This is a genomic window from Vibrio mytili, assembly GCF_049563345.1.
Lineage (GTDB): Bacteria > Pseudomonadota > Gammaproteobacteria > Enterobacterales > Vibrionaceae > Vibrio > Vibrio mytili.
On record NZ_CP110482.1, the window covers coordinates 980,418 to 1,403,484 of the forward strand.

The 423,067-nt window shown below is 43.5% G+C and carries 362 protein-coding genes, 6 tRNA genes, 3 rRNA genes, 6 pseudogenes and 2 riboswitches (1 of these 379 running past the window's edge); of the genes and pseudogenes, 187 read left to right on the plus strand and 190 right to left on the minus strand.

Annotation, left to right across the window (positions count from 1 at the left end; all coding sequences use genetic code 11):
* Window positions 1–71 carry the 5' end (the start) of a ferredoxin reductase family protein gene (locus ONE56_RS17920; protein ID WP_423840637.1) on the minus strand. 1,264 nt of this gene lie to the left of the window's left edge, so 71 of the gene's 1,335 nt are visible here — the first part of the coding sequence; its start codon is at window positions 69–71; the stop codon falls past the left edge of the window.
* A 196-nt stretch (window positions 72–267) separates the two neighbouring features.
* Here ONE56_RS17920 and blaCARB point away from each other — a divergent pair, with 196 nt between their 5' ends.
* On the plus strand, window positions 268–1,119 hold the full coding sequence (gene blaCARB / locus ONE56_RS17925) for a CARB/PSE/RTG family carbenicillin-hydrolyzing class A beta-lactamase (RefSeq protein WP_041153969.1): 852 nt from the start codon (window positions 268–270) through the stop codon (window positions 1,117–1,119).
* Between the two features lie 166 nt (window positions 1,120–1,285).
* Here blaCARB and ONE56_RS17930 read toward each other — a convergent pair whose 3' ends face one another.
* Complete coding sequence (locus ONE56_RS17930) at window positions 1,286–1,438, minus strand: hypothetical protein (protein ID WP_423840638.1); 153 nt, start codon at window positions 1,436–1,438, stop codon at window positions 1,286–1,288.
* A 220-nt stretch (window positions 1,439–1,658) separates the two neighbouring features.
* Between ONE56_RS17930 and speG the strand changes: the two genes are divergently transcribed.
* Window positions 1,659–2,183 (plus strand): spermidine N1-acetyltransferase, encoded by a 525-nt coding sequence (gene speG, locus ONE56_RS17935; protein ID WP_331437694.1) that lies wholly within the window; start codon window positions 1,659–1,661, stop codon window positions 2,181–2,183.
* A gap of 132 nt (window positions 2,184–2,315) precedes the next feature.
* Here the strand turns inward: speG and sbmA are convergent, their stop codons facing one another.
* Window positions 2,316–3,599: a peptide antibiotic transporter SbmA gene (gene sbmA / locus ONE56_RS17940; RefSeq protein ID WP_423840639.1), complete on the minus strand. Its 1,284-nt coding sequence runs from the start codon at window positions 3,597–3,599 to the stop codon at window positions 2,316–2,318.
* A 774-nt stretch (window positions 3,600–4,373) separates the two neighbouring features.
* Complete coding sequence (locus ONE56_RS17945; RefSeq protein WP_423840640.1) at window positions 4,374–6,467, minus strand: TonB-dependent receptor domain-containing protein; 2,094 nt, start codon at window positions 6,465–6,467, stop codon at window positions 4,374–4,376.
* A 160-nt stretch (window positions 6,468–6,627) separates the two neighbouring features.
* Here ONE56_RS17945 and ONE56_RS17950 point away from each other — a divergent pair, with 160 nt between their 5' ends.
* Window positions 6,628–7,524 carry a LysR family transcriptional regulator gene (locus ONE56_RS17950; protein WP_423840641.1) on the plus strand — a complete coding sequence of 299 codons (897 nt, stop codon included), beginning with the start codon at window positions 6,628–6,630 and terminating at the stop codon, window positions 7,522–7,524.
* 300 nt (window positions 7,525–7,824) lie between these two features.
* On the opposite strand, the gene ONE56_RS17955 is transcribed toward ONE56_RS17950, so the two are convergent.
* The 3 genes from ONE56_RS17955 to ONE56_RS17965 form a co-directional block, all read right to left on the minus strand.
* A complete protein-coding gene (locus ONE56_RS17955; RefSeq protein WP_423841153.1) occupies window positions 7,825–8,205 on the minus strand; it encodes a carboxymuconolactone decarboxylase family protein in 381 nt (126 codons plus the stop codon).
* A 61-nt stretch (window positions 8,206–8,266) separates the two neighbouring features.
* The gene (locus tag ONE56_RS17960; RefSeq protein WP_041153974.1) at window positions 8,267–8,623 is read right to left on the minus strand and encodes a MerR family transcriptional regulator; all 357 of its coding nucleotides are present in this window, start codon (window positions 8,621–8,623) and stop codon (window positions 8,267–8,269) included.
* Complete coding sequence (locus tag ONE56_RS17965) at window positions 8,620–8,907, minus strand: putative quinol monooxygenase (RefSeq protein WP_331437698.1); 288 nt, start codon at window positions 8,905–8,907, stop codon at window positions 8,620–8,622. Before ONE56_RS17965 ends, ONE56_RS17960 begins: the two co-directional genes overlap by 4 nt.
* A 281-nt stretch (window positions 8,908–9,188) precedes the next feature.
* Here ONE56_RS17965 and ONE56_RS17970 point away from each other — a divergent pair, with 281 nt between their 5' ends.
* From ONE56_RS17970 to ONE56_RS17990, 5 genes are all read left to right on the plus strand, one after another.
* Entirely contained in the window at window positions 9,189–9,482 is a 294-nt protein-coding gene (locus ONE56_RS17970; RefSeq protein ID WP_423840642.1) for a YhdT family protein, read from the plus strand.
* Window positions 9,475–10,980, plus strand: coding sequence for a sodium/pantothenate symporter (panF, locus tag ONE56_RS17975; RefSeq protein ID WP_423840643.1), 1,506 nt, complete (start codon window positions 9,475–9,477; stop codon window positions 10,978–10,980). The genes ONE56_RS17970 and panF overlap by 8 nt, the downstream gene beginning before the upstream one ends.
* 102 nt (window positions 10,981–11,082) lie before the next feature.
* The gene (locus ONE56_RS17980; protein WP_423840644.1) at window positions 11,083–12,843 is read left to right on the plus strand and encodes an ABC transporter ATP-binding protein/permease; all 1,761 of its coding nucleotides are present in this window, start codon (window positions 11,083–11,085) and stop codon (window positions 12,841–12,843) included.
* A 439-nt stretch (window positions 12,844–13,282) separates the two neighbouring features.
* Entirely contained in the window at window positions 13,283–14,512 is a 1,230-nt protein-coding gene (locus ONE56_RS17985; RefSeq protein WP_423840645.1) for an aldose 1-epimerase family protein, read from the plus strand.
* A gap of 370 nt (window positions 14,513–14,882) precedes the next feature.
* Window positions 14,883–14,959, plus strand: a tRNA-Pro gene (locus ONE56_RS17990).
* 117 nt (window positions 14,960–15,076) lie between these two features.
* Here ONE56_RS17990 and mnhG read toward each other — a convergent pair.
* The 11 genes from mnhG to ONE56_RS18045 form a co-directional block, all read right to left on the minus strand.
* Window positions 15,077–15,373 carry a monovalent cation/H(+) antiporter subunit G gene (gene mnhG, locus ONE56_RS17995; protein WP_041153978.1) on the minus strand — a complete coding sequence of 99 codons (297 nt, stop codon included), beginning with the start codon at window positions 15,371–15,373 and terminating at the stop codon, window positions 15,077–15,079.
* Window positions 15,373–15,651, minus strand: coding sequence for a cation:proton antiporter (locus ONE56_RS18000; protein ID WP_041153979.1), 279 nt, complete (start codon window positions 15,649–15,651; stop codon window positions 15,373–15,375). The genes mnhG and ONE56_RS18000 overlap by 1 nt, the downstream gene beginning before the upstream one ends.
* A complete protein-coding gene (locus ONE56_RS18005) occupies window positions 15,644–16,120 on the minus strand; it encodes a Na+/H+ antiporter subunit E (RefSeq protein ID WP_423840646.1) in 477 nt (158 codons plus the stop codon). The genes ONE56_RS18000 and ONE56_RS18005 overlap by 8 nt, the downstream gene beginning before the upstream one ends.
* Complete coding sequence (locus ONE56_RS18010) at window positions 16,117–17,613, minus strand: proton-conducting transporter membrane subunit (protein WP_423840647.1); 1,497 nt, start codon at window positions 17,611–17,613, stop codon at window positions 16,117–16,119. The genes ONE56_RS18005 and ONE56_RS18010 overlap by 4 nt, the downstream gene beginning before the upstream one ends.
* Window positions 17,610–17,963, minus strand: a complete 354-nt coding sequence (locus ONE56_RS18015; RefSeq protein WP_423840648.1) for a Na+/H+ antiporter subunit C — start codon at window positions 17,961–17,963, stop codon at window positions 17,610–17,612. Before ONE56_RS18015 ends, ONE56_RS18010 begins: the two co-directional genes overlap by 4 nt.
* Window positions 17,963–20,638: a hydrogen gas-evolving membrane-bound hydrogenase subunit E gene (gene mbhE / locus ONE56_RS18020; protein ID WP_423840649.1), complete on the minus strand. Its 2,676-nt coding sequence runs from the start codon at window positions 20,636–20,638 to the stop codon at window positions 17,963–17,965. The genes ONE56_RS18015 and mbhE overlap by 1 nt, the downstream gene beginning before the upstream one ends.
* Before the next feature lie 175 nt (window positions 20,639–20,813).
* Complete coding sequence (locus ONE56_RS18025) at window positions 20,814–20,990, minus strand: hypothetical protein (protein ID WP_164833019.1); 177 nt, start codon at window positions 20,988–20,990, stop codon at window positions 20,814–20,816.
* Between the two features lie 104 nt (window positions 20,991–21,094).
* A complete protein-coding gene (locus ONE56_RS18030) occupies window positions 21,095–22,030 on the minus strand; it encodes a universal stress protein (protein WP_423840650.1) in 936 nt (311 codons plus the stop codon).
* Between the two features lie 171 nt (window positions 22,031–22,201).
* Complete coding sequence (locus ONE56_RS18035; protein WP_423840651.1) at window positions 22,202–23,362, minus strand: glycoside hydrolase family 5 protein; 1,161 nt, start codon at window positions 23,360–23,362, stop codon at window positions 22,202–22,204.
* 194 nt (window positions 23,363–23,556) lie between these two features.
* Window positions 23,557–24,819, minus strand: a complete 1,263-nt coding sequence (locus tag ONE56_RS18040) for a putative glycoside hydrolase (protein WP_423840652.1) — start codon at window positions 24,817–24,819, stop codon at window positions 23,557–23,559.
* 47 nt (window positions 24,820–24,866) lie between these two features.
* The gene (locus ONE56_RS18045) at window positions 24,867–25,565 is read right to left on the minus strand and encodes a family 16 glycosylhydrolase (protein ID WP_423840653.1); all 699 of its coding nucleotides are present in this window, start codon (window positions 25,563–25,565) and stop codon (window positions 24,867–24,869) included.
* 455 nt (window positions 25,566–26,020) lie between these two features.
* Here ONE56_RS18045 and ONE56_RS18050 point away from each other — a divergent pair, with 455 nt between their 5' ends.
* The gene (locus ONE56_RS18050; RefSeq protein ID WP_423840654.1) at window positions 26,021–28,345 is read left to right on the plus strand and encodes a glycoside hydrolase family 9 protein; all 2,325 of its coding nucleotides are present in this window, start codon (window positions 26,021–26,023) and stop codon (window positions 28,343–28,345) included.
* A gap of 57 nt (window positions 28,346–28,402) precedes the next feature.
* Here the strand turns inward: ONE56_RS18050 and ONE56_RS18055 are convergent, their stop codons facing one another.
* Both ONE56_RS18055 and ONE56_RS18060 read right to left on the minus strand, forming a co-directional pair.
* Entirely contained in the window at window positions 28,403–29,422 is a 1,020-nt protein-coding gene (locus tag ONE56_RS18055) for a LacI family DNA-binding transcriptional regulator (protein ID WP_041153986.1), read from the minus strand.
* A 238-nt stretch (window positions 29,423–29,660) separates the two neighbouring features.
* Complete coding sequence (locus ONE56_RS18060) at window positions 29,661–30,656, minus strand: Gfo/Idh/MocA family protein (RefSeq protein WP_423840655.1); 996 nt, start codon at window positions 30,654–30,656, stop codon at window positions 29,661–29,663.
* 227 nt (window positions 30,657–30,883) lie between these two features.
* Between ONE56_RS18060 and ONE56_RS18065 the strand changes: the two genes are divergently transcribed.
* Window positions 30,884–31,717, plus strand: a complete 834-nt coding sequence (locus ONE56_RS18065) for a family 16 glycosylhydrolase (RefSeq protein WP_041153988.1) — start codon at window positions 30,884–30,886, stop codon at window positions 31,715–31,717.
* 177 nt (window positions 31,718–31,894) lie between these two features.
* On the opposite strand, the gene ONE56_RS18070 is transcribed toward ONE56_RS18065, so the two are convergent.
* The 3 genes from ONE56_RS18070 to ONE56_RS18080 form a co-directional block, all read right to left on the minus strand.
* On the minus strand, window positions 31,895–34,180 hold the full coding sequence (locus tag ONE56_RS18070) for a glycoside hydrolase family 9 protein (RefSeq protein WP_423840656.1): 2,286 nt from the start codon (window positions 34,178–34,180) through the stop codon (window positions 31,895–31,897).
* A 165-nt stretch (window positions 34,181–34,345) separates the two neighbouring features.
* Window positions 34,346–35,362 (minus strand): LacI family DNA-binding transcriptional regulator, encoded by a 1,017-nt coding sequence (locus ONE56_RS18075; RefSeq protein WP_423840657.1) that lies wholly within the window; start codon window positions 35,360–35,362, stop codon window positions 34,346–34,348.
* Between the two features lie 130 nt (window positions 35,363–35,492).
* Window positions 35,493–38,570: a GH116 family glycosyl hydrolase gene (locus tag ONE56_RS18080; RefSeq protein ID WP_423840658.1), complete on the minus strand. Its 3,078-nt coding sequence runs from the start codon at window positions 38,568–38,570 to the stop codon at window positions 35,493–35,495.
* 65 nt (window positions 38,571–38,635) lie between these two features.
* Between ONE56_RS18080 and ONE56_RS18085 the strand changes: the two genes are divergently transcribed.
* Window positions 38,636–39,577 (plus strand): aldose 1-epimerase, encoded by a 942-nt coding sequence (locus ONE56_RS18085; protein ID WP_423840659.1) that lies wholly within the window; start codon window positions 38,636–38,638, stop codon window positions 39,575–39,577.
* A 39-nt stretch (window positions 39,578–39,616) separates the two neighbouring features.
* Here the strand turns inward: ONE56_RS18085 and ONE56_RS18090 are convergent, their stop codons facing one another.
* The 10 genes from ONE56_RS18090 to ONE56_RS18135 all read right to left on the minus strand — a co-directional run bounded on the left by ONE56_RS18090 (window position 39,617) and on the right by ONE56_RS18135 (window position 54,151).
* Complete coding sequence (locus ONE56_RS18090) at window positions 39,617–42,028, minus strand: GH36-type glycosyl hydrolase domain-containing protein (protein WP_423840660.1); 2,412 nt, start codon at window positions 42,026–42,028, stop codon at window positions 39,617–39,619.
* 70 nt (window positions 42,029–42,098) lie between these two features.
* Window positions 42,099–43,190, minus strand: coding sequence for an ABC transporter ATP-binding protein (locus tag ONE56_RS18095; protein ID WP_423840661.1), 1,092 nt, complete (start codon window positions 43,188–43,190; stop codon window positions 42,099–42,101).
* Entirely contained in the window at window positions 43,190–44,539 is a 1,350-nt protein-coding gene (locus ONE56_RS18100; RefSeq protein WP_041154111.1) for a GH1 family beta-glucosidase, read from the minus strand. Before ONE56_RS18100 ends, ONE56_RS18095 begins: the two co-directional genes overlap by 1 nt.
* A gap of 14 nt (window positions 44,540–44,553) precedes the next feature.
* Window positions 44,554–45,360, minus strand: coding sequence for a carbohydrate ABC transporter permease (locus ONE56_RS18105; RefSeq protein WP_415679421.1), 807 nt, complete (start codon window positions 45,358–45,360; stop codon window positions 44,554–44,556).
* A gap of 91 nt (window positions 45,361–45,451) precedes the next feature.
* Window positions 45,452–46,441, minus strand: a complete 990-nt coding sequence (locus ONE56_RS18110) for a carbohydrate ABC transporter permease (RefSeq protein WP_041153994.1) — start codon at window positions 46,439–46,441, stop codon at window positions 45,452–45,454.
* A gap of 62 nt (window positions 46,442–46,503) precedes the next feature.
* Window positions 46,504–47,754, minus strand: coding sequence for an ABC transporter substrate-binding protein (locus ONE56_RS18115; protein ID WP_041153995.1), 1,251 nt, complete (start codon window positions 47,752–47,754; stop codon window positions 46,504–46,506).
* Between the two features lie 18 nt (window positions 47,755–47,772).
* On the minus strand, window positions 47,773–48,780 hold the full coding sequence (locus ONE56_RS18120) for a LacI family DNA-binding transcriptional regulator (RefSeq protein ID WP_041153996.1): 1,008 nt from the start codon (window positions 48,778–48,780) through the stop codon (window positions 47,773–47,775).
* 183 nt (window positions 48,781–48,963) lie between these two features.
* A complete protein-coding gene (locus ONE56_RS18125; protein WP_423840662.1) occupies window positions 48,964–51,051 on the minus strand; it encodes a methyl-accepting chemotaxis protein in 2,088 nt (695 codons plus the stop codon).
* A gap of 142 nt (window positions 51,052–51,193) precedes the next feature.
* Window positions 51,194–52,465: a carbohydrate porin gene (locus ONE56_RS18130; protein WP_041153997.1), complete on the minus strand. Its 1,272-nt coding sequence runs from the start codon at window positions 52,463–52,465 to the stop codon at window positions 51,194–51,196.
* A gap of 345 nt (window positions 52,466–52,810) precedes the next feature.
* A complete protein-coding gene (locus ONE56_RS18135; protein ID WP_423840663.1) occupies window positions 52,811–54,151 on the minus strand; it encodes an MATE family efflux transporter in 1,341 nt (446 codons plus the stop codon).
* Between the two features lie 244 nt (window positions 54,152–54,395).
* Here ONE56_RS18135 and ONE56_RS18140 point away from each other — a divergent pair, with 244 nt between their 5' ends.
* Window positions 54,396–55,277: a helix-turn-helix domain-containing protein gene (locus tag ONE56_RS18140; RefSeq protein WP_041153999.1), complete on the plus strand. Its 882-nt coding sequence runs from the start codon at window positions 54,396–54,398 to the stop codon at window positions 55,275–55,277.
* A gap of 5 nt (window positions 55,278–55,282) precedes the next feature.
* Here the strand turns inward: ONE56_RS18140 and ONE56_RS18145 are convergent, their stop codons facing one another.
* Both ONE56_RS18145 and zigA read right to left on the minus strand, forming a co-directional pair.
* Entirely contained in the window at window positions 55,283–55,579 is a 297-nt protein-coding gene (locus tag ONE56_RS18145; protein ID WP_423840664.1) for a hypothetical protein, read from the minus strand.
* A gap of 113 nt (window positions 55,580–55,692) precedes the next feature.
* Complete coding sequence (zigA, locus tag ONE56_RS18150) at window positions 55,693–56,898, minus strand: zinc metallochaperone GTPase ZigA (RefSeq protein ID WP_423840665.1); 1,206 nt, start codon at window positions 56,896–56,898, stop codon at window positions 55,693–55,695.
* 665 nt (window positions 56,899–57,563) lie between these two features.
* Here zigA and ONE56_RS18155 point away from each other — a divergent pair.
* Window positions 57,564–58,691 carry a 5-methyltetrahydropteroyltriglutamate--homocysteine S-methyltransferase gene (locus tag ONE56_RS18155; RefSeq protein WP_423840666.1) on the plus strand — a complete coding sequence of 376 codons (1,128 nt, stop codon included), beginning with the start codon at window positions 57,564–57,566 and terminating at the stop codon, window positions 58,689–58,691.
* Between the two features lie 135 nt (window positions 58,692–58,826).
* Here ONE56_RS18155 and ONE56_RS18160 read toward each other — a convergent pair.
* Window positions 58,827–58,945: pseudogene (locus ONE56_RS18160) on the minus strand (putative quorum-sensing-regulated virulence factor); the annotation flags it as partial.
* Window positions 58,946–59,192: 247 nt separating this feature from the next.
* Here ONE56_RS18160 and ONE56_RS18165 point away from each other — a divergent pair.
* The 9 genes from ONE56_RS18165 (at window position 59,193) to ONE56_RS18205 (ending at window position 68,156) form a co-directional block, all read left to right on the plus strand.
* Window positions 59,193–60,050 carry a DUF2971 domain-containing protein gene (locus tag ONE56_RS18165; RefSeq protein WP_423840667.1) on the plus strand — a complete coding sequence of 286 codons (858 nt, stop codon included), beginning with the start codon at window positions 59,193–59,195 and terminating at the stop codon, window positions 60,048–60,050.
* 330 nt (window positions 60,051–60,380) lie between these two features.
* Complete coding sequence (locus tag ONE56_RS18170) at window positions 60,381–60,905, plus strand: hypothetical protein (RefSeq protein ID WP_423840668.1); 525 nt, start codon at window positions 60,381–60,383, stop codon at window positions 60,903–60,905.
* A 141-nt stretch (window positions 60,906–61,046) separates the two neighbouring features.
* Entirely contained in the window at window positions 61,047–61,334 is a 288-nt protein-coding gene (locus ONE56_RS18175) for a hypothetical protein (RefSeq protein WP_423840669.1), read from the plus strand.
* Between the two features lie 349 nt (window positions 61,335–61,683).
* The gene (locus tag ONE56_RS18180) at window positions 61,684–62,799 is read left to right on the plus strand and encodes an FRG domain-containing protein (RefSeq protein ID WP_423840670.1); all 1,116 of its coding nucleotides are present in this window, start codon (window positions 61,684–61,686) and stop codon (window positions 62,797–62,799) included.
* 145 nt (window positions 62,800–62,944) lie between these two features.
* Window positions 62,945–63,970, plus strand: a complete 1,026-nt coding sequence (locus ONE56_RS18185) for a DUF4365 domain-containing protein (protein WP_423840671.1) — start codon at window positions 62,945–62,947, stop codon at window positions 63,968–63,970.
* 131 nt (window positions 63,971–64,101) lie between these two features.
* Entirely contained in the window at window positions 64,102–64,866 is a 765-nt protein-coding gene (locus ONE56_RS18190; protein ID WP_423840672.1) for an ATP-binding protein, read from the plus strand.
* 119 nt (window positions 64,867–64,985) lie between these two features.
* Window positions 64,986–66,233, plus strand: coding sequence for a DUF3644 domain-containing protein (locus ONE56_RS18195; RefSeq protein WP_423840673.1), 1,248 nt, complete (start codon window positions 64,986–64,988; stop codon window positions 66,231–66,233).
* A gap of 4 nt (window positions 66,234–66,237) precedes the next feature.
* A complete protein-coding gene (locus tag ONE56_RS18200) occupies window positions 66,238–67,155 on the plus strand; it encodes a DUF2971 domain-containing protein (RefSeq protein ID WP_423840674.1) in 918 nt (305 codons plus the stop codon).
* 305 nt (window positions 67,156–67,460) lie between these two features.
* Window positions 67,461–68,156: a hypothetical protein gene (locus ONE56_RS18205; protein ID WP_041156638.1), complete on the plus strand. Its 696-nt coding sequence runs from the start codon at window positions 67,461–67,463 to the stop codon at window positions 68,154–68,156.
* A 205-nt stretch (window positions 68,157–68,361) separates the two neighbouring features.
* On the opposite strand, the gene ONE56_RS18210 is transcribed toward ONE56_RS18205, so the two are convergent.
* On the minus strand, window positions 68,362–68,577 hold the full coding sequence (locus tag ONE56_RS18210) for a DUF3820 family protein (protein WP_005375557.1): 216 nt from the start codon (window positions 68,575–68,577) through the stop codon (window positions 68,362–68,364).
* A gap of 141 nt (window positions 68,578–68,718) precedes the next feature.
* Between ONE56_RS18210 and ONE56_RS18215 the strand changes: the two genes are divergently transcribed.
* Window positions 68,719–69,027 carry a cysteine-rich CWC family protein gene (locus ONE56_RS18215; protein ID WP_331438769.1) on the plus strand — a complete coding sequence of 103 codons (309 nt, stop codon included), beginning with the start codon at window positions 68,719–68,721 and terminating at the stop codon, window positions 69,025–69,027.
* A 50-nt stretch (window positions 69,028–69,077) separates the two neighbouring features.
* Here ONE56_RS18215 and ONE56_RS18220 read toward each other — a convergent pair whose 3' ends face one another.
* The gene (locus ONE56_RS18220; protein ID WP_423840675.1) at window positions 69,078–69,422 is read right to left on the minus strand and encodes a HopJ type III effector protein; all 345 of its coding nucleotides are present in this window, start codon (window positions 69,420–69,422) and stop codon (window positions 69,078–69,080) included.
* Window positions 69,423–69,634: 212 nt separating this feature from the next.
* On the opposite strand from ONE56_RS18220, the gene ONE56_RS18225 reads away from it, so the two are divergent.
* Entirely contained in the window at window positions 69,635–71,404 is a 1,770-nt protein-coding gene (locus ONE56_RS18225; RefSeq protein ID WP_423840676.1) for a choice-of-anchor I family protein, read from the plus strand.
* A gap of 75 nt (window positions 71,405–71,479) precedes the next feature.
* Here ONE56_RS18225 and ONE56_RS18230 read toward each other — a convergent pair whose 3' ends face one another.
* Both ONE56_RS18230 and phhA read right to left on the minus strand, forming a co-directional pair.
* The gene (locus tag ONE56_RS18230; RefSeq protein WP_041154007.1) at window positions 71,480–71,809 is read right to left on the minus strand and encodes a 4a-hydroxytetrahydrobiopterin dehydratase; all 330 of its coding nucleotides are present in this window, start codon (window positions 71,807–71,809) and stop codon (window positions 71,480–71,482) included.
* The gene (phhA, locus tag ONE56_RS18235) at window positions 71,799–72,593 is read right to left on the minus strand and encodes a phenylalanine 4-monooxygenase (protein ID WP_331438766.1); all 795 of its coding nucleotides are present in this window, start codon (window positions 72,591–72,593) and stop codon (window positions 71,799–71,801) included. Before phhA ends, ONE56_RS18230 begins: the two co-directional genes overlap by 11 nt.
* A gap of 229 nt (window positions 72,594–72,822) precedes the next feature.
* Here phhA and ONE56_RS18240 point away from each other — a divergent pair, with 229 nt between their 5' ends.
* Window positions 72,823–74,787 (plus strand): acetoacetate--CoA ligase, encoded by a 1,965-nt coding sequence (locus ONE56_RS18240; protein ID WP_423840677.1) that lies wholly within the window; start codon window positions 72,823–72,825, stop codon window positions 74,785–74,787.
* Window positions 74,788–74,956: 169 nt separating this feature from the next.
* Here the strand turns inward: ONE56_RS18240 and ONE56_RS18245 are convergent, their stop codons facing one another.
* On the minus strand, window positions 74,957–75,532 hold the full coding sequence (locus tag ONE56_RS18245) for a class I SAM-dependent DNA methyltransferase (protein WP_423840678.1): 576 nt from the start codon (window positions 75,530–75,532) through the stop codon (window positions 74,957–74,959).
* Between the two features lie 219 nt (window positions 75,533–75,751).
* Here ONE56_RS18245 and ONE56_RS18250 point away from each other — a divergent pair, with 219 nt between their 5' ends.
* From ONE56_RS18250 to ONE56_RS18270, 5 genes are all read left to right on the plus strand, one after another.
* A complete protein-coding gene (locus ONE56_RS18250; protein WP_041154011.1) occupies window positions 75,752–76,630 on the plus strand; it encodes a LysR family transcriptional regulator in 879 nt (292 codons plus the stop codon).
* Window positions 76,631–76,804: 174 nt separating this feature from the next.
* Window positions 76,805–77,701: a cation transporter gene (locus ONE56_RS18255; RefSeq protein ID WP_423840679.1), complete on the plus strand. Its 897-nt coding sequence runs from the start codon at window positions 76,805–76,807 to the stop codon at window positions 77,699–77,701.
* 326 nt (window positions 77,702–78,027) lie between these two features.
* Window positions 78,028–78,678, plus strand: a complete 651-nt coding sequence (gene elbB / locus ONE56_RS18260; RefSeq protein ID WP_041154013.1) for an isoprenoid biosynthesis glyoxalase ElbB — start codon at window positions 78,028–78,030, stop codon at window positions 78,676–78,678.
* A 164-nt stretch (window positions 78,679–78,842) separates the two neighbouring features.
* Entirely contained in the window at window positions 78,843–79,919 is a 1,077-nt protein-coding gene (locus tag ONE56_RS18265; RefSeq protein ID WP_423840680.1) for a PQQ-dependent sugar dehydrogenase, read from the plus strand.
* A 66-nt stretch (window positions 79,920–79,985) separates the two neighbouring features.
* Window positions 79,986–80,609 carry an HAD family hydrolase gene (locus tag ONE56_RS18270; protein ID WP_423840681.1) on the plus strand — a complete coding sequence of 208 codons (624 nt, stop codon included), beginning with the start codon at window positions 79,986–79,988 and terminating at the stop codon, window positions 80,607–80,609.
* 64 nt (window positions 80,610–80,673) lie between these two features.
* Here ONE56_RS18270 and ONE56_RS18275 read toward each other — a convergent pair whose 3' ends face one another.
* From ONE56_RS18275 to ONE56_RS18285, 3 genes are all read right to left on the minus strand, one after another.
* On the minus strand, window positions 80,674–81,153 hold the full coding sequence (locus tag ONE56_RS18275) for a Dps family protein (RefSeq protein WP_423840682.1): 480 nt from the start codon (window positions 81,151–81,153) through the stop codon (window positions 80,674–80,676).
* A gap of 219 nt (window positions 81,154–81,372) precedes the next feature.
* Window positions 81,373–83,376: a HAMP domain-containing methyl-accepting chemotaxis protein gene (locus ONE56_RS18280; protein ID WP_423840683.1), complete on the minus strand. Its 2,004-nt coding sequence runs from the start codon at window positions 83,374–83,376 to the stop codon at window positions 81,373–81,375.
* A gap of 344 nt (window positions 83,377–83,720) precedes the next feature.
* On the minus strand, window positions 83,721–83,954 hold the full coding sequence (locus tag ONE56_RS18285; protein WP_423840684.1) for an alternative ribosome-rescue factor A: 234 nt from the start codon (window positions 83,952–83,954) through the stop codon (window positions 83,721–83,723).
* Between the two features lie 361 nt (window positions 83,955–84,315).
* On the opposite strand from ONE56_RS18285, the gene ONE56_RS18290 reads away from it, so the two are divergent.
* The 4 genes from ONE56_RS18290 to ONE56_RS18305 all read left to right on the plus strand — a co-directional run bounded on the left by ONE56_RS18290 (window position 84,316) and on the right by ONE56_RS18305 (window position 86,159).
* Window positions 84,316–84,525: a cold-shock protein gene (locus tag ONE56_RS18290; RefSeq protein ID WP_005375625.1), complete on the plus strand. Its 210-nt coding sequence runs from the start codon at window positions 84,316–84,318 to the stop codon at window positions 84,523–84,525.
* A 109-nt stretch (window positions 84,526–84,634) separates the two neighbouring features.
* A complete protein-coding gene (locus ONE56_RS18295) occupies window positions 84,635–85,180 on the plus strand; it encodes a YaeQ family protein (RefSeq protein ID WP_041154019.1) in 546 nt (181 codons plus the stop codon).
* On the plus strand, window positions 85,167–85,709 hold the full coding sequence (locus tag ONE56_RS18300; protein WP_041154020.1) for a hypothetical protein: 543 nt from the start codon (window positions 85,167–85,169) through the stop codon (window positions 85,707–85,709). The genes ONE56_RS18295 and ONE56_RS18300 overlap by 14 nt, the downstream gene beginning before the upstream one ends.
* A 90-nt stretch (window positions 85,710–85,799) precedes the next feature.
* Window positions 85,800–86,159, plus strand: a complete 360-nt coding sequence (locus tag ONE56_RS18305; protein ID WP_041154021.1) for a glutaredoxin family protein — start codon at window positions 85,800–85,802, stop codon at window positions 86,157–86,159.
* A 96-nt stretch (window positions 86,160–86,255) separates the two neighbouring features.
* Here the strand turns inward: ONE56_RS18305 and ONE56_RS18310 are convergent, their stop codons facing one another.
* Window positions 86,256–86,882 (minus strand): OmpA family protein, encoded by a 627-nt coding sequence (locus ONE56_RS18310; RefSeq protein ID WP_041154022.1) that lies wholly within the window; start codon window positions 86,880–86,882, stop codon window positions 86,256–86,258.
* Between the two features lie 315 nt (window positions 86,883–87,197).
* Here ONE56_RS18310 and ONE56_RS18315 point away from each other — a divergent pair, with 315 nt between their 5' ends.
* Together ONE56_RS18315 and ONE56_RS18320 are read left to right on the plus strand one after the other, a co-directional pair.
* Window positions 87,198–87,830, plus strand: coding sequence for a thiol:disulfide interchange protein DsbA/DsbL (locus tag ONE56_RS18315; RefSeq protein WP_423840685.1), 633 nt, complete (start codon window positions 87,198–87,200; stop codon window positions 87,828–87,830).
* A gap of 27 nt (window positions 87,831–87,857) precedes the next feature.
* Entirely contained in the window at window positions 87,858–88,331 is a 474-nt protein-coding gene (locus ONE56_RS18320; RefSeq protein ID WP_041154024.1) for an FKBP-type peptidyl-prolyl cis-trans isomerase, read from the plus strand.
* A 71-nt stretch (window positions 88,332–88,402) separates the two neighbouring features.
* Here ONE56_RS18320 and cyoE read toward each other — a convergent pair whose 3' ends face one another.
* The 4 genes from cyoE to ONE56_RS18340 are packed head-to-tail and all read right to left on the minus strand — an operon-like array spanning window position 88,403 to window position 91,642.
* Entirely contained in the window at window positions 88,403–89,302 is a 900-nt protein-coding gene (gene cyoE, locus ONE56_RS18325; protein ID WP_423840686.1) for a heme o synthase, read from the minus strand.
* Window positions 89,295–90,314, minus strand: a complete 1,020-nt coding sequence (locus tag ONE56_RS18330) for a COX15/CtaA family protein (protein ID WP_423840687.1) — start codon at window positions 90,312–90,314, stop codon at window positions 89,295–89,297. Before ONE56_RS18330 ends, cyoE begins: the two co-directional genes overlap by 8 nt.
* A gap of 9 nt (window positions 90,315–90,323) precedes the next feature.
* A complete protein-coding gene (locus tag ONE56_RS18335) occupies window positions 90,324–90,860 on the minus strand; it encodes a cytochrome oxidase biogenesis cluster protein (protein WP_423840688.1) in 537 nt (178 codons plus the stop codon).
* A complete protein-coding gene (locus ONE56_RS18340; protein WP_331438755.1) occupies window positions 90,857–91,642 on the minus strand; it encodes an SURF1 family protein in 786 nt (261 codons plus the stop codon). The genes ONE56_RS18335 and ONE56_RS18340 overlap by 4 nt, the downstream gene beginning before the upstream one ends.
* On the opposite strand from ONE56_RS18340, the gene ONE56_RS18345 reads away from it, so the two are divergent.
* Window positions 91,635–91,892: a DUF2909 family protein gene (locus ONE56_RS18345; RefSeq protein WP_423840689.1), complete on the plus strand. Its 258-nt coding sequence runs from the start codon at window positions 91,635–91,637 to the stop codon at window positions 91,890–91,892. The two genes, ONE56_RS18340 and ONE56_RS18345, sit on opposite strands and share 8 nt — an antisense overlap.
* Before the next feature lie 81 nt (window positions 91,893–91,973).
* On the opposite strand, the gene ONE56_RS18350 is transcribed toward ONE56_RS18345, so the two are convergent.
* The 4 genes from ONE56_RS18350 to coxB are packed head-to-tail and all read right to left on the minus strand — an operon-like array spanning window position 91,974 to window position 96,282.
* On the minus strand, window positions 91,974–92,858 hold the full coding sequence (locus tag ONE56_RS18350; RefSeq protein WP_423840690.1) for a cytochrome c oxidase subunit 3: 885 nt from the start codon (window positions 92,856–92,858) through the stop codon (window positions 91,974–91,976).
* 11 nt (window positions 92,859–92,869) lie between these two features.
* Entirely contained in the window at window positions 92,870–93,460 is a 591-nt protein-coding gene (locus tag ONE56_RS18355) for a cytochrome c oxidase assembly protein (protein ID WP_423840691.1), read from the minus strand.
* A 21-nt stretch (window positions 93,461–93,481) separates the two neighbouring features.
* Window positions 93,482–95,122, minus strand: a complete 1,641-nt coding sequence (gene ctaD / locus ONE56_RS18360; RefSeq protein WP_423840692.1) for a cytochrome c oxidase subunit I — start codon at window positions 95,120–95,122, stop codon at window positions 93,482–93,484.
* Window positions 95,119–96,282, minus strand: a complete 1,164-nt coding sequence (coxB, locus tag ONE56_RS18365) for a cytochrome c oxidase subunit II (protein ID WP_423840693.1) — start codon at window positions 96,280–96,282, stop codon at window positions 95,119–95,121. Before coxB ends, ctaD begins: the two co-directional genes overlap by 4 nt.
* A gap of 327 nt (window positions 96,283–96,609) precedes the next feature.
* On the opposite strand from coxB, the gene ONE56_RS18370 reads away from it, so the two are divergent.
* The 3 genes from ONE56_RS18370 (at window position 96,610) to ONE56_RS18380 (ending at window position 99,532) form a co-directional block, all read left to right on the plus strand.
* Entirely contained in the window at window positions 96,610–98,304 is a 1,695-nt protein-coding gene (locus tag ONE56_RS18370; RefSeq protein ID WP_423840694.1) for a phospho-sugar mutase, read from the plus strand.
* Between the two features lie 206 nt (window positions 98,305–98,510).
* Window positions 98,511–99,224: an AzlC family ABC transporter permease gene (locus ONE56_RS18375; protein WP_423840695.1), complete on the plus strand. Its 714-nt coding sequence runs from the start codon at window positions 98,511–98,513 to the stop codon at window positions 99,222–99,224.
* Complete coding sequence (locus ONE56_RS18380; protein ID WP_041154032.1) at window positions 99,221–99,532, plus strand: AzlD domain-containing protein; 312 nt, start codon at window positions 99,221–99,223, stop codon at window positions 99,530–99,532. The genes ONE56_RS18375 and ONE56_RS18380 overlap by 4 nt, the downstream gene beginning before the upstream one ends.
* 1 nt (window position 99,533) lies before the next feature.
* Here ONE56_RS18380 and ONE56_RS18385 read toward each other — a convergent pair whose 3' ends face one another.
* Window positions 99,534–100,148, minus strand: a complete 615-nt coding sequence (locus ONE56_RS18385; protein WP_423840696.1) for a fumarylacetoacetate hydrolase family protein — start codon at window positions 100,146–100,148, stop codon at window positions 99,534–99,536.
* Between the two features lie 344 nt (window positions 100,149–100,492).
* On the opposite strand from ONE56_RS18385, the gene ONE56_RS18390 reads away from it, so the two are divergent.
* On the plus strand, window positions 100,493–101,461 hold the full coding sequence (locus tag ONE56_RS18390; RefSeq protein ID WP_041154034.1) for a porin: 969 nt from the start codon (window positions 100,493–100,495) through the stop codon (window positions 101,459–101,461).
* A 352-nt stretch (window positions 101,462–101,813) separates the two neighbouring features.
* A complete protein-coding gene (locus ONE56_RS18395; RefSeq protein WP_041154035.1) occupies window positions 101,814–102,239 on the plus strand; it encodes a universal stress protein in 426 nt (141 codons plus the stop codon).
* 117 nt (window positions 102,240–102,356) lie between these two features.
* On the opposite strand, the gene ONE56_RS18400 is transcribed toward ONE56_RS18395, so the two are convergent.
* Entirely contained in the window at window positions 102,357–103,706 is a 1,350-nt protein-coding gene (locus ONE56_RS18400; RefSeq protein WP_423840697.1) for an alpha-amylase family protein, read from the minus strand.
* Window positions 103,707–104,353: 647 nt separating this feature from the next.
* Between ONE56_RS18400 and solA the strand changes: the two genes are divergently transcribed.
* The 4 genes from solA (at window position 104,354) to ONE56_RS18420 (ending at window position 110,256) form a co-directional block, all read left to right on the plus strand.
* Complete coding sequence (gene solA / locus ONE56_RS18405; RefSeq protein WP_423840698.1) at window positions 104,354–105,490, plus strand: N-methyl-L-tryptophan oxidase; 1,137 nt, start codon at window positions 104,354–104,356, stop codon at window positions 105,488–105,490.
* A gap of 525 nt (window positions 105,491–106,015) precedes the next feature.
* Window positions 106,016–108,190 (plus strand): catalase/peroxidase HPI, encoded by a 2,175-nt coding sequence (katG, locus tag ONE56_RS18410; RefSeq protein ID WP_423840699.1) that lies wholly within the window; start codon window positions 106,016–106,018, stop codon window positions 108,188–108,190.
* A 92-nt stretch (window positions 108,191–108,282) separates the two neighbouring features.
* On the plus strand, window positions 108,283–108,462 hold the full coding sequence (locus ONE56_RS18415) for a hypothetical protein (RefSeq protein WP_041154039.1): 180 nt from the start codon (window positions 108,283–108,285) through the stop codon (window positions 108,460–108,462).
* Window positions 108,463–108,774: 312 nt separating this feature from the next.
* Entirely contained in the window at window positions 108,775–110,256 is a 1,482-nt protein-coding gene (locus tag ONE56_RS18420) for a bifunctional diguanylate cyclase/phosphodiesterase (protein WP_423840700.1), read from the plus strand.
* Window positions 110,257–110,292: 36 nt separating this feature from the next.
* Here the strand turns inward: ONE56_RS18420 and ppiC are convergent, their stop codons facing one another.
* Window positions 110,293–110,571 carry a peptidylprolyl isomerase PpiC gene (ppiC, locus tag ONE56_RS18425; RefSeq protein ID WP_005375342.1) on the minus strand — a complete coding sequence of 93 codons (279 nt, stop codon included), beginning with the start codon at window positions 110,569–110,571 and terminating at the stop codon, window positions 110,293–110,295.
* A gap of 221 nt (window positions 110,572–110,792) precedes the next feature.
* Between ppiC and ONE56_RS18430 the strand changes: the two genes are divergently transcribed.
* A complete protein-coding gene (locus ONE56_RS18430; RefSeq protein WP_041154040.1) occupies window positions 110,793–111,707 on the plus strand; it encodes a chemotaxis protein in 915 nt (304 codons plus the stop codon).
* Window positions 111,708–111,807: 100 nt separating this feature from the next.
* On the opposite strand, the gene ONE56_RS18435 is transcribed toward ONE56_RS18430, so the two are convergent.
* A complete protein-coding gene (locus tag ONE56_RS18435) occupies window positions 111,808–112,269 on the minus strand; it encodes a TetR/AcrR family transcriptional regulator (RefSeq protein ID WP_041154041.1) in 462 nt (153 codons plus the stop codon).
* A gap of 366 nt (window positions 112,270–112,635) precedes the next feature.
* Here ONE56_RS18435 and ONE56_RS18440 point away from each other — a divergent pair, with 366 nt between their 5' ends.
* A complete protein-coding gene (locus ONE56_RS18440; protein WP_041154042.1) occupies window positions 112,636–112,935 on the plus strand; it encodes a YfcZ/YiiS family protein in 300 nt (99 codons plus the stop codon).
* 93 nt (window positions 112,936–113,028) lie between these two features.
* Complete coding sequence (locus tag ONE56_RS18445) at window positions 113,029–113,628, plus strand: hypothetical protein (protein WP_041154043.1); 600 nt, start codon at window positions 113,029–113,031, stop codon at window positions 113,626–113,628.
* A 67-nt stretch (window positions 113,629–113,695) separates the two neighbouring features.
* Here the strand turns inward: ONE56_RS18445 and ONE56_RS18450 are convergent, their stop codons facing one another.
* Entirely contained in the window at window positions 113,696–114,802 is a 1,107-nt protein-coding gene (locus ONE56_RS18450) for a 1-acyl-sn-glycerol-3-phosphate acyltransferase (protein ID WP_041154044.1), read from the minus strand.
* Between the two features lie 265 nt (window positions 114,803–115,067).
* Between ONE56_RS18450 and ONE56_RS18455 the strand changes: the two genes are divergently transcribed.
* Window positions 115,068–115,676, plus strand: coding sequence for an AraC family transcriptional regulator (locus ONE56_RS18455; protein WP_423840701.1), 609 nt, complete (start codon window positions 115,068–115,070; stop codon window positions 115,674–115,676).
* 58 nt (window positions 115,677–115,734) lie between these two features.
* Here the strand turns inward: ONE56_RS18455 and ONE56_RS18460 are convergent, their stop codons facing one another.
* Together ONE56_RS18460 and ONE56_RS18465 are read right to left on the minus strand one after the other, a co-directional pair.
* Entirely contained in the window at window positions 115,735–116,217 is a 483-nt protein-coding gene (locus ONE56_RS18460) for a hypothetical protein (protein ID WP_041154046.1), read from the minus strand.
* A gap of 30 nt (window positions 116,218–116,247) precedes the next feature.
* Window positions 116,248–116,781: a nicotinate-nicotinamide nucleotide adenylyltransferase gene (locus tag ONE56_RS18465; RefSeq protein ID WP_041154047.1), complete on the minus strand. Its 534-nt coding sequence runs from the start codon at window positions 116,779–116,781 to the stop codon at window positions 116,248–116,250.
* A 220-nt stretch (window positions 116,782–117,001) separates the two neighbouring features.
* Here ONE56_RS18465 and nadE point away from each other — a divergent pair, with 220 nt between their 5' ends.
* A complete protein-coding gene (gene nadE, locus ONE56_RS18470) occupies window positions 117,002–117,832 on the plus strand; it encodes an ammonia-dependent NAD(+) synthetase (RefSeq protein ID WP_041154048.1) in 831 nt (276 codons plus the stop codon).
* Window positions 117,833–117,945: 113 nt separating this feature from the next.
* Here nadE and ONE56_RS18475 read toward each other — a convergent pair whose 3' ends face one another.
* Window positions 117,946–119,763, minus strand: coding sequence for an MOSC N-terminal beta barrel domain-containing protein (locus ONE56_RS18475; RefSeq protein ID WP_423840702.1), 1,818 nt, complete (start codon window positions 119,761–119,763; stop codon window positions 117,946–117,948).
* A 198-nt stretch (window positions 119,764–119,961) separates the two neighbouring features.
* On the opposite strand from ONE56_RS18475, the gene ONE56_RS18480 reads away from it, so the two are divergent.
* Entirely contained in the window at window positions 119,962–120,126 is a 165-nt protein-coding gene (locus tag ONE56_RS18480; RefSeq protein ID WP_041154050.1) for a YqaE/Pmp3 family membrane protein, read from the plus strand.
* A gap of 156 nt (window positions 120,127–120,282) precedes the next feature.
* Window positions 120,283–121,311: a dihydroorotase gene (gene pyrC / locus ONE56_RS18485; protein ID WP_331438741.1), complete on the plus strand. Its 1,029-nt coding sequence runs from the start codon at window positions 120,283–120,285 to the stop codon at window positions 121,309–121,311.
* Between the two features lie 175 nt (window positions 121,312–121,486).
* On the opposite strand, the gene ONE56_RS18490 is transcribed toward pyrC, so the two are convergent.
* A complete protein-coding gene (locus tag ONE56_RS18490; RefSeq protein ID WP_423840703.1) occupies window positions 121,487–122,392 on the minus strand; it encodes a DUF808 domain-containing protein in 906 nt (301 codons plus the stop codon).
* Window positions 122,393–122,579: 187 nt separating this feature from the next.
* On the opposite strand from ONE56_RS18490, the gene ONE56_RS18495 reads away from it, so the two are divergent.
* Entirely contained in the window at window positions 122,580–123,500 is a 921-nt protein-coding gene (locus tag ONE56_RS18495) for a M14 family metallopeptidase (RefSeq protein WP_423840704.1), read from the plus strand.
* A 325-nt stretch (window positions 123,501–123,825) separates the two neighbouring features.
* On the opposite strand, the gene ONE56_RS18500 is transcribed toward ONE56_RS18495, so the two are convergent.
* Window positions 123,826–124,290 carry a GNAT family N-acetyltransferase gene (locus tag ONE56_RS18500; protein WP_423840705.1) on the minus strand — a complete coding sequence of 155 codons (465 nt, stop codon included), beginning with the start codon at window positions 124,288–124,290 and terminating at the stop codon, window positions 123,826–123,828.
* A 265-nt stretch (window positions 124,291–124,555) separates the two neighbouring features.
* A complete protein-coding gene (locus tag ONE56_RS18505; protein WP_331438771.1) occupies window positions 124,556–125,446 on the minus strand; it encodes a LysR family transcriptional regulator in 891 nt (296 codons plus the stop codon).
* A gap of 116 nt (window positions 125,447–125,562) precedes the next feature.
* Between ONE56_RS18505 and ONE56_RS18510 the strand changes: the two genes are divergently transcribed.
* Together ONE56_RS18510 and ONE56_RS18515 are read left to right on the plus strand one after the other, a co-directional pair.
* Window positions 125,563–127,098, plus strand: a complete 1,536-nt coding sequence (locus tag ONE56_RS18510) for an NADH-quinone oxidoreductase subunit L (RefSeq protein WP_423840706.1) — start codon at window positions 125,563–125,565, stop codon at window positions 127,096–127,098.
* Window position 127,099: 1 nt separating this feature from the next.
* Window positions 127,100–129,511, plus strand: a complete 2,412-nt coding sequence (locus tag ONE56_RS18515; protein ID WP_423840707.1) for a YbcC family protein — start codon at window positions 127,100–127,102, stop codon at window positions 129,509–129,511.
* 236 nt (window positions 129,512–129,747) lie between these two features.
* Here ONE56_RS18515 and ONE56_RS18520 read toward each other — a convergent pair whose 3' ends face one another.
* The 4 genes from ONE56_RS18520 to ONE56_RS18535 all read right to left on the minus strand — a co-directional run bounded on the left by ONE56_RS18520 (window position 129,748) and on the right by ONE56_RS18535 (window position 133,382).
* Window positions 129,748–130,536, minus strand: coding sequence for an AraC family transcriptional regulator (locus tag ONE56_RS18520; protein WP_041154057.1), 789 nt, complete (start codon window positions 130,534–130,536; stop codon window positions 129,748–129,750).
* Window positions 130,537–130,843: 307 nt separating this feature from the next.
* Window positions 130,844–132,037, minus strand: coding sequence for an aromatic amino acid transaminase (locus tag ONE56_RS18525; RefSeq protein WP_423840708.1), 1,194 nt, complete (start codon window positions 132,035–132,037; stop codon window positions 130,844–130,846).
* 72 nt (window positions 132,038–132,109) lie between these two features.
* Window positions 132,110–132,733, minus strand: coding sequence for a YitT family protein (locus ONE56_RS18530; RefSeq protein WP_423840709.1), 624 nt, complete (start codon window positions 132,731–132,733; stop codon window positions 132,110–132,112).
* 184 nt (window positions 132,734–132,917) lie between these two features.
* Window positions 132,918–133,382 carry an Lrp/AsnC family transcriptional regulator gene (locus ONE56_RS18535; RefSeq protein ID WP_041154059.1) on the minus strand — a complete coding sequence of 155 codons (465 nt, stop codon included), beginning with the start codon at window positions 133,380–133,382 and terminating at the stop codon, window positions 132,918–132,920.
* A gap of 257 nt (window positions 133,383–133,639) precedes the next feature.
* Between ONE56_RS18535 and ONE56_RS18540 the strand changes: the two genes are divergently transcribed.
* Window positions 133,640–134,062: an Hsp20/alpha crystallin family protein gene (locus ONE56_RS18540; protein ID WP_176292559.1), complete on the plus strand. Its 423-nt coding sequence runs from the start codon at window positions 133,640–133,642 to the stop codon at window positions 134,060–134,062.
* Between the two features lie 373 nt (window positions 134,063–134,435).
* Here the strand turns inward: ONE56_RS18540 and ONE56_RS18545 are convergent, their stop codons facing one another.
* From ONE56_RS18545 to ONE56_RS18555, 3 genes are read right to left on the minus strand one after another with little or no spacing between them, the layout of a single operon-like run.
* Window positions 134,436–136,022: a diguanylate cyclase gene (locus ONE56_RS18545; RefSeq protein WP_423840710.1), complete on the minus strand. Its 1,587-nt coding sequence runs from the start codon at window positions 136,020–136,022 to the stop codon at window positions 134,436–134,438.
* Window positions 135,982–136,428, minus strand: a complete 447-nt coding sequence (locus ONE56_RS18550) for a hypothetical protein (RefSeq protein ID WP_052481453.1) — start codon at window positions 136,426–136,428, stop codon at window positions 135,982–135,984. The genes ONE56_RS18545 and ONE56_RS18550 overlap by 41 nt, the downstream gene beginning before the upstream one ends.
* Complete coding sequence (locus ONE56_RS18555; RefSeq protein WP_423840711.1) at window positions 136,428–137,633, minus strand: hypothetical protein; 1,206 nt, start codon at window positions 137,631–137,633, stop codon at window positions 136,428–136,430. Before ONE56_RS18555 ends, ONE56_RS18550 begins: the two co-directional genes overlap by 1 nt.
* A 311-nt stretch (window positions 137,634–137,944) precedes the next feature.
* On the opposite strand from ONE56_RS18555, the gene ONE56_RS18560 reads away from it, so the two are divergent.
* Both ONE56_RS18560 and ONE56_RS18565 read left to right on the plus strand, forming a co-directional pair.
* Window positions 137,945–138,430 (plus strand): acyl-CoA thioesterase, encoded by a 486-nt coding sequence (locus tag ONE56_RS18560; protein ID WP_041154070.1) that lies wholly within the window; start codon window positions 137,945–137,947, stop codon window positions 138,428–138,430.
* Between the two features lie 138 nt (window positions 138,431–138,568).
* Window positions 138,569–138,814, plus strand: a complete 246-nt coding sequence (locus ONE56_RS18565) for a hypothetical protein (RefSeq protein ID WP_041154071.1) — start codon at window positions 138,569–138,571, stop codon at window positions 138,812–138,814.
* Window positions 138,815–139,161: 347 nt separating this feature from the next.
* Here ONE56_RS18565 and malG read toward each other — a convergent pair whose 3' ends face one another.
* The 3 genes from malG to malE all read right to left on the minus strand — a co-directional run bounded on the left by malG (window position 139,162) and on the right by malE (window position 142,896).
* A complete protein-coding gene (gene malG / locus ONE56_RS18570; protein WP_041154072.1) occupies window positions 139,162–140,052 on the minus strand; it encodes a maltose ABC transporter permease MalG in 891 nt (296 codons plus the stop codon).
* 11 nt (window positions 140,053–140,063) lie between these two features.
* Window positions 140,064–141,638: a maltose ABC transporter permease MalF gene (gene malF / locus ONE56_RS18575; RefSeq protein ID WP_423840712.1), complete on the minus strand. Its 1,575-nt coding sequence runs from the start codon at window positions 141,636–141,638 to the stop codon at window positions 140,064–140,066.
* Between the two features lie 79 nt (window positions 141,639–141,717).
* A complete protein-coding gene (malE, locus tag ONE56_RS18580; protein WP_041154074.1) occupies window positions 141,718–142,896 on the minus strand; it encodes a maltose/maltodextrin ABC transporter substrate-binding protein MalE in 1,179 nt (392 codons plus the stop codon).
* A 702-nt stretch (window positions 142,897–143,598) separates the two neighbouring features.
* On the opposite strand from malE, the gene malK reads away from it, so the two are divergent.
* The 15 genes from malK to ONE56_RS18655 all read left to right on the plus strand — a co-directional run bounded on the left by malK (window position 143,599) and on the right by ONE56_RS18655 (window position 159,360).
* Window positions 143,599–144,717, plus strand: a complete 1,119-nt coding sequence (gene malK / locus ONE56_RS18585) for a maltose/maltodextrin ABC transporter ATP-binding protein MalK (protein ID WP_331438260.1) — start codon at window positions 143,599–143,601, stop codon at window positions 144,715–144,717.
* Between the two features lie 409 nt (window positions 144,718–145,126).
* The gene (locus tag ONE56_RS18590; RefSeq protein WP_331438261.1) at window positions 145,127–146,527 is read left to right on the plus strand and encodes an undecaprenyl-phosphate glucose phosphotransferase; all 1,401 of its coding nucleotides are present in this window, start codon (window positions 145,127–145,129) and stop codon (window positions 146,525–146,527) included.
* A 10-nt stretch (window positions 146,528–146,537) separates the two neighbouring features.
* Window positions 146,538–147,770, plus strand: coding sequence for an outer membrane beta-barrel protein (locus ONE56_RS18595; protein WP_423840713.1), 1,233 nt, complete (start codon window positions 146,538–146,540; stop codon window positions 147,768–147,770).
* Window positions 147,771–147,782: 12 nt separating this feature from the next.
* The gene (locus tag ONE56_RS18600; RefSeq protein ID WP_041154077.1) at window positions 147,783–148,316 is read left to right on the plus strand and encodes a polysaccharide biosynthesis/export family protein; all 534 of its coding nucleotides are present in this window, start codon (window positions 147,783–147,785) and stop codon (window positions 148,314–148,316) included.
* A 15-nt stretch (window positions 148,317–148,331) separates the two neighbouring features.
* Complete coding sequence (locus ONE56_RS18605; protein ID WP_041154078.1) at window positions 148,332–150,512, plus strand: GumC family protein; 2,181 nt, start codon at window positions 148,332–148,334, stop codon at window positions 150,510–150,512.
* A 106-nt stretch (window positions 150,513–150,618) separates the two neighbouring features.
* The gene (locus tag ONE56_RS18610; RefSeq protein ID WP_331438262.1) at window positions 150,619–151,665 is read left to right on the plus strand and encodes a glycosyltransferase; all 1,047 of its coding nucleotides are present in this window, start codon (window positions 150,619–150,621) and stop codon (window positions 151,663–151,665) included.
* Complete coding sequence (locus tag ONE56_RS18615) at window positions 151,643–152,854, plus strand: O-antigen ligase family protein (RefSeq protein ID WP_423841154.1); 1,212 nt, start codon at window positions 151,643–151,645, stop codon at window positions 152,852–152,854. Before ONE56_RS18610 ends, ONE56_RS18615 begins: the two co-directional genes overlap by 23 nt.
* A gap of 46 nt (window positions 152,855–152,900) precedes the next feature.
* Entirely contained in the window at window positions 152,901–153,764 is an 864-nt protein-coding gene (locus ONE56_RS18620) for a putative capsular polysaccharide synthesis family protein (protein ID WP_331438263.1), read from the plus strand.
* The gene (locus tag ONE56_RS18625) at window positions 153,761–154,795 is read left to right on the plus strand and encodes a glycosyltransferase (RefSeq protein WP_423840714.1); all 1,035 of its coding nucleotides are present in this window, start codon (window positions 153,761–153,763) and stop codon (window positions 154,793–154,795) included. The genes ONE56_RS18620 and ONE56_RS18625 overlap by 4 nt, the downstream gene beginning before the upstream one ends.
* Window positions 154,796–154,804: 9 nt before the next feature.
* Complete coding sequence (locus ONE56_RS18630; protein ID WP_423840715.1) at window positions 154,805–156,112, plus strand: oligosaccharide flippase family protein; 1,308 nt, start codon at window positions 154,805–154,807, stop codon at window positions 156,110–156,112.
* Window positions 156,113–156,115: 3 nt separating this feature from the next.
* On the plus strand, window positions 156,116–156,502 hold the full coding sequence (locus ONE56_RS18635; RefSeq protein WP_041154082.1) for a VanZ family protein: 387 nt from the start codon (window positions 156,116–156,118) through the stop codon (window positions 156,500–156,502).
* A 100-nt stretch (window positions 156,503–156,602) separates the two neighbouring features.
* Window positions 156,603–156,926: a N(4)-acetylcytidine aminohydrolase gene (gene yqfB / locus ONE56_RS18640; RefSeq protein WP_423840716.1), complete on the plus strand. Its 324-nt coding sequence runs from the start codon at window positions 156,603–156,605 to the stop codon at window positions 156,924–156,926.
* Between the two features lie 36 nt (window positions 156,927–156,962).
* Complete coding sequence (locus ONE56_RS18645) at window positions 156,963–157,556, plus strand: TetR/AcrR family transcriptional regulator (protein WP_423840717.1); 594 nt, start codon at window positions 156,963–156,965, stop codon at window positions 157,554–157,556.
* 134 nt (window positions 157,557–157,690) lie between these two features.
* Entirely contained in the window at window positions 157,691–158,725 is a 1,035-nt protein-coding gene (locus tag ONE56_RS18650; RefSeq protein WP_423840718.1) for an NADP-dependent oxidoreductase, read from the plus strand.
* Window positions 158,726–158,742: 17 nt separating this feature from the next.
* The gene (locus ONE56_RS18655; protein WP_041154086.1) at window positions 158,743–159,360 is read left to right on the plus strand and encodes a glutathione S-transferase family protein; all 618 of its coding nucleotides are present in this window, start codon (window positions 158,743–158,745) and stop codon (window positions 159,358–159,360) included.
* 274 nt (window positions 159,361–159,634) lie between these two features.
* Here ONE56_RS18655 and ONE56_RS18660 read toward each other — a convergent pair whose 3' ends face one another.
* Window positions 159,635–160,513 (minus strand): NAD(P)-dependent oxidoreductase, encoded by an 879-nt coding sequence (locus ONE56_RS18660; protein WP_041154087.1) that lies wholly within the window; start codon window positions 160,511–160,513, stop codon window positions 159,635–159,637.
* A gap of 141 nt (window positions 160,514–160,654) precedes the next feature.
* Between ONE56_RS18660 and ONE56_RS18665 the strand changes: the two genes are divergently transcribed.
* Together ONE56_RS18665 and azu are read left to right on the plus strand one after the other, a co-directional pair.
* Complete coding sequence (locus ONE56_RS18665; RefSeq protein ID WP_423841155.1) at window positions 160,655–161,305, plus strand: HAD family hydrolase; 651 nt, start codon at window positions 160,655–160,657, stop codon at window positions 161,303–161,305.
* 239 nt (window positions 161,306–161,544) lie between these two features.
* The gene (azu, locus tag ONE56_RS18670) at window positions 161,545–161,997 is read left to right on the plus strand and encodes an azurin (RefSeq protein WP_423840719.1); all 453 of its coding nucleotides are present in this window, start codon (window positions 161,545–161,547) and stop codon (window positions 161,995–161,997) included.
* A 120-nt stretch (window positions 161,998–162,117) separates the two neighbouring features.
* On the opposite strand, the gene ONE56_RS18675 is transcribed toward azu, so the two are convergent.
* Window positions 162,118–163,944 (minus strand): ABC transporter ATP-binding protein, encoded by a 1,827-nt coding sequence (locus ONE56_RS18675; RefSeq protein ID WP_415679420.1) that lies wholly within the window; start codon window positions 163,942–163,944, stop codon window positions 162,118–162,120.
* A gap of 143 nt (window positions 163,945–164,087) precedes the next feature.
* Between ONE56_RS18675 and ONE56_RS18680 the strand changes: the two genes are divergently transcribed.
* The 4 genes from ONE56_RS18680 to fhuB are packed head-to-tail and all read left to right on the plus strand — an operon-like array spanning window position 164,088 to window position 169,916.
* Window positions 164,088–166,184 (plus strand): TonB-dependent siderophore receptor, encoded by a 2,097-nt coding sequence (locus ONE56_RS18680; RefSeq protein ID WP_423840720.1) that lies wholly within the window; start codon window positions 164,088–164,090, stop codon window positions 166,182–166,184.
* 53 nt (window positions 166,185–166,237) lie between these two features.
* Complete coding sequence (locus tag ONE56_RS18685) at window positions 166,238–167,023, plus strand: ABC transporter ATP-binding protein (protein ID WP_041154090.1); 786 nt, start codon at window positions 166,238–166,240, stop codon at window positions 167,021–167,023.
* Window positions 167,020–167,928 (plus strand): iron-siderophore ABC transporter substrate-binding protein, encoded by a 909-nt coding sequence (locus tag ONE56_RS18690; protein ID WP_423841156.1) that lies wholly within the window; start codon window positions 167,020–167,022, stop codon window positions 167,926–167,928. The genes ONE56_RS18685 and ONE56_RS18690 overlap by 4 nt, the downstream gene beginning before the upstream one ends.
* Complete coding sequence (gene fhuB / locus ONE56_RS18695) at window positions 167,928–169,916, plus strand: Fe(3+)-hydroxamate ABC transporter permease FhuB (RefSeq protein ID WP_423841157.1); 1,989 nt, start codon at window positions 167,928–167,930, stop codon at window positions 169,914–169,916. The genes ONE56_RS18690 and fhuB overlap by 1 nt, the downstream gene beginning before the upstream one ends.
* Before the next feature lie 69 nt (window positions 169,917–169,985).
* Here the strand turns inward: fhuB and ONE56_RS18700 are convergent, their stop codons facing one another.
* The 8 genes from ONE56_RS18700 to ONE56_RS18735 form a co-directional block, all read right to left on the minus strand.
* Window positions 169,986–170,831, minus strand: coding sequence for a mechanosensitive ion channel family protein (locus ONE56_RS18700; protein ID WP_041154092.1), 846 nt, complete (start codon window positions 170,829–170,831; stop codon window positions 169,986–169,988).
* Window positions 170,832–170,996: 165 nt separating this feature from the next.
* Window positions 170,997–172,337, minus strand: a complete 1,341-nt coding sequence (locus tag ONE56_RS18705) for an HlyD family type I secretion periplasmic adaptor subunit (protein WP_041154093.1) — start codon at window positions 172,335–172,337, stop codon at window positions 170,997–170,999.
* The gene (locus ONE56_RS18710) at window positions 172,312–174,030 is read right to left on the minus strand and encodes a type I secretion system permease/ATPase (protein ID WP_423840721.1); all 1,719 of its coding nucleotides are present in this window, start codon (window positions 174,028–174,030) and stop codon (window positions 172,312–172,314) included. The genes ONE56_RS18705 and ONE56_RS18710 overlap by 26 nt, the downstream gene beginning before the upstream one ends.
* 68 nt (window positions 174,031–174,098) lie before the next feature.
* Window positions 174,099–174,692, minus strand: coding sequence for a calcium-binding protein (locus ONE56_RS18715; protein WP_041154095.1), 594 nt, complete (start codon window positions 174,690–174,692; stop codon window positions 174,099–174,101).
* 204 nt (window positions 174,693–174,896) lie between these two features.
* Complete coding sequence (locus tag ONE56_RS18720; RefSeq protein WP_331438272.1) at window positions 174,897–175,541, minus strand: LuxR C-terminal-related transcriptional regulator; 645 nt, start codon at window positions 175,539–175,541, stop codon at window positions 174,897–174,899.
* A gap of 429 nt (window positions 175,542–175,970) precedes the next feature.
* On the minus strand, window positions 175,971–176,654 hold the full coding sequence (locus ONE56_RS18725; protein WP_041154691.1) for a LuxR C-terminal-related transcriptional regulator: 684 nt from the start codon (window positions 176,652–176,654) through the stop codon (window positions 175,971–175,973).
* 319 nt (window positions 176,655–176,973) lie between these two features.
* Window positions 176,974–177,174, minus strand: coding sequence for a chromosome partitioning protein ParA (locus tag ONE56_RS18730; RefSeq protein ID WP_041154690.1), 201 nt, complete (start codon window positions 177,172–177,174; stop codon window positions 176,974–176,976).
* A gap of 55 nt (window positions 177,175–177,229) precedes the next feature.
* On the minus strand, window positions 177,230–179,146 hold the full coding sequence (locus ONE56_RS18735) for a methyl-accepting chemotaxis protein (RefSeq protein WP_423841158.1): 1,917 nt from the start codon (window positions 179,144–179,146) through the stop codon (window positions 177,230–177,232).
* Window positions 179,147–179,446: 300 nt separating this feature from the next.
* Between ONE56_RS18735 and ONE56_RS18740 the strand changes: the two genes are divergently transcribed.
* The 6 genes from ONE56_RS18740 (at window position 179,447) to ONE56_RS18765 (ending at window position 186,372) form a co-directional block, all read left to right on the plus strand.
* Window positions 179,447–180,403 (plus strand): AAA family ATPase, encoded by a 957-nt coding sequence (locus tag ONE56_RS18740; RefSeq protein ID WP_041154693.1) that lies wholly within the window; start codon window positions 179,447–179,449, stop codon window positions 180,401–180,403.
* Window positions 180,404–180,417: 14 nt separating this feature from the next.
* Window positions 180,418–181,344, plus strand: a complete 927-nt coding sequence (locus ONE56_RS18745) for a DUF58 domain-containing protein (protein WP_331438274.1) — start codon at window positions 180,418–180,420, stop codon at window positions 181,342–181,344.
* A gap of 78 nt (window positions 181,345–181,422) precedes the next feature.
* A complete protein-coding gene (locus tag ONE56_RS18750) occupies window positions 181,423–181,893 on the plus strand; it encodes a DUF4381 domain-containing protein (protein ID WP_331438275.1) in 471 nt (156 codons plus the stop codon).
* Window positions 181,886–182,890, plus strand: coding sequence for a vWA domain-containing protein (locus ONE56_RS18755; RefSeq protein ID WP_423840722.1), 1,005 nt, complete (start codon window positions 181,886–181,888; stop codon window positions 182,888–182,890). Before ONE56_RS18750 ends, ONE56_RS18755 begins: the two co-directional genes overlap by 8 nt.
* Entirely contained in the window at window positions 182,883–184,721 is a 1,839-nt protein-coding gene (locus ONE56_RS18760; RefSeq protein WP_423840723.1) for a VWA domain-containing protein, read from the plus strand. The genes ONE56_RS18755 and ONE56_RS18760 overlap by 8 nt, the downstream gene beginning before the upstream one ends.
* Before the next feature lie 4 nt (window positions 184,722–184,725).
* Window positions 184,726–186,372, plus strand: a complete 1,647-nt coding sequence (locus tag ONE56_RS18765) for a BatD family protein (protein ID WP_041156374.1) — start codon at window positions 184,726–184,728, stop codon at window positions 186,370–186,372.
* A gap of 111 nt (window positions 186,373–186,483) precedes the next feature.
* On the opposite strand, the gene pstB is transcribed toward ONE56_RS18765, so the two are convergent.
* From pstB to ONE56_RS18785, 4 genes are all read right to left on the minus strand, one after another.
* Entirely contained in the window at window positions 186,484–187,233 is a 750-nt protein-coding gene (gene pstB, locus ONE56_RS18770; RefSeq protein WP_041156373.1) for a phosphate ABC transporter ATP-binding protein PstB, read from the minus strand.
* Between the two features lie 60 nt (window positions 187,234–187,293).
* Window positions 187,294–188,157 carry a phosphate ABC transporter permease PstA gene (gene pstA / locus ONE56_RS18775; protein WP_331438276.1) on the minus strand — a complete coding sequence of 288 codons (864 nt, stop codon included), beginning with the start codon at window positions 188,155–188,157 and terminating at the stop codon, window positions 187,294–187,296.
* Between the two features lie 22 nt (window positions 188,158–188,179).
* Window positions 188,180–189,112: a phosphate ABC transporter permease subunit PstC gene (gene pstC / locus ONE56_RS18780; RefSeq protein WP_041156372.1), complete on the minus strand. Its 933-nt coding sequence runs from the start codon at window positions 189,110–189,112 to the stop codon at window positions 188,180–188,182.
* Between the two features lie 104 nt (window positions 189,113–189,216).
* The gene (locus ONE56_RS18785) at window positions 189,217–190,038 is read right to left on the minus strand and encodes a phosphate ABC transporter substrate-binding protein (RefSeq protein WP_423840724.1); all 822 of its coding nucleotides are present in this window, start codon (window positions 190,036–190,038) and stop codon (window positions 189,217–189,219) included.
* Between the two features lie 304 nt (window positions 190,039–190,342).
* Between ONE56_RS18785 and ONE56_RS18790 the strand changes: the two genes are divergently transcribed.
* Window positions 190,343–191,986, plus strand: coding sequence for a methyl-accepting chemotaxis protein (locus tag ONE56_RS18790; protein WP_423840725.1), 1,644 nt, complete (start codon window positions 190,343–190,345; stop codon window positions 191,984–191,986).
* Between the two features lie 186 nt (window positions 191,987–192,172).
* Here the strand turns inward: ONE56_RS18790 and ONE56_RS18795 are convergent, their stop codons facing one another.
* Entirely contained in the window at window positions 192,173–193,516 is a 1,344-nt protein-coding gene (locus tag ONE56_RS18795) for a DEAD/DEAH box helicase (protein WP_423840726.1), read from the minus strand.
* 486 nt (window positions 193,517–194,002) lie between these two features.
* On the opposite strand from ONE56_RS18795, the gene ONE56_RS18800 reads away from it, so the two are divergent.
* On the plus strand, window positions 194,003–194,257 hold the full coding sequence (locus ONE56_RS18800) for an Lpp/OprI family alanine-zipper lipoprotein (protein ID WP_041156368.1): 255 nt from the start codon (window positions 194,003–194,005) through the stop codon (window positions 194,255–194,257).
* 49 nt (window positions 194,258–194,306) lie between these two features.
* On the opposite strand, the gene ONE56_RS18805 is transcribed toward ONE56_RS18800, so the two are convergent.
* The 4 genes from ONE56_RS18805 to ONE56_RS18820 form a co-directional block, all read right to left on the minus strand.
* The gene (locus tag ONE56_RS18805) at window positions 194,307–195,233 is read right to left on the minus strand and encodes a L,D-transpeptidase family protein (protein ID WP_331438279.1); all 927 of its coding nucleotides are present in this window, start codon (window positions 195,231–195,233) and stop codon (window positions 194,307–194,309) included.
* Complete coding sequence (gene phrB, locus ONE56_RS18810; RefSeq protein ID WP_423840727.1) at window positions 195,226–196,656, minus strand: deoxyribodipyrimidine photo-lyase; 1,431 nt, start codon at window positions 196,654–196,656, stop codon at window positions 195,226–195,228. Before phrB ends, ONE56_RS18805 begins: the two co-directional genes overlap by 8 nt.
* 99 nt (window positions 196,657–196,755) lie before the next feature.
* Window positions 196,756–197,559 carry a MerR family transcriptional regulator gene (locus ONE56_RS18815; protein ID WP_423840728.1) on the minus strand — a complete coding sequence of 268 codons (804 nt, stop codon included), beginning with the start codon at window positions 197,557–197,559 and terminating at the stop codon, window positions 196,756–196,758.
* Window positions 197,549–198,499, minus strand: coding sequence for a DUF523 and DUF1722 domain-containing protein (locus ONE56_RS18820; protein WP_331438282.1), 951 nt, complete (start codon window positions 198,497–198,499; stop codon window positions 197,549–197,551). Before ONE56_RS18820 ends, ONE56_RS18815 begins: the two co-directional genes overlap by 11 nt.
* A gap of 389 nt (window positions 198,500–198,888) precedes the next feature.
* Here ONE56_RS18820 and deoD point away from each other — a divergent pair, with 389 nt between their 5' ends.
* The 4 genes from deoD to ONE56_RS18840 all read left to right on the plus strand — a co-directional run bounded on the left by deoD (window position 198,889) and on the right by ONE56_RS18840 (window position 204,338).
* Window positions 198,889–199,599 carry a purine-nucleoside phosphorylase gene (gene deoD, locus ONE56_RS18825; protein ID WP_041156365.1) on the plus strand — a complete coding sequence of 237 codons (711 nt, stop codon included), beginning with the start codon at window positions 198,889–198,891 and terminating at the stop codon, window positions 199,597–199,599.
* A gap of 67 nt (window positions 199,600–199,666) precedes the next feature.
* Window positions 199,667–201,172 (plus strand): transposase, encoded by a 1,506-nt coding sequence (locus ONE56_RS18830; RefSeq protein WP_423840729.1) that lies wholly within the window; start codon window positions 199,667–199,669, stop codon window positions 201,170–201,172.
* A 120-nt stretch (window positions 201,173–201,292) separates the two neighbouring features.
* Entirely contained in the window at window positions 201,293–202,771 is a 1,479-nt protein-coding gene (locus tag ONE56_RS18835; RefSeq protein ID WP_041156381.1) for a hypothetical protein, read from the plus strand.
* Window positions 202,755–204,338 carry a diguanylate cyclase domain-containing protein gene (locus ONE56_RS18840; RefSeq protein ID WP_423840730.1) on the plus strand — a complete coding sequence of 528 codons (1,584 nt, stop codon included), beginning with the start codon at window positions 202,755–202,757 and terminating at the stop codon, window positions 204,336–204,338. The genes ONE56_RS18835 and ONE56_RS18840 overlap by 17 nt, the downstream gene beginning before the upstream one ends.
* Before the next feature lie 144 nt (window positions 204,339–204,482).
* Here ONE56_RS18840 and ONE56_RS18845 read toward each other — a convergent pair whose 3' ends face one another.
* On the minus strand, window positions 204,483–205,517 hold the full coding sequence (locus ONE56_RS18845) for an ABC transporter substrate-binding protein (RefSeq protein ID WP_423840731.1): 1,035 nt from the start codon (window positions 205,515–205,517) through the stop codon (window positions 204,483–204,485).
* A 271-nt stretch (window positions 205,518–205,788) separates the two neighbouring features.
* Here ONE56_RS18845 and ONE56_RS18850 point away from each other — a divergent pair, with 271 nt between their 5' ends.
* From ONE56_RS18850 to ONE56_RS18860, 3 genes are all read left to right on the plus strand, one after another.
* Complete coding sequence (locus ONE56_RS18850; RefSeq protein WP_041156361.1) at window positions 205,789–206,043, plus strand: hypothetical protein; 255 nt, start codon at window positions 205,789–205,791, stop codon at window positions 206,041–206,043.
* 238 nt (window positions 206,044–206,281) lie between these two features.
* Window positions 206,282–207,865, plus strand: a complete 1,584-nt coding sequence (locus tag ONE56_RS18855) for a BCCT family transporter (RefSeq protein WP_423840732.1) — start codon at window positions 206,282–206,284, stop codon at window positions 207,863–207,865.
* Between the two features lie 280 nt (window positions 207,866–208,145).
* The gene (locus ONE56_RS18860; protein ID WP_423840733.1) at window positions 208,146–208,802 is read left to right on the plus strand and encodes an HAD family hydrolase; all 657 of its coding nucleotides are present in this window, start codon (window positions 208,146–208,148) and stop codon (window positions 208,800–208,802) included.
* A gap of 586 nt (window positions 208,803–209,388) precedes the next feature.
* Here the strand turns inward: ONE56_RS18860 and ONE56_RS18865 are convergent.
* The 3 genes from ONE56_RS18865 to ONE56_RS18875 all read right to left on the minus strand — a co-directional run bounded on the left by ONE56_RS18865 (window position 209,389) and on the right by ONE56_RS18875 (window position 214,497).
* Entirely contained in the window at window positions 209,389–209,655 is a 267-nt protein-coding gene (locus ONE56_RS18865) for a hypothetical protein (protein ID WP_041156358.1), read from the minus strand.
* A gap of 515 nt (window positions 209,656–210,170) precedes the next feature.
* Window positions 210,171–213,326 carry an efflux RND transporter permease subunit gene (locus ONE56_RS18870; protein ID WP_423840734.1) on the minus strand — a complete coding sequence of 1,052 codons (3,156 nt, stop codon included), beginning with the start codon at window positions 213,324–213,326 and terminating at the stop codon, window positions 210,171–210,173.
* 13 nt (window positions 213,327–213,339) lie between these two features.
* Window positions 213,340–214,497: an efflux RND transporter periplasmic adaptor subunit gene (locus ONE56_RS18875; RefSeq protein WP_423840735.1), complete on the minus strand. Its 1,158-nt coding sequence runs from the start codon at window positions 214,495–214,497 to the stop codon at window positions 213,340–213,342.
* A 430-nt stretch (window positions 214,498–214,927) separates the two neighbouring features.
* On the opposite strand from ONE56_RS18875, the gene ONE56_RS18880 reads away from it, so the two are divergent.
* From ONE56_RS18880 to ONE56_RS18890, 3 genes are all read left to right on the plus strand, one after another.
* A complete protein-coding gene (locus tag ONE56_RS18880; RefSeq protein ID WP_423840736.1) occupies window positions 214,928–216,451 on the plus strand; it encodes a phospholipase D family protein in 1,524 nt (507 codons plus the stop codon).
* Between the two features lie 140 nt (window positions 216,452–216,591).
* The gene (locus ONE56_RS18885; protein ID WP_041156355.1) at window positions 216,592–217,449 is read left to right on the plus strand and encodes a tetratricopeptide repeat protein; all 858 of its coding nucleotides are present in this window, start codon (window positions 216,592–216,594) and stop codon (window positions 217,447–217,449) included.
* Window positions 217,450–217,454: 5 nt separating this feature from the next.
* Window positions 217,455–217,850, plus strand: a complete 396-nt coding sequence (locus tag ONE56_RS18890) for a DUF2391 family protein (protein ID WP_041156354.1) — start codon at window positions 217,455–217,457, stop codon at window positions 217,848–217,850.
* A gap of 9 nt (window positions 217,851–217,859) precedes the next feature.
* On the opposite strand, the gene ONE56_RS18895 is transcribed toward ONE56_RS18890, so the two are convergent.
* A complete protein-coding gene (locus ONE56_RS18895) occupies window positions 217,860–218,054 on the minus strand; it encodes a hypothetical protein (protein WP_041156353.1) in 195 nt (64 codons plus the stop codon).
* Window positions 218,055–218,387: 333 nt separating this feature from the next.
* Between ONE56_RS18895 and ONE56_RS18900 the strand changes: the two genes are divergently transcribed.
* Window positions 218,388–218,939, plus strand: a complete 552-nt coding sequence (locus ONE56_RS18900; RefSeq protein ID WP_423840737.1) for a copper resistance protein NlpE — start codon at window positions 218,388–218,390, stop codon at window positions 218,937–218,939.
* Window positions 218,940–219,016: 77 nt separating this feature from the next.
* Here ONE56_RS18900 and ONE56_RS18905 read toward each other — a convergent pair whose 3' ends face one another.
* Window positions 219,017–219,904, minus strand: coding sequence for a LysR family transcriptional regulator (locus tag ONE56_RS18905; RefSeq protein WP_041156351.1), 888 nt, complete (start codon window positions 219,902–219,904; stop codon window positions 219,017–219,019).
* A 94-nt stretch (window positions 219,905–219,998) separates the two neighbouring features.
* Between ONE56_RS18905 and ONE56_RS18910 the strand changes: the two genes are divergently transcribed.
* Window positions 219,999–220,898, plus strand: coding sequence for a DMT family transporter (locus ONE56_RS18910; protein ID WP_423840738.1), 900 nt, complete (start codon window positions 219,999–220,001; stop codon window positions 220,896–220,898).
* 109 nt (window positions 220,899–221,007) lie between these two features.
* Here the strand turns inward: ONE56_RS18910 and ONE56_RS18915 are convergent, their stop codons facing one another.
* From ONE56_RS18915 to pncB, 3 genes are all read right to left on the minus strand, one after another.
* A complete protein-coding gene (locus tag ONE56_RS18915) occupies window positions 221,008–221,526 on the minus strand; it encodes a glycine zipper 2TM domain-containing protein (protein WP_423840739.1) in 519 nt (172 codons plus the stop codon).
* Window positions 221,527–221,868: 342 nt separating this feature from the next.
* Window positions 221,869–222,228: a hypothetical protein gene (locus tag ONE56_RS18920; RefSeq protein ID WP_041156349.1), complete on the minus strand. Its 360-nt coding sequence runs from the start codon at window positions 222,226–222,228 to the stop codon at window positions 221,869–221,871.
* Window positions 222,229–222,371: 143 nt separating this feature from the next.
* The gene (pncB, locus tag ONE56_RS18925; protein ID WP_331438292.1) at window positions 222,372–223,682 is read right to left on the minus strand and encodes a nicotinate phosphoribosyltransferase; all 1,311 of its coding nucleotides are present in this window, start codon (window positions 223,680–223,682) and stop codon (window positions 222,372–222,374) included.
* Between the two features lie 312 nt (window positions 223,683–223,994).
* Here pncB and ONE56_RS18930 point away from each other — a divergent pair, with 312 nt between their 5' ends.
* The 3 genes from ONE56_RS18930 to ONE56_RS18940 all read left to right on the plus strand — a co-directional run bounded on the left by ONE56_RS18930 (window position 223,995) and on the right by ONE56_RS18940 (window position 225,995).
* Window positions 223,995–224,720: an NUDIX domain-containing protein gene (locus ONE56_RS18930; protein ID WP_041156347.1), complete on the plus strand. Its 726-nt coding sequence runs from the start codon at window positions 223,995–223,997 to the stop codon at window positions 224,718–224,720.
* 32 nt (window positions 224,721–224,752) lie between these two features.
* Entirely contained in the window at window positions 224,753–225,406 is a 654-nt protein-coding gene (locus ONE56_RS18935; protein ID WP_423840740.1) for an isochorismatase family protein, read from the plus strand.
* Between the two features lie 112 nt (window positions 225,407–225,518).
* The gene (locus ONE56_RS18940) at window positions 225,519–225,995 is read left to right on the plus strand and encodes a peptide-methionine (S)-S-oxide reductase (RefSeq protein WP_331438294.1); all 477 of its coding nucleotides are present in this window, start codon (window positions 225,519–225,521) and stop codon (window positions 225,993–225,995) included.
* 321 nt (window positions 225,996–226,316) lie between these two features.
* Here the strand turns inward: ONE56_RS18940 and ONE56_RS18945 are convergent.
* Window positions 226,317–226,570 (minus strand): annotated as a pseudogene (locus ONE56_RS18945) (LysR family transcriptional regulator); the annotation flags it as partial.
* A 16-nt stretch (window positions 226,571–226,586) separates the two neighbouring features.
* On the opposite strand from ONE56_RS18945, the pseudogene ONE56_RS18950 reads away from it, so the two are divergent.
* Window positions 226,587–226,670 (plus strand): annotated as a pseudogene (locus ONE56_RS18950) (LysE family translocator); the annotation flags it as partial.
* A 186-nt stretch (window positions 226,671–226,856) separates the two neighbouring features.
* A complete protein-coding gene (locus ONE56_RS18955; protein ID WP_423840741.1) occupies window positions 226,857–227,207 on the plus strand; it encodes a rhodanese-like domain-containing protein in 351 nt (116 codons plus the stop codon).
* An 83-nt stretch (window positions 227,208–227,290) separates the two neighbouring features.
* Here ONE56_RS18955 and ONE56_RS18960 read toward each other — a convergent pair whose 3' ends face one another.
* The 3 genes from ONE56_RS18960 to ONE56_RS18970 all read right to left on the minus strand — a co-directional run bounded on the left by ONE56_RS18960 (window position 227,291) and on the right by ONE56_RS18970 (window position 230,770).
* Window positions 227,291–227,554 carry a DUF3012 domain-containing protein gene (locus ONE56_RS18960; RefSeq protein ID WP_041156341.1) on the minus strand — a complete coding sequence of 88 codons (264 nt, stop codon included), beginning with the start codon at window positions 227,552–227,554 and terminating at the stop codon, window positions 227,291–227,293.
* A gap of 217 nt (window positions 227,555–227,771) precedes the next feature.
* Window positions 227,772–228,791 (minus strand): type 2 isopentenyl-diphosphate Delta-isomerase, encoded by a 1,020-nt coding sequence (gene fni / locus ONE56_RS18965; protein WP_423840742.1) that lies wholly within the window; start codon window positions 228,789–228,791, stop codon window positions 227,772–227,774.
* A gap of 179 nt (window positions 228,792–228,970) precedes the next feature.
* On the minus strand, window positions 228,971–230,770 hold the full coding sequence (locus ONE56_RS18970; RefSeq protein WP_423840743.1) for a cation:proton antiporter: 1,800 nt from the start codon (window positions 230,768–230,770) through the stop codon (window positions 228,971–228,973).
* A 399-nt stretch (window positions 230,771–231,169) separates the two neighbouring features.
* Between ONE56_RS18970 and ONE56_RS18975 the strand changes: the two genes are divergently transcribed.
* A complete protein-coding gene (locus tag ONE56_RS18975) occupies window positions 231,170–233,851 on the plus strand; it encodes a DUF2339 domain-containing protein (RefSeq protein WP_423840744.1) in 2,682 nt (893 codons plus the stop codon).
* A gap of 797 nt (window positions 233,852–234,648) precedes the next feature.
* Here ONE56_RS18975 and ONE56_RS18980 read toward each other — a convergent pair.
* The gene (locus ONE56_RS18980) at window positions 234,649–235,167 is read right to left on the minus strand and encodes an NUDIX hydrolase (protein ID WP_423840745.1); all 519 of its coding nucleotides are present in this window, start codon (window positions 235,165–235,167) and stop codon (window positions 234,649–234,651) included.
* Window positions 235,168–235,382: 215 nt separating this feature from the next.
* Here ONE56_RS18980 and ONE56_RS18985 point away from each other — a divergent pair, with 215 nt between their 5' ends.
* Window positions 235,383–235,634 (plus strand): putative hemolysin, encoded by a 252-nt coding sequence (locus ONE56_RS18985; RefSeq protein ID WP_041156336.1) that lies wholly within the window; start codon window positions 235,383–235,385, stop codon window positions 235,632–235,634.
* Between the two features lie 237 nt (window positions 235,635–235,871).
* The gene (locus ONE56_RS18990) at window positions 235,872–236,531 is read left to right on the plus strand and encodes a hypothetical protein (RefSeq protein WP_423840746.1); all 660 of its coding nucleotides are present in this window, start codon (window positions 235,872–235,874) and stop codon (window positions 236,529–236,531) included.
* On the opposite strand, the pseudogene ONE56_RS18995 reads toward ONE56_RS18990, so the two are convergent.
* Window positions 236,532–237,387, minus strand: a pseudogene (locus tag ONE56_RS18995) (YdcF family protein).
* A gap of 192 nt (window positions 237,388–237,579) precedes the next feature.
* On the opposite strand from ONE56_RS18995, the gene ONE56_RS19000 reads away from it, so the two are divergent.
* The gene (locus ONE56_RS19000) at window positions 237,580–238,950 is read left to right on the plus strand and encodes an L-serine ammonia-lyase (protein ID WP_423840747.1); all 1,371 of its coding nucleotides are present in this window, start codon (window positions 237,580–237,582) and stop codon (window positions 238,948–238,950) included.
* An 89-nt stretch (window positions 238,951–239,039) separates the two neighbouring features.
* Here the strand turns inward: ONE56_RS19000 and ONE56_RS19005 are convergent, their stop codons facing one another.
* Window positions 239,040–240,008, minus strand: a complete 969-nt coding sequence (locus tag ONE56_RS19005; protein ID WP_041156332.1) for an OmpA family protein — start codon at window positions 240,006–240,008, stop codon at window positions 239,040–239,042.
* Between the two features lie 521 nt (window positions 240,009–240,529).
* A complete protein-coding gene (phnR, locus tag ONE56_RS19010; protein WP_041156331.1) occupies window positions 240,530–241,234 on the minus strand; it encodes a phosphonate utilization transcriptional regulator PhnR in 705 nt (234 codons plus the stop codon).
* Window positions 241,235–241,437: 203 nt separating this feature from the next.
* Here phnR and phnW point away from each other — a divergent pair, with 203 nt between their 5' ends.
* Genes phnW through phnX form a run of 3 tightly spaced genes read left to right on the plus strand, consistent with a single transcriptional unit; the run spans window position 241,438 to window position 244,821 of the window.
* Entirely contained in the window at window positions 241,438–242,553 is a 1,116-nt protein-coding gene (gene phnW, locus ONE56_RS19015; RefSeq protein WP_423840748.1) for a 2-aminoethylphosphonate--pyruvate transaminase, read from the plus strand.
* 6 nt (window positions 242,554–242,559) lie between these two features.
* The gene (locus tag ONE56_RS19020; protein ID WP_423840749.1) at window positions 242,560–243,951 is read left to right on the plus strand and encodes an aspartate aminotransferase family protein; all 1,392 of its coding nucleotides are present in this window, start codon (window positions 242,560–242,562) and stop codon (window positions 243,949–243,951) included.
* Between the two features lie 54 nt (window positions 243,952–244,005).
* A complete protein-coding gene (phnX, locus tag ONE56_RS19025; RefSeq protein WP_423840750.1) occupies window positions 244,006–244,821 on the plus strand; it encodes a phosphonoacetaldehyde hydrolase in 816 nt (271 codons plus the stop codon).
* Window positions 244,822–245,044: 223 nt separating this feature from the next.
* Here the strand turns inward: phnX and ONE56_RS19030 are convergent.
* Window positions 245,045–245,206: pseudogene (locus ONE56_RS19030) on the minus strand (recombinase family protein); the annotation flags it as partial.
* Window positions 245,207–245,538: 332 nt separating this feature from the next.
* On the opposite strand from ONE56_RS19030, the gene ONE56_RS19035 reads away from it, so the two are divergent.
* Window positions 245,539–246,129, plus strand: a complete 591-nt coding sequence (locus tag ONE56_RS19035; protein WP_423840751.1) for a site-specific integrase — start codon at window positions 245,539–245,541, stop codon at window positions 246,127–246,129.
* A gap of 108 nt (window positions 246,130–246,237) precedes the next feature.
* Here the strand turns inward: ONE56_RS19035 and ONE56_RS19040 are convergent, their stop codons facing one another.
* The 8 genes from ONE56_RS19040 to ONE56_RS19075 form a co-directional block, all read right to left on the minus strand.
* Window positions 246,238–246,900, minus strand: coding sequence for a hypothetical protein (locus ONE56_RS19040; protein WP_423840752.1), 663 nt, complete (start codon window positions 246,898–246,900; stop codon window positions 246,238–246,240).
* A gap of 121 nt (window positions 246,901–247,021) precedes the next feature.
* The gene (locus tag ONE56_RS19045; RefSeq protein WP_423840753.1) at window positions 247,022–247,396 is read right to left on the minus strand and encodes a hypothetical protein; all 375 of its coding nucleotides are present in this window, start codon (window positions 247,394–247,396) and stop codon (window positions 247,022–247,024) included.
* A gap of 139 nt (window positions 247,397–247,535) precedes the next feature.
* Window positions 247,536–248,303, minus strand: a complete 768-nt coding sequence (locus ONE56_RS19050) for an FRG domain-containing protein (RefSeq protein WP_423840754.1) — start codon at window positions 248,301–248,303, stop codon at window positions 247,536–247,538.
* 437 nt (window positions 248,304–248,740) lie between these two features.
* Window positions 248,741–249,772 (minus strand): L-threonine 3-dehydrogenase, encoded by a 1,032-nt coding sequence (gene tdh, locus ONE56_RS19055; RefSeq protein ID WP_423840755.1) that lies wholly within the window; start codon window positions 249,770–249,772, stop codon window positions 248,741–248,743.
* Window positions 249,773–249,824: 52 nt separating this feature from the next.
* On the minus strand, window positions 249,825–251,018 hold the full coding sequence (locus ONE56_RS19060; RefSeq protein ID WP_041155828.1) for a glycine C-acetyltransferase: 1,194 nt from the start codon (window positions 251,016–251,018) through the stop codon (window positions 249,825–249,827).
* Between the two features lie 212 nt (window positions 251,019–251,230).
* Window positions 251,231–253,552 carry a putative bifunctional diguanylate cyclase/phosphodiesterase gene (locus tag ONE56_RS19065; RefSeq protein ID WP_423840756.1) on the minus strand — a complete coding sequence of 774 codons (2,322 nt, stop codon included), beginning with the start codon at window positions 253,550–253,552 and terminating at the stop codon, window positions 251,231–251,233.
* 2 nt (window positions 253,553–253,554) lie between these two features.
* Window positions 253,555–254,481, minus strand: coding sequence for a transporter substrate-binding domain-containing protein (locus ONE56_RS19070; protein ID WP_423840757.1), 927 nt, complete (start codon window positions 254,479–254,481; stop codon window positions 253,555–253,557).
* Window positions 254,482–254,560: 79 nt separating this feature from the next.
* Window positions 254,561–255,982, minus strand: a complete 1,422-nt coding sequence (locus ONE56_RS19075) for an aminotransferase class V-fold PLP-dependent enzyme (protein WP_423840758.1) — start codon at window positions 255,980–255,982, stop codon at window positions 254,561–254,563.
* A 526-nt stretch (window positions 255,983–256,508) separates the two neighbouring features.
* On the opposite strand from ONE56_RS19075, the gene ONE56_RS19080 reads away from it, so the two are divergent.
* Window positions 256,509–257,429, plus strand: coding sequence for a LysR family transcriptional regulator (locus ONE56_RS19080; protein WP_331438395.1), 921 nt, complete (start codon window positions 256,509–256,511; stop codon window positions 257,427–257,429).
* A 15-nt stretch (window positions 257,430–257,444) separates the two neighbouring features.
* Complete coding sequence (locus tag ONE56_RS19085; protein ID WP_423840759.1) at window positions 257,445–257,828, plus strand: VOC family protein; 384 nt, start codon at window positions 257,445–257,447, stop codon at window positions 257,826–257,828.
* Between the two features lie 106 nt (window positions 257,829–257,934).
* Here the strand turns inward: ONE56_RS19085 and ONE56_RS19090 are convergent, their stop codons facing one another.
* Window positions 257,935–258,324 (minus strand): cytochrome b562, encoded by a 390-nt coding sequence (locus ONE56_RS19090; protein ID WP_041155823.1) that lies wholly within the window; start codon window positions 258,322–258,324, stop codon window positions 257,935–257,937.
* Window positions 258,325–258,463: 139 nt separating this feature from the next.
* Window positions 258,464–259,216 (minus strand): phosphatase, encoded by a 753-nt coding sequence (locus ONE56_RS19095; protein ID WP_423840760.1) that lies wholly within the window; start codon window positions 259,214–259,216, stop codon window positions 258,464–258,466.
* Window positions 259,217–259,605: 389 nt separating this feature from the next.
* On the opposite strand from ONE56_RS19095, the gene ONE56_RS19100 reads away from it, so the two are divergent.
* Window positions 259,606–260,592 (plus strand): S1 family peptidase, encoded by a 987-nt coding sequence (locus ONE56_RS19100; protein ID WP_041155821.1) that lies wholly within the window; start codon window positions 259,606–259,608, stop codon window positions 260,590–260,592.
* A gap of 134 nt (window positions 260,593–260,726) precedes the next feature.
* Here ONE56_RS19100 and ONE56_RS19105 read toward each other — a convergent pair whose 3' ends face one another.
* The 3 genes from ONE56_RS19105 to ONE56_RS19115 all read right to left on the minus strand — a co-directional run bounded on the left by ONE56_RS19105 (window position 260,727) and on the right by ONE56_RS19115 (window position 262,166).
* On the minus strand, window positions 260,727–260,996 hold the full coding sequence (locus ONE56_RS19105; protein ID WP_331438399.1) for a hypothetical protein: 270 nt from the start codon (window positions 260,994–260,996) through the stop codon (window positions 260,727–260,729).
* Window positions 260,997–261,164: 168 nt separating this feature from the next.
* Window positions 261,165–261,542, minus strand: a complete 378-nt coding sequence (locus ONE56_RS19110; RefSeq protein ID WP_331438400.1) for a PH domain-containing protein — start codon at window positions 261,540–261,542, stop codon at window positions 261,165–261,167.
* Between the two features lie 147 nt (window positions 261,543–261,689).
* The gene (locus tag ONE56_RS19115) at window positions 261,690–262,166 is read right to left on the minus strand and encodes a GNAT family N-acetyltransferase (RefSeq protein WP_423840761.1); all 477 of its coding nucleotides are present in this window, start codon (window positions 262,164–262,166) and stop codon (window positions 261,690–261,692) included.
* Window positions 262,167–262,301: 135 nt separating this feature from the next.
* On the opposite strand from ONE56_RS19115, the gene ONE56_RS19120 reads away from it, so the two are divergent.
* The 8 genes from ONE56_RS19120 to ONE56_RS19155 all read left to right on the plus strand — a co-directional run bounded on the left by ONE56_RS19120 (window position 262,302) and on the right by ONE56_RS19155 (window position 271,286).
* Entirely contained in the window at window positions 262,302–263,156 is an 855-nt protein-coding gene (locus tag ONE56_RS19120) for a DMT family transporter (protein WP_423840762.1), read from the plus strand.
* 417 nt (window positions 263,157–263,573) lie between these two features.
* Window positions 263,574–265,754, plus strand: a complete 2,181-nt coding sequence (locus ONE56_RS19125; protein ID WP_423840763.1) for an FUSC family protein — start codon at window positions 263,574–263,576, stop codon at window positions 265,752–265,754.
* A gap of 10 nt (window positions 265,755–265,764) precedes the next feature.
* On the plus strand, window positions 265,765–267,408 hold the full coding sequence (locus tag ONE56_RS19130; protein ID WP_423840764.1) for a TolC family protein: 1,644 nt from the start codon (window positions 265,765–265,767) through the stop codon (window positions 267,406–267,408).
* Complete coding sequence (locus ONE56_RS19135; protein WP_331438405.1) at window positions 267,408–267,611, plus strand: DUF1656 domain-containing protein; 204 nt, start codon at window positions 267,408–267,410, stop codon at window positions 267,609–267,611. Before ONE56_RS19130 ends, ONE56_RS19135 begins: the two co-directional genes overlap by 1 nt.
* A 12-nt stretch (window positions 267,612–267,623) precedes the next feature.
* Window positions 267,624–268,508 carry an efflux RND transporter periplasmic adaptor subunit gene (locus tag ONE56_RS19140; RefSeq protein WP_423840765.1) on the plus strand — a complete coding sequence of 295 codons (885 nt, stop codon included), beginning with the start codon at window positions 267,624–267,626 and terminating at the stop codon, window positions 268,506–268,508.
* 43 nt (window positions 268,509–268,551) lie between these two features.
* Complete coding sequence (locus ONE56_RS19145) at window positions 268,552–269,238, plus strand: potassium channel family protein (RefSeq protein WP_423840766.1); 687 nt, start codon at window positions 268,552–268,554, stop codon at window positions 269,236–269,238.
* The gene (locus ONE56_RS19150; protein ID WP_041155811.1) at window positions 269,231–270,376 is read left to right on the plus strand and encodes an AI-2E family transporter; all 1,146 of its coding nucleotides are present in this window, start codon (window positions 269,231–269,233) and stop codon (window positions 270,374–270,376) included. The genes ONE56_RS19145 and ONE56_RS19150 overlap by 8 nt, the downstream gene beginning before the upstream one ends.
* A gap of 247 nt (window positions 270,377–270,623) precedes the next feature.
* Entirely contained in the window at window positions 270,624–271,286 is a 663-nt protein-coding gene (locus ONE56_RS19155; RefSeq protein WP_423840767.1) for a DUF2057 family protein, read from the plus strand.
* 65 nt (window positions 271,287–271,351) lie between these two features.
* Here the strand turns inward: ONE56_RS19155 and ONE56_RS19160 are convergent, their stop codons facing one another.
* Window positions 271,352–272,116 carry a ferredoxin--NADP reductase gene (locus ONE56_RS19160; RefSeq protein ID WP_423840768.1) on the minus strand — a complete coding sequence of 255 codons (765 nt, stop codon included), beginning with the start codon at window positions 272,114–272,116 and terminating at the stop codon, window positions 271,352–271,354.
* A 219-nt stretch (window positions 272,117–272,335) separates the two neighbouring features.
* On the opposite strand from ONE56_RS19160, the gene ONE56_RS19165 reads away from it, so the two are divergent.
* Both ONE56_RS19165 and ONE56_RS19170 read left to right on the plus strand, forming a co-directional pair.
* Window positions 272,336–272,788, plus strand: coding sequence for an acyl-CoA thioesterase (locus tag ONE56_RS19165; RefSeq protein ID WP_041155808.1), 453 nt, complete (start codon window positions 272,336–272,338; stop codon window positions 272,786–272,788).
* Between the two features lie 174 nt (window positions 272,789–272,962).
* Complete coding sequence (locus tag ONE56_RS19170; RefSeq protein WP_041155807.1) at window positions 272,963–273,913, plus strand: LysR family transcriptional regulator; 951 nt, start codon at window positions 272,963–272,965, stop codon at window positions 273,911–273,913.
* Window positions 273,914–273,942: 29 nt separating this feature from the next.
* On the opposite strand, the gene ONE56_RS19175 is transcribed toward ONE56_RS19170, so the two are convergent.
* Window positions 273,943–274,596 (minus strand): oxygen-insensitive NAD(P)H-dependent nitroreductase NfsB, encoded by a 654-nt coding sequence (locus ONE56_RS19175; protein WP_041155806.1) that lies wholly within the window; start codon window positions 274,594–274,596, stop codon window positions 273,943–273,945.
* 282 nt (window positions 274,597–274,878) lie between these two features.
* Window positions 274,879–276,036 carry a D-alanyl-D-alanine carboxypeptidase family protein gene (locus ONE56_RS19180; RefSeq protein WP_052481532.1) on the minus strand — a complete coding sequence of 386 codons (1,158 nt, stop codon included), beginning with the start codon at window positions 276,034–276,036 and terminating at the stop codon, window positions 274,879–274,881.
* 230 nt (window positions 276,037–276,266) lie between these two features.
* Here ONE56_RS19180 and ONE56_RS19185 point away from each other — a divergent pair, with 230 nt between their 5' ends.
* The 6 genes from ONE56_RS19185 (at window position 276,267) to ONE56_RS19210 (ending at window position 283,200) form a co-directional block, all read left to right on the plus strand.
* Window positions 276,267–277,562 (plus strand): alpha/beta fold hydrolase, encoded by a 1,296-nt coding sequence (locus ONE56_RS19185; RefSeq protein ID WP_423840769.1) that lies wholly within the window; start codon window positions 276,267–276,269, stop codon window positions 277,560–277,562.
* 141 nt (window positions 277,563–277,703) lie between these two features.
* Window positions 277,704–278,684, plus strand: coding sequence for a rhodanese-related sulfurtransferase (locus ONE56_RS19190; protein ID WP_041155804.1), 981 nt, complete (start codon window positions 277,704–277,706; stop codon window positions 278,682–278,684).
* A gap of 211 nt (window positions 278,685–278,895) precedes the next feature.
* Entirely contained in the window at window positions 278,896–279,618 is a 723-nt protein-coding gene (gene nfsA, locus ONE56_RS19195) for an oxygen-insensitive NADPH nitroreductase (protein ID WP_423840770.1), read from the plus strand.
* Between the two features lie 260 nt (window positions 279,619–279,878).
* Window positions 279,879–281,147, plus strand: coding sequence for a DUF1835 domain-containing protein (locus ONE56_RS19200; protein ID WP_423840771.1), 1,269 nt, complete (start codon window positions 279,879–279,881; stop codon window positions 281,145–281,147).
* Between the two features lie 327 nt (window positions 281,148–281,474).
* Window positions 281,475–282,779: a dicarboxylate/amino acid:cation symporter gene (locus ONE56_RS19205; protein WP_041155801.1), complete on the plus strand. Its 1,305-nt coding sequence runs from the start codon at window positions 281,475–281,477 to the stop codon at window positions 282,777–282,779.
* Window positions 282,780–283,026: 247 nt separating this feature from the next.
* The gene (locus ONE56_RS19210) at window positions 283,027–283,200 is read left to right on the plus strand and encodes a hypothetical protein (protein WP_128814671.1); all 174 of its coding nucleotides are present in this window, start codon (window positions 283,027–283,029) and stop codon (window positions 283,198–283,200) included.
* Between the two features lie 95 nt (window positions 283,201–283,295).
* Here the strand turns inward: ONE56_RS19210 and ONE56_RS19215 are convergent, their stop codons facing one another.
* Complete coding sequence (locus ONE56_RS19215; RefSeq protein WP_423840772.1) at window positions 283,296–283,658, minus strand: hypothetical protein; 363 nt, start codon at window positions 283,656–283,658, stop codon at window positions 283,296–283,298.
* Window positions 283,659–283,917: 259 nt separating this feature from the next.
* Between ONE56_RS19215 and ONE56_RS19220 the strand changes: the two genes are divergently transcribed.
* A complete protein-coding gene (locus ONE56_RS19220) occupies window positions 283,918–284,337 on the plus strand; it encodes a VOC family protein (RefSeq protein ID WP_041155799.1) in 420 nt (139 codons plus the stop codon).
* Here ONE56_RS19220 and ONE56_RS19225 read toward each other — a convergent pair.
* The 5 genes from ONE56_RS19225 to ONE56_RS19245 all read right to left on the minus strand — a co-directional run bounded on the left by ONE56_RS19225 (window position 284,318) and on the right by ONE56_RS19245 (window position 293,653).
* On the minus strand, window positions 284,318–285,481 hold the full coding sequence (locus tag ONE56_RS19225; RefSeq protein ID WP_423840773.1) for an MBL fold metallo-hydrolase: 1,164 nt from the start codon (window positions 285,479–285,481) through the stop codon (window positions 284,318–284,320). The two genes, ONE56_RS19220 and ONE56_RS19225, sit on opposite strands and share 20 nt — an antisense overlap.
* A 127-nt stretch (window positions 285,482–285,608) precedes the next feature.
* Window positions 285,609–286,286: a monofunctional biosynthetic peptidoglycan transglycosylase gene (gene mtgA / locus ONE56_RS19230; protein ID WP_041155798.1), complete on the minus strand. Its 678-nt coding sequence runs from the start codon at window positions 286,284–286,286 to the stop codon at window positions 285,609–285,611.
* A 134-nt stretch (window positions 286,287–286,420) separates the two neighbouring features.
* Window positions 286,421–288,652, minus strand: coding sequence for a 1,4-alpha-glucan branching protein GlgB (gene glgB / locus ONE56_RS19235; protein ID WP_423840774.1), 2,232 nt, complete (start codon window positions 288,650–288,652; stop codon window positions 286,421–286,423).
* A gap of 214 nt (window positions 288,653–288,866) precedes the next feature.
* On the minus strand, window positions 288,867–291,047 hold the full coding sequence (malQ, locus tag ONE56_RS19240; protein WP_423840775.1) for a 4-alpha-glucanotransferase: 2,181 nt from the start codon (window positions 291,045–291,047) through the stop codon (window positions 288,867–288,869).
* A gap of 152 nt (window positions 291,048–291,199) precedes the next feature.
* The gene (locus ONE56_RS19245) at window positions 291,200–293,653 is read right to left on the minus strand and encodes a glycogen/starch/alpha-glucan phosphorylase (protein WP_423840776.1); all 2,454 of its coding nucleotides are present in this window, start codon (window positions 293,651–293,653) and stop codon (window positions 291,200–291,202) included.
* Window positions 293,654–294,370: 717 nt separating this feature from the next.
* Here ONE56_RS19245 and malT point away from each other — a divergent pair.
* The 5 genes from malT to sstT all read left to right on the plus strand — a co-directional run bounded on the left by malT (window position 294,371) and on the right by sstT (window position 301,361).
* Entirely contained in the window at window positions 294,371–297,079 is a 2,709-nt protein-coding gene (malT, locus tag ONE56_RS19250; RefSeq protein WP_041155794.1) for an HTH-type transcriptional regulator MalT, read from the plus strand.
* A 640-nt stretch (window positions 297,080–297,719) separates the two neighbouring features.
* Complete coding sequence (locus tag ONE56_RS19255; RefSeq protein WP_423840777.1) at window positions 297,720–298,637, plus strand: DUF368 domain-containing protein; 918 nt, start codon at window positions 297,720–297,722, stop codon at window positions 298,635–298,637.
* 111 nt (window positions 298,638–298,748) lie between these two features.
* Window positions 298,749–299,174 (plus strand): hypothetical protein, encoded by a 426-nt coding sequence (locus ONE56_RS19260; RefSeq protein WP_041155792.1) that lies wholly within the window; start codon window positions 298,749–298,751, stop codon window positions 299,172–299,174.
* A gap of 16 nt (window positions 299,175–299,190) precedes the next feature.
* On the plus strand, window positions 299,191–299,844 hold the full coding sequence (locus ONE56_RS19265) for an SCO family protein (RefSeq protein ID WP_041155791.1): 654 nt from the start codon (window positions 299,191–299,193) through the stop codon (window positions 299,842–299,844).
* A 296-nt stretch (window positions 299,845–300,140) separates the two neighbouring features.
* Complete coding sequence (sstT, locus tag ONE56_RS19270; RefSeq protein WP_041155790.1) at window positions 300,141–301,361, plus strand: serine/threonine transporter SstT; 1,221 nt, start codon at window positions 300,141–300,143, stop codon at window positions 301,359–301,361.
* A 77-nt stretch (window positions 301,362–301,438) separates the two neighbouring features.
* Here sstT and ONE56_RS19275 read toward each other — a convergent pair whose 3' ends face one another.
* On the minus strand, window positions 301,439–302,638 hold the full coding sequence (locus tag ONE56_RS19275) for a tetratricopeptide repeat protein (RefSeq protein WP_041155789.1): 1,200 nt from the start codon (window positions 302,636–302,638) through the stop codon (window positions 301,439–301,441).
* Window positions 302,639–303,207: 569 nt separating this feature from the next.
* Between ONE56_RS19275 and pulA the strand changes: the two genes are divergently transcribed.
* Entirely contained in the window at window positions 303,208–307,194 is a 3,987-nt protein-coding gene (gene pulA, locus ONE56_RS19280; protein ID WP_423840778.1) for a pullulanase-type alpha-1,6-glucosidase, read from the plus strand.
* 138 nt (window positions 307,195–307,332) lie between these two features.
* Here pulA and ONE56_RS19285 read toward each other — a convergent pair whose 3' ends face one another.
* The 4 genes from ONE56_RS19285 to ONE56_RS19300 form a co-directional block, all read right to left on the minus strand.
* Complete coding sequence (locus ONE56_RS19285) at window positions 307,333–308,931, minus strand: alpha-amylase family glycosyl hydrolase (RefSeq protein ID WP_423840779.1); 1,599 nt, start codon at window positions 308,929–308,931, stop codon at window positions 307,333–307,335.
* A gap of 90 nt (window positions 308,932–309,021) precedes the next feature.
* Window positions 309,022–309,528 (minus strand): glycosidase, encoded by a 507-nt coding sequence (locus ONE56_RS19290; protein ID WP_423840780.1) that lies wholly within the window; start codon window positions 309,526–309,528, stop codon window positions 309,022–309,024.
* A 305-nt stretch (window positions 309,529–309,833) separates the two neighbouring features.
* Window positions 309,834–310,643, minus strand: a complete 810-nt coding sequence (locus ONE56_RS19295) for a MalM family protein (protein ID WP_041155785.1) — start codon at window positions 310,641–310,643, stop codon at window positions 309,834–309,836.
* Window positions 310,644–310,742: 99 nt separating this feature from the next.
* Window positions 310,743–312,041 carry a maltoporin gene (locus ONE56_RS19300; RefSeq protein ID WP_423840781.1) on the minus strand — a complete coding sequence of 433 codons (1,299 nt, stop codon included), beginning with the start codon at window positions 312,039–312,041 and terminating at the stop codon, window positions 310,743–310,745.
* A 445-nt stretch (window positions 312,042–312,486) separates the two neighbouring features.
* Between ONE56_RS19300 and glgX the strand changes: the two genes are divergently transcribed.
* From glgX to ONE56_RS19315, 3 genes are all read left to right on the plus strand, one after another.
* Complete coding sequence (gene glgX / locus ONE56_RS19305) at window positions 312,487–314,511, plus strand: glycogen debranching protein GlgX (RefSeq protein WP_041155783.1); 2,025 nt, start codon at window positions 312,487–312,489, stop codon at window positions 314,509–314,511.
* A 218-nt stretch (window positions 314,512–314,729) separates the two neighbouring features.
* Window positions 314,730–315,374, plus strand: coding sequence for a recombinase family protein (locus tag ONE56_RS19310; protein ID WP_423840782.1), 645 nt, complete (start codon window positions 314,730–314,732; stop codon window positions 315,372–315,374).
* Window positions 315,371–316,585, plus strand: coding sequence for a multidrug effflux MFS transporter (locus ONE56_RS19315; RefSeq protein ID WP_041155781.1), 1,215 nt, complete (start codon window positions 315,371–315,373; stop codon window positions 316,583–316,585). The genes ONE56_RS19310 and ONE56_RS19315 overlap by 4 nt, the downstream gene beginning before the upstream one ends.
* Window positions 316,586–316,605: 20 nt before the next feature.
* Here the strand turns inward: ONE56_RS19315 and ONE56_RS19320 are convergent, their stop codons facing one another.
* Window positions 316,606–317,562: a LysR family transcriptional regulator gene (locus tag ONE56_RS19320; protein WP_041155780.1), complete on the minus strand. Its 957-nt coding sequence runs from the start codon at window positions 317,560–317,562 to the stop codon at window positions 316,606–316,608.
* Window positions 317,563–317,742: 180 nt separating this feature from the next.
* On the opposite strand from ONE56_RS19320, the gene ONE56_RS19325 reads away from it, so the two are divergent.
* The 8 genes from ONE56_RS19325 to ONE56_RS19360 all read left to right on the plus strand — a co-directional run bounded on the left by ONE56_RS19325 (window position 317,743) and on the right by ONE56_RS19360 (window position 324,727).
* Window positions 317,743–318,663, plus strand: coding sequence for a siderophore ABC transporter substrate-binding protein (locus ONE56_RS19325; RefSeq protein ID WP_423840783.1), 921 nt, complete (start codon window positions 317,743–317,745; stop codon window positions 318,661–318,663).
* A gap of 89 nt (window positions 318,664–318,752) precedes the next feature.
* Window positions 318,753–319,709: an ABC transporter permease gene (locus tag ONE56_RS19330; protein ID WP_331438429.1), complete on the plus strand. Its 957-nt coding sequence runs from the start codon at window positions 318,753–318,755 to the stop codon at window positions 319,707–319,709.
* Window positions 319,702–320,652 (plus strand): iron chelate uptake ABC transporter family permease subunit, encoded by a 951-nt coding sequence (locus ONE56_RS19335; protein ID WP_423840784.1) that lies wholly within the window; start codon window positions 319,702–319,704, stop codon window positions 320,650–320,652. Before ONE56_RS19330 ends, ONE56_RS19335 begins: the two co-directional genes overlap by 8 nt.
* Before the next feature lie 11 nt (window positions 320,653–320,663).
* On the plus strand, window positions 320,664–321,425 hold the full coding sequence (locus ONE56_RS19340) for an ABC transporter ATP-binding protein (RefSeq protein ID WP_331438431.1): 762 nt from the start codon (window positions 320,664–320,666) through the stop codon (window positions 321,423–321,425).
* A gap of 182 nt (window positions 321,426–321,607) precedes the next feature.
* Window positions 321,608–322,330: a dienelactone hydrolase family protein gene (locus tag ONE56_RS19345; RefSeq protein ID WP_423841159.1), complete on the plus strand. Its 723-nt coding sequence runs from the start codon at window positions 321,608–321,610 to the stop codon at window positions 322,328–322,330.
* A 483-nt stretch (window positions 322,331–322,813) separates the two neighbouring features.
* Window positions 322,814–323,173, plus strand: a complete 360-nt coding sequence (locus ONE56_RS19350; protein ID WP_331437891.1) for a DUF805 domain-containing protein — start codon at window positions 322,814–322,816, stop codon at window positions 323,171–323,173.
* Between the two features lie 75 nt (window positions 323,174–323,248).
* Window positions 323,249–323,446 (plus strand): hypothetical protein, encoded by a 198-nt coding sequence (locus ONE56_RS19355; RefSeq protein WP_041155774.1) that lies wholly within the window; start codon window positions 323,249–323,251, stop codon window positions 323,444–323,446.
* 81 nt (window positions 323,447–323,527) lie between these two features.
* Window positions 323,528–324,727 (plus strand): type III PLP-dependent enzyme, encoded by a 1,200-nt coding sequence (locus ONE56_RS19360; protein ID WP_331437892.1) that lies wholly within the window; start codon window positions 323,528–323,530, stop codon window positions 324,725–324,727.
* Window positions 324,728–324,781: 54 nt separating this feature from the next.
* On the opposite strand, the gene ONE56_RS19365 is transcribed toward ONE56_RS19360, so the two are convergent.
* From ONE56_RS19365 to ONE56_RS19375, 3 genes are all read right to left on the minus strand, one after another.
* Window positions 324,782–326,296, minus strand: coding sequence for an EAL domain-containing protein (locus ONE56_RS19365; RefSeq protein ID WP_331437893.1), 1,515 nt, complete (start codon window positions 326,294–326,296; stop codon window positions 324,782–324,784).
* 197 nt (window positions 326,297–326,493) lie between these two features.
* On the minus strand, window positions 326,494–328,125 hold the full coding sequence (locus ONE56_RS19370; protein WP_423840785.1) for a glycoside hydrolase family 32 protein: 1,632 nt from the start codon (window positions 328,123–328,125) through the stop codon (window positions 326,494–326,496).
* Window positions 328,126–328,196: 71 nt separating this feature from the next.
* The gene (locus tag ONE56_RS19375; protein WP_331437895.1) at window positions 328,197–329,771 is read right to left on the minus strand and encodes a glycoside hydrolase family 68 protein; all 1,575 of its coding nucleotides are present in this window, start codon (window positions 329,769–329,771) and stop codon (window positions 328,197–328,199) included.
* Between the two features lie 259 nt (window positions 329,772–330,030).
* A riboswitch (cyclic di-GMP riboswitch) is annotated at window positions 330,031–330,115 on the minus strand.
* Window positions 330,116–330,722: 607 nt separating this feature from the next.
* Here ONE56_RS19375 and ONE56_RS19380 point away from each other — a divergent pair.
* Entirely contained in the window at window positions 330,723–331,724 is a 1,002-nt protein-coding gene (locus ONE56_RS19380) for a permease (RefSeq protein WP_331437896.1), read from the plus strand.
* Between the two features lie 30 nt (window positions 331,725–331,754).
* Window positions 331,755–331,991 carry a thioredoxin family protein gene (locus ONE56_RS19385; RefSeq protein ID WP_423840786.1) on the plus strand — a complete coding sequence of 79 codons (237 nt, stop codon included), beginning with the start codon at window positions 331,755–331,757 and terminating at the stop codon, window positions 331,989–331,991.
* Between the two features lie 368 nt (window positions 331,992–332,359).
* Here ONE56_RS19385 and ONE56_RS19390 read toward each other — a convergent pair whose 3' ends face one another.
* The 3 genes and pseudogenes from ONE56_RS19390 to ONE56_RS19400 form a co-directional block, all read right to left on the minus strand.
* Window positions 332,360–333,688: an MFS transporter gene (locus tag ONE56_RS19390; protein WP_423840787.1), complete on the minus strand. Its 1,329-nt coding sequence runs from the start codon at window positions 333,686–333,688 to the stop codon at window positions 332,360–332,362.
* Window positions 333,689–333,691: 3 nt separating this feature from the next.
* A complete protein-coding gene (locus ONE56_RS19395) occupies window positions 333,692–335,296 on the minus strand; it encodes a glycoside hydrolase family 13 protein (RefSeq protein ID WP_423840788.1) in 1,605 nt (534 codons plus the stop codon).
* A 595-nt stretch (window positions 335,297–335,891) separates the two neighbouring features.
* Window positions 335,892–336,748 (minus strand): annotated as a pseudogene (locus ONE56_RS19400) (IS3 family transposase).
* 488 nt (window positions 336,749–337,236) lie between these two features.
* Here ONE56_RS19400 and ONE56_RS19405 point away from each other — a divergent pair.
* Window positions 337,237–337,491 carry a helix-turn-helix domain-containing protein gene (locus tag ONE56_RS19405; RefSeq protein ID WP_031815184.1) on the plus strand — a complete coding sequence of 85 codons (255 nt, stop codon included), beginning with the start codon at window positions 337,237–337,239 and terminating at the stop codon, window positions 337,489–337,491.
* 196 nt (window positions 337,492–337,687) lie between these two features.
* Here ONE56_RS19405 and ONE56_RS19410 read toward each other — a convergent pair whose 3' ends face one another.
* From ONE56_RS19410 to ONE56_RS19435, 6 genes are all read right to left on the minus strand, one after another.
* Window positions 337,688–339,529: a hypothetical protein gene (locus tag ONE56_RS19410; protein ID WP_005479497.1), complete on the minus strand. Its 1,842-nt coding sequence runs from the start codon at window positions 339,527–339,529 to the stop codon at window positions 337,688–337,690.
* 12 nt (window positions 339,530–339,541) lie between these two features.
* Window positions 339,542–342,049: an AAA family ATPase gene (locus ONE56_RS19415; protein ID WP_005479527.1), complete on the minus strand. Its 2,508-nt coding sequence runs from the start codon at window positions 342,047–342,049 to the stop codon at window positions 339,542–339,544.
* Window positions 342,050–342,727: 678 nt separating this feature from the next.
* The gene (gene abiEi, locus ONE56_RS19420) at window positions 342,728–343,255 is read right to left on the minus strand and encodes a type IV toxin-antitoxin system AbiEi family antitoxin (protein WP_053339738.1); all 528 of its coding nucleotides are present in this window, start codon (window positions 343,253–343,255) and stop codon (window positions 342,728–342,730) included.
* A 46-nt stretch (window positions 343,256–343,301) separates the two neighbouring features.
* Window positions 343,302–344,309: a DNA-binding protein gene (locus ONE56_RS19425; RefSeq protein WP_180944355.1), complete on the minus strand. Its 1,008-nt coding sequence runs from the start codon at window positions 344,307–344,309 to the stop codon at window positions 343,302–343,304.
* Between the two features lie 76 nt (window positions 344,310–344,385).
* Complete coding sequence (locus ONE56_RS19430) at window positions 344,386–345,900, minus strand: hypothetical protein (protein ID WP_140363950.1); 1,515 nt, start codon at window positions 345,898–345,900, stop codon at window positions 344,386–344,388.
* Window positions 345,901–346,066: 166 nt separating this feature from the next.
* On the minus strand, window positions 346,067–347,179 hold the full coding sequence (locus tag ONE56_RS19435) for a tyrosine-type recombinase/integrase (RefSeq protein WP_140363949.1): 1,113 nt from the start codon (window positions 347,177–347,179) through the stop codon (window positions 346,067–346,069).
* Between the two features lie 573 nt (window positions 347,180–347,752).
* Between ONE56_RS19435 and dgt the strand changes: the two genes are divergently transcribed.
* Window positions 347,753–349,219 (plus strand): dGTPase, encoded by a 1,467-nt coding sequence (gene dgt / locus ONE56_RS19440; protein ID WP_423840789.1) that lies wholly within the window; start codon window positions 347,753–347,755, stop codon window positions 349,217–349,219.
* An 85-nt stretch (window positions 349,220–349,304) separates the two neighbouring features.
* Here the strand turns inward: dgt and ONE56_RS19445 are convergent, their stop codons facing one another.
* The 12 genes from ONE56_RS19445 to ONE56_RS19500 all read right to left on the minus strand — a co-directional run bounded on the left by ONE56_RS19445 (window position 349,305) and on the right by ONE56_RS19500 (window position 358,084).
* The gene (locus tag ONE56_RS19445) at window positions 349,305–349,502 is read right to left on the minus strand and encodes a hypothetical protein (RefSeq protein WP_024703260.1); all 198 of its coding nucleotides are present in this window, start codon (window positions 349,500–349,502) and stop codon (window positions 349,305–349,307) included.
* A gap of 14 nt (window positions 349,503–349,516) precedes the next feature.
* The gene (locus ONE56_RS19450; RefSeq protein ID WP_024703259.1) at window positions 349,517–349,900 is read right to left on the minus strand and encodes a hypothetical protein; all 384 of its coding nucleotides are present in this window, start codon (window positions 349,898–349,900) and stop codon (window positions 349,517–349,519) included.
* Window positions 349,893–351,218 (minus strand): tyrosine-type recombinase/integrase, encoded by a 1,326-nt coding sequence (locus ONE56_RS19455; protein WP_423840790.1) that lies wholly within the window; start codon window positions 351,216–351,218, stop codon window positions 349,893–349,895. Before ONE56_RS19455 ends, ONE56_RS19450 begins: the two co-directional genes overlap by 8 nt.
* Window positions 351,219–351,297: 79 nt before the next feature.
* Window positions 351,298–351,388: transfer RNA gene (locus tag ONE56_RS19460), tRNA-Ser, on the minus strand.
* Window positions 351,389–351,517: 129 nt separating this feature from the next.
* A 5S ribosomal RNA gene (gene rrf, locus ONE56_RS19465) occupies window positions 351,518–351,633 on the minus strand.
* 120 nt (window positions 351,634–351,753) lie between these two features.
* Window positions 351,754–354,643 (minus strand): 23S ribosomal RNA (locus tag ONE56_RS19470).
* Between the two features lie 314 nt (window positions 354,644–354,957).
* Window positions 354,958–355,033: transfer RNA gene (locus tag ONE56_RS19475), tRNA-Val, on the minus strand.
* Window positions 355,034–355,047: 14 nt separating this feature from the next.
* A tRNA-Ala gene (locus tag ONE56_RS19480) sits at window positions 355,048–355,123 on the minus strand.
* A gap of 32 nt (window positions 355,124–355,155) precedes the next feature.
* A tRNA-Lys gene (locus ONE56_RS19485) sits at window positions 355,156–355,231 on the minus strand.
* A gap of 20 nt (window positions 355,232–355,251) precedes the next feature.
* Window positions 355,252–355,327: transfer RNA gene (locus ONE56_RS19490), tRNA-Glu, on the minus strand.
* 164 nt (window positions 355,328–355,491) lie between these two features.
* Window positions 355,492–357,044, minus strand: a 16S ribosomal RNA gene (locus tag ONE56_RS19495).
* The 16S, 23S and 5S rRNA genes sit together here with 5 tRNA genes alongside, the layout of an rRNA operon.
* Before the next feature lie 515 nt (window positions 357,045–357,559).
* A complete protein-coding gene (locus ONE56_RS19500) occupies window positions 357,560–358,084 on the minus strand; it encodes a DUF3087 family protein (RefSeq protein WP_423840791.1) in 525 nt (174 codons plus the stop codon).
* Between the two features lie 157 nt (window positions 358,085–358,241).
* Between ONE56_RS19500 and trmY the strand changes: the two genes are divergently transcribed.
* Entirely contained in the window at window positions 358,242–358,841 is a 600-nt protein-coding gene (gene trmY / locus ONE56_RS19505; protein ID WP_423840792.1) for a tRNA (pseudouridine(54)-N(1))-methyltransferase TrmY, read from the plus strand.
* A gap of 82 nt (window positions 358,842–358,923) precedes the next feature.
* On the opposite strand, the gene ONE56_RS19510 is transcribed toward trmY, so the two are convergent.
* The gene (locus ONE56_RS19510; protein ID WP_423840793.1) at window positions 358,924–360,267 is read right to left on the minus strand and encodes a TldD/PmbA family protein; all 1,344 of its coding nucleotides are present in this window, start codon (window positions 360,265–360,267) and stop codon (window positions 358,924–358,926) included.
* Complete coding sequence (locus ONE56_RS19515; protein ID WP_331437982.1) at window positions 360,267–361,652, minus strand: TldD/PmbA family protein; 1,386 nt, start codon at window positions 361,650–361,652, stop codon at window positions 360,267–360,269. The genes ONE56_RS19510 and ONE56_RS19515 overlap by 1 nt, the downstream gene beginning before the upstream one ends.
* A 303-nt stretch (window positions 361,653–361,955) precedes the next feature.
* Window positions 361,956–362,065: riboswitch (TPP riboswitch) on the plus strand.
* Between the two features lie 99 nt (window positions 362,066–362,164).
* Between ONE56_RS19515 and thiD the strand changes: the two genes are divergently transcribed.
* The 7 genes from thiD to thiE all read left to right on the plus strand — a co-directional run bounded on the left by thiD (window position 362,165) and on the right by thiE (window position 367,739).
* The gene (thiD, locus tag ONE56_RS19520; protein WP_041155217.1) at window positions 362,165–363,037 is read left to right on the plus strand and encodes a bifunctional hydroxymethylpyrimidine kinase/phosphomethylpyrimidine kinase; all 873 of its coding nucleotides are present in this window, start codon (window positions 362,165–362,167) and stop codon (window positions 363,035–363,037) included.
* Window positions 363,027–363,779 (plus strand): ABC transporter ATP-binding protein, encoded by a 753-nt coding sequence (locus ONE56_RS19525; protein WP_331437981.1) that lies wholly within the window; start codon window positions 363,027–363,029, stop codon window positions 363,777–363,779. Before thiD ends, ONE56_RS19525 begins: the two co-directional genes overlap by 11 nt.
* Window positions 363,772–364,572 carry an ABC transporter permease gene (locus tag ONE56_RS19530; protein WP_423840794.1) on the plus strand — a complete coding sequence of 267 codons (801 nt, stop codon included), beginning with the start codon at window positions 363,772–363,774 and terminating at the stop codon, window positions 364,570–364,572. The genes ONE56_RS19525 and ONE56_RS19530 overlap by 8 nt, the downstream gene beginning before the upstream one ends.
* A 37-nt stretch (window positions 364,573–364,609) precedes the next feature.
* Complete coding sequence (locus ONE56_RS19535) at window positions 364,610–365,560, plus strand: ABC transporter substrate-binding protein (RefSeq protein ID WP_423840795.1); 951 nt, start codon at window positions 364,610–364,612, stop codon at window positions 365,558–365,560.
* Window positions 365,561–365,578: 18 nt separating this feature from the next.
* Entirely contained in the window at window positions 365,579–366,247 is a 669-nt protein-coding gene (tenA, locus tag ONE56_RS19540; RefSeq protein ID WP_041155214.1) for a thiaminase II, read from the plus strand.
* Between the two features lie 12 nt (window positions 366,248–366,259).
* On the plus strand, window positions 366,260–367,057 hold the full coding sequence (gene thiM / locus ONE56_RS19545) for a hydroxyethylthiazole kinase (protein WP_176292225.1): 798 nt from the start codon (window positions 366,260–366,262) through the stop codon (window positions 367,055–367,057).
* Window positions 367,058–367,124: 67 nt separating this feature from the next.
* Complete coding sequence (gene thiE / locus ONE56_RS19550) at window positions 367,125–367,739, plus strand: thiamine phosphate synthase (protein WP_423840796.1); 615 nt, start codon at window positions 367,125–367,127, stop codon at window positions 367,737–367,739.
* A gap of 159 nt (window positions 367,740–367,898) precedes the next feature.
* Here thiE and ONE56_RS19555 read toward each other — a convergent pair whose 3' ends face one another.
* Window positions 367,899–370,346, minus strand: coding sequence for a molybdopterin guanine dinucleotide-containing S/N-oxide reductase (locus tag ONE56_RS19555; RefSeq protein ID WP_423840797.1), 2,448 nt, complete (start codon window positions 370,344–370,346; stop codon window positions 367,899–367,901).
* A 22-nt stretch (window positions 370,347–370,368) separates the two neighbouring features.
* On the minus strand, window positions 370,369–371,463 hold the full coding sequence (locus tag ONE56_RS19560; RefSeq protein ID WP_041155210.1) for a NapC/NirT family cytochrome c: 1,095 nt from the start codon (window positions 371,461–371,463) through the stop codon (window positions 370,369–370,371).
* 546 nt (window positions 371,464–372,009) lie between these two features.
* Between ONE56_RS19560 and ONE56_RS19565 the strand changes: the two genes are divergently transcribed.
* Together ONE56_RS19565 and ONE56_RS19570 are read left to right on the plus strand one after the other, a co-directional pair.
* Complete coding sequence (locus tag ONE56_RS19565) at window positions 372,010–372,546, plus strand: DUF924 family protein (RefSeq protein ID WP_423840798.1); 537 nt, start codon at window positions 372,010–372,012, stop codon at window positions 372,544–372,546.
* 15 nt (window positions 372,547–372,561) lie between these two features.
* Window positions 372,562–372,894 (plus strand): DUF4144 family protein, encoded by a 333-nt coding sequence (locus ONE56_RS19570; RefSeq protein WP_423840799.1) that lies wholly within the window; start codon window positions 372,562–372,564, stop codon window positions 372,892–372,894.
* Window positions 372,895–373,076: 182 nt separating this feature from the next.
* Here ONE56_RS19570 and ompW read toward each other — a convergent pair whose 3' ends face one another.
* Window positions 373,077–373,721: an outer membrane protein OmpW gene (ompW, locus tag ONE56_RS19575; RefSeq protein WP_041155207.1), complete on the minus strand. Its 645-nt coding sequence runs from the start codon at window positions 373,719–373,721 to the stop codon at window positions 373,077–373,079.
* A gap of 292 nt (window positions 373,722–374,013) precedes the next feature.
* Here ompW and ONE56_RS19580 point away from each other — a divergent pair, with 292 nt between their 5' ends.
* The gene (locus ONE56_RS19580; protein ID WP_041155233.1) at window positions 374,014–374,325 is read left to right on the plus strand and encodes a cupin domain-containing protein; all 312 of its coding nucleotides are present in this window, start codon (window positions 374,014–374,016) and stop codon (window positions 374,323–374,325) included.
* Window positions 374,326–374,405: 80 nt separating this feature from the next.
* Here ONE56_RS19580 and ONE56_RS19585 read toward each other — a convergent pair whose 3' ends face one another.
* The 3 genes from ONE56_RS19585 to ONE56_RS19595 form a co-directional block, all read right to left on the minus strand.
* Window positions 374,406–375,575 carry a lytic polysaccharide monooxygenase gene (locus ONE56_RS19585; protein ID WP_423840800.1) on the minus strand — a complete coding sequence of 390 codons (1,170 nt, stop codon included), beginning with the start codon at window positions 375,573–375,575 and terminating at the stop codon, window positions 374,406–374,408.
* Between the two features lie 219 nt (window positions 375,576–375,794).
* Window positions 375,795–376,235 carry an Lrp/AsnC family transcriptional regulator gene (locus tag ONE56_RS19590; RefSeq protein ID WP_041155205.1) on the minus strand — a complete coding sequence of 147 codons (441 nt, stop codon included), beginning with the start codon at window positions 376,233–376,235 and terminating at the stop codon, window positions 375,795–375,797.
* A gap of 388 nt (window positions 376,236–376,623) precedes the next feature.
* Window positions 376,624–378,015, minus strand: a complete 1,392-nt coding sequence (locus tag ONE56_RS19595) for a glycoside-pentoside-hexuronide (GPH):cation symporter (protein ID WP_041155204.1) — start codon at window positions 378,013–378,015, stop codon at window positions 376,624–376,626.
* A gap of 314 nt (window positions 378,016–378,329) precedes the next feature.
* Between ONE56_RS19595 and xylA the strand changes: the two genes are divergently transcribed.
* The gene (gene xylA / locus ONE56_RS19600) at window positions 378,330–379,649 is read left to right on the plus strand and encodes a xylose isomerase (RefSeq protein ID WP_041155203.1); all 1,320 of its coding nucleotides are present in this window, start codon (window positions 378,330–378,332) and stop codon (window positions 379,647–379,649) included.
* 442 nt (window positions 379,650–380,091) lie between these two features.
* Here xylA and ONE56_RS19605 read toward each other — a convergent pair whose 3' ends face one another.
* The 3 genes from ONE56_RS19605 to xylE form a co-directional block, all read right to left on the minus strand.
* The gene (locus tag ONE56_RS19605) at window positions 380,092–381,105 is read right to left on the minus strand and encodes an aldose epimerase family protein (RefSeq protein ID WP_423840801.1); all 1,014 of its coding nucleotides are present in this window, start codon (window positions 381,103–381,105) and stop codon (window positions 380,092–380,094) included.
* A gap of 70 nt (window positions 381,106–381,175) precedes the next feature.
* Window positions 381,176–382,666 (minus strand): L-fucose/L-arabinose isomerase family protein, encoded by a 1,491-nt coding sequence (locus tag ONE56_RS19610; RefSeq protein ID WP_423840802.1) that lies wholly within the window; start codon window positions 382,664–382,666, stop codon window positions 381,176–381,178.
* Between the two features lie 40 nt (window positions 382,667–382,706).
* Window positions 382,707–384,134, minus strand: a complete 1,428-nt coding sequence (gene xylE, locus ONE56_RS19615; protein ID WP_041155200.1) for a D-xylose transporter XylE — start codon at window positions 384,132–384,134, stop codon at window positions 382,707–382,709.
* 653 nt (window positions 384,135–384,787) lie between these two features.
* On the opposite strand from xylE, the gene ONE56_RS19620 reads away from it, so the two are divergent.
* Window positions 384,788–385,372 (plus strand): LysE family translocator, encoded by a 585-nt coding sequence (locus ONE56_RS19620; protein ID WP_423840803.1) that lies wholly within the window; start codon window positions 384,788–384,790, stop codon window positions 385,370–385,372.
* Between the two features lie 189 nt (window positions 385,373–385,561).
* The gene (locus tag ONE56_RS19625) at window positions 385,562–386,335 is read left to right on the plus strand and encodes a siderophore-interacting protein (protein WP_415679422.1); all 774 of its coding nucleotides are present in this window, start codon (window positions 385,562–385,564) and stop codon (window positions 386,333–386,335) included.
* Window positions 386,336–386,469: 134 nt separating this feature from the next.
* Here the strand turns inward: ONE56_RS19625 and ONE56_RS19630 are convergent, their stop codons facing one another.
* Complete coding sequence (locus ONE56_RS19630; RefSeq protein WP_041155198.1) at window positions 386,470–387,339, minus strand: LysR family transcriptional regulator; 870 nt, start codon at window positions 387,337–387,339, stop codon at window positions 386,470–386,472.
* Between the two features lie 230 nt (window positions 387,340–387,569).
* Between ONE56_RS19630 and ONE56_RS19635 the strand changes: the two genes are divergently transcribed.
* The 4 genes from ONE56_RS19635 (at window position 387,570) to ONE56_RS19650 (ending at window position 391,583) form a co-directional block, all read left to right on the plus strand.
* The gene (locus ONE56_RS19635) at window positions 387,570–388,718 is read left to right on the plus strand and encodes an S-(hydroxymethyl)glutathione dehydrogenase/class III alcohol dehydrogenase (RefSeq protein WP_041155197.1); all 1,149 of its coding nucleotides are present in this window, start codon (window positions 387,570–387,572) and stop codon (window positions 388,716–388,718) included.
* 90 nt (window positions 388,719–388,808) lie between these two features.
* The gene (gene fghA / locus ONE56_RS19640; RefSeq protein WP_423840804.1) at window positions 388,809–389,648 is read left to right on the plus strand and encodes an S-formylglutathione hydrolase; all 840 of its coding nucleotides are present in this window, start codon (window positions 388,809–388,811) and stop codon (window positions 389,646–389,648) included.
* A gap of 322 nt (window positions 389,649–389,970) precedes the next feature.
* Window positions 389,971–390,429: an oxidoreductase gene (locus tag ONE56_RS19645; protein ID WP_423840805.1), complete on the plus strand. Its 459-nt coding sequence runs from the start codon at window positions 389,971–389,973 to the stop codon at window positions 390,427–390,429.
* Window positions 390,426–391,583 carry a diguanylate cyclase domain-containing protein gene (locus tag ONE56_RS19650; protein ID WP_423840806.1) on the plus strand — a complete coding sequence of 386 codons (1,158 nt, stop codon included), beginning with the start codon at window positions 390,426–390,428 and terminating at the stop codon, window positions 391,581–391,583. The genes ONE56_RS19645 and ONE56_RS19650 overlap by 4 nt, the downstream gene beginning before the upstream one ends.
* A 99-nt stretch (window positions 391,584–391,682) precedes the next feature.
* Here ONE56_RS19650 and ONE56_RS19655 read toward each other — a convergent pair whose 3' ends face one another.
* Window positions 391,683–392,486: an HAD family hydrolase gene (locus ONE56_RS19655; protein ID WP_423840807.1), complete on the minus strand. Its 804-nt coding sequence runs from the start codon at window positions 392,484–392,486 to the stop codon at window positions 391,683–391,685.
* Window positions 392,487–392,735: 249 nt separating this feature from the next.
* Between ONE56_RS19655 and ONE56_RS19660 the strand changes: the two genes are divergently transcribed.
* On the plus strand, window positions 392,736–394,415 hold the full coding sequence (locus ONE56_RS19660; RefSeq protein ID WP_331437966.1) for an RluA family pseudouridine synthase: 1,680 nt from the start codon (window positions 392,736–392,738) through the stop codon (window positions 394,413–394,415).
* Window positions 394,416–394,464: 49 nt separating this feature from the next.
* Here ONE56_RS19660 and ONE56_RS19665 read toward each other — a convergent pair whose 3' ends face one another.
* From ONE56_RS19665 to ONE56_RS19675, 3 genes are all read right to left on the minus strand, one after another.
* Window positions 394,465–395,805, minus strand: coding sequence for an MATE family efflux transporter (locus tag ONE56_RS19665; RefSeq protein ID WP_423840808.1), 1,341 nt, complete (start codon window positions 395,803–395,805; stop codon window positions 394,465–394,467).
* A 245-nt stretch (window positions 395,806–396,050) separates the two neighbouring features.
* Entirely contained in the window at window positions 396,051–396,332 is a 282-nt protein-coding gene (locus ONE56_RS19670) for a hypothetical protein (protein ID WP_423840809.1), read from the minus strand.
* A 225-nt stretch (window positions 396,333–396,557) separates the two neighbouring features.
* The gene (locus tag ONE56_RS19675) at window positions 396,558–396,842 is read right to left on the minus strand and encodes a pyrimidine/purine nucleoside phosphorylase (RefSeq protein WP_423840810.1); all 285 of its coding nucleotides are present in this window, start codon (window positions 396,840–396,842) and stop codon (window positions 396,558–396,560) included.
* Window positions 396,843–397,116: 274 nt separating this feature from the next.
* Between ONE56_RS19675 and ONE56_RS19680 the strand changes: the two genes are divergently transcribed.
* Both ONE56_RS19680 and ONE56_RS19685 read left to right on the plus strand, forming a co-directional pair.
* A complete protein-coding gene (locus ONE56_RS19680) occupies window positions 397,117–397,560 on the plus strand; it encodes a DUF2850 domain-containing protein (protein ID WP_423841160.1) in 444 nt (147 codons plus the stop codon).
* A 364-nt stretch (window positions 397,561–397,924) separates the two neighbouring features.
* On the plus strand, window positions 397,925–400,474 hold the full coding sequence (locus ONE56_RS19685; protein ID WP_423840811.1) for a glycosyl hydrolase family 18 protein: 2,550 nt from the start codon (window positions 397,925–397,927) through the stop codon (window positions 400,472–400,474).
* 179 nt (window positions 400,475–400,653) lie between these two features.
* Here the strand turns inward: ONE56_RS19685 and ONE56_RS19690 are convergent, their stop codons facing one another.
* Both ONE56_RS19690 and ONE56_RS19695 read right to left on the minus strand, forming a co-directional pair.
* Window positions 400,654–401,517 (minus strand): alpha/beta hydrolase, encoded by an 864-nt coding sequence (locus ONE56_RS19690; protein ID WP_423840812.1) that lies wholly within the window; start codon window positions 401,515–401,517, stop codon window positions 400,654–400,656.
* A 118-nt stretch (window positions 401,518–401,635) separates the two neighbouring features.
* A complete protein-coding gene (locus ONE56_RS19695; RefSeq protein ID WP_423840813.1) occupies window positions 401,636–402,226 on the minus strand; it encodes a TetR/AcrR family transcriptional regulator in 591 nt (196 codons plus the stop codon).
* A gap of 415 nt (window positions 402,227–402,641) precedes the next feature.
* Between ONE56_RS19695 and nhaD the strand changes: the two genes are divergently transcribed.
* Complete coding sequence (gene nhaD / locus ONE56_RS19700; protein ID WP_423840814.1) at window positions 402,642–404,069, plus strand: sodium:proton antiporter NhaD; 1,428 nt, start codon at window positions 402,642–402,644, stop codon at window positions 404,067–404,069.
* Between the two features lie 201 nt (window positions 404,070–404,270).
* Complete coding sequence (locus tag ONE56_RS19705; RefSeq protein WP_041155184.1) at window positions 404,271–404,879, plus strand: YitT family protein; 609 nt, start codon at window positions 404,271–404,273, stop codon at window positions 404,877–404,879.
* Window positions 404,880–405,008: 129 nt separating this feature from the next.
* Here the strand turns inward: ONE56_RS19705 and ONE56_RS19710 are convergent, their stop codons facing one another.
* Both ONE56_RS19710 and ONE56_RS19715 read right to left on the minus strand, forming a co-directional pair.
* A complete protein-coding gene (locus ONE56_RS19710; protein WP_423840815.1) occupies window positions 405,009–405,491 on the minus strand; it encodes a methylated-DNA--[protein]-cysteine S-methyltransferase in 483 nt (160 codons plus the stop codon).
* Entirely contained in the window at window positions 405,488–406,855 is a 1,368-nt protein-coding gene (locus tag ONE56_RS19715) for a DNA-3-methyladenine glycosylase 2 family protein (protein WP_423840816.1), read from the minus strand. The genes ONE56_RS19710 and ONE56_RS19715 overlap by 4 nt, the downstream gene beginning before the upstream one ends.
* A 265-nt stretch (window positions 406,856–407,120) precedes the next feature.
* On the opposite strand from ONE56_RS19715, the gene ONE56_RS19720 reads away from it, so the two are divergent.
* The 4 genes from ONE56_RS19720 to ONE56_RS19735 all read left to right on the plus strand — a co-directional run bounded on the left by ONE56_RS19720 (window position 407,121) and on the right by ONE56_RS19735 (window position 409,939).
* Window positions 407,121–407,324 (plus strand): hypothetical protein, encoded by a 204-nt coding sequence (locus tag ONE56_RS19720; RefSeq protein ID WP_423840817.1) that lies wholly within the window; start codon window positions 407,121–407,123, stop codon window positions 407,322–407,324.
* Window positions 407,325–407,611: 287 nt separating this feature from the next.
* The gene (gene galM, locus ONE56_RS19725; RefSeq protein ID WP_415679424.1) at window positions 407,612–408,691 is read left to right on the plus strand and encodes a galactose-1-epimerase; all 1,080 of its coding nucleotides are present in this window, start codon (window positions 407,612–407,614) and stop codon (window positions 408,689–408,691) included.
* A 21-nt stretch (window positions 408,692–408,712) separates the two neighbouring features.
* Window positions 408,713–409,261 (plus strand): sugar O-acetyltransferase, encoded by a 549-nt coding sequence (locus ONE56_RS19730; protein WP_423841161.1) that lies wholly within the window; start codon window positions 408,713–408,715, stop codon window positions 409,259–409,261.
* A gap of 234 nt (window positions 409,262–409,495) precedes the next feature.
* On the plus strand, window positions 409,496–409,939 hold the full coding sequence (locus tag ONE56_RS19735) for a DoxX family protein (RefSeq protein ID WP_041155230.1): 444 nt from the start codon (window positions 409,496–409,498) through the stop codon (window positions 409,937–409,939).
* A 137-nt stretch (window positions 409,940–410,076) separates the two neighbouring features.
* On the opposite strand, the gene ONE56_RS19740 is transcribed toward ONE56_RS19735, so the two are convergent.
* Complete coding sequence (locus tag ONE56_RS19740) at window positions 410,077–410,970, minus strand: LysR family transcriptional regulator (protein WP_331437957.1); 894 nt, start codon at window positions 410,968–410,970, stop codon at window positions 410,077–410,079.
* Between the two features lie 137 nt (window positions 410,971–411,107).
* Between ONE56_RS19740 and ONE56_RS19745 the strand changes: the two genes are divergently transcribed.
* Complete coding sequence (locus ONE56_RS19745) at window positions 411,108–411,461, plus strand: DUF413 domain-containing protein (protein WP_041155180.1); 354 nt, start codon at window positions 411,108–411,110, stop codon at window positions 411,459–411,461.
* 150 nt (window positions 411,462–411,611) lie between these two features.
* Here ONE56_RS19745 and ONE56_RS19750 read toward each other — a convergent pair whose 3' ends face one another.
* On the minus strand, window positions 411,612–411,863 hold the full coding sequence (locus ONE56_RS19750; protein ID WP_041155179.1) for a DUF3081 domain-containing protein: 252 nt from the start codon (window positions 411,861–411,863) through the stop codon (window positions 411,612–411,614).
* Between the two features lie 350 nt (window positions 411,864–412,213).
* Between ONE56_RS19750 and nagB the strand changes: the two genes are divergently transcribed.
* The 4 genes from nagB (at window position 412,214) to ONE56_RS19770 (ending at window position 415,312) form a co-directional block, all read left to right on the plus strand.
* Window positions 412,214–413,014 carry a glucosamine-6-phosphate deaminase gene (gene nagB, locus ONE56_RS19755; protein ID WP_041155178.1) on the plus strand — a complete coding sequence of 267 codons (801 nt, stop codon included), beginning with the start codon at window positions 412,214–412,216 and terminating at the stop codon, window positions 413,012–413,014.
* A gap of 242 nt (window positions 413,015–413,256) precedes the next feature.
* Complete coding sequence (locus tag ONE56_RS19760) at window positions 413,257–413,628, plus strand: GntR family transcriptional regulator (RefSeq protein WP_331437955.1); 372 nt, start codon at window positions 413,257–413,259, stop codon at window positions 413,626–413,628.
* Window positions 413,625–414,482, plus strand: a complete 858-nt coding sequence (locus ONE56_RS19765; RefSeq protein WP_423840818.1) for an ABC transporter ATP-binding protein — start codon at window positions 413,625–413,627, stop codon at window positions 414,480–414,482. The genes ONE56_RS19760 and ONE56_RS19765 overlap by 4 nt, the downstream gene beginning before the upstream one ends.
* Window positions 414,482–415,312, plus strand: a complete 831-nt coding sequence (locus tag ONE56_RS19770; RefSeq protein WP_331437953.1) for a hypothetical protein — start codon at window positions 414,482–414,484, stop codon at window positions 415,310–415,312. Before ONE56_RS19765 ends, ONE56_RS19770 begins: the two co-directional genes overlap by 1 nt.
* A 76-nt stretch (window positions 415,313–415,388) precedes the next feature.
* On the opposite strand, the gene gltS is transcribed toward ONE56_RS19770, so the two are convergent.
* The 4 genes from gltS to ONE56_RS19790 all read right to left on the minus strand — a co-directional run bounded on the left by gltS (window position 415,389) and on the right by ONE56_RS19790 (window position 418,435).
* Window positions 415,389–416,615, minus strand: a complete 1,227-nt coding sequence (gene gltS, locus ONE56_RS19775; protein WP_041155175.1) for a sodium/glutamate symporter — start codon at window positions 416,613–416,615, stop codon at window positions 415,389–415,391.
* A gap of 186 nt (window positions 416,616–416,801) precedes the next feature.
* Window positions 416,802–417,518 (minus strand): YebC/PmpR family DNA-binding transcriptional regulator, encoded by a 717-nt coding sequence (locus ONE56_RS19780; protein ID WP_041155174.1) that lies wholly within the window; start codon window positions 417,516–417,518, stop codon window positions 416,802–416,804.
* A 154-nt stretch (window positions 417,519–417,672) separates the two neighbouring features.
* Complete coding sequence (locus ONE56_RS19785) at window positions 417,673–417,882, minus strand: DUF3283 family protein (RefSeq protein WP_041155173.1); 210 nt, start codon at window positions 417,880–417,882, stop codon at window positions 417,673–417,675.
* A 355-nt stretch (window positions 417,883–418,237) separates the two neighbouring features.
* Window positions 418,238–418,435, minus strand: coding sequence for a PA3496 family putative envelope integrity protein (locus tag ONE56_RS19790; RefSeq protein WP_041155172.1), 198 nt, complete (start codon window positions 418,433–418,435; stop codon window positions 418,238–418,240).
* Window positions 418,436–419,065: 630 nt separating this feature from the next.
* On the opposite strand from ONE56_RS19790, the gene ONE56_RS19795 reads away from it, so the two are divergent.
* Window positions 419,066–419,533, plus strand: a complete 468-nt coding sequence (locus ONE56_RS19795) for a hypothetical protein (RefSeq protein WP_041155171.1) — start codon at window positions 419,066–419,068, stop codon at window positions 419,531–419,533.
* A gap of 352 nt (window positions 419,534–419,885) precedes the next feature.
* Here ONE56_RS19795 and ONE56_RS19800 read toward each other — a convergent pair whose 3' ends face one another.
* Window positions 419,886–421,856 carry a replication initiator protein RctB domain-containing protein gene (locus ONE56_RS19800; RefSeq protein WP_041155170.1) on the minus strand — a complete coding sequence of 657 codons (1,971 nt, stop codon included), beginning with the start codon at window positions 421,854–421,856 and terminating at the stop codon, window positions 419,886–419,888.
* Between the last annotated feature and the right edge of the window lie 1,211 nt (window positions 421,857–423,067).

The following is a 423,067-nucleotide window of genomic DNA, read 5'->3' on the forward strand; positions in this document are numbered from 1 at the left end:
GGTTCAGATATCAGCCACAACACTGACACAATCGCTATTAATACAAACACAAAATTCCGTACCGTTTTCATGCTCGTCACCCTCACAACCACCTTTATTCTATTTTAGCTCTTCTAACGTCAATATACGTAAAGTTGCGTAAATCCTGTGCATATTTCTACAGAAAATGGACAGAGATTTAACAGGCCAGATAACCGTGAATCGCTATAGTACCGAACCGAATGACGCGATTTCGCGAGCTAAGATAAAAATAGAAGAACAAGACCTATGAAAAAGTTATTTTTGTTGATGGGACTACTCGTGTATTCATCCGCTAGCTTAGCCACCCACCTCAATGAAAACATTTCTAATATTGAGCAACAAATCTCTGGGCGTATTGGTGTTTCTATTTGGGACACGCAAAACGACAGCCACTGGGATTATCGTGGTGATGAGCGCTTTCCTTTAACGGGGACAGCAAAAACTCTGGCATGTGCAACAATGCTAGAAAGTATGGACACCGGTCAATTAGATAAAAATGCCACGTCTAAATTAGTCAAAGAAAACATGGTAATGTGGTCGCCTGTGATGGAGAAGATGACCGGAGAAAGTGTACGCGTTGAACATGCTTGCGAAGCGGCAATGTTAATGAGTGACAACACCGCTGCCAACCTTGTACTCAGTAGCGTTGGAGGCCCAGACGCAGTAAACTTGTTCCTACGTCGTGTTGGAGACAATACAACACGATTAGATCGCCAAGAGCCAGAAATAAACGAGGCCAAACCAGGGGATGTACGTGATACAACCACGCCAAATGCCATGGTCAATACATTAGAAAGTTTACTTGAGGGCAAAGTACTTGCTTATGAGTCTCGTCTACAGTTAAGAATTTGGATGCAGGACAACAAAGTATCCAACGCTCTTATTCGCTCCGTACTTCCACAAGGATGGTCCATTGCCGATCGTTCTGGGCAGGGAGGTCACGGATCGCGGTCGGTCAATGCAGTGATCTGGAAAGAAGATCATAAGCCCATTTACATCACTATTTACGTGACCGATACCGAACTATCTTTACAAGCACGAGATCAACTCGTTGCTCAAATCAGTCAACTCATTCTAGAGCCCTATAAGAACATATAGGCTTCTGCCCTACCTCTGTGAGTCAAACTACATAAGCACAACAAAAAAGGTAGCGTTCTAGAACACTACCTTTTATTCGTTGGCCACTGGGTAAAATCAATCAACCCGCAGCACTTTTATCAATGACGTTAAATAGATACACGTTTTTTAACGTCATTTCAGTACATTATGCCTTCCTCAGGTCTCTTGTCGGATAAGTCAATACGGCACCATTAGCTTTAACATGCGTATACGCACCACCGCCACTTACACCAGATACGACCATTTTTCCTAGATCAACGCCTTTGGTAGCGACAACTTCATCACCAATTGAAAACATACTGCATACCTTCTATTTAGATTAAGACCATGGGTCAATTGGGTGTATTTAATATGAAATAGCGACATACACCTAATCAGGTTTTTTGTCGTAAGGATCAAATTTTTATAATGAAGTGGCCGTCGAAAACGCATTAAATTTCGGAACCATTGACGAAACTGGATTACAATCCTCGTCACGGAGATCAGGGAGTGACTTTTACTCTCTTTGGAGAAACAAAATGAAAAAAGGTCTTAAAATGCGTGCGCTAGAACGTTCTGATCTACGTTTTATTCACGAGCTGAACAATAATCGTAATATCATGGCCTACTGGTTTGAAGAGCCTTATGAGTCCTACGATGAGTTAGAAGAGCTGTATCGTAAACACATCCATGATGATGCCGAAAGGCGTTTTGTTGTCGAAGACGACGACGGGATTGTGATCGGCCTTGTCGAGCTTATCGAAATTAACTACATACATCGTAGTGCTGAGTTTCAAATTATCATTGCACCCGACCATCAGGGACTTGGCTACGCGACCGATATGATACACCGTGCGTTAGACTATTCGTTTTCAATTTTGAATCTACGTAAAATATACCTACTGGTTGCAGTAGACAATGACATTGCTATTCACCTCTACAAAAAATGCGGTTTCATTGAAGAAGGCCATTTGGTTGAGGAGTACTTTATCAATGGTGCTTATCGAGACGTTAAAAGAATGTATATTTTGAAGCACCAGTATCAGAAAGAAACGGCACAGTAAAAACGACGGCTTAGGATTAAAATCACCACTCAAGTGTATCGGCTTTACCGCAAAAAAAGAGCCGCTCAATGCGGCTCTAACTGCTAAGGTCAGTTGACCTTTTGAAATGATTTTTAAAGCGAATTGTTGGTATTAACCCGCTTGGTTGAGCTGAAGTTCAGCTTGAAGCGACTCGGCTTCAGCTTCATTAAGCACTTGCTCAAAACCTTTTAGACGCTTATGAATTGAAAGCAGTTCAACAATGGTCGTCCAAGAGTTAACTAAATATTGGAAAGAGTTCTCCACTTGGCTAAAGGCATTCATAATGCGTTGCATCATACCCAGTGTAAATGCGCCCGCCACAATGGATGGCGCTAAAGCAATCATGGGAACGAATGCACCGACCTGCAAATAACCATAGCGAACAATATTGAAGTACACGTAGTGTAGGTAAAGTCGAAAATAGCTACGACGAACATTACTAAACAATGCTTGCAAAGTAATAGGCTCTGCACGATCTTCGTGGTCTTCTCCGTAAACTAATTCTTTACGGTATGCCGCTTCTACTTTCTGGTTCTTAAACTCCAACCCTGGTAGTTTTGACCCAGCGATTGCCAACAGCATGGTGCCAAAAATCGACCAGAGAATCGCAACGAAAACCAATGCTTGAGGTATTTCACCCAGAATCGGAACTGATTTTACGTGTTCCGACAAGCTCCAAAGAATCGGTAGAAATGCAAGTAACGTCATGATCGAATTGAGGAAACTGATACCCAAGTCTTCCATAATCGAAGCAAAACGCATGGTGTCTTCTTGAATACGCTGAGAAGCACCTTCTACGTGACGGACATACTCCCACTTTGACGTGTAATAATCGGTCATTGCCGTTCTCCAACGGAACACATAGTGACTGACAAAAAATGAGTTACACACCGCCACAGTTATCGCGACCATCAATATGAACATTACCGTAGAGAGCTCCGAGTAAAACTCGGTCATTGTAATACTGTTTGGAGCGGACAGTGCCTTTTGGATCAAGTTGTAAAAGTCACCATACCACTCATTAAGAGCCACACTGACTTCCACCTGAAACCAAGTAACGAATACGATTAATCCAGAACCAGCGACAGACCATTTTGCCCACTTTTGGCCACCCACTTTTAGCCAAGTGCCAATGAATAAGGCATAACACACCGCCATATATTGATATAGCCAAGCGTTAGTCGCACTCTCTTGCGCGGATTGAAACTGTGCCACTAAGTCGGGGTTAGCATCAGCAGCGAGTGCGCTAGGATAATGAAGACCAAACCAGTCCGCCAAGCTTAGACTAGGGCCAAGATCTTGAATGAGAGTATACCAACCAAGGACACAAATGACGGACCAAAAAGTGAAGCTAAAGAAAAACAGCTTAGGTTTGGGAAAAAAGGAATCGAACACGATAAGTACCTTCTGTTACATTGCTGTGCTCAGCACTAGCGTAATTGAGATGCAGTGAACACAAACAATCATCAAGAGTCAGCCTGAAAGGGTAACCTCGACAATTGACGTTGATCATCACTTCGACAAGAACAATGAATACAAATTCACTCTAAAAATCTCGCCAGAGTGACTTCAATGCATTACGTCACTTCCTTGTTTTCCTGATTACTATGAATGATTGTGAATAGTTAGCATTGGACGAGCAGCCTCTCCACAAAAGCCATTTGGTGTCCATGATTTACTTTTGAGTATATTAATAGAGTTGCTCCAGTAAACCTTATGATTAAAATTAATAATCATTAAATTAAATAAAATCAATTATTTAAAAGACAATCCCTGTTTCACTTTTAAGAAAGAAAACAGAAAGAACACCGGATTTTGACGTCCCCGTGACCTCCCCCTGCTAGATAACTGATTTACACAATGGCCTTGATTTAATTTCACGAGTAGGCATTAACGAAACTGAAAGTAGAAAAAGAAAAAGAAAAAGAAAAAGAAAAAAGCCATGATACCTAATGGCGTCATGGCTTTTTATGCTTAAATGTTAACCCCGCGCCGATTCTAATAAATATCTCGACATTACCATCGTAATACAAAAACGAACTTGCACTTTAGTCGTGCATAAAATGTAAACTGAGAGATAGTATATAGAAACAATGCAATAAGGAGCGGTGGTCCATCCCACTACTTAGCTACTTAGCTACTTAGCTACTTAGCAATACATCTATTCAGTTAAAAATTGTAAGCAACAGACAAGTGATACTTACGCCCGTCTAGAATGTAGCGATAATCTGCATCTTCTTCTGGATTAACCTCTTCGTTAAAGACATTGTATACCCCTGCCTTTAAGCTAAGGTCACGTTTTGGTTTGTACACTAAACCTAGGTCGTAGAATGTGTAATCAGGAATAGTTAGACCATTAGTCCCGCGTCCACTCGTACCCGTTTGCCAGCGGCCCGAGGTTTCTCCACGATAGTTTCCTTGTGTCCACAACATCAACTGCTCTGTCGCTTGCCACTCCAACGACGCATTAAACATATGTTTCGCAACATCATTAAGCGGTTTACCCGCGTATTCTCCAGACTTTTGTTCTGTTTTGGTGTACGTGTATGAATGACGGTACATCAGATCTTGAGTAAATTGGTAGTCAAGGGTGAACTCAATGCCCGACATCTCAGCTTCTGCAATATTTTCATACGCGGTGTAGCCGTACTGATGTGCTGGATAATAGCTGCCGTTATAGTAACAATCGACATCCGCTTCGCACACTCGACCGGTACGATTAATCTTGTCTTTAAATTCTGAGATATAGGCAGTTAATGCGGTTGATAGACCTGAACCATAGAGGTCGTCATAACCAAGACCAATCTCGTAGTTAAGGCTCGTTTCCGGTTTTAGCTCTGGGTTACCGATGATCACGCCACCACGAGAGGTTGCGCCGAAATCATTCGCACTTTGACGTAAGCTCGGCGCTTTATAACCTGATGTGACACCACCTTTAATAACGACTTCATCAGTGATGCCATATACCCCATACACTTTAGGACTAAATTGGCTACCAAAGTCTTGGTTATCATCAAAACGACCACTTAATACAATAGAAAGATCGTCAATAGGCGCCCACTCATTTTCTGCAAACACAGAATATTGGTAACGCTCCATTGTGTTCACTGCATTCGCATCAGGAACCACAGGTGGCGTTAAGCCATTAGTCGCACCATCCTCTAAGCGCTCATTTTTGTAGGTTGCACCAACGGTCAGCGTATTATTATCCCAAAACCAGTTAATCTGAGAATTGACTGTCAAAACATCGAATTGTACACCGTTACCCGTAACTTCATTGGTGCGTGTGGAGTTATCAGAATCATCGTAATTAACATACGATTTCCAGCGCATGTCGTCATAATGACCTTCATGCTCGATGAAATAAGTATCACGAACCGATTTGTCGTAGCTCAGTTCAGCGTCACTGATACTGCCGTCGCGGTTTGTGACCGTTTCAGCAATACTTATTCCTGGCGTATGAGTTCGCTCTTGCACATAGCGGCTATATCCAGCTGAAAGATTGTTTTGCTCATCGATCACCCAATTTACTTTTGAGGAAAAGTTTTTACGCTTGTATTCCGGGTCAGACGCTGAGCTTTTTCTGTCCCCTTCAAAGTGACTTTCGTCTTGGTTTAAAAAGGAGCCACTAACTTGCAGAGCAAGCTTGTCATCAACTAGCGGGGCATTCAGAACGAAGTTGGTTTGCATCGCATCTTCATTCACTTTATTGGCACTATCGGCTTTAGTGTACTCGGTAGCAATGCTGCCACTCCATTCATTGCGAACTTTTTTGGTGATGACGTTAATGACGCCACCCATCGCGTCAGAACCATAAAGTGCTGAAGCCGGACCACGAATAATCTCGATTCGCTCTATCTCCGAGACAGGTGGTAAAAAGTTGATCGGTGTCCCTGCCTGAGACCCATTCATTCCAAAAGCGTCATTGCCTTGTACAGGACGACCATCAATCAAAAACAGTGTGTAGCTGGAAGCCATACCACGGATCATAATGGATTGCTCAACCCCGCCGCCCATCACTTGCACACCTGACATATTTTTTAATACGTCAGTAATATCCGTATAGGCTTTTTTCTCAATGTCTTCAGCAGTGATCACAGACATGGTTGCGGGCGCGCGCTGTAACGTTTGTTCAAAACCAGATGCAGTAACAACCATGGTTTCATCTGCTTGATTTTGCGCGTCTTCCGCCCAAGCTGCACTTGGGCTAATTAACCCAAGAGAAACGGCCAGCGCAACTTGAGAGGGGAACCATCTGAACATGCAAAACTCCTTAAGTGTTAATAATTATCAATATCAATTTTGATATGGCCATTATTCATAAAATTGATTTCTGAAATAGATCAATATGTGGGACAATTTAGACCGTAATTGGAACAATTCTCATTCGCAAATTGCCACTTTCATTGCTTAAGGAGCTTACATGCAAGACCTCAGCGCTGTGCGCGCGTTTCATGCCCTATGCCAGCACAAAAGTTTAACCGCAGCGGCAAAGTTTTTGGGGCAACCGAAATCGACGCTCAGCAGAAGACTCTCTCAACTCGAAGAGGATCTTGGACAGGCTTTGGTGACCAAACAAGGCAATAGACTGATGCTGACTAAAGCGGGGAAAGTATTCTCAGCTTACTCAGAACAACTGTTGGCGCTTGCATGTCAAGGTAAAGAAGCACTTCATGAACTGAATAATCAAGTGAGCGGACAGTTAACGATTATCGTCCATCCTAACTTGACACGCGGTTGGATGAGCCGAGTACTTGATACCTTCATGCAAGACCACCCTGAAATTAAAATACGGATGTATAGTCAGTTCTATCATGGCGAAACAGCCATTGATGCAGATTTGATTGTTTGGATAGGTGATATGACTCCAGCGGGATATCATCAGGAGCAACTTGGACTGTGGCACTATGCGGTATATGGCTCGCCAAAATATTTAACTAATAATGTTAGCTTGAGCCACCCTAAAGAACTGATTAATCATAATTGGATTGACTTGATCTCCGCTCGGCAGGAGTCGCTCACCTTATACCATGAGAGCCATGGTAATTATGAACTTCCAGCGTTGGAAAGCCGTTTACAAAGTGACAATTTAACCATGCAAGCTGATGCAATAGCGAAGGGAAGAGGGATCGGACTACTACCAACTTGGCTAGCAAATGGATTTGAAAAAGCGCATCCTGGTAGTTTAACGCCCTGCCTTGAAGGCTGGCTTTCCGCGCCTGCGGCCATTAACTGCTTTTACTCAACAGGCAGGCACCCTTTGAGATTAAGACGCTTTATTGAAGTATTGCGTGAAACTCGCATAGCAGAGTGGAAATAACATTCAGGTGTAAATGGAGACGGGATAACTCATGATATAAATTATTTAAAAAAGAATACTGCTCTTCTTTGGTCCTAATTACTTCATGGCTTCCCGCTATTCGGCATGCTAAAAAAACTTATCATTAAAACCAGCGGAGACGTTTAAAAAGATATAAACAACGAAGCCAATATGCCACGTCCTTAAAACCGTTACCTCATCTGAGAGTGATAGACAAAAAACCGTCTCGACGATACTCGTTCAGCGATTTACAGAATAGTGGCAGCTGGTCTTAGCTAGATACATAGCGATCATTGAATACTAATTGGTAGCGCGTTCCTCCAGTACTTCCTTAACTGCAAACATGCCGTTTAATGCAGCGGGAAATCCTGCGTAGACAGACATCTGAAGAACCACTTCTTTTATTTCCTCCTCGGTACAGCCAACATTTAGGGCCGCATGAAGATGAACTTTAAGCTGTGGTTGACAGTTGCCGAGTGAAGTTAGTGCCGCAACCGTTGCGATCTCTCTAGATTTGAGATCTAACCCAGCTCGGCTGTAAATATCTCCAAATGGGTACTCAATTATATACGTTGCCAAATCTGGACATACCTCTCTAAGGCTTTCTATTACCTTGACCCCAGCGTCTCCATCAATCTTGCTCAGTTGTTCTAAACCAAGTTCGTATCTCGTATTATTCATCATCTTAGTCTTCCTCTGTTTGATTTTGTAACAGAGGCTAATGGTTAGAGTATACTCTAAGTCAAGAACAAATTTTGTCATCATAGAAAGCTATCTTGCCATCAAGTGCTTTAAGGTGAGCAAGCTGATTTTCAATCTCAGATTTTAGTTTGTTACGGTGTAGCTCTAAAAGTTGTTTCCTTTGTTGTAAGGAGCTGTCGCCGAGTTCCCGTAAATCTGCATATTGCTTAATTCCTTCTAGGTCCATACCAGTTTCTTTCAAGCGAATAATAAACTGGATCCACTCGACATCTTTCTGCGTGTATGACCTGTGACCACTAGCGTTACGTGTAATGTTTCTCAGTAGCCCGACTTTTTCATAATAGCGAAGCGTATATGCAGACACTCCCACTAATTCAGAAAATCTTCTTATGTTCATGGTTGATGACCGCGCAATACTTCATAGTGACGCTCGACATTCATTGTTACCTCGCCCCAATAAGATTTCCTCACCCTTTCCTGGTGAGACTCAAAAGCAACCCAATCCGAAAACTCCTCGTAAACATCAAAACGAAAAGGATTCTCCGAGTTTTCAGTAACACTGAATGTAATACAGCCCGGTTCTTCAAGAGTTAGCCGTTTATGGTTTACCAGTTCACTTTTGACTGATTTAAGATCTGCCTCAGGAACTATAATGAAACCTTTTAATATGACTTTTGACATTGCCTTCCTTATTGCGCCTAATTTACCACTTTACTCTTGCACAGCAGTTTAAGTTTATCTTATCGATTTACGTCGGCATGATGGTTGATAACCCCCTAATACCCTATTGACTCAAGGTCTTGTCTTGCATGTTGAGATGACAAGCAATACTATCTCCTCGTACTTTAACGAGGCCGAACAGTGGGAAGTATCGCAATCAAGACCGACATGCATCCTAATATTTTATATCATCGACCTCATTCGTATTTCCACATGACAGTGATTACCAATCCAATTATTTTATGCACACACAATCTGACCTAAACCGTCAGGCCAATCGAGAAGCATGTTGGGCGATATTACTTGCTCTATGCTATTTTGCCTGGTGGTACATTAGTGCTTATGTTTTTTCTGGCCCACAAGGTGAAACACAACGACCAGATTTGTACTGGGGTATGCCGCTATGGTTTCTTTTATCCTGCGTTTTTGGTCCGATACTTTTTACCGTCTTGTGCGCCCTAATGGTGAAGTACCTGTATAAGGATATCCCGCTAGATAAACACGACGACAAACATAAAGATGAACGTTATGAATAGCCAACTTATTATTCCTTTGTGTTTGTATCTTGTCGCGGTTTTCGCTTTGGCATTTCTCACCCGCCGATATCACAAGCCAGGAAATTTTCTCACAGAATACTTCGTCGGCAGCCGCAGCATGGGAGGCTTTGTACTTGCCATGACGTTGGCCGCAACCTATGCCAGTGCCAGCAGCTTTATTGGTGGGCCGGGCGCCGCTTACAAAATGGGGCTAGGTTGGGTACTACTGGCGATGATCCAATTACCAGCCACTTGGCTGACTCTCGGTGTATTGGGGAAAAAATTTGCAATTGAAGCGAGACGTCACAACGCTCTTACCATCAATGATATGCTGTATGCCCGATTTAAAAGCCGCAAAGTGGTTATTTTTGCTTCCCTTGCCCTGCTTTTAGCTTTCTTTGGAACCATGGTAGTACAGTTTGTTGGGGGAGCACGTCTACTGCAAACTGTACTAGGGATAAGCTACCAAAATGGGTTACTGTTGTTCGCCTGTACAGTCGGTTTATATACGACGATCGGGGGGTTCCGAGCGGTCGTTCTTACTGACACCGTACAGGGAATCATGATGATCATTGGCACCATCGTCCTACTTGTAGGTGTCATTCATGCAGGCGGAAGTTTAGAGGCTCTCGTCACCAAGCTTCACTCCATTGACCCAGATTTAGTCACACCGTATGGTCCAGACCATTTCCTTAGCCAACCGTTTATTCTCAGCTTTTGGGTGTTAGTCTGCTTTGGTGTGATTGGCTTGCCGCAAGCCGCCGTGCGTTGTATGTCATACAAAGACAGCGCATCTCTTCATAAAGGGATGGTGATCAGTACGGTAATGATTGCATTGGTGATGTTCGGGACTCACCTAACTGGCGCGTTGGGTCGAGCAATCGTACCTGAGGTCTCTAGCCCAGACCAAATCATGCCTACATTGATGATGACGGTTCTCCCACCGATGTTTGCAGGCATCTTTCTTGCCGGTCCCATGGCAGCGATTATGTCGAGTATCGATTCGCAACTGATACAGGCATCATCAACACTACTTAAAGATCTGTATATTAACTATATCAATCCGGAAATCGTCAAAGAGCAAAGCGCAGATCGCAAGCTAAACCGCATTTCAATGTGGACAACTGGCATTTTCGCTGCTCTGGTTTTTGTTGCAGCGACGAATCCACCAGACATGATTATCTGGCTAAACCTTGTTGCATTGGGAGGACTTCAAGCAGTATTCCTATGGCCACTGGTTCTTGGCTTATATTGGTCAAAAGCCTCGGCGACTGGCGCTTTCAGTTCCATGGTCATAGGACTGGGTGTGTACATCAATTTGGTTTGGTTCAAGCCTGACATGGCAGGTCTCCATCCCATTGTTCCGACCATGATTTTGGGGTTACTGGCTTTTGTCATTGGTAGTTTAATTAAACCCAACGCCGTTGATGATCAGAAGCGACTCACTCACTCCGACAGTGTTCGCGATGATTTGAACACATCCCATAGCCATATGTAATCACTCGTCTTAGTGCAGTTGGTATAGGTTAACGACTCCGCTGGCTGCACTAGACAAAGTGCTTTACCATGCCAAGAATCAGGAACGCATTGTGAGCCACGAATGAGCAATAAAAATTACAAAAATCTCAGTATTCTTCTAAAACTCAGTACCTTTGTTTCACCTTACAAGTGGCGTGTGACTGCGGCATTAGTCGCCCTAGTTACCACCGCCAGCCTGACATTATCGGTAGGGTATGGGGTACGTATTCTTATTGATCAAGGATTTGCACAACAGTCATTGCAACAACTGACCAGTGCGATTCTGTTTATTGTTGCGATCACACTATGTATCGCTACGGGCACTTTCTTCCGCTTCTATTTGGTATCATCCGTCGGAGAGCGTGTGAGCGCGGATATTCGTCTTGCCGTGTTTAACCATGTCATTTCTCTGCACCCTAGCTATTTTGAAACCAACAGTAGCGGCGATATTATGTCACGTCTTACTACTGACACCACCTTGCTACAGAGCATCATTGGTTCATCATTTTCAATGGCTATGCGCAGCGCAATTATGTGTGTTGGGGCTATCATCATGTTATTTGCCACCAACTTTAAGCTCACCCTGATTGTGCTGGCATCTGTACCATTTGTTCTCGTGCCCATATTAGTTTATGGGCGTCGAGTGCGTGCGCTGTCGCGTCAAAGCCAAGACTCAATGGCCAATATGGGCAGCTATGCAGGTGAAGCAATAGAACACATTAAAACCGTACAAAGCTTTAGTTCAGAGCAACATGAAAAAGCCGCGTTCGCAGTAGAAGTGGAGAAAGCGTTCGAGGTAGGAAAGCAACGGGTGAAGCAGCGCGCTATTTTAATATCCGGCGTGATTGTCATTGTATTCAGTGCCATTTCAGGCATGCTTTGGGTAGGCGGCAGCGATGTTATTCATGGCAATATGTCTGCAGGTAACCTTGGAGCATTTGTTTTTTATGCCATCATGGTCGCATCTTCAATGGCCACCATTTCAGAAGTGCTTGGCGAGCTACAAAGAGCAGCAGGTGCGACCGAAAGGTTGATTGAGATCCTTCAAGTCAACAGCGATATAAGTGCGCCAGACCACCGATTCCCGATTAGCGATACGTTGCCTGCAGAAGTGACATTTAACTCCGTTCATTTCAACTACCCTTCTCGCCCGAACCAGCCAGCAATTAAACAACTTAACTTAACCGCGGAACAAGGTAAAGTTCTAGCGTTAGTTGGCCCTTCTGGTGCAGGGAAAACAACAATATTCGAACTGTTACAGCGTTTCTACGACCCACAACAAGGCCAAGTTTTGTTAGGAGGAGAAGATATTCGCCAGTTCGATCCTAGCGATCTTCGCCGCCAAATGGCTCTCGTACCACAACAGCCGGCATTATTTAGCCAAGATGTGTTTCACAACATTCGCTACGGCAACCCAGAAGCAACGGATGAGCAAGTGTTTGAAGCGGCAAAAAAAGCCCATGCGCATGAATTTATCGAGAAACTACCCGAAGGCTATCATAGCTTTTTAGGTGAGCGGGGCGTGAGACTCTCGGGGGGCCAAAAACAGAGAATCGCGATCGCTCGTGCCATCCTTAAAGATCCAAAGATTCTCCTGCTTGACGAAGCGACCAGTGCACTCGATAGCGAGAGCGAATATCATGTTCAGCAAGCACTCGAAGCGCTAATGAATAACCGTACCACACTGATCATCGCGCATCGTTTATCAACCATCCAACATGCTGACAAAATAGCAGTTTTAGACGGTGGCGAGTTGATTGATATTGGCGATCACCAATCATTGATGCAAAGCTGCGAACTGTATCAAAGGCTCGTGGCATTGCAGTTTAAACACTTAGACTAAGCAATCGAATTTGGGGCTAAACTGACTAAGCCCTATTTGGCAGCGCACTGTCTCGGTGTTTCGAGTGCGCTGATTCAAATCCACTCAATATGCCCCCTTTCCTTCGCCCTTTCTGTACGTTGTCTCCTTGTTTTTGAACACGCTTCGCTGATACGCGTTGTACTTATTTATGCGATTCAACGTCTTAATCATGGACTCAGCGATTAAACCTGTAACTTCAAGTTTTTGTGTTCCGCAAAGAAATCATATCTCTCAAATACAGGAACTGTTTCAAAATATTGCTGAAGTTGATTCAGCAATCATAATTTATGCCAATTCCTCACTGTCATGTTATCAACATCACAATGCCACTTATTGCGCATTGTACCTGTCTACGTTAGGCGTATGTTTTAACTGAATCGATTCAGCTTTGCCATTTCACAACAATTAAGGAAAGAACATGAAAATCAAGTCAACGTTAGCTGCTGTATTATTTGGTTTGACCGCGATGAATGCCCACGCAGTTGAGTTTGTATTAACCGACGCCGCACAGGGAAAAGACGTCGGTGACTGGCTCGTCAGCAGCGATTCTCTGAAGATGAAAAGTGATACGCCTTTTTCCATAGAAAAACGCCGCTTACATGGTGGTAAGCAGATGGGTGTTGATATCCTCGTTGTCAATAACGGCGATCTCACCATTACACTTGTCCCAACCCGGGGGATGGGCATACTGAATGTAAAACGTGACAATGAACGTGTTCTAGGATGGGACTCTCCGGTAAAAGAAGTCGTTAATCCGGCATTTATCGACTTAGAGAGTCGTAATGGTCTTGGCTGGTTAGATGGCTTTAACGAAATGCTTGTTCGCTGTGGCTATGAGTGGACTGGTCACCCGGGCGTCGATGACAATGGGCAACTACTGAGCCTTCATGGACGTGTTCAAAATACTCCTGCTTCAACAGTGAAAGTTATTATCGATGATACACCACCACATAAAATAACCATCGAAGGTGTGGTTTCAGAAAGAACCTTTAAAAAGGCGGAATTGGAAACATTAACAAAACTGGAAGTCGTCCCGGGAGCAAACTCTTTCGCTCTTCATGATACGTTGACAAATAAAGCAGACTACGATGATGAGTATCAGATCATTTATCATTCCAATTTTGGACGTCCTATCTTGGAAAAAGGCGCGAAGATCACGGCCGCAGCCAGTGAAATCTCACCATTTAACGACTACGCTAAGGCGGGATTAGAAGATTGGCAAACCTATCTGGGCCCAACAAAAGACTTCGATGAAATGGTATTTAACCTAAAGCCAATTGGCGACTCGGAAGGCAACTCTTTGGCTGTGTTGCACAACCAGTCAGGTAATCAAGGTGTGTCAGTTGGTTTTAACATTGAGCAACTCCCGGTACTCACACTGTGGAAGAATACCGACACGGAACAACAAGGTTATGTGACTGGGATTGAGCCTGGTACTAGCTATGCTTACAACACCAAATATCAACGCCCTCTGGGTTTAGTTCCAACAATTAAAGCGGGCGAAAGCAAGCAGTTTGATGTTACTTATACAGTACTTGGTGATAGTAATGAGGTTAATTCGGCGCTAGACACCGTCAAAAGCATCCAGAAAGGTCTGTCAGTTAAGAAAGTTGCACAGCCCTTGGTAGATTTAAGCAAAGTTGAGTAAGCCCCCACGTTGCTAAAAGGGCCAGTTTGTTGGCCCTTTCTTTTCAACATCTTATGAAATAAAACCATCGAGCATTCGATCACGCACGCAGTCATCATATTGAGTATGTCTTTTTAAGCCAACTTAGCCCCGTTTGGTAACGCCATATCCACTAAGGTATTCTGAACTAAGGTATTCTGAATAGGTACTTGAAGTTCGTCATCAAAGTTGATTGATATAGCGACACACAGCTTAACAAACTCTACCGTTCAAAATAACAAATTTGGGGTAGATAGAGTTGAGGGTAAGCCAAACTGCAACAACTTCTATTTAAACAACAGAAAGTTAAGGGTTGACAGTGACGAAGTCCTGCGTAAAATTCGAAGTCAGTCGGACTGTAGCGCAGCTTGGTAGCGCACCGTCATGGGGTGTCGGGGGTCGCTGGTTCGAATCCAGTCAGTCCGACCATCTTACCTTTATATGCATAGCACTCGTTGGTACGATTGTATTCATACCCATGGTAGGTATCGCTGCGATTCACCCCTTAATCAACTCACTTTTTCCTTTAATGTCAGTCTACGTGCTTCACTTTGAGTTTCGCCACATCCTATAACCTTTCTGTCTCATCGCTTTACCCAGTAGATGAGTGGCAACAGGCGCGGTTAGGAAAATAAACAACATAGTGCCAAGTGTACGCGAAATAACCGTATTATCAGGAATCGATAGTGCTACAGCCAAAAGTAATGAAGCAACACCAAATGTGCCCGCTTTAGTCGCAGCATGCATACGAGTGTAGAGATCCGGCATACGCACAATTCCTACGCTGGCTATCAAGATAAACAGGCCCCCTAAACACAGCAAAATGCCAATAAACAATTCCATTACTCCTCTCCTTCTCTCTTTGCGATCAGCCGAGCAAAAGCGATGGTGCCGAGAAATGCCACCAAACCAAGTGTAATTGCGATATCTAACAACGACTCTTGTTTACTATCCAAGGTGTACACGGCGATGAACCCAATCGTGACAAAGGATATTAGGTCAAGTGCAACGACTCTATCCGCCAATGTTGGTCCCAAGGTCAATCGCACTAATGCCAAGGCCGCGCTGAGCAATAAACCACCATAAGCGAAGACAATACAGATTTGCAGCCAACTATCCACGAGTCACCTCCAAAATACGCCGTTCCAAACCCTCTTTGATTTCACGAATAACCTTATTATGCTCAGAGGCAAACATAGCATGCACCACAAGGTGTTTTTTGTCAGGCGTGACATCCAAACTCAACGTACCAGGCGTTAAAGAAACCATATTGGCAAGAAGCGTGATTTCTAAATCCGTCTTTGCATCGAGTGGCACGTAAACAATATCCGGCTCACTTAAATGTGTTGGAGTTATCACATCCCAAGCCACCTGAACAACCGATCTCACCATTTCCCAGAAGAAGTAAATGAGTAAGAACAGAAGTGCACCAAATACTCGAAAGTAACCACTGTGACGCCTAAATGGCAGGCTTAACCTTAAGGCGAAAAAACCAACGATAAAGCCAATGAGAAAATTGCCGATGGTATAGCTTCCATTTAACAGCATCCAAGCGATGGCAAGAAAGAGATTGAGAAAGAAGTAAATCATTCACGACCTCCCAACACCGCTCTGATGTAATCGTTAGGCTGTAATAACTGTTCTGCGGCTTGCACTGCAAACTGATATAAGGGTTCAGCAACCAGGCCGATAAATAAACTGAACGTGGTCAGTATTGCTATAGGTACGCTGTACAAATATAGAGTTGATTTGGCTAATTCATGCTCTTCAGCACCGCTATCCGCTTTTTTCCAAAACACAGCGTTCCAAATTTTACTCATAGAAAAGACCGTTAATAAACCGACCAATAACGCAGTCCCTGCTAGCCAATATCCCTCGGTCACTAAACTTGCCTTAATCACCAAAAATTTGCCCCAAAAACCGGACAAAGGTGGAAAACCCGCTAACGAGAATGCGGTAACCAAGAAGAAAAACGCTAACCAAGGCATCGCCTTATATACACCGCCTAACTTTTCGAGCTTGCCAGAGCCGTATTTACGCTCAATCAGGCCTCCAATCAAAAATAGATTCGCTTTCACCAAAATGTGGTGGATGATATAAAAGATACCACCAGCAATCGCTAGAGGTGTATAGATCGCAAGTCCCATAATCATGTAACCAATTTGACTAATGATATGAAACGAAAGGATTCGCTTAATATCAAACTGACTTGCAGCTCCAAGCACCCCGGTCAGCATAGTTAGGGCAGAGATCCACATTAACGTCGACTGCCAACCACTCTCGGGGAGTGGAAACACTAACGTGAACACCCGCATCAATGCGTAGACGCCAACTTTGGTCAGCAACGCTGCAAACAAAGCGACCACCGCGCTTGGTAAGGTATGGTACGAAGCCGGTAACCAGGCAAATAGTGGAAACAAAGCGGCTTTGATAGCAAAGGCGAATAGAAACAGGCCAGCAAGCAATACTTTTGTTTCTGGCACAAGCGACGCAGCTTTAGTGTGGAGATCCGCAAGGTTTAAGGTACCGGTTGCCCCGTACAAAAGCCCTATAGCCAACAAAAAACATAAAGTAGAGATAAGATTTAAAATCACGTACTTAACGCCAGCATCGATCTGTCTCTTATCCGCATCCAAAATCATCAGGCCAAAGGAAGCAATCAACATCACTTCAAACCAGACATAAAGATTGAATACATCACCCGTTAGAAACGCGCCGTAAATTCCCGCAAGCAAGACATGCATTAATGCGTGATACGTTCCGTAAGATCGCTTGTCTCGAATATCGCCTACCGCATAAAACGTACAGATCGAACCAATAATTGCAGTAACCATCACCATGGCGACAGTCAATAAATCAGCAACAAATACAACGCCAAACGGGGCACTCCACTGGCCAAAGGCAACCGCTTGTGGACCCAACTGCATGACATCGTTCACCAGAAAAACGGCGACTGCTAGCGTAAAAAGCGTACTCGCGCAGCTAACACCTTGGGCAAGATTCGCATTCTGTTTGGTACAAAACACTGCGATCGCCGTCAGAATCGAGGTCACGATCGGTAAGGTTAACCACATCGTCGTCATTCATCCTCCTCTGAGCGGCGCATCTTATCAATATCTGCCGATCCTGTTTCTGAATACGCTCGATAGAGCAAAATCAACGCAAAAACCAACAAACCAAAACCAATGACGATGGCCGTCAGAATTAACGCATGCGGTAACGGGTTGGCAAAGCCATCCGGTGGTAGCTTCGCGTTTGCATCAATGAGAGGGGGCTGTGACGCCGTTAAACGTCCGGCAGTAAATATCGCGAGATTAACCGAGCTGCTGAGCAGAATTAGCCCAAATAAAATCCGTAACACATGTCGCTCGAGTAAAAGGTAAATACCCGCAGAAATAAACACACCAACGACTAAACTCCACAACACTTCCATCAGTCGAGCACCTCATTCACGTGTAATAGCATTCCTAAAACGCCGCCGATAACCGCAAAATAAATCCCCAAGTCAAACAACAATGGCGTACCAATCGGCAGGACTTCTTTCCACCACAACCCCGTTAAAAAAGGCAAATTAAAAGCAACACTCAATAAGCCTGCACCTAGGCTGAGTAAAATGCCGAACATAGCAATGCTTAATGGGGAATAGTACAAACGCTCTCTTACATATTTTGGAGACTCAGCAAACATCAACAAAGCAAAGCCTATCACCGCAATTAGCGCACCAATAAAACCGCCGCCCGGTTCGTTGTGTCCGCGCAGCAGCAAATAAAGAGAAAACACCAACATCAACGTAGAAACAATGTGCGCCGTGGTGGCAAAGATTAACGAGTGAACAGGAGTCCGCTTAGGGTTACTCATGGTGAGTAGACTCATCGCGGCGATACCCGCAATGACAACTACCACTACCTCTCCCAACGTATCCATGGCACGAAAATCCACGAGTATGACATTAACGATATTCCGACCATGTCCACCAGGGACACTGTTACTGGCAAAAAAATCGGCCAACGTTGGGTCCAGTGGTTGGGCGGTGATATTGAGTAGCAAAGCAGAGACGGAAAAGCCGATGCTACCTGCTATCGTGGCGTGCAATACTCGTCGCCAATTAGAATGTTTCGTGACTGTGGAGAGCTTTGGCATGTGACGCATAAGTAAAACCACAAAGACCAACATTAGGGTTTCAACTAATAGCATGGTTTTCGCAACATCGGGGGCGCTGTACAACATGAACACCAATGTCGTCATAAAGCCCACCATACTCAGCGCCGCAACCGCCAACATTCGTGACGCCGTCACAACGCAAACAACAACAGCGGCGATGAGTAACAATGCAATCGCCACTTCATAGAAGTGAAGTGCCGACAGTTCGGTAAATCGAGAGATTGGTACCAATGATAGATTGCTGATCAACACGATGGCCAAAACGAGGCTAAACAACAACACGTAACGACTTAATCGTTTTTGCTGCAAAACGTGTGTTTGCCATTTAGCTACGTGTACCAATCCATCGATCAATCGGTCCAATACTCGGTCAGCTCTAGGTAAAGAGAATGAGGTTTTTTGCGAGATAGACAGAATGGACGGGTAAAACGCGAAGATGATTCCTCCAAGTGCCAAAGTAGCAAGGCTCAAAAGCAATGGGGGGTTTATTCCCTCCCATAACTTCGCCGCTTCAGGTAAAGCATTAGGTAGAATCGATACGACACCAGGAATAACGACATGACTGTTGACCCAATCAAGCCATAACAGTGGCACAATCACACCACCCAACGAGAGCAACAGTGCAGGAACCCATAATCCTTTCACTTTCTCGACGTGTTTTGTAGAAACAGGTGAACGTTCGGAAGACGCAAAGAAAGGCTTATAGATAAACGCAATCGACACCGCCACCATGATCGCATTAACCAACAATAACAGTACAGTGATGATATTGGTGAGCTCTAGCCCTGACTTGTACATGTATTCCTTGCTTACAAAACCTAAAAACGGGGGCAAGCCTAATTTAGACAGTGCGGCCAAAGTACCGGCTACCAAACTAAAAACCAAAACGGTCTTAAGGCCATGAAGCTGAGTAATGTCTCGGGTTCCGGTGGATTTATCGATGTTCCCAACCACCATAAACAGAGCGGCCTTATAAAAGGAATGGGCTAAGATAAACACCAACGCAGCCTTTATTGCCAACTCAGTTCCCATTCCGAGCAACAACACAAGCTTACCTAACGCCACGTTAGTGCTGTAGGCAAGCATCAGTTTTAGATCGGTCTGTTTTAGTGCTAAGCACGCGCACCAAATAGCGGTCACCCCACCGACAGTGCCTAATGTAAAGAACCAAGCATCACTGTGTGAGTAGATCGGAGACAATCTCGCTAAAAGGTAGACGCCGGCTTTTACCATCGTAGCTGAATGCAGGTATGCGCTAACAGGCGTTGGAGCAGCCATCGCGTTGGGCAACCAAAAATGGAACGGAAACTGAGCGGACTTGGTGAATGCCCCTATTAAAATGAGCACAAGAGAAGGGATAAACCAATGGTGTTGAGCAATCACTGCGGCTTGCGAAATGATGACACCTATCTCATAACTGCCCGCGATTTGCCCCAATAAGATTAACCCCGCTAATAGGGCTAGACCGCCTGAACCTGTCACCAACAGGGCCTGCAACGCTTTGTGGCGAGATTGTTCCTTCTCATGATTGAAGCCAATCAGTAAATAGGAGGTAATGGTCGTGAGCTCCCAAAATACGAATAGCAACAATATGTTATCGCTCAACACCACCCCCAACATGGAGAGCATAAATAACGTGAGGTAAAGGTGAAAAGAAAAACGAGCCCCATGGTCACGCATATAAGCAAGGGCATAGAATTGTATCAGTGTACCGATACCACTGATCAAACATGCAAACAAAAACGATAAACCGTCCAGGCGAAAACTGAGATTAATATCGAGACTTGGAACCCACTCGATATACCAACCCACCCCTTCGCGGCTGTATGCATTGAGAACACACAGTAAAATGATGAATGACAACAACGGAAAAATCATCAGTAAAAGCGTGTCTTTTTTCCAGTGCAGAGTTCGGTTGTTAGTATTATGGTTATTCAATATCGCCATCCATGGTTATGATGCGCGCCGCACCATTCAACTGTTTGGCTCACTCGCATCTTATAAACGATTTTGACCTGTAAAAAGCTCTTGAGACTGACCCTTAGCCCGAGCGCAGCAGATGAACGAACTAAGGGAAAAGAGTATCTACTTCAACGTAGACCGATATTCCGATAAATTCTAGTTACTTAACATCGGAAGTGACATACGTTTTGAGATCGTTGTGATGCGTGTATTTATCTTCATCCTGCGTAAAACTTAGCGAGTCATAGCAACAATCGCCAATCTCGTTTCTCGGGCATACTAGAATATTTGCTCGCTCTACCATTTCAGTTCGACAGACTGGACAATAAGTTTTCATACTCCCCTCCTTTACACACTAAAATTTAGTAACCAGTTCAACCTTAGCTCACTCCTCCTAATTCATCGTAATCACATACAGTAAATGATACCAACCATAGTAAACTACGTGATTGGCGACACAAAACCTTCCGGCTTCATTGCCACCAAAGAGCAGTTTATCGATTGAAGGATGTTTTCTGCAGTATTGCCGATAACAAACCCTGCAATACCAGTTCTCGCTAACGTGCCCATCACAAGCACATCAATTTCTAATTCATCAATGATGTCGGGTATCTTATCGTCGGCTTTACCATGAAGAAGATGGAACACCATTTCACCTGCAATCCCAGACTCGTCAATAAGACTTTGCAATGCTTGCTCGTGTTTAACTTTTGCGTTGGACACTTCTTTATCTAGTTGCGCATCTTCTACTTGAATCCACATGTTTCCATCCAAGTAGTTTTCCAAATAGTATTCCCAGCAAGAAATGACATGCAATCGACTATCACAAGTATCAGCAATGGAGCGAGACAGCTCTAACAACCTTAACGACAACTCATGTTGCTCATCACTCGTCCTCATTGGGTCAATCGCGACAGCAATACGGCGCTTATTTCGCGGTTTATCAATTCGACGATGTAACCAAACTGTACAAGGGCATTTTCGCAGTAACGTCATATCAATGGCTTTAAAGCCTTCTGCCCCTTCATTTAAAGGCTCTGCCTCTTTGATGATCAAATCGTTGTGATGAGAAATCGCTTCCTGAATGATGCAAACAGCAGGCTGTTGGCTACTTTTGACGGTCAAGGGAAACGGAACTTGCTCTTCAGAAACGTTGTTTTCTACTCGTAACACTTTGACACGCTCGAGTAAGGAGTCGTACAGAGATTGTTCGTATCTTTGTTGATATTGAACCAAGTGGGTCGGAAAATCTTGACAAGCAATAAGGCCTGTCACGGGGACACTATTGTTAGCAGCAATTCTGATCGCTTGCCCTAAGGCATCACTGTGCCCTGGAAGTCCTTGAGTAGCAAAAAGTATGTTCTCAAAACGTTTCATACACACCTCCTTTACTGGTTAATTCTTAACCAGTAAAGGTTTTTTTTCTAGTCAGGATTGTAACGGTTAGTAACTGAGCTCAACTGATGCACTAACCTACATACATTGGTAGCATAAAAAATTAATGACCGAAATGCCTCTATCCAAGGTACATTAACTTGGTTGCCTTATTTAATCGTTATCTGCGTTTTTAGGTATAAGTCCTTCAACTAGCGCTTTTCGCCATTGTTCTGTAAATGGATCGTAAGCACCAAAACCAGAGCTGTACTCCCAGTAGTTCCAGCTATACCCTCTCTTTTCAGCTTCTCTGGTAATGAATGCTGTCCAAGCGCGTTGATCTTCTCGCGCAGAGTATTGACTGTAGACACCAAACTCACCAATGTTAATTTCAAATCCATGGCCAGGTTCAGCATTCCATGTATCCACAATATTTAAGTAATCGAGCAGTACTTTCTGCTGCGACTCTGTCGCCAACCAACGTGTCCCAATCCATGCATCGGCCCCATCTACCCAAGAAGCTCCCTGATGAGTGAATTGAAACGGTTCGTAGAAATGCACCGTAATGATTGTATTATCGGGATTAGATGATTTAGGCAGTTCCAAATAAGGTAGCTTAGATACCCCACCCCAATCTGCAGGCCCAATCATGACTTTACGTTGGCCAAATGCGTTGTTTTGAGTAACAGCATTTGCATTCCAAACGATATCGGTGAGATCTGAAATTAAACTATTCCATTCCTTAACGGTGACATTTTCATGGGGTTCATTAAGAAACTCAAAAATCAGTTGGTCTTGATTATATTGGCTTATAGGAAAACGCTTAGATAGTTGGTTCCAAAACTTCAATAGTCGTGAGCGTTGATAGTCAAAATCTTTATCATCGTAAAATAGTTCGTCAAAATGGTGAGTATTGATGATTACTTTTAAGTCTTCCTGAATAGCCTGATCAACCACTTCTTGCACACGTGACAAGAAAGCGTCATCGATAGTATTAGGATCATTAATCAACGTGTGTGCACTCCAGCGAACAGGGATCCGTACACTTGAAAAGCCAGTTTGGCTGATGTTTCTAAAGTCACTGGCCTGAATCGTCAGGTTATTATTCCACTCCCCTTCATAAGTGGGCGACTCAAGATAATTCCCCATATTGATACCACGGCCAAGCGCAGTAACGTTAAGCCCTTTGCTGTCATTCCAATGGTACATATCTGTGTAATAACGACTATCTAGAACAACCGATTGTTCACCTTTATCGCTGCTACCCGAGCCACAGCCCATCAACGTGATGAGACTTAACATTGCCACGCTTGTTACTTTTATCTCACGAAACATAAAACACTATTCCTTTAAAACCCCAATAGCCATGAAATGTCACTCCAATTGGCAACCATTAAATAAACTTTTTATATCTACAAGCAGCTCTAAACTGCTATTTATGAATTTGTGTACATTACAAAGCCACCTCACTCATAGGAATGAGATGGCAATATTGGTTTACCCTGATTCGATGCAGAACGGCTTAATCGCTATAATTTTCTGCAAGGAGACGAAGGATCATAGCTGTCACCTTTACCTTCGATTGAAACATTTGCAAAGGAGAACTCCAGATTGTTCATGCTGTCCCACGGTCCAGAAATATAGATTGCTTTTTTAACTTGAGTTAAATTGCTTTGAGGAATGATTGATGCAACAGGAATCTGGCAGCGGTACCACTCATCATCGCTTGGCACTATTACGTTATCCACGGTAAAGAACAGGCCGAAATCTTCAGTCACTCCATCCATGCGAATCTGAAGGCCATTCGTTTCTCCGTAGCTTTTTACTTTCAAATCGAGACTAACAAGATCGTCTTGGTAAACAGAGAAATCCATATCAGAATCGTCATTTCCGAGGAATACACCGCCATTCTCTGAAGATGAGACATTCACAACTTGGTTTTCCTCTGTCACGACAAAACCGAAACTATTTAATGGGTAAGCAGACGAATAATCTTGAGCCTGGCTAATATCACCTGAGTAATATAGTGCAGCGTCTCCACTATTAAGAGCCGGAGCATTGTTCACACCAAGCTCCACATCATTATTACTGTCACCATCGCTATCACTGTTACTATCAGAAGTCGAAGCACAGCTATCAGCGTCCACGACGGTTTCTTGATCTGTAGTTAATCGATAAGTGACATCGGTAACTTCGAAGTCAAATGACTCTTTGACATCCAGATGGAAAGGGGTACCCACTTGTGTAAAATCGACCGCAGTAGCGCCATCGAAAGGTTTCAAACATGTCACTGGAACGCTAAGCGTTTCCCATTCTCCGCTTCCTATTAGCGGATTACTCAACTCGAGGCTGCTTCTGTTTGGCCACTCATTATCAATCGAAACCACCATTGATTCAGGTGCATCACTTTTCGCGCGAACTTTAAACTCTAGATAACCAGTCTGATAACCGCTTAGATCCGTTGCTGCTTCGGACTTAAGCATGAATAAGTGACTTCCAGTACCTGTAACTTGGATATCTGCGGTATCACTTTCACCATTATTATTGATTAGCACAGCATTGATATCTGCCAAGCTAGCTTGGGTCTCGCTGACTTCAACGACCTTCCATCCATCGTTCTCAGACTGAATCCACGGAGATATGCCAGCCATTGCATCTACGCCAAATAGTTTGAGATCATCACCGCCCGAAACATCTGCTTGATTATCGTCATTATCAGAATGACATCCAGAAATAGCCATAGCCATCGGTATTAATGGTAAAAGGATAAATTTTTTACTTATTTTTTTCATGATAACTCTACACTCTCGTTAATTGGTACATATAAACCTTTAATAAATTACTCATAAGGAGAAAATCTAACTGTTCGATATTTTGCATAAACGGGATAGCCGTTATAATAACTAGGTGGAAACTGAGGATTAGCACTTATCCAATTATTAATAAATATTTGCATATAACCTGAGACTGTTTTATTGGCTCTTCGTACTTGAACCCACTGATTATGATATCGACTGAAAACTTCCCATGTCACACCATATTCGTCGATTGTGAATGCATATTTCTCCATGCTCCAAATAGACATCCCATATTGACCTAAGTCGATATCTACAGGAGATTGACGACCTTCTATCCATACATTCGTGTGTAATAAATTCGTTCCTCCCATCAGTTCAATATCAACTTCATAATGGCTGTCAGTTCCGGATTCTCCCGCATAAGTAAAAAATGAACTGATAGTTCCGGGTACAGCCCCCGCTTGCATTTCTACTTCATAACGCCCACGACGAACGTATTGGTAAGTCCTAATTTCAGAGCAACTTTTACCATAAGGCTCTGATTTTGCGTGCATAATCAATAAATCAGCTTCACGCCAAACATTTTGTGATTGCCATGTACAATCGAACTCGCTTCCACCATTTCTCCAACCATCTGAGACAAGCCAGTTCATTCCGCTCCAATCCAAAGCAAAACTGTAAGAAACACATAAAGTATTGAGTAGCAATGCATAACTACAGCGTCGTAGAATTGTGTTCATTTTTAACCTCTTAACTAGGGTTATATATACCTGACGTATACATTCTTAGATTTCGAGAACAAAGTATGAACAGCAAAATCTCTTTGTTTCCCCCACTTATTTTACGATTAGACTCTAGATGTATTTGTTAAAATTTGTCCATATCCATCTTTAAAAATAAAGTTTTAATTAATTAGTAAAAATTAAAAAAAAGGAATCAATCACACTTCCATAGCCTTCATGAAATCATTTCTTGAAATTGAGAATGGATTTTAAAAGAAAAATGGGATAAAAATATTAAATAGTAACCGCCTTCACAATTTAAAAAATACCACTTGCATTATTAAGTAACATATCGTTTTATCAAAGTTCCCCCATTTATAAAAATACATATTCAAACCTCCACTTTCGGTGGGGTTAATTACGATTATAAAAGAGACCTATCAATATCATCTTTTAAAGTTCACGAGGTTAAAATGAATAAGAAACAGCTAAGTATCGTAGCTATTTTTAGTTGTGGCTTTATTGGAATTAGTGGTTGTGCTGTAGAGCCATCGACGTCCAGTAATACCAGCAAATATAAAGAAGAACTCATTACCAATGGCAGTTTTTCACAAAGCACTGATGGATGGTGGGCTGCAGGCGCAGAACTACAATCTACCGACGAGATGGGTTGTATTACCTTTACTCAGAAGGGTAAGAATCCATGGGATGTTATTCTTGGACAATCGGGACTGGCCTTAAAACAAGGCCAAGACTACCATCTACAATTTAGTGCGCTAGCAAAACAGTCAATAAACGTAAAAGCACTCGTCCAGCATAATGGAGCGCCATACACCAACCATTTTGTTCAGGATATTGCTCTCAATCAGGATCTTAAACCATTTCAATTTTCGTTTAAGCCAGCTGGTGATGACGATAACGTTCAATTCCAGTTTCAAATGGGAACCGAATCACCAACAACCGTCTGTGTTAAAGATGTTTCTTTAACCGGGCCAAAATATGTTAAGGAGAGCAACCTAGCTCGCGTAAGAGTTAACCAAGTTGGCTACTTTATCCATGGGCCTAAACATGCCACGGTCGTCACTAAAGAGACATCACCTGTGAGTTGGAAGTTATTAGGTTCTGACCAACGAGTTATCGCCGAAGGTGAAACGATTCCATTCGGCTTGAATAAAGCTTCTGGTGAACATGTCCAGTTGATCGATTTTAGCAGTGTGCAAAAGCCGGCAAAGCAAGCCACGTTAGAAGTGGACGGACATCAAAGCCATCCATTTGTTATTGATAATGCCATTTATAGAAAAATGAAGTACGACGCTCTTTCTTTCTTCTATCAACAACGCAGTGGCATTGATATTGTGCCTGAATACGTGCAACGAGCCGATCTCGCTCGACCTGCAGGACATTTGCCTGAAGTTGTTACGTGTTTTAATAAAACCGATGCAAAAGGAAACCAATGGCCAGGTTGTGATCTTAACTTAGATGTCACTGGCGGCTGGTATGACGCGGGAGATCATGGCAAGTACGTGGTTAATGGCGGCATTTCGGCATGGACTCTCGCCAACTACTACGAAAGAGAAAAGCAGGCAAATCGTACCAACGCCTTTGCAGATGGAAAAGTAAAGATCCCAGAAAATAACAACAACTTCAACGATCTTCTTGATGAAAGTCGTTGGATGATGGACTTTATGATGGCAATGCAAGTGCCTGAAAATAGCAAAATCTGGGTTCCCGTGGGTGATCAATCCGAGAAATTAGATCAATTGAAACTCACGCAGATTGATGCCGATGGCATGGCTTTTCATAAAGTCGCTGATGACGCTTGGACGGGAATGCCTTTACCTCCTCACAAAGATCCACGTGAGCGATTCTTAAGCTACCCGACCACCGCCGCTACACTTAACTTAGCCGCTACAGCCGCTCAATGTGCAAGGATTTGGCAAGACCTCGATCCAAGCTATGCGAAGCGTTGCCTAACTTCTGCAGAAAAAGCCTGGAAGGCAGCCAATCAACACAAAAATGTGTATGCATACGACAACTTTGTCGGCTCCGGCCCATATGATGATACTCAACTAGATGATGAGTTTTACTGGGCCGCTGCGGAACTGTTTGTCACGACAGGGAAAGAAGAATACAAAAAAGCGGTTCAATCTTCACCTTACTATTTAGCAACTCCTAAAGGAGACCTTAATGCGACTGGCGATCTGTACTGGCAAGGAGTGAGCGCAGCAGGAACCTTGTCTCTTGCTATCGTTCCTAATAAATTACCAGCTAGCGAAATAGAGAAAGCACGTGCGAATATTATCAAAACTGCGGACGCTTATTACCAGTCGATAGAAAAAGAAGGTTATCTCATTCCTTACAACACCGAAGAGTACCCATGGGGTTCAAATTCCAACTTAATGAACCGCAGTATCTTCCTAGGTATTGCTTATGATTTCACAAATAATCGTAAGTATGTAGAAGCTATTATTGATGCGATGGACTATGTCCTTGGCCGTAACGCGTTAGATCAGTCTTATGTTTCGGGCTATGGAAGTCGCCCGCTTCTGAATCCTCATCACCGTTTTTGGGCTCATGCCGCCGACAGTGAATCTCCAGTAGTCGCTCCTGGTGTCATGTCTGGAGGTCCTAACTCTATTAACTTCAGTGATCCTGTCGCAGCGTCAATGAAAGGCAAGTGTATTGGACAAACTTGTTGGAAAGATGATATCGGGGCGTGGACACTCAATGAAATAACCATCAACTGGAATGCGCCATTTTTCTGGGCGACGAGTTTCTTAGATGAAACCGTTCAATAACTGAGTAGCATAACGTAACAAAGCCGAAAAAGTATTTTCGGCTTTTTACTCGCGCTCTTATCGATATAGAGACTTAGTTGAATCTCTCGCTTTTAAACAAATAGGTGGAAGCCTAACCGTTTCGACTTCTCCACACAGCAGCTTTAATACACATCGAGCACTGATCGCACCGATTTCATCAAGTGGTTGACGTAATGTTGAAAGAGAAGGCGTGAAATAAGGCGACATCGGTAGGTCATCAAAACCAATAACGGACACATCTTCCGGAACTTTGAACCCATGCTTATGTAATGCTTTGATTGCACCAAAGGCGGTAAGATCATTAGCGGCAAATATGGCGGAAAAATACACGCCAGACTGAATAAGCTCTACCGTTTTATCGTAGCCAGTTTTGATACCAAAATCGCCCTCCAAGACCAACTTTTCCTTATAAGCAACGCCTGCCTCCGAGAGTGCTTTTTTATAACCAAGAAAACGGGAAGTCGCATCTTGATGATTTGCCAAGCCTTTTATATGTGCGATATTAACGTGCCCAAGCTGTATTAAGTGCAAGGTGGCTAGATACCCACCGAGCGTGTTATCAAGTGCGATCGACTGAATATTATCTCCCTCAATATCATAGCCAACCGCAACCACGGGTATTTTCTCAGCACACTTAACAATAAGCGACTTATCAACATTGCCAGAAATGATGATGATCGCATCCACATCGCTTTTGAGAAGATAGTCAAGAGAATGAGAAACCAACCTCTGCTGCCAACTATTCACTGACATCAATATTGAATACCCATGTTCATCAAGCACCTTTTCTATATCTATCAGAATAGAACTGGTGTAAGGACTGTCCGGATTCTGAACCAGTACGCCAATCGTCAGCGAACGGGTTTTGACCAGTTTATCAACATCGACTTGAGGCCTATACCCCAATAAACGGATGGCATCTTCTATTTTTTCCGCTTTATCATTAGAGACATAGGACGATCTATTAAAGTATCGAGAAACCGTACTGGGAGATACGTTAGCAAGCTTCGCAACTTCGTAAGCGGTAGGCGCCTTGGTTTTATTTGTTTTATCCATATGAAGACTTAATGCTTTAGATCCAATCTAGAGTAACCGTTCTAACACATGTTTTCAGATTAGTGAAGGTAAAGGTTTGGTAAAAATCAACCTCTTATACTTTTGCAAATAACAATAGAGATAACAAAATAATACTTCTTGGTAGGTTATATCCACACGTGTAACCAATAGCAACTAGAGAGGATGACACTGCCTAGTTGCTAGCGCAAATCTGCACGCGCACGATCTGTTTTCTGTTTTAAGTGTGATGTAAGAATGGGTATTCCAGCCCGATCTGCCGACGAATTTCATCCATGGTTTTCATCGTATTTATAGTGTCTTGCCAGCTCATGACATCACTCTGAAGTTTACCTTGAGCAATGCAACTCATTACCTCTTCAATTTGATATTCAAAACCTGTTGCTCTAAACGGTCGCTCCACCACTTCCTCTTTTTCGCCGGCAACACATAATACCGCCTTCGAACCTGCCCAAAACATGGATTCGATTTTTATGTAGCCATTGCTACCGTAAATCGTGAAACTATTGTCCAATGTGGTGTTCAAGCTAACCGTGAACTGGCTACCAATACCATCATAATCAAGAATTACACTGGTACGTTCATCGACATTTGTCTCACCAATCATGCCATTCGCCACTATCACACTTGGCTCACGTTGCAGCACAAACTGTGACATGGTGAGGTTATAAATTCCCATATCGAGCAGTGCTCCACCTGCTAAGTCATTGTTTAATAGTCGATCATTCTCATCACGTGGTACGTTAAAACCAAAAGATGAACTCAATAGGAGTAAGTCACCAATATGTTTTTCACCCAGCCAGTTTGACACCTGCTGCCAAATTGGCAAAAAGCGTGTCCAAACAGCTTCCATCAAGAAGACCTGACGTTTTTCAGCGAGTTCTACTAACTCCCGTGCTTGAGCTTCATCTACACAAAGTGGCTTTTCACACAAAACCGGCTTCCCCGCCAAAAGACATGCTTTTACCCATTCAAAATGAAAGCGATGAGGGTTAGCAATGTAAATCGCATCAACAAGTGCATCATCGATTAAGGCATGGTAGTCATTGTAAACATGCTGACATTCGTATTCTTGCGCAAAAGAGTTGGCTCGCTCTAGGTTTGAGCTTGCTACGGCATACAAGTTTGCATTAGGGACTACATCTAACGCTTTAGCAAAAGTGTGAGCTATTCTACCTGGGGCGATAATACCCCAATTGAATTTTTTTTCAGTCATAAACATTCCTTATTATTTCAATTAGAAAATAGCAAATAATCGAACGTTTTCCTAGCTCTAACTCCTCACAATTGTCAACTTCAATAAATTAAATTTAGATAATAAAAACCACTTACAACTTATAGTTAAAATATTCACCCAAACCTCTCATATTTAATTAAGAAATTTGAAATAGACAGTTTAGAAACATAAAATAATTTTCAGTATTTAAATTAATAAGGATGGTTATGAAAAAAATCATATCAATCGCAACTATCGCACTTATAGGGAGTGCACTAAGTGGTTGCCAATCACAATCAGCATCTAATCAAGGACAATCACATACAGATATTAATCAAGATACATTAATAAAAACAGGAAAACTCAATAAAACCAAAACACCTCTTTATGGCGCGGAAATTTACAGTCATAATAAAATTAAGTTCGGCAAGTTTGTTATGCGTATGAAGATGGTATCAAGCCCTGGTGTTATCTCTTCGTTTTTCACTTACGATAACGAGTCATGGCAGGGCGGTATCCCTTGGAGAGAGATTGATATCGAAGTGGTTGGGAAACAACCAGATCAACTACAAACTAACCTAATTACGGGAAATAGTACAAAACGCATACATTCAGAGACTATTCACAACATACAAAATTTGGACCAGTTCCACGAGTTCACGTTAATCTGGACACCAGATGAAATAACGTGGAAAGTCGATGGAAAGGTGATCCATACTGAAACTGCGGCAACATCAAAACAAGTTATTGATATGCGAGATTCACCTCAAAGTTACCGTATGAATTTATGGATATCTGAAGCTATTGAATGGGCTGGTTTATTCAATACTAAAAACTTACCATTATATCAATATGTCGACTGGATTGAATATCATAGCTTTAATAATGGCGACTTTAACTTAGAATGGCGAGATGATTTTAATAGCTTTAATGAAAAGCGTTGGGGAAAAGGCGATTGGAGTTTTGATGGAAACCTAGTGACATTTTCACAAGACAACATAGCAATTAGGAATGGCATGTTAGTGCTTGGATTAACGAACAACCAAACAGGTATAAATTAATAAATATAACACTTTTAAAAACAACATATACCCAAGTTCCGTTATGTTACTTGGGTATTTTTATATCAAATAAATTAGTTATTTAATCATTATTACTTGTTGTAATAAAAGGCCACCTCACTTTTTCGTTCAAGATAAAAAATGTAAAGTGACCTATTAACGTCGTAACCGGGCTTGTTAATTCAATTGACCTTCATCTAAGGCAGTTGCTACCCAAACCAATGGAGCATTCCAGTTAATTGTAATTTCATTAAACGACCAAGCATTGATGTTATCACGATAGCACGTTTGTCCAACGCATACGCCCTTCAACGTAGCGGCAACTGGATCACTGTAACTTACAGAGTTTGGACCACCAACCAATGCCCCAGGCGCAGGTTCAGGTGAATTCTCATCCGCAGCATGCGCCCAAAAACGATGATGTGGATTCTTAGCAGCATTGGGACCATAACCTGTAACATAGGATAGGTTCATTGGGTTTGCACCTAGTAGATAATCCATCGCGTTGGCCGCGGCTTTGACATACATAAGATCACCAGTGAAATCGTACGCGTAAATTAGCAGCATAGATCGGTTTACAAAACTTGAGTTTGATCCCCACGGATATTCTTCTACCGTGTAAGGAATATGGTAACCCTCGTTCTTAATCTGATTTACAAAGTTGTCCGCCGTTTCTATCAAGTTGTTTCTTGCAATCTTAACTTGCTCCTCACCTAGGCCGTTCGGGACTATCGCTAAGCTTACGGTTCCTAAAGGTGCCGTATAACCCCAAAACATTTCGCCAGTTGCCTCAATATCCCCTTTTGGTGTTTCAAGGTAATGAGAAGAACTTTTCAGAGCATCAGCGTACTTGCTATCTCCTGTCGTAATATAAAGCTCACTAGCTGCCCAGTAAAACTCATCAGAAAGTTCAGAATCATCATAAGGACCAGAACCCGTAAAGTTATCGTATGCGAAAATGTTAGGGCTTCTGCTCGCTGACTTCCAAGCCTCTTCCGCTGCATTCAGACAGGTTTTCGAGAACTCTGGATCAATATCTTTCCAAATTCGCGCACATTGAGCACCTATCGCTGACAAGTTTAACGTAGCAGCGGTAGTAGGATAGCCCACATATCGCTTCTGTGTATCTAGGTGAGGAGGTAATGGCATCCCAGTCCAAGCTTCGTCAGCAACTTTATGGAAAGCCATGCCTTTAGCGTTAATCTTTGTCAATTTCAGTGTCTTACCTTTCGACTGATCACCAATTGGCACCGCGACTGGGCTGTTTGTGTTGATCTGCATAGCCAACATGAACTCGATATTCCAACGAGCTTCTGATAGCAAAGGATTAACACCGTTTCCCGCTTCAGGAATTTTCACTTTCCCATCAGCAAAAGGGATTGGCACATTTTCTAGCCATTTACCTCTTTCATACAAATTGAGCAGCGTCCAAGTCGAAATACCGCTGTTAACTGTATATTTGCCATGATCACCCGCATCATACCAACCACCGGTGACATCAACAGAAAAGTCACAACCTGGCCATTGATTACCCCAACTGTCCACTTTATCAAAACAAGTGACCACATCACTCATATGGCCGCCTGGGCGTGCTAAATCTTCACGTTGGACAAGGGATTTATCAATATCTATGCCGCTGCGGTTTTGGTAGAAATAAGAAAGTGCATCGTATTTTAACTGGCTGTAGATACCTTTACTGATACTAAATGGGAAGCTCTGATCGTCGCCCACTTTCACTTTCAGGCCACTCATGTCCGTTTTGTAGTTTGATAGATCAATTTGATGAATAAATTCACCGGATGCTTTATTCAAACCAAACACTTCCGTTTTGCCTAAATCGATATTGATATCGCTACTGTTGGTTAAAACCCACTTTAAAGGTTCTTTTGATTCATTGGCGACAAAGACGATTTTATCCGCTTTGGGAAGATAGCCTAATTGATTCGCACGAACCGAGCTTATCTTCAGCTCCTCAACATACCGTTTACCGATAATCGAAACATTGCTAACGCATATGGTCCCAGTTTTTTGCGCCCCCATTTGGAATTGGAACTCAGTTTTACCGTCACTTTCAACATCATGAGTGAAGTTAAATTGATAGTGCTTTTTGTTGGTTGATACTTTTGTCTCATCGATAAAGTAGTGCGTGTACGGCGGTCCTTCATGTTGGATCAATGATTTCATCTGAGTATCAACTGTTGAGTAAGCATCAAATGAAACTTGATAGTCTTCATTATTGGCTAAACCAATACCACCCTGCCCCAAAATCACATTCCATGAATTTTCACCTGGGTTTCTGATCTCAACGCAAGCTTCACCATTATTGACTTGTACATCAGCACCGGCATTCCACCAACCATCCATACTTCCATCAAAGTTACCATTAATAACTTGCTCACTTGCATAAACGGACCCCGATGAAAGTATCAGTGCTGCAATCAGTGAGAGGTTCATTTTGTTCATACTTATTCCTAGACATTGCGAATACAGCACCATGAAATTAAGTTATTTTTGTTCGCATTAAGTTGATGTATGCACACAAAAAAAAGACGTAATAAATGGCAATTCTCACCTTCGTGACACTGGTAACATTTGATGACAAGCCAATGAATCCGTTTCAGGAAAGTCCTATCGATAAATCGATTTTGTTGATTGCCGCACGACGAGATCAATCGGAGGCAATCTCGCTTCGTTATTTTCTCTTGCCAATAAGTTCAACATTGATCTTGCACATAAGGTTCCGATTTCTTCTATCGGTTGACGTAATGTCGTCAGTGCTGGAGTGAAATAGCGGGATACAGGTAAGTCATCAAACCCAACAACGGATACATCCTCTGGTACACGCAAACCTCGGTCAGTCAACGCTTTAATCGCACCATATGCAGTCTGATCATTGGCAGCAAATATAGCCGAAAAGTGTATTTTAGATTCGATTAATTCAATTGTTTTTTGATACCCTGATTCAGCACTGAAATCACCTTGCATAATCAGCTTAGGGTTCGGCTTGATACTCGCCTCTAACAGAGCCTTTTTATACCCTTGAAAGCGTGCTTTAGAATCCGGTTGGTTGTCTAAACCTTTAATATGCGCGATATTCATATGACCAAGCTGCAACAAATGCAACGTTGCCATATAGCCGCCAAGGCTGTTATCCAAACGTAATGAACGAATGTTTTCTCCCTCGATATTGTATCCGACTGCAACAACAGGGAGCGATTTCGCCGTTTTTAAAATCAGCTCCTCACTCAAACTCCCCGTAACCACGATCAAACCATCGACAGCGCACTTCAGCAAATATTCAAGTGCATTCACCTCTAATTTATTTTGCCAATGTCCCGTCGCTAAAACCAAAGAATAGCCCTGCGCCATCAGAACTCTTTCCATGTCATTGAGAATGCTGCTGGTATAAGGGCTGTCTGGATGCTGAACTAAAACGCCAATGGTCATCGAGCGACGATTTTTATCCTGTTGCATCTGAAAGTTAGGTTTGTAACCGAGAGAAGTGATGGCATGCTCTATCTTATGGCTTTTGTCTTCTGAGACATAAGTAGTTCGGTTTAGGAAACGTGAAACAGTACTAGGTGATACTCCTGCTAAGTTTGCTACATCGTATAAAGTGGGAACTTTATTCTTTTTCCTGACCATAACCTGATTCTGCCTTTTATGAATAGATTTACAACTATGAATAAATTTATTAAGCAATGAATATAACGTGGGATTGAGTGAATTGTCATTATCAATCCCACGTTTGTGGCGTTTACATCAACCCTAAGTGCTATCGGTAGAGATAGGCATAGATCATCCCAGGTCGGAAATACCGTCCTGCGGTATACTTAAGGCCAGTACTCAATAACCACGTGTGAAGTTCGCAATAGTCTATGCTTGCTGGCAACGCTGTTAAACTTAACTTAAATGCTTCTGGGCTTGGATTAAGGTCGGGATTAACTCGACCATCATTAAACAAGTGACCAAGGTCTTTGAGTTGGTTGATTAAGTTGCTTGCCACCTCTCGCGTTAAACCAAAACGTTGTGCTAAATCATCGTGACTCACGGTCACCGAGCAGTTAAAACCTTCCGGTGCGGCAAAAGGAATTTTCGCCATTTCATACAGTGCCTTATACACTGCGTCCATCAGAGTTTCTGCTTGTTTCTGCTTACCAGCAAGGCGTAACGCAGTTGCAACGCTAAACTGAACGCCAATCCAAACATCCTGAGCCTGAAACGCCTCATGAGGACGACCATCGGCCAGAGTCATATTCGCAACACCCAATTTAGGACTATTGGCAACATAATTAGTCCGGTAGATGAAATCTAACGTACGTTCAATACGCGAAGAATCAAATAAACCAGGTAACCCGACCAGTTTTAAATAACTATCCGCGAGTAACGCATCACCGAAACTGTTATCTGAGTCCGCTTCCAACTCAGCAAATTCAGCATGAAATGCCTGCGGTGCTATTTCCAGCAATGCTTGCTTTTTGGCCATACGCTGTTCACGCTTACTGCACCCCACATTGAGTTCATAAGCATCCAAATACGCGTTCACCTTACTTGCATCTTGTATTGCATCGCCTGTCAAGGTTAAACCGAGCTTTTCAAGTGGTTCAAAGCCAGTCCCAGTTAAATGCTTGGCTTGTATTGGGGTGACAAAGAAATGGTAATATCCTTCTTCTTCATCCCAGAGTCCACGCTCTAATATATCAAGTGCAACCTCAGCGCGGCGCGAATAGTCACAGGACAATTCGACGTCACCAAGTAGCACAGCAAGCTCACTCGCTGCGCGCAGCCCTGCTATCCATAAGCTGCCGCAATAGATCGAAATACCATGAGACGCAAGGTTGTCAAAAGTATCATCAGTACCACGAGTTAACGGCAATGCGTCTCCAGGTTCAATCAGTTTGGTGAGATAATCGATACTTTCCTTAACGGATTCCCAACAGCTTTCTACAACATCACGATCACCGGTTTTTTGCCAATGACGAAAAACCATCAATATGAATTTTGGCGCTAGATCTTTCCACTCTTTGACGTTATGCCAACTGTAAGCGTCAGGCTGAATATCGTAAGGACTTCCCAAATCGTGAATCACTGCACCTCGCACAGCTCTTACCCCTTGGTACTTCTCGTCTATCAGCTCAGCAAACGGCTTATCTTCGTACTCCCAGAAACGTCGAAGCTTGTCATCACTGCTTAAGATGGCATTAGCGAAATGTTTCATGACACAACCATCAAGTTCTGGTAGCAAGTAAAGCAAAGAAAACGAGCCATAGAAATAGACATCTAATGAGTTAAAAAATGGATAATCAACACACTCTTTAACCAACAGTACATTGTCTTTATCCCATACGGTAGATTCCGCCAAAAAGGACAAACTATTCATTGCCATGGTTGAGTAACGCAGTGCACTGTCTTGATCAACAAAGTTGCTTTCTGCCGTCTCGAGGAACTCTCGTTGCTGATCAACAATGTTCTGCTCGATCTCATTCAGTCTCGGTAATGTCTGATTAAGGATAGTTTTCGCTCGCGACTCTGCAGGGAAGTAGCGGGTATACGCTTTTTCACTCTCCCAACCATCTAACATGATCTTGCTGTGGTCCATCACTTGTGCAAACCTAAGCGCGATTGTCTCACCCGGCTTTAGCATCACCTGAACACAAACCAAGGCGCTTAACGCCTCTCTGCCGCTATAAATGCCATGATCAAAATGTTGATTGGTTCGGCCGGTTTTTAATGCTTTCTCAACTTGTGGATCGGTTTTACTGCTGTATACCTGAGGCTTAATCGTAACCGTCACTTGATCCAATGCCACATCATCAGATTGAGTATGCACACCATATAAAATCTCACCAGAGATGTCGCCGTCGTATGGTGAGTTTGATGTCATACTCACGCCTTGGAACTCATACGCCTCCCCTGAGATAGATATAAGCTGATGCTGCTGTTTAATCGCATTCTGCACCAAATAACTGCAAGAATCTTGAACGCCATCTCGCGCTTTTTTATAGGTTGAGCCAATCAAATTACGCAATGGTTGCACCAAGGTAACCAGTTGAGTTTGCTCGCCTTCATTGCTCACTTCAAAGTGGTTCCAGTGAATCGGCAAACTGCAAAGTGTTTGGTCATTTTTAACGATTGGAGACACAACCTGACGAGTTAAAACAATAGACTCAAGTCCTTGATACTCATATTCTGCAATCGGATAAAGGGCACGATAATCGATGTTATTCGCGTCGATTGATTCCACACTCGACACTTGGTTTGCCGTAAGTGACAAAGCTCGCGTGGAGCTATTCACCAATAAACCATTAAAGAAATCGATAACCACCAGCAATTGCGTTTCAATGCTAGTTGCATCTTTCGCTATTGATTGCTGAGTTTTAGCAGACAACTCAATGTGCCAGCGTTCGAAGTTAGTTTTATTATTTAAATAGAACAGACCTGTTTTTAAACAATCCTTTATTCCATTTAAAATGTCATTTTTATTATCACACTGTGAAATATCGAATGAAAAGTCGGCTGGATAATATCTCAAAAAGTTTAACAACTCATCGACATTTAGAATTTCTAAATTTTCAAGTGAATGCTCATCCATAACCGAAAAATAAAAGTCATTAAAGTGAATGTCTTCATGTTCACAATCAACAAATATTCCCGGAATAAAACTAAAGTTTGGCGTGTTGCCTTGTGGAGTTAAGGTAAAGGTGGAGCCTATGCCACCAATAGCCATCCCCGTATTTTCTGGGGTTGTAGAGATCGGGACATACCACGGTTGAATAAATTCTACCGCGTTTCCTTTACTACATAATTCCCCAGCCTGACCTGAATACGATGCATATGGAATTTTATTTATCATAATTTTAAATCCGACATTGAATAATTAAACTATTCCTTTACTATCTAATAAAAAGGAGACTATTTATGTTTAAGTTAATTAAAAATAATTTTGGAGAATTCAACTCCACAACCTTGATAAATTCTGAACTAGGCATCCAAGTCGATATTATTCAAGACTTCGGTGCCATTATTAATCAATATCGAGTAAACCACAGTCCATTTTCATTTATCACTGGGTACAAAGACAGTGAAGAATTAATTCAATCTCATCCTTTCTTTTCCCGTAGTGCGAAGTTATTCCCCTTTCCAAATCGTTTAAATGCAGGTCGCTACAACTACAAGCAACGTGAGTATAAACTGGCTGCCAATTTTCCTTGGTCAGAGCATGCTGTACACGGGTTGCTCTATAACCAACCGTTCGAACTCGTAGCACATGAAGCCAATAGCGAGTACGCAGAAGCCATATTTCGTTTCGAAACAAGCAAGTTAGCCGATGGTTACCCATTCGCATTTCGCCTCGATATACGTTACCGCATTAACTACCAAGGAGTGTTGAGTTGCAATACAACGATAACCAACTTAGGAACCGAACACTTTCCGTTTGGAGATGCTTGGCACCCTTACTTTTCTCTCGGTTGCGAACTCGAACAATGCCAACTGTCCATGTCACCTCATACTGAGCTGACACACCAACACGATTTACCCACTGGTGAATGCGTATCGAGCAATCTATTCTCTAATCCTACATTGCTAACAGGCTTAACGCTCAATCATTGTTATCAATTTAGCGATCCTTGCGAACAAACGGTGATGTTGCTACGTGAAGATAAAAACGCGTCTTTACATTTCCAACAGAACCAAGGTTACTCGTTCGTGCAGCTTTATACTCCCCCGTCAGAATCTAGTATTGCTATTGAACCGATGACCTGTCCTGCTGATGCATTTAATAACCATATAGGGTTACTAGAACTGGCACCTGGAGAAAGCAATCAATTTAGTTGGCAATGCCAAGCTCACTATGGCTAATTTAACGAAATGGGGGAGCGCAACACTCCCCTTTAAACTTTAACCTAAACGAACTTCAACCTTATGTTCTCCTTCAGGCAAGACTGGCACTTTATTACCGTCTAGGATTTCACCATTAACACGTAACTCCACGACACCTTTGCTCACTTTCTCTGGGTTCGTCACATGGATATTGTACGTAGCCCCGCGGAACACACGTTTAACACGGAACTCTTCCCATTCCGATGGAATACAAGGATCAACAATCAAACCATCAACATCAGGACGTACGCCTAAAATCCATTGTGTACCAGCAACATATGTCCATGAAGATGTTCCCGATAACCAGGCATTTCGGCCAAGGCCAAATTGAGGATGCTCGTCACCAAGAATATTTTGTGGATAGCAGTACGGTTCAGATTCAAAGATATCAATAGCGTCATTCTTCGATGCTGGATTGATCTGGCGGTAGTACTCGTAAGCACGGTCACCATTACCCATCTTCGCTTCCGCGATCATCACCCAAGGATTAGAGTGTAAGAAAATACCGCCGTTTTCTTTCGCGCCTGGTGGGTAGGTAGAGACCCCACCTAGATTCGGATTAAAGCCATTGTAGCCTGGGGTAGATAACTTAATGCCATTTGCCGTATTCAGTTTAGTGTAGACAGAGTCTAGTGCCTGCGTCGCACGCTCTTCCTCTGCAAACCCTGCAATCACAGGCCAGCTTTGACCGTTGGTATAGATTTGGCCTTGCTCGTTGATGTGTGAGCCAACAGGGTATCCTTGCTCATCAAAGTAACGAATAAACCAGTTACCGTCCCAACCGCATCCGTTCACCACTGCTTTCATCTGCTCGTATTGAGCTTGATAACGCTCTGCCAGGTCACTTTCACCGCGCAAGCGACACAGATCAAGCATGTCAAGCAACGCTTTGCCGTACATGCTAGCAACCATGAGAGATTCTGCACCCGTTGGCAAATTCACCGTGTCATTCCAGTCCGCGAAGCCAAGTAATGGCAATCCGTGTTGGCCTGTGTTGCCTCGAGTGAACTCAATAGAACGACATAAGTGTTCCCACACGCTCGCCGACTCGACAGGTTGGCCTTGTGCATCTTTCTGATAAAACGGAATAACCTTATTTAGGAACTCAGCATTACCGGTTTCTTTAACGTATTGCGTAACCGCGTATACAATCCAAAGATGATCATCGCCGTAATAATCGGGACGGTCTTCTTCTTCACGCGAATCACCGGCGTTTGCTTCCATCGTTGATGGGAAGAACTGATGCATCGCTGAACCATCGATGTTTTGCACCGAAAGTAAGCGTTCGATAAACTCGCGTGCTTCTTCTGGCATATGTGTAATGACGCCAAGTGTGTCTTGAGAAGAGTCGCGGAAACCAATGCCTCGTGCTCCGTAACCAAGTTGGTACAACGACAAGTAACGCGACCAGTTTTTCGTCGTGTGACATTGGCGTGGGTTATGAATGTTTAGCATGGAGTTCATGGCTGGATCGGGTGTTTCTACCTGTACTGCCGCAAGGTAGTTATCCCAGTGATTAGCAAGCGCATCCAACGCTTTGTCCACTTCTTGATGGTCTCGGTACTTCTCAAGCATAGGCTCAGCCTGCTCGAGACTTGGCATTTGCGTTAACTGTACAACTGTACGCTCCATTTGCTTAGGTTCAATCCAGCCTAAACGTAGATTCAACGCACCAATATTGTCTCCACGCAAACATTCACTGTTTCCTAGTTCATCGGTGAATAGTTTTTCAGGAGCGGCCCAACTGCCATAACCCAAGTTGCCAAGGAACTTCTGACGGTCACCATCAAAAGAGGTCGCAGGGCGATCCGCCGTCATTAGGTTTACTGCATAGTCACGCTTCATAAAAGCGTATTGCTCTAAAACGGTGTGGCCTGATGCTTGTTGATGCGCCTTAAGCGTCATGGTTTGTGGTACCCAGTCTGCATTAACTAATTGTTTTAACGCATCAAAGTGAGTGAATTCAAAGACAGGAACAACATCAACGTGTAGCGCTTCATCGCTGATGTTTGTGATTTTGATATCTTCAAGTAATACTGGCGCATCTTTAGGCACAAACAAAGTGGCTTCACAACGGACGCCGTACCCTTCAGCAATAATTGTGGTGTAAGAAAGTCCCGTATGGTTTTCAAACTTTTCTAACGGTTTTAGCGTAGGAGTATAAAAAGGTGAAAATACCTCAACGTTGCCTTCGCGGTTGGTCACTTTTAGGTAAACCGTCGATCCTTTAAAATCAGAATTAGGCAACTGGGCAATGTACTTCGTGATACGGTTGAGTGCTGGGTCACCTTTACACAACACAACGCCACCGTTACTGTCAACTAAACCACCGAACTCCAGTGTACCAACATAGTTACACCATTTTATTGGCGTGCAAGGCGTGGTGGTGATGTATTCTTTATTATTATCGTCAAAATATCCGAATTTCATAACACTATCCTTAGTCCCCAGTGGACTGGGGACCAATTATTAATTTGTTCTTAGAGATTGGGTATGGAAATTAGTGAGCCAGTGATTTTTCACTTAATGCGTCAAACAAGTGAACAGAATCTAAATCAATGTAGAGCGTGATCTCTTGGGTATCGACTTCTGCGGCTTGCGTCTCGACCGTTAACAACTGACCACCAATCTCAGTTCTCAATAAAATGCTTGCTCCAAGCAGTTCTTTATCTTTGATTTTAGCGCGAACTGGCAATACACGGTCGTGCTCTACTTGCTCGGCACGCAAATGAATATCGGTAGGACGAATACCAAAATGCAACGCTAAGTTCTTTGATGCATGGGCTTTAAAGCGTTCAGGTAATGGGATATTCACATCTCCTAGAGCAATAAAAAATTCGTCTTGTTCATTCACCAATTTCGCATCTAACATGTTCATTGATGGGTTACCGATAAACTGAGCAACAAACTTATTGGCTGGACGTTTAAACACTTCTGTTGGCGTACCAACCTGAGCGACATAACCGTCTTTTAGAATCACAATACGGTCCGCGAGTGTCATGGCTTCGATTTGGTCGTGCGTTACGTAGATAGTGGTTGTCTTAAGCTCGCCGTGTAACTGTTTGATTTCTTCACGCATCACACCACGCAGCTTGGCATCAAGGTTAGAAAGCGGTTCGTCAAATAGGAATACTTTGGGAGTACGCACCATCGCACGCCCCATTGCTACGCGCTGACGTTGACCACCGGAAAGCTCCTTCGGCTTACGATCCAGTAGCGGTTCTAGCTCAAGCATTTTTGCTGCTTTGCGTACTTCCACATCAATATCTGCTTTATTCATACCTTTTAACTTGAGCGCAAAAGCGATGTTTTCATAGACCGACATATGCGGGTAAAGAGCATAGCTTTGAAACACCATCGCCAAGTCACGGTCTTTAGCATCAATCTTGTTCATTAGCTTTTCATCGACAAAGATTTCACCAGAAGTGATGTCTTCAAGACCCGCTAACATACGCAGTGTTGTCGATTTTCCACAACCAGAAGGGCCAAGAAATACCACAAACTCACCGTCATTTACCGTGAAATCAAAGTGCTTAACTACATCGACGTTTCCAAAGGATTTTTTAATGTTACGGAATTCTACTTTTGCCATTACTTGTTCTCCTCAGCGCGCTCTAGCAGCATGTTGCGATACGCGATAGCACTCTGCTTCAATGTTCTTTTTTGAGTTTCATAATCAACATAGACGATTCCAAAACGCTGTTCGTAACCAAACGCCCACTCGAAGTTATCCATCAAACTCCAGGCGAAATAGCCATCAACACGAACACCTGCACGAATAGCACTGTCTACTGCTTCTAGGTGAGTTTGGAAGTAACGAACTCTCTGTTCGTCGTTTACCGCACCATCAACGATGGCGTCATTCCCAGCCGCACCATTCTCTGTGATGTATATAGGCGGGACGTTGTCATAACGTTGATCGATTCTTACCAAAAGATCTGTTAGACCTTGTGGGTAAATTTCCCATCCAATATGAGTGTATTCAGCCCCCTCTGGTTTGATCGTTTCAATCTCATTGTTGTCATTGAAACGAGCCACATTTCGGCTGTAATAGTTAATACCAATGTAATCAACCGGTGCAGACATGATTTCCAAGTCACCTTCAAGGATCATTGGCATATTCGCCTGCTGTTTTTCTACGACTACGCTTGGGTATTCACCTTTAAGTACTGGATCAATAAACCAATGGAATCCTTCCGCATCACAATAATCAGCAGCAGCTTGATCTTTTGCACTCTCTGGATAACTCGGTGCCGCGTTAAATACAACACCATGCTTAGATTCAGGTGCATTCTTACGAAGTATCGGCATTGCAAGGCCATGACCTAACATCAGATGATGAGAAGCTAAGAAGCCTTCTTTTTCCCCTTTAATGCCAGGTGCATGTTGGCCCCAACGGTAGCCCAAAAATGCCGAGACAAACGGTTCATTCAATGTGGTGTAAACATCAATTTTGTTACCAAAATGCGCACTTACAACTTCAGCATATTCAGCAAATTTATATGCCGTTTCACGGTTTAACCATCCACCACGGTCTTCGAGGTATTGTGGTAAGTCCCAATGGTACAAAGTTACATACACCTTCAGACCACGAGAATGGCACTCGTCAATTAACTGTTCATAAAATTTCAAGCCTTCTGGGTTAACCACACCGTCTTGAGGCAGAATTCTTGGCCAAGCAATTGACAGGCGGTATGCGTCTACGCCTAGGCCTGCAATCATTTCGATATCTTGTTGCCATAGATGGTAATGATCACAAGCAACATCGCCGTTATCGCCTTTGTCTACTTTTCCTGGAGTCTTACAAAACGTATCCCAAATAGAAGGGGTACGGCCCCCTTCATTCACACCACCTTCAATTTGGTAAGATGATGTAGCGACACCAAAAACGAAATCTTGGGTAAGAAGCGCCGAGTCTTTCGGCAATTGGTATTTATTTATAGTCATAATTTTCTTTAACCTTTTACTGCACCAGAAGTTAAACCGCTAATCATCTGTTTTGACGCAAACAGATAGGTCACAACGAGTGGTAGAATCGAGATAGTGGTTCCTAGCATCACCGCGCCCCATGGTGTATTTGGAATACCTTGAACACTTCGTAATGCCTGAGTAATTACATAGTTTTCTGGTGAATTGAGTACAACTAACGGCTGCATAAACATATTCCAGAAGAAGACAAACTGAACGATGGCCAATGTTGCAAGGGCTGGTTTCATGAGTGGTAACACCACACTCCAGTAAGTTCTAAATTCACCAGCACCATCTAGCTTCGCGGCTTCAAGTAGCTCTTTAGGAATGGACGCCACCACGTGTTGACGCATTAGGAAGATACCAAATGGCGTCGTCGTGAACGGAAGCCATACTGCAACATGGTTATCCAACAACCCTAAGAACTTTACGATCATGAAGTATGGGATGAGGCTAAGTACAGGCGGAATCATCATTGAGCCAACAAGCATACCGAACAAAATATTTTTGCCACGGAACTTAAAAACTGCGAACGCATAACCACCCATACTACAGAACAATAGCGATATCGTTGTTCCTAGAAACGCGACGTAAATCGAGTTAAACATTGCCTTCCAAAAAGGCATGATCTCTTGCAATTTGGCATAGTTAATTGCCAGGCTATCACCGATAGCAAAACTGATGCCTGTACCAAAAATCTCACCGCGATCACGTGTTGATAACAGAGCCGACCAAAAAAATGGGAAGACAGTAATAATCGCCGAGACAACTAAAATCAGTCCCAGAACCACCATTAGAACCTTAGTAAAACGTTCGATAGCAATATCGCTAGGCTTAATAGCGGCCCATACCGACGAGTTTGATGTAGTAGATTGAGCCGTCATGTTATTGCTCCCCTAACCCTTTTTTACCGAAGAAGAAGAATTGAACCAAAGTACAAGCAGCAATCAGGGCAAACAATAACCAAGAGATAGCTGAAGCCGTTCCCATTTCAAGCCATTCCCAACCTACTTTGTACAGGTACATAGAGATAGTCAGACCAGCTTGACCGGTACCACCGCCGCCACGGGTCAATACAAACGGTTCTTCGAACAACTGCAAGTTACCAATAATGGTCATCGTCACCGCGAAAAACACAAATGGACGAATCATAGGTAGTGAGATATTCCAGAAGCGGCGGAACGCGTTGGCACCATCCATACGAGCAGCTTCAAGAATGTCTTTCGGTATTGTCATCAAACCTGTGGTATACAAAACAATGTTAAAACCTGTGTACTTCCAAAATACCATGATGGCGATAGATGGTTTGATCAGCGTCGCATCATCTAACCAGCGAATCGGTTGGTAATCATTCACCCAAGCGAATGCCCAGCCAAACAGAGAACTGTCTGCTAGCGTCATCAACGTTTGGTTAATGATGCCTGAGCTTGGTGAATACATATTAAAAAAGATCAGTGACGCAGCGACCGTTGATGTAATGTACGGTAGAAAGTAAGCTGACGTTAGCCAATGACGAATTCGATCACCCATTGATACAAGAATGTAAGCGACTGGAATGGCGATGAGATGTTGCGCCACTCCCGATGTAATCGCTAACCAAAACGTATTATGTAGAGAACGCCATAACCACGGGTCAGTCAGAGCAATATGGTAATTTTCAAGTCCCACGTACTCCATCGCACCAATCCCTTCGACAGGGTTCCATTCATGAAACGACAAGAAAACTGAAAAAAGTAACGGAAATATTCCAAATACAGAAAAAATAACTAAAAACGGCAACAGAAACGAGTACGGCGTAAGCGCTTTCAAATTTAGGCGAGAAAAAATACTTTCTCTTTTTGATGTTTCTACTGCGTTACTTATAGGAGAATTCATTGTAACAACCTCTTACCTAGGGAGGCGCAAATTGCGCCCCCCAAATTTAAAACAACTTTGGCTTACAGATTGCGTGTACGACGCTTGATTAAGCGCTCTGCTTCTTCAAGTGCGGTCTTGATATCTTTGCCTTCATCCAGCACTTCCATCAATGCATTCTCTAGAACGATAGAACGCGCAACATGATCACCTTTTGCCGGTGCGACTGGCTTGATATTTTTCGCAACTTCAGCAAACAACAAACGCGCCTTCTGCCCACCTAAGAAAGGCATTTCTTCTTCGAATAGAGGATCATCGTAAGTCGTTACGTTAGCTGGGAATGCGGCAATTGTTTCAAAGTGTTTTAGCTGAACATCACGTCGAGTTGTCATGTACTCAATCAGTTTCCAAGCTTCATCTTGCTTAGTCGATTGAGTTGGGATAGATAGGAACGAGCCACCCCAGCTACCATAAATACCATCAGGTAGGTGTGATACACCCCATTTGCCTGCTGTGTCTGGAGCAATCCAGTTGTTCAAGTGACCAAGTAGCCAAGCGCCTGATAACTGAGTTGCAAACGTACCGTTACGGAAACCTTCGTACCATTCGTTTGACCAAGCTAGAATCTTGCCATCTAAACCTTTATCACGAATTTCCTTAGCAACTTCAAATGCGTGCACAAAGCGCTCAGAAGTAACAACTGGATTACCGTCTTTATCAAAATATAGACCTTCACCTTCAGGGACTGTGGTAAAAATAATTGCCTGAGCGACGTCTGCTGCTGAAGCAATCAACTGAACATTTTGCGCTTTTAGTTTTTCACCCGCTGCGATGTATGAATCCCAATCTTTGATCGCTTCTTTAACATCAATACCAGCATTTTTGAAAATGTCAGTGCGGTAATACATCACACCAGGACCTAGGTCGACAGGCATACCATACACATCGCCATCCGCACCTTTTCCTTGAGCCCAAGCGTAAGGTGCAAAACTGTCAGCAAATTTATCCGCGCCATATTTTTCAGACAAGTTAACTAAGCCACCAGAGGCAACGAAGGGACCAATTTTCTCCACATCAACGACAATCACATCACCCGCACCTGAACCCGTTGCAAGGTTAGTGGTTAGCTTGGTGTGGTGATCGCCATGGTTGTTCATCAGGTAATCAACTTTGATGCCCGTTTCTTTCTCAAATTCTGGCAGCAATACTTTCAAACTGCTGTCAAAGTCAGGGAAACCATCAAAACGGATCTCTTTATCTGCTGCAGATACTGATGCTGTTGTAGCAAGTCCCAATGCAATTGCACTTGAAAGTGCTAAGGTCTTAAATTTCATGCTTTATCCTTAGTGTAGTTATAGGGTACTCGTTTTATCCTTGACAGAATTTCGTACAACTAACGCAGGGCTTAGTTTGAAATTCACATCTGGTTTGGTCTTTTTAAGTTTTTGCAAAATGAGCTGTACCGCCTCAATGCTCATCTGCTCAATAGGAAAATTAATGGTGGTTAAAGAGGGGGTGAGATAACGAGCAAAGATGATGTCATCAAAACCGACAAGTGAAACATCATCAGGAATCGAGTAACCCACTTCCCGCAACACCTCAAATGCTCCAAATGCCATATGATCATTTGACGCAAAAATGGCAGTGAATTGGCAATCCCTCTTCAGCAATTTTTGTGTCGCACTCACACCCGTTTCTTCAGTAAAACCCGCTTCAGAAACCAATACTTCGTTATACTCTAACCCCGCCTCTTCCAAGGCTTTTCGATAGCCTTGTAAGCGTCCTCTAGCATCAGACTTATCTAAAGGACCTGTAATGCAAGCAATTTCTGTATGCCCCATTTTTAAGAGATATTGAGTCGCGAGTTTCCCCCCAAACTCGTTATCAATATCAATACAGCTCCGACTCATCTCTGGGATAAAACGGTTCAATAAAACGACGGGGACACCCTGACTTTCCAAATTAATCAAGTAATCATCACTCAGACTCTGTACATGAAGAATCAAGGCATCAACCTTACGTCCCAATAAAAATTCAACCGCTTCACGTTGCTCCTTCTCATTATTTGAACCTGCAGTCACAACAGCATGGTAGCCGAAGCGACGCAGATGCTCTTCTAGGCTATGGAGAATGCCCGAATAAAAAGGGCCACCGAGTTCTGGAACAACAATTCCAACGCTGCCAGTTCGACTCGACGCTAAAGCTTGGGCGATAGAATTAGGGCGATAGCCCAGCTCTTTTATCGCTTTTTCAACTTTTAACTTCTTGTCGTGACTCACCCGACTCGTACCATTAATAACTCTGGATACTGTCGCCTGAGATACCCCCGCATGCTCAGATACGTCTTTAATCGTTGCCACCGTTACCTCTACTCCCAAGACACTTGAAAACGCTTACAAACTAATTATTGAGTAATCATGGAATAGTTTTAGTGAGTATTGTCACACTAAACTTTTACGTTAAACTCAGTATTAAGAAACATTGAGAGTTATTACAGTTTTCCCCACTCCCATGAAACTGTTTCATGAATTAATATTCACTCTTCAAACCGCTTCGGTGATGACATCATTGTCACTCTTTTGCTGTTTATCCGTCTCTTCCTGCTGGCCACTCTCTTCCTGCTGTAAAATGAAACTTTCCGTCAGCTCAAATTGAATTTCCGCTAAACGCTCAAGCTTTTCACCATGCTCAGCAACTTGTGTTGAGCGCTGTGAGTTTTGCTCTGACAGCGTGTGAATTTGAGTGATGTTTTCAACTACGTCACGAGCAACAGCTTGATGTGCACTCGTTGCTGACGATATTTGCTGACTGCGATGAGATACTTGGTTGAGAAGAACATGTAATTTAACGAAGCGCCCATCGACACGCTTGGCTTGTTGCATGCTTTGGTTCATACCTGAAAGGCAATCGGAAATCTGTGATGCTGCGAGATCCGTTTGTCGCTGCAAACGTTCAATTTTATTTTTAATTTCCTGAGCACTATTCGTGGTTTGGGCAGCGAGGACTCGAACTTCATCAGCGACGACAGAAAAACCGCGTCCATGGTCTCCCGCCCTTGCAGCTTCTATTGCTGCATTTAGTGCAAGCAAGTTAGTTTGCTCTGAAATGCCTGCGATGGTATCTAATATAGACGCAATACTTTTACTCTCTTTTTCCAACGCCAGATTTGTCTCTGTTACTTGATGAAGCTCTTCAGAAAGACGCTCTAACATGGCAACATTTTCAGTCATATCATTCTGAGCTTCATCAGAATGTTCAACGGCTTGCGTCACTAAGCTGAGTGTATCTTCGGTAGACTTGGCAATTTCGCTAACCGAGCACTCAATTTCCTCCATTGCAGACGCTACAGACACCGTTTGTGAGGTTTGCTCGAAGATGGCGCTATTGAGTTCCTTGCTGATATTTTGATTGGTCAATGATGCACTATTGAGTTCCGCACTTGATTGACGAATTCGTTCAATAATGAGTGAAAGATGGCGCACAACCAAATTGACCTTTTCTGCCACTTGCCCAAACTCATTACTTGCTGAGTACTCTACCTCTGAAGTTAAATCTTTCGCGGCAATTTTATTCAAGGCATTAAGCAGTAACTTAGTCGCCCTACGAACCATATTCGTAAAACTCAGAACCAAACACACAGTGACCAAAATCGAGCCCAAAGAGATACTAATAAGCAGCGTGCGGGTTTCGTTAGATGCTTGTGTTGCTTGTTCAAAAAGTTGGTTAGCAATGTGATTTGCACTATGTGATAGGCTGTCAATGTTTGCTAACTGTGTATCGATATTTTCCTCTAAATCTAACCGAAGAGCACTACGAGCTTGTGTTTGCTCTACCACGGCAACATGCATTTTTATTGCACCTGTTGAATCGAATGCCAACTGTTTAAGTGCAGACATCGGCTTTTCAATTGAAGAATAGAGTGAAGAATACTTCTTGATTAGTAACTGCTCACTTTCTTCTAAGTAACGTTGGCGATTTTCTAGCCGACGCTCAACCGCACGAACCTCCGTCATATCTTGTAACTTGAACACCTCGCTAGCCTCATTTTGCAAAAGGCTAATTTGGCTGGATAAGCCGTCTAACGCTTTTAAAGCATCATCGGTTTCGGCTTGACTAAGTGCTCGCTGCAATGCATTACGAAGTTGAGCGTTTACCGATTGAAATTTAGATTGTAAAAAATAGCTCTGGTCGAGCTGATCGAGATAACGAGCATGAACAGCAATAACGTCCCTCAACAGGCTCAAGGTCTTCTCACTTTGAGCAGCAATTGGCTCAACAAAATCTTTTAGTTCTGGCCGCTGATTGGTCTGAGAAACAAACCAATTAAGTTGCGCATTATAGATCTCTATACTCTTTTCAATTGACGCAACAAATGGGGGAAGCTCATCCAAATATTGAGTAGACAAATAAGGCGTAAGGTTACGGTTTATATTGAGAAAATCGATGGTTAGCTGAGCTGAGCGTAGCATCAACGGAGTTGCATCTTGAGTAATAGATTCCATCTTTGCGGTAACATCCTGATTACCACTGACAGAAAGCCATGCTGAACTCAGCATGATCACAATTAAACACACACAACCAAAGTAGAGACGAGAAATTAACGTTTGAAAGGGCATAATCCACCAACCCATAGACAACTCCTGCCTTAATCAAAAGGACAAAAAAAGGGCACCTATGATAGTGCCCAAAAATGGAGTCAAGTTTGCTAGTATATCAGCCCCAATAAGCTGCCTTTGGGGCTAAGACATGAATGGACAATTAAGATTGACTGGTTTACCACCAAGCTTCGAACATCGCGCCGAAAGCAAGAGTATCCACATTTGTCGTTGAACCATCCGTTGTTTCAACATCACCTACTGTAGTGTAGAAGCGAAGCATTGGGCGGCTCCAAGGTAGACCACCTAGAGATAAGTTTTGAGAAAGTGTCGCTTTCCAACCGGTCACTTCTTTATCGTTGTCCCAGTCTTCCATTGCATAACCCGCTTCAAACCAAGTTGAGTGAACGTCAGTCCATTGGTATTGCGGGCGCACGATAGCAGAGTATTCATTTTTCTCATCAGTATCGTTACCAGCGATATTTTTGTATGAGACAATGTAATCGATGATAAATTGACTCGATACGCCATAGTTACCTTCTAAACTGGTATATAGCACTTGCTTATCGCCTGCCAAATCAAACGCAGAATCGTCAGCACCATCAGCATACTTCACAAGGAGTTTGTTCGAACTGCCTAATCCTAGTACAGCACCTGCTTGCCATGAGTTTTCGTCTTTCTTATCATCGCCAGCTTCGTCAGAAGCAAAACCGTAGTTGAAGTAAAGATCAAGATTACCAATACCTGCATCAATACTGTGAAGTTTAGAAGTGATTGCGTAGACGCCTGTATCGTTGTTTAGACTGCCACCTTCCGCATCGACTTTACCGACAAAGCCCATGTCAAGTTTAGCACCGCCCAAGTTTAGGTTATTGAAACCCCCACCTTGACCATCGTGTGTGAATATAAAGTAATCGTTCAAACCTTGTTGTAAACGACCGTGGAAATCTCGACCAGCCCACATGTAAAGCTCTGGCTGGCTTTCAAATACGTTAGTGACACCAGCGTATGCTTTTTTCAAGCTCACACCACCATCAGAACCCCAGTCACGATGCGCCCACTCATCAATCATCACAACGAGGTTCCATTTAGCGCCACTGTCTGCTTGGAAAATTTTACCTAACTGGAATTCACCACCGTTAGCTTCGTTACCCAGACGGCCTACTGAGCGACCTGTACTACCCACATTAACATAACGGCTGTCACCATCTGAATAATGCGCGCCATAACGAGCATAACCAGAGAACACAAGGCCTTCTGGTACTTTTGTTTCTGGAGTTAATACCGCTTGTTGTTGGTCATCAACATAGTCAAGCTGTACCGTTTTAGCTTCTAACTCTTGGATGCGTTTTTCTAAATCAGCAATAGTAGATTCAGCAGCAAATGCAGAGACAGAACTAAGAGAAGCGGCCACCGCTAAAGTTATTGGTAAGACTTTGAAGTTTTTCATCTTATTTCCCTGTTTTTTTATGTTTGTTTTTAATTCGATAAAATCTTAAGCAATGAAAGACTTGAAAACACATGTCGACTTCACATCCGAGAACAGAAGAAATCATCATGAAACAAACCAACAAACAGAAGAAGAAAAAACAAAATAACAATCAACAACTTAAATACATAATAGCAACAATTAAAATAATGAAATCGCTTTCTTTTCATGAGAAATGGAGAATTTTGTCACGAAATATAGCGGCAATATACGGCTAAAAAAGAACCCCTCTTTGAAATATTTCATAATCATGAAAAATTTCAAAGAGGGGTTCTTAAATAACTCTTATTTAGAAGCTTTCTGTTATTAAAATTTGAATCTTATCCAAGTGGAAGATCGCCACCTAATGAGCATAATTATCCCTCGAACCCACTCGTCTAAAGCAATCGCCATCCATGCACCAAGAACACCATAGCCCCAGTGAATACCGAAAAGATAAGCACATAAAACGCCAATACCCCACATGCATACAATTCCAATTTGGACAGGGAATCGGACATCGCCAGCGCCTTTTAAGCCAGATATAAAAACCAAGTTAAACACCCGCCCTGCTTCCAAAATGATCGAGCCCAATAATAGTGACCCTGTCAAATAGAAGATGTCCGGTTGATCAGTAAATACCGAAACTATCGCTTCTCTAAAAAAGTAAATCGTACTCGCAGCCGTAATAGAAACCGCAAAGCTCACCAAGAAATAGATTTGAACGCGTTTAAGAATGCTTTCTATCCATCCTTTTCCTATATAGTAACCAGCCTGGATCTGAGTTGCTTGCCCTATGGCTAAAGCGAACGCAAACGAAAAACGGGCGATGTTCTGGGCGTAAGTAAAGGCAGCAAGTGAAGCCGTGCCCATTTGCACCACAAAATAAACAATCGCAATCTGAGCCATATTGTAAGAAAGGGATTCACCCGCATTCATGCCACCAATTTTAAGAATTCTGCTGTATACCGCTGGTGGAATTTGCTTTAGTGACCGCATAGGTAACGAAATTGAACTTTTACTGAGTATCACTCCAAGAATCACCGTACCGAGTGCTTGGCTAATCACCGTGGCAATTGCAACGCCTTGCACGCCATAGACAGGCAAGCCAAAAGGTTGATATAGCGCGATGTAGTTACCAATGAGATTAATCAAACCACTGATCAAATTGACCACCATTGGCGAACGAGAGTAACCATAGCTACGCAAGATCGTCGTCAATGCAATACCAATCGTGACGTTGAACGTCATCGCGCCACTTATAATGAGATACTCTTTAGCGTACAGCTCTACTAACGCCTCAAGTCCATAAAAAGGTAGAAAATAGAATGCCCCCAGCACCGCAATCATACTCAACAACAGACCCACAGCGACAGAGAGCGCAATGCTAGCAACACCGACATCGGTCGAGTCTTGCGTTCGTTCAGAGCCATTGTATTGAGCTATTAGGATACCCGTTCCGCTACTCACGAACGTGGAAACAATAATCAGGAAAAACGACAACTGGGTAATGACACCAACCGCCGATACTGCTTTATCTGAATAACTTGAAAGCATGAATACATCACTGGTGCCTATTGCTGTTCTTAGCAGAATTTCCACTAAGATCGGCCACGTTAGAGCAACAATAGACATACGCTGATGAAGATTTTCGTTTTTGGACATCATTTTGACCTTGAAAAGAAATATGGAAACCGTCCCTGCATGAAACCGCGAGACATAGTCACTGGGCTAGATAAAAGCTTGGTAAACTCTAAACATACTCAAGTCACCTCAGGATGCTTGTTCAGCGAAAATTGATTCGCTCTTAGTAAGGCATTGATTTGAGTTTGATATCTTGGGGGTAATAAGAATATGATAGGGACTCACTACTTTCTACCAAAAACGCGACTGGAAAAAGGAAAATAGCGACATGAATACCACGTATCACCTGGAGCATCATCAACGATACCCTCATTTTAAATTTGCCTATCTCGACTGTTATCACGGCCAGGACTTTGGCTTACACAGGCATGACTATTCTGAACTCTTTTTAGTGATCAGCGGTAAAGGCAACCACTTAGTTTCGTCTTATGCTTATCCACTGAAGGCTGGTGATATCTTTGTGATCAATGGCAATATTGAGCATGCTTTTCAAGATGTTGAGGACTTAAGGATTATTAACTTAATGTTTGAAGCGGGATCGCCATTTTTTGAGACGCCATCACTAAAACGACTTTCGGGCTACCAGGCGATGTTCAAAGTTGAACCTATCGCCCGTCAAAAAAATAAGTACAGAGCACAACTGACGTTAAATGACGAACAGTTGCCTATCGTGACTCAACTCATTCAAGCAATAGGCCACGAATATGAACAAGGCGAAACCGGTTTTGAAATGATGCTCACCAGTTTAATGCAGCAACTGGCTGTTACATTAGCTCGTATGTACCAGCAACAAACGCAAGACCTCCCTCAAACGACCATGGCATTAGGGAGAGCACTGATATTTATTGAACAAAATTTTACCAATATCAACTTGAATAGTCGTGATATTGCTCAAGCGGCTTTTACCAGCCAAAGGCAGCTAGAAAGACTGTTTAAACAATTCCTCAACACCTCCCCTAACCACTATTTACGAGAAATGCAGCTAAAGTATGCTTATGCACTGCTAACGAGTGGAAACGCCACTCAGATCCAAAAAGTTGCGGAACAATCGGGGTTTAGCGACAGTAATTATTTTTCCAAATGTTTTAAAAAGAAATATGCATTAAGCCCTCGCCAATATATGAAGCAAAGAATCAATCTCCAAACATAAATAGCTTAATTAACTGTAAATTTTCCTATCCGTAAACAACGAAACACTTGTTCTTCAAAGCCTTCATCTAACGAATCAGCAATGATCTCAAGACGGCTTTCTGGGCAATCATCCAGCTCAAACTCCATCAGTCCGTCTTTCGTGATATTGTAACCACAAATACCATTCCCAATGATCAAAACCGCTTTCCGACACTCTACTTTCAAGTCAACTAGCAGCAGTGAACCCAGTATCAATTTCCGTTTAGTCGTGAGTTGCTTATGCCGAGCAAGATAGACTTTTTGCCTGATCCATAATCTCATCAATGCTCTTTCTGTTTCGCATTTGTCTAGATGACATCCAATGTAAGAAGTAATCGTCGATCAGACTTATAAATGTGGCAGAGTACGCTCGGCACTGTTGATTACATTCATGCTCATAACTCTTCCTCCCAAGCAGGAAATGGATCCGGTAAAGACAGCCATGAGGCTTGACCCGCTGCGAACTCTTCGTCACTAAGTAGACAATCATCAAGTGCTTGTATCATTGCCGTTTTATCTAATCCTTGACCGATAAACACCAGCTCTTGGCGCATATCACCAAATGGCTCAATCCAAATGTCTTCTATAGATTTCAAATATTCAGGATCAGTTGGCCATTGCGTTTTGGGGATCGCTTTCCAAAACATACCAGCAAAACCATAGTCAGCGATTCCTCCAGCTTGGTTCCACTGTCCAGCAAATTCCGGACGGGATGCGAGCCAAAAATATCCTTTTGATCGAATTAACTTGCCAAAATGAGTTAGGTTGTGCAGCACCTGAAAGAATTTTTCCGGATGAAAAGGTCGACGAGCCCGATAACTAAAACTACTGATGCCATACTCTTCCGTTTCCGGTATGTGTTCGCCTCTAAGTTCTTTGAGCCACCCGGGCGATTGTTGTGCTCGCTCAAAATCAAATAGGCCGGTATCTAACACCTCCGAGATATCGACTTGCCCATTCTGTACCGCAACAATTCGTGCATCCGTATTTAGGGTTTTCAAAATCGCTTTTAAACGCTCAACTTCTTTAGTTTCAGCAAGATCCGTTTTGCTGATCAAAATCACATCTGCAAATTCAACTTGATCAATCAACAAATCAGAAACACTTCGATGGTCGTCTTCTCCTAGGTGTTCACCCGTATCCTGTAAAGATTGCGCCGCTTCATAGTCACGCAGAAAATTCATCGCATCGACCACGGTCACCATGGTATCTAACGTGGCGACATCTGACAGCGATACGCCATTGTCGTCGGCAAAAGTAAAGGTTTCAGCAACGGGAAGTGGCTCAGCAATACCCGTAGATTCGATAACCAGGTTGTCAAAGCGACCTTCCTTGGCCAGCTTGGTCACTTCGACCAGTAGATCTTCACGCAACGTACAGCAAATACAGCCGTTGCTCATTTCTATCAACTTTTCTTCTTTATGGTTCAACGACACCTCGTTTTTCACCGTTGCGGAATCAATATTGATTTCACTCATGTCGTTAACAATTACCGCGACCCGCTTACCGTCGCGATTATTAAGAATATGGCTTAACACTGTGGTTTTCCCCGCCCCGAGAAACCCCGAAAGCACCGTCACCGCAATTTTTTTCTGACTCATTTCACTCACTCCAAATTGATATTGTTATTATTGTATTAACGCTTTTCGACGACTTGTTATTTATCGCGAACTTTCCAAATAATGCTCGATACGATAAATAACCCAGTCACGATGAAGGCCACTGCTGGGACTGTCGGTGTATCCTAAAATGAGGTCTTGACCAAATTTAGCGGTCCATGCCTATGCGAAAATCAACAGAGTGTTTGATCTCAACATGATTATCGCTTCGGTCGAGTCTTTGACCGCCCATACAGTTATGACGCACCCCTGGAAGAAATGTTATAACATAACACATAGAGTAATCAACTTATGCTTTTGGGTCAGAAAAATTAGGCGAACGTTACGTTTAAACAAGCTCTACTTGGCGTTGTTATTCCTACAACAAGCGTTCATGAACCACGAACAGTAGAAGTATCACGACACTCACCCGCCTTAAGCAGTGCTATCACTTGAGTGTAAGCGTTGAACTTCTTTCGATGATGAAGAAACGATGTAACCTGAGCGAATACACTTTTACTTGAATAACATAAGCATTAGGTTAGTTAATTATACTTAACCCTACATGAATTTTATTCACGTTGACTATAACAAAACTTCAATTGCACTCAGATGAATATCACGCAATCATTTAGCCATCTAGACGTATGCAAAATTAAGGCAATTTTATGTCGACGAACAATAATATTAATACCACCTCTACTCCTTTCTACGCAGACCAAGTTGGCAGCCTTCTTCGCAGTGCCACGTTAAAGACTGCACGTCTTCAGTACCAAAATAACGAAATTTCTTATCAAGATTTGGTCAGTGTTCAGCAGCAAGAAACGCGTCTGCACGTAGAGCAACAGATCAACGCAGGCTTAACAGCAATCACTGACGGGGAGTATTCGCGCGCATGGTGGCATTTTGACTTTCTAGAAGGCCTAAACGGTGTCGAAGGCTACACACCAGATGTGCCACTGAACTTTAAGGGTATAAAACCTAAAACCCACAGTATCAAGATTGTTGATAAAGTGTCATTTAATCCAGAGCATCCCTTCCTCAATGATTTTGAGTTTCTCGCTTCACTGTTAGATCCACGTGAGCATGTCGCCAAGCAAACAATTCCAAGCCCAAACATGCTCCTATTACGTGGCAAAAACGAATACGCATGCTACCAAAATAGTCGTGAACAATTCATTGCCGACCTCGCCAAAGCATACCAAGATGCGATTCAAGCATTTTATGAGAAAGGCTGTCGTTACCTTCAACTTGACGATACCGCATGGGCCTCATTCTTATCGGACGAAGGGATCGCCGGTCTCGAAGCACTTGGCTATAACACACAAGAGTTACTCGTAGACTTTGAACAGCTTCTCAACGAATCAATCAAACATAAACCGCAAGATATGCTGATTACCATGCACATCTGCCGTGGAAACTTTCGTTCAACCTATTTCGGCTCGGGCAGCTACGACGCCGTTGCAGAAACCATTTTCGGTAAGCTTAATGTCGACGGTTTATTCCTTGAATTCGATGACGAACGTTCCGGCGGTTTCGAAGGGTTGCAGCATGTAAAACGCGATGATTTGTTCGTAGTGCTTGGCTTAGTGACATCAAAAACACCTGAACTTGAAGATAAAGAAGTTATCAAAGCTCGCATCAATGAAGCGTCAAAATACCTTCCGTTAAACCAACTTCGTCTCAGTCCACAATGTGGCTTTGCCTCAACAGAAGAAGGCAATGTTCTATCGGAGCAAGAACAATGGATCAAGCTTAAACATATCGTCGATATCGCCAAAGAGGTTTGGCAATAAGCCGCGCTACTGACCATAATTTGAGAACAGGTAAATGTAGCAAAAAGGGTCAGACTGATACTCTGACCCTTTTGACTGAAATGCATTAAGAAATAGGCATTAAATTAAATTGTGTGAAAGTGGCTCTAAGACAGGTTACATCCGCTTTAAAAGCTTAACCACGTTATCTAACCCTTCAATTTTCAAGGCTAAACATAACTTAAGCAAATCCCCAACTTTCCGCTGGGCTAGCCTTTTTTATCGAACCATAAAATAACAAATTTCTTTGTGAATCTTCTTTCGTTTCATTACTGTAACTCGTTTGTGCCCCATTCGAAGTTACTCCTTATTAACTTTTAAGTTCACTAAAGCGTCATTTGACCTACTATTCCTAATGCCAACAACCTGTCAATTACATTTTGGAAGATCACACCACCTAAAATATTGAGACTTTAACTATTTCAATTAGTTGTTTGGTTGGTATGATATCAGATGCTCATACAGTCCAAATAAGCAAAGTGAATGGAAATTACCCCAGCATACAAACTAATGAGTGGTGAATGTCATCATCTAAGAGGATTACGTGAAAACACTGTGTGGTTTTCGAGTGTTGACAAGCTCAATGACCCTTATGAGGGCAGAATCGCATTTGCGCATGTGGATTCACCTCTTGCTGACATGAAGTCAGCCCTTACTCATGTATATAATCAAGACAACAAAGACTTAAAGAAATCTCGTAAAGAAGTTGAAGCTCTTTTTAAGAAATTTGGCGAGGCAGATTTTATTAAGCACATACGCAAAAATGTGGAACTTCAATTTACGAACTTATTGAAGATTCACCATGAAAAAAGGCATGTTCTTTCGTTATCAAAGGCGAGTTCACCACTAACCGAAAATCCATTTCCAGAGCCTCTTAGCTTGATGATGATGTGGGCGCATTATGCCAACGGCTTTAGAGGAATGTGTGTTGAATATGATTACCATACGTTGATAAAAAGTATTAATGATCTCAATGGCATAAAAGTTGAGGCTAGAGAGGTTGAGTATGTTGAAGGTGATCTTCCAATAATCAAATCAATGACCATACTCGATGATTTGATTCACAGAAACGATAAAACTTCTAAAGAGATTCTTAGGGCTTATTGCACTAAGCATAAGGCTTGGAGATATGAAAACGAGGTTCGAGCAATAAGTCCTATACATGGGGTAAACAAATACAGTGGAGAAAGTGTCAACCGAGTGTTTGTCTCGTACCTGAACCAAACATTAATGAATAAGGTAAAGAGTATCCTCAGAGAAAAGGAACATCGGCCTGAACTTTATGAGGTATCGTTGCACGAAAAGAAATTCGGCTTTTTTTTCAGGAAAGTTGATTACTAAGCCTGTTGCGTATTTCAGTGATTGCGATCGCTCGTTTCCTCTGTTTGCCAACGCCAGCAAATATATGCCCCATTTCGTTTTGCGGTTATGCCAAAATTTTGGGAATTTCCTCTTATCTAGCACACGTGTGTTATGAGTTTAGTTGACTATTTTCATTCAAGTGTCATGATGAATCTAATTAGGACGACATATTCCACATTTTTATTCATTATTTTAATTTTTAAGCAATTAATCAGATGATTACTGTTATCATGTCCATATTTTATCTCTGTCAAATGTGGACATTGTCCGTTGAAAAAAGACTGTTATAGGCATTAAGGTTTTGTACAAATGGATGTATTACTACAATATTCACCACTAATATCTTCAGTAATGCCATTAATCATCATAGTGCTAACTGGGCTGTGGGTTAATCATAGATTAGAAAAACTGAAGAGTCGTTTTCAACTTGATCATGCAATTATTAAAAAACGTGCTGATATTTATGCTGAAATTCAGGACGATATTAATACAATTTATTCATACATCAAGCGTGTAGGAAAATGGAAGGAATTTACTCCTAAATCTGTATTGGAAGCAAAAAGAAATGTAGACCAAAAATTTCATACAACGCAGCCATATTGGTCTAAAGAGACTATTTATAAGTATCATTCCTTGATGAGCGCTTGCTTTGAAACTTATCGAGGTAATGGAATTGATGCTGGCATTATCGCCGAAATAGATAAATATATGTGTTTGCCTAATTGGCAGGATGATTTCGCAAGTGATTTTGTAGATGGTTACAATATGAGTGTGTTAGAGAATGCATATTCTGAGTTCATGGACTCATTATCGAAAGATTTTGGCATAGCGTAAATGGCTTATAACAAACCAGTCACAGCGACCCAAGCCGTTGTATGGCTTTTGTGGCTTGTCGAACCGCGTCAGTCTAGCCCCAAAAATCCACTTCGTATTTGGTCGCGATATTAGGGCATTATGAGAAAAAGGAGATACAGAATGAGCGATGAATGGATCATGAACGAAGCGCCTTGGTGGGATTTTGATACACAAAGCATACATTTTGCAATTGAAGATGATGAGTTTCGTTATGTAGTATCTATCTCTCAAATTACTTTAAATGATTATTTTCATACTGTAGATACAAAGGATGCTGCCTTTGAAAACTTTGACGAAAATTCTGACGCCATATTCTCAATGGCAATAGATTTTGTTGAGAAAAATGAACCAAACGACAATGATATCTACTTTATTTCAAGTAACTACTTTGAGAACAACTTGAGGTAGCTCATAACGCGGCTATGAACTCGGGTTTGAGTGGCATTACTGGACCAATACTAAATCGAAAATGTCCAATGTTGAGCTAGTTCCTGTGGTTAGCTCGGATATGCCCCGAACCTTCTTAGCCGCTACGAACTAGTCGCCTAAAGTACACTGCATTAGATCAAATTAACTTAATTTATGAAGTGGCAGAGAGTTATGTGTAAATCTTCCGCATTTTACCCCGCGAAATTCCCTCTCGTTTCACACAACAGTTGGATATGCCTTGAGGTTCACAACATATGAAAGCAAGATAGGTGGAATGTAAGTAAGGAAATAATCTGTCTATAAAGCGTTATATGCAAAGGAGAATTAAGTGGCAACGGACAAATGGAGTCATGTAGATAAGGCTTTTATGTTTTTCTCCGAAAAACATAAAACTAACTCAAGCTTTAAGTTATCTGAGTTAGCAGATTTCACTGGGTGGAGTATTCCAACAGTTAAAACCTATTTAAGAAAGAAGTGGTCAAATCTTCTTATTGAAGATAATGATAATTACTCTGTTAGTGATGCATTTTCCAAGTTAGACATGAAGAGTTTTCGTCAGCATCAAAGTCAGAAGAATGAACTTGATGACCGTGATAAACGAAACTCAATTGAAAAGCACACTCCGATTGGAAGTGTTCGAACTTTTTTAGCTGAGCTTGAAAAACTAAAGTCTAATGGCGAGTTGTACTATCGAGGTCAGGGGTACTTTGGGTTTAAAGCTCAGCCGTCCATTTACAGAAACAATGGTCTGATTGAAAATGAACATAGAATGTATCGAGAAATCATAACGAAATGTCCTAATGATTTCCAAGATGCTAGAAGTACATTTGAACACCTAGTGAAAATGCAGCACTATTTCCTACCAAGTAGGCTACTTGATATAACCAAAAACCCACTAATTGCACTTTTCTTTGCTTGTAGTAGTGAAGAAAATGATGATGGAGAAGTCATTATTTATGACTTTCATTTGGATGATGTTAAGTTTTACGATAGTGATACTGTTTCAATTATTGCAAATTTAGCTCGTAGGCCATCTACATTCTCGATTCAGAATATTAAATTGTTAGAAAAAGACGATTTTAATAAACAAGAAGAGATTGAGTTACTTTTACATGAAATAAAGGAAGAGAAACCATATTTCAAGTCAGTAATTAACGCTAAGCATTTGGAGACCGTAATTTGTGTTAAACCTAAGCTTGATAATCCACGAATTATCAAGCAAGAGGGGGCGTTTTTGCTTTTTGGAATAAATGGTACCAAGAAAAATTGTGCTGACTTCTCTGAAAGTAAACAGGTACTAATCGATTCGAAAAGATTAATTGTTATGAGGGAAAACAAGCAAAAGATTTTGGATCAGTTGGCATCACTGGGAATCATGAAATCAACGATCTATCCAGAGATTGAACACGTTGCAATGCAAATGAAAAATAGGTACCAAGCCTAATTGCATATAATAAATTGCTTAAGTAGGATTCGTGAACGCGTGCCGGACTCGCTTTGCTCAAACATGGCACACACTCACTCATCGCATAGCAAGGCGTTAGATTTTCGAGGAATTATGGGTACAAAAAAGTTAACAAGTTCTGCTATTGCCAGAAAGGGGGGTTAATTTCGTTAGAGATATTGTCGAATCTTCGAATATTATTTTCCACGAAGTACATCAAGAAAACGATTACGGAAACGATGCGTTTATTGAGCTAGTTGATGGCGCTGACATAAAGGGAATAACCGTTGCCGTACAAATAAAATCAGGTAAATCCTTTTGTAGCGATGTGTCTTGTTCGATCCCTGCTTCTAAACATCATTTTGAATATTGGTTATCTCATTCGCTAAATGTGGTGGGGGTAGTATATGGCCCTGAAGAGCAAAAATCCTACTGGATTGATATAAAAAATTATCTTATAGATAACCAAGAGGTAATTGACCATGGTCCATATACAATTACGTTTAAAAAGACGGAATTTGCTACATTTTCACCTGAAAATTTTGATAAATTTTTCAAACCTATACACCTTAGGCGACAGATAGAACTTGATTTAAATAAAGCAATTAGGTTCGTTCTATCAAACGATACAACAGAACATAGCTTAGGGATTAATGTACTTCGCCACAGCTATTGCCATGAAGTAACTGCATGGGAGCAAGTCATAACTGTATTTGAGGAACGAAAACTTACTATGTTGGATCCTGCAATATTGTACAGCATGGCTCATATTCCCGGGCATCAAGATATTTACAGGACTTCATCCCAGAAGTTTCCTCAGGAGCTTAAGGCGCAATTAAAAGTGTCTATTTCTAGTTTCGGAGTAGAAGATATCGTTCGAATTCTTAGCATGTTAGATGTAGAAGATGGATTTGAAAGAGGTTCTTTTGGGCAAAGTGCTGAGGCAATAATATCCATTATTGATAGAAAAACCACCAAGCTGCTAGATATTATCCAAAACTGTGACTTAGAAAGAGATATTCGTGATTTGGCTGTTATGTTGTATGCGTTCTATGAGCAGGAGTTGGCTATTCAACCACTAAATGACTTCGCGGTTAAGTTTCCTGAATTACTTTGGACGAGAGAGTTAGTTGAACAATTGGAAGTAGAAGGTTACGTTTACTTCTATTGAAAAAATCTAACAAACGCCTCAAGTCGATTCGTAACGCTTGGTATTTTTGGTTTTAATTTTGGCTTGTGTGTATACGGTGTCCTCACAAATTGAGCGGACATTTCCAAACTTCGGAATAAGAGGAAGCAATATTGATTATCAATAAGAAGTGGGATTTAGAAGTTGCATTTGAAGTAATCAACGAAAGGTATTATCCCGGTGGATTGCAAAGTGGTCCTCAACGAAATCGACAGATTGAAACTTGGGGACAGTTGGTTGGCAAAACTAAAGCACTGGCACAACTAGATTCATTAATCGAGAGTTGTGGCTCCATCAATAAAATGTCTCAGTCTGTTCGTATGAGTTCTGGAACCATTAAAAAGCTTAGAGCGTTTTTTGAATCTTTGCCTGATGAACTGGAGACAGTTGAAGACAGTTTTGACTATAGATTTATTGAGGGACAACGGTGCTCTCTAGAGGAGGATCTCACCCATGAGTTTAAGGAAGTTAAAGGAAAAAATCCTGAAAAATCTATACAGAACTTAGTCGATGAATATGTGGTTGCATTTCTAAACGGATCAGGTGGCAGCATCTTCTGGGGGATCTGCGACGATGGCACAGTTAAGAGTTTGCCCCTATCTGCTGCGCAAAAAGATGATATCAATAAAGTAGTTAACGCCAAAATTGGTACAATTGAACCAGCAATAGATCCAACAAAAATCAGAGTGAAATTTCATTCTGTAATCAATACTGATAATGGGTATATTTTAGAGATTAATGTTCCTAAATCAAACACCATTGGTCTTTTCTTCAATTCATCGGGTGATACTTGGGTTCGAGTAAATGGATGTAAACAAAAATTAAAAGGCGTCGCTCTACAAGACTACATTCTAGAGCGTATGCAAAAAAACCACTAAAAGTTACTCAAACGAACATCATATGCTTGGCACTTTTGGCTTGTGGTTGTGTGCTTACGGCTGGTAAATCGTCAGTGCCACTTAGTAAAGCGTTAATTGTTAACCTCGAGGGGATATAAATGAGTAGATACGTTCAGGTAGACTTGGCTTATGCATTTCTTGCCTCAAAAGAGAATGCAGGCGAGTCTTTTACTATTGAAGAGTTAGCCAATGCGACAGGTTGGAAAAAGCAAACGTGCGGAACTTATCCATCTAAGCGATGGCACCAATATGTTCAAAAGGATGGATCGCATTATCTGACATCAGGAATTAAATCCCTAAGTAAGGAAGAGTTTAGAGCGGTTCATAGTCAAAAACTGCAACAAGTTACTGACCATTCTATAAAAGGTATGTTATTGCACAAAGCCAGGGAGTTTGCGCTACTTGCTGTTTCGACGTACAACAATCCATACACAGAATTTAAGACCTATGGCTATATAGTCAATATTGTTATCGCCTATACAGCGTTGTTTCACGCGATCTTCGAAAAAAAGGGAACCAACTACTTTTATCTAAAAGATGGTCAGCCAACTATCATTGATGGTGAAGAAAAAGCATGGGAGCTAATGGAATGTTGTAACGAATATTGGAAAGGTGTAGAACGTCCTGAAAAGTACAATCTTCAATTCCTTATTGGATTGCGTAACAAAATTGAGCATAGAAGCCTTCCGGCAATTGACTTAGCTGTTGCTGGTGAGTGCCAGTCTGCATTAATGAACTTTGAAAACTTGCTTGTTGATGAGTTTGGTGATTCTCATGCGTTGTGCGCTAACCTTACAATTGCGATGCAACTTAGTCGTGTCTCTGAACAGGCTCAAATAGATACACTTAAACAATTGCAGCGTGACAATTATAAAATCGTACGCCACTACATGGAAAGTTACCGAGCAGATTTAAGTGACGACATAGTTGAAAGTCAACAATATAGGATTAGAGCTATGCTCATACCTAAATTGGGTAACCATGCCAAGTCGTCAGATTTAGCAGTAGAGTTTATAAATGTAAATAACCTCTCTGAAGAAGAGTTAAAAAATTATGAGCAGGGTGTTGCATTTATCAAAGGGATTGAAAATCCGTTTAAATTAAAGCCATCGAAGGTCATGCAATCAGTCAAAGAGAAAATTCCAGAATTCAATATGCCATTACATACGAAATGCTGGAAGTACTACGAGGCTAGACCTAGGGATATTAAAACTGATTTCAAAGGTGAATATTCGTCCTACATAGAAGGGTTTGATGGCTATTTATATACGAATAAGTGGGTTAAGTTCTTAGTTGATGAGTTAAGGAATCCTGAAGTTCTAGAAAAGGTCAGAAGAGCCAATTAACAGTATGAAGAAAATATATAAATATATGCCTTTCCGAGAGGAGTTTTTTTCAAACTATTGTCTGCGAGCGAGCCAACGTGGGGTGTTGAATGACCCATTTGAACTGAGTCCTGCTCAAGATTTAGTTGATAAAGTTCTCCGTGAGGGGCTTGGTGAAGACTTTTTTGAACAAGCTGAGCAATTTGCTACTGATGGTAACTTCAATGAAGTTGGTGTTATTTCATTTACTGAAAATTACAATAACCTTCTGATGTGGTCTCATTATGCTCATGAACACAAAGGGATTGTTGTTGAGTTTGACTATGAAAGGTTAGATTATTTCTTTAATTTAAAACTCTCCATAAGAGATGCGATTAAACGAGTACTCTACAACAGGGAGCGGTTTTCACCCTTACAAACGGAAGTGTGTGTTAAAGACCTACTTCTCACTAAAAGTGATGATTGGATATACGAAAAAGAGCATCGTATATTACCGAAACTGAGGCTTGCTGATTATGTTCGTGTAGACCGCGAACTATTCGAACAACTCCATGAGTTCTATGACAACTTGTATGTAAACTTGTTTGATATCGTCGAAGAAGACGAACACACTGTCACTTTTGAAGTTGATCCTGTCGAATATGAAGAGTTCAACAATCAAGACTGGGATGGGAGTTCGACTGATGACCGAGAAGAGATGAAGTACAGCTACAGTGATGTTATTTTGAATGAAATCTATGGTTCTTTAGCCGTCTTACCTACATCTGTTTTCTTATTTAAGTTACCACCGGAATGCATATCTGCTGTTTTTGTAGGATGCCGTGCATCTGACGAAGATGTTAACTTAATTCGTAGTCTCGTAGGCAGTAAAAATATACCGATTTTTAAAGCTCAGTTAAGTAAGACCCATTTTACTTTAGGTTTTGAAGAAATGTTTGTATAGCAAACGACTAAGGTTTCAAGATACTTTTTTCTAAGCTAACATCGGTATTTTAGAATCTTTGAACTAACTCACTTCTGTCCATCATCGTGTCAGATAGGTCTCAAACTTCTAGCATGAAAATGTACCGGAGTGAGTTTAAAAGGTCAGATGAATTCCAGAATATAGCTACGCTCCTTCAGAGTAACTTGGTATTGAAGTACGAGTGAGAGAAGTGGTTTTTCAGTTTATTTACGATAAATTAAGCACATCAACTCAAGACCTGATAACGTATAGAAAACTTAATCTTAATTTTAATTTTATATACCATGAACCTTGAACCCCTAATAGAAGAACTAAAATCAATCGCTGAAGAATTTCCACTCAAAGAATACTTTACATGGATGATGCCAGAGGACTGCCCGTTAGATTTTCCAAGCGAAATTACTTCGAACTATGACCGAAATATTTTCATGAAGCACAACTTGAGCTCTTTGTTAGTTAACGACTTAACCAATCGCTACTGGGTTATTCAGAAATGGGGAGGGATTGGAAGTCTCAAATCGACAGAAAAAAATGATGATATACTGTCGAAGCTAGATGCTCGTCTCAGCAAAGGCGCTCTAGATAAAAATACATTCGATGTAATTTCATCAATGTCTAAAGTTGCCTCTTTTCTCGATCATACGAAGTATGCTATTTACGACTCAAGGGTCATCTACTCACTTAATTGGCTGTTGCTCAAACATACTGATACTAATGAGTTCTATCCGATGCCTTCGGGTCGAAATAAAGATTTAATCAAATTAGACCTAGATACAATCATTAATCTCACTGGCCGAGATTCTGACAAAATAAGTTATAAAGATGCATACCATAGATATTGTGACCTGATGATTGAACTCTCTAAAGCTATCTACGAACGTCACGAACCATACTGGTCTGAAATGCTCTTATTCTCTATTGCACCAAAGTACATTACGGGTGACATCAAGCAATCGATTTCTATCTCAATTAATGACTAACAAGCTACTAGGTGGAGATTTACAAGAACTAAACATGTTTCTTTTTATCAATAACACTTACCTAAAGTACTGCAGAGGCTGAAATCTAGTATATCGACTCTAAATGATTTCTGTCCAAAGGTGTGCTGACGAGGCATGTAACACGATAACGTTCTGACATGCCTAAGGTAAAATCTATTCGCTGACTTAGTATCACCCTAAGGAATTACATCCGTTTCAAAGGTTTAACCACACTGTCTAACCCCTCAATTTTGAGAGCTAAACACAGCTTGAGCAAATCGCCTAGTTCACCACTCGGCCAGCCTTTTTTATCGAACCATAGTAAATACTCTTCTGGTAAATCAATAAGCACTCGTCCTGCGTACTTACCGAAGGGCATCTGCATTCTCGCCAGTTTTATCAAGTTTTCTTTTTCTAACATAAGATTATCTGTTCAGGTGCGTGAGCAATGTTGTTTACTATTATACCCAAACCATCTGGATAGTTCTCCTGCATGATATTCCCATCCAATGTTCTCTTTATGCTAGAGTACGCGACATTAAGAACGAGTTATGAGAATAAAATGAAGTCACCTTGTCGTGCCGCATGCAAGAACAATGGCGGTATCTGTTCTGGTTGCCATCGGACAATTACAGAAATTATTCAATGGAAAGATAAAACGGATGAGCAGCGAGACGAGCTCATCGAGCAGATCACAGGTAACGACTCAACACATGACTGTCCTGAGTGTGGTAGCCAATCTCACTGCGATATCGAGGCAGGGAAAGAAACCTGCTGGTGCTTTGACGTTGAATCCAGAGAGCGACCAACACCACAACAAGGGCAAAAATGCCTTTGCCGTAAATGCTTAGAGAAGAAGCCTATCGAATAATAAATTTTACCCAAACAACCCATGTATGGCCGTTGTTTGGGTAGAAACGTTTACTTCACCGCCAGTGCTGGCGCATCGAACTTCACACCATCCCACCCTGTTACCATAAAATTACGAATATTCTGATGGTCGTTGTTATCTGGGTGTTGTAAGACATCCTCACGGTAAAAACGACCAAAGCAAGCTAACGTCGCATCCTTGTCCAAACCGTTGAGTAAACCAAACGCAAAGATCTTACACGAACCATTATTCTCTCCGGCACCATTTTGTGTCTCGCCGTTTATAAAAGACGTTGGCGTGAAATCGTAATTTGCCTCAATGACCGCGATTGTGGTTTCAAATTCGATTTTCTCTGGTTGTGACGCAAGTGCATCCAAAAATTGTTTCAGTTCCATGTAAATTCCAAATCCTCTTGCCACTGCTCTGTTTCGAACAACAAGTGACATATATGTTTCATAAAAAGCCAATACAAAGGTCATGAATAATACATACATTCAATGCGTTAACAAAATACGCTCAAGTCAATGCACCAACGTCTTTTACTCAAAAACCTGAATAATTATTCCATGCATTGAACTCTGTTGCATCAACTCAATTAGGAAAAACCATGGACACAACCGTTAAGGCAATCAGAGTATTCGCTCTTTCTTCCCTCGCCATTGCATGTAGTGTGCAAGCCGAAGAGGCAAACACAACGTACAGTTTACAATGTAAACCGACTAACGCACCGACTTCAACAGGAGTCCCCCTTAAGGGTCTAACGTTTGTCGGCACTTCAGTGGCAAATGCGCCTTTTAACACTTCAGCGGCAGAGATTGTTACCTACGATGCGTGTACTGATAAGCTTTATGTAGTAAATGCGCAAGCACAACGCATTGATGTATTAGAAATGGATGACAATAGCGTACCTTCATCAAACACCTACATTGACTTAACAAGCGCTGGGAAATCAGCCGGGGTTGAGATCGGCGCCGCAAACAGTGTGGCGGTCAATGGTGGTCTCATCGCGGTTGCGATAGAAAACAGTAACAAACAACACAACGGCATCATAGCACTATACCGTTCGGACTCACTTGAGCTCATCACAACCTATCCTGCTGGTGCACTACCAGATATGGTGGGCTTCTCTAAAGACGGTCGTTACATTGCGACCGCTAATGAAGGCGAACCCAATGGCGACTACAGCGTCGATCCCGAAGGTAGCGTCACGCTCATTGATCTAAGTACAGGCGTAAAAAGTGCGCAAGTGACTCAAATCGGCTTCAATGAGTTTGATAAAGGCAGGAAAAACGAACTACCAGAACATGTCCGCATTTCTGCGCCAAACGCAAGTGTTGCGCAAGACCTTGAGCCAGAATACTTAACGTTTGGAGCGAATGGAAAAATCTATGTCGCCTTACAGGAAAACAACGCCTTGGCGATCATCAACCCAGACATCAAATCTGTAGAGAAGATCGTCGGCTTAGGTGAGAAATCGTGGTCAGACTCTAAATTAGATGCATCAAACAAAGACAAAACCGTTGGTAACTTCAAAAGCTATCCTCAATTGGTCGGCTTATACATGCCAGATACGTTAGATAGCTATACGGTTAATGGGAAAACTTACATCGTCTCTGCTAACGAAGGTGATGGCCGTGAATACGGATTTACAACCACTCAAGAGCTGTGCGATCAAAAAGGCTTTAAGTGGGATGAAGATGACTACGCGGGTAGCGATGATTACGCCAGTAAACAAGGTACCTGTCTAAGCCATGTTGATGAAGTCCGAGGGAAAAAGCTCGACATTGCGGAAGACCACCCACTAGCCAACGCTTTGAAAGACAATCAACAATTGGCTCGACTTAAAGTGATTAAACCGAAAATAACCTTATCTGCGAAAGACAACGTGCAAGCCTTTGGCACGCGATCTTTCTCCATTTGGGATGAGAATGGCAAACTTGTTTTTGATAGTGGTGATGAATTTGCAACGTTCGCTTACCAAAATCAAGGTCAAAACTTTAACAGCACCAACGACAACAATAGCAGTGGTGATGACCGCAGCGATGATAAGGGGACGGAACCAGAAGCGATTGAAATTGCGCATATCAACAACCGCGACTACGCCTTTATTGGCCTGGAGCGCCAAGGCGGAATCATGGTTTACGATATTACCATTCCTGAGCAAGCTAAGTTCCTGCACTATGTTAATCACCGTGATTACGGCCAGCCTGTCTGCACCGAAGTTGACGACGGTGAATGTGCGAACGATACCTACAACCCAAAAGCAGGCGATTTAGGTCCGGAGTCGATCCATTACTTTACTCGCAATAACCATCACTTTATTGCGGTAGGCAATGAGGTGTCGGGTACTACCTCTGTATATCGAATAGAATTCTAAGACGACAACAAATACGTAAAAAAACCACGCCCGCGTCGGTATGCGGGCGTGGTACTTTGCTCTATGAGTGCAATACTATATCAGCTCATCGCACTTGGACGCACAGATAAAGTCATTCTTGTGTAACCCCTTAATCGAGTGACTCCACCATGTTACCGTCACCTTCCCCCACTCTAATAGAATTGATGGATGGTGAAACTCCTCTTCAGCTAACTCAGCTATCTGGTTGGTGAATGCCCAAGCTTGCTTAAAGTTCTTAAATTTATACACCTTCTCGAGCTGAGAAATGCCGTCTCTGTCTAGGATTTTCCAGTCTGACAGTTGCAGAAGTAGAGACTGTTGTTCCTCTGTATTTAAGGCGATCGCGTCGAGGCTACAAGCTTCGCATTTTTGTTCATTCAACATGAGCGGGTTCCTTTGGTTCAAAGAGTGGAGGAAGCAAACCAGCGTCAATCGCGAGATCGGCTTGCTTTAAAAGATTTAACTGGCTAATGCGATACAATTGTGAAAAATCATCTATCACATAATACTTGGGCTGCATGATATCGATCCGATAAGGCGTTCTTAACACCGTTTGTAAGTCGAATTGCTCGCGTATTGCTGTATCGCTTTCCAATGCGTAGATGGTTTCCCCCGGAGAGGACAAAATGCCTCCTCCGTATATTTTTGTACGGTTACCTTCTTTAACCAGGCCAAACTCAACCGTAAACCAATATAGACGGGCGAGATAGGCTCTCTGCTTAGATGTTGCCGCTTGACCGAGTTGTCCATAGTGTTCAGTAAATGCAGCAAAATCGGGATTGGTTAACATCGCACAGTGACCAAATATTTCGTGGAAAAAATCGGGTTCCTGTAAATAATCGAATTCCTCACGACTGCGAAGAAACGTGGCGACAGGGAATCGTTTGTTACCTAACAGATTAAAAAATCGATCGAAGTCAATGAGCGCAGGCACAGGCTCTACCTGCCAGCCTGTTGCCTCCTTCAACACTTTGTTTACTTCAGGGAGCTGGGGGACACGATCGGTTGGCAAGTTAAGCAACGCCAAACCATGTAGATACGCATCACAAGCACGATCTTGAATCACACTCATTTGTCGGCTGACCAGATCGCGCCAAATCGCGTCTTCCTCTGGGCTCCATTCAACCTTCCCTTCTTGGTTGACAGGCTTAGAATGATACTGAGTCATGGCACACCTCGATTAACAATCCTTTTACATAAAGCCTATCCGGACTCATTGCAGCTTCCAATCCCATTGCGTCACTCTCGGCACCTTCATACTGTAACATATTGTTTACAAAACATTGTAACATCATGATTTTATTGACAGTCAATAAGTTATCGCAAGTTTGACTTTATTAGATAATCCTCTCACACTTAACTTGTTAGCATTTTGTTATGAGAAGGGCAAAGGGACAATGCGCCAAAGCAATAAAGTATGGCAACCGAGCGAAAATCGTATCGACGAAGCCAACCTGACCCAGTTTATTGAACACGTAAACAAGCAGGGCAATAACATCCGAAGCTATTCGGAGTTACATCAATGGTCTTTGGACAATACCGAACAATTTTGGCAAGAGGTATGGTTGTTTTGTGACGTCATTGGTAACCCAGGTGATACAGTAAAAATTCAGGGAGACAGCAAATGGCAACAACCCATAGTGAATCGGGATACGATTTGGTTTCCTGACGCTCATATCAATTATGCCGAAAATTTGCTTAGCTTTGCGTACCAAAAGCCTGACGATTTAGCCATTTGGTTTGAAAACGAGCAAGGAGAAAAGCAAACCTATACGTGGCAATTGCTCTGTGATGAAGTATCCAGTGTTCAACAATGGCTCAAAGAATGTGACATCAAACCAGGAGATGTCGTAGCTGGATACCTGCCCTACCTACCCCAGACCATTGTCGCGATGTTAGCCACCACAAGTTTAGGTGCAACCTGGACATCAACGTCACCGGACTTTGGTGTTGACAGTGTTTTGGAACGGTTTGGCCAAGTAAAACCAAAAGTTCTATTTATCTGTGATGGCTATACGTTCAACGGTAAAACGTTCGACATGACAGATAAAAACCACAAGCTTGCAGAAAACCTACAAGGGCTTAAGCAAGTTTGTCAGATTAGTAACCTAAAGCCACATATATGCGAATGCGATGTATGTACTCAAGATTGGCAGAACGTCCTCAATCAATATTCGCCAGAATCTCTCTTTTTTCATCGCGGCCGTTTCAATGATCCATTGTTTATTCTCTACTCCTCTGGAACGACGGGAAAACCCAAGTGCATCGTTCACTCGGTTGGTGGCACCATCATTAACCATGTAAAAGAGCATCAACTGCATTGCGATGTGCAACCGAATGACCGAGTGTTTTATTACACAACGTGTGGTTGGATGATGTGGAACTGGCACGTATCCGCATTGGCAAGTGGCGCTTGCTTAGTCATTTTTGATGGTAGCCCAATCTACCCGAGCCACAAAGTACTTTGGACATTAGCGCAAAAGGCACAAGTCACTTTGTTTGGCACTTCCGCTAAGTACCTAGAAGCGATGGAAAAAGTAGGCTACTCACCGAAAGACAGCGATGATTTTCCATCACTGAAAACCATCTGCTCGACGGGCTCTGTCCTATTTCCCGAACAATTTGATTACGTGTACCGGCACATAAAAGAAGACGTTCATTTAGCGTCTATTTCTGGGGGTACGGATATATGTGGCTGCTTTGTTCTAGGTAACCCTATTTCTCCTGTTTATCGCGGAGAGTGCCAGGGCGCTGGATTAGGGGTGGATGTCAAAGTATTCAACCCGCAAGGTCACAGTATTGTCGGTGAACGTGGCGAACTGGTATGTGTCAATAGCATTCCCAACTTTCCATCCCAATTCTGGAATGACTTCGGTGAGCGCTACCACCATGCGTATTGGGACAAGTTTCATAATGTTTGGCATCATGGGGATGACGTCGAAGCAACCGAAACGGGTGGCTATATTTTCTATGGTCGCAGTGACACAACGCTAAATCCGGGTGGTGTACGAATAGGCACCTCTGAAATTTACCAGCAAGTCAATGCAATAGATGGCATTGTAGATTCGATTGCCGTGGGCAAAGAAATCGATAGAAATGAACAGATCTGGCTGTTTGTTCAGCTCGCAGACAGCGAGACATTGAGTGATGAATTAATTGCGAAGATCAAAACACAACTGAAACTTTCTTGCTCTCCTCGACACGTGCCGAGTGCGATTTTTGCTATCAGTGACATACCGAAGACTCGGTCAGGAAAGCTCGTGGAACTCGCCGTTAAACAAGTGATCAATGGCAGAGACGTTGATAACCTTGGTTCAATAGCCAATGCACATGTGTTAGATGAAATAAGAGCACGAATCTAGGCGTAAATCATATTCGGGATTTAGCCTGGGTGTTAACGATAAGTAGACGTTAAAGACAACAAAAAGCGAGCGTTAAATCGCTCGCTTTTGGTTAATGTTCATTATTCAAAACTTTTGCTGGGGCGATATCTACGCCTAACTCTGTAGTCAAAACGCAAGGCTTATCGCCTTAGCGACGACCAATACCCATTACAACCGCTATCGTTTGAGTATCTGAGGTAATGTCAAATACCTTTTTTGCTTCTACTTCTGAAAAGCCCGCTTTTTTCAGCGCTTGCTCAGAGCGAGCAACGGTAAAACCTTCACTTTCTGGATCCGCCGCCCAGTCGAAGTGCACAAAGTAACCACCGCAATTGAGGATAGAAAGTGCAATTTTTAAAGAAGCGTCCAAATCATCGACAAAGGCTAGAACTGACGAGGCGACCACAAGATCAAACTGGCCGCGAAACGCCGGATGCTGCGCGACTAAACCTCTCGACAGCACGTCTACGACCGGTTCTACGTTAGCAAGCTCTTTCTTGTCTAACTCTTCAATCATACCTTCTGATGCATCTAGCGCCACGATATCTTTTACAATCGGTGACAATAATTGGCTTAACTGTCCTGTTCCGCATCCAAAGTCTAGCACCTTAAGACCATTAAGCTGAGTTAATCGTTGTAACTGCTCAAATACTGACTGCGCAAATTTCTCTGTTGCTGGATTGGATTCCCAGTTTTTTGCTAAGCCGTCCCAATCTTGTGCCATCGTGGCCTCCATGTTCACTTCTTATGCCCCACATATCACCGTTAGACGTCAAGGTACTCACTAGCGCCTTGAGACTGTATAGGGTACCCCAAAATCGTTAAAAGGCCATAGACTTATCTGGCGAATTACTGTTTTTTTCGATAATCTTTCACAGCTTTGAGAGCACAGCGACACGTTGCTCTTCTTTCATATAAATTTTATTTTTGGTTATGTTAAATCATGAACTTAGCTCAAGTAGAAGCTTTTTGCGTTATTGCCGATTGTGGCTCCGTTTCGGAAGCCGCACGTCACCTTGAATGCAATCGAACCAAGCTCAGCATGTCAGTTAAGGCGCTAGAAAAAGACCTTGGCGTTGAATTGTTTGTACGAACAGGGAATCAATTAACGCTGTCAGAAGCGGGCAAAGCGGTGTACAAAGATTGTGAGTACCTGTTGGTCACTGCGCAACGTATCCGTAAAACATGCGCTCAGGTTACTGAAGGCTTCAACGCAGAAGTCTGGGTGGCTCGTGATGACTCACTCCCTGATGACCTTTGGCAGGAGCTTTCGCATAAACTGAATAATCGCTACCCTTCTACGGCCTTTAACCTCATTTTGGCCTCTAGCGGTGACTTAGCCAACTTAGTGGTAACACAGCAAGTCGACTTCGCGTTTGGTGTTGACTATGAAAGAGTCGACGACCCGCATATTGTTTATAACCCTCTCGGCAAAATTCGTATGATGTCAGTTTGCAGTGCAGAGCACCGACTAAGTAAAATGCGCCGTGTATCCGACGAGGATTTGCGCAGTCAAATGCAAGCACTGATGGTCTACTTGAATGAAAAAGACAATCCAGAATTACAACCTTTTTCAACACGTTACATTGGCTTTTCTAGCTTCGATTACATGCTAAATACCATTTTGGAAGAAGATGCCTGGGGGGTGTTGCCTGAACCACTCATCCGCCATTATTTACGTCAACAAAAACTGGCAGTCATTAAACACACTTACGGTTTAACGCAAGAAGATTACTGTATGTTCGCGCCTAATGGCCAAATCGAGCACCCAGCAATGACTTGGTTAGCTGATAAACTCAGTGATTATTTATTTGACTTCTAACTATTTCGCACTGACTGTCAATATTATTGACACCACAAACCCACCATAACTAACTGTTTTTAAACAAATTAAATTAAACCATTCCTAATTCACTTGCTAAAAATAAAGTTAGTAGTTGCCTTAATTACCCCTAGCGACAAGAATACTGGGTAATAATACAACTAGGCATCTTTTATGTGTGACAGAACAAGTAAAAACGAAAACCACGCACTCACTACCTCAGCCCTTTTAGCTTCGGGCTTTGCGGTCATGGGCATGGTTCTTGGCTTGGCTGTCGGCTCCATTGTCATCGTATTTGACGGTGTATATTCTTTGGTTAGCTTACTGTTAACATTATTGTCACTGGCCGCCTCTTACTACATCAACAAGCCTTCTAAATCAGTATTTCCTTTTGGAAAAGCGGTCTTAGAGCCTATCGTCATCGCGATCAAAGCCATCGTTATATTGATTGTGGTTTTGTTTTCTTTGTATTCTGCGCTCTCTGCGATTATGTCTGGTGGACGAGAAGTTGATGCGTCTGCTGCTACCCTGTTCGGCATCGTGAATGTGTTAGGTTGTGGCTATGCGTGGTGGTTTATGGCTAAACGGAGCCGCCATTTTTCATCGGGCTTGATTGAGGCAGAGAAAAAGCAGTGGCAAATGGATACGCTACTCAGCGTTGCGGTTACACTTGGCTTTGTTTCGGCTTGGTTAGTATCGATATCTCCATTTTCCGAGTATGCTGTCTATGCCGACCCAATGATGATGATTCTTATGGGCTTTTATTTCCTTAAAGTTCCATTTGATATGCTGTGCGGAGCATTGCGCGAACTACTTATGATGGCTCCGAGTAAAGAGTTGTGCCAAGTGGTCGGGCATGATGTATTAGAAATAAATAAAGCCTCTGACCATCAGTTAAAAGTCGCGGGAATCACTAAAGTGGGGCAAGAACTACGAGTAAATATCGATCTGCGCGTTGACAATGACACGCTTGAGTTAGAAACGTTAGAGCAAACAAGACATCAGTTAACTAAACGCCTGTCCAAGCACAAGTTTAAATTGCAGTTGCAATTAAACGTGGCGACTTTTTAGACCTTCTTTATTCCAAATCCCCTATCTAAGCTAAGCGACTAATTGGGCGCTTAGCTTTCCCCAATAATCTCACGCCGCCTCTTGGTATTTTTATTCTTCCGTTACTGTTTTTCTTTGATAGCCATCCAACACGAGAACAAGACAATAGTGACCTTGATGATGCCCTACCAATAGTTATGATTCATAAATCGCGATATTCAATGTGGTATTTTATTAAAGTGAAATTAAAAACCATACTCAAAGAGTGCTCTGGTGCTTGAACTGTATAGTGCTCGCACTCTATGCTGATTGAAACCAATGCAAACTTATATACAAGGAGTGGGAAAATGAAAAAAGTCGCAGTCATCCTCAGTGGCGCTGGTGTTTATGATGGAACAGAGTTACATGAAGCCGTTTTAGCACTCCATGCGGTTGAAAAAGCAGGAGCCACTTGGCATTGCTTCGCTCCCAATATTGACCAGCTCCATGTGATTAATCATCTCACTGGAGAAGAAACAAACGGTTCGCGAAATGTACTAGAAGAAGCCGCTCGAATCGCGCGTGGTAATATTGAGGATGTTGCTAAACTCAACGTCGACGACTTTGATGCTTTGTTGATCCCTGGTGGGTTTGGCGCAGCAAAAAATCTGACCGACTTTGCAGTCTCTGGCGCGGAATGCTCCATCAATACGCATGTTGCTCAAGCATGTCGCGGGTTCGCAAACGCCAAAAAACCTGCTGGTTATCTGTGCATTTCTCCTATCATCATTCCTATGATTTATGAGCAAGGTGTAAAAGGAACCATTGGCAATGATGAAGCGACCGCTACCGCCTTTAACCTGATGGGAGGCGAGCATATTGAATGTAAAGTAGAAGACATTGTTTTTGACGAGAAATACAACGTTTTATCGACACCGGCTTATATGTTGGCCGAAACTATTTCGCAAGCGGCAGCAGGCATAGATAAGCTCGTATCTAAGCTGATAGAAATTAGCTAATAACTTAAATCTATTCTGTGACCTCAAGAAAGTGAAGTCTATTACTCATCAAACCCTCGAAAAACGTTCGGGGGTTTTTACATCTTTATACAGTTCTTTCCCTGACAAACTCCGTCGTTAGGTGCTAGCTTCTATTAATAAACATACTCAAATTGGAAGGAACCATGAGAACTGTTGCTATAACTTTGCTCTGCTGCCTCTCTTTCGCAGTAAATGCCACGGAGTACAAAGTAAAAGAAATTGCTCAAGGATTTCACATTCCGTGGGGCATAGAGTTTTTAGATGAGCAGCGACTGTTGGTCAATGAAAAGAACGGCACAGTTTCATTGCTCAACGTGGAATCCGGTCAGAAAGATAAACTGTTCACCGTTCCAAACGTCAATACCAGCGGTCAAGCAGGTTTGCTTGATGTTGCACTGGCACCGAACACCAATCCCCAAAAGCCACAACTCTTCTTTACCTATAGCAAACGGACTGCAAAAGGAAATACGGTTGCCCTAGCAACCGCAGAGCTTGAAGAAAGCGCATTAGTCAACTGGCGAGACCTTTTTATCGCTGATGCGTATACCGATACAAGTCGGCACTTTGGCAGCCGCATTGCGTTTGTTGAAGGTAAAGTCTATCTCTCTATCGGTGATCGTGGAGAGCGTGAGAACGGACAAAATACGCAAACTCATGCCGGCTCAATTCTGCGCCTCAACCTTGATGGTTCAGTTCCCGATGATAACCCTTTTGACGCATCGACCGCACGCCCAGAAATTTGGAGCTATGGCCACCGAAACCCACAAGGACTCTTTTACGATAAGGCAACCAAGCAACTCTGGTCTATAGAGCACGGACCTCGTGGTGGCGATGAAATTAACCTAATCAAAAAAGGCATGAATTATGGCTGGGCCACCGTATCTCAAGGTCAGGAATACTGGGGGCCGCTTGATGTCGGAGACGCGAAGTCCTTACCGGGAATGGAAGACCCAAAACTGGTTTACATCCCGTCTATCGCCCCAAGCAATTTACTCGTGTATCGAGGAAATCAATACCCTGAACTGAATGGGAAAATCGTCGCAGGCGCACTTAAACTGACGCATATTAACGTTGTAAGTATAGAGAACAACAAACTGACGGAATACACACGACTGCTGGAAGCTTTGGGTGAAAGAATAAGAGACATTACAACCAGCCCAGATGGACATATTTACTTTTCAACAGACAGTGGAAAGATATTCCGTTTAGAGAAGGCGTAGGCCGTATAATGCGTTCATTTAAGCGTAAGACACCTGTTCGTGTTAAACCATGTTTACGAGGTAACTATGACGCCCTTCCCTTTGAAAATAGAGAGCATTAAAGCGGTCATTTTCGACTTGGACAACACGTTGGTCAGTTCGGATATGGACTTTAACGGGCTGCGCCACCAACTGGGCTGCCCTCCAACTGAGGACTTATTAACGTTTGTCGAACAGATAGAGCATCCAAATCAGAGAGAGCATGCACACAACGTCATTTTCGACCATGAGATCTCTGACGCGGAACATTCACATCCTTTATTGGGTTGTCACGAATTGTTGGCCTATCTGAAAAGCAATCATATTAAGACAGCCATTGTGACACGTAATTGCCAAATAGCGACGCAACGCAAGTTGCAACATAACAACATTGAAGTCGAACTTGTCATTACGCGCGAATGTTATCCACCTAAGCCCGATCCATTAGCGCTGCAAATGTTGGCGAAAGAGTGGCGACTCATGCCGAGAGAAGTACTGTATGTTGGTGACTTTATTTATGATTTACAAGCCGCCTACAATGCAAAGATGCCATCTTGCCTCATCCATCATGGTAAGCAGCTATCGTTTCATCAATCCGCGTCACTTGCGGTAGCAGAGTTGTTAGACCTTCTTGAACATTTCAATGTAAAGCGTGTCATTGAAAATAACTAGTGCGTCATTAAAGTAGAAGTAGACTAAGGAGCACACCAGTGCTCCTTTGACCATTTTACGGATTTTAGCCTTGTAGATAAGCGTTAAGCATCCACATTAACTTTTCTTGCTCGCGAATATAATCACTCATTAACGCCGCAGTACCTTCATCTCCGGCTTCACTGGCGTTGGCTAGAATCTCGCGCTGACTAACAAGCAGAACGCTAAATCCGTCGACTAACCCTTTCACACAGTCATTTCCAGAGACAGCGTTCTGGTGCTCTTTTATCTTGCTTGATGCCAAATAGTGACTAAATGCGTGCTCTGGTGTGTAACCCAATGTCAAAATTCGTTCAGCAAGCTCATCAATTTTGGTTTGAAGATCTGTATAAATCTCTTCGAACTTCAGGTGCAGTTCAAAGAACTGGTGTCCTTTAATGTTCCAGTGGTAGCCACGCGTATTCATGTACAGCACTTGGTAATGGGCAAGTAGCTGATTCAACTGCAGTGCTAGTTGTTCTGACTGTTGGCGATCAAGACCAATTAAGTTAACTTGTGTGCTCATCATCTAGCTCCTATGTATGATTCAATTTAAATTTGCAGCGTTTACTTCTCACTGCTGATGGAATCATTCTAGGATTGTGGACTGGGTAAAGGAATTCGGTTATGGCTATAGCTTCGATAACCAATATCAATGGATCTGTCGACGCACTTAAACAGACAATAAAATGGTATGTGAATCCAAACACTCCGCAAGACAACTGAAGAATGTTTGGCTATATGTTTACGCTGTTTTAAATGTGGCCATTTGCTGGTTAAGCTCTGTCACTTGTTGTTTGACTTGCATCGACGTCTCAGAGGCGTGTTGACTGTTTGACGAAACCTGACTGACCGCGTGAGTGATATCCTCCATCAGACCAGTAATCGATTCCGTTGCATGGGACTGCTGCTCTGCGGCGGCGGCAAGCTCAGCCATTTGTCCATTCAGCGAACTGATTTGCTCAGTGGTGGATACCAATTTTGTCACCGCTTGTTCAATATGTTCTGCGCCACGCTCTGCGAGTGACTGGCTATGCTCAATCTCTTTTACCACTCCATGAGTCGAGCGCTGAATCGCATGAATAATGCCATTAATTTCTGACGTTGATTCCGTAGTTCTTGTCGCTAGCATACGTACCTCATCAGCGACAACCGCAAAACCACGCCCTTGTTCACCAGCCCGCGCCGCTTCGATAGCTGCGTTGAGAGCCAACAAATTGGTTTGCTCAGCTAATCCTTCAATGACTTCCGTCACACGGCCAATGGCCTCACTCTCTTTACTCAACAACGTTACTTGAGTGCTCGCATTTTCTACGCTGGTATACAAACTCTCCATCGTGGCTTTATTTTGCTCTAACGACTGGCGCCCCTGATCGATCTCACTGTTCGACTCAGACAGTTTGTGTACCGATTGATTGGCTTGATCGAGTGTATTGCGCGCAGCTATGGCGATTTCTTCAAGCTGCCGTCCCATTTCAACAATATTCGTTTGCTGCTTTTCAACATGGCTGGACGTGACTTGAGCCGACTGTAAAAGCTCACCCATGCTAAATTCGACTTGGCTAGCCTTACCACTGACCCCAGAAACAATACCAGCTAAAGATTCATTCATCCTATTGATGGCGTTAGTTAGAACAGAAAGCTCATCATGGCCAGTCACGGCTAATGCGGGCTGCGAGACATCACCAGAAGCAATGATTTTTGCTCTCTCGGATACCTTCTGTACCCGACGACCAATGTTATTACCCATAAACTTGGAGATAGCTATCGCTGCGGCTAAAACAAGCGCACCGGCAATCAACATAGAAGACAGCACATTTTGGATCGATTGATTGATCCCCAGTCCACTTTGATTGGCGCGTTCCTGTTGTTCGCGTACGACCGTTTCTAAGCTGTGATCAAGTGCATCTGCTGCTGGCAACAACTCGTTCGCCATCAACAAATTTGCTTTATTCCATTCAGCAGATTGGCGCAAAGCGATTACTTGCTTGGCGAGAGGAAAATAAAGTTGCTGCATTTCCTTAAACAGAGACCAAAGTGATTGGTCGTTGTCAGAAAGCCTATCAATTTTTTCATCGATTTCGGCTACTGACTGAGTATGGAACTTAATCAAATCATTATATTTATCAAGGTGATCTTGATTTCCATACAAAAGAAAATCACGTAGTGCAGACAAAGCATTTGCCAATGAAGTATAGCTGTCAGCATAGACTTTAAAAAGGCGTTTGCGATCTCCGCCAAAGGGGTTTCCAGACTCTTCATTGATCAAGCTTTGGATTTGATCCAATGCAACTTCAGCAATCGGTGCGGCTTCATTAATAAATAAATTGTGAGCTGGGAGGTTTTCTTCGCTATGACTCAACGCTATCAATTGGTTAAGTAGGTCCTTAACCGCGTTCCACTGACTCTGAATGGTTTGAAATTCCTGTTCAGGGATCAATGCTTGTAAAGTAGGCAAAGATTCATCGGTCGAAGTCATAATTGTTTGAACATTTTGGCTCAATTCTGTACCTGTCGCTTCATTTTCGCCTCCAAGCAACATATAGGCACGAATAGAGGATAACGAAGCGTGTACGGATTGCTGAATAGCCCGGCTGGTGTCTACAGTAGGCAAATCAGAAACAAGCAACGACGAAGCATGCTGTTCAACAACGGTAATATTTCGATAAGTAAATACCGATGATGCCACAAAAAGCACGGCCAACAACAAAAAGCTTAGCTGTAACTTTCTTGATATCGTAAGGTTCATCCATAAACTCCTGACAACGATGAGCGATTTAACCCCAGTAACTTCAAATTACAGAATGTCGTGCCTTATCCGTTGACAGATCCATCAGCCAAGTATTCTCGGAAAAACCAAACACCTTGAAGTTAAGTGAGTATAAATATACCAATATTTACAAAAATGTTAAATAAAATCATTGAAAATGAATGGTATTCAAGTTTTTCTTCGACTTTAGACCCATTCATTAGCAAGATGAGCTGAACAACAAGACACCCAAATCATGACTGGTTCATGAATCAAATAAACGTGGAACCCATTGAGAGGAGCATCGAGAATGAAACCAATCGATAACTTAACACCAGCGGAAACTAAAAAGCCCTATTCAAAATCCTCTTTAAAGAGTGCTTTGAATAGGGCTTTTCGCCTTTATGCTTCGCTTTCCGATTAAAACTTCCTTTCCCTTTCTTCGCTTTAACTACTCTCGTTTTAAACAGTTGGCTGGTGACGACGGCTTTTAGCGCGTTGTCTTTAATTTGCCCTCTGCCGAACTCAGTGTCTTGCTCAGTGACATTCAGCGGAGATTTAGATTTATGCTTTGCCATAATATCTCCTCAATGGTCAAACCAGATGGAACAAAAATTAAGACTTTGAATCAATTTTGTAGATTCGGTTGTATTTTATACTAAAAAAATTCACTTCGCTGTCATTTATTTGAAATCCAGTCAAAAACATGCTGGGTAAAAGGTGACTGGATACAAATAATTGACTTAAAGTGCCAATAAATGTTGACTCTCAGCGTATTTAACCTAGACTCAAAGCCGGCTAGAAAGAAAGTTCTTTGTTTTCACATTTCGTTGGATTTCTCGTGATTCCGTCGTCCTGTGGTACGCAATAGCAATTTATTTTTCCACGCTATAAGCGCCGTTGAGGCGAAAGATTACACGTTATAATTAGGAAATAGACATGTCTAACACAGCTACTGGCACAGTTAAGTGGTTCAACGAAACTAAAGGCTTCGGTTTCATTCAACAAGAAAACGGCCCTGACGTATTTGCTCACTTCTCTGCAATCACTGGTGACGGCTTCCGTACTCTAGTTGAAGGCCAGAAAGTAGAATTCGTTATCTCTCAAGGTCAAAAAGGCCCTCAAGCAGAGCAAATCAAAGTACTTTAATTTCTAAAGAATTTGATACGATAGCCAGCTTTTAAGCTGGCTATTTTTTTGCCTACTCCCAAGTAACCTGACATCAAGTGCGCTGTCACATAAACTACTGATCACGTCCATGGCTCTAAAACCAACCATTTATAAGTTTCGTATCGCGATTTCTGATATGAACAACGATTATTACGACTCCAAAAACCTGACGATCGCCCTTCACCCTTCGGAGAAGCCACAACGCATGTTGGCGAGAGTATTAGCCTACTGCCTGAATGCCCAAAATAACTTGGAGTTTACTAAAGGTCTATCCTCCATTGAGGAGCCAGATTTATGGCATGTCGCGGATGACCAAACCATTGTTGAGTGGATCGAAATTGGGGAGCCCGAGCCAGACAGAGTCAAAAAAGCCTCCCGCTTAGCGAAACAGGTCAAAGTTTACAGCTTCAACACCAAAAGCTCCGTATGGTGGGACAAAGTCATCAATAAATTTTCGATGCTGCCGGTCAGTGTATATAGCTTTGATTACGACGCTATCGATAGCATTTGTCATAGCCTTGACCGAGGGGCCAACCTGTCTGTTATGATTTCGGGTACGTCTATATTTGTTGATATTAACGATCAACATGTCGAAGTTACATTGAAGGAGTTGCAAAGCCATGACGCCTCTTAATGAATTGATTCAAGAGATGGGATTCACTGATATTCCATTTATCAAAGAGCATGCCGTGGCAAATCAACGTTGGCTGCAGCAACAAGCACCTTTATTCGAGCGTGTTTGTGAACACAAACCTAGTACCGCGCCAACTCTTCATCTTCTTGGCTTGCTAACCAAATCTCACATTGAAGCCAGTGCCTTGTATGAGCAACAAGCTCATTCTACTCAGCAGATGCAGCAAGTACTGACAGACACCTTAGGTGATGAACACGCAAGCAAGTTTACCAACCCAGTAACGGAAGATCTTATTCTTATCACCCATTTATGGCTTTACACGCAAGGGTATTTAAATATGGACTTCAGTTTGGCACACGATCATGCCCAGCAAACCCAACAGTCATTGCAACATGAACTTGTTATCAAGCGAGTTGATATCGACGCGTTTAGAACTGAGTTAATGCAAAGCTTTTACTTAGGTAAAGAAGCAAACTCAACTTCTAGCGACGGTATTTTGGGATGGGTAAAGCGGATCTTATCCTCATAAAAAGCATGGTTTTATCCATCTCGAACACCTGATAGACTCCCTCTCAAGACGCGACACGCACTCCTTATTCATGTTCATCAGGGACCTATCATGAAGTTTATTCGTTGGTTTTTAGGCAAGATCATCTTATTGCTCAATGCTGTTTTTTCACCGAGTGGGATCAAACGCAGCGCGGAAGAACAAAAAATCGTAGATGACAAAGCCAAGCAGTTTGCTCTCTATCAATTTGATGCCTGCCCGTTTTGTGTCAAAGTACGTCGTGCAATGAAACGACAGTCGGTCAAAATCGAGCTACGTGATGCGAAAAACGATGCACAGCACCGTCAAGAGCTTGAGCAGGGCGGCGGACGTATTAAAGTACCGTGTTTGCGTATTGAAAAAGATGGCGCAACCCAATGGCTTTACGAGTCATCCGACATTGTCGCCTACATCGAGAAAGAGTTTGCTTAATTTTCTCTTTCCAAACAACTGCTTCACTCAACCGAAAAGAGACAGCCAATATGGTTGTCTCTTTGCGATTTTAGCCTAGATAAAGATGAGTAACAGTTAGTCAGTCACAAGCAGCATCAGTTCAACACGTCGATTACAAGCTTTCCCACTCGAGGTCGCATTGGTACATTGCGGCACATGCTCACCAAATCCGCGCGAGAAAACACGCTGCTTTGGCATATTGGTGGCTAATAGCTGTTTCTCAACTTCACGAGCGCGTTTTTCTGATAGCGAGTCGTTAAAACTGGCAGCTCCAGTGCTGTCCGCATGACCATCAATAACAACATCCACATCACTACGATCTGCAAGGTAATACCCCAAGTTCTTTAACCAATCCCGTGATTGTCGAGATAACTGTGAAGAACCGGTCTGAAAGTGGACGCGATCATTAAGTCTCACCATTAAATGTCCGCCGCGAACCGTTTCATGGGCAATATTGTGTCTGTCCAAAAACATTTCTAGCGAAGTGACTTTCTGTGATTCCCCGACAGGCATACGTGACGCTTGGCGGACTTGAGGCGATGCAACGGCACGTGGCGCGCTGGCATACCCCCACTCTGGATGCCTCAACTCAGAGTTGGTTTTCGGGGCTGTATCCAGCATATTTCCGCCAGGCATCATTTCATCGCTGAGATTACTGCACCCAGCGAGAATGCCACATATGATTAAGATCCATTGTTTCATACCGTTACCAACATAGATAAATTCTTATTGATTGTGTCGACCTACAGCTTGATTTCTTTAGCTGTAGTCAAACACAACCCGTATATTCAGGCTTATTATACAGTTATTAAGTAATAGCCTGTCACCAATACGCATGCACTTTTTGCATATACTGTTAGCATATATTGTGCCATTGCAGACAATGAAAAATGGGTCATAGAACGATGCAATATTCATTGAGCCGTCCCCAACTTAAGTGTAACAAGTGGTTTTAATGGTTTTCGTCGCTAACGTTAACCGATAAACTAGTGAAAACATTCAAACTTAGATAAAAACATGTTCAAAACCGTTTCTAAAGGCCTAGCTATCATTGCCGCGATCGCTGCCCTGTCAGCATGTGACAACGGCAATATTCAGCCACAACAGGGTAAACAATATGACGTTTTGCCTACCTCACTCCAAGAGTTTGAGCTACCACCGCTTACTGAAGCTTTCTCTTTAACCTGTGGGCATTGCAGATCGATGGAAGAATACATTCCTCAAATCGAATCATTGACCAACCAACAGGTCCAAAAAGTGCACGTCACTTTTAATAAAAGCGCACAAGTCAGCGCGATAATTTTCTACACAGCGGTAATGCAATTAGACGCAATGCCAGAAAAAGCGTTTATGGCCGATCTTTTCTCTGCAGTACAAATGGGACCAGAAGCTTCAGCAGAAGAACGCCAAGCGGCAGTAGAAAACGCGTTTGAATCACGTAACCTGATTAGCCCTTATTACCTTGATGAGCCGCAACAAACGAAATTGTTTGACTACATAGAAAAAGCAGAAGCCATTACAAGCCAAGGGCAAATTAACTCCGTTCCAACGTTTATCGTTAACGGAAAATATCAAGTGCTTAGCGCTGGACATGAAAGTGTTGAAGCGATGGCCGAAACCATTAATTTTTTATTAAAACAACCTGATTAAAACTAGCTGAGTAGGCAAGGAGTTAACGTGTCTAAATTTTTGTTCCCTATTATCATTTTTGTTTTGGCGGCCTTTTTCATTTACCGCACCTGGACAAACCATAAAGCAGCAGACGAAAACTTTGCCAAAGGGCAAGCGTTCTTGTTAGAAAACGCCCAAAAAGATGGTGTCATCACGACAGAAAGCGGACTTCAATACATGGTGCTTAAGAAAGGCACTGGTGACGTTCATCCGACGGCGACCAGTAAAGTAAAAGTGCATTACCACGGCACATTAATCGATGGTACGGTCTTTGATAGCTCAGTTGAACGCGGAGAGCCAATTTCATTTGGTCTAAATCAAGTGATTAAGGGCTGGCAAGAGGGCGTGCAGTATATGGTCGAAGGTGAAAAGATTCGTTTATTCGTCCCTAGCACGCTAGGCTACGGAAAAAATGGCACTGGCCCGATTCCACCAGCAAGTACCTTGATTTTTGATATCGAGTTATTGGAAATTCAATAAACAAATATAAACGCCGCGACTTCACTTATCGCGGCGTTATTTGTTCATCTTTAGCATTGCCCTACTGACCTCTAAAAACCGATATGGTGGTCCGCGAGCAAAGCAACAAACAGTGCAAACAGGTGATAAATGGAAAACTTAAAGGTTTCCATTGCACTATGTGCTTCTGGTGCAAACTTCAATTTCCAAGCGTGATAAATAAAGCCAGCGTTCAGAATCAAAGACGAGAACAGGTAAAGCATGCCCACCATTCCGACTAGCACTGGCAGAATACAAACCAGTGTCAGTAATACGGTGTACAGCAAAATCGATGTTTTGGTGTAATCAATGCCATGTGTGACCGGTAGCATCGGAATGTCCACCTTACGATACTCCTCAACGCGATGAACGGCCAACGCCCAAAAATGAGGCGGTGTCCATATAAAAATGATCATCACCAACAACCACGCATTACCGTGTAACTCCCCGGTGACAGCAGTCCAACCCAATAGAGGAGGCATCGCACCAGCAATGCCTGCAATCACAATATTTTGTGGCGTGGCGCGCTTTAGATACATGGTGTAAACAACAGCATATCCAAGCAAACTTAAAAAGGTCATCCATGCAGTAAGCGTGTTTACCCAGGCGTAAAGCAGCGTAAAGCCAATCACGCCCAATGACATTGCAAACATCATGACATGAGTCGGTTTGATTTCACCTGATGGCAAAGGACGTTTGTGGGTGCGCGCCATTCTTGCATCAACACGACGATCAATAAGATGATTGAATGCCGCAGCTGACCCCGCCATCAATCCAATACCGGTAAGCCCAATTACTGCCTGCAACCAAGGAAAACTCGCCACTGGAGCTAAACTCATCCCAACGATTGCCGTCACTAACATCAAGGCGACAACTTTCGGTTTAGTCAGCTTTATGTAAGTTGAACTCGTTCGTTTTTGGTTTCCTAGTGACAATACCGCTTCTTTATTCATAGCGAACTCCTTTCGCTTTATGGCTCCAGTCCGTTTGACCCTGCCATAGATAAAATTGACTCACACAAATGAGGCTCAGCATAATAGCGGCGCCTAGGTTATGTGCTACCGCCACATATATGGGAAGCTGAAAGACAACATTGCTAATACCAAGCAGCAGTTGACATACCAGTACGATGCCAATCCACATTCCCACCTTTTGAGAGTAATAGGCATCCTGTTTCAACAGCATGATAGAGTAAGTCAAGACCACCAGCCCTGTGATAATGGCACCGATACGATGAGACACATGAATGGTCATCCTCGCAGGATATTCAAGGACGCCAAATTCATAATTATCAAATCCAGTTTGCCAAAAAGAAAACGCCTCTCTCCAAGATAAATGACTGACCCAGTCCCCTTCACAAATAGGCAGCGAGCTGCACATTAACGCCGCGTAGTTAGACGATGTCCATCCACCCAAAACGATTTGTATAAACACGACGGCAAAGGTAAGCAAAGAAAACAGACGAACCGAACTGGTCGATGGTGAAACGTAGTGGTGCCGCTGCGTGTGCAACTGACAATAAAACACCGCTTGTAACGCCAGAAGTGTGAAGCCTCCCAGTAAGTGCAACATCACTATAACCGGCATGAGTTTGAGCGTTACTGTCCACATCCCCAACATTGCTTGCCCAACGACGAGCAAACAAAGCATGATGGGAATGGAAGGATTCACACGCTCTGCTCGCACTGACATCACTGCTATTACAACAATCATAATGCCCAGAGTTCCGGCAAAATATCGATGAATCATCTCGAGCCAGGCTTTTTCATGTTCCACGGCACGGTCTGGAAAGTTCATGTTCGCTCTTAGTACATCTTCTTCATGATGAGGCACCGACAAGTGGCCATAACATCCCGGCCAATCCGGGCACCCCAACCCTGCATCGGATAAACGAGTGTAAGCTCCGAGCATAATGACCACCAATGTAAGGCATAGGCTTATTTTCACCATCCGAGTTAATGTCATCGCTTCCCCCTATCCCACTCGAGACAACTTAAGCAATTTGCGTAAATCCGCCAGCATATCTTTACTGAGCGCAACTAAATCTTCTTCAGGTTCAGGGGTATAGGACATAACTAACTGCCCTAAAGGATCCACAATCACCACCTGCCCTTGCTGAACAGCTGCCGAGACCAAAGCATTCATTGTCATTGTCTCCATCCCTGAATCGACATAACCCGACAACTCCGATGTCCATAACACGGGGACGACGCGCTCTTGGTACTTACCCAGCGCTGTGTGGCTCTGTTTAAGTAAGTACAACTGCTGCTGACATTCATCATCACATTGTGAGGGGACAACATACGCGAGTTGCCAGCCGTGAATCGTTTGTGGCGTTGTTTGCCCTAATTGCTCAAGCGTAGTGTAGGGTTCAATCAGGGTTCCCCGGTTAGTGACACCACTGTGGTACCAGCCCTGACTCAAAATCAATTTGGCGATAATCGCAGGCAAAGCGAATAAACCAATCAATGAAATCAGGACGAGTCGTCCTCTTGTTACCTGAGATGTCATAGCTCACCTCCATGTTTACGGCTTCTTAAACCTGCCTTTCTTAACCAACGAACAAAGATCACCGCGCTGATACATAAAAATACGCCTGCCATTGCAAACCACTGAACCGAGTAGGCAAAATGCTTTGCACTGGTTAATGGCAGCGGATTCCATGGGAATGCATAAGGCCAGTTTTCCAAATTGTTCGGTTGAATAACGGCTGGCATCAACTCAATGTTTAACTGCTGACTCAACTGAGAGATATTGAGATTCTGCACCCGAATTGGATTACCTATTTCAGGCATCAATTCCGAGCTGAGCGGGTTCATCGATTTACGATATAACCGACCAGTTACCATTAGCGGAGCCTCGATTTTCATCACGTCAGGTAAAGTAGAGCGATTGTTTCCTCCAGCCACAAAACCTAATTCCAACAACGCCAGCGTATTGGGATCTTGCCCCACCGAAACCACTTGGAAAGCAAGGTAGCCAACTGTACTTTGATAAGTTTGGTTATCGAGTAAAATCACAGGCAGTGGCTCTGGCTTCACCTCTGTTTTCACTTTGACGCCAACCACACTTTCTTCACGCCAGTCATTCCGTTCCAGTACGCTCTCTAGGCTCTGATAGGGCGCGTCAGCACGGGCTAATATAGATTGTTCCAGCGCTTGTTTTTCTTTTCCTCTGTCCAGTTGCCAAAAACCGAGTTTGACCAATAGAGAAAACACAACCACAGTTAAACCAATCGCAAACCAAACCCACTTTGACACCAATATCGATGAAATCGGAGGTGATATGTCCATCGTATTCCTGTTCAAATTAACGCTGGTCCTATTATTGCTTTTCATTATTTTCAACCTCGCGAGAGCGCTCATTGAAATGGTGCGTGATGACTCAGATAGCAGCGAAGACTCAGAGGAAAGCACGGATAAGAAAAACAAGTCCATGAGTCATTATCTAGGTCGCCGTGTCATATTTTCTGCTGTGGTCATCATCCTTCTTCTTATGGCGCTCAGTCTGGGATGGTTGACGCCTAACCCCAGGCCCTACTAACAACGCTCTGTGTCACTAAATCTATCTCTAGGTTGTCTCCCTAACGACATTAGCGATATACCAAGTCATGAGAACTTGGCGCTAAAGGACATAAACAAATACAAACAGACAGAGCCAAACCACATCAACAAAGTGCCAATACCAACTGCCCGCCTGAAACGCGAAATGGTTAGTGGGAGAAAAGTGGTCTTTGGCAATTCGGAACAACAGCACCAGTAAGAAGATCGTCCCTAGGCACACGTGCATACCGTGGAATCCGGTCAACATAAAGAAGGTATTTCCGTACACACCCGACTGAAGCGTCAATCCCATTTCCTGATACGCATGGATGTACTCTTCCGCTTGATAAAACAAGAAAAACCCAGCTAGCACGATGGTAATTTCCAGCCAAACTATCAGGGCCATTCTTTTATCACGTTCAAGACTGATATGCGCCATATGCAGTGTGATAGACGACAATAGAAGCAAAATAGTATTCGTCAGCGGTATCCCCTGCCAAGGCATGGCTTGTGTTGTCTCACCACCAGGTGTGGTTGTCAGCGGCCATACGGCTTCAAAACTAGGCCATAACACTTCATTGGTCATAAAGTTATTATCCGCCCCGCCCAACCACGGGACTGAGATCATTCTGGCGTAGAATAAAGCGCCAAAAAACGCGCCAAAAAACATCACTTCAGAAAAGATGAACCAACTCATCCCCTGACGAAATGAACGGGTGATTTGTGCACTGTACTTGCCCGTTAACGATTCAGTCACCACGTTGCTGAACCAACCCGCTAACATATATAGGAGAGACAAAAAGCCCACGGCAAGTATGATTTTTCCTATTGGGCCTACCGCACCTTCACTCTGCGTTCCCTGTACAGTCATCCCTGCCCCAACCGCAACCAGAAACAAGGCAAACGCTCCGATGATCGGCCAACTACTTTGAGCGGGCACATAATACGTCCCTGGTTTGTTACTCATAAGTTCTCTCCTTACAGACGTTCATTGGTCTGTTTCTCACTCCTTGAGAGGCTTACGGCTTGCGCTTCGCCTGTCTGAGGAGGAAGTTTGTAGAGTGTGTAAGACAGCGTCAGTGTGTGTATAGAACTCGGCACGTCCGGTTCTATATAAAAAATTAACGGCATTTTGGCGTGTTGCTGCCCATTAAGTGGCTGCTGATGAAAACAAAAGCACTCGATCTTATTGAAATAAGCTGCACCATTTCCCGGAGAAACGGACGGTACCGCTTGCCCTACAAGCTTTTGTCCACTTTGGTTAAACGCCAAATACTCGGTTTGCACAACTTCTCCGGGGTGAACCTCCATTGAAATGACTTTAGGTTTAAACTCCCAAGGCATCTCTGGGCTTACGTGCGCCATAAATTCAACGTGTATCGTTCGACTCATGTCTGGCACCATTCCGGCTGGTTGTATGGCCGCAACGTCACTGGTCTTCCCGTTGATGCCCAGCGCATCACACATCACGTCATAAAGCGGCACCAAGGCAAATCCAAAGCCAAACATAAGCAAGGTTGCCAACAACAACTTGATCGTGAGTTTTTTATTGGATCGACTCGGTTTCATCGCACTCACCTCACTTTGCCTTTAATCCACTTTGGGTGGGGTAGTAAACGTATGATGAGGTGCAGGACTCGGCACCGTCCATTCAAGGCCTTCCGCACGTTCCCATGGTTTCGCGGGGGCTTTTTCACCACCACGAATGCATTTGATCACCAACCAAAGGAAGATCAGTTGCGAAAGTCCAAAGGCAAACCCGCCAATCGAGACGATTTGATTCACATCGGCAAACTGAATGGCATAATCAGGAATCCGTCTCGGCATTCCTGCCAGTCCTAAGAAATGCATTGGGAAGAAGAGAACATTGACCGAAATAATCGAGCACCAGAAATGCCAAAGGCTCAGCTTGTGGTCGTACATATGCCCGGTCCATTTCGGCAACCAGTAATACGCTGCCGCCATAATGGAAAATACCGCGCCAGAAACCAGAACATAGTGAAAGTGCGCCACAACAAAATAGGTATCGTGATATTGGAAATCCGCCGGCACGATAGCGAGCATCAATCCTGAAAAGCCGCCAATGGTGAATAGAACAATAAACGCGATAGCAAACAGCATGGGCGTTTCAAAGGTCAACGCGCCTCTCCACATGGTCGCGACCCAGTTAAACACTTTCACACCTGTGGGAACTGCGATCAGCATGGTGCAGTACATGAAGAAGATTTCGGCAAATACGGGCATGCCCGTTGTAAACATATGGTGGGCCCAAACAAGGAATGACAACAGAGCAATGCTGCACGTCGCGTAAACCATGGAATGATAGCCAAACAGCTTTTTGCCACTGAACGCCGGAATGATGGCAGAGACAATACCAAATGACGGTAGGATCATGATGTACACTTCTGGGTGACCAAAGAACCAGAAAATATGCTGGAACATGACAGGGTCACCACCACCCGCCGCATCAAAGAAGCTAGTCCCGAAGTATTTATCGGTAAGTACCATAGTGACCGCCCCCGCGAGAACCGGCATAACGGCAATCAACAAAAATGCCGTGATCAACCATGTCCAGACAAACATTGGCATTTTAAACCACGTCATGCCTGGCGCTCGCATGTTCACGATGGTCACAATGACGTTAATCGCGCCCATGATCGAGCTGATCCCCATAATATGGATAGAGAATACAAACAGCGCAGTGCTGTCCGGTCCATACGTGGTAGAAAGCGGCGCGTAGAATGTCCAGCCAAAGTTAGGGCCACCGCCAGGTAGAAACAGCGAGCTCAGTAAAATGAGAAAGGCAAAAGGTAAGATCCAAAAGCTCAAGTTGTTCATACGCGGCAGTGCCATGTCTGGTGCGCCAATCATCATCGGAATCATCCAGTTTGCCAGCCCCGTAAATGCAGGCATCACAGCACCAAATACCATCACCAAACCATGAACGGTGGTCATTTGGTTAAAGAACTCAGGCTCAACCAGTTGTAAGCCGGGTTGAAACAATTCAGCACGAATCACCATGGCCATCGCACCACCAGTAAGGAACATGGCAAAACTAAACCAGAGGTATAAGGTGCCAATGTCTTTGTGGTTCGTCGAATACAACCAACGTGCGATCCCTTTAGGAGCATGATGTACATCGTGGTCATCATCAATCGCAATCGTAGAGTTGGCAGACGTTTGTGCTTCAACTGACGCAGACTTCACTGCTCTATCGGCTGGCTTACTCATATTTCCTCCTTAGCACTACCTTGTGCCTTAAAGGCATTGACGTCGGAAGCTTGAACTGTATCGCCCGTGTCATTACCCCACGCATTTCTCTGATAGGTAATCACGGCTGCAATTTCTTGGTCACTGAGTTGGTTAGCAAATGATTGCATCGCCGTTCCTGGGCGGCCATTTACAACGACGCCAATATGCTCTGCGACATCACCTGTTGCTACCGGACTGCCCTTAATCGCTGGGAATGCCCCAGGAATACCCTCACCACTCGCTTGGTGACAAACTGCGCAGCGGGCAGTGTATATAGCTTCACCTTGAGACATTAATTCATCCATTGATAAATCTTGCGTTAGCGCTTCTTGTGCAGCCGCTTTCTGTAATGCAATTTCTTCCTTCTTAGCCATCAGCCATTGATCAAACTCGTCTTCAGGCATGGCATGAACGACCACTGGCATAAAGCCATGTGCTCTGCCACACAACTCTGCACATTGGCCTCGATATACGCCTGGTTCATCAATCCGAGTCCATGCTTCATTGATAAATCCTGGCACCGTGTCTTTCTTCACGGCAAAATCCGGCACCCACCACGAGTGAATGACGTCATCAGAAGTAAGAAGAAAACGCACTTTGCGGTGTATTGGAAGAACAAGCGGGTTATCGACTTCGAGGAGGTAGTGCGCGCCTTTGGTTTCTACTCCGTCGATCTGCTTCTGGCTGGTCGCAAGCAAACTGTAGAATTCGACGTCTTCACCAAAATAGCTGTAGTGCCACTTCCACTGAGAGCCAGTGATTTTTATTGTAATGTCAGATTGACTGGTATCTTCCATCGCTATTAAGGTTTTGGTCGCAGGAATAGCCATCGCAACGAGGATGATGATCGGAATAACCGTCCAAATAATCTCGACTTTAGTGCTTTCATGAAAATGAGCGGCAACCGCGCCTTTTGACTTACGGTGACGAACAATGGAGTAAAACATTACCCCAAAAACGATTAGGGCAATCGCACAACAAATGTAAAAAATAAGCATGTGCAATTCATACACTTGCCCACTGATTTCGGTTACGCCCTTGGTCATGTTGTAGCTGCTTTCATTTGACCAAGTGTAAGATGAAAAGGTGATTAACATCACATTCAATGATAAGGCTAGAGTAGTTGCTAATCTTTTCAAAAGATCTCTCCTCTGCTCAGCCGCTACGCCAGCGCGAGCTTCCTTGCGTCTCGATGCAAATATCGAACAAATTTACGAAAAATCGCAGAAACTGCGATTTGGATACGGTTTGTTATATTTATGTTAAAGGCTAGTTATACTTCTAAGGTTCTTCAAGAAATAAAACACGATTAAGTTTTGTTCAAACCTAAAAAATAATTTCAGTTTATCGATTGCCCTCTTTGAATTGGAATTGATAACCATTTACATTAATTAGCACAGAGACACAAAGACATGACTACAATAAAAGCGTCGAAACAGTAGGCTCCCCTGCTAAGGAAAATAGATATGACAGCACTCATTGATAAATGGCTAGAACGAGATCCGGATCCTAAAACCCGTGAAGAACTCCAGCACCTCATCGACATTCAAGATGAAGCAGAACTGAGTGATCGCTTTGGGTCTCGACTAGCTTTTGGGACCGCGGGGCTTCGCGGCAAGGTCGGTGCCGGTCCAAACCGTATGAACCGACTGGTCATTCAAGAAACGGCTACTGGCCTTGGTCACTATTTGATAGAACAGGTAGAAGAGGCTCGCTCTCGTGGCGTCGTCATAGGCTACGATGGCCGACCAGATTCTAAACAGTTCGCACATGATACCGCGTCGGTACTGACAGCTCAGGGAATCAAGGTGTACCTAACTCATAAAGTCGCAGCTACCCCTATCGTTGCCTTTGGCGTTCGTGAACTTAATGCTGCAGCAGCCGTAGTGGTAACAGCAAGCCATAATCCGCCAGAATACAATGGTTTCAAAGTCTACTGGGAAAATGGGGCGCAAATCATTCCTCCCCATGACTCCGGCATTGCAGACAAAATTGAAGAAGCAACCACTAAACCTTTACCACTCATGTCACTTGATGATGCGAAGCTTCACGGATTACTGGTTTGGCTGAACGATGACTATTACCAAACTTATCGCGACACGATTAACGCGAGCTCGCTTCTTAACGCTGACAACAATACGGACATTTCTATCGCCTATACTGCGATGCATGGCGTTGGGGCAGAAATGGCAGAAACCCTATTAGCGGACGCTGGCTTTAAGAAAGTGGCGAGTGTTGCGGAACAGCGTGAACCCGACGGCACCTTTCCAACCGTGAACTTTCCGAACCCAGAAGAAGCGGGCGCAATGGACATGGTCATGGCGCTTGGTAAATCTGTTGATGCGGATATCGCCTGCGCCAATGACCCTGATGCAGACCGCTTCGCGGTAGCCGTAAAGCGCGCCGATGGTGAATACCAAATGTTAACGGGTGACCAAGTTGGCTCACTGTTTGGTGACTACTTGTTGGAGCAACAACCTAATTCATTGGTTGGGAATACCATCGTCTCTTCCCGTCTGTTAAGCAGTATCGCCAAAGCGCACGGAGCCGAGTACTACCAAACCCTAACCGGTTTCAAGTGGCTGACGAATGTCGCCATGGAGAAAGAGACGGAACAACATCCATTTTTGTTCGCCTACGAAGAAGCTCTTGGCTATACCGTTGGCAACACAGTGTGGGATAAAGACGGCCTGTCTGCAATTGTTGCATTTTCGCAATTAACCGGAAAACTCAAAGCGCAAGGAAAAACACTTTGGGATAAGTTAGAAGCACTTTACCGCCAGCACGGTTTCTACTTTAACGCGCAACGCAGTATTGCGCTGGATCCAAACTCACCACCTATCGGTGACAAATTGCGCGCCAATCCACCTAAAGCAATTGCGGGTAAACAAGTCCTGATAACGGAAGACCTAAAAACATCGATTAGGCATTATGACGACGGTTCACAAGAGACAATTCACTTACCAGAAAGTGACGTGTTGATTTACCACTTAGATGATCAATCACGCGTGATCGTGCGCCCATCAGGCACCGAGCCTAAGCTGAAATGCTACTACGAAGTGATTACAGATTTTCCGAATAACATGACCTATGTGCAAGCTCAACAGGCCGCTGAAGATAAGATGAATGCCCTGATTGAGGCGCATCAGCAAAGCCTATAACCAAGCGATGTCTACTCAAACTACTTGGAATTACAGGTAGGCGGCAAGTAGTAAAGGGATATGTGTGAACAAACAACAAGAGGCACATGATGTGCCTCTTGTTGTTTTTGAGACAACGAATTACTCTAGGGTCTGTCCGAATAAGTATTTGATCATCTGGCTGTTTCAATTCTCAATAAAATATTAGAAATTACTGCACATAAATTATGGAAAATACGTTGCCTTTAGAGCAAGAATCAAAAGCCGCACTGTTTTGGCAAGGAACAATAGCTATGCTGCCACTTAGCATCGCGGTACTTCCCTGGGGGTTACTCGCTGGCTCTTTTGCTATTGATAGCGGACTCAGCCCTCTCGAGGGGCAGGCCCTGTCTGCGATCTTATTTGCTGGTTCAGCTCAGCTCGTTGCGATGGGCATGATAAAAGCTGGCGCCGGTCTGGTCACTATGTTGCTTACCACGTTTTTTATCACGTCACGACACTTCCTCTACAGCGTCTCCATGCGCAGCAAGATCTCGCCACTTCCTCTCAAGTGGCGGTTATCACTCGGATTCCTGTTAACCGACGAATTGTTTGCTATTGTGGGTCATCACTGTGACAAACAGTTTAATCGCTGGTATGCACTTGGTGCAGGTTTGAGCTTTTATTTGGTTTGGAACCTTGCCACACTCACTGGCATTGTTGCGGGTAGCCTAATACCAGAACTGAATGAGATCGGGCTCGAATTTGCGGTAGCCGCCACGTTTATCGCGATTGTCGTGCCCACCATAAAAAATCTCGCCGTACTGACAAGCGTAGTGGTGGCGTTGATCACCTCCGTCACCCTGACTTATTACCAGATAGAAGGCAGCTTAATGATCGCAAGTCTCATGTCGATGTTAAGTGGTTATTTTGTAGAGCAGTTCAAGGAGCCTCGCCAATGATCATGCTATCGATATTGCTTATGACGGTTCTGGTATTTATTAGCCGTTACCTGTTTCTCGAACCAAAGCTGCCGCTACGGTTAGGGATGAGGACGCAAAAAGTGCTGAATTACGCAAGCCCTGCAGTACTTACCGCGATTTGGGCTCCTATCGTGTTTATGCCCGACGGAGAGCTCAGCCTGGAAGTACAGAATCCGTTCTTACTAGCCGCACTCGTCGCCGTTTTAATTGCCTATTTGACCAAAAACGTATTACTCACAACGATAGTAAGTATGGTCTTGTTTCTTGTACTCAGGCTCTTATTCTAGCCTAGCTCGCCACCCATTCCGTTTCTAACAAGGTGACGTCGCCACACTTCAGTCGGCCGAGAAAAACGTCACCTTTATGCACTTCCCCAACGCCTTTTGGCGTTCCAGTCATTACCACATCACCATCTTCCAATGTTGTATAACTGCTTAACTCTTCCAAAATCGTTAGCGGCGGATAAAGCATGTGCTTAACGTGCCCTTTTTGAACATGAACACAATTGATCAACAGCTCTAGGTTGAGAGCATGAATATCTAATCCCTCAAGAGAAATGAAACGTCCAAAAACAGCGGAACCGTCGAACGCTTTCGCCCTCTCCCAAGGAAGTCCCTGTTTTTTTAGTATGGATTGCAGCCCACGCTTAGTCAGATCTAATCCTAAACCGACGGCTGCATACTGCCCATTTTCAATCAGGAAACAAATTTCAGCTTCATAATGCAAAGGTTCTTGATGAAACGAACTTAAGGTCGTCGATATGGAGGTAGAAGGTTTGTTAAACACCACCATCTGCTCCGGTATTGCGTTATCAAGCTCTTGAATATGCTCGACATAATTGCGCCCGACACATACCACCTTACCGACTTCGATTTGGCTTTCCTCTTGTTGGATCTTGCTCATGACTCTTCCCTGAAACTCAAAAGCATCATGATAATCTAATCACTTATTGTGACGACACTGCTTCTCTTACCTTAAATGTTAAAAATAAGACATTCGACTCGTTTTTTTGAGTGTTTTTAAGATTGAGAATAAGATCGCGATGATTGGCTCTCTCACACACTTAAACTGGTTGCACTGTTCGACGGTTACTTATTCACAAAACTGATGGAACACAACGCCTTCCATAAATAAAAATGAAATAAAATCATCATGTAACAGACATCTCTCGTTCATTTTTTCCCTTTACCTTAGCGTCAACACATCAGGCAAGAAAGCCTATTAATAACGACTAGGGTAATAAGAAAATGAAACAAGCAGCATTAGCTACTGCAATTCTTTCAGCATTGGTAACCGCTCCATCTTTCGCAGCAACCGTTTACGACAATGACGGCACTGAGCTAAAAGTCGGTGGTCGTGTGGAGTTCCGTGGTGACTTCATTGGCTCTGGCGGTGAAGAAGTTGAAGGCACAATGAAAGACAAAAGCCGTGCTCGTGTAAATCTAAAAGGCAAAACCGATATCGGTAACGGCCTTTCTGCATTCGGTGTTTACGAAGCAGAACAAAAAACAGGCGAGAGTGAATTCAAAAACCGCTACATGTATGCGGGTGTCGGTACTGAAGCTGGCGATTTCTCAGTCGGCCGCCAAGACATGGCTGCGGTAATCATCTCTGACATGACGGATATCACCGAGTTTTCAGGTGTTCAGCAAGTCATTGATTCTTCATCTGATAAACAAGACAGTGTATTCGCATACCGTGGCGAGTTTGATGCGCTAAAGGTTCAAGCAACATACCAAGCGAACTCTGATGAAGACTCAGACAAATACGGTCTATCGGGCATGTACTCGCTACCTATGGGCTTAGACCTAGGTTTAGCCTACTCTGGTGGTGATGTTGATGCAGATAACTCAGAAGATCAAATCCTTGGTGGTATCGCCTACTCAATGGATAACCTATACCTTGCTGGTACTTACTCTCAAGGCTCATTAGATGATTCTGAAGACTTTACTGCCTACGAGATCGCAGCTACCTACAAAGTTGCCAGCAAAGTGACCATTGCCGGTATGTACACATTCCAAGAGAACGATCCTGACGGCGCAAGTGAATACGATGCTGTAGACGGTTTCGAACTTGCTGGATACTACAAGTTGAACAGCAATTTCCGCACTTACCTGTCTTACTACTTCAACCAACTTGATGAAGAGAAAGATCAAGACGGCAAAGTCATCGAAGGCGAAGATACGCTACGCTTAGGTGTTCGTTACGATTTTTAATCGTGGGTGAACTTAGCGTAAACAATCATAAGTAACGTAAAAACGCAGCAGGAACGCTGCGTTTTTATTGCAATGAACATTACTCACATTGGCGCTGGTATAAGACAGCGACGTAATTATCACTAATCGGTTTTATACAAATAGAGGTTGTTCTGCATAAAGCCATTACATCTAAGAAACAACATTTACTGGGCGGCTAGCTTAGGCTCCATAAAACAAGCTTCTCTAAACACAAGTCTTTTAATCATTAACTTTCTTAATAAATATGAACAGTTTCGAGAGCTTATCGACACAATTATTCCCCAACTCATACTATGCTTAAGGTGAACATCATCCATATAAGGGCGTGGTTATGAAATACAAACATATTTTGGTCGCACTCGAGCTGTCTGATGAAAGTACAGTGTTGATCGACCGAGCGGTATCAATGGCTAACTATTTCGATTCCGATATTTCATTCATTCATATCGACGGCACACACGGTGAGATCTATCGTGAACTTGTTGATATAAAAGCACAGCCTGATCAGCGACCGTTGAACGAGTATTCAATGGAAAGCCTCAAAACGTTCAGTGACTATATGGACTACCCGCTCAAACATTTCTTTGTCGGTACTGGTGACTTAGCTGACAAACTGGAAGTCACCATTAAAGAGCAAGACGTCGATCTTTTGATCTGTGGTCACCACCACGATTTGTGGAGTAAGCTGATCTCCTATTCAAGACACCTGATCAATAAATCTCCCGTAGACATTTTAGTCGTACCAATTCATGACTAAAGGGACCGATTGAAGGTTACTGAATCAGTAGAAATGATCTTATCGATAAAAATGGGTCGCTATTTGAAAAGACCAGTAGCTATCTATGCTACTGGTTTTTTCATCTTTCTAATATTTCTAGGCGGGGATGAACAACATCGATGATTTTGCAGGCACTTGAATCTCAGTTCCGCAACAAACGTGTAAATCCGACATCATGTCTATCCAATCAAACTCGGTGTCTATCGAGAAGGATTGAGGTCGAGAAGATTTATTCAGTACCACGATGCCTTCATTACCGCGTTTTATAACCAACAGATCATCATTGCCTTCCAAAACCGTCATCGATTGTCCGTGGACCAAATTGTGGAATTGAATCATCTTCGCCATTCTCGGATCATTCCACGCCCGTTGCCATCTTGGCTTCCCATCTTTCCCTGAAATTCCGCTGGTATCTAAATCAGTGTAAATGAGAGGTACGCCACCATCTCGGCCTAGTATGTAGGCATAGGCAAGCCACTCATCGTCTTCATCCATAACGAGATCAAGAAAAACATCATTATTCGGAATGTCATGTGTCACCACAAAAGTGATGGCACGTCCGGGAGACAACGCCTGGCCAAAACAGTACGGATCGATCAACCACGTCAAACTGCCCCCTTCTGCGAAGGCTTTGTAAATAGTGGTAAATAAGGGAAAATCATAGGCACACAAACTTGTTTCTTCCAAATAAGGTTCGAGAAACAACTTATACTCCTCTTCCGTTGCCCCACCGTCCGTAATGATCTCACCAAAAATGTGAACATCTTGAGTAATATCATCTGACCAAACCCGTTTTAAATGTTCCAACGACATATGTTTGGCCGCATCTATACGAAATCCTTTAACACCGATCGCTTTCAATGCTTTTAAAAAGGCTTGTTGTTGCTCAACAACATGGTCACACACCCGCAAGGTTGGTAGGCCAGGATCTTTAGGGCCACCAGTGATTCGGCCATTTTGCACTTGCCATTTGTCTTTCCAGTTTTTTATCCCAAACGCCAAAACAAAATGCTTCTCGTCAAAAAGTGGCTGGGACAAATCACCAAACAATTTAAGCGATTCGTACTTTTCTGAATCGCGCTGATATTCTTCTATCACCTCTTGACGCGGATATTGGAGATCTCGGCGTAAATGTGATTCGTTTGCCATGTGGTTGAACACTACATCTGCATAAACAAGAACACCAAAACGTTCGAGCTCTTTCACCATATGGATGAAATCTTTTGTGTTACCTAATGCATTCTCTATCACTCGATAGTCTTGAGGCTGATAACGTTGCCACCAAGGCTCCTCGACAGCACTTTTCATTGGTGGAGAGATAAGAACAGAACCGTATCCTAGCTTGCTAATCTCTTCCGCTCGTTGGGCAATGTCAGCATACTTCCAATCAAATGCATGCAGAATGACATTCGCACCCGCTGATTGTGTTTCCTGTAAGCCACTCATGGTTTTCTCCTAGTCGCGTCCACTCACGATCAGTTGTTTTGTTCGTTTTTCTTTGTGAGTGAATTCAATAATCTAAATTAAATTATAAGTGCTATTCGAAAGACGCCCTCACCCTTTTATCGTTTACTCGAGGCTGAAAATTAAGGCGTAGTTGCTCCTCCTTACCACTCGCGGGTAAACACTTAGGCTCGATTTGTACGTTTGGCGAACTAGAACCAAACAAAAATTCATTCTAACTCATTGTTTTAAATTAGACTTGTCTCAATATTCATTCATGCCGATACAAATACTTATACGCCCCCTCCAAGAGTCTTAGTTGCAACTCACACTTTGCGACTCATTGATCGACACATCATAGAAAGTGGAAATGATTAACTGGGTCACATTTGGGGAGAAGGAAAGCGCTCCCGCAGAGTAAAAATCGGAAAATTACATCTAAAAATAGAAAAATGCAGAACAACATACACGATATGAGATTAACTACACCTTACCCTTGTTGAAACGGTTTCTACCACTAAATCTTTCCGTTTATTGCACAGGAACATCAATACTTTTAACATTGCATTTCCACACCGAATCGCCTCAAGATGACTTTCACCGCCATACTGAATTGCAAGGATGAGGCTTACACACTAACGGAGTACTAAATGCAATACGATGTCGTTGTCGTCGGCGCAGGTTCAATGGGAATGTCAGCCGGATATTTTTTAGCTAAGCAAGGTAAAAAGGTGCTGCTTCTCGACGCCTTTGATCCTCCTCACTCTAATGCAAGTCATCACGGTGAAACACGAATTATTCGGCACGCTTATGGAGAGGGCGAAGGCTATGTTCCTTTAGCGCTGCAAGCGCAGAAACGATGGGAAGAATTGGAACAACTTTCTGGACAATCTCTGTTTTTAAAAACGGGCGTGCTGAACATCGGCGAACGCAGTTCTCCCTTCATATCCATGCTGATTGCCAGTGCAGAACGCTACCAGCTTCCAGTCGAAATCCTAACGGCAGACGAAGCGAATCAACGTTATCATGGCCTGAATATTCCTGCGAAATATGTCGCCTGTTTTGAATCCAATTCAGGAGTATTGAAATGCGAAGCGTGTATTCAAGCATATCGGGATTTGGCAATCGCCGAGGGAGCCACGCTCATGCCCTATCACAAAGTCTCTGACGTCCAACTAGAAGATAACGAGATTCACGTGTTAGCGAACGGGAAAACATTCCAAGCCGAGAAACTCATCGTCTCGGTTGGTGCTTGGTCTAATGATTTACTTGAAATGTTGGGCCTCAATCTTCCGGTCACGCCTGTACGTAAAACATTTGCTTGGTATAACGCACCAGAAACACTGTATGGAGAAGGAAACTTCCCAGCGTTTTCGTTCGTCACTCAAGAAGGTATCTATTATGGGTTCCCGAGTATTGATGGTGCGGGCTTAAAGATAGGCCGCCATGACTTAGGGGAAGAGCAAGACCCAAATGTCGAAATCTCGCCTTTTATTCAATCTGTAGACGATGCCGATATTGAACAGCTATTGAGTAAGCACATGCCTAACGTCGGCTCAATTAAGTTTGGGAAAACCTGCATGTACACCAGAACACCGGACGAACATTTTCTTATCGATAGGCACCCGAGCAACCCTAATGTCATCATAGCCTCTGGCTTTTCAGGTCATGGATTTAAGTTTGCCAGCGCCATTGGCGAAGTGGTCGCAGATCTAGCACTAGATAAACCCGTTGAGTTTGACCTTTCAATGTTCACAATTAATCGATTCAATGAAGTGTTACGTTAAAATAATAGCAAGACGGCGACATCCGGACTGAAAGAGAACAATGAAATAAATTAAAACACGTTGTCGAAATTGCAAACAATGTGTTGAAACAAAAAATAAGTCACCGATAAACCAACATCGGTGATTTTTCCTATATCGATTCCTCATTCTTTACATGGTCAGGCCGAGTAAACTTCAAACGAAAAGTTCGTTAAAATTAATTTAATTATACTTTTCATAAAGTTGAAACAAATTATTACACCTTAATGTTGCAAAAACCGACCACTAACTGTTAATAAAATATCTTTTATTCTCCCTAAAAAAATTAGTCATCTTGCTATCATTCTTCTCGCGAATGATAGGTTTTACTTATTGAATCAATCGTCATAAATAATGTGACCAATGCAATAATAATTACTAAAATTCTTCTTGAAGTGAATTAAATGTAGTTAATCTATTTAGTAAATAAAATTCCAAGAACTTAAAGAATTTTAAAATTTTTCATTTATTAAATATAAAAGTACATCTTACAAAAAAGGATGCTCTATGAATAACAGTGATAGCAGTTCAGTAGGAAAGTGCCCGGTGATGCACGGCAGCATGACCTCCGCAGGTTCAACGGTGATGGATTGGTGGCCGAATGCATTGAACCTTGACATACTTCATCAGCATGACAAGAAAACAAATCCTCTAGGTGAAGAATTTAGCTACAGAGAGGCGCTAAAAACACTCGATGTAGAAGCACTAAAAAACGATTTAAAAGCGCTTATGACCGACAGCCAAGATTGGTGGCCAGCAGACTGGGGACATTATGGTGGCTTAATGATCCGTATGGCATGGCACGCCGCGGGGAGTTATCGTACAGCCGATGGGCGAGGCGGTGCGTCAACGGGTAACCAACGCTTTGCGCCTCTTAACTCATGGCCAGATAACGGCAACCTAGATAAAGCTCGACGTTTACTGTGGCCAATCAAGAAAAAATACGGCAACAAAATCAGTTGGGCAGATTTAATAATTCTTGCCGGTAACATGGCGTATGAATCTATGGGTCTGAAAACGTTCGGTTTTGCTTTCGGCCGCGAAGACATTTGGCACCCAGAAAAAGACATTTATTGGGGCTCTGAAAAAGAATGGTTAGCGCCAAGTGGCAGTGAAGGTACCCGTTACTCTGGAGAACGCGATCTTGAGAATCCGCTCGCCGCTGTGATGATGGGCTTGATTTATGTAAATCCTGAAGGTGTTGATGGCAACCCTGATCCTCTTAAAACAGCGGCAGATATGCGTGATACCTTTGCTCGTATGGCAATGAACGACGAAGAAACCGTCGCGCTAACAGCTGGTGGTCATACCGTCGGTAAAGCACACGGTAACGGCGATGCATCTGAGCTTGGCCCTGATCCTGAAGGCGCAGACGTTGAAGAGCAAGGCTTGGGCTGGATGAACCACAAATCTCGTGGTATCGGTCGCAACACAGTCACCAGTGGCGTGGAAGGCGCTTGGACTAGTCACCCTACTCAGTGGGATAACGGTTTCTTCAAAATGTTGCTAGAACATGAATGGCAACTAACAAAAAGCCCAGCAGGTGCGTGGCAATATGAGCCAGTAAGCATTGCCGAAGAAGACAAACCTGTCGACGTTGAAGATCCTTCAATTCGCTATAATCCAATGATGACGGATGCGGATATGGCGCTGAAAGTAGACCCAGAATACCGCAAAATTTCTGAGCGCTTCTACCAGGATCAAGATTACTTCAATGAAGTATTTGCTCGCGCTTGGTTCAAACTGACTCACCGTGATTTAGGACCAAAAGCTCGCTACGTTGGACCGGATGTGCCAGCAGAAGACTTGATTTGGCAAGATCCAATCCCAGCGGGCGTCACAAACTACGATGTTGATGCAGTTAAAGCAAAAATCGCTGCAACGGATCTGAATGTTTCCGACTTAGTCTCAACCGCTTGGGACAGCGCACGTACTTTCCGTCAATCGGATCTTCGTGGCGGTGCAAATGGTGCACGTATTCGTCTAGCGCCACAAAATACGTGGGAAGGTAACGAACCTGAGCGTCTTGATAAAGTGCTCAACGTTCTAACACCGATTGCTGAAGAGTCCGGAATTAGCATTGCAGATACCATTGTACTTGCAGGTAATGTCGGTTTGGAGAAAGCAATAAAAGCAGCGGGTTACGATTTCAAAGTACCATTTGCACCGGGTCGTGGGGATGCAACCCAAGATCAAACCGACGTTGAATCGTTTGACGTACTGGAACCACTTGCCGATGGCTTCCGCAACTGGCAAAAGCAGCATTACGCAGTCAAACCAGAAGAAATGCTGCTCGATCGTGCTCAACTACTTGGTCTAACGGCGCCGGAAATGACAGTACTGTTAGGTGGTATGCGTGTACTTGGTACTAACCATGGTGGCACTCAGCACGGTGTATTTACGGACCATGTTGGTACACTAACCAATGACTTCTTCGTCAACCTAACGGATATGGCCTACACATGGAAGCCAACAGGTCGCAACTCTTACGACATTTGTGACCGTAAGACGGGCGAAGCGAAGTGGACAGCGACACGTGTAGACTTGGTATTCGGTTCAAATTCAATCTTGCGCTCATACGCAGAAGTGTATGCTCAAGATGATAACCAAGAGAAGTTCATTAAAGACTTCATTGCAGCCTGGACAAAAGTGATGAACGCGGATCGATTCGATTTGGCATAATTCATCGTTTTAGTATTCATCAGCTCCCGCTTAACGCGGGAGTTTTTTATGTTCGCTATAATCATAACAGATACAACATAAGGAGCAGCAAGATGGTCAGTGAAACTCATAACAAAGATAGAAGCAATTGGGCAATCGGTGGAGGGACCTTACTTGGACTTGGCGTCGGCATCATTTTTGTTCAATACTCTGCCCTGATATTCGTAGGAGCCCTTATTGCAGGTATTGGACTCGGCTTAATTATAGCCGCATTCATTAGTCGTAAACATTAAAAGCATTTTTTAAGATTGTAAATCTTCTTCCCCTTTACTCTTGCTAACTACCCACCATATCAACACTGTTGGATATTAGGCTTCGTTGCTCTTCAAACATAAACTCTGCACCATAGACATCCGATGAGATATTCTCACTTTCAAAACACTTAGAGTCAATGCAAGTCTCTGAAATAAGAAAGAAATATCATTCTACGTTAATCACAAAAAGTGAGATACGGCATTGCGATAGTTTCTTAGTTAATATAACCTAGAGTTATAAAAATAAGAATAACACCTACTAGTTAAGAACTTGCTCCAGGAAAATTATATATGGACACGGCAAAGTTTTCTTCTTTCAAAGTCGTATTCGCCTACCTGATATTTTCATTAATTTGGATACTTTTTTCCGATCTCGCCGTTGAAAAAATCTTTACCAATATTGAACATTACACATTAGCTCAATCGATTAAAGGCGGGACTTTTGTCGTTTTAACATCACTGATGCTGTGGGGGCTAATATACAGAAACCTTCGAGATCTCAGAGCAGCAGATGATCTCGACCGCGTCACAGGGCTCAATAGTCCTAGCGTTTTTTATCGTAACCTCGATGTGAAACTGAATCACGCCACCTCTAATAAAAAGAAAATCCTGTACATACTGGATATCGATAACTTTAATTCAGCGTCAGCCAGCTTAGGCTTTGACGATACGAACAACTTTTTAAAAGACATTGCCGATATAATCGATAGTGCGTCTTCGACTAAGCATTTTTCTTCTCGTATACATGTCGACGCATTTGCTAGCTTTACCAAGCTTGACCAAGAAATCTCTACAGACAAGTATTTATCTTATATCCAACAACAGGTTAATCAATGTGCTCATCGGTACGGCATTGAAACGACCTGCTGTATTGGCGTAGCCATTTACCCCGCAGACGGTGAAAACGCCAAAAAGCTTATACAATCCGCGAAAAATGCACTGAGTGAAGCTAAAAAAACGAAGAATAGTATCCAATACCATGACAAAGTGCTGACAGCACAGGAAAGAAATCGAAAAGCTATGGTTCAGGAGTTACACAAAGCAATAGAAAACAATCAGATTGAGGTGGTTTTCCAGCCCAAGTACCATTTAGCAAGTATGGAGCTCTCTGGTGTTGAAGTACTCGCTCGCTGGACACACGAGGCATTCGGGGTAGTCCCTCCAGCGACGTTTATTGCTTTAGCAGAAGATAACAACCTATGTGCAGCTATTACCAATTTAGTTATCGCCAAATCATCACAACAGCTGACTCAACAGCGCATGATGGAAACTAAAATAAAGAAAGTTTCTATCAATATCTCAGCGACTGAGTTTAACTGTGCAAAACACATGAATACACTCGAGAACGTCCTTCAGAATAACCGACATATATCGCCATATTTGTGCCTTGAAATCACGGAAACAGCGGCTCTAAATGATATCGATAACTGTGCCGACATTATTAGTAAATTCAAACAATATGGCACAACATTTTCTATCGACGATTTTGGTGTCGGATACACTTCCTTTGAGATATTCAAAAAATTGGTAGTTAATGAAATAAAAATAGATCGAAGCTTCATTATGAATGTAGACACAGATGAACGCTCCGCAATTATTGTCAAAGGAATTATTGATATCGCTCGTGGATTTGGTATTGATGTCGTTGCTGAAGGGGTTGAAACGCCAGAGCAATTGGCGCTACTAAAACAAATGAACTGTCATCAGGCTCAAGGGTACTATTTAGGACGCCCAATGGCGATAGACCAATTGGTCACTCACTTGGGCGCATAACTCATTAGTCATTTCGAGCAATGCTCTATCCCTGCTCTATGTTCGATAAAGCACCTTCACCACGTGCCAACCAAACTTAGTTTTGACTAAATGTGGCGTAAGTACTTCGCCCGAGAAACACACTTTATCGAACTGAGGTACCATTTGACCACGTCTAAACTCACCAAGGTCACCACCTCGCTTTCCTGACGGACAAGTGGAATATTTTTTTGCCAAGGTTTGAAATTTCGCGCCTTTTTTAAGCTGTTTGATGATGTCTTCTGCTTGTTCTTTGTGTTTAACAAGAATGTGTAATGCAGCTGCAGTATTCGCCATTTATTTATCTCCCGCTAATCCGATGACGTAGTTTACTCAATCGGAATACCGTCGCCAAACATTTCGATTCAGCGTCTTTGATAAAGATAGCGTGAAGTCAGGAATAGTACGTGAAATGCTGATATACTCAACGCCCCTCACATTTCGTCGCTGAACGGTTGAAGACTCTAGTTTATCCGATAAAATTAGTTAGCTATCAGTGGTATCGACAAGGTTATTTCATGGCAAAAGTCACTAGTAAAGCAAATCAAGCCCAAGGTATGTTGCTATTCAAACTTACCTTACAACAGAATTTTGCAATAGGCACACTAAAAGTTCGTGAAATTGTACCGTACATGCCAACGACAAAAATCCCATACTCTCATCACCATGTGATCGGGACCGTTACTATCCGTAACCTCACGGTTCCTGTAATCGATATGTCGGCCGCGGTTGGTTTTCGTCCCATCAGTGAGGAGGAATACAAAAACTGCTACCTGATTGTGACGGATTGTCTGCGTACCGTCGTCGCCTTCATGGTAAGAAGTATCGAAAAAATCATCGAGTGTGATTGGAAGTCGATTGAATCTCCTCCCGAAAGTGCTGGGAAAAACATATTTGTCACAGGTATTACACGCTACGAAGATAAAACCGTACAGATGTTGGATGTTGAACTATTGCTTTCAAAGATCTATCCACAATATGAAAACGCGAAGATCCCAATGCTAACGGATATTGAACGTGAACGCCTAAAAGCATTGCGTATTCTGCTCGTTGATGATTCATCTATCGCTCGTAAGCAGCTTTGTGACGCGTTGGATAGCATTAATATCTCATACCAAATATGCAACAACGGTTTGGATGCATTGAACCTGATGAAAAACCAGGCCCAAGCCAACTCACCAATAGATATCTTAGTCAGCGATATTGAAATGCCAGGTCTTGATGGCTACGAATTAGCCTTTGAAGTGCAAAATAACGCTGAACTCAACCAGTCATACCGTATTCTTCACACGTCACTCTCAAGTGAAATTTGTGTTGATCGGGCTCATCAAGTAGGGGCACACGAAGCGCTAGAAAAGTTCAATGCGGGTGAGCTAATCGAGGCAATGCTACGTGGCGCTAAAGAATTGGAAGTCATCGCAATGGCTTCTTGAAATTAATTATACGCTCGGTAAGCCCTGCTGTAATTTGTGCGGGGCTTTTACGCGACATACTGCACTCTCGGGGATGTTGTAAGATTTATACCCAGTGTGATCATTTACTCATTCGAACAAGTGACCGACCAATTAACCACTCAAGCTCCTTCTCACCCCCCGCACCGAATTGACTATCAACCATTTTATATAGACGTTCAACACCATTTGCGGCAAAGCCATCGGCATTATCTATCGTGACGATGTGGTGGAAAAGCAACCGTAGAATGGCCAAGAATTCTGTATTATCGAGAGCTTGAATCCAGCTATCAGAAAACGCGTCTAAGTCTTTGTCAAACTCTAGATGCTTGATAAAGATTTTGAACATGCGACCGTCAAGTGCTGCAGTGAAATCGGTTTTCTTAGGGAAGTGATGACTGATACCAGTGCGCGAAACTCCAGTCTGTTGACTCAATGTTGTGTATGACATTTTGTCATATCCGAGTCGAAGCAGTTGATCGATCACTGCATCCATAATCTTATGGAGAGTCACTTCCGTATCTTCTTTACTACGCTTTGGCATTTCTAAGTTATTCTCTTTATAGATCCATCTAACTCAAGGAAAGGTGAAAAGTGAACAATATCAAGGAGTTGGTAAACTCCTTCTCCCTAAACGATTTCAAGGTTGAAATGATAATCGTATAATGACTTAACCCGAAATAGTCTTATAAATCGCGTTCCAGTTCAACTAAGCAAACCTAAATCTCTCTCATAAAGCGTGCAATAACGTTTAAATATTGATTGAAATCACATTATTTCATGAACAAAAATGAAACCTCTCTAGATCTGTTTCCAGTTTGAGTGCCTTTTTTAGTCAAGCTGAAGCATTTTTGTAGATACCGATCAAATACCTGCTAGAATAACCTTAATTTTTACAAGAGGATTCGTTATGAGTATCGATTTAGAAGAAAACCAAGTCTGTGAAGCGTGTGGCTGTGCAGGTGAAATTGGCTTTATTATCAAAGAAGGCGACGAAGTCGCTGACGTAACGATTTTCGCAGAAAATAAAGCGGCTTTAGAAGCTGAATTGGCGAAGTACATCGAACTAGCCAAATCTGTTTGTGACAATGTCGAATATAATGTTGCGGAGATGACAGAAGAAACACAGCAAGTGACTGCTCGTTTCAAATTTGAAGTCAGTGCAGAGAAATTGATTTTTGAATTAAAAACTCGTTCAATCGCACGCTAGCCTCTATTCTCAAGCGAGCACTCCTGCTCGCTTTTTGTTTACTTATCTTTGCGTTATCATCTTGCTGATTCCCTTTTTATAAAGTAACAAGCTATGCGTTGCGTACCTCTATTGTTTATACTGCTCACTCTTTGTGCGCCTATACAGGCCTATGAGCTTGATTACTATTCGAAATTTGGCCATACCGACAATTATGGCAACTTAGACCTTCGCAATAAGCCCTACACTCAATTACCCTCAGGTTTGGTCGTGAAAGGGAATATGAACATTTCTAAAACCCCCATAACCAAATTACCTAAAGATCTTGATGTAGGCGGAAGCTTGGAAGCCACCAACAGCGAACTTAAAGTTATCCAACCAGGAACGAAAATTAAGGGTTATGCGAACTTACTGGGTAGCAAAATAGAGAACTGGCCACGTGGGATTAAGCTTGGTGGGTATTTAAATTTAACAGACAATCCACTAAAGAGGCTACCGCCTAGGCTGCGCGTGAAAGGCGATCTTAGTGTCATCCGTACGCCACTGACAGAATTACCAGAAGGATTAGTGGTAGATGGGAACCTCTACATAGGTGGATCTGCTCTTACACAGTTTCCTGATACGCTGACCGTGAAAGGCAATATCTTCCTAGGTGGAAACCGGATTACGAAGTGGCCGACAAATTTAACCTTAGGTGGAGCAGTTGCACCTTAGGCTCTGCTCAAGGCATCAAATTAAGCTCCTGACGAGTTTTACAAGCAGGAGCTAACCTTCAAAAGGATCAGTTCTGATTATTGACTGGATTTGCATAACTTGCGACGAGGTATTTCCCTGCGGCTTCAGGAAGTTGCTCCAGTTTTTGCGCTAGCTGAACCTTTATCGACTCGGTAATACTGTCATCTTCTTGCCCGGCAGCAAGTTTATTAATTGGGTACAGTCGATAGTTTTGGTGAATTTGACGATCGATTTCGTTGGCTAACGCTTCTGGCGTTTCAAACTCTTGGTCGATCACATCACCAAACGCAACATGAATTCGGCCTTTATATCCGACGATACCTTGGATGATACTTTCAATATCTTCAAATTCACTTTTTTCGTATCGACCATGTTCCGCTTTCTCGAACAACTCTTTTGCTTTAGCGATATCGCAAGGGTCATTCTCGTAAGAGATAGAAACAGGCACAATGTTTAGGGAGCGAGTGTATTCACCAAAGCTTATTTTTTGCTTACGACCTTCGACATGGAACATTTTTAAAATGGCGGGATCCGTGAAATCATTGCCATCTTTTGCTCGCCCTTCTTTCTGGGCGATCCAAATCGAGTTTCTTGTCTCTAGAGAGTGCTTAATATAGCTCGATAGCTGCCCTAACGCCTTCATCATCTCTCGCGGTGCTTTCGCTGAACGCTTTACAATAAAGCTTTTGTTCAATCGCATTAGCTCAGTCGTACACGGCTTCTTGAGAAGGTTGTCACCAATTGCGATACGAACCGTACGGTGACCACTTTGATACAAACCATAGTTCACCAATGCGGGATCCATGGCGATATCTCGGTGATTAGAAATAAACAAGTAGGACGTATCTTTATCTAGCTTATCAAGACCAGAAAATGTCACGCCATCCGATGTTTTCTTGAGCATATCTTGTAGGTATTTCTTTACCTCCATTTGAATCGCTTCAACAGAGTTCAACTTACTCCATTTCGCTTTCAAGTAGATACGAACAATCGGACTCATCAGCGTTTTGAACCAACCGGCTTTATTCTCAAAGCGGTGATCTAAGATCGCTGTAATAAATTCATCATCTTGAATGAGACGATCCAGCGCAGCTGGTATTTCTTCGTCATTGTAAGGACGAATTTCAATATAAGGGTCGGTATTGGCTGTCATTATTCACTACATTTAAAAAAAAGCTGGCACATTTTACGCATAGTTTTGCTCAACCGCAGCAAATCAGCTCATACTTTTATCATGGTCGTACCAGTTAAGCTAGAGTAAACCACACAATTACTGTTAGTTCTTAAAACTAAACCATACCCAATGGCCCCAGATGATTAAAGTTGTTTATCGGTATTAGGGTTAAAAAATCGTGTTACACGGTTGGAATCCTATAGGTTTAGCGTTACCCTAGGCCCCAAAAACATTGGTATATAGAATGAACTACGCAATTGAATTTCACGACGCTAAATTTTCTTTTCTGAATGTCACCGCGCGTAAAAAAGCGCTTAAGCACAGTCTATTATCTGTACAAGAAGGCCTCGTGATCATCAAATTGGGTAAGCTAGAATATGCCATTGAGCCCGGTCAATATTTTTGGATTCCTCAAAATTGTTTGAGTTCTCTTACTTTTCTTCCGGGCACTCGGATTCACCGTTGTGACTTCTCTATACGATTGAACGAATCGTTCGCGCAACAGGCGGGCTACCTTAAACCATCAGCTTTACTCAGAGCCGTAATGGCCAAATTAGCCACAACCGAAGACCGTTCTGAGATCCAGCTCGATCTACTTGCAGTGCTTAAACATGAGGCACTCACACTTTCCCCTAAACTCTCACAATCATCATTGAGCAAAACGATCAATCAATGGGAGCCCGATTGTGAAGTAAGTATTTCACGCGAGTTGTGTTTGGTGCTCACGCTACGCGAAGCAAGAAAAATGAAACTCTCAGGTAAGTCTGAAGCTGAAATTGTAACATTGCTTTTTAACGGGAATACGGAAGAATATGAGCAGCTTTGTTTCTTAGTCTTTGGAGATGCGCTGTAACATTAACGAGCGCAATAGAAATGAACAAGTGCAATAGAAATGAAACTGTGTTGAAGCGTCAGAAAGGGACTTCTATCTGCATCATCCAATCTGCATCGTATAGTTCGTGCCAACGATAGTCGAATCGCATTCTTGGTGCGCCATCCCCTTTGTCACCGAAACCGACACTTAGCATCAAACCGTGGTTACGAAGCCACTCTTCTGTCGTCATCTCTTTTTCTTCTTCTTCGAGATCATGTGGCATCCAAATACCAAGGCCAAAGTGGTTCTTTTGTAAGCTTTGAGTAAGGAGTGGTGTGTCTGGTGATTTTATTCCCCACTCATCCCAGTAACTTTTCGTAGGTCCATCTACTTTGGCTTCGGGTTCCTCCCAATTCAAAACGTCAGAGTTGAGCTCACTCGCCGAGTCTAAGTCTTCGTCGCAAATCGGTTGCGTATTGTCGTTGAATACCACCGACCGATCAGACACATAGTCACATGCAGAAACAGCTTGTGGGACCACAAGCAAAACGCATGCACTAAATACAGCGACTCTGAACATGACAACCTGACCTCTTACTTACCAGACAATTTAGCTACCAGACAATGTGTTTCGATACAAACCTTCGCTTACTAATAACTGGCTAACTGTAGGCGTGGTGTAAGCCTCCACACTCTCTCCATCACTTAGTGCGTTCCGAATATCTGTGCTCCGAATGTTTACTTTTTCAGGACACACCATGACCGCCCAACGCTGAGTAATTTCTACTGCCTTATAAAATTTAGCAAATTTAAAAAAATTATCAGGACCAATGATAAAAGTTATATCGGCCGTCGAGTAATTTTCTTGAATTTTTTCTAATAAAGCATGGGTCGTCACACTTTGTCCAGGTTGGTATAAAGCTTGCTCGAAGTCAGAACGTTGGATATTGGATAAGCCGAGATCGTTGATAAATGCGTCTACTAATTTGCAACGAGTGGAATAATCCAGCATTTCCTTGCCCCATGCGTGTGCAATGCTGGGTTCAAGTAGGACAAGGTCAAAGTGGCTCAGCGACTCGATAACACTTTTGTGACCTAAGCTAGGGGGATTAAATGCACTACCAAAAATGGCGATTTTTTTCATATCCAACGATTACCTAGTTTAAGAGAGTTTTCTAATCAAATGATTTCGGTATGATACTACTAGTCTTTAAAGCTTTTTGACACTAATGCGATGTTTGCAAGCCTCAATTGAGCATTTATCGAGCGATTGCGAACCATCATTTACTGCATCTACAGGGTTGGTGAACTCCCCGCCTGTACCAGTGAAGTGTCTTATTAATTTGCAGGAAAAGGAACCTCAAATGGAACAAACCATCCGTGATGAAATGCGTGTACTCCCTTCTATCGATCCGCATTTCGAAATTGAACGCCGTGTTGCTTTTATTAAGCGTAAGCTACAAGAAGCAGGTTGTAAGTCACTCGTGCTAGGCATCAGTGGAGGTGTAGACTCAACTACGTGTGGACGCCTTGCACAACTTGCCGTAGATCAGCTCAACGAAGGTTCCAATACTAACGATTATCAGTTTATTGCCGTCCGCCTTCCTTATGGTGAGCAAAAAGACGAAGACGAAGCGCAAATCGCTTTGCAGTTTATCCAACCAACGCATTCGGTATCCGTAAACATCAAACCAGGCGTCGACGGCTTGCATGCTGCTTCTGGTTTTGCGCTGGAAGGAACGGGACTTCTGCCCACTGACGAAGCGAAACTCGACTTTGTAAAAGGCAACGTAAAAGCACGCGCTCGCATGATTGCACAATATGAAATCGCTGGATACGTGGGCGGTTTAGTCTTGGGTACGGACCATTCTGCAGAAAACATCACTGGGTTTTACACAAAGTTTGGCGATGGCGCCTGTGACCTTGCTCCGCTGTTCGGTCTGAGCAAGCGTCAAGTTCGTGAAGTAGCAGCAACGCTAGGCGCACCAGAACTGTTAGTCAAGAAAACGCCAACCGCTGATCTGGAAGAACTCGCTCCTCAAAAAGCGGATGAGGACGCACTGAACCTCACTTACGACCAAATTGACGACTTCCTGGAAGGTAAACCAGTATCAGAACAAGTCAGTGCTCGTCTGGTAGCGATTTATAAAGCCACGCAACACAAACGTCAGCCAATTCCTACGATTTATGATTAAGTAATAAGAGCCCCTAGGTCCTAGAATTTTAGGACCTAGGGTCAACATAGCTCTCCTACACAGCCATGAACCTCTCTGTCTGCTGCACATTACAATCTACCTTTACGATCTGGCTAGTCTGTGATGGTGACGTCAGTTTCTGGGACGGCGCAGCAAGCTAAGACTGTTCCCATGGCTCGTTCTTCATCACTCAACGCTGGAACATTCGGATGATCGACCTTTCCTGATTTCAATTGCACCTTGCATGAACCACATAGCCCTGCTCGGCAGCTGTTGCTGATGTCCTTACCCGCATCTTCAAGTTGGTCTAATAAGGTCTTCTGGTTGCTTCCGGTAATCATGTCACCATTAAAATCAATTTGTATACTTTTCTCGGGCTTTGCCTTCACTGGCACCACACCAAATGCCTCTTGGTGATAATGCTCCTCCGGTAACCCTTTTTTCAGCAGTAGGTTTTTCGCTTTCTGCATGAAGCCGTCGGGTCCGCACACAAACACTTGGCGCTGCTCAGCATCTTTAATTTGTTTGATATGCGATAGACTCAAGCGTCCTTTGAGACCAAACCAATCTACAGCTGGTTGAGTCAATGAGACCTTGATCTCTAACCCAGGAAACTCACGTTTTAATTGCTCCAGCTCTGCTCGGCAAGGAATATCGGCTTCTGTACGACACTGATGGTAAAATACAACATCATCTAACTGATCATGATCGGCTAAATAGCGCACCATAGACAGCATTGGCGTGACACCGCTTCCCGCTGACAGCAATAACAAGCGTTGAGTATGATGCGGTGCCAGATGAAATTCTCCATCGGGATGTTCCGCTTCCAACACGTCTCCTACTTGAAGGTTATCAAGCAACGCGTTCGACACTCGACCACCAGCAATTCGCTTAACAGAGATAGCATAACGACCAGGACGAGAAGGACTCGAAGACAAGGTATAACGTCTGCTAATCTTTTTGCCATCAATAACTACCTCTATCGGCAAATGCTGCCCTGGTAAATAATTTGGCAGTGCCCCTTTATTCGGTTCTAACCAGAACGTTACAAAATCTTGTGCGATTTCTTCACGCTCCACACAAGTTAATGTTATAAATTCTGGAGCGTGGTCTGGGTAGAACTCTGGTTCTTTGTATTCAAGCACTTCAACTTTGTCACCTTGGCGAATGATGCCTTCGTTGCGCGCAACCAGGTTTTGCCCAAAGAAAACACCACCTTGTTCGTTGGAGCGAAACTGCTGCAATGTCTTTAATGGCTCTTTGCTTTCACGAAATGTACCTCTTTGCGTGTTCACAGTGGTAAGAATACAACGCTCACACGGTTTCAGAGATTCAAACTCCACTTCACCAATACGAATGCGTTTCCACGAATCTTCTTCAAAGGGTTTTGTGTCTGCAACGACCAGATTCGTCCGAAACTGGTCCATCGAATGCAGTTCCGAGCTTCTGTTATTTAATTCATCCAAAGAAGCCTGACTGATCACGAGAACAGGATAGCCATCTGCAAAGCTCACATTGTGACCGAACTTCTCGCGTACTCGATTGGATTGTTCACCACAAAACAACAGTTCAACACGCTGACCTAGTACGCTGGTAAACCAGTCATCCGCCTCGTCAGTGGTCGTAAAAGCCGTAAACGTATCGCTCCATACCGTGGCTGGGGTTTCCTGCATTTTGAAGTCTTGATAGCGAATCTTCAGGGGTTCCATGCCGAGACTACTGAATACCACACCATCTGCGAGTAATGCAGATTTAACGGTCACCATTTGTGGGTATTTTCGTGCCGTGACCATCGAGCCATCCGCTTTGGCAAGCATAAAACGTCGATCAAAGCTCAATCCTTGCTTCTCCACCCATGCAGAAGAGACTGACACCCCTCCGACTGATTTCACCGGAAAGACATTTATTTGAGATAACATGGGTTGTGACATGACGACTTCCTTGAGGGGTTTGTTATTTGTTGGACTATTGTAAAGAGAAGTGTCGATTAATGTAAGGAGTCAAACTAACTAAATATAACCATTGGTTTTTAACCTCATGCTGACTAAATACCATTTGATAAAATGTGACACCAAACACATACTCTTCAGTCTCATTGAGAACATTAACGTATTGACTAGGAACGTACTATGGACACAAGAAAACTCATCCTCATCTTGTTGTGTATCTTTCTTCCACCTGTAGCGGTATACATGGAAAAAGGTCTAAATAAAGATTTCTTACTGAATTTAATCCTGACATTTTTCTTCTTCCTACCGGGCACCATTCATGCACTTTGGTTAACGATGAAATAGCCGACGCTGCTCCGATACATTAGAAAAATAAAAAATGGGATGAAATGTAACGTCAATTCCTCTATCATCCTGTCGCCTAAGCGCAAGCGTTTGCTTACAAGTAAAACCCTGCGTTTAGGCTCCAATCCGCAACTTTTTTAATGGTGGGAGCAATTAATGACAACACTGACTATCACTCGTCCTGACGACTGGCACGTTCACTTACGCGATGGCGATGTTCTAAAAGACACCGTTCGCGATATAAGCCGCTACAATGGCCGCGCTTTGATCATGCCAAACACAGTCCCACCGGTTACCAATACAGACATGGCACTCGCCTACCGTGATAGAATCCTTGAGCAGCAGCATGGCGAGCAATTTGAGCCATTGATGTCTCTTTACCTTACCGACAACACCACACCAGAAGACATCCGCACAGCAAAAGCCACCGGTAAAATTGTTGCCGCTAAACTGTATCCAGCAGGTGCAACCACCAACTCTGATTCAGGCGTCACTAACGCTAAGAACATCTATCACGTGCTGGAAGCAATGGAAGAAGTCGGTATGTTGCTGTTGGTTCACGGAGAAGTAACGCATCATGATGTTGATATTTTCGACCGAGAAAAAGAGTTCCTCGACACCGTACTTGCTCCTATCGTCAATGACTTCCCAAACTTAAAAATCGTTCTGGAGCACATCACCACCGCTGACGCCGCCAACTTTGTAAAAAATGCGAATGATAATGTCGCGGCAACCATAACAGCGCATCACTTGCTTTTTAACCGCAACCACATGCTTGTCGGCGGTATTAAACCACACTTCTACTGCTTGCCAATCCTTAAGCGCAATACCCACCAACAAGCGTTAATCGAAGCAGCAACCAGCGGCAGTAAGAAATTTTTCTTAGGTACCGACTCTGCGCCTCACGCAAAAGGTGCTAAAGAATCGGCGTGCGGTTGTGCAGGGTCGTACACGGCTCACGCAGCACTAGAACTGTACGCAGAAGTGTTTGAACAAGAGGGTAAACTAGAAAACCTTGAAGCGTTTGCAAGCTTGAATGGACCAGACTTCTACGGCATCGCCCGCAACACCGATACAGTAACGTTAGAGAAAACATCTTGGGATGTGCCTGAATCTATGCCTTTTGGTCGTGACATCGTGGTGCCTATCCGCGCTGGCGAACAGATTGAATGGACAGTGAAATAATCTCTATATGATTTTAAGCAAAAGGGTCATGATTCACATCATGACCCTTTTCTTCTACCTGAAGACGAAGACGCTACGATTTACTGCAATCAATGCCTTGCTCTGAGCGATTTTCCTAGGCAATAAATGATCACTTACTTATCTAGGTAGATATTACGTAGGTAGGTATTACGAATCATTTTCCACGGACCTTTGCGATTAGTGTCCAAACCGCGACAACGAGCAGACCTGCGACTAATCCAATCACACCGTTGAGCAAAACAGGCAGGACCGAAGACGCAAATGTGTGCTCACCAAAGTTCATAATAATCGGTTCAACCAAGTGATGAATAGCCGGAACATTGTGCACAATGATGCCCCCTCCGACCAAAAACATCGCAGCGGTACCTACGATGGTTAGGAGCCTCATCAGTTTGGGAGCAAACGAGACCAAAGCATTTCCGATCTTCGCGACAATCCCCTTCCCTTTGGCACGAACTTCCAAGTAGAGACCAAGATCATCCAGCTTGACGATACCCGCCACTAATCCGTATACGCCTGCCGTCATCACAACTGCAATTAAACTCACCACGATAACTTGAGTGACAAAACTCGCCCCGGTCACCGTACCTAAAGCAATGACGATAATTTCTGCAGAAAGAATAAAATCGGTGCGAATCGCTCCGTTCACTTTACGCTTTTCATACTCTGCAACCGATTCCCCCGTCGCCAAGACGTCCTCTGCTGCATCATGAGAATGAGCATGAGGAAAGAGCTTTTCTAGGACTTTCTCCGCGCCTTCGAAGCAGAGGAAAAGACCGCCCACAAGAAGCAGTGGCATGATCAACCACGGAATAATTGCACTAATTAACAGCGCAGAAGGCACCAAAATCAGCTTGTTTTTGAAAGATCCCTTAGCAACCGCCCAAACAACCGGAATTTCACGCTCAGAGGCAACGCCCTGCACTTGCTGGGCATTTAGCGCTAAATCATCCCCTAACACACCGGCAGTTTTTTTCGCTGCAACCTTGGACATGACGGCGATGTCATCTAATACCGTCGCGATGTCGTCTAACAGGGTAAGTAAACTTGCTCCAGCCATTATTACTCTCTTTCTATGAGCCGAACCACCAAAGTTCGGATTAAAAACAAAATGTAGCACCATAAATTTACTCAACAAAGTCATGATTTAGCAAAGAATATGATGAGAGGTCGTGTTTTTTGTTGCTGTCTATAAACCAGAAGACTAGTCTTGTCTTATCCTTGAGTAGACAAAAGATAAAGTATAGATGAAAAGCGGATACACATACCCAGTTGGAACCCCAGGGCAACCTTGGGGCGATACAGAACGCAAAGCTTGGTTGGCACAGCAAGGTGTAAAAAGAAGCTATCAAGAAGAGGTAGTGAGTAAAATAGATGCTCTGCGAGATCGCTTTGATATCGAGCAATATGGTGCACTTTCCTACGATGAAAATCGTTTTCCTCTGCTTTGCATCAAAACCCGTCAATGGGACTCAGCAAAACCCGTCGTACTAATTACAGGCGGAGTACACGGATACGAAACCAGCGGAGTCCACGGCGCACTTAAGTTTGTAGAAACACAGGCAGAACGTTACGCAGAGCACTTCAATATCGTGGTTGCGCCGTGTGTGAGTCCATGGGGTTATGAAGTCATTAACCGCTGGAATCCCAATGCAATTGACCCAAACCGCTCTTTTTACGCAAATAGCCCAGCAGAAGAATCCGCGAACTTAATCAAACTCGTCACCACACTTGATGATGTGCTGATGCATATTGATTTGCACGAGACGACCGACTCGGATGAAAGTGAGTTCCGCCCTGCGTTAGCAGCTCGTGATGGTATTGAATATATTGCAGGGATGATCCCCGATGGTTTCTATACCGTAGGTGACTCTGAAAACCCGCAACCAGAGTTTCAAAAAGCAGTGATCGAATCAGTAGCGAAAGTCACTCACATTGCACCAGCAGACGAAAAAGGCGAAATCATCGGCTCACCTGTTGTCCAATTTGGCGTGATCAACTACCCAATGGTCAAACTAGGACTGTGTGGTGGCGTCACCCACTGCCGATATGGTACGACGACTGAAGTCTACCCAGACAGCCCGACAGTCACCGATGAGGAGTGTAACGACGCTCAGGTCGCTGCTGTGGTTGGTGGTCTGGATTACATCCTTTCCCAGCGAAATTAACCCGTTCCCCTGCAGAATCAGATCGAAAATGGGTGGGTTACCACTCACAAGATCATATGTTCCCAAATAACATCAAGATGCAGGGTCCACAGTGTTGTCACTTTCACAGCGTTGTCACTTTCAAAGCGTTGTCACTTAGGCCTATTTGTGGTTCAAACTAAAAGAATGAACTGCGACAAGATAGCAAGTTCTTTGACTTAGAATTAGCCCAGTGACACGCTCCCAATGAGCGAGATGACTTGAATGTGGACTCACATTCTATTCGGGTATCCTACCAAACTGCCGTATCAGGTTAAGTACACTATCCTGACACCATAATCGTTGCTTATATGAATTTTTCCATGACGAAGTTCGTTAACGCTTCAGCGCGGATTTTCACTACCTGCTCTTTCACCACTTTAAAACCAAACCTTTCATAAAAAGGACGGGCAGTAATACTAACTTCAGAGTAAAATCTGACCAGCCCCTTTGCTCGACCAACGTCAAGTACATGTTCCATAAGCGCACGACCTACCCCCTTACCTTGATGTTCATGATGGCAGAAGAAGTGATCAATTAAACCGTTGTCTTGAATATCAGAGTACCCCATAATTTCGCCATCTATTTCAGCAACACACGGAGAAATAGACTTCATTTTTTGTTGCCAAACGTCCGGGTCAATATCTTCAGGAGCCCAAGCGATGACTTGTGCCAGGGAATAATCTCGAATATTAATATTTCGAACCGTGTGGAAGTAAATTTTCCACAACGAATGAGCGTCTGATTCTGCATACTTTCGGATTTTTATCATTCTAGTGTCTCCGCTATTCAGCTGACGTAAGTGTTTATGATTATTAACTTAGTGTGACTCACAGAGTTTGTTTGATTGTCATTTTCCAATGATGAAAATGTCTTCTTATCGGACCCAGTCTATTTCGCAATAAACTATCATGGGAAAGAAATTGGCCAATATTGATATGGTGATGAATAAGGAAAAAATAAGACACCAAGGCTTTGACCACAGTGCCTATTCCTCAACTTTTTACTGGTTCCACTCTAAGTCTTCAAATGTCACTTTACGGCTGATCGGGCGTAACGCCGTTCAACAAATTATTGATAACCGACATATTGAAATGCCTCTTAGTGGTGATAGCGTAAAAGCATTCACTGACCGAGTCTAAGCTAAGGTAGTTTTTTAACAAGCCGGATTCTATTTCGTCTTGAACCACGACTTCCGGCACGACTGCCAATCCTTCTACATCCCGTGCCAAAAGACGCAACATCGCCATATCATCGACCTCTGCATAAGGGGTGACCGTGATGCCGTGCTGCTCACAGAATAAGTCGAATTGCAGGCGTATATCGTTACTTGGTCCTGGTACTAATAGATTGACTTGGTCTAACTGTTGAGGCAGAGAAAGTGCTTGTAGAGCAGGATTATTGGGCCCCACCAAGCAAACTTGTTGCTGGGCAATCAGTCTACATCGCCAAGGCCGTGATGAGTCGCTTGCAACCGGTTGATTTGATAGTACTAGATCCAGTTTATGCATTTGTAACTGCTCAAGCAAAGCCTCTTGGGTTGAGGAGTGCAGTATTAGGCGAATATTCTTTTTGCCTAAGACCGGACGGAGAAAATTTTCTTGGAAGTTACGCGATAAGGTAGCAACGGCGCCAATGCGCAATTGCTGGACGCGCGACATTTCGCCGCTATCAAGAATGGACAGCAGTTCGCCGCTGAGATTAAAGATGCTATCGGCGTACTCCAATACTAAATACCCGGTCGCTGTCAGTTGTAAACTGCGCCCCTGCCGAACAAATAACATCTCGCCTAGGTGCTCTTCTAACTGACGTATTTGCGCTGAAAGCGCTGATTGCGACACGTTGAGCATCTTTGCGGAACGAGTTAAATGCCCTTCTTTGGCAACCGTCCAAAAATAACGTAAGTGGTGGAAATTCAGTGATCGTATTTTCATTGTTCTGTTTTTTAGAACGATTTGTGAATAATTAACTATTTTACATATTTATTACTCGTCAGCAAAATACTTCTCACAATAATCATAATCCTTGTGAGGAGAAATATAAGGTGTCAGACCTGTTTACCTTTTGGTTTTTACCCGCGATTTTTTCTGCGGCAGCTGCATTGTCGTGGCTACCGAGAGTCGGAACGTGGCGCGTCGCGAAGTGGGCCACTGCAATTGCTGTGCTTACTTCAGGAGTCACCGCTTTAACCGAGTTGTATCGCTACTTAGCCAACGGAGAAAGCCAAGACTCACTTGGTTTAATTATGGCTTTACTTGTTTCATTATTAAGCTGGGTCATCGTTCGATTTTCTGCAAATTATCTTGAAGGAGAATCGGGGCAACGCCGATTTGTCAGATCCATGTTGTTTACACTGGCCTGCGTTGCATTGTTAGTAACCAGTCAAAACCTTTTGATCATTGCAATGGCTTGGTCTGCGACCAGTATTGGCATGCATTCTTTGTTGACCTTTTATCCTCAGCGAAAATCAGCCCAGTTGGTTGCACACAAAAAATTTATTGTGAGCCGATTGGCCGATTTGTGTTTGATTGTCGCGATGGTATTGGTCTATCAGGATGTGGGGAGTTGGCAGCTTGATCAGATCAATCAGTATTTGGCCACTCAAGGTGTAATGGGATCGCTTAACGTAGTCGCAGTGCTGTTTGCTATCGCTGCAATTCTTAAAACCGCACAGTTGCCTCTGCACGGTTGGTTAATTCAAGTCATGGAAGCCCCCACTCCAGTTTCTGCCTTGTTGCATGCTGGTGTCGTGAATATGGGCGGCTTCGTCCTGATTCGAATCGCTGACTTGATAGGCCTCGCGAGTGTCGCTCAATGGTTATTGATTGTTGTGGGTAGCTTAACCGCATTGCTTGCGGGGTTGGTAATGATGACGCGTATTAGCATCAAAGTACGCTTGGCTTGGTCGACCTGTGCGCAAATGGGCTTTATGTTAATGGAAATAGGCTTAGGTCTTTACGAGTTGGCATTACTCCATCTGGTCGCTCATTCACTCTACAAGGCACACGCTTTCTTAAGCTCTGGACAAGCGGTGCAACATACCTTTAATGAGCGGCTTCAAGGTCGATTTCGCATGGTCTCAACCAGTGCTTTGTTGTTAGCGCCGATAGTATCAGCAGCCATCATTGTCACCTCTTTGCTCGGTTGGCAATGGATGACGGAGGAAATTGAACTCGCACCTGTGGTCATAGTGATTTTAGCTTTTGGCTTTGCCCCTTTACTGTGGTCGGTTTCGAGTTGGTCGTTAGCACTGGTGTCTGTGGCGCGAATAGCATTATTGACCCAAGCCTATTTGCTATTTCATCTACTTTTTGCTCAAGCGATCAGCAGCCAGCCGTTCGACAACTTTGTGGCAACTAGCCTAGTAATGGGCGTATTTTCAATACTTTATTTAACGCAAGGTATCGTCGGCTTGTGTTCTCATCATCCTCTCATCGCCAGATTATATAGTTGGGCGTATCACGGTTTTTTCCTGGATGAAACCTTCACCCGCTTAACCTTTAAATATTGGCCCGCTCGTTTTAACGCTAGCCAAGCACAAACATGGGTATTACGACAAAATCGTCAGTGGGAGCTCTAATATGAATGTCAAACCATCAAAAACCGTTGACTTGAGCACGGTGGTTGCTCAAGTATGCCAGCGCATCACACCCAACTGGCCACTAGACCAAATGATAGCGGTGAGCCCTTATTGGCATCGGATTAATCAACCCTTCAGTCACGTTGCTGCTTCGCTAGAAAAACAAGCGGGCTCGCCCATGAGTATGAAGGGGGAGGTGTATTTAGCACGCTGGCAACACGGTGAGATCACTGAAGGACATTTACTGCAAGCGAATCAAGAGTTTGGTGATCGTTTTACCATTAGAGAGCTCGTTGATAGTCTCTCAGCCAATCAAACAGAATTAACGCCTGCTCCATTGCATTGTGACGCGTTGGATAGCCAGCGCGACTTGTCTCACCAGCCTGCGTGGTGCGATACGATTACCACGCAAATTTCCCAATTTTGCGCCGCGTATTTTGATGATTCATTATCAGATTGGAAAGCAGACAATACTCAAGGCCTCTACGCGAGCTGGCGTTCGGCGATCGAGCAGGACTATAGTGTCGCTCTGCTGATGAAATCAAAACAGATCAACACCCGGGCAAAGCAGTTACCAGATGATAGCTTTGCGGCAATAGATTGGGTACTCGATAAACTTTTATTGAATGAAAGTGATTACAAACACTACTTAGAAGCGTGTTTATTGAGAATCAACGGCTGGGCGTCTTGGTGCGCATATCTCAACTGGCAAGCCAATTTTAAGCAACAAACTACCGATTATTTACAAGATTTGTTGGCAATTAGGCTCTGCTGGGAATGGTTGATTCTCGATTCTGCTCGCCCGATAGAGGTGCTTTGGCAACGTCAATGGAAACACCACTACGCCATGCCGAGCCAAAACCAACCGTTGATGATTTGGCAGCGCGCTGATGAAATTCGCTATCAAAGCCATTTGTTCAACGCCTTAAAGCAAAGTCACGCTAATCGTCCAGAAAAAGCGCAAATCGAGGCACAAGTTGCGTTTTGTATTGATGTACGCTCAGAAGTCATTCGTCGTCACCTAGAAGCACGTTCTGATAAAATAGCAACGCTTGGTTTTGCGGGCTTTTTTGGTATGCCAATCAGCTACAACCCAATTGGTACCGATGTTCATCGGCCTCAATTGCCAGGGCTTCTGGCCCCACAAATGCAAGTATCTGAGTGTTGTGACGCGCATGAACAGCAACATGCTTTGGTCAAGCAACGCAAACAGCAACTTAAGCGCGGGCAAAGTTGGCAACCGTTCCATCGTCAACCTGGTGCAGCGTTTACTTTGGTTGAATCAACGGGTCTGAGCTATATCACTCAGTTGGTGAAGCGTGCGTTACCGCTCCGCTCTGGTGCCAGTGTCAATAGTGAAGACGCGTCGAGTGATATTGCTTGTTCAGTACCCAAATTATCAGCTGAGGTGTCTCTTGAGCAACGAACCCAATTAGCGGCAGACATTCTCACCGGCATGGGGCTTACTCAACAACAAGCACGTCTAGTTGTCTTGGTCGGACACGGAGCACAGACTGAGAATAACCCCCAACAGGCGGGATTGGATTGCGGAGCTTGTTGTGGTCAGAGTGGCGAAGTGAACGCTAGAGCTGCGGCTGCGCTACTGAACGAACCAAAAGTTAGGCTGCAACTAGCCAATATGGGAATTGAGGTTTCGAGTGAGACATGGTTTATGGCTGGGTTACATAATACCACCACTGAAAATGTCGAACTGCTCGATGTAAGACTGGTGCCAGAAACGCATCAAGCTGACATCGCCAAGCTACGTCAAAAGTTCGATCAGGCCAGTATCGCTGCTCGTCGAGAACGAGCCCCTGGGATAGGCATCAGTGTTAACAACGTAGACGATAGTAAGCTTGCAAAAGCCTTTGCCATCCGAGCTAATGATTGGTCACAGACTCGGCCTGAGTGGGGACTTACCAATAATGCTGCGTTTATTATTGCTCCTCGTTGGCGCAGTCGAGATGTCAATTTAGAAGGGCGCGTGTTTATGCATGAGTACGATCCAAACCAAGACCAAACAGGTGAAGTACTAGAGAAGATCATGACCGCACCTATGTTGGTAACACACTGGATCAATATGCAATATTTTGCCTCTAGCGTAGATAACTTTAGATACGGTAGCGGTAACAAAACCTTGCACAACGTGGTTGGTGGACACATTGGTTTATTTGAAGGCAATGGCGGCGACTTACGTAATGGTCTAGCTCTTCAATCAGTGCACGATGGTCAAGATTGGCGTCATCAACCATTGAGACTGACCGTAATCATTGATGCACCGAGAGCCGCTATCCAAGGCGTGATTGATGCGCACCAAACCGTCAGGTATTTGGTCGATAACCAGTGGCTCTATTTGGCTCGTTTCGGTGAAAACGGCATTGAGCAATATCGAAACAGTGAATGGATCGATTAGGCGTCGTTTAATGATACTGACTAAGCGTTAGAGCCCGTTGATCTTTCGGGGGTTAACTGTTGTTCGGATAGGAACGCCTAATCAAAAGCGTTTTAGACAAGGTAATTCGATTGAGCCTAGTTATTCTAAGTCAATGAGGCTAAATACTTTTACCCGACGCCGTTAGGCAGCGATAAATGCTCGGAGAACTTGCTGTGGCTGGGGCCAATTATGGTTCCAGCCACACGCTCAATAATTTACAACAACCGATTCTTATATTGCTCTGGTGTGACACCGGAGTATTTCTTAAACATTGCGATAAAAGGACTGGCTTGGTTATACCCCAACGTCAGCGCAACTTCTTTGACGGTTTGACCTTTGCGCAAAAGCTCCATTGAGTGTAAGTACCGAACGCGTAGTCGCCATTCAGTAAAACTCATGCCTAACTCACTTTGACAGTGGCGCGCCAAGGTTCTCTCTGTGGTGTGCACTTTTTCCGCCCATTCCGACAAGCTAATGTCATCGGTAGGCGATTCTTCTACGGCTTTCAGTATTGGCTGCAAATACTTGTTATCTGTCGTTGGTAAAAAATGGTGTTCAACTTCTTGTTTGGCTAATTGGTCGAGCAACACTTGCACTAAGCGTTTATCTTCGTCGCTTTGCGCTACATTGATATCACGCTGACGAAAATCCTCAATGATTGCAGACGTGATTGGAGTAACTTTGATCAAGCTAGTCTTCGTTGGGAAATGAGAAGTCAGCTCGGGGGCAATATTGAGTGAGCAGTATTCGATTGGTTTACGGTTGTAACTGGTATGGCGAATACCAGCTGGCACCCAGATAGCCAAATGTGGCGGCGCTAAGAAGCGTTTATCTTCTGCATCCATTTCTAAAATTCCACCGCTAATCAATTGGACTTGTCCCCACGGGTGACTATGAACACGCGTTTCTGTGTTGGATAAAAACGCGTCGAAGTTCATAAACACTTCCGATGGCGCACGGTCAATGGTTAAAGATGGATGAAGATTTCTCGGACTCTTTTTCAAAGTCGTGTTCCAATTCGTTATTGTGTCTTTCTGAGGATACTTTTCATTATAAAGATCAGCCAGACGCTCGTCATTAATTATTGTTCATTAAGGGCCGTCTTCTTCGCTCCCGCGTTTAATGCGAAGGCTTGGTAAGAAAACGTTTATCGTTTATATCGGTAAACTGACGTTGGAAACCGTTACTGGCAGACCTTCAAAAGATGGGAGAACACGTTGGGATTTTCTAGAACTAAGCAAGTTTAAAAGGGAATAAAAAAACCCTAGCATAAACACTAGGGTCCCGTTTTAAAAAAACATTAACGCCAAACTAAACAGCAGCGAATGCCTCAGCAACTCGTTCAACATTGTGTTCATTCAAACCAGCAAGGCACATACGACCGCTACTGATCAAATAGATCCCATGAACTTCACGGAGTGTTTCAACCGTCTCTTGAGAAAAACCGGTGTAGCTGAACATGCCTTTCTGTTTGATTAAAAAGCTGAAATCTTTTTCAGGACTCAGTTTTTTAAGTTGGTTATGCAATGTCTCTCGCATCGTAAGAATACGACTACGCATCCCTTCCACCTCACCAAACCACTGAGCCTTTAACTCTTCAGTATTGAGCACGTTCGAAACAACAACCGCACCGTGTTTAGCTGGGCTGGAGTAGTTGCGACGAACCGTTGCTTTCAACTGGCCAAGAACACGAGAAGCCTCTTCATCGTTACCACAAACCACAGACAGACCACCCACGCGCTCACCATAAAGAGAAAACGTTTTCGAGAATGAGTTGCTTACAAAACTCACTACGTCTTTTTCTAATGCAATTTTACGAATCACATAAGCGTCTTCGACAATACCTTCACCGTACCCCTGGTAAGCCATGTCAAAGAATGGGATTAGCTTTTTCTCTTTAACGACTTCAATGACGCTGTCCCATTGCTCATTAGTGAGATCAACACCCGTTGGGTTGTGGCAGCATGGGTGAAGTAACACAATACTCTCTTCTGGTAACTGTTTTAACTTTGAGACCATACCATCAAAGTCCAACATCTTCGTCTCGGGATTAAAGTACGGGTAAGTACCAACTTCAAATCCAGCACCAGCGAAGATCGCGTTGTGGTTTTCCCATGTTGGATTACTTACCCATACTTTGGAGTTAGGGAAATAATGATTGAGAAAATCGGCACCAATCATCAATGCGCCCGATCCGCCTAGGGACTGAATTGTCGCAACTCGCTTTTCCTTTAAAGCAGGATGACTTTCACCAAAGACTAAATCTTGAACCGCGGAACGGTATGGTGCTAGCCCCTCCATTGGCAGATAGATACAAGGCTGGCTTTCTTGTGTCGCTAATGCCTGTTTAGAGGCAGCAACGGATGGTAGCGTTGGAATATTGCCATTTTCATCGTAGTACAAGCCGATACTCAAATTCACTTTTTCAGAACGTTCATCAGCCATAAATTGTTCCATTAGAGACAAAATCGGGTCTCCGGCATACGCTTTTACATGATCAAGCATTTACATTCTCCTTGTTAATTATTTTCCTTGGGTTTGCACCAGTAACAGCGCGCTGAAGCCACCATCTTGCCGTCATTTGAGTACACTCGCCTGATAACGGTCTGCACGATGATTTAAACCAATTATGAAGTTCAATATGACGCCACAGAGTATTGATAACGCCAGTTCTGCGTAACCGACAACGGACAGAGACACTAGCATAATCGTGATGTCTACACCCATTAAGAACCAGCCCGCCCGTAAACCAATTTTATCTTGAAGATACAACGCTAGGATATTGAAACCACCAAGGCTGGCTTTGTGACGAAATAAAATGATGAATCCTGTACCAAATAGGAATCCACCAAAAATAGCGCCGTAGAGTGGATGTACGTCACTAATTTGAACAAAATGAGATTGAGTATTGGTAATAACCGAAACCAAACCGACAGCAGTAAAGGTCTTGAGGCAGAATACCCACCCCATACGGCGAATAGCTAAGTAATAGAAAGGTAAGTTAACCAAAAAGAAAACGGTACCAAACTCTAAACTGAAGTTGTAACTGAGGAACAGGGATAATCCAGCAGTGCCACCCGTGACCATCCCTACTTGCTTTAAAAACAGTACACCAAATGAAACCAAGCTTGTTCCCATAAAAAGCGCGAACACATCCTCAAACCATTTGTGCTCTGTGTTCGTCATTGTCACCTCTGACATTATCAATCCCTTTCATAACACTTTAATCCCAGCACTGCATGTCGCCATGCACTCATTACGCATAATTAATAACACAATAAACAAAATGTGCAATTAAAAAGCACAAATCAATAGAAATGTGCATAACGAAAATTATTACGCACCAAATAAGCACTGCAATGAGTCACTGGCATGCATTAGAACATTAGGACTGAAGCGTTGCGCCGTACTCTTTAACACGTTCAAGTACAACGGAAGTTTTAATGTGAGAAATTAATTGGGTCGTAAAAATGCGGTTGATCAGTTCGTTAAGTGCATTTAAATCCGAGACTAAACATTTGATCAAATAGTCCGCGTCACCTGTGGTTTTAAACACCTCAACGATTGACGCTTGACTATCAATAAAACTCAAGAAGCTATTGGTCCTATCCGCTTCATGGTTCAACAGTTTTACTTCTATCATCGCAATCACTTCCTGCTGTAACGCATGTGGTGACAAACGAGCGTGGTATCCGAGGATCAGCTTATTATTTTCTAAGGAGATGCGTCGGCGCGAACATTGAGAAGCCGATAACCCGACCAGATCACTTAACTCTTGGTTTGTCAGGCGCCCATTCTTTTGCAGTAGTTCCAATATCTTTACGTCGTAGTCATCCAGATCATTAGCCATATCAAAAATCTCTCCTTTTAAGCTGACCATGAGTTTAACAAGTCCCAGTAATCTCGACTACTTTTCGGTTTGCAGTTGCCCATTCATACTCCAAGAACCTCAAAATGTTTGGCGCTGTGAGAATAATTGATTCTAGTGCGTATAACTTATTCGTTCGCTTTTGATTTTGATCAATGACAGATGTAATTTTCCCTGAAAATTTTCACATCCGAATTACACTTATAGTGATGTTCGGAAGAGTAAACGAGGAGGTAATTATGAGCTTGGTTCCTCGAGATAGCTGGGCTGATTTTTCCCGGTTCTTTGACAATTCATTTCCTGCATTGAGGACACGATTCGAAGAAGGCACTTTTTCGCCACGAGTAGATATCGTCGAAAAAGACCAAGCTTTCGAAGTCACTGCCGATTTGCCGGGAGTGAAAAAAGAAGATATTAAGCTTAGCTGCCAGCAAGGCGTGTTATCCATCGAAGCAAGTATCGAGACTAAAAAAGAGACAGAAAAAGAAGGTAAGGTAGTCCACAGTGAACGTTACAGTGGCAAGATGTCTCGGAGTTTTACGCTCGGTAACAACATCAACGTCGAAGAAATTAGCGCTGATTTTTCCGACGGTGTTTTGACTGTCGTGGTACCGAAACTAGCCGGCCATAGCGAAGAAGAGCACAAGATTCCGATTCGCTAGCTAAGATTAAACAAAATGCCCTCCTTTGACTGGAGGGCGTTTTTTACGTGTAATGAATACCAGCCCTGTCTAGTTGGTCTCAGCCTCAGCAGTTGCACTGGCACTGGCACTGGTACTGGTACTGGTACTGGTACTGGTACTGGTACTGGTAGAAGTTTGAGAACAAATCGAGTTTCAATAGACATACAGTGGTGTGGGTATGCATCCAACAACAAAATTCAAAACCTAATATCGTTGAAGCCTTGTAAACTAGACCTCAATATAACATTTTGATATATACAACGTGCAAAAACAGTCAAGTTTCATCTTTTCCAGATGAAAATCAATATCCATGAGCTAAATACGTTTCGATGACCGAAGGGACGCACTCCATTCACAAACAATCGACTTTGTACCCACGTTTACCATCACGCTTCACCTGATACATCAACTGATCTGCTCGAATAAGCAGCCTTTCAACGTCGTATCCAACTTTATCTGAAGTACCGACACCAATACTCGCACCGACCGAGACCGATAGCTCACTGTTTACCGTAATAGGCTTTGAACACGCCGCTTCCATCTCTTGCAAAATGTTAGGGAGTACCGTTGTATCATCCAAATTCATAGCGACAATAAACTCGTCCCCTCCCCAGCGGGCGACAATATCTTGAGGACGAGAAATTTTTATCAGTCGCATACTCAACTCTTTCAGGACTGCGTCACCCACTACATGACCATGCTCATCATTAATAATCTTAAAATCATTCAAATCTAGCCAAACAATAGCCAAGTAAGATTGACGCTCTCTCGCATATTCGCAGAGCGTTTTCAATCGCGCTTCCGCACCACGACGATTGTAAATACCAGTCAATAGATCATGGGCTGCGTTATAGTCAGACACTTTTTCTTTTTTAGCACGATCCGAAATGTCATAGACCACCAGCTCGATAAACTGTTCCAAATCGCTATGGTGCTGTTGCTCTACGTCAGATATCAACACTCGCAACCAAACGTCGTCGCCTTCGCGTAACAGGAAGTCGCGAAACAAACTATCACCGGTACGACGCACCTGATCAAGTAACTGTTCAAAATCTTCTTTATCGTCGAACAGATCGGGTAAATAGATTAACTCATCTTTTGTGCTAGCGTATTTAAGGGTTGATTTGAACGCCTGATTCGCCAAATAAACTTGGTTTCTTTGGTTCAGAAGTGCGATGCCAGCGTGTGAGTATTCAAAAATGATTCTAAACTGGCGTTCCAACTGAACAATCTGGGCATTTTTTTCAGCCTCACTTTGATAGAAGCTTGAGATTCTATTCATCAGATTATTGGTATTCTTAGCCAAAAATCCGATCTCATCCTTCGAGCTAACCTGAATGTGAGTATTTGTCGCGTTACCATCAACTGAGGCACGACTAATTTGCTCTAACAATTGATTAAGAGGGCGGTAGATAACCTGTCGTAAAATCACAAACACACACATGAGGATGGTAACAAGCAAAAATGTTTGCCAAACGACTAACGACATTCCCTTCTCGCGCGCTTTTTGATCGATGAAAGCACGATCGAGAAACAGCTCCAGCTCACCGACTTTTTCATTACTAAACTGAGGAGATAGCGACACAACAATGTCGCTTTTGTTGTGAGGTATTCGGCCAAGTACATGAATCATCCCAGAAGACATCGTAAAGCGTGCGCCCTGAACTTCAGGATTATCAACCAGAGTTGAAACCAGCTCTGTTGCCATCACACTATCAGACAAGTACGCAGCCATAGACGCGTTATACCTAATCAGTTCAACCAGCCGATATACACGTTCTTTCGCTGACAATTGGACATTGTCATAGGCATGTTGATAACTCAAATAACTTGTCACAGGGATAAATATACTCGAAACAGCAAAAATAGAGGCCAAGAATTTCAGCCCTATACGCCGGTTAATGATTCGATAAAACGAAAATAGTTTTGATATCGCCACTCAACTCTCCGATTGAGGTTTTAGGTATATACGCAATCGCATTGGCATTACCTGATACTAATTGAACAATATCTTGCTCTTGCGGAACTTGCATTGGTGGTGTAGCCCTACCACTGAACATTAGCCGAGCCCAATACGCGTTAACTTCTGACAAAGACATACTGACCAACGATTGGTAGAACTCTCGACGAACGTCAGAAGAACTTGGCGCGTCGAGTTTCATCACAGCCCCCCCGGTCGGGAAGTAAGGGGTTCTGCCCATAAACAGATCAACAACCTGATGTTTTGTGAGTTGATCTATAGGATTATCTTTATTCACAATGACAAGCAAGTCTTGTCCCCACACTTTAGCTGGGGTACCAAAAAGCAACGCTAGTATCAAAACAAAACAATTTCTCATCGTCATCAGAATATAAAGTCCACACTAAACGTTAAAATGTTTACTTGCTCATCCGACGTATTTGTTTCCCCATCCCAGAGCATGTCTTGATTTGCAGATACCCAGCTATGGTCCCACTGGCCTTTAATTGCCACATTCTGAGCAACATCCCAACGTAAACCTAAAGAAGCCGTACTTTGCTTAACATCGACACCGTCATACCCCGCCTGTATAGGAATCCTTATAGGATCTGGCAGGTTTGGCGATGCACTTACGTTAGAACGAGTGGTTTGAGAATGTGCAGCCAGGCCGTAGATAGCGAAATTGTCAATGCGCTTTACAACGCCAACATAAGCGGATATCGAAGGAAGTAGCGTATTTAAGTCACTATCCATGTAAGAGATTTCCGATAACCATTTCCATGATTTGTGTCGGTACTCGACCCCAGCGGTATAATAATCGATAGGAGAATCATAAGAGTTAAGTCGCTTATAAGTTTCAGACGTCCCGGGGACTTGAGGGTTAGCAGCAAGAAAGCGCATCAAAGCACTGTATCTGGAATTTTTAACTGATTCTAATTTTGTCCTCGCATAAGCCGTACGCAAGATTAAATCACTATTTTCATACCGTAGTGCTATCCCTGTAAAAGGAGATAAATCAAACTCCGAGATCACTGATTTATAATTGAAAGTACTCCCCGACTGGCCATAAAAAACTTTGGCGGATAAGTGACCAGCCTCAAGAGGTTGACGATACAATACTTCGACACCATCAAAATGATAAAAAGGGATCCGGCCATAAAATTCCACTGGGGGCCTGACCCAATCATAGGCATAGGCAATGTTCCCAACATCTCCGATAAGCGTGAGATCGCTGGCTATTCGACCTGCACGAATATTCCATGCGTTGTTGAAATCGTAACTTAAACTCGCCCAAGTTAATGATTCATCAAAGCTATTATTGACTCGGTCTTTTACCACAAGCTGCACAGTTGCTTTAAGTGCATCGGTAATTTGAATGTCAGTCTGTAAACCTAAAAGTGAATCAGAGAGTAAACTCAGCTCCTTTGTCTTGCCTTCTTGTGTCATGTCTCGACGAAAAGCAAGTGAATCAGAATCAGAGTAGACACCACTTAGTGTACCAAACCCACGAAACTCGATCATATCGGTGCCAGAATAGCTCAAAGTCGGAAGTAACAGTCCCCCAATTAACAACCACACCTGCAACTTCATGGATACTCCTTCACCCAACAGGATACACCTCTCATTTCTGAACCAATATCACAAAAATAACACATAAGTACTATATATAAGATATCAGAAAAGCCTTCGTAAGTTTAATGAATATTATTGTTCTTTCATAAATATGTCAGACTGATCAGTCTATTAATTGCCCTGCGAAAATAATGATGACTGATTATGAAACTGGAAGAAGTAATCAATTAGTAATCAATTAGTAAGCAATTTCGTAATGTGACAAATATCTGGTTAATCTCGCAAATATTGTTATAGGGTTGTGTCATTAATTCACAAAGGAATGACAGATGAGCAGTGGTCAAAGAGATATTACTCTTCGTTTTTTAGCAGAGCCTGGGGATGTAAACTTTGGTGGTAAAGTGCACGGTGGGGCGGTAATGAAATGGATCGACTTAGCGGCTTATGCCTGCTCTGCAGCCTGGAGCGGGAAGTATTGCATTACTGCTTACGCGGGTGGGATACGTTTTGTCGCCCCCATTCATGTTGGGAACCTCGTTGAAGTCAGTGCAAGAGTAGTCTATACCGGGCGTACCTCTATGCACATCGCGATTGATGTGCAAGCCAGTGATCCTAAAGAAATGAAAAACCGTTTAACTACTCACTGTATCGTGATTATGGTTGCTGTTGATGAACATGGTCAACCAACTGACGTTCGTAAATGGGTCCCAGAATCAGAAGAAGACAAAGCACTAGAGCAGTCAGCGATTCGTCTTATGAATATGCGCCAAGAAATTGGTGAGGAGATGGAAGCACACGTTAAATATCTAAAATAAACCTTTCTATTGGAACTAGGTTGTGAAGTAATGTCATAGTTATGCAATTTAGCTCACAGCCTACCTTTCATTGTCATAAATCTTTCACTTTGCTTTGCTTTAATCCAAGCACAAATTTGGATGACGTGAGTTTGGATCTTGGGACCAGTAAAAACCACCTTAAATGAAGAGACATTGACCAATTTAAAGTCAGTCGAATATCAATGGGTAAGGACAATGTATGTCGAGGGTTATAAAGACAACGAAATTAACCATTATATTCAGGCCTGTTTTGGTGGCGATGATACTTTCGCTAACCTCTTTCGACGTGTAGCACTACAACAAGAGAGTTTATACACGCTGCTGCAATATGTCGGTTGCGCACCTTCCAACCGCGAGTTTTGACCCCTCCTCCGCCCCCTTTTGAATATGACTATTTCTGTGAAGTGATACGCATGGGGGTATGCCGTCTCTATGTAATCCATTGCAAAGTCGTTAAGCTTATCGTGATATCAAACCAGCCCAAATTGGCATAAAAAAACCTGAGTCTAAACTCAGGTTATGGTTACAAAAACTGTTAGTGATTGAATCGTAAGGAACTAAGCTAACAGCCAGCTATGCGTAACGCCAATAAAGCAAGATATTACTGATCGGCGGCCAAACCAAAAGTGTAATATCAATGCTTGGTATAAGGGCGACCATATGGTCGCCCTTTTCTAGTTATTCTTGTCAACCTCAACGACCAATTGAGATTATCCTTTCACACCACCAGCGGTTAGACCACCAACCAACCAGCGTTGCGCAAGTAAGAATACTGCCGTAATTGGTACTGCAGAAAGAACTGCAGCCGCCGCAAAGTCACCCCATAAGTAGTTTTGCGGGTAAAGATATTGCTGCATACCAACGGCTAATGTGTATGAGTCTACATCAGAAAGTAGGAGTGATGCCACTGGAACTTCACCAATTACCATAATGAAAGACAAGATAAATACCACCGCCAAGATTGGAACAGACAACGGTAGCAGTACCAGGCGGAATGCTTGCCATGGCGTAGCACCGTCAAGCGCAGCCGCTTCTTCAAGTGACGAGTCAATACTTTCAAAGTACCCTTTTATGGTCCACACGTGAAGTGCAATGCCACCTAAGTAAGCGAAGATCAAGCCGCCATGTGTGTTCAAACCAAGGAATGGAATGTACTGCCCTAACTTATCAAACAGGGCGTAAAGAGCAACCAACGCCAATACCGCTGGGAACATCTGGAAGATCATCATTGCTTTTAGAATGGTGTTCTTACCTTTAAATTTCATACGAGCAAACGCATAAGCCGATGTTGTGGATAGTGCCACGATCAAAATGGCTGAGATTCCGCCCACTTTAACCGAGTTCCATAACCAAGTCATCACTGGGAATGGAGGCGGTGTCACCGTGCCATCCGCGTTGGTTACAGAGAAACCTAAAGCGAGCTTCCAGTGATCCAGAGTTGGGTTATCCGGAATAAGACTACCCGTTGCAAAGTTACCCTCACGGAATGAAATCGCGATGATCATCAGCAAAGGGAAAATAATTAGTGCTAAGAACGCCCACATAACAATGTGTGTAGTCAAAACACGATACTTCAATGACTTACCTTGAACTATTGCCATTTTATGTCTCCTTAATCTTGAGCTACTTTGGTTACACGGAGGTTGAGAAGCGCTAACGCCCCCACCAATAGGAAGATCAACGTAGCAACAGCACTTGCTAGACCAAAGTCTTGACCACCAGCACCTTCAAACGCGATTCGGTATGTGTAGCTAACCAACAGATCTGTATAACCAGCAGGTTCAGAAGTACCAATCATGTTTGGACCACCACCTGTCAGCAACTGGATAAGTACAAAGTTGTTGAAGTTAAATGCGAAACTCGCAATCAAAAGAGGTGTTAAAGGTTTAAGCATCATCGGTAAAGTAATGCGTGTAAAGTTGGTTACAAAGTTTGCTCCATCGATAGCAGAAGCCTCGTATAGATCGTCAGGAATCGCTTTAAGTAGCCCCATACATAAGATCATCATATACGGGAAACCTAACCACGTATTGACAACGAGTATCATGGTTTTTGCCATGAATGGGTCAGAGAACCAAGCCGGACTGATACCAAACAGGCCTTCAAGCAACATGTTGATCTCACCAAAGCTTTGGTTGAACAAACCTTTAAAGATCAGAATTGAAATAAACGCAGGAACGGCATAAGGCAGTATCAGTAGTAATCGATAGACAGAACGACCTTTTAACTCTTCCCACTGAACAACACTCGCAAGTACTAAGCCGATAACGAGAGTGAAGACCACCGTGAGTGCTGAGAAAACAATGGTCCAGATAAAGATACTGATAAACGGTTCTTTAATACCATCATCCTTCCATACACGTTCGAAGTTGTGTGTACCAATACCAACCACAAAACCTGGTGACACACTACTCCCTACGAATTGACCATTTGCGTCGATTGGTTGGTAGTAGCCCGTATCCATATTCGGACGCAGTGTTTCTTCCGTACGGTTGTTGTAAAGGGCCTCACCATCTTCTTGTAGCGTGTACAATGGAACGACCGCAGCGAACTTACGCAGGCCACTCATACGGATATCACCACCATCTGGTAGGTGAAGATCAACCTCACTCAAAGCGCCACGATTCTGAATAATGGTTTTGATTTGCTCTTTTTCACCCGTCACTTCTGCGACTGGCTCAAGATCTAAATCTGTTGCTGAAAATCCTTGCAGCTGGAAGTTGGGCGTCGCAAGCAGTTCACCATCTTTTTCGACAACCAGTCGATGGCCCTGCTCGGTTTTGTATAAGGTGAATGGGTAACTATCCCCACTTTGATAAGTTCTGTCCAAAAGTACCGTTTGCGCACGCTCAAAAGAAAGCTGGTTTTTCGCACTGTAATTCGTAAATGCTAAGCCTATGGTATACGCCAGCGGGAATAAGATGAATAAGATCATCCCTGCGATACCAGGATAAATATAACGATGAGCGTAGGTCTTTTTACTACCAAAAATGTACAGTGCTAGAGCGGTAAGAATAAGAGTAAGTAGTGCAAATGCAATCTCACCACGTGAATACATTAGAATTGTTGCGTAACCATTAATAATGCCGACAGTGCCTAAAAATGCCCATTTGATTAGCACTTTTTTGCTGCTCGGGAGATTGGCTTCAGTTGCTGTCATAGCTTTTGTACCTTGAACTGACTGCATAGGGAACCTGCTAGCGAATAAAGAATAAATATCGGAAAGTAAGGAGGAGTTACCCCCTCCTTAAAAGGGTTTGCTAAATTTATTTAACCATTTGTTTTTCAGCATCTGCCAGAGCAGCATCAACGTCTTGACGACCATCAACAATGTTGATTATCGCGTTCTTAGCTGCGCCCCAGAATGCATTCATTTGTGGAATATTTGGCATAATTTCACCGTTCATCGCATTGTCCATTGTCGCAGCGATGCGCGCGTCAGAGTCAAGTTCACTTTGGAAAGACTTAAGTGCAACCGCACCTAATGGCTTGTCATCGTTTACTTTACGTAGGCCATCATTTGTAAGTAGATAGTTTTCTAGGAACTCCACCGCAAGATCTTTGTTTGGTGACGCAGTACTGATACCTGCTGTTAGAACACCAACAAACGGCTTAGAAGATTGACCTTGGAATTTAGGCAGCGTCGTTACACCATAGTTAACACCAGATTTCTCGATGTTACCCCAAGACCACGGACCATTGATGGTCATTGCTGTCGTACCTTGGTTAAATGCAGACTCAGATACTGAGTAATCCATATCGGCAGAAATGACTTTCTGATCAACAAGCCCTTTCACAAAATTCATCGCGTCTTTCACGCCTTGTTTTGCAATACCCGCATCTTTTACATCGTAACCAGAAGAAGTGTATTTAAACGCATAGCCACCATCAGCTGCCATTAGAGGCCAAGTGAAGTACGGTTCTTTCAAGTTCCACATGATCGCAGACTTGCCGTCTTTCTTCAGCTCTTTGTCTAGCGCCGCGACTTCTTCCCATGTTTTCGGTGGGTTTGGAACCAGGTCTTTGTTGTAGATAAGAGATAAAGATTCAACCGCAACAGGGTAGCCAATCAATTTGCCATCATAACGAACCGCATCCCATGCAAAATCAACAATACCATCTTGAATGTCTTTAGACGGTTTGATTTCTGCTAGAAGGCCTGCTTCTGCATAGCCACCGAAACGGTCGTGAGCCCAGAATACGATATCAGGGCCATCACCTGTTGCCGCAGTTTGAGGGAATCTATCTTGTAAGCCGTCAGGGTGAGCAACAGTGACTTTAATGCCCGTATCTTCTTCGAACTTCTTACCAACTTCCGCAAGACCGTTATAGCCTTTGTCGCCGTTGATCCAGATAGTAAGTTGTCCTTCTTCGATGGCAGCATGAGCACCAAACGATCCCAAAGCAACAAGAGTGCCTAGTGCTACAGCGCTTAACTTTTTCATGTTCGTATCCTTTTTATATTTTTTGATGTAGGGCTAGTCCATTGAGGTTCAGCCGTATTTCGACACATATCATCTAAAATAATCGATAGTGTCTCATCCTCCTAATCCCTACGCCCTTCTAATTATGACGTATTTTCGTGATCTTCCTCTCCACCAACCAGAGACTCAAATCACAAAATGGCCACTTACTGTGACCAATTTCACCTTTAACCAATGCGAGAATGTGATTTCCGCCCAACTCTTCCCTGGCTCGTCCTTTTTTACTCCTCCCCACCTACTCCCCCCATAATTATTTCGATTGGGAGGATGTCCCAATTCACACAATCTTAGAAACTGCATCCATCCAAGAGTGGATGGTAAGAGCCCTTTTCCAGCAGTGCCTATTCGTTAGGTCCGATTAATCAGGACAAATAATGAATAAGCCATTTTGTCTTGCTGGTTTGCATTGCCATACGAGTGGAAGTCATTATGCGTGCTGTTTGTGGTTGTTATTTTTCACGGGGGAGACAGCGCTAATAATGTAGGGGAAAGAAACTCGTACTTGGCTATGGTGGGTGGCACTTTCTAGATACATGTGTCGAAGTGCCACCCTACTTTTCTTATCAATCACCTTAAACTTACCAATTCCTACTGTTATTGCTCACGACATAATTCATATAATGATGAGTGGTAAATAATAAAAATTGATCGAGGACGAGCTACATGGCGAGTGTCACCTTAAAAAATGTTTGTAAAGCGTATGGCGACGTACTGATTTCTAAAAACGTAGACCTGGAAATACACGAAGGTGAATTCGTTGTTTTCGTAGGCCCATCAGGTTGTGGTAAATCGACCCTTCTGCGTTGTATTGCCGGACTTGAAGACATTACTTCAGGCGATTTATATATTGGTGACGAGCGCATGAACGATATCGAACCATCCAAACGTGGGGTTGGGATGGTCTTTCAATCTTACGCTTTATATCCACATTTAAACTTATATGACAACATGTCTTTTGGTTTGAAACTGGCAAAGGCAAACAAAGCAGAAATCGACAAACGTGTTGAGCACGCGGCAGAAATTCTGCAACTAGGCCACCTTCTGGAGCGTCAACCCAAAGCGCTTTCAGGTGGACAACGCCAACGTGTAGCGATTGGTCGTACTCTGGTTTCACAACCCAATGTATTCCTACTAGACGAACCTCTGTCTAATCTAGATGCAGCACTGCGTGTCAACATGCGCGCTCAAATTACTAAACTACAACGTCAACTTGGTTGCACCATGATCTACGTAACACACGATCAGGTGGAAGCGATGACGATGGCGGATAAAATCGTCGTACTAGACGGTGGTTATGTCTCTCAAGTCGGTAAACCTCTCGAGCTTTACCACTACCCACAAAACCGCTTCGTGGCTGGCTTTATCGGCTCGCCTAAAATGAACTTTATGAGCGTATTCATCGATGAAGTTGAATCAGAGCGCGTAAAAGTACAACTTTCAAACGGTGTCTCATTCTGGATCCCTGTTGATGGCACAACCGTTAACCGCGGTGACCGTATGTCTTTGGGTATTCGACCGGAGCACCTACTCTCTGCTTCTGACGCCGACGCAAGCATTCATGGTGAAGTCATGATCGTCGAAAAACTCGGTAACGAAACTCAAGTGTATCTCAACCTCGATGGTGCCGATGCTGATGTCATCTTCCGCCAGCCTGACACGTTAGCGGTCGATATTGGTGATAAGTTAGAGATTGGTATTCCGGCCCATCGATGTCATTTGTTCCATAGCGATGGTCGTGCGTGTCGTCGACTGTTTAAAGAGAACGGTGTAGATACCGAATAACCTCTTACTGTCACTAATTCACTTAATCCCTCTTCTCAATTTAGAAGGGGGATTTTTTTATTCCACACTAAATAATTACCCATCAAAAGCGACTAAACCCATTAGACCAGATTGAAAATAAACCATAGTCTTTCTATAAAACTATTGTTTTTGGTACTTTTATTCAGTCCTTTCCCTCAAGTATTAGTTTTTTCCTAAACAGCCAAACTTAGACAAAGGTCTAAATTTCATTCTTATTTCCACTTACCTTAGCAGCGCGAATTTTTACACTTACCATCGAATTATCGTTACAAAAATTCAAAGTCATTTAATGGAATGTGTCAGCTCACTAACATTTAAGCGTTAACGACATGGCTACTGAACATTCAGGTTTTTAATGTCAGTGGCATGTTTGAAGGGAAACTAGATAATGAAACATAAAGGATTGATTCGCTCATACGAAGCGGAATTCGCATTCTTATATCGCATCCTTGATCTCGCGATCATTGTCACCTTTATGCTCTTCCTTGTATTACGGGATGAGCATAATTCGATGGACAAAGATTACGTAATATTGTCGTTCGTTGCGGGGATCTCATTTCTTCTAATGGCAGAGAGTGGCAATCTATACCGCTCTTGGCGCACAAGTTCTTTCCGAGAGCAGTTGTTTATCGTCTGTATTTCTTGGCCAGCAACATCTACTTTGCTGTTTACGATCCTCTATCTTTCTGAAGTATACCCATTATTTGATCGTAATATTTTAGCGTTGTGGTTTACGGTGACTCCGATACTACTTCTAGCATGGCGCGTGGTCTTTCGAACAACTTTGGCTTACCTAAGACAAATGGGGTTCAATACTCGAACAGCTATCATCATTGGTCAAACGCCGCATGGTATCACGTTGGCAAACGAGATCCGGAAAAACAACCAGCATGGTGTCGTATTTGATGGGTTCTATGACGAGCGCTCAATTGACCGACTTCCGAAGTCAGAATATGCCGTACAAGGCTCTGTCAACGCCGCTCTAGAGAGAGCCAGAAACGGAGAAGTTGATTACGTTTATATTGCGATGCCAATACACGCAAACGAGCGTATCGCATCGCTGCTAAATCAGTTCTCTGACACTACAGCCAATACCTATTTAATCCCAGACTTTTTTACCTACAACTTGCTTCACTCGCGCTGGGATCAAATTGGTAACGTCCAGACGCTCAGTGTATTTGATACGCCATTTGCTGGCATCTCATCTTGGGTAAAACGCTTAGAAGACATTATCTTATCGAGCATTATTTTACTGATGATTTCACCAATTTTGCTCGCGATTGCTGTTGGCATTAAGTTGACATCTAAAGGCCCTGTTATTTTCAAACAGCATCGGTATGGTTTAGATGGCCGAAAAATTGCAGTATGGAAATTCCGCTCTATGACAACGATGGAGCAAGGCGCCACGGTAAAACAAGCAACCAAAAACGATCCGCGGATTACTCCTTTCGGAGGTTTCCTACGTCGCACGTCGTTGGACGAACTACCACAGTTCATCAACGTCTTACAAGGTACGATGTCTATCGTTGGACCAAGGCCTCATGCGGTGGCGCATAACGAAGAGTACCGACAAATCGTTGACCGTTACATGTTGCGTCACAAAGTGAAACCAGGCATCACTGGTTGGGCACAAATCAATGGTTACCGAGGCGAAACCGATACGCTCGATAAAATGGAAAAACGCGTTGAGTTCGATTTGGATTACATCCACCACTGGTCAGTATGGATGGACATCAAAATCATCTTCCTCACTGTATTTAAAGGCTTTACCGGTGCAAATGCATATTAAGGCAAATACCATGAAGACGACGACTTCTGCCATTGTTCTGTTCGCATGGTCAAACATAGTCGTTTGGCCGAGTGTTGTATTGGCGGATCCGATGGCCTACACAACCGAATCTGGTATCGAGCTCATTCCCCAAGTCAAAGCCTTTTATGAAGGGGATGACAACGTGAATAAAGACGAAGAAGATGCTCAATCGGTCAACATTTGGGGCATTGAGCCAAGTTTGTTAGTGCGTATTGAACGCAATCAATACCAAGCGAGTTTAACTTATAAATTAAAAGCAGGATTCTCATCCGATGATAAAAATGACTTCGATGATCACCTGCTTAAATTTAATAACTTCTTTGAGTTTAATCATCGCAACCGCCTTGTTGTCGACTATCGCTTCAACGCCCAGCACGAAATCAGGGGTGAGGACATTACCGAAGGCAATGGGGACGCTGTCGATACACCGATTCGCTTCCATAGCAATGATTTGACAACCAATTACATATTTGGCTCACAAGGAGCAAAAGGTCGATTCGAATTCGGGCTGGATTACCGTGATAAAACTTATCAAAACTATCGAGAAGGCCTAACCTCAGCGCCAAATGCGAAGACGAAATACAACGACTTTCGAGCCCCAGAAGCGCACGTGGAGTTTTACTTGAGAGCCACCCCGCAGACCTATTGGCTAGTGGGTACTCGACAAATAATTACCGAGTACCAACACCAGAACCCAGCGCTATCGAACAAAGATAATACCACTGGGTTTTATTACACTGGCGCACAATGGGAAGTCACGGGCAAAACGCAGGGTATCGCCCGGTTAGGCTATCAAATCAAAGACTTCGACAGCAACGAACGGGAAACCTTTAAAGGCTTCAGCTGGGATATCGGTTTTGAATGGTCGCCTCAAGAGCAAACACTCTTCACGGTAAAAACCACTCAAGCCGCGATCAGTCCAGATCAAGATGGTGATTACAACGTACAAACTCGCTATCGATTGGACATAAATCATGACTGGAGTAGCTATTTATCCACACAGTTGGGGGCGTTGTACCAAGAAGACGATTATACCGGGCTGCTGGCAGGAACCACATCTAGAGACAGCGAACGTTACTCGCTATTCGCTGGCATCGACTACCAAATTAGGCGCTGGATACTATTGCAGGCCGATTGGAAATATCAAGATAAAACATCTGAGCGTTCAGGCTATAGCTTTGACCAAAATGTTTGGACTTTAAGCGCTCAATTTTCGCTGTAAAAAGGAATTCTAATGAACCCATTAATTAAGTTGATAAGCTTGGTGTTATTGCTGTTTAGCACAGTTGCAACGGCGGACTCTAATGAACAAGATTATTTGCTCGACACCGGTGATACGATTTCGGTGCAAGTTTATGGTGAAGAAGACCTCTCCATCTCCAATATACTGATCACATCTGATGGATACTTTGATTACCCATATTTAGGCCGAATTAAAGCTATCCAAAAAACACCTAAGCAAATCAAAGAGGAAATTGAAGCCGGCTTAAAAGGCGATTACCTCATCAACCCTAAAGTGATGGTGACCATCAATACTTTTCGCTTGTTCTATGTCAACGGAGAAGTACGGAAACCCGGAGGATTTGAATATCGTCCAGGGTTAACTATTGAAAAAGCCATCGCACTGGCAGGTGGCCTCACAGACAGAGCCTCACGCAACAGTATTAATCTAACTAAGCACAAATCCGGTCAAACCATTGAAGGTGTCAACATGCACCTTAACGTTGAACCGGGCGATATTGTATTTATTGATCAAAGCTTCTTCTAAGTGACAGGTAATCAAATGAACAGAACTCATCAAAACAACAACCAGATGAACAGAGTAGAACTGATTCGTTTTGGCCATCACTACAATACTTTGAAAAAAAACTGGTTAAGTATTCTCGCTTTTACTGTTGTCTTTTCATTAGCGTGTACTTGGTATATTTATTCAAAAACATCCATATACCAAGCAACAGCGACGCTGTTGATACAAGAAGAGCAGAAAAGTGCGCTGTCGATAGAAGAAGTCTATGGCGTTGATACCACTAAGAAAGAGTACTTTCAGACTCAGATAGCCATACTACAGTCAAACCATATTGCCGATAAAGTTATTCAGCAATTAAACTTAACTCAATATCCTGAGTTCACTAATACGGGTGGCTTTGAACAAAAAATTGATGAGATTAAATCCATCCCTTTAGTTCAAGATTTGTTGAACGTTGCGCCAAACCCAAAAGAAACGTCTCAGTACTCAGATTCTTACTATCGTACGCTCCATACGTTTAAACAAAAACTGACGATAGAACCCGTACGCAACACACAAATGGTGAGAATTAAATTTAGTTCTGTCGATCCTAAGTTAGCGACGAAAATCGCCAACGCCGTTGGTCAAGCCTACATTGATGCCAACTTTGAAGCGAAACTGGTCGTGACGCAAAATGCCGCAACTTGGTTGACAAACAACTCTCAGAAACTTGAAGAGCGCTTAAAAGACTCTGAACGAGCCCTTCAAGATTTCTTACGCCAAGAAGATCTTATTGATATCAACGGTATCGATGATATCTACGCCAATGAGTTGGAAGAACTCAACCGTAAGTTGAATACTGCCGTCAATAGCCGTATTGAAGCTCAATCTCTAATTCAACTGTTGAAGCGTAAGTCATCACAAAGCTTGGATAGCCTTCTGTCTATTGATGAATTTGCCAACCAAGCTCAGATTCGCGATCTAAAACTTTCTGAAGCACAAGCGGAGAAAAATTTATCTGAGCTGTCGCAGCGGTACGGTCCTAAACACGATCGCATGGTCCAGGCGAAAGCACAGTTGGAATCCATTCAGCGTCGCACCCAACAGCTGATTCGAGAAATCTCTAATAGTAAGCAACAAGACCTGCTTTCCGCCAAAGCTCAAGAAGACATGTTACGCGCAGAATTAGAGCGCAAAAAATCCGAGTTTCAGTCACTGGGCTCGCAAAAAGCGCGTTTTGAACAGTTAAAGCGTGAAGTCGAGTCAAACAAAGAACTTTACGAGGCATTCCTAAACCGCGAAAAAGAGACCAACGCAACCAGTGACTACAAAAACGTCACGGCACGCTTTACCGACAAAGCGATCATACCTCTGTTTCCCGTTGCACCTCAACGCATGAAACTGGTGCTTATCGCGACCTTCTTCGGCTTTGCGCTTGCTTGTGCACTAGTGATCATTCTGGAAACCATGCGCGAAGTAATTAGAAATGCTTCCGATGTCGAAGATAAACTCGGCGTATCTTGCTTAGGTTTGATTCCTACCGTTAAGAAGCGTGCGTTAAAAACAAATGGTCTTACCTACACTGCCTACTTAGACAACGAAGAAAAAGTATTCAGTGAAGCCTGCCGCTCTGTTCGAACCTCATTGCTATTGCGATTGACAAACTCGAAGCAGAAGGTATTACCTTTCACTTCAGCAATACCAAAAGAAGGCAAAACGTCGACAAGCATTAATATTGCGGCATCCTTCTCTACGATGGAAAAAGTACTGATTGTCGATTGTGACTTGCGTCGACCAGCTTTAGCCAAACGATTCGGTATTCCTGAATCTAACCCTGGACTGACCAACATATTGAGCATGGATACGGCAATTAAAGATTGCATCGTCAGAATCGATGATGCAAACCTTGATGTGTTACCAGCTGGGCTTATTCCACCAAACCCGCAAGAGTTATTATCGTCTGAACGTTTTAATAAGTTGATGGACTACCTTCAGAGCAAGTACGACCGGATCATTATCGATACACCACCGCTTTTATCAGTGAGTGATGCGTTAATTCTTGGCACTTATGCAAACGGACTTATTACGGTTATTCGCTCTGAGTCAACAAAAGCGTCACTGGTAAATATCGCATTGTCTAGACAGTTGCAGCACTCAATACCTTCACTTGGCGTCCTGCTTACACAGACAAAAGCCAAATCAGAAGAGACGGCTTACGTACAAAAGTACGCGTATTAATAACGGGGCGTCTGGTACTGAAAGATCAAAGGTTAAAAATTTCAGACGCCCGTATTGATTTATCAAATGGATAAAGTAAGCCCAAAAATAAAAGCTTGGTAGAGAAATGAAAATACTGCATATCATTAACGACTTATCTAATAATGGGGGAGCTCAGCGCTTTCTCGTAGACCTTGTTGTTAAACATAAACCACACTACGAAGTGAAAATACTGGTTCTTCATAATGACAATGACTTCGAAGGTGTATTAAAGGAAAACGGCGTCAGCTGTTACTACTGGTCTTCATTATCTCTAAAAGAGAAGTGGAATATATTACGTTGGCCTGATTTAATTCATAGCCATTTATTCCCTTCTATCTATGTAGCTTTGTTAGCCATTGGCAAAAAGCGCGTACAAACAGAACACAATACGACTAACCGACGTAGAGACTACCCTGCTTTTAAGTTTATGGAATACCTCATGTATCAAAGACATGAGAGAACAATATGCATAACGAATAAAGTTAAGGAGGAGCTGGTTAAGTTTTTACCACGCTATAAAGATCGCTACGATGTAATTTATAATGGCGTTGATCTAAACCGCTTTTCTAGAGAAGCGAAATCGTACAGCCAAGTACAACAAGACGGACCGATCAATATTGGTATGGCAGGCCGACTACATGGCTATAAAGACCACCCTACTCTAATACGCGCCATCGCTAATTTGCCAGAGAAGTATCACCTACATCTAGCAGGTGATGGCGACAAAAAAGAAGAACTTCAGGCGTTAGCCGTACAATTACAATGTGATCATCGCGTACATTGGCATGGTGTTATTTCTGATGTGCCTACCTTCTTATCAAAGTTAGATGTGTATGTTCAGTCTTCTATCATTGAAGGGTTCGGTCTTGCGGCGGTCGAAGCGATGGCGGAAGGACTACCTGTTTTCGGTTCAAATGTACCCGGACTGGATGAAGTGATTGGGAATGACACCTACCTATTTGAACTTGGTAACGAGAAACAACTTGCCAATAAAATCGAGCTGATTTGTGGTGATGCCGCCCATTATGAATTGGCCACCAGCTATTTTGTAGAACGTTGCCACTCGTTTACTCTGGAGCAATTCAGAGAAAGTTATTACAAAGCTTATGATGAACTGTATGCCAGCAAGTAATCGTGTTTCTGTCATTGCGGCGATGGCGTTGGCGTTATTCTTTGTGCCAATAAAAATCAATGCCGGAGGTATAAACCTAGCACCCAGTGATATCGCGAGTCTTTTATCGCTGGGTCTGAGCGCCCTAATCGTACTAGAAGGCAAAACCCACAGACTGTTCCATCCTTGTATCGGTTTTTTACTCCTTTACTGTGGCTATATTTTCTTAAACGGCATGCTTAATAGTGTGCCAGTCATGCCACTCATCACCGAAACGATTCAATGGCTAGCAATATTAAGCTTACTCGGGGTGCTCTACGCTTACGGCGCATTCGATGATGACCGCGTTATGGTCTATTTTGCTTACTTACTGTTTATAACCTGTACTCTGGTCGCAATGTGGCACTTTGCTCAAGGCTACCAAAGTGGCTTTAAGCTTTTGGGAGTCAGCAAGTACGCATTTGGTTTACTCTGCTCGTTGCTTTATCTGTATCGAGATAAGATCCGTGCCTTTCCTGTACTCATGTTTATTGCTATCGTTTTTTTACTGTTATCGCAAGAACGTAAAGCGCTGCTAGGGTTTTGTTTACTGTTCTTATTTGACCAGCTATACCTCAAGAACCTCGTGAGGAAAACACTAAATGAAACATACACGTGGACAATACTGCTCGCACTGTCTTTAGTGGTTTTTGCTGCAGTATCAACCACACTTTATGTCGGCTTCGACGAACTGGCCGACACATTAGAGATAACCCAAGAAGACATCATTTTTGCGAATCAAAGCGAAGCTCGATGGGTCTCTAACTTACACCGGAAACTGCTCCTAGCGAACGGATTGGACATTCTAATGCAAAATCCAATATTAGGTGTTGGTGCCAAAATGCTGCCAAGTTACATGATCAATTATTTCAATTACGATCAACTCGCAATTTATACGCACAATTTTCTTTTAGATACTGCTATTGAGTTTGGTCTAACAGGCATTGCTTTGTTGTTCGGCGGCTATTTTATGTTCATGCGATTTTGTTTTCACAGCCTAAACGACAACAGAAAGAGCCTGTTACTTGCCGTCTACGCTTTGATCATGGTGTTTTTCGTTGCCGTGAACACCACTATTCTTCTGATATTACTGTTGCCCGTTATGACGAGTATAAAGAACACTTACATACAGCCTAGTTTCTCATCCGACAATAAAATAACGAATCAATAAAACGTTCGGAAAGTGAAACGTATTAACATCATCAAGGAAACGATAAATGAAATTTTCAATTAATCGACAATTAGAAAAAAACCGAAGCCTTCAGGCAGACAATTTTGTTTTGGTATATCAAATGGGCAAAGTGGGTTCTTCGTCTATTGAGCACACATTGGAATCACGTAATATCCCCAGTTACCACATTCATACCTTCGACGATCATGAAGAATTTCACATGTATCATAATAAAAAAGATGTGAGTAAGTTCTTCGATTTCAAAAATCGTGCGATATACCGACTGGTACTTAATCAAAGAAAGCGCATCCTGCAAAAACGTGAAAATATTAAAATCGTGACACTGGTTCGAGATCCTGTGGCGACCGTATTTTCGCGTTTTTTCCAAGACTTACACCTTCAGTTTATTGAGGGTAAAAAAAACGATGCAATTCATCTTGATATGGAAGCCACGTACAAGCACTTAGAACACTGCTTTGACAACTACATTAACCTCAATTACTTCGCTAATTGGTTTGATAACGAATTGAAGCGTAACTTTAATATTGATGTGATGCGCCAAGAGATCGACAACTCAAAACCTTTTTATACTTTCAGCAATGAGAAAGCGAGTGTCATTCTTATTAAGTGTGAACAGCTGAGTTCACTAAACAAGGAGATTGGCGAATTCCTTGACTTAGATGACTTCGTTTTAAAAAACAGTAATGAAGCAAAAAATAAATGGTACTCCAACATTCACCAGCATTTTAAACAACACTACGATTTCTCTAAGTTGTTTTACATGTACGATCTTCCGTTATATCGCCACGTATACTCTGAGGAAGAACGTGAAGCCTTTAAAAATAAGTGGAAACAAACACCAGGGACACAGTTAGCTGCGAGTCAAGCATCCGGAGATAAGTCAGCATGAAAAAAGTACTACACATAACTGAGTCCTTTGGTGGTGGCGTACAAACAGCCTTATACAGTTATGCCCATTCCTCGCGGAAAGAACCGTTTCAACACTTTTTATTAGCAAGGGCTCGTCAAAATGACTTAACCAACGACAACAACCAAAGTGGCTTTGTAGACACTTACTGGGTAACGGGTGGCTTATTGCAATTCCTCAGAGACGCAAATCAAACCATTGCAAAAGTCCAACCGGATGTCGTGCACTTACATTCCAGTAAAGCCGGGTTTTTAGGGCGCTTTTTAAAACTCAACAACGCGCGCTTAATCTATACACCACACTGCTACGCGTTTGAACGTGAAGATATTTCATCACTCGCACGAGCCGTTTATAAAACGTTAGAAAAAGTCAGGCTAAGCAAAATTGACATTGTCGCGGGTTGTAGCCAACGTGAGTGTGATTTGGCCATTAGCATTGGTGCAAAGCAAGCCGAATTACTGAACAATTATGTCTCTTACGAAGGTGAGGAACGGGGTAATCGTAGTAATAACAGTGATACTGTGAAAATTGTTGTTCTTGGTCGGGTAGCAAAACAGAAAGATCCACTATTTCTGATAAACACACTGCAATCTCTGGACACGGCAGCATTAGAGCGCAATATAGAAGTCACTTGGATCGGCGGTGGAGATAACGAACTCGAACAATCTTTGCGCGAAGCGGGAGTCAATGTTACTGGTATGCTGCCCCGTGATGAAGTAGTCACAAAATTAAAAGCGTCTGATCTTTACCTCCATACCGCAGCATGGGAGGGCATGCCTTTGACCATTCTAGAGGCGGCCAAATTGAATCTTCCGATGGTCATTCGAACTATTGGAGCAACCAAAGATCTGAACTACCCATTTTTAGCACCGACTCCAGAGGATATGGCAAAACACATCACACACTGCGTTAATCATTATCAAGAAATCGATTTCCAGCAGTACATGACCGAATTGAACGAAACGTTTAGCGAAGAAAAACAATGCCTCGCTTTGATCAATATATACGGTTAGAGAGAACCTATGCTTCAAACTATTCAGCAAAAAATATTGTTCATGTCGAGTAACAAAAAAAGCCTATTCTCCGTAGGCTTAAAAACGGCTGTGACAAGAATATTCAGCGCAATGTTCGCATTTCTACTCACGCTGATTGTGTCCCGGACGACCGACACCACAATATCTGGTCAGTTTTTCTTTTTATTTAACCTTGTTTCGCTGATGGCTATCGTTTCTCAACTCGGATTCGATGTCAGTTTAGTCAGATATAACGCTATCGCTTTCAATGAGCAAAATACCAAACAACAGAGCAACAACTATAAAATTGCGCTATCAAGGAGTTTGCTTTTTTGTGCCGTAGCAACCATGGTGTTAGCCACTGGCGCCTATTTGTTTCCTGAACAATTAAATCAAACCAATACACCGCTTGCCGCTTTCATTCTCGCGTTATTCTGTGTGCCTTTTTTGGTATTGGGTCAAACAAACAGTCGTGTATTGCAAGCCAGTAAAAACGTAGTGTCATCCTTGTTTGCCTTACAGTTGGGCGTGAGTATGTTGATGTTCTTTTTTGTTGCTGTATTGGATGTCGTCAACAAGCAAAATATCCACTCTCTGATCATCGCCCTCTTATTAGCAAGTGTGATTGTTGCTGCAGTGTCGACTTTTAACTGGATAAAATCGGGCCAGTACGAACAGCCAGATAAGACACCAAACAAGAACATGACGGCGTCGGCAAAACAAGTCTGGATCGGAAGTGTATTCAGTAATTTTCTGCAATGGGGTAGCTTAGTTATCGCAGGGTTCTTCATCTCTACATCGGATCTTGGTCTCCTCGCTGCGGCTCAACGAACATCGCTATTGATCGGCTTCGTTCTTATCACAATCAATTTTATTGTCGCGCCAATGTTCGCTTCGCTCTATAAAGAAGGGGCCATGATAAAGCTACGTAATTTAAGCCGTCTCGCCTGTCGTGCAAATATTGGTTTAGCGCTTATTCCTGTTTTGGTTTGTACGCTATTTCCCGAATTTGTTATGCAGTTTTTTGGTCAGGAATTCATCGCCGCCGCACCGCTGCTAGTCGCTCTTTCACTTGGGCAACTGGTCAATGTGGCGACGGGCTCTGTCGGCTTTCTACTCTTAATGAGTGGACACGAAAAAGTTATGAAGTACATCACTATCGTGTCTGGGATTATCTCAATCAGCCTTTTGATCATACTCTGTCAATTGTTTGGAGTACTTGGTGCGGCTTGGGCTATTGCCATCGGCATGGCGATTCAAAACCTAGCCGCACTTTATTTTGTTAAACGCTATTTAGGTTTTTTTCCGGTCGGTTAATTTATGTCTTCAATGATTTTACGCGTGAGTTTTGCTTTCGTATTACTACTCACGGTCAGCCTCTCATTATGGAAAAGTTCAGATGTAAACCATGCGACTTACATCAGTATGGAAAACTACGTAGGGGGCTCTTCTACCTTGCACTTTACGTTCAGCCTTCTTATTGGTTACCTCGCTGTCTTTACTTTTCCGAAACTGGCAATTGCGACAAAACGGGACACTTTTGGGATCCGGCTACTTCTTTGTCTACTACTGGCCGTTTCATCTGACGAGCTTAGCCAGCTTTTCATCGCTAATCGTACGTTTAGTTTTTCAGATTTAAGCACCAACTGGACTGGTATTCTTATCGGTTACTTTATGGCGAAATGCATTCTAAAACTTAGAGAGTGATTTCACATCGATAAGGGTGGCATAATAGGTACTTCAGATTTTTATGATGTACTTAAGTGACTTAAAAAGGCTTGAGTATACAATCAAAGAAAGAACCATTATGTCACCTCATCCAACCAAAATTACGTTTTTTGAATTTCTCACTCCCCTGATCACATCGGGAAAAAAGACCATAACGATCAGAGACGAATCGGAAAGTCATTATGTCCCACATTCAAAGGTCGAAGTGTTCACGCTAGAAACAGACCGTAAAGTTTGCGATATCGAAATTCTTGCGGTTTCTCCATTAAAGTTTAATGAAATCAATCAGTTTCATGCCGAGCAAGAGGCTATGGAACTACCACAATTAAAACAGTTGATTAAAGATATTTATCCAAACGCAGACTCTCTGTTTGTTATCGAATATAAACTTGTCCGAAAATAACTAGACGACTGGTCTATTTGATCTTATAGTACCCCTATGAATACGAAAACTAATGACACCCGCCAACATATTCTTACCGTCGGATACGATCTTATCGTAAACCGAGGGTTTACTAGTGTGGGACTTTCAGAGCTCCTAAAAACAGCCGCCGTACCCAAAGGCTCGTTTTATCACTATTTCAAATCCAAAGAGCAGTTTGGCGAAGCATTAATTCAAGCCTACTTTGACAAGTACTTTGCTAAATTGAATGAACGATTTACAGATAAAGATCTCAATGGCTATCAACGCCTGATGAGCTATTTTGAAGAACTGGTAAAAGTAGAGAACAACGTATGTAACGCGAGTAAGTGCTTATTAGTTAAACTCAGTGCTGAAGTCTCAGACCTATCAGAGCCAATGCGTCTTGCACTTCGTGATGGTGCAGAGAAAACGATTCAAGCGATAGCAAAATGTATTGATGTCGGCATTGAAGATGGTTCGATTGCAAATGGTGACAGTACCTTACTGGCTAGACAGCTATACTATCTTTGGAATGGTGCAAGTTTACTGAATAAATTGTACCAAGATCAGGCAACACTAACGCAGAGCCTACATTTTACTCAGCATCTACTGCAGAATACTCGCACGTAGCTAAAACAAACACCGTAAGCCCTTCAAATGAATGAGTAAAACGCTCATCTTTGGTGGCATATAAATTCCCGCTTCAGAGCGGGATATTTTGCAACCAACATTAGACGACCGGTCTAATTAATAGTGAGGTAAACATGACTAACGCTACTAACCGCAGGATTGTACTTGCATCTCGTCCACACGGTGCCCCAACTGTCGATAACTTTCGCCTAGAAGAGGTCACCAAACCCACACCAAAAGAAGGAGAGATGCTTTTAAGAACGGTTTACTTATCACTCGATCCATACATGCGTGGCCGCATGAGCGATGCCGAGTCTTATGCCGATCCGGTAGCCATAGATGACGTAATGGTTGCAGGCACGGTATGTCAGGTTGAGAGCTCTAATCATCCAGATTACGAAGCAGGAGAATGGGTACTTGCTTACACCGTAGGCTGGCAAGATTACGCGATTTCAACAGGTGAAATGGTAATTAAGCTAGGTAAAGAGCCGCAAAATCCATCTTATGCGTTGGGCGTGGCTGGTATGCCAGGTTTTACCGCCTACATGGGCTTGCTAGATATAGGCCAACCAAAACCAGATGAAACTGTCGTTGTAGCTTCTGCAACGGGCCCAGTGGGTGCCACCGTGGGTCAAATCGCTAAAATCAAAGGTTGCCGTGTCGTGGGTATCGCGGGCGGTAAGGAAAAGTGCCAATATGCAAAAGATACGTTAGGCTTTGACGAGTGCATTGATCATAAAGCTGACGATTTTGCCGAACAGCTAGAAAAAGCGTGTAAAAACGGCATTGACGTCTACTTCGAAAACGTCGGTGGAAAAGTGTTTGATGCGGTTCTGCCATTATTGAATACCAAAGCTCGCGTCCCTGTTTGTGGTTTAATTTCTCAATACAACTCGACAGAGTTACCAAAAGGCACAGACCACTTGCCACTACTGATGGGTAAAATTCTAACCAAACGAATAAAGATACAAGGTTTTATCATCTTTGATGACTATGGACATCGTTACAATGAGTTTGCCCAAGATATGAACCAATGGTTAGCAGAAGGGAAAATCCAATACCGTGAGCATTTAGTAGACGGTTTGGAAAGTGCACCGGACGCCTTTATCGGTCTACTGCAAGGCAAAAACTTCGGTAAACTCGTCGTTCAGGTTAACCAACCATTATAAGAAGAAAGGAAGGATTCATGATTAAACTGCACCATCTCAATCAATCACGCTCAAAGCGCATTATATGGCTACTTGAAGAGCTAAAAGTAGACTATGAAATCGTCCCTTATGTTCGTGATGAAGTCACGTTTCTCGCGCCACCAGAGTTGAAAAGTGTTCATCCGCTTGGCAAATCACCAGTACTGGAAGACGATGGTGAAATTATCATTGAATCAGGTGCTATTACAGAATACCTGATTGAAAAGTATGCTCAAGATTCGCTCTCTCCTAAACGTGGGACCAAAGCGTACACTCAGTACTTGCAGTGGCTGCACTTCGCTGAAAGTTCAGCAATCTTGCCAATGCTACTCAAACTCTTCGTCAGTAAAGAGCCAACCACGACTCAATTCTTATCTGGGTATGCGGATAAAGAGGCAATGAGCGTACTCAGTTACTTTGAGCACATGTTGGAAGGCAAAAACTATTTGGTTGAGGAGCGCTTAACTGGCGCAGATATCATGATGTCATTCATCGTAGAGTTGGTGCAGAAATTTGGCATGACATCACATTTCCCAAACATCGGGCGCTATGGGCAACAGCTCTCAACGCATTCTGCATTTGTCCACGCTGAACAGATAGAAGCGAAATACGCTTAATAACCGCAATACGCTCAATACCAACAATATCAGCATGGCCCTTTGGTCTATCTCATATACCAAAGGGCTTTTGTCTTCGTATTGCAATGGCCATCGTCATAACCTATCAACTTAATCACTATTTCCGACTTTTCTCCCAGGTACTCCCATACTAATCTGTTGCTACACCAACGCTACTTAGCGCGGAAAGTGAGAGCATAAAACCAAATGAGGATGTCATGATGATTAAGTTAGACTTTTACAAGTTATTCGATACCAAAGAGCTGTTTATCTATTACTGATTCTTCGCCAATGCTTTAATCAGTACGGACGTATCCATACGGCCCAGACCATCACTTTGTAGATCAGCGTATTGCGCATCGACCATTTTGGTTAACGGAAGATCAAGCCCAACTCGCTCAGCTTCCTTCAGACAGAAACCAAGATCTTTGCGCATCCAATCGATCGCAAAACCAAAATCAAATTTGTCTTGTGCCATCGTAGACGCTCGATTTTCCATCTGCCATGATCCTGCGGCACCATGCTTCAGCGTTTCAACAACTTGATCAATATCTAAACCCGATTTTTGTGCAAGCAGTATCGCTTCACTTAAGCCTTGTAGTACACCACCGATACAAATTTGGTTCACCATCTTACAACGCTGACCTTGGCCATTTTCACCGAGTAACGTGATCTGCTTTGCATACGCATTCATAACTGGAGAAGCTTGTTCAAATACATCGGATTCACCACCACACATAATAGTGAGAACGCCGTTTTCAGCGCCAGCTTGACCTCCAGATACTGGAGCATCAATGAAATGATTACCAACCTTTTGACACGCTTCTGCCAACTCTACTGCCAATTCCGCAGAAGTTGTGGTGTGATCCACAAGTACTGCACCCGCTTTAAGGCCGACGAGTGCACCATCCTCACCATAGACAATACTACGAACATCGTCGTCGTTCCCTACACAGATAAAAACAAAGTCACAACCTTCAGCAGCTTCACGAGGCGTTTCACAGGCAACGCCGTCATACTCCTTCGCCCATTTATCCGCTTTCGCTTTAGTACGATTATAAACTTTTGTCTTATAACCAGCCTTGCTTAAATAGCCCGCCATTGGGTACCCCATTACACCCAAACCAATAAACGCTACTTGTTGTTTTGACATCATCTACTTCCCTTGTTTTTGAGCGGAATGAATATGCTACTAAAGAACGTATATCATTACTTGTGATTTTTAGGTTTTCCATTGCCACTATCCCCAAATAACTTCAGAATGCATCATCTGATTCAACAAACTGACAACGTGATGAACTACCAAGCTGCTATTTTTGATATGGACGGACTTCTCCTTGATACGGAGCGTGTCTGCATGCGTATATTTCAAGAAGCATGTGACGTACAGAAACTGCCGTTTTATGAAGATATTTATCTCTCCATCATTGGACGCAATGCCATAGGTATCGAAACCATTTTCCGCAAAGCATACGGCAACGACTTCGAGCGTTTACATGCAGAATGGCGCATTCGCTACAACGCGGTTGTAAAACATCAAGCCATTCCGCTTAAAGCTGGGGTAATTGAGCTTTTGGACTGGCTCAAGGCAAAGAATATTCCTGTTGCAGTGGCAACCTCTACCGAGAAGGAAGTCGCCACCATCAAGTTAAACCTGGCAGGCATTAACCATTATTTTGCTAACCTTACGACGGGTTGCGAAGTAAATAATGGCAAACCCGACCCAGAAATCTATTTGCTTGCAGCACGTCGCTTAAATGTTGAACCAACGAAATGTTTAGCTTTCGAAGACTCTAACAATGGCGTTCGCGCGGCAGTATCGGCAAATATGGCAACCTATCAAATCCCCGACCTTGTAGCGCCGTGTGATGAAATACGTCAACTTGGCCATGTCATTGTGCCATCATTGCACGATGTGTTGAGACAACTCGAACATTCAAATTGAAGGGAAAGGCATACTAGGCGTTGGCGTTTGAAAGTAAAGACCGTGTTGTTGTCGAGTGGTTTTTTATGTGATCAATCCCTGCAGTCGAGCAGTATAAGTGAGTAAAAAAGTGTCAACCTAACGGTCAACGCACATTTTTACTCAAGCTGTGGGTTGATAATAAGACTTATAACCAAGCGATTTCAAGATATTAAGTTTAATAAACTAATTAGCTCAACACATAAAATGGAGAAAGTGATATGTCTTTACGTTTAGTAGCCGCGACCATTGCACTTGCCGGACTTAGCTTCGGTGCGCAAGCCAGTGCCGAGTGTGAAGTTTCATTAGACGCGAACGATATGATGCAGTTTTCAACCAAAACACTCAGTGTTCCAGCCTCATGTAGCGAAGTCACACTCACACTAAACCATACTGGGAAAATGCCTGCGCAATCAATGGGGCATAACGTGGTGATTGCCGACACCGCTAACATCCAAGCAGTCGGTACCGACGGTATGTCTGCTGGTGCAGATAATAGCTACGTCAAGCCAGGAGATGACCGCGTCTATGCTCATACTAAAGTGATTGGCGGTGGTGAAAGCACAAGCATCACATTTAGCACAGAAAAAATGACGGCTGGTGGTGATTACTCTTTCTTCTGTTCGTTCCCTGGTCATTGGGCGGTCATGCAAGGCAAATTTGAATTTAAGTAGTAGTTTGACTTTACGTATAAGTTTGAATTCGCTTTTATCCCGATAACAAATTCTATTGGTAAAAACGATGATTTGGACTTAACAACAAAAGGGAAGCACTCGCTTCCCTTTTATTCGCTGTTACTCTGTCAGAAAACCACCCGTTTGGTGCTTCCATAACTGTGCGTAAACGCCATCAAGTGTTAGCAATTCATGGTGAGAACCTTGTTCGATGACTTGACCATCGTCCATAACGATCAATCGATCCATTGCAGCAATCGTTGATAAACGGTGCGCAATGGCAATTACGGTCTTGCCTTCCATCAATATTTCTAGATTTTCCTGAATCGCAGATTCCACTTCAGAATCGAGCGCTGATGTCGCTTCGTCCATAATAAGAATTGGTGCATTTTTAAGAAGTACACGCGCAATCGCTACACGCTGTCGCTGTCCACCTGACAATTTCACACCACGCTCACCCACTTCAACGTCATATCCGACATTACCCTGCTCATCTTTAAGCGTTTGAATAAAATCGTGGGCGTGCGCTTTATTTGCAGCCGCAATCACGTCTTCCATCGATGCGTTAGGATCACCGTACAAAATATTTTCTTTGATAGAACGATGTAATAATGATGTGTCCTGAGTAATCATGCCGATATGCTGGCGCAGAGACTCTTGCTCAACCTGAGAAATATCTTGCCCATCGATACAAATTTTACCTGAGCTGACATCATAAAAACGAAGTAACAAGTTAACCAATGTTGATTTACCCGCACCCGAACGACCAACGATGCCAACTTTTTCTCCAGGTTTTATCGTAAGGTTCAAGTTGTCAAATACGGCTTTTTCTTCGCTATAATTGAAACCTACTCTGTCAAAACGAATTTCACCATGTTGAATTTGCAAAGGTTTCGCATTGGGTACGTCTTTCACTTCGACATCGTTAGAAATCGTACTAATGCCATCTACGACAGTACCAATGTTCTCAAACAACGCACTGACTTCCCACATGATCCATTTAGACATGCCCTGTACGCGCAGCGCAATACTGATGCCGACAGCAATAGCACCAATCGTCACCGCAGCATCCAACCAAAGATAAACAGAAATCGCCCCAATAGATAACAACAATAAGTAGTTAATTGCATCAACACTAAACAGCAAACACGTTGCCATGCGCATCTGACGATACACCGTGACGAGAAACTGCTTCATGCTGCTTTCTGCATACTCTAACTCACGTTGTGAGTGAGCAAATAGTTTCACCGTCGAGATGTTAGTGTAAGAGTCTACAATTCGACCAGTCATGACAGAGCGTGCATCAGCTTGCTCTGTTGCAATCTGCTTCATCTTGGGAATAAAGTAAAATTGGATCAAGATATACAAGGCAAGCCACACAACGATTGGTAGCATAAGCAACCCGTCAGCTTCTCCCATCATCCAAATCATCGATAGAAAATAGACGCTGATATAAACAAGTACATCCAAGAGTTTCATCACGGTTTCTCTTACCGCTAACGCGCTTTGCATCACTTTCGTTGCGACACGACCAGCAAAATCACGTTGGAAAAAGCCAACCGCTTGTTTTAGCAAATAACGATGAATAAGCCAGCGAATAGACATTGGGTAGTTGCCCAGCAAAGTCTGGTGCATGACCATCGAATGTACAAATCCAAGAACGGGCATCACTACAGCCACTAAGAACACCATCACTAACATTTGATCGCCTTGATCTTGCCAGAATGTTGCGGGGTCTTGATTGGACAATATATCAACCAATTCACCCATGTATCGCAACAGAGTGACTTCAGTAATAGCAATGAGTGCACTAAACACCGCCATGACAATCAGTGGGATTTCAAACCCTCGAGTATAAAAGCGGCAAAAGCCAAACAGTGTATTCGGTGGCTTTTGCGTTTCATCCTGGGGAAAAGGTAAGGTCAGTTTTTCAAACCAATTAAACATATAACGACTTCATTTCCACGATTAAATTTGCTGACGTTTTACTATCTTTTGACCAAAAAGTCAGTAAAATAAGCAAACAAAAGTTCAAATGATAATAATTACAATTAAGTTTTCTATTTAAAATAAGCTTTGGGAATGAATTTATGAAAAATCATAACTCGCTGACTATTGCGATTCGTACAGCTTTAGCTTGTGCCCTCACACCGGTAATGGCAGTGGTCTCACTAAACGCATATGCACAAGATGAAGTGACAGAAATGGAAACCATGACGGTGACTGCGCAAGCGTTGAAAGTGGAAACACCAGCAGCAGAAACGCCTAAGTCTGTGTCACTTATTTCAGAAGACGAGCTTCGAGTTCGTGCTCCCAAAAAACTAGATGAAGCGCTCCGCTATACTTCCGGTGTCACTGCCCAGCCTTACGGTTCTGATAACGACACGGATTGGTTCAAGATTCGTGGTTTCGATGCCGCAACCTATTTAAACGGCAACCGATTGTTCCGTGATGGCTACTACAATTGGTTAATTGAGCCCTATGGTATCGAGCGTATAGAAGTCGTAAAAGGCCCGTCTGCAATTCTGTTTGGAGAATCAGCGCCAGGTGGTGTCGTCAACGCCGTACAAAAAAAACCGACATTCACACCACAAGGTGAAATCAAAGTTGAAGTGGGTAATAACAACCACCAATCCGTTGGCTTTGATATCGCAGATGAGGCAAATGAAGACGGCACGATGCGCTACCGCCTAGTAGGCTTGATGACCGGCCAAGACGGAGAGCTGGATGACACTGAAAATAAGCGCTTCTATATTGCACCAAGTTTAGAAATCGATATCTCTGATCAAACCATGCTGACACTTATGGCAACTTACCTTCATGATGATGGCGTCCCTACTAACCCATTTTTCCCTGCGGCAGGTACTCTGATTCACTCCAATTTTGGTAAGGTCGACCCATCAACTAACTTAGGCCAACCTGATTACGATAAATATGAACGTAATCAGCTCTCCGTTGGCTATTTACTTGAACATGACATCAACGATACTTGGACATTTTCACAAAACGCAAACTACGGCTCCAATGAACTGTATTTAAGAAGCTCATACGTATTCCCGAATAGTGACGCGACTACTGAAGAGTTAACACAAGGACTCGTCTTTCGTGATGGTAAAAACCAAAGCTTCACCTTTGACAATAACGCTGTTGGTAACTGGGTAACAGATAGCGCCGAACATACGGCACTGATTGGTGTCGATCTGCAACATCACAAGACGGAGGGTGATGAGCAAGATGACTACGCTTTCGGCACGATCAACCCGTTCAATCCAGTGTACGGAAACTACACTGCGAAAGATTTTAATATCGAACGTGAAATCAATAAAACTCAAGCCAGTGTGTACTCACAATACCAACTTAAGTTCCAGGAACAATGGATTGGTAATATTGGCGCGCGTTACGACTGGGTGAAAACCGAAAACAAAGGTCACGGCTCGAATGCTTATGGGGTTGTTGATCAAAATTTAGACCGCGATGACAGTGAGCTTTCACTCAATGCTGGCATCTTGTACTCAGCAGAGAACGGCCTTTCGCCATACGTTAACTACTCACAATCGTTTGAAGTCATTAGCACTATTGATAAAGCCACAAACAAACTCTACAAACCACTTAAAGGTGAGCAAGTAGAAGTAGGTGTAAAATATGAACCAAGCTTTATGGATGGCTTCATCAATGTTGCATGGTTCGATATCTCCCAAAACAATGCTCTGGTAACGAATCCAACGACTTATGTCGCTACACAAACGGGTGAAGTCACATCAACAGGCGTAGAAGTCGAAGGTGCAGCACAACTCACTGATGACGTTAAGTTGCTAGCTAGCTACACCTACACTAAAGCAGAAACTGATGAAACATACGGTAAAGGCAAACAACAAGCTGCCCTGATTCCAAAACATCAAGCGTCTGCATGGGTAGATTATAGCGCGTATCGCTTAGTTCCTGGATTGAATGTAGGTACTGGCATTCGTTACGTTGGCGAATCTAAAGATAACCCAGCAAGTTCTGATTTAACTGTGCCATCTGTAACGCTTTGGGATGCCGCCCTCACTTACGACATCACCTCACAATGGCAAGCTCAGTTGAACGTGAACAATATTCTTGATGAAGAATACGTATCCGGCTGTGATTACTACTGTTACTACGGCCAATCACGCTCTGTGGTATTAAACGCAAATTATCGCTGGTAATAGTTATTCCCACTCCCCTCTTTAGTGAGGGGAGCATTTTCTGAGACCTATCCATGTTTCAACTATCTAATATTCAGGTTGTTCGAGGCGGACGTCAAATCCTCGGCATTGACCAACTGAGCATCCCTACTAATGAACTGACTGTAGTGTTAGGGCACAATGGCTCGGGAAAATCTACATTAGTGAATTTGCTGTCTGGGCAGATGGCTTCTGATAAAGGCCGTGTAGCGCTAAACGGCGAAGCACTCTCATCACTAAAAACTAAAGAACTCGCTAAACAGGTTGCCTTTTTACCACAAAAGCTGCCGACCTCGGCCGGACTTAGTGTGCGGGAACTGGTGCGTTTGGGCCGCTTTCCTTGGCGCGGAACCTTCGGGCGTTGGCGCAAAGAGGATGAAAACATCATCGATGCCGCCATGGAACAAACTGGCGTGACTCCTTTCGCTGACAACCTAGCCGATGAGTTATCAGGCGGCGAACGCCAACGTGCTTGGGTTGCCATGTTGTTAGCACAGCAATCACCAGTATTAATTTTAGATGAACCAACATCCGCTTTAGATATCCACCACCAGTACCAATTGATGGCACTGTTGGCAGAGCTAAATCAAACCCAAGGTTGCGGTATCATCGTGATTTTGCATGATCTCAACCTCGCTCTACGCTATGCCACTCATATTGTTGCCCTCAAACAAGGTCGAATCGCCTTTGAAGGCAAAGCTGAATTACTTGCCGATGAAGCCCGTTTATCAGAGCTTTACCATTCGCCGATTAAACTTATTGATCACCCTCATCCAATTCCCGATTCACCCACCAATAAGGTTGCTATAGTATGCGCATGATCTCTCGTTTTGTTATTAGTTGTATTTTTGCCTTCATGGCAATCAATGCCCACGCAAGTTTAACGGTGACAGATAGCCGCGGTGAACATCAGCTCGAAGCCATTCCAAAACGCGTTGCTGTACTCAACTGGGATATTTTAGAGCAGGTATTAGAGTTAGAAGTTACCCCTATCGCCGCTCCCAATATACCCGGCTACACCGAGTGGGTCGTTCAGCCAGCCGTTCCTAAAAGTGTTGAAGATGTTGGTACACGTGCTGAGCCAAACCTTGAAAAACTCGCACAACTTAACCCCGATGTCATCATTGCGGCCGCAGCACAAAAAGATTTAATTCCGCAACTAGAACGCATTGCACCCGTGCTCTATTATCAGAATTTTGAACAACAAGATGACCAAGCTGCCGTTGCCATTGAGCAATTTAAACAATTAGCCGTGGTGTTTGGCAAACAAGAACTGGCGCGAAAAAAATTAGATGTCATGCAACAACGCTTTGACCAATTACAGCAAGAGTTAGTTGGCGCTTTTGGTAAAGAATTACCTAAGGTGCTGCCCTTGCGTTTTTCTAATCAAACCTCTGCGTTTTTGTTTACACAAAATTCGACCGCGCAATACGCGTTGGATCACTTGGGTCTCACCAACCCATTACCTCAAGAAGCCAAAAAATGGGGAATTAATCAACAGCGGTTAACCGAGCTGCGTAACATCCAAAACGGTTATGTGCTCTATATCCGCCCATTTCCTCAAGAAAAAGAGCTAGAAAAGTCCATTTTATGGAAAGCCATGCCTTTTGTACGCCAGGGCCATGTCAATGGTATGGATGCAGTGTGGAGCTACGGCGGTGCGATGTCTATTTTGTATACTGCTGAATCAATTACGAAAAGCTTGCTTGAGGTAGCACCTCAGTGATTTTAGCTCGTCATTATGCTTTATTATTGTCGGCGGTATTTGTTGCCGCTATTGCTAGCTTGCAATTGGGGAACGAGGTCACGTTTCCTGGCCAATGGCAATTGATTCTTTCGCCAAGTAAAGCGGAGACATTTGCGGATTTTAACTTTGTCTATGGCCTGTTACCGCGCGCATTAATAGCAATGCTGGTCGGTGCTATGCTTGGGTTAGTCGGCAGTCTCATGCAGCAACTTACCCAAAACCCATTAACATCACCACTGACTCTTGGCACTTCATCTGGTGCTTGGCTTGCTATTATTATCGTCAACATTTGGTTCCCCAACCTGATAGCAGATTACACCGCGCTGGCTGCGATGAGCGGAGCGTTACTCGCTTTTGGCTTAATCTTAGTGATCGCGGGTCCCAAAAACATGACGGGCTTACCTTTGGTTGTCTCTGGGATGGTGGTGAACATTTTACTTGGTGCGATTGCGACTGCCATCATTCTACTCAATGAACAATTTGCCCAAAATGTGTTTATGTGGGGCGCAGGTGATTTGGCTCAGAATGGCTGGGAATGGCTGCAATGGCTATTACCTCGCCTTTCTATCTCCGTCTTATTGATCCTGTTTGCACCTCGAATTTTGACCTTGTTACGCCTCGGACACCAAGGCGCGGCTGCACGTGGGTTACCAGTAGTGCCGACTTTTATCCTACTGATGGTAATAGGTATTTGGTTAGTATCTGCTTCTATTACTGCCGTTGGTGTGATTGGTTTTATTGGCTTACTGACTCCGAATATAGCTCGCGCCATGGGCGCACGTACCCCAAAAATGGAGTTATATTCTAGTGCATTACTCGGTGCACTATTACTCCTTCTGACGGACATGCTATCAGTATGGCTCAGTCAATCCAGCAATGAAGTCATTCCTAGTGGTATCACAACCGCAGCCATTGGCGCGCCAGCATTGATATGGTTTAGTCGCCGGCAATTAAAGGCCCAAGATTCGCTAACCATTTCACTGCCACATCATAGAAATCATATTAGCGCCATCAGTTTTACCGCTTTGGTCTGTGCTTTACTAACTGCAATTAGCCTACATGTTGGCTTTCAAATAACAGATACGCAAATGTCAGACACGGCCTGGAGCTTTGCTTGGCCGTCAGAGTATCAATGGAGCCTAAGGTATCCACGCTTTGTCACTGCCTTATTTGCTGGTATCGGCCTTGCCATGGCTGGCAGTATCTTACAGCGCTTAATCTACAATCCTCTCGCCAGCCCAGATATTCTAGGGGTATCCTCTGGTGCGACTTTTGCCCTCGTGTTTTCGTCCTTATTTCTAGGCCACAACTTATTGACCACCAACTGGCTGACCGCATTGGCTGGCAGTGTATTCGTGTTAGTCATTTTGTTGATTCTAGGTAAACGGCATCAATATACGCCCTCGAGCCTCATTTTGACTGGTATTGCAGTCACAGCGCTACTCGAAGCCCTAGTACAGTTTTGTATGGCACGAAGTTCGCAGGAGAGCTATAAGATCCTACAATGGCTAGCGGGTTCAACTTATCGCGTCACACCAGAACAAGCACAATTATTGGCGATTACAGTTTCGGTATTGTTGACGTTAAGCTTAATCACCACTCGCTGGTTAACATTAATGTCTATCGGTCGAGGCTTTGCGCAAGCTCGTGGGCTTAGCGCTCAATTTGCGAGTTTAGTCCTACTATGCATAGTGGCTATGTTGTGTGCTGTGGTTACGGCAACCATGGGACCCGTTTCTTTTGTTGGGCTAATTGCACCCCATATGGCAATGATGTTAGGTGCGCAGCAAAGTCGCTCACAGCTAGTTGTTGCTGGTTTGATTGGTGCAATCTTAATGCTATGGGCTGATTGGATTGGCCAAGTGGCACTTTACCCAATGCAAATTGCTGCAGGCACCTTAGTGGCAATCATTGGTGGGTTATATTTCTTATGCTTATTAGTAGTGAGCCGCTTACGGGGCGCTTAGTATTAAGAATAATTAGCAGATAATCCAAGTCCACTCACAGAGCCCGCCGCTAAGCTGCGGACTCTGTTCCTAGTCTTCTCTTTGTGGGAAACGCTGTTCATAGAGATCCATAAAGTCCTGACGAATCAAATGCTCTAAGTGATTCGCTTTGTCGGTTGGACAAAATATCATCACATGAACATTTTGCTCTCCCGTTGGGTTACTGGAAATGTGAATGTGCGGCTCAGCGCCTGGTAAGTCCACACCAGCATGCTTTTCAATCATGGCGTTATATCGATGAGCTACCTCACTGAAGTAACTGCAATGCTCTTCAATCTTGTCAGTTAAAGCGGGGAAAAGCGGATATAAGTTGACGAAGTCTTTCACGACGATAGAGAAGTTATGATAGACGTAACGCTTCATAAAATTGAGGTTCTTCACCGGGTACGTAAAAAACATGCTATTTGGAAGCGTGGCGGTTTTACCTGTGTAGTGATACTGGCCATGATAAAGGTCAATTTCTTGGATCACTGTTGCCATCATGTTGTGCTCAATCACTTCACCGCATAACGTTCCAACCTCGATCCAATCACCAACCCTAAATGAACGTGAACTCGCCCTTTGAATAGAGCCAGTAAAACATAAAATGATCTCCTTTGAGGCGACAACGATCGCGACAGCAATAGCGGTCACACTCAATGCAAATTCACTGATTTCAGACTGCCACAAGATAAACAGAATAAGCAAAGTAAGCGTAAAAGTGCCATTTTTGGTACGAGACATCCAACTACGTTGCTTTTCAGAAAGTAGAGTGTCTTCACCACGAATCATCGACAATGCCACACGACGAATAAGCAACATTGCTACTAATATTAAAAGAGAAAACAACGTTTTGTGTGAAAGAAGAAAATCGATAACCTGCTGAACTTTCTCCATTTAAGGACTCCATAAAAAGCTTTTTCAGAATAGGCAACCATAACAGATAATTTTTCAACTTAAAGCTATGTCGGTAGAAGAGCGAAACAAAAAAAAGGATTCAGTGCTAATAAAAGCCCTGAATCCTTTTTCTTTAACTCACTCGAATGAAAAAACGTCTGAAGATCAATCCTCTCGAAAAGCGCGATTCATACTGTCTGTGATAGGTTTAATCAAATAGCTTAAAGGCGTTCTTGGCTCCGAGAGAATCAGCACTTCTGCATTCATCCCAGAGGTCAAGCGATACTTCGTCACATCATCTTCAGAGATGGCGACACGTGCTAGGTAATAATCTTCTCGTTCGGGCTCTGATAACTTATCAGCTGATACAGTCAAAACGGTACCATCTAAAGGAGCCACATTTCTCGCGTTTAGAGCGGTGAGGCGAATATGAGCTTGCTGGCCAGGATTAATTAAGTCGATATCACGAGGGTTTACTCTCGCTTCTACTAGCAACTGATCGTTTTGAGGAACTAACTCCAGCAAGGTATCGCCAGATCCAACCACGCCTCTTTCAGTAAATACTTGCATATTCACCACTCGTCCGCTAATCGGTGCTTTAATCGACGTTCTTGCGGCTACATCTTGCGCGGAGCGGTATTCCTCACGAATGCTGACGATCTCAGTTTGAGTATCTCTCAACGCTTCCACTATTTCATTAATGCGCTGAAGTCTTAACTCTTCGATTTTCGCTTGGTTTTCATCTAACCTCTTACTCACAGTAAGCGATTGGCGGTCTAACTGACTCAAGGTACTTCTGACTTCAGCAGCAAGACGCTTAAACTGCAACAACGTTGATTTACCCGAAAAACCTTTCTGCACTAATGCCTGATTGCTTGCGATCTCTTCTCTAATTAATTGCAGCCTTTCTCTTTCAATAACTTTTGTCTTCTGTAGGTTTTCTAGCTCTAGGTTTGCGCCTGAAATACTTTGTTTTATGATCCCAAGTTGGCTTTCATAGTAACGTTGTCTAGCTTGAAATATTTTATTTTGTACTAATTGCGCTTGGCGAACGACTTCAACGCGAGGAATCGCCGTCAAATCATCAGACCAAACAATAGAAGGCAGTTCATCTAGTTCCGCGCTAAGGCGATTTTCCTTCGCTAAAGTATGAATATACTTCCCACTTAACGCATCGAGTCTCGCCATCGATTGATCTTTAGACAATTGGATAAGTAATTGTCCTTTTTCAACTAGGTCGCCTTCTTGAACGTATAATTTGTCGACGATGCCACCCTCTAGATGTTGGATTTCCTGTCGCTTAGTGAGGACGGACAGATCACCATAGGCAATAGCTGCACTTTCTAGTTTTGCAGTCGCAGCCCAAAAGCCAACACCACCGATAAACACGCTCATCGCTACGACGACAAGCAAAATAGGCTGTAGAAATTTCAGCTGAGCTTGGGGGCTATAACGATAAACACGTCCATTGGATGAATCATTAACTGTTGGCAGTTGATTGCTCATTTGTCACTCTCGGAATGTCAGTTTTATCTTTACCCATCATACGTTTAAGCACTTCTTCGCGTGGGCCATATAATTTGACTTTGCCATCGGCCAAGTACAATAAGCGATCCATTTGTCTGAGCGTACTCGCACTATGAGCAATCACAATAATCGTTGTACCTTGTTGCTTTAAGTGTGCAATTAAACGTTGGAATGCTGCTTCTCCGTCACCATCGAGGTTGGCATTGGCTTCATCGAATATCACCACTGGTGGATCACCGTAAACAGCACGAGCAAGTGCAATTCTTTGTCGCTCTCCCCCAGACAGTCCACGGCCATGTTCACCAATAACAAAGTCATACCCTTTGTTCTTACTCAGTATTAACTCATGACATCCAGCCAACTTCGCCGCAGCAATAACCTTTGCCGGATCCTCATCTTTAAAACGCGATATATTTTCCCTGATAGTCCCAGGAAACAACTCCACTTCTTGTGCTAGATAGCCAAAGTGATCACCACGATCTTCAGTCGCCCAAGTCGAGACTTCCATACCATCTAGCGTCACCTTTCCGGCTAAAGGCCTTATGTTTCCTAACAGGAGTCGAGCAAGAGTAGATTTACCAGTACCTGACGCGCCGATAAGCCCAACAGAGACACCTGCGGGAATGGAGAGAGTTACTGATGAAATGACTGGTTCGGATGCACCGAAATGTCGGTACGCAAGCCCCGTGAGTTCATAATTCCCTTTAGGTGTTGGCAATGGCATGTCCGACTCGTCTTGTCGCACTATTGCCTCAATATCCTTTAAACGTTGGTATGAATTTCGAGCCGACATCGCACCGCGCCATGTACCAATAGCCTGCTCCATTGGAGAAAGCGCTCGACTCATAAGGATGGAACTAGCAATCATCGCACCAGCAGTAATTTCATGCTGAATAACCAACCAAGCACCACCACCAAGTAAGGCAACTTGCAATGTACTGCGAACAAATTTGGAGAAATTGCTGATATAAATCGTTTTTCCAGCCACCGTCTCTTCTAAAGTATTTATTTTATTTGCACGAAGCTGCCATCTTTCCAAAAAAGCATTCATCATCCCCATGGCCAAGATGGAATTCGAATTTTGTGTCGCAAGTTCTGCTTCGTTTATTTGAGAAAGTGCTTTAACTTCACTCTCCTGAATTGCTTTTCGTGCCATAAACTCATTGAGCATGCCTAATCCAAACAGCACGATCGAACCCAACAACGCGATATGGCCTAAAACAGGATGTAACAGATAAACAAAGAGAATAAATAGAGGTGTCCAGGGAGCGTCTAATAAAGGATAAGGTGCTTGACTGCTTAAAAAACCTTTTATCGTTTGAATATCCCTCAGTACTTGAGAAGTAAAACTTTTCCCCGTATGCACTTGGTACTGGATACTACGCTTAAGCATAAAAGTAGAAAGCTTGGTATCCATCCAATAGCCAAACGACTTACTCACTTTAGCACGTGCAATATCAACGAGGGACATAGTAAATAGTGCGGCAATAACTATAACGGTCAACAACACCAAGGTGTCCACCGAATAAGAAGAGAGAACTCGATTGTACACTTGCAGCATGTACAGAGGGATAGAGAGAACCAATAGGTTAATAAAAAAACTAAAGCAAACTAGCAGGCCAATAAGCGTCCATAGTTTTTGTCGAACTTCTTTAAAAACTTCTTTTTGCACGACAACTTCCGTCCAATAGAAACTATAGCAGGGTGACAGAAGATTTCTCCTTTCACCCTGCTGCGTTTTTAGATTACAAACAAATCTGCACCGTAAGTATCGATGTCTGTTTCGGTAATCCCTTTTAATTTGACTACGAGATCTGCGCCATCAGTAAATACCGCGTTACCCGCTGCATCATAGCTAAAGCTCAAATCAGAAAAGTCATTCACTGTACTACTACTAATGCGAATAACATCTTCACCTATAGTAAAGTCAGCGACTGTTGCTGTACCGTGACCACCAAATAGGTCAGTGAAGATGAATAGATCGGTATCCGCTCCGCCAACTAAAAAGTTATCACCTGACCCAGCAACTAAAACGTCACCGCCGGTGCCACCATTGAGGATATTATCACCGCTTAGACCGAGAAGAATATCTTCACCAGAACCACCCTTGAGGATATCGTTACCTTCGCCGCCTCGTAAGATGTCATTACCAGCACCGCCAATTAACTTGTCGTCACCCTCGCCGCCAATTAAGATATCGTTACCACCACCGCCAACGATCTTATCATCACCATCTAGGCCGATGAACATTTCATTGTCGCCACTAAAATTGCTGAGATCATCGCTTTCATTTGAACCAACAATTACGTTATCAATATCGTCATACAAGCTCATTCTTCACACTCCCTTTTATTATTGAATAGACTTTTGTTTCTCGTCTTGCTTCAACTGGAACCAGACACTTGAAGTCTAATAGCCAGATAGATAAGTGTGAGTTTGAATATGGGATGATATTTACAAACTAATATAGTTAAAATGAAATTTTATCTGGTACTTTATCTCTCAATCTTCTTACATAACAGCATCTTAATTCTAGTACTAGAGATTACGTTTTGCCCAACTCGTGGCTTGCGTCCTATTTTTAACCTCTAGTTTTCTAAAGATATTATACAAATGTGACTTTATCGTATGCTCACTAATAAACAATGAGTCAGCAATTTCCATATTAGAGCCACCATCCTTGAGCATTTTCAAAACTTGTATCTCACGTCGCGTCAGCTCCACCTCTATCGCAGGCTCTACGACACTGTCGTACTCCTTTCCCCGATAATAGGTGATCAGCTTGTCGAGCAACTTTCTAGAAAGCCAGTTATCACCTTCTACTATCGCACTTAAGCCCTGGCATAATTTCTCTAAAGAATCCTTTGGACCGAATATACCTTTAACATATGGCCAAGAAGCGAGCTCTTCAGTATCGAGTTCATACCCTAGGTTAAGCATGATTGTCCCTAAAACTTTATTACCATCTTTCAAGTAATCTAAAGTTTCAGATGGGATATCTACGGCAAAATCTACTAATAGAAAATACCGTTCAGGAATTGCTTCATGACACGTCGGATTTCGAACATCAATAATGGTTATTCTCGTTCCTGTATATTGACAAAGCATTTCCTTAAAGTTTTCACTCTGCAAACTCTGTTGAGTTAGCATGAGGATTTCAGGCTTTTCCTTGTACTGATCCATGTGGTTTTCTCATACTTCAATTACGTTACATCTTAGATTACTAATAAACGACTAGTACTATTTCTGTAGCTAATCACTAGGTTGTCAGAGTAAATTCATTTGAGAAACATTTACAATACAAATGTATTAAAAGTGGGACAATAAAAACAAGTTCTCAAGTTTGAGACAAAATCGCACTAATAAATCATTATTGAATACAAGGATTTATAGAAATGACCAAATCGCCCTAAATTTTTGAGTGATTGTTTGGGATTTTGAGAGAAGACCCACTAAATACCGAAGGTATTGGTAGCTTAAAACCATAATTCCAGTGAATACTCTCGGTAAAAATGAGAGAGTGAAAAAGGTCATCCAATAAACCATCCTTATTGAAACAATAAAGATCCATTATATTAACTTTTTCACTACAAATAAGCGTCGTAGAACTACTTATATAATTGAGGGAGTTTCAGAAAAATTTTCTTCAGCCCAAATCAAAGCCTGAACCCGATTTTTTACATCAATTTTCTTAAAGATGTTATGTAAATGGGTTTTAACCGTATTTTCACTGACAAACAGCTGCTCAGCGATTTGTTGATTAGACGCCCCTCTCGAAAGGAAGGTAATAATTTGTTGCTCTCTTTTAGTCAAGATGGCAGGTGTGTTCTTATTCATCGGTTTGCTGTGACGACGAAGATGGGTGATATATTGCTGAGAGAACTTTCTGCTAAACCACATATCTCCCTCCAACACTTTCTCGATACCGACTTGAAGCGTTTTAATATCATCAGAAGTATAAAAGATACCCGCTAAGGAACCCCAAACAAATAACTGATCGGTAGATATGGTTTTCTCGCAATTTATAAGAATTTCAAGCGTGCTCTTAAGCTCACCTGTTTTAAATTCCATATAGCGAGTGAAAACCTCATCACTTACAACACTATAATCTAAAATAATGGCCGAAACTGATTGATATTCAACTGATTGATCTGCCAATGAACAGCTAGAAAGGCACTCTGGAGTGATCAGAAAAACATTAATACCGAGCTTTGTCTCCAATACATCTTTCAACAAAGACGACTGCAGGCTTCCCTCTGTAATTAAAATGATCTCTTTCTTATCTTGTTGCGCCATCCGTTGTGCATTCCTTTAGTAGTTTCGATTTAACTACGCAATAGATTTAGTTATAGAGCTAGTATTGTCAAGTATGAAAATAACTAGCACTATTTCTCAACTTACTGAAATGGCTTGTTTTTTTAGAGTGTAGGTATGACAAGTATTAAAAAAGGGAGTAAGCCTCCCTTTTTACCTAACCAGGCATATGTCTCAATAAACTATCGCTTCTTTAGGTAACCCAACAAACTCTACCTTCGAAAAAGCGTCGACCTTCTGAGCATCTTATTAAGCAGATTAGTCTCTAGTTCATGTTACAATAATTATAAAAATCAGTAGATTAGTGAATCGGCACTGCGTTTTTCTGATTAAACTTACCAAAATATTGCTCTAGAACTTCCGGAGTCAATTTACCTTCGGCTTCTAGTTTTTTCAGCTCTGCTGCGATTTCCTTTTGCTCTTCCAGAGAAGGAAGCTTCACTTCTTCTTCCTGCCCTACTTCCTGAGAAATCTGCTCTAGCTCTTTTTCGAAGTCGTTCATAATACTTACCTAAGTTGAGTCATTAAACTTGTTACTCTGTTTATTCTAACCAACTCTATAGCTTGAAGCTACCTACCATCTCATCAAGACGCGCTGAGAGTTGCTGAAGATCGTGGCTTGCAGAAGCCAACTCTTCCGCCGTCGCGGTTGTCATCTCATTGATCGCATTGATTTCTTCAATATTCTGATTGATGGCGTGGACAACCGTAGATTGCTCTTCAGTTGCAGTTGCTACTTGTGTATTCCGATCAGAAATATCCGCAATTCGCTCAGAGATATTCACCAACACAGAAACGGCTTCGTCGGTAGAAGCAACCCCTTCAAACGTCACGGCTTTACCCGCTTCCATAGCATTCACAGCATCTTGAGCATCACTTTGTAGTTGGTTGATCATTTTCTGAATTTCTTCAGTGGAATCGGCCGTTCGCGATGCCAAATTTCGCACTTCATCGGCGACAACAGCAAAACCACGCCCTTGCTCCCCTGCTCGAGCCGCCTCTATAGCAGCATTTAGGGCAAGTAAATTCGTCTGGTCTGAAATGTCGCGAATAACCCCCAGGATCGAACCTATATCTTTGGTTGTAGAAGCCAACTGAGTCACAACAACATTGGTCGTTTCAACGTCTACCGCAAGTCGACTGATCACATCTTTCGCTTTTATTACGACTTGATGACCAGTTTGAGTGTTATCAGAAGCGGTATTAGCGGTGTCTGCGGCTGTCGCAGCATTCGACGCAATCTCACTGATCGTTGCCCCCATTTGGTTTATGGCAGTAACGACTTGAAGCGTCTGGTCGCGCTGCTCTTGACTGTTGTTGTGGGTCGATGTCGCTTTACTCGATACACTCGATGCAGACTGGCTCAAAGCGCCACTGGTTAAAGCGACTTCTTTCATCGTGGTATGGATTTTTTCAATAAAACCGTTAAAACCTTTCGACAATTGCGCCATTTCGTCATTACCATGTATGACAATACGCTGAGCCAAATCTCCATCTCCTTGACCTAAATCTGTGAAGCGATTTGCAATCTCTCGAATAGGTTTGGTAATACTGTTGGCGAGTACGATACCCATCAGAATAAATATCACTGCTACCACCACTGTGGTGACGAGTATTTTCTGTCCCGTTGCATTTAAATCCGCGAAGACTTCATCAACCGGAACAACGCCAATAACGAACCAGTTCATCGAGGGTACGTACAAGCTGGATACAAAATTTTCTCGGCCTTCAAACTCCACCTCAATCAAGTTAAAGCTATTTTTATTCAATAAGTTGTTTGCATCATTTCCAAATAGCTGAACGACAGAAGTTTGATTTTTTTGCTTGTCACGATGAATTTGAATCTCGCCTTTATCATTTGTCAGAAATACGTAACCCGTTTTTTCAATTTTGAAACCATTCAGCAAAGACACCATATCGCTCATTGATTTCGATAAACCCGACATGGAAATGCCATTGGTGTCCTGGAAATTGGCGAACATTTTTACGTCGCCATTCGCTTCTTGGAATACACTGACCGAGTTTTCATTCCCGGCAGACGTGAAATCAAAAAACCATGCATCTTGTGTGCGATTCAGTTGACGCAAGAAACCATTCTGATTCCAGTAGTATCCTGTGTGTCGATTTGCAACCGAGGCGTCATTCAAATCGTACTGAGCTTTTACATTGTTCAACTCACGGACAAGTTGTTCCTCACTTGACGAGTCATTGATCGAATCAGAGAGTGCCTCAACAACGAACTCATTCATTGCTAATTGTTTCGCAGCTCTCTGCATTTGAACGACTTCACGGTCTATTTCAGTATTAATCTGTTGCAACATAGAAGGCAGCTCGATATCAATCAGTCGATGGTTTAATACTGCTCTCGCTTGATACTGAGCCATAACTCCAACCACAATGGTTGAAGCGAGTACGGCAAAAGTAATACCGAGTACAACTTTTTGTTTAATACTAAGAGAGTGAAGTTTCAGCATGTTTGGGCCTTTTAAATGATTCATCATTCATGTGTCATATCAGTCACAGGCAAACTCATTCGCGAGAAATATGCATCTGTGCAGAATGTATATCGACCACACTTAGAAAAACTCGAGTCATTTCTCACTATTTTATGAAAAATATATGTAACACACTATAATTTAAGCGATTTCCGCCTTATACATTGCTTGCCATTCCGTATGACGCCATATAAATTCTTAACATTCTTCGGAACTTTTTACGGGTTGGGAATGACCAATATTCACAATGAAAATGATATGGATACTGAGAGTCCAAACATGCATAAAACTAACTTCGATACTCTCCAGCGCTATTTAGAGTCTCAAATCATTGGCCAACAAGAGCTGGTAAAACAGTTATTGATCGCGCTCCTTGCCGATGGGCATATTTTGGTTGAAGGGCCTCCGGGGTTAGCCAAGACCCGTGCGGTAAAATCACTCTCGGACTGTGTTGAAGGCGACTTTCATCGCATTCAATTTACTCCAGATCTGTTACCTGCAGACTTAACGGGTACAGATATCTTCAGACCAGAAACAGGTGAGTTTACTTTTCAGTCCGGTCCTATATTTAATTCACTCATCCTTGCCGATGAAATCAACCGTGCACCAGCGAAAGTACAAGCGGCCATGTTAGAAGCCATGGCAGAAAAGCAAGTCACGGCTGGCCGTAAGACATATATGCTGCCCGATCTGTTTTTGGTCATGGCCACGCAGAACCCAATTGAGCAAGAAGGTACCTATCCACTGCCTGAGGCTCAGTTAGACCGATTTTTATTACACTTAGAAGTGGCATACCCGGATACGGAACATGAACTGGCTATATTAAGAATTAATCGTGGTGAAGCGAAAGGTGAAGCGAACCTCGAACGCCCTAGTATCAGCCAGCAAGATATTTTCACTGCACGGGCTGAAGTCCTTAACATTCATATGGCCGAGACAATTGAGCAATACATTGTTCGACTCGTTATGGCTACGAGACAAGCCACAGAATACGATCTTGAATTAGATAAATGGTTGGCTATGGGCGTCAGTCCACGCGCGACTATCGCCTTAGATCGTTGTGCTAGAGCTCATGCTTGGTTAGCAGGACGTGATTTTGTTTCACCTGAAGATGTGCAAGCAATGGCTTACCCTGTGTTACGCCACCGATTGTTGCTAAGTTACCATGCGCAAGCGGAAGGTATCACCGCGAATCAAGTTATCGATAAGCTGTTAAACCTTGTTGGTAGTGCATGAAGCAGGTGAGTCATATGTCGGCAACACATTCATTGCCACCTCATGCTAATGGGGTGACATTAACGCTTGAAGAACTGCTGCATTATCGGACCCAGTCTGTACGTTGGATGCCACCTGCTCAAAGCATTTGGTCACAGATGAGCGGCAGCCATATCAGTCGACAAAAAGGTCGAGGCATGGACTTTATGGAAGTCCGACAATATCAACCTGGTGATGATATTCGCAGCATCGACTGGCGTGTCACCGCGCGCACGGGGAAAGCACATACAAAGCTGTTCTCAGAAGATAAAGAACAAGCCGTAATCTTATACATAGACCTGAGCTCGAGCCTCTATTTCGGTTCTAAATATGTCTTAAAATCAGTGCAGTTAGCCCACTTCGCGAGTGTACTGATTTGGCTCACTTTAGCGAAGAAAGATAGAATCGGAGCGATCATCGACAATGGGCATCAATGTCTGGAGTTCCGCCCAGCCTCTCTACAAAAGCAAGGGCTAAGAATTTTGCATGCCATTCTCGACATCCACAACCGTCAACTCGACCTAAAAGAGCAAAATACGCTTCGTACCTCATCTTATGCCAATGCTATCGAAATCTTGCATACGCTAACCCCAAAAGGTAGCGAAGTCATAATGCTGAGTGACTTTGCTCACATCACGGATATCGAACTTGCCCAGCTTAGTCGGTTAAAACAACACAATAGTGTGCGTGTCGTGCAGTTTTATGACCCATTAGAGCGAGGTGAAACCGACTTCAGAGGCCAAGCTAAAGCCTCAGATGGCCGTCGAACGCAATGGTTTGACTTTGCATCTAAAGGGCAACGCAAAGAGTTGGAATCACATTTTACCCAGCACCAAGAGTCCATCAAAAAACAATGCCACAGGATGGCGATTCCATTTAGTAGCTTGTGTAGTGGTTCGCCTCTCGTCCAACAATTGAGTTAAATAACCAGATAAGTGAGTGATAAAATGAGCACCTTAACTCCAAATCACTAATCAAACGTAAATTAAGCAGTAATAACAATGACAACAAATACCCAAAGCCTAGACCTTGAACCTTTAATGTTACCGAATGCGCCTGATTGGTTCCCACTTGCTTGGGGATGGTGGGCATTACTGACTGGTATTATTTTCATCCTTTTGAGTGTATGTGTTTATTACAAGTGGCGTAAAAAGCGCTTACGAGCAAAAAAAACCGCATTAAGACTTTTAACTACATCAACGAATACTCCTTCCTCCGCTTTAGAAATTCTTCGTCAAGCAGCGCTAAGCTACTTCCCGCGTGAAGTGATAGCCCCTTTGACAGGAACGGCATGGTATGAGTTTCTTGATAAGCAAACCGATGAAAATCGCTTTGTCGATAAACAACAACAGTGGCAAGCCGCCTTATATCAAAAATCCGATCAAGAACAACATCAATCCTTAGTTGATGATTGCACATTCTGGATCAACCACGCTTTGCCACCGAAGAAAAAGGCGAGAAAACGTGAATGAGCAAACCTTCGTGACAATACTGAATCAGTGGCTACACATTGAGTTAGTATGGTGGTGGGCACTTGCATTGCTTCCTCTGCCCGTAGTGCTTTACAAACTGTTGCCAGAAGAGAAACAACAAGCGGATATACAACTGGCTTATCTGCCGAATAGTCAACAGCATAACAGACCTAACCAATGGCTAAGAAAAGTGCTGTCGGCTTGCATATGGGGACTGTTAGTTATCGCTTGTGCTCGCCCTGTCTGGTATGGCGATCCTGTCGAGTTTCAGCCCAAGTATCGTGACCTCATGTTAGTGGTTGACCTCTCCGGTTCAATGCAAAAAGAAGACATGAACTTAGACGATGAATATATCGATCGTCTGACTGCAGTGAAAAAGGTACTCACTGACTTCACTGCTAAGCGGAAGGGCGATCGTTTAGGACTCGTTCTCTTCGGTGATCATGCCTATTTACAAACCCCACTTACCGCAGATCGTCAGACCGTTATTCAACAAATTAATCAGACCGTTATCGGTTTAGTTGGCCAACGCACTGCCATAGGCGACGGTATTGGTTTGGCAACCAAGACATTTGTCGATAGCGACGCGCCTCAGCGAGTGATTATTTTACTCAGTGATGGCAGCAATACTGCGGGTGTTCTCGATCCTATTGAAGCCGCCGAAATCGCCAAAAAGTATAACGCAACCATCTACACCGTGGGTGTAGGCGCAGGTGAAATGAGGGTGAAAGAGTTCTTCATGACGCGCAAAGTCAATACCGCAGCAGATCTTGATGAGAAAACACTCACTCAAATTGCAACGATGACAGGCGGTCAGTATTTTCGAGCAAGGGACACAGCTGAGCTAGAGAAAATATACGACACCATCAATCAACTGGAACCTGTATCTACCGACACACAAACTTGGCGACCACAACAAGAGTGGTTCCCATACCCACTAGGTGCAGCATTGTTCCTTTCGGTGTGGTTATTCCTACTAAGGAGAAAGCATGGCTGAGTTTATTTTCCTTCATCCTTATTGGTTAATTGGGCTAATCGCTATCCCTGTGGTGCTCAAGTTCAATCAAAAACTGACCGCAAGTCAATCCTCGCTTATCGCTCCTCATTTGGCGAAAGTACTTGGGCACTCCAGTCAATCAAAGCACTACTTGAGTATTTGGGGATTCAGTTGGGCAATAGCATGCATCGCACTTGCCGGTCCTAGTTGGCAATCCAATACTCGGCCAAGTTTCGAGCTCAGCCAAAATCGTATCTTGGTGTTGGATATGTCACGATCTATGTATGCCACGGATATTAAGCCGAATCGATTGGCACAAACCCGTTACAAGGCCCTTGATTTACTTCCACACTGGAAGGAAGGCTCAACAGGTTTAGTTGCCTATGCAGGTGACGCTTATAGCTTAAGTCCACTTACGAAAGATTCAAATACGCTGGCAGGCATTATCGAAAACCTATCACCAGATTTGATGCCTTTCCAGGGAGCAAATTTACCCGCAGCCATTGATTTGGCATTGAGTCAATTTACGCAAGCTGGTGTTAATCAAGGTGACATCATTGTTCTCGCTGATGATCTCGATGACTCTGAACTTTCAGCGTCATTGGCATCATTACAAGGAACAAACGTTCGTGTATCTGTTCTCGCTGTTGGCACGGCGGACGGCGCTCCTATCGCCTTACCTGACGGCGTTTTACTAAAAAACCACCAAGGTACAACAGTGGTAGCGAAAACACATTTGAAAAACCTACAAACACTAACCAAACAGTCTGGTGGCATCTTTGTTCCTATTCAGTACAACAACCGGGACATTGAGAACATTGCAGCTTTTACCAACAAAGCAGGTCAAAATCTCGCAGCGAAACAAAATGACAACATGAAAGCCGATACACGTATAAACGGGGGTTTTTGGCTGTTGCCACTCGTGCTGTTGCCCGCAGCCTTATTGTTTCGCCGAGGTTTGATATGGATGTTTGCTATGACTCTCTTACCAATGACCTGGACGCCTGACGCTCAAGCGAGTCCGTTTCTCAATCCAGATCAGCAAGGTGCTCAACTCTTCATGCAAGGAGAGTATGAGCAAGCCCAAAAGCAGTTTACTGACCCCAACTGGAAAGGTGCAGCCAGTTATGAAGCAGGGGATTATGAAGCGGCCATTGCTGCATTTTCTGGAAACTCATTAATAGACGGACGATATAACCTTGCGAACGCACTGGCACAAAATGGTCAATTGCAAGAAGCGGCTGATTTATACAACACCTTACTGCAAGAAAAGCCTGATTTTGAGGCTGCTAGGAAAAATCTGTCGGTTGTAGAGGAGAAACTGAAGCAACAGCAGAAACAGCAGCAACAGCAGCAACAGCAGAAACAGCAGCAACAGCAGCAACAGCAGCAACAGCAGCAACAGCAACAGCAACAGCAACAGCAGCAGCAACAGCAACAGCAACAGCAACAGCAACAGCAACAGCAACAGCAACAGCAACAGCAACAGCAACAGCAACAGCAACAGCAACAGCAACAGCAACAGCAGCAACAGTCTCAAAACGACAATAACAAAGAGCAAGGACAGCAATCACAAAATCATCAAGTCAATGAAAATAAAGATAAAAAATCATCAGAAGAAGCAAGAAAACGCAAAGACTCAGATGATCAAAAGCGGGAGAAAGCCCACTCAATGCAAGCGCAACCAGATAACCCACATCAGGATGACCCTGAGTTCCGTCGCTTACAGGCGGTAGAAAGTGCGCGCGACCCAAGCTTTTTAATTCGAGCCCAAATGCAATTGCAAGCTCAACAAAAACAACGCCCACAACAACCTCAAAAGGAGTGGTAAGTCAGTGATAAAAAAAAGTACAACGCTGGTCATGATTTTTGTAGCTAGCCTTCTATCAAGTGCTTCATTACTTGCCCAAACCCTAGAGGCGAGTGTAAATAAAACTCAAGCCGTCAAAAATGAAGTCATTAACCTGAGAGTCAGCGCAGACACTGAGCTCAATTCTGACGCGCTCGATTTCACCCCATTGGAAGATGATTTCTTTTTAGGTCAACCAAGATACGGGCGTTCGAGCAATAATATTAACGGCCATACATCGGTACGTACCGAGTGGAGTATTTCCATCGCACCGATGAAAGAAGGCATTCTGACCATTCCTAGCTTTTCAGTTAACGGAATGCGTACCGAACCGATCAAATTAACGGTCTCGGCAAACCCATCCGAGCCCAACATCGACGATATGTTCAGCTTCAATATGAGTATCGATAGCCATACTCTTTACCCACAACAAGCCGCTAATTTGCGTATGGAGTTGCTGATTAAAGCGGATACCCGCCGCTTAGATAGCCCAAAAATCATCTCTCCTAGCGTCGTGGGTATGAAGTTAGAACCCATAACGAAACTGCAACAAAATCAAAAAGTCATTGATGGCCTGGAGGTCACTTCAATTGAACAGACGTTCCGTTTAACGGCTAAAGAACCGGGGGAATATACTCTCAACGGTCCAATGCTCACAGGCTCCTACATTTATGGAGACAGCTTAACGGGTTCAACTAAAGTCATCCCTATCAGCACCGAAGTTGAGAAAATGCCACTCACTGTGAAACCTATTCCAAAGGAGTTTAAGGGTAACTGGCTGCCTGCCTCCGCGTTATCAATGACACAAAGCTGGCAAGACGATCAAGGTAAAACCCTCTCCGTTAAGAACTTGAATACCGTCAAACAAGGCACGTCTATTACACGAACCATTCAGATTAAAGCTCGTGGAACCCAAGCTGAGTATTTACCACGTATTGACTTACGCTACCCACCTTCGTTGCGCGTATACCCTGAACAACCTCAATTTGACACTGCTCCAGATGGCACATTAATCATGACCGTCAAACAAGTGCTCATCCCGACTGAAGTCGGAGAAGTAAGCCTGCCGAGCTACACGCTCGATTGGTGGGACAGCAAACGTGACGTCGCGAAGCAAGCCGCGTTGGATGGCATGACACTGAAAGTTGAACCAAGCAATGCAGGCCTAATCACTTTGCCTGAAATAGCATCAGCGCCACCAGCAGCCCAAAATACCAAAGACATGCCCTCACCGAGTGGCGTTAACGAGTTATGGAAAACCTTAACGTTCGTCTTTGCTGGTTTGTGGATAGTAACCTTGGTGGTTACATTTTCAGTTTGGAAAAAGCGCCCAGCTACCACTCATCCGAACGCCAAGCTGGTTGAAACGGTTGGCGATGTCGATGCGTTAAAAAGCGTGATTAAAAGTGGGGACGAAGCCAAAATTGAACGTGCAATTAATGCGTATTTAAATCGTTATCAGCAGCAGCTCGATGCAAATGCTGTAGACGCCGTGAGGCAGGAGCTTAAAGTCATGAATCAAGCTCGCTTTAGCCCCAATCAACAACCTTGGGACGCCACTGTACTGCTCTCATGTGTCGCTAAACTAAAAAGAGCGAAGCCAGAATCTGACCAGCCTTTAGAAAAACTATAGAACAAAAAAAGCCCCTCGTTTAGAGGGGCAAAATTACCATCGCTTTCGCTTATAGTTATTAATTTATTCCTGTAAATATGGCCTTTAACCTTTTACCGGTAACTTCTACCATTAACCAAAATCACCATTGACATAACCTTGAGTGCGATCATCTTGAGGATTACTAAAGATCACTTGAGTGTCATTATGCTCAACCAGCTCACCCATCAAGAAAAATGCGGTTCGGTCAGAAATACGACGTGCTTGCTGCATGGAGTGAGTCACGATAACGATGGTGTAGTTTTTCTTTAACTCTTCCATCAGCTCTTCTATTTTATGTGTCGCGATAGGGTCTAGCGCTGAAGTTGGTTCATCCATCAGGATAACATCCGGCTCCATCGCAATCGTACGCGCAATACATAGACGCTGCTGCTGACCACCTGAAAGGCCAAAAGCGTGCGATTTTAGGCGATCTTTTACTTCATCCCATAAGGCAGCACCACGTAAAGAACGCTCTACCACTTCATCAATATGTTTTTTGTCTTTAATGCCTTGAGCGCGCAAGCCGTAAGCAACATTCTCGTAAATACTCATTGGGAATGGATTCGGCTTTTGGAAAACCATACCCACTTTGATTCGTAGGTCAGAAATATCGATGTTGCCGTAGATGTCTTCACCATCCATTGCTAACTTACCCGTAATCTTGACACCTTCGATCAGATCGTTCATACGGTTCAAGCAACGTAATAGCGTCGATTTTCCACAACCAGACGGACCAATAAGTGCCGTGACCTGGCGTACAGGAATAGGCAGGTTGATGGATTTTAATGCTTGGTTTTCGCCGTAATATAAGTCTAGGTTTTCAATATCAAATTTGTTCATTTTCTTAATCTCTTAAATCTTGAATTCGTGTCTTTTAACGTGCGTTCTTAATTTGTGTAGTTAGTAAGTCGCGGTGTTAAAACGTCGTGCAATCAGTTTCGTCACCGTGTTGATCAAAAGAACAACCACGATAAGAACGGTTGCGGTACCGTAAGCCTGATTCCATTCTTCAACGGTAAACAGTTCGGTAGTCAGTTTGTAAAGGTGAACCGTTAGCGTACGGCCAGAATCCAATAAAGAATCAGGGATGCGTGCAACCATACCTGCTGTCAGGAAAACCGGAGCAGACTCACCAATGACACGACCAATACTAAGAATGACCGAGGTTAAGATACCTGGCATTGCGCTCGGAAGAATCAAACGCCAGATAGTATAAATTTTAGAAGCACCGAGACCGTATGAACCCTCTCGGTAGGTTTGCGGTACTGCCATTAGCGCTTCTTCCGTAGTACGGATGATAACTGGCAGAATCAGAATACTTAGTGTCAGCGCACCCGATAGAATCGAGAAGCCAAGACCAAGAATTGCCACGAAGAAAGTCATACCAAACAAGCCAAAAATGATTGATGGAATACCGGCGAGTGATTCTGTACAGAATCGAATGACTTTCACTAAACGGCTGCCAACTTTGGCGTACTCCGTCAAATAAATAGCGGTCATGATTCCCAATGGCGCAGCCACAGCAATAGAAGCGATAACCATGTACACCGTTGAGACGATCATAGGGAAAATACCGTGCTCGTCCCCTGTACGAGTGTAATTATCAGTAATAAAATTCCAATCTACATGTTGTAGACCATTAGATAGGATGTACCAGATAATCCAGAACAAAAAACCTACCGTCAAGCCAGCCGCTATCCACACCAAAGCGTTGAAAACGTTATCCTTGAACTGGCGAGCTTGTTTTAATTTTGCGCGATCCATAATAGTCACCTTTAATGAGCGGTTACTTCGCTTTTTCTCGGTTTAGGTAAAGTAAGACAGCATTCAAGGACATGATGAATACCAACAGAACAACCCCTGTAGCATAGAGAGCGTTCGCGTGAATACCACTCGCATACGACATTTCTATCGCAATATTCGCGGTCAAGGTACGAGCGGAGTCGAGAATGCCTTCCGGCATCGCGGGCGCATTACCCATCACCATGATGATTGCCATGGTTTCACCCAGTGCTCGGCCGATACCCAAGATAACGCCAGTCATAATGCCTGAACGAGCCGCAGGAACGAGCAATTTAAAGATGGTATAAATTTTAGATGCGCCTAGCGCTAACGAGCCTTCTTTGTAAGCACGAGGCACTGCACGAATAGACGTTTCGGATACCGTGATTACGGTAGGAAGGATCATCACGCCTAATACAATAATCCCGGCCAGAATCGTATTACCCGCAGGGACATTAAAGATATTTTGTATAAGAGGAACAATAATAACCAAGCCAAAGAAGCCATAAACTACGGATGGAATCCCGGCAAGTAGCTCTACAGCAGGACGAATGACATCGGCCAAACGCTTTGGCGCGATTTCAGCGATAAAAATAGCGGTGAGCACTCCAACAGGCACCCCAACCATCACCGCCCCTGCGGTAGATACCACAGAGGCCACAATCATCGTGGCGACACCATAAAGAGCAGGAGGCAGCCAGTTTTGGCCTAAGACGATGCCCGAGACACCCGCTTCCTGGAAGGCTGGGATACTCTCTCGGACAATAAAGAAAGCAATGACTGCTAATGACACGATACCAATGACGGCACTAGTCAGAAACAAGCCGTGAAAGATGCGCTCTTTCCAGTCAACCCCTTTTTTTTCACGGAGTTTTGACTTGCTGATAGCTTTAGCGTCAGTATTCATAAGCTTTTCACTATTTGTTGCGATGGTCATAAATAAATCTCACGGTTCTGGGTGCTTACCAAGGAACACTATGGATAGAAAGGGCTCAGCCCCAAACAGTGGGCTGAGCAAATTTAACAGTGTCTGGAATCAGATTAGTGGATAGAGATGTAACCGTTTTGGTCAACAAGTTTTTGCGCATCTTCACTTAGCATCCAATCTAGGAATTTTTGTGTCGCTGCAGTTGGTTTACCTTCTTTGTAAAGCACTAGGAAAGGACGAGCAACCTTGTATGAACCGTTTTTCACATTCGCGACTGTTGCGTCAACGTTGTCAACCGCTAGAGCGTGAACCGTGTTATCTACTGTACCTAGAGAGATGTAACCAATAGAGTATGGGTTAGAAGCAACCATTGTTTTTAGCGCACCGTTGCCGTTTGCAACTTGAGCGCGTTGAGAAATCGCCGATACTTTCTTACCAGACACTTTCATTTTTAGCGACATGATGTCTTCGAATGCACCACGAGTACCAGAAGCTGTATCACGCGTGATAGCGACGATTGGCTTGTCTTCGCCACCCACTTCTTTCCAGTTAGAAACTTCACCCTTATAAATCGCAGTGACTTGCTCAGAAGTGAGTCCTTTAAGCTTGTTTTGTGGGTTAACAACTACAGCAATGCCGTCTCGAGCTATGACTTCTTCTTTAAGTGCTGGCTCTTTTTCTGATTCCTTCAGATTACGTGAAGACATACCGAGATCAGCAGAACCATTTTTTGCTGCCTTAACGCCCGCAGAAGAACCTGGACCTTGAACTTCAATGAATACATCCGGGTTCGACTTAGTGTAAGTTTCAGAGAAAACTTCCATCAGTGGAGTTACGCTGCTAGAACCTACAGCAGAGATTGTTTCTTTAGCAGAAACTGGAGTCACTGCCATTGCGCCTAGAAGTGCGATTGCACCGATAACTGTCTTTTTCATCACAATATCCTTAAAGTGGCTTTATTGCCGTTGTGTTTCACTTGAACGGTGCTCACTTTAGAACTCAAATGTGACAGTTGTGTTTCAGTTAGTTGAAGCCTCTATGACACATCATCTTATTCCGTTAAGGAACCAACCTTAAAATGGTGTCGTTTTCAACTGCGCCAGATCAACTTCTTATTAAATATGAATAATCATCATAATTTCTTTAATAAAGAAGCATTTAAATATTTGAGAAAAGCAATTAAAATCCGCATGAAATTACATAAAAATGACAATAAATTTACTTTTTTGAGGACCAATCATGCGTCAATTTCTCAGTGCGCTTTCTATTAAACAGCAGATATTTTTACCTGTTTTGTTTACTGTCGTATTACTCATCATCGGATTAAGTGTAGGAATGAATAAACTGGAACAAGCCTTTGATCGAGTTTCCGAGTCAACTCATCAACTTGTTGTTCATAAAGATGAACTCAGTTCCATTGTCGATAATACCTATGCGATGCGAATCAAAGCGATCTACAGCTTATTTAACGCTAAAGATGTACAGACACTCAATAAAACGCTTTCTGAACGCCAAGATGAAATTCGTACATTTTTAAATTCCATCGACAGCGTAGAAGGTGTCCAGCACGAAGTCGAGGCGATGCGCGATACAATGAATCACTACGTTGATTTTACGCGTATTACCATGACGCCGTTGCTGACCCAAAAGCACACCTCTAGCGCCCTCTCTGCTGACTTTACCCGTGAGTACGAAACGGCAATGGCAGAATATCGCATTGCGGGTGAAGCCATGACCACCGCCATTGATAACCTTTCTGAAAAGTTGAATAAAACGGTCATCAACGATGTAAAGAGAAGCGGACAAGAGCACGCCAGTACTCTGACTCAAAGCATCATATTAATCACCATTATATTGACCGCTGCCTCCATAATTAGCTGGATTCTGGCTAATTACATCGTCGCGCCAATCCGTCAATTGCAAAACACAATGCGAGAGGTAGCGCTTGGAAACTTATCAGTTAAAGCGGAAGACTCTGGGAAAAACGAAGTTTCTCAACTTGGTCACGATGTTAACCAAACCATCGAACAACTTCGCGGTACCGTTGGCTCATTGGTCCGTATCAGTGAAGATGTCGCCTCTGCTTCAACAGAACTGGCCACCGTAATGACCCAAAGCAGTGTCAACTCGGATCAGGAGAAACAAGAGGTAGAACAAGTCGCCTCAGCTGTGAATCAACTGGAATCCACCGCTTCTGAAGTATCAAGTAACGCCCAACAAGCCGACAGCGCTTCAAATCATGCGAAAGAACTCACCTCACAAAGTTTGAGCATGTTTGAGGAAAGTACTCGTGCGAGTACAAAAATGGCCGACCAACTGAATGATGCCGCACAGGTCGTGACCTCTCTAAAAGAGCAGTCTGAGCATATTGGGCGTGTGATCGAAGTAATAGAGGGCATCTCAGAGCAAACGAATCTCCTTGCATTGAATGCAGCAATAGAAGCAGCTCGCGCAGGAGAAAGTGGTCGCGGATTCGCGGTCGTAGCAGACGAAGTCCGAATGTTAGCGGCAAGAACGCAAGAGTCTACGAAAGAGATTCAAACCATCATAGAAGAACTTCAACAACAGTCAGGCCATGCCAACGAAAGTATGCACTCAAGTTTAGCCATGCTAGAAGACAATCAAACGATAGCAACGAAAGTCAGCCGCTGTTTGAACGACATCAGCGACGCCATTGCAGACCTAAACTCGATCAATGCGCAAGTTGCAACAGCATCAGAGGAGCAAAAACAAGTGACCTCCGATATCAACAGCAACTTGTCTAACATCTACTCACTGGTTAGTCAGAATGTAACGGGTATCACTCAATCAGCCGCCGCCGCTCAGGAATTGTCTGGTTTAGCCGAAAATCAAAAACAGCAACTGCAACAGTTTCAAATTTAAACTGCAAGTTTAAACCAATCGGCTAGTCCTAATCTTTTTAGGATGAGTCACTTGAAGGTTTCATAGATAAGTCACCGAAGTATCAACTTATCTCAGGATGGGACACACAACCAAAAAAGTCCGAGCATTTATACTCGGACTTTTTTGTGCAGTTTCGTTCAACTCTATAAGATAATCAGAGCCGGATCAGTCTTCCGAGGTTGGCGCAGCAGGTTTCTTTTTAGGAATAAATACTTCATCACCCACGGATACATTCTTGTAAAAGCCTTTGTCGCGCTTAACCGGTTTCTTAGCCACTTTCTTCGCTTGAGGACGAGATTTCTTAACAGTGGCTTTCTTGTTACGGAAATCAGGGGTACGTGGCTTGAGTCCCTTAAACTTGCCTTTCAGATCCTCATATTCTGAGAAGCTCAAATCTTGCTGCAAATACGTTTCTACTCGTTTAAAGCTGTCCCAGTCTTTTGGACCTACTAACGAGATCGCATCACCTTTATTGCCGGCACGTCCAGTACGCCCAACTCGGTGTACGTACTCCTCCGTGTGCTTAGGCATGTCAAAGTTAATGACGTGTGTAACCGTCGCGATATCAAGCCCACGAGACGCTACATCCGTTGTTACTAGAATTTTAAATACCGCGCGCTCAAACTGACTCATGATGGTATTGCGCTGAGTCTGATTTAAGTTACCGCTCAGTGCCACCGCCTTAAGTTTTTTCTCATTGAGTTTGGCTGTCAGGCGTTCGGTATCATCGCGAGTCGCTGTGAAGATAATCACTTGACGATATTCCGCTTCAGCGAGTACACGCTCAAGAATCGCTTCTTTATGATCAAGATGGTCGCACAAGTAGAATTTTTGCGTAATGTCTTTATGTTCTTCGTTCGACACACCGATAGCAATACGTTTTGGTGCATTAAGCATTTCAGACGCGATACCATTCACTTCGGCATGATCCAGCGTTGCTGAGAACATTAACGTCTGACGACGACGATGTTTTGCGGCATTATGAATACGACGCAGCTCTGGTGCAAAGCCGAGGTCTAACATTCGGTCAGCTTCGTCCAAAATCAACGTTTCTAAACCATCTAAGTGAAGAGAGCGGTGTTCTAAATGGTCAGCTAGACGTCCTGGTGTGGCAACAATAAATTTTGGATAGCGGCGCAAGGCTTTGACTTGGTCATTGAAGTTCTCACCACCAAGAATCAACGTCGCGTCGTAAGACAAACCAACCAACATCGAGCGAAGCTCGCCATAAACTTGTTTAGCAAGTTCACGAGTTGGGGCAAGGATTACCGCACGAGGATCTCGCGCAGAAAACGACTTCGTCTTGAGGGATTTATGAAGCATTGGCAATACAAAAGCCAAAGTCTTGCCCGAACCGGTTTTCGAAGATGCCAGTAGATCCTTGCCTGCAATTGCAACAGGAATGGCCTGCTGTTGAATGTCAGTCGCTTTCTTGAAATCATAGTGTTTTAGGTTCTTCAATAATCGGTTGTCTAAGCCGAGATCTTTAAATTGCAAAGTCTTCTCCAATAAATCAGTCAGCGTCTAAGCGCTCTGTCATGTTATATCTGCTCTAACGCCAGTGGCAGATAAAGCGCGGTATAATACCGCAGATCATAGGAGTATAGATAGAGATCGTACAAACTAATTCCTCAAATACTCCCACGTTGACTAAACTAAAGTCATCATTTCCAAATCATAGGTGGGTGAATTTGAGTAGGATATTGCACTTATTTAGTGACAGAAACTTTCATTTGCGTCAATTTCGTCTAAATTATTGATATCAGGTACGTAGCAAAGAGCTTGCTATAAGCACTGTTGTGAGAGAAATCATAGAGCGACATCGCTCTTGTGTTAGACTCATGTAAAAGTTAAAGTCAGGTACTCCATGAAATTCTTGGATTTTTTTGACTTTTGCTACATCATGTACTGATAGGATGTATACATACGTAACATCGCCCCCTGGTGTACAAGAGCTATGGAGCGATACTTTCACTCAAAGCAAGGAGTTCTTACATGAACAAAACGTTGATCGCAGCTGCTGCAACTTCAGTACTTTTACTAGCCGGTTGTGCTTCTTCTGATGATGCGGTAACAGCAAACGCAGCTAAACTAGATGAACTAAGCAACCAAGTTAGCCAATTGAGCCAAGATGTACAGTCTCTTCAATCTGACGTTCAAATGTCTAAAGATGCAGCTATGTCAGCTCAAGAAGAAGCAGCACGTGCTAACGAGCGTATCGACAACATCGCTCAATCTTACACTAAGTAATATTTACTCAAATAAGTTTGCTAAATAATATAAAGTGTAATGCCGCGCCTTACGGCGCGGTTATTTCTACAGGAACGCCATTCTGAGCAGCGATCACTGCTTTCGCCTTACTATCCTTCATTCCAAACTCAGAAAGCCACCATTCTAATTCTTTAGGTACTTCTAGATGATCTTTCTTGCCATTGCTGCGAGTTAAAGGTTCATGAGCTTCGACGAAAACACTTCTATCTGGTTCAAGTGATACTTTGATTGGTTGGTTGATGACCCTCACCTTTTCGCCACGGTTGACCTTGTCAAACAGCCATTCGATGTCTTCTGGGTTCATACGAATACATCCGGCACTGACTCGCATACCGATACCAAAGTCTTTGTTCGTACCATGAATCAAATACTCTCCGTTGCCATAGGCTAAACGAAGTGCAAACATCCCCAGAGGGTTATCAGGCCCAGACTGCACCACAGCCGGAAGATCAATACCCTTGGCTTTGTATTCAGCACGAATTGAAGCTGGCGGTGTCCACGTTGGGTTCGGGCGTTTTTGGCTGACACTCGTTTCCATCACTGGCGTATCACGTCCAATACGTCCAATTCCAACTGGAAAGACGTGTACCACGTCTTCACCCGCGGGGAAGTAATACAAACGCAGTTCCGCCAAATTGATAACAATGCCTCGATGGGAAACATTAGGTAGGATAAGCTGAGAAGGTATCGTCAACACATAGCCTTCTTGAGGCAGGAAGGGATCAACACCTTTATTTGCAGCCATGAGTGCGAGCATTCCCACTTCATAACGCTTGGCGATGTTTGCCATCGTCTCGCCTTCTTGTACAACGTGGGTTTCAAAGCGACCGATTATACGGCTCTCATCTTTTGGCAAGGGATACATTTTTGCAAACGACACTCCACTCGCTAAAGTCAAAGAGATAGCTAAAAGGGTTCGTTTCGCGAAACTCATCGATCGCTTTCTGCTAAGCATTTTCACTTAATTCCTTGGCACTTTTATAGAGACGTAAGGTTATCTCTCTTTCTGCCTTATGATCAACCATCGGCTTGTGATAATCCAGTAAAGAAAATTGCTCCCATTTCCACGGGTTATGAATAAACTTGTTTGGGACCTGCTTGATCTCTGGCACCCAGTAACGAACAAACTGCCCATCAGCGTCGAACTTCTCACCTTGGCTTATCGGATTAAATATCCGAAAGTAAGGCTGGCCATCACAGCCGGTCGACGCAGACCATTGCCACCCACCGTTGTTCGCGGCAAAATCACCATCAACCAACTTGCTCATAAAATAGGCTTCTCCCCATCGCCAGTCGATATGCAAGTCTTTAGTCAGAAAGCTCGCGACGATCATGCGCAATCGATTATGCATCCACCCTGTTTGATTAAGTTGGCGCATAGCTGCATCCACTATCGGATAGCCTGTTTCGCCATTTTTCCAGCGCTCAAATGCCTGCTCATCGTATGACCACTGAATGCAATCTTCCCAATCGATAAAGCCTTTCCCTTTCACGAGTTTTGGTTCAAACACCAACAAGTGCTGATAGAATTCACGCCAGATGATCTCACTTAACCAGGTTGCTTTACCCTCAGTCAGATCAGCTTGATCGTTTTCGGCAAACAACCTTGCGATACATTGCCTAGGCGACAAAGCGCCTATCGCCAAATAAGGTGATAACTGGCTAGTCCCCTCAATGGCTGGGAAATCTCTTTCTACTCGATAATCGTCACTACGCTCCCGCGCAAACTGTCGCAATTGTTTGAGGATAGCCTGGGTAGAAACGACCCAATTCTGACTGGATTCTCGTGGATAACTAAAATCGAAATCAGGTAAAAGAGTGTCTCTCTCTATCAAGCTCAGTATATCTTGCGGCAAGACATCCTGAGCATGAGGCTTTGAAACAGAAGGTAATTGAAATTGTTGGAGCCAAGCGCGTTTAAACGGCGTAAAAACTTTAAAGTACAGCCCTTGTTTGTTCAAAACCGTCGTTGGCGCGTGCACACATTTATCGTGAAAACCCTCAAAGCTAATGTCATATTGCTTTAGCCTCTCAGAGGTTTGGTGGTCAAGCGCTTGCTCATTAACTTCATAATGTAAATTAGCCATGACACGCGTCGCACCAATGTGTTGTGACCAGCGACAAATCACATCAGGACACTCTTCAAAGCTCGGCACTTCACGGTAAAGTAATGGAATATTAAGTTCAGCTAACTCTTTATTGAGTATCTCTAAGCGACGAGCGATAAGATCGGCTTGCATCGGAGCCATGTGATGCTGCTCCCATTGTTTTGGGGTCGATATAAAACACGCCACAACGGGCAATCCTGTCGCTAAAGCTGCATTTAATGCCGTGTGGTCTAGCGTTCTTAAGTCCCGCCTGAACCATACCAGTACCATGCTCTCTCCTTACTTTTAAGTGAATATACGCAACAATCCCAGCAACAAAGTTGACCGTTGATACTGTGATAGATGACAGTGAATGTTCAGTAGTAAAATTTACTGATTAAAATGCAATTTTCCGATCACTTCAGAGTATTGAATACGCTGTGGAAATTTAGCCTGAAGCGCTTTTAAGACGTCAAGTTGCTTTGCTGCAAGTGCTTTGTTAGAAAACAGATAAATGCTCTGGTATCGGTCGAGAACCGGGTGATCAATCAACCCTGATATGTCTTCGACTTTATCAATCAAGGTCGTGTGATACCCTTGTTCACATAGCATTGCAGCTTGGATCCAACTTTCCGACTCGCGAGTTTGTTCGAAACTGATCAGTAAACATTTTCCTTTAGAAGATGCTTTATTCTCTGAGTCAATAACCAAAGCGAGTCGAGTGATCAGACAAGTTTGAAAAAGGCCGCGTTGCAAGGTTCTTAACGGGCCCTTCACCATCTCCAACGCATCGAAAATAGGCATAATGAACTGCTCGATAACTAAATTGAGTGGATACTCCTTCATTACCGACGACATTAGCGCCTCGGTCTTGCCATGATTAAGGTCGGCTAAGGCCGAAAGTAGCACGCCCACTTCTTCTAACGGCGGTGTCTCTGTCCCAATGTCGACATCACTCGTTTGCCCTAATAACCCTTTAACTTTGCCAATTGCAACGCCTTTCGCCAGCCAGCCTTGAATCTCCTTAATCGTGTCAATATCCTGCTGACCATACAATCGATGCCCTTTCTCTGTCCGTTGAGGCTGAATAAGGTTATATCGTCTTTGCCAGGCTCTTAAGGTGACAGGCTTAACGCCAGTGATTTCAGAGACATCTCGAATTGCGTAATATTTTTCTTCAGAGTTACAAGCCATAACGTAATCTCATCTCCTGAGGATGTGGATCTAAAAATTTTTGTTTTTGTAAATACTCATCTGGGTAAGTATTGAGGTAGTGCTTAATTAAGGTCAGTGGTGCCAGCAAAGGCAGCGTACCAATACGATAATCGTCAATCACGGTTGCCAATTCTTCCTTTTCCTCTTTCGTTAAAGAACGCTTAAAATACCCTTGCAAATGCATTAAGACATTGGTGTTATTTTTACGACTGGCTCGGTTTCCTAGCGCCTTCATCAAGCCCAATCGATATTCTTTGTAAAACTCTTCTATGTCATACGCCGCGACATTGGCGACTAGACGCCCTAAAGAACGATACGATTCCGGATGGTGGGCCATTAGCGTTAATTTGTAACGGGAATGGAAATCTATAATTTTGCCTCTTGTGGGCTCTCCGTCCATTGAAGAATAGAAATCCTTGAGACAGAAAACTCGGGTAATAAAATTTTCTTTAAGAACAGGATCGTTTAAGCGACCGTCTTCTTCAACGGGTAGCCACGGCATCTTTTTCATCAGGGTTTGCGTATATAGCCCAACCCCTTCTTTAGATGCATTGTGCTTGGTATACACCTTGACTCGTTCCATGCCACAGGTCGGTGACTTGGCACAAACGATGTAACCACATAAATCTTCACTTTGAAGCTCATCTACTTTATTCGCAGAGTAAGCTAGCATGTTGTCGGTATGATCATTTTCAGGATTTTTTGTTTCCACTAAGGCAATTCGCTCATTATCAGAAATCAAACGAATCGTAGGCCTAGGAACTGGCATTCCGACCCCCACCTCGGGACACACAGAGACAAAATCAAAAAATTGACTGAGTTCTTTCGTGACGAAATTACTCACTTTGTGGCCAGAGTCAAAACGAACTCGTTCGCCCAAAACACAAGAACTGATACCGACCTTGATTAAAGAATCCATAACGCACCAACCTATACAAACGAATTTTATGTATAACTTATAGCAAGTCACTTAAAATTGTACAAGAAAATTAACTGTACAATTTAAATCTTCTACTCTGTTGTAGCCAAAGGCGATCATCAAGATGGATAAAAGTTTTCAATAAACCATTATTTAATTCGGTGAGCTTGAAAATAACCGGAAGCAAATCGATTGCTCCTTTACTTTCAACATATTTAGTTATCAACATCATTCACCTTGGGTAAATGAATGCTTTTTGTGACTAATCTCTCAAGTAAGCCCTACCTATCCCGATACTATTGCTTCAACGAAAACGAGCAATTTCAACAGAATTGGTAACAACGTTGTATAATCAAGACGTTTTATCAAAAAAACTTTGGAGAGTACTTATGGCAACCCCACACATCAACGCACAACCAGGTGATTTCGCTGAAACCGTTCTTATGCCAGGCGACCCTTTGCGTGCCAAATACATTGCCGAAACTTTTCTAGATGATGTAAAACAAGTTTGTGATGTTCGCAACATGTTCGGCTACACAGGTACTTACAAAGGTAAAAAAGTTTCTGTCATGGGGCATGGTATGGGCATCCCTTCATGCTGTATCTACGTTCACGAGCTTATCGCTGAATACGGTGTGAAAAATGTTATCCGTGTTGGCAGCTGTGGTGCAGTACGTGACGACGTTAATCTAATGGACGTTGTGATTGGTATGGGGGCTTCTACAGACTCAAAAGTGAACCGTATCCGTTTCAACAACCACGACTTTGCAGCAATTGCTGACTTCAGCCTGCTAGAAGAAGCGGTCAAGCAAGCTCGCAGCCAAGAAGTGCCTGTAAAAGTGGGTAACGTATTTTCAGCGGACCTATTCTACACACCTGAAGCAGACATCTTCGAGAAGATGGAAAAGCTCGGTATTCTTGGTGTTGATATGGAAGCGGCGGGTATCTACGGTGTCGCAGCGGATCTAGGTGCAAAAGCACTGACCATCCTTACGGTTTCTGACCACATCATCCGCGGCGAGAAACTGAGTTCAGAAGAGCGTCAAAAGTCATTCAATGACATGATGAAAGTCGCACTAGAAACGGCAATCAACATTTAATAATAATGATTCAACTATTCGCAGTCGGTGCCTGACCGACTGCCCGAATTACCCAGAGGGGGCGATCGTGTCTAACGGCAAACTGCCAAAAGACGCAGATGGGTTACAACTCAACTTTTGTAAAACATTGGCGTGTGACAACTTTGGATTGAGTGATGCAAAATATTATATTTTGCAACATGCTAACCCTAAGCGTCCGGCGATGGTATGCCGTGAATGTGGAGCTTTCCCCCCTTTACTTAACAACCGAGACGTGGTGAACGAACTTCATCGCTTAAGACAGGTCCATAGCGACGGGCTGCCTGCGTGTCGAAATGACGCCTGTGAAAACTTCGGACTCTCAGTCCACACCCACAAACACCTCTATCACGCGTTTGGCTATAGTGGCGATCGCCAACGATACCGATGTAAAGCGTGTCAAAGTACATTTGTTGATAAATGGTCTGGTGCCAACAACAAGCTTCAGTTTCAAGAGAACCTAATGGGCTTGCTGTTTACCGGCTATTCGGTACGCGAGATCTGCCGCAAGCTAAGTATTAATCCGAAAACCTTTTATGATCACGTCGATCACATTGCCAGTCGTTGTCGTCGAAAGTTAGCCACCATCGACGCTCGTTGGGTGAACCATGCGAAACAATATGAACTCTCGTCCAATTACATCGCTCTACAGCCAAAAAGTAACAATGGCGTCTATTGGATTGTATCTGGTGAGGCTCATTCTGGTTATATTCTTTGCCAACACGTGAATTACTCATCAACCGATGAGCCTGTTGGTTCAATTGATCATAATCCCTACGACGATGTATCTCATTTTGTCTCACATGAATATACGGCGGAAGCCAGCGAGCCGCTATCGGTTCCTTCTAACAACCTTCGTGAGCGTATTGATCAGAAATACCAAACCATTCTGGCTCGCGGAAATGTAGAGGACCCATTAGGAAACCTCAGTACGTTCAATTATCCATCCAAAGGAGCGTTGATCTACCCGCCTTACACATCTTATGCGCATTATTTACACGTCTTGGACATGTGCGATTCAGACAAGCGGGTATCTATCTACATACCTCAAGATCCTCTACTTCGCTCTGCTGCATTAAGTGTTTGTCTTGACCGCATCCGACAAAAAAACGTCGATTTAATGTACGTAGAAGAGGATCCTGGATGGGACATCCGCGCACCGTTTGGGAAAATCGACATCGCCTACATGAGTTGGTGGCGAGATCGATGGGCTATTTCTAGTCAACGTACAGGAGAGATTGATTCCAACGAGCATAAGGAAAGTACCAAAAACAAAGGTGTCTGTTACCTTGCAGGGGACAACAATACTCCTGAAGCTTGGCTCAATGTGGCGACAATACATCACGTAGAGTTTTATCAAAGCCGCTTCCAACTTCTGTTTGAAAGCTTTATAAACGAACCTCGTCGCAAATTAAGACCTGGAGGGATTTTACCCCTTTTGGATATTTTCAGAGCTTGGCATAATTTGTGCTACCAAGATAAAGAAGGTCTCACCGCCGCACAAAGGCTATACGTTACTGACGCTCCTTTGACGATAAAACAGCTTCTATCCTAACTCTCTGAACTGTCCAGACGTTTTATATGAGGTGATGTTATGCGGTATTAATGTGCACCTGATAGTTGACTGTAATTCTAATTACAGGAAGTGCCAGTTCGATAGAGATGGGTGTTAAAGTTGGACAAAAGCCAAATAGTAGATGAGCTAAAGCAACTCAAAGAGCAAGCAAAACTTCACCCTGAAGCGACACTTCGGGCAACGGAGCTTTGTCGAATTCGTGCGGAGCAAACACTGTTTGTCGAAGGGGAAATCAAAGCGCTAATCATTATGGCTCATTGTCATTGGTGCTTAATGGACTACCGTCAAGGACTCAAGTTAATCAAAGAGGCCTATCGCAGACAGAATCAACTCGAAACAGACGATCATCTACCAGAAATTCTTCATTTATTCGCCCTGCAATATTGGGGACAAGCTAAATACTATTCTGCTCAGCAATACTGGATCAATGCACTTGAACAATCCGCACTGGTTGGTGACATAGAAATTCAAATAGAGTCTTTAATTGGCCTTGGTAACGTGTGGCGTATCACCAATGAGCACGAACTTGCCGCATCTACTCATGAGCTTGCTGTAAAAGTGGCAAACAACGTCCGGATAACGTGGTTAGAAGGCAAAGCGCGCATACTTTTGGCTTGGGATTACTACCTTCTTAAGCAATTCGTCAAAATGTTGACTGTTCTCGATGGCGCGACGGGACTGATCAGAGATCACGAAGACAGCACATGGGAAGCTGAAATTTGGGACTTTAGGGGTCTAGCTCTGATTGGTTTAGAGCGTTTTGATGACGCGGAAGAAGCAACAAACAAAGCTCACAACTTAGCCGTTAAACACGATCTGACTTGGATGAAAGCGCATTCATTCATTAGCCGTGCCCGCTTGGAGCTGCTGCGCAACAATACCGATAGTGCAGCAACACTATTACTCGCAGCGGAAGAGTCTGCACAAACCTTCGACAATGGTGAACTTCTTAGCCAAATCTGCTTTCAACAATCCCTGGTTGCCGAACAGCAAGAAGATTTTAAAGCAGCGTTTCTTGCGTTTAAAAAATATCGAAAACATGCGCTGAAGATGCTAAAAGAACAAACTTATCGAGTCAGTGCAGATAAAGCCCACAGCTCTAAACGACAACTTCAATTACGTGCACATAAATTGATCAACCATGTACGTTCACAGCATGAATACAATCCAGAGAAACAGTTTTCAAACGTAGTCTCCGAAACGTATTGGTGGGAGCAGTTGGTCTTGTTTAAAACCCAGCTAAAGCAATCCAAACATTCGGTCATCATGATTCAGCATGATGACCCCGATTTGTTAGATGTCTGCACCGAGCTCGTTCACTCATTAACGTTATCAAACGATCTTATTTCTCGTTTATCCAGTAACCGATTGGCCATGCTTATCGCAGAAAAGGGGCAACCGGCTGAAGATCTGTATCAAACGGTTAAGGTCATGTTAGACATTTATCCATGGGAACGACGGGGGCTGAAAGGGCCTAAGCCGGTACTGTACCTGCAAGATATCCTAACGTTCCCATTCACGTTAGAACAATTGGAAGAAAGCCAAATCGAGGTGAGAGCGCATGGAACAACTGCTTAATAAAGTCACTGAGGCTGGCATTGACCCTTGCTCTGTCTCTGGTGACGAAGCAATCACACTTTGGCAGTATATTGCTAATCACATCGCTTCAACCAACCGAGAAAAAGCACATTGCTACATCATTAGTGCCGAGTATCGAAAAGAAGTAAGACAACTAAACAAAAGCATTGCAGAATTAAGAAAAGCCCTAGAGTATCTGGAGCTACCTACCGATTTTGAAGACATTTTATCCGTAAAAGAAAGTCTTAGTGAACGCTTAGTGGAAGCTGGGGATTATAACGCTGCGCTCGCAGAGTATATCTCCTCCACCGATATCGCCGTCGAATACGGTCAAATTGACGAGTACGTTTCCGCACTTATTGGTATGGCGAATTTATGCGACACCTACGGTGACCATAACCGCGCATTGCGTTACTACACCAAAATTGACGCGATTGATCACGCCCTGAACAGCCGTTCACTGCGCTTACGCTATAAGCTTTATCTGCTTGCTTGTTACGTTAGCCTGCATCGCATCGCTGACGCTGAGCAGCTATTAATCGAGTGTGAAGAGCTCAGTATCTTAGTGAGTGACAAAAACCTCGCTGCTCAGATCCATTTGTATCGAGCCAAAATCTATCAACTGCAAAACTGCCACTCGAAGGCGTTGCTTTCACTCTCGAACGTCCAATACACCTCTGGAACGTCGACCACATATTGGCTTTCAACCGTGGTTAAAATTGAAACCGCGTATTGCTTAAATGCCATAGGGCGGACGGAATTAGCCAACACACTGTTGAACTCAATCGAGAAAAGACTACAGCAAGACTCGTCTCCTACCATTGCGCGACGCTTTTACAGTGCAATGAGCGAAATCAGCTCGTCTCAGGAGAACTTCAGACAAGCATTAAACTGCGAGAAGCGTGCCTTTCGTATTGAATCGGATCTGTTGAAGCATGTCCCAATAAGCGAACTGGGACCAGCTCAACTGCGTCGATTGACACGCTTTGAGTTGCAATTAAAGCTGATCCTGTCAGAAATAGAGAATAAAGAGCTCAAAGAGACAACCCAGCAACATAAAAATACCATGGCTCGACTCCAGCAAGATGTCTTTACCGATCCCTTAACTTCTTTGCATAATCGTCGCTGGTTAGAAGTTAAACTCAAAGATCTTTTACTTCACGACACCCCTTTTGCTTTGATGGTGATTGATATCGATCACTTTAAATCAATCAACGACGAGCTCAGCCATCTTGTTGGAGACAAAGCGATTACCCGTGTGTCTAAAGAGCTCGCCGAGTACTTTGTGTTTAAAGGCGCCTCTTGCGTTCGATTTGGAGGAGAAGAATTTCTTGTCATTATTGAAAACTGCAAGCTAGAGCGAGCAGAAATGCACGCGGAAAACTATCGAGAAAGAATTTATCAATATGATTGGGATAGTATTCTCGGTGAACGAGGGCTCACGGTTTCAGTTGGAATAACACTACACCGAGATGGCGAGAATACACAGCGTACTTTTTACCGTGCTGATAAAGCATTGTATCGAGCAAAAGCCAATGGCCGTAATCAAGTGTGCACCGAGCTGTAAGTCAATAGCCCTAGAATCATGTAACGTGAAAGCTTTTGTCGTGACTCCCCCGCTATACCGATAACGAGGGAGCATTTTTTGTGAAATAACCGTTTCTACGTGAACACTAGACGTTCCAGTGCACGTCAGTCTGGAACGGCTACTTTATTGATTTCTTAAGCGCTGCCAGTAACTTTCATATACCGCTAACGTCTCAGCACCAACATCGTTTATGAATTCACCTTTTTCCATATCGTCTTCCGCAGGGAAAATCGTTGGATTATTTTTTATTTCGTCTGGTAGGCTATTTCGTCCCGCATTAGTTGCAGACGCATAGCCCAGCGTATTGACGATTTCTGCTTGATTTTCAGGCTGATACATAAAGTTAATAAACTTATGCGCCAACGCTTTGTTTTCACTGCCTGACGGAATAGTGAAATTATCCATCCACAATACCGCCCCTTCTTCTGGCATCACAAACTTCAGTTCTGGCATTTCTACTTGACCTTGATATGCGTTGCCATTCCATTGCATACCAACCGATGTCTCGCCGGAAACATAAGGAACTTGCGGAGCATCTGAATTATAGAGCAATACATTGTTTTTTAGCGCGACCAGCGATTCATAAGCTTGTTTGATTTCCGACTCATTTTTGCTGTTCACACTGTGGCCGTTCATTTTCAAAGCCATCCCAAACACATCGCGAATGTCGTCTATCAACATGACTTGTTGTTCGTACTGCGCATTCCATAAGTCTGACCATTTGGTAACGGGTTGCTCGACCATTGCTTCGTTGTAACTTATACCAGTCACCCCCCAAATATAAGGAAGCGAGTAATCGTTATTCGGATCGTGAGCTTGTCCAAGTAGACCATGCATTGTGTCTTGCATATTCGGAATTAGCCCATGGTCAAGTTTGGCTAATAGGCCTTCTCTTGCCATTTTTTCGATAAAGTACGCCGACGCAAAAACAACATCATATCCAGTGCCTTTGAGCAACTTGAGTTTGGTGTACATCGACTCGTTGTTTTCAAAAGTAGAATAATTAATTGTCACGCCTTGCTGTTTTTCAAAGGCTTTTAATGATGCTTCAGGCAAATATCCGCCCCATGCATACACGTTCAGTGTTTTGTTTTCTGCATGAGCAAATAGGCTTAGCATCAGCGCGCTTAGCCCCAATCCTTTGATAAAAAATTTCATGGTACGCAATCCAACCAGTCCAGCGACGCGCTGGGATTCGGCTGCATCATTAGGCAATTTTTGATTAAAGAAAAGAAAAATAAATTGATCTTAAAAAGCAAAAATATTTATCGTTTTCTGCTCTTAAACAGGTCTGCTAAAGCTAAAAAAACAAAAAAGGATTGAGGGTTTTCCCAAACTTAGTACAAATTTTTCACCCTAGACCGAGAGCAACCTGTATAATGCATCGTTTGAAATATTTTGTTACGTTTGAATGGTGTTCGAGAAAACGATGAAAAGCAGTAAATGGTCGGGATTAGCGGTTGGCACTTTGGTATTAATCGCCGTATTACTACTATTCGGGTCTCCCGTGAATGCTTCATGGCAAAATATCCCATTGAAAGCGATAAATGACATAGCATTTAGTTTGTCTTTTGGTCTTGGGCTAAACCACGTAGTCGCTTATTCCGCTGCCATTATGACGCTCGCTGCACTTTTCTACATCGGCTATGTCGTCGGAGAACGCGTTTTTTATAAATTGAGATAACGATGATTCAATAAGTTAACCCTGCTCACTTCCCCGAACTAAACCATTCTCCCTTGATTGATCATCCCATTGCTGGCGTTAGTCTAAATTTGCCAGCGAATAATAACTGCTCAACCTACGCTTAAATTCCTGAGCCCAACATGTTAGTATTCGCGACTTTTTGAAGAACCTCACACTTTCTAGCGAAAAGTGATGTGGTGAAATACACGGCCCAATGGCCCCCAAAAGCGAAGTACTTATGTCAAATATGACGAATACCGCCACTCATGCTCCGATTCAGGATGCTGACTATTCTGCGATTCACCCTCCCTCTCTAACCCAACGGCTTGAACTCAAAAACCCTGTATTTTGGTTAAGCGGTAGTTTTCTCTCTCTATTCGTTCTTCTTGCACTGGTTAACTCCGACCGGCTCACCGCAATGGTGAACACAGGATTCAGTTTTGCCACTGACTATTTTGGTGCTTACTGGCAAATATTGCTTCTTCTTAATTTTGTTATTGGCTTGGCTCTCGCATTTGGCCGTACAGGATGCGTGCGTCTGGGAGGTTTAGCGGAGCCAGATATTGATAACTTCAAATGGCTGTCTATCGTACTGTGTACATTACTAGCTGGGGGCGGCGTATTCTGGGCTGCTGCGGAGCCGATAGCCCACTTTGTTACCGCTCCACCTCTGTTTGGCGAAGCATCACCTAAAACAGCAGCAATTAATGCTTTGTCTCAGTCTTTCATGCATTGGGGCTTCTTAGCTTGGGCGATTCTCGGTGGATTATCTGCGATCGTATTAATGCATCTACATTACGATAAAGGGCTACCACTAAAACCACGTACGTTGCTCTACCCAGTCTTCGGAGATAAGGCCATTCATGGCTGGATTGGTACTGTGGCTGATGCCTGCAGCATCATTGCGACCGCTGCAGGTACCATCGGTCCAATTGGCTTCCTGGGTTTACAAATCAGTTACGCGTTAAATGACTTATTTGGTGTACCAGATAGCTTCTTTACCCAGAGCATGGTAATCGTTGGAGCCATTATCATGTATACCTTATCGGCGCTGAGTGGCGTAAGTAAAGGTATTCAAATTATCAGTCGTTACAACGTCATCCTATCTGCACTTTTGATCGGCTATATTCTTTTCTTTGGACCGACGAGCTTTATTGTGGATGGTTACATTCAAGGCGTTGGCCGACTCATCGACAACTTCTTTCCAATGGCGCTCTATCGAGGAGATACAGAGTGGTTAAGTTGGTGGACAGTGTTCTTTTGGGGCTGGTTTATTGGTTATGGACCAATGATGGCGATCTTCATTGCGCGTATCTCTCGAGGTCGAACCATTCGCCAACTGATCATGTCGATTAGTATTGCTGCTCCTCTCATTACTTGCTTCTGGTTTAGTGCTGTGGGCGGTAGTGGCCTCGCATTTGAACTAGATAACCCTGGTTTAATTTCAACTGCGTTCGAGGGATTCAACCTTCCTGCCGTTTTGCTTGCCATTACCTCTGAGTTACCGTATCCAATGATCCTTTCGGTACTATTTCTGATCTTAACTACAACGTTTATCGTCACCACTGGCGACTCAATGACTTACACCATAAGCGTTGTCATGACGGGAACAACCGAACCGAACGCTGTGATTCGATCTTTTTGGGGGATGATTATGGGCGCAGTCGCTATTGTCTTGATTTCGATGGGATCAGGCGGTATATCCGCACTACAATCCTTTATCGTTATCACTGCTGTCCCTGTATCCTTCATTCTGCTGCCAAGCGTTTGGAAAGCGCCAGGGATTGCCAGTCAAATGGCGAAAGACCAAGGCTTAGTTTAACCGCCAATCTAATCAAGCTTTCGACTCCCCTCGATACTCTATCGGGGGGACGATTTAAGCCGCATGTCATCACCGCATCTGGTCGCCAGTGTTCAAATTCACAATCCATCAATACGCCGTCTTGCATATAGTTAATACTGGCTGATTATCCGCCAATTTGAGTGCATGTTACTTGGCAATAAACGCTATTTTAGTGCTTGTCATGCAATCGAAATCAATTGGGATTATTGTTTATACTCAAAGTGTCCTCTACGAAACTCAACCCTTCGGAGTCTAAAACATGTCCAAACCTTTATATGTCTTTGATATGGACGAAACCTTAATCAATGCTGACTGTGCGATGCTTTGGAATGCCTTTCTGGTGAGAAAAGGGATTGCAACACAAGCCAATTTCCTTGAAGAGGATAAACGCATGATGGCGCTTTATGCAGAAGGAAAAATGGACATGGAGGATTACCTCACATTTTGTATGGCGCCATTAGCCAATATCCCTATTGCACAAGTAGACGCGTTAGTGGAAGAGTGCGTAGCACATGACATCTTACCTAAACAGTTTGCTCAGGCGAAAACCTTGATTGAGCAACTATCCCAAGACAGAGTCGATATGGTCATCATCTCTGCTAGCGTCACTTTCTTAGTCAAAGCGGTTGGCCAACGTATCGGTGTCCCAACGGCACTAGGGATTAACTTGGTTGAAGAAGAAGGTTGTTACACTGCTAAGATTTCCGGTATTGCGAGCTATAGAGAAGGTAAGGTCACGCGTTTAGAGCAGTGGTTGAAGGCACAAGATGAGCCCTATTCAGATATCCATTTCTATACCGACTCCATTAACGACTTACCTTTGTGTGAATACGCAGATTACTCATACTTAGTAAACCCCTGTCCACGCCTGAGAACGCACGCTAACCGACCGAATTGGACAGTGCTAAGTTGGTAGTTATCATTGCACCTTTGCTCTTATCAAGGTCAAAACTAAGAAAATTGTATGGCCTTGAGGGAGGTTTGCTCATTCGATGGTTTTGCTGAAAATAGCCTCACGAACCTCAAAGACAAACACAAAAAACACACATAACATTAACAAAAGTATGGTCTTTATTCTTGTCGGCAGAAAAATGAAAAGTCTAAAATCAGAATAGATCCGTGTTTATATAACCAAACAAGATAAACAAACTATTAACCAGAACAACAATGGCTATTAAAACAACCAGTTATATCCACCCTCATAACAAAACATCAATATTGCAACAATTGCACCTAGTAATAATGCAACCATTGATTGAAAAATTAACATTTTGTTAATCATTACAACAATGTTAATTTTATCGCCACTGGTCGTACTGATGATAAGCCTCTCACCAAGCATATTGTCAGTGGTATAAGGACGTTCGACCATCTCCAAAATGAATAGACACCCAATTTGGTGCCCTTTTTAGTTTGCCCACATACATCGTTCTTTGTGGGCTTTTTTCTATTTGAAAGCTTGTGATGAAACTGGTCATTTGGATTCATGGGAGTCGTCAATATTAAGATTTACTCGCCTCCGACTTCTGACATGGCACCTTAACCAACTGTCCCTGCTCTTCTTTAATGCGTTTCACAATCTGTGCATCACGTGCTTCGATATCATCCATATTTAGTTTTTGGATATCTGCGATTGCTTCGTGCCTCATTTCTGAAAAATCTTGTCGTAAATCTGCACTCCACTCCTCCTTGTCTAACGTGTTCGCAGCAGTAAATGGTGATGACATGACAGCAATAAGACCTAAAGTAGAAAGATTGACATATTTCATAGCAAGCTCCTTGAAAGTTAGCAGTTTATTTTGAACACATGACTTACATGACACGTTAGACATAGCACGTTAAATGCCAACTTTTAACTCTATTAATAACAATAACTTAGCAATCTTTTTGTCTTACGATCTTTCATGGGGTGGTTATTTTTACACTTTATGCGTCAAATTAACCAAACCCATATTTACGTGGATTTATATTCACTCAGCATATAAAACCAGACTAATACCACTATGGATGACGAAGTGATCAATTTATTGTGCAGGACTTACTTTGCAAAGGAGATCGCTTAGAGCAAGGCATAGATTGCTGTAACTAGTTATTCTAATTGCAAAACCTACAACGCAGCTATCAGTGATTTTAACAAGCAAGAATGATTAAATATGTATTCAAATTGGTTTAAATCATTGTTTAAATTAACAAAAATATCTCTCGCCAATGTGTTTAATTCAAAATAAAAGAGCAGCTCTCGAAGGCTGCTCTTATAGATTATTCCATTAATATTGATATTCCCTTAAGACTCGTTCACAGGTTCTTCCCGACCCTCCTCTTGCCTTCTAAAACGAGAAACTAAGCGCAAGAAAAAACGTTTCACAGCCCTGAAGATATTTTTTATATCCTCCAGCATTAGGTACAAACACGGTACAAGCACTAGCGTCAGTACCGTCGCATAGAGGACGGCAAACCCTAACGCGACGGCCATAGGAATAACGAAACGTGCCTGTAAACTCGTCTCAAACATGATAGGTAAAACGCCTGCAAACGTGGTGATTGATGTGAGAGTGATTGCACGAAAACGCGCACACCCAGCCTCTACCACAGCTTGTTTTATACTCATCCCTTTTTCCCGGACGTGGTTGACATAGTCTGTCAGAACAAGAGAGTCATTAATAACGACGCCCGCAGCCGCAATCAAACCAAATGTCGACATCATACTGATATCAAGCCCTAACCAGAAATGCCCCCAAATTGCACCGGTTAAACTAAAAGGGATAACAGACATAACGATGAGCGGTTGCGTGTAGCTCTTCAGAGGGACCGCTAACAAAATGTAGACGATAACCATGCCAGCCACGAAGAACATGATTTGTTCAGTACGTTGCGCCGCTTGCTCTTCTATGTCACCGCCCAGCTCAGTCTTAACGCTTGGGTATTGCTGTTTCATATCTGGCAGTATGTTGTCGTCGATGGTCTTCACGACCTCTTCAGGCTCAACCAATTCTTCATCAATAGAACCATACACATAAACCGTTTGGTAACCACCTTCACGGCGAATGGTACTCACACCCGGCTGCTCGCTGATTTGAACGACATCGCCAAGCATGACTTTTTTGCCTGATGGGGTTGTGATCACCGCATAACGCAAAGAAGAAAAGGCTTCACGTGTTAGCTGTGGATATCGAACCATGACCTTTATTTCCTCACCATCGCGAAGAATGCGTTGGGCTTCTCCACCGTAAAAGCTGCCCCCAACTTGCTGAGCTATCATGGTAAGGTCCAGTCCAAGATCATAGGCTACAGGGGAGAGCGATAGAAGTACCTCCTTACTACCCGAGTCAATAGAAGAAGAGATATCAAACAGTCCCTCTTGTTGCTGTAATCGTTCAATTAGGTAGCGTCCCGCCTCGTTTAGCTCTTTGATGTTTGAACCAAAAAGGAGATAGCCAAATTCATCACGCTCCCCACCACCAGCACTCTGGTCGCGGATTTTCATGCTCTTTATGCCAGGAATAGTTGGCATAGATTCTCGCCAACGTCGCGCAAGCTCAAACGTGTTGTAAGGCCGCAGGTCTTCGTCTACCAGTGGCACCAAAATACGCCCTTCATTACGGCTTCGGTTGTAAGAAAGCACATCACGGTTCATTCCTTGACCGAATTCTTCAATCGTTTGAGACTCCACGTTTTGCATCACCGCTTCAATGGATTGCAGCGCTTCAATCGTCTGCTCACTCGATACGGTATCATTCATTTCAATGGTAATAGCGGGGTAATCCGTTGGGACCTTCGGGTTTGGGATCACGCGAACATAGTTTGAATTCACTAAGGCGGCACTAATTGCTAACAAACCACAAAATACAGCAAAAACTGTCCAACGCCAGTGTGTGCAAGAGGTAACAAAACGGCGATACGAACCATTAACAAAACCAAAGAAACGTCGATTAAAGCAGTCACGCCAACCGCCAGGCTTACTCGGTTTGAAGTTTGTGTGGGCAAGATGTGCTGGCAAAATTAACTTTGATTCAATCAAACTGAATGTTAAACACAAGATCACGACGCCAGAGATACCATAAAAGAACGCGCTATCGATGCCACTCGAGAGTAAAAAAGGCGCAAATACCGCAATGGTGGTCAACACACCAAAGGTCGCGGGCGTCGCAACTCGTTTGACGCCTCTTACAACGTTCTCAACACCGCCGCCTTTTTCCTCTATTTCGCTGTAGGCACTTTCGCCCATCACAATGGCATCATCGACCACGATACCGAGTACCATAATAAAGGCGAACAGCGACACGATGTTCACCGTGATCCCTAGAGCAGGCATCAACATGACCGCGCCAAGGAAACAAACGGGCAAACCAATCATCACCCACATTGCGAGACGGAAACGTAAGAAAACGCTCAACATTATCGCAACCAATGCTGCACCCTGTAATAGGTTTTTCAACATCATATCGAGACGACCGTTCAGATAGTATGTCATATCGACCAACACCTTTAACTGAACATCGCTTGGTAATGCTTTGTTTTTGGCCTCTATATACTTGTGAACGGATTCAGCAACAGGAATGATATTTTGGTCACGCGTCGCTTGTACCGACATATAAATGGCATTTTGCCCTGAGTATTCAAAGTAGCGCTCTTCTTCCGTAAAGCCATCTTTGATCGTCGCAATGTCCTGCAGCAACACTTTGGCACCATTTGCCCCCAGTTTTACGGGTATATTGCGGAACTCGTCTCCATGATAGTACTGATTTTCAATACGCACGGCGATCATTCCGGAATTGGTTTTCACCTCACCCGCAGAATAATTGGCAGAGTAACGACGGATGGCATTACTCACGTCATTCAGCGTTAAATCATATTTGCGCAGAATACGCGGATCGACTTCTATCGCAATCTCTTCTTCCGGAGCACTTAACTCAACAAGCATGACGTTTTGCAATTGAAGCAACTCGTCTTCAACTTCCTTGGCTATGGGCTTTAATTCTTCGAGTGGGCGGTCACTCACTAACCCCATTTCAATCACATCTTGGCGCCATTCAACCTGATAGACGTTTATTGGCTCCATCCCAGCGGGTAAATTCGTTAAAGTATCTATTCGCTGTTTTACGTCATCCAAAACACGTTTGATATCCGCGTTGACATCCACTTCAATCGACACATAAGCACTACCACGAGACGCTTGCGCCACTACTTTTTTGATTCCAGTAACATCTTTTATCGACTCCTCGACTTTCATCAAAATGCTCTCTTCGATTTCTTGAGGAGAGGCGCCAGGATAGGTCGCTTGAACATCAATGTAGTTTACTTCTATGTTCGGGAACATCTGTCTTTGAATGAAGACGTAGCTGACGATGCCCATGATAATAATGAATACCATCAACAGATTGGCAGCCACTGGATTATTGGCAAAATACGCGATTAAGCCTTTTTGTTTGGTCTCTTCCATGACAAGCTCCTAGTTACTGAACAACGGTAACGGAGTTGTCATTCTTTTTTGCGATTTTCACCGCCATGCCTTTTTGTGGGTATTCTGGTAAGGTTAGGACCAGTTTATCGTTAAGCTCTAATCCGTCCTTCACCAACATAAACGCCCCTTCAGCTCTTAAAACGGTAACCGTTCTTGGTTGAAGTTTATTGTCGTCAGTCACTACCCAGACCGTGCGGTTTTTCACTAATTCTTGTGGGAGACGATAAATATGCTTCAACTCTTTGCCCGTAAAGCTGACTTCAACATACGAGCCAAACTTAATCGGTGGTTTCTTGGTTTCAATACCATAAGGGTCGGCCACCTGAATCACCATATTGATCATACGTGTTGCACTATCAATCATCCCTAGATCCCGAACAACCTTACCATCGCGAGTCGTCGATAAAACACCTTGCTGAGTGACAGTAGCATGCAGATCGTCGATAGATTCAGGCAAAAATACGCTATCAAACCCAGCAATTGGAACATGCACTTCTGCGACTTCAATATTATTTATAGTGGCAACTCGAGAGCCTGCTGTCACAAATTGTCCCACACCAATGTCGCGTTCAACGACAAGCGCATCATATGGAGCAACCACTTTACAGTTTTCCAGATCACGCCTAGCACGCTTAAGTGATGCAAGGGCGGATTTGACTTGCGCTTGGGCACTCAATAATTGCGGTTTACGCAAATATAAGTCCGTCACCTGTTTGTCACTCATTTGTTTCGCCTGGCGTTTTGCAACTTCTGCTTTTGCTTGTTCCTCAATCAACGCTGCTCGCGCACTTGCCAGTGCAGCTTCAGCTTGCAGTACTGCCGCTTCGTAGTTATCACTTTCAATGGTGAATAACACTTCACCTCGCTTTACGATGCCTCCGGTAACAAAATTAGCATGCCAACTGATCACTTCCCCGCTCACTTGAGTCGACAACTGAGTTTTTTCAAAAGGAACCAACTCTCCGTAGCTCGTGATAACAACATTATGATTGGTAGGAAAAAGAGAAGACGCTTGAACGGTCGGTTCAACTACAGGCTCTTTCGTGGACTCTTTCTTTGGCGCAGTCATCGCTATTGCTGAATACCCGGCATAAGAACCACCAGCAATAACGAAAGGCAAAAGCCAACGCAACATGGGTTTTGTAAACATCAAAAATCCTTTTATATGTATCTCACCAACAAACCCTCATCCAATCCGTTTGTACTATCGTAAAAAACAGCATTTAAGGCATAAAGACTTGAGTATGAGGTAAGGCAATTGCATCTGAAATAAATAATCACCGAAGCCGATTACCGCGTTCCATGGAATCAACATCAGTGTAACTTTTTATAATCTTCATTTTTATAGGTATAAAATATCAAAGATGGCTCAATTAGCGTAATTGAAATTAACACTTTCTTAACTTAGATCTCAGGTTGTAATGACACAACGCAGCGCTTTAACTAAGCGCATGCCAATTTCATAGCGTTTGATACGAATAAAGTGTGATTAGCGAGTTAGAAAGGACGACCTAAGCCATACAACTCAATATCATTCAGGTCTATAATTCACACTATGAAATGCTTTTTAAGACAGGGACATGTCATTGTTCGATACAATTTCTAAATTTATATTCACGGTATTTTTTACTGTAATGTCTGCTTGCTCTTCAATCGAAGACAGAGACCCAAGCGAAAAATCAACAAGCTTCCAGATGGGCTACCAACAAGAGACGGTACTGGCTGAGTATTTTGAAGCGTATGGCAAAGATCCTAAAACGGTGACGGGTTTCTACCCACTTAATCAAGGACACGATGCACTACTTGCACGAACGACTCTTATTGAATCAGCACAAAAAAGTCTAGACTTGCAGTACTACATCTATCGCGGAGATGAAACCAGTCGCTTTATCACTTGGCGTTTGTACGAAGCAGCAAAACGTGGGGTGCGTGTTCGCCTACTACTTGATGATATGCAAAAACGCAATGATCAAGTCATGGCCGCTCTAAACGCTCATCCAAACATTGAAATCCGTTTATTTAACCCTCACGAATACCGGGGATCACGTTTATTTGAGCTTGCTAGTGACTTTAACCGCCTTAACCGCCGAATGCATAATAAGTCACTTACCGCAGACAGCGTTGCCGCCATTGTTGGTGGACGAAACATTGGTAACGAATACTTCTCTTTCGAATCAGAAGTGGAATTTGGTGACTTCGATTTACTCCTCTATGGTGAAGCCGTTCAGCAAACTGCTGACCAATTTGATCTTTACTGGAACAGCCTTTACGCCGTTCCAATGGAATGGATAACACCTGACTTTGAGCAAATCACGGATGCAGCCATAGATAAACAAGTACAAGAGTTGGAATTAGGAAAAAAATTCACATCTGGGACTTATAACTTTACTAATTTGGAAATGTATCAGGAACTCAAGCAAGGCAAACTAAACCTATATTGGGGCGATGGTCAAATATGGTTTGATTTACCCGATAAAATCGCAACTAATGAAAGCCAGCTGGTCGGAAATTTAATCGAACTACTCAAAACGGTAGAACACTCTTTTGTTCTTATTTCTCCTTATTTTGTACCAACCGAGTCAGGAACAAAAGCACTCACCAATGCAGCCAAACGAGGAGTTGATATTACTATCGTTACGAACAGTCTTGCCTCAAATGACGTATTTGCCGTCCATGGGTGGTATGCAAAGTATCGAAAAGCTCTGCTTGAATCCGGCATAAAGCTTTGGGAAGTCAAATCCAGCGCAAAACTCAAAAGCAAATGGAGTTTAACGGGTAGTAGCCGGTCAAGTTTACATGCCAAAGCTATGGCACTTGATGGAAAAACACTTTTCGTCGGTTCAATGAACTGGGACCCTCGCTCTGCTGCGCTCAATACAGAAATGGCGGTTGTGGTGGAACAGCCAGAGTACATACAAAGCTTTGTTGCTGAACTACCAGAAAAGCTGAACAACAATGCTTATCAGTTAACGCTGCGTGATGGTGATATCATTTGGACTGACACCAAAACTGGAAAAGAGTATGACTCCGAGCCAGAGGCTGGCGTGTGGCGTAAAATGGGCTCCTGGTTCTCCGGCATATTGCCAATAGAAGACCAGCTTTAACAGAAAAAATCTTTGAACACATAACGTTACAACTCTTCAAACCGTAATCCGTTACATAACGTGAAGAACTTTGCTAAAGGTTTGTTTAATCTGCTATTGTTGCACGGTCTATCTGTCTTCCTAACGCAAAAGGACGTTTTATGCGCTTATTCATTGGTATTTTGTTCTCACTGATTCTTGCACTGCCTACCTTGGCAGCCGAAGAAAAATATTCAGAATCAGATTTATTAGATAGACCGTTGATGGAGCGCTATATTCTTGACGAGATTAAAGCGCTGCGTCAGGACTATCAAAGCCTAGAAAAACGTATGATTGTTGAGATCACCGACCGTGAGCTTGCCGTAGCAGATAAATCACTCAACTACGCCAACGTTACTGTCACCTACTTCTTTTACATCATTGCTGGCGTGGCCTCTTTGATTGCTTTTGTTGGCTGGCAATCCCTGCGTGAGTTTAAACATAACACCAAAGAAATGGCGGATAAGCGACTAGACAAAATCGCCAGTGAATACGAGAAAAAGTTCGTCGCACTTGAGCGAGATCTGAAACGCAAGACCCGCATCATTAGTGAAAACAATAAAGAAATCGAAAAAATCAACGAAATTCATAACTTGTGGCTGCGTGCACAAAGCTCGCAAACGCCGGAACAGCGTATCGAAATTTATGATGAAATATTGGTTATTCGCCCTGGAGATCTAGAAGCACTGACCTACAAAGCCGATGCTGCGATGGAAATCAACGAGTACCACTGGGCACTGAGCTTGTGTAACCGAGTACTGGAAGTGGACTTCACTAACGGTCCAGCCCTGTATCAAAGAGCTTGCGCGTATTCTCGATTAGGTGTTGAAGAACAAGCCATTGAGGATTTAGAGCGCTCGATCGAATACAGCCCGTCGATTCGTGATCTGCTTGCTGAAGAGCGTGATCTTGAACTCCTTCACGGTAATGAACGATTCGAAAAGTTATTGCAACTTGGCCACCATAATTCAACGGATTAAACACCATGAGCCGCCACTTTAATTTAGAAGATGCCAGCCAAGTCTTGGTTGGTGCATTTGCTCTTGCAGTGCCGATTTCATTTTCTGAAGAAGCGTGGCGGTTAGGGGAAGAATTGCCATTCACCAATCTGCTTATGTTGTTGAGTTTATCGGTGATTTTTCTCAGCTTTTTTGCTTACCAAAGCGTATTCCAAAGCCGGATTCGACATCGGATCGCAATCTTTATCTTTCGCGTGTTTATCGCCTACTTGATAACAGCCATCGTGGTCGCGCTTGTGCTGCTTTGCCTTGATAAACTCCCACTTGCAACAGAGCCCATAGTCGCAATCAAGCGCATTATAGTCATTACAATGCCTGCTTCCATGGGCGCGATTGTTGTGGACAGCTTTGATAAAGAGTAAAGCGTTATTCTACTTATCTAACGACAGTCCGATTTGGCTGATTTTACTTTCAAACTCTTCGATGCTTTCTGCTTTGTAAGTCGGCGAGCCATTAAAGTAACGTGGTTTCTCTGGCAGCATCGCATTTTTCAGCTCTTTTTCTTGCTCGACATTGTCATGATAAACCGTGACACGATGTGGGATATCCTGTTTCATTTCAGCCATATTAGGTCTCCTTATTTAAAACCAACTATAAGCGTAGACTGAAATATAAAGGTTACAAATTCATCACACGAATTCAGTTCAGAAATAAGGTCGAAGCCTAACGAAATCGCTGAACTTTACAGTCCTCTGAATATTCTTTCAACTAATTGACTCACATAGGTTTTACTGACAAATTGATATCATTCTCTTGCTTTCCTATGACGTAAATTTCATAAGTGCGACTAATATTATACTCAAATGTCCTCAAGCAACCGGGTTCAGTTTACGTTCACTGAGCACCCCATCTTCGAGGCATTCAGTATTACCTTAGATCTTGACAAAAAGAGGCACAGAATGAAAAAGACGATGTTGGCGTTAACTGGTGCAGTGATCATCCTGGCAGGCTGCCAAGACGAAAAGCCTGCGGAAACATTAGCAGTAGAAGCACCTCAAGCAAGTGAAGCACAAGTTGCAAATGCTCAGGCGGCTGAAGATGAATTAGTCGTCACAGCACCTGTAGTTGAAGAGAAAGTGACTGAGGATCAGGGAATTACCCCAGAAACATTCGTTGACTCTGCGCACAATGCTAGTAACTCACTTGACTGGAATGGTACGTACAAAGGCACGCTACCATGTGCAGATTGTTCTGGCATTGATATCACTTTAACCTTGAACCAAGATGGTACTTACGTGCTAGAGCAGAGTTACCAAGAAAAAGACAATGGTCAAACCAAATCAGAGGGATCATTCACTTGGGGTGAAAATGGTAGCGTAATCACTCTCAATAATGAAACAGCACCAAACCAATACTTCGTAGGTGAAAACGTACTCATGAAGCTAGACATCAACGGTGAAAAAGTCAGTGGTGAAATGGCACCCCTGTATAACCTGAGCAAACAGCAATAACCATACTCATGGCTGTGAACAGTTAAGTCTAAACCCGAGCGCTACGCTCGGGTTTTTCATGATACTCATTTTGACGATTATCCCCAGCATAGGTGCTTTAACCAATTGGTGATTTTGATAATCTCAGACTGTTTCGAACGGCTTTTTTTGTGAATAAAGTAAAAGGAATCCCCCGTTTCTAAGCCATGAGACGGAATGTACACCAAATCTTGTGCTTTATCGCGCTCATTGAGCATAAAATCATTCGCGAACGCGATACCTTGGTCGTATCGAGCTGCTTCTATTGCGAGCAGCATGTGGCTAAAGTGCTGTATATCCGCGTGTTTAGGTAAAGCGTAACCTCCCGCTTTGCACCATTCTGCCCAATCCTTCCCTCGCTCATAAAAAATTGAATCCGTTGATAGTATTGGATATTGCCACAAAGCTTCTGGCAAAGGTTGATCTTGTATTTCCTTCCAAATCTTATGGCTACAGACTGGGTATAAGATTTCATCATACAAGTGCGTCGCCATATAATTGCGCTTTGGCGGTTGAACGGTGATAAAGCAATCCCCTACGCTGTCCGTTTGTTCTGGATCGCTCGCGACCATATTCAATGTCAGATCAATTTCTGGATGAAGGCGTTTAAACTCAGACAAGTGAGGAATTAACCACTTCACGGCAAGCGAGCTGTATATCGCCAAACGAATACTCCCTTTCTCCCCATCACGCACCCGATTACTTGCGGTTGCAATCATACTTATCGCTGGACTGATATCTTCTAAATATCGCGCTCCCGTGTCAGATAGCGACACCTTTCGCCCTTGGCGAATAAATAGAGACTCTCCTAAATAATCCTCTAGCAAACGTATTTGGTGGCTAACCGCGCTTTGCGTGACTTTGAGCTCTTGTGCCGCTAGCGAGAAACTCAGGTTTCGAGCGACCGATTCAAAACAATGCACCGCTCTTAGTGGTGGCAATTTCATTATCTAATAAACTCATAGTTGAACTAATAAATATCATTTTACTTCATCCTATGACATCCCCTACTCTTACGCAAAGATTAAGGGAGTGGAAAAAGTGAAAATTACATCTGTTGGCGCTGCTATGTTGCTACTCATTATTGGAAACCTTATTGCGGTGGTCTCTGACTCGTTAATAAAAAGTGTCGGCAACGACGTGCCTGTTTTTCAGTTTGTCCTGTTTCGCCAAATTTCTGCAGTACTTTTGCTTCTGCCATTCTGTTTTTTCGCAAAATCGACTCGTCTAATGGAAGGATTTAAGTGGCACGCTATTCGAGCTCACGTTTGGCTACTTGGTGCAGTATTTATGGTATTGGCAATATCGTCTTTGCCTTTAGTAACCGCAAACGCGGTGTTTTATGCCGCACCTTTGATCATGCTACCTTTAGCGGCATTGTTCCTTAAAGAGCAATTATCTAAGCAATCGATCGCGGCAGCGATCGTCGGATTTACTGGTGTGTTGGTGATCATTCGTCCCGATCAATTCGACTGGGCAGCCATGTACGCGTTTGTTGTCGCTCTGTCTTTAGCAGTCAATAACCTACTGATACGTAAACTACCTAAAGATCAGTCAGTGGCGCATACTCTGCTTATGACTAACCTGGCAGGTATCCCAGTAGCACTATTACTGGTCTTCATCGAAGCGCAACCCTGGCAATGGGACGCTTTCCCAATCGCAGCTGGATCAAGCTTATTTATCATGATTTATGCCGCAACGTGTGTGATGGCTTATCGCTCTATCGACAGCAACAAAATTGCAAGTGCAGAATACAGTGGCTTAATTGGTGCCGTTGTCATTGGCTTTATGTGGTTTGATGAAGTGCCCGATATTTACATGGCAATTGGTACGGTATTGATCGTTGTACCACTGATTTGGCTCTCTAAACGTGAACGTCGGATAAAAAAACGGCAAGCTCAAATTCAATTGGAGAAGGAACAGCAAACAAACTTAGCGTAATCCCAACCTGTTCGTGACGAGGCCAGCTTGCCTTTGCATGCAGTAAGCTATAGATTAAAAGCCCTTTCGTCAAAATAGACAAAAGGGCTTCACTTAATGGGCAACCTAATTATTGTGGCAATACCACTTTACCGTCTTCGATAGGAAAGCTCTTCACTGTCGGCTTACTTGCTAAACGAACCGTTGTTGGCGCTCCCGCAACTTCATAGGTAACATCATAACCAACAACTTTTTCTGACGTTGTATATTCGGTGTGGCACTGTTGCCTCGTTGTCGATACGACATCACCTTTTTGCACATTTTCTTGGATTTTACGGCCTGTTAGTGCACCTGCAATTGTCCCTGCGGCTGTAGCAATAATTTTACCTGAGCCGCCACCAATCTGATTCCCAATAGCAGCGCCTGCCGCAGCTCCACCAACGGTACCGAGAATTTTGTTATCATCTGTCGGTTCAACTTGCTGCGTCACAACCACATCCTTACAGACTTGATGAGGCTTCTTGACCGCTTCTGTAACGGATTCAATCAGCGTAATATTTGCTTGTGTTGGCGCTGTCGGAGTCTTCTCCTTACAGCCCGCTAAGACAGCAAAGACCACAGCCGCAGTAGCGATAGATTTTATTTTCATGGTATACATCCCAGCATGTTTCCGTTGCATTCACATATCGAATGACTTCCAGGTACAGGATGCAGAACGCAGTCAATGACGCCAGTTCAAGGAAAGAGCGCAATGACTTAGCGCACGCGTTCCAAGTTATTTGACGATGAAATGGTGTCAACGACACCCTTCAATAAGGACTGAGCCAAGCATCTTGTGGTTATGTGGGTATAGTATGTTGTGAAATGTAAACCACATCAGGCGAAACCAAAGCCTGTGTCATTTACTAGTAAAAAACGGTGTTTTTTAAAAGCACGGTTAATAAATATCTAGCGGAATGTCAATTCAGATAGAGAATGGGAAAAGCATTCGTTAAGCCAAGCTGAGAAATAGCTCGTCATCGGTGAGGTACTTATGACGATGAGTCATGTGTCTCACATGCATAAACATAAAATCGGGAAAACCTGGCGCTATAATGTTGTTTGGCTCCCAACAAATACCACCGACAAAGACGTAACGCCCTTGCTTCTCATCGTCGTGAAGTTGGTTATTGATCGCAGAGGATAATTCGGCTCGACATCCTTCTACAACACAGACAATTTGGCCTTTGAATAATCCAATCACTCTTTTGACTAAGTTCGCTTTCATGCCACACTTCCAAGCTTGGCGAGTCGCTAACTCATAGCCGTATTTTCTGATGGTTTTCTTTTGCAAATGTACAACCAAATTCATGTTTCTCTCCTGATTCCAGCGAAGGCACTGCGGCCAAAAGTCGTCTAGAACAGAGTGACTATAACTGAATAGCTCCCTACCTATAGCAAACTAATTTTTGTTGATACGATAGAGAGTAGTTATCAATACGAGAAAAACACAACTCAGGCGTCAATCAGATAGTTTTCACCTTCATGTTCTAGACGATCAATAAGAAGACGGCACTCATCCAGATCTAAAGGTTGTTCAAATCGACGTTTTAAGTTCATTAAAAAGAAGATGTCTTCACACATCGCTTTTTCTGGTTCGTCACTGATTTTCGCCACTGGTGAGCCGTTACAAGAAACCATTTTAATCACCATCGACAATGGCTCGTAAGCTTGACCTTTTTTATTGGCATAATTGCCCATATCATTGGCAAGGAAGGTTCCAATACCAAAGCTCACTTGCACTCGCCCTTGAAAATATTCACAAATATCCAACGCTTGGTCGAAGTTCAGTCCATCAGTAAAGACTAGGGTTTTGGTCATTGGATCGATATTCATTGCTTGATAGTGCGCAATCATCTTTTCGCCCCAAGTGAACGGGCAGCCGCTATCATGACGAACGCCAAAATAAGCGTTGCTAAGCTCTTGGTCAAAATCCTTTAGAAACGCATCGATACCGATCGTGTCCGTTAAAGCAATACCTAACGCTCCATTAAACACCTGTTGCCATCGTTGTAGTGCGACTTTTTGTGACTCCTGCACACTAACGAGTGCTTGGTGCCCCATAAACCATTCATGAGCCACCGTCCCGATGGGTGTTAGGCTCAACTCTCGTGCTAGATGGTAATTACTCGTGCCTGTTAAGCAATCTGGCAACGTCTCACGTAAATACTCGACCATCGTACGCTGAGCTTGGAAAGAAAAGCGACGGCGAGTCGACATATCAGAAAACTTAAAATTCCTGATATTACGACGTTTAAGCTCGGATTTTAGATGACGAACTTTATCTTCCAACACCGCTTGAAATTGTTGCAAGGGAATCTCGGACCATCGTAGCCGACTACGCACTTCGGACACAATGCTCATGATGATGGTTTCGTACAGTATCGTCTCTTTCCATAACCCACTAATAGTAATACGAAGTTGGCTAGAACCATCTGGCATGGCTTTACTATACAAAGAGACATCGTTTTCGGGATTAAACTGGAAGTAACGTAAAGCATCAACAAACTCAGAGTTAAGATAAGGCGCAACGCGCTTCATGTAGTCAATTTCATCTTCAGTAAATCGAAGGTCTTGAAGTTTGAGAATCTCGGCTTGTACCTCTGGCAACAAATCAGACAGATCTTCATCACTGCGCACAATGAATTTATATGACACCTCTGCATTTGGGTACAGCTCCGCCACTGCACTCATCATGTTCACTTTGTACACATCAAAGTCCATTGCACTTTGGATGATACGTGAAGAAAATAATTTGCTACTCATTAGGTGCCCTTCTATATACTCTTTGCTCAAGTATATAACTTCTTGTTACTAACCAAATCAGCGTAAACAATAAACATCCACAGCATGTTTGTCAACTTATGTTACTAACCACTAATATTCCTCATTTTTTTTCGCTTATAATCGCTCACCTCCATGTGTGTAAATCTATTAAATGCCTTTATTTATCCACAAAAAAGGCTAAACGTTATACATTTGGTTTTAACATCTCGTTTATAACAAACAGTTACTTACCTATTGTATAGCCAGTTTTTATACGCTAGATTACATACAAATGAATAGTAGGACTCAACTATGATCGTAACTGTCGACATTATCCCATTCAGGTTATCTGGTTTTGCCGATAAAGGATTGGAAGTGTTGTTGATAAAACGTTCAAACCCAAACCGACCTTATCACGGGGTGTGGGCTTTGCCCGGTGGATTCGTCTTTGATAAAGACTTAACCCCTGAGGGAGGACGCCCTGCGGATGAAAACTTTGAAGCGGCGAGACGAAGAATTTGCCGAGAAAAGATCCACACTTATCCACGTCATTTTAGTGAGGCATTTATCGATGGGGATCCTAAGCGCGATCCTGATGATTGGAGCCTCAATATTACTCACTATGCATTGGTGGACCGGGCAAATATCGAACAAATCAACAACGCTGGTATCCCGGAATGCCATCTAAAATGGTTTCCTATACAAGCTATCTTAAATGGAGAAGAAACACTGGCATTTGACCACCAGAACACGATAGAAAAAGCGTGGCAAAAGTTACGCGCTTCTATTGAGTATACATCGGTACTTTTGTTCGCGTTAGACAAAGAGTTTTTGGTGGCCGATATCATCTCCGCTTATCAAGAGTTTGGTATCGATATCAGTCGTATGACGATAAAGCGCCGTTTGATTGATTCGGGAGTGCTGAAACCAACGAACAAGGTTGCTTCGACCAACAAAGGCAAAGGCGGTAAACCTGCGATGATTTACACATTGACGAGTGACGAAGTGACCTTTTTTCAAAACTGTTTGCGTGGATAGACGCAATCAAAAAGCCAGACAAGGAGTCTGCCATGACTGTTCGAGTACACTATCAAACCACGGCGGTTTTCGACATCGACCCCGAGAAAGGGTTTACGGAACTTTGCCCCGAAGAACTGCCGGTTTCTGATGCTTTAGAAATCGTACCCGAGTTACTGAAAAACCACACGAAAGGTAGGCTAAAACTAGTAAGTCGAGACTTGCATCCGCCAAAAGCGGCCTGGGATGCTGCAACACCAGCCGATATGCTTAAACCCGTTGGCTTACCAAACGTGGATGTGAAGTGGAATCGTCACTGCGTACTCGGAACCAAGGGAGTTGAATTACTTGATGGTTTGCCACCGATTTTAGACTACGACTTTCAAGTCAATAAAGGTATGGATCCTGACGCGCACCCTTATGGTGTATTCTTTCATGACATCGCCGATACCAAAACCACTGGCGCCAATGAGTTTCTTAAATGCCAGGATATAGATACGCTTGTCGTTGGTGGACTCGCACTTGATTTCTGTGTGAAAAAGTCGGTTCTACAAGCACTAGACCTCGGCTTCAACGTCATCGTAAATCTCGCCTCCACGCGCGCGGTACTGCCAGAATCTATGCAAGAAGCGATAGCAGAGATGCAAGACAAAGGCGCAGTGTTCGTTGAACATGCCGATGACATCATCGTCGAGCATTTTGCGTAGCATTACTTCACGAATAGCGAGAGAAAACATGGTGGTCGGATAAGCGCTTTGCTTCTTGCAGTGAGCTCTACTGTCAATACATAATGCGGCAAACTTTCAAGCAAACAGAGTTATGCAAGAGATATACTTTGCAGGCGGCTGCCTTTGGGGCGTGCAAGAATTTATGCGTCACCTACCCGGTGTAACAAATACAGAAGCTGGCCGAGCGAACGGTACCACAAGCTCTACCTCCACCGACTACGACGGTTATGCAGAGTGTGTACGCACGCAATTCGACCCTCAGCATGTCTCAGTCGAAACGCTGATGGGCTATTTCTTTGAGATCATCGATCCGTATAGCGTTAACAAACAAGGTGACGATGTTGGCGAAAAATATCGAACTGGGGTTTACAGTCAAAATACGCAGCATCTTGAAGCAGTAAAACGCTATATTGCAGCAAGAGAAGACGCTGAGAGGATAGTCGTGGAAGTCCTCCCTCTTAATAACTACGTGCCAAGTGATGACGAACACCAAGACCGACTGACCCGCTTCCCAAACGACTATTGCCATATTCCTTTGGACTTATTGCACAAATACAAAAACAGCTAAGAAACATCAGTGCTCTATTCAAAGCAATAGCTCACCTTAAAACAACAGTTCGACCCAAAACAACAGAAAGGGAGCTCATGACTCCCTTTCTGTTGTTCAGATCAATTCGGTCATCGTCATGCCTAACGAGCCGCTTCTGCTTCCAACTCTTTTTCGGCCACGGACAACATCGCAAATTCCTCTTCTGCTGTTGTCGCCACCAGTTTAGCGCCAGCTACAAACAACTGTTTGGTGAAACACCTTCAGAGACAAGATCGGCCAATCAACGACCTCACTCCCTCTAGGTTGAACCATCGATTCAAGTTTGTTCAAGATTAATCACTAAGGACGGCACTCTGACATTTGTGTCTGCAACCAGGCAATAAACCGACTCTCCAGCTCGGTTGTTTTTTTTTGATCTTGAGTTAACAGCACATAATCATGGTCTGACCGAACGAAGCCAAACGGAGCAATTAAATTACCTCGCCAGATGTCATCCATGACTAATGGTAGGACCCAATCACTGCTCCAAGCCCATCTACTGCCGCTTGAATACAAAAGTAGAAATGTGCAAATGTCTGCTCAGTATTCTCATTCATCTCGTTCCGATCTGTAATCAACATCAAACACCGCCTCAATCAAGCTTGTGGCGCTGGGTTGTTTGTCTTTGGTGCAATGCTTGGACTAAAGGTTTAACAGCTCAACGGATTACTGAGAAGGCTGTATACCAAGTTCTAGGTATTACTAGAGCAATGTAGAATCCGCTAATCCCTGTGATAGTCATGGCCAAAGGATGTAAAATATAGCTATACGTTAAAGGATTAGTGATACAAACCATAACGCGCTTTAACACTCAAGAATGAACTCAAGGAAAAAACTGTAATGAATAAAACGATATCTCTGCTACTAACAACATTAGCGCTCAGTGCTATTGCACCCAATGTCCTGAGTTCGGAGCGCGCAGATAAAGGCTGGCAACTGATTGAGCAAGGCGCAATGATTGTGGATGTTCGAACACCACAAGAGTTCTCAGCAGGTCATCTAGACAACGCGGTCAACTTTCCTCTTTCAGAGCTCGACAAACATGTTCAAAGTATCGAGAAAGATCAAATGATTGTGCTTTATTGTCGTAGCGGTAACCGTTCCGGTCAGGCTTACCAATATCTGCAATCGCAAGGCTTTACTAATCTTCATAATGCTGGCGGGTTAGACGAGTTGAAAACAGCCCAATAGCTTGTGTTCATCAAAAGTACTCATAAACGAAAAACGCTAAGCAGGGCGCTTAGCGTTTTATCTTTCGTTCAGAGAAACATCAATTAAAGCAGACAGTGCTTGGTGTAACTTGTCGCTTCGTTCGCTGTCCAGTCACCTTTCGGTTTTTCTTTCAGGTCTTCACACCATTGTTCGCTGCCAACACCATCTTGCAGAACGCAATGTTTCGCAAAATCGACGGCACTTTCAGTTGTCCAATCAGATTTTGGTTTTTCGCGCATATCGTTACACCAAGATTCAGTGCCAACCTCATCGCTACAAGCCGTTAAAGCCAAAGACGCCAACAACAACATCGCTAGTTTTTTCATAAGTTTTCTTTTCCAATTTTAAATAATGTTCTAGCAACTCACCTCACGACACTCAATTCAAACAAAACGGATAAATTCAGTATCTTGACGCGAATTTTGTACAAACTATAGCTAAATTGCCAGTCTTGATGTTAAGACTGCGACAATTTCTCGACGAATATATCTTCAACACCCTCACTCAATCTTATTTCTAGACGTCATTTGAGGTGTAAAGCGATCAGCGAGTGTGTGCATGAGTCAATGACGTCAGGTTCGCAGATCCGGTGCCAAAGCAAGCCAAACGAAGCTCAAGTGCCATTTGCTCAAAGTGCTCTACGACAGACTCGGTGCTGATGGTTGCCGCTTTCAATACAGCGGAGGCTTGGCCAACTAGGTTCGCACCAAGATGAATCGCTTTGGCCGCATCTAACCCATTGTGTATTCCGCCCGATGCAATCAAAGGCAACGTCGGAGACTGAATACGAATACTCTCAAGACATCTTGCTGTCGGTATTCCCCAATCACGAAATAACTCCGACGCACGCTGCATTTTGGCATCGTCTTGGCAAAACCCTTCAACTGCACTCCAACTCGTACCACCAGCACCAGCAACATCAATCGCGTTGACGCCGGCCTCCACTAGCCTTTGAGCGACAACACAACTGATTCCGAAGCCCACTTCCTTTACGATGATCGGGACACTGACACGTGATTTCAGCTGTTGTATCGCATGAAGCACTCCAATCCAGTTATGATCCCCCTGGTCCTGAAAGGCTTCTTGCATTGGATTAAGATGAATGATCAAGGCATCCGCTTGTAACCGATCAACAGCACGCTGCGCATTGTTTAGGTTTCCCTTGTCCCTCAGTTGTGTGGCACCAAGGTTGGAATACAACGGCACACCTTTCGCTAAATCGCGAATGGTTTGACTCAAACCAGAATGCTGGTTTTTTTCTAAGCTAATCCGTTGCGATCCAACCCCCATCGCAATACCTAACTCGCTGGCCGCTTCTGCTAAGCGACAGTTGATCTTCTCCGCCTCTTTCGCCCCACCAGTCATTGAGCTGATGAGAAACGGAAGTGCTAATCTTTTGCCTAAAAACTCGGTGGAAAGGTCAATCGTTTTAAGGTCACATTCTGGCAACGCGCAATGCTCAAACTCTATAGACTCGAAGCCAGACGTTTTGGTTTTCATGTTCATATCATGATGTAACACAGCGTCTAAATGTAAATCTTTTCGGTTAGTTTGCGGAACCATAACGTCACCCTAAAGTAAAACAGTCGCGCAGTATTGCGATCCTAGCTTTGAAGGTCAATGCGAATTTTCTGAAATTTCCACATTGTTTTCAGAAACTCACCACAAGCACTCACTCTCCTCCCATAACAGTAGACCATTAGCTTGGTGGCTGGAGGTGTAATCAAACTCACTTTGAACATCTACGATGCCTGTTGCACTAGGATCAACGAAACAACCGTGCTGTTATTAGACGGCTCAAATTGGTCTGGATCGTCACAAAACTGTATCCTTCCCTTTTCTTCTACATGAAACATTGGGATGACTAAATTGCTTTTGTGGTGCTGCAAGTAATCTTGGTAAGTAAAATTGTCACTCAGTTTGGTGTGCTTCATTTCCGCACCACGACTGAACAAGCTAGCCAGTTGGCTGTAACTGACCGTTCCAGCCATTAACAACTTACCATGGTACTCTTGGGCAACCATGTGTTTCTCGCCGCCATTCCCGTTTGCCTTCACTTTCTGGAGGCAATGAACTTTCTCTTCGCCAAATTCTCCCACAAACTGCATGCAAGCCATGATGTTGAAATGCTGATCTGGCGTTAACGCCACGACCTGCCCAATGCCAATCAAGTTAAGATTATCATCTGCATGACTGGATATTGGATTACCATAATAATAATCAAGCCCTAACATACGAACTTGGCTGATGTATTCCCAGTTGGAATCCGTCATGAGGACTCGTCTATCGTAACGTGCGAGCGCTTGACCAATTTCCCGTGCGACTCGGTTCGCCCCAATCAGCAAAAAGCCACGTGGAGCGGGTTCTGCGACACCCAAAGCAACAGCAATAGGACGAGCGGTTGCGCTCTGTAGCACAACCGTGCCAATAATCACCATGAACGTCATAGGCACCAGCAACATCGCGTCAGTGATGCCATGTTCTGCCAGCTTAATCGCAAAGAGCGATGAGATGGATGCCGCAACAATCCCGCGCGGTGCGACCCACGATAAAAACAGCTTATCTTTAAACTCGAGGTTGCTACGCATCGTGGAGATAAAAATAGACAGCGGACGTGACACAAGCTGCATAAAGATAAACAGAAACAAAGCGCCGCTACCCAGTGCCGCGAAATCGTCCAAACTAATTCGAGCAGCCAAAAAGATAAACAGGCCAGTAATCAGTAAAATGGTTAAATGCTCTTTAAAGTGCAATATTTGTTGAATATTGATCTCTTTTGAATTTGCAAGCCACATCCCCATAATCGTTACGGTTAACAGACCCGCCTCTGACTCGATATAATTGGATATCGAGAACACCCCAAGTACGACCATCAATACAGAGAATGGCTGCAAATATTCCGGAAGCCACGCTCGACGCAATATCGTTGAAACTGCCGCACCAGACGCTATCCCAAGAAGAACACCAACGGCGACTATCGTACCAAACACTTCGAGACTATTGACGGCACTGTGCGACACGATGAACTCATACACCATAACGACGAAAAGCGCCCCGAGCGGATCAATCAGTATCCCCTCCCAACGAAGAATATTGGCTAATTTACTGTTGGGCCTCACGGTTCTAAGTAACGGAACGATCACGGTGGGCCCGGTCACGACCGTTAAGCTGCCAAAAAGCATGGCTAATTCCCAAGAAAAGCCAAGAAAATAATGAGTTGCGACACTGGTTGCCACCCACGAAATGATCGCCCCTACCGATACGATGCTCCAGACGGAGCCACTGACACCACGAATTTCTTTGCGATTGAGCGTCAAACTGCCTTCAAATAGAATCACAGCCACGGCAAGCGAGACGAGAGGAAACAGCAGATCGCCTAATATCTCATCGGGCTTTAACCATTGCAGAAACGGTCCGGCAACGATACCAGCCAAAAGTAAAAACAGTATCGCAGGTAAGCGCAGTCGCCAAGCTAACCACTGGCAGCCCAAGCCAATCACCCCAACCGCTGATAACACCAATGCTTCATTCCCAACCTGCATCTACCACCACCTACTGTTTATCATCGTTATTTACACTGTTGTATGTCTGAGTGATTCTCAAGTCGCTCTCAACAGGATGCGTTGCAAGAAATTACGTCTCAAAAGTTGAATGCAACCTAAAGTTCACGAAATTGGCGCGAGCATACATCGATTTAGTTCATCCTACTACTTATGCCATAGGTATAATATATTGAAATTGAATTAAAATTCTTACTCGGCAAATAGAATAGATTGTCGGCATATCAACTAAACTCAGTTCAAATAGCATCAGCGGTTCCATTCCAAGACGCCATTTAGCTAAGCGGTGTTTGAATACATTATAGACGCGCAAAATAGAGCGCATAGATTGGAAAAACGAAGAAGGGAGAGCGTCGCTTGTATACCTTATTGGCTTTGATCATGGCTTTTTTTGCAATAGTGATGACATTGAAAGCGATTAACCGTATTTCAAAACTGGAAAACGACATCGCTGAGCTTCATCGTAAGTTAGCTCGTTTAGGTGAGCGATCACCTGAACTGACAGGAGCTCAGCAGGTCACGTCACAACAACCAACGGCCGAAAATATCACTGCACCTTTCATTATCGAGGAAAAGCCACAAGTTGAATCAACTAATGAGGAATGTTCTAAAGCCCTGCATAATGACCATGGTGAATCAGATTTGCGCTCCCTCCATGTGGAGCATGACCGTAAAGACCTCGCGGATAGCCAATTGGCAACGTTTGCTGCACGCCAAGAAACGCGTCTAGAACAACAGTCGAGAAAGCTACTGTCAAATATTCAAGAGAACTGGTTGGTATGGGTTGGTGCTATCGCTATGCTGATCGGTGGCGGTTACTTGGTTCAAGTCATTGGTAGTCATATTGAGTTTTCTCCGCTTATGCGCGTCTCCCTTGCCTTTGTGCTATCTTGCGCCATGGTTATTGCAGGAGAGTGGTTCCACCGCAAAGAACAAAACAGCCCTGAGAGAGCCAAGCGTTCCCAAGGGTTTAGTTACGTACCAGCGGCGGTCACTGGCACTGGCTTAACTGGGGTTTACTGTACAGTGATTTTTGCGTTTGTCGTATACCAGATGCTCTCACCCAGTATTTCACTACTCATCTTGGCACTGGCTGCATTTTCAAGTCTCGCTCTCGCCTTACGACAAGGCCCCTTAATGGCAGCGCTTGGGCTAATTGGTGGCTACTCAGCACCACTCTGGATAAGTGGGAGTAATCCAGAATACTTCTTACTGGCTAGTTACATCAGTGCCATATCCGTTGCCGCGACGGTGTTAATGCTAACAGTTCGCAAGGCGTGGATAGCACCCAGCATAGCCATTCCTCATTCGATATGGATGTTAGTGCTTATCGAGAACATTCCAACAGACTCTTTGTTCTCTTGGCTTGCGGTTTATTTATCTATCTCGTTATACCTCATCTATGCTGTCCCGAGAATGGGTTGGGCATTCAATCCTCGCTACCGAAAATTCCAAAACCATTGGACGAATTCACCAACGGCGATGTCTATCATTGTTGCGCTGCTGGTATTTTCTGCTGTCACTCGTATGCCAGAACTCCATTGGCTTCACATGACCTATTGTTATGTGTTGCTATTAGCAACAATCTGGTTACCCGCGCTACGCAAAGGGTGGTCTGTGCGCGCATTTCTTCCATCGATACTGGTTTCCGCCATCACGATGTTAGTTCTTAGCTTTTTATTTGATGTGCTGTACATGAAAGATAGCGAAGCGATCATTCTACTAGCGTTAGCAATCTGTGTGGGGTTAATCAGTATGAGGACATGGAGTCAGATACTCTACGATCGCTCTAAAATCAGTGTAATTTTACTGCTCGCTCTAACACCAACCATGACGCTAGCGACACTGCTATACACACACGAGTTTACTCAAGACTACGTTTGGCAATGGACATGCTTTACCGCCATAGTCGCATTTTCCTACGTGTATCTCGGTCTACGTTTAAATGCCATCGTATATCAGTGCTCTGCAGTAGTGCATGCGCTTATCGCAGGGACCGCTTTTGTTTGGCTAAACGACACTTGGCTAACAACCGCAATTTCCCTACAAGTTGCAATCATTGCGCTACAAATTAAAACAGACTTATTCAAACCAGATCCGTGGGCGGTCAAAATCGCCATGGGCATCTTAGCGATACGACTTACGCTATTGCCGTTTATTCCAGAATGGCAGCCAATTGAAGCTGGCCACTGGTCTTGGATTTTGCTGAGCTACCTACCAGCATTGATTATCTTAGCTTATGCCCGCTCTATTTTAATGAAGGTAGATACTGAACTTGCTCGCTGGTTTGAAGGCGCTTTTTTACATGTGTTCTTAGTCGCGTTGTTTACCCAAACTAACTATTGGTTGACAGGAAAATACGGCTATCTAGACCATATTGACTTTACCAGTGCCGTTGTATTCGCGAATCAAGCACTTATCATGGGCTTAGTCTACAGCCATCGCAGTCAATTCGCTCTAACACTCTCTCGAATGTATCAAGGATACAGTTACCTACTTTGGGGGATGTTTGCAGTGATGCTACTGTTACTTAATACACTAGAGTCGCCTTTAAACGTAGATAATATCTCCGCCCAAGCGATGCCTGTTTTCAACATGTTAAGTGTAGGCTGGTTACTTCCTGCTGGCGTTCTCATTGCAGCGGTAATCAGACGTTGGAACACACTGCGTATTCACCGCCAAGTTGTCGCTGGGGTGGCATTGACTCTCGCAGTGTTATGGTTAGGCATGTCAATCCGACAATTCTGGCAACCCACTTCCATGACGTTATACCAACCAACCAGTATGGCAGAGCTATTTAGCTATTCTATTGCCGGGTTAATGGTGGGTGGTATGCTGACTTGGGCTGGCGTCACACGTAAAGCAATGACGGTTCAACGCATCGGACTTATCGTATTAGCTTGCGTGGCTCTGAAAGTCTTTCTATGGGATGTACGTAGTCTGGATGGTTTCTGGCGGGCAGTCAGTTTCTTAGGGCTCGGAGCATCGCTCATTGCTCTGGGTTGGCTATTCCAGAAATTGAATCGTTCCGTGGCAAATATTTCAACGCCGAAACCACAATAACCCCCTTCACATTCTTGGAGAAGCTATCCCTACGCGAGAATAGTGATTGGCTTGCAAATGGCAGTTTTGGTACGGAAACTGCCATTTTTATTAAAAATAACCTACGTTGTCCGCACAGTTAATGCATTATATTCAGCAGGTAATTGATGAAAACTCATCAAACATATGCATTTAAGTGTCCGATACACAGATAAGCCAGTTCGCTATAAGTACTAAAAAACTGATGGATATGCCGCTACTGACAAGCTAAACGTTTTAATCCACGTTTTTATTTGTTAGTGAAACCCATCGTCCTTCTCACCTACTGCTCGACTTTAGTCGACTGCGTCCGCTCATTATTCTGTAATTTAAATGATTCTTATATGAAGTCAAGAAAGTGTAAAACATCAAGCTATTGTGCTGATATTTTTTTAACACGTGATCTTAATTCAAACGTATATAGACTAATTAGGGTAATGTATCTCAAGATTAAGAAAGGTTATCATTTATTGATACCTCTTCGTTTTAAACTAGTGTGCTAGATAGGTATGCATCTCATTCCTTGCGCAAAAACAGTGAAAACGGTCAGTTAGACTTATTAATTATTTACACAGTGAAGACAAAGCAGCTATTGTTTTTATCAAGCAATGAAATGTTTTATTAAGCACTGAACAAAGCTCAATGAACACAGAATATAAAGATGACGCTTCGCTTGCGCGTCTGGAATAAGTCCGAGTTCCGGGGGGGAGCTCGGACTTTTTTATTTTCTAGACATTCACGTCGTTAGTGTCAATTTTGGCGTTCAATCGAGAATAAAATCACAGCATTTCTTTGGCGATGAGATGCAGCAAAAATGTTTCTCTCTCAATACTCATTCCTTTCTTTGGACTTTCCGACATTGTCTTTTCATTGTGCTCAATCGCCTTATAAATATTCATCCATACCGGACGCATACCATTCTTAACTTCATAATCTTCATAATCGGTTTCGCCCAACTCACGATCGATTTTGCAGCTATAACAATATGAAATCATATGGACAACATCAGCGTCATCCTTATGCCACGGACGAAATTCTTCAAAAATGCCGAACGGCTTGATTGCATGGATATTTTTTGCTCCGGTCTCTTCTTGCAGTTCACGAACCAAACCTGCGATAACATCCTCGCCCGCATCGATGCCTCCCCCAGGGAGGGTATAATCGTGATATCGCTCTGTATAAAGGAGTAGAATATCTTCTCCATTAACAACAATGGCACGCGCGGCATTGCGTTTAAAAATAATTTTGTCATCCAAATGCTCAATGTCAGGATGAATCGTTGATTTTAAATGTCTCATCAAACGTCCCACTATCAGTATTTGAGCGCATATTACCGAAACATACCCGCTTTCCCAAATTTATATAAGACCATTAAACAGAGTTGCTATTAGGTTTGTTAGAGAGAACCCAGAGAATCCTACCTCATTAAAATCATTTAAGTATCAAACGAAGAACAGGTGAAAGTGTCCTATAATCAAGACAATAGTCGCTCACCCAATGCGGAGATACAGAAATGAAACAAAAAAGTTTAATGCTTACTTTGACAGTCATGACAGTCGCAGGCTGCTCTACTTACGAAGGTGCCACTCGCGATACTGAATATACATCAGCGGCCAACCCTGCCTCGGTATATTGCGTCCAGCAGGGAGGTGAACTCAAAATGCTGTCCGAAAATGGGGAACGCGTGACTCACTGTGTATTTTCTGAAGATGAAAGCATAGAGCAGTGGGAGTACTTCCGCCAGCACCACCAAAGCAGTGAGTAACCAGCTCACCTCTTGATACAAACCTGAATTTGAAAGGAGCCCTAGCGCTCCTTTTGCTTTCATGGCGCCTAACACATTGTCTCTTCATCAATTTATTCTGCTCAAATTCTATACTATATAGGCGAAATGTAATATTCCTGACATTTACCTGACAAAACTTTCCAAGTGGACAATAAAATTTCGCGACATAAGTCACATAAATTCTTTCCCCTTATTTGTTCCGATCAGGTGGTCGATATGAAGATACAAACGCTTAAACAAGCGGAATCAACTCAAACCAATGTCATAACCGCTGAGACAAAACTGACGATCTACAAATCTTGCTTGAGTGCATTGATGATCGCGGCTATTAGTATTCTCGTAAACTTGAGTATTCGTCTTGATTACACTGTGCTAGGCGGTGATCTCGGTGAAGCCTCAGTGACAGAGTCACTGCAGCTTGTCATGCTATTTATTGCCTCGGGGACGTTTTTTTATCTCGCCAAGAAACAGCCTCAACTAAAACAGGCTGCCCTATTGATCTCGGGTTTTTTTGCTGTTTTAGCAATTCGAGAGATGGATTATTGGATGGATATGATCCAACATGGTTTTTGGATTTTTCCGGCTCTTACCGTGACAGCGCTAGCATGTATCAATGCCTACAAAGGCGGTAAAAATACCGTTAATCAAATGGCAACAATCTTATCCGTTCCCTACATGAAGCTGTTAATCGGATCTGTGATGATGTTGCTTGTATTTTCTCGCCTTTACGGCATGGGTAGCTTTTGGCAACAAGTCATGGGAGAACATTACGTCCGCGACGTCAAAAATATTTCAGAAGAGGGTTTGGAGCTGCTGTTTTATTGCTTAATAGCCTTGAGCGCGCTTCGCACACTGCGAGAGATAAACAAACGTTGATTATCGTGACCCGTTTGATTCTGGGTCAAGTCGACGATTCAAATCCGTGAGAATCGGATGGAGTATCTCTAGTGACGCCTTTGCGACTGTCACGGATTCATCAAAGGCCGTCAATTCGATGGCCTTTTTCATTTCTTCAATTTGCCCCAGAATTTCCGGCGATAAACTCAATGTTTTTAGTTGCTCTATCGCCTTTCTCGCGATAGATAAAGGTTCAGCTCTGACTTCTGACAAGCGCCGCTTAAACGCCCCGTTTATTACCCCTTCTTAAATAAACACGATAGGTCGTCAATTCATCTAGTAGCAAAAATGACGTTGCTAACGGATGTTGGTGAGGATAAGGGACACTAATATGCTTTTTCATATTGACTGGAATATTGAGTGTCAGCCCCATGGAAGCACTGCTTTCTTCTAACACCCGCAACAGCCCCTGCTCATTCATCAGACTCTGAATCTCGATAATCCGCTGTAAGTGATAATCATTGGAAAGCAATATGACGTCAATTGGCGTGTTTTCTGGGGAGAAAAGCGGAAACAAACCACTTTGACACAATACTTCTGCGCCGTATTGCATGTTTTGCACCGTATTCACTGAACGATTTTCAAGTAATACCTGAGCGTCTGGAAATGAGTTTGAAGACAATGCATTGACGACTTTAAACTGATGATACATGGCATCCGCTTCCGAGATATCCTGATCTTGAGTGATACCACCACAAAAAACTATGATCGTGTTTTCTACAGATAACTCACCGAGCGCTTCGGCAAGAGCATTAACTCGTGATATGCCTTCAGGACTCAAGCGATTATTGATAAGACGCTTCCCTAGAACAATGACAACATGTTCAAATGCCATACCAAAACCTCATGTTTTACCCAAATCGTCTCTAGATCAAAAAGAGAGATAAAAGTCTCTCAGCCATTAACCCTGTCGTCGTTTGCGATAATCTAAAAAATACCTTTGCCATTCACCCGAAAAACCTTAACATTAACTTAACAAAACCAATCAAGAGACCTAGCAAAGGCTCAATACTAAAGGAAGTCAATTATGCTGTCGATTTTCGATATATTTAAGATCGGTGTTGGCCCTTCCAGCTCCCACACAAATGGACCAATGATTGCCGGGTTTCATTTTACTCAATTACTCGGGGATGCGTTACCAAAAGTAAGCCGAGTCCAAGTCGATTTATACGGCTCACTATCACTAACCGGCAGAGGGCACCATACCGATAGAGCGACCGTACTAGGGCTAATGGGCAATAAGCCTGACACAATTAAAATGTCCAGTGCGAAAAGTGCCCTACAACATACTATTGAAAATAATACGCTGTCTTTATCAGGTCATCATCAAATAACGTTTAGCTATGATCATGACATTGTATTTCATAGCGAAAATCTGCCGTTACATGAAAACGGAATGACCATCACTGCACTTGACGTTCACGGCGAGCAAGTCGCGTTTGAAATATATTACTCTATTGGCGGCGGCTTTATCGCTACCGCTGACGAACTAGAACACGGCACAAAACAAACTGAAGTTGAAGTACCTTACCCTTTTACTTCCGCAGATGAGATGTTGCAAAAAGCCGAAGATAATGGCTTTAGCTTGGGAGGTATGGTTCTAAAAAATGAACAGGCCTTCCTCGACGACGAGGAAATAAGTCGCAGAGCTGAACAAATCTGGAAAGTCATGTCGCTATGTATGCAACGAGGATTTGATACGGAGGGCATTCTCGAGGGCGGATTAAATGTTACCCGACGTGCTCCTAACCTTCTGAAAAAGCTTGAGGCCAATGCCGCCGTAGAAAACGATCCCATGGAAATTATGGATTGGATTAACCTGTTCGCTTTCGCTGTCAGTGAAGAAAATGCGGCAGGCGGACAAGTTGTTACGTCTCCCACAAATGGCGCTGCCGGTGTCATACCTGCTGTCTTGATGTACTACCATCGATTCATCAAAGAATTAGATATCAAACAACTCAAAGACTTCCTGGCCGTAGCTGGTGCTATTGGCATTTTGTATAAAACTAATGCTTCAATTTCTGGCGCTGAAGTGGGCTGTCAGGGAGAAATAGGCGTTTCTTCGTCTATGGCTGCCGCGGGGTTAACCGCATTGCGAGGAGGCAGTAACGAGCAAATTTGTATCGCCGCTGAGATCGCTATGGAGCATTCGCTAGGGATGACCTGTGATCCTATTGGCGGATTGGTTCAGGTTCCGTGTATTGAGAGAAATGCAATGGGAGCGATGAAAGCCATCAACGCGTCTCGCATGGCGTTAAAGCGCAATAGTAAATGTCTTATTTCTTTAGATAAAGTTATAGAAACCATGTATCAAACGGGTAAAGACATGAATAAGAAATACCGAGAGACATCATTAGGAGGGTTGGCCGTTATTCACATGGCTCCGCCTTGCGAATAAGATCTAGTGCAACAGTAGATTAAGGTTCACTACGAAAAAAGCCAGCGACATGCGCTGGCTTTTAAATTTTTATTTGTCAGTGAGACAAATTATTGTGCTGAAGTTTCGTATTCAAACTCAGGAACAACAACTTCTACACGACGGTTCATTTCACGACCTTGACGAGTTTCGTTGCTTGCTACTGGGTTCTCTTCGCCCGCACCTTTAACAGTCATACGGTCAGCAGAGATGCCTTGAGCTTCGAACTCTTCAGCAACAGATTGAGCACGTTTCTCTGTTAGTTGCTGGTTGTAGTCAGCAGAACCAGTTGTATCACTGTAACCAGTAATCTCAACTTTAGCTTGAGGGTAAGTGTTCATTACTTCGATTGGACCAGATAGCGCTTCTGCGTTTTTCAGTTTCGCGCTTTCTAGATCGAACTGAACTGTCGCAGTTTGCTCTGGGTACACTTCAACAATGTTTGTTGCAGGACGAGCTTCAACAACTTCTTCAACCACTTTCTCTTCAACTACTGGCTCAGAACCAAACTTGTAGTTAAAGCCTAGACCAAAGTAGTTTGCGTCCATGTCTTCGATGATGTCGTCAGACATGTCTTGGTAGCGTTGGTATTCTGCGCGTAGGCTCCAGTTGTAGTTAAGCTGGTATTCTGCACCTAGAGAGCCAGTTGGTACGAAATCTTTCTCGTCACCAGCAATCATGTAAGCTGCGCCTACTTTAGCAAACAGATTGAAAGAATCTGTTAGAGGAAGGTTGAACTTAGGAGCAAGAGTAAGTGCCCAAAGATCGCCGTCTACAGTGTTTTTGCCTGCTTTGTCAAAAGTACCAGTGAAATCACCTAGGTAGTCAACACCGTACTCTGCATCAATGTAGTCATTGAAGCTGTAGCCAAGGTGAAGTGATGCAGCAAAGCTATCGTCGTCACATGGTTTGCTTAGGTAGCATGAATCATCGAGGTTGTTGTAACCGATCTTACCACCGATGTAAGTGTCAGCAAGTGCAACGTTAGACATTACACCACCAGCAAGAACAGTAGCCACTGCAATCGCGATTTTTTTCATTGTTTTTTCCTTATTCTTGTACCAAAGGCAACACATTAAAGCCGTTTATTCATGTGAAGCCGCAACTTTTTTCTCATTAAGTCGAACAGAATTTAGCTAAATAGCGTAAGTGTTGGTCAAAGCAACATTCAAACACCAATGACGTAGCACGGAAAAAGCCACCTTCCTGTGTATTCCAGAGCTAGCTATAACACCAAGTCGAGGCGAAAAAAAACCAGCGATGATGGTTTAGCAAACAGTCAACTCGCTACATACATTAACACAGCTTTTCTGTTCTTATGAGAGTTATATCACATTTAATTTAGTTTTTCTCAAACTTAAGATAAAAAAGGTAACTTAATGAAATAAAGAATAAATTTCATATGTTGAAAGGTAAATTGTTTAAGAATCAAGCTAAAATGAACGGTGTCGAGTTGATTTTAACAAAAGCGATGGAACTATCTAGATTAAAAATTGCCCGACATCTTGGCGTTTTTTATTCGTAGGCCTTCCTTACAATATGCAAACAAGATAAATATTGCTTAAGGCCTTAACTCCGCAACAGATTCAATACTAATCGCATCGTGTCGCCAGTACTCAACATCACAGTCAATCAATTCGCCGTGTTGATTGTAGTTAACTCGCTCTACAACCATTGCAGGTGTACCGGACGTCGCTCTTAACGCTTGTGCTATCTCACCAAGAAGTGTGCTGGTAGAAATACGATAGCGTGTTTTTTGATATACCACCCCAAAGTGCTCACGATAGATGTCGGTCAGTGAGTTGGTTAGGTCGAAATCCAGTAAGTTAGGAAACAGATCCGGACGAATATAATTGGTCACATACACCACCGGGCGGTCTTCTAGGTAACGAATTCGGTCGACTCGAAACACATCAGAAAACGGCTGCAACTTCAACAGGCTCGCTGCTTGTTTATTGGCAAGCGTGCCTTTTGCCACCAAGACTTCTGTTTTTGGCGTGCGGTTCTGTGACTTTGCCATATTAGGAAAATTGAGTGTTTGAGTTGGATCATAACGAAGAGGTTCAGGTGAAATAAACCAGCCTCTTCGGTCTTCTCGATAAATTCGTCCTTCCGCTTCAAGCAACGATAAGGCCTCTCGCAAGGTAACTCTTGTCGTATCAAAGGACTCCGCCAGCTTGCGCTCAGCCGGCAATTTTTGGCGAGGCGACAACAGACCATCTTCAATTTGTTCAACAATTGAGTTTTTAATTTTTACATACTGCATGAAGGTTCCTTCTCTTCATCTTCTCTCAAAGCCTAGGAAACGCTGACCCTTCCCCAGTTTAACCAAATGGAATATACCAAAATTTATCTACAACTATCCTACATTAAAGTTTTATGAACTTCATTGGTTGCGTATTTACTCCTCTTTTCTTCCTTTGGTAAAGTCTAAATCCAATCTGGTATATACCAAAAAGAGAAAAAAGGATGAAAAACGAATACCTACTGCTGACTCCTGGCCCTTTATCTACTTCAGAAACTGTACGTAAAGCAATGTTAAAAGACTGGTGCACATGGGACGATGAGTATAACAAAGAGATAGTCGAAGTAATCCGTTCGAAGCTCGTGCAGCTCGCAACCAAACAACCAGGTTACACCAGCGTTCTCATGCAAGGCAGTGGCACTTCTTCGGTCGAAGCAACTATCGGCAGTGCGATTGGCAAAGAAGGCAAACTGCTTGTCGTGGATAATGGCGCTTACGGCGCTCGCATCGCCCAAATCGCAATCTATCTGAATATTCCATGCCATGTTATTTCCTCTGGCGAAACATCACAGCCACACTTGAACGAGGTGGAAACAGCTTTGGCTACGGACCCTACAATTACACACGTTGCCATCGTGCATTGTGAAACCACCACAGGAATGCTCAATCCAATTGCAGACTTTGCAGCAATAGCAAAAACATACGGTAAAGTTGTGATTTTAGATGCAATGTCGAGCTTTGGTGGCATTCCAATGGACATCGCCGAGCTCGATATTGATTTTATGATCAGCTCTGCCAATAAATGTATCCAAGGCGTGCCGGGCTTTGGTTTTGTCATTGCAAAACAGAGCGAGCTGGAAAAATGCCAGGGCCAGGCTCGCTCACTGAGCCTCGACCTGTATGATCAATGGCATTGCATGGAAATGAACCACGGCAAATGGCGTTTTACTTCCCCAACCCACACGGTCCGTGCCTTCTATCAAGCCCTACTAGAGCTGGAACAAGAAGGTGGTGTGGAAGCGCGTCATCAACGTTACCAAACCAACCAAAAAACGCTCGTTGCAGGTATGCGCTCTCTCGGGTTCGAACCTCTGGTTGATGACGCTCTGCATTCGCCGATCATTACCTCTTTTTACTCGCCAACACACAGCGATTACCAATTCAAAACTTTCTACACACGCTTGAAAGAGCAAGGGTTCGTGATTTATCCAGGTAAAGTCTCAAACGCAGATTGCTTCCGAATCGGTAATATTGGTGAAGTATACCCCATCGATATTGAGCGGCTGCTTGTTGCGATTAGTAATGCCATGTACTGGCAACAACAGCAAACGCAGAGCTGACACGTGATGACTCAGAATACAAAACTCACTCATTTCCGTAGCGAAGGAGATGTGAATACCACCTCAGCCCGCCAAACGTGGCATGCTTCTATGGATGATGAGCGAACACAAAGCTTACTCAAGCGTGACGCGGATGTTTTCCTGCATCAAGCCATGTCATCACCGTGCCTTGACACTCTGGAAGCAGCGGAAGGCATCTATTTACAAGATGCGAACGGCAAAAAGTACATGGACTTTCATGGCAATAACGTCCATCAGCTTGGCTACGGTCACCCACATGTGATTAGACGTATAAAGGAGCAAATGGCCAAATTACCGTTTTCACCGCGTCGCTTTACGAACCAAACCGCAATTGAATGCGCCGAAAAACTCACTCAAATTTGTGGTGGCTCGCTCAATCGGGTGCTGTTTGCTCCGGGTGGAACATCAGCCATCGGTATGGCTCTGAAGCTTGCTCGCCACATCACTGGGAACTACAAAGTCGTGTCGTTGTGGGATTCGTTCCACGGTGCGTCTTTGGATGCGATCTCCGTCGGTGGTGAAGCCTGTTTTCGTCACGGCATGGGGCCTTTGATGGCGGGTGTCGAGCGCATTCCACCAGCAATATCCTATCGCGGGGTATTTCCTTCTTATAACGACGCATCAACCGAAAATCGCGATGTTCACTATGCCGATTATTTGGAATACGTGATTGAAAAAGAAGGTGGCATAGGCGCTTTTATCGCAGAGACCGTCCGCAACACGGATGTTCAAGTACCTAGTAAAGCGTACTGGAAACGCATTCGTGAAATCTGTGACAAACATAATGTCATGTTAATTATCGACGATATTCCAAATGGTATGGGTCGTAGTGGCGAATGGTTTACTTACCAAGCCTACGATATCGAACCAGATATTCTGTGTATCGGTAAAGGTTTGGGCGGCGGTGTCGTGCCCATTGCTGCCATGGTGACCAAAGATAAGTACAACACCGCCAAACAAATCTCGATGGGACATTACACCCATGAGAAAAGCCCTATTGGTTGTGCCGCTGCGCTGGCGACCATTGAAGTTATCGAGCAAGAAAACTTGCTGGACAAAGCGAAATTAGACAGTGATTTCATTCATGAAAAGCTCTTAGCAATGAAAGCAAAGTACCCATTGATTGGTGACGTTCGCGGTATCGGTATGCTGTGGGGAGTGGAGTTAGTTACCGATCGAAATACCAAACAGCGCGCGTTTGATGAAGCAGAAGCCATCTTGTACCAATGCCTCAACAACGGCCTGAGCTTTAAAGTGTCTCAAGGTAACGTTATTCAGCTTAGTCCGCCATTGATCATCACTCGCGAACAATTAACACAAGCACTAACGATACTTGAAGATGCCATCGCCAAAGTATGTAAAGACGTTAACCACTAAACTAGGTTGCATTAGAACGCCGAGTGCGTTTGGTGTAAGAAAGAAGGATTAAACATGAACAAATCACCAATTCAAGCGGTAATCTTTGACTGGGCTGGCACGATTGTCGATTTTGGCTCATTCGCGCCAACGAGCATCTTTATTGAAGCATTTAAACAAGGCTTTGATTTTAACATCAGTCTCGAAGAAGCACGTGAGCCAATGGGTCTTGGTAAATGGGACCATATTAACGCGGTTGGTCGCATTGCTGCGGTTGATCAACGCTGGAATGAGAAATTTGGCCGCTCAATGACCAGCGAAGACATTGATGCTATTTACGCAGCCTTTATGCCTCTGCAAAAAGCCAAAGTCGCGGATCACGCCGCGCCCATTCTCAACGCCGTTAAAGTGGTCAATGATCTGAAAGCAAAAGGCATTAAAATTGGTTCCTGCTCCGGCTACCCACGAGAAGTCATGGACGTATTGATCCCTGTTGCCGCGGATTACGGTTACCAACCTGACTGCGTAGTTGCGACGGATGACTTACCACAAGGTGGTCGCCCAGCGCCGTTCATGGCTTTAAAAAACGTCATCGAACTTGGCGTATCAGACGTGAAAACGTGCATTAAAGTAGACGATTCTGCACCCGGTATTTTTGAAGGTCACAATGCCGGAATGTGGACAGTTGGTCTGCTGCTTTCAGGCAACGAAGCGGGACTTACTTTAGGAGAGTATCAAGCGGCTGACAAAGCGGCGCTAGACGTGGCTCGTGAAAAAGCACGTGCGAAATTTGTTAGCAGCTCCCCCCACTACTTGATCGACACCATTGCCGATTTACCTCAAGTGATTGCAGATATCGAGCGTCGGTTAGCTGCAGGTGACCGCCCGTAAAATTATACCAATCACAGTAAATAAGTGATCAGAAATAGCGCAGGAAAAATGCTTGAGAACAAGGCGCAATTTTTTGATAAGTAGTTATTCTACAATCAAAAATTGTAACCAAGTTATCGAGTATTTTAACAAGCTAGAATGACCAGTCATTTACTACGATTGGTATTAAATGCGCTCACAACTACAAACGCTCTATACAAAAAGTCCTGCACAAGTTCAGGGCTTTTTGGCTTTTGGTTAGCGCTTCTTTAGTCCGCATAGAAACAAACTCTCGCTCTATTTCTGCCGCAAGTCCGAGAACTGTCGCTGTGATTTTTACTTGCATCGAGCTAACCAATTGCATGTTCTGTTTAGCAATGTACACATCAATACCTTTTGCCATACACCTTTATGAACACACAAAAATATTAGGCGATTTGAGGATCGTAATTCTGACGAAAAATCAATAATACTCCTTTTAGGAGTATTACCTTGAATTGATTGCACCCAACTAAAAAAATGCGGTAGGCAAAGGCCTACCGCAAAATTAAACGACTTGATCAAACGCTTTCTCGAAAACAAACATTCCTAACTTGGCTGCATAAAATGGAATACGTGACTCGGGATCTTTCTAAAGTGCTCGAGCGAGTGAAATAAAGCGAGCCTGAGATTCTTCCATTCTCAATGACGGAGATAGATAAAGCACTATCACACTGCCACCAGCTGCAACACAGGAATATGATCACTCTATTGGTCTATTCTGGTATTCGTAGTGGCGAGCTCTGTGCATTAGCCTGGGAAGATGTGGATTTCGAAAACCGAACCATCTACGTAAGGCGCTCCACCTACGACAAGCGAGGACTGAAAACGACTAAGACGGACAAAGAGCGGTTTGTCGATCTCATGCCACCAGCGCTGGAAGCGTTAAAAGCACAGCGTCATCTAACTTATTTGTATCCGGCCAAAGAACATGATGTAGAGTTACCCGGTAATGCATACCGAACGGAAAAGCTTCGTTTCGTGTTCAACCCTAAAGCTGTTCGCCAGCAAAAAGGAAGTGACTACGACTATTATGGTAAACGTGCATTGGTAAGGATTTGGGCTGACCTTTGCAAGAAGGCCGATATCCCACACCGGAATCAGTACCAACTTAGACACACATACGCCAACTGGGCTATCACCCATGCGAACGTCAATGTCAGCTACCTAGCTCAACAGATGGGTCACTCAGACATTACTATGGTTGCTAAGGTTTACGGAAAGTGGTTAAAAGAGTCAAATAAGAAAGAATCTGATCGAGTTTGGCGAGAGCTGCAAAAGGTCAAATAAACTTCTGTAGCTCATTTTTGGACAGAAGCGCTTTACAGCTGATGCTCTATAGCGTTTCTGTCAGATTAGGAAAAGTATGTTGAGGCCATAGTCGTTTGTTATGCATCTTTACATGCGAGCTGGTAAACCTACATGACCTGCTTTAAATTCTTTTTCAAGATACGTACCTTCACGTAATGAGTTCGCGATATCAGAGAAAAAGTATGATGCCGATGCTAGGTCATGATGACTTAAAGAAAAAACCCATAGATCCATTTTGATACCACGGCTTTTCAGGCGTACTAAAACGTTTTGAACTCTATGTCCATGCTGCCTACGAATTCTTTCTTCCTCACGTGCCTCAGCTTGACGTGCTTCTGTCCATGATTTGTGAATATCATCAGAGGAGTCAACTCGTGACGCTTGCCAGTGGCGTTCACTCCTCAGACGTTCAACTTGAGCAGCATTTTCATATAATAACTGACTAAGTTCCTCACACTCTTTGGCAAGAGCTTCATCTGACTCTTTATTCCTATATTTTTCTTTTTGCTTGCGTAGCCATAAACCGAGGATAGGCAAATCCCAAACAGAGAAAAGCAATGCTCCGAATAAGAATCCAAGTGAGAACCCACTTGATAAATATGAGAGTGCGGGTTTTAAATACGATTGAAGAGCTGAAAGATTTGCGGAATTTACATTAGACGATAACCAATCACTCAAAGCCCAACTTGCCACTTCCAGTACAACCCAAGTGAACACTACAAAAATTAAAGCGGTTTTCCGTTTCGTCATATATGTTCTCCTATTGATGCATAACGCCTTGCTAAGCGGCGTGAAACAGTTGGCTAAACTTGCGAGGAACGAGCATGAACCAACTGTTACACGTCCGTTTAAGCAACTTGTTATATTACGGCTACATCGTTTCCAATATTTTTGTTAACTGACTACCCATTTCTTTTAATTGCTCAACCTGAGTATGACCAGAAGCACCGCCTTGAGGGTTTTTAGAAGCATGCTCAATTGAAGCTTGCATAGTTTCGATTATTGCTGATGCAGCATTAACTTTTTCTAGTCGCACTTTCGCTTCTATAACTTGAGGAGTTGAATCCAATATCGATGCTGTCGATTCCATAATTTGGCTTTGCCAGCCTTGAATAGCATCGTTAACTTGCTTTAGTAATAAAGCAGATTTGTCAGAGTCTCTTTTTGCTTGAACAGCAAACCAACACGAAAGAAGTGTTGCGCCTACTGGAATAAACCAAGTAGTAATAAATTCACCAATTTCCACATATAACTCCTTTAGTAATATAACGCCGCGTTAAGTAGTGAGCAACGCAGACTACCAGCCTTAAACCATTACACCGTAAACACTAAAGCCACCTAAAACCTCAAATGCCACGCGTTGCGAATCTGCCTATAGTCGTTTGTTATGCCTTAGGTACCACTGGTGGTGGTGGTGGTGGCATGATGTGCTGCTGACTTGTAAAATGCCTTTCCTTTAGGTGTTGGCACAAACCGTCAAAGTCCGGGAATAATGTCATATCATTGATACCCATGGAATTTAATTCGCGCATTACAACAGTTCGTTCAGAGGCTGGCATGTCATAACGCCACAAAAAGTCACGCCCCACATCTCTGCCTTTCTGAAGTATAAAGCTTTCGATATCCGATACGTTCGTCGAGGTGGTAACACCCATTTGACGAAGCATTCTCTGGTTTCCTGTAGCATAAGGAACAAAATCGCTAACAAACTGATCTGCTCCCCAAAAATTAGTCGTTGAACCGAAAACCTGACTCCAACCTTCAATGTCAAAAATAAACACTGAAACTTTATCTGTTGATTTAGGCTGTATTGGCGCACTTTTGAACGCGAAATAAGCAGCCACATAACCAGATAGCGTCCAATCTAATAATGGAGTAGGAAATCCATGATGTTGTAGCTTTCCAAGAAAAGTTGAGTACTCTGCATGATTTTGAAAGTTAATGGGGGCTTCAAACGCTGCGACCTGATAATTGACGTCATTCATTATCGTGCCAAAGTAATGGGCAAGAGATATCCCTTTAAATTCGGCATTGCGATGAAATGTTGTTTTTAAATTCCACTCACTGTCACTCTGACCACGATAATAATTTCTTCTGTTATTACGTGTAGCTTCAGCAATCCACTTCTTATAACTTTCCCAATTTTGTTCCATACCCAATCCTATTGAACCATCGCAGATAATATGAGGTATAACGCTTTCTATACGGCTTTTAGCCGCTTTTCATACTCCTATAATGCAGTCTTTCCAATTACAGTTCAATTGACAATCAATAGGTTAATGAGAGGGAATGGATATTAGGTTGCAAAATGACGCATAATTTTAAAAAGCTTACGACGACACTTCATCGAATAGCTACAGGTAAGGCAAACTTTCATCCAAAAGAAGTTAATTAACTTCAGTGATAATAAACAATGGGGCAAATGTGAGATAAGAATTCTTGGGGCTTTTTGGGGCGTTCGTTGAAGGGTGGCTTTCGCTTTTGGGGCTAAATTGGGGCTTTTTTTGGGGCTAAATGGGGCTATATTTTACTGTTTATACATACATATTGCCCGTAAAGAAAAAGCGCCCCTTTCGGAGCGCTTAGAATCTTATTCCCAATCAAGGATAACTTTGCCGGAAGCCCCGCTACGCATAGCGTCAAAGCCTTTTTGGAAGTCATCAACTTTGAAGTGATGGGTAATAACTGGCGTCAAATCTAGACCAGATTGAATCAATGAAGCCATCTTGTACCAAGTTTCGAACATCTCACGGCCATAAATACCTTTGATAACCAGACCTTTGAAGATCACTTGGTTCCAATCGATACCCATGTCTGATGGTGGGATACCCAGTAGCGCGATACGGCCGCCATGGTTCATCGTCGTTAGCATTGAGTTAAACGCTGATGGATTACCAGACATTTCAAGACCAACATCGAAGCCTTCCGTCATGTTGAGCTCTGCCATAACGTCTTCAAGTTTTTGCTCAGCAACGTTGACAGCGCGAGTCACACCCATCTTACGCGCAAGTTCTAGGCGATATTCGTTCACATCCGTGATCACCACGTGACGAGCACCTACGTGTTTCGCAACGGCTGCTGCCATGATACCAATCGGGCCTGCGCCAGTGATCAAAACGTCTTCACCGACGAGATCGAAAGACAATGCCGTGTGTACAGCGTTGCCAAACGGGTCAAAGATAGAGGCTAAATCGTCAGAAATTTCATCTGGAATCTTAAACGCGTTGAACGCAGGAATAACCAAATACTCTGCAAATGCACCTTCACGGTTAACACCGACACCAATGGTGTTACGACAGAGGTGAGTACGACCGCCACGACAGTTACGGCAATGACCACACGTGATGTGACCTTCGCCAGAGACACGATCGCCTATTTCAAAGCCGCGTACTTCCTGACCGATAGCAACCACCTCACCCACGTATTCGTGACCGACGACCATTGGCACTGGAATCGTATTTTGTGACCATTCATCCCAGTTGTAGATATGAACGTCAGTCCCACAGATCGCAGTTTTTTTAATTTTGATCAGAATGTCATTGTGTCCAACCTCAGGTTTATCGACCTCGGTCATCCAAATGCCTTCTTCAGGCTTTAGCTTTGATAATGCTTTAATTTTCATACGGTAACCTTAACTTACAGGCCCTTTGGATGAATCCCTAGGGCCATAAGCCTTAAATAATGCCCATGTCCTTGCCAACTTCGATAAACGCATCAATAGCGCGATCAAGTTGCTCGCGGGAATGTGCTGCTGACATTTGCGTACGGATACGCGCTTGACCTTTAGGGACAACAGGGAATGAAAAACCGATAACGTAAATGCCTTTTTCAAGTGCACGCTCAGCAAACTCGGCCGCGACTTTCGCATCACCAAGCATGATTGGAATGATCGCGTGATCGGCCCCACCCATAGTGAAGCCCGCCGCTTCCATTCGTGCGCGGAAGTGCGCTGCGTTTTCCCACAACTGGTCACGTAGGTCACCACTTTCTGCCAACAAGTCGAGGACACGGATAGACGCATTCACAATGGCTGGCGCAACCGAGTTAGAGAATAGGTACGGACGAGAACGCTGACGTAGCCAATCAATGACTTCTTTTTTACCAGAGGTATAACCACCTGAAGCGCCGCCCATGGCTTTGCCTAACGTGCCAGTAATGATGTCGATACGGTCAACAACGTCGTGATATTCGTGTGTACCTGCACCCGTCTTACCCATAAAGCCAACCGCATGCGAGTCATCAACCATGGTCAATGCTCCGTACTTGTCAGCCAAGTCGCAGATGGCAGGAAGATTTGCAACCACGCCGTCCATTGAAAACACGCCGTCAGTCACGATAAGAATATGGCGAGCGCCAGCTTCTTTCGCGGCAACCAGTTGCTGCTCTAGCTCTTCCATGTTGTTGTTTGAGTAACGGAAACGCATGGCTTTACAAAGGCGAACACCATCGATAATCGATGCATGGTTCAGCGCGTCTGAAATAATTGCATCTTCTTTGCCAAGAATTGTCTCGAATAACCCTGCATTGGCATCAAAACAAGAAGTGTAAAGAATGGTGTCTTCTTTACCTAAAAATTTGGAAAGCTTCTGCTCAAGTTCTTTGTGGATGTCTTGAGTACCACAGATAAAACGCACGGACGCCATACCAAAACCATGTTCATCCATGCCTTCTTTGCCCGCTTCAATAAGCGCTGGATGGTTGGCTAGGCCGAGGTAATTGTTAGCACAGAAGTTGAGAACTTCTTCACCGCTAGAGATTTTCACTGCGGCCTGTTGCTGAGAGGTAATGATACGTTCGGCCTTATAGAGACCTTCAGCCTTCACTTCTTCAATTTGCTGCTGTATCTGTTGGTAAAATGCAGAAGACATTCGCAATTCCTTCCTGGTTATTTGGGCGAGTATTTACTCGTTTCAAGTTTTGAAAAGCCTTTATATGACGGGCGTCATGGGCCATCTACTATCGATTAAGTGTAGTGTAATTCAAAGCAAGGAGGGCGATTATCCCTTGAAGTGGAAAAGCATTGATGAATTTGAGGAACAAATGACACCAATGCTTTTCTATTGCATTGTATTTAAAGGGTTTATAACCAAGGAGTTTGCTTAAGCATTACTTCAAACTCCTCCGCAGGTACAGGACGGCTAAAGTAGAAACCTTGCCCGAACTCACAGTTTAAGTCGTTGAGGTAGTCTACGTGACAACGATCTTCTATCCCCTCCGCAATGATTTTTAAGTTCAGCGCTTTTGCCATCGCAATAATCACGTTGACCAACTCTCGATCGGAATCATTTTCAAACATGTTTTGCATGAAACTGCGATCTATTTTTAGGCGGTCAAAAGGAAACTTCTGCAAGTAACTGAGTGCCGAGTAGCCTGTACCGAAATCATCGATGGTGAGCTTAGTGCCCAACGTTCGCAGATCGTTTAGCATATCCAATAGCTCTGTATCGTGATTGAAAAGGAGACTTTCGGTGACCTCGACATCAAACTTATCAGCAGGAAGGCCAGAGTCTGATAAATTCGTTTTAATGCTCTGAAGCAACTTTTCACAGTAACGGAACTGAACACTCGAGAAGTTAACCGAGACAAACAAAGGCGTGATGGATTGCCACTGCGCGACTTGGATACAAGATTGCTTAATAGCAAACTCGCCAATCTGATGGATCAGACCATTTTTTTCTGCAATAGAGATAAACTCTTCTGGGTTTACAAAACCGTACTTCTCGTCCTTCCAGCGCATCAGAGCTTCCACACCGACTATTTTTTCAGTCTTTAGCTCGATAATGGGTTGATAATACAATTCCAATAGTTGATTCGAGATCGCATTGCGCAGTCGACTTTCTAGATCGAGATAACGCTGCAGAGCATTGTTCATGTTTTGATCATAAAAACAGAAACCATCACGCCCCTCTTGTTTAACGCGATACATTGCCATGTCTGCACATGCAAGTAACTGCTCCGCAGTTTCCCCGTCATCCGGATACACGGACATACCTACACTACTGGTTAAAAAGAATTCTTGATGGTTGCACACCAACGGCTCTACAAATGCGGATAGCACGTTGGAAGCCACGCGCTTCGCCGTTTCATTATCAGGTAGATCAGGCAGTACGAGTAAAAATTCGTCGCCACCAATCCTAGCTAGCAGATCCGTTTTTCTTGCCACTTGACGCAACCGCTTCGCACTTAATTTCAGAATCTCGTCACCCACTAGGTGCCCCGAAGAGTCGTTGATTTGCTTGAAGTGATCTAAGTCAATAAACATCACCAACACTTTTGAACGACAACGAGCTGCTCTTTGTAGCTCAAGCGATAACCTTTCAGAGCTATAACTACGGTTAGGCAAGTTGGTTAAGGTGTCATATTTAGCTTGGAACGCAAGCTCGCTTTCAGAGGCTTTACGACGAGTGATTTCGTTTGTTAGCTTGATGTTTTGTTCCGAAAGAATATCTTTACGCTTCTTTTCTTCTTCTAACTTAATCTTTAGTTCAAGCCTGTTGTTGTTGGCGACAAAGGCGCAACACAAAGCGACAACGATCAAGATTGCAAAAGCACTTAAACCCCATATGAACAAGCGTGAAGTAAAAATATCTCTTGAGCTTAAAGGTTCAAACCAAGCCATTAACTTAAAGTGATGCTGCGGTACAGCGACTTCGAAATAAAGGTTTTTATGATCGCTACTAAGTTGATAATTTTTCCCATGACTCTGGGTTGTATGTTTACTTATTGAGTCCCACACCACCATTTCAACATCATTGATTTTCAATAACAATCGGCTGTAGCTATCTTCATGTTCTTGATTCGTTAAGTGTTCGATCACAACATCTTGGTTAAGATCAGCGACTAAATAGCCTACAGGCTTGCCAGAAAACTCTACTTTTTTAACCACTTGTATGAGTACAGAGTCATTAGCCTGCCTTGCGTAAATCTCTTCACTATACTCTTCATTGAATGTAAATCGTTTTATATCGACGGGATGCGGTGTTGACTGACCGACAGCAACGATGGTGTTGCCATCATTGCCAACAAGAGTGAGTTGGTCATAGATGTTGAGATCGTTGATTAGTTTGGCGTTTAGTTCACCGTCAAATCTGTGTTTCAAATTGATTAGACTTGCTCCTAGACCATACTCGATCGACATACCTGAAGCTAAGTTGGCAAAAAAAGTTTGTACCGTTTTATCGTTGGATAAATTATCAATATCCTCACTTGCAACGGTAAAAAAGTTGTTCAGTGTAGTGGCATAACTTTTAACTTTTAGATCCAATTCTCTATACTGTGACTCTTTCAGCTTTGTTTGACCAACACTTGTAATAGCAATAAGCACAGCGAGATAAATGGCAACCAATACCGCGCTTATTGTGATCGTTTTTCTGCTGGTTATCTTACTTGCCGTTTTCTTCATTGTTATTTTTTGCTGCCTTCAACAAAGTAATCGCTATAGAAATAGTAAATAGATGGATAATACTGCTTAACCAGTTCATCATATGCTCCATCTTTCTTTATTGAACTCAGATATTGATTGAACGCTTCACGCAGTTCAGGCGATTCCTTTCGAAATGCGACCGCCATTCTTTGATTCTCAGACACAGGACCAATCACTTTTATTTCCCCCGGCCATTTTTCTAACGCGATCAAAGTATCTGCTACATCTAACAAAGTACTTTCCGCGTCGTTTTTCATAATCGCAGGAACCATTTCATTCAATAGACGATGGCCATCCGGTATGATGACGTTGGCTCCAGTGTCATACAAATCATACAGATTCGGGTCAAGGCAGGAATGCTCCAGAGCGAGTACATCTCGTCCCTTAATCAACTGCTTAACCGTACTAATATCTTTTTCGATCGAGCCTGCCGGTTTGATAGGTTCAAGCGTAGAGTCTGTTCTGGCCACTAACCAAACACCTGAGGGGAAATAGTCGTTCGAGAAATCGATTACATCAGTTCGCCAGTCAAGAATGGTTACGCCATTTGCAATTAAGTCACCTTCAATGGGAACACTCTCACCTAAGACTACGTGTTTGTCTTTATATTGCGCGTTTTGCCCGGTCAGTTTACCAATCACATTGCTCCACTGGGCAGGAACGTATTCATACTTTACCCCTAGCGATTCAGCGAAGCCTTTTATGATATCAACATCTAAACCAGACAAAGTCTGCATGTCGCCTTGCTCTATGTAAGAGACAAAATTGGCATAGGGCACGCCAATATGGCGTAAGACCCCTCTTTCTTTTATATCTTGCAAATCACTTGACCATGCCGGAGACCCAATGACCGACGACACTAGGATAGTTATTGCCATTAGTGATCGTTTTAGTTTTTTGACTGACATAGCGCGAATCCTTAGCTTCGTTATCCATGTTCCAGTAAAGCGCCCCAACATGGGCGCTTTATACGATGGAACCTTGCCCTTAGAAAGAGTGGTACAGATCAGTAATCGCTTGCACTAATCCCTCCACATCCTGTTCATCATGGAACAAATGTGTCGAAATGCGAAGCGCTTGTGTGTCATACCCATCGTCTTTCTTTAATTTGAAACTCGTGGTGCGAATAATGTACCCATATTCTTCGCGAAGACGGTCACGGAATAGAGTCAAATCGTCTGCGTTGGTGACATCATTGAGTGGATTGAACGTGGTAATTGCACTACTTAGCCCTTTCACATTAGGCGAGTAGATCTGTGCTTGCGGCAAGGCTTCTGCAAGTCGTTCTTTGCATAGTTTACCGAGAGATAGGACTCGTTCTTCAATGCGGTCACGACCAATCTCATCCCACATTTTGCAACTATCAGTAAGTGCTTGCTTCGCCGGAAAGTTATCATTACCTACGTATTGGAGTTGGACTTGTTTACCCAAATAATCTGCGTGAGAAAGCGAAGAATTTATCAACCATAATGGGTTTGTCCTATCCCACCAATATTGGTTCAGTCGTCCGCCTAATACCCCGCCTTCATCTTTACGTAAGTAAAGGATCCCCGTCGCACCCGCGCCACATTGCCATTTATGACCAGAGCCAGCATAAAAATCACAATCAAGGTCATGTAAATCAAGGTCAAACATACCGATAGTATGTGCCCCATCAATTAACGTAGGTACTTGGTATTCTTTTGCCAGTTCACAAATTGCTTTGGCTGGCAACGCCGCGCCCGTTTTATAGGTGATGTGAGAGAAAACGATCAGTCGAACATTTTGATTCGCTTCTAATGCTTGACGGAATGCTTCAACATAGTCTGCTTCAGAGACGTCTTCGTGACCAGTAAACACAGGAAGCTGAATCTCCTCGACTTTTACACCAAAACGTTGCGAAACAACATTAAGTGGAGACGTTGCGGCAATATGCTCATGGTGCGTCGTCAGGATAACGTCGCCTTCTTCAAAATGCAGGCCGTTGATGATGGTACATAAACCGTCGGTGGTATTACGGCTCAGGATAATTTCATCCCCATCAGCACCAAAACCTGGGGCGATTTCCGCTGCCATGTCAGTTACATGAGGCCACGCTCCAAATTTGTTTTGCATGTCCCAAGGATATTTCGCGACCAACTCATTGTTATCATCGTAATTTTTAAGCACATGTTTTGGCATCGATCCTGTAGTGCCAACATTCATATACGTTGTACGACGGTCCAATACGAACTCTCTTTTCACTCGGCGCCAAAATTGATCTTCATTGTGATGTCCTGAGTGATTACCTCTCCAGCCATGTCCATGGCCTCGAGCTTGTACCGCGTTAGAAAAAGTAGATGCTGTGACACCTGCGACAACTGCGCCCGTTGCGCCTTTCAGAAACTGACGGCGGCTACGATCTGTCTGAGGTTTTTCCTTGATGCTCATGTATAAATCCTTGTCGAATATTAACCATGTTACTAATTATGATAAGCGTAACTCTCTGTTACTAAACTAGTATTACTTATTAAAACAGCAGTTGGACGTACCCAAACGCCATTAGGTGACCTTGCTTCCAATTTTAGGAGGGTTCCCTTAAAAAAACAAAACTCACTCACCTTTATACACAATTAAAACCATACAGAATAATCACTTATATACATGTTAGGCATGCAAAGTTTAGAATTACTCATACCTTAGTTTATGATTGCATTTCGTTGATGCTTTTTCATTTTAACGATTGAGACTATTTAGTTAGCTGAGTTCACGTTAATCAAATATCACAAGTAGCACGCAACACCCGAGCTACAAGTATGTAATACTAGTAATCTATAGAAAGAAATGGAAAAGCGGTTTATCGATAGCGCTGACTCGCGCATAGTCTGCGACCGCGTGAGTGCTAGCTGATGGACTTGAACCAAAGTACATTGTGCCGGACAATACGCTATATTCTACCGTCTAGATCTGACAATTTATGGTCAACCCAAAACTCATCGCGTTACTTCCTGATCTTGCTTCATTTATCCTAGTCGTGAATGAAGGGAGCTTCACCGCCGCCGCCAAAAAGCTCGGGGTCACGCCTTCCGCATTAAGCAAATTGATCACCCGGCTTGAGCACGCGCTATCGGTTAAACTGTTTGAGCGTACAACGCGCAAATTAGTCATTACGCAAGCAGGACAAAAGGTGTATGACCAAAGTATTGCCATGGTTAATGCGGCACAACAAGCCGTTGAGTTATCAGCTGAAGATCATACAGAACCAACTGGCACATTAACGGTAGCGGCACCAGAAGCGTTTTTGAACTCGGTGCTCCAACCCTTCGTGTTGCCCTTTCTAAAACGTTACCCAAAGATCCAATTACGATTACGTGCAGCCGATGGTGAGATAGACCTTTTTCGACAGGGTGTCGATGTCGCATTTAAACTGACCGATAAACCCGACGAAAATCTGGTTTTGAAAGAAATCAGAAAAACCAACTTGGTGCTTTGCGCTTCACCTAGCTATCTTGTTAAATACGGTATTCCTGAACACCCAACACAGTTAGAACAACACGAGTGCATCTACCTAGCCGAAAACGAAACCGATAACATTTGGTCTTTTTTTAAAGATGAAGTATTTCATTCTATCCAAGTCACTGGACACTACGCAGTCAACCACTCTCAAATGCGCTTGAATGGCGTAAAAGATGGCTTAGGCATTGGAATTTTTCATGACTTTGTCATCAAAGAAGCATTAAGCCGTGGAGAAGTCGTTGAAGTACTTTCTGACTGGATGATCAAGAGTAACTATCATGGTGCAATCGCCATGCAATATGCACAAACCAAGTATATGCCAGCGCGTTTACGCGTGTTTATTGACTTTGTGAATGAGCACTTGGTAGCTAAGGAAAACTGAAGCTAAGGAAAACTAATGTTTAATGCTGTCCATCACGTTGCGATTATTTGCAGCGATTACTCTACATCGAAAAAGTTTTACACAGAGGTGTTAGGCTTAACCATTGTTGCAGAAAACTATCGCAAAGCGCGGGATTCATACAAGCTCGACCTCGCCTTGCCTAACGGTACACAAATCGAGTTATTCAGCTTTCCGGATGCGCCCAAAAGGCCAAGCTTCCCCGAAGCTCAAGGTCTGCGACATCTCGCTTTTCACGTGGACAACGTAGAGCAAGTCAAACAATATCTCGAATCAAAAAATATCGCCGTTGAGCCTATTCGCATCGATGAATTTACTGGCAAGGCGTTTACCTTTTTTCAAGACCCAGATGGTTTGCCACTAGAGGTCTATCAACGATGAGACGCCATCGCTTATACGTAAATGACAGGCATGAAAAAGCCCGCTGATTATTAATCGCGGGCTCAAAACATTCTCTTCGCTGATATGCTACGTTTACGCTATTCGCCTAACCAAATAGCTTACTCCAAATGCTTGGATTACGTTTATCATGATACTCTTCGCGCAGTTGATCTATCTGACGCAGCTGCTCTTTTGCTTTGTCTAGGTTTCCCGCGTCTAACTCAGCATCGATTTTATCTAAGGTAACGGTAAGCTTATTAAAGCCCTCTAGATACGTGTCAAACTTTTCTGGTGGGTAGTTTCCGCGCTTAGATTGTTCAATGACATTTTGCATATTGTCTATCGCTGACTTCATGGTTTCCACATCAGACGCTTCCGCGGCTTGTTTAAAGTCCATTTTCATCTGCTTCATATTCTGCTTTAAATCTACCGCTTCTGCCGCTGCATAACTTGAGCCCAACGCGATGACACACCCTAGCATTAAAGGACGTAACATTTTTATTTCTCCGCTTTATGATTTTATCTACCGAATTCTGTGTCGGCTTGGTAGCTCAAGATTTATAATTACCTGAGCGATTGAGTCCGTCAGTGTAAACAATAACAATGACATGACATAGGAAAAAATGTAATCAAGTTTATTCGCTGAAAGCCGCATTCAATTCTTCAATTTGCTGACGTCCACGCAATGCTAGGAACGACAAAAATTGCTTAGAAGTGTGAGTAATCACTTTGTTGGGATCAACGCCAATCTCATCCATAAGTTCTCCCACTAATGTAAGGTTACCGACATCATGACAAAAGTGAGCATCACTACCAGTAGTAAAGAAAACACCTAATTCTTTGCCTATTTGCGCAATATCAAAGCAGCGCTCAACACTGCCGACGCGACTGTTACCCTTGAGTGTGGTGTTATTAATTTCAATCGCGACGTTGTGTTTCTGCGCACATTGCAAAACCACTTCAAAATCAAAGTCAAAATTCGGATTGCCTAGATGACCCAGTGCATCTACTCGTCCGCCTTTTATGACATTCAATAACGCTTCAGTATGCGTTTCTTTATTCGCTGGAGTAAACACTGGCTCATGAAAGCTCGCGATTACCCAATCAAGATTACGGTCAACGCTGCTTGGAATATCAATCTCACCTTCTGCGTTAATAATATTAGACTCGACACCGCGAAGAATCGCTACCCCCTCTAAGAAGCGAGGTAAAATTTTTTGGTTGGAGAAAAACCAATAGTGAGGCGCGCCCGGCATCGACTCTGCGTGGTCCGTAGTACAAAACATTTGTAAACCGTTTTCTTGCGCGAGCTTAGCGTTTTCAATCAAGGTACTGTAAGCGTGACCGCTCGCGTACGTATGGGTATGGGTATCAACCTTAAATTCCATTGTCGAATCTCTTGAATACGTAAATAAGTGAGTATTGTATACCCAAGGAGTACAGAGATGTAAACGGGCAAGCAGAATCAACAGTATCCATGCCCAATCATTTCGGCGGACTTAAAACCATAGGTACTGTATGGGCTTTAATGAAGATGTTATGTAACTTGATGTTTAAAAACGTCCGAATGCCTCACAAATTAGCGTTACTTAGTGCACCATGAATACAAAATCGATTGAGTAGCAAGGGTGATCCATTCAAACTTATTCCTACTATAATTTAATATTGCTACAAGTCACTGATTCTCGGTCTGCGCACTTAGCCAGCGAATAGCGTTGCTTAACGGCATTTAGACTGGGGTCAATAACGTGACGTACGATTCTCAAAGGTATGGGTTATGAAGTTGTTGAATGTATTAATCACTGGCGTATGCCTTCTAGCAACCACCAGCAGTGTTGCCCAAGACTCGGCCACAGACAGAGACCTCTCTCCTGCAATCATAGGCGGTCAGCAGGCTTCACCGAATCAACTGCCTTTTTTTGCCCGGTTGATTATCCACACAATGGGGTCGAGACAATTTTTCAATATTTGTGGCGGCTCAATTATCAATGACCGTTTTATATTAACCGCTGCACATTGTGTCGAAGATAGCGTGTTTACTGATGGATGGACCAAAGACGACCTAAATGTATTGGTTGACAATCCAACCATGGACAATGTTTCTGTCGATGAGTTTATCGATGTTAAATCAATCACTCTTCACCCAAACTACGATGCAAGCAGACTTTGGCTGAATGATATCGCGATACTAGAGCTTTCCAAGCCGATCACCGCCAACGTCCAATCCATTACCTTGCCACAAGACTTTGGTGACTACAGTAACCGTTCGGTTTATCAAATCTTTGGACTCGGTCAAACGTCAACCGAAGACACTGGTGGACCGAATTATTTGCGTTGGGCCGAAGTTCAACCGCTTACCGACTCAGAATGTTCTGCACTGGTAAACGGATATAACGCTGAAGAGTCCTTGTGTGCCAATGGGTTTGAAGACAGAGACTATACTGGGGTTTGCCGAGGAGATTCTGGTGGTCCACTCACGTATAAAGATGACAATGGCAACTACCAACAAATCGGTGTGGTTAGCTACGGTTCAACGGTTTGTGAGAATCCTTCTTTCCCAAGCGTTTTTTCTGAATTATTACACTATACGTCATGGATTGAAGCGCAAACCAGCGCCGGCCAAAAAACCGAATATGACGAGACTTCAGACAATAACGATTCAAGCTCTTTAAAAAGCGGTAATGGCGGTGGAGGCTCCATCGGTGCGGGAATGCTTCTCTTCTCAGTTTGTGTCGGTTGGTGGCGCAGACGACGTCAGCAGTAATTTGTAGGCTTGTGAGCGTGCGTTATGTATATACCACGCTCTTTATACCACTATGTTTGTGATTGAAAGTGTGTGATTGAACGTGTGCGGTTGAATACGCGAATCGACGAATAAACCTTTGACTAAACAACGACTCAACGCGTGTAAACTGAACTACTATTATCCAGAGTTCTAAATCCGATTTTTAAGATCAGGTTGCTTAACACCTTATTAAACAGTTCTAATTCAGCCGTCACGCTCTCTTGTTGTTTACGCGTGGTAAGCTCGGGGAATATAGATATCGCTTCCTTTTCAATTGCAGCCAACTCTTTCGTGTTGATGGTTTGCTTGTCTACCAGCTTGGCCACAATAAAACTTTCATAAGTTCGCGCGCACTTCATCAATCGAAAAGCAAATTCATTCATTATCATCGCTCTTTTTTATATCATTCTCGTGGGAGTCTCACCGAATCTATTAGTGAGCTTACTTTATGAAATATAACAGTAATTCACAAAACTCGTTGTAGGAATATTCCCAAAGTCTGGTGAGGCTGGATCTTAAAAAGAGCGATTAACGCATGAGTTGACTTTAAGCTAACCGAGCACGTGCTCACTGATGATTCGATTGAAAGCGACCAAGTCAAACGAACCTTTTATCTCGAAACGGACACGCCCTACGCCACTAATGAAAAACTCTATCTCGCAGTCCAAATCAAACGAGCCAGACGACTCCACTGAAAATGCACTGATTTTGCTGTAAGGAAGCGATGTATAATCTACTTTCGAGCCCGTTAGACCTTGAACATTTGCCGCTATCACTCGCTTGTTGGTAAACACCACTTGATCTCGAACGGTCTTGAAGCCAGCAAAGACTTCTTCACCATCAATGAGAAACTTATGAAAGTCATCTCGTACCTTTGTTACTTCAATTGGCTTGAGCTTAAAAACAGACGAGTTTTCAAAATCGATCATAATTTTTCCTTTTAGTTTTAGTTTTAGGTTTAGTTTTAGTTTCAACGGTTCTCTGTGTCATTGCTCTCAGGATAAAGGATAGCAACGGTCAAAGAAGGAATTGTTTCAATAGTTAGCTGCGCTACTGGCGACCGAATGGCTGCCGAATTATTGCTCAAGCTCGCATTTCATGATGTGCTGAGGACCAACTGGGCCTCCATAATACAGCTGTCCCGTATCCTCGAAACCAGATTTAAGATAACACTGATAGGCAGCAATATTGCGACAGTTTACGGTTAGATAGAGCGAGTCAAAGGTAGGGAACTGCCGTTTAGCATAGTCAGCCAATTGGTAGAGCGCTTTTTTCGCAATGCCTTGCCCTTGAAACCGCTGATCCACCAGCAAGGCACGTACACCAATCGCGTTCTTAGGGCTAAAATCGTAATGGTCTGCATACCCTAAATCCATCACAAAGAAGCCGACGACCTGCCCATCTTGAATTATCAAATGGGGGATTTCATCAGACGTAACGCAGCTCAGCATCTCCCCTATATCAGAAACCGTGTAAGCTAACTGCTCGTCAAACACACTGAGCGCACATGCTTGATCGTGCTGAAGAGGCGTGTACTTCTCGATTGAAATCATAGTCTTCCTTCCCTATGCTATCTAATTAGCATGACTAAAGTGTAACACCAGTAAGTTTTGTTACTAGAGCATTGTCAAATAGTTGAATGACGATAACGCCACATTCGCTCGATACACCAACAATTAGGGGCAAGGATGTTAACCTTTCTACTCACACTGATCGTCATGTTCGCCTTTGCCGCAAATTCTCTGCTCTGCCGTTTAGCACTGGCAGACGGTTTGAGCGATGCAGGCAGTTTTACATTTATTCGCCTAATTTCAGGCGCCGTTACCTTAGTTTTTTTCTTGATTATGTGGGGTAAATTGCGCACTGAAAAGCCCAATAATCGATTCATCCTATTTTCTGGCTGCTCGTTATTTGGTTATGCGGTCCTTATTTCTTATGCTTATTTACAACTCTCCGCGGGCACTGGTGCATTGCTGCTGTTTGGCGCGGTACAGCTTACCCTTCTCACTATGTATTGGTGGCAAGGCGAGCGCTTTAATCGATTAGAAGTGCTTGGAATCGCGTTGTCCATACTCGGGTTTGTGTGGTTAATGCTCCCCTCCGCGACTCGCCCAGATATTTGGTCTTCATTATTAATGATAGTATCCGGTGTTTGCTGGGCCGTTTTTACTGCACTCAGTAAACAAGCACCCTCTCCAAGTAGTGGCATCACTTGGGGATTTATCTCCGCTTCTGTCATCAGTGTGGTTGTGTCTCCCTTGCTGCTGTCTTCACTGCAAGTTTCTAGTGAAGGAGCCCTGCTTGCGGTCGTATCTGGATCACTGACATCTGGGGTTGGCTACTTACTGTGGTATCAAGTGATGCAGAAGCTTTCTCTGCTTCAAGCTGCTATCAGTCAACTCTCCGTCCCGGTAATTACTTTGCTTCTCGGCGCAATGTTTCTGGAGGAGTACTTTTCTTTCCACGCTATTATGACAAGCTCGATGGTACTCGGTGGTATCGCGTTAGTCTTTGTATCTCGTTCTCAGAATACCACCCCTTAACCCGCCGAAAACATTTCAATAAAAACAAAACTTTCCCATAAACTGCGAATTCATGATCTATGCTTTTTATGAGCATATGTGCATTAACAAATATCAGACTAGAGACTTAGAAAACACGTTTGATAAACGTGCCCTGGTGAGTGTGTATTCTTCCGCAGTAGCGATAATGTCTTACATGTGAGAATTCATGATATTCGCATTTTTGGCTCTTTTTATCTAAAACTGAGTCATACCAAGGGCTAGAGCCTCGTTGACCATTCTGTGCGCTAAGAATCCTGACAATAAGTTTACAAAGCCCATTATTACTATCGATACATTCCGCACACTGGAGACAGAACGACATTCTAAACTTACAAATTAATTAATAAATTCATCATTTTAGAGAAAAAACGATAAGCCCGAGCAGACTTTGACACTATGAATGATAAAATCAAATTCTCCATAAAAGTATCGCTTAGCCTCACGCTGGCTTACTTGGTCCCTTTTGCGATGGGCTGGCCCCAAGCCTCCACGGCCGCGACCACAGTAATGCTTATCGCTTCGACCGGAAGTCGCAGAGAATCTCTCGCGAAGGGAACGTTACGTGTGCTCGGCACGATAGCGGGTGCCGTTGTCGGTTTGCTGCTTGTCGGATGGTTTGCTCAAGATCGTTTTCTATACATGCTGAGCGTATCCATTGTCGTTTCATTCATATTTTACTTCCGCAACGCCTACCGAAAAGATCCAACTTTGCTCATGCTGACTGGCGTTATGACGCTCATGATGTCCAACGGGGGAGATGCGGAAGGCGCATTTCTTTACGGTATCGATCGCGCCTATATGACGGTGTTTGGTGTGGTGGTATACACGCTCGTCGGGACATTTTTATTCCCAACCAAAACAGAGCAAAACCTCAGACAATTGACAGAGCAGCTAAACCAAGCTCAGCAAAACTTATTCAACGCGATTGTGCAGAACTTTACTCAACAAGTCGATCATACTGTAGAAGATGGCAACCCAAGCGAAGAGGCAATGACGTTGGACACCCCTGCTCCTCAACTTAACCTCGATGAACTTCTTGATAAGGTATTTGTCGCGCAAAATGCACTAGAGCAACGCTTTAATACCGTGAGTGCGGAATGCAGTGACGTTTCGGCTTATTTGAAAGAGTGGCGCTTATCGCTGCATCTTAGTAAACAAGTGACTCAGCAATTGACTGTTGCGGCTCGCAGTAAGTTTAGTCACCAAGAAGCGCTAGAATTCATCAATAACTTTGATCAAGCGAAGAATGAAATCAATGCCCTGTTTGATAGCTGTCACCAAGCTTGGGATGACAAAGCGAACCCTGACAACACTCAACCCTTTAATGTTGACTATAATCATGAGTCCCTAGACAACAAACCTCACCTAGCCAAAGGTTCGGCATTAACATTGGGGTACCTATTGGAGTCCATGCATCAGCAACTTTCTCGTCTAGCAGAAACTATTCGTTGTATCGACTCGGTAACCCATAGTGTTTCGTTTGATATCCAACTGCCTAAAGCAAATGGTCAGTTCTTGTGGTGGGATGCGGAAAATTTCAAAACTGCGGTAAAGACCTTCGTCACCTATTGGGTTGCAGGGTTAATCTGGATTTACCTTAATCCTCCAGGCGGGTATTCATTTGTGGTTTTCTCAACCATCTTCATGTCCTTGCTCTCTTTTGTGCCAGTCCATCCCATATTGCTACTTGTTCTGTTTACGTTTGGTTTCTTGTTTGCGGTGCCCTCTTACGTATTTATTTTGCCGCAACTGGATCTCGGGTTAGAGCTGGGACTGTTTATCTTCATCTATACCTTTATTGGGTTTTACCTATTCAATGGTCCCATCACCATTTTCTACATGATCGGACTGTTCGTTCTCGGCTTAGACAACACAATGACGTATCACTTTGGCATTATGATGACGATCATGACCTTGTTCTATATGGTTGTATTTATGATCATTTTTGCTCACTACTTTCCATTTAGTTCAAAGCCAGAGCACCTTTTTTTAACGGTGAAAGAGCGGTATTTCCGGCATACTCGTAGCCTGCTTGCAATCTATCAAAAGCCGCCAAACCGTCACTTTACGTCTTTGAAATGCGCTCTACATCTTGTGACGCTTAATGTGTCTGCGCACAAGCTCAAAGTGTGGGGTTCAAAAATCAATCACAAGCACTTTGATAAAACCACTCCGCAAGCCATTGCTGCGTTCAGCCACGCTTGTGATGTGCTGAGTAATCACATCAATACGTTAATGTCGGCCGAAAAGAAATTGGCGATGAACCCCCTTATCACAAAGCTTCGTCAAGAGTATAGCGACAATATTATTCCATTGATGGCAGGCTCGTTAGCCAGTCATCAGATAACCGAAGAACTCGATTCCGTGTTTGAGCAATACAGTCAAGATTACCAAGTCTTGGAAGATAAATTGGAAGGCTTTTTTAGTGAACTTGATTTATCTGACTACGCTTATTCAGAGATAGCGGATTTTTATATCTTGCTGAATTTAAAACGGAACGTGTTCGAAGCAATCAAACATTGCAAGCAGACCTATGAGGATATCGATTGGGTGAACTTACGTCAGAAACGGTTTTAAAGGTGAAGGTATGTTGATTTCAAAGCTCACGAAACCGAGCCTTACCCTACTGGCACTACTCGGGGTCAGTGCCTGTACAACTGTGGGACCGGACTATGTCCATCCACAGCAGTCTGCATTACCCAGTGATTGGTCGCTCAAGAGCGCCGTGCAGGACACACAGCAATCAGAGCAACAGATGCAGCAGTGGTGGCAACAATTTAATGACCCGACGCTCAATCAATTAGTCGAGATCGCCAGCCAACAGAACTTAGATTTGGAAGCGGCAGGTTTGCGTATCATCCAAGCGCGTGCGCTTTTAGGTATCACAACAGGCTTACAATACCCGCAAGTACAAACCGTATCTGGTAATGTGGCTCGTGCGTACGTCAACGATCAAGGGTTTAATAACGCGGCACTGTCCTTTGATGCGGCTTGGGAGGTGGATATATGGGGTAAATACGCTCGTGGTATTGAATCTGCCGAAGCGGGTTACTATGCAACGATTGCGTCATACCATGACATTATGGTCACCATCACGGCAGAGGTAGCACGCAATTATATTAATTACCGTACCTACCAAGAGCGCATTTTGTTGTCTCGCCGCAACATCGAGATCCAAGAGCGCGTTGTGCACATCACTCAAGTCCAATATGACTCAGGTAACGTCACCGAACTTGATGTTCAACAAGCGAAAAACCAGCTGTATACAACCAAAGCGGCGCAACCGGGTCTAGAAATCGCGATGAAGCAGTCCCGCTCCGCACTCGCGCTCTTGTTAGGTATATTGCCCGAAGAGGTTGATGTCATTCTTGAATCAAATGGTATCCCTGAAAGTATCGCTGCTTATGAAACTCAGTTTAAATCGACTGGGCGAAAATTGGCTTTATCGGGTAACGATGAAGTATCCATTGTGCCTCGCCCTCCCGTTTTACAAAGCAAAATAGACGCAAACTTGGTCATGCGTCGACCTGACTTACAAGTCTCAGAAATGCTTGCTCGGGCGCAAAGTGCCCAAATTGGCGTCGCAGAATCCGCGTTGTATCCGAGCTTTTCACTGTTTGGTTCGATTGGTATCGATAGTACCGTTCCTGATGGCGACAGCTTCAGTTTTAGTGACTCATTGACCATGGTAATTGGCCCAACGTTTAGCTGGAATATATTCCAATATGGCAGGGTGAAAAATAACATTCGCCTTGAAGATGCCAGCTTCCAAGAGACGTTGACTAACTACAACAAAGCCGTTTTACAAGCGGTCAACGAAGTCACGAATGCGTTAGAAGCGTATGACCTGTATTTAAAACAAAAATCCCTACGCCTACAGTCTGTTAACTCCTCCATTCGCGCATTCAATATCTCGATGACGCAATATGAAAACGGTCAAATCTCATTTGAACGTCTGCTCAATTCCGTCGAGAAGATGACTCGAGCCGAAGACAGCTACGCCCAGATTAAAGGTAACGTAGCCAGCCAAGTCGTGGCGTTGTACAAAGCGTTAGGCGGGGGATGGCAAACCAAAACCGGCAAACCTTTCGTTAGCGAAGCCATTGCTCAGCAAATGCAACAGCGCGTTGACTGGGATGGGTATTTGGACGAAGACGAGCGCGTACTACCGCCATTGCGTATCAAACAGACATCCGACAATCCAACGGACTCTAATAGGGAGGAGCCATAATGCCGTATGAACTCTCTTGGGGCGATGTGTACTTCTCTCCTTTGCTATTAGTTCTATTTCTTGCGGTGACCGCCACATGGATAACCGTCATCATTTTAAACAAAACCCGATTATCGCGTTTCATCGCTTTTCCATCGCTGACCTTTATCGCCATCATGGTTTGTTATGTGGTCACGATTGACAGTTTTTATATTCAATTTTAGGTGCCAAACAAGATGAAAAAACTATTCGTAATTGCACTCAATCTTATCATTCTTGGCGGCGCAGCTTGGCTAGGCTATCAGAAGTATGACGAGTATTTTCATCATCCCTGGACCCGTGACGGTCAAGTGAGGGCCAACGTCATTAAAGTTGCGCCTCGTGTATCTGGTCCGATCGTCAACGTGGCAATACAAGACAACCAAGAAGTAACCGCTGGAGACTTGCTGTTTGAGATCGATCCTACGACTTATGAGGTTGCGCTCTCTCAAGCGGAAGTTGGCCTAGAAAGAGCAAAGGTCAACGCACGTGGAAAACAGATCGAATACGAGCGCTTAAAAGACATCCGCACCAAAGATCGTGGAGCGGTATCCCACAAAGATTTGATTCGTCGCGAGATTGCGTATGAAGAGTCTCTACTGCAGATCAAATCTGCAGAAGAACAATTGAAATCAGCCAAACTAAATCTCGGATTCACCAAAATATATGCCACCGTGGATGGCTTTGTATCTAACCTAGATATTCGAAACGGTACCCAGGCGGTCGCGAATCAACCGTTACTTGCACTGATCGATAAGAACAGTTTTTGGGTATTTGGCTTCTTCCGAGAAAATCAACTTACTCAAATAAAATCAGGTAATAGCGCGCGCGTCACCCTCATGTCTCATCCAGATACACCGATTGATGGCACCGTAGACTCCATTGGTTGGGGCATTGCGCCAAGAGATGGCACGGTGGGTTACAACCTATTACCTAACGTGAATCCTGTTTTTCAGTGGATTCGTTTAGCACAACGTATTCCTGTCCGTGTTTCGCTTAAAGAATTACCAGAAGGTGTTGAACTGAGATTTGGGCTTTCCGCATCGATTATGGTAATGAGCGAATCATCTGCGGATGAATAACTAGAAATAAAGATGAATGACTAGAATTTAAGTGAGAACCGTCATGGTTATTGGTAAAAAACTCAAAAATATCAATGAAGAAAATAATTTTTTCTATCTGACATTAGCGCTAGTGACCTTACTTGTGTGCAGTGCTTTTTTTCAGGGAGTCGGCGAAGGTGCGTTAGAACATATTCTACAAGCGTTGACGATCATCACGTTTATCGTCTGTATGGCAAGCCTACGCTTCGATAAAGCGTGGTCGCGTTTTTTTTATTCTCTCCTGAGTATCTGGGTGCTTGTCATCACACTCAAAACCATTTTTGATATTGAAAAAATGAACGTTGTGATGCTTGCGCTGACCTTCGCATTTTTCTTTGGCACGTTCAAATCGATCGCGAGACAAATTCTGTTTACAGGCTCTGTGAACAGCAACAAGGTGATCGGTTCAGTCGCTTTGTTCCTGCTGCTTGGATTGATGTGGGCCATTGCCTATCTCATCTTACTTGAGTTTTCTCCACATGCCTTTACAGGTATGGAAGCCATTTCTTGGGGGCAGAACTTTTCCAACGCAGCGTATTTTAGTTTTGTCACTTTAACCACGCTAGGTTATGGCGACATCAGTCCTCTAACCCCTTTGGCGCAAGTCATTGTGTATTTAGAGGCAATTACAGGTGTGTTTTATATGGCAATAGTCGTTTCAAGCCTCGTCAGTTCTAACATCGATCATCAGGTAAATAAAAATGAATAAACAATCGGAAAGACATGAAAGTAAGCTTTTCATCAGTAACATGGTGGAGTCATCAATACGTATTGGCTTGATATTCGTATTGCTGATGTTTACGTACGATATTATCAAGCCTTTCATCATTCCAGTAATCTGGGGGGCGATCATCGCAGTAGCATTAATGCCCATCACCCAAAAACTGCAACGCGCCTATGGGGGTAGACGTGGACTAGCAGCCACGACGATTGCATTGTTGGGTATAGCTTTATTGGTCACGCCTCTGGTGATGGTGTCTGGTTCCATTTACGACGGAGCCACACATGCCCTCGAAGTATTGCAAAGCGGAAGTGTTAAAATACCAGGACCTAAACCTTCGGTTGCAGACTGGCCTCTGGTCGGCGATAAACTGTTTGATACTTGGACAATGTTTGCGACCAACTTAGAGCAAGCGATACAAACCTTTATGCCACAGATTAAATCTGGCCTAACGGCATTACTGGGTATGGTTGGTGGCGCCATTGGTAGTCTATTACTTTCCATTTTATCACTGGCCATTGCGGCAGGCTTCATGACTTATTCAGAGTCACTGTCATCCGGACTAACAACGATTGCCATTCGTACTGCCGGCGACAATGCGAAAAGCTGGGCAACAATGATCGCAGGAACCATAAAGAGTGTTCTACTCGGCGTGGTTGGTGTTGCTGCAATCCAAGCACTGATTATCGGTGCAGGATTCTTCATATTTGGTGTTCCAGCCGCTGGCTTACTCACGCTCATTTTGATGATTTTGTGTATCGCTCAACTGCCCGCTTTGTTAGCCGTTTTACCCGTCATAGGCTATATGTACATGACACAAGACAGCAGCACAGCGACCATGTTTACGGTGTGGGCCGTTGTTGGTGCTTTATCTGAAAACTTACTCAAACCAATGTTAATGGGTCGTGGTGTTGATGTCCCTATGCCAGTGATTCTGATTGGTGCCATCGGCGGTATGCTGTTCTATGGCATCGTCGGTTTGTTCTTGGGTGCGGTGATTCTCGCGATTTGGTATGAGCTGTTTGTTTGGTGGTTAAACATTGAAAAAGCTCAACAACAAGAGGAGTTAGCTGAACTGCAAGAGGTGGATGATCAAGCCAATTCTGGGCAAGGCGCTGGTATTTAGCATTCCATCTTTCGTCATTTATTTAAAAAAACCTTATAAACAAGAAACAAACCGTTGCCTTACAGCGGTTTGTTTTGCTTTCTGATGTGTTGTCTTCAACGGGCGCAGACTGTCAGTTGAAGCTCGCACAATCAACAAAAATGACGGTACTGTGAATTTTTCATTCATCTAACGGTAGAGAGTTGCAATCAAATGGCTAACGGTGCACTCTCATCCATCGCTAATCACAGTGCTTAGGATAAAAACAATGAAATTGATCAAGCCTTTAACTTGTATGATCGCTCTTACAATGAGTGGTATGGCATTCGCGGATGTCACTGTACGTGTGCCTGACGAAGTCTCTGTTCTGGCGGCAAACGGGGATAAAGTGAAGCTCTCAGGTGGTTTTTTCGCGTCCGAAAAAACATTGATCCTACCTAACGGAGTGAATCAATTTGTATTTCGCTATACCCCATTTTTTAGCCAAGGTAACGATCGCGTTAGCACCGAAAGCGACGTAATTATCGCTAAGTTTGTTTCTTCAGATGCGGAGCTAACGATGCAATTACCAAAATATCGCAATTTGAGTGATGCAGAAAACAACATTGGCGCTCTGGACTGGGCATTAAACGATAAGTCAGGGAATACCATTGATGTACAACAAGACAAGCTGATCAAACCTGGTGTTCAAATTGGCCGCGACTACATTCGAGAAACGGAAGATTACAACAAGACCGGAGGTATAGCCGCTGTATCGATTGCAGCAGTCCAACCCATGACTCTGCCAGCTCCAATTCCCGACGATCTCAAACAAGCTCGAGCAGAAGCTGCGAAAGCAGATTCAACAGCCGAAGAGATGCTGCACTTTTGGTATCAAAAAGCAGATGCTGACACCAAAGCGCGCTTTAAAGCGTACCTCAATCAACAATAATTACGACTATCTCTCAGTCTCGTCGTAGAAAAAAGCCACATCAGTGGCTTTTTTCACGTGCATCATTACCAATAACGTTCGTAGATTATATTTCCACCCTTTCTGGTACGATATTTTTCTAGCCCCATTTCTTGTAACACCGTTGACGTGTCTTTAATCATATCTGGGTTACCACATAGCATCACAAAACTACTTTGGGCGCTAAAAGGTAAATCCGCTCTATTCGCTAATGCACCCGACGAAATACAGTCTGGGATGCGGCCTTGTAGCTGATTGGCAACAGCTTCACGGCTTACGATCGGAATGTACTGCAAACGCCCTTCATAGCGCTGCTGCAACTGTTCAATTAAATAACGATACACCAGATCTTTTTCATATCGGACGCCATGGACTAATACAATTTTTTCATTGTGAGGAAGGAGATTAATGTCATCGAGCAAAGCAAGAAAAGGCCCAATCCCCGTCCCCGTTGCAAGCATCCATAAATCATGCGCTTGTTTAGGGATCGTATCGTGCACTAAGTCACCATGAGCGGTTTGCCCAACATAAATACCATCGCCCACTTTTAAATTTTGCAGCTTAGGCGATAGCTGACCATTTGGGTTCGCGACAATAAGGAATTCCAGCCAATCAAACTGCTCACTGGGCGCATTCACGATGGAGTATGCGCGACTGATAGGGTTTCCATCGTCATCAAGTAACGCCAACTTGGTAAATTGCCCCGCTTTAAAAGATAAAGAAGCCCCAGACACGCGTAAACTGAATACGTCTTTGGTCCAGTCTATTCGCTTTTCAACACTGGCGAGATTGAATCCTTTCAACTCTGTCACGAAACACCTCCTTCGTGGTTAACCTAAAGCAAACTTGACTCGCCCAACTCTCTGACTCGCCTAGCTAAGTAAAGTCTACACTTTACATATGTCACTTACCAGTTTAATTCACATTTTAAAAACAACTTTATTACATTTGGAGCAAATACATCTAGAATAAATACTCAAACTGATAAGCCACAGTAAAATCTGTGACAGGGCTAATGAAAAGGAAAGATGATGGATACACTACTAAAAGATTTTCCAGTCGTGACGGAAATAAAAGTCGCTTGGGGAGAAATGGATGCACTGCAGCACGTCAACAACGTCGTCTACTTTCGTTACTTTGAAACCGCTCGTCTCGATTATTTTTCTAAGATCAATATGATGGTCGATCTAAAAACCTCACAAATTGGTCCCGTATTGAGCGAAACACAATGTCGCTATAAGCTTCCCGTGACCTTTCCGGATACGCTACTTATTGGATCGCGCGTGATAGACATGCAATCGGATCGCATGACAATGGAATATCATGTATTCAGTAAAAAGTGGGGAGCGATAACCACAACGGCAACCGCAACGGGCGTGATGTTCGACTTTAAAAATAATGTAAAAACAGACGTTCCTGAGCACATTCGCCAATCCGTGCTCGATCTAGAAGCCACGGCTGGTAATACACATCAATTAAGTTGATAAACAAGGAGAGGTTGTCGCGCGGCTTCTCCTTTTTTGACAGCAACGAGACTTCTACACTAGCGCGGTCGGGACGCCTAAGCCGACATGTTCAACGATAACACCACTAATAAGCGTTGAATTTAGATCACTACCTACCCTATAGTGGGGCTAAATTCCCAGATACCTTTTGAGATGAAAGCCCTTAACGACCTGAACATTTTTGTCGAGACTGCACGCCAAGGTAACTTTTCTAAGGTTGCCTCCAGTATGGATATTACGCCCGCGGCGGTGAGTGCATCCATTAAACGCCTAGAAGAACAAATCGGATTTCCACTGTTTGTACGTTCAACACGTAGCTTAAGGCTCACCTCCGAAGGTGAATTGTTTTTGGATAAAACCACCCAAGCACTGGCAACGCTGCAAGATGGATTAGATCAAATCTCAAGTGCCAGAGGGGAGCTTGCGGGTCAACTACACATCAGTGCGCCATCCGATTTTGGACGCAATATGCTGCTCGATTGGGTGGAGGAGTTTATGTCTCTTTACCCAAAAGTCACCATCAAGCTTGAGTTGTCGGACAGTCTCACCGATATGTACGCTAAACCAGTCGACATTGCGATTCGTTACGGAGAACCAGCAGACTCCAATTTAGTCGTGCTCGCTTTATGTGGCAAAAACGAACGTATTTTGTGTGCATCTCCAGACTATGTCGCCAAACACCCAGAGTTGAAGTCTCCGGAGGATTTAGCTCAGCACAACTGTTTATGCTACATGGTTGCAGACTCGGTTTACAACAAATGGACATTGACACGAGAAGATCAAAAACAGCAGATCGTCGTCAGTGGTAACTTACTGAGCAACGACAGTGATTTACCACATCGCCTTGCTATTAAAGGGACAGGTATCGCGAATAAATCATTAATGGATATTAGTCAGGATTTAATTGAAGGTCGTTTGGTAAGAGTGCTGCCAGAGTGGGATTGCGGTCCTGTGCCACTTTATATGGTTTGTGCCGATCGCCGACTGCTTACGCCAAGCATCCGCACTTTCCGTGAATTTATCCAAGATAAATGCTGCCAGCAAAGAGCAAAAGTACTGGCAACATTTTGTCATTCATCAGAGAGTGAACCCTACCTCAAGTAAGGTCATCGCTCTAATGTTTTACCGTATGATTAAATTTCCGTAAGTACAGTGCTTTCGTCCCAGCGTGACTTCGGTGATTTCGCATTAAAATCGTCTTCCGCGTGGTAACCTAGCGGCACGATCACGACACTGGTATAGCCTTGTTCACGTAAACCAAACTCTGCATCGAGCACCTTAGGATCAAACCCTTCGACTGGCACTGCATCGATCTCCAGTGCTGATGCACCTAGCAACAACGTACCCACATTTAGGTAGACTTGCTTCTCCATCCAGTGATTCGCATCTTTATAATCGAAACGGTGCATATTAACGAAGAAGCCGCGACCACCTCGAACGGCTGATTTTGCGTCTTCTGTTGGGTATCGGCCATCTTTCTCTTCTTGAGCCAACAGCGCTTCAAGGTATTCTTCATCAATATCTGTCTTTGCACAGAACACCAAAACGTGAGAAGCGTTTAAGATTTTCGCTTCATTGAATGCGTAAGTGCCTTGTGCCGCCTTAGCAATACGCTGCTTGCCTTCTTCGGTACTCGCTAAAAGGAAATGCCAAGGTTGAGAGTTCACACTTGATGGGCTAAAACGAATCAGCTCTTTTATCGCATCTACTTTTTCTTGAGGTAGTTTGCGAGTCGGATCAAAAGCTTTAGTTGAATAGCGAGATTTAGCGGCTTGTACGATGTCCATGACGGTCTCCAAAAACAATAGTGTCTTGGCCGACAGCATAACCTTATGAGTTAATTTAAGAAACGGGTTTGATCTAAAAACATTTTCAAATTAAATTTGAAAATAAAACACAATAATCAGCGGTGCGTTGAGAACAGATGAACGACTTAATGACAATACGAATCGAAATACTAAAACAGCCCCACCTCTACGGCAAGGCTGTTTAATCACTGAGAGCCGCTTTATAACCGAGAGCCATAGTTAGGCTAAGGTCGACTTTCTGACTAAGAAATATTGATGTTGTTAATTAAAAAATGACGTCACCCATAAAACAAGGCTGTCCCAGATATTGGTGAGCCAAGAGCCGGGCTCAACCGCTTGCTTGCTAACTAATGGGTAACTCGCGACTGTTTGATCGTCACTTTTCCATACGACTTTACCGACAACGTCACCGACCTGAAGTGGAGCCATCAATGGCTCATTCAGTTCCACGACTTTCTCTAAATTCGCAGTCATTGAACGAGGTAAGGTTACGTACGCATCTTTCGCAAAACCGGCTTCAATTTCACTGATACTGCCTTTCCAGACACGAACTTTTGATTCTACTTGACCTTGAGTTGCGACTTTCTTGGTATCAAAAAAGCGAAAGCCATAGCTAAGTAGGTTCTTCGATTGGCTGACCCGTGCTTCTGGGCTTGGTGCACCCATAACGACCGATATCAAGCGCATTTTGCCTTCTGTTGCGGAGCTAACTAAGCTGTACCCGGCATTACTGGTGTATCCTGTTTTACCGCCATCCACATTGATTGAGTTATCCCAAAGTAACTTGTTGCGATTGTACTGAGTGATGTCATTCCACTTAAAGACTCTTTGGCTATAGAGCGCATATACATCGGGAACATCATTGATAATGGCCTGCATCAGCTTCGCCATATCCTCTGGGGAGGTTTGAATGCCTTCGCTGTCCAAACCATGGGAATTGACAAAATAAGTGTCTTGAAGGCCAAGCTTTTCTGCCCACCCATTCATCAAGGCAACAAACCCACGCTCTGTACCCGCAACATGCTCTGCAAGTGCGACACACGCATCATTACCCGACTGGATAATCACACCGTGAAGTAAATCTGACACACTAATTTCATCTTTTGGCTTAATGAACATTTTTGACGAGCCAGGAAACTTCGCTGACCAAGCATTTTCACTGACTGTCACCACATCATCCCAATTGAGCCGACCTGCATGTATCTCCTGTCCGACGACGTACGCGGTCATGAGCTTGGTCAAACTCGCTGGCGCTAAACCCGCTCTGCCATTTTGCTCTGCGATAATGGTTCCGGACTGAAAGTCCATTAACACATAGCCTTTGGCATTTAATTGAGGGGGATTCGGTGTGACGACTGCAAAAGCAGGCACACTTATAAAACAAGCAAAAAACATCCATCGAGCCAGTAGCACTCTCATCCGACTTCCTCCATCATTGGCGCAGCTATTGGTTACAACAGTCTTAAGCATAAACCATTCAACTTGTTGCCCAACCATTTTAATTTATACAAATGAATGTATCGTAACAGTACCATGTGAAACTGTGCGGATAACCGCAAATAGTATTGGTGAATAATATAATTACAATTAAAGTAACAAACCTGTGAACAGCCACAGGCTCCCCTAACCAGAAGGACCCAAGTAGAACAATGAATGATCAATCTTTTATCGATGCAGGTCTCCACTACGCTCCACACACGTTCCAAGTGCCACTCGATTATGCCGATGCTAGCAAGGGCACTATTGACCTATTTGCCCGCTCTATTTGCTTAGTTGGAGAAGACAACACTTCCAAACCTTGGCTTGTGTATTTTCAAGGTGGACCAGGTTTCCCTTCTCCTCGCCCAAATGGCAATAATGGTTGGATTAAACGTGCACTCAAAGATTACCGGGTATTACTTCTCGATCAACGTGGAACGGGTAACAGTTCGGTCATCAATCATCAAACGCTCGCCCACTTAACACCCAAGCAGCAAGCAGAATACTTGAGCTACTTTCGTGCAGACAATATTGTTCGAGACGCTGAATTCATTCGTCAACAGTTCGGAGTAGAAAAATGGGCCATTCTTGGTCAAAGTTTTGGTGGGTTTTGTTCTCTGACTTACCTTTCACTCTTCCCAGAAAGTCTACTGGCAAGTTACATCACGGGTGGTGTTCCCTCGATTTCGCGCCATCCCGACGATGTTTATCAAGCCACCTTTAAGCGCACAATGGAGAAAAACCAAGCGTTCTTTCAGCAGTTCCCTAAAGCGCAGCATTTATGCCAACGCATTGCCAATCACCTCATTGAACACGAAGAGTTTTTACCCAACGGACAGCGCTTTACCGTGGAACAGTTTCAACAAATTGGGATTAACTTTGGCGTCAGTGACACCTTTTTACCAACGTATTATTGGCTGGAGAGTGCGTGGATCAATGTGAACGGTAAACCGCAACTACGCTATGAATTCTTGAGCGATATGCTGGCGCAACAAAACTTCCAAACCAACCCTATTTACGCCATTTTACATGAGTCCATTTATTGTCAGGGTTTTGCTTCTCTTTGGAGTGCCCATCGTGTTCGTCAAACCATTCAAGCCTTCAACTATGAACCCGGTAAATCCTTTTACTTTACCGGAGAAATGGTCTTCCCTTGGATGTTCGACCAATACGTCAATCTGAAACCTTTGAAAGAAGCAGCGGAGTTGTTGGCGAGCAAAGACGACTGGTCACTGCTCTATGATGAAAGCCAGCTTGCAAAAAACAAAGTACCGGTAAGCTGCGCCGTGTATGCAGATGATATGTTTGTGGAAATGGACATTAGCCGAGAGACGTTAGCGGCAATACCGAATGCCAAAGCATGGATCACCAATGAATATGAGCACAATGGCTTGCGAGCCGATGGGGAACGTATTCTCGACACTTTGATCGCAATGGGTAAGCAAACGGCAGCGACGTTAATTTAATTCAACATGTCCAGCTCGACCACACGACGTAGTTAGAATACCCACACACTTTTCGTGTATTTCCGACTAAATTAGTCAGGTATAATTCTGCCCGCTAAAATTTAAAGGTTTTCAGCACCTGTTTTTTATAAAGGAAAGATCATGAGCCAGTACGTAGTGTGTGCGCTGTATAAATTTGTAGAACTGAATAATCATCAAGACCTGCGTGAACCATTGCTTGCGCTGATGGAACAACACCATATCCGCGGCACATTATTGCTCGCTGGTGAAGGTATCAATGGCACCGTTGCTTCTGATCGTACTGGTATTGATGCACTGCTTACATGGCTAGAAGCAGAGCCTCGACTAAAAGGTACTGTCTACAAAGAATCTTTCTCAGACTCCCAACCTTTTAACCGCACCAAAGTGAAACTTAAAAAAGAAATCGTCACATTGGGCGTAGAAGGTATCGATCCTCGTCACGTCGTGGGGACTTACGTTAAACCAAAAGAATGGAACGATTTGATTGCTGATCCTGAAGTGTTTGTCGTTGATACTCGCAATGATTACGAAATCGAGATCGGTACATTCAAAGGGGCGGTAAACCCAAATACAGACACATTCCGTGAGTTCCCTGACTACGTCAAAGAAAACATGGACCCAGCCAAACATAAAAAAGTGGCCATGTTCTGTACCGGTGGTATCCGTTGCGAAAAATCCACGGCCTACATGAAAGAGCAAGGCTTTGACGAGGTTTATCACCTAGAAGGCGGCATCCTGAAATACCTAGAGGAAGTGCCAGAAGAAGAAAGCCTTTGGGAAGGCGATTGCTATGTGTTTGATGGTCGCGTTGCAGTCAACCACCAGCTAGAAAAAGCCGATTATGATCTATGCAATGCATGTCGCCTGCCAATCACTGAAGAAGACAAACAGTCTGATCTCTACGAGCAAGGTGTCAGCTGCCCTAAATGTCACGGCACGCATTCAGAAGAGCAAATTACACGTTTCCGTGAACGTGAGAAACAAATCGCATTGGCGGAGCAGCGAGGTGAACAACACGTAGGCGGAGAAAGTGCCAAGCAGCGTGAAGCCAGACGCGCCGCCAAACTGGCCCAAAAAGAACAACAGCGCAAACAAGACTAAACTCAACAGAGCGAGCTGCTCAACTGTGGCTCGCTAAAACTTTAAGCTGAATTGATCTCCTCCAGCGTATCACTCCAAACTTATACCTCAACGCTTAGTTCGGCTTGTATTGAACAGTAATTTTTCTTTCTCTACGGTTTACCCAATTCTCAAATGTCGTTATGGTGATATATCAATCATTTGAGAACGATAAAAAGAGTGCACAGCCATCATGAATAGTACAATTCAGACCCTATTAAACCACCGCTCAATTCGAAAGTTCACTGAACAGCCTATCGAACAAGAACAGCTAGCAACCATTATCAAATCAGGCTTGGCCGCGTCCTCTTCCAGCATGTTACAAGTTGTATCGATTATTCGTGTCACTGACGCAGACAAGCGGGCGTTATTAGCAGAATACGCAGGCAATCAGCCCTACGTTGCCAATGCCGCAGAGTTTCTTGTGTTTTGTATTGATTACCAGCGCCACAGCACCATTAACCCCCAGGTGCAAGCCGATTTCACAGAGTTGACGCTTATTGGTGCAGTCGACTCAGGGATTATGGCGCAAAACTGTTTGATAGCGGCTGAATCGATGGGGCTGGGTGGTGTCTATATTGGCGGATTACGCAACAACGCTGAGAAAGTGGATAAACTCTTAGGGCTGCCCGATAACACCGCCATTCTTTTCGGCATGTGCCTGGGGCATCCGGAACAAAGCCCAGAGATCAAACCTCGCTTACCTGCAGACGTAATCGTTCATGAAAACCAGTACCAACCTCTAAGCTTGGCAGACATCGAAAGTTATGACCAAACGATGCACGATTACTACGCAAGTCGTTCAAGCAATCAAAAACAAAGTACCTGGTCGCAAGAAGTAACGACCAAGCTTGCTGGTGAATCAAGACCACATATTTTGCCGTACTTAAATAAAAAAGGCCTAGCGAAAAGGTAGCGTCATTAAGAACTGATTGGCTGTCTTAAAGCCCCACGAATCTTCGAGGGGCTTTTTTGTACGTCAGACAATAGTCGTTTTAGTTGCGAAACAAGGTGCCCTCACATACTATTATTGGGCTGACGCCTAAAGCACCCAACACTCGCGGAAAGAACCCAGTTCACGGCATATAAAACCCTGCTTGGCAGGCAATATTGGTTTTACCTTTTTTAGCTTCTATCTAGGCGAGTGTGAAAGAGAAGAAATAAGAAAGGTGAAAAATGCACTCGCACAACAGTTTCTCCATCAATCTAAACCAACAGAAGGCTATTGCGAAAAAACGCTTGAAAGCGATACGCAATGGTGACCTTTCCGTCCTTACCTCTGTCCAGCGTTCTCACTCAACCCCTGAAAAACTCGCGTTTGATACCGTAAAACTTGCTGATATTCAACATGCTTTAGCTAGAGAAATCGGCTTACCAAGCTGGAGTAAGCTAAAAGCGCATATAGAAGAGCAAGAAAAACACAGACAGGCGATCGCCGATAAACCTGATTCTCTCGATGCAGACTTAAAGACGCTGCATGTGCGCTGTGGTCATGATATTCAGCAACAGCTGCTTGAAGGTGGATTCACTGGCGATTTTTTACCGATGATCGATCCGCTTTGCATTGGCCCAACCCCCAATGACGAGCAAAGGTTTGTTAAGATGCGAGCGCAGTATGTCGTTGACACTCTATTGCCAATCATGGGACGTAACGACACGGCGCACGATGTCGCACAACAAGAGCAGAAACGTATTTACACCTTACTCGACCAACAATTTGAACGCATTGTGCTTTGGGTAGAACATGATAGCTATGATCAACTGATGGTCCTACGCGCCCTCACGTTGCTTAAAGGTGTACAAAACCAAGTCATTGAGATCATCGAGTTGGATCAATATCCAGGGACCGAACGATTTATTGGCTTCGGTCAACTTCCTGCCGAAGCGATTCGATCATGCTGGCAATACCGTAGACCGGTCACCCCTAAGATAATAAGCCAGGCAACACGTTGCTGGCAGGCCTTAGTTTCCGCGACGCCCATGTCTATGATCGCACTTCTCCAACAACACGATCTGGACGGCTTACCAAACATGAAAGATGCCCTCACCCGCCACCTGCAAGAATTACCACACGCGACGACCGGATTAAGTTGCACTCAAAACCTCGTCCTGACGATACTCAAAGAGCAAAACCAAGCCATCCCGGTAACCAAGTGGTTTCAACTCTATCAACAGCGAGAGCCACTTCCGTTCTTAGGCGATGTGATGTTCTATGCGCTATTGGCTCCTATGGCCATGACAGATAAGCCGCTCATCATCATTGATGACATCGACAAGGATTGGTGGGAGCAAACCGTGACTATTTCTTCGTATGGTCAGCAATGTTTAGAAGGCAGAGTAAAAATAAGACAACATTACTGGGTTGGCGGTATCCACAACAATGAGCAGCACTGGTGGGAATGGGATCACAGTCATCTCTCATCTCTCACGGATGTCTCCCTGTAACGGCTCTCACTATCATAGACACTTGTTAGACAACATGACTCGTTATGCAATCAGGTTCAAAACTAAATCACTACGCGCTCTAAGTCATATCTGTAACCATTAGTTATCGAGGAAAAGATATAGTTTTATCATCGAAACTATCGTTAAAAATTAGATAAAATATCTAGCAAGATGGTTAATTTTTGGTTAACCAGCCTATTTTTATAGTGACGACAGTCACATCTATTGTTCTTTAGAGGATTTTGCTTTCGTATTTTCACACTCCGCTGCTAATCTGCTTGCCGCTTTGAAATGAACTCGAAGTGCATAAATATAAGGAGTGTTCTCATGAATACCAAGAAACCGATGTCGCTGACCAGCCGAGTTATTTTAGGTATGGTAGCGGGTATCTTGACAGGGTTTGCTATACGCACACTTTTTGCCGACAACGGATTTGTCGATGCATACATTGTTAATGGATTATTCGAAGTTGGCGGACAAATCTTTGTTGCTAGCTTAAAAATGCTTGTTGTACCACTTGTGTTTGTTTCACTTGTGTGTGGTACCAGCTCGCTAAAAGACCTTTCAACTTTAGGTCGTATGGGTGGTAAAACGCTCGGCTTTTACATCGTAACCACCGCTGTCGCAATCACGCTTGCTCTGACAATGGGTTGGTTATTCCAGCCAGGAGCAGGGGCGGACCTTACTGCAGCAAGCTCCTTCTCCTCAGCAGAAGCGCCTTCGTTGGGTCAGGTGATCATCAACATGTTCCCAACCAACCCAATCAGCGCGATGGCTGAAGGCAAAACGCTGCAAGTTATCGTGTTCGCTGTACTATTCGGTATCGCGATCAGTGCTGCAGGTAAGCCAGGTGAACGTATCGCTGAGTTCTTCTCTGATCTCAATGAAGTGATCATGAAGCTCGTTGCTATTTTGATGCACTTAGCGCCTTACGGTGTGTTCTTCTTAATGGCGAAACTATTTACTGGTCTTGGTCTAAGCGCAATCTTTAACCTTGCAGAATACTTTTTAGTACTGGCTGGCACACTTGTCCTACACGGACTCGTCACTTACAGCCTAATGCTAAAAGGATTTACTGGTCTTAGCCCGATGACGTTCCTACGCAAAATGGAAGACGCGATCATGTTTGCATTCTCGACGGCATCATCGAACGCAACCATTCCTGTTACGATGGAAACCGCGAAACACCGTATGGGTGTTGCTAACCGAGTATCGTCCTTCACGATACCACTTGGCGCGACAGTAAATATGGACGGAACCGCCATCATGCAAGGTGTCGCTACTGCATTCATTGCACAAGCGTTCAACATCGATCTCACGATGGGCGATTACCTAATGGTGATCATGACAGCCACTCTTGCGTCCATCGGTACTGCGGGTGTTCCTGGCGTGGGTCTGGTTATGCTTGCGATGGTTCTTAACCAAGTCGGTCTGCCACTTGAAGGGATCGCTCTAATCATGGGTGTTGACCGTCTACTCGATATGATTCGTACTGCCGTGAATATTACTGGTGATAGTGCGGTGACTATCATTGTTGCAAAATCAGAAGGTGCACTGGATGAGGCTCGCTTCAATGACCCATTGGCAGGAGTCGCTGAAGAAGAGGTTCACTTGAAAAAGGCACAAGCGTAACTCGTTAACGCATTAACCCTGTCAAATCAAAGAGGAAGCTAATTGGAATTAGCTTCCTCTTTTTTTACTCTTATTTGGGTCTATAATTTTAGAAAGTCATATCGATTTATATCAATCGCCGTGAGTAAGCGATCAGAAATAGTCGGCATTTTAACCAGCTAGAATGATCGGTTGTTTATAACGATTGTTATGACATTGGTATGTTGAACGACATAGGCAAGAAAGCTGATGTAACGGAGAACATACTATGGAACTACGTAACAAAGCGGGCGATAAAGCGAAAGTTGCTGACAACCTCACCCTGAAAGAAATTACCGAAATGGGTTATACCGTCGACTTATGTGACGAAGCATTTGACCCAAATGAACACTGGAAAGCACAAGGGAAATCTCAAGGTATGGGCGAGTACCCTGAGGAATAAACTCGCGATATTGTCTTTGACCTCGTATTGTCTTTGAACTCGTGATGGTACCCCAAGACTTTCGACAAAACCGAGCGGTGAATCGCTCGGTTTTTTTACTTTTGCACTTCTTGAATAAACAGTGTCATCTCTTCAAGATAGTTTCCATTTGCACAGCCCCAGTCCGTTACTTCTATCAGCTCCGTCGCTAACTGCCCCGTATTATCCGCTTTGACGTGATCGATAAACGCGTTTAGTCGTTCAAGCTGAGAAGGCTGATGGACGCTATGTACGGCGTACGCTTGCAATAAATCATTGTAAACCTGCCAACGCTGTTCATCTGAAACATGGCTGCTGAGAATCACCGAGCAGTTCTGCTGAATCTCTGTATTTGTCTCACTTGCAGTTGGTGTGACCGAAGTACAGCCTACCAACACCGAACCTATACAAGCGAATGTAACTACTGTATTTTTTATCATTTTTCCGCCGAGTTATATGCATCAATGCCAGTCATTCAATTACTCGCAAGGTACGCAAAAAATTCGCCAAGAGCAAGGTTGATATTGGTTTTCCTCTCCGTTATTCACTCCCCCTCTTAAACAGACGTGACACAACTTACCTTCCTCATTGCAATCGTTACAAACTATTATTGTTACAACACAGTGTGAGAGGTGAAGTCATGCATTAAAAGGTTGTTTGTGTATATACTTTGTCATCACCATCAAACTGGAGGTTAACATGCCATCGCACAACCCCATTAACATTCAAGCGCTTGACCATGTAGTGATAAGAACGCGTGACCTGGATGCCATGTTAAAGTTTTATCGAGATGTGTTAGGTTGCCCTGTGGAGCGCGAACGCACCGATCTTGGCTTGACGCAGCTCAGAGCGGGAAACGCATTGATTGACATCGTCACGGTCGACAGTAAGCTGGGGAAACTTGGTGGTAGACCTCCCGAGCAAAATGGACGCAATGTGGATCACTTTTGCCTACAACTTTCACCATTTATCGAAGAGGATTTACTCCTATACCTCGAGTCACAAGGGGTTGAAACCGGAGAGTTCTCCAAACGATATGGTGCACAAGGCTTCGGCCGTTCCCTGTATATTTACGATCCGGAAGGCAACGTCGTTGAGCTTAAACCTCAGATAACCTGATGTTTGATGAATGACTCACGTATCCATGCGCATCTACCTCTTTTGGGTCTTTCAGCCACCAATGGCTGCTGGGCTCAGTTTGATATACGTAAAAGCTCTCTCCTGGCATCGGTGTAAGTAGATTGATGTGGTTTGATTGGCAATGGGTTATCAGATCTAAAATAGGCTCATCCCATTTGTGGGTAAACAGCTCATAAGTGGCCCAGTGTATCGGTAACAACTTCTTCGCCTTTAAGTCTTTAAAGGCGAGCGCGGTGTGGTGAGCTTGCATATGACCACAATTTTCTACCGCATAGCCATGGTTGCCCTTCACATCAGCTGCGACCTCTAAACAGGCGATATCAATCGGCCCACACCGCTTCGCGATCTCTGAAAAATGTTGGTCATAGGCCGTATCACCACTGAAGAAAAGACTCTCATTCGTACCTTTGATAACCCACGACGCCCACAACGTTGTATTTTTATCAAAGCACGTGCGCCCAGAGTTGTGATTGGCTGGCGTACAAACGAGTTCGATATTGGCGTAGTGAACACTCTCCCACCAGTCAAACTCAACGATATTGTCAGGGCAAACGCCCCATCGAATTAAGTGCTTTCCTACTCCTAGCGGAACGTAAAATGTCACCGACTGACTGGCATAGAATCGAACCGTCGATTCCTCTAAATGATCGTAATGATCATGAGAAATCACGATGATGTCCGGCACAGGAAGGCTTTCTCTCGCGTGGGTATTGGGGATGTTTCGCGTAAACCATGCTTTAGCGATAAGAGGTGATGCATAGTCAAACACTGGATCAGTCAAAATCCGCACACCGTCAACTTCAATCAGCATGGTGGAATGCCCTAACCAAGTCACTCTCATGTCTTCACTACGACGTTCAAACTGATGATGCTCAATTGGTGAATAAGGTAGATAATTATTGGGACATAACTGCTTCCGACCACCTAAAAAGCTCCAACAGACTTGCCAAATAGGCTGCTGATTAGGAACATTCGGCATGCTATTGATAACGCGCCCATTACGGAATTGAGGTGAGCGACGCATCCGATTCGCAAGCTGAGTATAGTAAGTTTGCAAAGGGATCAGGGAGCCAGAGCTGCCCTTAACAGAAAAATAACGGCTTTTCAGGATCGTTTCAGACATTTTAAACGCAACGCTTAACTGAGTGTGACTTTAGTTAAACGCGCTTGTATGTCGGTTTAATGACTAAAAACGACGGCAACGTGAAGATTAGATTGCAACCGAGTCAATGAGACTGAATAGCGTGGCCTTACAGCTCTACTCGCCCTAAATTATTCATTTGACGCATCGCCCAACGAGTTCTGCGCTGGGTATAATCACTTTGCGGATATACTTTAATTTTATATGGGTTTGGTAAGACAACCGCTAACTGAGCTGCTTGCCATTTTGATAGGCTGGCCGCACCAATACCAAAGTAGTTCTGCGCAGCCGCTTCTGCGCCGTATATACCAGGTCCAAACTCCACCACATTCAGATACATTTCTAAGATACGCTCTTTGCTCCACATCAACTCCATTAATAAAGCGAAATACAGTTCGTACGCCTTACGAAGGTAAGAATGAGATGGAAATAAGAAAAGATTTTTCGCTGTCTGCTGGGTGATGGTGCTCGCCCCGCGAGAAGGACCATTGTCACCTGCGTTGGCAATGACTTGGAACAACGACTCAAAGTCGACACCATAATGGTAAGGGAATTTTTGGTCTTCCGTTGCAATTACCGCTACTTGCATGTTCTTTGAAATACGTGACAATGGCACCCATTCATGTTGGCTACTCTCGGGATAATTCTCTGGCGGTGAAACCATGCGACTGACTTTCCATCCCCAGATTGGCGGATCGATAAACTTACCCACGCCCACCAAGACAACAGGTGTGAGTAACAAAACCAGTACCACTTTAAAGAGAATTGATTTAAGCCTTTTCAGCATGCCTAGGTCCCAACAACGAAAAGAAGCGGCCAAGATTGCCGTATTCTATCCCAAACAACAAGATTTATCGGTAAAAAATAGGTCAAAAAAAGCCCGATTTACAATGTAAACGGGCTTAGCGTTTGATTTAAATATTATTTAATGAGCTTGTAGAACACCGTGGATAGTGGTGGTAAACGCAGTTCAAGAGATTGCGGAAGCGATTCACTCTCTTTCGCTTCCGTCACAGCACTCATATGCACTTTGAAGCCACTTCCGCCATATTGAGTATCATCCGTATTCAGAAGCAACTCATAACGACCTTTTACAGGCACACCTAAACGAAAGCGCTCGTGTGGTACTGGCGTAAAGTTAGTAATAACCAGAATACGTTCACCGTTTTGACTGATGCGCTCATGAGCTAAAATGCTGGCATCAGCTTCATCTTGAAGGCGCCATTCAAACCCAGCAGGCTCACAGTCTTGATCGTGCATTGCTGGCTCAGTGCGATAGACATGATTCAAATCACGGGTTAAGTCTTGCACGCCTTTGTGTCGTTCAAATTCCAACAAAAACCACTGCAGTTGATCATCATGGTTCCATTCTGCCGTTTGTCCGATTTCAGCGCCCATGAAATTCAGTTTTTTGCCTGGTTGGCCGTACATATAGCCGTAGTAAGCACGTAAGTTCGCGGTTTGCTGCCACTCGTCGCCCGGCATTTTGTTGTGTATAGAGCCTTTGCCGTACACCACTTCATCATGGGACAATGACAATACGTAGTTTTCACTATGGGCGTAAATCAACGGGAACGTGATGGTATTATGATGGTATTTGCGATGAACTGGATCTTCTTTCACGTAGGAAAGGCTGTCATGCATCCAACCCATGTTCCACTTGAACCCAAAACCTAAGCCACCCATAAAAGTGGGGGCGGATACGCCTGGGAATGCGGTAGATTCTTCGGCAATCGTCATCGCATTTGGGAAGTGTTTGTAGACTTCTTCATTCATCCACTTCAGCGTCGCAATGGCGTCGTAGTTTTCGTTACCGCCGTCGATATTCGGGATCCATTGGTCATGACTGCGCGAGTAATCAAGGTAAATCATCGACGCGACCGCATCAACACGGATGCCATCAATATGGAATTGTTCGAACCAGTAAAGTGCATTCGCAACAAGGAAACGGCGCACATGCTCACGACCCACATCATAAATGTAAGAATTCCAATCCTGATGCCAACCTCGACGCGGATCGGGATCGTGATAAAGCGGCGTGCCATCGAAGTTTGCTAAACCGTGACCATCGGCTGGGAAGTGTGCTGGCACCCAGTCAAGCACTACCCCAATGCCAGCTTGGTGACAGGCATCGACAAAGTATTTAAAGTCATCCGGTGAACCATAGCGACTGGTTGGAGCAAAAAGCCCGACAGGTTGATACCCCCAAGAGCCATAGAATGGGTGTTCCGACACAGGCATCAACTCAACATGGGTATATTCCATGTCAACAAGGTATGGGACAAGATGCTCCGCCAATTCACGATAATTGAGAAATTCACCCTGCTCGTTTCGCTTCCAAGAGCCAGCATGCAGCTCATAAAAAGACAGTGCTTCTTCGCGCTTTTGTGTTACTGGGCGCGATAGCCATTGTGCATCTTGCCATTGATAACGATTGTGGTCATACGTCACTGAAGCGAACGATGGATACTGTTCAGAATAGAAACCCCAAGGGTCTTGCTTGTGAGGTAGCCCTTCGCCATGTGGACCTTTAATCTCGTACTTGTATTGGCTGCCTTCTTCTAGGCCAGGAACGAACAGCCCCCAAATACCGTAATCTAGTCGCTGCATAGGATGGCGACGACCATCCCATTGGTTAAAGCCACCAATTAAGCTCACTGCTGAAGCATGCGGAGCGTATACAAGAAAACGAACGCCAGAAACATACTCACCGCCACGCTCTAACGTCACGAAATGTGCACCCATGTAGTGATACATGTCTTTTGGTGTATGTAAATGCTCGTATTCTTGATAAATATTGTGATATTGATACGGGTCATCAATAATCTGTTCTACACCAGCCCAGTCGACGGCTAGACGGTAGTGTGTTAAGTGTAAGTCTCGCTTTTCCTTTAAGATAAAACCGTGGTCACCTTCGCGATCAAGGACAACACGAGGTTCACCCTCAATAATCAGCTCAACTTTATCTGCTCCAGGCATCCATACTCTCAAAGAACCTTTACCGTCGTCGATGAAAGGACCAAGAGTGCCAAATGGATCTGGGTAAGCAGCCTCAGCAAGCTGTTCATAAGCGCGTTCGCATTTGTTCTTTATTTTATTTATCTTGGTGTTTTTCAAACCAATCTCCCTAGAGCCAATATCCTTAGAAAGCATAGCGCCCTCTTCAATATTGTTTACATAACCAACATTGTGTACTTACTAAAACAAGCTAAACATGAAACAAAAAACGCCCGCTATTCGCGGGCGCAATAACAATCTCTCATCCTACCGGATTGTAGGCTTTGAATGAGTGACCCAGTTGGTACTTTCGTGTCTCAAAACTAACAAATCTAATAAATGACATGAATCTCGCGTGGCCTTAGCTTTTTCATTTACTCGCTTGAGCACGAACGTCGGTTAAACGTTTTGCTATACGATTCACATCTTCACGCGTGAAGATCTCATCTAAATTCATTGATAGCTTACGACGCCAGTTTGGGTATTCGTCTACCGTGCCAGGTATGTTGACAGGTTGCTCCATTTCTAGCCAGTCTTCGAGCTGAACACTGAGTAGTGCAGAGTCCCCCGCTGCCACATGCAACTGAAGCGCTTCACTGAGATGAGAGTCCATTGGCACATATTGCGCGTCATGACCAATCCCCTCAGGTAAGTAGCCATGCCAGCGTACACTGTCTAAGATTCCTTGTTTGCACTTCAAACGATCCGCAAATAAACCTTCTAGTTGCTGCTCATCTGGATAAAGGCCAATCTCTTTGCCCATTTTAAGGTCATCACAATGCCAGAAGCCGCGTAATGTCGGCATGTCATGCGTACACAACGCTGCCATGGATTGCTCTGCGTAATGCTTAGGTGAGATAAAACCTCCATCTTCTTTTGATGTTTCGAAGAAGAATACTTTGTAGGAGTGAACCCCAGCGTCACGCAGGATATCGACAATCTCATCAGGCACTGTACCTAAATCTTCCCCAATCACCGAACAATGATGGCGATGTGACTCTAATGCTAGAATCGCCAGCATATCCTCAACCGGGTAGTACAGGTACGCTCCTTCCGTGGCTTTTTCGCCTTTTGGAATCCACCATAAACGCAACAATCCAAGTACGTGATCAATGCGTAGTGCGCCACAGTGCTTCATATTCGCACGCAGCAACTTGATGTACGCATCGTAGCTTGTGGCCTGTAAAACTTCCGGGTTGAGAGGTGGTAATCCCCAGTTTTGTCCTAGAGGACCAAGAATATCCGGTGGAGCACCAATGCTGGCTTCCTGCACCAAGTTGCCGTCATCCGCCCACGTTTCGCTACCTGAATCTGACACACCAACGGCTAGGTCACGATACAAACCGACGGACATGCCCTTTTCTTCTGCCAGCGATTGCGCTTCTTTGATTTGGTCGTCCGCTATCCACTGCAAATACATGTAAAGCTGAACACGGTCATTGCTTTCTTTAATGTACTTTTGAGTGCCAGCAGAATCAAATGTGCGGTATTTTTCTGGGAAAACAGGCCATCCCCAAACACTTTGGTCTTCTGCATGCAAATCTGCATGAATGGCATCAAATGCCGCTTGGTGTAGCAAACTGTCGCCACCGTTTTCGACAAAGTTAAGGAAAGCACGTGCACGTTCGGTATCCTTGTCTAGATGACGCGCTTTAAACTCACTAAACAGCAAAGGTAGAACACTCATTTTGAGGTTCGATACTTCGGTGTAATTTACCCAATGCGACTCACGCGCTTTTTGTAGCCGTTGCTGAAATTCACCACTTCCTACTCGCTGCTGTGCTTCTGCACTCAATGCAAACTCAGGCACTGAACTGACATCAATGTACATGATATTGAGCCAGCGACGAGAAGAAGGACTGTATGGGCTCGCACCTTCAGGGTTGGCAGGGAACAATGAATGGATCGGGTTTAAACCGATGAAGTCTCCACCACGAGAAGCAATATCACTGACCAATTGTTTCAAGTCACCAAAGTCACCAATTCCCCAGTTGTGTTGCGTGCGCAAGGTGTAAAGCTGAATACTTGGGCCCCATAGCTTTTTATGTTTATTTAGAGCATCTTGTTTGAAACACGCTTTCGGCGTAATGATCAACGTCATTTCGTAAGGCGTTTTGCGGCGCTTACGATTAATAATCAGTTTGTGGTAACCCCATGCCAAATTCTTTGGCAATATAAACACTAGAGGGCCACCCTCAGCTCTTTCATCACGAACAATCTGAGACTGAAGATAGCCTTCAAGTACCTCTCCTTGTTCTGTCTCTAAACGCCAGCTGAATTCACTCTCACGAGCACTCGTACCTAGGTTTAATGCTACTTCGACGGGTTCACCATCGCGCAGAACAAGAACAGGGGCTAGTACGTCTTTCTTATGTTTTCTTTCTGCTGAAGCTAATAGTTTCTCATCGCTGCTGGTATCGTAGCCAAGTGAAGCCAATAGTCGACGTAGAGTCTCGTCTGACACTTTTGCTTCCTCTCCCCACGCGCTGACATAGCTATCAGCCAATTTCGCCATTTCTGCGACTTTCTTTAATACAGTTTGTTCTTTCATCGCTTTCTCCGAAGGTAATGCAACGACCTTCTACTATGTAGGGTTTTATTATTATCAAACGTTTCTATTGTTTAACGTTTCTATTGCTAAACCGTTGTAAGTTGAAAGTGACCAAGGTAGCGCGTGGCTACCTTGATCTTAACGTTAAGTGATTAACGGTGTACCGGTTCTAATTTCCAGATGTTATTCACATAATCACGAATCGAACGGTCTGATGTGAACTTACCAACCAGAGCCGTGTTTAGAATCGCTTTCTTAGCCCAGCCCGCCTGATCTTTGTACTGTGCACCCATATCTTCATGCGCTTTCACGTACGATGCGAAATCAGCAAGACATAGGTATGGATCGCCACCATCTAACAGACTGTCAAACGTTGCGCGTAGCAAGCCTGGTTGACCAGGAGAGAACTCTTCACCCACCAGCAAGTCCATTGACGCTTTCAATAAGTGATCCGCATTGTAGTAGTCAAATGGGTTATAGCCTTGTGCTTTAACCGCTTTCACGCCTTCAACATCCAAACCGAAGATGTAGATGTTTTCATCGCCTACTTCTTCACGGATCTCTACGTTTGCACCATCCATCGTACCGATAGTAAGTGCTCCGTTAAGCGCCATCTTCATGTTGCCTGTACCCGATGCTTCTTTACCCGCTAACGAGATTTGCTGCGATACATCCGCTGCTGGGATGATGATTTCCGCCATGCTCACACGGTAATCAGGAATAAAGACAACTTTAAGTTTGTTACCAATGCGTGGATCATTATTGATCTTCTCTGCAATCTTATTGATAGCAAAAATGATTTCTTTAGCTAGGTGGTAACCTGGTGCCGCTTTCGCTGCGAAGAACACCACACGCGGCACACAATCAAAACCCGGCTCATTGAGGATTCGGTGGTAAAGAGACAAGACGTGAAGCAGATCTAAGTGCTGACGCTTGTACTCGTGTAGACGTTTGATTTGAACATCGAAAATCGCATTCGTATCCAGCTCGATACCCATGTGATCTTTCACCCAGTTTGCTAGGCGCTCTTTGTTCTCTTTCTTCACCGCCATGAATTCTTTTTGGAAGGTCGCGTCAGTCGCGTATTTAGCAATACCCTCTAACTGCTCTAACTTCGCTGGCCATTCGCTGCCAATTTTGTCTGTGATCAGTTGAGATAAGCCTGGGTTACAGAACTTCAACCAGCGACGTGGCGTAATACCATTTGTCACGTTGTGTAGACGTGTTGGGTACATTTCATGGAACTCTGGGAACAGGTCTTTCTTAACCAACTCAGAGTGAAGTGCCGCAACACCATTTACAGCGTAAGAACCAATCACACTCAGGTTTGCCATACGAACCATGCGATTGAAGCCCTCTTCAATGATGGAAAGTTTCTGTTGCTTTGCAACATCGCCTGGCCACATCGCACGTACTTCTTGTAAGAAACGATGGTTGATCTCGTAAATGATCTCCATGTGACGTGGCAACAAGTGTTGAATCAATGATTCCGGCCATGTCTCTAACGCTTCTGGAAGCAACGTGTGGTTAGTGTAGGCGAATGTTTTAGAGCTGATCGCCCACGCTTGGTCCCAAGTCAATCCTTTTTCATCAATAAAGATGCGCATCAGTTCAGGGATTGCGATGGTTGGGTGTGTGTCGTTAAGCTGGATGGTCTCTTGCTCAGGTAACTGCTCTAGCGTGAAGCCCGCTGCTTCGTGACGACGTAAAATGTCGCGTACTGACGCCGCTGAATGGAAGTACTGCTGCATCAAACGCAGTGTTTTACCTTTCTGATGGTTGTCGTTCGGGTAAAGCACCTTAGTAATATTACCTGCATCAATCAGTGCGTGCTGAGCTTCGAAGTAATCACCGTTGTTAAAGCTAGCAAGAGAGAATGGTGCAATTGCCTGACATTCCCAAAGACGCAATGGATATACGGTATCTGACTCGTAACCAACGATCGGTAGATCCCAAGGCATCGCTTTTACGGTCATACCTGGTACCCACTGACGTACTTCTTTACCGTCTTTATTTACCACTTCAACGTGGCCATAAAAGCCGATTTCTTGTGCAAGTTCAGGACGTGCGATTTCCCACGGGTAACCTTCTACGCCACGCCAAGCATCTGGCGCTTCTTGTTGACGACCATCTTTGAATGACTGTTTAAATAGCCCATATTCATAGTGAAGACCATAACCAACTGTTGGGTACTCTTGCGCAGCACAAGAATCCATAAAACAAGCGGCTAAGCGACCAAGACCACCATTACCTAGTGATGGGTCACGCTCTTCTTCTAACAAGTCAGTCAAGTTATAGCCGAGTTCAGCCATCGCTTCAGTAACTTGATCGTACAGACCCATGCTGATTAAGTTGTTACCTGTCAGACGGCCAATTAAGAACTCTAGAGAAAGGTAGTTAACACTTTTCGCTTGTTGAATTTTTGGGTCTTCTTCTGTTGCAAGGAGATCGATGGTGGTGAACTCGGCAAGGGCGTGGCCCATTGCTAGATACCATGCACGAGAGTCTGCATTTTCAACAGTATGTGCGTACGTAACGGATAGGTGTTTTTTCACGCTATCTTGGAAAGACTTTTTATCAAATTTTTTTTGTTGTGTAGGTTTCATTGCGAAATTCTCACGTCTTCAAGTAATGCATCTGCTATATATCGTGCAACTACTGCTGTGAATGAACATCCTCCTAAATCTCCACCTCTCAAGGAGGAGGGGACAGGGCGTAGAAGGCGTACCATGACTAAGTTAGTGATCCAACTCTCATCAAAAACGGTTTCATCATATTTCTGAGTGAGTTTGATCACAGGTAAACGCGTAAAGCCGTAATAGATTATCCATCTAGTCTTTTACGTCTCATTTAATCAGGAATTTAAAAACTGAGTTATTGATCACATTTACAACAACTACATTAGCTAAAAAACGTTATCATATGTGCAACACGGAATACCATTGACGTATAAACACCTTACAAAAGTGACACGCATCACAATTACAGGGCGTAGATGACGTTTATTTCAGCAACGAACAAGAATTAGGACGTTGATCATAGTTTGTGGCAATTCGGATGTCGTACCATCCCTTTCGACTCATAAAGTTGAATGTTTTTTGTACACACCAAGCATAAACAACGTGAGTCACTATAAGTTTGCTTGCTTTAATGCCACAGTCGCTACGAGATACAAAAGCCGAGGCTTACCTTTAATTAGCTATTTATTAACTGATAACTATTAATAACTGTTAACGTTTTTTACTACTCAATGTCGTAAACAATGCACAGAACTCCGCTTCTTGAAGTCACTTGGTATATAAATAAAAAGGACACAATAACAAATGTGGATTCCATCTAAACTGACTCGTCCTGGCCGCTTACACAATGCCATCGTTCGTCCTCGGGTATTGGACTTACTCCAACAGGCGCCTTGCTACAAGTTGGTTTTGTTTCGCTCTCCTGCTGGTTACGGCAAAACAACAATGGCAGCGCAATGGCTATCGGATAAGCCTAATGTCGGCTGGTATAGTATTGACGATAGCGACAACGATGACTTTCGTTTCGTCAATTATCTGCTTCAGGCGCTAAATAAAGCGACTCACTCCAGTTGTTCTAATGCTCAAAAACTCGCAGAAAAGCGCCAGATTTCGTCTTTGCGTTCATTGTTCAGCGAAGTGTTTGCCGAAATGGCCGATTTCCATCAAGAGTGCTATGTGGTGCTGGATGATTACCACTTGATCACCAATGATGAAATTCATGAATCCATGCGATTTTTCTTAAAACATATGCCCGATAACCTAACCGTGGTTGTCACTAGCCGCGCTGCGCCACCGTTAGGTACCGCAAACTTGCGTGTGCGCGATCTTATGATCGAAGTCGGTAATGAGATGCTGGCGTTCGATACTGAAGAGACGACACGCTTCTTCAATCAACGCGTGGCCGACGGCATAGACGAAGACATGGCAAATGACTTAAGAGCTTACGTGGAAGGCTGGCCTTCTGCGATGCAATTGATCGCTCTGCAAGCGCAGCATCAAAAACGCACTTTGGCTCAAACGGTCGAATCTGTGTCTCAGTTCAACCATGCGCATTTATGGGATTATTTGGTAGAGGAAGTATTTGATCTGTTAGACAACGAAACTCGTCAATTTCTTATGCAAGTCTCGGTACTGGATCATTTTAATGATGAGCTTGTCTTTGCTCTTACCCAGCGCGAAGATGCGCTTGGTTTGATCGAATCCCTAAATCGTTACGGTTTGTTTATTTATCCTCTGGATGGTGAACAAAACTGGTTCCGCTTCCACAATTTGTTTGGCGAGTTTTTATCACACCAGCGCCAAGCCCGTATTCCGCAACAAGAAAAGGAACTGCACCGAAACGCAGCTATTGCATGGCTGCAACAAGAATCACCACATCAAGCCATCCACCATGCTCAGAAGTCAGACGACAAGCATCTCGTCGTCGATATCCTCAATCAATATGGTTGGAAAATGTTTAATCAAGGCGAGCTCAGCACGCTTGAAATTGCAATCAATAAACTTGATGCTGACCTGCTATATTTCCACCCTAAATTGACGATGTTACGAGCGTGGCTTGCTCAATCCCAACACCGTTATAACCAAGTTGGCCAGCTACTTAAAGAGGCAGAAGAAGAGCATAAAAAACGTGACATCGAACTGGATATTCACTATCAAGGTCAGGCAAATGCCCTGCTTGCCCAAGTAGCGATTAACAATAACGAGCCGGAAAAAGCACTTGAGCTGGCCGAACTTGCGCTGAGTCAACTCGATCACACTATTTATCGTAGCCGAATTGTGGCGACCTCTGTCGTTGGAGAGGTAAACCACGTACTTGGTAAACTAGATCGCGCTCTGCCGATGATGCAACAGACCGAAAAGCTGGCACGTCAATATCAAGTCTATCACCAAGCGCTTTGGGCCATCTTGCAACAGAGTGAAATTTTAATTGCGCAAGGCTATGTCCAAGCAGCCTTTGAAGTACAAGATTCAGGGTTTCGTTTAATCGAGGAACATCAGCTTCAACATGTCCCGTTGCATGAGTTTCTTCTACGAATCCGAGCTCAAGTACTCTGGTGCTGGAATCGATTAGATGAAGCAGAAGAGTGTTCATACAAAGGGTTACAAATTCTTGAAAACCACTCGCCAAGTAAGCACTTACATAGCTACTCAATGCTGGCACGTATCGCCGTTGGTCGTGGCGAACTAGACAAAGCCGGTAAATTTATCGAGCACATTCAGCATCTCATGAGACAGTCTACCTACCACGTTGATTGGACAGCCAACGCGTCACTGTCGCTCATTTTGTTCTGGCAAGCTCGAGGTGACACTGAAGCAATGCAAGAATGGCTAAATACCGCGGTTCGTCCTGAATCAGCGTGTAACCATTTCTTGCAGTTACAATGGCGTAACATCACTCGTGCGCATATTAATTTGGGTCAATTCGAACAAGCTCGTCAAACTTTGGACTTCCTACAAAGTGAAGCCAGTAAAAGTCACTTAGTCACGGATACAAATCGCAACCTAGTCGTCGAAGCCGCGCTGGCCGCTCGCCAAAAAGATGAAGAACAGGCCAAGCGGTTATTAAAAGAAGCGCTCGTCATGACCAATCAAACTGGCATGGTCGGTAACTTCCTAGTCGATGGCGCGACCATCGGAGGTTTGCTTGAAAAACTCAGTCTGCGTCACGAATTGGGTGATCTGGAGCGCCATCGTGCTCAACAATTGATGAAAGACATTTCTTCGAATCAACGTAGCCGTTCCGTTCACTTTGACGAAGATTTCATTGAAAAGTTAGTGAATCACCCGAATGTCCCTGAGTTAGTACGCACTAGCCCACTAACCCAACGCGAATGGCAAGTACTAGGATTAATTTACTCTGGGTTTAGTAACGAGCAGATTGCTCAAGAATTGGATGTCGCAGGCACCACAATCAAGACTCACATTCGTAACTTGTATCAAAAGCTAAATATCGCGAATCGAAAAGAAGCGATTATCACAGCGGAAAACTTACTTCAATTGATGGGATATTAACTTCCGTCGTTTGATTAGTCTGTGTATACGACAAAGGGCTTGCGAGATAACGTAAGCCCTTTTTAATTGACCGTTCTTTTACTCATTCCCGCCATTTTCTGATAATGGCATGACTTGCATTCGTAAAAATGACCATACCCAACTGAGAGATTGGCCTTACTCAGATAAAAAAAATAGCCAACCGCAACAATCGCGATTGGCTAATATTTAATGTGAACAATGTGCATTCACTAACAACGTCAGTTGGCTAGGTGACCCTCGGCTTAAGAAGGGTCGATATTTATTATGCATTAAACATGCCAACTTTTGAAGTGCTATTTTTAATGTTAGCCGACACATTTTTATACATTTTCCACCCTACACTCTCGCAAAACCAAAAAGTTGCTTGCATTTCGCAATTGCAAAATGCAAACACCCCAATTTCACTCACTTCTCATGGTGATTATCCGACACAACTTCACACTCAAAGAACGAGTAATGCGCTGACGATTACGCCACATAGCTTCTTTTCTTAGCTTTATCCAAGGTTTTAAATTCTATTTTTGGCGACATTCAGAGCTCATCCTCCAGCATTATCTCATACTATTTTTACTGCAAAATTTGTATACTCTGTTCCACTTACAGCATTGAATAACAAGAAATGAACTATTTAATTACTTTCTTCAAAGGAATGGCTATGGGGGCAGCCGATGTGGTCCCAGGCGTATCAGGCGGTACAATCGCGTTCATCACAGGTATTTATGACACCTTGCTAGAAAGCATCCGCCGTATTAACCCTTCACTTTTATCGACTTGGCGAAAAGAAGGGTTTAAAGCGGCATTCAACCATATCAACGGCTTTTTTCTTATTGCTCTGTTTGCCGGTATATTTAGCAGTATCGCAACACTCGCGAAACTGATTACATGGTTGCTCGACACTCACCCAATCCCGGTTTGGTCATTCTTCTTTGGACTTATTTTAGTGTCGGTTTACCACATCATTCGCCAGGTCGAAAAACGAGATGTGATTCGCTTCATTACTCTACTCATAGGCATTACGTTCGCTTATAGCATTACCGTGCTGCAGCCGCTGCACATGGAGCCAACAACGCTGAATATTCTAATTGCGGGCTCGATAGCCATATGTGCCATGATTCTGCCAGGTATTTCAGGCAGCTTCATTTTACTGCTTATTGGCATGTATACGCCGGTATTAACCGCAGTCAAAGGTTTGCAAATTGATATCTTGGCACTATTTTTAACCGGGTGTGTGATTGGCCTTCTGACCTTTTCACACCTCTTGTCTTGGTTGTTGCGCAAATTTCGCGATTTCACACTCATGTTCTTAACCGGCCTCATGTTAGGGACGCTGCCAAAAATTTGGCCCTGGAAAGAAACCATTACCTGGCGTATCAACTCCAAAGGTGAACAAGTGCCTTTGTTGCAACACAATTTGTCACCGTTTGAATTTGAGCACATTACCTCACAGCCTTCGCAACTGATATTAGCCATTGTCATGATGCTGGTCGCGATTGCTTTAGTACTTGGCCTAGAAAAATTCTCAGAATCAAATAGCTAAATGCTGGCGTTAACACTTGGGTATCGCGCACAATTTGCCGATCTGCTCGATTAGTGCGATACCCTTGTGTGATACGATACAGATAACTTTCTGCGATGGGTGCGGGTCCGAATGAAACTGATAAAAATGGCAGGTGTCGTAGCGGCGCTTGTTGTTGGTTTTTACACTCCAACGTTACTTAAAAATTTTTCCTCTTCTTCCACTCTCAAACCACTCGATGAATACTGCTTTCTATCGACCTCACCTTGTGAACAGCAAGGCGTGTCTATGATGCTTGATGTCGAAGTGCCACAACCTTTGGTTCCGGCGCAACTCACCGTTGACTGGGAAGACAGTCAAGCAGAACAGTTAATTCTTACGTTAGCTGGTCGGGAGATGGATATGGGACAACCCAAATACATACTTAAACAAGTCTCTCCAGGTAAGTACCAGGGAGAGCTACTGCTGCCAGTGTGTATACAAGATTCAATGACATGGGTCGGAGAGCTAACGGATGGGCAAAGCACCCTTTATCCCGCCCTTAAAATGCACAGATAAAGATAAGGAATAAATAATGAGCCGTAATTGGTCCCTTTTTCTCGTTGCCGCGTTCGCACTGGGTTTTGGCGTTAAAAGCTATTTAGACAATCAGAGCAACGTATCAACACACGATCAAACCTCCGCTTCCAAACAAGCTGCAATCCAACAAGCCGATCAGCAAACGATACTGTTTGGTGAAAATCAACAACCCGTTGATATTTTCGATGTCAATGATTCACGCATTCGAATTGTTTACTTTGGCTTTACTCGTTGTCCGGATGTATGCCCAACATCTTTAGCGATGTTAGCGGGGGCGCTCAACCAAATTGATGACAAGCAAAAAGCTCAGTTTCGTCCAATGTTTATTTCACTTGATCCTGAACGAGACGGAGCCGACGCGTCAGCCAAGTATGCCCATTACTTTCATCCGATGATTGAAGGACTTTCAGCGCCACTCGATGTGACAACACCTCTTGCTCACCGATACGGTGTTATTTTCCGTAAAACAGAACTGGAAGGCTCGGAGCTTGGGTACACGCTGGACCACAGCTCTTATTTTTATTTCTTAAAGCCTGATGGCACACTCATCACCAAAGTACCGCATACGCTGACCCCTGCTCCAATTGTCGAAGCAATATCAAAACTAACGGTCGATGAACAAGCGGAAGACCAAGCGAATGCAGGTTAAGCACACGTTCAAAAGTATCACTCACATTCGCCAACAACTTGCAACACAAAAGACTTATTTTAGTAACATTGAGCAAACATTTAGTCCAAAAACAAACAAAAACTAGACACAAAATATTCCGAAGTTAAGATATGTCGCATTCAACAATACAGTGGTTGAATGCTCTAATTGATAATAATGCAACTCGGTGATTAACAGTGATGTTTTCTCTTTGTCGTTCGGGGAGATCAGCTATTGCTATAGCGTGATAGTAACCATTGGCTGAATCACTAAAGCACAACATGCAGGAATGAAGTATGCAACATAACAGTCTCGTTGCCCGATATGCTCGTGGCAACCTTGTCGTTCAAATCCTAGTCGGTATCGTCTTGGGGATTTTGCTTGCGACAATCTCACCAAGTCACGCAGAAAGCGCTGGCCTTATTGGTAGTTTATTTGTTGGCGCGCTTAAAGCGATTGCCCCAATCTTAGTCTTTATTTTGGTTGCGGCTTCTATCGCTAATCAGAAGAAAAACCAACACACTTACATGCGCCCAATCGTTGCTCTGTATCTAATGGGGACATTTTTTGCGGCCCTATCAGCCGTTGTTCTAAGCTTCCTTTTCCCAACCACTTTGACGCTTGTGACCGGTGCTGAAGGTGCAATGCCTCCTCAAGGTATTGCAGAGGTCTTACGTACACTGCTTTTCAAAGTAGTCGATAACCCGGTTAACGCTCTTGTTGAAGCGAACTACATCGGTATTCTGGCTTGGGGTGTAGGTCTTGGGCTTGCGCTTCATCATGCATCTGCTACCACAAAGGCGGTATTTGAAGATCTCAGCCACAGTGTCTCTTACATTGTGCGTTTCGTCATTCGCCTTGCACCATTTGGTATTTTTGGCTTGGTATCCGCAACATTTGCAACGACAGGTTTCAGCGCCCTAGCAAGCTACGCTCACCTACTGGCAGTGTTGCTGGGCGCAATGGCAATCATTGCTTTGGTTGTTAACCCAGCCATCGTCTTCTTCAAAACTAAGCAAAACCCTTACCCGCTTGTGTTCCAATGTCTACGTGAAAGTGGTGTAACCGCATTCTTCACTCGTTCAAGTGCCGCAAACATCCCAGTTAACATGACGCTATGTGAAAAATTAAAGCTGGATGAAGATACTTACTCTGTGTCTATTCCTCTAGGTGCAACTATTAACATGGCAGGAGCTGCAATCACCATCACCACGTTAACGCTCGCCGCCGTGCATACTATGGGTATTGAAGTAGACATCTTGACTGCACTGCTTCTGAGTATCGTTGCAGCGGTATCGGCATGTGGCGCTTCTGGTGTTGCCGGTGGATCTCTATTACTGATCCCTCTCGCGTGTGGTTTGTTCGGTATCTCTAACGACGTTGCGATGCAAGTGGTTGCCGTTGGGTTTATTATCGGTGTGATTCAAGACTCTGCTGAAACAGCACTTAACAGCTCGACTGACGTTGTTTTCACCGCTGCCGTGTGCCGCTCTGAACATCAAAAAGAACAGTCGTAATCGCAAGAATATATAAACAACAAGGGGAGCCAATTGGCTCCCCTTAATTATTTTAAGGGTATGGTTGATGCTGGGGTCTAGGGTTGAAGAAAGTTCTGAGTGAAGTCCAGAGCTTCTTTTGATAAACGAGTTGGCTTTGGTTCAGAATCACGAGGTTCAAATTCCGCAAGCTGAGTATCCGATTGAAAGTGACTCTCTTGCTCGCCTTCAAATAAATCGATGCCTGCTTTATCTGCATCAGTCTCCTCTACGGACTCTGTAATATTTTCTTTGTCTGGAAAATACGGTGGGCGTTTGTACACCTTGTTCAAAGCGCGAATAATGCCATGCTTTTTCACATCGCCTGAAGCTAATTTACGCTGCAGTGGTTTCGCGATCGACTGCAACCCGACGACAACATCAACCCCTATGCTACTTGCCACTTTGTCTCGTAAAATACGTGCTGGCTCATATCCCATACTGGCCGAGAGGAACAGCCAAATATAAGCAATCGCATTGCCAGTTTTACTGGTGTCTTGCCAAGCTTCACCCGCGTGGTACATGGCTTCTGCGCTGCCGCATTCAGCTGCACGCTCTAACCAATAACGCCCCTTAAGCAGGTTTTTCTCCGTTCCAAGGCCTTTTAAATAGCATAGGCCGAGTTGAATTTTCCCTGCAATACTGCCTTTATCCGCCGCTTTTAGAAACCAGTAAAGTGCGTCTTCTTTTTTGCCTGCTGCATTTTCAGGAGAAAGTTGCCATTCTCCCATATATAACATGGCGTCAACGCACCCTTCTTCTGCTGCTGACTCTATCAGCTCAAGCCCTTTAGATGTATTTTGCTCTATACCACGTCCAAACACTAAAGCCTTACCAGTACCAAATCTGGCATCTACATCGCCTTCCACTCCAGCAATGGCCATGCGCCAAAAATTCGCTTGTTCCTTTAGAACCATATCCTCCCTCATGCGCTCGCTGAGGCGGACAATGCTGTACATACCAGTGATATTATCGAGTTTAGCGGCTTTTTCATACCAATAGAGAGCCTGCTTAATATTGCGTTTTTCCGCTTCTTTCGCGAGATATAAAATGGTTGGGATGTGGCCCGTTTCCGCTTTAAACTCACGTTCTTTTCGCTCTTGTTCTCGGGCCTTCTTCATCGCCTTTCGATAAACCGCTTCGCGGGCTTTTCTCTCAGCTTCAAGGCGTTGCTTGCGCATGGATAACGAAGCCATCCACACAAATATCAGGACGAGAGAAAGGCCAGTTGCCGCAATAGCAATGCCTATACCGCTCATAAATCGCCTCTTTTTATTTAGGAATACAAACAGAAATCAATACCGACTTTCCTCGGCGCTTGACGATTATATCGACCGTCAGGCAAAAAACTGAAGTTTAGCAGCGAAATAGCGCTGGGTAGCATGACGATAAATTGATACCAATCGTAACAAACAAACGAATTGAATACCCACCCACCTGAAGTATTGGCAATACTTATTTCTCATCTAAAAATATATACGTGATTTTTATAGATATGCGTCACGCTTTTGAGGCTGAGCATCTCTCCTCCTTCCTCCTCCCTCCGCTCTACTCCCGCCATAGTTCTTAAATATGAGATGTGCGACAACTCTCAATCTGTGTTGCGTTTCGTAGTGAATTTGTGAACGTCATCGACTGTGAGGCAAATTTTTTCTTCGCAAATAACTTCGGCGTTTGTCCTCACATTTTGTTGGTGATTCTGTGTATTAGCATCTAGTTGAACATTTCCTTTCGGCATTTTGCCGCACAAGCTAGTGGTGTATTTCACGAATTAATCAGTGAAATACACCACGCGATATTTCAATTACATAAAAATGGATTTGTAAACGTGGACAAAAAAACATTTAAACTATCAGCGATTGCCAAAACCGTACTGCCTTTGATCTCCATTGCGGTGATCAGCGGTTGTGGCAGTGACAGCACTAACGACGATACGACCAGCCCTAGTTCAGGTTTGTACCCTGCAGGCGAAAATGAAGTGGTGGTCTATTACAAACGAGACGTAGCGTCCGCTTCAACCGCCAGTGATTATGATGGTTGGGGTCTGCACTTGTGGAACGGTGAAGGTTGTACAAGTACCGATCTTGAAGCGATGGGGATTGCCAATGGTGGTACAGATTGGGCGTCGCCTCATCCTTATGACGGCATTAGCGATACTTACGGTGCATATTATATCTTGAAGGTCGACCCAGATGCGGCTGACCCATACGAATGTATGAACTTTATTTTGCACAACGGCGATGAAAAAGCATTCGGTAGTGCTAACTCAAAGGTTGAATTGACTAAAGTCGGAGCGTCTCAAGGTCTGTTCGGTTTCCATGGCAGCAGCGAACTTTACTACGAGCCAATCGAAGAGCGTCCAGTTGAGGTAGATGGTCAGAAAGCGCATTGGTTAAATGCAACGACGATCGCCTGGGAAGCCGCTGGTGATGCCGACTCATTGAAGCTTTACTATAGCCTGACCAATGACATTTCGATGAACGAAAATAAACAGTTCACTGGTGGTACGGCCATCGAACTCATTCCGAGCGGCGAGCTTTCCGAAGAATTAAAATCACGATTCCGTCACCTATCAAGCCTAAAAGCGGCAGAAATCAATGTCGATGATGCGACACTGCGTACCATCCTAAAATCGCAAATTGTGGTAGTAGCTTACAATGCTGATGGTGATGTTATTTCAGCGACAGAAGTCCAGAAACCGGGCGTGTTGGATGCCGTTTTTGCTGATGCCGATGCCGGTAATGCAATGGGTCAATCTTTAGGCGCTATCGTCGAAGGTGGTGCGGCAACCTTTAAGCTGTGGGCACCAACAGCGCAAGATGTATCTCTTGTCATCTATGATGATAACCTACAAGAAGAGTCAACCGTGACAATGACGGAAGATACCACCACCGGTATTTGGATGTCTGAACCACAAAGTAACGTTGTAAACAAATTCTATCGTTACCAAGTGACGGTTTATCATCCTACAACGGGCGCGGTAGAGACACGGATGGTCACTGACCCATATTCACTGAGCTTGTCGATTAACTCCCTCTACTCACAAGTCGTTGATCTAAACGATGCGAGCTTGATGCCGCAAGATTGGAACAACTACGATCGCCCAACCCTAGCGAAAGATGAAGATCACGTATTGTACGAATCCCATCTTCGTGACTTTAGCTTTAACGACCGTCAAGGTACACCCGCTTACGATGGTAAGTATTTAGCCCTCACCGAACCTGAGCGCGAGTCCGTTTCTCACTTACAAGCACTAAAAGACGCAGGTTTAACCACTTTACATATTCTGCCTGCCTTTGATATCGCGACCGTAGATGAAAATACGGATAATCGAGTCGATATTACTGATACGGTTGGCAAGCTATGTGCGGTTAAGCCAGACGCAGCCGTATGTGATAGCGAAGGTGAAGCGAGAGTGATTGAAGATGTGCTCAACAGTTATGATCCCACAACAGGATCAGCACAAGCACTAATGAACGATCTGCGCAGTTTAGACAGCTTTAACTGGGGGTATGACCCATTCCACTACACCGTACCGGAAGGCAGCTACGCGACCAACCCAAATGGCACTCAGCGAATCATTGAGTTCCGTGAAATGGTTCAAGCGACTCACAAAATGGGACTAAAACTGGTGATGGACGTGGTTTACAATCACACCAACGCATCCGGTATCAATGAAAAGTCTGTTCTGGATAAGATCGTTCCGGGATACTACCATCGCCTCAATGTGAATACTGGTGGTGTAGAGACCTCAACTTGCTGTGATAACACTGCGACTGAAAACTTGATGATGGGCAAGTTGATGGTGGACTCACTGAAAGTTTGGGCGCAAGACTACAAAGTCGATGGCTTCCGCTTTGACTTAATGGGCCACCAGCCAAAAGACGTCATGGTCTACGCGTTAGAGCAAGTCCGTAAGATTGACCCAAATACCTTATTTTATGGAGAAGGCTGGGACTTTGGTGAAGTAGCGAACAATGCACGCTTTGATCAAGCTAATCAACCTAACATGGCTGGTACAGAGATCGGTACTTTCTCTGACCGTCTGCGTGATGCTGTACGCGGTGGCGGTCCGTTTGATGGTGGTGTCGATTCAGATGGTTCTCACTCATTACGCTACAACCAGGGTTTTGGTAATGCAGCGTACCCGAACGAAGAAACTAAAACGGATGCCGATTCAGTGAACGGTCGCCTACACAATCAAGACATCGTACGTCTAGGTATGGCAGGTAACTTGGCAGACTATGTACTGCTGGACTACACCGGCGAAACCAAACTCGGTAAGAACGTCGATTACAATGGTGCACCTGCTGGCTACACGAAAGTACCATCGGAGAACATCTCGTACGTTTCTAAACACGATAACCAAACCCTTTGGGATAATAATGCCTATAAGATCGCAATGGGCACTAGCTCAGCTGAGCGAGCTCGTATGCAAAACGTATCGCTTTCGACTGTCATGTTAGGTCAAGGTATTCCATTCATTCACATGGGTTCAGAACTCTTACGCTCGAAGTCGATGCAGCGTGATTCCTACGACTCTGGCGATTGGTTCAACCGCGTGTTCTTCGATGGCAGTGACAACAACTGGAACGTTGGTTTGCCACGCGAAGATAAAGATGGCGATAACTGGGCGCTGATCAAAACGATCACCAGTGACAGTACATCAAAACCGGATACGACTGACATCGAGTTAACGAAACAGCAATTCATAGAGTTACTTAAAATCCGTAGCTCCAGTGAACTGTTCCGCTTAGATACGGCTCAAGAAGTGATGAACCGAGTGGACTTCCGCAACGTTGGCCAAAATCAGGTCTCTGGTCTGATTGTAATGACGATTGATGACGGGGTCTCTGCAGGGCAAGACTTGGATCCGAACTACGATGCGATCGTGGCAGTGATCAATGCTTCGGCTGAACAACAGTCGTTCACCATCTCTGGCACAAGCGGCTTTGAGCTTCATGACATCCAGAAAAACTCGGCTGACTCTGTGGTGAAAGCGGCAAGCTTCTCTGGTGAAACCTTTACCGTACCAGCACTAACAACCGCAGTATTTGTGCAGCCACAAGCCGGCGCACAAGGGGCTGGGCTTCCAGTCGATACCTCTAACAAAGACGTATCAAGTATCCCGCCGTATGGCGAAACCGTGGTTTATGTAAAAGGCACAATGAACGGTTGGGCTGACAGCTCTGACTGGGCAATGACCTTTATTGGCAACGGTATGTATTCAGTGACAGGTGTACTGGAAGCAGGTGACCATGAGTTCAAGTTTGCAGATGCTGACTGGTCAGTTCCAAACATTGGTTGCAGTGCTGCAGAGCAAGCCGGTGACTCTCTTGATCTTGGAACGGGTGACAACTGCACACTGACTGTAGCTGAAACAGGCAAATACAACTTCATTCTTAACGCACTCAATGTTCAAGATGAAAGCGTCGAAAAGCCTGTGGTTTCGGTAACCAAATCCGCGGACGCCCCAACCTTCGGCGATACCTCTCTATACTTACGCGGAGACGTGACGGATGCAGACTGGGGCGCACTTGAAACCGCTAAGTTTAGTTATGTAGCCAACGACGTTTACTCATTAGACATCGATCTGACCGCTGGCACGTTCGAGATGAAAGTGGCAAGTTCTGACTGGGCAGACGCAACCAACTTCGGTGGGCAAGGTGCCATTGAATTTGGCACGCCATTAACTATGGAGGCCGGTGGTTCAAGCGGTAACATTAGTATCACTGTCCCTGCAGACGGAAGCTATCACTTCCACTTTAATGCTGCCGATACAGCTGCACCAATAGTGACCGTTACACAAAACTAATTAATGTAACAGCACCAAAAAGGGGGGAAGCTATTGCTTCCCCCCTTTTTTTCATTTGCTCACTTTGCACAGAGACAAAAGCCAAGCGTTCCTTCAAGCTAACCGCATCACTTGACCCATACTTTAACGGGTAGGACACTATTGGCTCACTGCAAAGAACCTTCCTTGCAGTGGTGACATCAATATTTGGTACTGGCCGTTATTAGACAAGATCGTCTCATTGGTCATCAAATCCACCAGCGAGTACTGCCCCCCGAGCATACCCTCGGTGAGGATAACGGTCCTTGCATTTTCAAGAGTATTCAATGCAAAAACGACTCGATCGGTGTCCGATGTTTTTAAATCGACATAAATACCGTTGCTGGCCAACAAGTTAGTACGTGATCCTTCATACAGCGACGAATGAGCGGTACGCATGGCCATCAACTCTTGTACATAAGACTTTAGGTCGGCTTGGTTTGCATCTAGCGTCGCCGTCACGCCTTCAATTTTTGCGCTACTGCGAGCCACATGGTCATCACACAAACCAGCGACTGCACAAGTATTCGTGTCTTCTTTTGTTGCAAAATCCGCCACTTGATCACCAATCTCGTCACCGTAATAAAGCGTGATAGGACCACTATATGCAGCCTGAAATGCAAACGCAGCTTTGTGTCGCAACCAGTATTCTTGATCATTTACATCAGCTAACCCACCACGCTGTAACAAGTCGCCAAAGCGAACTAGATCGTGATTACCAATCATTAAATTGGGTTGGGCGTGGCTTGGATATTGTTGATGTGTGAGGTAACCGTTGTCCAACCATTCAACATCTTTACCGCCTACGCCACTTTCATTCACCGCTAAGGTTTCGACAATGCGGTAACGCATAGGGAAGTCAAAAGCAGAACATAACGCCGGCTCGCTTTCCGTTCCATAAGCCTCATCAGCAATATCTGATTCACCTTTCCAGATTTCTGCCACCATGTAACCTAACGGATGCACTCGCTCATCTAACCTGTTGATATAGGTCACACTTTGTGAGGCTTGCTCAACCGCCATACGCAGTTGCGCCCAAGCGTCGGTTGGTACTTGGTAAGCTTGGTCTAAGCGCCAGCCATCAATTTTTAGTTCGTTTATCCAATATGTAGCGACCTCTTTATAAAACTCGAGACTCGCTGGGTAATCAACAGGATTGTTAGAACCAGAAGGGAGCAGCCCAGAGGGCGAAGGTTTGATTAGCCCCGCTTTATGGTGCCCAAAAACACCGTCAAAAAAGACATATAATCCACGTTTGTGGGCCTCCTCTACCATCTTTCTCGCCGTTTCAAGATCGCCAAACCGAGGTTCAATCTTAAAATAGTCTGTCGCATAATATCCGGTTGCGTCCAAACGATCGGCCCAATGATCTTGTCCTGCAATGGCTTCAGACTCGAAGATCGGTGTCAGCCAAATCGCGTTCATGCCCAATGCTTGAATATAATCCAATGAATCAATAATACCTTGTAAATCACCATTATGATGGCTGGTTCCGTATCCCGTTCCATGACCGATACTGGTATCACCATCGACAAAGCTCTCCACCATAATTTGATAAGTACGCAACTGATTACTCTGCTCCGCTATACCAATTTGGCAATCATAACTGGCCTCACTGGGTGTTGAGGCCTTCTCATTATTACTATCAGACGAATTACAACCCGCTATTACTCCCGCGATGGCTAAGGCTAAAAAAGATTTATATAAATTTGTACTCATGAATCCCTCCCAAAAGAAATTAGCCCCTACATACTTCACATGCAGGGGCTAATTACACAAAAATCAAATTATCGCCAGATCAACTAAATATTATTGGCACTTATTTACCATGACATGAAGAGGCTTACCTTCGCCTTCAAAATGCAGACTCCAAACATATGTCCCGTCTTCTTTAATATCCACTGACGTATCGGTACCATAACCACCAAAAGTTAATGGTGTTAATTCACCGACATTCATTCGATTACCCTTTGCAGTAAATTGTGGGAACCATAACTCTGTCGCATACTGCATTTTAAATGAGCCTGACTTTTCTTGTATTACTGCTTGGTAAATGTTATTTCCTTTATAAGAATATTGACGCTGAGGAACATGCTTCCAGTTAGAGTCTGAAAAAGATCCGACAACAAATAGCGGCTTCTTAATCGGTCCCGTTTCTACGCTGTCTGGATTGTCACACGCTTGCATAAACATCACCAATTCTGCGTCAGACATTGTATTGGTAGCCGTAACCGTTGGCTCTGGTTCAGATGTAGATTGGCAACCAACAAGAGCGATAAGCAATGCAGCTGCAATTGAAGTCTTCATCATATTCATATTGAAGTGATTCCTTTTTTATTTTAACAACAGAAAATAAACAAGAATAAAATTAGCTCAATGCAGACTGAGTTAATTAAGACAGCTTTCTTGCTCGTTTCAAAGGTCAGAGAAAATTATCATTTTCATCATACGAGATAAAATGACTAACAAATTAAATTATTGATCTAAACAATACTAAAGACAAAGGAATGTGAGTGAATATGTGAATGGGATAACTCTATGTAGGGGTAACTATTTTTGAACGCATAATAATTAAAAAAGGCCAGTTTGAGACTGACCTTTTTATATGAATATACTATCTATTATTTTCTGTTTACTGCTTTAACAAATACTTCTTGTGCGCCTTTAATATCTAACGCTTTCGCTTCATCTAGTAAAGTTAAAGCTTTAGGAATATTGTCTTCCGCTACTGCTCTTTCAATAGCGCGGTGGTAGTAACCTGTTAATTCTGCGCCTTCAGGAATATTATCGTTTTTAGCGACAATCTTCGTCGTCACGATGTCATTTGCAGATACAGATAAACGGAACTGACCAAGTGGACTGTGTTTCGCTTGCGGATCGGCAATATCAGGTGGCTGAGTATGACGCGCTAACGCATAAGCTTTAGCAGGGTGCAGAATCTGAGTACTTCCTTTTAAATCATCTGAAGTTGTGTAAATCAATACGTGAAGGTCTTCCCCACTTGTATCAGGAATAATATTCAGATTCAGAACAAATTTATCGTTATCTAGCATTTTGGCTGGAACGTACTCAAACTGAGAAAAATCTGCTGAGTAAACGGTTTTCCCATCTGCGTTTACCACAATTACATTAGGCGCGTAAAACTGAAGGTCTGTGCTAACGAATGTCTCTAGTTGCAAATCGAGACTGCCACGGTTTCCCGGAAGTGCAAATGCTGCGATAGCGCCTGCGCTACTACCATCCAGTAGCATTTGGCTTTTATTAGTCAAAGCAAAATCAGTAACCACTGGCACATCAAGCGGCACCCATTGAATATCATCAGACTGGGTAATCACCTGTTGCTGATCACTTGGGGCCATCTCTACTTGTTCTACAGACGCACAACCAGTTGCCAACATACCTAGCAGTACGGGAGCAAGCCATTTTCTCATTACTGTCTACCTCGAATTTAATTGTTTTTTAAATAAATACAGCCAGATAAGTTCTGGCTGTATCATTCTAGGACAATTTAGGACCTAATGGTCAAATGATTACCACCAAGCTTCTGCTTGTACACCAAATTGGAATGTATCGTCTGAACGACCACCGTCAAAAGAATTACTATTGTCCGCTTTATCAGCCGTTAGGTAAGTCGCGTATAGGCGTATTTCAGGACGCGCCCAGAAGCTAGACCCTGCAGACCAAGCTTGCGCAACGGTCATCTTACCAAACTTGTTCTCGTCACCGTCGTCATCGTCAATCGCATAGCCCGCTTCGAAGATTGTCTTGTTATTGTCATCCCATTTGAATACAGGGCGTACGACAGCAGACATGGTTTCCCACTTATCTTGGCCATCCCACATGTCGTTACCAACACCGTATACTAATTGGTGACCAAGTTCCCAGTTATCGCCAAGACCGATTACACCCCAGTTGATGATACGGTAACCGTCTGCACCATCGTTTGCTTCTGCACCGTACCAGCTACCATCGCCGTAGAATGCGAACGCTTTAGAGTAACCTTCTGTACCGTATTGGAATACAGTTTTGTTAAAGCCAGAGTCTAGACCTTGAGTTAACTCAGCAGTGAACATCACGCCGTTTTTCGCATCTTTAGCTGCATTTGAAGCATCTTCAGTTTCGTTTACGATGGCGTAGTCCAGACCCGTTTCAAGAGAAGCATTACTCCATAGCGGAATGCCTGCATAACGTAGGTCTAATGTGTTAACGTTTGCTGCTTTACCATCATTGCCTGCGTCTGGTGTTCCTCCATTGTCATTACGGTCATTACGTACCCACGCAAAAGAAAGTTTACCAGGGCCCGCTTCGATACCTTCAATACCCGCACCTGCGCCAGAGATATTCCAGTAGTAGAAGTCCGAGATATGGATATCGTGACGTTGGTAGAAACGCTTACCAGCCCAAAGTGTTGCTTCAGGAGCAAAGTTCAGCAGACCTTTCGCTTGAACGTTAAATTGACGTAGCGCGAATTGTGCATCATCAACACAATCAACGCCATCCACTGCGCCATTAGTATCAGTAGTAACACCACAGTTCGTTGAAGTACTTTCCCAGTCGTTTGAACCGTTTGAAGTCATGGCAACCATAGAGTCGACATAGAAGGTTTTACCGTTGTTGTTGTAAACTTCTTGACCAAGTTGAACTTCACCGTAGATATCGCCTTCGTTACCTAAACGACCAACTTTTTGTTTTTCAAATGTAACTTGTTGGCCACCATCACCGCTTACACCTACACCAGCACGCATGTAACCATGAAAATCTACTGCGAATGCAGAACCAGCAGCTAAAGAGGCAGCCACTGCTGCAGCAATCATACTTACTTTTTTCATTCTTAACTCCATTAAGGGTATTTATAATTTTTTGTCTTTCCTTTCTTTCTCTCAGCGAATATAGGCAGTAAAAATTCACCAAGAGAAAGAGAGGTAAGATGGGAATGTATCCCCGTTTTGTTTCAACAGTTAAGAATCTACCTGAGGCGTAAAAATATGACTTCCTCCACCCTAAAACTATTTAGGGGGGATGAGAAGGGAGGAGGGATTTTACCGCATGGTGTTTTTACGAGTTATCTCAAAGTTCTAGGGAGGAGTTAGTAAGTTTCTTCGGCCGTAAATGGCTACAAAGTGATACCCGTTTCAAAAATCTGTCTCAAAGTCGCAATAAAAAGTAATTAAATTACAGTAATATTTATATTGTTAGGTGGTTGACCTTATTAAGACAAAGTTTTTAACTTATAGTTTCCAAAGGTCGTAATAATATTTATATAAAGAATCGCCGATGACACAACTAAAATCTCTCCCTTACCCTCTGGGTGCGACGGTAGCTAAAGAAGGGTGTAACTTCTCAATCTACGCGCCAGAGAACAAAGACATTAAGCTGGCACTGTTTGCCGAAGACGACAGCTATGCACTGCACGACTTACCAAATGAGTACGCAGGCATACGGCATACATTCATCGCTGATATTAAACCGGGGCAGAAATACGGTTATGTTGTTTCTCACCAAGATGAGCCTCTGCTGGTCTCGGATCCTTATGCCAAGTCGATTGATAAAGTACTGCATTACACTCCGCCTTACAGCCCGAGTAAAAGCTTCGATATGCCGAAGTGTATAGTGGTGGATGATAGTTTCGATTGGCAGGACACCAAACATCCAAGGATTCCAAGAGAAGAAATGGTGCTATTTGAAACCCACGTTAAGGGACTTACAAAACAGCATCCAAGTGTCGGCGATGATCTTAAAGGAAAGTACCTGGGATTAGCATCACCAGAAATGCTGGCGTTTTATAAACGACAAAACATTAACACCTTACAATTGTTACCGGTTGCAGCTTGTATGCATGAACCTCACCTTCTGGAGATGGAGAAGGTGAACTATTGGGGCTACAATCCCTATCTGTTTATGGTCCCAGATCCACGCTATGCGCAAGACGATGCGGTGACAGAACTTAAAACCACCATTCGAGAACTGCACAAACACGGCATAGAGGTGATACTTGACGTGGTGTACAACCACACGGCGGAAGGTGGCGAAGGCCCGATCATTTTTAACCTCAAAGCGCTAGATTCACGCTTCTATATCAAACACGGTACGCACTTTGCGAACTATACCGGCTGTGGTAACACGGTTGACCTTACCTATCAGCCCGCACTTAACCTTGTCATGGACACGTTACGATACTGGGTAAGCGAGTTTAAGGTGGACGGTTTCCGGTTTGACTTGGCCGCAACCCTTGGACGCCAAGGTGACGATTACAATCCAGAATCGGCGTTTTTCAAAGCCGTTGCACAAGACCCTGTCTTACGCGAAACCAAGTTAATTGCCGAACCTTGGGATATTGGCCCGAATGGCTACCAAGTTGGTAATTTCCCGTTTGGCTGGAATGAGTGCAACGATAAACTGCGTGATATTGCGCGTAGCTTTTGGCGAGGTGATAACGGCTATTTGAAAGAATTCGCCACTCGCTTGATGGGTTCACGCGATATATACAGTGCAGCAAATTGGCCATACAAATTGACGGTTAACTATATCACCTACCATGACGGCTTCACCTTGCAAGACTTAGTGTCTTACAAACACAAACACAATGAAGCCAATGGTGAAGACAATCGCGATGGGCATGGAGATAACCGCTCAGAAAATTATGGTGTGGAAGGCCCAACTGAAAATCTAATGATCATTGCTACGCGTGAAAAGCAAAAGCGTAACCTTATCGCTAGCCTACTGTTTGCCTTTGGTATTCCCCATATTTTGACTGCTGATATTCTTTCGCACTCTCAAGGTGGTAATAACAATGCCTACTGCCAAGATAACGAGACCAGTTGGTTAGACTGGAGCGAAACCGAGAGAAAACAACATTTTAAAACGTGGATGGCACAAATGGTGGCAAACCGAAGCCAGTACATGGTGCCATTTATCCGTTCTTTCAGTGGTGAAAATCGCAATAATAACCGTATTTTCTGGCGACGAACCGATGGCCACTTAATGGAACATGACGACTGGAACCGTTTAAGCTCTGTTGCACTACACCTGGGAATTGGTAAAGATGGACAAGAGTTGGTGTATTTGATCAACCAAACCAACGCCACCGCACGCTTTAAGCTCCCAAATGATCGCAAACAAAACTGGATAACCATTTGTGATACCAACGTGCGCAATGTAAACCCAGGCCATGCCGAAGGTGAAGTGCTGCTGTCTCCATCATCCATGGCAATATTGCACTTCGAACCAGAAGCGCAAACTTCATCTCAATCAAAAAAAGCTCAGGCAGGTCTTAAAAAAACCAAGTCCAAAACATCTTAGTAAAGAATAAACCTTTGATGTCAGCCACTTGTTTGACAAAAAGTAGTAAAACCGATGCCTCCGTGCATCGGTTTTTTAGTTATAGCCCCTGCTATTAGCCTCTAAATGAGTGATTGAGCTAAACACCTTTAAAGCTCATTTGGTGTTGCGGTAAATAATGAACCCCTGTATATTTATGAGCCAATACATCATATGAACCAACTCTCTGGCAAAGGATCATGACGACTTACCTTTACACTCGCTATTCACCAAAAAATCGAGCCTACTGTGATCACCTAGCGTCACTGCAAGCCATTGCCCCTAATGCCCGACATTTTGAGGACAAAGTTCAAGGATGCCTGCCACCTACCGAGAGACAAGCCTTTCAACAATTACTCAACACCGTTAAAACGGGGGATACTGTCATCGTCTGGTGGCTGACGGTATTTGGCCGGGATTTCAGTCAAGCACTCGCGACCATCAACTTGCTGCTGGACAAAGGCGTTGCACTAAAAACAGTTTGTGAACCTTTAACATTCGAATCTAACTCGGTCCAAACGCAAACCTTACTTACCGTCCTATCTGGCTACAGTAAAGTTCAAATCCAACACCGTTTATTCGCAGCAGAACAAGGCCGAAAAGCGATCAAAGACCAACCCGAAATGTGGAAGAAAAAGTTTCGGGGGCGTCCTGCCAACACAGCGAAACATCAGCAAATCGCCACACTTTTACTTGATGGAAATACGCTGCAGAGCGTTGCTGAGCAGTGTGAGGTGAGCTTGTCGACCGTCAAGCGGATCAAAGCGAAACTGAATGAATTTGATGATGAGGGAGGACTGCGAACCCGTGGGAATGCAGGCCTTTCCGATGGTGAATCATCATGAAGCATGCCATTAACTTCCGAGCGATTTTGCTCGCATGTCTCATCATTAGTATTGGCCAGCTGAGTATGGGGCTGGTCATGCCCTCTTTGCCTTGGATAGCAAAAGATTTCTCGATTACTCTTGATAAAGCTCAGTTGTTAGTCAGTGTTTACTTGCTCGGTTTTGGCCCTTCTCAATTTATTTATGGACCCGTATCCGATGCATTAGGACGAAAAAAAGTGCTGCAAACAGGCTTATTGATTGCGATGTCGGGACTGTTAATGATCATCTTTTTCAGCCAAACCTTTACTGGCATGGTGCTAGGCCGTTTTCTTCAAGGGCTTGGAACGGGCTGCTGTGCTGTATTAGCAAGGGCTTCGACCAGAGATCAATTTAATGGAAGTGCGCTTCCGGTTGCGATGTCTTATATCGCAATGGCGGCGTCGATTACTCCCGTCATGGCCCCAGTCATTGGCGGTTTTATCAACTTCCATTTTGGTTGGAGCATGGTGTTTATCTCGCTATTTGGCTATGTAGCACTCGCGTGGGTTGTTATTGCACTGCATTTTAAAGAAACCATTCCACAAAAAACGACGTTACCTTCCCCCAAAAAAATGTTGGGGCAGTATCGTGATTTGCTCTGTTCACGTTACTTTATGAGCTTTGCCAGTATCAGTTGGTTAAACTTCAGTTTGATGATTACTACGGTCTCTGTCATGCCGTTTATCATGCAAGACCAAATTGGTATGACGTCCGATGAATACGCGATGTGGGCACTGATTCCCGCTCTCGGGATGTTGGGAGGCACAATCACTTGCAATCGCGTCCGCCCCATCATTGGCAATAAGAAGATGTTACTCTGTACACCTATCTTGCATCTTAGCGCTGCATTATGGTTATTCTTTTGCCCATTAGATCCTTTGTATTTGATGATTGGACAGCTGTTGATGATCTTAGGTAATGGTATTGCATTGCCATGCGCTCAGGCTTTGGTCATGCAACCCTATAAAGATCAAGCAGGCACAGCAGCAGCGATGTCAGGCGGAGGGCAGATGGTGGTGTCAGCAGTTGTCAGTTTAACTTTGGTTCAATTAGGGCTAAGTGAGGCATGGCACCTTTCGCTCGTCATTGCACTGTTTACCGTGATTACATTACTGAACATTTTACGCGGTTTTAGCGTTTCAGCAGCCACCCACACTGCCGTCGAAGCCAAAAGTACGATATCTAAGTGACGATAAATTAGGGGATAAGTCTAACACTCGAGGTTTTCTGCACCATTGATGTCCTTAAATAACGACTTAACCCACTGACACATTGGGTCATTATGATAACGCTTATGCCAATACAAATAGACAGACTCGCTATCCAACCGAATCGCTTTTGGCACCGCTTTTGTGATCAGTTTCCGCCCCTGACACGATTCCTTAGCGAATGGAGTAGGAAGATGAAAAATCACATTTGAGTGCTCTGCAATAGCAGGAGCGGCGTTAAAGTTCGATAACTGAATAGGGATGGATAGTTTGCGTTGTTTATCCACGACGCCTAATTCTACAAAGCGATTATAGATAGACAACTGCTTCCCACCCTCGAGCGAGATTTGCCCAAAATCGCATTCAAGCAACATCTCAACGGTGAGTTCTTCTACCTCAGCCAGTGGATGAGATTCAGACATGAGAAACCGATAATCTCGATGGGCGATCTTCATTCGATATAAGTTTTGTTCCGAACTATTTGGCTCCGAGGTTGAAAGAACAAAGTGGACATCTCCTGTCACTAGTGCCTCAAAGTGCCGTTTTGGCGTTGAGTCAATATCGACGGTCATGTTGGGCGCCTTTTCACGAATACGAGCCACGACTCTGGGCAAGAGCATATTGACCTGAGGAGCCAAACCATAAAATCGGATGGTTCCCTGACTCTTTTCTGGCACAAAAGACTGACCATACATCAGCTTTTCCAACCCCGTCAGTACCGCATTCAAATCCTGCTTGATCATTTCCGCTTTAGGCGTTAATTCGTACCCATGTGCCGTACGAACTAATAACTCATCATGAAATAAATTGCGTAACTTTTGTAAAGAGCGACTGACCGATGGCTGACTCATGTTCAGCAAAACGGCAGTATTGGACACATGCTTTTCCTCAAGTAAGTTTTTGAGGATAAACAGTAAGCTTAAGTCCACCTGAGCTAAATTCACTTTTTGCATACCCATTATTCTAATAATTTTATTGCTGCATATAGACTATCTGCTAACGTATATGCAATCAATAATCATTCTTATTTTTATTGCCAATTAAATATAACTAACGCCTGTCAGGTCATCTCGTGCTTAGCTTTGGTTTCGGTGTCTTTCACTCGATGACTGATGATATGAACCGTTTTAGGAGTCACCATGTTTGGTAAAACCTCTCTTCGCGTAGCAACAGGCATGTTGTTACTTGCTTTAGTGCCTATTGGGGCAAGCGCAAAAACCTACGAACACAGCTTAGGCTCTGTAGAAATAAATGACGTACCGAAGCGTGTTGTTGTACTTGGCTATGGCAGTCTGGATTATATTGATGCGCTAGGTATCACGCCTGTTGGTTTACCAAAGACACTGTTGCCACAGACATTAAAAAAATATGATAACGATTCGGTTGTAAATACTGGCACTGTGAAAGAAGTGAACTTCGAAACGCTCTTTAACCTTAAGCCAGACTTGATCATCGCAGAGCCTCGAGTCGCAGAAAGCTACGACGATTTGAAGCAAATTGCTCCCACTTATATGTTCCAAATCGATACGGGGGATTACTGGCAAACCACACAGAAAAATTGGCGTACGCTAGGTGAAATTTTCCATAAACAAGATCGTGCCAATCAACTTATTGAGCAGGTCCAAGGTCAGATTGATACGCTGCATACTAAGGTAGCTAAACATGCTCCTCGAACATTGACTGTCACTAATAGCGGCAACAACCTTGCCATGTTCGGTGCCAACAGTCGCTTCTCATTTGTGTATGATGAGGCAGGCTTTAAACCCTCAACATCTCAGAACGTGAAGGCAACCCCAGGAAGACACGGCAATTTGATCTCGTTTGAGTACATTGCTGATGCGCAACCTGAGGTCTTATTGGTGCTTGATCGTGAGCAAGCCATTGGTCAAAGCAATGGCAAAGCAAAAGCCTTGTTTGACAATGCGCTCGTAAAGTCGACTCCAGCTGCAAAAAACGATCGAGTCATGTTTGTTGATCCAGCCGCTTGGTACTTAACCGCAGGTGGCTACCAATCCACTCAAACCATGATTCAAGATCTCAACCAAGTCGCTGTTAACTAAATAATCCACGTTAATCACCCGATAAAGCATGGCCTTTCCGCTTATGGCGTGAAAGGTCATTGTTGTATTTATATAGTCGTATCTTCACAATGAAATTACACCATATCCTAGCGTCCATTTTGCTTTTGACTCTCGGCTGCACATCTCTGTTAGTCGGAGTCGCAAATATATCTCTGCCACAGATATTGGCTGGTGACAGCCAGAGCCTAAACATTCTTATCGTCAGCCGTCTGCCTCGTTTGATCGCCATAGTGTTAGCAGGTGCAGGCTTGAGCATTGCCGGCTTGATCATGCAACAAATTGTCCAAAACCGCTTTGCCGCCCCTTCAACCACCGGAACTGTGGACTGGGCAATGTTTGGCTACATCATTGCGTTGATATTTTTTGCGGATATGAGCAGTTGGGTCCATCTGTTCACCATCTTTGGTTTCTCCGTACTCGGAACACTTATTTTTGTTCGATTTCTCCAACATCTAAAGTTCAAGAACGCAGTACTTGTTCCACTCATTGGCATCATGTATGGCAATGTGGTGTCTTCCATGACCACCTTCATTGCCTACAAATACGATCTTGTCCAAACGCTGGGCTCCTGGACCGTAGCGAATTTTGCCTCAGTTCTGCGAGGTAATTACGAGTTCTTATACTTAGCGCTCCCCATATCCGTACTTGCTTACGCTTATGCCAATCGCTTCAGCGCTGCAAGCATTGGTGAAAGCTTTGCCAAAAACATCGGTTTGAACTACCAGCGTATCGTCTTCATTGGTGTTATTTTGGTGGCCGTTTTGTCTTCATCCGTCGTCATGATTGTTGGAATGATCCCATTTCTTGGACTTATTGTGCCTAACGTAGTGTCGATCTTTATTGGGGACAACATGCGACGCAACCTTCCTTGGACTGCGTACGCGGGCGTCATTTTAGTCCTAACTTGCGACATTTTAGGCCGCCTAATTATTTTCCCTTATGAAATTCCAATATCGATGATCATCAGTATTTTGGGCGGCTCGGTTTTCATTTATCTGATATTGAGAGACAAAAAGAATGCGTGATTCCATGAAAGTCATTCTGCTCGCAGTGGCCGCAACACTGATTTGTGCCGTATTTATCGGTAAAGGTTTAACACCAGATAACTATCAGTTTTTCTTGTCGCGTCGCATTCCCAAAGTATTAGCGATTGTACTCGCAGCGATGGCGATTGCTTCTTCATCGTTAATATTTCAGACCATCACCAACAACCGTATACTAACGCCTTCCATATTGGGCTTTGACTCCCTGTATGTCATGATTCAGGTTATGTTGGTTGCTGTGTTTGGTGGAATGAGTGCTTTGGTCATCAACACCAAGATCAACTTTCTCTTATCGACTGGCATTATGATTCTGTGTGCCATGACATTATTCAGCTTTTACTTTCGAGGTCGACAACGAAACATCTTTACCTTGTTACTGATTGGTATTGTGTTAAGCAGTTTGTTTAGCAGCATTACAGGCTTTTTCACGATGGTCATTGACCCAGACGAGTTCAATTTTATTCAGGGCTCTATGTTTGCCAGTTTCAACAACATCAATGATGAGCTGGTGTATTGGTGCATCATCCCCTTACTCCTCTGTGGTGCTTATTTAACCAAAATCGCCAACACATTGGATGTGATGTGGCTCGGCGTTGATAACGCTAAAAGCTTGGGTATCAATACCCACAAACTGACCATGCAGGTAATGTTTATCATCACGTTAATGGTGTCGATTTCCACCGCGCTGGTAGGCCCCATCTTATTTTTTGGGCTTATTGTAGTCGCGTTAACCCGTCAAGTATTTACCAGCTACTCACACCGATTACTTCTAGTTGCCAGCTCTATCCTGTCTGTTGTGTTGCTCTCCGGTGGGCAATGGGTGGTTGAAAACCTATTCGACTTCGACACGACCATCAGCGTTATCATCAACTTTGTTGGTGGCGGCTATTTCTTACTGCTTCTTATGAAAAATAAATTCGATTAAAGGTGTATCTCATGATCCGTATTCAAGGTTTAAGTAAACAATACAATGAAAAATACGTGGTAAAAAATGCGGATGCCCTTTTTCCTCTTGGAAAAGTCACCAGTATAATCGGTCCTAATGGTGCCGGGAAAAGTACCCTGCTTTCGATGGCAAGTCGTCTGACAGAGAGCGATGCAGGTACGGTCGTGATCGGCGACAAACCGCTAGACCAGTGGGACACAGAAGACCTCGCCAAACGTCTGTCTGTTTTGCGTCAGTCCAACAACATCAATATGCGTTTTACCGTGCGGGACTTGGTGGCGTTTGGACGATTCCCCTATTCGCAAGGTCGTTTGACCGAAGAGGATAATCGCATTATCAATGAGTCCATGCAGCAACTAGAGATTGATCACTTACACGATCGTTTTATTGACCAGCTTTCTGGTGGCCAGCGTCAAATGGCATTTATCGCCATGGTAGTCGCCCAAGACACGGACTATATTTTCTTAGATGAACCTCTGAACAACCTCGATATTAAACACTCGGTCGACATCATGAGCACGTTGCAAAAACTCGCTGAACGCAATAATAAAGCCGTCGTAATTGTGATTCATGATATCAACTTCGCGTCCTGTTATTCAGACCATATCGTCGCGATGAAACTGGGTGAAGTGATCAAAGCAGGCAGCGTAAACGAAGTGATTGATGAAGCGGTATTGAGCGATATTTACGAAATTCCATTCAGTGTTCAAGAACTCAATGGCAATCTTATTTCGTTGTACTATCGGCGTTAATTACCGCATGACAATACCAACAATGAAATGGAAGGCGACCGTGTGTCGCCTTTTTTTTCGACAACATCCGTAACAAAACTGCTCATCATTATTTTTATCCCTTTCTGAGCATGTACTAAGCTTCGAGAGTACCCTGCAAAGTAATACAAAAAGGAATGAGTATGAAAATGAAACATGTTGGATTGGCAGTTCTCGCGACGCTCGGTAGCGCGTCAGTCCTTGCTGGACAAAACATAACTTACCAAGTCGATGGTGAGGCTTACGAAGGTTATTGGGCCAAAGTCGATGATAAAGCCCCACTAGTATTACTCATCCACGATTGGGACGGTTTGACCGACTATGAACAAAAACGGGCAGAAATGCTCAATAAAATGGGCTACAACGTTTTCGCTGCCGATCTCTTCGGTAAAGGCGTAAGACCGACCAAAGTTGAAGACAAAAGACAACATACGGGTGAGCTTTATAAAGACAGAAACAAACTTAGAAGCTTGATGAATGCAAGCCTAGTAGAAGCCAGTAAACTGGGCGGGAATTTAGACAACACCGTGGTCATGGGTTATTGCTTTGGCGGCGCAGCAGTGCTGGAATCCGCCCGCGCTGGGATGAACGCACGTGGCTTTGTCACCTTTCATGGCGGTCTTAGCACACCAGACGGACAAGACTATTCAAAGACGACATCTCCGCTGTTAATTCTACATGGCACCGCTGACACAGCCATTACTATGGCAGACTTCGCCCAGCTGGCTTCAGAGTTGGAAGAAACCAAGATCCCGCATGAAATGATCACCTATGGTGGTGCCCCTCACGCGTTTACCGTTTGGGGATCCGACCGCTATCGTAAAGACGCGGATGAAAAATCTTGGCAAGCCTTTTCCAGCTTTCTATCGGCCAACACTCAGATGTAAAGCCAACCTAGGGTCTGTTGACGTTTCGAGATGATTTTTGCAGCAGTTTGTGGATTCTTTATACAAGGCAGAGGCTTTGAAATGTAGTTGCCCTACCTGATAAGCCGATAACGCAGTAGAAAGGAGCCACAAACGCTGCCCGAAGGGTTCGGCTAAAAGCGTTTTACTCTTTGTTGAGAGGTGTTTTGCTTAGAATGACTAGGCTACAAACCTCTCGCCGCGATTAAAACGCTTTTATCTCGAACAAAATTTAACCACGAAACGTCAACAGACCCTAGAGAGCAAAACAGACACTGAGATCATAAAAACACGTTTCGTCTTTTACGTTGTCGAGTGCGATCTACGGCATGGTTATTCACACTGTGTCATAATGAATGTAATATCCAAAAACCGTCAAGGTGTTGATTTACTAATCGTTCTTTCTACACCTTGACGTTATTGGGGATTCGTTATCGACTTTATGATCATGACAAGGAAAAACAAATGGATTGGTATATCAGTGTATTAAAGAAATACGCCGTTTTTAATGGACGAGCGCGAAGAAAAGAGTATTGGATGTTCTTTTTATTCAACCTACTTATCTCTTTGGCACTTGGCATTGTTGACGGCTTACTAGGCACAACTATCATCGGTGGTCTTTATGGTTTAGCGGTATTGATTCCGAGTATTGCCCTCACCGTTCGCCGATTGCATGACATTGGTCGTACAGGATGGTGGGCACTGATTGGATTTATTCCTTTTATTGGTTTAATTGTTCTGCTGGTATTTGCTGCAACAGACGGTGAATCAGGCAACAATCAATATGGCCCAGATCCTAAAAACTCAGACGGTGTGCAGGCTTAACACGCCGACTTCGGACCTTTAGGTCGCTGAGTTCAACCATCGACATCACACACGGCTCATTTTGTTGAGCCGTGTGTGATTTTAGAACACAAATTTATCATCAAAAAACCTAATCTTTACGATAAAAAACTTCTTCTTTCTTTGCTGCATTTTTTATTGCGCACAAAAATAGATGACCTTAATATCACGCTGCTTCTTGATGATAGCCAATCCGAGTACATCACAGCAGTTTTGTGGCAAGGCGATAGAGCAACTATCCAAGAGTTTCTTTGATGGCGGTAACCCGCTTTTATTGACGCTCCACTTTTCATCACATCATCCATGAAAAGTGCTACTTAACTTTGGAGGTTTGCTATGGCTCATTCTGCGTCTGTACTTGGTTTTCAATCTTTCTCTTCTCCAGCATTACCTGCGGAGACAGTCAATCTTATTCAAACCTCTGTTGAGCAGTTTGGCGCACCATTGCTTATGCTCGACTGCGATATCGTTCGCCAACAATACAGAGCACTGAACCAAGCACTGCCGAACGTGACTCTGCACTTTGCCCTAAAACCACTGCCCCATCCGACGGTAGTGAAAACACTATTGGAAGAAGGCGCAAGTTTTGATTTGGCGACTTCGGGCGAAGTTGACTTGGTAAAACAACAAGGCGTACCTGCTGAACGCACCATTCACACGCACCCTATCAAACGTGATCGTGATATTCGCGATGCATTGGCTTATGGCTGCAATGTGTTTGTTGTCGACAACTTGAACGAGCTAGAGAAATTCAAAGCGTACCGAGATGAAGTCGAGCTGCTTGTTCGCCTGAGTTTTCGCAACTCTGACGTATTCGCCGATCTGTCGAAAAAGTTCGGTTGTGCGCCTGAGCAAGCATTAAACATTATTGAAACGGCTCAAGCGTGGAATATTCGCATCAAAGGATTGTCATTCCATGTCGGTTCTCAAACGATGAACCCACAAAAATACGTGGACGCGATTCGTACTTGTAAACAAGTCATGGCTGAAGTCGTTGAACGCGGTTTGCCAGCGCTAAGCACATTGGATATTGGTGGTGGATTCCCTGTGACGTATACAGAACAAGCCATGCCAATCGCGGACTTCTGTGTACCAATTAACGAAGCGCTTAATGAACTGCCTGAAACCGTCCACGTTATTGCAGAGCCAGGCCGCTTTATCGTCGCAGCCGCTGTAACCAGTGTTGCGTCAGTAATGGGACAAGCAGAGCGTGAAGGACAAATGTGGTACTACCTAGACGATGGTATTTATGGTTCTTTTAGTGGTTTGATGTTTGACGATGCGCAATACCCACTGGTAACGTTGAACCATGACAGAGAACACTACCCTAGTGTATTGTCTGGCCCAACTTGCGACAGCATTGATGTCATTGCAGAAAACGTCATGTTACCGAAGCTTGAGAACGGTGACTTGGTTATCGGTCGCATGATGGGGGCATACACCAGTGCAACCGCAACCGATTTTAACTTTTTCAAACGTGCGCAGACCATTGTGATTAATGAGCGCGAAGATAACGACCAGCGTCTATTTGGTTAAATTTTTATCAGAGCTCGGTGAATACCGAGCTCAACTAACACGACCTGCAACGTTTCAATCTAAGGATTTGGACTTGAGCAGAGACTGTAATTCAGTGAATGGCAATGATTTATAAAACAGCCATCCTTGCACATAGCCAGACTTACAGCGCTCTTTGATCATGTGGTATTCATACTCAGTTTCTACACCTTCAAACACGACCTCTCTGCCAAGATTTGCAATCAATTCCATGATTGAGTTAACCATACCTTTTTTCACATCAAAGTTGAGTGCATTCACGAATACACGGTCAATCTTGATGTAGTCAAAGTTAACCTCAGTTAGCCAAACTAAATTGGACACACCTGTTCCGAAATCATCCAATACCACCATAAAGCCTAACTGACGAGCTCGATTAGAAAAGTCGGTAAGATCAGCCAGTGCAACGTCAATACTTTCTGTGATTTCTATTTTGATCTGTTCAGGTCTAACCCGTTGCTTTTTAGCAACCTTCTCAAGAAAAAGTAAGAAACCATGATCTAAGACTTCATAACTCCCAACATTAATTCCGACCGAAAACAGTGGATTATCGCGCAATATCGGTGCCATATCAGAGATAGAACGCTTCGCAGTGAAATGCGCAAGCTGAGGGTATAAGCCGCGCTTTTCTGCAATTCCAATAAACAGATCTGGTGGTACATAACCAAATACATCATCTTTCCAACGTACCAAGCTTTCAACCCCCATAATCTTACCGTCCTGGATCGCAACGATGGGCTGGTACTCCATGAATAAGGATTTGTTAATTAGTGCTTTCCTAAATCGCGACTCAATGGACTGATTACTTACCATCACCATTTTTGCTAAGTGAGTAACCAGATAAGCAAAAATAATGCTCAAGAAAAGGATGAGTTGTTTGGTTTTCCCGCTGTAATGAGCAAGACCTGCGTTAGAGTTTGAGCTCTTCACACAATAATCGTATTTCTCACTACAAAGATTGGTTTCCAAACTTAAAGAAAGAGGGCCTCTTTTTACTTGCTTGAAAGTGTACTCATCAAAGATGTAGCCACTATTAGAACTAGAGTAAATTTTAAATGAGTGGTTAGGCGTGGACTTAATCATTCGCGAGTAAGAAATGGCGATGTTTACCGCGAAAAAATGATTTTTAGCCGTGATATTATAGTGGTTAGAAATATCATAAAGATTTTTCTCATTTGAGTAAAAACGATAGCCATTCTGTGAGCCAACATCTTGAGCTTGGAGTTTTATTGGCGTTATCTTTCCCCAATTTGCTGTACAAAATACCTCATCATCAACGATATAACCGACATCAAAAACTTCCAAATTCACCTGAGCGATCTCTCGAAGCTTGTTGATATGCTCTTTGGTGCATTTAAAGTCCGATAACTGTTCCGTAGCAGAAAGAGCAGAAGCCAACTGATCGGTCACCATTTCAGTATATTCTAATACATCAGCAGTAAAGTCTTCTTGCTCGTCTTGCTGCAGTTGATATGAAAATAGCATGGCACTGAACAGAGACGTGAGTAAAGACAGTATAAAAATACCACTCAGTAAGATTTTTGCTTTCAAACTCAGCCTCTTCTACTTTTCGAGAAAAATATACATTGTGATTCTCAATCATTAGTTGAGAATAGCAGTAAGTTACTCATACGACTATAGATTCCGTGTAAATTGAGAGGTCATCATTCTTTGAAATAACTCTTAGTTCGAGTACGCCAACTTTAATGACAGGAATAAAACGCTTTTACTCCTATCACTAAGAATATCTATTGAGATGATGGCCCAGTCCTATATCGCTGAACTGGTGCAACCTTTAGAGGGGTGAGTTGTAAATGACGGAGTACGCTGTTGCCACCGATTGATACAGCAGACAGTGCATTACTTCCTGGAAGTCCAAAGATGAGATTTGATAATGCGCTCTCTCCATCATTGACAAAGACTTCAACGGAAAAAGTATCGACAATGATGTCCAGTTTCACTTTGTCATTAAGAGTGCGAACCGCCGCAGACCGCTCCGCTCGATACTCTTTAGGCATTGAGCTTGCTATCGCATCACTATCACGCCGCACAAACACGGTTTTGTCGTTAAAGTTGTACCCAACGACGGCAAAATGCCCATCCTTTTCCTTTAGGCGAAACTGAATCTCTCTCGCATCAGAGTGTGCATCAAGTTCAACTCTGAGACGGTATGCATCAGACAGTGGCTTGGGGAAAACCGTTGGCGATGCTTCAAATACATCCACTGCCGAGCGAGTATATGCATCGCCTTCTAGTCCTGCGATAGCCTCAATGGGCTTGGACGTAAGAATCGCCTCGCCATCCACAGTTTGTAGCTTCATTTGACGCACGATTGAATCAGCAGCACCTGACCATTGTCTAGTCGGTAAGTCCGTGGCGTAAGCCCAATTATTCAGCCAGCCAATCGCATACCGAGAGTTAAATCCCGGTTTTGTGTCTAAGCGGGTATCGTCCCACGATACCATTGCATAAAAATCAGCACCGGCGTCTAGCCATTGTGGTTCTTTCCTTTCTGGTATAAACCGTTTTCCATCCCAGTTTCCAACCCAATAAGCGGTACCTGTTGTTTTCCCCATTCTAAACCCATTCGCTCCAGATGCTAGTATCCATCGGGTCTTACTAGGATCGCCATCAAGGGAGAGTTGAAACAGATCAGGGCATTCGAGAAGACCAAGGTCGTTACGATGGAAATCAGATTGATGCGTCCAACGCTTAAGGTCTGGCGAGGTATAGAATCCGATTTTATTTCCTTCAGCAAGCGCCATAATCCATTTACGATGCTTCTCATCCCAGACTATCTTTGGGTCACGCCAGTGTTCAGCCCCGGGGTTATCCATAATCGGGTTATCGTCATACGCTTTAAAATGGTAACCACCATCCGTTGAAATAAATAGCGACTGACGCTGCACACCGTCATGCTGTTGAGTCACAATTGCGATAACCGCCCCGGCACCAAAACCTGCGGTATTGTTCACATCAACCACCGCACTGCCGGTTTGAATGTCGCCAAGGCCATTTTTATATTTATGGATAGCAACCCCATGCTCTTGCCAATGCACCAAGTCTTTCGATGTCATGTGGTACCACTCAGTCCCATTTCCATGCGGATAGTCAGCGTTATAGAGATAGTAGTAGTGCCAGATACCATCGATCAGTAATGGGCGCTGCGGATCGTTCATCCAGTGTTTTTCAGGAGTAATATGTATTGCAGGTCGATAATTAGCCCATTCCGCACGATAAGAAAATGGTAAGGAATCTACAGACAACTGCCCGTCTTCGACACGTTGTACGCTACTTGCAATGCCTGGTATTAATAATGTAACGAGAAGAAAAGTCGTAACGGCAGGTCTAAACCCTGGCCTTAAATAAGTAAATCGCATAGCCCTTCTTAATATAATAAAGGAGCGGAAAAACCGCTCCTCCAATCGATGACACAAATAACTTTGCTTCGTTATTTCAGTGCTTTTTCCTTTTTACCACTCGGGTTCACGTTTATGTTGGCAGGAATATCAGCCCAACCACCCAATCCATTAGCACCATAATAATAATCGACTTCAGATGTGTCCCCATCAATAAGCACTTTCACGGTAGGAGCCAAAGTGCCACCGCGTCGAAAGTTTTCTTTAAAACCGACCGTATCAATGAAGGATTGGATCAAACCATCAGGCATCACATAGTGTGAATAAGACTGGAAGTGGCCTGCTGGCTGGTTGTAGTCCGGATCAAACGGCGTTCCTGGGTAGAAGTTCAAATTCGTCGGATTACCAAGGACTAAACCTGAGCCTTGGTTCATCGGCTGGTAATCACTGCGAATGCCATTGCCGACAAAACCGTAAACCCCTTCAGGACCGGTAATGCCGTTTGCAAAAGTCGTGCTGTGGCTGATAGTGAATAGGTAGTACTTACCGTCTTTCTGGTAAATTTGAGGTCGTTCAGTCTGATCGGTTACACAGTTCGCTGAAAGAATCGGTGGCAAGAACTCCCATTCAGTCAGATCTTCATTGGTCGCTCTCGCCAAACCGACATTACCAATCTGGAACGTTGCACCTGATGAATTCACTTCTCTGACGGTTTCAGCGTACGGGTCTCCTACCTGATAACCAAGATCTTCCGCAGTACACTTCGCAGAGCCCCTCTCCATTGCTGAGTTACCCTCAAATACCATAAACGTTTCACCTGGGTGAGCAGGGTCCTCAAAGGTGAATGGATCACGGAAGTTAAAGTAAGGGTTTTGTTCTGCGGTCTGATAGTAAGTTCCGTCGGCTTCCAGTAGGTTAATCACCTTATCGAAACCCGTGAACTTCACGCCATTTTTATTTGCGTGTATCTTACCAACACTTAGCGCGATACGCGGATCATATGGCTTAATGTCATTACCTTCAGAATCACGATAAAACGCAACATCAGTAAAGAAAAGCTTAACCTCGCCACCTGGGAAAATACGAGCAGACCCAGACCACTGTGTTTGATGGCTGAAGGACTGATCCTCAAAAATTTGTCCGGTGACGCCTTCATCAAAGATCAAACCACCGTAAGTCCACCCACCGTTTTCAGGGCGCTGATCCGCTGGAATTCCCGCAGGACGATAGAAGTAACCGATCTTCGCAAATACATGACGGTCATCAAAACCTAGACTTCGATCGGCCACGAGCGAAAAAATAACTTCCTGCCCGTTAACGCTGTATTGGTTCGCATCCGCATCGGTTAGAGGCCATGAGTCCCATACCCAAACCTGTTCGTTAGACATATCTGGAAAATCTTGAGGGACGCTTGGCATCGTGTATTCCTCTGGCATCGAGTTTTCACGAGATCCTGCCATTGGGTCAGACAAACGCTTGAGCTGGCGTGCGTCAGCACGGGTCCACTTAGCGGTAAAGTCAGCATCAGGAGCGAATGCTTCTTGCGTGTGTACGGTAGGCTCTGGCCCTGGTTGAAGCTGAGCGGCGAAAGCAAACTGGCTAGCCGTTGCTGTCCCTATTAGCATCCCTAAAATAGGGACTCTCGCTTTGATTTTCGTTGAACGCATTTTACTTACCTCTGCTAATAAAATTTTGAAATTTTTAATTTTCTAGAAGTGGTTAACCCTCAGTATTGCGACGAACTAATCACATTAAATTGCTGCATACAACTTCAAATCAAAAGTTGAGAACGTTCCCTAAAATAAGCAAAACTTAAACCTTCACATCAAACAGACTATGAAAACGACTGAACACCTGTGTGAAAGTAAATCTCAAATATGTTTTTGTTATTGAAATACAACTAAATTTTCTTAGTCAGCATACAAAACTGGCGGTCCCGCTACCATAGGAAATATCCGTTAGATCGGAGACTTTGCGTCACCCTCTTTCGAAGGTTTTGCCTTTATCAGTTAAGCAACACTCACATGGGGAGATATGGTCAACTGGCCGTGGACATGCTGTTCTGTCCACGCGAAAAATCATAACAATGGAAAATGACAATTCAAGGATAATACGATTACAAGTATGAAACTCTGACAATGGCGTGACTCAATTGAACGTTGATATATGAAGCACTTCACGCAACAAAACCTTATTGAAACTAGGTTGGTTCCGGTTACAAGAAACAGCAACAATAGAGTTTGAACCAAATAAAAAACCTTCACACCAAACTAATTAAAAATAACCCAAAAAACACACAAAAATGACATAAAAACATAATAACAGAAAAAATTATAAGCAAATGCCCATCGCTCTCTTAACCTCACCCATTAAACAACTTGGTTGGTAACGTTACCATTCGTGCAATGAGGATATGTACCGACTTTCTCCTGATCGTTTATGACTTACCCCCAACAAGCCCTCCTACTCTTTCAAAACGAGACATATATCATTTTATATACTCTCACTCACACTAAGGTGAATTAAACTTAGAGTAAGTACCTAAAAAGACCTTTGGTTGTTTCACCTGATTAATACACATGGTGATCGGAATAGTTACCAATGTTTAAGGAGCGGATGTGTTTGAAGCTTTTACCTATCTAGCTGATTGGATGACCTACCGATTACTTGGCCTGTCGTCAGGCTCTAAGCTAGCAGACGCGACACATTTCTTTATCGAAGACACTACGAAGATACTCGCCTTATTGATCATCATGATATATGTGATTGCCCTACTGCGAGCATCCTTAAATGTTGAAAAGGTTCGCCATTACCTGGAAGGAAAACGACGCTTTTTTGGTTACCTAGCAGGCAGCTTTTTTGGCGCAATTACTCCGTTTTGTTCATGTTCCAGTATTCCTGTCTTTCTTGGTTTTACCTCTGCTGGTATCCCCATAGGAATCACTATGGCTTTTCTCATTACGTCGCCATTAATTAATGAAATTGCCGTGTTATTGCTATTTAGTCTGCTTGGATGGCAGTTCACCGTCATGTACGTCATCGTTGGCATGAGCATCGGCATATTAAGTGGCTGGCTACTAGATTTAATCGGCGCTCATCGTTGGTTACAGCCTATTGCAGCAAAGGCGATGCATAACGCGAAGAGCGCTACGCAAAGCGGTGTTCCTAATCATGCTCATACACACTCACGTATTACGCTTTCAGAGCGTCATCAGTTTGCCAAACAAGAAATGACTGAAATTGTCAGCCGCGTTTGGAAATGGGTATTAATTGGGGTCGGGATTGGTGCAGGTTTACATGGCTTTGTACCCGATGGATGGATTGAGACCCATTTAGGTCAAGGGCAGTGGTGGTCCGTTCCAGCAGCCGTGTTGATCGGCATCCCTCTCTACTCCAATGCGACCGGTGTTATACCCGTTATGGAAAGCTTACTCACTAACGGATTACCAATAGGAACAACGTTAGCATTTTGTATGAGTACCGTTGCTGCCAGTGTTCCCGAGTTTGTGATGCTAAAGCAGGTTATGCAGTGGAAGCTGCTAGGCATGCTCTTTGGTTTGTTACTTTTAGCATTTACAGTGATGGGTTGGATATTCAATTTACCATTGTGGCACTTCTAGGCGTTAGAAAATAAAATTGGGAGTCATAAAATGAAAGTATTTAAAGTACTCGGTTCGGGATGTACAAAATGCGTAAATACCGCAAAACTCATTGAAAGCATTGCCTTAGAGCAAGGCATTGAAGTGAAAGTAGAAAAAATCACCGATATGGAAACCATTATGGATTACGGTGTAATGTCGACGCCAGCTGTGGTTATGGATGAAGAAGTCGTGCACTCGGGAGGCATACCACAGACCGAAAAAATACGGTCTTGGCTAACCGCTTAACTCAAATCACTTAGTGGCATCACATTTCAGATAGGAAAAAGTATATTGAAACCTTAAACGTTTGTAGATTTTATTTCGCATTAGTCCAAAGCTTTGATCTGAGAGTTCCATCTTAAACATACTGAACTCACGGTGCTTACTGTCCCACAGCTGAATTTGTTCTATGCAATCTTGCATAAAGCTATCTTCACACTAATTAGATCGACTCAAAGGATTCAAATAGTGGTTGAGTCCAGACGAATCAAATTAAATCCTATTTTAGAACTCATCACAGTGCTAAGTAAAATATTCTCATTCGAGTTAAGATTAGCAGTCTCAGACATTTTGCAATGCCTGAGACTGCTAGCATTTTCAAAATTATTACTTAATTAAGAGCGTTGTTCGACAAAGTGCCCTTTATCAGTACCACTTAGATTATATCTAGTGAGCAATAATGAACTTGCAATCATTATTGTAAATGGAATATAAGCTAATAAAGCCATGATGCCATCCGTTGCTTCGGTCGTAATAGCTTCTGGGTTGTAGTTATATTGAGATAATACAAAACCAGTGATTACCCCTGACAACGCCATCCCTAGTTTTTGGCAGAAGCTAAATGTTGAGTAAACAAGTCCCTCACTTCGTACACCTGTTTGTTTCTCACCGTATTCAATGGTGTCTGGCACCATAGCCCATCCCATAGCCCATGCAAATGCGTTTAAGAAACCTTTCGCTGCAATGATTACAAAGTATAACTCGATTGAGTTTACTGTGTAGAAGTTCAATGCAAAGAACAGGTGTACTAAACCAAACATGGTTAATGTAACAATCGTCGTTTCTTTCTTACCGTATATTTTAGCTACTGTTGGAACAATGAAAGTACCGAAAAAAGTCGTTATCGTACCAACCATAATTGAAGTACCGATAAGGTCGGGTCTTTGAATTACGTGTTCCAAGTAGTAAATATTGATAGAGAAAGAAATGAAAGCAGCAGTTAATGTCATTAAGAACACAGTTGACAAAATGAGCAGTGGTTTGTTTTGAGCAACAATACGGAAACCATCTTTTAGTTTGTACTTAGTTTCTGTGGATGCATTGACAACTTGACGCTCTTTAGTTGTTGCAAATGTTATCCATAGTAAAAGTGTAGATAACAGCGCTGCAAAACCCATAGTATAACGGTAACCTAACAGTTTATCTCCTTCACCAAAGAAATCCACTAGGTTACCAATTTGCGCAACAACCATACCAGATATTACAGCGAACATTACACGAACCGCAGTAATCTTTGTACGCTCGTCAGGGTCTTGTGAAATTGCCGATGTTAATGCTGAGTAAGGAATATTAACAACGGTATAAGCAAGGCTTAATGCAATGTACGTGACGGTAGCGTAAGCAATTTTACCGGTAGCTGACATATCCATTGGTATGGTAAAACAAGCAAATGCGGTTAAACTAAGAAAAACTGAACCGAATAATATATAAGGTCTAAAACGACCATAGCGAGTATTTGTTTTATCTACAATCATCCCCACAACAGGGTCTGATACCGCATCAACAATACGAGCAACTAAGAAGATAACCCCCACCACCGCAGCGTCAATTAATGCAATATCGGTGTAATAGAACATAAGGTAGGTCATAACTGTCTGGAATATGACGTTACAGCCTAAGTCGCCTAAGCCATAGCCGACCTTTTCTTTCATCGAAATTTTCATAAATTAACCTTTGTATATCACGTAGCCGTAGCTTTCTAATTTGTTGTTGTGATAGTTGTTTGACATTAAAGGAGTCATTGATTGTAGAGTAGACTCTTTGATTGATACGGAATCAGTTGACATATTCACGGCGACAACAAAACGTTCATTTTCAAATTTACGTTCATAAGCAACGATGTTTTTGTCTAAGTCGATTAATTTGGTATCACCAAGCGTTAATGTCTTTTCCTTTTTACGTAGGTTAATAAGATTTTTGTAATGATTTAAAATGGATGTAGATTCATTAATCTGTGACTCAACATTAATTGTGTCTTTGTTTGGATTAACATCGAGCCATGGTTTAACTTGACTAAATCCAGCAAAATCACCGTGTGTCCATTGCATAGGCGTCCTTGCGTTATCACGACTCGCCAATGACACTTCCATAAGTGCTTGCGCTGGGTCCATACCCGCTAGCACTTTTTCATTGTATTTGTTGATTGTGTCTAGATCATTATATTGAGCAATCGAATCGTAATAACAATTCGTCATGCCAATCTCTTCACCTTGATATAAGAACGGCGTGCCTTTTTGTGTTAGCGTTAATACCGCTAGTGCTTTTGCTGAATCTTTCCAATACTCTTTTGCATCATTACCAAATAAAGAAACCTGACGTGGTTTATCATGATTGGAGAAGAACAAGGTATTCCAAGCACCTTGCTGCTCAATTTCTAACTTGGTCTGGAGTTGACTTTTGTAATAAGCAACAAGATCGTTATTGAACACTTCAATCTCAGGTGGGACAAATGAGATAGCCATTTGGAATTGTTGCGCCTCAGGAGAAACGTAGGTCATGATCCCTTTGCTATCAATATCATTGATTTCGCCAACACTAAAAGCATTATAACGGTTAATAACGTCCATAAAGCCCTTGATATAACCATGACCGATATCTTTGTTAGCACACGGGACGGTAGCAAAATCGTCACTCTCACAGGCATGGAAGTCGTTTGGTTTTTCTAAGAATGAGATGGCATCAATACGAAAGCCATCAACGCCCTTTTCTAGCCACCATGCGATCATTGTATGAATTTCTTCAACTAATTTTGGATTACTCCAATTGAGATCGGGTTGCTTTTTACTAAAGACGTGCAGGTAATACTGATCACGCTGGGGTTCATACTCCCATGCACTACCACCAAACGCAGAACGCCATTTATTAGGTTCTTTACCATTTACACCATCAGCCCAATGGAAATAATCAGAATAAGGGTTGTCTTTAGAAAGCTTGGATTGTTCAAACCATTCATGTTCATCAGAACAATGGTTGATTACAAGATCCATGATTATCTTAATGTCACGGCTATGACACTCTTCAATTAACTGATCAAGATCAGACATTGTGCCAAATTGGGGAAGGATTGATTGATAATCGGAAATATCGTAACCGTTATCGTCAAGAGGTGACTTGTAGACTGGACTTAACCAAATGGCATTAACGCCAAGATCGGTTAAGTAGTCAAGTTTAGAAATTACACCTTGTAAATCGCCTATCCCATCGTTGTTGCTGTCTGCAAAACTTTTTGGATAAATTTGATAAACAATAGTGCCAGGATTAATTGTGTTCATTGTTATTGCCACCGTATAAAGTATAAATGTATATAGGCGAGCGATAATCGGGATTTGCCTCAAAGGAGTGATAATCGACTGATTTGTCTCGGTTCAGTTGGAAATTCGCTCTTTTCCTGTTGGAAAATTACTCTTTTCTAGTTGGAAAATTACTCTCATATGGTTATAAAATACACGCAACCTTACTTAATGTGTGAACTGGATCGCGTTTTTATCATATTTTATGTTTTTATTGAAAATACATCACATTTTTATGTAATTTTTTGAATATCAGCGGTCATCGATATGCGTATTGTCCCAGATCTGATCGTAAGATTACGATTTAGTTCATTCGATTTCTGCAACAAAGCCTGTAACGAATTCTGATCCCAGCAAACTACCGGGGCCACATATAGAAAACTAATTAAATTCTAATTTAAAAGGAGGTATAAAAAATTTATAGCTTCTAATTTTACTTATAATGTGATTATTGTATTTATAACTAACTATAGAAGCATGGATGACTATATGGTGGGTTAGTATGGGTAAAAATATATAGAGCTAGTTACGTTGTTCCGATGAATGATCAGAATGAGATTATGTAACCCTCCCTGTTTTAGTGGCACTCTAAATTAGATTTTTTCCTGCTTTCGTGCCTTGCTAAATATTCCCAAGGAGTCAGATCATCCAGTGAGTCATGAGGTCGTTCATCGTTGTATTCCCTCATCCAGTTGTCTATCAGCTCTCGGACTTGACTCAGTGTTTTAAACACGTACATATCCAGTACTTCTGTCCGATAAGTTCGGTTAAAGCGCTCAATATATGAGTTCTCTGTCGGCTTGCCTAGCCGAATGAATTCGAGCTGTACGTTATTTTCGTCCGCCCACTCAGCCAGAGTTGTTGAGATAAATTCGGGGCCATTATCCATACGCAACTTACTTGGCAACCCACGCCAGGCAATGACACGCTCTAGAACCCGTATCACGCGTGGTGCTGGCAGGTTTAAATCCACTTAAATCGCCAGTACCTCACGGTTAAAATCATCTACCACATTAAACGTACGAAAGCGTCTGCCACAGACCAGTGCGTCACTCATAAAGTCGATAGACCAGCAACCGTTAATCCACTCGGGACATACCAGCGGTGTGGGGTCACGCTTGGGTAAGCGCTTTTTACCCTTGCGTCGCATGTTTAACTTGAGCGAACAGTACACGCGATAAGCCCGCTTATGGTTCCAGGTGTGTCCCCAACGCTTGAGTACTTTAAATAACTTGCCAAATCCGTACGCAGGATACCGCTCTACAGCTTGTTGTAGTTTGGCCAGAACCTCATCATCTCGATGAGGCTCTGGCCGTAGCGATAGACTGAGTCACTGATGCCAACTGCGCGGCAGACTTCATTCACCTTTCGGCCAGCCTCCACTTCCTTCAGGATCTTAACGATTTGTGTTTCTGTGTAGCGTGATTTCTTCATCATGCGCTCTCCGTTTGTTTCAGTTTAAACGGAAAAGCTCTAATTACTAGCGACCAGTTTTTCGGGGAGGGTTACAAATACATTTGTATCATCTGTATTTGTCGGCTTTTGAGGTATAAAAACGAAAAAAAACCGCTGTAAGAACAGCGGTTTAATTTTTTAAAGTGGCGGAGAGATAGGGATTTGAACCCCATCTCTTTGAAAACCTATATATATCAAGCTCTTGAATTTTCTAGCTTTCTACGTTCATCAACCAAATGTCACGTTGACGAATGTTAATCACAATCAGTATACGAAAACAATCGAACTTAGCAAGAGCATCAAGCATATAAGCCGAAATATTTTCTAGTATCCTTACCCAGTCAACTAATCCTCTTAATCTTAGCTATTACTGATTACCCCTGTGCGGGGGTAAAATTAACTTTAACCCTCATAGGGGTTAAAGTGCTAATATCCCCTACAGGGGTTAATTTAGATTGGAGGCAGATATGCTCATAACAAGTCCTAAGCAACTGGGGATATACTTGCGTGATGTACGCAGGAATCAAAGGCGCAACCAAACTAAAGTCGGCGATATTGTGGGTCTAAAACAGACCACGGTATCGAAACTTGAACGTGATCCTACCTCGTCCAGTATCGAAAGTCTGATGCGCCTGCTGTCATCACTAGATCTTGAGCTACATATTCAAGACAAAGCTGTAAGCCGTGAACAAGCAAAGCTTCGTGATCCTGATGATTGGTAAAATCCTATAACTAAGTTGTTCTTTCACAACAATCGAGTTAGTAAATCGATTATTGTTTGGCCTGCTTATTTCTGCCCCAAATTTTTTAGGACTATTCCCTATCACACCTTGCTAATTCTTCACTTACCCCAATTCCCCTAATATATGGAAATCTCCCCCTTCTGCACTTTGGTTAGGGGAGCACAACTTTTCCTATCTAGCTTATGAATAGAGGGAGTTGGAGGTTTTCAGGGATAGCAACTCCAGCTTGTTTTAAGAGAAGCTTTAAAGTTTCCCTTAAACAGTCAGCATCTTGTGAAAAACTAAGTTGAAGTCCCAATGTCTGCAATGATGGAGATACGGGCATGCTACCTTCAATGCTGTAGTCAAAAGTATGGAAGCTCTGGAATGACCTCTCTGCATCCCCCATCGGGTGAATGATCGTCATGGAACAAACTAAGCTATTTTTGTTAGACCTATTGTGTATGCCATGAACATATTTCATCGTACATTCTGGTAGGTACTTGGAAAAAGCTAGTGTGGGGTATGTATACTTAGCATCTAGCACTATTAGTTTTGATGGTTTGTTTTCATTTCGAACTTCAATCACAATGTCAGGACATCTATGTGAATACTTGTGCTGACTGGATCGAATTGTCACCTTTCCCTTCCTTAGCACTTTACCTTCAGAGTTGATATATGAGCTTTCATTCGAGCGAGAGTTTTTCGGCATCCAATAAGTTGGTTCCCTAACCAAACTGATCTCGTTGCCATCTATATCATGCATTAGAGAGTTGATAGATTTCTGACCTTTAGTAGGGTTTAGGATACTGTTAAGCGATTCACCAATTCGATAGTAAGTGTAAGACTCAAATAGTGTCGGAATACTCTTTATCGCTAAGAGGTTTTGATACACAGACCAATCAGGACAGCTTCTTTCAAACCAATTTATATACTCAATAAAAACGCCTCTATAACTCTGTTGAGCCTCTGCTTTTTGAGTGAGTATAGGTCGATCAAGTACGTAGTTTGTCACGGGAATCGACGCATCCAAGCTATGTTTTAGGAACTTTAAGCGGTCAATTGCTCGTAAACATCGCGTTATTTGGTTGCCAAGCAGCTCTTTTTTAAATCGATTTACTTGGGTAAAAAAAGAGGAATAGCCCTCGGGTATCTCCTCACTAAATGTTGATTTTAAACTGCCAGTCCTGTTGTAGTTTGTCAGTTGTTTATCAGCTTCATTTAGAAGAGTTACAATAAAACCGTGAATTACTTGGTTCTCGTATAGGTTAGAGTTTTCTTTGAGTACAGGAACTTGTACAGAATGAGCCTTATACATTCTGTCATTGAACTCAAAGTGAGCACGATCAATATCATCAACTTCTTCTACCACAGATAAGTTGTCTAATAGCCACCCTAATGCACTGTCATCCAAGTCCTCCTCTCCAGATGCTTGTAAAACACGATGTTCAGGCAAAAGCTTAGTTATAGGCTTTGAAAACAAGCTCTGAAACAGAAATGATAACTTATCTATAGTGTGCTCAAGCCTTTCTAAGCTACCATTCGGGGAAGTTGAGCCTTCCTTAAAGCCAGCTCCATGCTTTGTTGTTTGAAATAGAGAGTGAAGTTGCTCATCCCCTAATGTAGCTAGATAAGAAAGCATATCCTCTACATTCTTAGCATTGAGTTTTGATGCAAAAATCTCAAGTGGAGCAAAATTTTTGATTACTTTGCTTCCTTCTTCGTCTTCAAGTTCGACTGCAAGTTCTGCTAAACCAAAATAGTTAATGAACAGGCAGTCAATTGAGCGGTTTTTCAGTCGTTGAGGTTTCCAAATAAAATTCGTGTGGTCTTCACCAAAATCAACGTAAGTAGCTGGAACCTGATGATCGTAGAGATTTAATATCGCACTTTGAAACTTTGCGGGGACACTTAAAAGTAATTCAATAACTTCGTTTTCTTTTACCCATGAGGAAGGCTCCAGTTGGAAGCCGACCTCGTTTAGTCGAATAACCTCTCCAGATCTACTACCTGATTTAATGTGTAGCTCTAAATGCATATTCGCCTAATCCTAGAAGTATGAGTATGAACCTGTAAACTCGTTACCGCTCGCAAGTATTCTCTCAATTTCAGCGGCTGAGCGAGGGTAGGTTTTGTTTACGATAGTCAGTAATTGCTCTAGTCGTTTTCTGAAGGAAACGCCGTAGCCTTCAATGTGTGGTAGGATATGTTGTTGGATAGCAAAGTCCATCGCAGCTTCTGAACCAATCATCTGACCTGCAACATCACAATAGTTTGTAATCGCATTCACTTTTCTTCTACTTATTGGAATAGCCTTTCCAAAAGCAGGATCTCTTGTACCTAACGTATCTATTATTTTTGCCAAAATAGATTCGTCAGCCTTAGATAATTCTGCATATTCTGGGACAAACAACTCCCGAAGCTTTGAAGCTCGCACGGAGCCATCCAGGACTAGGCTTGTTGTATCCAAAATCTTGTCTGTCGGTGAATCTAGTGTTATCACTGGTACTCTATCGATTAAGCGAGGAGATAGTTTTTCTGTGGTTGCATCATTATTGATGGTGGCAATAAACCTTGTGCTGTCTCCAACTTTTAGAAAGCGGAGGCTTTCGTGTGGGATGCCAGTATCGATTGGGCGGTTTAAGTTTTCTAAGTCACACAACGCAAGAAAGTCTGACCAATAGTGTTCCATACTAGACAAGTTTGCCTCGTCCAAAAGGATTAACTTTAGAGCATCACTATCTTTTGATTCTTTCCTTGAAAGAAAGCTATATAGCCCTGTTCTCGACTCTTGATATACATCTTTTAAGGAGTTGTAAAAACCGAGAGTATCTCTGCTCGATACCCACCCACGACCTACGGGAACGTAAAGGAAATTTTGGTCACCTCTACTACTTCCCAAGTGCAGAGCTTTCGCTAAACGTGTTGCTGTTGACGTTTTACCTGTACCTGGAGGTCCAGATAGAATCGTAAGAAAAGACTGATTTACAGAAACGATCAGGTTTGTCATTTCTTCTTTACTGAACATTCTACCGTTGTCCTGAGCAAAGTGTGCGTATATAGCATCTACCACTTGCTCCGCAGAATCTGGTTCAGACTCACAAAATTTAACAGGACTATACCTTTGGGCAGGTTTCGATACTGAAGCAGATTTACCGCTTAATACTCGGTTAATAGCCTCCATTTCACCTATTTTCTTTGCTAGTTCTTCTGTATCATTATTTTTAAGCGTTGCCTCAAATCCTTTTACTGTAGATTCAAGCCTTTTTGAGTGCTTTTCGTAGTAATTACACTCTTCTTTGAGCTTTTCTATTTCATTGACTAGCTCTAAGTGCTGAACCTTATCTATAATTTGCTTCTCTAATGAATTTTGCTCATCTTCTAGGGCTGCTATATTCTCACTCAGCTCTTGCTGCTTTAACTTGAGGGTTTGCCTTACCTCATCTTCAGTCTCTGCTGCAATTCGCTTAATTTCATCTTGCGCTTCTCTACGTTTCAAAGCGACGTTTTCTATTATCTGTGTAATTTCTTGCTCTTTGGCTGCTATCTGAGCTTTTTGTTCTTGTAGTTTTTGCTGAATTTTTTTCTCTTCAGCTTTAGCGTCAGCTTTAACCTTATCTATAAAATCGCTCAATAGTGTAGACTTGTTAATTTCCACATATTTGTTAAGAAACGATTGACCTGAACTGCTATCAAGATAGTTCTTCACTAATTCAAAACCGATGTCTGCTTCACTCAAGTATCTGTCTAGCAGACCTTTAAGACGTTCGAGTCTTTCATCATGTTTTCCAAATTTGTTTGCTTTTTCACTATCTGCAATAATTTGTTGAAGTCTTTCTGCCTCTTTTTTACCCAGCCCTTTAGTTTGCTTACCGAACCCGAGTTGATTTACAACTTTAATCAATTGATCATCGGAAACATAATCAATACTAGTTTTGTCGTTACGATGAGATGAAAGTTGTTTAAATGAAGATACATATAAACAACTCTCATCGTTAACTCTTGTCTCAACCAAGCAATTTGTGATGTCGGAAATTGGAAATCTACCAATGTAACCTCTACCAAACGATAAGCTTGGGTGAACGTAAGGTTCAACGATGTATCTATCGTCTTCTGTTTGGCTACTGGTTAAAGGCCCAAAAAGGTGGGCATCATCTAGTATGAAGAATGGGCGCGATGGAGGAGTTACCCCTGCTGGCAAAATACCATTCTCTTTACTTGGAAGGGGGACGGATACGATTGGTAGAAGAGTACTTGGTGTTAAATCCGAGAATGCTGACTCATCTCTAGCCCAATAACGAGGAGAACCACTTTGTTGTGTTTTCTCTTCATCTAAGTTATGGGATTTAAGGATGAAAAGCTCGCCCGACTCATAATTAACATCAATATCTGGATAGCCTCTTGATACTAATATGTCTTGAGGATAATCGTGTCTGGATACTGGTGCGAATTCTTCATTGTCTGAGATGCTTAGTATTGGTGTGACAAAGCCCTGATTTTCATTTAATTGCGCAGACTTTATAACAATTAGCTTATTAAGAGCCTTCTTTTCCTGCATTGTATGTACCTAACCAATCGAATATTTGTTTGAACTAAATCCAAACATTATACGCTTTAATGGGGTTATAAGGCTTCAGAATTGTATGCTTATGATTTTGTTTTTAATTGTTCTTTGACGTCTATCATACTCTTAAATATGTTCGCCCCATGAACCAACGGAGTGGCATTGTTAGTGTCTGAAGTTCCAGGGTGGGTGCACATTGATATCTGGATCAGCATGCGCGCGCTTCTTCATGTGCTTGATCATATATAAGACAGTTAGCTTTCGTGGTTTCAACGATACAATAAAGCATGAAACTAGCATCGGTACCACTTGGTGTATTGGAGAATAACTAGATGGTATGTGATGGCTACACTAATAAGCTGGATACATCATTGATCGACATTCCGATACCAAAACTTGTACGCATTTTACTAAGTTAAGTGATTACACTAAGAAAGTTCTTTCCAATAGTGAGTAATGGCTATCAGGTTATGAAGCACTCAGCAAAAACAGGAGAGAATGATGCTTTAGAAGCTCAGCATAAGACAGATTTTCTCAACTTGCGGGTAAAGGTATTGAGGAAAACTGCCAGAGCCTAGTAATCGTAACACCTGTGCTCAAACAGGAAATGGACGAGATCATCGGTGACTACAAAATCGACCTCAATGGAGAGTTCTAGTAAACCTACCGTGCTCAATCAAACTCATTGCAAAGCATATGAGTATTCCTGCCAACGCGCTTCAAATCTCGAATCGCCGCAGACTCCGTGGCGATTCTTAGTGGTCTGTCATACAGAATTGTATTGTTCAGAATATCGATATCGTTGCGTTCAGTGTGTGTAAATTCGATCACCCCGTATGGAGTTTTGAATACACCTTTTCGACCTGTCGTCATCACTGTCAGACGATCAATAGGAATCTGAGAAATTACGCCATATTCTGAAAGAGCGGATTCAAGCGAGATGTAATTGTATTCACCACGACGTAGACTTTTAGCCACATATTCAATGGTATAGCCACCTTTATTGCGACTTAAAGCAAACACGTAAACGCCTCGACAAGCTCGTTCTAGTACCCCGAATTTGATCAAACGCGATAAACTTTGCTTAAAAGCTTCTTCACTGTCATCAAAAAATACTCTTCGCAAGTTGCGCTTGGTATATACGTAAATGCGTTGCCTATCAAATTTATGCAGACGCTCTAACGCCGTTTGAATATCCATATTGTTTAGTGTGATAAGTAGACGATAGTGGTAACCATAGCATACTTTAGTGTCCACTTGATGAGTCATTGACAGCATCACAAATGGAGTCAGTTTCTTCTAAAAAGTACGTAAGCTGCTTTTCAAGTTCATGATTTGCAAGCTTAAGTTCTGAGATATTGGATTGAGACTCATGTAACTTACTCTCTAAGATTCGATAATTTACTGAAAGATCGGTATATTCATCCTGGACAGTGCTTAACTTATGTTCAGAATTGTCCAGTGCCTCTGTCATTGACTGTAGTTTAGACGAACTTTCAGTTAGTTTGATACAAGTACTCTCATAGCGTTCAGATAGTTCAGTAAGCTGAGACTCAAGCTTTTTAGCATCGTTAAGTGCGTGTTCCAGTTGTACCGTTAGTGCAGAATTCATTTTTTCGACTTTTGATAGGCTGGCTTGGAGTCCACAAATGGTATCTTGCTGGTTTTCTAACCTGTCATTTGCTTGATTGAGTGAACTCGTAAGTTGACTGATATTTTTTAATAACTCAGATTTCTCGATTTGTGATTCGACTACCTCAGATTGCAGAGCTTCAATTTTCTCCTCTAGTTGATCATTTGCATCTGTAGCCCTTTGGAGAGTCTGTTCCATATCCGAAGCTTCTCCCTCAGACTGCTCTTTTTGTTTGATCGCGTGTTGACTGATTGCCTCTGCTTCTCTAATGCGTGTGTAAGTAATTGACTCAAAATGGGTATGAATACTGTCATTCATAGCAATAACAATATCTCGAAGTGATGTAGAGATATCGTATTCCTTTCTGTCGAGAAGCTCTTGAATTTCCGCTGGTAGCTCATATGAGGTCCTTACTTGAGTTGTTGCTGATGGGATATCATTTTGTGCTTCTGGAATCCTACCGTCAGCAATGAGCCTTTCCAAATCAGCCTGAATCGAAGAGCTTTTTCCTCTTTGTAAATACTCTCTAATTCGCCACCCGCTAGGCTTCTTTCCTCTGCTAATCAGCTCATTAGCGACTTGGATGAGGTCTTCGTCAGTGTAAGTTTTCGGTCTTGCCATGCTGTTCACCATTATTATTGTTTTTTTAATGAAAGTTAGTAAGTTAGTAAGTTAGTAAGTTAAGAACCTAACTAACTTACCTTTCAAACGTATCGTTTTCTGACTTTTCGTCGGTCTTATTGCGCTCAAAATTACTTTTGCGCAGTTCTACTGATTCCAACAGTACCTTTGCTTTAACCTGCATGCTTGGTGGCAGGTTCAACATATCTCTCATTGCGTTATCTAAGAATGATTCAACCATCCGTGCTTGACCTGATTCTTTAGCTTTCAAACCCAAGAAAACTGACTGGCAGAACTTGCTTAAAGGACGGATGATGTCATCTTTTAAGCTTTGAACTAACTTTTCTAAAGCGTGCTTTTCAGCACGCAATTGAACGATTTCTTTTTTCTCAGCAGAAATATCTCGACTATTTTGCCTTTTTAGTTCATTGATCATTTCGTTTTCGCCTGTAGAAATAGCAACTTGCGTTTTAATGTCGTCTAGTTCACTTCTTCCAGCTTCAATATCACTCGCGAGTTCCTTGCGTTGTATTGCTTGTCTTTTGAGCAAGTAGTTATTTAAGTTGTTTTTCCTCTGGCTTTTCGGAAGTTTTGCTTGCTGATCCATTTCTTTACGCTGCTTTGTTCTCCTTTCTGTTTCAGAAGAAAACTCAACTAACAACCCCTTTGAACGACACAAATGTTCATTCGCAAAATCCTGAACCATTCGTTGAAAGTAATGCCCAAAGTCTTGCGTCTCCTCACGTGTCAACTTTGAGTCACTAGGAAAGAAATCCTTTACCCCTGTAACTTTTTCTATGTATTCGCTCACAACTTGTATTTGACGTTTGTGAAGATCAAATTTGTAGGTTTTCTGATTCAAAGCAGATAAAAAATAATGCGTGTGGCACCCTGTGTTTTGGTTTTTATCCCGTTCATCGTCATGGCAAATAATTGTTTTAATTTCATAGTCTGGGAAATAATGCCCAAGAAATAGTCGAGTGAACTCGATATAATCCGAAGCACTCACCAAATCACTACCAACCTCCCATCGGTGAGGGATCTTAAAAATCCCTTCTTGGATGAATATGTTATTAGTCGGCGCTCTGTGTTGTAGCTGATTGTGAGCGTTCAGATAAGTCTCTAGCATCTTGAGACGCTGTTTCTTGCGCTGCATTGTCAGAAGAGAAAACTTCTGAATAGACGAGTACGAAACATGACCATCAGCTTCTAAAATACTCTGCAAAAACTTAGCAGCATCCGTGTTACCACTTTTAATTTCACTATCTATTGCGTTTTTCATTTTGCGGCGATACTGGCGCTGCTGTGTTTGAAGCTTTAACTGGTTGTGAACACGTGGCTCTGGGACAATCTTATACAAGAGTTCAAGCCGCTCAGTTTCAGTCCAAGATTCCAGTGGAGAAATATGGTTGTTTATCCAGATGAAATTGTGTTGGCTTAGCTCCTCATTGAACTCAAGTTTCTTGGATATTTTTGCATTAGTTGGAGGATCAATCCTGAGAGAGTGCGCAAGAGAGTGTTCGCATTTCACACGACTTTCTGTAGTTGAAGAGTAATTCATTCGTCGGTGGAATAATCTGATTGTTCTCATTCTCGACCTCCAAGAGGTCGAGTTAGAGAGTCAAGAGAGCCTTCTCTTGCCCGCAGCTTCCGTGCATCTTTTGCGAAGCAAAAGTGTGACGGAAGCGTAGCGGGTTGCCATGTCGTCACATTTTCAAAATGTACGACTTTATGTTTGTTCTCAATGGCCACTGTGCTCATCTGTCGCTCTCCAGCATGCCTTCAAGAAGTTGAATGAGCTGTGGTTTGGACTGAAGTTTTTTCAACAACACTAACGAAGAGTGAGGAACAGCAGGTAAAGTCACTGTTGGCTTTATTTGCGGTAGGCCGAATATCTCCTGAAGGTGTTGCGCAGCCTCTCTTGCGTAGTTTGGTGAATCTTCACGAATCCATCGACCGTAGTGTTTGTCGATCATTGTTGTGCTTTTATGCCCCATTTGAACCGCGAGCCAGTCTTTGCTGATCCCTGCCGTTAGGCACTGGGAAGCAAATGTATGACGTAGCTGACCAACACCTCTGTGAGCCACACCCGCTTGTTCTAGAAATTTGATGAAGAATCGCTCAGTGAATTCTTTAGCATCAGTAAAAGGTTGATTCGTTTTCGTATTTAAGAAAATGAAACTGACAGAGTCTTTCGTGAATGTTTTATTGTCGCATTCTAGAATGTTGATTGTTTGTGGGCGGCGCTTTCCTGTAAGTTTCAACTGCTCTTTCAATAGTTTTAAAGCAAGTGGATTTAAATCAACTTCACGTACAGAACCTTTAGTTTTTGGACATTTATAAATGTTCAATACGCAAGCTCTACGTACATAGAGCACTTCGCGTTCCCAGTTTATATCTTGCCAAGACAACGCTATCAGTTCACTGATACGAAGACCTGTCAACAGATTCAGCATTACGGCATTCTGTCCCTGGGTGCAGACATTCTTGCACTCATGCATCCGTGCTAATTCCTTTTTTGTGAAAGGGTTTGGCTCAGGATCCACTGTTTTAAAGTTCTGTACGCCTGTCATCGGATTTCGTGCAATTACGCCATCACGTACCGCTTTCAAAGAAATGCGACGTAAGATTGTCAGATGTTCGTTGATGGTTTTGTTTCGAAAGCGCTCGTGCCAACTTACCAGAAGCATATTAATCTGAGTGTGGCTAACTGCATTGATGGGGAACTCTCCCAATGCCTCGTTTATATTCTTTGCTCTGCTGAGGTCGGAGGCTAATGTCGAGGGAGCAGCACAATATTTTCTCTCTATGAGATATGCGTCGATGTAGTCTTTTACAGTTGGTGACTTTGTAGTTGTAATAGTTTTCATAATATTTTCCGTTTTTTATCGAATGCAAGTCATTCGTCAAAACGGAAGTTACGGCTAAAAATTACAGCCGTCAACTCAGTAAGGTATTGAATATTAACAATAAATTATTTACTTTTGACATCATTTGTCTATACGTAGAAATAATCGATATCGAATTTGAGATTATTTATCAAACCTATACGCATCGAGTTTATCGAGGTTTTTGACCTAGAAAATTTTTTGAAAAAAATGATCTGACTGGTCAAAAAATAACCAGAAGATTGGTTGGTAGGGGAAGATTGTGGAAAGTAGCAATCTCTGAAATGCTAAGACGATTGGGTTTGGCTTAATGGACTGAAAGACATGCTTGGTGAACTTTAGTCACTTATCGCAGAAGGAGCCAAAGTTTAGATATCATGGCGTATGGACTAGTTTTTTTATCCCCAAAGTGGTTTAGCTCAATAAGCTTGATGTGTTTCTCTTGCCATTTGTTGACCTATTTTAGCTGATGGTTAACTATGTAATCAGTTTACTATCGTGTTATATGTAGGTATTGTCTGTATTTTGTAAACTGTATTGTCAGTTGGAAACAATATGAACTATAAAGAAAAACTAAAATCGGATAGATATCGAACTTCCACTATTGGAGGTCGCGATTTCAATGAAGAAATGGAAAGCGATCGTGGCAGAGCAGTCAACTCTGCCGCCGTAAGGCGTTTACAACAGAAAACGCAAGTTTTCCCATTAGAATCTAATGCAGCTGTTCGAAGTCGTTTAACGCATTCGCTAGAAGTTCAGCAAGTTGGTCGCTACATAAGTAAAATTATTCTTAAAGAGCTTGGTAAGCAGGGGTTTGACCTCTCAGAGTATTCGGAAGGTTTTGTTAGTGCTGTAGAGGTATCATGTTTGCTACATGATATTGGTAATCCACCATTTGGTCATTTTGGCGAAGAGGCTATTAATTTATGGACTAAGTCCTTTCTCTCTAAAACCATACAAGATGCTTTTGGTGAAGAAACAGATTGTCAGAAGTTAATTAAAGATCTTTGTAATTTTGAAGGTAATGCCCAAGGGATTAGACTACTACATCAAATACAAGCTTTGAATCTTACATATACGCAATTGGCTTGTTTGGTAAAATATACGAGAGCCGCTTATGAAGATAAGCCTTCATCTTCTAATGATGAGTTCAAATACAGAAAAAAGAAGCCAGGTTTTTACCTGACGGAAGAAACATTGTACAAATCTATACAAGAAAACCTTGGGATTGAAGATGGTGCAAGATTCCCACTAACTTACATTATGGAGGCTGCTGACGATATATCTTACTGCATTGCCGACGTTGATGATGCCGTCGATAAAGGTATTCTATCAATAGATAAACTCCATTATGAAATAGCAAGAATATGGGAATCTTTCCGAGGTAAAGATGGCGTTGACGACTCTGTAGTAGATGAGGGTTACTTATTAAAAATCTCTGAAAAAGCTATGGAAAAAGCTAGAGAGCAGAAATTTAATAGTAACCATGCCTATATTTTGACACTTCGTACGACTTTAGTTAATGATCTCGCACACTATGCAGCTAGCCGTTATGTCGAAAACCATGATTTGGTTTTTTCGGGGGCTTTTGATGAGTCTTTGCTTGATGGGTGTGATAAGTACAATCTTGCAACCGAGACTTTAAGGCTTCTCTCGATAGAAAATGTATTTAATCATGCTGAAGTTGAAAACTTGGAGCTAAAGGGATATGCAGTAATATCTGGGCTGTTGGAAATTTATTCTCCGTTGATCAAACTATCGTTCTCGGAGTTTAAGACGCTAGCACAAAGCAACAGGTTAAAAAGTCATCCGATTGAAACACGTTTATTCCATAAGTTATCGAGTAAACATAAGAACACTTATTTTTCGGCAGTATCTGATCTCTATGCCGCTGATACCCCTTCAAACGCTCAAAAGCTAACTGAGATTTATCATCGTTCCAGGTTAGTAATTGATTATATTAGTGGTATGACTGATGGTTTCGCTCTAGAACAATACCAAAATCTTAGTGCATCTAAGTAATTAATCCAACAAACGTCTAAAACTTCAACTTATTTTTAAAAGCGGCTCGCTATAAGCCGCTTTTATCTCGGGTTTGAAAACCTTGTCAGTTGTTGTTAGTTGACTCAGTAGCTATAACTCTTAGAACTTTAGCGGTAATACGCATAGCTTTTATGCCAGTGGGTATATCAAGCTTATCTGAATACTGCACCCATACTTCACCATCTTTCGCAATACGTATCATGGCAAATGTATCGTTGAGAAATGATTTGCTGACACTTAATTGTTTATGAATGTCTTCCATACTAAAGCTCCTTCCTAGCCTAGATTTATTGCAATAGAGTACGGTGTATTACGGCGGTCTATACTGAGTTGCATTTTGTTTTCAGCTAAAAACTGCATAAGAAATATAAGCTTATCTTCACGCTCTATTTCTTGGGTATTAACTTCGTATCCAAGAGCCTCCTTGACAGAGTAGAAGGAGTCAACATTCGAGTAAATTTGATCAAGGAACAAGGGATAATCAAAGATCGTTTTAGAAGAGTCACGCAGCAAAGCTGATCTAAGTCTATATACTGCTCTAATCTGTTCAATTGATATCCCACAAGTTAACAGATTGAAGAAGTCATAGTTATTTGTAAAATCAGCATGCTCAATGGCGTCTAGAATCGCTTTAAGCTCAAAGTTTGCTAGTTTACGCATACATCACCTCTACTGATGGAAACTTGTTAACTGCTTCATTTAATTGCTGAATATTCGCTTGTTTTCCGTATCGTCCGAAGGTGATGTTAGGATGAGCATGCCCAACGATTTCAGCCACTATGTGCTCTGGTATATCAGCAATCTTTAACTCATCGATAAAAGTATGTCGGAATGAGTAAGCCGTTGGTCGAGCATTGGGCTTCATCCCGATTGTGGTTTGCAATTTCCCCAGGTTGGTACGGTATCGAAATGACCAATCTTTATTTTCTCCGTGCGGCTTATAATCAAAAAGCTGTTTCTGTTTTTGTTCTCGGCGCTCTTGCACATAATCAAGAAAGCCCTCTTTTATCAATTGATAGTGCAAAGGGATAGTGCGGAAAGCATTGGATGTTTTTAGCCGCTGTTCAGCGTCAGAATCGGAAACCGTGATGCATGAGACACCTTCAATGACTTGGATGTCATTAGTCGTCAACTGGCAAACTTCAGAAGGCCTACATCCTTGATAGAGCTGTAGTTTGGTTGTCCATTGAAACTGAGTGTCTTTTTTACGAAATTCGGGGCTAGAAAATAGTCTTTTAAGATCTTTTAACTGCCACCGATCACGTTGCTGTGATGCTTTTGTACCACGGCTTTTTGGTGCTTTTACCGCTTTGAAAATATTTCTTTCGATGAGTTCAATTCGTTCGCAATAGTCAAAGAACTGCTTATTTGCTGCAATGTATTCTTTTACTGTCTTTGCACTTAATCCTTTTTCAATTAAGTGATCTCTGTAAGTGTTGGCAGCTTTCGCAGATAAGCAGATCTCCTGTTTGGCTAGATAGTTCAAGAAGTTAGTACACCGTTGATTTAATTGAGTTAGAGTCAAAGGCGTTACTTGTTCCAGACGTTTACTACGAATAAAGTTATTTAACTCGGTGGTAAGTTCTTGTGCTCCAACCAAACGACTGTTTAGGCTTTCTTCAGGAGCAGGAGCAGGAGCAGGAGCAGGCATTGCTCGGGTCTCCATACTCATTGACGTACATTTTGACTGTGGGTTGTCTACATGCGGAAGATTAGAGCAGAACTGTTGGCGAATCTCCGCCACCTTTGTAGATAAGCTAATCTTAAAATCTGTATAAGGGATGTTTTCTGCTAAAGCTTGTTCATGTAGCGTGTGAATCGCGCTAGCAAGCTGAGCATTTCGTTTGGTCGCTAATCGACGATATTTAGTGAAAAGAGAGAGACGAATCTCTCTCGGATAACCCAGAGAAGTTTGCAGAATAGCGGGAGTGGAAATACGTGTATAAAACACGTTATTGCTCAGTTTAATCAAATACATATGTATCACCTACTTGTATTAGGTGACATTTGAACGTCTTAAAACGAGAAAAGCCCTTGATAAATCAAGGGCTTGAATGTGGCGGAGAGATAGGGATTTGAACCCTAGATACGCTATTAACGTATGCCGGTTTTCAAGACCGGTGCTTTCAACCACTCAGCCATCTCTCCACAAATTGTTACTAAAATTTAGTCTTACACATAGATGCTAATTTTTAGTCTTGGCTTTCATCTTTTTTAAAGATGAATACCTATTTAGTTTTGCCTTTAGATTTTCAAAATCTAAAAACAAGGAAGCAAGCCTGGCGATGTCCTACTCTCACATGGGGAAACCCCACACTACCATCGGCGCTACTTTGTTTCACTTCTGAGTTCGGAATGGAGTCAGGTGGGTCCAAAACGCTATGGTCGCCAAGCAAATTCGGGTTAAACTCGCTGCTTAAGCAAGTTTAATAATCTGGAAAGCTGTTTTTATTTCTCATTATCACACATTCAATGTTCTTTCATTGAGTCCATCAAAACCCCTTGGGTGTTGTATGGTTAAGCCTCACGGGCAATTAGTATCAGTTAGCTCAACGCCTCACAACGCTTACACACCTGACCTATCAACGTCGTAGTCTACGACAACCCTTTAGGATACTTAAAGTATCAGGGAGAACTCATCTCAAGGCTCGCTTCCCGCTTAGATGCTTTCAGCGGTTATCAATTCCGAACTTAGCTACCGGGCAATGCGTCTGGCGACACAACCCGAACACCAGAGGTTCGTCCACTCCGGTCCTCTCGTACTAGGAGCAGCCCCTTTCAATTCTCCAACGCCCACGGCAGATAGGGACCGAACTGTCTCACGACGTTCTAAACCCAGCTCGCGTACCACTTTAAATGGCGAACAGCCATACCCTTGGGACCGACTTCAGCCCCAGGATGTGATGAGCCGACATCGAGGTGCCAAACACCGCCGTCGATATGAACTCTTGGGCGGTATCAGCCTGTTATCCCCGGAGTACCTTTTATCCGTTGAGCGATGGCCCTTCCATTCAGAACCACCGGATCACTATGACCTGCTTTCGCACCTGCTCGAATTGTCATTCTCGCAGTCAAGCGGGCTTATGCCATTGCACTAACCTCACGATGTCCAACCGTGATTAGCCCACCTTCGTGCTCCTCCGTTACTCTTTGGGAGGAGACCGCCCCAGTCAAACTACCCACCAGGCACTGTCCTCATCCCCGATAAGGGGACCAAGTTAGAACATCAACACTACAAGGGTGGTATTTCAAGGTCGGCTCCACCAACACTGGCGTGCTGGTTTCAAAGCCTCCCACCTATCCTACACATGTAGGGTCAATGTTCAGTGCCAAGCTGTAGTAAAGGTTCACGGGGTCTTTCCGTCTAGCCGCGGGTACACTGCATCTTCACAGCGATTTCAATTTCACTGAGTCTCGGGTGGAGACAGCGTGGCCATCATTACGCCATTCGTGCAGGTCGGAACTTACCCGACAAGGAATTTCGCTACCTTAGGACCGTTATAGTTACGGCCGCCGTTTACCGGGGCTTCGATCAAGAGCTTCGACCAAAGTCTAACCCCATCAATTAACCTTCCGGCACCGGGCAGGCGTCACACCGTATACGTCATCTTACGATTTTGCACAGTGCTGTGTTTTTAATAAACAGTTGCAGCCACCTGGTATCTGCGACTCCTAGTAGCTCCATCCGCAAGGGACTTCACCGCCAGGAGCGTACCTTCTCCCGAAGTTACGGTACCATTTTGCCTAGTTCCTTCACCCGAGTTCTCTCAAGCGCCTTGGTATTCTCTACCCGACCACCTGTGTCGGTTTGGGGTACGATTCCAACTTATCTGAAGCTTAGAGGCTTTTCCTGGAAGCATGGCATCAATGACTTCACATCCGTAGATGCTCGACGTCGTGTCTCAGCCTTAAAAAGAGCCGGATTTACCTAACTCTTAAGCCTACGCACTTGAACCTGGACAACCGTCGCCAGGCCCACCTAGCCTTCTCCGTCCCCCCATCGCAATAAGTTGAAGTACGGGAATATTAACCCGTTTCCCATCGACTACGCCTTTCGGCCTCGCCTTAGGGGTCGACTTACCCTGCCCCGATTAACGTTGGACAGGAACCCTTGGTCTTCCGGCGAGGGGGTTTTTCACCCCCTTTATCGTTACTCATGTCAGCATTCGCACTTCTGATACGTCCAGCATGCGTTACCACACACCTTCAACCGCTTACAGAACGCTCCCCTACCCAATATACAAAAGTATATTGCCGCAGCTTCGGTTTACTACTTAGCCCCGTTACATCTTCCGCGCAGGCCGACTCGACCAGTGAGCTATTACGCTTTCTTTAAATGATGGCTGCTTCTAAGCCAACATCCTGGCTGTCTGAGCCTTCCCACATCGTTTCCCACTTAGTAGTAATTTGGGACCTTAGCTGGCGGTCTGGGTTGTTTCCCTCTCCACGACGGACGTTAGCACCCGCCGTGTGTCTCCCGGATAGTACTTACTGGTATTCGGAGTTTGCAAAGGGTTGGTAAGTCGGGATGACCCCCTAGCCTTAACAGTGCTCTACCCCCAGTAGTATTCGTCCGAGGCGCTACCTAAATAGCTTTCGGGGAGAACCAGCTATCTCCAGGTTTGATTGGCCTTTCACCCCTAGCCACAAGTCATCCGCTAATTTTTCAACATTAGTCGGTTCGGTCCTCCAGTTGATGTTACTCAACCTTCAACCTGCCCATGGCTAGATCACCTGGTTTCGGGTCTATATCCAGAGACTGAACGCCCAGTTAAGACTCGGTTTCCCTACGGCTCCCCTAGATGGTTAACCTTGCCACTGAATATAAGTCGCTGACCCATTATACAAAAGGTACGCAGTCACACCACAAAGGTGCTCCTACTGCTTGTACGTACACGGTTTCAGGTTCTATTTCACTCCCCTCACAGGGGTTCTTTTCGCCTTTCCCTCACGGTACTGGTTCACTATCGGTCAGTCAGTAGTATTTAGCCTTGGAGGATGGTCCCCCCATATTCAGACAGGATATCACGTGTCCCGCCCTACTCGATTTCACTGAATGTGCGTTGTCAACTACGGGGCTATCACCCTGTATCGCCGGACTTTCCAGACCGTTCGTCTAACGCATATAAAGCTTAAGGGCTAGTCCAATTTCGCTCGCCGCTACTTTCGGAATCTCGGTTGATTTCTTTTCCTCGGGGTACTTAGATGTTTCAGTTCTCCCGGTTCGCCTCGTTATGCTATGTATTCACATAACGATACTTACTTATGTAAGTGGGTTTCCCCATTCGGAAATCCCAGACTCAAGTGGCTTTTACTGCCTAATCTGGGCTTATCGCAAGTTAATACGTCCTTCATCGCCTCTGACTGCCAAGGCATCCACCGTGTACGCTTAGTCACTTAACCATACAACCCGAAGAAGTTTCGAATTGACGTTAAACAACCAAAGTTGTCTCTCATTATTTGAATGAGCGAGAGACAGTTCGATTTTGCCGGACTCAAATATGAACAACATCTAAAGATGTTATTCCCAAGAACACTTGAATGTGTTTTTAGTTGTATTCCCTTAGGAATACTTTGAGAACTTTACAAACAACAATAAATTGTTGTTTTGTCAGCTTTCCAAATTGTTAAAGAGCTATGTTTAACTTTCTATTTAAAGAAAGAAACCATTTCTAAAAGCACTCTGCTTTCTATTTCAAATAAAGTGCACTTAAAGATGGTGGGCGATACCGGGCTCGAACCAGTGACCCCCTGCTTGTAAGGCAGGTGCTCTCCCAACTGAGCTAATCGCCCATTATTTCAAAATATGGTGGAGCTATGCGGGATCGAACCGCAGACCTCCTGCGTGCAAGGCAGGCGCTCTCCCAGCTGAGCTATAGCCCCATACTTTGAGTTTTAATTCCTAATGGAAGGAATGGTGGGTCGTGCAGGATTCGAACCTGCGACCAATTGATTAAAAGTCAACTGCTCTACCAACTGAGCTAACGACCCATTTACTTTCAAAAAGAAAGTGGTATCCCGTAGGGGAGTCGAACCCCTGTTACCGCCGTGAAAGGGCGGTGTCCTAGGCCTCTAGACGAACGGGACACTGTGTTTGCTTCCACTTTTGAAAAAGCAGAACCAAAATCGCTTGAACATCTTGGGGGATGTTCTCTCTCTTAAACTTTATAAACCGTATCAATCTGTGTGGACACTCATCGTGACTCATTTGTCTTCACTTTAAAAAGTGAAAGCAAACTATCCATCGTATATAAGGAGGTGATCCAGCGCCAGGTTCCCCTAGCGCTACCTTGTTACGACTTCACCCCAGTCATGAACCACAAAGTGGTAAGCGTCCCCCCGAAGGTTAAACTACCTACTTCTTTTGCAGCCCACTCCCATGGTGTGACGGGCGGTGTGTACAAGGCCCGGGAACGTATTCACCGTGGCATTCTGATCCACGATTACTAGCGATTCCGACTTCATGGAGTCGAGTTGCAGACTCCAATCCGGACTACGACGCACTTTTTGGGATTCGCTCACTCTCGCAAGTTGGCTGCCCTCTGTATGCGCCATTGTAGCACGTGTGTAGCCCTACTCGTAAGGGCCATGATGACTTGACGTCGTCCCCACCTTCCTCCGGTTTATCACCGGCAGTCTCCCTGGAGTTCCCGACATGACTCGCTGGCAAACAAGGATAAGGGTTGCGCTCGTTGCGGGACTTAACCCAACATTTCACAACACGAGCTGACGACAGCCATGCAGCACCTGTCTCAGAGTTCCCGAAGGCACCAATCCATCTCTGGAAAGTTCTCTGGATGTCAAGAGTAGGTAAGGTTCTTCGCGTTGCATCGAATTAAACCACATGCTCCACCGCTTGTGCGGGCCCCCGTCAATTCATTTGAGTTTTAATCTTGCGACCGTACTCCCCAGGCGGTCTACTTAACGCGTTAGCTCCGAAAGCCACGGCTCAAGGCCACAACCTCCAAGTAGACATCGTTTACGGCGTGGACTACCAGGGTATCTAATCCTGTTTGCTCCCCACGCTTTCGCATCTGAGTGTCAGTATCTGTCCAGGGGGCCGCCTTCGCCACCGGTATTCCTTCAGATCTCTACGCATTTCACCGCTACACCTGAAATTCTACCCCCCTCTACAGTACTCTAGTCTGCCAGTTTCAAATGCTATTCCGAGGTTGAGCCCCGGGCTTTCACATCTGACTTAACAAACCACCTGCATGCGCTTTACGCCCAGTAATTCCGATTAACGCTCGCACCCTCCGTATTACCGCGGCTGCTGGCACGGAGTTAGCCGGTGCTTCTTCTGCAGCTAACGTCAAAGATGTGCGCTATTAACACACACCCCTTCCTCACTGCTGAAAGTACTTTACAACCCGAAGGCCTTCTTCATACACGCGGCATGGCTGCATCAGGCTTGCGCCCATTGTGCAATATTCCCCACTGCTGCCTCCCGTAGGAGTCTGGACCGTGTCTCAGTTCCAGTGTGGCTGATCATCCTCTCAGACCAGCTAGGGATCGTCGCCTTGGTGAGCCCTTACCTCACCAACTAGCTAATCCCACCTAGGCATATCCTGACGCGAGAGGCCCGAAGGTCCCCCTCTTTGGCCCGAAGGCATCATGCGGTATTAGCCATCGTTTCCAATGGTTATCCCCCACATCAGGGCAATTTCCTAGGCATTACTCACCCGTCCGCCGCTCGACGCCGTTAACGTTCCCCGAAGGGTCAGTTAACTCGTTTCCGCTCGACTTGCATGTGTTAGGCCTGCCGCCAGCGTTCAATCTGAGCCATGATCAAACTCTTCAATTTAAAGTTTTTTCGGCTCAATGAATACTGAACATTACATAACGTAATGTTTGAATTGACTGTGCTCTTATTGGTTTTCACTTTTGAAAAAGTAAAACAAAACAGCTCAAGGCTGCTTCCCAATTCGAATGGTCACTTCGTATCATTGAAACCTAATTTGATACCGAGGTATCTAATTGGATTATCATCAACGAGTGCCCACACAGATTGATAGGTCTATATTGTTAAAGAGCTTGCTTTTCGAGAAGTTTTCTCTCAAAGCGGAGGCGTATTCTAATGAACTAATTTTCAGTGTCAAACACTTTTTAAGTTAATTTTTAGAAGTGTTATTTCGCCTCGTTGCCAACTGCTTTTGCGTTTCCGCTTTGCCCTGACAACGGAGGCGAATTATAGGGAGATGATTTTTCTTGGCAACCCTTTTTTAATAAAAAATTCAGTTCTACACGTTGAGTGACGAAATCTTATTCAAACGGTTATTTTTAGCAGTTAAATGTTATATAAACGTAGCAAATTAGCGATCAATATGTGTCCAACCACGCCTCTTCAAAACTCGTAATATCAAGTAATAATGATTTACTCGCTTCGATTTCTTCAATCGTTTCTATTTCTTTATTTACATTGCTGATGGTGATTGTGTTGTTATCCAACTCAAATACTTGTCTTTGTGTGGTGTAGTAGAACTTAAGAATGGTTAGCGCTTTGAGATCATCAGAACTCGCGGCAGCCTTAATATATTTTAGCTTGCGGTAAATCTTGTTGTGCAACTGCTTTAATTTCCAGACGTACCAGACCTCTAACATAAACGGGCTTTTTTTAATCTGATTCAGCAACGAAAGTGACGTAGTCAGTGCTAAAATGACACCGATTAAGTTCCAGTGAAAGTTACCAGTCGATTGCTCTGGCTGAATACTAGTATTTCCAAAAAAACTAATGAGTAGAGTACTAAACGCCAAAGACGATACGGCAAGTAAAATAATAAAGCCGCCTATAACAAGGTTAACTTTCTTTCGATAGACTACTTTATCTATATTTTTAATTTCCATGGACCACTCCTAATTGGGCTAAGGCCATTTTAACGGTCAGTGCACTCATCACAATAAAAGCTTTGTAAGTAAGTTCACATTTGCTATTAAACTCGCACCAAGGAGCCGTCTGGGTATATACTTCGCGCATTCACTCTTCCTATTAGAGGCTAAATTCATGCGCTCTTTTGTTTTACGAGCTCGCGCGGCACCGACCACCAGCAAAGCACTACTAGAAGGTGTTGGTAATGAAGCGCATACTGAAATCCTTGCTCATACCATGATGAACACGATGTTTGTCGCTCAATCTCATCGCGAAGATGTTGTGGTTCACTTAGTTCTAGAGAGCACGAAAGATTACTCACGCACAATTACCATCCGTTCAAACGACATCACTAATATTGGCGGTTTTCATGAATCGACGCTAATCGCAGCAATTGCTCGCGCGTTGGATGCATCTGCAGGTATGGGTAAAGAACAGCTTCGCGAAGTCGAACCGGGAATTATCGTACGCACGGTAAGCTTCGAACGCTTGGTTCAAGAACTTGCTGAAGACCATCAGCTTTATATGTTAGACAAGAAAGGCGAGTTCGTGCGCGACGCTGAAATAGGTCCGAACCCATGTTTTTTGCTCACCGACCACATTCCTATGCCGAAGAAGTCATTCAACAGCTTGAAGCGCCTTGGCACCGAGAAAATAAGCCTTGGCCCTAAGATGCTTTTCGCCTCTCAGTGTGTGGTGCTGATCCACAATGAATTGGACATCCGAGAGTTTTAACTCTACGAGTATCAGCAAGTAGTATAGAAGAAAGAGGACTCCATTGAGTCCTCTTTTTATTTCTGTATTGCTAATGCTCGGCTTATTTGCCACCAATGCTTAAACGTGAAAAACGCACATCTGGTGCAAAAAAGGTTCGACTATCATTGGTCAACTGAACATCTCCAACCGCTTCCACTTCTTGGAGCATTCTGTAAAAGTTTCCCGCGACCGTAATGCCACGCACTGGCTGAACTCGTTTACCATCTCGGCATAAAAAGCCACTTGCGCCAAAAGAGAAATCACCACTGACTACATCTGCGCCAGAATGAACCCCTTGCAACTCCACAAGCTCTAGATACTGACCAGCTTTTACTTCAGCACCACTACTTCCACCCGTAGCGATCACTTTATGATTCGCTGCAACATCTAGGCTTGATTTTGCACTGCGAGATGCACTTGCCGTCGACACTGCACCCAAATAACTCGCTGTTTGGCTATTGTGCAATAGCGTATTCAGTTGGCCATTGGCTATCAACACATTGTCTTGGGTGGCAAAACCTTCACTATCAAACCCTGTGATAGCCATACCATTTGGCATGTATGCCGCATCAGTAAAGGTGATCAGTTCACTTGCTACGCTTTGACCAAGCTTGTCACCCAGTGGCGAGATGCCTTTCATCGCACTCACACCAGAAAACGCACTGCCAAATGCACCAAACAGGCTGCTTAACGCATTGATGTGGAAGATGGCCGGATAGTTACCTGTCGCAACTGGTGCTCCATCAAGGAGGTCGCGAGCAAGGTGGTAACCGCCTTCAATGCAGTAAGTTGGATTCAACTCATCAAAACGGCGACCAACCGACATTTTGCCCGCCATCGATTGCTTACCGTCTTTTTCGAAAAGCGTATAAGCATAACAGTTGAAAGAGCGTTCAAAATGCTGACATAGAGTACCTTGAGTATTCGCAATGATCAGCTGAGATTCACCATCGCTATAACCATTGTATGGTGAGCTTGAAGCGTGAGGCAGAGCCACAACACCTTGTTCAAGCGCGAGAGACAATTCAATTTTCTCATCGACCGATGTGGTATCGTCTTGCGCAATTTCTGCAATATCAGTAGTGATTTTGCTGTTTACACAGCTGATAGTTTGATGTTCATCTTGTTTAGAAAAGCGAGCACTTTGCAGCGCGTTTGTGAGCATCAAATCTAAACTTGGTTGCTCTAGTGATTCAGAATAACTTGTCGCGACACGCTCGTCTTTAATGACTCGAACACCCAGCACTTGGCTTGAGCTAACTTTGTACTCATCCAGCTTGCCTTGGTTTGCTTTTAGCGAAAAGCTACTGTTACGGTTCACAATCACATCCGCTTCCGCACCTTGGCGTTTGGCTTCTGACAGGACGTAATCAACTGCATTAAGAAGTTGTTTTTCTTGGCTCATTAGTTACCACCTCCTACCAGAATATTGTCTACTTTAAGGGTTGGTTGACCGACTGTTGTAGGTACTGCGCCACTCACTGAACCACACATACCTGGAGCAAGTGCCATGTCCTTACCGACCATACTGATTTCTTTCAGTACTTTAGGTCCAGTACTGATCAGTGTCGCCGCTTTCAAAGGCTTGGTAATTTTGCCGTTTTCAATCAAATACGCTTCACGAACAGCAAAGTTAAATTCGCCGGTCCCTGGTTGAACGGAGCCACCACCCATTTTTTTGGCGTAAATACCGCGTTCGATTCCCACAAGCATATCATCGAGTGAATGCTCTCCTTCTTCGATAAAGGTATTGCGCATGCGCGAGGTTGGTGCGAACTTGTAGTTCTGACGACGACCAGAACCTGTTGGTTCGTACCCCGTCTTCATGCCACCCATTTTGTCGACCATAAAGCTAGTTAGCTTACCGTCTTTGATCAGTTGGGTACGCTGCGTTGACAAACCTTCATCATCAACGTGGATTGAGCCCCATTCGTTCGTCATCGTGCCATCATCGACAGCACTAACGGCAGAATGCGCAATCATCTCGCCCATCTTGTCATGGAACACCGACGCTTTCTTCGCGACCGACGTTGTTTCGAGTAAGTGACCACACGCTTCGTGGAAGATGACACCGCCAAAGCCATTGCCAATCACCACAGGCATCTCACCTGATGGACACACATCTGCACCAAGCTTAACCAGCGCTTGTCGTGCGATAGTTTGGCCTAGATCTTGAGCATCCAGTTGTTCGCTATACTCCCAACCGGCTAGCGCACCAGGCCCTTCCATTCCGGAAGATTGCTCATTGCCCTTTTGAGCCACCGTATTCCCCGCCACTCGAATATAGTGACGAGTATCTTCAACGTTCAAGCCTTCAGAGTTGAAAATAGAAACTTGCTGTTCTCGTTGCAGCACACTGCCTATAAACTGACTGATGTACTCACTTTCAGAACGAGCCGCTTGGTCAACGTTAAGTAGAAACGCAATTTTAGAATCCAGGTTGGCATCTTTGCTCAGTGGCAGAGCACAGCCATGCTGAATGGGGTAGCGATTCAAGTTCAAAGCTCCTGCAGATGCAATTTGCTCTCGCTTATCTTTTGCCGCAAGCAATGACGTGACCCGCTTTAGTTCAGCCTCATTGGTGCTGTTGGTATAGCCGTAAAGCACTTTATGGCCGAAGAAAAGGCGAATACCGATACCAAAGTCGATACCTGAGTTCACCTTATCCACTTCACCAGAGGCGATCTGGACGGTGTTGGTTTGATGATGTTCAACGAATAGCTCAGCGAAATCAGCCCCTAAAAATAGAGCATGATCGATCACTGACTTCGCTGTTGCAGAATTAAGCATGAAGTCTCCTTGCTAGATGATCGTTTAGCCTTCCTAAATAACGTTACTAGCAGTACGTAACATTACATTGGCAACGGAAGCTATTTTAACATTCTATTAACCTATTTTTGTACTAATCCTTGCCAAATCAGATTACGGGCTATTATTAATTATTCTAAATTTCATTAAAAAAGCAGTGGGTTACACTATTAAAACCGTTTAAGCACGGGATTTACATGCTACTTTAGCATTCATCATCGGACACTCAATCATAAATCTTACAAAAAAGCATACCGCTTAGGTTAGTGTCCTGTTATCATCTTTACCAAATAGTCGGGGGGCCCGCGTCATTGTGCGCTGGCTGAGATCGAAATTCGAGACCCGTTGAACCTGATTCAGTTAGCACTGACGTAGGGAACTATATACACTTTGCCTTTAGCCTAACTTCCAGGGCTTGCGACCGTAGATCTCAATGTCGATCTGCCCAATATCAGTCAAAGTCAGTTCCTATATGTCTTGTTATAGGAGCGACCATGACACAACAATTCAAGCCCAAATCTCGTACTACGTCATCATCAATAATTCCTGTTGTCTTAACTATTGCTGGCTCTGACAGCGGTGGCGGTGCCGGGATACAGGCTGATATCAAAGCCATGTCAGCAACAGGCAGTTTTGCTTGCTCTGTCATTACCGCCATCACTTCACAGAATACCCTAGGCGTTTCCGCCATTTTTCCTATCCCGTTAGAACATGTTGAAAGCCAACTCGATGCCGTCTTTACCGACCTTAATATCGTGGCAGTAAAAATCGGTATGTTGGCGGACTCCGATATCATTAAAGTCGTCGCGAACAAAATTAAGCAGTACCAACCAAAGCATTTGGTCATTGACCCAGTAATGGTCGCCACTAGCGGTGATTTATTATTGGAACACTCCTCGATTAATACTTTAAAAGAAGTACTCATTCCTCTCGCAGACATCGTCACCCCAAACCTTCCGGAAGGCGCGGCGTTAACGGGCAGACCTGTTCCAGAATCTGAAGCCGAAATGAATGAAATGATTACGGATCTTCGTGCGCTTGGCGCAAAAGCAATATTGCTGAAAGGGGGACATTTAGAGACAGATGAGAACAGCAACGATCTTCTTATCACGCAAGACTCTGCGACATTGATCAGCGCAAAACGTCTGCTAACCAAAAACACTCATGGGACGGGTTGTACCCTTTCTTCTGCCATTGCGTCTTACCTAGGGCAAGGTAATGACCTGCACCAAGCAGTGCGTTTGGGTAAGCAATATATTTCCCGCGCGATTGCTCACGCTGATGAACTGGCGGTAGGTAAAGGACACGGCCCAGTTCATCACTTTTTTGTCAGAGCAAGTCTGGAGACAAGTAATAATGAATCCTAATGCCTTTGGTATTCAGATAACTAACGCTTGTCTACAGTTCAACGACAACAAAGCGCCCACTCTGTCAGGACTGCATATGACTGTCCCTGCTGGACGGTGGACGGTATTACTCGGTCGTAGTGGCAGTGGAAAAACCACTATTTTGCGTTATTTGGCAGGTTTACTCGAAGATCAAATCAAATGGCAGGGAGAAATAATTACAACGGATAAACTCGATCTGCATGGTCGTATCGCGTATATGGCACAACAGGATTTGCTCTTACCATGGCTCAATGTACTAGATAATGTTTGTTTAAGCGCACGATTTTCTCACGCTCAACACCAGTGTAACAAGCAACGTGCGATGACATTGCTTGAGCAGGTTGGCTTGAGAAATTACGCAAACGCAAAACCAAGCCAGCTTTCAGGTGGAATGCGACAACGAGTCGCCCTAGCTCGCACGCTGATGCAAGACAAACCACTGATCTTAATGGATGAGCCTTTCTCCGCACTGGATGCCGTCACCCGTCATAAACTGCAAACTCTTTCTGCCACCATGCTGAAAGGAAAAACCGTCATACTCATTACGCATGATCCACAAGAGGCCGTACGCTTGGCGAATCAACTTTATGTTCTGCAAGGAACACCAGCACGCGCTCAGCATCTAGTCGTACCGGAATCCCAACCGCCTCGCGCGATTGATGGTGAGTGCGCCACTTTGCAGCAAACGATCTTAGAGCAGTTGGAGATAGATTATGAGTGATATGACTCAGTACCAGAGCGTCTCCACACGCATCAGAAAAAAAGAACGGGTGACACACCCTATAACCCGGTTATTGGTCAGCACTGCGGTGATTTTAAGTTTGTGGCAATTGACCGTAATACTATTCAAGCTGCCCAGCTTCATTTTACCCGCCCCGATAGAAGTACTTGATAGATTGGTGTCGCGATACGATGTGTTGCTCCCACATACTTGGGTCACGGCAAAAGAAATCTTGCTCGGGCTCACTCTGGGCTTATCGATGGGGTTGTTGTTTGCTCTACAGATGTTGCTGTTCGAACCACTCAAACGCTGGCTGCTACCGATTCTGATTGCTAGCCAGGCGATTCCGGTATTTGCCATTGCACCCGTTCTGATGCTTTGGCTTGGCTACGGCATCGCATCAAAAGTCGTCATGGCAGCGATCATCATCTTTTTCCCTGTTACGACTTGTTGTTACGACGGTTTGCGTAATACCCCAAGTGGCTACCTAGATCTCGCTAAAACGATGGGCGCTTCAAAATGGCAACTGCTGCGTCACATTCAGTTGCCCGCGGCACTGCCAACATTGGCTTCAGGCATTCGCGTCGCAGTCGTTATCGCCCCAATTGGAGCGGTCGTCGGCGAGTGGGTCGGTTCAAGTGAAGGCTTGGGTTATCTCATGTTACAAGCCAACGCACGCATGATCATCGACGAGATGTTTGCCGCACTGTTTATCCTCGCCGTGCTGTCCATCGCACTCTACTTCACCACTGACAAAATATTGAAAAAAGCCATCCCTTGGGAAAGCAAATAGATAAAACAAATAGAGATCACCAAAAGGAAGATTACCCGTGAATAAAAACAAACTTATTAGCGCTGCAGCTCTGCTTGCTTCAATTGTATCCACTAACGTACTGGCGGCCAAAAAAGAGCTGACTTTGATGTTGGACTGGTTCGTGAACCCTAACCATGGTCCTATTGTCATCGCGCAAGAGCGAGGTTACTTTGAAGAGCAAGGTTTAAAAGTCAATATTCAAGAACCTGCCGATCCAAGTACGCCCCCAAAGCTGGTTGCTGCTGGCAAAGTCGATATGGCAATTTCGTACCAGCCAAGCCTGACGATTGACGTTGCAGCAGGTCTACCACTGATTCGCTCCGCAACACTTATTGCAACGCCACTGAATACCATGATGGTACTCGACAACGGTAAGAACGACAGCCTTGCCGATCTAAAAGGTAAGAAGATAGGTATTGCTATCGCTGGTAATGAAGAAGCGACTATTGGCACAATGTTGGCGCAAGAAAATGTAAAGTTTTCTGACGTACAAATCATCAACGTTGGTTGGGCGCTTTCTTCATCTTTGGCATCAGGCAAAGTGGATGCGATTTGGGGTGGACTACGTAACTTCGAAACTAACCAACTTGCGTTAGAAGGCTACCAAGCTAAAGCCTTCTTCCCAGAAGAACACGGCGTGCCAGCATATGACGAACTTGTGTTTGTCGCGAATGCAAAAACATACGACAAAGAGGCCATCAAAGCCTTCAACAAAGCGCTTGAGCAAGCCACCACTTACATCGTGAACCATCCCAAAGCATCTTGGAAAGAGTTTGTTGCTTACTCACCAGACACGCTGAACAACGAACTGAACCAACGAGCCTGGAATGACACCTTGACTCGTTTTGCGCTTCGCCCATCCGCAGTTGATCTAAAACGTTACGACGATTACGCCGAGTTCATGTACTCACAAAAAATCATCGAAACGCTACCAAAAGCGAAAGATTACGTGCCTAGCTTTGACTAATTCTGAGGTTATCCCATTATGAAATACCAAGATTTGATCGACGCTTGCCGTCAAGACTGGCAGGAATATACAGAGCACCTATTCGTTCAGCAATTAGCGCAAGGCACGCTTGCTCAACCTTGTTTTCTGCATTATTTGAAACAGGACTTTTTATTTCTCAAGCAATACGCTCGCGCTTATGCATTAGCGATTTATAAAGCACGTACTTTGTATGACATGCGTCGCGCACTGCCGAGCGTTCATGCGTTGTTGGATTCAGAAATCGCTCACCATGTGACTTACTGTGGTCAATGGGGCTTGACTGAATCCGATCTGGAAAACGAACCGGAAGATTTCGGCACCGTAGCCTACACACGCTATGTGCTAGATGCAGGTATGACGGGTGATTTGGTTGACCTGTATGCGGCATTAGCGCCTTGCTCTATCGGCTATGCGGTTATTGGCAAAATGTTGATGGAAGATGAAAACACCATTATTGAAGGTAACCCGTACGCTAGCTGGATCACCCTCTATGGCGGTGAAGAGTTCCAGTCAGGTGTTGCGGAGGGCGCGGCGCACTTTAACGAGCTACTAGCTGAAATCGACATCAACAGCCAGCGCGGCCAGAACCTAATTCAGGTATTCAAAACGGCAACGCGTATGGAAGTCGCTTTCTGGCAACAAGGCTTAAATGCTCAGCAAAATTAATTGGAGACGCCCATGTTAATTGAAAATATCACTCAAGCATTAGCCGCTGTACGTCAACAAAAGCCATTGGTTGTGAACATCACGAACTACGTTGTAATGAACAACACGGCGAACGCTCTGCTGGCAATCGGTGCCTCTCCAATCATGGCGCACTCCAAACAAGAGATGGCCGAAATGATGTCATTTTCTGGCGCGCTGGTGATCAACATTGGCACACTCGACAGCGAGTGGACACCTCGTATGATCTTTGCGGTAGAGCAAGCCAATGCCAATGGTAAAGTCGTCGTCCTCGATCCTGTAGGCTGCGGCGCAAGCACACTGAGAACAGAAACGTCCCGCCAGATTGCGCGTCTTGCAGACAAACTTATCATTCGTGGTAACGCGTCAGAAATCATTGCTCTAGCTGGCGAGCGGGCTCAGAGCAAAGGGGTCGATTCTCTGGATAGCAGCGATGCTGCTTTAGGTGCGGCTGAGTTTTTGGTTGCAGAATATGGTGCAAACGTGGTGATTTCTGGCGAGACAGATTACATCGTGACGAAATCGCAGACCGTAACACTCGGCAATGGCCACGAAATGATGCCATACGTAACGGGAATGGGTTGTACGTTATCTGCACTCACTGGCGCATTTGCCGCGGTGGGTGATGAAACCGGTTTAGCCGCCGCTGCCATACTTGGTGTCGCGGGTGAAATCGCCGCCGAACAAGCGCGCGGTCCGGGCAGCTTACAATTAACCTTGCTTGACGAGTTGTATCAGCTTGATGAACAAACACTGGCAAAACGACTCAAGCTTACCGTCATTAAAGACTAACAACAGAGCAACTTAACATCGATGCCTCCGGCTCATAGCGAAGAGTTGGAGGCATAAAGGAAACAAAATGAACGCCTATCGTTTGTATTTGGTCACCGATGACCAACAAGATCTTGCCACGCTCAAGCATGTGGTCAGTAAAGCAGTGGAAGGTGGCGTGACCATGGTGCAAGTTCGTGAGAAACATGGTGACGTACGTGCTTTCATCGAACGGGCACTCGCGGTAAAAGCGATTCTAAAAGATACCAATATCCCATTAATCATCAACGATCGAGTCGATGTTGCACTTGCAGTCGATGCTGACGGCGTGCACCTCGGTCAATCGGACATGCCTGCTCATATCGCACGCGAGCTGATTGGTCCAAATAAAATTCTCGGTTTATCCATTGAGGATGAGCAACAACTCGCGCAAGTCGACACCCTACCGATAGATTACATCGGCTTAAGCGCTATCTATGCGACACCAACCAAAACCAACACCCAAAAACACTGGGGTATAGATGGTTTAAAAATGGCACTCAATACCACATCTCTCCCGATCGTCGCGATTGGTGGCATTAACGAAGCCACTATCACAGAACTCAGCGCAACTGGGGTACACGGTTTAGCACTAGTATCTGCGATTTGTCATGCTGACGATCCAAAAGTCAAATGTGAGTACTTACTTAGCTTAATGAACTGAGCGATGAAATCATAGTTACTTTTGGCTATACAGAAAAAGGGCATTTGCTTCTCTAATTCTGTATCAACCTGTTTGATTTTTGCTTAATAAAAATTGATTTTTTCTCAATAAAAAAGAAGCCAGCGAATCGCTGGCTTCTTACTTTCAAACGTTATTTATCTAACCGTTTTTAGGTGGTTCAAACGCTGTGAGTTCTAACTCTGGTCCTGTGTATTTTTCAATACGGACCAGTGCTGAGTTGGCCGCACAGCCGTTAGCGAGTCTCGACGTAGGGATATCTAATGTCAGTACGTTACAACCGCCGTTTTTACAGATACCAGTATTCGGATCTAAGTCAGGCCAACCTCCCTCGTGAATACACACAGAGCCTTGTTTGATACGGTCTGTAACTTCTGCACCGACTAACACTTGGCCACGGCCGTTAAACGCACGAACGAGATCACCAGTATTAATGCCACGAGATTTTGCATCTTCAGGGTGAATCCAAATCGGCTCACGGTTTGCAATCGCGTACTCTTCACGAATCTTCGCGTAGTTAAATTGACTGTGTAGACGGTGCGCGGCATGCGCTGTCATTAACTGCAATTCACCACTTTGCGCGTTACCCGTATATTCAGTTGGCTCGAACCAAGCAGGATGCGGCAGACAGTCTTCTAACTGATAACCTGCAATCGTTTTCGAATAGATTTCGATCTTACCACTCGGTGTGCCTAATGGATTCATAACCGGATCTTCACGGAAGTCAGCATAGCGAACAAACTGAGCGTTTTTCTCGTTCCACTTCATTTCGATCAGTTGGTTATCTTCCCAAAACTTACTGAAGTTAGGCATTGCTACACGAGATCCGCGGCCACCTTTTTGCGCCACTTTATAGAAGCCATATAGCCACTCCATCTCAGTTTTGCCTTCGGTGTATACATCGTGTCCACCAGGTGCAAGAAACTCAGCGAGGTCAGCAAAGACATCGAAGTCATTCCGCGCTTCACCTTGCGGTTCAACCACTTGCTTCATCGGTACCAAATGTTGGTTACTGTAGTCACCTGTCATCGTCAGATCATTACGCTCAAACGATGTCGTAATTGGCAGCACGATGTCCGCATGTTTTGCTGCTGCTGTCCAATAAGGTTCCGAAATCACGATCAGTTCAGGCTTTTGCCATGCTCTTATCAAACGGTTTGTATCTTGATGGTGAGTAAAGTTCGCACCACCAGCCCACCAAATCATTTTGATGTCAGGGAACGTGAGTTCATGACCATTATGGTGGAATGATTTACCTGGGTTTTCCAGTGCCTCAACAATTCGTGCAACCGGGAAACTTTGTATTGCACCCGTGATCGCCCAGTCATTACCAGCAGACGAACCACCACCTATAGAAGCAGAAATCGCGGGAAGTACACCTGCGTCACGAGCAGGGTTACCACCATTTGAGTAGTGATAAGATAAACCAAAGCCACCACCCGGTAAGCCAATTTGCCCCAACATAGATGCAAGTGTCACCAACATCCAATGACGTTGTTCACCGTATTGCTGGCGCTGAATGCCCCAGCCAGACATTAGCATAGTACGGTTTTTGCTGAAGATATCAGCCAATAGCTCTATCTGTTTCGCTGGGACGCCACAAATTTGAGATGCCCACTCTGAGGACTTCTCAACACCATCTTCTTCACCTAATAAATAAGCTTCGAAGATCTCATAGCCAGTAGCATACTTATCGAGGAAGGCTTTATCGTGCTTACCCTGTTTCACTAATGTATGCGCGATACCCATCATCATTGCCACGTCAGTCATTGGATGAGGGGCAATCCACTCTGCATTATCGCCAAAGAACTCTATGGTTTCAGAACGAATCGGGTCTATCGCGATTACGGTTTTGCCCGATTTTTTCAGTTGATGGAAGAACTCTAAGCCAGCACAGTCTGTTGAACTCCAAGCGATTTTTAAGGTGTTAATTGGGTTCAAACCCCAAAGCACCACCACATCACTGTGTTCAAGAACCACAGGGTAAGTGGTTTGTTGCTCGTACACTTCAATGGAACCAACAACGTGCGGCATGATGACCTGAGCAGCACCAGTTGAGTAATCACCTAAGTGGCCAGAATAACCACCAGCCATACTCATGTAGCGTTGCAACAAGGTTTGCGCTTTATGTAACACACCACTTGAACGCCAGCCATAAGAACCTGCGAAAATAGATGTCGGGCCGTATTCTTTACGAATACGCATGTGTTGCTCATGGATCAGTTTGTACGCATCATCCCAAGAGACTCGAACAAACTCATCGCGGCCACGAACGCCTTCAGGTGAAGACGGGTTCGCCAAATAGCCTTTACGTACCATTGGGAATTTCACACGAGCCTTAGTGTGAACTTGATCAGGACCAGTGCTTTGCAAACTATTTGGTACCGTCTGAGCAAGTGCATTGGTTGTAGAAACCAGCTTGCCATCTTGTACTTCACACAGTAACGGTCCCATGCGACCTGCAGTTAAAATGCCTTTACCACGTTCATTTGAAGACGCAACCGACATTGGCGCGAATGAAGTGAATGCCATTGCACCAGCCGCCATACTGGTACCTTTTAAAAATCCGCGGCGGGTCATTTTCGTCATAGTATTATCCTTCTATTTATCGTTAGTGACCAACCACGTCTTTCGCGTGGTGCTGGAAGAACTTAGTCAGAATTTCTAGATTTTCAGCAGTAATATCCGTACGATCACCCATACTCTTCGCAACTGGTCCCCATGCGTTCACCGTAAAGTGATTCGAAGGAATCTTCGCGTGACACGTTGCACAATAAACATTGTCCAACTCTTCTGCGTATGACCAAACAGGATCGAGTGTATCCACAACTGGAGAGTCAATCGTGCTTGTCAATGAAACAGATCGCCATTCGTTGCCGTAAACATCAGCGGTAAAGTCACCGCCCTCAAGCGCTTGTTGACCTTGCTCTGTCAACGTCGCGACTATCGCACGCTGCCCTTCCCCCATATAAAGCACTTGCTCGGCACCTTTCATTTGGAAAGCACGTAACTTAACAGTTCGATTATCACCCTCAGCACTCACCACTTCTAACTCAGTTGTTGGATTAATGGTTCCCATTTCACCCATATCAATAGTAGTAACTGGGTATACAACTTTCGCATCTGGTGACGTTTTAGTCGTAAAGCTCATTAAGGTATCAAACGCTTTGCTATCGAGCTCAGCCTCTGGTGCGAAGTGTGCGACCCCCTTGTGACAATCAATACAAGTTTGATTATTTTCGATACCGTAAGCGTGCATTTTCACTGCGTCACGGGACTGCTCAAACCCTTCCATCGCATCAAACTCATGACAAGAGCGACAGGTCGCAGAATCATTTTTACGGAACTGTTCCCACACCATTTCTGCTAATTCTGTGCGATGTGCTTCGTATTTTTCTGGAGTATCAATTTTGCCAGTTATAAATTCGTGGTAGATGTCTTTAGATGCCCGTATTTTAGTTATCAAGTAATCCAAAGGTTCATGAGGTATATGGCAGTCCGCACATTCTGCGCGAATACCCTTAGCATTGCTAAAGTGAACAGAGCCTTGATACTCTTTAAGAGGGGTTTCCATAGTATGACATGAGACACAAAACTCCGTAGATGAGGTGTAGTGCATGACGGCTGCCGTTCCCCCGAGGGTTAACCAGCCAACCCCTATCCCGGCCACTAATAGCAAAATAATATATCGTTTTTTCATTTTAATAACTCGCTACACTTGCTTACAAATTGTAATTATAGATTGCAAATTAACACTTTGTGAGTAGTTAGTACTTGATCAATATCATAGGTGACAGGCGTTATTGCTTGGTAGAGTAAACCAAGGTGTGACAATACCTTACCAATCACAACCAGTGACATTTATCTTATTTATGAATAGCTCAAATTCATTTGCTCTCGGCACATAAGAGTGAAATAGTCTGTCACATCAAAACTGGTAAACAACTTGGCAAACTATACAAATGTAACGCATTGGTAAAATGACATTTACGTTTAATAAAACCGTAGATGACCAGATGGCTCCTTTCTTCCTCTCAACCGTGCAATAATCAACCACAGACCTAACGCAAACATCAAAGTAGTCGACGGCAATAAAGAACTGACTAGCAACACGGTTTCCGACACACAGATGTGTGAAGAGTGAGAACGCTATATAGTAGAAACTTACGGTCGTGAATAAAGGCAAGCGCCAATACCTTCAGTTGGCGCTTCGTTACTGCTTCTTTGCAACAAAAAAACAAAAGGACACGCCATGTACCAGTCGATCATTCATTTCTGGTTTGAAGAACTGACACCTGAAAATTGGTTTGAAAATAATCCCGATCTGGACGCAGAAATCCAATCACGCTTTGCCACGTTATTAGAACAAGCCGCTTGTTGTGAACTGTTTCACTGGCGCGATAACGCACAAGGACGATTAGCCGAAATCATCGTGCTCGACCAATTCTCACGCAATATCTATCGCAATTCGCCTAAAGCATTTGCGCAAGACCCACTTGCTCTAGCGTTAGCGCAAGAGGCGATTCGACTAGGCCTTGATAAAAAACTTTCTCCAGAAAAACAAAGCTTTTTGTACATGCCACTCATGCACAGTGAATCTCACCTTATTCATGTGCAAGCAGAACAGCTGTTTCGAGCTCCGGGACTTGAAAACAATTACAATTTTGAGCTAAAACACAAAGCCATCATCGATCAGTTTGGACGTTATCCACATCGCAACGCGGTTTTGGGAAGAGAGAGTACTCCTGAGGAAATTGAGTTTTTAAAGACACCACACTCTAGTTTCTAACAACAAGGCACAAGAATGACTCAAAACACGGTATTATGGCCATGCCTACTAAAACTAGAAGGTGACGATGAACTCATTTATCTTCCCTCCATTACAGAATTACACGCTGAATGCGAGTCGCTGATTTGGAGCAAAGAAGATTACGTTGTTGACTCCGAAGGTCGCTCTTTTAGACTGAGATATGACAACGACAAGCGCATCACATTGAGCCCAACAGACAACGTATTATCCGTCGAAGAAGTGACAGCCCTGATTCAATGCCATGAATTCAGTCAGGCGCAACGATGTATCATTAAAATACAGTTCGCGTCAGTACAACAAGCGGTCTTGGCACTATCCAGTCAATAGGTGACCATTCAATGATTAATACAGACACAGCAGATGCTTAGAATAAGTAGCGCCCAATTAAGCTATCGGGCGCAATCGCTAAAGTCAGTTTCCGAGGCACTTAATAACCACGCCAAACATGGTCATCTAAACAGCCTGCCCGAGTGTCGATACTGACAATCGTTGGTAGGAAAATAATAACGTTAGAACTTATAGCCGCCGCTAATCATGAAGACCCAAGGATTAATTTTGACGTCGGTTTTTTGTTTATCACCAGCAAACTTGTAGGTCGCTTCCGTCTCTATATTTGCATACCATGCAGACGCGCCGACAAACCATTTTTCATCAATCTGATAGTCGACACCAAAATTTGCTGCCAGACCGAAAGAGTCATCTAACTCAAGATCAGAAAGACCCGCCTGTTTTGCTTTGCTATTAAAGCCCTCATCAAAGAAGATGGTGTAGTTAATGCCTGCGCCAACGTAAGGTCGCACCTTGCTTTCTGGCTCACCAAAGTAATATTGAACCATCAGAGTCGGTGGTAAATGCTTGGTGTCTGCGATATCACCGAGCCCCAATAAATCCGTTGAAATATCGTGACTGAACGGCGTTGCGGCCAATATTTCCAGACTGATGTTGTCGGTAAACATATAACCTAATGTCAAACCAAGTTGGGTGTTTGAATCTACCTTTAGCTCTTCCTTTGAGCCTAATATTTTGTCGCTACTATCATTGGGAACCACCGAGGCAGCACCGACACGTAACACGAAGTCTCCTTGCTGATGGGCAAAAACGCTAGGCGACAAGAGTGCGGCAACCACTGCCAAACTGGAGATTGTTTTTTTCATTTTATCTTTCCTTTATAGGGCTTCGTTATATTGACACCACTCTGCTTCTCGCCTGTTCTGCCAACAAGTTAGAGGACAAGCCTGAAGCACGCGGATATCGTTATTTCTCTGAGCTGTGCGCAATCTAGCACATAAAAACCCTACATTTTTGATGGAAATCAATTTGTAAAAATCATGTCTATTCTGTATGAATAAATGTATGTTTGATCAAAAAAATATGCAAATGGGACGCAATTTTGTAATTTATATTGTGCGTTTGCGAGATATGTTATTAAAAATATACGGAGACCTGATGAACCTATATAAAGACTTACCCCACGACCTTGGTAAGGAGATGTTTGACGAGCTTCTGAATTATCAAACATTGCGTATCGAACGGATCGTCTCAAGAGGTCATGTATCGCCAGAAGAAGGCTGGTACGATCAAGAGGAGCATGAATGGGTTGTGATCATTCAGGGGGCAGGAGAAATTGAATTTAAAAATGGGCCCGTTAAACGACTTGAGGCAGGCGATCATATCAACATCCCTGCACACACTAAGCATAGAGTGAACTGGACAACGCCAGACAAGGAAACAATTTGGCTGGCGGTATTTTATCAATAAAACCCTGCCCATAACGATATGAGAAGGGTTTTACATTTAATCAATGAAAATTAGGCGACTAAATATAACCTGCAGGTGAATTAACGCCACACTCCCCATTCGCCAGTCGTGCCAGGCTCTTCACCACGCGTCCACCATTGCGCGGTCCACTCTTGGCCGTTATGAGTTACCATGTCACCTTGAGTATATACAGCAGTTTTATCCCATAAGTTAGTGGGCTCTACGGGAGGTGGGACGTCCGCTTTGATTAGCGATAAGGCGTAACTGAAATCTGCGCTTGGCGCTAACACTTGGTTTGCATTCAGGTTGTCGCTATCAAACATATAATGGCTCATCGCCTGATGCCATATACCGACATACCAGTCTCCAGTTTGTTGTGAGTTGAATTGATCAGCCAACTCGGCTGCCCAAGTGATTGTATTGTTGCCATTAATTGGCAGTGAAATATCTACGATCTCACTACCTGTTGCATCGAATGTACGAAAACGAATCGTATCTCCCGACGCCACTGGACCAAAACCTTGTGGGACGAAATAGCCAAGACTTGTTAGGTTGTTTACCGGGTCGACAGGATCAACTGGCGTCGAACCTCCAGAATTGGTTAATGTAATATCACTGCAGTTATAAAAGCCTTCACCCGCAGGATCAATTCGCTGCCAGCGAGTGTATAAAATGGCATCACCTGAACGATCCGATGGGAAAGTAACCTGGATACGATAACGCTTCTCTTCATCGGTATAGACATCACCAGCCGTATCGATCAACTCCAAGTCGCTCCACGTTAAAGGTTGAGTCGCATCATAGCTTGGTTTAGTAAGATAAAACTCCCAATAAGAAGGGTTATGAGGGGCTTTACCGTAAAACACTAATTCGATTTGGTTATTTTCATCGAGCGTTACATTGGTTCGTTGCCAATGTGGAGACGGAAGATTAAGCCCGTTTTTCGCCACACTGCCGGCAGAACATAACTCACCGTCACGAATGACTGCTTGAACGTGTGTCATGTCGCGATAATTGGCGACATTCGCAGAAATTTCACTGCGCTGGACAAACGGGAAGGCACCGGACTCATCGTAGGCAGCCTGACACGCTTGGTTTGGTATTTCGTCTGTCCAGAACCCACCATCTAAGTAACACGTGTGTTGACGTGCGCTCGGAAACTCAACCCAACCATGGGCACTAACATTGAAACTACTCAGTGCTGCAATCGCACCGACACTCAATAGTGGAATTGTAAGATGTGATTTCATTATTCATCCTTAAATTATCTGACTCACCGCTTAACAACAAAAGCGGTGTGCATAAAACTAGCAGGATGAAATTACTTAGCAGGTAAGAATCACGATTAGAATTGCAAGAGTGCCAAGCGCTTGCCAGAATTCCATGAGAAGCCTTCTCATACTCGACGGAGTATTTCGAGTCACTTCAAATTGACGTGCTACATAATCGAGGGCTTAGTAACTTACTCATCATCGAACATCTTTCGATGTATCCATCACGACCATCGTTGTGATGGATTTGACGTGTTCACACTCGCCTAATACATCAGCGTGAAACGCTTTGTAAGTCGCTAAGTCTTGAGTTTCAACACGCAATAAATATTCGTTGACCCCCGTAATGTTATGACACTCAACCACTTGCTTAACAAAACGAACGTGCTCCTCAAATTCTTGCTGAGCTTTTTTTGAATGTGACGATAAACCAATCGAAACGTAAGCGATAAAACCGACACCGAGTTGCTCATTGTTTAGCACCGCACGATAGCCTTTAATGACCCCTTTGCGCTCTAAATCCTGAACGCGACGTAACGTTGCGGAAGGAGATAACCCTACGCGTTCAGAAAGCTCAACATTGGACACTCTTCCATCTGCTTTCAGCTCCTGCAATATCCTTTCGTCAAACCTGTCCATGGTAACCTTTTATTGCCAAAAAAAGTAAACATGACTTGATAACAACACAATAATGCCGGTATTTCTACCATTAGTTGTCGCACCTTCTACTTAAAAAAGTTAAGGCATTGGCAAAAATCACCTATGTAAAAGAGTACGTAAAAGCATCAAAGTTGATCAAACATTCTCTTTTTGGATATATCAATCTGATAAGAAAATGATCAAAATAAATTTTTATTGTTTTATTAACCGTTGTTGAAATATATAGACTAGATTGAAAAAAAATAAAATCATTCATATAACATTGTGACAATATAGAAAAATCAGACACTATCGAGAGTTTTCAGTCCATAACTCTAAACGAAAAAAGCCCCAAAATTGGGGCTTTTTATCCATCGAAACAAACGGATTAGCCTAGTTCAACATTATGGTTAACTGGTTTCAGTTTTTCTTGTTCCTTCGCATCAAGCGTTAATAGTGCTTTTACTTGTGCCAAGCGTTGGTTGTCTAACTTATAGAACAACATGATCACTGCCAACGACATGAAAATTATCCCAGGAATCACGGTGAAGAGTAAGTTGATTGCTGTTACTGCCTCTGCAGTTTGGACTTCTGCTCCACCTACATATCCAGCAGCAGCTAGCACCCAACCTACAGCCGCACCGCCTACCGCAATACCTAGTTTGATAGCGAATAGGTTCGTTGAAAATACCATGCCACTTAATGAACGATTACTGCGTGTTTTTTCATAATCAACCACATCTGACATCATGCTCCAAAGAATCGGGGTTGTACTCATTTGTACAATACCCAATGCAATTACAAGAGCGAAAATCATAAACACATTGCTAGGCTCTACCAAATACAGCAAGGCTGACAATACACCTGACGCTAAAATTAGCACGCGATAGATTTTAGGTTTATCAAATTTACCTAAAAGTGGAGCGGAAAGGATGGCACCAATAATATTCGCTAGCATACCGCTTACCATGAAGATAGTCGCTAAGTCACTGCGTCCCATTACTGTATTAACATAGTACATGGTTGAAGCACCTTTCAATACCACGCCAGTTAGCAACACAACATTCAGAATGAACAGCACTCTCCATTGGTTGTTCTTAAACAGTAGTTGTAAATCTTTCCAAACAGATTGCTTTACTTCGTCTTCTTGAGGGACACAACGCTCTTTGGTTTGGCTAAAGCTAAAGAAAAATAGCGCTATTGCACACAGCCCCATTACACCCATTGCACCTAAATAACCTTTTTGCGTATCTCCTTGACCGATAATATCGACTAAAGGTAAAGCGACCATCGCCACTACGAGCCCACCAGCGGTGCTCAATGCAAATCGGTAAGATTGTAGCGAAGTACGTTCATTCGAGTCATTGGTTAGAGCATTTGCCATTGCACAATATGGGACGTTAATTGCGGTATACATTAAAGTTAAGAAAATATAAGAAGCGTAAGCGTATACAATTTTTCCCGTTTGACCAAAGTCAGGCGTAAAGAACGCCATCATACAAGCAACACCAAATGGTACCGCCATCCACAACAAGTATGGACGGTAGCGACCATGTTTAGATTTTGTGCGGTCAACAATGGATCCCATTAAAGGATCAGTTACCGCATCAATGAAGCGCACCAATAGGAACATGGTCCCCATATGCGCCGGTGATAGACCGTAGATATCAGTATAAAAGTAAGCAAGGAATAGCATTACCGTCTGCCATACAAAGTTACACCCTGTATCGCCGAGACCGTATGCCACCTTTTCTTTTACAGATAACTTTATCGTATTCATATACATAGCTCTCCAATTAATTTTTATCCGTTTTTAATGTTATCGATAATATGGAGATCTACAATTTGTCCAAATTCATAATAAAGTTATGATATTTCTCAAATGTGAACACAATCAGAAATTGGAATAATAGAGCTAAATAAACTAATAGATAGCCCGTACTTTTAGCTCTATACAGTCCCAAAAATGAGATCTTAAGCACAGTTAAAAAATAGGTTAATTTAAGAATAAAAAATCATAATTGTAAGAAAATTATATTTGGTAAATATTATTATAGAACGTGATTCTTTTGAAATTTAACCGGAATATCGACTATGACTGAATACTTTAAGAATATAAATAAAATAAAATTTGAGGGTAAAGATTCAACCAACCCTCTTGCATTTCGTCATTATGATGAAGATAAAATGATTTTAGGTAAGAGTATGAAGGAGCATTTGCGATTTGCAGCGTGTTACTGGCATAACTTTTGTTGGCCAGGCTCAGATGTATTTGGCGCCGGCACCTTTGAACGTCCATGGCTAAGCTCTGGTGATGCCATGGAAATGGCAAAAATCAAAGCGGATCATGCGTTCGACTTTTTCTCAAAATTAAGCATTCCTTACTACTGCTTCCATGACGTTGACGTAGCGCCAGAAGGTAATTCCATTAAAGAATACGTAAACAACTTCCAAACCATGGTCGATGTATTAGAGCAGAAACAAGAGGAAACTGGCCTCAAATTGCTTTGGGGTACAGCAAATGCCTTCTCCAACCCACGTTACATGTCTGGTGCTGGGACCAACCCTGATCCAAAAGTATTTGCCTACGCTGCGACTCAAATTTTTAATGCCATGGGTGCAACTCAGCGTCTAGGCGGCGAAAACTATGTACTATGGGGCGGTCGAGAAGGCTATGAAACTTTACTAAATACCGATCTTCGACAAGAACGTGAACAGCTTGGTCGATTGATGCAAATGGTAGTTGAACACAAACACAAAATTGGCTTTAAAGGTACGATCTTAATCGAGCCTAAGCCACAAGAACCAACCAAACACCAATACGATTACGACACTGCGACGGTCTACGGCTTCTTAAAACAGTTTGGGCTAGAGAACGAAATAAAAGTCAATATTGAAGCTAACCATGCAACGCTCGCAGGGCACAGCTTCCATCATGAAATCGCGACAGCAACATCATTAGGTATCTTTGGCTCAGTTGATGCAAACCGTGGCGACGCTCAGCTTGGTTGGGATACTGACCAGTTCCCAAACAGTGTCGAAGAAAACACCTTAGTCATGTATGAAATCTTGAAAGCAGGTGGATTTACAACTGGAGGCTTTAACTTTGACGCTCGCCTTCGTCGCCCATCTATTGACGCAGAAGATCTCTTCCATGGCCATATTGGAGGTATGGACACGATGGCTCTTTCTCTTGAGCGTGCAGCGGCTATGATAGAAAATGATGTACTAGCAAAAAACATCGCTCAACGCTATGCAGAATGGAACCAAGATCTAGGCAAGCAAATCTTAAACGGTGAGCTTAACCTAGAACAATTGGCTAACTTTGCCGTCAGCAACAACTTGTCTCCAGTAAAAGAATCAGGCCGCCAAGAGTACTTAGAAAATATTATCAACGGATTTATTTATAAATAAGCGCTAACTTATAAAATAAAACATCAAATTAAAGCCCAAGTATGTTCATAAACATGGATATACTTGGGCTTTTTACTTCTATACTCAAGTTACTTCAAGATGCTTGTTCCGTGAGAATTTACTCGCTCTTAGGTAAGGTACTATTTTTAATGTATACCCAAATAACCTCAAGGTGCTAGGTTCAGCGAGAATGACTTGGTTCACAGGCGCGGCATCGATTTGAAGAGCTAGTGGTTCTAAATCAAAAATCGTTAACACTGCATAAGAGGCAGCTTCAGAGTCTGAGTTGGGTTAATCTGCCCCTACTTTAATACATAATAGTAGTGCTACTCATAATGTGAGAGAAAGTTTAAATAGTGTTCAGTCACAGGTTTATATAGTTACATCAGATAAAAAAAGCATCACAATCTCGTATGTGATGCTTTTTTTAGAATAAGATTAATTAACGCGAACCAAACTCAAATACCGTTTTATGTGTATAACTTTTATCCGGCCCATAAATACATTCTTCTGCATGTTGGGGCATGTTGACTTGGTTTGGATAGTGCTGAGTTTCTAAACACAAGCCATCATAGGGAGAAAGAGACTGCCCTGTACGTGACACTTCTGCTGGCAAAGCATTACCTGTATAAAGCTGAATCGCATCTTGATCCGTATAAACATCCATATAAATCCCATTGCTCGGATTGTAAACTTGCGCAGCTAATCCCATCCCTTTTGTATTTAAACACCAACAATGGTCAAAGCCATTAACCAACTTCACTTGTTGATCATCTGCCGCTAACCGTTCTTTTAATTGGCAAAATTGACGCAAGTCCATGGCAGTATTCGCTACTGGGGTTGCCTCGAATGGAATGGAGTGTTCATCAATGCTTAAAAATTCATCTGCATCAATTCTTACCTCGTGGTTGACGATACTTTCATTGCCTCCTGAGAAATTAAAATACGTATGTTGTGTTAAATTGATAGGCACTACATTGTCAGCACTTGCCGTATATTCGACGTTTAGCTTATTGTCCTCTGTGAGCATATAAGATACATCAATATCAAGGTTCGCGGGGTATCCGGCCTCTCCTTGCGTGACTTTGATGGTAAATACAATGCTATTGTTAGAGTAAGACTTAACACTCCAACGTCGCTTATCAAGCTGCACACTGCCCCCATGTAAGTGATTCACGCCTTCGTTGAGGTCAAGCTCGTAGTTCACACCATTCACTTGATATTTACCTTGATAAATACGATTCGCCCAAGGGCCGACAACACTACCAATATAAGCGCTAGTCTCTAAATATTGCTCAGGTGTTTTAAAACCTAAGACAATATTCGTCAACGTACCCGACTTATCTTTTACCCACCAATCAACAACCGTCGCCCCTAAATCAGAAACAACAATTTTACTGCCCAAATCGTTCACTAGCGTATACAGGGAGAAGTCTCCCCACTTTTGATTCTTCATCAGCCTACTCCTAAATACAAAAAGTCGGAAAGCTTGTTTTTAATCTAAGCTTCCCGACTCTATTAATTGGTTAACCTAAAAACGCACACGGAATTTCAAACGGATATCTATTCCCAGCTTCTTGGTTATAGTCAATATCAGTAACACCCAATAAATTAAGAACTTGATATAAGGTCTTACCCACATGACCAAAAGCAATGCCAGCATGGTGTGGGTAGTTCTTTTGAACCAAGACATGACGATAAAATCGCTGCATTTCAGGGATAGCGAACACGGCAATCGAACCAAAGGATTGAGGATCAATCTCTAAAATGTCACCTTGTGCAACATAAGCACGCAATTGAGTATCTGCAGTGCTTTGTAAGCGGAACAAAGTGACCTCACCAGCTTTGATCTGCCCTTCTAGAGTACCGCGAGTTATATCTGGCTCTTGTCCCGGCTCCATTAAGCTATGCATGATTTTTTGAAATCTTAATTGGGAGTTTTTCATGCAGCTTGAAGCCGTGTTACCACAATGGAATCCCATGAAGAGATCTTTTGCCGTATAACTTCCCATCTTATCTTGGTTATTTTCAACCATATCTGTTGGAACCGTGTTGTTGATATCCAACAGGGTAGCTGGGTGATCGGTCGCACAAGTAATCATATATTCAGATAAAGCGCCGTAAATATCCACTTCACACGCGACAGGAATACCACGTTCAGCTAACCTTGCATTCACATAGCAAGGTACGAAGCCAAAGAACTTCTCAAAAGAAGGCCAACATTTGTTTGCGAAAATGCCAAATGTGGAAGCACCTAAATTTTGTTGATAGAAATCCAACAATGCGGCTTCATACTGAGCAAGTTTAGGTAACAAATCAGGGTAAGGATTATGGTCGCCTAGTTCAGATTCCATTTCTGAAATGATCTTCGGAATATCAGGGTGACCTTCAGCTTGCTGATAGATGTCTAACAAATCAAGTTCGCTGTTCTCCATCACCTCCACTCCGAGATCAAACAATGCTTTGATCGGTGCATTGCAAGCAACGAAATCCTGAGGTCTTGGACCAAAGCTAAATATTTTAAGCCCCTTTAAGCCTAAAATGGTACGAGCTACCGGCTTAAAGTCTGCGATCATTTGAGCAACTTCGGTTGCAGTCCCAACAGGATTCTCAGGAATATGAGGACGAATGTGACGTAAGTTAGCGCTGTAAGACGCATTCAAAACTCCACAATAAGCATCTCCTCGCGCATCTTGTAAACCACAAGTTGCTTCTTCTGCCGCAGCAGCAAACATAACAGGACCATTAAAACGCTGCGCCATTTGAGTTAACGGCCCTTCTGGACCAAAGTTTCCTAAATAAATGACTAACGAATTTAATTGCGCTTGCTCGGCTTCAGCGAGCGCTTTAAGCATATCATTTTCATTTTCTATAACCGTTTGCAATTCGACGATTTCAATATCTTGCTCAATACATGCAGCAACTACTTTTTGACGACGCTGCTCAGACAAAGAAATAGGAAAACAATCTCGGCTTACTGCCACAATACCCATTTTTACTTGTGGTAAATTAATCATAATAGACTCCAGATATAAACTTATAATATGTTAAAAATATTTATGAATTTGCGGATGAAACAGACAGTTCTTTCTCTTCACCTTTTTGATCCCACAGTTTTTCCAATTCTTCTAAAGACTTGCCTTTGGTTTCTGGGATCCAGCGATAAATGAAGTACACCGTAACAACGGCCATCGCACCGTATAACCAGAATGGAAAACCGCCATGAAATTCTTGGTATAAAAAGCTGTCTTTCGCGTTCATCATTGGGAAAGTTTGTGAAACAGCGTAGTTAGCAAACCATTGGGCAAATACAGCAATCGACAGCGCTTTAGAGCGAACCGCATTTGGGAACATTTCCGATAGTAATACCCAGGTGACAGGACCAAGCGATAAAGCAAATGCCGCGATGTACATCAATACAAAGATGATCAAGTAGCCACCAATTGCATCTAGGTAAGCGGCGGTCCCAATGGCAAGCATACTGATTGCCATTGCAGCAGCACCAATCATCATCAATGGCTTACGGCCAAATTTATCAACGGTATAAATAGCAATAACAGTAAACAGTAGATTCACAGCGCCAACTAAGATGGTTTGCAGCATCGCGACATCGGTGGACGAGGAACTAAAGCTCTTGAAAATAACCGGCGCGTAATACAAGAAAACATTAATCCCGGTAATTTGTTGCAAAACACTCAGAGTGATACCAAGTAAAAGAATAAAGAAAATGCCATGTGAAAATACACTTACATTCTTTGCTTTATCATTTAATGACGCTTTAATTTCTGCCCATTGCTTATCAAAATCATCACCTTTATTAAAGCTTGCGATCAAATTACGAGCATCTTGAAAGTAACCATTCATTGCCAACCAACGTGGTGTTTCTGGCACACCAAATAATAGAATAAAGAAAATTCCTGCAGGTAAACATTCGGAAGCAAACATATAGCGCCAACCAATTGAGAATAACCACTCATCAGAACCTAATAGCGCAATACCATAATTTACGAAGTAAACTATCAACATACCAAATATGATGGCAAATTGATTACAAGAAACTAAACTTCCTCGTTTACTTGGTGGGGCAACTTCTGCGATATACATTGGTGATACCATTGAAGCAATACCAACACCAATGCCCCCTAAAATTCGATAAATGATGAAACTAGAATATGTTGTACCAGCTATGAAGTTCAGCGTTTCTGGTAACGCTGACCCAAAGGCAGAAATGAAGAAAAGAACGGCCGCTAAAATGAGCGATTTTTTACGACCATACTTAGTGCTAACTGGGCCAGCCACGATAGAGCCAATGACACAGCCAATCAATGCTGATGATGCTGCAAAACCCAGTTCAGCAGGTGATAGGTTAAAGAAGTATTGTAAAGCTTCGGTTGCTCCAGATATAACGGCAGTGTCATAACCAAAGAGGAGCCCCCCTAAAGCAACGACTATCGTAATCTGCGTTATGCTTTTTGTATTGTACATGTTCTACCCTTTTTTATTATCGTTAACTACCATTCGATAATAAATAAGAGGGGATTTACATAAAATTACAAAAAAAAACAATCAATTTATAAAATATCACTTGTGTGACCTATATAGCAAAGTCCCCATGTTTATGATATTTAATTGAAATTAATTTTTATATGTAAATAGTTCTCAACATTGTACTTTACGGAAAGGTTTCTAAGCTTAATTTTCAATAAATTTCGTTTTATAAACATTAGTAATATTAATATTTTGCTTTCGATCACTGTTTTTATTTTAACCGAAAAAATTATAAGTTAATATTTATAGATAAATGTTAATTTTTAAATACTCACCAATCTAATCTAGTGAAACTACTTCCAAAAATTGCTTAAAGTATTTGCCTAATCTAATTAATACACTGGCACATGGTTAGCAGAAGTGCGAATCCTGTTCGAGCAAAGCGCTCAACAACGACGTTTTCTCTTCCAACCGAAACTTAAGCAATATTATTGCTAAAAATATGAAATTTATAACGTTTTATTGTGAATAAAAATGAGTATAGCTCGATAAAGGCACAATGTTGCTGGCATTTCTACTTATAGTTGTTTCTACGTTACTTATATAACTGAGCGGCTTCAATTTGGAAGCATAAAACGAAGGATTACGCTATGGAATACCATCAATTAGGCGCATTAGCACTGTTTGCGTTTGTCTCTACATTCACTCCTGGACCAAACAACATCATGCTAATGACATCCGGTGCTAATGTCGGTTTTAAACGCACTATACCCCACATGTTGGGCATTACTTTTGGCTTCGGTGTGATGTTGATACTGGTAGGTATTGGCTTGATGAGTTTGTTTCATGCCTATCCGTTTAGCCATACGATTTTAAAAATCCTCAGTTTAAGTTACTTATTGTTCCTAACGTATAAAATAGCGACCAGTTCTAACGCCGACATAAAGCATGACTTTCGCCCGATGTCTTTTATAGGCGCCGTGGCGTTTCAATGGGTCAACCCAAAAGGCTGGTCTATGGCTTTAACAGCGATTACCGTCTACAGCAGTGGAGGAATGTGGATAGAATTAGCAGTTATTGCAGGCGTATTCTGCTTAGCAAATATTCCATCCGTCACCTTTTGGACCACTGCAGGGATGCAACTTCAACGCTGGTTAACCACACCTAAGCGTACAAAAGGGTTCAACTATGGTATGGCTGCATTGCTTCTTTTGTCCACTTTCCCAATGATATAGGTCATTAACTGCATCAACGCAAAAAAACGCAACCCCGTAAGTAAGGAAGAAGAAGGTCCATTTTTCATCAGGCCCTACCTTCTTCTTCACACAAATTAACAGTGTAAATTTATATAAAGTTACTACCCTCTCTTTAGCAATACTGATAATCTAAATGAGAAAAAGAATTATTATTGAAGAATTGTAGTGATGAAAAATAAACCACAGCCTAAGGTGCTTGCTGTCACCCATACTGAGCGCATTACACCAAACATGCAGCGCATTACCTTACAAGGCGATGCGCTTAGTCACTTCCCTCAAGATTGTGAAGGTAGCTACATTAAGCTGCTATTTAATCAATCTGGCAGTACCCAGTTGGAATCCGTTTCGGAAGAAGATAAACCCATACTTCGCACCTATACCATTCGTCGCTATGACTCTCAAGCATGTACGATCGAAGTCGATTTTGTGCGCCACGAAAGCAACGACTTGCAAAGCGGCTTTGCCGCTCGCTGGGCGATAAAAGCGCAGCCAGGGGATACCATCAGCATCGTTGGCCCAGGCAGCATTTCTAACCTCAACACCGATGCCGACTGGTTCTTTATGGCTGCAGATATGACGGCACTACCCGCCCTGTCAGCAAAAATCCGCACGCTACCTGAAGATGCCAAAGGCTACGCGGTCATCAGTGTGCTGTCTTCTTCAGACATTCAACCCTTACACGCGCCAGCAGGGATGGAATTAATTTGGTTAACAGAGGGACAACCTTTAGCGGAAGCAGTCCGTGAACTGAAGTGGCAAGATGGCACGGCTGCGGTTTGGTGTGCATGTGAATTCGATTCGATGCGTGCATTACGTCAATACTTCCGCAATGAAAAAGAAGTCGAGCGCGAAAACATTTATATCAGTAGCTACTGGAAAAACGGTATCTCAGAAGACGGGCACAAAGTGATTAAGCGTGACGATGCAGAATCGAATCAGTGATCACTCATAAAAAATATAACTATAATGGCTGCAGTAAACTATCGCACATTACGAGGGTTATAATGTGGCCATTAAAATCAATATGGATATAGTCTGTGCTCGACATAAGAGAGCAGATTAAAAACGCAGCAAAATTAACAAAGCTCTTGAGCCAGAAAATCGATCAACAACCGGACCTTTGGTGAGAGATTATGACTTTGCGGATACAAAGCCCATATCCCTTCACGATCGTCGCGATAATCACTCAATACTTCGACCAGCTCACCGCTGTCTAAAGCCTCTTGAACATAATTATCGGGTAATTGCGCCAGACCCAAGCCACGTTTTGCAGCATCAACCAACGCAAATCCACTGTTGCATTTAATCCGCCCAGACACACGCAAAGACCGCTCTCTGTTTTGTTCTTTAAAGTGCCAGTAATCAACCGAGCCAACCAAACATTGATGGCGCCCGAGCTCTGATAGAGTATGAGGCTCGCCAAAACGTTCGAGATACAAAGGGCTGGCACAAACATACATTTGTCGAGATGAAAGCCGTTTTGCAACCAAGCTAGAATCTTGCAAACGACCCAGACGGATCGCCAGATCCACACCTTGCTCAATTAGATCCAGTCGCTGATTGGTTAAAATTAAATCCAAATTCACTTGCGGATATTTTTCTAAAAACTGATGCAAAAGCGGCGACAAGGTTTGTTCACCATACGTTACTGGCGCGGTGACACGAAGCACACCTTTGGGCTCAGTTTGCATTTGCGTCACTACGAGCTCAGCTAATTCCAAACCTTCAACCAAATGTTTACATTGTTGATAATAGAGTTTACCAGCTTCAGAAAGGGAGACTTTTCGGGTCGTACGATGCAGCAGCTTTACCGCAAGACGCGCTTCCAAAGCGGAAACACGACGACTAATCTGTGCCACCGAAGTTTTGAGCTTAGCGGCCGCCCCGGTGAAGCTATTGGTTTCTGCCACGGCAACAAATTCACTGACACCTTCCCAATTCGCCATCGCTTGATCCTATCAATATTTATTAGCATTCAAAAATGAGCGCGTGTGTAAAGCGGCATTATGTTACACCTTTAATTATTACACAAACGTAAAAATCATTTTCAAAAAGGACGGATTATCATTTTTATTGAAATAGATAAAATGCGTATTAGTAAAACATCAGGCGAAAATGCAAAGCTCAACTACGCTTAATGACAACGCCTACCTATTGATTAGATAAGGAAAACCTAATGGCACTTGAAATCAAACCAGGTCAAACATCGATCAAATCGAAAGCCGCTGTCGCTTGGGCAGCAGGTGAACCACTAAAAATGGAAGAAGTGGATGTACAACTGCCTAAAAAAGGCGAAGTGTTAGTCCGTATCGTAGCAACAGGCGTTTGTCATACCGATGCCTTTACACTTTCAGGTGATGATCCAGAAGGGATCTTTCCAGCAATCTTAGGTCACGAGGGTGGCGGTATTGTGGAAATGGTAGGTGAAGGTGTGACCAGCGTAGAGGTGGGTGATCACGTGATTCCACTTTACACGGCAGAATGTGGCGAGTGTAAATTCTGTAAATCAGGTAAAACGAACCTGTGTCAGGCTGTACGTGAAACGCAAGGTAAAGGTCTGATGCCTGATGGTACTAGCCGCTTCTCTATCAACGGTGAAACCATTTTCCACTACATGGGCTGTTCAACGTTCTCCGAGTACACCGTTCTTCCTGAAATCTCGCTAGCAAAAGTAAACAAAGAAGCCCCTTTGGAAGAAGTATGTCTTCTTGGCTGCGGCGTGACAACTGGCATGGGTGCCGTATTGAATACAGCAAAAGTTCAAAAAGGTGATACCGTTGCAATTTTCGGTTTAGGCGGTATCGGCCTATCGGCAATTATCGGTGCTCGTATGGCTGGTGCAAGCCGTATTCTTGGTATCGACATCAACGAGAGCAAATTCGAGCTTGCGAAGCAACTTGGTGCAACTGACCTCATTAACCCTCAAAAATTCGATAAACCAATCCAAGAAGTCATTGTTGAAATGACAGATGGTGGTGTCGACTACTCATTCGAATGTATTGGTAACGTCAATGTAATGCGTCAAGCCCTTGAATGTTGCCACAAAGGTTGGGGTGAATCGGTCATCATCGGTGTTGCAGGTGCTGGTCAAGAGATTTCTACTCGTCCATTCCAGCTCGTCACAGGTCGTGTATGGCGAGGTAGTGCGTTTGGTGGTGTTAAAGGTCGTTCAGAGCTACCGGGCATTGTAGAGCAATACTTGGCGGGTGAATTTGGTCTACAAGAATTCATTACTCACACTATGGGGCTAGAGGAAATCAACGAAGCGTTTGATCTGATGCACGAAGGTAAGAGTATCCGAAGCGTTGTCCACATGGACAAATAATTTCTGTGAAGGCTCTCCGTAGGAGGGCCTTTTCATTAACTGACTCCCAACAACCACTTCCTTAAAATTTATGTCTCTTGAGAGTGTATTATGATGATTGAAAACGTTAGCCAAACTAAAGTATTTGGAGGCTGGCATAAGCAATATACGCACGAATCCACCGCTTTGAACTGCACGATGCGCTTTGCTATTTTTCTACCGCCAAACGCAACCAAGACACAGCCTGTACCCGCGTTGTACTGGTTGTCAGGATTAACTTGTACCGATGAGAACTTCATGCAGAAAGCTGGCGCGTTTCGCATGGCTGCCGAACTCGGCATCGCGATCATTGCGCCCGATACCAGCCCACGTGGAGAAGAGATTGCGGATGATGAAAGTTACGACTTAGGTCAAGGGGCAGGATTCTACCTAAATGCGACACAAGCGCCTTGGTCATTACACTATTTCATGTATGACTATATCACCAAAGAGCTGCCTAGCATTATTGAAAGTAATTTTCCTGTTTCAGATGTAAAATCTATCTCAGGCCATAGTATGGGTGGGCATGGTGCTTTAACCATCGGCTTAAAAAATAGCCAACAATATCGGTCTATTTCAGCCTTCAGTCCTATCAGTAACCCGATGCAGTGTCCATGGGGTAAAAAAGCATTTACCGCTTACCTTGGCACAGATATCGAAAGCTGGAAGCAATACGATGCCAGTGAGCTTTTAAAACGAGCACAATCACCACTGCCGATACTGGTCGATCAAGGTGATGCCGATGGGTTCTTAAGTGAACAACTTAAGCCAGAAGCGTTAGTGTCTGCTGCCAGACTACATGATTCACCGTTTAGCTTGCGTATGCAATCTGGGTATGACCACAGCTACTACTTCATCTCCAGTTTTATTGACGATCACTTAAGCTTCCACGCTAAGCATTTGTTTGGATAATGCTTCCATTTTCTTCAGAAACCATTGCTTGACTGATAAGCCATCCTCTCACGATGGCTTTTCTTATCTAAGAAAATAAAACGTTTCAAAAACTCAGCAAGCGTTTAAATTTTAATCACTTAGTATTAATATCCCTCAGCCAAACACTACGTCTTATCACTGAATAGCATTAACCTTCAACAAACCAGTCGTTACTTTTGAACCAAAATCTGATATATAATGCATTTAGGTTGACTATATTAATAAGACCACAAATTAGTTATGACTATCAGTCATGGTTGCATAAGCAGAACAAAATAATAAAATATAACAAGGCCTTATAATGAAGAAGATAATCGCTTTGATTTTGTTGGTTTTTTCAACATTTATCTCTGCACATGAAATCGTTTTTAGTGGTTCTCAAAAAACCGATGTTTCGGTAACGCTAGAACAACTTCAGGCTTTACCCATTACCAGTTATACAACCAATTTACCTTGGATTTCTGCACCAGCTAAATTTGATGGTGTAAAGCTCAGTACTCTACTTACCCAGATCTACGGCAGTATCCCTGAATATACTGATATCGCTGGTCTCAACAATTATCACTCAATATTACCTCGTCAAGATATTCTTCGTTATGAACCAATCTTGGCTTTTAAGAAAGATGGTCAATATATAAAAATACGAGATAAAGGGCCTTATTGGGTTGTGTACCCATTAAGCAGTTACCCTGAAATAGATCGGACTGAGTATCATGCACAGATGGTTTGGCAAGTCAGTCAGATAGAAATGAAAAAATGACCAACGCAAGCACGTCTTCAGACAAAGCCCAAAAATGGCATTACTCGTCATTGAATAAACTGTTGCTGGTCATTTTCGCGGTATCTTTATTACTTGCGAACGTATTTCTGCTGCAACAAACCCGCGATTTGGCACAAAATTTTACTAAAGAACAAAAACAAGCCACTTGGTTTTTGTTTCAACTCTCGAAAGAGCTCTCTGAGTTAGTGAGTGAAGCCAGGAGGCTCGATGAAAACGTTTTGAATATTGAAGGGGCGGAACTGCAATATGAACTCGCTTGGAGCCGTTTCGACCTACTGATTAACAGTCATGACGCCTTTGAGTTTTTTAAGCGCAACAACATCCAATATTATTTTTTAGATCTGTTTGAACAATACAAAGCTCTAGAGCCACAGCTTGTTGAAGCAAAGACAGGCGACAGTCAAGCGGCAGCGATATTTTATCGGTCTACCCAAACGTTGTATCTAAATTTGGTTGATTTCGTAAACCAAAACTTTCGTCAAAGCAGTAAGGTCTACGAAGCCCAACAAGGAGAAACACAACGATTAATGCGAGCGCAATACATGTTGTTTGCTACCTTTGTGCTATCCACACTCTCGCTGATTTATTTCTTTTATCGCGAGTCTCATTTTCACAGAAAGCTGGCGCTCAGTGACCCATTGACCGGACTTGGTAATCGAAATGCTTTGTTTAATACTTTGCGAAAGTACACAAAGAATCACACCAGCTTTTCATTGTGCATTTTGGATTTAAATGGCTTTAAAGCGATTAATGATACACACGGGCATCAGGCGGGTGACTTCGTACTTAAAGAGGTCGCGAAAAGACTAAAAGCAATGCAAATGAATCATTTCACTGTTTATCGGATGGGAGGGGACGAATTTGCCGTCGTGATTGAAGGCGAAAGTATCAATGATACACAAGCACGACAACTCATTCACAACGTATTCGTCACGCCAGTTTTAGCAGTAAAACAGACCAATTCTCTGTCGACAAGTATTGGTATTGCGCATTATCCAATTGACAGTGACGATATTGACTTGCTCATAAACTATGCAGACAAGCGCATGTATAAAATGAAATTCGCAAGTAGCAAGACGTTTGAAAGTCGCCCAAAATCACAAACTGAACCGGTACCAGAGCGACAGATATAAATACAAAGCCCTACTTATGGTGATACAACCAATATATACACCTAGTCGTAAAAACTCCCTTTCCAAGCATTAGGGAGTTTTTAATATTCACAGACAAACCTAATCCAAATTAAATCGCTCCCGGAGTACGGTTAAAACGCCTGAGTCTTGATTGCTAGGTGCAGAAAATCGAGCCACCTGTTTTATCTTTTCGTGCGCATTGGCAACGGCATAAGAGTGCTCACTCACTTGTAGCATTTCAAGGTCATTCAAATAATCACCAAAGGTCATGGTTTCAGCAGGAGTAAAGCCCATGGTTTGTTGCAAAAACTCTATCGCAGCCCCTTTTGACGCTTTGGCATTCATCACATCTAGCCAAATTTTTGCACTCACCACGACTTTATGTGAATCACCAAACTTCGCATTCATGGTGGAAAAAAGCTGCTCTTCTGAGCCGTCAAAATGACAAATAGCCACTTTGATGAACTCATCGTCAACACCCAGTAAATCGTCGACACGTTCACAACGGTGGTAGTACTTCTGAAATTCTTCTAATGTTTTTTGGTCTTGATTCTCTATATATGCAGAGCGTTTGCCACACAATACGATGTGCGCCCCTTCAATGTCACGCGCCGCTGTGACGATCTCTGCCACTTCTGCTTTAGGAATGGTACAGCTATAGATTTCTTTATCCTTGTGCATCACCAACGTACCATTTTCCGCGACGTAAACAATACGGTCTTGGATAGGAGCGAACGTGTCACGTAAGCTGTAGTACTGGCGACCAGATGCCGCTGAAAACACAATGCCTTTTTGTTCTAACTGCAAAAACAAGTCGAAAAATTCTGGATCTAAGCGACCATATTGGTCAAGCAACGTACCGTCCATATCGGAGGCGATAAATTTAATACTAGCGTGTGGCATACGATAAAACTCTAACTGGTGTAAGAAATAGGAATATGGTTTAAGGTACAGGATCGTGAATGAATCTCAAGTGAAGACGCACCAGAACAATCAAGTCACTACAAGATATAGAATTTAGCGCGATGCTGCGTCTGACAGCTCAAACCACTCTCATAAAAACGAGCACCTCGATGTGGGTCAGGTATATGGCATTCTTGAATCAAACATGTACAATCCTCGCTCAATTTTTTACTCGTGCGGATATTCACCATGCACTCTCCTGAACACTGTTTTACTCGCTTTACTGCTGATATTTCTGGCTATACGTTACCTGAGCAGTTTACGTTTCCGTTCTACTATACACCGCATCCGCTTTGTGTATTGGCCGCTGAGCAGTTACAACAGAATTTGCTCACGCAAAGCGATTTTGATCATGATTTTGGCCTGGACGCTCATAAATCAGGACGTGGAAAAATGTTCGGTGTGCTCTTGGTGAAAAATAAACAAGGAGAGCTGGGTTATCTAAGCGCCTTCTCCGGAAAAATCGCGGATAAAAACTTGCTGCCAGGCTTTGTGCCACCAGTTTATGATATGTTGACCGATCTGGGTTTCTTCCGTGCAGAAACTGATGCCATCAATGCGGTCAATACCGACTACAGAAAGGCAGCAGCTAACCCTGAATTGGCTGAGCTAACAGCAGACATTCAAGCCGACCGGGCGGCTTACCAACAAGCAGAACAGCAGCAACGACAAGTGATGATAGCAGGACGCGCTAAACGCAAAGAACAGCGTAGACAAGGCGAGCAAACACTCGGCCCTGACGCTCTCAAAGCATTGCTGGATGAGTTAAGTAAACAAAGCGTGGCCGACAAAAACCAACTAAAGCACCTCAAGATGATGTGGGATGAAAAGTTGGCAGTAAAAGAGCAGCGATTGGCAGAACTCAAACAGCAACTCAATGAGTTTAAAGCACTCAGAAAAGAGCGGTCTAACGCGCTGCAGCATAAACTTCACCGTCAATATCGCTTCCTCAATAGCTTTGGTGAATCACGTGATTTGGTGGATATTTTCGCCGAGACCAGTAACCCTGTACCACCAGCTGGTGCCGGGGAATGTGCGGCCCCCAAGCTACTTCAGTATGCTTTTAAACATGGCCTAAAACCGTTAGCGCTTGCCGAGTTCTGGTGGGGGGAATCTCCCAAATCGGAGGTGCGTCAACACAAGAAATTCTATCCATCATGCAACAGCAAGTGCCAGCCAATTTTAGGCCACATGATGCAAGGCTTGAATGTTGAAGCCAATCCCCTAGCCGAAAACTGGGCAGAAGATAAAGAGCTGGAAATACTTTACCAAGACGATGCCATGGTAGTTGTTAATAAGCCTTCAGGATTGCTATCAGTACCGGGAAAAACCATCAAAGACTCGGCCTATACGCGACTTCAGAGCCTATTTTCTGACGTGGAAGGACCTTTTGTCATCCATCGCTTAGACATGGCAACATCAGGAATCTTAGTGTTTGCGCTTACTAAGCGCGCCAATAAAAGCTTGCAAAAACAGTTCATGGCCCGGGGCGTAACAAAGCGCTATATGGCGTTGCTAGAAGGTGAACTCAAGGATTCAGAGGGTGAAATCTCATTACCAATGCGTGGCGATCCAGAAGACCGTCCACGTCAATTAGTTTGTTATGAACACGGCAAACCAGCCGAGACTTACTGGCAGTTGATTGAAGTAAAGAACGGCCGCAGTAAGGTATATATGTACCCTAAAACGGGTCGCACCCACCAACTGCGTGTCCACAGCGCGCATCATCTGGGCTTGAACATGCCAATGGTGGGTGACGGTTTGTACGGCGAAAAAGCCGAGCGTCTGCACCTGCACGCCGAAACATTAGAATTGGACCATCCCTATACAAAAGAGAGGATGGTGTTTCAGGCTGATTGCGAATTTTAAAGTTAGCGATGAGCAGGCACTGCCCTCTCATCGCTTCTGAGTCAAAATATCAACTCATTTTAAACTTGGTCCACACCTGTGAGCGCCAGCGTCTCGCCATGATGATACCGCGCATCCATTCATCAAGAGCAATCGCCATCCATGCTCCCAATACCCCGTAGCCCATATGAATACCAAAGATGTAAGAGAACAACACACCTAGACCCCACATACTCAGTATGCCCATCTGAACGGGGAACTTGATATCGCCAGCGCCCTTCAACCCAGCAATAAAAATCAAGTTAAATACTCGGCCCGCTTCAAGAACAATGGAGCCCAGAACAAGTGAACCCGTCAATGCCAATATTTCGGGTTGTTCAGTAAAGACACGCAGAATTTCGTCTTTGAATAGGTAGATCAGCGTTGTTGCGATCGTAGAAGCAGCAAAACCAACGAGAAAATAGATTTGTACTCGTTTAAGAATGCTCGTTACCCAACCTTTGCCAATGTAATAACCCGTTTGAATCTGAGCAGCCTGACCTATTGCCAAGGCAAAAGCAAAAGAAAATCGCGCGATGTTCTGAGCATAAGTAAACGCAGCCAAAGACGCGGTCCCCATCTGGACGACGAAGTACACAATACAAATTTGCGCAAGGTTATATGACAACACTTCACCCGCATTCATCCCACCAATTTTTAGAATCCTTTTATAAATATCTGCGGGGACTTGTTTGAGTGTCGACATCGGTAATGCAATGCTGCTACGAGCCAAAATAAGCCAAAACATCAGTGTGCCAATGACTTGGCTCACCACCGTTGCCACTGCGACACCCTGAACACCGAATACTGGCAACCCAAACGGTTGATACAACGCTATGTAATTGCCCGCAACGTTGAGTACACCACTAATTAAATTAACCATCATCGGCGAGCGTGAATAACCGTGACTACGTAAAATCGTGGTCAGTACAATGCCAATCGTTACGTTGAATGTCAGGGCACCACTAATAAGTAAGTACTCACGTGCATATTGCTCTACCTGAGCTTCTAAACCATAGTATGGCAGTAAAAATATCGCGCCAAGCACGGCTACAACACTCAATAACACACCGATGATTATAGATAAAACAATACTGGCAACCCCGACATCAACAGAGTCCTTATCCCGATCAGCGCCGTTGTATTGCGCGATTAGAATCCCAGTGCCACTGCTAACAAAAGTAGACACAACAATCAGAAAGAAGGTGATCTGAGTAATAACCCCAACCGCCGAGACCGCTTTGTCAGAATAGCCACTTAACATAAATACATCACTGGTTCCTAAAGCCGTCCGTAGCAAAATTTCGACAAATATGGGCCAAGCTAATGTCACGATCGACATACGTTGGTTGATTGTCTGGCCATTAGGCATAGTAGTTACCTTCACACAATGAAAAACTGCCCCACAAAAAATGTGAGGCAGTTAATAAAAATAATAATTAAAACTTGAAGTTTAACCAACCCAAGTGCAAGCGTGGATTCTAGTCATTGTTGGGGGGCATCAGCAACACAAATTCACGTTAAGAGTAAAAATATTTTTCATTGGTAGAATCAAAGACTGCTATTCTCGATAAAGCATGGAGAGGTTCAAATGATGAACACCGACTCTATACATGCCTAAAACAGATACATTGCCAACAATCCAAGTACTAATACCATGATAAGCGCGATGACTCGACGGGTGCGTCTCGGTTTATCTTTCGAAGGCGTGTTGTCAACATTAAACGTTCGTGAACTTGCTTTCTTTCTTCTCAAGCTATTAGCTATCGCACGTCTATACCGATCACGCCGCTTTTGCGCCGCATTCGCCACTTCCGTGAATCGGTGTCTCTGCTCGTCGGTGAAATCCTTAGACTCGTAACGAGGAGGGAGATCGGTATGTTTTTGTTGTATCGCCATCACTTCCTCCTTAGTGGTTATCTAATTCACTTGGTTACTTTAAGTATACACGTTAGTTACAGATATGCTGGGCAAACAAAAAAAGCCACTCAAGGTGGCTTTAGTCTCGATAGACAGGCGCAATTCAGGATTCACCATTCCCTCAGGAATACAACACCAGAACTTTGCCTTTTGTCATAGTAGATGACCTAAGTGAATTCGCCGAGTGGCGTAACTCAACTGAATTTACAAATATTCACACAAGTAAGCAGAAGCGTCTTTTACTTCAACTTCAAACGATGAGCTACCGTCTACATCGAACGACTCACCGCTAGAGTATGTTCTCCAGTCGCCTTCACCCGCAAGCTTAACGACGAGTGCACCTTTAACAACAGTCATACGCTCTGGGGCTTGAGTACCAAAGGTATACGTACCAGGAAGCATTACACCAACACTGATGTCCTGTTCATGTTGACTAAAACCGAGTGACTTAACGCCACCAGCGAAATAGCTATTTTCCTTAATGCTCATACTTGTTTTCCTTATCAATAATCCGCTCTTTTTTACCTTGTTTTTATCAATGACTCAATACTTAAATCTAATAACTATTTGGTTGGATATAGATCAAAAGTGTTGTATCAGGATGTAAAAACACTCTCTAGATCATGATTTGTTAACGGTAAATACAGGATCATTTGTAATTCTGTCAGAAGACTCGCACCATGATGTAAGCCGTTATACTGTCATGGCAACAATAAACCAAAACGCAAGATCGACCGTGCTCCACACGTGACCGAGGGAGGCCATTCTGAATCAGCGCACACTATTAAAAATCATTTTCGCTTTTGTCGGTGCTAGTCTTCTTGCCTTTACCAGCTATCAACTTCACCTCTCCTATCAAGCATCTATTAGTCCCACTAATATTTATGGTGAATGGATCGAAATAGGCGCACCACCTTATCAAACTGAGCGGCTCAACTTTACGTCTGAAGGGGTATACCGTAACCATCGCTTGGTCTCAACCAAGTTCGACTTTGATGGACAAACCATCACTCTTAACACCGGTTTAGGTAAGACGGTTTATCAACTATCCGGTTCACACCTATCACCACAGATTCGCCGTATTGAGCCTCTATTTCCAGACCAACGTTTTATTCGCAAAGGGTTTGAGCACACAGTTCAAGGATCAGAAATCGGCACAGCATCTAAACGCCGAGCAGCATTAAGCGAACATTTTAATAGCGATTAATTCAGTCCGTTAACTAACGAAAAAATGACAAAAAACCAAAATAAACAAACAGATAACCACAAAAAACCTTCACTCAAGGTCTTTTGAGTAAACGCTAAATTCTATTCTTGCCGAAAATAATTTGTTTATTGACTCAATATGGCATTTTCCGTGCAACAGAGTGTGAGTTTTATTTAACTTCCCTCATATCACTCGAAAACCGTTTTAATTTTTTTTGACGAAAAAAAACTCTCTGAAATGCTGTAGAGGATGCTTTTGCACATGGTGTGTGTTTTGGACAGGGTAAAAAACCAGTCATTTATGCGGTGCAAGAGCAGCTTAATGTTCCCTATAGAACACGAATCCAAGGATTGAGAGATAAGTTATGATTCGATTTAATCTATGTGCTGCTGGCGTAGCGTTAGCATTATCTGGCACTGCAGTGGCAGCGCCTACAGCACCAAGTATCGATCTGTATGGTTCCAATAACCTGCAGTTTTCTAAAATTGAACTGGCAATGGAAACCACATCTGGCTACAACAGCATGGTGAAATACCATGACCAAGCCACCATCACGGTAAAATTCAACCAGTGGAGTGGGACCTCTGGTGACACATACAACATCTATTTTGATGGCGTCAAAGTCGCAACCGGTCCAATTTCTGGTAGCCAAACCACAGCGACATTCGAATATGGTCAAGGTGGTTTGTACCAAATGGAAATCGAAGCATGTGATGAAACTGGCTGTGCGAAAAGCGCACCAGCTGAAATCACGATCGCAGACACCGATGGTTCTCACTTAAAACCGCTTACAATGAATGTCGATCCAAATAACAAGTCTTTCGACACCGATCCTAGTGTTGTCATGGGTACTTATTTCGTGGAATGGGGCATTTATGGTCGTGATTACACGGTCGATAATATGCCTGTCGATAACTTGACTCACATCCTTTACGGTTTTATCCCAATTTGTGGTCCAAATGAGTCAGTAAAATCAGTCGGTGGCAACAGCTTTAACGCACTGCAAACCGCGTGTAATGGCGTAAATGATTACGAAGTAGTCATCCATGACCCGTGGGCAGCCTACCAAAAGAGCTTCCCTCAAGCGGGTCATGAGTACAGCACCCCAATCAAGGGAAATTACGCAATGCTAATGGCGTTGAAACAACGTAACCCAGACCTGAAGATAATCCCATCAATTGGTGGTTGGACACTGTCAGACCCATTCTTCGACTTTGTGGATAAAACTAACCGTGACACTTTCGTAGCTTCGGTTAAAAAGTTCTTGAAGACTTGGAAGTTCTACGACGGCGTAGACATTGACTGGGAATTCCCTGGCGGTGGCGGTGCTGCAGCCGATAGAGGAGACTCGGTCAATGATGGTCCGGCTTACGTTGCCCTAATGCGTGAATTGCGCGCGATGCTTGACGAGCTAGAAGCAGAGACAGGCCGCACGTACGAATTGACGTCAGCTATCGGCGTAGGTTACGACAAGATTGAAGACGTAGACTACGCAGATGCCGTTCAATACATGGACTACATTTTTGCAATGACGTATGACTTTTACGGCGGTTGGAACAACGTACCGGGTCACCAAGCCGCGCTTTACTGTGGTTCATTCATGCGCCCTGGTCAATGTGACGGCAGCGGTGTAGATGAAAACGGTGAGCAGTTCAAAGGGCCTGCTTACACTGCAGATAACGCTATCCAACTTCTTCTTGCACAAGGTGTTCCTGCCAACAAGCTAGTCCTTGGAGCTGCCATGTACGGTCGTGGTTGGGAAGGCGTCACACCAGATACACTCACCGATCCAACCGATCCTATGACAGGTACCGCAACGGGTAAACTGAAAGGCAGTACAGCCCAAGGCGTATGGGAAGCGGGCGTTATCGACTACAAAGGCATTAAGTCATTTATGCTAGGAGCCGATAACAAAGGTATCAATGGTTTTGAATACGGTTATGACGCACAAGCCGAAGCACCATGGGTTTGGAATCGCTCAACAGGTGAGTTAATCACGTTTGATGATAAACGCTCTGTTATCGCAAAAGGTAACTACGCGAAGTCACTTGGTCTAGCAGGTCTATTCTCTTGGGAAATCGATGCAGACAACGGTGATATTCTCAACGCGATGCACGAAGGTATGTCTGGTGTTGTCATTGATCAGCCAAACAATGCACCAACGGCAGCGGCTGGCGCAGACCAATCAGTAACGGGTCCTGCCAGTGTTGTACTGGATGGTAGCCAATCGTCTGATTCTGATGGGACAATCGCTAGTTACGCTTGGGAACAAGTGTCAGGAGCAGCCGTGGTACTAACCAGTGCAAACACGGCAACAGCAAGCTTTGATGTAGCAGAAGTGACGACGGAGGAGCAGTTGACCTTCCAACTAACCGTGACTGATAACGAAGGCGAAAGCGCGACGGATCTCGTTGTGGTGACTGTACAACCAGCAGGCGTGGTTGAACCACCGCAAAACACCGCTCCTGTGGCACAAGTATCGGCACCAGCTACAGCCAATGCAGGTGACGTAGTGGTCGTTGATGCCTCTGCTTCAACGGATGCGGACAGCGACACACTCACATTCAATTGGACGCTACCGCAAGGCCTAAACGCAACAATTGAAGGTGCTAAAGTGACCTTTACTGCAGCGGAATACCCACAAGACACCAGCCTAAACTTTGCAGTAAGCGTAAGCGATGGCGAAGCATCTTCGACTGCAACCGCAACGGTTGTCGTAGCAGAGTACACCTCAGTCACTGACCCAGTGACATGTGACAACGCATGGGATCAGAGCACTGTCTACACAGGCGGCGATCAAGTCACTCACGCAGGCAGTACTTGGGAAGCAAAATGGTGGACACGTGGAGAAGATCCATCTAAGTCTGGTCAATGGGGTGTTTGGAAAGAAGTAGGTACAGCAAACTGTAACTAAGAGATCACAAGAGGTATATCAATCTGGATCAGGACATAATCACGTACTGATTAAGACTGGTAACAATACCGGAGATTGGTATAAACCTATCTGATCACGATGAGAAAAGGACAGCTTAGGCTGTCCTTTTGTTGTTCTTAACTTCATTATTATTAATAACTTAAAATGTAAGTAATCACTTACTTACCATCTGCTATTTCAACTAAACGATCGAAACTAGCAAACACTTGTTCGCACGTCATCACTCTTCCGTGACCTTGCCCTTGTGTAGTGACAAGCTCAACATTGTCGATATCATGCGCAGCTTGTGCAGACACGCTGTGTTTGGTGAATTTATCCTGTTTGTCATGCACGATGATGGTCGAAGAAGGGCGATTTGCAAGTCGCTCCATTGGGTTAATCGCCTGCAACGGATAGTCAAACTGTTCTTCAACTTCTGACACAACGGCATGGAACAGTTTCATCGAGTACCCAGATCGTGCAATGCTACCAAAGAGGTTTTCAACATAATTCAAAACCGGAGCGATAAGAAGCAAAGGCTTACCTTCTAGCTTACTGTGTCGACATTCCAACGCAGAGGCCGTCCCCATACTATGCCCCACTAAACCGACAATATCATCCACCGAATCGAGCACATCTTCCAGACCACGAATAAACCCAGGAATATGCCCATACTGCCCTTCACTTTCACCATGAGCAGGATGATCGTATGCAAGCGCCGTATAACCTTTTGCCGCAATATGTTCCATTAACGGATAGAACTGACTCGCTGTCCCCGACCAACCATGAGTCAGTATCCAAATCGGACCTGCACCCAATGAATAGGTTTTAATCATTCCGCTACGCCCTTGAATTTCATTTTTTACAAGCCCGTTCGGCTGGGCGTTTTTAGGCTGCGTGCGAACTGGCGTAAGCAATAACTTTCTTGCACTTTTTTTTGCGTGTGACGGCGCTAAAGTATGATGTAAACGGGTGCTAATGTTGACGAGGCTACGTTTGACACTAAAACGCTGCGAGGTGTTAAAGTAAATTTTCTCACTCATGATTTGTTCCTTCGTTATCAGCCAAAAAATAGAACGGTCGTGCTTTTAAGGCTGATAAGAAAGAGCGAACGTGTCGCTCTTTCTTTATTTGTTTGATTCTAGATTGATAGTCTGGAGATTAACCTTTCCATCGTGCAAATAAATTTTCGATGCCTTGCCAAAATAGCTTTTGACTCGCTTGTTCACCTTTAATTGAGTAAAACACATGAGCGCTTAAATACAGCCCGTACAAATCAAAAATCGCCTGGCTTGCCTCTAAATCTTCTGAGAACTCTTGGTTTTCCTTTCCTTTAATAACTTGTATTTCTAGATAATGTAACCACGTATCAATGGACTTTCTGAGTGCTGTTTGCAGCAAACAATCATCGGCAGCACTGTCATTCCAGGCATCAAGAAACATGCAACTGCCTTGAAACGAGTGATTCCATGTCATCCAGTTATCCAACAGCCCTCGAATTTTGTGTTCAATATTGTCATCCCCCAACTCTCTAACAGGTGCGATGACTCGCTCGGTAAAAACTTGGTTCGCATACTCCAGCACCGAAAGCTGTAAATTCAGTTTAGAGTTGAAATGGGCAAACAAACCGCTTTTTGACATGCCACACTGCTTAGCGAGTTCACCAATTGTCAAACTCTCGAGCCCTTGCTCACTGGCGATCTGAAAGGCGCGTTGCAGAATCAGTTCTTTGGTCACTTTTCCTTTTTTCATAGCTGTATTTTTAGCACGATCGTTCTAAATTGCAAGAATTGTTCACCCACATCAAAATGAGAGCTCTCTCTCACTCACTGAAAATAGGGACTCTAGGCGACTAGAATTAGTCACTTCTCACAAAAAACGTTGTTCATTTCATTTAGATTGGGCGCATTAACTTGCTCATTAAACGGAGGCAGTATGTGGGCACCCCAAGAAATCGTTCCATTTCTAGAGATCAGTCATTGGTTGACTTACGGTTTGTATGCCGCCGCCATTCTTTGTGGCATCGCTAGCATTGCGTCACTCAAAAAGTAGCCACTCACTCAAAGACACACTAATGATTAGCGTCTAACGTTAATTCGAACTCTCTCACAACTAAACGGTTCATTTGTGTCTACTATTTCTCCATTAAGACAAGGGAGAAATGTCGATGCCAATTTATTTAGTCATAGCTTTCTGTTGTTTATTATTTTCCAACTCGAGTATGGCTTCCACAACCAATGAGCTCAATCTGGTTAACTCAGCAGTCGGGTACACCGCTCTCATTCTCTTTTCCATTGCTTATATTCTCGTGATGCTAGAAGAGTATCTAAAAATGAGAAAATCCAAGCCTGTACTATTGGCCGCTGGATTAATTTGGATTCTCATCGGCTATACATTTGCTCAGCATAACCAACCCGACGTTGCGAAAGCTGCGTTGGAGCATAACTTACTGGAATACGCAGAGTTGTTACTGTTTCTACTTGTCGCGATGACTTACATCAACGCAATGGAGGAACGCAAACTGTTTGATGCTCTGCAAGCTTGGATGGTCGGAAAAGGCTTTGGTTTTAAACAGTTGTTTTGGCTCACGGGTTTTCTTGCGTTTATTATTTCTCCTATCGCTGATAACTTAACAACGGCTCTGCTCATGTGTGCAGTGGTCATGAAAGTTTCAGGGGACAACCCTAAATTCGTTAACATTGCTTGTATCAATATCGTTATCGCAGCAAACGCAGGCGGCGCTTTCAGTCCATTTGGTGATATTACAACCTTAATGGTCTGGCAAGCAGGTCATGTCCACTTTGCAGAGTTTATTCCGCTATTTGTGCCTTCTTTGCTCAACTATTTCGTGCCTGCATTTGTTATGTCATTTTTTGTACCTAACACCAAGCCAAACACGGTACATGAGCATATCGAGTTGAAGCGTGGTGCGAGACGGATTGTTCTGTTGTTCATCCTTACCATCGCTACCGCCGTCTGCTTCCATGCATTGCTGCATTTCCCTCCGGTCATCGGCATGATGATGGGATTAGCTTATTTGCAATTCTTTGGCTATTTTCTACGCCAAACACTTAAGCAATCCCTCGCGAAAAAAACAGCAATCGCCATTGCCAATGGAGATGAACAGGCCTTAAAACGCATCGGCTCTGTCGTTCCGTTTGATGTCTTCCACCGGGTATCACGGGCGGAGTGGGATACGCTTCTGTTCTTTTATGGTGTTGTGATGTGCGTGGGTGGTTTGAGTTTACTTGGCTATTTAGAGTTGGTTTCAAATGTCATGTATACAGAGTGGAACCCAGTGTGGGCCAATGTGATGGTTGGGGTGCTCTCTGCCATCGTAGATAATATCCCCGTTATGTTTGCCGTCTTAACCATGGAACCAAGTATGTCGATAGGAAATTGGCTGCTCGTCACATTGACGGCCGGCGTTGGTGGCAGCTTATTGTCGATTGGTTCAGCTGCTGGCGTGGCATTAATGGGAGCCGCTCGCGGACAATATACCTTTTTTGGTCACCTAAAATGGGCGCCCGTCATTGCAATCGGCTATGCCACCAGCATCGGAGCACATTTATGGTTAAATAGTGGTTTATTCTAGGCTCTGTTGCGCTTCCATAAACGACATGTGTACATTATGTTAAACAGTTCACATTGCACCTATTTTGGCTGAAAACTCGACATTGGTCACTTTTCAAGACATGTTATTGAGCGTTTTTTTGGACCGACAATATTTAGGTCCGCTGTCCTTCCCACTTTCACCCTATGCGGAAGGCTTGATTAAACCCAAGGAACATGTTTTATGGATAATGATCATAGCTTAAGAGAAAATCTGCTGGCGCTAATGCTCGGTAGCGCACTGGTGTCGTTAGGCGTCATATTTTTTAGTAAAGTTGGACTACTAACAGGAGGAACCGCTGGATTGGCCATCTTCCTTACCAAAGTCAGCGATTTCAGTTTTGGACAAGTTTTCTTCCTGCTTAACCTCCCGTTTTACATTCTTTCCGTCAAACGGATGGGATGGCGCTTCACAATCAATACGCTTATCGCCGTGTCACTGGTTTCTTTTGCCGTTGACCACCTGCACCATGTATTGGAAATATCGAGAATCGCGCCAATTTACGCTGCATTAATAGGCGGTGGGATGATCGGCACTGGAATGCTGGTCATTTTCCGTCACAAGATGAGCTTGGGAGGATTCAATATCCTAGCGTTGTTTTTACAGGACCGTTATGGCATTCGCGCAGGCAAAGTTCAAATGGCTCTGGATTGTGCCATTGTCATAATGTCTCTGTTTATTGTTGATATTTACCTAATTGGTCTCTCAGTGATTGGAGCGGTCGCTACAAACCTAATTTTGGCAATGAACCATAAACCAGGGCGATATCAAGCCAAACCTCAGTTGACTTAAAGCGACGCCTATTCTCACTGTCGCGAGCAAACTAAGCCCCGGAACCATGGTTTCGGGGCTTCCTAATTTTGAGTGCGCAGGATTTACACAAACGAGGTTTAATTAATCAAGTCCTTATCTGGATTGCGACTAAAGCTTGTTACCTTGCTCTAACGCCAGCAAACCTTGCTTTCGCTCCACGCCACCAGCATACCCGGTCAGCTTACCATTTTTACCAATCACTCGATGGCAAGGCACGACAATAGAAATAGGGTTTTTACCATTTGCCAACCCTACTGCACGTACCGCTTTTGGGTTGCCAATCGCATTCGCCAGATCCTGATAACTCCATGTTTCACCGTAAGGGATTGTGGTTAGCGCTTGCCAAACTTGGTTTTGGAAATCGGTTCCTTTTGCAGCAAGTGGGAGATCAAAGTCATTACGTAACCCAGTAAAATACTCTTGCAACTGAACAACACTTTCACTCAACACCGGATGATGATCTTCTCGATCACCAAGCTCATCCGGTTTCGTTGTGCAGGTTTCAAACCAAATGCCAAGCAAACCATCAGCGTTGGCCTGAATGGTGACTTCGCCAAATTGACTAGTCATGACGGTATAAACTTTTTTCATGATTGGTTCCATAAATGAAAGGTGGCATAACTCCCCCATGGAGAGACGGCATGTCGGTCAAACGAAGGATAGCGTTGCATGGTTCTCTTCACCACTAGATCGTTATCTAGCAAGCAATCAGGAAGAGACTGCCCACGAAGTTGAACGTAATGAATCGTCCACGGGCCAATGCCTTTTAAATCAAGCCACTGTACCGGATCGATCTTTGGTTTTTGCTGCATCAATTGTGCAAAACGAATTAAGGTGTCTTTACGGCTCTGCGGCATACGTAAATAACTAATATCAGCATTGGCAATCGTATCAGGTTCTGGAAAGTAGCGTATCGCGCCCGGAGCACTCTGTTTCTCGACCAATAAATTGAGCTGTCCAATTGCGGCTTTTACAGAAACTTGCTGACCTAAAATCGCACGGATCCCCGCCTCCCAAGGGCTCCATACCCCCGGAATCCGAATGCCTTTTTCAGTTACTAAGCCCGGAACCGCGGAATTCAGGTAATGCTCTACCGTGTCAATATCAGTATCGAGATCGAACATACGGCGCACACCTAAAACCAAACGTTGCAATTGAGTAACATCATCGATTTCAAACTCTAAATTAAGATGACTGTCTCTTTTTGTCGCTTTGAACCATGCTTGGCTATTCTCAATACACACCGTTCTCTGATAGCTCTCTTGAGTCACGTTTTCTACACCTTCAATCGCTCGTATACGGTAGAAATTGAGCATGTGTTGCCAATTTAACTCACCTCGAAATGGCAAAACTATTTGATGACCGCCTGATGATTGGACGAGTTGCCGCCGAACTTGGGACGGCGTAAGCTTCAAACACTTTTGAAACGCATCGTTAAATCGACGTGTACTATTAAAACCAGCAGCAAAGCCAATATCGGTAATGGACATCGAACTCGAATGCAATAACTGCTTAGCAAACATGAGTTGCTGATATTGGGCATATTGTTTTGGCGGCATACCGAGGTATCGCTCAAAAAGCATTCTTAAATAGCGGTCAGAGACTCCTAGTCGCTCAGCGAGTTCGGTGACAGCGCTGTGCTGAAGTTCACCATTGTCGATCAAAGTCATCGCTCGCTGAAATGTTGTTTCCACACCTTTCCAGGCCCAAGAGCCGGGCGCGCTATCCGGTCGACAACGCAGGCATGGGCGATATCCAGCCTTAAGTGCTTGTGCTTTATCAGTGAAATATTCGACATTCTCTTCGTTAGGTAAGTTAGCCGGACAAATTGGCCGACAAAAAATACCTGTCGTTTTCACCGCAACATAAAAGCGGCCATCAAAGCGAACGTCTCTGGAAACGCGAGCCTTTTGACATTGTTCGAAAGTCAGCGAAGTATAAGGGTGCAGTGGCATTAGATATGTCCTTTCGAGCGACTCGTGGATGAAAGATACTATGAAATATGTCTATATTGTAGGACTCACGCGAAACAATAGTAGCCATTTACGGAACCTAATAATGGTGCACATTGGCATCTCAGATTTTTTCCACTAAAGTTAAAGACTGTCTAGATAAGCAGCCATCCACTTTCCATGTAAGGAAAAGCGTTTGCTTGTTTAGCTAGGAACCCAAACATCACAAAAATCATTATCAACGTCATCAAGGCTAGAGGGAATTGGCATGAATCTACATACCTGCGTCATCGTATTAAGGAATCAAAGAGTCATCACCAGCAAGTCGGTTGATCACTCGATTGGCATCATAGAGCGTGACTTAAGCAACGAAATATCAGAAATTCAAATCAACACAACGGATGGTAAAAACATTCAAACCTACCATTACAACACTATTGAAGAATCGCTTGAAAGCTTAATGAACCTTTGAACTCACTAATCCCACACAAACCTTCTCGTCAATGAAAGAGCCCTTTTCTGGCGCTCTTTCATCACCCCTCAGTATTCTGAAAAGAAAAAAGAACAAAAATCAAAAAGTTATACCCGACACTTTACCTTCACATATAAACGGATTTGTTGAAAGCATGCACAAATTAGCTGTGTGTGCCTATTTATGATTGCTTTATCGGTTCATTCCTAAGTTACCTTGTAATATCGAGTTCAACTATGAAGCACAATATTTGAATTTGTGTAAATACAGCTTTATAAGGAGCAGCCATGCTGACTAAGAACCTCTCTCCAGAGTCAATTAAGACTTCGATTGAAGCTGATTTGTTTTCTGATGAATTACCGGCCCACGTGCACACTTTACGTAATCAACGAGGCATGACCGCCACATTCATGGACATTGGTGCCACATGGCTGAGCTGTCAACTGCCTACGGAACAAGGCCCACGTGAAGTCCTATTGGGGATGAAAACACTAAAAGACTATCAAACCCACAGTGCATTTCTAGGTGCCACGATCGGTCGATTCGCTAATCGTATTGCTAACGGACAGTTTCAGTTAAACGGCACAACGCACAACATCACACTGAACAATAATGGAAACAGTCTACACGGTGGCATTGAAGGCTTTGACAAGCGCCGGTGGCAAATAAAAGAAAAAAGTGATTCCCAGATTACATATTGCCTGACGTCTCCCGATGGCGATCAAGGCTTTCCAGGAAACCTAACCGCTGAAGTCGCCTATACGCTGACAGACAATAACCAGGTTCGCATCGAATACTCTGCAATTTGTGATCAAGACTGCCCGATAAACCTAACCAACCATGCCTACTTTAACTTGGATGGTGCAGAATCAGGACAAACCATTCTTAATCACGAACTGCAACTTAGCGCTAATGAGTACCTACCAACCAATGAGACCTTAATTCCAACCGGGGAACTGAGGTCCGTGAAGGGGACTCATTTTGATTTCAATCGTGCTCATCGTATTGGAGAGCAGTTACTTCAAGATGAGGACCAAAAAAGAGCGAAAGGTTATGATCATGCGTTTACTCTACCGAACGAACTCACTGATGGATGCCAAGCCATCGCTCGCCTGATGAGTTCCGACAAGCAAGTCACTATGTCGGTATTTACCGATAAGCCAGCCATTCAACTCTACAGCGGTAATTTCTTAGCAGGGACACCTTCTCGACAAGGAGAGTACGATGACTATCAGGGCGTAGCGCTGGAAACTCAGTTTCTGCCTGATTGCCCTAATCATGAAAACTGGCCCAAAGAGAATCGAAGATTTATTGCCAAACAATCCCTTTATCAATATCAAACCAGTTATCAATTCGAGTACAAATAAATGACCACAGCGTATGAAAAAATGGTGTCAGGCGAGCACTATGATATTAACGATGAAGAATTAATTCGAATTCGAGATACAACACGTGATAGAGCGGCGGAATACAACCAAACCGCCCGCAGCGATCGCCAGCAGCAACGTCAATTACTCAAGCAGATTTTTGCCAGTATTGGCGAAGATGTCCATATGGAGAAGTCCATCAATATCGATTACGGTATTAACACGACAATTGGTAATCATGTGTTTATCAACTTCAATTTCACTCTCCTTGACTGTGCTCCAGTCACGATTGGCGATCACGTTTTTATCGGTCCCAATGTGCAGGTTTACACCGCTCACCATCCACTGGATGCACAGACTCGAAATCAACATGTTGGTTATGCAGAGCCGGTAGAAATTGGCAGCAATGTATGGATAGGTGGAAACTGTGTGATTTTACCTGGCGTAAAAATTGGAGGTGGCGCCGTGATTGGTGCCGGAAGTGTAGTCACGAAAGACATCCCAAAAGATACGCTCGCCGTAGGCAACCCATGCAGACCCAAGCGCAGCCTCAACACGCCTGTCTCATAAACAACATCAAAAAAATAACACTAACACCTAAATAAAGTCCGAATATGTCATTATTAAAACTAAAAATAAAAACTTAACTATTTGATTAAATAAAATAAATAATTATATTCTAATTTTTCGAACTAGTTAATCGGGAACCTATTGTGTTTATCCAAGTATAAGGTGCTTAAACTGTACTCAACAGCAAGGGGAGAATCACTCCTACGTATCAAAATTGCCATTGAGGACAGAATGATGAAAGCACTACTTAAGACAATCACGACATCAAATGCGGGCTTCAGCACACTAGCACTGCGCATTCCTATCGGAATCATTTTTATGGCGCACGGCTCACAGAAGTTGTTTGGCTGGTTCGGTGGTTATGGCTTAGAAGGCACAGGACAATGGCTAGATTCAATTGGCTTAGGTCCGGGCATATTAATGGCCTTTTTAGCGGGTAGTGGAGAGTTCTTTGGTGGCTTATTACTTTTGCTTGGTCTACTCACTCGACCAGCCGCAGCTGTCACAGCGTTCACCATGGTTGTTGCGATCTTCTCCGTTCACTTCGAAAACGGGCTATTCCTATCGAACAACGGTTACGAGTTTGGTCTAGCGCTACTCGCCGCGAGCGTCTCACTGGCATTTTCAGGTGCAGGTAAAGTAGGACTGGACAACTTGCTGAACAAAAAGCTTTCATAATCGTTCAAGCAACGATCAATATCACTGCCTACCACATCAGGATTGATGAATATATTGGCAGCAACCAGTAAAAGCAAAAAGACCCTGACAACACTCAGGGTCTTTTTCAGTTCAAGAAATCTGAACGTCGAGAGATTTTACTCTTCAGGCAAACCAGAGCCTATTTGTTGCAAGCTATATGCGGTTAACGGGTCGATTTCTTTGACGATTTCTTCCACTTGCTTTATGGCATCCACCGAAGAGCTGGCCTTGCGGTAACTTAAATAAATAGGTCGTTGCCAATCTTCCACTTCAGATACCTTGTAAAGCTGGCCATTAGCAATAAACGGCTCAACAAGTGACACTGGCAAGTAAGCCGCCCCACCCTTCTCTAAGATAAAGTCTAGGGCTATACGAGCCGTCGAGGTACGCAGATATGGCGCAGGAATTTTAGGATGTCTTTCCGAGTGTTCAGAAGCAAAACGAGTACCCCAGTCGACGTACACGTATTTATGTTCAAATACCGCATCTAATGAATCTTGTTGTGTCGAAACCAACACCAGAACAACGTCTGCCACTTTTTTACAGTTTAGTTCATCTGCTTTGATTTGATCGAAGGCAAATGCCATATCGAGCGTGCGGTCAAGCAAACTGCGGCTCAACATTTCACGCCCCATCACCTCGGCCATAAAGCCATACCCACCAAAGGAATCAGTGACCACACTCAGGCAGTTCTGAAGGTAAGCGTCCCAAATGTTAGGAGTACCACCTAAAGTCAGCTGCAGAGCTTTCCCATCGTCAAGTGACAATTCCAACTTGGCTTGTTGCAGCGTCGTGACCATTACTTCGGCATAACTAATCAACCGCTCACCTGCAGAGGTGAGTTTTATGTTGTTGCGATCACGAATAAACAGTTGAGTGTCGAAATAACCTTCGAGCTGTTTAATCCGCGCACTGACCGCTGCTTGGGTGATATACAGGTTCTCGGCAGCTCGTCCAAAATGACGAACTCTTGCCAGCTCTAAAAATGTTCTAAAGACCTTTACATCCATAAACCATCTCTCGGTTAATTTAACAACGATACACAATCATGACGATAAAAAAAATTTGTTTTTCTTTTGCTGACTTTAAGCCTAATTTTCACCCTAGTTAATTACATTAATCAATAACGGTGATAGAGGCTGTTGATATGTCTGACACTGAATTCCGTCATGGCAAAAAACGATTTTACGATAACGTAAAATTTCCACGTGGCTTTGCAAAGTCTGGCGATTTTACTCTTACAGAAGAGGAAATCCTAACAATTTATGGAGATACGATGCTTGGTCTTGAATCAGGCGAGTTGACTCCAGAGAACAGCGAAGAAAAGCACTTCGTTAAAGTGTTAGAGAACCCTGGTAAGGCAAAGACCAAAATCGAGCGCACTTGGTTAAAGTACACCCAACTCGCACGAGGACGCAAACGTTTCCACACGTTGAATGGTCGTAACAAACCAGAAGCATTGGAAGACTACACAGAAGACGTCTTGGTCGAAGAAGATTAATACACCAACCACGGTATTTTAAGAACTCAGTACAACCTCATTTGCCGTACTGAGTTCTCATTCCCCAGCGCTACAGATGCGAACACCCTGAGGGATTTTTTCAAAAAGAGCGTGTTGCGTACTACATCACACCTCCTTTTCTAATCCCATCTACTTCGCTAGCATAGCGATTTTCTTTAAAAAGCTTTCTTTCAAGTGCTCTTGGTCGTACTCAAGATGATACGTATTGTGGAAACCAATTTTTAATTCTACGCCATTTCCTCGTAAAAATACGTTGTAACCATCATAGTCAGAAAACGCTTCAATCCCTTCGTAAATTTTCCCCAAATCGGTTGGCATACCGTTATTCATCACGTTTTCGTAAGCTTGCAATACTTTGCTCGGATCGAGTTCATTTTTCATAACGATTTCCTTACCTGTGCAGACATTTCAATTATGGTCAAAAAAACAGCGGCATGCCATATCTGAGCTTGCTCGAACGTCTCGCCTACCAAGCACGACGTCTGTAACGACACTAAGCGATAGAAAATTAAACTTAATTTAAGTCGTAAACTTATTACTGACAGACTTTAGTTACGAGAGAAAAAAGCCCCCAAACATCTCAATACTCAAATCATGATTGGTGAAAAAAAGCACATCGATTAAATAAAAAACAATTTTTTGACCTAAAATGTTGGCAGACACGGAATACTTATTTTATAATGCGAATTAATGTATCACTGCATCTTAAATCCAATAACTAGGGGCACAAAATGAGACTTATCCCGTTAACTCAAGCAGCACAAGTAGGCAAGTGGGCAGCCGCGCACATTGCAAAACGAATCAACGATTTTAAACCTACTGCTGAGCGTCCATTCGTTCTGGGTCTACCGACTGGTGGCACTCCTCTAGCAACTTATAAAGCACTGATTGAACTTTACCAAGCAGGTCAAGTGAGCTTCAAAAACGTTGTAACCTTCAACATGGATGAATACATCGGCATTGCAGCCGATCACCCAGAGTCATACCGTTCATTCATGTATAACAACTTCTTTAACCACATTGATATTCAAGAACAAAATATTAACCTATTAAACGGTAACACAAACGATCACGACGCCGAGTGCAAGCGCTACGAAGACAAGATTAAGTCGTACGGTAAGATCAACCTGTTCATGGGTGGTGTCGGTAATGATGGTCACATTGCTTTCAATGAACCAGCGTCTTCTCTTTCTTCTCGTACACGTATCAAAACGTTAACTGAAGATACGCGCATCGCAAACTCTCGATTCTTTGACGGTGACATTAACCAAGTACCTAAATATGCATTGACTATCGGTGTGGGAACACTACTTGATGCGGAAGAAGTGATGATCCTAGTAACAGGTCACAACAAGGCTTTAGCACTTCAAGCCGCTGTCGAGGGCTGTGTTAACCATCTATGGACAGTCTCAGCACTACAGCTCCATCCGAAAGCGGTTATCGTATGTGACGATGCTGCACAACAAGAGTTAAAGGTGAAGACAGTGAAATACTTCGCTGAACTAGAAGCAGAGAACATCAAAGGTTTCTAAGCGAAAGGCTTTTAAGCGTAAAGCCTTTTTCATGTCTAAAGGCAAAAAACTCTAAAGATAAACGTCATAATCAACCTCCCCCTGTGAGTTTACTCTCATAGGGGGTCTTTTTTGCACGCTGTTACCCCACAGATGACAGCTTCTCCCTTTCTAACTTTGAACTATTTTTTTATGCCAATGTCTACCTTAGTATCTGAGTGTTATACCTATATATAGCACCAATTCAGCTAAAGGGCTCAACCATGGCACATTGGCATGATCGCCAACCGATTTTTCGTCAGTTAGCGGATAAGATCATCCATCAAATTCAACAAGGTATTTGGCAAGAAGGTTCACCATTGCCTTCGGTTCGTCGTGTCGCAGCAGACATGAAGATCAACCACCTGACCGTGATGAAAGGCTATCAACTTCTTGTCGATGAAGGCTTGATAGAAAAGAAACGCGGCCAAGGCATGTTTGTCACAATCGGAGCCAAACAAAAACTCTTAGCCGCAGAAAAAATCCGATTTCTCGACGAACAAATTCCACAGATTGCCGACACATTACAGCGTCTGGACATGTCGCTCAACGAACTGATCCAGCAACTCAAACCACACATTAAGGGTGACCAATGAGCGCATTAGTCAGTGTAAAAAACCTCTCTAAGCACTATCATCAAAAAGGCGAGGCATTGCATGAAGTCAGCTTTGATTTGCACGCAGGTCAAGTGCTTGGCCTTCTCGGCCACAATGGCGCAGGAAAATCAACACTAATCAATGCCCTACTGGGTGTACACGAATACCAAGGAAACATTCGTATTAATGGCTATGAGCCGATCATGCAACGTGACAAGATCATGCGTAACCTCTCCTATATATCGGATGTAAATGTGCTACCTGATTGGATGACCGTGGCACAACTATTAAGTTATACACAAGGGGTACACCCAGGCTTTAACCGGACCAAAGCGGATGAGCTCCTAACACAGACCGACATCAAGCCAAGAGCGCGTATTAAATCGCTCTCAAAGGGAATGAAAGTACAATTGCATCTATCGATCGTTATTGCCACCAATACACAGATCTTGATACTTGATGAGCCGACACTCGGTCTCGACCTCGTATATCGTGAAACCTTTTATCGTCATTTATTAGAATGGTTTCATGATGGTGAACGTGTATTAATAATTACCAGTCATGAGGTCTCCGAAATTGAGCATTTACTGACAGATGTTCTGATCCTCAAACATGGTCGTCCTGTTTTCCAAAATACCATGGATAGCATCAGCAATGACTACTTCATTCTCGATGCCAGTGATGACTACCAACAAAAAATCGAAGCATTGAATCCGTTGTCATCACAAAAAGGACTGGGAACGACCAAATGGCTGCTTCGCTCAAAATACACCGCGCAGGTTGATGGTTGGGGAGAGTGTTATCAAGTTAAATTAGCAGATATATTTTTGGCGCTACAAAAGGAGGCCATATAATGCATTCTCTTCTAGCGATGTTACGCAAAGAATGGTGGGAAAATCCGTTGGTGTATCGCTTACCACTTTTTATGTTTGGCTGTGGCGCGGTGTTATTTATCAGTCTAATTAGCAGCTCAACCCTAGAACACGGTGTATTCTTTCATATCAGTTTCGGGGGAGATTTAAGTGATATGCAAAAATCACTGAGTAACAATGTTCACCTCTTAATCGCTGGTGGTGCGGGTTTACTCTCTATCCTACTGGGGACTCAATACTTCCCAAGAACGCTCCATAAAGAACGCGCAGAAGGCAGTATCATGTTTTGGCGTAGTATGCCTATTAGCAATGTTCAAACTCATGTCGCGAAGCTGGGGTTCGGCCTGCTGGTTATTCCATTAGTTTGCTCGCTCCTTGTCCTCGCGTCGGACTTGATGTTGTGGTTTATCAATATCTATTCTGACTATCAGTTCGAATTTTTGTACCGTCAAACCTCGCTCGGTTATGTATTGCTGCACTGGGTAGAGTTTGTCGCCAGAATGGGATTAGTCGGTGTGTTATTACTGCCACTAGCATTAAGTGCAATGGCGATCTCACAGAAGGTAAACTCACCTTTGGTACTCCTATTAGTTATCATTTATACCCTTCGCTGGATGCCAATTGGCCTGTTTGGATACTACGGCATTGATGATTTTTTCACTGAAATATTCGCTCTGCCACTACGTGCGCTCATCGCTGCCAACCCGTTTGATGAGATCCCTAAGATAGGCTGGACGTATATTGGTATTTATACCTTTCTTGGTATTTTTGCGTGGACAGCAAGCCTAAAATTCAGCCGCACAGTCTCTTAATAAGACTGCACTACTCCAAAAAAAAACGGTCACTACGCAGTGACCGTTTTTTATAGGGCTATGGTGAAAAATTTCTTTATCCGAGGAACGAAATATAACCTTGTAGAATGATCAAGTTGACGATGTCGATAAAAAACGCCCCTACAATAGGTACGACCATAAATGCCTGAGGCGACGGTCCATATCGATTAACGATTGAGCCCATATTCATCACCGCGGTTGGCGTAGCACCTAAGCCAAAACCACAGTGGCCACCTGCAATCACCGCAGCATCGTAGTTTCGTCCCATGACTTTAAACGTCACATAGTAAGTAAAGAATGCCAATACAACGGACTGAACCGCTAAAATGATAAGAAATGGAATCGCCAAGTCAAAAATGTTCCACAGTTTTAGGCTCATTAGTGCCATGGCTAAAAACAGAGACAGCGAGACGGTGCCAAGCATATCCACGGTTTCCGCATGCAATTTACGAATTTTGGTGACTTCTAGAACGTTAGTGACAATCACCCCGATAAACAACGCATAAACAAAATCGGGAATCATCAGCCACGTAATATTGAGTGTATTCACCCATTGTTCCAAATATTTTGCCCCAGTGACACAAATCAGTAGAAAGAACAGTTTTTCAACCACTTTCCTTGCGGTGACTTTGTCTTCTTCATACTGGTTATATGTCACCAACTCCGGAAACTTTTCGTGCGTTTTGGCGCTGCGCCCATATTCAGATTCAACACCATGCTTGTCGACCAAACGCTCGGCTATCGGGCTACCGATGATTCCGCCAATGATCAAGCCAAATGTTGCCGACGCCATCGCAATTTCTAATACGTTGTTTAGTCCATATACATCTTGAAAAGTCTGCGACCACGCTGCACCGGTACCATGTCCGCCTGAGAGTGTAATCGAACCTGCGATAAGTCCCATTAACGGATCTAAACCCAACGCAGTAGCCAGAGAGACACCTACCCCATTTTGAATGATGATGTAAAAGGAAGCCACCGCGAGAAAGACAAACACTTTCGCGCCACCTTTTATTAGTTGAGTGTAGTTTGCAGCTAATCCTACCGTTGAAAAAAACATCAGCATGAATGTGTTTTGCAACGGTAAGTCAAATTCTAAATCGAGACCATTAAAATGAAGAGCAGTAATGATACAGGCTATGATTAAGCCACCCACGATAGGTTCTGGTATGTTGAACTTCTTTAGCACTGGGAGCTTAGCATTAATGAAATTGCCAAGAAAAAGGACACTGATTGCAACCATGAAGGACTCTAACGCCCCAATAGAAATTGTCTGATTCATATCGCCTCATATTGTTTATTATTGTTCTCTTCATCCTCCCTAATGATAGAGCTGTTATTTACTACGATTGGTATCACCTTCCTTCGATAACCAAGACTCTCCTTTGAGTGATATCTAATGTGGACCATAGTGGCAAAAAAAAAGCTTCCTGATGGAAGCTTTTTTACAACCACGAAAATGAATAAATTACAGCTCAGCGTTGTGGTAAACCTGCTGAACGTCATCACAATCATCGAGAAGGTCTAAGAACTTCTGGAACTTCTCTGCATCTTCTCCCGCAACAGGCGTATGAGTTTGAGGGACGAAAGTGATCTCTTCCACATCAAGAGTCAAATCAGGAAATGCACCGTTTAGAGCAGTCTTAGTCTTGAAGAATTCAGTATGCGGTGCAAATACAGTGATTACACCATCCTCAAGTTCAACATCGGTTACATCGACGTCTTCCATCATTAGCGTCTCTAGAATGACTTCGTCATCATCGCCTTTAAACTGGAATACCGCTTGATGATCAAACATGTGAGAAACCGAACCCTCAACACCAATTTTCGCTCCAACTTTAACAAAGCATTGGCGCACATCTTGGAACGTACGGTTACCGTTATCTGTTAGACAGTCAACGATAACACTAGTACCGCCAGGGCCAAAACCTTCGTAGCGTGCAGGTTGGTAATCTTCACCACCCCCGCCACTCGCTTTATCTAATGCTTTATCGATAACGTGCGCAGGAACCTGATCTTTTTTTGCTTTTGCGATTAGGTGACGAAGAGACAAGTTCATGTCTGGGTCGCTACCACCATTTTTCGCGCACATGTAAATTTCTTTACCGTATTTGGAATAAACTTTAATTTTTGCGCCTGCTGTTTTCGCCATTGAGGCTTTGCGCACTTCAAAACTTCTTCCCATCGGGATGTCTCTCTAAATTCAAATTTAATGCGAAGGATTTTAGCAAAAAGCGAAACCTTTTCAATTTTCGCTCAGCAAAGTAATAGGGAGATAATCTCATTCATCGTTCAGCTCGGTATGAGAAACACGATCTCTATCAAGGCGATGAGCCGCTTTATGCGACACCCATTACTCGTTTGTACTTTTCGACCGATTGCTGAAAAAACGCTTTTTCGTCAGCATCACGAATCTTCGAAAGCTGCTCTTCTATTGCTTCAGGGCCAGATTTGGCCTCTCTGAGTTTCCAAACCAAAAACGATGCTTGTTTATCCAGTTCGATTTTGTTTTTTTCATCAGGCGGCAATAAGGATAGATTAAACGACATTCACAGCCTCAGGTACTTTAAATACTAGCCGCGAACTATAGCATACCGAGTCGCAATTGCAGAATAGAAACGCAGTTAACTTGATCAGTTTCAAGTTACTTCATACGTTTTGGCAAGCGTTTTCAATGTGGGCCCCTGTCAAATCGAAATCTGATAAATAGTATTCGCTATTTACACTGTAAAATAGCAACAATAGGTGACAAATCTTGATTACGCGCAACTGGCCTATACCATTCTGGATAAGTAAATTCGAGATAAGTAAATGGTTAAGTTAGCGCGTTAGACCACTCACCAAAATAAAAAGGGCGACCCATGGCCACCCTAGAATATTTTAGATACCTGTTGAAAAATACAATCAATGTATGAGGCCCAACTCTCGTGCTTCTTCAATACTTAGGCCACTTTCACGGATTTCACGGAGCGCTTCTATACGTCTTCTGGCTTCAGCCGACTTGGTTGACTTTTCAGGTTGCACACCGGTTTCTTCTTCGGGTAATTCCCACTTGTGAGCGATGTTACTCATCTCTTCATGGTCGATAGAATTAATGGACATATTTCCTCCGAACACACCATGTTTTCGATGGATAATCTATAGCAAAACCCATCAACACTGATAAGAAAAACTGTAGGGAATTGTGAGCCCAACCGCCCTTTCATTAACTTGGTAATAGATTAATCATTAAAGCTTTGCCAAACACCAGATTTAGGATTAAATTTGAAGGATTAACCTTATGAAAAGTGTGCTGATCTAGCTCTCATTTTTGTCCGTCATCGAAAGACTCCCCTGCCAAACATCTCCATGTAGTTAAACAAAAATCCGAAGTAAATTATCGACCCTAGCTTTCTTCATGCATTCACTTAGCGGCAGAAAAACAAACTCAGCCTTATTTGGCAATTTCAGCTTAGGTGATTCAAACTGAAACTGAAACTGAAACTGAAACTGGATAAGACAGTGCAAATACGCAGTGTCAACACCGCCAACATTTTATTAGACCAATCACAGTATAAGTGATCAGAAATAGCGTAGGAAAAATGCTTGATAACAGGGCGCAATTTTTCGACAAGTAGTTATTCCGCAATCAACCTACTTTATAAACGAGAAAGGCAACGAAGTTATCGAATATTTTAACAAGCTAGATGACCAGTTATTTACTCCGATTGGTATCACTAACAGGGGGCCAGGATGGAACTGAATGTGTGGCAAAAGCACATTTCTAGCTGGTATGAATCACAAAGGCTTGATCAAATAGAACCACTAGAAGCGCTCTTATATCAAGCTCCTGATACTGTGTTTGGTCCAAAGCTGACTGGTCAACAAAGTAAAGCGATCGCATGTTGGTTAGATGGGTGTTTAAGAGTTTATGAGCACACCAAATACCACCAACAAGAAAAGGCGTATCGTATTCTGATCTACGCTAGCGCCAAATTAGAACGCGCCGTTTATGAACACAATTGCGATATCGAGATCAGGCGTTGGTGTATAAAACGCTTACGTCATCTAACAGTGCTTGCTTTAGAATTCTGTAATCAACAGCACGATCAAAAGAAATGGCAACAACACGCACACGACCTGATCGAGTCACACATGGCATTCATGCAGACATTGAACTGGAATGGAATTGGGAAGCATGATCATGGAGTAATGCATTAAACCGAAAACATGATCAAGTATCTTAGATATCTTAGACAAAAAAAAGCGAGTCTCGTTGGACGAAACTCGCGAATCTATTCAGAATGAATGTAACAATATATGAGCCAATCTATTAATCATCAGAAAGGACAAAAGGTTGTCTATTCGTGTTTAATATTAGTCGTGCCCTAGGGTCAAATTGTCATCACTTTGTTAGAGTTAAGTCTATTTTCAATCATAAAAATCACACGCCGAATTCTGGCATCGCGCTATGAAGCACCAACTTTACTGAACATAAACAATCGCTTGGAACGAAGATCTCAAAACTGGACGCTCGTAAGAATGATCAAGAGGTTATGCTACTTGATTAAGCCTAAATAGCCATTTCATCGAGCGCGCGAAATACCATTTCGTCAATGTGGCCATCATAAATTTGTCGACAAACCTTACGTCGTACAGCCAGTCCTGCGATCAAACGCTCGATCGTTAAGTGCTTGATGTCATTTTGGGTATTAAATAACTCAACGGTTTTACTCAATGTTTCGTAGGGGATGGGCTCCTCCCCTACTCTCAACCAATCTAGCTTCTCAATAAACTCTAAGCACTCTTCTTTGATTGAAGCATAGGAGTGCCCGGTCATTGCGGATAACGCCGTTACACTGCGTTCTAGAGCCTCTGAGGATGTATATTTAGATAAGGTAATGGTGATCTCGTCGGCATTGATTTCAACCAGGTGCTTTCTTTGCTTTACTCGTCGTCCTAAATTCCCTCGTGGAGAACGAGCTTTGCGTTGGATAGGCTCAAATTCGCCATCTATGATGCCTGAGAGCTCTTCTAACTGTTGTCGGCTAACTAGCTCATTGCGCAGTGGGTTTGGCAGTGTAGGTGCCATATTGCGCTTACCAGCGTTAGTGGTACGAGCTCGAGAGTAACGTAATACTTCTTCAACATCGCATTTTATGTCCACTTGATAATCCATGATCTTACCATTCTCGATCATTGTTTCGATCGTCAAGTGATATCCCCATAAATTCACGACAAACAGATCGTCGGTCCCTTTCCCATCGGATAAGCGTTTTAATTCACGAATAAGATCCATAGAAAAACGTCGCCATTCGATATTACGGGCTAACTTTTGGTTCAATTCACTGAGAAGCATGCTGTCAGTGTGACGTCGCACCATGCGACTACGAAAAAATGAGTAAAGTTGGAAGACCAGAGTGTGTTGTTTGAGTATTTCTGGAGGAAAAAGGAAAAAGTAATCGCGTGTGAGTAACTCTTCATAAAACGAAGGTTCCCAAACGAGAATATACAAATTAGGTTTTATTCTAATTTCACCATCCGCACCTTCTGATGGGGCTTCCTCAGAAGCGGTGATGGTTCGAGCAAGAAAGCGAAAACGATCACTCTTGAACCCTTCAGGCATGTTCTCGCTAAGCCAACGACCCGTTAACTCATGTAATTGAAAATCGGTAAACTCAATACGATCAATACTGTCACGAATAGAATCACGAGCTGGTCCACTGTCTTTTTTACCGCGTAGTGACAAAATATCCGTGATGTACAATGGTGTTTTATTCGGTACATGTGCCGCATCGAGATGGTATTGATCCTTGTGATGATCGTGATATTGAACAGTGAGCGTAAACAGAGCAAACAATGTCATAAGATCATCGACTGTCATGATATTTTTCGACGATCGAGTTTCAATGACGGCTTTCGTACCAGAGATGGATACCATGGACTTTTGGTAACTTTTCCGTGTTCGAGGAGGAGCAAGAGCTTGATCTATGATCCCTGCCCAATTTGTTGGTGATACCACAAATTGATCGGCTTCATCCTTCATCGTTGGCGGAGTATTCAAGCCATACTCATTCAATAAGCGTTTGTTTACTTGCGTTTGAGCCAGCGCTTTAGAGCGTTTTTGCTTTTCACTCTGTCGAACTTTCTCCGTCACTAAACTGGTTGCCCCTAATACTGAAATCAGCTGATTAGGATTAACAAATTTATGAAGCATGGTTTTTCCGGCCAAACCTTCTTCAAAACGAACTGGTGTTTGGGTAAATAATCCAATATTAACCGCAGCCCGTAGACGCTGCTGCAGAGCCGCGCGAGTAAGTTGACCGTCGGTTGCTTCGACAATTTCGGTCGTTGAAACAAGTCCATCTTTGCTGCTGAAGCCTCGCAATGAGATCAAATTAAGCAACTCTAAGATGCTTTTAGTGACCCCTTTAAAGTGCTGGTATTGCTCTACCCAATCCGCAGAGGATTCGTGCACTTCAAAAAGATGGCCATCTTTGTGGCTCCTTGGTGCTTTAATTAGAATTTTTTCTTCAGCTGTCATTTTAGATCCAGATCACACTAGCCGTAGTTATGCTATGGTTCCGAAGAATAAAGAAAAATAGATCATAAATAAAGAAAAATTGTTGTTTTTTAAATAACTGATCTTTTTGATTATTATGATCTTAATTGATTATATGATCTATTGATCTGGCGTTTTACTTCTTTGTAACTTGTTGTTATGAATGGCTTTTATAGATTGGCACTTCGGAACTATGATCATCTATTTTAGAAAACATGATCATCAATAACTTGAAAGCATGATCATATCCTTCGGTAAGCATGATCATCAAGTTAATGAAAACATGATCAAAATAGTCTCGAAACAATGATCATGAACTTTCTACAGGTTATCCACAGAAGCGGGAGATTATTTTTAATCCTCTTTCCTAATTACAGGTGTTTGCGGCATATATTTACCTCGGAACAATGATCAAGTATGTGTCAATTCATCCGTTTTGTTCCCATTTTGGATAAAAATGAGTCAAGTGGGTAAATATTTAATATTTACACTGCGTTAGTCTACTCATTGAGCGGCTACTTTAAAAGTTAGGAAGCATGATCATGATATAGGGACATATCAAAGATTCTTAGCAACGTTCATCGTTCCGGTGTTTTTGCTTGGCCGTTTTGTCTCATGCCCCAGTCTGCCTACATTTTACCGTAAATTAGCCGGAAAACTTCATGCTTCCGGAGCGCTAATATACTTGATCATTGTTCCGATCCCGGGATCGCACTCTACTTTGCAATGATTTCTCAATTTTTGTCCGGTAACTCATGATCATGCTTCCGTTTCTCTGGCTATTCATGGAAGAATGATCAAGTGCCTACCTTGATCATTCTTCCAAGGTCGTTATTGTCGCTTGGCTTTATTTACTCTGGAACCATGATCAAGACAGCTCAATACCGCAATGTTTAATGCTATCTTAACAGTTCTCGATGTTTCGTTGTTCATTTTACATAATCCGTAATCTAGCTTGAAGATGTAATCGTTCCGTGAAAACACTGGATTTACAATGTAAATGTGTGACGCTGTAACACTTTAAAAGTTTGAATCAATTAAGCGCTCTATGAAAGAATATTTTAGTAAATATTGTGATGTTTTTCTCTGATAATCATCAAACAGACGATTTTAGTGTTTTTTTATGTGATTGTTATTCAAAATGTTTGTTCACCTTTTTGTTGTTTTTGGTTGCATGTGCTGTACAATTGATC

Coding starts and splice junctions, on each gene's coding strand:
- ONE56_RS19570 (WP_423840799.1), top strand. CDS start 372,562: ATGACTCAAAACACGGTATTATGGCCATGCCTACTAAAACTAGAAGGT.
- ONE56_RS19590 (WP_041155205.1), bottom strand. CDS start 376,235: ATGGACAGGTTTGACGAAAGGATATTGCAGGAGCTGAAAGCAGATGGA.
- ONE56_RS19285 (WP_423840779.1), bottom strand. CDS start 308,931: ATGAGTACAAATTTATATAAATCTTTTTTAGCCTTAGCCATCGCGGGA.
- ONE56_RS19695 (WP_423840813.1), bottom strand. CDS start 402,226: ATGAAAAAAGGAAAAGTGACCAAAGAACTGATTCTGCAACGCGCCTTT.
- ONE56_RS18330 (WP_423840687.1), bottom strand. CDS start 90,314: ATGACATTAACTCGGATGGTGAAAATAAGCCTATGCCTTACATTGGTG.
- ONE56_RS18355 (WP_423840691.1), bottom strand. CDS start 93,460: ATGAAACCGAGTCGATCCAATAAAAAACTCACGATCAAGTTGTTGTTG.
- ONE56_RS18420 (WP_423840700.1), top strand. CDS start 108,775: ATGGACACGGCAAAGTTTTCTTCTTTCAAAGTCGTATTCGCCTACCTG.
- ONE56_RS19170 (WP_041155807.1), top strand. CDS start 272,963: ATGAAAGCCCTTAACGACCTGAACATTTTTGTCGAGACTGCACGCCAA.
- phnR (WP_041156331.1), bottom strand. CDS start 241,234: ATGCAGTATGTAAAAATTAAAAACTCAATTGTTGAACAAATTGAAGAT.
- ONE56_RS18285 (WP_423840684.1), bottom strand. CDS start 83,954: ATGGCAAAGCATAAATCTAAATCTCCGCTGAATGTCACTGAGCAAGAC.
- ONE56_RS18785 (WP_423840724.1), bottom strand. CDS start 190,038: ATGAAAAAGACAGTTATCGGTGCAATCGCACTTCTAGGCGCAATGGCA.
- ONE56_RS18275 (WP_423840682.1), bottom strand. CDS start 81,153: ATGAGCACACAAGTTAACTTAATTGGTCTTGATCGCCAACAGTCAGAA.
- ONE56_RS17985 (WP_423840645.1), top strand. CDS start 13,283: ATGAAAATCAAGTCAACGTTAGCTGCTGTATTATTTGGTTTGACCGCG.
- ONE56_RS18145 (WP_423840664.1), bottom strand. CDS start 55,579: ATGAGATTATGGATCAGGCAAAAAGTCTATCTTGCTCGGCATAAGCAA.
- ONE56_RS19120 (WP_423840762.1), top strand. CDS start 262,302: ATGTTAACCTTTCTACTCACACTGATCGTCATGTTCGCCTTTGCCGCA.
- ONE56_RS18850 (WP_041156361.1), top strand. CDS start 205,789: ATGAAAAGCAGTAAATGGTCGGGATTAGCGGTTGGCACTTTGGTATTA.
- malE (WP_041154074.1), bottom strand. CDS start 142,896: ATGAAAAAGTTAAGCGCTGTAGCACTAGGCACTCTTGTTGCTTTGGGA.
- ONE56_RS18255 (WP_423840679.1), top strand. CDS start 76,805: ATGTGTGACAGAACAAGTAAAAACGAAAACCACGCACTCACTACCTCA.
- ctaD (WP_423840692.1), bottom strand. CDS start 95,122: ATGAGTAAGCCAGCCGATAGAGCAGTGAAGTCTGCGTCAGTTGAAGCA.
- ONE56_RS19770 (WP_331437953.1), top strand. CDS start 414,482: ATGCATTCTCTTCTAGCGATGTTACGCAAAGAATGGTGGGAAAATCCG.
- ONE56_RS18760 (WP_423840723.1), top strand. CDS start 182,883: ATGGCTGAGTTTATTTTCCTTCATCCTTATTGGTTAATTGGGCTAATC.
- ONE56_RS18290 (WP_005375625.1), top strand. CDS start 84,316: ATGTCTAACACAGCTACTGGCACAGTTAAGTGGTTCAACGAAACTAAA.
- ONE56_RS19710 (WP_423840815.1), bottom strand. CDS start 405,491: ATGAAAAAAGTTTATACCGTCATGACTAGTCAATTTGGCGAAGTCACC.
- ONE56_RS18970 (WP_423840743.1), bottom strand. CDS start 230,770: ATGCAGGTTGGGAATGAAGCATTGGTGTTATCAGCGGTTGGGGTGATT.
- ONE56_RS18880 (WP_423840736.1), top strand. CDS start 214,928: ATGTCATTGTTCGATACAATTTCTAAATTTATATTCACGGTATTTTTT.
- ONE56_RS18400 (WP_423840697.1), bottom strand. CDS start 103,706: ATGAGTGGCTTACAGGAAACACAATCAGCGGGTGCGAATGTCATTCTG.
- ONE56_RS19275 (WP_041155789.1), bottom strand. CDS start 302,638: ATGAGCGGTATAGGCATTGCTATTGCGGCAACTGGCCTTTCTCTCGTC.
- ONE56_RS19300 (WP_423840781.1), bottom strand. CDS start 312,041: ATGAAAAAAGTAAGTATGATTGCTGCAGCAGTGGCTGCCTCTTTAGCT.
- ONE56_RS18890 (WP_041156354.1), top strand. CDS start 217,455: ATGAGCCGCCACTTTAATTTAGAAGATGCCAGCCAAGTCTTGGTTGGT.
- ONE56_RS18705 (WP_041154093.1), bottom strand. CDS start 172,337: ATGAGCAATCAACTGCCAACAGTTAATGATTCATCCAATGGACGTGTT.
- ONE56_RS18680 (WP_423840720.1), top strand. CDS start 164,088: ATGAAAAATCATAACTCGCTGACTATTGCGATTCGTACAGCTTTAGCT.
- ONE56_RS18225 (WP_423840676.1), top strand. CDS start 69,635: ATGGACACAACCGTTAAGGCAATCAGAGTATTCGCTCTTTCTTCCCTC.
- ONE56_RS18215 (WP_331438769.1), top strand. CDS start 68,719: ATGAAGTCACCTTGTCGTGCCGCATGCAAGAACAATGGCGGTATCTGT.
- ONE56_RS18635 (WP_041154082.1), top strand. CDS start 156,116: ATGTCTTCAATGATTTTACGCGTGAGTTTTGCTTTCGTATTACTACTC.
- ONE56_RS18895 (WP_041156353.1), bottom strand. CDS start 218,054: ATGGCTGAAATGAAACAGGATATCCCACATCGTGTCACGGTTTATCAT.
- dgt (WP_423840789.1), top strand. CDS start 347,753: ATGAACTATAAAGAAAAACTAAAATCGGATAGATATCGAACTTCCACT.
- ONE56_RS18595 (WP_423840713.1), top strand. CDS start 146,538: ATGAAGACGACGACTTCTGCCATTGTTCTGTTCGCATGGTCAAACATA.
- ONE56_RS19630 (WP_041155198.1), bottom strand. CDS start 387,339: ATGGCGAATTGGGAAGGTGTCAGTGAATTTGTTGCCGTGGCAGAAACC.
- ONE56_RS19760 (WP_331437955.1), top strand. CDS start 413,257: ATGGCACATTGGCATGATCGCCAACCGATTTTTCGTCAGTTAGCGGAT.
- ONE56_RS19005 (WP_041156332.1), bottom strand. CDS start 240,008: ATGAAAAAAATCGCGATTGCAGTGGCTACTGTTCTTGCTGGTGGTGTA.
- ONE56_RS19090 (WP_041155823.1), bottom strand. CDS start 258,324: ATGTTACGTCCTTTAATGCTAGGGTGTGTCATCGCGTTGGGCTCAAGT.
- ONE56_RS18495 (WP_423840704.1), top strand. CDS start 122,580: ATGAAAAGCGGATACACATACCCAGTTGGAACCCCAGGGCAACCTTGG.
- ONE56_RS18125 (WP_423840662.1), bottom strand. CDS start 51,051: ATGGGTTGGTGGATTATGCCCTTTCAAACGTTAATTTCTCGTCTCTAC.
- ONE56_RS18045 (WP_423840653.1), bottom strand. CDS start 25,565: ATGAACACAATTCTACGACGCTGTAGTTATGCATTGCTACTCAATACT.
- ONE56_RS19565 (WP_423840798.1), top strand. CDS start 372,010: ATGTACCAGTCGATCATTCATTTCTGGTTTGAAGAACTGACACCTGAA.
- ONE56_RS19050 (WP_423840754.1), bottom strand. CDS start 248,303: ATGGAACAAAATTGGGAAAGTTATAAGAAGTGGATTGCTGAAGCTACA.
- fni (WP_423840742.1), bottom strand. CDS start 228,791: ATGGTTCCGCAAACTAACCGAAAAGATTTACATTTAGACGCTGTGTTA.
- ONE56_RS18840 (WP_423840730.1), top strand. CDS start 202,755: ATGGAACAACTGCTTAATAAAGTCACTGAGGCTGGCATTGACCCTTGC.
- ONE56_RS18445 (WP_041154043.1), top strand. CDS start 113,029: ATGCGTTGCGTACCTCTATTGTTTATACTGCTCACTCTTTGTGCGCCT.
- ONE56_RS19740 (WP_331437957.1), bottom strand. CDS start 410,970: ATGGATGTAAAGGTCTTTAGAACATTTTTAGAGCTGGCAAGAGTTCGT.
- ONE56_RS19525 (WP_331437981.1), top strand. CDS start 363,027: ATGAATCCTAATGCCTTTGGTATTCAGATAACTAACGCTTGTCTACAG.
- ONE56_RS19040 (WP_423840752.1), bottom strand. CDS start 246,900: ATGACGAAACGGAAAACCGCTTTAATTTTTGTAGTGTTCACTTGGGTT.
- ONE56_RS19340 (WP_331438431.1), top strand. CDS start 320,664: ATGATCCGTATTCAAGGTTTAAGTAAACAATACAATGAAAAATACGTG.
- ONE56_RS19430 (WP_140363950.1), bottom strand. CDS start 345,900: ATGAGAACAATCAGATTATTCCACCGACGAATGAATTACTCTTCAACT.
- ONE56_RS18990 (WP_423840746.1), top strand. CDS start 235,872: ATGAAGATACAAACGCTTAAACAAGCGGAATCAACTCAAACCAATGTC.
- ONE56_RS17965 (WP_331437698.1), bottom strand. CDS start 8,907: ATGTCAAAAGTCATATTAAAAGGTTTCATTATAGTTCCTGAGGCAGAT.
- ONE56_RS18140 (WP_041153999.1), top strand. CDS start 54,396: ATGAATACCACGTATCACCTGGAGCATCATCAACGATACCCTCATTTT.
- ONE56_RS19660 (WP_331437966.1), top strand. CDS start 392,736: ATGCACTCTCCTGAACACTGTTTTACTCGCTTTACTGCTGATATTTCT.
- ONE56_RS18655 (WP_041154086.1), top strand. CDS start 158,743: ATGATTAAACTGCACCATCTCAATCAATCACGCTCAAAGCGCATTATA.
- ONE56_RS19100 (WP_041155821.1), top strand. CDS start 259,606: ATGAAGTTGTTGAATGTATTAATCACTGGCGTATGCCTTCTAGCAACC.
- ONE56_RS19115 (WP_423840761.1), bottom strand. CDS start 262,166: ATGATTTCAATCGAGAAGTACACGCCTCTTCAGCACGATCAAGCATGT.
- ONE56_RS18315 (WP_423840685.1), top strand. CDS start 87,198: ATGTTCAAAACCGTTTCTAAAGGCCTAGCTATCATTGCCGCGATCGCT.
- ONE56_RS18110 (WP_041153994.1), bottom strand. CDS start 46,441: ATGAATTCTCCTATAAGTAACGCAGTAGAAACATCAAAAAGAGAAAGT.
- ONE56_RS19555 (WP_423840797.1), bottom strand. CDS start 370,346: ATGACGAAAATGACCCGCCGCGGATTTTTAAAAGGTACCAGTATGGCG.
- ONE56_RS19035 (WP_423840751.1), top strand. CDS start 245,539: ATGATCACTCTATTGGTCTATTCTGGTATTCGTAGTGGCGAGCTCTGT.
- ONE56_RS18900 (WP_423840737.1), top strand. CDS start 218,388: ATGAAAAAGACGATGTTGGCGTTAACTGGTGCAGTGATCATCCTGGCA.
- ONE56_RS17955 (WP_423841153.1), bottom strand. CDS start 8,205: ATGAATAATACGAGATACGAACTTGGTTTAGAACAACTGAGCAAGATT.
- mbhE (WP_423840649.1), bottom strand. CDS start 20,638: ATGGCGATATTGAATAACCATAATACTAACAACCGAACTCTGCACTGG.
- ONE56_RS17970 (WP_423840642.1), top strand. CDS start 9,189: ATGCACACACAATCTGACCTAAACCGTCAGGCCAATCGAGAAGCATGT.
- ONE56_RS19635 (WP_041155197.1), top strand. CDS start 387,570: ATGGCACTTGAAATCAAACCAGGTCAAACATCGATCAAATCGAAAGCC.
- ONE56_RS19330 (WP_331438429.1), top strand. CDS start 318,753: ATGAAATTACACCATATCCTAGCGTCCATTTTGCTTTTGACTCTCGGC.
- ONE56_RS19530 (WP_423840794.1), top strand. CDS start 363,772: ATGAGTGATATGACTCAGTACCAGAGCGTCTCCACACGCATCAGAAAA.
- ONE56_RS18735 (WP_423841158.1), bottom strand. CDS start 179,146: ATGCTGAAACTTCACTCTCTTAGTATTAAACAAAAAGTTGTACTCGGT.
- ONE56_RS19320 (WP_041155780.1), bottom strand. CDS start 317,562: ATGGGTATGCAAAAAGTGAATTTAGCTCAGGTGGACTTAAGCTTACTG.
- ONE56_RS18205 (WP_041156638.1), top strand. CDS start 67,461: ATGAACCTTGAACCCCTAATAGAAGAACTAAAATCAATCGCTGAAGAA.
- ONE56_RS19215 (WP_423840772.1), bottom strand. CDS start 283,658: ATGATAAAAAATACAGTAGTTACATTCGCTTGTATAGGTTCGGTGTTG.
- ONE56_RS18615 (WP_423841154.1), top strand. CDS start 151,643: ATGAACTGTATGCCAGCAAGTAATCGTGTTTCTGTCATTGCGGCGATG.
- ONE56_RS18820 (WP_331438282.1), bottom strand. CDS start 198,499: ATGGATTCTTTAATCAAGGTCGGTATCAGTTCTTGTGTTTTGGGCGAA.
- ONE56_RS18855 (WP_423840732.1), top strand. CDS start 206,282: ATGTCAAATATGACGAATACCGCCACTCATGCTCCGATTCAGGATGCT.
- ONE56_RS18085 (WP_423840659.1), top strand. CDS start 38,636: ATGTTTAAGTTAATTAAAAATAATTTTGGAGAATTCAACTCCACAACC.
- ONE56_RS18090 (WP_423840660.1), bottom strand. CDS start 42,028: ATGAAATTCGGATATTTTGACGATAATAATAAAGAATACATCACCACC.
- ONE56_RS18005 (WP_423840646.1), bottom strand. CDS start 16,120: ATGATTTACTTCTTTCTCAATCTCTTTCTTGCCATCGCTTGGATGCTG.
- ONE56_RS19130 (WP_423840764.1), top strand. CDS start 265,765: ATGTTGATTTCAAAGCTCACGAAACCGAGCCTTACCCTACTGGCACTA.
- ONE56_RS17960 (WP_041153974.1), bottom strand. CDS start 8,623: ATGAACATAAGAAGATTTTCTGAATTAGTGGGAGTGTCTGCATATACG.
- ONE56_RS19455 (WP_423840790.1), bottom strand. CDS start 351,218: ATGTATTTGATTAAACTGAGCAATAACGTGTTTTATACACGTATTTCC.
- ONE56_RS19605 (WP_423840801.1), bottom strand. CDS start 381,105: ATGAAGAATCAAAAGTGGGGAGACTTCTCCCTGTATACGCTAGTGAAC.
- ONE56_RS19105 (WP_331438399.1), bottom strand. CDS start 260,996: ATGAATGAATTTGCTTTTCGATTGATGAAGTGCGCGCGAACTTATGAA.
- ONE56_RS19325 (WP_423840783.1), top strand. CDS start 317,743: ATGTTTGGTAAAACCTCTCTTCGCGTAGCAACAGGCATGTTGTTACTT.
- galM (WP_415679424.1), top strand. CDS start 407,612: ATGCTGACTAAGAACCTCTCTCCAGAGTCAATTAAGACTTCGATTGAA.
- ONE56_RS18280 (WP_423840683.1), bottom strand. CDS start 83,376: ATGAACCTTACGATATCAAGAAAGTTACAGCTAAGCTTTTTGTTGTTG.
- ONE56_RS18480 (WP_041154050.1), top strand. CDS start 119,962: ATGGACACAAGAAAACTCATCCTCATCTTGTTGTGTATCTTTCTTCCA.
- ONE56_RS17980 (WP_423840644.1), top strand. CDS start 11,083: ATGAGCAATAAAAATTACAAAAATCTCAGTATTCTTCTAAAACTCAGT.
- ONE56_RS18860 (WP_423840733.1), top strand. CDS start 208,146: ATGTCCAAACCTTTATATGTCTTTGATATGGACGAAACCTTAATCAAT.
- yqfB (WP_423840716.1), top strand. CDS start 156,603: ATGTCACCTCATCCAACCAAAATTACGTTTTTTGAATTTCTCACTCCC.
- ONE56_RS18350 (WP_423840690.1), bottom strand. CDS start 92,858: ATGAGTAACAAACCAGGGACGTATTATGTGCCCGCTCAAAGTAGTTGG.
- ONE56_RS18210 (WP_005375557.1), bottom strand. CDS start 68,577: ATGTTAGAAAAAGAAAACTTGATAAAACTGGCGAGAATGCAGATGCCC.
- ONE56_RS18500 (WP_423840705.1), bottom strand. CDS start 124,290: ATGATAAAAATCCGAAAGTATGCAGAATCAGACGCTCATTCGTTGTGG.
- ONE56_RS18305 (WP_041154021.1), top strand. CDS start 85,800: ATGAAGTTTATTCGTTGGTTTTTAGGCAAGATCATCTTATTGCTCAAT.
- nhaD (WP_423840814.1), top strand. CDS start 402,642: ATGCCAATTTATTTAGTCATAGCTTTCTGTTGTTTATTATTTTCCAAC.
- ONE56_RS19410 (WP_005479497.1), bottom strand. CDS start 339,529: ATGCATTTAGAGCTACACATTAAATCAGGTAGTAGATCTGGAGAGGTT.
- phnX (WP_423840750.1), top strand. CDS start 244,006: ATGAACAAATCACCAATTCAAGCGGTAATCTTTGACTGGGCTGGCACG.
- ONE56_RS18750 (WP_331438275.1), top strand. CDS start 181,423: ATGACAACAAATACCCAAAGCCTAGACCTTGAACCTTTAATGTTACCG.
- ONE56_RS19165 (WP_041155808.1), top strand. CDS start 272,336: ATGGATACACTACTAAAAGATTTTCCAGTCGTGACGGAAATAAAAGTC.
- ONE56_RS18650 (WP_423840718.1), top strand. CDS start 157,691: ATGACTAACGCTACTAACCGCAGGATTGTACTTGCATCTCGTCCACAC.
- ONE56_RS19095 (WP_423840760.1), bottom strand. CDS start 259,216: ATGGAATTTAAGGTTGATACCCATACCCATACGTACGCGAGCGGTCAC.
- ONE56_RS19435 (WP_140363949.1), bottom strand. CDS start 347,179: ATGAAAACTATTACAACTACAAAGTCACCAACTGTAAAAGACTACATC.
- ONE56_RS18685 (WP_041154090.1), top strand. CDS start 166,238: ATGTTTCAACTATCTAATATTCAGGTTGTTCGAGGCGGACGTCAAATC.
- ONE56_RS18030 (WP_423840650.1), bottom strand. CDS start 22,030: ATGAAACGTTTTGAGAACATACTTTTTGCTACTCAAGGACTTCCAGGG.
- ONE56_RS19175 (WP_041155806.1), bottom strand. CDS start 274,596: ATGGACATCGTACAAGCCGCTAAATCTCGCTATTCAACTAAAGCTTTT.
- ONE56_RS18600 (WP_041154077.1), top strand. CDS start 147,783: ATGAACCCATTAATTAAGTTGATAAGCTTGGTGTTATTGCTGTTTAGC.
- ONE56_RS19310 (WP_423840782.1), top strand. CDS start 314,730: ATGACGACTTACCTTTACACTCGCTATTCACCAAAAAATCGAGCCTAC.
- ONE56_RS18960 (WP_041156341.1), bottom strand. CDS start 227,554: ATGAAAAAACTAGCGATGTTGTTGTTGGCGTCTTTGGCTTTAACGGCT.
- ONE56_RS19395 (WP_423840788.1), bottom strand. CDS start 335,296: ATGAACACAATTAATCCTGGCACTATTGTTTATCAAATTTATCCAAAA.
- ONE56_RS18040 (WP_423840652.1), bottom strand. CDS start 24,819: ATGAAAAAAATAAGTAAAAAATTTATCCTTTTACCATTAATACCGATG.
- ONE56_RS18130 (WP_041153997.1), bottom strand. CDS start 52,465: ATGAAAAACTTCAAAGTCTTACCAATAACTTTAGCGGTGGCCGCTTCT.
- ONE56_RS19580 (WP_041155233.1), top strand. CDS start 374,014: ATGAACCTATATAAAGACTTACCCCACGACCTTGGTAAGGAGATGTTT.
- ONE56_RS18250 (WP_041154011.1), top strand. CDS start 75,752: ATGAACTTAGCTCAAGTAGAAGCTTTTTGCGTTATTGCCGATTGTGGC.
- ONE56_RS18295 (WP_041154019.1), top strand. CDS start 84,635: ATGGCTCTAAAACCAACCATTTATAAGTTTCGTATCGCGATTTCTGAT.
- ONE56_RS18845 (WP_423840731.1), bottom strand. CDS start 205,517: ATGAAATTTTTTATCAAAGGATTGGGGCTAAGCGCGCTGATGCTAAGC.
- gltS (WP_041155175.1), bottom strand. CDS start 416,615: ATGAATCAGACAATTTCTATTGGGGCGTTAGAGTCCTTCATGGTTGCA.
- ONE56_RS18440 (WP_041154042.1), top strand. CDS start 112,636: ATGAGTATCGATTTAGAAGAAAACCAAGTCTGTGAAGCGTGTGGCTGT.
- elbB (WP_041154013.1), top strand. CDS start 78,028: ATGAAAAAAGTCGCAGTCATCCTCAGTGGCGCTGGTGTTTATGATGGA.
- ONE56_RS18625 (WP_423840714.1), top strand. CDS start 153,761: ATGAAAAAAGTACTACACATAACTGAGTCCTTTGGTGGTGGCGTACAA.
- thiD (WP_041155217.1), top strand. CDS start 362,165: ATGACACAACAATTCAAGCCCAAATCTCGTACTACGTCATCATCAATA.
- ONE56_RS18460 (WP_041154046.1), bottom strand. CDS start 116,217: ATGTTCAGAGTCGCTGTATTTAGTGCATGCGTTTTGCTTGTGGTCCCA.
- ONE56_RS19245 (WP_423840776.1), bottom strand. CDS start 293,653: ATGAAACCTACACAACAAAAAAAATTTGATAAAAAGTCTTTCCAAGAT.
- ONE56_RS18395 (WP_041154035.1), top strand. CDS start 101,814: ATGAAATACAAACATATTTTGGTCGCACTCGAGCTGTCTGATGAAAGT.
- ONE56_RS18220 (WP_423840675.1), bottom strand. CDS start 69,422: ATGGAACTGAAACAATTTTTGGATGCACTTGCGTCACAACCAGAGAAA.
- ONE56_RS19020 (WP_423840749.1), top strand. CDS start 242,560: ATGACTCAGAATACAAAACTCACTCATTTCCGTAGCGAAGGAGATGTG.
- glgB (WP_423840774.1), bottom strand. CDS start 288,652: ATGCTTTCTAAGGATATTGGCTCTAGGGAGATTGGTTTGAAAAACACC.
- ONE56_RS18370 (WP_423840694.1), top strand. CDS start 96,610: ATGACAGCACTCATTGATAAATGGCTAGAACGAGATCCGGATCCTAAA.
- ONE56_RS18270 (WP_423840681.1), top strand. CDS start 79,986: ATGACGCCCTTCCCTTTGAAAATAGAGAGCATTAAAGCGGTCATTTTC.
- ONE56_RS18080 (WP_423840658.1), bottom strand. CDS start 38,570: ATGATAAATAAAATTCCATATGCATCGTATTCAGGTCAGGCTGGGGAA.
- ONE56_RS18665 (WP_423841155.1), top strand. CDS start 160,655: ATGAACTACCAAGCTGCTATTTTTGATATGGACGGACTTCTCCTTGAT.
- ONE56_RS18010 (WP_423840647.1), bottom strand. CDS start 17,613: ATGACGACGATGTGGTTAACCTTACCGATCGTGACCTCGATTCTGACG.
- ONE56_RS17930 (WP_423840638.1), bottom strand. CDS start 1,438: ATGTTTTCAATTGGTGATGAAGTTGTCGCTACCAAAGGCGTTGATCTA.
- ONE56_RS19125 (WP_423840763.1), top strand. CDS start 263,574: ATGAATGATAAAATCAAATTCTCCATAAAAGTATCGCTTAGCCTCACG.
- ONE56_RS18690 (WP_423841156.1), top strand. CDS start 167,020: ATGATCTCTCGTTTTGTTATTAGTTGTATTTTTGCCTTCATGGCAATC.
- ONE56_RS19790 (WP_041155172.1), bottom strand. CDS start 418,435: ATGTCCATTAATTCTATCGACCATGAAGAGATGAGTAACATCGCTCAC.
- ONE56_RS19200 (WP_423840771.1), top strand. CDS start 279,879: ATGCACTCGCACAACAGTTTCTCCATCAATCTAAACCAACAGAAGGCT.
- ONE56_RS18105 (WP_415679421.1), bottom strand. CDS start 45,360: ATGGTGGTTCTGGGACTGATTTTAGTTGTCTCGGCGATTATTACTGTC.
- ONE56_RS19595 (WP_041155204.1), bottom strand. CDS start 378,015: ATGAATACGATAAAGTTATCTGTAAAAGAAAAGGTGGCATACGGTCTC.
- ONE56_RS18525 (WP_423840708.1), bottom strand. CDS start 132,037: ATGCTTGATCATGTAAAAGCGTATGCCGGAGACCCGATTTTGTCTCTA.
- phrB (WP_423840727.1), bottom strand. CDS start 196,656: ATGGTACTGGTATGGTTCAGGCGGGACTTAAGAACGCTAGACCACACG.
- ONE56_RS18345 (WP_423840689.1), top strand. CDS start 91,635: ATGTCCATCGTATTCCTGTTCAAATTAACGCTGGTCCTATTATTGCTT.
- ONE56_RS19290 (WP_423840780.1), bottom strand. CDS start 309,528: ATGAATATGATGAAGACTTCAATTGCAGCTGCATTGCTTATCGCTCTT.
- ONE56_RS19070 (WP_423840757.1), bottom strand. CDS start 254,481: ATGTCAGTCAAAAAACTAAAACGATCACTAATGGCAATAACTATCCTA.
- ONE56_RS17950 (WP_423840641.1), top strand. CDS start 6,628: ATGCAAGACCTCAGCGCTGTGCGCGCGTTTCATGCCCTATGCCAGCAC.
- thiE (WP_423840796.1), top strand. CDS start 367,125: ATGAACGCCTATCGTTTGTATTTGGTCACCGATGACCAACAAGATCTT.
- pstB (WP_041156373.1), bottom strand. CDS start 187,233: ATGAACAAATTTGATATTGAAAACCTAGACTTATATTACGGCGAAAAC.
- fghA (WP_423840804.1), top strand. CDS start 388,809: ATGATGATTGAAAACGTTAGCCAAACTAAAGTATTTGGAGGCTGGCAT.
- zigA (WP_423840665.1), bottom strand. CDS start 56,898: ATGAGTCAGAAAAAAATTGCGGTGACGGTGCTTTCGGGGTTTCTCGGG.
- ONE56_RS19335 (WP_423840784.1), top strand. CDS start 319,702: ATGCGTGATTCCATGAAAGTCATTCTGCTCGCAGTGGCCGCAACACTG.
- ONE56_RS18930 (WP_041156347.1), top strand. CDS start 223,995: ATGATCGTAACTGTCGACATTATCCCATTCAGGTTATCTGGTTTTGCC.
- ONE56_RS18490 (WP_423840703.1), bottom strand. CDS start 122,392: ATGGCTGGAGCAAGTTTACTTACCCTGTTAGACGACATCGCGACGGTA.
- ONE56_RS18980 (WP_423840745.1), bottom strand. CDS start 235,167: ATGAGACATTTAAAATCAACGATTCATCCTGACATTGAGCATTTGGAT.
- ONE56_RS18095 (WP_423840661.1), bottom strand. CDS start 43,190: ATGGCAAAAGTAGAATTCCGTAACATTAAAAAATCCTTTGGAAACGTC.
- ONE56_RS19385 (WP_423840786.1), top strand. CDS start 331,755: ATGAAAGTATTTAAAGTACTCGGTTCGGGATGTACAAAATGCGTAAAT.
- ONE56_RS18725 (WP_041154691.1), bottom strand. CDS start 176,654: ATGGCGCAACAAGATAAGAAAGAGATCATTTTAATTACAGAGGGAAGC.
- ONE56_RS19360 (WP_331437892.1), top strand. CDS start 323,528: ATGGCTCATTCTGCGTCTGTACTTGGTTTTCAATCTTTCTCTTCTCCA.
- ONE56_RS19510 (WP_423840793.1), bottom strand. CDS start 360,267: ATGAGCCAAGAAAAACAACTTCTTAATGCAGTTGATTACGTCCTGTCA.
- ppiC (WP_005375342.1), bottom strand. CDS start 110,571: ATGGCGAATACTGCAGCTGCATTACACATTCTTGTTAAACACAAAGAA.
- ONE56_RS19795 (WP_041155171.1), top strand. CDS start 419,066: ATGGAACTGAATGTGTGGCAAAAGCACATTTCTAGCTGGTATGAATCA.
- ONE56_RS19265 (WP_041155791.1), top strand. CDS start 299,191: ATGAGCCGTAATTGGTCCCTTTTTCTCGTTGCCGCGTTCGCACTGGGT.
- pyrC (WP_331438741.1), top strand. CDS start 120,283: ATGACAACACTGACTATCACTCGTCCTGACGACTGGCACGTTCACTTA.
- ONE56_RS19205 (WP_041155801.1), top strand. CDS start 281,475: ATGAATACCAAGAAACCGATGTCGCTGACCAGCCGAGTTATTTTAGGT.
- ONE56_RS18865 (WP_041156358.1), bottom strand. CDS start 209,655: ATGAAATATGTCAATCTTTCTACTTTAGGTCTTATTGCTGTCATGTCA.
- xylA (WP_041155203.1), top strand. CDS start 378,330: ATGACTGAATACTTTAAGAATATAAATAAAATAAAATTTGAGGGTAAA.
- ONE56_RS19390 (WP_423840787.1), bottom strand. CDS start 333,688: ATGAAAATTTCGATGAAAGAAAAGGTCGGCTATGGCTTAGGCGACTTA.
- ONE56_RS19585 (WP_423840800.1), bottom strand. CDS start 375,575: ATGAAATCACATCTTACAATTCCACTATTGAGTGTCGGTGCGATTGCA.
- malT (WP_041155794.1), top strand. CDS start 294,371: ATGTGGATTCCATCTAAACTGACTCGTCCTGGCCGCTTACACAATGCC.
- ONE56_RS18075 (WP_423840657.1), bottom strand. CDS start 35,362: ATGGTCAGGAAAAAGAATAAAGTTCCCACTTTATACGATGTAGCAAAC.
- ONE56_RS18700 (WP_041154092.1), bottom strand. CDS start 170,831: ATGGAGAAAGTTCAGCAGGTTATCGATTTTCTTCTTTCACACAAAACG.
- ONE56_RS18660 (WP_041154087.1), bottom strand. CDS start 160,513: ATGTCAAAACAACAAGTAGCGTTTATTGGTTTGGGTGTAATGGGGTAC.
- ONE56_RS19155 (WP_423840767.1), top strand. CDS start 270,624: ATGAAATTGATCAAGCCTTTAACTTGTATGATCGCTCTTACAATGAGT.
- ONE56_RS18905 (WP_041156351.1), bottom strand. CDS start 219,904: ATGAAATTGCCACCACTAAGAGCGGTGCATTGTTTTGAATCGGTCGCT.
- ONE56_RS19500 (WP_423840791.1), bottom strand. CDS start 358,084: ATGGAAATTAAAAATATAGATAAAGTAGTCTATCGAAAGAAAGTTAAC.
- ONE56_RS19060 (WP_041155828.1), bottom strand. CDS start 251,018: ATGTCTTCTGCATTTTACCAACAGATACAGCAGCAAATTGAAGAAGTG.
- ONE56_RS18060 (WP_423840655.1), bottom strand. CDS start 30,656: ATGACTGAAAAAAAATTCAATTGGGGTATTATCGCCCCAGGTAGAATA.
- ONE56_RS18450 (WP_041154044.1), bottom strand. CDS start 114,802: ATGACAGCCAATACCGACCCTTATATTGAAATTCGTCCTTACAATGAC.
- mnhG (WP_041153978.1), bottom strand. CDS start 15,373: ATGGAATTGTTTATTGGCATTTTGCTGTGTTTAGGGGGCCTGTTTATC.
- ONE56_RS19625 (WP_415679422.1), top strand. CDS start 385,562: ATGAAAAATAAACCACAGCCTAAGGTGCTTGCTGTCACCCATACTGAG.
- ONE56_RS19675 (WP_423840810.1), bottom strand. CDS start 396,842: ATGAGCATTAAGGAAAATAGCTATTTCGCTGGTGGCGTTAAGTCACTC.
- ONE56_RS18415 (WP_041154039.1), top strand. CDS start 108,283: ATGGTCAGTGAAACTCATAACAAAGATAGAAGCAATTGGGCAATCGGT.
- speG (WP_331437694.1), top strand. CDS start 1,659: ATGAAAAAAGGTCTTAAAATGCGTGCGCTAGAACGTTCTGATCTACGT.
- ONE56_RS18875 (WP_423840735.1), bottom strand. CDS start 214,497: ATGTTTACAAAACCCATGTTGCGTTGGCTTTTGCCTTTCGTTATTGCT.
- ONE56_RS18605 (WP_041154078.1), top strand. CDS start 148,332: ATGAACAGAACTCATCAAAACAACAACCAGATGAACAGAGTAGAACTG.
- ONE56_RS19110 (WP_331438400.1), bottom strand. CDS start 261,542: ATGATCGATTTTGAAAACTCGTCTGTTTTTAAGCTCAAGCCAATTGAA.
- ONE56_RS19225 (WP_423840773.1), bottom strand. CDS start 285,481: ATGTCTGAAACGATCCTGAAAAGCCGTTATTTTTCTGTTAAGGGCAGC.
- ONE56_RS18335 (WP_423840688.1), bottom strand. CDS start 90,860: ATGACATCTCAGGTAACAAGAGGACGACTCGTCCTGATTTCATTGATT.
- ONE56_RS18300 (WP_041154020.1), top strand. CDS start 85,167: ATGACGCCTCTTAATGAATTGATTCAAGAGATGGGATTCACTGATATT.
- ONE56_RS19150 (WP_041155811.1), top strand. CDS start 269,231: ATGAATAAACAATCGGAAAGACATGAAAGTAAGCTTTTCATCAGTAAC.
- malG (WP_041154072.1), bottom strand. CDS start 140,052: ATGGCAATAGTTCAAGGTAAGTCATTGAAGTATCGTGTTTTGACTACA.
- ompW (WP_041155207.1), bottom strand. CDS start 373,721: ATGAAAAAAACAATCTCCAGTTTGGCAGTGGTTGCCGCACTCTTGTCG.
- pstA (WP_331438276.1), bottom strand. CDS start 188,157: ATGGATCGCGCAAAATTAAAACAAGCTCGCCAGTTCAAGGATAACGTT.
- ONE56_RS19650 (WP_423840806.1), top strand. CDS start 390,426: ATGACCAACGCAAGCACGTCTTCAGACAAAGCCCAAAAATGGCATTAC.
- ONE56_RS18340 (WP_331438755.1), bottom strand. CDS start 91,642: ATGGACATATCACCTCCGATTTCATCGATATTGGTGTCAAAGTGGGTT.
- ONE56_RS19315 (WP_041155781.1), top strand. CDS start 315,371: ATGAAGCATGCCATTAACTTCCGAGCGATTTTGCTCGCATGTCTCATC.
- ONE56_RS18800 (WP_041156368.1), top strand. CDS start 194,003: ATGAACAAAACGTTGATCGCAGCTGCTGCAACTTCAGTACTTTTACTA.
- panF (WP_423840643.1), top strand. CDS start 9,475: ATGAATAGCCAACTTATTATTCCTTTGTGTTTGTATCTTGTCGCGGTT.
- pstC (WP_041156372.1), bottom strand. CDS start 189,112: ATGACCATCGCAACAAATAGTGAAAAGCTTATGAATACTGACGCTAAA.
- cyoE (WP_423840686.1), bottom strand. CDS start 89,302: ATGAATAAAGAAGCGGTATTGTCACTAGGAAACCAAAAACGAACGAGT.
- ONE56_RS18920 (WP_041156349.1), bottom strand. CDS start 222,228: ATGAATTTGGTTGTACATTTGCAAAAGAAAACCATCAGAAAATACGGC.
- ONE56_RS18885 (WP_041156355.1), top strand. CDS start 216,592: ATGCGCTTATTCATTGGTATTTTGTTCTCACTGATTCTTGCACTGCCT.
- ONE56_RS18935 (WP_423840740.1), top strand. CDS start 224,753: ATGACTGTTCGAGTACACTATCAAACCACGGCGGTTTTCGACATCGAC.
- ONE56_RS19295 (WP_041155785.1), bottom strand. CDS start 310,643: ATGAGAAAATGGCTTGCTCCCGTACTGCTAGGTATGTTGGCAACTGGT.
- ONE56_RS18390 (WP_041154034.1), top strand. CDS start 100,493: ATGAAACAAGCAGCATTAGCTACTGCAATTCTTTCAGCATTGGTAACC.
- ONE56_RS18070 (WP_423840656.1), bottom strand. CDS start 34,180: ATGAACAAAATGAACCTCTCACTGATTGCAGCACTGATACTTTCATCG.
- ONE56_RS19705 (WP_041155184.1), top strand. CDS start 404,271: ATGGATAATGATCATAGCTTAAGAGAAAATCTGCTGGCGCTAATGCTC.
- ONE56_RS18560 (WP_041154070.1), top strand. CDS start 137,945: ATGAGCAGTGGTCAAAGAGATATTACTCTTCGTTTTTTAGCAGAGCCT.
- ONE56_RS18475 (WP_423840702.1), bottom strand. CDS start 119,763: ATGTCACAACCCATGTTATCTCAAATAAATGTCTTTCCGGTGAAATCA.
- ONE56_RS18740 (WP_041154693.1), top strand. CDS start 179,447: ATGCATAAAACTAACTTCGATACTCTCCAGCGCTATTTAGAGTCTCAA.
- ONE56_RS17945 (WP_423840640.1), bottom strand. CDS start 6,467: ATGTTCAGATGGTTCCCCTCTCAAGTTGCGCTGGCCGTTTCTCTTGGG.
- ONE56_RS19180 (WP_052481532.1), bottom strand. CDS start 276,036: ATGAGAGTGCTACTGGCTCGATGGATGTTTTTTGCTTGTTTTATAAGT.
- nadE (WP_041154048.1), top strand. CDS start 117,002: ATGGAACAAACCATCCGTGATGAAATGCGTGTACTCCCTTCTATCGAT.
- ONE56_RS18155 (WP_423840666.1), top strand. CDS start 57,564: ATGTCGACGAACAATAATATTAATACCACCTCTACTCCTTTCTACGCA.
- ONE56_RS19000 (WP_423840747.1), top strand. CDS start 237,580: ATGCTGTCGATTTTCGATATATTTAAGATCGGTGTTGGCCCTTCCAGC.
- ONE56_RS19210 (WP_128814671.1), top strand. CDS start 283,027: ATGGAACTACGTAACAAAGCGGGCGATAAAGCGAAAGTTGCTGACAAC.
- ONE56_RS18530 (WP_423840709.1), bottom strand. CDS start 132,733: ATGTCAGAGGTGACAATGACGAACACAGAGCACAAATGGTTTGAGGAT.
- ONE56_RS18535 (WP_041154059.1), bottom strand. CDS start 133,382: ATGGCTAATGATCTGGATGACTACGACGTAAAGATATTGGAACTACTG.
- ONE56_RS19515 (WP_331437982.1), bottom strand. CDS start 361,652: ATGCTTAATTCTGCAACAGCGAAGTCAGTGATCGATCATGCTCTATTT.
- ONE56_RS18555 (WP_423840711.1), bottom strand. CDS start 137,633: ATGAAGTTGCAGGTGTGGTTGTTAATTGGGGGACTGTTACTTCCGACT.
- ONE56_RS19715 (WP_423840816.1), bottom strand. CDS start 406,855: ATGCCACTGCACCCTTATACTTCGCTGACTTTCGAACAATGTCAAAAG.
- ONE56_RS19185 (WP_423840769.1), top strand. CDS start 276,267: ATGAATGATCAATCTTTTATCGATGCAGGTCTCCACTACGCTCCACAC.
- trmY (WP_423840792.1), top strand. CDS start 358,242: ATGCGCTCTTTTGTTTTACGAGCTCGCGCGGCACCGACCACCAGCAAA.
- ONE56_RS18240 (WP_423840677.1), top strand. CDS start 72,823: ATGCGCCAAAGCAATAAAGTATGGCAACCGAGCGAAAATCGTATCGAC.
- deoD (WP_041156365.1), top strand. CDS start 198,889: ATGGCAACCCCACACATCAACGCACAACCAGGTGATTTCGCTGAAACC.
- solA (WP_423840698.1), top strand. CDS start 104,354: ATGCAATACGATGTCGTTGTCGTCGGCGCAGGTTCAATGGGAATGTCA.
- ONE56_RS18055 (WP_041153986.1), bottom strand. CDS start 29,422: ATGGATAAAACAAATAAAACCAAGGCGCCTACCGCTTACGAAGTTGCG.
- phhA (WP_331438766.1), bottom strand. CDS start 72,593: ATGACTCAGTATCATTCTAAGCCTGTCAACCAAGAAGGGAAGGTTGAA.
- ONE56_RS19065 (WP_423840756.1), bottom strand. CDS start 253,552: ATGAAGAAAACGGCAAGTAAGATAACCAGCAGAAAAACGATCACAATA.
- ONE56_RS18455 (WP_423840701.1), top strand. CDS start 115,068: ATGAACTACGCAATTGAATTTCACGACGCTAAATTTTCTTTTCTGAAT.
- ONE56_RS19670 (WP_423840809.1), bottom strand. CDS start 396,332: ATGGCGATACAACAAAAACATACCGATCTCCCTCCTCGTTACGAGTCT.
- sstT (WP_041155790.1), top strand. CDS start 300,141: ATGCAACATAACAGTCTCGTTGCCCGATATGCTCGTGGCAACCTTGTC.
- ONE56_RS18675 (WP_415679420.1), bottom strand. CDS start 163,944: ATGTTTAATTGGTTTGAAAAACTGACCTTACCTTTTCCCCAGGATGAA.
- ONE56_RS18805 (WP_331438279.1), bottom strand. CDS start 195,233: ATGCTTAGCAGAAAGCGATCGATGAGTTTCGCGAAACGAACCCTTTTA.
- tdh (WP_423840755.1), bottom strand. CDS start 249,772: ATGAAAATTAAAGCATTATCAAAGCTAAAGCCTGAAGAAGGCATTTGG.
- ONE56_RS19085 (WP_423840759.1), top strand. CDS start 257,445: ATGTTTAATGCTGTCCATCACGTTGCGATTATTTGCAGCGATTACTCT.
- nfsA (WP_423840770.1), top strand. CDS start 278,896: ATGAATAGTACAATTCAGACCCTATTAAACCACCGCTCAATTCGAAAG.
- tenA (WP_041155214.1), top strand. CDS start 365,579: ATGAAATACCAAGATTTGATCGACGCTTGCCGTCAAGACTGGCAGGAA.
- ONE56_RS19655 (WP_423840807.1), bottom strand. CDS start 392,486: ATGCCACACGCTAGTATTAAATTTATCGCCTCCGATATGGACGGTACG.
- blaCARB (WP_041153969.1), top strand. CDS start 268: ATGAAAAAGTTATTTTTGTTGATGGGACTACTCGTGTATTCATCCGCT.
- katG (WP_423840699.1), top strand. CDS start 106,016: ATGAATAACAGTGATAGCAGTTCAGTAGGAAAGTGCCCGGTGATGCAC.
- ONE56_RS18430 (WP_041154040.1), top strand. CDS start 110,793: ATGGCAAAAGTCACTAGTAAAGCAAATCAAGCCCAAGGTATGTTGCTA.
- ONE56_RS18065 (WP_041153988.1), top strand. CDS start 30,884: ATGAAAAAAATCATATCAATCGCAACTATCGCACTTATAGGGAGTGCA.
- ONE56_RS19780 (WP_041155174.1), bottom strand. CDS start 417,518: ATGGGAAGAAGTTTTGAAGTGCGCAAAGCCTCAATGGCGAAAACAGCA.
- ONE56_RS18730 (WP_041154690.1), bottom strand. CDS start 177,174: ATGAACGACTTCGAAAAAGAGCTAGAGCAGATTTCTCAGGAAGTAGGG.
- ONE56_RS18620 (WP_331438263.1), top strand. CDS start 152,901: ATGAAATTTTCAATTAATCGACAATTAGAAAAAAACCGAAGCCTTCAG.
- ONE56_RS18815 (WP_423840728.1), bottom strand. CDS start 197,559: ATGGCTTGTAACTCTGAAGAAAAATATTACGCAATTCGAGATGTCTCT.
- ONE56_RS18135 (WP_423840663.1), bottom strand. CDS start 54,151: ATGATGTCCAAAAACGAAAATCTTCATCAGCGTATGTCTATTGTTGCT.
- ONE56_RS19720 (WP_423840817.1), top strand. CDS start 407,121: ATGAATCTACATACCTGCGTCATCGTATTAAGGAATCAAAGAGTCATC.
- ONE56_RS19730 (WP_423841161.1), top strand. CDS start 408,713: ATGGTGTCAGGCGAGCACTATGATATTAACGATGAAGAATTAATTCGA.
- ONE56_RS18790 (WP_423840725.1), top strand. CDS start 190,343: ATGCGTCAATTTCTCAGTGCGCTTTCTATTAAACAGCAGATATTTTTA.
- ONE56_RS18870 (WP_423840734.1), bottom strand. CDS start 213,326: ATGGAAGAGACCAAACAAAAAGGCTTAATCGCGTATTTTGCCAATAAT.
- ONE56_RS18610 (WP_331438262.1), top strand. CDS start 150,619: ATGAAAATACTGCATATCATTAACGACTTATCTAATAATGGGGGAGCT.
- ONE56_RS18985 (WP_041156336.1), top strand. CDS start 235,383: ATGAAACAAAAAAGTTTAATGCTTACTTTGACAGTCATGACAGTCGCA.
- ONE56_RS18380 (WP_041154032.1), top strand. CDS start 99,221: ATGATCATGCTATCGATATTGCTTATGACGGTTCTGGTATTTATTAGC.
- ONE56_RS19645 (WP_423840805.1), top strand. CDS start 389,971: ATGAAGAAGATAATCGCTTTGATTTTGTTGGTTTTTTCAACATTTATC.
- ONE56_RS18025 (WP_164833019.1), bottom strand. CDS start 20,990: ATGAAAACTTATTGTCCAGTCTGTCGAACTGAAATGGTAGAGCGAGCA.
- ONE56_RS19450 (WP_024703259.1), bottom strand. CDS start 349,900: ATGCGTAAACTAGCAAACTTTGAGCTTAAAGCGATTCTAGACGCCATT.
- ONE56_RS18115 (WP_041153995.1), bottom strand. CDS start 47,754: ATGAAATTTAAGACCTTAGCACTTTCAAGTGCAATTGCATTGGGACTT.
- ONE56_RS18170 (WP_423840668.1), top strand. CDS start 60,381: ATGGATGTATTACTACAATATTCACCACTAATATCTTCAGTAATGCCA.
- ONE56_RS18435 (WP_041154041.1), bottom strand. CDS start 112,269: ATGCCAAAGCGTAGTAAAGAAGATACGGAAGTGACTCTCCATAAGATT.
- ONE56_RS18715 (WP_041154095.1), bottom strand. CDS start 174,692: ATGAGCTTGTATGACGATATTGATAACGTAATTGTTGGTTCAAATGAA.
- ONE56_RS19685 (WP_423840811.1), top strand. CDS start 397,925: ATGATTCGATTTAATCTATGTGCTGCTGGCGTAGCGTTAGCATTATCT.
- pncB (WP_331438292.1), bottom strand. CDS start 223,682: ATGAGTAGCAAATTATTTTCTTCACGTATCATCCAAAGTGCAATGGAC.
- ONE56_RS19690 (WP_423840812.1), bottom strand. CDS start 401,517: ATGAGTGAGAAAATTTACTTTAACACCTCGCAGCGTTTTAGTGTCAAA.
- xylE (WP_041155200.1), bottom strand. CDS start 384,134: ATGTACAATACAAAAAGCATAACGCAGATTACGATAGTCGTTGCTTTA.
- ONE56_RS18940 (WP_331438294.1), top strand. CDS start 225,519: ATGCAAGAGATATACTTTGCAGGCGGCTGCCTTTGGGGCGTGCAAGAA.
- ONE56_RS18550 (WP_052481453.1), bottom strand. CDS start 136,428: ATGACGATGAGAAATTGTTTTGTTTTGATACTAGCGTTGCTTTTTGGT.
- nagB (WP_041155178.1), top strand. CDS start 412,214: ATGAGACTTATCCCGTTAACTCAAGCAGCACAAGTAGGCAAGTGGGCA.
- ONE56_RS19445 (WP_024703260.1), bottom strand. CDS start 349,502: ATGGAAGACATTCATAAACAATTAAGTGTCAGCAAATCATTTCTCAAC.
- ONE56_RS19785 (WP_041155173.1), bottom strand. CDS start 417,882: ATGTCGTTTAATCTATCCTTATTGCCGCCTGATGAAAAAAACAAAATC.
- ONE56_RS19375 (WP_331437895.1), bottom strand. CDS start 329,771: ATGCGTTCAACGAAAATCAAAGCGAGAGTCCCTATTTTAGGGATGCTA.
- ONE56_RS19745 (WP_041155180.1), top strand. CDS start 411,108: ATGTCTGACACTGAATTCCGTCATGGCAAAAAACGATTTTACGATAAC.
- ONE56_RS19425 (WP_180944355.1), bottom strand. CDS start 344,309: ATGGCAAGACCGAAAACTTACACTGACGAAGACCTCATCCAAGTCGCT.
- ONE56_RS18745 (WP_331438274.1), top strand. CDS start 180,418: ATGTCGGCAACACATTCATTGCCACCTCATGCTAATGGGGTGACATTA.
- ONE56_RS18915 (WP_423840739.1), bottom strand. CDS start 221,526: ATGAAAATAAAATCTATCGCTACTGCGGCTGTGGTCTTTGCTGTCTTA.
- ONE56_RS19800 (WP_041155170.1), bottom strand. CDS start 421,856: ATGACAGCTGAAGAAAAAATTCTAATTAAAGCACCAAGGAGCCACAAA.
- ONE56_RS18720 (WP_331438272.1), bottom strand. CDS start 175,541: ATGGATCAGTACAAGGAAAAGCCTGAAATCCTCATGCTAACTCAACAG.
- ONE56_RS19610 (WP_423840802.1), bottom strand. CDS start 382,666: ATGATTAATTTACCACAAGTAAAAATGGGTATTGTGGCAGTAAGCCGA.
- ONE56_RS19220 (WP_041155799.1), top strand. CDS start 283,918: ATGCCATCGCACAACCCCATTAACATTCAAGCGCTTGACCATGTAGTG.
- ONE56_RS19255 (WP_423840777.1), top strand. CDS start 297,720: ATGAACTATTTAATTACTTTCTTCAAAGGAATGGCTATGGGGGCAGCC.
- ONE56_RS19765 (WP_423840818.1), top strand. CDS start 413,625: ATGAGCGCATTAGTCAGTGTAAAAAACCTCTCTAAGCACTATCATCAA.
- ONE56_RS19190 (WP_041155804.1), top strand. CDS start 277,704: ATGAGCCAGTACGTAGTGTGTGCGCTGTATAAATTTGTAGAACTGAAT.
- malQ (WP_423840775.1), bottom strand. CDS start 291,047: ATGAAAGAACAAACTGTATTAAAGAAAGTCGCAGAAATGGCGAAATTG.
- glgX (WP_041155783.1), top strand. CDS start 312,487: ATGACACAACTAAAATCTCTCCCTTACCCTCTGGGTGCGACGGTAGCT.
- ONE56_RS18310 (WP_041154022.1), bottom strand. CDS start 86,882: ATGAAACAATGGATCTTAATCATATGTGGCATTCTCGCTGGGTGCAGT.
- azu (WP_423840719.1), top strand. CDS start 161,545: ATGTCTTTACGTTTAGTAGCCGCGACCATTGCACTTGCCGGACTTAGC.
- ONE56_RS18050 (WP_423840654.1), top strand. CDS start 26,021: ATGAATAAGAAACAGCTAAGTATCGTAGCTATTTTTAGTTGTGGCTTT.
- ONE56_RS18230 (WP_041154007.1), bottom strand. CDS start 71,809: ATGTTGAATGAACAAAAATGCGAAGCTTGTAGCCTCGACGCGATCGCC.
- ONE56_RS19665 (WP_423840808.1), bottom strand. CDS start 395,805: ATGCCTAATGGCCAGACAATCAACCAACGTATGTCGATCGTGACATTA.
- ONE56_RS19080 (WP_331438395.1), top strand. CDS start 256,509: ATGGTCAACCCAAAACTCATCGCGTTACTTCCTGATCTTGCTTCATTT.
- ONE56_RS18375 (WP_423840695.1), top strand. CDS start 98,511: ATGGAAAATACGTTGCCTTTAGAGCAAGAATCAAAAGCCGCACTGTTT.
- ONE56_RS19140 (WP_423840765.1), top strand. CDS start 267,624: ATGAAAAAACTATTCGTAATTGCACTCAATCTTATCATTCTTGGCGGC.
- ONE56_RS18175 (WP_423840669.1), top strand. CDS start 61,047: ATGAGCGATGAATGGATCATGAACGAAGCGCCTTGGTGGGATTTTGAT.
- malF (WP_423840712.1), bottom strand. CDS start 141,638: ATGCAGTCAGTTCAAGGTACAAAAGCTATGACAGCAACTGAAGCCAAT.
- ONE56_RS18645 (WP_423840717.1), top strand. CDS start 156,963: ATGAATACGAAAACTAATGACACCCGCCAACATATTCTTACCGTCGGA.
- ONE56_RS18385 (WP_423840696.1), bottom strand. CDS start 100,148: ATGAGCAAGATCCAACAAGAGGAAAGCCAAATCGAAGTCGGTAAGGTG.
- ONE56_RS19735 (WP_041155230.1), top strand. CDS start 409,496: ATGAAAGCACTACTTAAGACAATCACGACATCAAATGCGGGCTTCAGC.
- ONE56_RS18515 (WP_423840707.1), top strand. CDS start 127,100: ATGAATGTCAAACCATCAAAAACCGTTGACTTGAGCACGGTGGTTGCT.
- thiM (WP_176292225.1), top strand. CDS start 366,260: ATGTTAATTGAAAATATCACTCAAGCATTAGCCGCTGTACGTCAACAA.
- ONE56_RS19750 (WP_041155179.1), bottom strand. CDS start 411,863: ATGAAAAATGAACTCGATCCGAGCAAAGTATTGCAAGCTTACGAAAAC.
- ONE56_RS18245 (WP_423840678.1), bottom strand. CDS start 75,532: ATGGCACAAGATTGGGACGGCTTAGCAAAAAACTGGGAATCCAATCCA.
- ONE56_RS18465 (WP_041154047.1), bottom strand. CDS start 116,781: ATGAAAAAAATCGCCATTTTTGGTAGTGCATTTAATCCCCCTAGCTTA.
- phnW (WP_423840748.1), top strand. CDS start 241,438: ATGAAAAACGAATACCTACTGCTGACTCCTGGCCCTTTATCTACTTCA.
- ONE56_RS18590 (WP_331438261.1), top strand. CDS start 145,127: ATGAAACATAAAGGATTGATTCGCTCATACGAAGCGGAATTCGCATTC.
- ONE56_RS18195 (WP_423840673.1), top strand. CDS start 64,986: ATGAGTAGATACGTTCAGGTAGACTTGGCTTATGCATTTCTTGCCTCA.
- ONE56_RS19350 (WP_331437891.1), top strand. CDS start 322,814: ATGGATTGGTATATCAGTGTATTAAAGAAATACGCCGTTTTTAATGGA.
- abiEi (WP_053339738.1), bottom strand. CDS start 343,255: ATGGATATTCAAACGGCGTTAGAGCGTCTGCATAAATTTGATAGGCAA.
- malK (WP_331438260.1), top strand. CDS start 143,599: ATGGCGAGTGTCACCTTAAAAAATGTTTGTAAAGCGTATGGCGACGTA.
- ONE56_RS19620 (WP_423840803.1), top strand. CDS start 384,788: ATGGAATACCATCAATTAGGCGCATTAGCACTGTTTGCGTTTGTCTCT.
- ONE56_RS18265 (WP_423840680.1), top strand. CDS start 78,843: ATGAGAACTGTTGCTATAACTTTGCTCTGCTGCCTCTCTTTCGCAGTA.
- ONE56_RS18015 (WP_423840648.1), bottom strand. CDS start 17,963: ATGGAAGTGTTGTGGAGTTTAGTCGTTGGTGTGTTTATTTCTGCGGGT.
- mtgA (WP_041155798.1), bottom strand. CDS start 286,286: ATGCTGAAAAGGCTTAAATCAATTCTCTTTAAAGTGGTACTGGTTTTG.
- ONE56_RS19370 (WP_423840785.1), bottom strand. CDS start 328,125: ATGCGATTTACTTATTTAAGGCCAGGGTTTAGACCTGCCGTTACGACT.
- ONE56_RS18955 (WP_423840741.1), top strand. CDS start 226,857: ATGAATAAAACGATATCTCTGCTACTAACAACATTAGCGCTCAGTGCT.
- ONE56_RS18200 (WP_423840674.1), top strand. CDS start 66,238: ATGAAGAAAATATATAAATATATGCCTTTCCGAGAGGAGTTTTTTTCA.
- ONE56_RS18035 (WP_423840651.1), bottom strand. CDS start 23,362: ATGTTTCGTGAGATAAAAGTAACAAGCGTGGCAATGTTAAGTCTCATC.
- ONE56_RS19135 (WP_331438405.1), top strand. CDS start 267,408: ATGCCGTATGAACTCTCTTGGGGCGATGTGTACTTCTCTCCTTTGCTA.
- ONE56_RS18540 (WP_176292559.1), top strand. CDS start 133,640: ATGAGCTTGGTTCCTCGAGATAGCTGGGCTGATTTTTCCCGGTTCTTT.
- ONE56_RS19145 (WP_423840766.1), top strand. CDS start 268,552: ATGGTTATTGGTAAAAAACTCAAAAATATCAATGAAGAAAATAATTTT.
- ONE56_RS18975 (WP_423840744.1), top strand. CDS start 231,170: ATGGCTTTTTTTGCAATAGTGATGACATTGAAAGCGATTAACCGTATT.
- ONE56_RS18630 (WP_423840715.1), top strand. CDS start 154,805: ATGCTTCAAACTATTCAGCAAAAAATATTGTTCATGTCGAGTAACAAA.
- ONE56_RS19405 (WP_031815184.1), top strand. CDS start 337,237: ATGCTCATAACAAGTCCTAAGCAACTGGGGATATACTTGCGTGATGTA.
- ONE56_RS19075 (WP_423840758.1), bottom strand. CDS start 255,982: ATGAGCATCAAGGAAAAACCTCAGACAGATCGTAGCCGCCGTCAGTTT.
- ONE56_RS19415 (WP_005479527.1), bottom strand. CDS start 342,049: ATGCAGGAAAAGAAGGCTCTTAATAAGCTAATTGTTATAAAGTCTGCG.
- ONE56_RS19260 (WP_041155792.1), top strand. CDS start 298,749: ATGAAACTGATAAAAATGGCAGGTGTCGTAGCGGCGCTTGTTGTTGGT.
- ONE56_RS18165 (WP_423840667.1), top strand. CDS start 59,193: ATGGAAATTACCCCAGCATACAAACTAATGAGTGGTGAATGTCATCAT.